Raw genomic sequence first — 461,373 nt, 5'->3', positions numbered from 1 at the left:
TATCCCGTTTGGCGGCAATCCGCTCTCGGCTTATGGCTTCCTGTTTGATGCTGCTTTTGGCTCGCTGCGCAGCTTTGGTCTCAGCCTGGTGCAATCCACGCCGCTAATGCTGATCGCGCTGGCAACCATCGTGGTGTGGCGCGCCGGGCTCGGTTATATCGGCTTCGAAGGCTGTTTTCTGCTGGGTGCCGCGGCGGCCAGTTGGATCGCGCTGTCGGGTACGCCGCAAGGCTTTCCGTGGGCGATCCCCGCGCTGCTCTATTGGCCGATGGTGCTGATTACCGCCTTCCTCGCGGGTGCCATTTGGGCCGGTTGGGTTGGCGCGTTACGGGTGAAATTTGGCGGCAACGATGTGCTGATTTCGCTGATGGCTAACTATGTGGCGCTCTTCATGGTGCAGTATCTGGTTTCCGGCCCAATGCGCGCGCCGGGCGATCTGCCGCAGACGCCACGTTTGCCGGTGGAGAGCTGGCTGCCGTTTGTGATGAACGGCATGCGCGCACATTGGGGCATCGCCATCGCGCTAGTCGCCACGCTGTTTGTCTTCTGGCTGATGCGTGCCACGCCCGCCGGTTTCGAAATCAAAATTGCCGGGCTGAATCCGCGCGCGGCGCGCTACAGCGGCGTGGATGTCAATCGCCGCCAAATGGGCGCGGTGATGCTCGGCGGCGGATTGGCTGCGCTGGCGGGATTGTGCGCGGTATTAGGCGTGCAACATCGCCTGATGGAAGGCATTTCCGGCGGCGTCGGCTTTATCGGCGTGGTGGTTGCTTTGCTGGCACGCCTCAATCCGCTGCTGGTGATCCCGACCGCCATTCTCTACGGCGGGCTGGAAGTGGGCGGTAGCGCTATGCAGCGCCAAACTGGCTTACCCACTTCGGTGGTGCTGATTCTGCAAAGTCTGGTGGTGCTACTGATTCTGGCGGGCGATCTGCTGCGCTATTACCGCATCAACCTGCCCGGCGGGCGTAAATCGCGCAGCCAACTGGCGGAGGAACAATCATGAATCTGTGGATGAATCTCGATACTGCCTTTTTCGTTAGCTGGCTGGCCGCCGCGGTGCGCCTTGCCGGTCCGGTATTACTGGCGGCGCTGGGCGAAATCTATGCCGAACGCTCCGGCGTACTGAATATCGGTATTGAAGGCACTATTCTGCTGGGCGCGCTTTCCAGCTACATGACGGCGGTTGAGAGCGGATCGACCGCGCTGGGCTTTATCGCCGGTGGCGTCGGCGGACTGCTGGTTGGCTGCGTGCTGGCGGCGCTCTACCTGCGCGCCCATGCCAGCCAGATTGTGGTGGGCATCGTCTTCAATATATTGGCAGCGGGATTAGCCACCTGGATTTACGCGCTGGTGATGGGCAATGCATCCTCACCTACCATCCCAATGCTCGAACCCTGGCATGTGCCGCTGCTCTCTTCGCTGCCTTTTATTGGCCCGATTCTGTTCCAGCAGCCGCTGCCGCTCTATCTCACTTTGCTGCTGGCGGTGCTGGCGCACTTTGGTCTGTTTCATACCCGCTTTGGCCTGTCGCTGCGCGCGGTGGGCGAAAACCCGCGCGCGGCGCATGCCGCCGGGCTCAACGTGTTGAAGATCCGCACGTGGGGCGTGCTGTTCTCCTGCGTGGGCGCTGGATTGGCGGGCAGTTATCTGGTCACCGCGCAGATCGGCCTGTTCCGCGACAACATCGTCAGCGGGCAAGGTTTTATTGCGTTGGCGATTGTCATCTTTGGTCGCTGGAGCCCGCTTAAAGCGCTGGTCGCCGCTTTTATCTTTGGCGCTGCAGATGCCCTGCAACTCTCACTGCAGCTGTTTGAAAACACGCTGCCGCCGCAGGTGCTGCTGGCGCTGCCTTACTTGCTCACTATTCTGGCGATGTCCGGCGTGGTGGGACGCACATTGCAACCCGGCGCGTTAACGCAGCCTTATCGAAAGGAATAACGTATGAAATCGTTTCGTTTCAACAATCTTGCGGATGTTAAGGCGTTCCGTATCAGTGCGGACAGCAGCAACTATTTCGCCATCTTGTTCGACAAGCCGTTAGACGGCATTGAGAACATTTTCGTGGTGGAGATCTTCAACGTCGGCGGCGCTACGCCACCGAATGAACACGCCACCGCGCACGAGTTCTTCTATGTGCTGCACGGCGAAGGCGTGGCGCGCTGCAACGATGATGAACTTGAGATAAGGAAAGGCGATTCCCTACTGCTGCATCCGGGTAACGATCACGCCATTCGTAACACCGGCAGCAGCAAACTCTATACGCTGACGGTGATGACGCCGAATGAAGGCTTCTCCGAACTGATTCGCAGCGGTGACCCTGTCACGCTCGATGCAGAAGATATTCGCGTATTAACGGGAGCCTGATATGCCGGAGAACGTTTTAGGCAGCAGTCGACACAATCAATGGCGCGTTTCAGCGCAAGTGGTTGATACGCGGCGTCCAACGCAGGCGTCGCGCAGCGTGCAGCTTACATCGCGTGAACGTTCAGTGATTTTTGATCTGCAGCGCACGGCAATCCTGGTAATTGATATGCAGAACGACTTTTGTCATGCCGAAGGCTGGCTCGGGCATATCGGCGTCGATGTCACGCCTGCGCGCGCGCCGATTGCACCGCTGCAAGCCTTGCTGCCGACGCTGCGCGCCGCTCAGGTACCGGTGATTTGGCTTAACTGGGGCAATCGCGCTGATAAACTCAATCTCAGCCCTGCGCTGCTGCACGTCTATAACCCGAACGGTGATGGCGTGGGATTAGGCGATCCGCTGCCGGTTTCCGGCGCGCCGGTGTTGCAGGCCGGCAGCTGGGCGGCGGAAGTAGTGGACGAACTGACGCCGGATGCCAATGACATTCGCGTCAACAAATACCGCATGTCCGGTTTTCAGGACAGCGAACTCGACAGCATTCTGCGCAATCTCAACGTCACCACGCTGCTGTTTGCCGGTGTTAACGTCGATCAGTGCGTGCTTTGCACCTTACAGGATGCCAACTTTCGCGGTTACGACTGTCTGCTGCTGGAAGATTGCAGCGCCACCACCTCGCCGGCTTATTGCCGCGATGCCACGCTGTATAACGTGCAGCAATGCTTTGGTTTTGTGGTTAATGCCGCTGAATTACAGCAGCAACTGGAGAACGCCTCATGAGTTATCTGCTGGCTGACGGCTGGATGATCACTATGAATCCGCAACGCGAGATTCTGGAACAGGCCAGTTTGCTGATTGAAGATAAGACCATTCGCGCCATCGGCACGCGCGACGCTTTGCAGCAGCGCTATCCTGAAGCGGAAATTATCGACTGCCGCGAACGCATTATCATGCCGGGCATGGTGAACACGCATACGCATCTGTTTCAGACGCTGCTGAAAGGTCTCGGCGATGACATGGTGCTGAAAAAGTGGTTCACCTGCATGACCGGACCCAGCGCCGTGGCGTTGACCGAAGAGGATGTTTACGCCGCCGCGCTGCACGGCTGCATGGAATCACTGCGTTCGGGCGTCACGTCGCTGGTCGATTTTATGTACGCGCATCCGCGTCCAGGATTAACCGCCAAAGTGATCGAGGCCTTTGAAGTCAGCGGTATTCGTGGTCATGTGTGTCGCGGTTTTCTCACCAGCGGCGCTGAGCATGGCATTCCTGCCGAACTGATCGAAACGCCTGAACAGGCGCTGGCCGATGCGCGCGCGGTGATCGATCGTTATCACCAGGTCGATGGCCGGGTAAAAGTCGGTCTGGCACCGAGCATGATTTGGGCGCTGGATGAGAAAGTACTGCGCGGCACGCGCCAGCTGGCGGATGAAACCGGCGTGCTGATCACTACGCATGTGGCGGAAACCGATTTTGAGATCGAGCAGGCGAAGCTGCGTTTTCAGGCCAGCGATACCGAATTCCTCAGCGATATCGGCTTCCTCGGCCCGGATGTGCTGGCGGTGCATTGCGTGCAGTGCAATTCGCGCGACATCCGCGCACTCAAACATCATGACACGCGCGTGTCGCACAATCCCTGCAGCAATCTCTATCTCGCCTCCGGCGTGCCACCGATTCCGCAGATGCTGGCTGCCGGCTTAACCGTGGGTTTAGGCTCAGATGGCCCGGCCAGCAGCAACAATCACAATCTTTTCCAGGCGATGAAAGTGGCGGCGCTGCTGCAAAAAGGCGTGCACCGCGATCCCACCATTATGACGGCGGAAAAAGTCTTGGAGATGGCCACCATTGACGGTGCGCGTGCGATTGGCCTCGAACATCTGGTGGGTTCGCTGGAAGTCGGTAAACGCGCCGATGTGGTGATCGTGGATACCTCGCATCCGGCAATGACGCCGATCCATCATCCGGTTTCATCGCTGGTCTACTCGGCGCTCGGCCACGAGGTCAGCGATGTGTTTGTTGATGGCGCTTATCTGCTGCGGAATGGTAAGTTTACCCAGCTCAATCAAAAAGAGGTGATGGCGCGTTCGCAACGTGCAGCGCATTCACTGGCGGTGCGCACCGGCAATGATAAAGCGCGCGGCTGGCGATCGGCGGCGTTTTAAATTGAAGTGCTAATATTTTATCTTTTTAAGTCTTGAAATGATGATTTATTAACATTCAATAGGATCCCTGCCTTGTAATGTGTCGCAGCGGCACATTCCGCTTAACTTACTTTTTGCTACAACATTCAAACTCATAGGCCTCTGCAAAATGCGCTTTTAGCCCTAAGCTTAAAGCCATTCAGCCACTGAAGATGAGGTTTCAATGAGTTTACTGTTTAGTGCAACGCAACTGGGTAAGTTAACGCTCGATAATCGCATCGTGATCGCGCCGATGTGCCAATACTCTGCGGAGGATGGCAAAGCCAGCGCCTGGCACCGCATTCATCTCGGGCAACTGGCGCTTTCCGGCGCCGGTTTGCTGATCATCGAGGCGACAGCAGTGGAAGCCGCCGGACGTATTTCTCCGGGCGATTTAGGCTTGTGGGACGATGCAACAGAAGCGGCTTTAGCCAGCGTTCTGCAAGATATCCGCCACTATTCTGACATTCCCTTTGGTATTCAACTCGGTCACGCCGGACGCAAAGCGTCCTGCGCCGCGCCGTGGCTGGGCGGCAATCAGCTGTCGCTGGAGCAAGGCGGCTGGCAAACCGTTGCGCCATCCGCGCAAGCCTTTAATCCTGAAGATCGCGCACCGGTGGCGTTAACTAAACAGGATCTTGAGCGCCTGAAACAGGCCTTCGTTGACAGCGCGCAGCGTGCGTCCAAACTCGGTATCCAGTTGATTGAACTGCATGCCGCGCACGGCTATTTGCTGCATCAGTTCCTGTCTCCACTGAGTAACCAGCGTGAGGATGAGTACGGTGGCTCGCTGGAGAATCGTCTGCGCTTCCCTCTGGAAGTGTTCCATGCGGTGCGCAGCGCCGTGCCAGATTCAGTGGCGGTGGGTGTGCGCCTCTCGGCAACGGATTGGGTTGACGGTGGCTGGGATGTTGAGCAGTCGATTGTCTTCAGCCAGCAACTCGAAGCGGCGGGCAGCGATTACGTGCACGTCTCCAGCGGTGGCTTGTCACCGCAGCAGAAAATCACGGTCGGTCCCGGTTATCAATTGCCTTTTGCACGCGACATCCGCAAACAGGTAAAGATTCCGGTGATTGGCGTAGGCTTGATTACCGAACCAAAGCAGGCAGAACAAGCATTGCAGGTAGGTGACGCAGATTTGATCGCGCTGGCGCGCGCAGTACTTTACGACCCGCGCTGGCCGTGGCATGCCGCCGCTGAATTGGGCGCGCAGGCTAAAGCGCCACCGCAGTATCTGCGCTCCGAGCCGCACGGCCTGAAAGGCACGTTGATTTCGAATAAAAAGTGATTGTTTGGAGCGGTGCGCATCAATGCGCACCGCTCCAACGAAGGGTCGCCATTTATGGCGACCGATTCTCACCTAACCTGCTACTTCCGACTTCATGGTCTGCAACATATGCTCAGCCAAACGCAAGCTCAACGCCGCACCGGTTAATGTGGGGTTCATGCATGACGCCGACGGCATCACACTGGTTCCGGCAATCCACATATTGGGATGATCGTGCGTGCGGCAATCGCGATCTACCACTGAATTGTGGGGATCATCGCCCATAATGGTGGTGCCCATGATGTGCTGGCGATCCTGAAACTTAGTATCGATCGATAATATTTCCGCATTCAGCAGCTCTGCAAACTTGTGAAAATCTTTGATGCCCGCTTCTTTCCCGGCATGCCAGTAATCCGTCACGCTGTAGTAAATCTCCGGCAACGGAATACCAATCGCATCTTTTTTCGTCTTGCTTGGCGTAACGCGGTTTTCCGCCAGCGGCAAGGTTTCAAAATCGATAGCAAAGTTCAGCGAGCGCGCCGACTGGCGGCGGATCTCAGCATCCAGTTTGGAGCCCAGCACGCCTTTCTCAATCAGCGATGCCGCATAATCAGCGGTTGGCACCGTGTTACGCACTTTGATCTTGTAGCTGGGGAAATCCTTGCGGAAGGCGCCATCGCGGTTGTTCAGATAAACCAGCAATTCGGTCGGCCCCTGACCTGGCCACACATCTTCTGACATCATCACGTTCATACTAATGCCGGTGTGGCCCATCAAATTGCGCCCCACCTGATCGGAAGAGTTTGCGATGCCGTTGGGATATTTCTCCGACGTCGACATCAACAGTAGCTTGGGCGATTCGATACCGTAGGCCGCCAGCACAAAGTAGTCGGCGGTTAAATGGTGCTCGGAACCATCCGGCTTTTTGTACCAAACGCCGGTGATTTTGCCGTCATCCGCCGCTTCAATGCGGTAGACCACCGCGTTATCCAGCAGCTTCGCTCCCAAACGTTCCGCTTCATCAATGTGCATCGAGCCATCATATTTGGCGGCGATTGGGCAAACCGGATTGCAGTTATTATTGCCGCCACACATCGGCCGCTTGCCCCATGGTTTAGTCGCGCGACCGTTCGGTTCCAGCACTGGGTTATAACCGCCTTTACCCAGCATCTCGGTGAGGCGATCAAACAGATAACTGGTTGGCAAACCCGGCATCGGGAATGGCGTAGATCGCGGTGGCCAGGCTTTGCCGCCCTGCCCACTTTCATCTTGTCCATCGACGCCAGAAACGCCCAACTCATGCTCGGCTTTGCCATACCACGACTCCAGCTCGTCGTAACCAAAAGGCCAGTCGCGGCCCCGACCATAAAGGGTGTTAAGTTTGAAATCGTTGGGGATCATGCGCCACAGCGCGGAGCCAAAGTGCCAGGTTGTGCCACCGACAACGCGCAGGTATTTGGTGGGATACTTAACCGGCCCAACCTGCTGCAAATAGTCACCGTAGGTGGACGGAATATGCGGCGGATTGGGATAAGGCGAACCCACGCCCTGTAATTTGATGTTGGTTAACGACATCTTGAACGGGGAATTTCGAAAACGTTCGACGATTTCCTGGCGAGAAACTCGTGGGCCCGCCTCAAGGATGATCACCGATTTACCTGCTTTTGCCATCTGGCATGCGATCAACCCACCCATCACGCCCGAGCCAATGATGATCACATCGGCATCGACTTTTTGTGCACTCATGCGCCTTCTCCTGTGGTTGCCACTTTGCCATCTTGCGTTACTGCCCAGTAGAACGGCCCGCCGCCATAAGTTGGGACCACCAGAATATCTTTGGTGGGCAGGTACATCATCGCATCGGCATAAGCGATCAACTCCAGATCGCTGCCGTCGCCGACCACGCCGGTGTACCACGCAGAAATGATGCGTTTTGCCGTTTGCCAGTCAGAATTATCGGCCCCAAATGCGGCAAGAAATTCGTCGACATGGGCAAAATTATGCTGCTGCAACAATGCCCGCAGGCTGCTGAGCCGGTGTGTGAAGTCGGGATGATGGCGATTTAAGGCATCGAAATAGCGCTGCCCCAAAATCGGGCCGACCGGGCGACTCACCAGAAATTGCGAAACGGTCAGAAAACCATTTTCAGCCAGCTGATCTGCAGCCAGCGCGCGCGCCGGGAACAGGGAATTACACATCGCGCCGAGTGACAAAATGCCCATGCCTTGCAGCAAACGACGTCGGGAAAGGTTATGCGCCATGTTTTTTCCCCTTGCGCGAAATTGAAACCAGCAGCACCAGTAAAATAAAGATAACTACCGCGCCACCGCCCCATACAGCAGGCTGCGCCAGGCGTGCAATCAATGGACGCTCGCCGCCTTCACGCACGGTTTTCACCTGTTCAGGCGTTACGTTCAGCTGAGCATTACCAAAGTTTTTAAGCACGTAGTTGCTGACGTCGGCAATTTGCCGATCGCTCAGTCGATCGGTAAATAATCCATCCGGGCCGAAAGCGGGCATTACCACATCTTTGCCATCAACCTGCCGATGTACGCCATAGACAATGGTGGCAATCAGGTTATCGGCCTGCGGTGCGCCGGTGGCGGTGTTATGGAACAGCGAAGGATAGAAGTGATTGCCCGCACCATCCGCCTGATGGCAGTTAGCGCAAGAGCTGGCGTAAACCTGCCAGCCCGCATCAGGATTTTTAACCGCCCGCAGCGCCGCTTCATCTGTTGCGGGTTTGCCAAGCATGTCGCGTGGCGGATGGGTGGCCTGAGTCACTGCGGGGATCTGCCGCAGATAAGCCACTATCGCATTGATATCGTCATCAGACAGATGCTGTAAGCTATGCTCGACCGCTTCCGCCATCGGACCTGCTGCCTGCGCTTTGCCTGCAACATGACCCGTTTTGAGATATTGCGCGATCTGCGCATCGCTCCAGTTGCCAATGCCGGCTTGTTGATCGGGAGTGATATTCGGCGCATACCAACTGCCCAGGCTGCCACCGCTGAGTGCCTGAGCATTGTTTTGCCCCATCAGCGCATTACGTGGCGTATGGCAGGTATCGCAGTGCGCCAATGCATTCACCAGATAATCACCGCGATTAACCACATCCGATTTATCGTTTGCCGGAATAAACGGTTTATTATCGGCAAACAGCATATTCCAGAAGAACATACTTGAACGAATATTAAACGGGAAAGGCAAATCCGTTGCTGGCGGTACATTATCGTCTGCTTTTACACCGTGCATAAAATAAACATACAGCGCATGCATATCGGCATCAGAAATTTTCGCGTATGAGGTGTAAGGCATCGCCGGATAAAGATGCTGCCCCTGTTTATTAATGCCACTTCGCACGGCTTTAACAAAATCTTGTTCGCTATAATCGCCAATGCCGGCAGTTTTTGATGGCGTGATATTACTGGCAACAATATTCCCCAACGGCGAGGAGATAATATAGCCACCCGACATTTCCCTGCCCTGATTCGGTGCGGTATGGCAAGCTCCACAGTCCGCAGCAATAGCCAAATACTTGCCTTTCGCAATAAGAGCCGCAGACTCAGCCGCATCTTCAGCGTGAGCTGAAAATGTGGCAGACATCAGAATGCTCAACGCGAAAGGCAGACAACACTGTCTCACCTTTCTTGCTTTCATTGTAATTGCTTCCGGTAAATAATTATTAGTATGGTAAAAACAATAATGCACTTCTGTGGCAACCCACAGAAGTGCACATTATCAGACAACGTCAATTCACAAAATACAAACAGTGCTATAACAATTCATAATCATTGAAGATGATATTTTCTCCACTTGCGGCCGTTATATCGACTTTACCTGGCTCGGTTAAAAAGGCATCGCCGGGATGTACCCAAACTTCTTTTACCCGATTGGTATGAGTTTGATCGGCAATCAGTACCCGCCCTTCCGTAAAGAACACGCGCACGCCAGGCCCGTGTTGCGTATATTCGCCGGTACTGGCGCCAGGCTTGAGCGTGACCTTCCAGCCTCTTACGGTTTTCTTATCCAGCACCTGACTAAATGCGGCATTGGCAGGCCGCGAAGCGTTACCAAAATGTTGCGGGTCTGGGATGTTAATTTCGAACGCCACCTGATGATTGACGTTATTTCCGGTATTGGTGACCTTATCCGTATCCGATTTTCCTTGATGCTCACCAAATTTAACATTGCCGCTTTTCATTTCTGTCATGTTAACCGGCTTGTCGGGATACTCTATTTTGACCGGGCTCCCTTCAATGTGCGTATTAACATAATCCAGATGTTGCTCATGAAATAGCGTCGATTGTCCAGGTTGAATTAATACGCGCATCACCGTGACGTATTTATTTTCCAGAATGACGTGGTGCAGTGGTTCCAGATCGGTGGCAACCCCTTTTTCAGCCGCTTGTGTCGGTAATCCTGCGCTTAACAGCGTCGAGCACAATAATGTGCTGAATAATGTTTTGCGAATAGTCGACATAAACACTCCTTTTCTTACGAATGAATTAAGTAGAGCAGAAATTTACTCAACGATAGTGACCCAATTAGCGCCCTTGCCGGTGGGGACGCGCTCAATTAATGTCAGTTTGCCAGTGGTTTGATCTATGGAATAGAGCGAAATTTGTGTCGACTTCTGACCCGATTCAATTAAATAGCGCCCGGAATTATCAATAGCAAATCCACGCGGCTGAGCTTCTGTGGGCGTGCTATTAATCAACGTCAATCGACCATCGTTCGGTGAAACATGAAATGCAGTAATATGACTGCTGGTGCGTTCGGTAGAATAAAGGAAACGTCCATTCGGCGTGATATGAATATCGGATTGCCATAAACGCGGTTTGGCGGATTTTGGCAAATCATCATCGCCGGTGAGTGGTCGCGCCTCACCACGCTGCATGTTGGCGGCAATGGCCGGATCGAGTGACGGTGTCGCTTCATGTTCCGTCAGGGTGCCATCTTTACTCAGCGTCAGGCGGGAGATGTTGCCGGCCATTTCGGTCAGCAAATAGAGATTCAGCTCACCCTTCTCATCCCGCTGCGGTGCAAAGGTGAAATGACGCGGTCCGGTTGCCGACTCGCGTTGGATATTCACAAACGCTGGCGTGTTCGCCGTGACGGTTCCGCTGTGGCTATCGAAACGGTACTGCAGCAGCTGATCGGCGCCCAGCAGCGGTACATAGAGAAACTGGTTGCTGGGATCGGTCTGAATGGAATGTGCACGCTTTCCGGTATGCACCACCTGCACCGGCGCACTCTCAACTTTGCCATCCGCGGCAATGCGATTGATGCAAAACAGATCGCCGCCGTAAGAAGATGAAAGCAGGAATTTCCCGCTCTTATCCAGCGCGACATACGCCATCGCCTCTGGCAGCGGTGTATCCGCAAAATGCTGCAGCGAGCCGTCAGGTTGAATATGCCAGGCCGAAACATGGTAAGGCTTACTGCGAACGGAGACATAAAGTGTCTTGTTATCCTGCGATACCACCATCGGCATACTTTTCAGGCCGCTGGGGTATTCGCCAATCGGTTTCAGCTGGCGCTGCGCCTTTTGCAGCTCGTAGGCCGTCACCGTGCCGCTGTCGCCGTTGGATACGTAGACAAAGGATTTCTCCTGCGCCAATACCGTTGATGCAAAAAGCATCATGCCTGCGGCTATTACCGTCTTTTTCATCTTGGATCTCGTTTTTGTAGGGAACAATGCGGGTGTTACCAGCGTGTATTAAAGTGTTCGCACAGCTCCAATACGGCTTGTTCTGGCAGCGCGGCGGGCTTATCCACGCAATTCAGCCAAAGGCGCGCGGTTTCTTCCAGCTCTTCAAGGGCAAAGCTTACGGCTGAAACGGATTTGCCCCACATCACCGGGCCTAGTCTCTCCAGCATCACGCCTCGCACGTCATTGGCCAGTTCAGCCACCTGCGCAGCCACATCGGCATGGCCTGGGCGGCGATAGTCGATTAACGGAATCCGCCCGACTTTCATCACCTGATACGGCGTCAGCGGCGGCAAAATGCTGTCGCGCTGCCACACGCCCGCTAACGTCAGTTGCACCAGATGCGTGGAATGGGTGTGCACCACGCCGTGCGCCTCCGGGTTGCGATCATAAATCTGGCGATGTAACAGCAAAGTCTTCGACGGCTTATCGCCTGAAACCCATTCACCCGCGCGATTGACCTTGGCAATCCGGCATGGCTCCAGATGTCCCAGACAAGCATCGGTTGGCGTAATCAGCCAGCCATCTTCCAGCCGAGCGCTGATGTTTCCCGCGGTGCCGGTGGTATAGCCGCGGTTAAACAGATCGGCTCCTACCTGGCAAATCTCTTCTCGCAAGACCTGTTCGTTTTGCATGTGGTTTCTCCTGTTATTGATTGGCGGTGGCAATGACGTTGGCATCAGATTTGGGACTGATCGGTAATGGCTCCAATTTGCCTAGCACAAACATAAAGGTCAGCGCACCCAGCACACAGATGCCGCCCGCGACCAGCAATGGCACCACGAATGAACCGTGGCTGAGGCTCAGCATTAAGCCGGTGAAGGAAGCCGTAACAATCCCGGCCAGGTTACCGGCAAAATTCTGGATGCCGCCTAGCGTGGCCACATAATTACTGGCGGGCGCAACGTCGGCTGGCAACGTCCAGATGTTGGCGGCGGTAAAGGCTAAACCGGCGTAAGTGATGGAGAACAACGTCAGGATCACGGTGATGCTGTCGGTGAATGCGGCGAAAGCAATCACGCTGGAGAGCAACATGCCACTGATAAGACAGGTTTTACGTGCCGCCGTTAGGCTAAATCCTTTGCGGTAAAGGGTATCTGACACAATCCCGCCAAGCAGACTTCCCGGAATCCCCATCAGCGCAGGGATCGCACCCAGCGTCCCTAACTCTTTCAGCGAGAAACCATGTGCCACAGTCAGATAAGTTGGGAACCAGGTCACAAAGAAATAGGTAGCGAAGTTCATGCAGAAGAAACCAATCATCATTCCCCAAACGTTGCGATGGCGGAACAGTGACCACAGTTCAACTTTGGCGTCGGCCTGCGTGGTGGGCAGAGCACGATCTTCCAGCAGATTTTGGCGCTCAGTTTCATCAAGGCCTTTCATCTCTTCAGGCTCACGATAGAAGACTAACCAAATCACCACCCAAATCAGTCCCAACGCGCCAGTCACGATGAAGGACGTTTCCCAATCCCACACGCTGATCAGCCAGGCAACCAGCGGCAGCGCCAGCGCACTGCCAGCACGCGGACCGGCATCAAAGATCCCGCTCGCCGTTGCACGCTGTTTTTTCGGGAACCAGCTGTAAACCACTTTGACACAGCCCGGATTTCCCCCTGCTTCGCCCAGACCTAATGCTAAGCGCGCCGCAAAAAGAGAACTGAATCCTTTACCAAACGAGGTAAACACCGTAAACAACGACCACCAGCCGACGGCGATGGCTAGTCCGGCACGCGCACCAAGACGATCGAGTAGACGTCCGGCCGGAATTTGCATCAGCGCATAGGTCCAGAAGAAGGCGCCCAGAATCAGTCCCATGCTGGTGTCATCGAGGCCTAAATCTGCTTTGATGTGCGGTGCGGCGATCGCGAGGTTGATACGATCGATGTAATTGATTGCGATGGCGAAAAAGCAGAACACGATCATCAGCCAGCGAATTCGTGGATATCTGCGCATGGTGAATTCCTTTATGATTTATATAGGGTTAACGAGGTTCTGCAGCCGTAGGGCGGCTGCAGCCCGCGTTGGGGTTAAATTTGGGGGTGACAGTTCGCGAACCTGTTAAAAAAACGTGAGCAGGCACACCCAAACTGATAACATGATGTCAAAAGTAAGCGATTACAAAATTCAGTCAAGCCAAAAGTAAGCGCTTTCAAAATTGATTGTGAGTTGTCTGCAATTTTTGTGGGCAAGCTCACTCTTTCTGCAGGAGTGACTTGATGAGTGAGAAGCAAAATGGATCTGGCCGCGTATCACTGGATGATGTTGCGCGTCTCTCTGGCGTTTCAACGGCGACGGTTTCACGCGTATTGAACGGCAGCACCACGGTCAAAGCGTCACGCCGTGAAGCGGTGGAAAAGGCCTGCGAAGAGTTGGGATATGTGATTAACCGCGCCGCGCGCACCCTCGCCTCACGCCGCAGCATGACAATTGGCGCGGTGGTCCCCACGCTGGCGACAGAAACCTTTTCGCGTCCGCTGGCGGCGTTTCAGCAACTGATTCATGAAGCCGGCTACACGCTGCTATTGGCCAACTCCAATTTCGATCCGGAAACCGAGCTGAAAGAAGTCAATAAGCTGATTGAATACGGTATCGATGGTTTGATGCTGGTGGGCAATACCCATCATCCAAAACTGTGGGAGCGCATCATTCAGCAGGATATCGCCTGCGTGCAGACCTTTTCGCAAGACAGCGAAAGACCTTGTGTCGGTTATGACAGCGAGGGTGCGGCTGAAACCCTGGCGCAGCATTTGCTGGGATTAGGCCATCAGCGTTTTGCGGTGATTGTCGGCACGCCGCCTTCGAACGATCGTATTTCAGAACGTCTGAACGGTACGCGCCGCGCCCTGCAGCAGTATGGATTGACGCTGCCGAATACACATTTAATTGATAACGCTTTCACCATGAATGATGCGCGTAGAGCGGTGTTTCGTTTACTCGATGCGCCGCAGCCGCCCACCGCCATCATCTGCGGTAACGATCTGTTGGCGTTTGGTGCTATGCGCGCGGCGAGCGAGCGTTATCTGCGCATTCCGAATGATATCTCCATCGTAGGCTTCAACGACTATGAATACGCCGAGCATCTTGAGCATCCGCTGACCACCATGCGCGTGGATTTAGCGTCGATTGGTGAACACGCGGCGCACTATTTATTAAATACGCTGAATAACTTACCTGCACAGATGCAGACGCATATAAGTACCGAGTTGATTGTCCGCGGCAGCAGCGGCTCGGTGCCCCGTCAGGAACGCTAATCGCGCCTGTCCATGCCGAAACGGTTGAACACGTCCGTGACTGACGGCGTTTTCAGCCAGCTAAGGAATGCCTGCGCCCGTTCCGGTTGTTGGGCGCGGCTTAACACCGCAGCCGAGAGCGAAATCGCCTGCTGCGTACCCGCTGGCAGCGGTCCAACAACATCAATGCCCTCCACCATCAGCAATTCGCTGATCTGCTGTACTGCCAGGTCAGCATTGCCCTGCACCAGTTGCTCGGCGGTGAAACCAGCAGGAATCACCGTGCCACGCGCGCGCAGTTCCGTATCAATGTTGAGTTGTTTCAACAATTGCGAGAACCAGACACCGCTGGCTCCGGCTTCTGACCAGGCCACCGAACGCGCGGCTAACAATATCTGAATCAACGTTTCGCGATTGCTGATATCAGGCTGTGCAGCGCCCGCTCGCACCGCAATTCCGATGGGAGAATCGACCAGTTCAATACGTGTGCCCGCATCCGCCAAACCCGATTGTGTCAGGCGGTCCAGCGTCTCAACCGTAGCGATCACCACATCCGCTTCGGCGCCGGCGTTGAGCTCTTTTTCGATGATGGCACTGGGATGCCAGCGTATCGCCAGCGGTATATCGGGATGTTGCGACTGCCATTGGGCAACCAGCATGTTAAACGGCGCGCTCAGTGCGAGCGCGCTATAAATCGTTAACGCCATGATTAATCCTCGCGTGCGAAAAAGGGAGCGCGACGCAGCAGCGCAGCATTAAGTTGCTCAGGCCGTGTAACGCCGATCAGCGCTAAATCACGATCGATTTCATCCCGCAGGATATGCATGGCATGTTCAACGCCCGCCTGAGCGCCAATCACCGCGCCATACAGGAATGGACGACCAAGAAACACGAAGTCCGCGCCCAGCGCCATCGCTTTCATCACATCGGTGCCACGACGGATGCCGCTATCAATAATTACCTTCATATTGCCCTTCGCCGCCGCGATTTCAGCGAGCGTATGCAGCGGTGGCACCGTGTGATCCAGCTGACGGCCACCGTGGTTGGAGAGAATCACCGCATCGGCACCAAGATCACGCGAGATGAAGGCATCATCCGGCGACATCAGCCCTTTAATCACCAGATTGCCTTTCCATTTTTTACGGATCGCTTCAACGTGCTTCCAGCTCAGTTTGTCGCGTGCATTGGTGTTACGCACTTTGCTCGACATCATCGGCGGGCCGCGTTCAGCATCGGTATTTTCGAAGTGCGGCGCACCATGACGCAGGAAGGTTTGCGCCACCGTGCCCAGCAGCCAGCGCGGACTCATGGCGCTTTGCCACATCACTTTCGGCGTGATTTTTATCGGCATGCTGAAGCCGCTGCGGGTATTGTGTTCACGATTACCCAGCATCGGCGTATCACCGGTCACCACCAGCGTTTTATAGCCTGCGTGTTCAACGCGATCGACTAATCGATCGATGCGCGGTTGATCGCCCGCCAGATAGGCCTGAAACCAGGCGTCCGGATTAGCGGCGATCACCTCTTCCAGCGGAATCAGCGATGAGGCGCTCAGGATCATCGGCACATTCATGGCCCGTGCGGCTTTCGCCAGCATTAAGTCCGCGCGATAGCTGACAAACGACGCCCCACCAAGCGGAGCCACACCGAAGGGATGCGCCCAATCATGGCCCAACAAATTCACCCGCTGATCCCGGCCCGAAACATCGCGGAACATACGCGGCACAAAGACATATTGCTGATAAGCCTCATGCGCGGCAGCAAGCCCTCTGCCGGTTTCCACGCCGCCTTTCACATACTGATAAATCATATTCGGCAACCGCTTACGCGCATGGCGTTCAAAATCTTCCAGCGCCAGCAAATCACGAAAATGGCGTGGCACCGTATTCGCAGGGCGCACCTGCGCTTCGGGTGTTACGTTAACGTTAATAGCGGTGGTTTCTCCACGAATGGTCATAGTGCGTTCTCAGGGTTAGCTAAAAGTAAGCGATTTCAAAATAGACATTCCGATGAATGCATTCATTTCTATCCTGACAGATACGCAGTTTTTTTATGTGACGAGCATCACCTTATCAAGACAAATGTAAGCCCTTACATTTTCATTTTGCCTCAGGTATGGTGTGCTGTAATTCACTTGTGTATCGCTGGTGTCGGAGAAAATGATGAGCCAACGCATAGTTTTACTGCATGCCACGCCGGTGGCGATGTCCCCTATTCAGGAAGCCTTTAACGATCTTTGGCCAGAGGCTGAAGTGGTGAATTTGCTGGATGATGGTTTGACGCTGGATCGCGCTAAAGAGGAACAGCTTTCGCGCCTGTTGATTGATCGCTTTGTTGCTTTTGGCCGCTACGGTTATGCGATGAATGCGCAAGGTATTCTGGTGACCTGCTCAGCTTTTGGCCCGGCAATTGATGAACTCTCTGCGGCTTTGCCGGTGCCGGTGCTGAAACCGAATGAAGCGATGTTCGAGGCTGCACTGCAGCAAGGCGAACGCATCGGCATGCTGGCGACCTTTGGCCCGTCATTAGTGACGATGTGCGATGAGTTTTATCACTATGCCGAACAAATTGGCTCATCCGCGACGCTGGAAACCGTGCTGGTTCCGGATGCCATCGACCTGCTACGTAAAGGCGATGTCGCCAGCCATAATCGTCTGGTCGCAGAGTTCGCGCCGCAGTTGAGTCACTGCGATGTAATTATGCTGGCGCACTTCTCCACCTCGCGCGCCGCCGATGCCGTGCGTGAGAAAGTCTCGATTCCGGTGTTAACGGCACCGCATGCCGCGGTGAAAAAAATGCAGTTAGCGATTGGAGGCTCATCATGCTGATTGGGGTCATCGCTGATGATTTTACCGGTGCCAGCGATATCGCCGTCACGCTGTCGAAAGGATTGCTGGGCGAAGGCGGATTGCACACGACACAGTATCTTGGCGTACCGCAACAGCCTGCCGAGGAAAAGGTGGAAGCTGGCGTTGTTGCTTTGAAATCACGCTCTCTGCCAGCGCAGGAAGCCGTTCAACAATCGCTGGCTGCCTGTGAATGGCTGTTGCAGCAAGGCTGTGCGCAGATCGTGTTTAAATATTGCTCGACCTTCGACTCGACTGATGCCGGCAATATTGGTCCGGTACTCGACGCGCTGGCTCAGCGATTAGCGGCGCGCAATGTGATTGTCTGCCCGGCGTTTCCCGAGATGGGCCGTACGCTTTATCAGGGCAATTTGTTTGTGCACGACCGTCCGCTGAATGAATCTGGCATGGAGCATCATCCTCTAACGCCAATGAAGGATGCGGATATCCGCCGTTTGCTGGCGCGCCAGGCCAAAACGCGCGTCAGCCACATTGGCTGGCAGCAAGTGAAGCGAGGCAGTGAAGCACTGCGCGAGATACTGCAAGACCAAACAGATGAGGAAACGCAATTGGTGGTGGTGGATGCCCTCAGCGATCACGATTTAACGCTGATTGGCATCGCCGCTGCGGATGAGAAGCTGATCAGTGGTGGATCGGGCATCGCGCTTGCCCTGCCGCACAACTTTATCAGCGCCGGTAAAGCACAAGGTAATAACAGTGAGTTTCCTGCCATTAAAGGTTCCAGCGCCATTTTAGTTGGCAGTTGTTCAGGTGCGACGCGCGGACAAATAGAGGAACACCAAAAACAGCATGCGGTACTGGCCATTGAGATTGAGGATGTGATGGCGGAACGTATTGATGCTGACGATCTCGTGGATTTCATCCTCACCCATCAGGACCGTTGCCCGCTGATCTATTCCTCAGGCGATCCGGCAACGGTGAAGCAAGCACAGCAGCAGTTTGGCCAACACAACATCTCGCAACGCCTTGATCGGCTATTTGGCGATACGGCACGCAAGCTGGTGCTTGAAGCGGGTATTCAGCGTTTAGTGGTTGGCGGCGGAGAAACCTCGGGCGCGGTAGTCAGCGCGTTGAATTTAGATTCGCTGCAGGTTGGAAGTGAAATCGATCCTGGCGTGCCCGCCCTGTTTGCTCAGGGCGAGCGGCCGCTGGCGCTGGCGCTTAAATCGGGGAATTTTGGTCGGCGCGACTTCTTCTCGCATGCTCTTAACGTGTTAGCCGGTTCTACGCATTAAATCGAAGACAACGTCTGCACGACGTTGTCCTTTTCTCTCTTATCGGCCACCAAATTCCGGCAACACCCCAAACCAGCTCAACAGCCAGGCTAATATATTCATCGCGCCAAACACCAACAGAAAAGCCACCGCCAGCGAACAGCGTTGCTGAGATTTCCATGCCAGCAGTGCGGGGATGATCACCGCCCACAAGGTAGCAAACAGTCCGGCAAAACCAATCGCGGCGACAAAGCCATTCGGCCACCAAATCGAGGCAAGTAACGGCGGCAGGAAAGTCAGGCTGGCGGTTTTCAGGCGTGCGACGGATGAATTCCCGAATCCCAGACGATCGGCGATGAAATCAAACAGACCGGCGGTGACGCCAAGGAATGAGGCAATCACGGCGAAATGCGAGAAGATCGACATCATCAGCGCCAGCGCATTGACGTGCAGATGCGCACGCAGCGCCGCCATCAGCGCAGCGATGTCGCCGCCCTGCTTCACAATCTCAGGAAACGCGGCACGCGGTAGATTTCCCATGGTGCTGGTCAGCCAAAACAGATACAACGCCAGCGACAGCAGCGTTCCCAACACCAAAGCGCGCGTGGTGTTTTGCTTATTACCGCCGTAATAACTCACCAGACCGGTGATGTTGCCGTGGTAACCAAACGAAGCGAGACAAAACGGCAGCACGCCGAGTGCATAAGGCCAGTAACGTTCACCGGCTGCGGGTCCGCTCAGTAACGACGGCACGTTCACCTGCGTCAGAAGGCCGCCAAACAGCACGATCAACAGCAGAATTTTCGCCAGCACGCAGAAGGTCATCAAACGGCTGACGCCCGTCGTACCGAGCCAAACGACGACGGCGACGCACAGCGTCAGTAACACCTTGGCTTCTGCAGTTGAGATGGGTAATCCCAACTGACTGATTGAGTGCTGATAGACCGGGCCGCTGGCTGAAATGTAGGCGTATGTCAGGATGCCAAGGACGAATAAGATGCTGAGGCCGTTCAGCGCCGCCCAGCCGCGTCCAAGCAAATTTTTGGTTAAAGTGTCGTAACCCGCGCCCGGCGGATACGTGAGGCTGACGCGCATAAACAACAAGCCGGACAGCAACATGCCGCCCCAGCTGATCAGCAGTAACATCATCGCCCAGCCAAACCACGCGCCCGCCATCACCACCGGCAGCGTAAACATCCCTGCGCCCACCACGGTGCCGCAAATAATCATCGCGCCCCACCATACGGAAGGCTGGCGGCGGGACAATGTCATCTCCGTCATCACTTATTCCCTACAAAACATCTTAAAGGCGGCGATGATACACGGGAAAACGCTGAGAAGAGAGTGTGATACGCGATAAAATGCGCGCCAGTTAAACCTGACGCGCGTTTAAGAATGGGAAAGCAACTTAGTTATAAAACGCCGGTTTCGCTGGCATAGTGACCGGTACGATGTCTCCGGATTTTTGCGCCGCAACACAGGCATCGGCAGCAACCGCCGCAGCGAAGCCATCCCACGCAGACGGGCCGGTCATTTCACCCGATAACACGTTATTGATGAAGTCCTGCAACTCCACGTCATAGGCATCGATGAAACGCTTTTTCCAGTCGGTAAGAATGCTGGTGGAGAGTTTGGCCGCGCTGCGCGTCTGTACCGACATCGGTTCAGGCAGGCGCGCAATGCCGCTTTCGCCGACCACTTCACACTGAATATCGTAGCCGTAAGCGCAGTTAACGAAGATTTCGACGTCGATGCGCACGCCTTTGGCGGTTTCCAGCAGCACGATTTGCGGATCTTTCAGATGCGAAGCGGCTTTACTGGTTGAGCGCGGGTAGATCACCTGCGCACTGACGTAATCATCTTTCAGCAACCAGCGCAGCACATCGAGCTCATGAATCAGCGTATCGGTGATCGCCATATCAGTAGTGTAGGAATCGCCGACTTCGGGGTTGCGATGTGCGCAATGCAGCATCAGCGGTTCGCCGATGTCACCGTTATCAATCACCGCCTTCAGCGCGCGGTAGCCCGCGTCGTAAGGACGCATAAAGCCGACCTGCACTAGCTTCTTACCGGCGGCGATTTCCGCTTCCACGATGTTCATACAACCCTGCGCGGTGACCGCCAGCGGCTTTTCGCAGAACACCGCCTTGCCGGCTTTGATCGCTGCCAGCACAAACTCTTCATGGGTTGGGCCCCACGAGGTGACCAGAATCGCCTGCACCTCTGGCGCGTTAATTAGATCATGTGCGTTGTCGTAAATCTCCGCCTGAATGCCGAGATCGCGGATGATCTGCTCGCAATTACTGCGGTTGATGTCATTCAGCGCCACTACGCGCGAATGTTGCAGCACCTGGCTACAACGACGAATGTGTTCGCGACCGATCGCGCCAGTGCCAATTACACCGATATTGAGCGTCATGGAAGTGTTCCTTAGTTATTCAGATAAGCAATGCTGGATTGGATTTCATGAGCAATTTGTTCTTCGCTCCAGTTATCCATCACCGATGAAAACGGTTCGAAAGCGTAGATGCCGCGATAGCCCATCTCTTCCAGACGCTGCACTTGCTGTTTCGATTTCAGCAGATCGTCGGCGCTCAGCATGATGCGCTCTTCGTCGGTTAACTGATGCGTTGGACGTGCGTCAGTCACGCCGGACAGATGCACCAGCCCGATGTTGTTGACGTCGACGCCGCCGGCAAAGTCTTGTTCAGCGCCTTCGTACAAATGATGGTGAAAGGTATCCAGTACGATTTTGAACGGCGCGCCGGCTTGCTTGATCAGCTGTTGTGCCAGCGCGGCAGAACGCAGCGAGCTTTGCGGGAAACCGAGCGGCTCCACCAGACCGGCAATGCCATATTCGGCAAACAGTGGCGCCAGCGTTTTTAACGCATCGACGGTTTGCTGCTGGGAAATAACGGTGCCGTCATTCAGTGGGCAAAGGACTAACGCTTTCGCACCGGTGGCACGCGCGTCTTTTAATAAAGCGCGCGTTTTCTCCAGCACGTCATCGCTTAATTGGTTAAACGGATAAACCGCATTAATAGTTTCAATGGTAAAAGCATGCTGAGTCGCGAGATGGCGAACTTCTTCGCCTGTTAAATTATCGGTCACGCTACCACTTTTCATATCATTGCGGATTTCGACTTTATTTAACCCCAGCTTTTCAACCAGCGAGAAAAAACGCTCGAGACTAAGATTAGGCGCGATTTTACGATTAACGCAGAGTCGGTCATGGCTTATTTTGTAGGTCATGGTGTGTTCTATCCTGAAAGAGTAATATTTATTAGCTTCTGTTTTGTTATGGCGCGTCGATATCTTGCGATAGTAAGCGATGTTGTTTTGCTGCTCTGCCAGAACCTTGATTGATTTACATCAATGCAACATCATTTATACAACTCATGGAAATAGTGCTCGACCTGTTCCAGGCTGCGTCCTTTGGTTTCCGGGATGGTGCGCAACACGAACATCGATCCCCCAATACCAATCACGGCAAAGGTTAAGAAGGCTCCGGCCAGGCCAAACGCCGCCAGCAGCAGCGGAAACGCCATCGAAATGGCGAAGTTCGCTATCCACAGCGCAAACACCGCGCCGCCCATGCAAATGCCGCGCATACGCGCCGGGAATATCTCAGAAAGTAATAGCCAGGTAACCGGCGACAGCGCGCCTTGCTGGAAACACAGAAACATCAACATACCCGCCAGCACCAGATAGGCGCGCAGCAGATTGACGTCGCCTGCCGAGTGATATTCCGGCATGAAGAAGCACACCGCCGCGATAAAGAACAGGCACGCAGTACAGCCCATCTGTCCAACCAACACCAGCGGACGACGGCCGATTTTGCCGATCATCCAGATACCGACCAGCGTCATCAGCACCGAAATTACGCCGTTAGCGATGGTGGCGAACAGCGCGGCATCGTTACTCAAGCCTGTTGCCGTCAGCATGGTCGGCGCGTAATACATAATGGTGTTGACGCCGGTCAACTGCTGAATTGCTGCAATGCCGATGCCGAGCAAGAACACTTTGCGTAGCCACGGCGTTCGCAGATCGCGCAAGCGGCCTTTGCCCTGTTGCCGGTTCTCTTCGATGGTTTCTTCGATCTCTTCCAGCTCCCAATCGACGTCATCCGCCGCGCGGGTTTTCTCCAGCACTTTGCGCGCTTCGTTGTTATTACCGCGCATCACGTGCCAGCGCGGGCTTTCGGGCATAAAGATCATGCCAAACCAAAGTAAAACCGCGGGTACAGTTGAGATGGCGATCATCCAGCGCCAGGTGTGCTCTCCGCCCCAGATTTCGTTGAAAGTGGCGTTGGAAACGTACGCCAGCAGCTGACCTGAAACAATCATCAGCTCCTGCAATGTGACCAGTTGACCGCGCTTGTTCGCAGGAGCGATTTCCGCGATATACACCGGCACCGTGGCCGCTGCGCCACCGACGGCGATGCCAAGGAATAGACGCGAAGCGATCATTGAGATGACATCCGGCGCAAATGCCGAACCGATAGCGCCAAGGGCAAAAATAAAGGCCAGAGAAATGATAATCTTGCGGCGTCCCAGCGCGTCTGCGAAATGACCAGCGAGCAGCGCGCCAAAAGCAGCGCCAAACAGCAGTGAGCTGGTGACTAATCCGGTGGTAAAAGGCGTGAGTTGCAGATCGTCACGCATAAAGAGTAAAGCGCCCGAGACTACGCCGGTATCGTAGCCGAATAGTAATCCACCCAGCGTGGCGACCAGCGCAATAATTTTAACAAATGGCTCGGTGCGCGTGGTGCTATTGGGGCCGGAAGCGGTGTTGGTGGATATATAAAGTTCTCTTTCCATAATACCTCCTGGTGAAAAACAATTAAGGAAATACGGCAGAACAAAACAGAACGCTCACGCTAGCGGCATTTTTATTTCATGTTAATTTTTATTTGAAATTTGCTTTCCAAAATGTGAGTTCAAGCATTTTGGTGTTTTTATTTTGATGGAATTTCATCAGCGGAAGATTTTATTTAGGCAGGATTCATCAAGGTAATTAGAAAGGTCGCCATTTATGGCGACCGTCTATATGCAAATCTCGCATTAACATTGCCGAACAATAGATTTGTAAAATCCCATTAGTGCAATAGCATTGATTTCTTTGCTTTTCCCCTGCCGACTCGCCAACTGGATCATCACCTTCATGCGCAATATGCAGTCGCGTTGCCTATCCCTGAACGACTTCGAGAAGTACGCACAACGTCATCTGCCGCATCCGCTGTTCGCCTATGTCTCTGGCGGCGTCGAGGACAATATCGCGCTGCGCAACACGCTGGCGTCCTACGCGCGCTACAGCCTGATCCCGGAAAACATGGTTGATGTGTCGCAGCGCAGCATTGGGGTTGAGCTGTTTGGGCAGCGCTACGCGGCGCCGGTTGGCATCGCGCCGATGGGCATCTCGGCGTTAACCGGTTTTGACGGAGATTGCACGCTGGCCCGCGCGGCCAAGGAGAAGAAGGTGCCGTTTATCATGAGCGGCTCCTCGCTGACGCGGCTGGAGGATGTGGTGCAGGTGAATCCTGATATGTGGTTCCAGGCGTATCTGCCGAAAACGCTGGAAGAGATTGATGCGCTGATCGATCGCGTCAAGCGTGCCGCCATCCCGGTGCTGGTGATCACCGTGGATACGCCGGTTAAAGCCAATCGGGAAAACAACGTGCGCGCCGGATTTGCCACGCCGTTCCGTCCCAGCCTGCGTCTGGCGTGGCAAGGCATTACGCATCCGCGCTGGTTAACTGGAACTTTATTTAAAACACTGCTGAAAAGCGGCATGCCCTATTTTGAGAACAATAATGCGCAACGTGGCGCGCCGCTGTTTTCGAAAAACGCGGTGCGGGATTTCAGCGGCCGCAGCCACTTAACCTGGCAGCATATCGAGCATATCCGCGCGCGCTGGCCCGGCGCGATGGTGATTAAAGGCATTCTCAGCCGCAAAGATGCGCTGCGCTGTAAAGCCATCGGCATCGACGGCATTGTGGTCTCCAATCACGGCGGGCGACAGCTGGATACGGTGATCCCACCGTTGTATGTGCTGCCGGAAATCGTCGAAGCGGCCGGTGAAATGACGGTGATGTTTGATAGCGGGATTCGCCGCGGCACCGACGCCATTAAAGCCATCGCGCTGGGCGCGCAAGCCTGTTTTGTCGGGCGGCCTTTTAATTATGCTTGTGCGGTGGGCGGTTTGGCGGGTGTCAATTTAGCCATTGATTTGATTACCAGCGAAGTGAGCCGCGATTTAGGCATGTTAGGCGCGGCGTCGCTGGCGGATTTAGGGGAAAGGCATTTGCGGTTGATCTATTAACCTATTCGTTTTCCGTAGGGTCGCCATTAATGGCGACCTCACAGACAGGCCATGCCGTGACGAATATTCACCTGCGGCGCGGCAGCGAAATCAGCAGCAAGCCAAACACAATCAGCAACACGCCAGCAAAGCTGCTCCAGCGGAAGGTTTCGCCCAACATCGGCAAGGAAATCGCGGCCAGCCACACCAATACATAACTCAAACTGAGCAGCGGATAGAGCCGATTAAGCGGCAGATGACGCAGCGCCAGCATCCAGCACAGCATCGACAGCGCATACGCGCCGAGACCTAAAGCCAACAGCAGCAGCGCTTTCCAGTGCTGCACAGTGAGCACTTCGCTTAACGACGGAAAATTTAGCATCGCCACCCGCAGCACCAGCTGCGCCAGCGATACCAGCAACACGCTGCACAGCGCTAGCATCACGCCTTTCATAGATGACTTCCCATCAGCGCCACGCCAGCAACAATCGCCAGCGTGCCAATCCACTGCTGCACGCTGTAAGTTTCGCGCCAGATCAGCCGCGCGGCGACCGCCACCAACACAAAGTTAAGACTCAGCATCGGATACGCCACGCTCACCGGCACCACGCGCAATACCGCCAGCCACAGCAGCATGCCGATACCGAGCAGCAGGATGCTGAGCATTAGCCAAAAAACCCCCTTTTTGATACCGAGATGGGCCGCCTGCTTCTGACATAGCTGGGCGGCACAGCTCAGCACGCTCACCAGTAAAATCAGCAGCAGATTCATGGTTTAGCATCATAGCCGTAGTAAACCAGGCGGCCCTGACGATAGACATCATCCGGTTCCGGCAGGTTTTTATCCGGCGTGCTGTCGCTGGCATTCAGCATCAAAACCAGCGAAACCTTGCCCAGCCGACGATGGATACGCAGCCAGTCGGCAAAGTTATCTGCATTAATATAATGTGACTTTGCATCTGGATAACTCAGGCCATATTGCAATTCGCCTTTGGCATCGTAGAAATTGATGTCGCTGCGCTGTAGTTCCCAGGCCACCGCCGATGCCACGCCAGGATTGTTTGCCAGCAGATAACGGCTATCCGCCAGCTGATCGTGTACCGCGCTAACAAAACTTTGTGGCTGCTTGGCATCGCGCACCTTATCAGGAATGGCAAAACCCACCAGTAACGCCAGCGCCAGCGGACAGAGCGCGGCTAACTGCCAGCGACCCTTCTCCGGCTTGCGGCTCAGCCAGCCCATCACGGCCCAACCTATAAAGGAGAGCGCCGCACAGAGCACGCCCATCCCTTCATCGCCGCTATAAACCGGACGATGCGCAACGCCCCAGGGTGCCAGCACCACTAAAACCACAATGGTGATGACCAAACCGAACAGCAGATTGATCCAACCATTCACCTTTAGCGCTGTAACCACCTTTGACGAAGCGCTGTGCGCGTAATGCGCCATCAGCAAGGCCAGCGGCGCGAAGCACGGTAAAATGTAGGTCGGCAGTTTGCCTTTAGCGATGCTGAAAAACAGCAGCGGTAACAGCACCCAGCTCAACAGATAAATCGAACCCGCTTGCTGGCTGCGCTGACGCCACGCACCAACCAGCGATCCCGGCAGCAGCGCCAGCCACGGCAAACAGCCTGCCAACAGCACCGGAATGTAATACCAGAATGGCGCTTTGTGCTGCGCGTCCGACTCGGCGAAACGCTGTATATGCTCGACCCAGAAGAAGTAATGCCAGAAATCGCCTTCCTGCTGATGAATCGCCAGCGCCCACGGCGTGCTGAGCAGCGCAGCGACCAACATCGTCAGCGGCCCCCAACGCAGCAATTCACCAAAGCGACGTTGCCAGATGGCCCACGGCAGAATCGCCAATACTGGCACCGCCAGCGCGAGGAAACCTTTGGTCATAAAGCCCATCGCGCAGGCCGCACCCAGCAACACATATCCGATCAATCGTTGCCGCGTGCTGCTGGCCTGCGACGCCAGCCAGTAACTGCACATCGCCGCGACCAGCCACAGCATCAGGATCGGATCGAGCACCGCGTAAGTGCCGACGCCGTACACCAGCAACGAGGTGAGAAAAATAATGCTGCCGCTCAGCGCGATTTTACGGCTGGCGAACATCTGCATGCCGAGCCAATAAAGCAATACCGCGCTCAACGTGGTGCTGAATATCGAACCGGCGCGCACGCCAAAGTTGGTGTGACCAAACAGCAACTGGCCGAGGTTATTGACCCAATAACCGGCAATCGGTTTCTCGAAGTAGCGCAGATCGAAGAAATGCGGCACCACCCAATTGCCGCTAAACAGCATTTCCCGGCTGATTTCGGCATAGCGGGTTTCGTCCGGCTGCCATAAGGCGCGGAACTCAATTGGCATCAGGTAAAACAGCGCGAAGAGCGCGATAAGTAACGCGGTTTTAGTGCCTGTACGCATCCGTGGTTCCTGTAAAATTAACGCTGGCAGCCTAGCCAGCCTTCACGTCCGGGAATATGCCCGCGTACGATATTGCCCTGTGGCAGCGTAGTGAGATCGTCGGGTAACAAGGCGCTGAGCGGACAGAACTGAATGTCTTGCTGCTCCGCACGCCTCAGCAGATCGGCGAACGCCTCAAGCCCGACAATCCCTTCCACTTCGGCATGAATGGTGTAAACCGGCGAACCGCTTGCGGTATGGATCTGCTTGAGGATGAAGTCATTAAAACCTTCCGCGCTCACCGATTGCCCAACCACTTCATCCCAGGTCGGCAAGGTCACCGGGATTTGTACCGTGCCGGGGCTGCCATCACTGAGAATCGGTATAAATGGACCGCTGCCGCGACAATCACTGTTGTAGCTGAAACCAAACTGCTGCTTGGCAGCCACCACGCGGCCATCAGCGCGCCAGCCCGCCACCGCTGAACAGGTGACATTGTCACCGATGATCGCTTCCAGCGCCTGTTTACCGCGCGCAATTTGCTCAACCAGTTTCTCTTGCGGCCACACGCCCGCCCAGGTTTGCCAGGCAAAGTGATCCCACGCATGCAAACCGACTTCATGATGATCGGCGGTGGCGCTGATGATCTCCTCCAGACCGCGACCAATCTCACGTCCCGGCCAGGCGGTGCCGGCCAGCAAAATATCCCAGCCGTAGAGTGATGCGGCGCGCGACCGCAGCATTTTCCACAGGAAACGCGGTTTTAACAGGCGCCACAAGTGGCGCCCCATATTGTCCGGCCCAACGCTGAAGAAAAAACTGGCCTGCAGCTGATGCAAACTGAATTGCTCCAGTAACGCGGGCACGCCAAGTTGGGTGCCGCGCCAGGTATCGACATCGACACGCAAACCGACTTTCTTCATGGTTTATCCTGTAGCTCTACGGTGCGCAGGAAGAAGTCCAGCGTGTTATCGATGGTGGTATCCATCTCTACGGTTGGTGTCCAGTCCAGCAGACGACGCGCGTTTTTGATCGACGGCTTACGGTGTTCCACGTCCTGATAACCTTTGCCGTAATAGCTGCTGCTCTCCACTTCACGGAAGCCGGCAAACGGCGGGAAGTTGCTGCGCAGCGGGTGACGTTCGAAACTCGCCAGCAGACGCTCGGCCAACTCTTTGATGCTGGCTTCGTTATCGGGGTTACCGATGTTGACGATCTGGCCGTCGCAGTTGTTCTGTTTGTTTTCGATGATACGGAACAGCGCTTCAATGCCGTCGCGAATATCGGTGAAGCAGCGCTTCTGTGCACCGCCATCAATCAGCTTAATTGGTGAGCCTTCCACCAGATTGAGGATCAGCTGCGTGATAGCACGAGAACTGCCGATACGCGCGGCATTCAGATTATCAAGGCGCGGTCCCATCCAGTTAAACGGACGGAACAAGGTAAAGCGCAGCCCTTCTTTCTCACCGTAAGCCCAAATTACGCGGTCCAGCAGCTGTTTAGAAACCGAATAGATCCAGCGCTGTTTATTGATCGGCCCCACTACCAGATTGGAGTGATCCTCATCGAAATGCTGATCGGTACACATGCCGTACACTTCGGAAGTCGATGGGAAAATGATGCGCTTTTTGTACTTCACGCAGTCACGAATGATTTTGAGATTCTCTTCAAAATCGAGTTCAAACACGCGCAGCGGATTGCGGGTGTACTCAATCGGTGTAGCGATAGCGACCAGCGGCAGCACCACATCGCACTTCTTAATGTGATACTCGATCCATTCTGAGTGAATGCTGATGTCGCCTTCGACAAAGTGGAAGCGCGGCTGATCGAGAAAACGGCTGATGGCGTCAGAACCGATGTCTAAACCGTAGACTTCGAAGTTATCATCCTGCAGCAGACGCTCGGTGAGGTGGTTACCGATAAAACCGTTCACGCCGAGAATCAGCACGCGCGTGCGTCGTTTCACCGCCGCCACTGGCTGAGAATAGAGCAAGGCGCCCTTCACCATACCGAGGTTTTGCGCCAGCTGGCTGCCGTTCATAAACACGCCGTTATCGCTTTGACCGGTCACCACTTCCAGCGCGCCTTCAGCGCAGGCGATCAGGAATGGCTCAACAGAAAGCACGGTACCCGGTTTGGCCTGATGTTCAGTGCTGTGTACGCGACTTTTCCACACCACGAATTTCACCGTTCCGGCATAGGCGAACGCGCCGGGCCACGGATAGGTCACCGCGCGCACCAGATTATTGACCGTCTGCGCCGGTTGTTCCCATTTAATGCGACCATCTTCTGGCGTGCGGCGCCACACAACCGTGGCTTCTCGCTCATTTTGTGGTGTGGTAACGATATCGCCGCGTTTCACCGCCGGTAATGCGCCTTCCAGCACCTGCGTTGCACAGGCAACCAGCTTGCGATGCAGCGTTAACGCGTTGTCCTGCTCGTCAATCGCCACGCGCTGTTGCGCCACGATTTCACCGGCATCGGCGCGTTTCACCATGCGGTGCAGCGTAACGCCGGTTTCGGTTTCGCCATTGACCAGCACCCAATTCAGCGGCGCGCGGCCACGATATTTGGGCAGCAGGGAACCGTGCAGGTTAAAGGCCCCGAGACGCGCACTGCCGAGAATGCTGTCGTTCAACAAAGCGCGGTAATAGAAGGAGAAGATGTAATCTGGCGCCAAGGTTTTAATGCGATCGACCCACAGCGGATGATTGACATCCTCCGGCGCATAGACCGGAATGCCCTGCTCAGCGGCTAAACGCGCAACGGAGTCGAAAAAGTGGCTCTCAGTTCCTGTGTCTGAGTGGGTGAAAATAGCGCTGATTTCATAGCCAGCGTTCAGAAGTGCAGAAATACCCGCACAGCCCATTTCGGCGTAGGCGAAGACGACAGTTTTCATTGCTCAATTTCCTGTACAGATGAGGCGTTTTGCTGTGGGTGAATCACACGTTGGATGAAGTAGCGCGGACGGGCGCGTACGTCGTTGTAAATGCGGCCGATGTATTCGCCGAGTAATCCCATACCGATGAACTGCGCGCCGACAAAAATAAACAGCACCGCGAACAGCAGGAACACGCCATCACCGGCCCATGCCGCGCCGAGGTACAGACGCAGCACAATCAGAATCAGCGAGAAGGCAAAACCGGCCAGCGCAATCAGGCTGCCGACGATGCTCAGCAAGCGCAGCGGCGTGGTGGTCAGGCAAGTGACCAGGTCATACATCAGGTTAATCAGCCGCATAAAGCTGTACTTCGAATCGCCAAATTCGCGCTCGGCGTGCGCCACCGGCAGCTCAATGGTGCGGCGCGCAAAGGTGTTAGCGAGGATCGGAATAAAAGTGCTGCGTTCGTGGCAGTTCAGCATCGCATCGACGATATGGCGGCGATAAGCGCGCAGCATGCAGCCGTAATCGCCCATCGCTTTGCCAGTGACGCGCTGAATCAGATGATTGATGGTGCGTGAGGCGCGACGGCGAAACCAGCTGTCCTGGCGGTTTTGACGCACGGTGCCCACCACGTCATAGCCCTGCTTAGCCGCTTTCACCAGGTTCGGGATCTCTTCCGGCGGGTTTTGCAGGTCGGCATCCAGCGTGATGATTAAATCGCCGCTGACGTGGCTAAAGCCCGCCATGATCGCTGAGTGCTGGCCGTAATTACGGTTCAGCAATACGCCAACCACATGGCTGCCCGGCATATCGGCGGCATCGGCAATCATCTCGCCTGAGCGATCGCTGCTGCCGTCATCGACCAGCAGAATCTCGTACGCCAGATTTAATCCCGCACAGGCCGCATCAGTACGACGCACCAGTTCCGGCAGGCTCTCCTCTTCGTTGTACACCGGGATCACCACGGAGACTTTGCGAATGGCTTTTTCTTCCAGCATGTCAAACTCCAGCGATATGACGTAATGCGCTAATCACGCGCGTGACATCTTCATCGCGCATATCAGGGAACAACGGGATTGAGCAGATGCGATCGCTATTCCATTCGGTGTGCGGCAGTGAGAGCTGCGGATAGCGTTCGCGGTAATATTTGTGGGTGTGCGCGGCACGGAAATGCAGCCCGGTGCCGATATCCTGCGCTTTCAAGGTTTCCATCAGCGCATCACGGCTGATGCCGCATTGCGCCTCATCAACGCGAATAATGAACAGATGCCACGCGTGCTGATGCGCCCATTTTGGCTGCGCCAGCGGCAGAAACGGCGTATTCGCCAGTTCCGTGAGATAGCGCTGCGCAATCGCCGCGCGGCGCTGATTGATGGCGGGCAACTTTTTCAGCTGCACCAAAGCAATTGCTGCGCTGATATCTGGCAGGTTGTATTTGAAACCCGGCATGATCACTTCGGCCTGCGGCTTGCGGCCGTGCGTGTGGCGATCGTACGCATCGACGCCGAGTCCGTGGAATTTCAGACTGCGCATGCGGTCGGCCAACGCCGCATCATCGGTGACAATCAAGCCACCTTCGGCGCAGGTCATGTTTTTGATGGCGTGGAAGGAGAAGATCGCCGTGCCCTGCTGGCCAACGTGCTTTTCTTTGTAATAACAGCCTGCGGCGTGCGCCGCATCTTCAATCACCGGAATGCCATGGCGCTCACCAATAGCGCGAATGGCATCTATATCGGCGGGCGCGCCAGCGTAATGCACCGGAATGATGGCGCGCGTACGCGGCGTGATCGCCGCTTCAATCAGCTCCGGCGTTACCATCAAGGTGTCGCGATCGATATCGATCATCACCGGCGTCGCACCCAGCAGCGTGATGATGTTGATGGTGGAAACCCAGGTTAGCGAAGGCGTGATCACCTCATCGCCGGGCTGGATGCCCAGCGCCAGCAGCGTGACGTGCATCCCCGCCGTGGCGGAGCTGACAGCAATCGCATGCTGATTGCCAGTGAGCTGGCAAAAAGCCTCTTCCAGTTCGGCATTTTTCGGGCCGGTGGTGATCCAACCCGACTCAAACACCGATTTAACGGCGGCTAACTCTTCTTCACCCAACGAGGGCCGTGAGAATGGTAGAAAATTCATTATGTTACCTTGGAATTAAGCACTATTTAACGGCCATTTATTCCAAAATACGCGGGTTAACTTAACGCAACATTAAATGAGAAGGGTACTAAGTCGGCTTTTTCTGACACGTTGAGGATTGGTAGAGGAAGGGTCAAATTTGCCGGTTTATCATCATGAACCAGCACACTTCTTAAGGTTAAATTAAGGTTTTGACCCTATACTAAGTCAGGATATGTCTTATAACGTCTGGAGGATAATGCGATGAGTACGGCTACTGACAGACTTTCTCAGGCAGCGCTGCGCCGCCACCATATTGGGGTCAAAACCAAAGGATTGCGCTATCGCGGCGATCTATATGTGTTCCGCTATAACGCCGGCCACTACGATGTGTTCCTTAATAACGACCGCGTAATGTCATTGAATACCAGCAATGTGCAGGAAGCGATTCAGCTGTTCAAGCAGCAAGCTTAATCTTCTCCTCTCCATTTCTGGAGCCCGCTCTGCAATCCCGATGTATGCCGCTGTAACGCCCTTTTACCTCTCGCACCTATCCTCGCTTCGGCGTAAAGTCCTGGCAACGACAAGCCTGGATGGCGCGAGGTATGAGTAATGGAATACGTATATGGCTTAATTAGTGGCCTATTAGGATTGGCCGTAGGCAGCTTTCTTAACGTGGTGATCTCGCGGTTGCCATTGCAAATAGTGCACCCGAACACTCCGCTAAATGTGTGTTGTCCGCCCTCTCACTGCCACCAATGCACCACCGCGCTGCGCTGGCGCGACAACATTCCGCTCATAAGTTGGTTACTGTTACGCGGTAAATGCCGTTATTGCCATTGTAAAATCAGCGGGCGTTATCCACAGGTGGAGATAATTACCGCGCTTCTGACGCTGCTGCTTATCTGGCTGATGCCAGTCAATATGCAATTGCTGGGCGCGCTCATATTGTTCTGGGCGTTAACGGTATTAGCCTTTATTGACCTCGAACATCTGCTTTTACCGGATGTGATTACGCTGCCCTTGCTGTGGATTGCGCTGCTGTTTAAAGCGATGGGATGGCTACCCGGCTCATTACAAGAAGCGGTATGGGGATCCATAGCGGGATATTGCTTGTTGTGGGCGCTATCAATTTTATATCAATGGATTAGAGGGATTGAGGGATTAGGGATGGGCGATGCAAAACTGCTGGCGGCAATCGGCGCCTGGTTGGGCTGGTCGCTTTTACCCTGGGTGCTTTTATTGGCTTCGGGCGGCGCTATTTTATGTGTTTTGATTTCCAGAGTTAGCGGGCAGCGCGAGCTCAATCACGTCATCGCCTTTGGTCCGTGGATCGCCTTAGCGGCTATAAGTCTCTTTATTCATTCGATTATTTTTTAACCACCCCAACTGCGGTGCGAAATTAAGTGGCCAATTTCTGGCCAACGCTCTGATTCATATATGGAAAGAGTAAACAAATCTAAACAAAATTAATCATTGTGATGTAGGTCAAAAGGCTCTATATTGGCCGCGTTTTTTCACAGCTGTTACTTTTTTGTTCAATTAGTCAATTGGCGAGCCTTACGTGCCCCGGTTGAAGGAGAGATATGATGACGGATAAAGTCCGTATTGATAGTTTTGGTGCCAATGCATTCAACGGAAATAACGACGCATTCTTAGCCCGTCAGGCTGAGTTTGAATCTAACGTTAGGAGTTACCCGCGCAAACTGCCTTTAGCTATCGCTAAAGCCCATGGCGTGTGGATCACAGATGTTGAGAATAAACAATATCTTGACTGTCTGGCTGGCGCAGGGACGCTGGCACTGGGTCACAACCATCCTGATGTTCTCCAGAGCATTCAAAATGTCATTACCAGCGGCTTGCCGTTACATACTCTTGATCTGACTACTCCACTGAAAGATCAGTTCTCTGAGTCTCTGCTCTCGCTGCTGCCAGGCCAGGGTAAAGATTATTGCCTGCAGTTCACCGGCCCTTCTGGTGCCGATGCGGTTGAAGCCGCGCTGAAACTGGCTAAGAAAGCCACTGGCCGTAGCGGCGTGATCAGCTTCTCTGGCGGTTATCACGGTATGACTCACGGCGCGCTGTCCGTCACCGGTAACCTGGCACCGAAAGAAGCGGTTGATGGCATGATGCCAGAAGTGCAGTTCATGCCTTATCCGCATCAGTATCGTTGCCCGCTGGGTATCGGTGGTGAAGCTGGCGTGAAAGCGCTGACCTATTACTTCGACAACCTGATCAACGACGTGGAAAGCGGCGTGCGTAAGCCTGCTGCGGTAATCCTCGAAGCCGTTCAGGGCGAAGGCGGCGTGAACCCAGCACCCGCTGAGTGGCTGCAGCGCATCCGTAAAGTGACGCAGGAACACGGCATTCTGTTGATCCTCGACGAAGTTCAGGCTGGCTTTGCCCGTACCGGCAAATTCTTCGCCTTCGAACACGCCGGCATCGAGCCAGACATCATCGTGATGTCTAAAGCTGTGGGTGGCGGTCTGCCACTGGCTGTGCTGGGCATCAAAAAGCAGTTCGACGTTTGGTCACCGGGTCATCACACCGGCACCTTCCGTGGCAACCAGCTGGCGATGGCTACCGGCCTGACCACGCTGAAAATCCTCAAAGAGCAGGATATTGCAGGCAAAGTGGCCGCGCAGGGTGAATGGCTGAAACAGCAGCTGGCTGCGATGCAGAAACGCTTCCCGGTAATTGGTCACGTTCGTGGTCTCGGCATGATGATCGGTATTGAGATCGTTAAACCGAACGAAGCGGCCGATCACATGGGCAGCTTCCCGGCTGACGGCGAACTCTCTGCGCTGCTGCAGAAGAAGTGCTTCGAAGCAGGTCTGATTCTGGAGCGCGGTGGCCGTCATGGCGCAGTTCTGCGTCTGCTGCCTTCACTGCTGATCACCAACGATGAGCTGGCGATTTTCCTGGATAAATTTGAGCAGGCGCTGATTGGCGCTGGCGTCAAACCTGTTTGATTGGAAGAGTAAATGTCTGAAGTAAACCCGATTCTGGCCGCCTCTGCACAGAGCATTGAGGCGTACCAGCAGGCGATTGCCCAGAGCAGCGCCGCGGTTGTGCAATGGCTGCAACAGCCTGAGATGTATCAAGGCAAAACTGTTGCCGAACTGCGCGAGCGTATTACGCTCGACTTCAATCCAAACGGCCTGGGTAACCAGGCCGCGATTGAGCGCGCGATTGAATATTTCCTGAAAGACAGTCTTTCAGTGCATCACCCACAATGTGTAGCGCATCTGCACTGCCCGAGTCTGGTGGTAAGCCAGGCGGCAGAAGTACTGATCAACGCCACCAACCAGAGTATGGATTCGTGGGATCAGAGCCCTTCCGCCACCATCATTGAGATCAAACTGATCGAATGGCTGCGTGCGCAAGTGGGTTATCCGGCTGGCGACGCAGGTGTGTTCACCAGCGGCGGCACCCAGAGCAACCTGATGGGTCTGATGCTGGCACGCGATGCCTTCTATCAGCGCCAGGGCCACTCGGTGCAGCAGCACGGTATCACTGGCGATCTGCGTAAGATCAAAGTGCTGTGCTCTGAAAACGCGCACTTCTCCGTACAGAAGAACATGGCGCTGCTTGGACACGGCTATCAGTCTGTGGTGCAGGTGAAGTCTGATGAGTTCGCCCGTATGGACGTGTCAGACCTTAAAGCCAAACTGGCGCAGGCCGACGCTAACGGCGAACAGATCCTGGCGATCGTGGCGACCGCCGGTACCACCGATGCCGGTGCTATCGATCCGCTGCGTGAAATTGCCGGCATTGCTGCCGAGCGCAACATCTGGGTACACGTTGATGCAGCCTGGGGCGGCGCACTGCTGCTGTCCGAGAAGTATCGCGACTACCTCGATGGCCTGGAGCTGGTGGATTCTGTCACTTTGGACTTCCACAAACAGTACTTCCAGACCATCAGCTGCGGTGCGTTTCTGCTGAAAGATGAGCGTCATTACGAGCTGATGCGCTATCAGGCGGCTTACCTGAACTCTGAGTTTGACGAAGAGGCCGGCGTGCCGAATCTGGTATCCAAATCCCTGCAGACCACGCGTCGTTTCGATGCGTTAAAACTGTGGATGGGCCTGGAAGCGCTGGGTCAGAAACAGTACGCGGCGATCATCGATCACGGTGTCACGCTGGCGCAGGAAGTGGCGAAATATGTCACCTCTGAACCACGCCTCGAGCTGGTGATGCAGCCTCAGCTGGCTAGCGTGCTGTTCCGCTATCGTCCAGAGCAACTGACCGATACCGCTCAGATTGCCCTGTTCAACCAGCGTATCGGCGATGCGCTGCTGGATTCTGGCCGCGCCAACGTGGGTGTGACCGAGAATCAGGGCGTAACCTGCCTGAAGCTGACCTTGCTGAACCCAACCGTAACGCTGGAGGATGTTAAAGTCCTGCTGGCGCTGGTTGAGAAAACGGCGAATCAGCTGCTGAACGCATAATTACCTGTGATGTGATAAAGCCGATAACTGGCAACGGTTATCGGCTTTTTTATTGGCTTTTACGGGTGGTCGTCATGAATGACGACCTTACAAAGGCTTGATCCGTAATTATTGTGGGATGCGCGCAATGACTTTGATTTCAAAATCAAATCCTGCCAGCCAGTTAACGCCTACTGCCGTCCAGTTTGGATACGGTGGCTCGCCAAAATAGCGCAATCGCACCTCATTCACTGTGGAAAACTGATTTTCCGGATCGGTATGAAACGAGGTGACATCCACCACGTCATCTAGCGTACATCCCGCCGCTTCCAGCACCGCTTGTAGATTCTCGAACGCAAGATTAACCTGGAGCACAAAATTCGGCTCTGCAGAACCGTCCTCTCGGCTGCCGACCTGCCCGGAAACAAATAGTAAATCACCAGAACGTATCGCTGCCGAATAGCTGTTTATCTCATACAAAGATTGTCTTCCTGCTGGAAATACAGCGTCGCGTTTGCTCATAATTTCTCTCCTGATGGGAAATAAGGTGTAACCCGGTTAGCTAGACCGGAAGCGCTTTAACATACGCTGCGTATGTATTAATATGGATAACATACGTAACGTATGTCAATACCAATTTGTGAGGAAGATATGGCAGCCAGACGGCGAGCAGAACAGGTGGAAGAGACACGAGGCAAACTGATCGAAGCGGCACGACGTGCTTTTGCGGAGAAAGGTTATAACGCAGCATCAATGGATGATTTAACCGCAGCAGTAGGTCTTACACGGGGTGCGCTTTATCATAATTTTGGCGATAAAAAAGGGTTATTGCGGGCCGTTATTGAGCAAATTGATGCAGAGATACTCGACCAAATGCATGCTGCAGGACAGCAATTCACCTCTAAATGGCATGCTTTTCTCGCCGAAGCCATAACCTATATTGAGATGTCTCTCGAGCCAGAAGTACAGCGCATCATGCTGCTGGATGGCCCAGCGGTGTTAGGCGATCCCTCGCAGTGGCCAAATCAAACAGCATGCCTGCGTACGACTGCAGATATGCTGGCAATACTCATTGAAGAAGGTACGGTGAAACCGGTGGATACTGAAGCCGCCGCGCAACTGATCAATGGTGCAGCGCTGAATGCTGCGCTGTGGATAGCGGCATCTGACGAGCCGATCGCAGCTTTGCCACGCGCTGTGGACGCTTTCCGTTTGCTGATGTCTGGGTTGTTGGTTAACCCGCTATCGTCTGCGCATTAAGTTCGCGCACATAATCCAGAAACGCCTGCAGCGGCGCCGGGATCAACCGACGATCGTTGTAATAGAGCCAAAGGCCGGAGAAGCTTTGCCACCAATCCGGCAGAATCGGCTGCAGGCTGCCATTACTCAGCGCCGGTTTGATCCAATCCTCAAACAGATAAACCACGCCGCAGCCGGCGATCGCCGCTTCCACCGTCAAGTCCATCGCCGCGCCGATACTGCAAATCAGCGGCCCTTTCGGCTGCAAACGCACGGTTTCCTCGCCGTAGGTGAATTCCCATTCGGCAATCACGCCGGTCGCATAGCGTCCGTGTAAACAGCGATGCTGCACTAAGTCACGCGGATGCTGCGGCGTACCGAACTGCGCCAGATACGCGGGTGACGCCGCTAACGCAAAGCGCTGGGTGCGCGGACCGATCGGCAGCGCCACCATATCCTGCTCCAGATGATCGTCGTAACGAATGCCGGCATCACAGCTATCGCGGAACACATCCTGCACATTACTTTCCGCCACCACTTCCAGCTGGATATCCGGATAGCGCTGCAGAAATCCCGGCACAATCGCCGGTAACACGATGCGCGCGGCACTCACCGGCACGTTTAAGCGCAAAGTGCCGCCCGGCGTATCGCGGAACGTATTCAGCGCATCCAGCGCCGCATCCACTTCGTTCATTGCCGGTAGCAGGCGCGACATCAGCGCCCTGCCGGCTTCAGTTAATGTCACGGTGCGCGTGGTGCGATTAAACAGCCGCACGCCAAGCTGTTCTTCGGCGCGCCGCACCGCATCGCTCAAGCGCGACGGATTACTGCCGGTGATGCGCGCCGCCTCGCGAAACCCGCCCGCTTTGGCCACCGCCACCACCGCGTGCAACAAGGCGATATCCAATGCCATTGTTCGCTACCTCGTACACTGTGTCCCAATTTGTACGGATAGTTGCACAGCGTTTTGGCGATTACAATCTAACCACACACTGACGAAGGAGCTTTCCATGTCTCATCCAGCATTGACTTACACCCTTGGCGACCGCCAGGTTGCACGACTCGGTTACGGTGCCATGCAGTTAGCCGGTCCCGGCGTGTTTGGTCCGCCGAAAGATGAAGCGCGTGCTTTGCAGGTGCTGCGCGATGCGGTCGCAGCAGGCGTAAATCACATTGATACCAGCGACTTCTACGGTCCGCACATTACCAATCAGCTGATTAAAAAAGCGTTACATCCTTACGCCGACGATCTGGTTATCGTCACCAAAGTGGGCGCGCGCCGCAACGATAAAGGCGGCTGGTTACCGGCATTCACGCCAGAAGCGCTAACGCAAGCGGTGGAAGATAACCTGCGCAATCTAGGGCTTGATGTGATGGAAGTGGTGAATCTGCGTTCGATGCTGGACGTGCACGGACCGAAAGAAGGTTCGCTGGAGCCGCAGGTTGAAGCGATGATCAAGCTAAAAGAGCGCGGGCTGGTTCGACACATTGGTCTGAGCAACGTGACTGCTAAACAGGTGGCCGATGCCCAAGCGATGACGCCGATCGCCTGCGTGCAAAATCTCTATAATCTGGCCAATCGTCAGGATGAGGCGCTGCTTGATCAGCTGGCAGCGCAAGGCATTCCTTATGTGCCGTTTTTCCCACTCGGCGGATTTTCACCACTGCAATCGGATCAGCTGAGCGAGGTAGCGAATGAGCTCAATGCTACGCCGCTGCAGGTGGCGCTGGCGTGGCTGCTGCAGCGTTCGCCTAATATTCTGCTGATTCCGGGCACGTCATCGCCGGAGCACCTGAAGCAGAACCTGGCGAGTAGCGAAGTGACACTTACGCCAGAAATTCTGCAGCGTTTAGATAGCATTGCTCAGCCATAGGTTGACCAGGTCGCCATAAATGATGACCCTACGAAGACGATGCGGCCGTTGTAGGGTCGCCATTTATGGCGACCTCCGCCTCAAATAATCCCCATCTCCGCCAAACATCCTTTCAGCGTACCAAACGCATCCTGACACTGCCGCTCATCGACGCAGGCAAAACCCAACAGCAGGCCGCGCCGCTCCTGCGGATGCATATAATATTGCGACAACGGCCGCACCTTAACGCCGCGCCGTAGCGCCAGCGCGGCGACCGCCACATCGTCGCAGCCGGTTGGCAGATTCATTACCAGGTGCAATCCCGCCTCATGATTCACTACCGGCAGAAAATCGGCGCCCAGATAACGCTCAATCAGGCTCACCATAAAGCGCCGCCGCTGGCTGTAGAGCTTGCGCATGCGGCGAATGTGCGACATGTAATGCCCTTTTTGGATGAACTCTGCCAGCGCGCGCTGCACCAGCAAATGCCCGCCGCGATAGAGTTCCGCCGCCGCCACACGCAGCGGCTGCGCCAGCGCTTTTGGCACCACCAGATAACCGAGACGCAGCGCCGGATAGAGCGTCTTGCTAAAAGTGCCCATATAAATCACCGGCGCATCCGGCTCAAAGCCTTGCAACGACGGGAACGGCTGGCCGGAGAAACGAAACTCGCTGTCGTAATCATCTTCCACCAGCCAGGTTTTGTGTTTGCGCGCCAGATCGAGCAGCTGCTTACGCCGTTCCAGGCTGAGATGCACGCCCAGCGGATATTGGTGTGACGGTGTCACGAAAATCATCTTTGGTGCGCGACTGCGCGGTGGTAAATCGGGGATCAATCCCTGCTCGTCCACCGCAATCGCATTGATTTTCAGTCCGTTGATGCGTAGCAGATTGCGCGTCCCCCAATAACCAGGTTCTTCGATCCACACCTGATCGCCGGGATCGCACAGCACGCGCGAAACCAAATCCACCGCCTGATGAATCCCTTCGGTGATGATGATTTGGTCGGCATCAGCGCGTACTGAACGCGCCACGCTCAGGTACTCTGCCAGCGCGGCTCGCAGCTGTGCACAGCCGCCGTTGCTGCTGTAAATCAGCCGTTCGATATCCGGTTCACGGTTCAAACGCGCCTGAATTTGGCTGAAGAGTTTATGCGGGAACTTTGTAACATCCGGCGCGCCAGGCACAAAAGCGCCCCACTGATAAGGCGACGCATTGGCATGGCCGAGCAGCGACGCGCCGCGTTTGGAAATCGCCGCCGGTTTCGCAGTTAAGGGTTCGTTAGTCGCCACATTGCGCGGCGTGTTCAGCGATCCCTCCGGCAAATTTTCTGCAATCCATGTACCGCTGCCGGTTCGCGCTGTGACGTAGCCTTGCGCCATCAAATTCTCATACACGTTCAACACCGTGTTGCGCGATATCGATAGCTCGCGCGCCAAATCGCGCGTGGCGGGCAAGCGCGTGGCACGAGGAAAAATGCCTTCTGCGATAGCGGCTTGCATGCAGCTCAGCAAACGCTGCTGCAACGTTCCTTCCGGCATAAACTGCATGCGCTCTAATACATGATCGGCGTACAAACTTCGCAATTGGCTCCCCTCTTTTCACTGAAAGTGGCTCTGGCAAGATAGCTCAGCGCAGGCATAAATAAGCGTGTTTGTCGTGATTTGTAAAGACGCTTATCGCTAAGGAAAGGTTATGGAAGGTAAAAACAGCCAGTTGCAGCAACGTAAAGATGATGCCCTGCCACGCGGCACCGGCAATCTTTGTCAGTGGTACGTAGAGCACGCGGAGAACGCCACGCTGCGCGATGGTGAAGGCAACAGCTGGATCGATTTCGCTGGTGGCATCGCGGTGCTGAACACCGGTCATCGCCATCCGCGCATCGTACAGGCGATTGCCGATCAGTTAGAGAAATTTACCCATACCGCATTCCAGGTGACGCCGTATGAGAGCTACGTGGCGCTGGCGGAACGCCTCAATCGCGTGGTGCCGATTGCCGGTAAAGCCAAAACCGCCTTCTTCTCCACCGGCGCAGAAGCGGTCGAAAACGCGGTGAAAGTGGCGCGTGCGGCAACGCGTCGTCACGGCATCATCACCTTCGGCAACTCGTTCCACGGTCGTACTTTTATGACCATGGCGATGACCGGCAAAGTGGCCCCCTACAAACGCGACTTCGGCCCGATGCCCGCATCGGTGTGGCACGCGCGCTATCCCAACAGCGTGACCGGCATCAGCGTTGATGATGCGCTCTCCAGCTTGCAGGACATCTTCACTCAGGACATCGCGCCACAGGATGTTGCCGCCATCGTACTTGAGCCAATTCAGGGAGAAGGTGGCTTCCACGTCGCGCCGCCTGAATTCTTCAACCGTTTGCGGGCGCTGGCAGATGAGCACGGCATTTTGCTGATTGCCGATGAAGTACAAACCGGCTTTGCCCGCACCGGCAAACTGTTTGCGATGGATCACTATGCGGTGAAACCGGATCTCATCACCATGGCGAAAAGTCTCGCGGGCGGCATGCCGTTATCGGCGGTGAGCGGCCGCGCCGAGATTATGGATGCGCCGGGTCCGGGCGGCTTGGGCGGCACCTACGCTGGCAATCCGCTGGCGATTGCCGCGGCGCATGCGGTGCTGGACGTGATCGCCGACGAGAAGCTGTGCGAACGCTCTCAACAACTCGGCGCGCAGTTAACCGACTTCCTGCACAGCGCGCGCAGCGAGTGTTCCTCCATCACCGACATTCGCGGCCTTGGCTCGATGATTGCGATGGAGTTCGCCAGCGCGCAAACCGCGCAAACCATCCAGCAACACGCGATGGCGCATGGGCTGCTGCTGCTTACTTGTGGCCCGCAGGGCAATGTCATCCGCTTCCTCTATCCGCTCACCATTCCTGATGCGCAGTTCCGCCAGGCGCTGGAGATCCTCAGCAGCGTGCTGAGTCAACACGCCGATTCGTAACAATCTACCCAGCTCGCGCGGCGGGCTGGGCTTCTCACCTGTTGTAACCCGGCTGCGCGTCGCGCGGCCCGAGAGACGCTTTGGAGAAATATTGATGAGTTCACAGAATGCCGATGTACTGGCGCAAGGCCTGAAGCCGCGTCATGTACGGATGTTATCAATTGGTGGCGTGATTGGTGCCGGATTATTTGTTGGCTCTGGCCATGCGATCGCCGAAGCCGGTCCGGCGGTACTGCTGGCCTACATCGCCGCGGGCGCGTTGGTGGTGCTGATTATGCGCATGCTGGCAGAAATGGCGGTGGCGTCACCGGATTCCGGCTCATTCTCCACCTACGCCGACAAATCTTTGGGCCGCTGGGCCGGCTTCACCATCGGTTGGCTTTACTGGTGGTTCTGGGTGTTAGTGATCCCGCTGGAAGCCAATGCCGCTGGCACCATTCTGCATTCGTGGTTTCCGCAGGTTCCGGTGTGGGAATACACGCTGGCGATCACCACATTCCTGACCATCAGCAACCTCTTCAGTGTGAAGAACTATGGCGAGTTTGAATTCTGGTTCGCCCTGCTGAAAGTGGTGGCGATTGTCGCATTTCTCTGCGCGGGTAGCTTAGCGGTGTTTGGTTTGATGCCGGGCAGCAGCACGCAGGGGATCTCACATCTGTATGACACGCAGGGCTTTATGCCGAATGGCATCGGTGCGGTACTGGCGGCGATCTTGACCACCATGTTCTCGTTTATGGGCACCGAGATTGTCACCATTGCCGCCGCCGAATCACGCGAGCCGAAGAAGCAAATCACCCAGGCCACTAACTCGGTGATCTGGCGCATCGCGCTGTTCTATCTGCTGTCGATCTTCATCGTGGTGGCGCTGGTGCCGTGGAATACGCCGTCGCTGATGAAAGCCGGTTCTCATCAGACAGCGATGCAGATGATGAACGTGCCGTACGCTAAGCAGATTGTTGATGTGGTGGTGTTGATTGCGGTGTGTAGCTGTCTCAATTCTGCGCTGTATACCGCATCGCGCATGATCTATTCGCTTTCACGTCGTGAAGATGCGCCTGCCGTCGCGTCGCGCACCACCCGCAGCGGCACGCCGTGGGTAGCGGTGTTGCTCTCCACGGCGGCGGCCTTCCTCGCGGTGATCGCCAACTATCTGGCACCGAGCGCGGTGTTTGAGTTCCTGCTCGCCAGTTCCGGTGCCATTGCGTTGCTGGTGTATCTGGTGATCGCCGCGTCTCATCTGGTGCTGCGCAAAAAACGTGAAGCGCGCGGCGAAATCCTCAGCTATCGCATGTGGCTGTTCCCTGGCCTGACGTGGGCGACGATGGTGTTCATCGTTGGCGTGTTGGTTGCCATGCTTTTCAACCAACAACACCGTCCAGAGATTATCGCCACCGGCCTGTTGACGCTGGGTGTCGTCGCCGCCAGCCGTATTGTGCAGCGCAAACGCGTGGCGCGGAAAAACGAGGAGATGGTGGCGTTACGTTCGTAACGCATTACTTCCGGGCAAGGATGCCGCGGAACTTAGTCGTACTGCACGTCGATGCTGATGGCTTCTTCCTGCACGTTGAGGTTTATCGCGCATTTACGCCACACCGGCAGACCGTTGGTCATGTTGTTATCCACGAAGTACTGCTGAAACTCTTTCAGCGCCTCCGAGAGATCGCCAATCGCGCGCGCATCGGGTTCAAACCAATCCGGTTCGCCGTTTTCATCGATGTAATCGAACTGAAACTGCCCGCCATCATCGTCCGCAAACAGTTCAGCCTGAACGATCAATTCCCGCGCACCTTGCGGGCCACAGCTAAAGATGATCTGGCCGATACGGCGATAAAGGTCTTCGTATTGCATAGGTTTTGGGTTCCTCAATGGTGTTGGGTGGCGGTCGCCATACGTGAACGCGATGTCTTCGTAGGGTCGCCATTTATGGCGACCTACAAATGCTGAGCGACCGCGCGATTATATTGACTTTAGTCCGCATGATAAGAGAATGAGGCTCTTCGAACAGAAAGTTGCAAAAAAGGGAGTTTACCATAGCCTGTTCACATCGTTTTCCCTGGGTTAACACCAACAAAAAATCCGCTGCGCTAGTCGCCATTGCTGTCGCCCTTTCATTGGCCAGTTGCTCCTCGCCGCCACCGAAATCGCTGGTCACGCCGTTGCCGACGGTCAGCAAACCGCCTACGCCCACCAAACCTGCGCTGAACAAAGAACCGGTGCGCGGCGTATGGCTAACCACCGTTTCACGCCTCGACTGGCCGCCGATCAATTCAGTGAATGCCAGCCCGGCCAACCGCATCCACCAGCAGCAACAGGCGTTGACCGACAAGCTGGATAAACTGAAAAGCCTCGGCATCAATACGGTATTTTTCCAGGTAAAGCCGGATGGCACCGCGCTGTGGCGCTCCAGTATCTTGCCGTGGTCAGATATGCTCACGGGCAGGATTGGTGAAGATCCCGGCTACGATCCGCTGAAATTTATGCTAGATGAGGCGCACAAACGCGGCATGAAGGTGCACGCGTGGTTCAACCCATATCGCGTCTCGACCAACGTCAAACCTTCCACGGTTAACGCGCTGAATAATACGCTTGCGCTGCAACCGGCCAGCGTATTTGTGCTGCATCGCGACTGGATCCGCACCGCCAGCGACCGCTTCGTGCTCGATCCCGGCATCCCCGCCGCGCGCGACTGGATAACCAGCATCGTTGCGGAAGTGGTGTCGCACTATCCGATCGACGGCGTGCAGTTCGATGACTATTTCTATACTGAAACGCCTGGTTCAACTCTCAACGACAACGCCACATTCCGCCAATATGGTCAAGGTTTTGCATCGAAAGCTGACTGGCGGCGCAACAACACGCTGCTGTTAATTGAGCAGGTGTCGCGCACCATCAAGCAACTGAACCCGAACGTAGAATTTGGCGTCAGCCCGGCAGGCGTGTGGCGCAATCTGTCGCATGATGCGGCGGGCTCCGACACGCGCGGTGCGGCCGCCTACGACGAAGCCTATGCCGATACGCGTCGCTGGGTGCAAATGGGACTGCTGGATTACATCGCGCCGCAGCTTTACTGGCCGTTTGCGCGTCAGGCCGCCCGTTACGACGTATTAGCCAATTGGTGGGCGGACGTGGTGAAGCCAACGCATACGCGGCTCTATATCGGTGTGGCGCTATATAAAATCGGCGAAGTGTCGAAAAGCGAGCCTGACTGGACGGTGAATGGCGGCGTGCCGGAGCTGAAAAAGCAGTTGGATCTTAACGAGTCGCTACCGCAAATTAACGGCACCATTTTGTTCCGCGAGAATTACCTGAATCAGCCACAAACTCAGGATGCGGTGAATTATTTGCGCGGGCGTTGGGGCCGGTCGCCATAAATGGCGACCCTACATACGCCGTAGGGTGTGCATTTATGCGCACCTGGTTTTAAACCGCACCAGCCTAAGCCAGCAACTCCTCACTCTGCATCAGTGCAAAAAACGACTCCAACTCGCGCAGCATCATCGAAGCGGCAATCGAAAGCTGGCGCTGCGGCGCAACACAAAGCGACAAGGTAAAAGGCTTCAGCACCGTATCGATCAGCGGGATAAACTTCAGTTCGCCGCGTCGATACTCATCAACGATATCCAGCCAGCACATCAGGCTAATCCCCACATCATCGCGCACCAGCGAACGCAGCATATGAATATTATTGGTGCGCGCCACTTCGTTGATCTTAATGCCCGAACTGTTGATCAGCGCTTCCAGCGGATCGGCCAGCATGAGCGGTGCGGCGGGCACGATAAATGGCCAGGATTCGCAGTGACTAAAGCGGATCGACTCCAGATTTGCCAGCGGATGTTGGCTGCTCACCACAATACCCAGACGTAAATCGGCGAATGACTTCACCAGCAGTTCGCGCGAACTCTGCGGATTAAGCATGATGCCGAAATCCGCATCGCCCGAAGTCAACGCATTGGCGATATGGATGTTGCTCATGGTGGTCAGCGTGAAGGAGATGCCAGGATAGTCGCTGCGAATGCGCTGCAAAATCGATGAAAAGAAGCCGCGATTAATCGCATCAATGGTGGCGATATGCACATGGCCGTGACGTAATCCGCGCAAATCATCCAGCTGCGTGCAGACGCGGCCAAAATCCCGCTGCCAGTTTTTCGCCGCATTCAGCAGGATCTCACCCGCTGCGGTCATACGTAATCCTGATGGATGGCGCTCAAATAGCGGCATATCCAGCTGTTCTTCAACGCGCAGGATCTGCCGGTCGATTGATGATGCCGAGACGTGCAGCACCTCAGAAGCCTTGCGCAGCGAACCCTGGCGGGCCACTTCAGTGAAATAGAGCAGAAATCGGGAGAAGGCAAACATAAGGGGTGCTCTCTTTTTTGCAACGCATCATGCGAATTAAACAGATGGACGCTTACACATGGGCAAAATAATAATCGCTGCCATGATTAAAACAAGGGCTTGCGCGGCCTCCCAGCCGACGACATCCCTGCTCAGGCAGATAGATGATGAAATCCACTCCTCTCGCCGTCACCGTCATCGCAAAGCAGTTCAACGGTGCAGGCAATGTGTTACTGACGCTGGCGAATCGCAGCGGGCAGCCGCTGCCTGCTTTCACGCCCGGCGCGCACATCGATGTCATTATTCCCAACTGCGGTAAACGCCAGTATTCGCTCTGCTCTGCGCCAGCCGATCATTATGAAATCTGCGTACGTCTGGATGAGTGTTCAACCGGCGGATCGCGCTGGCTGCATCAGCAGTTAACCACCGGCGATAAGCTAGAGATATCCGCGCCACGTAACCACTTTCCGCTGCCGCACGCGTCGCGCACGCTGCTGTTTGCCGCCGGCATCGGCTTGACGCCGCTATTGGTGATGGCCGAAGCACTGGCGGCGCGTCAGGCGGATTTCACCCTGCACCTTTACCTGAAACGCGCCGACGAGCTGGCTTTCAGCCAACGTCTGAGCAATCTCGGCACGCGCGTGGTCATCCACTACAGCAGCGAAGGCGACAGCCTGCGCCAGCACGTTCCCGAGGATCTCACCCAGCCAGACAACGCTGCGCTGGTGTTCTGCGGCCCGGCGGGTTTTATGCATCATCTGCAGCAGCTGGCGTTGCAACATGGCTGGGACGAAGCACAGTTACACAGCGAGCGCTTCCAATCCACATCTCCGCTGATGGCTGGCGCTGCCTTCGAAGTGCAGCTCGCCTCCTCCGGCGCACGCTTTGCCGTGGGCGAGCAACAAACCATCGCTGAAGTGCTTGAAGAAGCAGGGATTGAAATCGAACTCTCCTGCGAACAAGGCATGTGCGGCGCCTGCATCACCGGCGTGTTGGCGGGCGAGCCGGATCACCGTGATGATGTGCTGAGCCAGCAAGAGCGTGCGGCCAACGATTGCATCGTGCTGTGCTGTTCACGTGCGCGTTCACCTTTATTGGTACTGGATCTATGAGCGGCTATCCCGGTGCGACCGGCGCACGTTTACCCCGCTGGCTGCTGCCAGAAAACTGGCCTGAAGCCAACAATCAACCGCAGCTGGCGACCTTACATTTCCACGCTGCGGGCCTGCAATTCGAACCCGACCATGCAGCAGCACCCGCTGATTATCTGCCGCTTCACGGCGCGCTGGTGCTGCCCGCGTTTATCGAACCGCACGCGCATCTGGATAAAACCTTCACTATTCAACGCAGCCCGGCGCAACAGCCCGGTTTGCTGGCCGCGATCGCTGCCATGCATCAGGACCGCGCGCACTGGAACACAGCAGATCTGCAGCAGCGCGCTACGCAGGCGCTGCGCTGGGCGGTAGAAGCTGGTGTCGGTTTGCTGCGCACCCACATCGACTGGTTCTCCGTTGATGCACCATTAGCGTGGCAAGTGATTGGCGATCTGTACCATCCGCTGTGCAGCATTGAGCGCGTGGCCCTCGCGCCACTCACCTTCTTTGCCGACGCCAGCGATGCGCAGCATATTGCCGCGCAGGTCGCGACCAGCGGTCCCGGCGCGCTGTTGGGCGGCTTTATTCACAGCAGCAACTGGGATGCGCAGGCGTTTCAGCATCTGATGGAAGCCGCCGAATTGTGGCAGCTGGATATCGATCTGCATATTGATGAAGAACTTAACGTCGAGGCGCAGGGATTGCGCTGGCTGGCGCACTATTTGCAGCAGCATCCATTTAGCGGCGCAATCACCTGCAGCCACAGCTGCGCGCTGGCGCAGCAGGACGATGCGCAACAGATTCTTGCCTTACTGGCGCAACACAATGTGACGTTGATTGCGCTGCCGCTCACCAACCTGCTGTTGCAGGACGCGGTGCCCGGCCGCACGCCGCGTCTGCGTGGTTTAACGTTGGTGAAAGAGGCGCAGGCGCTGGGCATTCCGCTGCTGCTCGGCGCTGACAACGTGCAGGACGCGTTCTGTCCGTTTGGCAGTTACGACCCGCTCGATACGCTGTTTAGCGGTTTGCTGAGCCTGCAACTGGTCGCGGCGTTTGATCAGGCTTCCGCGCTGATCTGCCAACGCCGCGCGCTGCTGGCCAATGATTTAGTGATTTTTCCGCATGCCGATGTGGCGAGCTGGCCGTTGCGTCAACGTCAGCGCTATCGGCTGAAAAGGGGTGTGCGTTATGGAGAAACAACAGATGGCGCTAGATGAGGGAGCGGGAAAACCGCTGGCGAAATATGCCGCGTGGCGACGCGCGGGTGACTTCATTTTCCTCTCCGGCATTATTCCGGTGAACCCACAAACTGCCACCATTGTGCGCGGCTACGACGACATTCCCGCAGCGGCGCAACAGCTGCTTGGCCGCACCGGCGAGTTCTCCACCGATATTAAAGAGGGGCCGATTCTGGCGCAGAGCTGGTACGTGCTGGAGAGCATCCGCACCACCATCGAAAGCGCCGGCGGCCAGATGAGTGATGTCTTCAAACTGGTGCAGTACTTCCGCAATCTCGACCATTTTCCCCACTACAGCCGGGTGCGTAAGCAATTTTTCCCTGATGCGCCGCCGGTTTCTACCGTGGTGCAGGTGAGCGAGATGCTACCGAGTCCGGACGTCTTGATTGAAGTTGAAGCCACGGCGTGGTTGCCGCAATAACACGAGGAGTTGAAATGTTGCATGGTTATATTCCGGCAAACCGCTTTTTGCCGTACCTGAGCTGGACCGACATCGCCACGCTGGAAAATAAAGCCAACACCGTAATCGTGTTGCCGACCGGCGCGATTGAGCAGCACGGCCCGCATTTGCCGTGCGCGGTGGATAGCGTGATCGCCTCCGGCGTGGTTGGCCATGCGCTGGCGCGCTTACCGGCGGAAATTCCGGCTTACGCCATTCCGCCGATCACCTACGGCAAATCGGATGAGCATCTGCATTTTCCCGGCACGCTAACGCTGACCGGCGAAACCCTGCTGCATACCATTCTGGAGATTGGCGAATCACTCTATCGCGCCGGTTTCCGCAAGTTCCTGATAGTTAACGGCCACGGCGGCCAGCCGCAGCCGTTGCAGATGGCGGCGCGCGAACTGCGTCTGCGCCACGGCGACATGATCATCATCATGCAAGACACCTTTAAAGTGCCGAACTGTGCGGAAAGCTTTATGGACGACAAAGAGCGGCAGATGGCGATGCACGCGGGACATGCCGAAACCGCGCTGATGCTGGCGCTGGCTCCCGATACCGTGCAGATGGATAAAGCAGTGGCTAATTATCCGCCGGCATTCCCCTGCCCGACGCTTTCGACCAACAAACCGATGGCGGCGTGGGCCTCCTACGATTTCGGCCCGAGCGGCGTGATTGGCGATCCTTTGCCCTCCACGCCGGAGCAAGGCGCGGCCATCCTCGATTCGCTGGCAGAAAGCTGGGCGCAGGTGATTACCGAAGTGCACCAGATGACATGGGTAACCCGCGCCGAACCGGCGTGGGGCACCGGCCAGTGGCAAGGCAAAGTATTAGATCACCACGACGCAGCCGCCTTTTTACCACCTCGCTAGGGAATAATGATGAAAAAGACATTGAGCACTGTTGCCGCGCTTGCGCTGGCACTCTCGGCCCCGAGCATGGCGGCAGAGAAATTCACCTTTATGACCAACTGGTATGCGCAGGCCGAACACGGCGGCTTCTACCAGGCGCAGGCGCAGAATCTCTATCGCGATGCCGGCCTCGACGTCACCATCAAAATGGGCGGTCCGCAGGTGCATACCATGCAGCTGATGGCGGCCGGTCAGGCCGACTGCATCATCAGCGATAACATGCAGGCGCTGGAAATCTGGCAGCAAGGCGTGCAGGCGATGCCGGTTGCCACCACGTTCCAGCACTCGGCGATTGCTTTTCTCACCCATCCGGATGTGAAAAATCAGGCTGATTTGCAGGGCAAAACCTTCCTGCTGGCGGCGGAAGCCTACACCTCATATTGGCCGTGGGCGCAGAGCGCGCTGAAGCTGAAAAATGCCCGCGTGCGTCCTTACACCTTCAGCATTCAGCCGTTCCTAGCCGATAAAAATCTGGTGCAGCAAGGCTATATCACCTCCGAGCCTTTTGCGGTGCAGAAAGCCAATGCGCAGGCCAATGTTTACCCGATCAGCGATTGGGGCTATCCGCCGTACGGCAACAGCATCGTGTGCATGAAATCGACCATCGAGAAACGTCCGGCAGCGGTGGCGGCATTTGTGAAAGCATCGATGCAGGGCTGGAAAAACTATCTGCAAGATCCAAGCGCCGGCAACGTGCTGATTAAGAAAGAGAACCCGCAGATGAGCGATGAGCAGATCGCTTTCGGCATCGCGCAGATGAAGAAATACCAGATGCTAACCGGCGGCGATGCGCAAACAGGTGGCATCGGCATCATGACCGAAGCGCGCCTCAAGCAAACCTGGCAGCTACTGGTCGATACCAAGCTGATCGATGCGGCCAAAGTACCGTTTGACGGCAGCTACACGCTGAAATTCATCCAAGACGTCAAGGTTCTGCCATGAATAGCGCCAGCCATTTGACGCTGCTGCATCCCGATGCGCAAGCGGTGCCGCGTTCTGCGGCGCCACCGGCGATTGAGGTGCTGTCAGCGGAGAAAATTTATCCCAACGGTACGCGCGCACTGCTGCCGGTCGATCTCACCATTCGTCAGGGCGAATTTGTCTCGCTGCTCGGCCCGTCCGGCTGCGGCAAAAGTACCTTGCTGAAGATGATCGCCGGGCTAATTGAGCCGACCGATGGCAAGTTAATGCTGTTTCGCCGCGATCGTCGCGAAAATCAGCGCGATCTGCCGCTGTCGTTTGTGTTTCAGGAAGCGACGCTGATGCCGTGGAGCAACGTGCACAAAAACGTGCGTCTACCGCTCGATTTGGCAGGCGTGCCGCGTGCCGAAGCGGACACCCGCGTGCGCGAAATCCTCGAACTGGTCGGCCTCGGCCAGTTTGGTCACGTATTGCCGCGCGAGCTTTCCGGCGGCATGCAGATGCGCGTGTCGATAGCGCGCGGTCTGGTCACGCGCCCGAAGGTGCTGCTGATGGATGAGCCGTTTGGCGCGCTGGACGAAATCACCCGCAACAAGCTGGACAGCGATCTGCTGGATTTGTGGCAAGAGCAGAAGCTGACGGTGGTGTTTGTCACCCACTCAATTCAGGAAGCGGTGTTTCTGTCGCAGCGGGTGATTATGATGGCGGCGCGCCCCGGGCGCGTGGTAGATGACATCCGCATTGAAACCACGTTACCGCGCGACGATGAGTTTCGCGTCAGTCAGGATTTCACGCATTATGCGCAACAGCTGCAACGCGGCCTGCTGGCGGCGAGCAAGGAGAGTCAATGATGAAACCGTTAGCAAGCCATCGGCAATTTCAGCAGTGGCTGTTCCCCGCCATCGTCGCGGTCGCCATGCTACTGCTGTGGCAGTTTTTGGTCACCACCTTCAAAGTTCCGGTGTTTCTGGTGCCGTCGCCGTTAGTGGTGGCGCAAAGTCTGGTGCAGAACTTCCCGACGCTGTTTATGTCGTTGCTCTACACCCTGAAAATCACCGTGATTTCCTTCGCGGTGGCGATTGTGATTGGCTCGATTGTGGCGTTTCTGCTGGTGCAAAATCGCTTTATTGAAACCGCCCTCTTTCCCTACATCGTGTTCCTGCAGGTGACGCCGATTGTCGCCATCGCCCCGCTGATCATCATCTGGGTGAAAGACACCACGCTGTCGCTGGTGGTGTGCGCCACCCTGATGGCAGTGTTTCCAATAATTTCCAATACCACGCAAGGGCTGCGTAGCGTGTCACCGGGATTGCTGAGCTATTTCCGCCTCAATCATGCGTCACGCATGCAGATTCTGCTGCGCCTGCGTATTCCTTCGGCGCTACCGTACTTCTTCGGCGCGCTGCGCATCTCCAGCGGCTTGTCGCTGATTGGCGCGGTGGTGGCAGAGTTTGTTGCCGGCACCGGCGGCACCGATACCGGATTGGCGTACCAGATTTTGCAGGCTGGTTATCAGCTCAATATCCCGCTGATGTTTGCCGCGCTGCTGCTGATTTCACTGGCCGGTTTCCTGCTGTTCGCGCTGATGTCGTGGCTGACGCGCCGCGTACTGGCGGCGTGGCATGAGAGTGAATTGAGCCCCAGTTAAAAACGCACGCGCCGTCACGGCGCAACACCCTTTTTACCACAGGAAATAAACATGTCTGATTCCGATCGCCAGTCTGCACTGGCGGCGCTGGTTGCGGCGTTGCCTGAACTTGACTGGATCAAAGAAGCGCCAAAGGTCAAACGTCTGTCGCGCGATTTCCACTGGTTCAGCCCGGTCTTGAAACCGCAGCTGGAAGCGAAGTTTGCCGAGCTGGCGGTGCGTCCGCGTGACGAGCAGGAGCTGGCACTGATCGTCGCGGCCTGCACCAAACAGCGCGTGCCGCTCAACTTGCGTGGCGGCGGCACCGGCAATTACGGTCAGCTGATTCCGCTGCACGGTGGCGTGATGGTTGATATGACGCGTCTCAACGCGGTGACCGCCGTCGGCCACGGCACGGTGCGTGCGCAGGCAGGCATTCGCCTTGGCGACCTCGAAGCGCATACGCGTCCACTTGGCTGGGAGCTGCGCTGCATGCCCTCCACCTGGAAACTGGCGACGCTCGGCGGCTTGTTTGGCGGCGGATTTGGCGGCGTAGGTTCAATTAATTACGGGCCGCTGGCCGCGCCGGGCAACGTGTTGTCGGTACGTCTGATGACCATGGAAGAGACGCCACGCATTATCACCCTGCAAGCGCCAGATGCGCTGTTGCTGCATCACGCCTACGGCAGCAACGGCATCGTGCTGGAGATTGAACTGGCGCTGGCACCGCGCCACGACTGGATCGAACGTCTGGATATCTTCAACGATTTCCCAGCGGCGATGGCCTTTGCCGATGCGCTGGCGCGTTCGCCGGGCATGGTGAAGCGCCAAATCGCAGTGTTCGCCGCGCCGGTGCTTGATTACTTCAGCGATTTGGCCGATGCCGATGTGGCAGGCAAACATGGCGTGATTTCAGTGGTGGGCAGCGAAAGCGATGGGCTGTTACCTGCGCTGCTGACCCAACATGCGGGTCGAAATGCGCTGCATTTTGCCGAGGGGGAAAACAGCGGCCATTCACTGATCGAATATTGCTGGAATCACACTACGCTGCAAGCGCTGAAAATCGACAAGACGCTGACGTATCTGCAAACCGCTTACGCGGCGGATAACTATCAGCAGCAGGCGTTAGCGCTGGAAGCGCAATTATCCGATGAGGTGATGTCGCACATTGAATTTCTGCGCGATATGAACGGCACTATTACCTGTAGCGGCTTGCCGTTGGTGCGTTATCGCGACGAAGATCGGCTTAACGCGATTATGGATATTTACCGCGCGAACGGCGTGAAGATAAATAATCCACACGTAATTCATATTGAAGACGGCAAGCAAGGCATGGTACGAGCCGACGTAGTGGCGATGAAACGTGCCTGCGATCCGCATAATTTATTAAATCCGGGCAAATTGCGCGGCTGGGAAGTGCGGGATACGTTGCCGGAGGTGCAAATTCCGGGTGTGAATTGATCATATATTAAGCCAGCAACCGATGTTGCTGGCGATTAGTTAGATATAAGGTTTTTCCGCGTCGTTTAATGGAATACTCCACGCTTCGCCGTTAACTCTTACTTTTAAATAGCGGCGCGTGCGATATTTCCCTGGTTCATACTCTTCGACTTCCCCTTTAATCACCGTTCCACGCAATAACAACTCTTTATTGTTGTTGTAGCCGAAGCCAACGTCTTTGTTACCGATCCAGTGTTGCTCAAATGCCACAACCGGTGCTGCATCCAGCGTTGCGCTCTCTTCTGTGGTACAGGCGGTAAAACTCTTACGGAAGATGAAACACAATCCGGCCTGATAACGGTCTTTGCCATTGGTCGTCACCAACGCGGTTGAGAATCCGGTATAGGCAGCGATTTTCACATAGAGCTTAGTTCTGGCACCGTTACCTGAAATATGGACTTTCACTACGGGGCTGGAACCTTCGCCGTACCAGCTGCCAATCGTGTTCCCACCATCACGCGCCTGTAAATAGATATTGGTTGCGCCTTCTGGCGTGCGATTGCTGTAGTCGACCTGGGTTTCACTTTGCGAATTATATTGCGCGGTTCCTACAATACGTACGTGAATTTGTGACGTGGCATCGGAGAAATTGAATTCGCCAACGTAAAACCATTTATTGTTGGCGGTGCGGTTATCCATATGGTGCTGCGAGGAAATATAATCATAGCTCAGCGAACCCTGCGCAATAATTCCCCAATCCGAGAACTCCAATACGCCGCGATCGCCTTCACCAATCAGCGTCCAGGGTTCAATTCCTTCGGTACTGTAATCAAAACCGGCGCTTTGGTTGTGAATACTTTTCTGAATAATAGTGGCGCGGCAATAACCGAGCTTGAGCGGATTGGTGGTGGATTCAATGGCTAAACCTTCAATCACCCATTGGCCGTTGGTGAGATCACCGGCAAATTCCGAATGTTCGATCCAACCGTTGCGAATAAAGGATTGCGTACAGCGTGGTAAATCAAGCACCGGTTTTTTGGTGCCGCCTTGTAAATTAAAGTTAGAAAGTTCAATAGCGGTTGAGTGATCCCATGCGCCTTCTACCCGGCCGGACCAGCGCGCGTAGACAATACTGTCCTGACAGCCACGGGAATAGAATTGATCAATTTTGCAATCCAGCGTATCGATGAGATCCAGTGCGCGTCCGCCGAGAAAGCGGAATTCCATACTGCTCACACGTAAGAACTGGCCGCCAATAATGGTGTTGGCGTAAAAGCCTACGGTGTTAAACGCCGTACCACCATCATCGCCGCTGTTGGAACTCATTCCTTTTACAACAATCCCCGAGATCTCCGCATAGCGCGCCTGCACTTTAAAGAACAGCTGACCACGCGGTTTGGTTTCCCAGTTGAAAACCAGCGTTGTGGTAGGGAAATAGCCGAAGTTGACCGATGCGCCAGTAACCTTGAAACGATTGATCTCTTTATCCGAGATGTCGAACGTCGACATACTAAACACGCCCGCGGTAAAGCGAATCCCCGCCGATGGCAACACGCGTTGCGACCAGGTATACATGCGTTTTACCGCTTCAATGCAGTCGGTTTTCCCGTCCGGCACTGCGCCAAAATCCAATACCGTGACCGAGTTGTAATCGAGTACTACGCGCTTCCAGCGTTTTTTCCCCGCCGTCACAATAATTAATCCACCGTCATCTGGGCTGGTTGAGTCAGTTGCATCGTAAACAAACACGCCGCCGCCGGCTTTGGTTCCGCGGGTATATTCCAGCACCGTGGCGAGTTCACCACCGGTCGTCGGTTCCGTAGCTTTAAGTTGTGCGACATCACTAATCTGAATAACTGGCGCAGCCGCCGCGACGGCATTTTGTGGTGCGGTATTCGAACTGCTGGACGCATTCGCCATGGTGTACCCCTTAACTATTAAGAGAAAGTAACTGCACCATCGATTATAAGTAACTGATAATTAATGTGTTGGTGCGTACCAGTCTTACTGGGGTGATTTACTTATGCGGTTTGAGCATAGCCAGGCAACAATATGATTAATGAACAGAAGCGTAGCGGCAGCGTGATGATTTACAGATTAATCGCAGGCACCTTCTTTATTTTCATGGCACGGAAAACGTGGAAGAATGCTGAATGAGAGAGTTGATCGCTAAGCAGATAAATCATTTGCGGTTGTTAATAATCAATTGGCCAGTAACTGACAGTTACTGGCCTGTTCATTTAGAAAGTGGCGTTCACACCGACATTCCAGGTCACCTGATGGTAATCGCTGTTACCGCCGACGGTTGAAACGCCAGCAAAGGCATTCACCGTTTCGCCTAGCGGCACGTTGGCACCTACCGAGAGATCCAGCCAGTTTTTATCGCGCGCTTCGACGCTGCGTTCAAACGAGGTGCGCGTCGATTTCAAACCTGCACGTACAGTGGAATCGGTATCGCCAAACTGATGGTTGTAACTCACCTGCGCCCACGGATTAACCACCCACTGTTTGCTGTCGATGCGCCAGCCGACTGAGCCAATCTGTGAATGGGTGGTTTGATCGGAGTAGCGCATCGCGGTGCTGCTGTTACTGTTCTCGCTGTAGCCGCCAACGCGACCGTAATCCAGCGCGTAACTGGCAACTGGCCCGGTGCTGAGATTTTCAGTAATTGGCAGCGTCCAGCCGGTTTGCACGCGCATGCCGAGCAATTTACCGCTGGTGCTACCCTGCTCGGTACGTTTGGCCGGGCCGATGTGGATATCACGCTCGATGCTGTCGAAATCGAGATCGGCATAATGCAGATCGGCGTTGATCCAGCCCTGATCGAACACCGTCAGCTGGCTGTAAAGCGCCACAAGATTGCCGCGCAGTTTGTAGTCGTAGTTCGACGAAGGTTCCTGGCGCTGATTGGTGTTGGAGAACAGCACACCCGTTTGCCAGTTGTCGGTGATCTGATAGCCGATACCCAGCGTTAAGTTGGTGGTGTTGGCATTTCCGTCGCTCCAGCTGTCGCCCTGATAATCGACATGTTGTCCGGCATAGCCGCCAAATACCGTGAACTGTCCGGCGCTAGCAGGCTGCTGACGCTGTTGCTGCAAATGCCCATCGAGCGTGTTTTGTGTATCGCGCGCCATCATCAGAGGCGATTGTGACAATGCCGCCACCTGCGCTGGCGCATCCAGAATCGACTGGATGTAATCGGCGATCATCGCATGCACCGCTGGGCTCGGGTGCAGACGATCGGCAAACAGATAATCCTGCGCCGTGGAGAAGCCCGGCGTGCTGGATTGACACTCATCCGCTGAGGTGCCAATCGGACAAGCGATGCCAATGGTGTTGGTTAAGCCATATTGGGTCGGATTGGCGATCACTTCATCGAACAGCCCGGCGATATCCACGCGCACAATATTGCCATTCAAGGTCGCCAGCCCCGCTTCTTCCTGCTGGTTATAACCGTCGGAGAGCGCCGTGACCTGCTCGCTCAGCTCCTGCCATGCGTTATAAAGCTGTTGCGCCAGCGCGTCACGCACCGCTGGAACCGACGAAACTTCGCCTGCCGCTTGCGTGAAGGCATCCTGCACCGCTTGCTGTCGCGCGGCTTTATCTGGCGTGGTCACGCCATCCAGTGACTGAAACGCCGCCACCATCGCTGGTGTGGCTTCACTTCCCAGCACGCGCAGCACGGTTTGAATCATATAGGGCGTTGAGCCGAGCTGCGGCACGGTGGGCACAATCACCGCGCCCGCGCCGGCATCCAGCAGGGTTTTAATTTGCGCAACCGATTGATTGGCGCTGTTGCTGATGGTTTCACTGGCGGTTAAGGGATTGGTGACGGCAACGGCGATGTCATTGGCACCGACCCAATGAATATACAAACCGTTGCTATCCGCGCGACCGCCGGTTGAAGCGAGATAACCCGCCAGTTGGTCCTGGGTGTTTAAAACAGGATCGAGCTTGGGTACCGAAACTGCGCCACCCTGCGCATAATTGCTGCCGCCTAACGTTGAGCGCTGTAAATCCTCCCCCAAATGCGCGGCAAGAATCTCATCGTATAAAGGATGTTGTGCACCGTCGAAGGTAAAGCGGCCCACGTTGCCGCTATCACTCAGGCTATCGCCAAACACGGTCAGACTGTCCCATGCCAGCGCAGGTGCGGGCGTCAACAACGCAGTGAGTGTGGCGATGGCGACGGCAGAAAGCGCAGATTTGTGGTTGTTCATCATCAACTCCGTGATGGGCCAGAGATGCAGCGTCTGACCGGCAAAAGGTAAGGTCCGCGCATCAAGCGAACCCGCAACATCGCATCAGGAATGCGTTAAGAAAATATCAAGGACGTTTAACTGTTTAGTCAGGAAGGGGGCGTTATGCCAGTTTGCAGCGGCAAATAAACTCAAGTTTATTAACAGCCCTTTTACATGCATTTAAATTAAACCTTTAAATAAGGCCGCCGATAACTAGTGTTGCGGAGTGCGAGTACGCTCTGAGCGGTACATTTTGAAAACATCAGGTAGGTTAATTACATACCCCGTGCGGCGCTGCGGCGCACAGAGACACTTAAGTGTACGGCGAAGGGGAATCTGCGGGCAGCTCAGGTGACGCATGTTGAGCGTGACCAATTTTGCACTGCACGCATTACGTTCAACAGCACAATAATCACCTGAGGCTTCCCATGTTTGGTGTGAAAAAGTCGAGTCTTTCTTTGCCGTTTTATAAAAGTGGCGATGTGGCTAAAGATATCAATGCGATCAAACAGCATGTGGCATGGATTGAATTTACGCCTAACGGCGAGATTCTCACCGCCAATCACCTCTTCCTTGCCACCACCGGCTACCAGTTAAATGAGATTCAGGGGAAGCATCACCGTCTCTTCTGCAGCCCGCAACACAGCCAATCCTCGCGCTATCTTGCCTTCTGGCAAACGCTGGCGTCTGGCGAATCGGTGACCGGCATTTTTGAGCGCTTCAATAAGCAAGGCCAGCGCTTCTATCTCAGCGCCACCTACTTCCCGGTGAGCGATGACAAAGGCCAGGTTTACAAAGTGATCAAGGTGGCATCGGATATCACAGAACGTCATCAGGAGCTGGAGCATAAAGAAGCGGTGATCACCGCGCTGGATCTCTCCATGGCGGTGATTGAGTTCACGCCGGACGGACAAATCCTCACGGCCAACAATAACTTCCTCAAGCACATGGGATATGAGCTGGCTGCGGTTGTAGGGCAGCATCATCGCATGTTCTGCTTCGATAACTTCTATAGTGAAAATCCCGACTTCTGGCGCAAGATGGCTAAAGGCCAGCACTTTGTCGGCCGCTTCGAACGCAAAACCGCCGGCGGTGAACGCATCTGGCTTGAGGCCAGCTACAACCCGGTTTATGACGCCGATGGCAAGGTGTACAAGGTGATCAAAATCGCCTCAGATATCACCGCGCGCGTGGAAGCCGCCAAGCGCGTGGCCGACATCGCGCTGACGACCTCAGAAGAAACGTCACAAATTACCGACAACGCCAACGAGGTGCTGGACGAAACCATCCGCAACTCCGGTCTGGTGGCGCTGCAGGTTAATGCAGCAACGGCGATCGGGGGCGAGCTCAACGCCTCGGCGAAAAGCATTAGCGAAGTGGTCGAGACCATCAACCTGATTGCCTCACAAACCAATATTCTGGCGCTGAATGCGGCAATTGAGTCTGCGCGCGCCGGTGAAGCGGGACGCGGATTCAGCGTGGTGGCGGGCGAAGTACGACGTTTGGCGGCGTCCACCTCCAGCGCGACTAAGCAGATCACGCAAGTGGTGGAACACAACGCCAGCCTGATTGCGCAAATGGAGCAGCAGCTTAATGAGGTCAAGCAGTTTGTGGTGACCGAGCAGGATAAAATCAGCGTGTTGTCACGCAGCCTGCGAGAAATTAACAGCGGCGTACATGAGTTTGTGAACGTGATTCATCGGTTAGATGTTTGATTTTGTAGGGTCGCCATTTATGGCGACCTGGAAAACGTAGCGGTGCGGTTAGCGGCAAGGTCGTCATAAATGCCGACCCTACGATCGGGCCATGCATCGGAATGATCGCACGGTTTTCGCCATCGGGAAATACACCGGAATAAACGCGCGGTTTTGTAGGGTCGCCATTAATGGCGACCTGGCAAACGTATCGGTATGTTCATCGGAACGGTCGTGCGGTTGCCATCACATCATCTGCGGTTCACGGATCGCCTGACCTTTGGCGAAACGCGCCAGACTGTACGGCTTCATATCGGTGGAAAGCGGTTTATTATTCACCATCTGCGCGCACAACAAGCCTGCGCCTGGCCCAATACCAAAACCGTGGCCGCTAAAGCCGGAGGCGATAAACAAGCCCGGCATGCTAGTCATCTCATCAATTACCGGCACCAAATCCGGCGTGGTATCAATCCAGCCGCCCCACGCGTGATCCACTTTAATGCCGTTTAGCTCCGGATAGAGCTGCACCAGCGCCTGCATCGCTTCCTGCACAATGCCGTTATCCGCTGCCGGATCGAGGGTGCGGATCTTCTCGAACGGCGACACGCTTTGATTGGACCACGAACCGGCGGCTTCCGGGCCGTTGAAGAACGAGCCGTTGATGCGCACCTTGAGCTTCTTGGCGATCTTGCTGCGATACATCGCATAGAACCTGGTGGCGTAACGGATATTTTGCGGCGCGAGATCAATCTGCCCGCGTCCGGCGAGCGCCACGGTGTAGCTGCCATCCTGACGACGGCGAATACACAACCCGCCGGTGCTGAGACAGCCTTTGATCACTTCAGGCGCCGCCGTGGTTTTGAACGCGGTGCCCAGGATATTGGCGCTCGGCAGTTCGATGCCATATTGCTTGCAGAAGCGCGAACTCCACGCGCCGCCGCAGCAGATTACACGGTTAGCTTTCACCAGGCCGCGCTCGGTCCAGACGCCGATGACGCGTCCGCCAGATACATCGAGGCCGCGCACCGCGCAGTTTTGCTGGATTGATGCGCCGAGATTTTTCGCGCCAGTCGCCATCGCCGGCGCTGCCAGCGACGGCTCTGCGCGACCATCGCTGGGCGACCACACGCCGCCAATCCACGGCGCATTGTTGCCGATGCGCTCGCGCGTCTCTTTTGCGGTCATCAAATGGCTGACGAAACCCAGTTGCTGCGCCTGCTTGCCCCACGCTTCCCAGCGCGCCAGATCGCTTTCACTCTGCGTGCCGTAAGTAATGCCCTGCCGCGAGAAGCCGAGATCGAGGCCAATTTCACTGCTCAACTCGTCCCAGCGCTGCAAACTGCGCATCGCCATCGGCAATTCGTACAGGTCGCGGTTTTGCTGGCGAACCCAGCCCCAGTTGCGGCCGGATTGCTCGCCGCCGATCACGCCCTTCTCAAACAGCGCCACGGAAACGCCCTGCTTTGCCAGTTCGTAACTCACTGACGTGCCAATGATGCCGCCGCCAATCACAATCACATCAACGGATTCGGGAAAGCGTTCACTGTCTGCTACTGCATTGATTTTGATGCGCATCGTCTTAAATCCTGTCCGCTTTTTGTTGATGTAACCATATTTAATGTTTTAGGGGAAATGCCGTTTAATTCCGTCTTTATGACACTTGCCCCTTTCGTAAATTTTTGTCTTTACACTGGCGTTGTGAACAAAAATGACTCATATAGATAGCATCAGCTATATATTATAGCATTGGCTATATTACTCTGGAGATGATCATGTTCACTCAACGCCTTTTGCCTGCGATTGCCGTCCTGTTGTCACTCAGCGCATTTACCGCGTCAGCGGCTGAAAAACTCAAAGTGGTCACCACCTTTACGGTGATCGCCGATATGGCGAAAAACGTCGCGGGCGATGCGGCGGACGTGACGTCGATTACCAAAACCGGCGCAGAAATCCACGAATACCAACCCACGCCAGGCGATATTCGTCGCGCGCAGGGTGCCAATCTGATTTTGGTAAACGGCTTTAATCTGGAACTGTGGTTCAGCCGGTTTTACCAGCGTCTTAACGATGTACCGCAGGTCACCGTAACGCAAGGCATTGAGCCGATGGGCATTACTGAAGGTCCGTACAACGGCAAACCCAATCCGCATGCGTGGATGTCGCCGGATAACGCGCTGATCTACGTCGATAACATCCGCAACGCGCTGCAGAAATACGATCCCGCCAATGCCGCAATTTATCAGGCCAACGCTGAGCGTTACAAAGCGCAGATTCAACAAACCATCGCGCCGATGCGTACCGCTATCGACAAGCTGCCCGCCGATAAACGCTGGCTGGTGACCAGTGAAGGTGCCTTCTCCTATCTGGCACGCGATTTCGGTCTGAAAGAGCTCTATTTATGGCCGATTAATGCCGATCAACAAGGCACGCCGCAGCAGGTGCGTAAAGTGATCGATGCGGTGCGCGATCATCAAATTCCTGCCATCTTTAGTGAAAGCACCATCTCTGCCAAACCCGCTCAGCAAGTGGCGCGTGAAGCCGGCATTCATTACGGTGGCGTGTTGTACGTCGATTCGCTGAGCAACAGCGATGGCCCAGTGCCGACCTATCTGGATCTGCTGCGCGTCACCACCGAAACCGTGGTGAAAGGCATCACAGAAGGAAGCCAGAAATGAACCCAGCCGCAGGATTAATCGTCGAAAATGTGGGTGTGACCTACCGCAACGGCCACACAGCGCTGCGTAAAGCCTCTTTTAGCGTGCCCGCAGGCAGCATCACCGCGCTGATTGGCGTCAACGGCTCCGGCAAATCCACGCTGTTCAAAGCGATCATGGGATTTGTGCCGCTCTCCTCGGGCGCGGTAACGCTGGCCGGTTTGCCGGCCAATAAGGCGCTGAAACACAACATCGTGTCCTATGTTCCGCAGTCGGAGGAAGTGGATTGGAGCTTCCCGGTATTGGTGGAAGATGTGGTGATGATGGGCCGTTACGGTTATATGGGTATGCTGCGTATTCCGCGTGCCGCCGATAAACAGAGCGTTGACCAGGCGCTGGAACGCGTGGGAATGAGCGCTTATCGCCATCGTCAGATTGGCGAGCTGTCGGGCGGGCAGAAAAAACGCGTTTTTCTGGCGCGCGCGCTGGCGCAAAGTGGTCAGATTATCCTGCTGGATGAGCCATTTACCGGCGTGGACGTCAAAACCGAAGCCGCGATTATCACCCTGCTGAAAGAGCTGCGCGACGAAGGCCGCACCATGCTGGTTTCCACCCACGATCTCAACGCCATTCCCGATTTCTGCGATCGCTGCGTGCTGGTGAAAAATACCGTGCTGGCGAGCGGTCTGCTGCATGACACTTTCACCGCCGATAATCTGGCGCAGACCTTTGATGGCGCGCTGCATGAGCGTAACGCGGTGTTGATGCAGCTGATGAAAGACAAAAATCCTGACCGGGGAGCGAACCATGTCGTGGATTATTGAGCCGTTTGGCTATCAATACATGCTGAATGCGATGTGGATCGCAGCGCTGGTCGGCGCGATTTGCGCCTTTCTCTCCTGCTTCCTGATGCTGAAAGGCTGGTCACTGATTGGCGATGCGCTGTCGCACTCGATTGTGCCCGGCGTGGCGGGCGCGTATATGTTTGGACTGCCCTTTTCGCTCGGCGCGTTTCTCTCCGGCGGGCTGGCAGCGGGCAGCATGCTGTTTCTCAATCAGCGTACGCGCTTAAAAGAAGATGCCATCATCGGCCTGATCTTCTCGTCGTTTTTCGGCATCGGCCTGTTTCTGGTGTCGCTCAATCCCACGTCGGTGAATATTCAAACCATCGTGCTGGGCAATATTTTGTCGGTCGCGCCCGCCGATATCTGGCAGCTTGGCGCGATTGGCTTTATCACCCTGACCATTCTGCTGCTGAAGTGGAAAGATCTGATGGTGACCTTCTTCGACGAGAGCCACGCGCGTTCACTCGGTTTGAATACCCTGCGGCTGAAGATTTTGTTCTTTACACTGCTCTCGGCGTCCACCGTCGCCGCGCTGCAAACCGTCGGCGCGTTTATGGTGATTTGTCTGGTGGTGACGCCCGGCGCCACCGCCTATCTGTTGACCGATCGTTTTCCGCGCCTGTTGCTGATCGCCGTGACCATCGGCAGCGTCACCAGTTTCCTCGGCGCATGGAGCAGCTACTTCCTTGATGGCGCGACCGGCGGTGTAATTGTGGTTGCGCAAACGCTGGTGTTTTTAGTGGCCTTTGTCTTCGCGCCAAAACATGGCGTGCTGGCTTCACGCCGCCGTGCGCGCCAGACCATGGAGGACGGCGTAAATGGCTGAATTATTGTTGAGTCCGTTCCAGTTCGAATTTATGAACATGGCGCTGATCATCACCTTAATGCTGTCGCTGCCGTGCGCGATGCTGTCGGCGTTTCTGGTGCTAAAAGGTTGGTCATTACTCGGTGATGCGATGAGCCACGCGGTATTTCCTGGCGTGGTGATCGCCTGGCTGATTGGCTTGCCGTACGCCATCGGCGCGTTTGTCGCTGGCATGGTGTGCGCCGTCGCAACCGGCTACATCAGCGAGAATAGCCGCATCAAACCCGACACGGTAATGGGCATCGTCTTCTCCGGCATGTTTGGCGCCGGTTTGGTGCTTTATCTGAAATTGCAGCCCGAAGTGCATCTCGACCACATTTTGTTCGGCGATATGTTGGGCATCAGCCTGGCGGATATCATCCAGACTGCGGCCATCGCGGTGATTGTTAGCGTGCTGATTGGCATCAAGTGGCGCGATTTACTGCTGCACGCGTTCGATCCTAATCAGGCGCGCGCCTGCGGCATTAACGGCAAATTGATGCATTACGGTTTGCTGTGTTTGATCTCGTTAACCATCGTCGCCGCACTGAAATCGGTGGGCGTGATTCTGTCGATTTCGATGCTGATCGCGCCTGGCGCTATTGCTCTGCTGCTGGCGCGTCGTTTCGTGCAGGTGATGTTGCTGGCGATTGGCATTGCGGTGGTGACGGGTTTCAGCGGCGTATACGCCTCGTTCTTCCTCGATAGCGCGCCGGGCCCAACCATTGTGGTGATCTACGCAGCGCTGTTCGTGCTGGCGTTTTTGTATGTCACGGTAAGGGATCGGCGCACGCAGCAAGTGCATGGCTGATGAGATGGTCGCCATAAATGGCGACCCTACGAAGGAAAGATGCAGCCTAATTCGCGCAATTTCTTCTCGACCCAATCGCGCTTATTGCGCCCTTCGGCGATGGCCTGCAGTTTGGCGATTTCACCGCTGTGGCGCGCGCTGGCCAGCGCGTGAATCTCATTGATGTGATCAAAAGGCACGCACAGCACGCCATCATCATCACCGACGATAAGATCACCCGCTTCAATCACCATACCGTTCAACGAAATCGGCACATTCACTTCGCCGGGGCCGTCTTTATAGGGCCCGCGATGGGTAACGCCCGCCGCATACACCGGCAAAGCGTTGTTGCGGATACTCAGGCTGTCGCGCACCGCGCCGTTAATCACCACGCCAGCGATGCGCTTCTTTGCCGCGAAGGCCAGCATTAGCTCGCCGACAATCGCGTTGGTCACATCACCACCGGCGTCCACCACAATCACATCGCCGGGTTCAGCGATATTTAACGCGTAATGCACCAGCAAATTATCGCCGGGCCGACACTTAACCGTGAGCGCGGCACCCGCCATAGATCCACCGGCGTGATAAGGCCGTAGATTGGCCCCGCCCGCGGTTAAGCGCTGCATGGCATCGCTGATATTCGCCACCGGCAAATCCTGATAAGCCGCAATCTGCTGCGCACTGGCTTTACGCGTTCTGCTAACGATACGGAATCCGCTCATACCTTTTCCTATGACTGTTTAGCGAACACGTCTTCATTGAGTTTGGCTTCTTTCACCGCACCGTAACCGATGAACCAGTGATCGAGGATTTTTTGGTAAGTGCCATCCTGAATTAACGAGTTCAACGCCGCCTGAACCGCCTTCTCTATTGGCGATCCCTTCGGTAATCCGATTGACATCGGTGGTTCCTGCACGCTGATTTCACCTGTAATTGCCAGATTTTTCAGCTGCGCGGCCTGATACGCTAACCCTTCCCACGGACCGTAATAAAACGACGTTCTACCGCTTAATACCGCAACCACGCCATCAGGACGGCTCGGGAATACTGCAACGTTGATCGCCGGTTTATTTTCACTGACGCAGGTTTTGCTGGCTTCATTAAGAAACTCAATCTGCGCCGTGCCCACGCCCGCGCCGACGGTTTCGCCACAGAGTGCGGTTAAGCGGGTAAACGGCGGCACGTTTTGATCTTTCCGCGAAATCACCGCCTGACGTGAACTGTCGAAATAACTGACGAAGTCGATTTGTGCAAAACGTTTTTGGCTCGGTCGAATATTAGACAGCACCGCATCAAAGCGACCAGTCTTTAAACCTGGAATAATGTTGTCGAAGCCGCCGGTATCTTTCCAGATGACTTTCAAACCCAGACGCTGACCAATCGCATTCATGATATCGACGTCACGACCGGATAAGGTTTTATTATCTTCCAGGAAAAACGTGGTGGGCGGTGTATTAGGATTGGTTCCGGCAATCACATAACCTTTCTGAATGATCTCTTGCGGTAATAAAGACTGTAATTTTGCATCAGGTTTCACCTGAAAATTAAATTTAGCCGCAACGCCCGCCTCTTCCTGCGCATAAACGGATGCCGTTAATAATGCAGACGATAGAATAGCTCCCGATAATAGAGATTTAATATTAAGCATGATTTACCCCAGGTGAAAAATAGGAAGTAGTAATAATTAATTCTTATAATGCAAGGGGTTGAAACCCTTTCAAGTACCATACAAGATCGGGTTAAAAGGATGAAATTCATAATCAGCATATAGATAGCGATAAATGTTTATTTCACAATGAAATAATCAATAATTGCTGCTGCATAGGGCATATCGCCCATGCTGAAGCGTTCAGCATGGGCGATATGAAGAAAACACATTGATGCGCTAAATTTTAAAACGACCACCTCACGCCCGCGTTATAGCGCCAGCCTTTGGCGCCGTTGCCGTCGATCTCTTTGCGGTAATCGGCTTCGGCATACAGCGCAACGTCCTTATTCAGCGTGGCGCTGCCGCCTAAACCAACGTCCCACATCTGACCAAACTTGCCACTTTCGAAGATTTGACTGCCTTCAGTATCCGCCGCACCGATTTTGGTTTTCGCGGTGCCGCCCCAGCCTTTGTAGTAATTTGCGCGAACGTAAGGCGTGTAGGCATTCTGGCTGGCGTCCAGCCAGGTGCGATCGAGACGCGCGCCGAGTCTGCCGATGGTTTGATCGTAATCGTTGTACGACACGCGCGTGCGATCTTGATCGGTGAAGCTATCCATCTTCATCTGCAGCCAGGTGATTTGCGCCTGCGGTTCGAGGCGCACGCCGTTGGCGAAGGTGAACGGATAGCCCGATTCCACCGACGCCGTCCAGCCATTGCCTTTCGGTGATGCCACCTCTTTCTGCCGGGCGATGTCGGTTTTACCGCGATACCAACCCCAACTCAGCGAGCCATCGAGGTAGAATCCGCTGTCGCGCAGCCAGGTGCCGTACAGCGAAATGCTGTCGCTGTCGAAGCTGGTGGAGCTGTAACCGTCGGCTGCGTGAGGACGAATGCGCGTGTTACCACGCGTATAGGCCACGCCACCGCGCAGGCTGTCTTGTGGGCCATCGGCGCGCAGTACGTTGCCGCCCAGCTGCACCGCGCTGTAATCCAGATCGAAGTCGTAGCCATAATCGGCCAAGCGGCGATTGCTTTGATATTTCAGATTGGAGCCGAGATAGCGGATAAACATCTCGCCGCCCACGGCATCGGACGCGGTTTGCTGCTGACGCAGTTCGCCGAGACGTTTATGCAGATCGTCGGTCACCGACAGCGAGTAATACGCCAAACCAACCGGCGCGGAGATGTAGGACGGCACCTGCGGCGTCACGGCCAGCCGCGCGGCACGCTGATTGCTACCCCCTTGTGGCTGGCACAGCGAACCGTCTTCACAGACAAAGGTATTAGCGAGCCGATAATCCCATGCACCGGATGTTGAACTGCCCGGTGCGAAGCTGGCTAAACCGTATTGCCACGGGCCGGACGCCACATAGCCGCTCTTGAGCACAAAACTGGATGTGCCGGCGCTGCCGGTTACCTGCGCCAGCGACACACCTTCGCTGGCGGCAATCACGCCGTCGCGATTGCTGTCCAGCTGCGGGCCGCCGATAAGCGTATCGTCGATCAAGGTGGTGCCCGACACATTGCCGTTCACGCGCAGGTTGTCGCTCTGCGTGGCGGTAGAATTGAGTTTCAGGCTGCCGCCCGCCGATGCCAGTTCGCCATCAATGGTTAAAACATTCGCCGCCGCGTTGCCGCCGTTGGTGAGGTCCAGCGTACCGGCGTTATTTACCACCAGCGAATCATCGGTCACGCCTTGCAGCAGCGGATTGACGTTATCGCCGGCAAATAGCGTACTGCCGGCGTCGATATTAATGGTGCTGTGCGCGAGTTTGATGTTGTCGGTTAACGTCCATTGGGTGGCGAAGAAGTTTAGCGTGCTCCAGCCCGCGCCGAGGTTAGTGCCTTTGCTGGCATCATCGCGGCTAAACGAGCCGCCGCGCGCCGTCAGTTCGCTGAGATTGAGCGTGCTGCCAGCGCCGTTTTCGGTGGTGATGTGACGGGTATCGGCCAGGCTGACTCTCTGCACCGTTGCCTGATTCGCCGCACCATTGCCCATCGTCAGGCTGCCGTTCAGCGTGCCGCCGGTCACCACCAGTTCATCGCTGCCGCTACCGGTGTTCACATCGCCGACCACCGAACCATCGAGCAACGCGATAACATTACTGCCCGCGCCGCCCGCCACCACCACTTGATCCGGGAATGGTGCGTTGATGGTTCCCTGATTGATGAACAGCGTTTGCCCGCCGCGCAGATCAATCAGCGGCGACACGCGACTTTGTGAACTGATCGTTCCCTGATTGATCACCTGGCTGGCATTGCGGGTGACAATCGCCGAGCCGCCATCCGCATCGAGAATGTCGATCACGCCGCGAGAAATCACTCTTCCGTCGGTGTTAGCGCGAATACCGGTACCGTCGCCCGACACCATGATTGAGTAATCTTTACCCAGCACCAGATTGTTGGTGGTGCTGACACCATCGACATTTTCAAAAAGGTAGCCAGTGCCGCTGGTCACGTTGATGCGCACACTGCCGTTAGGATCCAACGATGTCGCGGAACGCACACCGTTGCCAGCATAAACATCCAACACCACGTTTTTCAGGGAGATATTGGTGCTTTCGGCAATATTGTTGATCGCGCTGGCACCGTAAGTCAGGATAGTTATGTCTTTGGCTTCAAAGCCGCGTGCACCCGGCTCCAGCCGCACGCCATCCGCACCGCCTCGCGCCTGAATGGTGCTTGCGTCCTGCCCATCGCCGACAATATTTAGCCAGCCAGCGTTACCAACGCGCACCGCTGCGATACCTTCATCGACCTGCAACCGGCCTTTTATCGGCTCGTATTGGTTATAGCCGCTGCCGACATCGACGCCGATGCCGGAAGCAACGTAGATGCTGCCACGGTTGGTCAAATGACCGCCGTTGTAGATGCGCGCGCCGGTGCTATTGTAACCGGTGAAATTCACCGAGCCTTGCTGCTGATTGACCAGGTGCGCGCCTGAACTGACGTCAAACGCGGTAAGATTGTCGGCGCTGCCGATGATGGGTGCGGAGACGGATACTTGCGTTCCGCCGCCGCTGGCGATTGCCGCCCTGCTGTTTTCACCGTACATCGCAATGTTACTGGTGACGAACGCTTTTGCATTGTCGCTGGCACGCAGCACGGTGACATTTTTGCCCGTGGTGAAGTAACTATCGGTGCTGGACACCAACGCGCCCGGACCGCTGACATCGATGCCGGTGGTGCTGTTTCCATATAGCGCGACGCTGCCCGGCGTTGCGGCATCCAGCCACGCACCGTTAACGATCTCGTACAGGCGCGAGTTGTCGCTGTCGACAGAGATGCTGCCGCCGTGGGTGATCAAGCGCGTTCCGGGATCGGCAGCACGAAAACCGAATTGGTTGGGGTCGTGAAACTCCACGCTATTGCCATCTCCCAACTCCAACAAGCCGCCAGCAAACACCGATCCTGCCATCGCGTTTGTGCCGTAAAGATTGATAGTGCCGCTTTGGTAGATCCGCGCCAGCTCATTAAAGGCCACCACGCCTTTGCTGGTAAATAAGTTCATGCCATCAACGCTATACACGTTTAACAAACCGTTGTTGAATATCTGCGTCAAGGTTTGCCCATCACCGTATTGCGGATCGCCATTGGCATACAGGCCGGTACTGTTGCCTGTTACGGTAATTACGCCACGGTTAAAGGCGAACGCGCCAGATTCCGCACGAATCCCGGTGGTGTTTCTACCACCTAAAGTGATGTCGCCGGTGTTAATCAATTGCGCCTGATTTTTGACGATCAGCGCTTCCTGATCGTTAGCATCACCGCTCAGTGGCGCATGGTTGACCAACAATGTATCGGGATTGAACTGGGTTGCCGGATTGATGGCTTCGCCTTGTAAGCTGTACTTATTGCCGTCGGCAATGGCGGCCGTCGCGCCGACGCCAATCAATTTGATGCGCGCGTTAGCATCAATGGTGGCTTGCGCACCATCGGTAATTTCAATGCCACGCGCATACATGCCCGCAATATTAAACGTGCCGCCATTCGTATTCACGTCAGTGTACTGGCCGCTACCGTACACGCCGGTGGCGAAGCTGTTGGTCATTGAGAGCGTGCGGCCTGTGCCGTCGAAGTCTGCACCATCCTCAACGCGGAAAATCGTGCCGCCGTAAACCGATGAGAGATAGCTGCCGTTGGCGGGTAAATTGATTCTGGCGTTGGGACCAATGGCGTAAAAACTGATTTGTCGCCCGGTGAACAGACTTGAGCTGGGAACGGAAACGGGAATTGAATTGGCGCTGACATCAATGGCGGCACTGCCTTCCGCGCGAATACCAATGCCGTTGGTGCCGCCGAGGCGAATCGGCCCGGTAAGATTGGCGTACGCGGTGCCGCCGGGATCACCCTTCACCCAAACCGCCGTGTTATACGACGTTCCGTAGCGATCGCCATCGCCGAGAACGTTAATCGCACCGCTGGAATATGCTTCTGAATCATTGCCATCACGCGCGATGACTTTGAGACCGGTGCTGTTGAAGCCATTCACATTGATGGCTCCGGCATTGATCACTTTGTTACTGAGACTGCCGGAATCGAGCACCAACATGCCAACGTTTTCTGCCGGATTGGGCTGCGCCTGGCCGTTGATATCAATCACGCCGTTGTTGATGGTGGTCGCGTGCGGAGCCAGTTCCACGCGCATGCCTGTGGCATTTTGCACTTTGGATCCGATAACAATATTGCCATTATTGATGGCGCTGGAATCAAGCAGTTGCAAGATGCCGTTAACGCCACCGCTCATGTTGACCGCGACATCTTGCGTGGCATCACTTTTGCGATTTTGCGGTGAACGTCCGATGTAAATCGTGCCGTCTTTGGCGTTCACAAAGCTGCCTTGCCCATCACTACTCGGCATCACGCCAGACGCTGAGCCACCGTTGGAAACGTCGCTGACGCCGACATTAATATTACCGTGATTGACTACCTTACTGTTGTAGGTGGTGATGCCCGCGCTGTATCCCGCGCCGGGTTGCAGATTGATCACGCCACGATTGATAAATTTGCTGCCATACGCGGCGCTCACTGCGGTTCCACCGTTGCCGATAGTGCTGAGATCCACGCCGTTGCCATCAGCGTTATTTAGGAAGCCGCTGTTGATGACGCCGTTATTGAATCCACGAGCGCCCTTTAGTAATTCCAAACCCGAACCGGTGCTTGAAAGTTTGCCGTTGATAATCGCTTTCGCGCCGTTGCTGGCGCGCATCACCGCGCTATCGCTGTTGACCACTTCGAGCGTTTTGCCACGATTGATTTTGACTGTCGCTTTTGGCCGATCAGCGCTGAGTACCACTTGATCGAATATTGGCAACGCCACTTCATCATCGAAGTTATTCGTGCTCATGCGGTACACCACGCGGCCATCGCGCAGTTTGAAGGCTTTGTTAAATTCGGTGTTGTAGTTATCAGTAATGACATTGCCGTTGGCAAGTTGCTCGATCAGCCAGTCATTGTATTGGCGCAACTCACTGAGGTTAGTGACGTTGAATTGGGTAACCCCACCATCGTAAGTGCCAACGCTAAATTCACCAGCATATTCCACTACGTTGCCGACATCGTAAGCTAAACGATCGCCACCATAAGGCGTGGTGCCTGCGGTAAAAGTGATGCGGTTGTTTGAATTCCAGTTTAAATTCCCTTTCTTAGTGGCGGTAAATAACTGGCTTTGCTTCGCTGCCATCGACCAACTATTACTGGAGGAATTGATTGCGGCATTGTGCTTGCCAATATCGACATTCAAGGTCCCGTTACTAACAGACGCCACACGCGCATCGATATATTGTTTGTCATTAACATCAAAATAATCTGGCACCACTGTGTCGAGATTAACCGAAGATAAATCAACCAGTTCTGCGCTATTAAACACCTGATAATTGATATAGGTATGATAATTTGGGTCAAGTACGCCAATGGTGTAATTCTGCGGTCCAATTTGTAATCGTTCCGCACCAATGACGTTATCATTGATGATACGGCCTATTGATCGCAATTCACCAATCGTCACATTGCCTACGCCACTTTCGCCGGGCGTAAAGCGCGGCAATCCGCTCAGCGTTTGCGTACTGCCATTACATAAACAGTAAGCACCAACCTTATTGTCATTAATTTCAGGCGTATAAGGCTTTAATATCGCTGCTGTTGTCGGCAACACAGGGAACATCACGCCTTGCGCCGCCACAAGGCTCAGTAACACCGGATTTAATTTAAACACGTTGTTTTCCTCATGCAGAGAAAAGACAAAACGCGCACGGCTTATTACCGTTGCGCTTTAGGTTTGTTTAAGTAAGTGAATTATTTTGTTTCAGCTTTTTGATTTTTGAAATCGGGTGAAATGAGTATCTACGCTTTGTCTGGAAAACGTCCAATTTGAGTTAAGGAATTGTGAGATGGGAGAGAGGATTTAGGAGTTTAACTAAAAGAATAAAATAACACGATGGATCTAATTTAATGCAGCACCCTATTTAAATAGGGGGATATGCCCCTTATTATCGAGCCGATTATTAACCTAAGGGCCAGGCCGCCAATCCCTTTATCTCCTTCAGCACAAACATACTCTGCATCTCCTTTATCCCCGGCAATCTTCGTATAACCGACATGGCGAATTCCGCGTAAGCATCCATATACGCCGCCACCACCTGTAATAAAAAATCCGCATCGCCGCCGATGCTGTAGCAGGAAACCACATTATCCAGCGCCATCACTTCTTGTTCGAATTTACGCGCTTCGGCTTCGCTGTGGCTATCAATGGTGACGCGTACAAACACCATCACATTAAGGCCAATCTTTTTTCGATTAAGTACCGCGCGATAACCCTGAATCACTTCGTCCTCTTCCAGCTTGCGTACTTTGCGCCAGGTTGGGGATGCTGAGAGGCCAATTTCGTCGGCGAGATGTTGGTTGGTGATGCGCGCGTCCTGCTGCAACTGCTGGAGGATTTTGATATCTGTCTTGCTTAAGCTCATAAATGGAAAATCCTTTCCTTTGTTTAGCGATTAAGGGATTTTTTATCCCTAATCCATTCCTTTTGCAACGTATTCAGAAAGCACTTTCCTTTAGGGCTGCGGCATACTTTTTGTCTGATGATTGCCGTCAGAATCATTGCGCGGATGTAGCCAGGTCGCCATGAATGGCGACCCTACGGCGTAGGGTGCGCATTAATGCGCACCGGAAATACCAGCGTTATTCGCAGAACCGCGTACCTATAACCCACTCAAAGTGAAGCCTGAATCATGAATTTCGACGCAAACACCCATCGCTGCACCATCGTGATTGATCAGCAACTGCCCGCCGGATTGGCGATGAACGCTGTCAGCGTTATCGGCATTAGTTTTGGAAAATTGATAGGAAATTTGGTGGGGCCGGAGCAGCAAAGCCTGGATGGCGTTAATTATCCCGGCGTCATCTACGCGCCGCTGCCGGTGTTATTGGCGGACGGCAATTATCTGCGCGAGTTGCAGCAAATAAGCGGCGCGGATAGTGAGATTTTTGCGATGCCGTTCAGCGCGCTGGCGCAATCCTGTAAAACGTACGAAGAATATGGCGAACGTATTGCTGCCGCGCACAGCGATCAGATCGAGTTGGTGGCGATCGGTTTGATCGGTCCAAAGAAGAAAATTACCCGTTTAACCGGCAATTTGAAGCTGTATCGCTAAACATCCTCTTCGGCGGCGAACCACGCAGGCGGCTGGCCGACGTAGCGACTGAACGCCACGCTGAAGGCGCTGGCGGAGCGATAGCCGACGCGCTCTGCCACTTCAGCCACCGCCATGCTTTTACCGCGCAGCAAATTTTTCGCCAGCGCCATGCGCCACGTCAGCAAGTAGACCATCGGCGCCACGCCAACCGCTTCGCGGAAACGCACAAAGAAAGAGGAACGTGACAGCGCGGCGGCTTTCGCCAGTTCGGCCACCGTCCAGCTGTGCGCAGGATTGGCATGGATGGCGCGGATTGCCGCCGCCAGCCGTTCGTCAGCTAACCCGCTCATCACGCCAGGACACGCATTACAAATCGGCATCGATCGCAGCGCCTCAATTAATAGCAGCTCCAGTAAGCGTTCCAGCACCACATGACGCGCCGGTCGCTGCGCGCGGCATTCATCCATCACCAACTGCACAAGCGTGGTCAGGCGCGATTCGCCGCGCATGGAGAACACCCAGCTTGAGCCGTATCAGCCGCTGTTAGATGGCGTGTTCAGCGCGATGCAGCAGCCACAACCGACCACCAAGGCGCTGGATGTGGCGGAAGCGGTGTGGCGTGCGGCGACCGATCCGCATGCTCCGATGCGCATTCCAGCCGGTGAAGATGCGGTGGCGCTGGCGAACGAAGTGGATTAACTGTGAATTTCGGCGACTGCCATGGTGAAAACCAGCGGTAGTTCGCCGAGGTTCGCATAACTGTGCGGTGCAGCGGTTTTCGCCACTGCTGAACTGCCGCGGGGTACCTGCAAATGCTGTTCGTCAACCTTCAGCGTGAGCTCACCCTGCTCAACATGCAGCAGTTCGTAAGTGCGCTGCGGATGGCCCGGCGAGGCAAACTGTTCGCCGGGAAACATCTTCCATCGCCACAGCTCAATCATATCCGGCCCTTGCGTGCCGGCCAGCAAACGCGCCGTGCCGCCCTTGTCGCCTTGCCACAGCACCGGAATGTCCTCTTCAGCCACCAGATGCGCCAGCGGATTGGCGGTGACATTCACAATATCGGCCACCGATATTCCCAGCGCTGCCGCCACTTTGCACAAAATGGCGATGCTGGGATTCGCGCTGCCTTTTTCAATCTCAACTAACATGCCTTTACTGACGCCCGCACGGCGTGAAAGCTCATCCAGCGACAGTTTTTGCTGTTGGCGGTAGCTTTTGACGCTGATTGAAACGGCGGCGCTGACATAGTCGATATCAGAACCCGTTTCGGTCATTTTATTGACTTTCATCTTCATCGGTCACTATCATGGAATAAATTAGTCATTAAAGGATTATGTTATGTTCGCCTTTCGCCCGTCAATCGATCCTTCCGTTACTGCTTTAGCGCCTGACTTTACCGCGCTCAGCATTTTAGTTCAGGCTGCACCAGTGTTGCGTCCGCAAGTTGGTGGGGAAGCCTTAGCGCAAGCTTGTCGCGATATGATGCAGGATGATTTTCCGTGGGCTGAAGCACATCTGACGCAATGGACGGAAATGTTCAAACATTTTGGTGCCAAACCGAAACGTACGCCCTGTTCGGCAGATGCCTTGCGCAAGCGCGTGCAGCGCGACGGATCAATGGCAGCCATCGATCCAATCGTGGATCTCTACAATGCGGTGAGCATTCGTTTCGCCATTCCGGTTGGTGGTGAGAATGTGGCCGCTTACGTGGGGAACCCGCGGCTGACGCGCGCCGATGGCAGCGAACCCTTCGATGTCTATAAAGAAGGCGTCTTGAGCCATGAATCTCCCGAACCTGGCGAAGTGGTGTGGCGGGATGACGCAGGCGTAACTTGTCGTCGCTGGAACTGGCGACAAGGTGTGCGCACGCGTCTCAGTATTGAGCAAACGCAGATGTGGTTTGTGCTGGAGCGATTACCGGCGATGCCACTCGAAGCATTGCAACATGCGGGCGATATGCTGGAGCAAGGTATTAAGCAGATGATGCCCGGCGCTATTATCGAACGCAGTTTACTTGGCAATATCAATCACTAATCGCTATGTTGTCACTCTCGCCTGCCACCTTTTAGGAATCGGAATGCACATCAGCCTGCTGGCACAACAGCCACAGTTTTTGGATGCGGTGACGCAAATGCTGCATCAAGAATGGTCGGATTTCCCCAACTGGCGCGATGCGGCAGTGATTGAGCAGCGATTACAGGCGCGCAATGCCGCCGAGGCCAAAACGCTGACGCTGGTGGCCACCACAAGCGATGGCGAATTGTTGGCGACCGCCAGCATTATCCATTACGAACTGCACGATATCGCCGAGCGCGAGTTTTGGCTCGGCGAAGTCATTACTGCCGCAGCACATCGTGGTAAAGGATTGGCGAGTGGCTTGGTGACGCGCTTAATTACCGAAGCGCGTCAGCGTGGGATTACCGCATTGTGGCTGTATACGCCGGATCAACAAGCGCTCTATCGCCGCTTCGGCTGGCAGGATGTGGAGCAGCGCGAGATTGCTGATGAAGATGTTACGGTGATGAAGTTGGTGCTCTAAGTCGATTTTGCCAACGCCTGCAGCGCCGCCAATCCGTCGCGTGCCATCCATGTGCGCAGCGGCGCAAACAGCGGTTGCGGCAGATTCTCTGGTGCGAACCATTGCCATCCGTGGCACTTTTCAGGCTCCATCAGTTGTGGTTCACCGATTGCGTCCTGCGCCACCATCAGTAGCGTAATGTAGTGCTTGTTGACCTCGGGAAACACATCGCTAACGAACGCGCCGTTTTGCAGTTCACCCAGCTGTAAGCCAGTTTCTTCCAGCACTTCGCGACGCGCACAGGCTTCCGGCGATTCGCCAAACTCCAGATGACCGCCCGGCGCAGACCAGTCGCCCGCGCCGTGGCTGCCTTTGCGTTGTCCCAATAACAATTTGCCGTCGCGGAAAATTAAAACGCCGATTCCCACTTGTGGTGACATCGTTGCTCCTTGTTTTGCCAGGTCGTCATAAATGACGACCCTACGTGAAAAAATTGCCCCACGTTTTATCACATTCTGTGCCGCGCGTTTACCGCTGAGGTTTAAACCGCAGCGCCATTAGCATTAGTAACACAATGCCTACGCTCATGATTATCCACGCACTATCCAGCGAGGCGGCGCGGTCACGCACGATGCCAGCGATCAGCGGCATCAACGCCGCCAGCAAATAACCGCCGCCCTGCACCAAGGAGAGCAATGTGCCCGCCTCTTCCGGCGTGCGCGCGTGATCGAGCGTGACGATCAGCGAGAGCGGGAACAGCGCGCCAATGCCTAACCCAAGCAGCAATGTAGGCAGCCACGCCTGCGCCCCGCCAAGCCACAGCAGACTGATCAAGCCCAGCAGAATCGAAGTTAACACCACCAGCAACGGACGGCGACGATCGCGGAAGCGATGAATCAACGCCGATAGCACAAAACCCGCGGCAACTTCCGTCAGCGTGAGCGCGCCCAGCACGTAGCCGCTTTGTTCAGGTTGCCAGCCGTGCTGCATGTAAAACGGCGGCAGCCACGCCAGCACCAAGGTGTACGCGCCGGTGCCAATGCCAAAGAAGATCATCAACAGCCAGGCACGCGGTGAGCGAGCAGTGCGTGGAGCCTGGCTACTTTGCATTGGCGTTACGCCGCGTGAAAACGTCAACCACAGCAACAGCGCGATGACTGCGGGGACAACAGGAATTGCCAGCGTTAACGTTAATCCTTGCGCATTCGCCAGTGGCGCGGCGCTGGCGGCGGCAATCGCTGCGCCCGCCATAATCCCGGTGGTGAACAGCGCCATCAGCGTGCCTGCTTTCGCACCAAAGTGACGTTTGATCTGCGCTGGCATCAAGGCCTGAATTAATCCGATACCGCAACCCGCCACCAACGCGCTGATAATCAATGCGGTGGCAGATTGGTCGAATCCACGCGCCACGCTCGCCAGCGCTAGCAACAGCAATCCGGCAGCGATACCGCGCACTTCGCCAAGCCGGCGCAACAGCAGCGGCCCGGCCAGCGCAGCCAATCCCATCATGATTACCGGCAATGTGGTGAGCAGGCTAAGCTGCGTAGCGCTGAGTTGCGCGTCGCGCTGCAGTAGCGGAAACAACGGCCCCATCGCTGCCATAATCGGCCGCAAATTCAGTGCGATAACAAAAACCAGTAAGGCAAACATCCCAACCGCGGGTAAAGTACGATTCACTTTGCATCTCCATGCTCATTAAAAGTATCTTAACGTTAAGATACTTTTCGCAGCAGCAAAAGCCCATGCGCACAAAGCAACAAATGGGGATGTAATGTGGTCGCCATAAATGGCGCGTTTTTCGTAGGGTGCGCATTCATGCGCACCTTCTCAAGATAAACTGAGGAGTTAGCCGTTGACCGATCATGTCGATTTTGTGGTGGAACAATGGGCCAGCGCGATGCCGGAGCTGGATGCATCGTCGATGGCGGTTTTTGGCCGCATGCTGCGCATCATGAAACATTTGGCGAAAACCCGTGCTGAAGCGCTGGCGCCGTTTGGATTTCGCGATGGCGAGTTTGATGTGCTAGCGACGCTGCGGCGCGCGGGCGCGCCCTATCGCTTATCGCCGACCCAGCTGTATAAATCATTGCTGATAACATCGGGCGCGATGACCAATCGGCTCAATCGGCTGGAAGAAGTGGGTTCGATTGTGCGCGTTGCCGATCCCGAGGATAAGCGCAGCATGCTGGTGGCGCTGACTGAAGAAGGATTAGCTAAGATCGAGCAAGCGCTGCTGGTGCATACTCAAACGCAAAATAGCCTGCTGGAAACGCTGGATGCGTCGCAGCAAACGCAGCTGAAAACCTTGCTGAGTCAACTGTTGGTGGCAACGGAAGCGGAAAGGTAAAAACGCTGTTGCTGATGTGTCAAATAATGAATTAATTCAGCGCATTTTCTATTAAAGTAACCGTCCCGCCAGGCCTTTTTACGGATTAGAGATGAGCAATAAATACGCCCCATCGCAGATTTTTCTTCATTGGTTGACCTTCCTGTTGGTCGTCACTGCGTATTGCACCATGGAATTTCGTGGCTTGGCGACGCGCGGTTCGTGGCAAGGCTTTGCGATGATTATTGGTCACTTCAGCGCAGGAAGTTGTGTGCTGGTGATTATGCTGTCACGCATCATGCTGCGTTTTCGCCATCGCAGCCCGGCAATTGTGCCAAAACCGCCGCATTGGCAAACCGGCCTGGCGCATCTGATGCATCTGGCGATCTACGTGTTTTTCATCGTCTTGCCGACGCTGGGGATTTTGTCGCGCTTCTATATGGGCCGCACTTGGTGGATTTTCGGCATTCCGATGCCGGTGAGTGGCGATCCGGATCCGGATTTCGCCGATACGATTGCGGGCTGGCATGAGACCCTAGCGCCTTATGGTTACTGGCTGATCGGTATCCACGCCGTTGCCGCGCTGGCGCACCATTATCTGTTCAAAGACAATACGTTAGTGCGCATGATGCCGTCGCGCCGCTCGCGCGCTAAAACGTCAGACTAAAGCTATCGTCGAGCAGCGCCAGAATCTCGCTTTCCGGCAAACCGTTCTCAAGCGTGATGCTCAGCCAATGCTCTTTGTTCATGTGGTAAGCCGGATAAACGCCGGCCAACTGGCGCAGCGATCCAATCAGTTCAGGCCGCGCTTTGATGTTCATCACGTCAATTACCGGCCCATCCGGCAAACCGAGTTTGTGACTCTCCAGCGGGAACACCAGCGCAAACCATTTGCGGTGCCGCGGATGACGCAGCACCGCATATTCACTGTGCTTTTTCCACGGATAATCGGGTTCTACCTGATAGTGCTGATTGATGTAGTCGAACAGCTGCTGGCGTTGCATGCATCCTCCGTGGTGAATGCGGGATAAAGGCCGCCGAAGATGGCGGCCCCTCAGACTTTATAAAGCTGAAGCAAAAGTTGCCAGTGTTCGATTAAAACGTGCAGATTCTTCGATAAATGGCGCATGGCCAGAATTGGCAAACATCTGTGTCTGAATACGCGGATTGATACGCTTTACTCTGGCGAGAGATGCAGCAGGATTCACCAATGCATCATGCTCACCGTAGATAAACAGCAGCGGCACACGCGAATTTTTTACTCCTTTTTCCAAGGCAATGGTCATGGTTGGCACCGCTCGTTGCATGGGCCATGCAGCCAGCGCGGCGTTAGCCAGCAGACGTTCAAAGGTTGTGCGGTCAGGTTGCTGATAGAAGCAAAGGTGTAGAAAGGCCCGCTCGCCATCCAGATGCGTTTTCAAATCACTTGCCGTCATTGCACCATACACTTCATGCGCCGGAATCAAAGTGGGATTAAGTTCTACCACACCGTCGACGTAGATAGCGCCACTGATATTACCGTCACCGTAGGCCGCCAGATAGTTGGTGATCACCGCTCCGCCTAATGACCATCCGACCAATAGCGGCTTATTTGCATGGCTTTGATTAATCACTGCGCGGAGATCGTCGGCCCAGCGTTTTCCATCGCGGTAAGCTGATTCTTGTTCAGGCTTGTCGGATAAACCGTGCCCACGCATATCGAAAGTAATCAGCCGATAGCGTTGCTGTAACTGCGCATCACTGATCTGTTTTTCCCAGTTTAAGTGGCTGCCAAGCAAACCGTGAATAAACACAATAGGTAAACCATTAGGATTACCTGATTCCTGTACTGCAAGCCTTACGCCATCTGGCGCGGTAATGGTGTACTGCTTCTCAGCGGCAAACAGCGTGGCAGAAAAGAGCATGAGAACGACGACAAACAGTGTGCGTTTAATAAGTAACAGCATAAAAAGTCTCCTTAAATGAATGATTCCCGGCTATCCTGAACCCTGACACTGATGTCAGAGTCAAGCCGCTTTATGGGGAGTCACTTATGCAGTTATCAATTGGAGAGCTGGCAAGAGAGACAGGCGTGAGCGTGCGCGCCATTCGTCATTACGATCGCCATCATCTGCTAACTTCAACACGTGCCTGCAATGGATACCGTTTTTTCCCGCCACAGGCGATAACCCAGGTGCGCCAGATTCAACGGCTGATCAATACCGGTTTCAGCATCGCCGAAATCTGCTCTTTTCCGGATTGTATGCGCATGATCGAAGGGGCAGCATTCTGCCCGGAAACTCAGGCTGTGCAATATAAGCGACTGGCGGATATTGAACGCCAAATTAGTGAACTCGAATCTCGCCGGGCATTGCTGATGGCCACGCTGGCTGAAGGCATCACCCGATGATGCGGTTTTATATCAACAGCGCGGTCAGTAATGTTCTTTGCGGATAAATTTTTGCGCTAAATCAGCGCTCTTAGACCAGGGAAGTGAGTGATGTTCCATCTGATTTTCAGCATACCGAGCTGGTATGTGATCGCCCGATTTTTGTTCCCGTTAGCCATGCCCTTGCTGTTAAAAATCATCCTGTCTTTGCTGGTGTTGCTGGCTTCGCAATATCTGCTGGTGAGCCGTTTTACCTCTGGCAGCATGTTCTCGCCGGAAATGCCGCGCGCCATCGTCATCCTGTTCAACTGGGGTTTCAGCGCCGTTTTATTCCTCGCGCTGACGCAATTTTTGATTGATGCAGTGGCGCTGGTTTCGCTGTTGTTCCGCCATCCGTTCGAAATCGTGCCCGCGGTGCGTTATGTGGCGGCGGCGTTTGCCTTGATTCTGGCCACGGTTGGCGTTTATCAGGCCATCCGCGTTCCGCCCATCAAAGATGTGACAATCGAAATCGACAACCTTCCGCGCGAATTCGAAGGCTATCAACTGTTGCAGTTAACGGACATGCACATCACCAAACTTTTTAATGAGAAATGGACGCGCGCGCTAGTGCAAAAAGCCATGACGCTGGACGTTGACTTGATTCTGGTCACCGGCGATGTGATTGACGGCACGCTGCAGAACCGTCGTGCGGACGTCGAACCGCTGCGCGGATTACACGCGCGCGATGGCGTTTTCGCCATCACCGGCAATCACGAATATTTCTTTGAGCAGGAGCGCTGGACCGCACATCTGGCGTTGCTAGGTCTGGAGCCGTTACTCAATCGCCATACGGTGATTAAGCGCGATAACGCCGAGCTGGTGATCGCCGGCATGCCGGATACGTCAGCAGCACGACGTGGCGCAGTTGGCCCCAATTTGGAACTGGCGCTGGCCGGTGCGCCGGAAAACGCTCCGGTGATCTTGCTCGACCACCAGCCGCGCAACGCCCGGCAAAACGCATTGAAAAACATCGATCTACAGCTGTCTGGCCACACGCACGGCGGCCTGATTGTTGGCTTCGATCGCCTGTTTGCCAAACCCAACGCGGGTTTCGTGTCGGGTTTGTATCAGGTCGACGGCATGCAACTCTACGTCAACAACGGCACCGCGCTGTGGCCTGGCATGGCGGTGCGTTTGGGCCGCCCCTCAGAGTTGACCCGCATTACGCTGCAGCGCAAACCGTAACGCACTTAAGATTGTGGGATTGCCCGCGAGGCATCCCACAATCTCATCATCTGTGCGATTCCGCGCTCAACTTCGTGGAGAGGAACGTCATCGCGCGCTAGCGTTGAGATCCCCAGCATAAAACTGTTGAAGCTGACCGCCAGCGAAAGCGTCTCCTCCTCATCCCGCAACTCACCGCTGCCGATCCCTCTTTCAACGCAATGCTTTATCCCTTCACGGGTGCGCATGCGCGATGCTTCAAGCGGTTTAAGCACGTGGCGATTTTCCTCAGAACAGGAAGACATCACGCTTAGCGCAACCATGCATCCACGCGGATGCGCAGGATCGTACTGCATTCTGGCGGAGTTGAGCAGCGCGGTTTCCAGCGCCTGCCGAGCGGGCACGCGGGTATCCCACAAAGCTTCCGTGACCTGAGCATGGGTTTGCAAATAACAGTTCACGGCTTCAGCAAAGAGTGCCTCTTTCGATCCAAACGCGGCGTAGAAGCTTGGCGCGGTGATGCCTTTGCCTATTGAGGCTTTGAGCTGCGCCAGCGAGGTTGATTCATAGCCGTTTTCCCAGAAAAGGTGCATCGCTTTGATCACCGCTTCATCCCTATCAAATTGTCTTGGTCTGCCTGTTCTCATCATCACATCCTCCGCCATTTATACTAATCGATACAGAATTCATTGACAACGCACAGCTCACCTCCGCAATATAAATACCGATCGATACATATATCCATGGCGCTTCGCGGCGCTGTTGCAAATCAAGAGCAGGCTAAATAATGAATTCAACGTTTAAGCACGAAGAAGCCCAACGGCTGCCAATCCTGGCGCTTTTGGCGCTCGCAATGGCAGGTTTTATCTGCATCCTGACTGAAACCATACCCGCGGGATTGCTGCCACAAATCAGTCAGGGGCTTAATATTTCCCCCTCGCTGGCCGGTCAATGGGTTACCGCCTATGCAGCCGGTTCGCTACTGGCCGCGATTCCGCTCACATTGCTGACCCGAAGCTGGTCGCGCCGGGTTGTGCTGCTGAGCACCGTGTGTGGATTTCTGCTATTTAACACTCTTACCGCCGTCTCTTCTGACGTTGTCATCATCTTAATAGCGCGATTTTTTGCTGGTGCGTCAGCCGGTTTGGCGTGGAGTCTGATTGCGGGCTATGCGCGAAGAATGGTGGTTCCATCGCTGCAGGGACGCGCATTGGCGCTCGCCATGGTCGGCACGCCAATCGCCCTTTCAATCGGCGTCCCGGCAGGCACATGGATGGGATCGTTGCTGGGATGGCGTCTGACTTTTGCCGCCATGTCGGGACTCTCGATTATTCTGATTGGCTGGATTCTGCTGGCCGTGCCGAACTATCCCGGCCAATCGGCCACGCAAAAAATGCCGCTCGGCGCAGTGTTACGCCTCCCCGGCGTATGTGCCGTGCTTGCTGTGGTGCTGACCTGGATGCTTGCGCATAACATTCTCTATACCTACATCGCGCCGTTTATTACTTCAGCCGGTCTGGCGCATCGCGTGGATGTGGTGCTGCTGATCTTTGGCATCGCGGCATTGGGTGGAATATTCATTACCGGCAAGATCATTGATACGCATCTGCGCAAAGCGGTGCTGCTGTCACTCTCCATCTTTGCTGCGGTGTCGGTGATTTTTGGTCTGAGTACGCCAACACCCGCCGTGATCTATGCGGGCATAGCCGTTTGGGGACTCACCTTCGGTGGTGCCGCGACGCTGCTGCAAACGGCTCTGGCAGATGCCGCCGGCGAATATGCCGATGTCGCGCTCTCCATGAATGTCGTCACCTGGAACAGCGCTATCGCCCTCGGCGGTTTGACCGGCGGAATGTTGCTGGAACATGTCGGCTCCCAATCTTTTCCGTGGGCGATTCTGCTATTGCTGTTGGTCGCGTTGGGAATTGCGCTGCGTGCTAAGCAGGGTTTCCCGGCTGAGAACTGCCGGGCGAAAACGTCACTCAGCCCGGCCAGCGAGACTGACGGATAACGCGACAGAAATTGAGCGGTGAAAAATCCGGCTCTTTATCCTTAATCACATCGGCTTTTACATTGCCAAAGGTGGTGTCCGGTTTAAGCCGGATGCCATCATAAAAGGCCTGAATGATCGCCTCCTTGAATGCCGCCGGGCGCGGATAGTTCGCCGTCACGGCGCCAATCTCCTCTTCCGCAAACTTCTCATAACCGATGCCCAGCACGTCCATCTCCACGCCAGCGGTAACCAGCGCTATTTCTGGTGCCATAAACTCCGGGATTCCCGGCGTTGTGTGCAGCGCAATCGCGGTCCACACCTTATCGATATCGCTGCTGGCGATGCCGTAGCCCTGCAAAAATGCCCGCGCGGCATTGGCGCTATCTACCTCAAAACGCTTATCGCAGCTGCAGTGTTCGTGCGTCAGGCCGATGTCATGGAACATGCAGCCGATATACAGCAGCTCGCGATCGACGTTAACTCCACGCTGCTGCCCCGCTAGCGCGCCCCAGTAATAGACGCGGCTGGAGTGGTTAAACAGCAACTCTGATTCGGTATCGCGCACAAACTCTGTCGCTTCGCGGGCCATTTTGCTATCCGGGATGCGGATGCCGGTAATATTTACGCTCATTTTTTCTCTCCTGTTGGTTGTCTTTTTCTACCATAGAGCGCAGGCTAAAAGTCTTAAAGTGCCCAATGCAGACGATTAAAGACATTGTGATGTTTTGCGACATGAGGAATTGAATGCGTCATGAAATAGCGATTTTGGCGGTGCCGGGCGTGCAGTTACTCGACGTTTGCGGCCCGCTGGATGTGTTTGCCGAAGCCAACCGTCTGCTGCAGCGGCAGATTTACACGCCACGCATTATCGCGATTGAGGGCGGAGAAATTCACGCATCATCCGGCGTGCGGCTGAGCGCAGATTTGCAGCTGGCTGAAACACTGAACTATGCGCCGCATACCTTTCTGATTGCGGGTGCGCCGGGCATAGAAAATTTTGCTGCCGATAACAACCTGCTGCATGCGCTGAGCGGTTTATGCCAGCGCAGCCAGCGTTTCGGTTCGGTGTGCAGCGGCGCATTGCTGCTGGCGCGGACCGGATTGCTGGCCGGAAAGCGCGTCACCACGCACTGGGAAAGCGCCGCTTTACTGGCTTCACGTTTTCCCGAGATCACCGTAGATGCCGATGCGTTGTGCGTTGCAGATGGGCGAGTGCGTACCGCCGCGGGCGTTACGTCTGGGCTGGATCTGGCGCTGCGTCTGGTGGAAGAGGATCTTGGGCGAGAAGTTGCGATTGAGATCGCCGCGCATCTTGTGATGTTTTTCCGGCGTCCGGTCAATCAGGCGCATTTTATGCGCAGCAACAGCGCATCGTTGCGCGGCCGCTCGGCGTTGCAGGAGTTACAGCGTTGGGTGATTTCGCATCTGGCGGAAGTTAAAACCGTGGCGATGATGGCCGAACATATGGCGATCAGTGAAAGGCATTTGACGCGATTGTTCCGCAATGAGTTGGGGATGACGCCGGGACAATGGCTGGAACGCGAGCGCGTAGCGAAAGCGAAACAGCTGCTGGAGCAAAAATCGCTGCCCGCAAAAACGCTGGCATTACAGTGCGGATTTTCCGGCGCTGACGTGATGCGGCGAGTATTCAGCCGCGTCACCGGCATCACACCCGCCGCATATCGCAAAATGCAGCGTTTCTCGTAGGGTCGCCATTTATGGCGACCAGGTGCACGTCAACGCACATCCTACAATTTCGCAAACGCCAGCAAATCAGGATTAATCTGCTCAGGATGCGTCGCGAACATACCGTGCGACAAGCCTGGGTAGGTTTTCAGCGTGCCCTGTTTCAGCAGCTTAATCGCCTTATGCGCCGAATCATCAATCGGCACCACCTGATCGTCTTCCCCGTGCAGCACCAAAACCGGCACGGTGATCGCTTTTAAATCTTCGGTAAAATCGGTTTCCGAGAAGGCAGTGATACAGTCGTACTGCGCCTTAGCGCCGCCCGCCATGCCCTGACGCCACCAGTTATCGATCAAACCCTGGCTCACTTTCGCACCCGGACGGTTAAAGCCGTAGAACGGCCCCGCTGGCACATCGATAAAGAACTGCGCGCGGTTAGCGGCCAGCGCTGAGCGGAAACCGTCAAACACCTCTTTCGGCAAGCCTTCAGGATTGGCGGCGGTTTGCAACATGATTGGCGGCACGGCGCCCATCAACACCGCTTTCGCTACGCGGCCTTTCTCGGCATGCGCCACATAACGCGCCACTTCACCGCCACCGGTTGAGTGACCGATATGGATGGCGTTGCGCAGATCCAGCGCTTTGGCCAGTTCTGCCACGTCGGCGGCGTATGTGGTCATATCGTTGCCGCTAGCGGTTTGGTCAGAACGCCCGTGGCCGCGACGGTCGTGGGCGATAACGCGATAACCCTGTGCCAGGAAGAACAACATTTGGTTGTCCCAGTCATCGGCGCTTAAAGGCCAGCCGTGGTGAAACACTACCGGTTGCGCGTTTTTTGGGCCCCAGTCTTTGTAAAAGATTTTGGTACCGTCTTGAGTGGTGATGATGCCGTTGCTCATGAGTAAGTCCTCTGTAAGTGATTGTCTGCGTTCGATGGGCTTATTGTCACGGAAAGCGGCAGCGGCTAATATTGTCAAATATGACACATTAGGGTCCGTAACTGACAAATGATGAAAACTGCAGAAAACAGCGTTGTGGCGGAGATTGGCCTGGTACTTTATCCCGATTGCCAGCTCGCGGCGATTTATGGCTTAACCGATATGTTCAGGATTGCCGCGGAATGGGCGGAAAATATATCGGGTGAGGAGCGCAAGCGGACGATTCGTGTCTCACATTGGCAGATCGATGCGCACAGCGATCACATGGTTTGCGTCTGGGATAGCCATCCCGATACGCCACATCGATTGAGCCACGTGATTGCGCCGCCAAGTCTGGTGGTGCCAGCGAAAATGGTGCCCATGAAGGTGCCTGCCAACTGGATGAGCGGGCTTTATGATGAAGGCGTAACGCTCTGTTCGGTGTGCGCCGGTGCCTTTGTGCTGGCCGAAACCGGACTGATCGATCACCGTCGCGCCACCACGCACTGGGCCTTTGCGCAGACGCTGTCAGAGCGTTTTCCTGCGGTAGACGTCGCGGTGGAAAATATGGTGATTGACGATGGCGACATTATTACCGCCGGTGGGATTTTGGCGTGGACGGATTTGGGTTTAACGCTGATCGAAAAAGTGCTCGGCACCGGCACCATGCTGGCGACCTCACGCTTTTTACTGATCGACCCGCCGCGACGCGAGCAAAGCACCTATTCGGCATTTATCCCCAATTTCGATCACGGTGATAGCCAAATTCTGCGCGCGCAGCATCATCTTCATGCCCATGTTGCTGAGCAGCACAGCATTGAGAGCATGTCGGCGCTGGCAAGCATGACGCCACGTACTTTTCTGCGCCATTTCCAGAAAGCGACCGGCCTGCGGCCAACGGATTATTTGCAGCAGGTACGCATTATGAAAGCGCGCGACGCGCTGGAGCTGAGTAATCGTTCGGTCGATCAGATCGCCTGGGAGATCGGCTACAGCGACCCTTCCGCTTTCCGCAAAATTTTCCGCAAGCTGACCGGCGTCACGCCCGGCCAGTATCGGCAGCGGTTTGGTACCCGGTAACATAATTAGCGTCCATCACAGCAGGAAAATTGCCGTTTTCCTGCCATGATTACGTTCGTCCCGTTCCGATTACTTGCTAAGGATTACTATGCCACTGCGTTCGCTTCAGGCTCTGTGTCTGGTTAACTTTTTTATGGCTGACGTACGAGATGGTCTTGGGCCTTTTCTCGGCATATTTCTGACAGAACGCCACTGGAATGCAGGAGATATTGGCTGGGTGATGACCGCCGGTGGCCTTGCAGGGCTGGTTGCCACCCTGCCGGCGGGTTTAGCCACAGACGCTACTCGCCATAAACGATCGTTGCTGCTCATCGGTTCACTCCTGATCACCCTATCCACCTTGCTGCTGTGGTATTTCCATCAGGGATGGATCGTGGTTTTATCGCAGATTGTGACTGGCCTTTCCGCCGCGCTCATCGCGCCGATGTTGACGGGTATTACCCTTGGCCTGGCCGGTCCGCAAGGATTCAGCCATCAAATGGGGAGAAATGAAGCCTTCAACCACGGCGGAAATATGACAGCCGCCATTATTGCGGGTGCTTCAGTGTGGTTGTGGGGAACGGGTGCGGTGTTTGTACTCATGACAACGATGGCGCTGTGCGCAGGTGCAGCCGTGCTGGCTATTCGCCATAACGACATCGATAACCTTGCCGCGCGCGGGCTTTCTGGCAGCGAATCGGCCAGCAACGTCCCACGTCTTTATCAGATTGCCCGTAATCCTGCCGTCATTATCACGGGAGTCACGCTGTTACTCTTCCATCTTGGCAATGCCGCGCTGTTACCTATGCTGAGCCTGCGGGTGGCGGCAGCGCACAATGCAGCCATCAGCCCCGGACTTTATGCTGCCGCCACGGTGGTTATTTCGCAATGTGTGATGATTCCCATGGCGCTGTATGCTGCACGTCACGCACCGCGTTTTGGCTATCCCGTGCTGATCACGGCGGCGCTGCTGGTGCTGCCATTACGTGCGTTGATTGCCTCCGCTTTTGACGGGGCTTATTTCATGATTCCGGTACAGATTCTGGATGGCGTAGCGGCGGGTCTGCTGGGCGTGGCGGTGCCGGGTTATATCGTGAAGGTGCTTGAGGGCAGCGGACATACCAATGCGGGTCAGGGTTTTATCATGCTCATGCAGGGCGTCGGCGCGGCAATGAGTCCCGCGTTGGCGGGAAACATTGCCGCAGCCTATTCCTATCGCAGTGCGTTTGCCGTGCTGGGCGCGATCGCCCTGGCGGCGCTGATCACCTGGTGGATAGGCAGCCGTTATTCAGAGAAAAACGGCGTGCCACGCTCAGCGCGTTCTTAGCTGAGGCTCGATTAACTCAGCTGGAAACGCCCAACGGTGTTCGCCAGCTGCGAGGCCTGATCTTCCAGCGAACTGGCGGCGGCAGACATCTCCTGCACCAGCGCGGCGTTCTGCTGCGTGGTGCTGTCCATCTCGTTCACCGCGATGGTCACCTGGCTGATGCCGCGCGCCTGCTCATCGGAAGCAATCACGATTTCACCGATAATGGTGCGCACCGAATTCACCGCCTGCGTCATCTCCTGCATGGTCTTGCCCGCATCCTGCACCAGCTGCACGCCGCTGCCGACGCGCTGCGTGGATTCTTCAATCAGCGCGCCGATATCTTTCACCGCATTGGCGCTGCGCTGGGCCAGATTACGGACTTCCGACGCCACCACGGCAAAGCCGCGTCCTTGTTCTCCGGCACGCGCCGCTTCTACTGCGGCGTTCAGCGCCAGAATATTGGTCTGGAAGGCGATGCTATTGATGATGGCGGTGATGTCGCCAATTTTCTTCGCGCTGTCGTCAATTTGCGCCATGGTTTGCACCACTTCGCCCACCAGCGTTTCACCACGACTGGCAATGTGCGTGGCGTTGTCGGTGAGCGTTGTCGCCTGATGCGCGTTGGTGGCGTTGTGTTTCACCGTGGCAGTAATCTGCTCCATGCTGGCGGCGGTTTGCTCTAGCGCGGCAGCTTGCTGCTCGGTACGCGAGGCGAGATTGAGGTTGCCGCTGGCGATTTCACCCGCGCCCTGACGCACCGACGAACTGGCATCCTGAATCTGTCCCACGATATCGCGCAGCTGGTTTTGCATGGTATGCAGCGCATAGAACAAGCTGCTGTTATCGCTCCCTTTCAACGTGATGACGTTATCGAGTTTGCCATCGGCGACGGCCAGCGCGATGGTCGCGGCTTCCAGCGGTTCGCCACCAATCGGCTTCAACACTTTGCGGCTGAACAGCATGCCAAGCAGCGTACATACCACCAGAATGCTGATGATCATCAGGATCACTGCGTTAATCAGTTGACGATGCGCCGCCGCCATCACCTGGCTGACCGGCGCAACCACGCCGAGATACCATTTCTGATCGCTGTTACCAATCACCACCGGCTGCCAGGTTACCAGCGCATCTTCACCCAGCAACGCATCATGATGTTCCATCACGCTGCTGCTGAAGTTATGGGTATCACCTTTCCACGGCTTGCTGGTCTGGCTTTTATCCGGATAGGAAACCACATTACCCGCGCTGGAGAGCAACATCGCATAGCCGCTGCCATCCCACGGTTTGATTTTGTTGACCTTCTCCTGCAGCGACGCCAGCGAAATATCGGACGTCACCACGCCCCACAGTTTGCCCTGACTCACAATCGGCGCCGCTACCGAAGTCAGCAGCGTCGGCACGCCGTTGTAGGCGTAGCTGTATGGCTCAATCAGCATATCTTTCTGACTTTTCTGCGGCAGCAGATAGTAATCGCCCTGACCTGGCGTGAAGATCGAGGTCAGCGGATGCAGGTTAAAATTGCCGGTTTGATCGCGATCGACGAAGAAGGCGTAGCGACCTTTCGGTGCCGCATTGGCTTGGGTGGTGAACTCCGCGTCACGTCCGTCGAAGGCATTCTCTTCGAAGATCACTGAGATCGACAGGTAATCGGGATTATCGCGCAGCGCCGATTCCATCAGCTTATCAGCAACTTTACGGTCCTGAATGCCCGCCGCTGGCAATGCGATCAAGCTGTGGCCGAGATTATGCGCCACATCGCGCGCGTAGCTAAGTTCATGCTGAATTTGCAGCGCCTGGCTTTGTGCAATCTGCTGCAGATAGCTTTCGGCCAGTGACTTTTGTTCGTTACTGGATTGCCAGCTCAGCACGCCGATGGTTACGGCAAAGCCGAGTGTGATGGTTAAGGCGCCCGTCAGCAGCATCTGCGTGCGGGTGCTCATTGTTTTCTTAAGTGATGCGTGTTTGGCCATTATGGCGCTCCTGGAGTTGACACTTTTAGGTATTCAGAACCACTCCCTGTGCGCTTACATCCCTTTGAACACTCTATCGGCGCGCGGCGGTGGAACTTGATGGCGAAGTACCAAACTCCGTTGGAGTCGTCATGAATGGCGTAATGCTTGTTAGATAGGCTTGAATCGGTCGCCATGAATGGCGCCCCTACCGTTGTTGGGCGAGGTTTTTGTAGGGTCGCCATACATGGCGACCGTCATCAAGTCAGCGCCCGATGCGCCCTCTCTCTGCTGGTCAATGAGCCGATTACAGACTATTATTCAGCTCACCATATGAGCCGAATAGCCGTTCTATTCAGCTCATGCGATTCAGGAGTGACTCTATGATGTGGATTTGGCAGCAGCCCGATTGGCCGCAGTTTCGCTGGCAGGAAGAGAAATTACTGCCGCGCCTACGCCAGCTGCAGCAGCAGCGCGGCGTCTTGCTGGGCCGCGCTAGCGTGCAAGATAACAGCGATCAACAAACGCTGGATACGCTGCTCAGCAATATCCTCTCTTCCTCAGCGATTGAAGATGAGCGCGTCAACGCGCAGTCGGTACGATCGTCCCTTGCCCGCCGTTTAGGGGTTTCGCTCGATCAGCCTTACCCGGTTTCCGAACGTTCCGAAGGTTTGGCAACCATGATGATGGATGCCATTACGCAACGCGATCAGGAACTAACGTTGGCGCGTTTATGTCAGTGGCATCGCTGGCTGTTTCCCGCAAGCGAATGGACCATCAAGCGACTGAATGTCGGCACGTTACGCGGCGATGAACCGATGCAGGTAGTTTCAGGACGCATCGATCGACCAACGGTGCATTTCGAAGCGCCGCCGCGTGCAGGGCTGGAAGCACAGCTAGAGGAATTTATTGCCTGGTTTAATCACAGCCGCGCGAATCCGCTGCTCGATCCGCTGTTGCGCGCCGCGCTGTGCCATCTGTGGTTCGTTACGCTGCACCCGTTTGATGACGGTAATGGACGTATCACCCGCGCCCTGACCGATTTGGCGCTGGCGCAGGCGGATAGCCAGAGCATCCGCTTGTATGCCATGTCCGCATCGATTCTGGCGCGACGTGCCGATTATTACCGCATCCTGCAGCAGACGCAGCGCGGTGCACTGGACGTCACCGATTGGCTGCTGTGGTTTTGTGATGTGCTGAACGACAGCCTTGAGCTCGCGCTGGAAGCCGTCACACGCACGCAAAATAAAGCGCGCTTCTGGTTAATGCACAATGCTGCTGAGCTGAGTGCGGAGCAAACCCGCGTGCTGAATCGCTTACTGGATGGCGGTGAACAGGGATTTAGCGAAGGCATCAGCGCAGGTCAGTATCAGAAAGTAGCGAAAGTGAGTAAAGCCACGGCGACGCGACATCTGACAGAACTGCTGACGAAAGGTTGTGTGGAGAAATTACCCGGCGGCGGGCGCAGCACGCGCTACCAGATTAAGCATTGATGGGTAACCAGGTGCGCATCAATGCGCACCTGGCAAAACAGCTTACGCCGCTTTAACCGCGCGAACTTTCTTTTCCGGCGCTGCCGCTTCTGCTTCGCTCTCAGTTTCCGCAGAGGCTTCAGGCGCTTGCGCAACCTCTTCTTCCTTTACGATATCCGGCAACTTGCTGGTGCGCAGAATGTGCTGCACGGCGTCTTTCTGTTCAGCCAACAGCAGACCCAATGCTTCGGCCTGCGCTTCACCCAGTTCTGGCTGATGCTGCTGCAGCCAATCGGTAAAGGCGTCTGCCATATCGAGCATTTTGTCCCAGGCATCCGCGTCTTTTTTATTGGCAAACGTCATCTTTTCTTCACCCTTTCTGACTACAACATATTTGGTTTCGACTGCCATGATGCACCTCGGTTAACTGTATTTATATACAGTATATTCTGATCAAACTTTTCCAGGCAATGACTTTCTGCTGTTAAGCCAGTAATTCTTCCAGGAACAGCGCCAGCGCTTTGCGCGGATCGTCCTCTTCCGAGACGATCATCTCAATACCCCACTGTCCCAGCACCTCTTTCGCCACAGGATTATTGCGGTTAGTGAACAGGTACGATTTGGGACGTGCGGTGGCCAATCCGGTTCGGCCCCACATTTTTGTCAGGCGGTAGAATAACAGACGAATGTTGAAATCGCTGATGCTGTAACCCACAAACAACACCGAGTTGCCCATAACGTCGTGCGTAAGTTTGATATCAAGCGGCGAATCAAAATAGAGACGCTCAAAGTAGCTGCTCTCATCCAGTACAATTGAAGTATCGTCGTCGAAATCGCCATGAAGCTTAATGATATGGCGCTTATCTTCGGTCAACGACACCAAATCTGCAGCATTCGCCACTTTGCTGTAAGGGACGTTGTGCGCCTCATGCGCCATCTCCAGCCAGCGATCATAATTGGTGGTGTAGATGCGTGAGAAATTGCCTTGCGTAATCATGGTGTGGATTTCAGAACTGCGCACGTCAATATCCGGGCGATGCCATTCGCGATCCATCCAGCTGCGCAGCGGTCCCAGCGAGCCTTTACGCTGTTTGTAATACTCCGCCAGCGAGAGATGTGTGCCGTAGGTATTGAAGATTTTCGGGTCGTAGCCCAATTCTTTAGCCAGATGTGCAATCAGCTCATGCCATTCCGGTAAGCCAAGATTGCGTGAAATACCTGCACCGGCAAACAGGATCAGTTTACCGGCATCGTAGGCGCGTTTTAGCTCGGGTTTCATGCCAATCCCCGCGATGTTTTCAAAAAGGTTGCGAAGCGATCCAGCGCCAGGCGACGCATCGAAATCTCATTTTTCAGCTCGCCCATTTCGGCGAAAGTTTGCGTGTGCCCTTCCGGGATAAACACGCAGTCCCATTGAAATTCGCGTGGACCAGCAGGCTCGGTGGCGATGGTGCCGCGCAGTTCGCCTTCGAACTGATACATTTTTTGCCCATCGCAATAGCCAAGCACGGTTTTTGCCGTGACGCAGGCGCTATCTAAACCGTTCACCAGTTTGGTGAAGCGCTCGGCATTCAGGCGGCTCCAGAAGATGCGCGTCAATCCGGCCGGTAAGCCGTTCAGGCCATCCAGATAGAGTCCGGTGTGTTCGACAAACAGCGGACGACCAATAATAGAGAACGCTTTGGTGAGCTTGTCGCGCACCAGTTCAACCTCATTTTCAGTCTGAATCTCTTCAATACGGCGTGCGATGGGCAGCACTTCGACACCGACCGGCTCAAGGATGGTACGCACCTCGGCCAGCTTTAGTTCATTGGCAGACAGGAATCGTATTTTCATTGCAATCAGTATGTTGAAGGTGAGTTTAAGCTCTGTAAAAGCCTTTCCGTTGTTCGTTGATTCTAGCGCGCCTACCGGGCACTGGGTAGGAACAATCTCTGAATGGAGAAAACAAAATTATGACTTTCCCGATGCATGAATCTAGAATAATTATGCGATTCAATTTAATAAATATGACAGATAAAATGAGAACCTCAGATGATTTCTTATTTTAGCTCCAGATATTCCATGCTAAAAGATTTACCCTTCATTTTGCAGGGTGATAACCCAGAGAAAAAATTGCGCTTAACTCTGCTCATTGCTGGATTTTCCAGCATCATGGCGGGTTTTTATATGGTAGTGACGAATTTCATTAAGGGAGAAAATGGTGTTTCCGCCTTATATTGCCTGAGCACCGCGATGGGATTTTATATTGTGGTTGCGGCTTTCTGTAACAAGCTGAACAAGCATCTCTACATCATCGTGCATGCTTTGTTACTGATCATAATGCTGCTGTTCCTGCTGGATAATGACCACAGCGTCGAGAAACATTCAGAGTACAATTATCTGGTGGCGTTAACCGTGGGTTCAGCGTTGGTATTACGCCAGCAAACACCTTACTTAAGTAAAATATTCCCGTTAATCTGCCTGGTGGTTTATCTGTTTTTTATCTCGACCGGATTAACCTGGCAACATAGCGCGTTTCAGCTCAATATCCCGCATGAATCCGGCTTTTATATCGTCAACTGTGCAGTGCCAATGATCGCGCTGTTGTTGACGGCATTCACGCTGCGCGGCAACTACTCCGAAACCGATTTGATTAAACGTGAACTTTCACAAGCCATCGAAAAGAATCAGCTGGAGCTCTATTACCAGCCACAAGTCGACAGCAATAAAAAGCTGATTGGATTTGAAGCCCTGCTGCGCTGGAAGCATCCTGTTAAAGGCTTTATTTCACCCGAAGTGTTTATTCCAGTGGCCGAAAAAAGTGGCTTGATTATCGACATTGGCAAGTGGGTGATGGAACACACCTTACAGCAAATCGCCGAATGGGATCGCGGTCAGCACCTTAGTGATTTGGTGTTTTCTGTTAACATCAGTCCGCTGCAGTTAATATACCGCGATTTCACCCAGGATACCTTGTTATCGCTGTCACATTATAAAATCCGCCCCGAACGCCTCAAGTTTGAAATTACTGAAACCACCTTTATCTACGACCAGAAGCGTATTGGCGACGTAATCAACCATTTTAGCCAATTAGGTGTTAAATGGGCGATTGATGACTTTGGCGTCGGCTATTCCTCGCTGAAATCGATTAGTGATTTTGCTATTGATGATATTAAGATCGATAAATCGTTAATCATGCAGATTTTTAAAAATGAGTCATCGGCGATTGTGGTGCAGAAAACCATCGAGTTATCGCGTGAAATGGGTCTGAATGTGCTGGCTGAAGGCATCGAGAGTGAGGAGTATTTCACCTACCTGCGCGATAAAGGCTGCCATCTGTTTCAGGGCTACCATTTCGCCCGCCCGCTGCCGCCCGCAGATGCGCAGGTATGGATCAAAAAGGCCAAAATATAACCCCCTGTTTTGTAGGGTCGCCATTTATGGTGACCAGGTGCGCATTAATGCGAACCCTACGAAAACCACGTCATATAATCGTACGGTCGCCATTTATTTCAACCAGGTGCGCATTAATGCGCACCCTACGAAAACCGCGCTATATAATCGTACCGTCGCCATTTATGGCGACCAGATGCGCATAAATGCGTACCCTACGAAAACCGCGTTATACATTCGTAGGGCCGCCATTTATGGCGACCGTTCCAGCATATACAATTTAAAACAGCAGTTTCGCAAGTGAAAGACCCGCTCCTAAGGTTACAAATTGGGTAGTCACCATCCATTTGGTTTGTGTAATCATTGCTTTATACAAATCGACCTTTATCGCCGCAACATCCTCCTTAGTAGCGTGATTAGACATGATCACCGCTACATCCGCTTTCACCGCAGCCACATCCTCTTTAGTCGCATAATTTGACTTGATTACAGCCACATCAGAGACCAGCGAAGTAACCTGATCTTCCAGCCTTTTAACACGCTCTTGCATTCCTTTACCTCCGCTCGGTGGTTGTCCGCCTTAATTGCATTTACGTTGACGGCACGCATAATTGATAACACTTTTATTTAACGGTTCAGCTAACATTATTTCACCCCAATCGTTTCCATTTTTGATTGGGTAATGCAGGTTGACGGTAGGCCATATAATCAAACTCCCTTTTGCAATGGTAAACGTTAAACACCGCACTCGCCCAAAACCCTGAACATCTTAACACCGGTTTTTTTCACAAACATTAGTGGTTTGAATAAGAAAATAAAAATAACTGTCAAAAAAACAAAGAAGATAATCAATCAACTGAGCAAGTAACAATCTACTGACAATTTAATGTGAGCCGACCTAAAACCCAATGAAATAAAAAAAAGCTCACAACTTTCACATCGTGAGCTTTCTCGCAAAATTAAGCAGAACAGAAAATTACTGGTAAACAATCCCCGGCGGATTTACCTGCGAGGTTTCCACCGCCTCTTCCTGTTCGCCCCAGCGTGCCAATACTTGTTTGTACTCGCCGCTGGCAATCGCGCCATTAATTGCCTGCTGCAGTGCCACATCCAATCCATTACCTTTTTTAGTGGTCACCGCTACCCAAGCGCGGAACGGGCCGTGGCCGACGATTTTGGTCTGCCCGCGCGAAGCGACTTTCCATGCTGCCAATGATTGAGGGCCAAACGTTGCATCCGCACGTCCCGAAAGCAGCGCCAGCGTGGCCGCCGCATCATCGTTGAGATAGATCGGCTGCACCGGCGCTAAGCCCTGCGCGCGGTTCTTCTCATCCCAGCTGAGTAAAATCCGCTCCTGATTGGTGCCCGAACCCACAATGATGCGCTTACCCGCCACATCTTCGCGGCCCTTAATCGCGGTTATCGCGCTGTTGGTTTTCACCGCAAAGGCGTGGTTATCCGCGCGATAAGTGGCGAAATCGAACTTCTTTTTGCGCTCTTCGGTGACGGCAATATTGAACATCGCCACGTCATACCGTCCAGCGGTAATACCCAGCGGCCAATCTTCCCAGGCGGCTGGCACCAGCTTCAGCTTTAAGCCCAAACCATCCGCCAGCAGACGCGCAATATCCGGATCGCTGCCGATCAGCGTTTTATTATCCGACGCCCATAAACCGATCGGCGGCGAGTTCATCGCCGTGGTGGCGACAGTCAAATAACCCGGATTCACAAAGTGAAAACCCGCTGGAATCTTCGCGATAGCCTGTGGATTCGCGGCTATATTGATCGGCGTTTCGTTGTTTTTGGCATCCAGCGTTTCTGCTGCGATGGCTGGCGCGCTTAACATCACTGCCAGCAACGCCGTAATAATTACTCGTTCCATTAAAGTACCCGCGCCAGAAAACGTTTGGTGCGCTCGTGGCGCGGCTGATTCAATACCTGATTGCTGCTGCCCTGCTCGACAATGCGTCCATCGACCATAAACACCACGTTATCTGCCACTTCTCGCGCAAAGCCGACCTCGTGCGTGACAATCACCAAAGTGGTGCCGGAACGCGCCAGCTTTTTGATTACATCCAGCACTTCACCCACCAGCTCGGGATCAAGCGCTGACGTCGGTTCATCAAACAGCATCACGCGCGGGTTGAGCATTAAGGCACGCGCAATTGCGATACGCTGCTGCTGGCCGCCCGACAAATGGCGCGGCCAGGCATCGGCTTTGTGGCGTAAACCCACCACATCCAGCAGCTCACCGGCGCGATCAATCGCTTCACGGCGTGACAGCTGACGATGCGCAATCGGCGCTTCAATCAGGTTCTCCAGCACCGTCAGATGCGGGAACAGATTGAAGTTCTGGAACACGTAGCCAACGTTGATGCGCTGACGCAGAATCGCCTTCTCTTTCAGCTCATACAGCTTGTCGCCGCGACGCTGATAACCGATGTAGTCACCATCGATCTGGATATAGCCTTCATCGACGCGCTCCAGATGGTTAATGGTGCGCAGCAGCGTCGATTTACCCGAGCCGGATGGCCCAAGAATCACCGTCACCGATCCCGGTTCCAGCTCCAGCGACACATCATCCAGCGCTTTTAGTTTGCCGAACGACTTGCTCACACCGGTGATGCTAATGGCGCCAGCGGTATGCAGATTGCGGTAATCAATGGCTTCGGACATGGGAAAGCTCCTTGGTTGCAGGTTTGGCGCTGCGGTTACGCCATTGACGCCAGCGCGATGGCTGCGGTTCACGGGTGACACTGCGCGCCAGCCAGCGCTCAACGCTGTGCTGCAGCAGTGACAAAACGGTGGTGATAATCAGATACCAGGCCGCGCCGACCATCAGCAGCGGAATCACCTGCTGCGTGCGGTTGTAGATCATCTGGATGGTGTAAAACAGTTCCGGCATCGCCAGCACGTAAACCATCGAGGTGCCTTTGGCGAGGCTGATGATTTCATTAAATGTGGTGGGAATAATCGCGCGCAGCGCCTGCGGCAGAATGATGCGGAAGGTACGACGCGTGGAAGATAATCCCAGCGCCGAAGCCGCTTCAAACTGGCCGTGATCGACACCCAAAAAACCGCCGCGAATGATCTCAGCGCTATAAGCGCTCTGCACCAGCGTCAAACCAATCACCGCCGCCGGGAACTGGCCGAGCACGTTGATGGTCTGGAAGTGGCCCCACGACAGCGCGGTAAACGGAATGCCGAGCGACAGCGTGTCGTACAGATAAGAGAAGTTGTAGAGGATGATCAGCACCACAATCAGCGGCAGCGAGCGGAACAGCCAGATATAGCCGAACGCCAGCGTACTCAGCAGCCAGGATGACGAGAGGCGCGCCAGCGCCAGCAAACCGCCAAAAATCAGGCTGAGGAGGGTGCCAAACAGCGTCAGCAGCAGCGTTTGCCCCAAACCGCTGAGGATCACCGGATCAAAAAACCATTTAGCGAACACGCCCCATTCCCAGCGCGGATTAAACGCAACCGAATCAATCACGCTGGCCAGAATAAACAGCGCGACAATCGCGCCGACGGTACGTGCCGGATATCGCGCCGGCACCACGGTTAAACGTTGTGGTTCATTACTCATTACAACTCCTTAGCTGGCCTGCGCCACGCTATGTACATCAATCACTTTCAGGAAGCGCAAGCGTCCATCGTGTGGCGGCTGGCTGTAGACTTCCATATCCTCCAGCAGCTCAAACTGCGGCTGATAACCGTGGCCGATATACAACTTCACCGCTTCCGGCTGGCGGAAACCGGTGGTGAGAAACACGCGCTGATAGCCCGCACGCAGCGCGCGGCGCTCCAGTTCCTGCAGGATCAGCAGCGCCAATCCCTGACGACGCAGATCGCTGCGCGTCCAGATGCGTTTAAACTCGGCGGTCACCTCGTCGTAGGGTTTATACGCGCCCATCGCGATGATCTCACCGTCACGCTCCAGCACGATAAACAGCCCGCGCGGCGGCAAATACCATTCGGTCAGCTCCACCTCTTTTTGGCTGGTGAAGAACGCGCCGTAGCGCGCGGTGTATTCACCAAACAGTCCGGTCAAAATCGGTTGCAGCTCAGGCGCTTCCGGTGATACTTCGCGGAACAGTTTCTCGCTCATGCGGCCTCCTTAATCGCCCAATCCGGCCGGATTGATCTCTGAACTGTCGATACGCTCCACGCCTTCACCCCAGCGCTTCAGCACCTTGTCGTAATCGCCGTTCTTGATCACGCCATTCAGCGCGGTGTTGATCGGCTGCACTAAACCGCCATCTTTCTTCACCGTCACCGCGATGTGCGCCGCTTTCGGCCAGCCGCCATCGACGCTGCCAACCAAACGCGTCTGCTTAGTCAGCGCGGCTTTCCAGGCGCCAATCACGTTCGGACCAAAGTAGGCATCGGCGCGGCCCGACTGCAGCGCCAGCGTTTGTGCCGCATCGTCTTTGGTATACACCGGCGTAAACGGTTTCAATCCCTTGGCCTGATTCTCTTTATCCCAGGCCAGCAGGATCGATTCCTGATTGGTGCCAGAGCCGACGATAATGCGCAGTCCGGCGATATCTTCGGCTTTGGTCAGCGACTTAATCGGGCTGCTGGATTTGACGTAAAAACCGAGTGAGTCTTTGCGATAGGTGGCGAAATCGAAGCGCTCTTTGCGCTCTTTGGTGACGGTCACGTTACTGATCGCCGCATCGTATTTGCCCGATGCCACGCCCAGCGGCCAGTCTTCCCAAGAAGTTGGCACCACGTTGAGTTTCAAACCCAGGCTGTCGGCGACTAAGCGGGCGATATCCACTTCGCTGCCGAGCAGAGTTTTGTTGTCATCACTGAACACCGTCAGCGGCGGTGAATTCAGCGCGGCGACCGCCACGGTGAACGAGCCCGGCACGGCGAAGCGATGTCCAGCCGGGATCTGCGCCACTGCGGTGTCATTTTTCGCGGTATTGATTGGCGTTTTGTTGGCTTCAACACTGATGTTCTGACCGTTAACCGCCACATCTTCGGCGAATACGGCGCTGCTCATGCCCAGCAACAACAGCGCAATAAGGGATTTTTTCTGCATAGCGTTTATTCTCGAGTTTTATTTTTGTGTGTATTGGTTAACCGGATCTTTCAGACCAAAGCTGGCGCGCAGCGTGGTTCCGGGGTATTCGCTGCGGGTCAAACCGCGCGCTTGCAGAATCGGTACCACGCGATCGACAAAGCGTTCGAAGGTATCTGGCGTGCCGCCCTGAATGATAAAGCCATCGGTCGCTTCGCTCTCAAACCACAGCTGCAAACCGTCGGCCACCTGCTCTGGCGTGCCGTGGAACAGCGGACGCGGCGTCGCGGCTTCCAGCGCCGCCTGGCGCAGCGAGTGGCCATGCTCGCGCGCTTTGCGTTTGATTTCGTCGGTGGTGCTGCGGAAGCTGTTTTGCCCGATATCGCCGAGTTCCGGGAACGGCTCATCCAGCGAATATTGTGAGAAGTCGTGATGATCGAAGAAGCGACCGAGATAGTTGAGCGCATCTTTGATGGAAACCAGCGCGGCGGTGGTTTGATACTGCTGCTCCACATCTTCCGCACTGTCGCCAACAATCACGCCAACGCCCTGGAAAATGTGCAGATCGCCCGGTTCGCGGCCGTTCGCCACCAGCTGTTTTTTCACATCGCGGTAGAACGCCTGCGCCTCTTCGCGCGTCGGCTGATGGGTAAAGATGGCGTCGGCGTGTTTAGCTGCCAGCTTGCGGCCATCTTCCGATGCGCCTGCCTGGAACACCACCGGACGTCCTTGCGGCGTGCGTTCGATATTCAGCGGCCCTTGCACCTGGAAGAAATCGCCGTGGTGATTCAGCGTGTGCAGCTTCTCAGGATCAAAGAACTGGCCGCTCTCTTTATTACGTACGAAAGCATCGCCTTCCCACGAATCCCACAGCCCTTTCACCACTTGCAGATACTCATCAGCGATGCGGTAGCGCAGCGCGTGTTCCGGATGCTGCTGGCGCGAGAAGTTCTTCGCCGAACCTTCCAGCGGCGAGGTCACCACGTTCCAGCCCGCACGACCGCCGCTCAGATGATCGAGGCTGGCAAACTGCCGCGCCACGGTGAACGGCTCGCTGTATGAGGTGGAAACCGTGCCGACCAAACCAAGATGCTCGGTCACGCCCGCCAGCGCCGACAGCAAGGTCAGCGGCTCGAAGCGATTGAGGAAGTGGGGAATCGATTTTTCGTTAATAAACAGGCCATCGGCAACAAACAGGAAATCCAGCTTGCCCGCTTCCGCCTTGCGCGCAATGTGTTTAGCGTAATCAAAATTGATGCTGGCATTCGCCAGCGCCGCCGGATGACGCCACGCGGACATATTGCCGGACGCACCATGCAGAATGGTGCCCAATCGCAGTTGTCTTGCAGTCATAATGTTCTCTCTTTTGCCAAGGCGCAGCCTGACGGCGACATGCCTGTCGCCGTGCAGAACCGGAATTAAATAGGTGAATCGCGTTAGTTCAGAATGGCGTCACGACATCGCGCGTTGAGGTGCTGCAACGCTTGCTGGGCCAGTTGCGTAAAGTAGTGTGCAGCGGGGGCGATCAGCGCTTCATCAGGATTGAAGCCGCCATGATGCAGACCAAATTCGCTCGCGCTGCCAATGCTGACAAACGCGCCGGGGATCTGCTGTAAGTAGTAGGCGAAATCTTCTCCGCCGAGATGTAATTCAGCGGTCTGCACGCGGTAACCCGCCTGCTGCGCCACGTTGCTGGCAAACTGCGCCCAGCGCGCATCATTCTCCAGCACCGGCGGACCGGGATGCCAGCTAAAGGAGGCGCTGGCTCCGTTGGCGGCGGCGATATTCTCCACCAGCGTGCGGGCGCGCTGCTCCAGCTCCGCGCGCACCTGTTTGTCATGGGTGCGCACCGTGCCGCCAAATTCGGCCTCGCCGGGCAGTACGTTCCAGGTTTTGCCAGCGTCGATACGCGTTACGCTGAGCACTAAGCTGTCCAGCGTGTTGAAGCTGCGGCTGGTGAGCGATTGCAGCGCCTGAATAATCTGGCTGGCGACCACAATGCTGTCCACGCCCTCTTCCGGATGCGCGGCGTGCGCGCCTTTGCCGGAAACCCGCACGATAAATTTATCCGCATTGGCGTAAAACGCGCCGCCGCGTGTGGCGAAGGTGCCGGTCGGCAAACCGGGTTCATTGTGCATGCCGAAAATCGCCTGCACCCCGTCCAGCACGCCCGCATTGATCAACTGGCGTGCGCCGGTGGCGTTCTCTTCCGCCGGTTGGAACAGAATACGGATGCGGCCCGGCAATTGATCTTCAACTGCTTTTAGCTGCAAGGCCGCGCCCAACATCACCGCGCTGTGGACATCGTGGCCGCAGGCGTGCATCACGCCGCTGTTGCGCGAACGGTAAGCCAGTCCGGTGGCTTCGTGAATCGGTAGCGCATCGATATCGGCGCGCAGCGCAATCAGCGTGTCGCCGCGGCCCACTTCCACGATTACGCCGGTTTCCAGCGGATAATCCAGCAGACGCAAACCGGCGTCCTGTAACCAGCGGCGCAGGCGCGCAGTGGTTTCGACTTCGCGGCCGGATAACTCCGGCCAGCTGTGCAGCTCACGTCGCCAGTCAATCAGCTGATGTTCGCTAAATTGCGTCATACCTGCCTCCGGAAGCAGCGAATCATGCGGTGACTAAACGGTGAGTGGCCAACAGTTCGAGTGATTTCACGCGCGCCTGCTCTTCAGCCACCGGCGTATCAATCACGAACTCTTCAATGCCGAAATTCTGATGCAGCGCATCCAGCTTGGCATGCACCTGCGCGGCGGTGCCTTTCAGCAGCGATGGCGTGCGCGGTTCAATCACGTAATCGGTATAACCGCCCTGACGCACGTAGCGCTCGGCCTGCTCGACGCTGCCGACGTTAACGCTGGGGCCATCTTTCACGCTGACGTGATAAACACGTAAGTTATCCACCAGCAGATCGGCTTCCGCCGGAGAATCCGCCACCACCACTTGCACCGCCACCAGCGCGCGCTGGCCGTTGCTGTGCTGGCGATAGCTGTTAAGGACTTTCTCCATCAGTTGCGGATCGCCGTTGTGATGCGCCGCAAACACCAGCTGCCAGCCGAGTTCCGCCGCCAGTTTGGCGCTCTCTTCGCTGGCACCCAGCAGGAAGCGATTGGCCGGACGCGGCGGCTGCGGCGTGGCGCGCAGAATCTCTTCATCGCCCACTGGCGGCACTTGCAGCCAGCTATCCAGCAGCGTCAATTGCTCGGCGAAGCTGCCTTTCTCCTGCAGATGCACGCCGAGCTGCAACGCACGCGTTGAGAGCGGCAAGCCGCCCGGCGCTTTGCCGACCCCAACGTCAATGCGGCCCGGCGCTAAGGACGCCAGCAAGTTGAAGTTTTCCGCCACTTTGTACGGGCTGTAGTGTTGCAGCATCACGCCGCCGGAGCCGACGCGAATATGTTGCGTCTGGCCGATGATCCAGGCGATTAGCAGTTCCGGCGACGGACTCGCCAGACGATCGGTATTGTGGTGTTCCGCTAACCAGAAACGGTGATAGCCCCAGGCTTCCGCCTGCTGCGCCAGCTGTAACGTGCGGTGTAGCGCGTGGCTGGCTGTCTCTCCGTCGGCAATCGGCGATTTATCCAGCAAACTCAGTCGGTATGACATGCGCCTTATCCTTTTCGTCATGAATATGGCGAGTAGTTTGTGGTGGAGAAGGCGGATTCGTAAAACATGATATTGTCGTATCTATATTTACTTTATGCATATCAGGGAGATAGATTGGACCAAGTGGTTTAAACTCCTTTGAAAACACATAATTATCCCCACAGGATACGGATTGTTGTGGTGATGTTTTGAAAATGTGACACTCAATATAAAATTATTAAAACATCGTTTCAAAATGTGACGTAATTCATCCAATCGCGATTCCCTTATTTTTCCAGCCACTATTTTCTCTATGCTGACACCACGCGGCATCCTTCGACAAATTAATGCGCCGCACCTTCCTGCCTCCCCTTAGCTGGAGAAAAAGCATGATGTTTAAAAAATTACTTCTGGTCGTTTCGTTATCCTCTGCGGCAGCGTTTTGCCCGGCAGTGGCTTCTGCCAAGGTCATTAAAGTGGCTGAAGTTCAACCGGCGGGTTATCCCACCGTGGTGGCGCTTGAACACATGGGCGAGAAGCTGAAAAAAGCCACTGACGGGCGGTTAGAGATGAAGGTTTACGCCGGTGGCGTATTGGGTGATGAAGACCAAACGCTGCAGCAGGTGCAACTGGGTGCGATTGATATGATTCGCGTTTCGCTGGCACCGGTCACCAGCATCGCGCCAGAAACCAGCGTATTAACCTTGCCGTATGTTTTTCGCGATGAGGAACATATGCACAAAGTGCTGGATGGTGATATCGGGAAAAATATCGTCGAGAAATTTGATAACGATCCCAACGCCCGCATGATTTTCCTCGGCTGGACCGACGCCGGTGTACGCAACATGATCACCAAAAAGCCGATCGCCAAACCCGAAGATCTTAAGGGTATGAAAATCCGCGTGCAAAACAGTGCGATCTCGTTAGCGACCTTAAAAGCGATGGGGGCGAATCCGGTGGCTATGGGCGTGAGCGAAGTGTTTAGCGCCATGCAAACCGGCGTAGTAGATGGCACTGAAAACAACCCGCCAACCTTTGTCGCCCACAACTATATGCCCGTCGCGAAGTATTACACGCTGAGCGGCCACTTCATTCAGCCTGAAATGATTCTCTACTCCAAACCGTTGTGGAATCGCCTCTCGGCGGATGATCAGGCTTTACTGAAGAAATTAGGCAAAGAGGCGCAGGAGGAAGAACGTCAGCTTTGGGCAACCTACACCCAACAATCCATCGAGAAGATGAAAGCCGGTGGCGTGACCTTCCAGGAAACCGATCGTGAAACCTTCATGAAAGCCACGCAACCGGTGCGCGATCAGTTTGGCGGGAAATATCAGGATTTGATGAAACAAATTGCTGATGTGAAGTAATCCTCCCCACGCCACGTGCCTGCGTGGCGTTTTAATCAGGTAAATATTATGACTGCATACTCTCGTCTGATGGATGGGCTTTATTTGCTGTGCATGGCGATCGCCGCTGTTGCCTTGTTGATTATGGTGACGGTGATTCCCATCGGGATTTTCACCCGCTATGTGCTGAACGACGCGTTATCCTGGCCAGAACCGGTCGCCATCATTTGCATGATCATCTTTACCTTTATTGGTGCGCCAGTCGGGTTCCGCGCCGGTACGCATATTTGCGTCTCGATGATGACCGACCGGCTCTCGCCGGTGAATCAGCGCTGGCTGCTCAAGTTGTCTGACGCGCTGATGATCATCACCTGTCTGGTGATTTTCCGCGCCAGTTACAACCTGTGTGAAGCGATGTGGGTGCAAACGCTGGCCTCACTACCGGTGGTGACCTACGGCGAAATGTATCTGCCGATCCCAATCGGCGCGATTTTCACCCTGCTGTTTGTCATTGAAAGATTGGTTAATGGCGATCAAAGCCAACGCGCCATCGTGACTCTTGGCGGCACCCACTAAGCGGAGAAGAAAATGGACGCACTGATTTTGATAGGCAGTTTGGTGGTATTACTGCTGGTGGGTTTCCCGGTGGCATTCGCCGTTGGATTGAGCGCGTTTATCGGGGCATGGTGGATCGATTTACCGCTGGAAGCGGTGGTAATTCAGATTACCAACGGCATTAATAAGTTTTCACTGTTAACCATTCCGTTCTTCATTTTGGCTGGTGCGATTATGGCGGAAGGCGGCATTGCCCGACGGCTGGTCAACTTTGCCTATATTTTCGTTGGTTTTATTCGCGGCGGTTTGTCGCTGGTGAATATTGTCGCCTCAACCTTTTTTGGTGCAATTTCGGGTTCTTCGGTGGCGGATACCGCCTCGATTGGTTCCGTGATGATTCCGCAGATGGAGGAGAAAGGCTATCCGCGTGATTTCGCTGCGGCGGTAACGGCCAGCGGCTCGGTACAAGCGGTGTTAACCCCGCCCAGCCACAACTCGGTGATTTATTCGCTCGCCACCGGCGGTGTTGTCACCATCTCATCGCTGTTTGTCGCCGGCATCATTCCTGGCCTGTTACTGGGTTTTTGCTTAATGGTAATGTGCCTGGGATTTGCGCGTAAACGCGGCTATCCCAAAGGTGAGCGCATCCCTTACAAGCAGGCGTTGAAAATCTTCTTCGATGCGTTCTGGGGATTGTTCACCATTTTCATCATTCTCGGCGGGATTCTGTCCGGCGTGTTCACCGCCTCAGAATCGGCAGCCATTGCCTGCATCTGGGCGTTCTTTGTCACCATGTTTATTTACCGTGATTTCAAATGGACGCAATTGCATATTCTGGTGTTTCGTACCATCAAAACGGTAACCATTGTGATGGTGTTGATCGCCTTCGCCGCCGGTTTCGGTGCGGTAATGACCTTTATGCAATTACCCACCATTATTACCGAAGCCTTTACCCAATTTTCCAGCAACAAGTATGTGATTTTGATGTGCATTAATCTGCTGCTACTGGTGGTGGGGACGCTAATGGATATGGCACCGCTGATCCTGATTCTGACGCCAGTACTATTACCGGTAGCCACCGCACTCGGCGTCGATCCGGTTCATTTCGGCATGATAATGCTAACCAACTTAGGCATCGGATTAATTACGCCACCGGTCGGCACGGTATTATTTGTCGCCAGCGCCGTGAGTAAGCAAAAGATTGAGCAAGTGGTCACCGCCATGCTGCCTTTCTATGGCGTGTTGTTTATTGTGCTGATGTTGATTACCTATATTCCGGCGTTATCGCTATGGCTACCGCGTTTAATGGGCGTGATGTAACAACCGGTCAAATCATTGTGCTTTAAATCTGCTGCGGGCTCTGACACATCTACTGCGTCACGGGCCGTCCTCGCACCGCTAGCGCGGTACCTTCGGCTTTCACGTCGTGCCGACGGATCATTCGGGGATCGGCCGTCCTGGCCGGCCCCGAACTGCCTCACGCATCCCTGCGTGAGGCTCCTGGCCCAACGTAAAAGCCTCAGCGCTGCGGATAGCCCTTTTGCCGCAGCAGACGCGTCAGCGCCTCTGGCAAATGTGCCCTTTTCAACAACTCGCACTGAAGGTTTGGAGCAGGCCGGGGCCGCTTTTGGGCCGGCAATCCGCAGCGCTGAACGAAGCGAGGAAGCCAGGAGAGCCCGCAGGACGCGGGCGAAAGGCGGAGCCGGGACAGGACGTCCCGTCTCCGCCGGTCCGTCAGGCAGACGAGCGAAGTGAAGGTGCCGCGTAAGCGGCGCGAGGACCGCCGGATCAAAAGTGGCACCGGTCAGCGCCATCACCAATGGCTTAGCTAATAAGCATTACGCCATTTATGGCGCCCCATCGTATGAACAGAACGCCTATTTATTTTTTTTAGCAAAGCTTAGTGCAATTCCTTGGTTCAACTCCCGTGTGCGGCATTCAATGATGAAAACCGCCCGTCGGGCTATTGATTAAAAAGGGAAACACCATGACTAAGCATTTTCACTTGCAGGCGTTGAGTTTGGCCCTGCTATTAGGGATTTTTAGCGCCCACGCGGCAGACACGCCCGTCAAAGGCGGCACGCTGGTTTACCTCGAACAACAGGCGCATACCAACCTTTATCCACCCGCCGGTGGCTTTTATCCCAATGGCGGTATTCTGAATCAAATTACCGATAAGCTGACGTGGCAGAATCCTGAAACCTTAAAAGTGGAACCGTGGATTGCCGAAAGCTGGAGCAGTAACGCCGATAAAACCGAATATACCTTTAAAATTCGTCCCGGCGTCACCTTCTCTGATGGCACGCCCTTAGATGCCAATGCGGTAGCCAAAAACTTTGATACTTACGGTCTGGGAAATAAAGCCCAGCGCCTGCCGGTTTCCGAAGTGATCAATAATTACGACCGCAGTGAAGTTATTGATCCTCAGACGGTGAAATTCTATTTCAAAAAGCCATCTCCCGGTTTTTTACAGGGCACCGCTACCATCGGTTCAGGCCTGGTTTCCCTCAGTACGCTGCAGCGTAGCTTCGACCAACTCGGCGATGCGCGTCATATTATTGGTTCCGGTCCATTTGTGGTCAGCGATGAGAAACTCGGCCGCGAGGTCGATTTAACCGCGCGCAAAGATTATCAATGGGGCCCGAAAAACCTCGCCCAGCAAGGTCCCGCCAATCTCGACGGCATTAAATTCATCGTCACGCCGGAAGACAGCGTGCGTATTGGCGCGCTGCTGGCCGGCCAGGCCGACTTCATTCGTCAGGTGCAAGCCTACGACGAGAAGCAGGCGCAGCAGCAAAACTTCCCGATTTACGCTGCACCCACGCGTGGCGTTAACGACAGCATCAGCTTCCGCCCGGATAACCCGCTGGTCAGCGATGTGAAAGTGCGTCAGGCGCTGCTGCACGCCACCAACGCGCAGCAAGTGGTGCAAACCCTGTTCTCACCGAACTATCCGCAGGCCACCTCGGTGATCGCCACCTCGGCGGCCGGTTACGTCAATCTGGCCGACAAGCTGAAATTCGATCCGGCGTTATCGAAAAAGCTGCTGGATGAAGCGGGCTGGAAACCGGGCAGCGACGGCATCCGCGAAAAGGATGGCAAGAAACTGGCGCTGACCATTTATGAATCGCTGCCGCAGCCGCAGAACAAAGAGGTGTTACAGCTGGTGGCACAGCAGTGGCGTCAGGTTGGCGTCGCGCTGGCGGTGAAAGCCGGTGATGCAGGCAGCCGCGTGCTGGATAACCTCGATCCGCTGAAAACCCCGCTGGTGGTGTCCGAAGTGGGCCGCGCCGATCCTGACGTGGTGAAGAGCCAGTTCTATCCGACTAACCGCGATGCGCTGCTGCAAAAAGGCGGCTCCAGCGACAAGGTGCAGAACTTCCGCGACGACAAGCTGAACACGCTGTTGCTGGGGATCTCCTCGGAAGTCGATCCGGCGAAACGCCTGGCAGTGACCGGCGATGCGCAGCGCTATCTGCTCGATCAGGCCTATGTGATTCCGATCTTTGAAGAACCGCAGGTGTTTGCCGGTGCGCCTTGGCTGAAAGGCGTGAATTTTGAAGCTGTGGGTCGTCCGTCGTTCTACGGCGCGTGGCTGGAAAAACACTAAGGCAGGTTAATGATGCAACGTTCACTGCTGCGAAGAGTGGGTCAAAGCGTTTTGGTGCTGTGGGCCGCGTTTACCCTGTCGTTCTTTCTGCTGCAGGTGCTGCCCGGCGATGCGGTGCTGATCAAGTTTCAGAACCCGGATCTGGGCCTCAGCCCGGATCAAATCGCCGAAATGCGACTGGCTTACGGCGCGGATAATCCGCTCTGGCAGCAGTACGTGCACACGCTGCTGGCGATGCTGCGCGGTGATTTTGGTTACTCGGTGCAGGCGGGCGTGCCGGTCAGCGAACAGCTGATCAGCAACCTGCCCGCCACGCTGCAACTGGCGCTGCTCGGCTTTGCGCTGGCAACCCTTATCGCGTTCGCGCTGGCGGCGTTATCGCGCTTGCCGGCGCTGCGCTTCCTGCGTTCGGTGCTGCAATCGGTCCCGGCGCTGTTTATCTCCCTACCGACCTTCTGGCTCGGCATCGCGCTGATTCAACTGTTCTCTTTCCAGCTGCGCTGGATCCCGGTGATCAATCCGTCGGCGCTGCAGGGTTTGATTCTGCCGGTGATTACCGTGGCGATCCCGATCTCCGCGCCGCTGGCGCAGATTCTGTTGCGCAGCATCGATCAGGTTTCTACCCAACCGTTCGTGGCGGTAGCGCGCGCTAAAGGCGCCAGCGAAAGCCATGTGCTGTGGCATCACGTGATGCGCAATGCGTTGCTGCCGGTGCTGAACGTTGCCGGTTTGCTGCTCGGGGAACTGATCGCCGGTGCGCTGATTACCGAAACCGTGTTTGGCCTAAGCGGCGTCGGTCAGCTGACGCAGCAGGCGGTGAATAATCAGGACGTCGCGGTGTTACAGGCGGTGGTGATGATCTCGGCGCTGGCGTTTGTGCTGATTAACCTGCTGGTCGATGCGCTGATGCCGCTGTTCGATCCGCGTCTGCAATCCATTGCCGGAGGCAACCGATGAGTCTGGTCGATTACTCAACTGCGCGTCAAAGCAACGGCAACGCACGTGCGTCCCGCGTGCTCAACATCCAGCCAGGTTTGTGGCTGGCGTGGGGCGTGATGCTGTTGGCGCTGCTGGCGGCATTTGCGCCTGGTCTGTTTACCCATTTCAGCCCAACGGAAGGCGTGCCTGGCGCACAACGTCTGCCGCCGCAAGCCGCTTACTGGCTCGGCACCGATCAGCTGGGCCGCGATCTCTACGCGCGCATTATTTATGGTGCGTCACAGTCGCTGTCGGCGGCGGTCGCAGCGGTGGCGATGGGGCTGATTGGCGGCACCACGCTCGGCGTGCTGGCGGGCGCGATGGGCGGTCGCACTGAGAACTGGCTGATGCGCTTAGTGGATGTGCTACTGTCGATTCCTTCGCTGCTGCTGTCGCTCAGCATTCTGATTCTGCTGGGTTTTGGCACCGTGCACGCCGCGCTGGCGGTGGGCATCGCCTCGATTGCCAGCTTTGCCCGCCTGGCGCGTGGCGAAGTGGTCCGCGTACGCCGCAGCGAGTTCGTCGAAGCGGCTTACGGCAGCGGCGGCAGTTTCTGGCGCGTGTTGTGGCGTCATATTTTACCCAACTCGCTGACGGCGGTGATCGCCTTCGCCGCCTTGCAGTTTGGCCAGGCGATTCTGGCGTTATCCACGCTCAGCTTCCTCGGCTACGGCACGCCGCCGCCGACGCCCGAATGGGGTTTATTGATCGCCGAAGGACGTAACTATCTGGCGACCGCGTGGTGGCTCACCACCTTCCCCGGCATAGTGGTGGTCGCCGTGGTGCTGGCCGCTAACCGCATCAGCCGTCAACTGGCCGGAGGTGACGCATGAGCGCGTTATTAGCCATTGAAAATTTAACCCTCAGCTATCGCCAGCGCGGCGAGTGGCGCGCAGTGGTTCACAACGTCAGCTTTGAGTTGCAGCCCGGTGAAATGGTGGCGCTGGTCGGTGAGTCCGGCTCCGGCAAAACCACCACCGCGCAGGCCATTATTGGTTTGATGGCGGACAACGGCCGTCGTGACAGCGGCAAAATTGTGCTGAACGGCACCGATATCGCCGGTTGGTCTTCTAAACGTCTTGATAGCCTGCGCGGCGTCAGCATCAGCTTAGTGCCGCAGGATCCGGGCAACTCGCTCAATCCGGTGAAAACCATTGGCGATCAGGTCGGTGAAATGCTGCAGCTGCACCTGAAAATCAGCAAAACCGAACGTCAGCAGCGCGTGCTGGAGCTGCTGCAAAAAGTGGGGTTGAGCCATCCGGAACAGCGCCTGACGCAGTATCCGCATCAGCTCTCCGGCGGCATGAAACAGCGCGTGCTGATTGCCATCGCGCTCGCCCTGCGTCCGCAGATCATCATTGCCGATGAGCCCACCAGCGCGCTTGATGTCACGGTGCAAAAACGCATTCTTGATCTGCTGGATGTGTTGCGCCGCGAATCCGGCACGGCGGTGCTGTTTGTCACGCACGATTTGGCGCTGGCGGCAGAACGTGCCGATCGCCTGCTGGTATTTCGTCATGGCGAAGTTCAGGAACAAGGCCCGGCGGCGCAGGTGATCAACGCGCCTAAGCATGCTTACACGCGGCAGCTGTTGCAGGACGCCGATCCGGGCGACAGCGCGCTGTCCGTGCCGACACATGCCAACTTCTCGTCGCCAGCGATTCAGCTCTCCGGCATCAATAAACAGTTTTCCCTTGGTCGCCAGCAGCAGTTGCAGGTGGCGAAAGAGGTGTGCGTGACCGTAGCACGCGGCACCACGCACGCGCTGGTCGGTGAATCCGGCTCGGGGAAAACCACGCTGGCGCGCATTCTTTTAGGCTTTGAGCAGGCCGATAGCGGCCGCGTGGTGATCGATGGCATCGATGCCACCGCGCTGCGCGGCGAAGCGCAACGTCAGCTGCGCCGCAAGATTCAGTTTGTGTATCAAAACCCGTTTGCCTCGCTTGATCCGCGCCAGACGCTGTTCGCCATCATTGAAGAGCCACTGCGTAACTTTGAGAAACTCAGCAGCGACGAGCGCCGTGAACGCGTCGCAGCCGTGGCGCAGCGCGTGGCGATACCGCTGGAGCTGCTGACGCGTAAACCGCGCGAGTTGTCTGGCGGCCAGCGTCAGCGCGTAGCCATCGCCCGCGCCCTGATTCTGCAACCGGCGATTCTGGTGCTGGATGAAGCGACCTCAGCGCTGGATGTCACGGTGCAGGCGCAGATTCTGCAACTGCTGCAACAACTGCAACGCGAGCTCGGCCTTACTTATCTGTTTATCACCCACGACCTCGCCACCGTGCGCCGCATTGCGCACAGCGTCACCGTGCTGCGCGCCGGTGAAGTGGTGGAGCAAGGTGACACCGTCACGCTATTTAGCGCTCCGCAGCATCCGTATACCCGATCGCTGATTGACGCGATACCCGCTTTCCGTCCGCTGATTAAGGAGTCTGCATGACGCGCAAACGCATTGGTTTTTTCACTCGCCTGCTGGATGACACTTCCGCACAGCAGCGCTATCGCCTGGCAACTGAACAGATTCAGCACGCCGAGCGCACCGGTTTTGACAGCGCGTGGATTGCTCAGCACCACTTTCACGAGAAAGAAGGCGGCTTGCCTTCACCGCTGCTGTTTCTGGCCCACGTTGCGGCGCACACCCGCACTATTCGGCTTGGCACCGGCATCATCACGCTGGCGATGGAGAACGCGCTGCGCGTCGCCGAAGATGCAGCGGTGCTGGATTTGCTGAGCAACGGTCGCCTCGAAGTCGGTTTAGGATCGGGTGGCACCGCGACCTCGTTTCTGCCGTTCGGCATCACCATCGACCAGCGCGCCAGCGTGTTTGCCGATCATCTGCATCAACTGCTGAGCGCCTGGCGCGGCGATACGTTGGGCCATCCGGATAATCACCTCTATCCCGCAGCGCCGACGCTGGCGCAGCGCGTGTGGATCGCCACCTTCTCGGTGGAAGGTGCGGCGCGCGCGGGAAAAGCCGGGCACGGTTTGATGCTGTCGCGCACCCAGCCGCGTCCGGCGGGCCAGCCCAATTTGCCGCTCGACCAGATACAAAACCCGATGATCGATGCCTATCTGGCGGCTTTACCGGCGGGCATTGCGCCGCGCATTCTGGCATCGCGCACCGCCTTTGTGGCCGATTCCAACGACTACGCGCGCCGTCTCGCCGAGCCGGGCTTGCAGCGACAGGCGCAGCATTTCCGCGAATCGGGACACGTTATTGGCAACACGCTGGACGAACAGGCGCGTCAGCTGGATGCGCACTTCGGCGATGCCGACACGGTGCTGCAATCGCTGCTGGCCGATACGTCGCTGCAGCGCGTCACCGATATCAGCTTCCAGGTGCACTCCATTGATCCGCCACACGCCGACATTCTGCGTTCCATCGAATTGATTGCCGAGCATATTGCGCCCGCGCTGCGTGGGTAAGTCGGCGCCCCTGGGGTTTGTAGGGTCGCCATTCATGGCGACCTTCTAACGTTAAACTGGAGAATTTTATGTCTCAACCGACAGATTTACTGGCCGCGCTAGCGGATATCGATCCCGCGTCTGAACTGGCGCAAGCCCGCGCCGAACGTCACGCCGCCACCCAGCACACGCAAGGCAGCTATGACGTGCTGTTTTCGCAGGATGATGAGGATTTGCCGTTAGCAGAACGTTTCGCCCTCGCCGCGCAGGTCGCGGCCTGGCATGGCGCGTCGAGTCTCGAAGCGCATTACCGCCAGCCGGATCAACCTAACAACGCACGCTTCGCTGCGGGTCTGGCGTTTGCGGAACTGCTGAGCTTGCATCCGGTCGATGCTGCGCCGCATCACATCGAGACGCTGCAAACTGCCGGATGGTCGCCACGCGGCATCGTCACGCTGGCGCAGCTGATCGCCTTTGTCAGCTTCCAGAGCCGCTTGCTTGCGGGTTTGCGTTTGCTCAACGGCGAAGAGACGGCGTCGCAGCCGCATGCGGTGGCCGGTAAATGGCACGATGCGCCGCTCACCGTAAGCGGTAAAACCGCCCTCACCGCCTTTACCCAACAGGAACTCGGCTGGGAACCGTGGCTGGCGGCGAAACCGCTGCATGAATTTAGCGCTGAAGAGCAGGCAACGTTGGCGAAATTCGGCCATAGCGACTCTGATTACTTCCGCCTGCTGGGCCGCAATCAGCCGCTGCTCGAGCAACGCACGCTGACTGATAAAGGCATCTTCTACACCGCAGGCGGACTCTCACGCGCCGAGCGTGAACTCGCCGCCACGGTGGTGAGCAAGGTCAACGGCTGCATCTACTGCGCCTCGGTGCATGCGCGCAAAGCCAGCCAGCTGTCGAAAGATGAACCGGCGGTGCAGAAGCTGCTTAATGTCGCGCCGGGCGCTGAGCTGTCGCACGGACAATCGGCCCGCTGGGCGGCACAGATCGATCTGGTTGCCACCTTATCGATCACGCCTGCCGCCACCAGCCTGAAACAGCTGCAGGCGCTGCGCAATCAGGGATTCAGCACGCTGGAGCTGCTGGACCTGATTCAATCCGCCGCCTTCTTCGCCTGGGCCAACCGCCTGATGCTGACGCTCGGCGAACCTTTCTTACCTGAACACACACAAGGATGACCATGACGGATCTTTCCCATCAACAGCTGGTGCGCTGGCGACGTGAGCTGCATCAGCATCCCGAGCTGTCGGATCAGGAATTTGCCACCACCGAGCGCCTTACCCGCTGGCTGCAGGAACTCAACGTCAAACTGCTGCCGCTGGAATTGAAAACCGGTGTCGTGGCAGAAATCGGTCACGGCGAACCGCTGATTGCGCTGCGTGCGGACATCGACGCCCTGCCGATTGACGAGCAAACCGATCAAGCATGGCGCTCCCAGCAGCCGGGCGTGATGCACGCCTGCGGCCACGATCTGCACAGCAGCGTAATGCTGGGCGTCGCACAGCAGTTGAAACGCATCGAATCCCAGCTGCCTGGCCGCGTGCGTATTCTGTTCCAGCCTGCCGAAGAGATTTTTACCGGCGCGAAACAGCTGCTGGCGGCGGACGCGCTGAAAGATGTGCAGGCGATTTTCGGCCTGCATAACGCGCCGGATCTGCCAACCGGCACGCTGCGCACGCGCGGCGGCGCCTACTATGCCAACGTCGATCGTTTCCAGATCACTATCACCGGCAAAGGTGCGCACGCCGCGCGTCCGCATGAAGGCATTGATAGCATCGTGATTGGCAGCCACATCGTCACCGCGCTGCAAACGCTGCCGAGCCGCGTGTTCAGTTCGCTGGAATCGGTGGTGGTCAGCGTGACGCGCTTTACCGCCGGTAACAGCTGGAACGTGCTGCCACAAACGGTGGAGCTGGAAGGCACGGTGCGTACTCACAATGCGGCGATTCGCGCGCAGATCCCGCAGAAAATCAGAGCGCTGATAAATGGGATCGCCGCCGGATTTGGCGCGCAGGCTGAGCTGGTGTGGCAGGAAGGTCCGCCTTCGCTGGTCAACACCCCGCAATGGGCCGATTTCGCGCTGGAACTGGCAGCAGAGCAAGGCTATCAAACCCAAGTCGGCACGCCGCAGATGGGTGGCGAAGACTTCGCCTTCTACCTGCAGCAGCTGCCGGGCGCGTTCGTCAGCATCGGCAGCGCCAGTGAATTTGGCTTGCATCATGCCGGTTTCGATCCGGATGAAGCGATGCTGGAACCGGCGGTGCATTACTTCACCGAGCTGGCCCAGCGCGCGCTGCTGACGCTGCGTCAACAACAGGCGCTGGCATCGTGACCATGAGAGCAAGGAGAAAAGCGATGGCGATTTCTGTACCTGTTCCACGTCTCGACCATGTGGTGATCAATGTTGCCAGCCAGCTGGATGACGCCAGCGCGCTGTTTCGTCGCCTGGGATTTCAGCTGACCGAGCGCGGCCATCATTCGCTCGGCTCCAGTAATCATCTGGCGATTTTTGGTGATAACTATCTGGAGCTGTTGGGTTTTGAACCTGGGCGCGGCAATCTGCGCCAGGATTTGTGGCAATCGCCGATTGGCCTCAGCGGTTTAGTGTGGAAAACCGAGGATGCCGACGCGGTGTGGCGCTATCTGGAGAGCCAGGACATTGACGGCGATCTGCCGGCGAGTTTTTTCCGTCCCGTTACTTTGCCGGACGGCACCGAGCAGGAAGCACGCTTCCGCACCGTGCGGTTACGCCCGTCGCTGGTTGCAAATGGCCGCAGCTTCTTTTGCCAGCACGACACACCGGATTCAGTGTGGCAGGACGCGTGGCGCGTCCATCCGAATGGCGTGAGCGATATCGTCGAGTTCGTGGTGGTGGCGCAGGATCCCGCCGCCGCTGCTCAGCCCTACAGCCGTTTATTCGGTGCCGATAAACTCACCGCCTGTCAGGAAGGCGCGTTTGTGCTCAAAGCGGGCGTGGCAACGGTACGCTTTGCCGCCGCGGAATACGTTACGCAGCGCTTCGCCGGATTGCCGATTGATTACGACGGCAGCGCGCGCATGGCAGGATTGAGTTTGCGCACCTCGGATCTGCGCAAAGTGAAAGCCAGCCTGCTGCTCGGTGATGTGCCGTTCCGCGAGGAAGCGGCGGCAATTATTGTTGGTGCCGAGCAGGCATTTGGTGTGGCGTTGCGGTTCCAGTTGTGATTTCCGTCGCGCATTTGTAGGGTCGCCATTTATGGCGACCTGGTTTAACGTGATCCACTTTCATCCATAAACGAAGGTGAAATGTGATCGCTAAACTGCATCTCGAAACCCCCAGACTCACCTGCTCGCAGATCGCGGAAGACGACTGGGACTTCTTCCGTCAACTCCAGCTCTCGCCACACGTCATGCATTACGTCGCCGATACAAAATCTGAAGAAAAAATTCTCGCTGATTTCACAGCAAGATTGCCGCGCTGGTCGCCTCGCAGCGCGCATTGGCTGTGTCTGGTGGTGCGGGAGAAACAGTCAGGCAATCGCATCGGCGTCAGTGGTTATATCCATCGCGAAAATGACTGCGCCGAAGTTGGCTTTCTGTTCAAGCCAGAAGCTCAAGGAATAGGCTATGCGCACGAGTCGCTTCGGGCGATTTGTGACTATGCATTTAGCGATGGCGGTATCCGTCGCCTGAGCGCCACCGTCACCGCAGGCAATACGCCCTCACGTCGGTTGCTGGAAAAAGTCGGCTTCGTATTAGAAGGTGAACTGCGGGAAAATTACTGGCTGAGGAATGCGTGGCATAACGATTGGCTGTTTGGGTTGTTGTGTGGGGAATATGGGTTGTAGTACAGGTGTTATCCACTTTGTTCGGGATCTGGTCTAATTAACGACTTAGCCATATTCAAACCAAACAAACACAGAGATGTCTACTTTGTGCCAAAAGCGGAAGTTTTTTGCAGTTGAACTCATAGTACAGTTAAAAATAATCTGCTATTTTGATCAAAATAGCTTTAGTGTGAAGTAAAACCAAAAATATCAATTAATTATCTTAAATTTACACAATCATCACCCCCTCAGGAAAAATTTCCTGATTAGTCAGAGGATTAGACCAATTGAATACGTTCATATTCAGAAATAATGATGAGATAGGAAAATTAGAGGCCGAATCAGACAACTATTTGGACTCTTGTTTTTTAGAAACAAGTATATTTAAGGGGATTATGAATTTTGATCCATCAGAACAAAATCCAGACTTCACAAAAAGAATAATAGTTGGGCGAACCGGCAGTGGTAAATCAGCTCTTTTAAAGAAAATATTGGATGAAGGTACCATCAAAGTTTATGAAAAGATAGAAGCGGAAAATACAATATTCGAACATGTGAAAAACAATGTTTTCATTTCATCCTTAAGTGATAGCGGCATTGATTTAAGAGTATTCTATAAATCGCTATGGCTACATGCCCTCTTAATAAAAGTCATCCCTGCTTTACACCGTTCAACTTATCAAAGCTTTTTCAATAAGATCCACGATTTGATTGGAGGAAAAAAGAAGCCTTACAATCCTGAATTAGCAAATGAATACATTGAACAATTCAAGGACGTTTTCTTTAATGATAAGGCTTTAGTTGAAATAAGCAATAAAATGCAAACTGAACTGTCTACAAAAGTAGGTATAAAAGGGATAAGTCTTGGAGGTAAATTAGGTCGTGAAGATGCTCAGAAAGTACAATCAGAAACATCAAGCTACGTTAGTAGAGAATTGATTAGAAAACAAAAAGAGTTGATAAAGATATTAAATGAAGAATTCTCTGAAGTTGGTCAGTTCAGGATAATTATAAGCATTGATGATCTTGATCGCTCATGGCTGAGCTCAAGTGATATAAGGTATGACTTTATCAACGCACTGTTAGAAGCTTTTAGAGAATTACTTGATGTAAAATCCGTTAAGATACTGATTTCAATAAGAACTGATATACTTATGGGAATCTACAATAAAACACTAAGGCAAGATGAGAAGGACCAGCCCCTTATTTATTCCGTTTCATGGAATAAATCTGACATTAGAAAAATAATTGATATGCGTATAAATCACTTGGTAAAGAATAAATATCAGGGATCTCGCGTAATTACAATGAAAGATATTTTTAACTTTGACGTTGATGGTATTCAAGCTGATGAGTATATTTTAGATAGAACCATGCTCAGACCAAGAGATGCCATTAGTTTTGTAAATTATTGCCTGAAAGAATGTGATGGCCAAATTGAAATAAATCAAGATATAGTTTTAATTGCAGAAGAGAAGTTTTTTTCTTCTAGAAAAAGGGCTTTGGTGTCGGAATGGGCAACTATTTATAAAAATATTTCTGAATATATCGACTCGTTGTCCATATTAAAAAAACAAGAGTTTTCGTTAGACTCTATTATTGAGGAAGATAAAAACTTAATTCTAACCTACATTCTCGATAGGGCTTCATCAGACGGTGAGGATGAGTTACATTCCAAGATAGTAATGAACTTCGATGAACTCATGAAGGTATGGTTTATTGTTGGTGTCATAGGCATTAAACGGACTGAAACTCTTATAATTTACTCTTCATATGACAAACCTGATCTTGATATAACCGACATTAATCGTAAATTTATTATCCACCCATTATTCAATAGAAGGTAAGAGTGAGTGTGATTTTTTATTTGTATTATAAAATCTTCTTGATGTCTGCTGATCGCTTAAAGCGGACCTTGCCATACGCACATATTCTTTCAATGCAAGATGCGGGAGATGTTAAAGCGCTTTGCCCTGATCAACGGTGAGAAGGTGAACATGGTAATCAACCCTAAAACCATTATGGTGACGAAGTCGCGTCTCATATTCACTGCCCTAACCTGACGCTGAGGCAGTGAATACATCGTTTCTAAACAACTTATTGCAAATCCACGTTTAACGCCGGGGCACCAAAACTGACTAACTCCGCATTCGACGCAGTAAAATAGTCGCGCCAGAATATCTCAAGCTGCTGAATGATTTTCCCTGAGCGATAATTGTTTTTCGCATCGGTATCAATCAATCCTGCACCTGCGACAAACACCTTTGCGCCAGCAAAATCCGCTAACAAATTCTGCTGTTTAACCTGCTGCAACTCTTTCTCTGGCGAGAGCAAACGCAGCGCGTTATTGCGGTAGAAGCTATCGAAAGCGCTGTTTTCCAGCATATCGGAGATCAGAAACAGAGTACGTGACGCGTTTTCATCCCGCTGAAGATCATGACTAATGCGTTTAAGGCTATCGAGGATCTCGCTTTTAGCGATGTTATCGCCCTTCTCAGCGAAACTTTTTGCCATCAGCCCACCCAATGCGCTCGCGAAATATTGCTTCTGCTCACTCAGGCATTTGTCGAGGTTCTTCAAACTTTCCATGCCTTGATTGTCGCGGATTTTCTTGTCCGTGAGTAACGGTTCCAGACGACCATCAAATAAGCGCTGCATGAAATTGTTCTGCAACAACGCCGAGAACTGATAAAGCACCACATGATCGCCGGGCTGACTAAAACGCATGATCTGCTGCCAACTGGCATTTTTGATCTGCAGCGGCACTTTAACCGTTTGATCAATAATCACCACCAGCTCACGACCGCTGTTGGCCGGGCGATATTGACTGAGTTTGGCATAGTCATAACAGCTCGGAATATCGTTGCGATCCGCAGCCTGCGCCAGGGCATTCACCCCGGCTAACAGCAGCAAACACCATTTGCTGATCTTCACCTGATTATCCTCTGGCCTTATTGAGCACGCGCTGCACTTTACGACGACTGAGCAGCGCTTCATTTGACAGACCCAAATCCTCAGCCACCAAACGCAGTTCTTCATCATCTAAGGCTGTCAAATCGCCTAACTCCGCAATGCGCGCCTTTTCATCGGCGTTAGCAGCAGGTGCCGTTTCCAGTGCCACCGGTGCAGGCGTTGGCGTTGTGGGTTCAAATACCAAAGCCGGTTCTGGCTGATGTACCGGGCGCTCTGGAGCAACGGTTGCACGTGTGGCGTTAAATTGCTGATGCTGATCGTCGGCCAGTGCTTTATCGCGCTGCTTACCGCGCACGTAATCGTCGAAGGTCCGAACATCAGTTTGTGCAATGCTGGCGCTACTGGCGCGTTGCATCGCCATACGATTCTGCAAGCTTGCCAGTTTATCCTGCGCATCACGCTCTACGCGCTCACGGCGCATGGCGTACCACGCGGCAAACTCTTCAGAGCTACTGAAATTACCAATATATTTCGCCGCCAGGCGAGATTCGATGCCGACCAGAGAACGGTAATAACCAATCAAAATACCGATAATTTGCACGCCAATGAAAATCACCGACAGAATAATGAAGGTCAATTTGGAGGCGAACACGCGGTTGTCACTGACCTCTTTCGCCGCTTGCTTATCAGCCTGCTGATTATCTTCCACCGCTTGCTGTGGCAACTCAAAAGGTGAAGCGTTGCTCGCCGCGCTGGTTTGGCTAAACGGCGTACCATTAACGGCCTGGGTTTCGGCGGCATTGATGGTTGCCGCACGAATGAAATAGGCACCTACCGCAAAGGTGACGATCAACAGCAGCGTCACAACCGTTTGTACATATTGCGGTTTTGCACCAATACCGTGGTTCACACGGTTGAGCATTTGCAAATAGCTGGGTGCGTCATCATCAATGCGGCTGTTTTCCAGCGACACGCGGTTGTCTTTAACCAACGCCTGCGCATGGCCTTCCAGACGCGCTTCTTTATGCCAGTAGCGGATTTTGCTCAGCAGCGTATTTTTGTGTAACTGCGTGCCCATTAAGTGCGTAGCGGGCACCAAAATCACACCAATCAGCACCGAAACCACAATCGCCGACAGCTCCGCCTGGTTCGCAGAGATGTTGTTGGCAATGAATGGCGAAAGTACCAGCGCAAAGATAAAGGCCTCCAGAATGACGAGGGCGATACTGCATAACCACAACACCACGCTGGTCGGTTTGCGGCCCCGCTCATCGACTTTGTTCAGATAGTTAACGCAGCGCAGATAAAAATCGGCATCGCGGTTGGAGATGCTATGAAACTGATAGAACTTGCCACACAACGCTTCTTCTGCCGGATGCCAGATGCGTCCGCCGGTGCCCGCACGGCGCGATTCATGGCTACGCGACAAACGGGTGATGTGTCCAAACAACGGTAGGGAACAAAACAGGTTGAGGAAGAAGTAACGAACTTGATCCCACCATTTGATCACGCCAAGTGTTAGCGCCAACAGCCCGAAAAGCGGCCAGAAGATGTAGCGATAGGTGGCGATCGCCTGCATTAAGGTATCTAAAATTTCCATGAGAGAGTTATCCGTTTATCCACGCTGAGGTGCGTAATTGGCCAGCCACGGCTGACGATGGTTGCTATAAAAGAGTTGTCCTTGTTGCGCAGGCTTGCCTGATTTCGGCAGCAAGAGGTCGACGCAGGAGATCGGTTGTTGCTGGGCATCGGCGATGTAGACGCGGTAAAGAATGCTGTCTTCCCCTTCCCAACTGTTGGCGACACTTGCCATGCCTTGCAGCGCCTTGCGGTTGCCCTGCGCATAGTTTGGCGTGATGAGCACTTGTGGGTTTTGCGTCACCACCGCACTCTCTTTGAGAACAAACACTGGCGTCAATGTCACCAGGTTGCCATTCACCAATCCTGCCCACGCGCGCCCGTTCATATTGGGCAGATATTCCCGCGTATCATGCTGATCGATCGCCTTACCGCTGGCTAAATTCTTGGCCAGTCCACTGACGCGAGGAAGATCGGTGAGACAGCTACCGCTGACACTGCTGGCCTGCGCCTGACTAATCAGGCTGAAACCTTGCGACAGCGGCTTTAAGTTGCTGGCGAGACCCGTAACCTGTGCGCTAGTGGGCTTGCCACCAAAATCGACAAAGTTAACGGGATTGCTCTCAGCAATAGCTTGAGTGGGTTGGGTCACCACTTCCGGCGCTTTTACTTCAGCGCTTTTTGCCGCAGCCTTCTTGCTCGCTTTACGTGGTGCCGCCCTGGCGGTTGAAGTACGCGCCAGCGTATTTTCAGCAGCAGAGCTGTGGCGCAAATACAGTGGGTTATTGCTTTCCAGCGCCAGACGCTGGCGTAACAGTGTTTCATTCGCTAACGCCACGATTTCAACCCGGCGGTTTTGTGCCCGACCCGAAAGGGAATCGTTATCCGCCAGTGGACGTGAGGAACCCACGCCCTGGAAATAGAGTTGGCTGGCTTTAATGCCGCTTTGCTCCAGTACCAGCCCAACGTTGCGGGCACGCGCTTCAGAAAGTTGCTGATTGTGTTCGGCGTTGCCAGTGGCGTCCGTATGTCCCACCACCAGCAAAACATCGCTGGAGGATTGCTGGCCGCCTTTCATCGCTGTGGCAATTTTTTGCACCTGACGCATGCCGCTGCTGGTCAGTTCTGCACTGTCGATGGCGAACATGGTACCGTCCTCAACTTGTGCAACAATCCCAACCGGCTCCTGCTTGCTGTTCTCCTGCGCCTTAAGCGCCTGAGTGCTAATGCGAATTTTTTCTTCCTGGGCGACTTTAGCCAGCGCCTGTTCACGATTCTGCCAAACGTTCCCGACCACGCATCCCGCTACGCCGCCTGCCACTCCACCCACCAAAGCTTTCTTTGCGTCGTGAGTCACCAGATAAGTGATACCGCCACCCAGTGCGGCACCGCCGATACAACCGGCAGCGGTACCGTAATCACGAGCAAAGTCATTCATTGAGGCACAACTGGAAGTCAGAGAAGCGGCGATCAGCACGGATGCAGCTTTTTTAGAAAAGGGTAAATTCACATCAAATCCTTGATTGAAAAATCCTCTGTCGTGCGGAGGAAACAATGATTAATGGTTGAGGCTGATTGATAAAAAAAATTCACAGGGTTGTATCGGCAGCAATGCCGGTGACTTTAGACCTCGTGGCGAATTTCTTCTATTCAAGGAGATAGGGGATTAAAACGGATTGACGCAGGAGGAAACGATGAAATTACGTTAGTAATATTATCCAATCACCGCTGGCAATAGCGCAGCGAATACCACTTATCCCTCTCCAACTAAACGCATGCGTTTGATATCTCTTTGCGGAGATTCGCCAAACTCGCGTCTGTATTCGCGGCTGAACTGCGATGCACTCTCATAACCAACCATCAACGCTGCGCTGTTGGCATCGAGATTTTTACTCAACATTTGCTGTCTGGCTTCCTGTAGTCGTAACTTTTTCTGGTATTGCAAAGGGCTGACACCTGTCATAGCGCGAAAATGCTGACGAAACGTCGATGGACTCATAAAAGCATTCGCTGCCAGTTCCTCCATGCTGACAGGGCGCGTGAAGTTTTGTTTCAACCAGCCAACGATCCTGGAAATATTTTGACTGGGCGAACCGGCGGTAGCGATATGTCTCAACTGCGGACCATGGTTGCTGGCTAATAAGCGCATCACAATCTCTTGCTGGATAAGCGGTTCAAGATGAGTAATTAAATCCGGTTCATCAAGTAACTTAATTAAGCGGCTTAACGCATCAATCAACCCCTCATCCAGAGGTTCGACTGACAGTGGATTGAGCGGTATTTCCTTGCTGGGCCTGGCGGGTGGCATCAGCGCGGCAATCTGCACTACCACGCGAGGATCAAGCGTTAACATCAAGCCTAAAAAAGGCTCACGCTGACTGGCCCGAGTCACATGCGATACCACCGGCAAATCGATGGTTGTGAGTAGAGATTCGCCCGCGCTGTAATGCGTCGGTTTCCCCGCCAGCATGATCTCTTTTGCTCCCTGCACCACCACACCCAAACCCATCTGATAAATACAGTGCACTGGCAACGTTGCCATGTTGCGGCGATGAACAGAAAGTGAAGCTATAGCGGTTAAGTGGTCCCCCTCGTTTTGGGCAATCCTGCTAATCAGCGCAGCCAATTTTTCAACGCCAGAATTCAAATCATTATCGACCATTTAAGCCTACCACCTGCCCCAGATTCAATCCGGCGATTTTACCATCAGTAAAATTCAATATGTACCCTTCGAGGCACATGCATCGTTTTAGGCAATTCTCTCGGCAGATCCGACAAGCCTGGCAGGCAAAAGCCGCCCCATAATAGGTCAACACTTAATCTGAAGAGCCGAGACGAAAAATGCCTGGTTTATTTGATTCCTACACGCTTAAAGACATTACCCTTCGCAATAGAATCGTTGCGTCACCGATGTGCCAATATCAGGCTAACGGTGGACTCATTAACGACTGGCACAAGTCACATTATTCAATGCTGGCAAAGGGAGGCGTGGGTTTACTCATCGTTGAGGCAACCGCCGTTTTGCCTGAAGGACGTATCACTCCGGGTGACCTTGGCCTGTGGAGCGATGCTCATACTGAAGGATTCGCATCGGTTGCCTCAGCGATCAAACAAACCGGGGCGGTAGCGGGAATTCAGCTTGGCCATGCGGGTAGAAAAGCGGGATGCACTCCTCCGTGGATGGGTGGCGCGCCTTTAGATCAGCAGGATCCAAACGCATGGATTCCGGTTTCTGCCAGCGCAGTGCCCTACGTGCAAGATAGTAATTACGTTCCTCATGAGATGTCTTTAGAGGAAATCCAGCACACCATTAATGCTTTCAAACAGGCTGCGCGTCGCGCTGCGGAAGCTGGATTTGAGTGGCTTGAACTTCATTTTGCACACGGCTTTCAGGCTCAAACATTCCTTTCAACAAAAACCAACTTTCGTGAAGATCACTATGGCGGCTCTTTAGCGAATCGTGCACGTTTTATGCTTGATGTTGTTGAGTCCGTAAAGTCCGTCTGGCCTGCACACCTGCCACTCACCGCTCGACTCGGTGTCATCGAATTTGATGCCTGTCCTGAACACAGCTTTGCTGAATCTCTGGAAGTCATTCGCTGGCTGAAAAAAGCCGGTATCGACTTTGTTGATGTGGGTTTGGCGCTCTCAACTCCCGATGAGCAGGTACCTTGGGGGCCAAATTTCATGGTTCCCTACGCGGAACGGGTGCGTAGAGAAACCGGCATTCCCGTAGCAACGAGTTGGATGATCACCAGAGCCAGCGATGCTAACGACTTTATCCAGGATGCAAAACTAGACCTGGTGTTTTTTGCCCGCACGCTTTTGGCCAATCCGCACTGGGTTTTCCAGGCAGCACGCGAACTGAATATCAGCTCACCCGAGTCGTTATTGCCAGTGCCTTATGCGTATTGGCTGAAGAATTGGGCGCAATAATTCCCCAACGTTTTTTGCGGACAGGCAGCTTCTCGCAGCGCTGCCGCTTAACGTCATTCATCCTCTGGAGATCACCATGAAAATAAAAAAATTCGATGCTTCGGCTGAGGCATTCCCGACGTCGCCAGGAACAATCAGTCGGCGCAGTTTTATATCCCGGACAGCAATGATCAGCGCAGGTATGGCCTTTAGCTCGCTGTCGTGGGGCGCCTCCACATCCGCCGCTTCCGGGGCACAGAAAAATACCAATTCATCGCCAGCAGGAGAGATTATGTCAACGCGCAAACTTGGTAATCTTACCGTCTCAGCACTGGGCGCAGGCTGTATGAGCATCAGTGCCAACTACGGTCCGGCGGCCGACCGTCATCAGGGTATCCGTACGCTTCGGGAAGCACATGATAAGGGCGTTACGTTCTTCGATACGGCGGAAGTGTATGGTCCCTACACCAATGAAGAGTTGGTTGGAGAAGCCTTAGCGCCAATTCGTGATCAGGTCATCATTGCCAGTAAATTTGGCTTCGATATCAAAAACGGTGGACTAAACAGTCAGCCTCAGCATATTCGTCAGGTTGTTGAAGAATCGCTTCGCCGACTGAAAACCGATCGTATTGATCTCTATTATCAGCATCGGGTTGATCCCAATGTGCCAATAGAAGACGTCGCTGGCACCATCAAAGATCTGATTAGTGAAGGAAAAATCCTGCATTTTGGCCTTTCCGAAGCCAGCCCTGAAACCATTCGCCGCGCCCATGCTGTGCAGGCCGTAACGGCCGTCCAGACGGAGTACTCGGCAATGAACCGCGATCCGGAGCACAACAGCGTTCTGCAAACCTGTGAAGCGTTGGGTATTGGATTTGTTCCCTGGGGGCCCGTTGGAATGGGTTATTTAACCGGGACACTGAACGCGCAATCCCATTTTGATGCAGACAAAGATCTGCGGGCTGGCTTTGACCGCTTCTCACCTGAAAATCTGGCAGCCAATCAGCCGTTTTTGCATCTGCTAAGAAAAATGGGTGCAGAAAAAAATGCCACGCCCTCTCAGATTGCCCTGGCATGGTTACTGGCACAGAAACCCTGGATTGTGCCGATTCCAGGCACCAGAAACAGTAATCACCTGCATGAAAATCTGGGCGCATTAAACATTCGATTTACGCCAACAGAATTAAGCGAAATGAATACGGAGCTGTCTGCCTTAAAAGTTCACGGTGGCAGGATGAACAAACAACAAATGCAGATCGTTCAGCCATCTTCATAACCCTGCCTGCATCCTAAAAACCAGGATTTTTCGCAAGCCGCCTCTCATCCTCTAAAGTTTAAGCATAAGAGGACGAAAATCCTTTTAGACATTCTGGAGGATTGCGTATGTGTAAAGTCTTGGTTTTATTGTCCGGCTTGATGATGCTGCAAACAGCGATGGCCGCTGATGGCACGATTAGCTTCAGCGGTGCGATTGTTGAACCGTCCTGCACCACGGCTACTCAGCTGCAAGGAACGTCCGTTACCTGCACGCGCGAAGGTGTTGATAAAGTGCGTACTATTACACTCAATCAGTCACAACAAGCGCTGCCTTATCAACTGGGGACCGTGCGCGTGAAATCGGTTAATAATCTTAAGTTTATTGAAGTGACGTACAAATAAGCTGATTCCTGAGGATCGGTCGCCATGAATGGCGACCCTACGAAACCCTTGTAGGGTGCGCATTCATGCGCACCTTCATACATAGACTTAACTTAAGCCTCACTCACCCGATAACGCTCCAGCCAGTGCGCGTAAGGCGCGGGCAGCACCCAGGATGGTTCGTTCTTATCCAGCGCCAACGCGGCCTGATATGCCCAATTTGGGTTTTTCAGGTGCGCACGCCCCACCATCACCAGATCCAGCTGACCTTTTTCGATGGTTTGATTGGCAATTGTCGGTGCATCGATTCCCCACGCCGAAGCCACAGGGATATTGGCTCCACGGCGCACGCGCTCGGCGATGGACGCCAGGAACGCGGGACCCCACGGAATATTGGCATCCGGCGTGGAGAAGCCCACGCTGACGCTCAGCAAATCAAGACCCTTTTCACGCCACTGTTTGGTCAGCGTGATGGATTCCTGCAGCGTCTCTTCATCGCGGCCATCAAACTCCAGCACGCCAAAACGCGCCGTCAGCGGCAGATTTTCTGGCCATACCGCGCGCACCGCATCGAAGGTTTCATGCAGGAAGCGGCTGCGACCAGTCAAATCGCCGCCGTATTCATCCGTGCGCTGATTGGCGTGCACCGAGAAGAAGCTCTGCGCCAGATAGCCGTGCGCGAAGTGCAGCTCCAGCCATTCGAAACCGGCGTCACGCGCGCGTTGGGCGGCACGCACAAAGTCGTCACGCACGCGCTGAATATCCGCATGCGTCATGGCTTGTGGCACGCGCGGCAGGTTTTGACCAAACGCCACCGCTGATGGCGCAATGGTTTCCCAACCGGCAGCGTCATCGGCCGCGATATGGTCGTCGCCTTCCCACGGCTTATTGGCGCTGGCTTTGCGTCCCGCATGACCAATCTGAATGCCCGGCACCGCGCCTGACGCTTTGATTTCACGCGCAATCTGCGCCAGCTTTTCGGCCTGCTCGTCGTTCCAGATGCCAAGGCAAGCAGGTGTGATGCGCCCTTCCGGCGATACTGCGGTGGCTTCGACAATCACCAATCCTGCGCCGCCGCGCGCCAGGCTGTTGTAATGCACGCGATGCCACTCATTACTCATGCCATCCACGGCGCTGTATTGGCACATCGGTGGCACGGCGATGCGGTTACGCAGCGTGACATCTTTTAAGGTAAAGGGCGTAAATAGGCCTGACATAACCACCTCTGAATCTGATTAAAGCAAAATGATCTGCTTGCCGCTGAAGTTGCGATGTTGCATCGCCAGCAGCTGCGCAGGTAATTGATCGACTGCAGTTTATCCGCCAGACGCGCGGCCTGTTCCGCGTCGATGTATCGCTTCGGCATTGTGCATTAAATCACTCAGGCAGCGCTTCGCACCCTGTGCGTGCGGCAGTAACATGTGAGGCGGTCGCCATAAATGGCGACCCTACGATTTGGCGGCAGCAATCAGGCCATTCAGCCAATCCTGATGGCCGTTAATCATCGGGTTTGGCTGCGCTTTTGCCAGCTCGACGGCTGGTTTGCCGTTTTGCGTTTCCTGAGTCAGGATGCGCACGCGATTATCGGAAAGATCTTCAATCAGCCACGCATGCAGCACGTCCAGACGATCGTCGCTGCCCGGCTCGCCCGCCCAGCCGTGCCATGAAACGCGCGCCGGTTCGCCCGCGACAGGCGCCACATATTCAGTGACCTGCGCTTCAACCGGGAAGCCAAAGGTTTCAAAGTAGAAACGCACGCCCTGCTCAAGTTCGGGGCCTTTGTTGTCATAAAAGCGCGCGTTGGCGGAGTTCTGGTAGTAACTCGGCCACAATGCTGGCGTGTTGAGCAGTGGCCAGATATCGGCGGTTGTCAGGCCAGCGACGATCACTTCATTCGAGCAATAATTATCAGTAAAACCCGGCACAAAGCCTTCGGGCCAGTTAATCGCGTTCATTTTCATCGGGTCAATCTCAGGGTTAAAAGTGGGTTGGTATTGGACAGACGCAGTATCCGGTGGGCAGAGACATAAGGCCAATCGCCATTTTTTATTTGTGATATCACTTACTGTGATATCTGCATCACGTTATGCTTACTGCATCCCCGCTGAAGATGAAAACCATGAAAACCGATCTCCGCACCTTAGATCTCAACTTACTCAAAGCGCTCGATGCGCTACTTGATGAGCGCAGCGTGACGCGCGCAGCGGAGCGTTTATCGCTGACACAGCCCGCGGTTAGCGGCATGTTGACGCGGTTACGTGAATGCTTTGACGATCCGCTGTTCACCCGCACGCAACGCGGCATTGTGCCGACCCTGCGCGCGCTGGAACTGGCGCTGCCGGTAAAAAGCATTCTGACGGAAGTAAGTGCGCTGCTGCAGCCGAAGCAATTTGATCCGGCTACTGCCGAGATGACCATCAACATTGCCGCCACCGATTACGCGCTGCGGGCGGTGATCGTGCCGTTTATGGCGGCGTTGCGTCAGCAGGCGCCGGGGATTCGCGTTGCGGTTTTGCCGGTAAACAATGAGCAGTTGGCGCTGCAGTTCGAACGTGGATCGGTGGATATCGCCTTAATCACGCCCGATACCGCGCCGCCCGAACTGCATGCCCGCGCGTTGTACGCTGAAGAGTATGTTTGCCTGATGCGCGACGATCATCCGCTGGCCAATCGTGAAACCCTCTCGTTAGACGACTTCTGTGCGCAGGATCACGCGCTGGTGTCTTATCTCGGCGGGAATTTTCACGGCGTCACCGATGCCGCACTCAATGCGATGGGACGCTCGCGCCGCGTCACGCTTTCGGTATGCAGTTTTCTGGTGCTGCCGGAGATTTTGCGCGTTAGCGATTTGATCAGCGTGGTGCCGCGTCGTCTGGCGCTGCACCACGCAGGATTGAAAGTCTTCGCTCCGCCGCTGGAGATTCAGGGCTTCACTAAAACCGTGGCGTGGCACGAAAGAACGCACCGCGATGCCGGACATCGCTGGTTGCGCGACTTGCTATTCGCCACGGCAATTTAGGTCAGAACTTCAGCTGCGCTCGCGCGGTATACAGACGACGATAGGCCAAATAGGCGGCGATGATAGTCGATAAACTCGCCGTGCCAATCAGCATAAAGGTCACCATAATCTGGTATTTAATCGCTTTGACCGGATCGATACCGGCAAAAATCAGCCCTGACATCATGCCCGGCAAGCTCACCAGACCCACGGTTTTGGCGCCATCAACGGTGGGAATCATCGCCGCGCGAATACTGTCGCGAATAAAGCGCGCCGACGCCACTTTCACCGGTGCGCCCAGGCTCAGCATCTCCTGAATTTTTTGCCGGTTATCGCTAAAGCGTTGGTTGAGATTGCTGAAACAGAGTCCCACCGCCACCATCGCGTTGCCGGCGATCATCCCGGAGATCGGGATCACCTGCATTGGGATAAACTCGATAGCACCGCTAAGCAGCAGAATGGTCAACGTCAGCGTGGTGCCGGTGGTAATCGCCACAAACGAGATAACGAAACCATTGCTGACATTGAGGCTGCGCTTGCGCGCATTGAGCGCCGCATTGACGCAGATAAATAGCACCATCAGCACGGTGAGCCAGTCATTATTCAAGTCAAAGATCGACTTGAGCACATAGCCAACAATCACTAACTGAATAATGGCGCGGCACACGCTCCAGATAATGTCTTTGCTCATACAGAGCTTCTCTTTCTGGCTGATCAGCAGCGCAATCACCACCAGCAGCAGCGAGAGTAAGAGCGAGCTGTCAGTAATATTATGCTGGCTCATCGGCGCTTCCCTGCTCTGGTGCCTCAAGTTTCAGCACCTGTTTTGCCTCGCGAATCTCTTGCCCATCGTGGCTGATGCCGATTACGGCGAGATGCTTCTCGCGCACCAGCGAATCAATCAATGCGTTGATAATCACTTTATTCTCTTCATCCAATGCGCTGGTGACTTCATCCAGCAGCAGCACCTGCGGCAGGAATTGCAGGTTGCGCAGCAAGCCTACGCGTTGCTTTTCGCCGCCTGACAGCTGCTCAATTTTTTTATCGAGCATGTCAGCAGGCAAATGCACATCGGCAAGTGACGCGACCAGCTTGTCGCGCGACGGCTTATGCTGGCGGATGTGCCACGGCAGCGCCAGGTTGTCGTACACCGTGTCGCCGAACAGTTGCGGCGTCTGGAAACAATAGGAAACCTGCTGCCGATAATGTTCGGTTTTCAAGTTGGCGATATTCTGGTTCTCAAACAGAATCTGCCCGCCGCTCGGCTCAAGAAGCGAGGCGAGAATCTTCAGCAAAGTGCTTTTACCGCTGCCCGAAGGACCGGTCAGCAACAGCCTTTCACCGGCATTGAGTTGCAACGAAACGGGCGCCAGCAGCGTGCGCCCCTGCAGCGAAAAGGTTACGCCCTGCACATCCAGCAAGGGAAAATCGGAGGTCATAATGTGGTTTCCTGAAAAATACCGGCGAAAGTATAAGGCCGCAGAATTGAATCGTGAAAGGTAAAAAAGGTTGCTGCACAAATAAACCGCGAGCTGTGATGAATTCCTCTCGCGCTAAGGTTCACTTAATCTTCAGCAATGAAAATGTCCTCAACAAAACAGGAGATTTTTAATGCAATCGATGCCATCCCGACCATTCAGTGAATATCTGGCTATTGCGGTAAGTGTGTTTACCGTAGTGAGTTTTATCATCGTCTGGTTCTAAACTAAGGTTCACTTAACCTTCATTGCTTAAGCTGGCGCCATCTTCACTATTACGGATGGACCAATGACGTTTTCGCTGCGCAAAAGACCGACGCTAAGTCGGCTGACCCTTATTTCGCTATTTTCCATTTATATTGCGGTGTTCCTGAATATTGCCTTTTATCGACAGGTAATTGCAGCGATGCCGCTCGATACGCTGCGCACGATATTCGTCTTCGTCTCGATGCCGCTGGTGGCTTTTAGCGTGATCAACATTATTGCTACGATCGCCTCTTTTGTCTGGCTCGACCGGCTTATTCTTGCGCTGTTCGTATTGGTGGCGGCTGCTGCGCAATATTTCATCTGGACCTTCGGCATTGTTATTGATCGATCGATGATCGTGAATATTCTGGATACTACGCCGTCTGAATCCTTTGCTTTATTGTCGCCGAAGTTAATTATTACGTTGGGTGGCAGCGGCCTGCTTGCTGCCCTTTTGGTGTTCTGGATTCGGGTTAAACACAACGAACCGCTGTGGAAAAACATCGCCAAACGCGCCGTGTCGATTGCGGTGTCGGTAATCTGTATCGCCTTAGTGGCGACGTTTTTTTATAAGGATTACGCCTCACTGTTTCGTAATCAAAAAGAACTGATTAAATCGCTCAGCCCGTCGAATTCGATTGTGGCGACACTTTCCTGGTATAACCACAGCCGCACCGCCAATTTACCGCTGGTGAAAATTGGCTTAGATGCCAAACAAAAACCGCAGATGCTGGCGGGTGCAAAGCGCAATCTGACGATTTTGGTGGTGGGTGAAACCACGCGCGCGGTGAATTTCCAGCTTAATGGTTATGGCCGCGAAACCACGCCGTTGCTGGCGAAAGATGACGTCTCTTATTTCCCCAATACGCAATCCTGCGGTACCGCTACTGCGGTCTCTTTGCCATGCATGTTCTCGAATATGCCGCGCGCGCATTATGACGATCGGCTCGCTGAACATCAGGAAGGCATGCTCGATATTATCCAGCGCGCCGGCGTGCAGGTTTTATGGAATGATAATGACGGCGGCTGTAAAGGTGCCTGCGACCGCGTACCCCATCAGGATATGACCAGCCTGAATCTGCCGAATATGTGTCACGATGGGGAGTGTTATGACGAGGTATTATTTCAAGGTATCGAGGACTATATTAAAAACCTTAAAGGCAACGGCCTGATCGTACTGCATACCATTGGCAGTCACGGCCCAACCTATTACAACCGTTATCCGCCGCAGTTTAAAAAATTCACGCCGACCTGCAATACCAATCAAATTCAGGATTGTTCGCAACAGCAGCTGGTGAATACCTACGACAACACCATTCTGTATATCGATTACATTGTCGATAAGGCGATCAATGTATTGAAGGCGCATCAGGATCAATACACCACCAGCCTGGTGTATTTATCGGATCACGGTGAGTCGTTGGGGGAGAATGGCGCTTATTTGCACGGTATGCCGTATGCGATTGCACCGGATGTGCAGAAACATGTGCCGATGCTGATTTGGCTGTCACCAGATTACCAGCAGCGTTATGGCGTGAGTAAACGCTGTGTCGATAAACAAGCGGCGCATCAGGGTTATTCGCAGGATAATCTGTTCTCCACCCTGCTGGGATTGACGGGGATTCAGACCAGCGAGTATCAACCTGCGGATGATATTTTGGCCGGTTGCCGGATCGTGCAGGGGTAAATGCCAGAAGGTCGCCATGAATGGCGACCCACATCACGCAGCTACCCGATCCGCCCCCAACAAATCCAATATCCTGCTGCGCAGCGCCACCAACTGCGGATCATCGCGACGGCGCGGCCACGGCAGATTCACCTCAATCACATCCACCACTTTCGCCGGTCTTGGGCTGAATACCACCACGCGATTTGCCATCACCAGCGCTTCTTCTACGTCGTGCGTCACCATCAGCGTGGTGAACTGCTGCTCCTGCCACAGATCGACAATCTCCTGCTGCATCCGCAACCGCGTCAGGGAATCGAGCTTGCCGAGCGGTTCATCGAGGATCAGCAAACGCGGCACGTTAACCAGCGCGCGAGCCAGCGCTGCACGCTGCGCCATACCGCCCGAAAGCTGATGTGGCCACGCGCGAGCAAACTGCCTGAGGCCGACGCGATCCAGCATCGCGTTAATGCGCTGTTCGCGCACCGGCCGGCTCTCCCCACGAATCTGCAAACCGAGACCGACATTGTCATAGACGGTGCGCCACGGATAAAGCGTGGGATCCTGAAACACCACCACGCGCGACGGATCGGGCGCGGTTATCGCTTTGCCCTCCTCCGCCAGTAACCCGCTGGCGGGCGGTTCGAGGCCGGCCAGCAAACGCAGCAGCGTCGATTTGCCACAGCCGGACGGCCCCAGCAGCGCGACAAATTCACCGGCCTCTACCTGCAAATTAATATTCTCCAGCACCGGTAAATCTTCGCCTTCTAAGGTGAAGTGATGATTCACCTTCTCAATCGCAATATTAACGCCCGCCGAAGTGGTAGCCATATTTTCGCTCCTGCTTGATTTGCTAAGAAATAAAGCATAAGCCTCGCATTTCCCATATCGAAATAGCCATTTCGGCAAACCTATCCGCAAATATTCATAATGAAAAACTGCATGATGTCATGCGGGATTGTTATTTGGTCGCGCTAATTGCCTTTGCCATAGTGCCTGTGAACTTTATCTACAAGGAAGACAGGATGGCATTGCAACAATTCTCTCTGAGCCGCCGCGCGTTATTACGCGGGCTGGGTCTCTTTAGTGCCGGCATGGCGGTGAATCCGTTGCTGAGCAGCAACGTGTTTGCCGACGATAAATCCCTCAAAACCATCAAGCTGGCCTGGGGGCAAACCGCAGTGTGTCAGTCACCGATTTCGGTGGCGCTGAAGCAAGGCTTCTTTAAAAAGTACGGCTTGAATGTTGAGCCGGTGAACTTCAGCGGCCCCACCGATGCGCTGTTACAGGCGATTGCCACCGGCCAGGCCGATGGCGGCATCGGCATGGCGCTGCGCTGGCTGAAGCCGCTGGAGCAGGGTTTTGATGTGGATCTCACCGTCGGCACGCACGGCGGCTGCATGCGTTTACTCGCGCCGCAAAATAGCGGCATCCGCGATGTGAAAGATTTGGTGGGCAAATCGGTGGCGGTGAGCGATCAAGCCAGCCCGATTCGCAACTTCTTCGCCATTCAGCTGGCGAAACAGGGCATCGATCCCGATAAGCAGGTCAACTGGCTGCAATATCCGCCCGACCTGTTTGGCGAAGCGCTGCGCAAAGGCGAAGTGCAGGCGCTGGCTACCGACGATCCACAGGGCTGGCTGCTGAAGAAGCAGCACAACCTGGTGGAAGTTGATAACAATCTAAAAGGCGAATACGCCAACCTCACCTGCTGCGTGCTGGGCCTGCGCGGCTCGCTGGTACGTGACGATCCCGCCACCGCGCGTGCTATCACTCAGGCGATTGTCGATGCGCAGCAGTGGACCGCCGAACATCCGGACGAGACGGCGAAAATCTTCCAGCCGTTTGTGCCCGGCTCCGTCGCGGTGGAGGATATCGCCGCGATGCTGAAAGAGCACACTCATAGTCATCACTCCACCGGCACGCAGCTGCGCAAAGAGGTGGCGGTTTATATCGATGAGCTGAAAAAAATCAACGTGATCCGCCCGGATACCGATGCGCAGCGCTTCGCCGAACACTATGTGCCGGAGCTGTTGCCGGCGGAATCCGCCCATCAGCACGCCAGTAACATGGCGCACATGAGCAACATGTCGAGTTAAGGAGACGAGAATGGCCAGTGAAACCCTGACGATTGCCCGCAACCGTGATGTGCCGCGCCGCCTTCAACCGGCGGTTTGGGGTGCGCTCCTGCTGTGGTGGGCGCTGGTCGCGCTGATGGTGGCGGTGCCGGATAAGCCGCAGGGTTTTGCCGCCCCGCGCTTTGTCAATGAAACGCATGAGCTGTTTGCCGCCATCGCGCTGCTTCTCACCGGGCTGGCGATTGCCTCGGGCCTGTTCCCACGGCTGACACTACTCGCGCCACTCAAACGCAGCGGTCCGTGGCTGATTGTGCTGGCGCTGCTGATCGGCTTGTGGGAAACCGTCACTGGCAAACTGGCGCTGCTGCCCGCGCCGTTTTTCGCCCCGCCGCGTGCGCTGGTCGAAGCCTATGCCACCGACTGGCCGCGCCTGCTGGATAGCGTGCTCAATTCGCTGCGTCTGCTGGCCTTCGGCTTTATCTACGGCAGCGTGGTTGGCTTTATTACCGGCGTGGCGATTGGCTGGTCGCGCGGCTTGGGTTATTGGGTGCATCCGATTCTGCGCTTCCTTGGCCCGGTGCCTTCTACCGCGCTGCTGCCGCTGTCGCTCTACTTCTTCCCGTCAAGCTTCTCGGCGGCGGTATTTCTGATTGCGCTGGCGACTTGGTTCCCGGTGACGGTGCTAACCTGGTCGGGCGTTTCCAGCGTTGATACGCGTTATTACGATGTGGCGCGCACGCTCGGTGCCAATTCGCTGTTCCTCGTGTTGCGCGTGGCGGTGCCGGCTGCGCTGCCGCACTTGTTTGTCGGCCTGTTTATGGGTTTGGGCGCGTCGTTCTCGGTGCTGGTGGCGGCGGAGATGATGGGCGTGAAGTCCGGGCTCGGCTGGTATCTGCAGTGGGCGCAAGGCTGGGCGGCTTACGCCAATATGTACGCCGCGCTGATTGTAATGGCGCTGCTGTTCTCTTCGCTGATCTCCCTGCTGTTCCTGGTGCGCGATCGCCTGCTGTCATGGCAGCGCAGCGCGGTGAAATGGTAATTCGTAGGATCGCCATTCATGGCGACCGCCCCCACACATGAGGTCGATTATGGCTGCAAAAATCTCTGCTTCTATCACTGAACTGATTGGTAATACGCCGCTGCTGCGCCTGTCTCGCTACGCACAGCAACACGATATTCAGGCGGATTTGGTCGCCAAACTCGAACTGTTTAATCCCAATCACAGCGTGAAAGATCGCATCGCCCTCAGCATGATTGAAGCCGCCGAACGCAACGGCATTATTCAGCCCGGCGATACGCTGGTTGAAACCACCAGCGGCAACACCGGCATTGGGTTAGCGGCGATTGCGGCGGCGAAAGGCTACAAGTTCCGCGTCTATATCAATGATTTCGTTAGCATCGAACGCAGCCAGATTATTCAGGCGTACGGTGCCGAAGTGGTGCCGTTCAGCACCATTGAAGGCTTCAAAGCGTTTTACGATGCCAGCAACGGCGATTTCGTCGCCGCCACCAAATGGCTGGCCGAGCAGGTCACCGCAGCGGAACCGGAAGTGCACTTCCTGCTGCAGCTGGATAATCCGGCCAATCCGGCGGTGCATGAGCGCACCACCGGGCCGGAAATCTGGCGCGACAGCGGCGGCGAGCTGGATATCTTTATCGCCGCCGTCGGCACCGGCGGCACGCTCTCCGGCACCGGACGCTATCTCAAACAGCAGCATCCGGGATTACAGGTGATCGCCGTGGAGCCAGGCGTGGGTTCACAGCCGAGCGAACTGCGCCCGGATCCACTGGAGATCACCGGCGTGCACGCGTTTAGCAACCAGACGCCAGAGCGCATTCCTGCCAATCTCGATCACCGCGTTTACGATGAGGTGATCGCGGTGGAAACCTGGCAGGCGTATACGGCAGCACGGCAGCTGGCGCTGAGCGAAGGCGTGCTGGTGGGGGATTCGTCCGGTGCCGTGTTGTGGGCGGCCCAACAGGTTGCAGCGCGACTGGAGAACCGTGGCAAGCGCATTGTGGTGTTGCTGGCCGATGGCGGCAGCAGTTATTTAACCACCCAGCTGTTCGCGCATCAGGTACCAGCCGAATCGCTGAAGCTGGCGAGCGCCGTGCAGACCTCCAGGAAAATCGCCTGAAAATAATGCGCGATAAATCGAGCCGCTACAGAGTCCTGCATGTATTCGTAGCGGCGCGATTTCAATTTAAACCAGCACGTTGCTGGTAATCCCCTTGGCAAACAACAGCGGATCGGTTTCCGGTCGTAACACGTTGATCGCCTTCAGATCGCGCGCATACACGTCAATTTCATTCACAAACACGTTCCCCACCGAATAGTGCCCGTGCGTATGGGTTTTCAACACGCTGGCGATCTCCTGCGGCGTGGTGTTGAGCGCCTGGCCGTTAAACTCGCTGCCAATCGCTTCCGGGTGTTTGGCCGCATAAGCATGCGCCTGCAAAATCGCGTGGGTGATCGCCGCCGCCACTTCCGGCTGTTCGCGAATCAAACTGCCGCGCGTGCCCACCACACAGCAACTCAGTCTGGCGTACTCGTCCATTAAGTTGGTGCCAATCTCGCGGTAGCCCGGCTTCTGGGTTAAGCGCCACATCACCGGATCGGAACCGCTGGCGGCCTGAATCTCGCCCTTCTCCAGCACCATCGGCAGCAAATCCTGCGGGAACACGCGCCAGTCGACATCGGTATTGGGATCGACGCCGTGCTTTTTCAGCATCAGCGAGAAGAAGTTTTTATCCGCGCCCGCCATGTCGGTGACGCCAATGGTTTTGCCTTTCAGCTGCTCCAGCGTGGTCGGCCCGCCATCGCGCGCCAGCAGGCGCATACAGCCGCCGTGCGTGCCGGCGGTGAGTTTCACATCAAAGCCCTGCTCCAGCGCTTTCAGCCAGCGAAGCGCCATGCCAATGGCGGCTTCGGCTTTGCCGGTGGCGATGGATTCCAGCAGCAGTTCGGTGGAGTTGCCGAAGTTAACGAACTCCACTTCCAGGTTGTGCGCTTTAAAGAAGTTATGCTGATCGGCCACCACTACCGGCGCAAGACAGATGGCGTTGAGATTGACCGCCAGACGCACATGCGTTGGCTTCGCCAGCGCCCATTTTCCGGGGCCATCTTGCAGTAAATCGCCGGGCATCTGCATGCCCGCCATATGATCGTCGGCAAACACGCGGCCCGGTAACGTTGCCGCCATCGCCGCTGCGGCGGAATATCCCAGAAAATGCCGACGGGAAACTAAATAATTATTTGGCATTAAATGACTCCCAAAAATAAATGCAGGTGAAGGTGTTGACCCTAATTAATGGCTCGCGCAGAAACAGCCATTGCAAATTAACACTTCCACCGGCGGCAGAATTATGCCGATTCCGCATGTATATAGCCGGTTTATTGCTTTTACAGCGGTGGCAGAACAGGAAACAATTAAGCCTGATTTAATAAGGGGATTAATAACGCATGGCAAATAACCCGCCCTTTCTGGCTGAAATATTGCCGGTGATTATTCAGGCCTTAGAAAAAGACGCTGAAGAGGTTGATCGCAGCGGCGAATTTCCCAAAACCGCTTTTAGCGTGTTGCAGCAGCATGGCTTGCTGCACTTTGTATTGCCGAAGGCGTCGGGCGGCAGCGGCGGCGATCTGCTGGCAAGCCAGGCGATTATCCAGGCCGTGGCGCGCGGCGAACCTTCTGCGGCGCTGATCCTCATCATGCAGTATCTCAACACGCGTCGCCTCGACGACAGTTCAAACTGGCCAGACGCGGTGCGCCGCAGGGTGGCGGAGAGCGTGATTCGCGACGGTGCGCTGATTAACGCATTACGTGTCGAACCCGAATTAGGCACGCCCGCGCGCGGCGGATTGCCCGCCACCCGCGCACGCCGCACCGCTGAAGGCTGGCGTATCAGCGGTGAGAAGATTTACTCCACCGGCAGCTATGGGCTGAGCTGGTTTCTGGTGTGGGCCAGCAGCGACGATGCCGATCCGCTGGTCGGCGGCTATCTGGTGCCGGCCAACGCGCCCGGCATCCACATTATTGATGAGTGGGATCACCTCGGCATGCGCGGCACCTGTAGCCATCGCGTAGTGCTGGACGAAGTGCTGATCCCGCTCGATCACGCGGTCAACGTCGCGCCCTGGAGCACGCCGCGACCTGGCCTTAACGAAGAGGAATCAGTTTGGATGGCGGTGCTGCTCGGTTCGCTTTACGACGCTATTGCGCACAGCGCGCGCGACTGGTTTATCGGCTTTTTGCAGCAGCGCGTGCCGGCCAATCTTGGCGCACCGCTGGCATCATTGCCGCGCTTTCAGGAGCTGGTTGGCCGCATCGATACACTGCTGTTTACTAATCAAACCCTGCTGAGCAGCGCTGCGCACGGCCACGTCGCCAGCGGACATGCCGCGCAAATCAAACAGGTGGTGACCGAAAACGCCATTCGCAGTGTGCAGCTGATGGTGGAAAGCATCGGCAATCACGCGCTGATGCGCCAGCACCCGTTACAACGTCACCTGCGTAACGTGCTGTGCGGCCGGATTCATACGCCGCAGGACGACGCCATTTTCACTTCAGTGGGCAAATCCGCCCTTTCTGCTGAGAGGAGTACATCATGACGCTGGAATTTATTGGTCTGGAGGGTAATCAGAAGAAATGCGGGCTGCCATAAAAGGCCAGCTTAAGGTGATTTGACGGGGTTATTATTGGGTGCGCATGACACGCACCCTAAATTTTGATTAAAAACGATACGTCGCCGAGACAGAGAAATTACGTGGATCGCCGTACACGATACCGCCGTTGCTGACGTTGGTGTCGTACTCTTTGTCGAACAGGTTGTTGATGTTCGCCTGCAGCGAGACGTTTTTGGTGACGTCGTAGCGTGCGAACAAATCGACCACCGAGTAGCTGCCCTGACGTGCGCGCCAGGTGCCTTCGCCATCTGGACCGCCAATGTCGCCGTAGGTTTTCGACTGCCAGGTCACGCCACCACCCAGGGTCAACTGATCCAGCATTGGCAAGCGATAGCTGGTGAAGAGGTTGAATGAGGTGCGTGGCAGCTGAGAATTGTAGTTCTCGCCTTCGCGATCTTCCGCCACATAGCTGGTACCGCCGAAGGTCATCTGCCAGTTATCGGTCACCGCACCGTTGACTTCAAACTCTACGCCACGGCTCACTACGCCACTTTTACCCACATAAATGGCATTGCCCGTTTCCGGGTTGGTTTGCCCGGTCGCTTCGCCAACGTTATCCAGTTCAGTGCGGAATACGGAGATAGAAGTAGTCAGGCGGCTGTTAAACCAGTCTGATTTCACGCCCGCTTCGTAGTTCTTGCCAATCACCGGCGCCAGGAATCCGCCCGAGGCATCCTGATAATCCTGCGGCTGGAATACCGAGGTGTAGCTGGCATACGCCGACCAGTTGTCATAGAAGTCCCAAATCACACCACCGTACGGCGTGATGTTGTTCTTCTCCATCTCTTCGCTCAGCGTCTGACGATTCCAGTTGGTGTAGCGCGCGCCGAGAATCACATGCAGCGGATCGGCCAGCGAGATGCGGGTTGCCAGATAAGCAGATTTCTGACGCACCAGCTGTGTATCCGATGCCGGTTCGCGCGGATCCCAGTTAGATTCCGGGAAATCGCCGTTGTAGTTATTGAAGTTACCCAGCTCTGCTGATGAGATGTTCTCCCACGAGCTGTAGTACTTGTTGTCCTGACGACTGTAGTTAACGCCAATCATCAGCTCATGCTGACGTCCCAACAATTCGTATGGGCCGCTGGCGAAGGCATCCACCGCATCCACTTTACGTTTGCCGGTGTTATAGCCGGTGCCGCCGATAACCGGATAGCCGGCGTAAGAGGAAGAGCCCGCGCCGGTGGTTTTATCAAAGAAGCCATCGATATACAGCTGTTTGCTGTCGAGGAACATTTCGTTGTGAGTGCCGTTAAGCGTGATGTTCCAGCCGTTATCGAAGTTTTGCTGCAGGTTAACAAAGACCTTTTTGTTTTCTTTGTTGTTGTAAGCCCAGTCTGGCGCGGTGTTGTAACCACGACGCGCTTTGATCTGAGAACCGTCGGTATACCAGCGCGGGGAACCGCTCCACATTGGCGAGTCGGTGTTGACCTGCGTGAATTCGTAACCAACCGACAATTTGGTGGAATCGGTCAGATCAGCGTCAACCACGCCGTAGACGAACTTTTTGTCTGCGCCGTAGCGTTCGATAAAGCTGTTTTTGTCTTCATAGCCCGCGACCAGGCGACCACGCACGTTCCCTTCAGGCGACAGCGGTGCAGAGAGATCGGCAACGTAACGCTGCTTGTTCCAGCTGCCGTAGCTGGCGGAAACATCGCCGGTGAACTCTTTGCTATCGGCGTGCTTGCGCACCATGTTGATGGAGGCGGAGGGATTGCCCGGGCCAGTCAGCAAGCCGGTGGCACCGCGCACCACTTCGACGCGCTCATACAGCGCCATGTCGCTCTGCGCATCGCCAAGGTTCCAGCGTGAGGCGAAGGCGGTGGGAATACCGTCGACCATATAGTTGTCGATCAGGAAACCGCGCGAATAGTAGTTGGTGCGATCCATATCGGAAGAGACGCCGTGGATGCCGGTGGTGTTCTTCAGCACATCGTTCAACGATTGCAGCTGCTGGTCTTCCATACGCTGCTTGCTGACGATCGAAACTGATTGCGGAATATCGCGCGCGGTGAGCGCCATTTTGGTACCGGCACGCGTCACCGGTACGCTGTAATCCTGTGCCGCCTGCTCTTGCTGATCCGCGCTAGCGCTGGCATCCACGTTCAGCGTCTGTTCGGTGTTGGTGGTCTCTGCTGCCTGCGCGATACCCGACGCAACCATCATAGCCAGTAAAGAGAGACGCAACGCACGCTGAGGCGAATTGCCGGGTTTCCTGACGCGCAAATCACTGAAAGACATACAATTCCTCAATCAACTTTTCGTTATTTTTTTGCGGCACCGCTGCTGACGTCTGAAAGAGGAACGACAGTAAGGAAGCCGTTAAGAAAGCAAATGAGAAATATACGCATTAAGGTTTTCAATGCAAGAAATTGTTACTGGTTTACTGACACTTTTACACTTGATGAAAAACCCTATTCTTCAACGAGTAATAGTTGATAAGCGTTATTTTCAGGAAGGTTTATGAAGGGATTTTTGGCAACTATGTGAAATTGAACAGATTCCAACACGCAGACGATTTTCAGGTGCGCATTATTGCGCACCCTACGAAAACCTGTAGAGTCGCCATTTATGGCGACCTTCATACATGCCGCATTAAAACGCAGAATAAATCACCCACTATTATTCTCATTACTCTCCCGCGTTACGTGAATAACCTAAACAGCTTAAGAAAGCGTCACGAAATATAAAGAAAGGTCTGATCAAGCGAATATTTTACAGACAATTCTGCCCACGTCTGATTATTTTAATTTGGCAAAAAATCTCGTAGAATACGCGGCTTCAAACTTTCAAATTAGTAATAAGGATTTATTCATGAGCGATGCACTCAAAGCATTGAACAATCTTCGTACGCTGCGTGCCGAAGCGCGTAATATTGAAATCGCAGCATTAGAAGAGATGCTGGAAAAATTCGCCGTGGTCGTCGCAGAGCGCCGTGAAGAAGCGGAAGCAGAAACTGCAGCCCAGCGCGAAAAAGAAGAAAAGCTGGCGCTGTATAAAGAGATGTTGTTGAAAGACGGCATTGATATTAGTGACCTGGCGCAATTAAACACCCAGGAAAGCAAACCTAAGTCGAAACGCGCTCCGCGCCCCGCCAAGTATAAGTTCATCGACGAACAGGGTAACGAAAAATTGTGGACCGGCCAGGGCCGCACGCCGTCACCGATTAAAGCCGCACTGGAAGCTGGCGGTTCAATGGATGATTTCCTGATTTAATCGGCAACACGCTGTACAGCGCGTGAACAGTAAAAACGCAGCACAGGTGCTGCGTTTTCTACTTATTACTTCTGCGCGTTAATCTGTTTGATATACGCTTTTAAAACGTCGTAAACATAATCCTGGCAAGCGATACCGGTTTGCGCATCATACTTACCGTCATTGGTGATGTTGTTTGATAACACGCGAATACCGATAAACGGGATATTAAACAGCGATGAAATCTGTGCAGCCGACGCGGTTTCCATCTCCTCGACAGAGGTGTTGAAGTTCTCATGGAAGAAGCGAATGCGATCCAACTCGCTATTCCACACATCCGCCGATCCGATCACGCCTTCCACCACTTTGCCTTTGGTGTAAGCTGGCATCGCCTGCTCGGCCGCTTTCATCAGAAGTGGATCGGCGGCAAACTGGCGAATGCTGTGAGCATTTTTGTCTTCACTGGCGCTGCCTTTCGAGGCCAGCAAGTCCATCGGTTTCCACTCAACGGAATTACTGCCCGCACCTTGTAACTTATGCGGGGTTTTAAACGCGCCGAGGTTTACCGAATATTTGCCCACCACGATGTCATAGACATGTAATGCCGGGTCGTGACCGCCCGCAGTGCCCTGATTAATGATGGCTTTGGGTTTGAATTCCACCGCCGCAATCGAGGTGGCAGCCGCCACATTCGACATGCCTTTCAGTGTTTCAGAAACAATCACCGGATAGCCGTCAACCGTGCCCTGCCAGAAACGCCATTCACCAATCTGGCGCTCTTTCGCGTTTTCCAGTTTGGCGGCAAAATGCTCCGCTTCAACCGGCATCGCGCCCTGAATAATGATCGGCGCTTGGGAAGTTTCTGTATTCGCCATGGCGTGCAGCGGCGCGAAAATAGCCAGACCGCTGATCAAAGCGGTATTCAGATTCAAAGATAATTTAGACATGAAATAATAACCGGAAATAATGAAAAAAGGCATTATGCGGGATGAAAGGCGTGTTGGAAAGTTGTTAATTCGTTGAAGAAGATATGGCGATAAGACGTCAGATAATTCCCAGGAAATATCTGACGTCTTTTAATAGCAAGCTTATTTTAGAACCGCGCAGGCCTGCGCAATTCGGCGGCCTGCTTCACGCACCGTTTCAATATCGGTGGCAATCGACAAGCGGAAATAAGGCGATAAACCGTATGCGCTGCCCGCCACGCCAGAGACTCCGCTCTCCAGCAGATAATTCATCACATCCTGCTCGCTTTCGATTTTCTGACCATCGGGACGCGTTTTGCCTAATAAACTGGCGCAGCGGCAGAAAATAAAGAACGCGCCATCAGGATTGAGCACGTCAATTTCCTGCACCGGCTTTAACAGCACCATAATCGCATCGCGGCGATCCTGATAAGCTGCGCGTTGCGGCGGCAGGAAGTCGAGTCCACCGTTATACGCCGCCACCGCTGCGGCCTGACTGATCGCGCTGGCACCGGAGCTGTTTTGCGACTGCACCACCACCATCGCGTCGATTAGGGCTTTAGGCCCGGCACCGAAACCGATGCGCCAGCCGGTCATGGCGTAGGTTTTCGACACGCCGCCGACCAGCAGAATGCGCTCGGCTAAATCCGGTGCGACGTGCAGCAGGCTGACGTGTTCCCGGCCATCAAACAAAATATGCTCGTAAAGTTCATCCAGCATGATCAGCACATTAGGATGGTCGCGCAGCACCGTCGCCAGCGCGGTCAGCTCATCAGCGCTGTACACCATGCCGGAAGGATTGCCGGGATTGTTCAGCACCAGCCAGCGGGTTTTAGCGCTGATCGCCTGCGCCAGCTGCTGCGGCTGCAACTTGTATTCCTGCTCCAGCGGACACGCCAGCAGCACCGCTTCGCCGCCGTTGAAACGCACGCTATCCGGAAACGTCGGCCAGTACGGCACTGGCACAATCACCTCATCGCCTTCATTCAGCGTGGCGGCAAAGGCGTTGAAGATAATCTGCTTGGCACCGTTGGCGATGCAAATTTGCGCCAGCTCATAATCGAGCTGATTTTCATTTTTCAGCTTAGCCAGCACCGCTTTACGCAGCAGCGTGGTGCCGTTGGTTGGCGTGTAGCGCGTTTCACCGGCTTCCATTGCCGCCACCGCCGCCTTACGAATATGCGCGGGCGTGTCAAAATCGGGCTCACCGGTGGTGAGATCGAGAATATCCACGCCCTGCTCTTTCAGCTGGCGCGTCAGTTGACGCGCCGCAGCATTAGCAGAGAGCGACACGGACTGCACACGCTTTGATAAGGTGACCATGTTGAGCTCCTGAATGAGTTAAGCCACCGGCAAGCCGAGGTTTTCACGCAGCGTGGCGAACTCGTAATCGTCACGGAACAGGCCGCGACGGCGCAGTTCAGGGATCACCAGCTCAACAAACAGATCCAGCTGCTCGGACATGATCGCCGGCATGATATTGAAACCATCCGCGCCGCCCTCGTTCATCCACAGCTCGAAATCGTCAGCGATATCTTCGGCGGTACCGACAATCACGCGATGTCCGCGTGAACCAGCAGCCACCGCCGCCAGCTCGCGCAGCGTCAGATTTTCGCGTTTCGCCATATCGGTCATCAGTTTAACGCGGCTCTGGTTGCCCTCGCCCAGAGGCACTTCTGGCACCGGACCATCCAGCGGGAACTGGCTGAGATCCATGCTGAAACGCAGCGACAGCTGACGCAGACCGTTTTCGATGTCCACCAGCGTGTTGAGCTCTTTCCACAGTGCTTTGGCCTCTTCACGCGTGCGGCCCACAATCGGCATCACGCCCGGCATAATCACCACATGATCCGGATTACGACCAGCGGCAATGACCTGATCTTTCTGCGAACGGTAGAAGGTTTGTGCTTCTTCGAGGCTGGCAGCCGCGGTGAAGATCACTTCCGCGGTTTCCGCCGCCAGTTTCTGACCATCGGCGGAGGAACCGGCTTCAATGATCACTGGACGACCCTGCGGCGAACGGGTGATATTCAGCGGACCCTGCACCTGGAAGTGCTCGCCTTCATGGTTAATCGGCTGGATTTTTTCATCAACAAAGTACGCACCGGTCTCTTTGTTCGGCTGCACCGCGCCCTCTTCCCAACCGGCCCACAGCTTGTCAGCCACTTCGAGAAATTCGCGCGCACGCGCATAACGCTCGGCATGGTTTGGCATATCGTTGCGGCTAAAGTTACGCGCTACATCGGTAGAGAACGAGGTCACCACGTTCCATGCCGCGCGACCACGGCTGATGTGATCCAGCGAAGAGAAGCTGCGCGCCATGGTGAACGGATCGCTAAAGGTGGTAGACGCCGTTGCCGCCAGACCGATGCGTTTGGTATTCACCGCCAGCGCCGACAGCATGGTCAGCGGCTCAAGGCGCGCCATGGTCGAGGGCAGACGATACATGCTGGTGGCCAGCGCATCGCCTACGAAGAACAGATCGAATTTACCGGCTTCGGCTTTTTTGGCGATGGTGATCAGCCAGTCGATGTCAGTTGGATCGCCGAGCTTTTCCGTCAGACGCCAGCCGCTGACGTGTTGTCCTACCGGCTGCACGAAAAGGCCTAAACGGATGCGGCGTTGTTGTTTTGAGTTAGCCATTAATTTGTCCTGGTCAATAAAAAGTGGTGCGATTTAAAACGTGTTCTCGGTCGCCAGCAGCGCCTGTTCCAGCGCATCGGCAGAGATGCGGAATGGCAGACGTTCGGCGCTGGCCGCCGGGAATTTAATCTGTTCTGCGATGGTGCGAATCGACGCCGCGCGGTCACCGGTTAACGGCGCTAAGGTCAGCGGCATGTCGTACGCACGCAGCAGCGTCAGCAGATCGGCATCCGGCACGCCGTCATGCTCAATCAGCGATTGCACCAGCAGGCTGTAACCCACTTTTTCACCGTGCAGCCATTGATGCAGTTCCGGCTGATGCGTCAGACGATTGTGAATAGCGTGGGCAAAACCTGGCGTCGGCAGCACATCGCGCACGCTGTTGGCTAAGCCGGCCAACACAATATTGGCATCGATGATTTTCACCAGTTCCGGCGTGACAATCTGCTGTTCGTTAGCGGCAACCGCCGCTGGGCCCAGCTCGCGGTAGAGATCCAGCGCGCGTTTAGCGGTCATCACTTTGAGATCCAGCGCCAGATCGTTGGGATTGTTACTCTGATACGGATAGAACTCGTAATATTTGGCCAGCGCATCAACGATGCCGGCCTTCAGATAACGCACGTCGCTGCGCGCGATAATCTCGCTATCTACCAGCACCAAATCCGGCATTTTGCCCAGCGGCTGGCTGCGCACATGCCCGCCTTGCTGATTGTAAACAATCGCCACCGGCGACCAGGCAGCGCAGGTCGCGGCGACTGTCGCGAAGTTGATCACTTTGAGATCGGGCAGTTGGCTGCCCACCGCTTTCGCCGCATCCAGCACGCGTCCGCCGCCGACCGCAAACAGCAGTTCAGCGCCCTGCTGCTCGACATTGTGTTTGAGGGTTTCAATCGCGTCATCGGTGCATTCACCGGTCAGATACTCTATTTCCCAGCGAATATTATTGGCTTCAAGGCTCTGGGTTAATTCCGGATTAACGGCCTGCCAGGCGCGGGGAGAAGTAAAGATGCGAATATGGGAAGCGTAAGGTTTGATAAATTCACCGGCGCGCGCACGCAAACCGGATTCATGTGCATATGCACGCGGAGATTTGATCGCTAACACGGCGTCACCCTGATTAAGAATAAGGCTATAACGGATTAAATTAAGATAATTCAGAGGGTTAATACAGAATAGTTATAGCGCTATGTATTTTCTGCATACTACGGTAAATAACGATTTAAGCAATGCAAAAGGGGCGATTTCATTTTCACAAATTCGCATTAGCTTAGTTATTTTTCACATATAGCGGGGAATGGCTTTGCTGGTAATCTGATCTCTTTTGTATGGACGCCTGTAAGGTCGCCATAAATGGCGACCCTACAAAAGCGCATATTTTTCCGGGGATGTCTATGTCACTTGAATTTCGTCAGGTCAGAGAAGACGAGGTGGAAACCTATCAGGCGCTGATGCATGCCGCGTATGCACCGACGCTGGCGCTCGGCATCAAATTTGATGCCGCCACCGCCGACCTTGCCAAAACGCTGCGTCATCTGCAAAGCCACGGCGTTTATGCCCTGTATGCCGATGATGTGATGGTCTCATCCGTTACCGTACGCTATCCGTGGGGACCGCTGCCCGGTCCGTTTGGCCTGCCGCATATCGGCTGGTTTGGCGCGCATCCCGATTATCCCGGCCAGCAATATGGTCGTCAGGTGCAGGATCGCCTCGAGCAGGAGATTCTGCTGGGCCAACTGCGCGCGCCTGCGGTGTCGCTCGGCACCGCCACCAGCCATCCGTGGCTGATCGAGATGTACAAAAAGCGCGGTTTCCAGCTGATGCACACCACCGATCTCGGCAAAGGCCACATCACGCAGTATATGAAGAAAGTACTGGATGAAAGCGCCCACGATGCGTGGTTAACGCGCCAGGCGGCACAACAAGGAGTAAAAGCATGAGCCAATCTCTCGACACCTTAGGCGAACAGCTGATCGCTTTCCGCCACGAACTGCACCGTTTTCCCGAGCTCTCCAATCAAGAGTTTGAAACCACCGCACGAATTCGTCAGCAATTAGAGCAACACCAGATTCGCGTACTAGATCTGCCGCTCAAAACCGGTTTAGTGGCTGAAATAGGTCGTGAAAACGGACCGCTGATGGTGCTACGTTCCGATATCGATGCGCTGCCGATTGAAGAGCAGTCAGACGTGAGCTTTCGATCTGAACGTCCCGGCGTGATGCACGCCTGCGGCCACGACTTCCACAGCTCGGCGGCGCTGGGCGCAGCGATTCTGCTTAAGCAGCAGGAAGATGCGCTGCCGGGTCGCGTGCGCATTCTGTTCCAGGCAGCAGAAGAGACTGGCCAGGGCGCGCCCGATGTGATTGCTACCGGCGCGCTGGATGACGCGGTGGCAATCTTCGGCATCCACAACGATCCGTCGCTGCCGCCAGGCGTGATTGGCAGCAAAGCCGGTCCGCTCACCGCCGCAGTCGATCGCTTTGATATCAGCATCACCGGCATGGGTAGCCATGCCGCCAAACCGCATCAGGGGAACGATCCGATTGTGATTGCCGCGCAAATTGTCTCGGCCGCACAAACGCTGATTAGCCGCAATGCGCCATCCGGCGATAACGCGGTGGTCTCGATCACCCAGATTCACAGCGGCAGCACCTGGAACGTGATTCCTGATAGCGCCTGGCTGGAAGGCACGGTGCGCTCCTTCTCGCAGGAAACGCGCGAACGTCTGGAGCAGCGCTTCCGTGAAATCGTGCAAGGTATCGGCGCCGCTTTCGCCGCCGAGGTGAAATTCAACTGGCACGCGGGTCCGCCATCGGTGGTAAATGATGCGCATTGGGCGGATTTTGCCTTGCAGCAGGCCAGCGCCAGCGGCTTTGAGGCGCGCGTGGTGGAAGCCAGCCCAATCGGCGAAGACTTCGCGTTCTATCAGCAACAGCTGCCGGGCGCGTTTATGATGATTGGCACCGGCGAGCCTTATGCGCTGCACCACCCGGCGTTTCGCATCAATGATGATGTGCTGCTGCCGACGTCGCGCTATCTCGCCAATCTGGCGGTCGCAGCGCTGAAGAGCGTGAGCTGATGAGCCTCACTGCCGCGCTGGCTGAGCGCATTGTTCACAGCCAACCGGACGCCGCCGCACGTAATGCGGCACGCGAAGGGGTGCGTGATTTCCTCGCCGTCAGCTGGCCGGTACTGCAAGGTCAGGTGCCAGACAGCGGATTACCGGCGCTGCGCAGCGTATATGGCGACGGCAGCGCGCGATCCAACGCGCTGCTGCTCGGGTATGCCAGCCACGCGCTGGATTACGATGATTTCCATGCGGATTTTCGCGGGCATCCCAGCGTGGTGATTCTGCCTGCGCTCTTTGCCTGGCAGCAGTTGCAGCCCTCTGAGCTGGATCAGTTTCTTGATGCCTATGCGGTCGGCGTGGAGGTTGCCGGACGTTTAGGCCTCGCCGTCAGCCAGCAGCATTACGCTTTAGGTCATCACAATACCGCGACGCTTGGCACAGTTGCCGCTGCCGCCGCGCTGGCGCGTTTGCTGGCGTTAGATGTGGCTGCCACCGCAACGCTGCTCGGCATCGCCACCACGCAGGCCAGCGGCTTACGCGCGCAGTTTGGTTCGGCGGTAAAGCCGCTGCATGCCGGGTTTGCAGCTGAACGCGCGGTGAGCGCCGCACAGCTGACGCTGGCAGGCTTTGATGGCAAGCAGGACGGCGTAATTGACGCTTTCATCTCCGCCACCAGCAATGGCCAGGCGCAGCCGGAAAAACTGATTGAGCATTGGGCGCAGCCGTGGCGCATCGTCGCGCCTGGGCTGGAATTCAAACCCTTCCCCACCTGCGCCGGTACGCACAGCGCCGCCGAAGCCACGCGCATCTTGCGCAATCAATGGCTGGCGAGCGGTAAATCACTGGAAAGTTTGCTGGAAAACATTAGCGAAATTAGCGTGGCGTTTCCGCCGGGCGGTGATATTGCGGCATCGGTGCGCGTGCCAACCAACAGCATCGAAGCGCGTTTCAGTCTGGAATATGTGATCGCCGCGATGCTGATGTATGGCGATTTGCGTTTGCAGGAGTTTGCCGAAGGCGAGTTGAATCAAGAGGTGATGCCGCTGGCAGCAAAGGTGCGTCGTACGCCAGATGAAGGTGCGCCACCGGATGCGATTAACCCGGCGCTGCGTTTTCATCTGGTGACGATTACGCTACGCGACGGCTTGCAGATGCAGCATCACCGCACTCGTCAGCAATCGCTGGCCGATGCGGTGGATGTTGCAGGCAAGCTGCGCGCGGCACTGCAGCAGGAATCCCCGCTACGTCAGCAACAACTGCTGAACAGCAGCGAGTTGGCTAACAGTGCGCATCTGGCGCAGTTAACCCAGTTACTCGCTTAAAGCGTTTCGACCGGCTCCAGCGCATCCTGAATGGCATCGGCCAGATTTGCGATCTCATTGGCAACCGCCTGCAAATCCCACGATGCCTTTGATCCGCTGGCAGAGGTTGAGGCGCTAACTGACTCTTTTGCCACCGCTAGTGCCGCCGCAACCGCAACGGTGCGTTTATGCTGCTCAACTGTGACGCCAATCGCTGGCTGTGTGAAATAGTCGTTGACCATCGTATCTCTCCCTTAAGTGTTAAAAAATAAATGAATCCTGGAGAGGTATTATGGGGGAATTACAGCAGAGTGCACTCTAAATAGTGAGCCGCCAGCGGCGGCTCGACCGATTTTCAGATTTTAGGTTGCTGATCTTCAGGGAATTCAGTATCGCGGGGTAAATCATCATCTTCGTCAGGTAATGTTTCATCATCACCTGGCAGTGGAATTACATCATCATCTGGACGTTCTGACATACGTACCTCCGTAAACCCGAATTGGGTTAATTAAAGTGTAGTAATGAAATAAATTAAACATCGCCCTTCTTTTCATTATGTGAGTTAAGCGTAAGAAATCGCGCAACAATAATATCTTCATTTCTTTGCACCGCTTCACTTAAATAAGTAAAACTCACGCTGGGCTTATTTTCTTTTCAGCTCAGCCATTTGCGCTAAGCCAAAGCGTGGTTATAATTTGAATTAGGTTCAACAGTCATTTCCCCAGGTCGCCATTAATGGCGACCCTAAAAAACAATTAACTTCTTTTATTTATTTCTATTTCCTGAATTTCATTCCGGGGGAACACCATGCCGCCATTTTCCAGCTTTTGGCAAGCCGGTTATGAGGGAGCGGATCATATCAATCCCTTCGGCGAGCGGCTTTCAATGAATGCGTTGACCGACCATTTATCGCAATACCATAACGATTACGCCGCGCTGCAGCAGTTTGGCATGACCTCCGCCCGCGAAAGTATTGGCTGGCGACTGGCGGAAATGGAACCGCAAACCACGCTCGAAAGTTTAAAAATACGCATGAATTCGGCGCGCTCCTTTGGCGTGCAAATTAACTGGACCTTTTGCCATTACGGCTGGCCGGATGACTTAACCTTATTTTCCAGCGAATTTGTGCCGCGCTTCGCCGCTTTTTGTCAGCGCATGTCGGGCTTCCTCGCGGAATATTATGAAGACGCACCCATTTATTCGCCGATGAATGAAATCTCGTTTATGGCGTGGGGAATTTCTGTCGGCCTGTTTGGCAATAATGCTCACACCGATCCCGATGAGATTAAGCGTCAATTGATTCGCGCCACGCTGGCGGGTTGCGCCGCCATTCGCCTTGCAGATCCGCGTGCGCGTTTCCTGCACTGCGACCCGATTATTCACGTGGTGCCGAATGAAGACAGCGATGCGTGTCGACAGCGCACCCGCGATATCAACGCTTCGCAATATCAGGCGTGGGACATGATCGCCGGTTTGCGCGAGCCGGAACTCGGCGGCAAACCGCACTATCTCGATGTGGTTGGCGCCAATTATTATCACAGCAATCAGTGGCTCACCGGGTCCGGCTGCCGACTGGAGTGGCATCTGGGCGATGCGCGCCGCGCGCCGCTGCATCCGCTGCTGGCGCAGTTAACTGAGCGTTACCAGCGGCCCATTTTGCTGGCGGAAACCAGCCACGTCGGCAGCGGACGCGCCGCCTGGATTTCACAAGTAACCGCAGATGTCGCGCAGGCACAGCTCAATGGCTGTGATATTCGCGGCATCTGCCTCTACCCGATTATCGATCGCCCACTTTGGGAAGATCTCGAACACTGGCCACGCAGCGGATTGTGGGATGTCGATCCTCACAAAAAGCGTCTGCTGAACCCGGTTTATGCCGCGTCATTACAGCAATCACAACGATTATTAGCCCGTTTTCAGGGTCTTATCACCGCGGCCAGCAGGCCAGAGGAAAGCGTCATGAAACAATCCGTATTAGTGGTATTCAGTCATTTACGTTGGGGATTTGTCTTTCAACGTCCACAGCATCTGTTGTCGCGCCTCGCCCAGTTCCACCGCATTGTGTTTATTGAAGAGCCGATTTATCAGCCCGGTGAAGCCGCGTTACGCCACTATCAGCCCGCACCAAACGTAACGGTGATCGAACCGCATACCGATGTGGCCGCGCCTGGCTTTCACGATAGCCAAATCGCCGTGCTGCAACCGCTGCTGGCTGAACTGCTTGATGACGATGAAACGCCGCTGGTGTGGTTTTACACGCCGATGGCGCTGCCGCTGCTGGCCTGCTTTACACCGAGCGCGATTATCTATGACTGCATGGATGAGCTCTCCGCCTTTAACCAGGCGCCGCGCCAGCTTCAGCAGCGTGAATCGGCGCTGTTGAGCCGCGCCGATTTGGTGTTCACCGGCGGCACCAGCCTGTATGAAGCGAAGCAACATCGCCATTCGCAGGTATACTGCTGCCCAAGCAGCGTCGATGCGGGACATTTCGAACAGGCGCTGGACCGCACTAACAGCCATCCGCTGCAGGAAAACCTGCCAAAACCGCGCCTCGGCTATTACGGCGTGATAGATGAGCGCCTCGATTTGACGCTGATTGCCGCGCTGGCCGATGCGCATCCCGACTGGCAGATCGTGATGGTCGGTCCGGTGGTGAAAATTGATGCCGCCAGCCTGCCCCAGCGCAGCAATCTGCATTGGTTTGGCCAGCAACCCTACGCCGCCTTGCCGCACTTTCTCGCCGGCTGGGATCTGTGCCTGATGCCGTTCGCGCTCAATGCTTCGACGCGCTTTATCAGCCCCACCAAGGTGCTGGAATACATGGCGGCGCAGCTGCCGATTGTCAGCACCGCAATTGCCGATGTGGCGCGACATTACACCGATGTGGTGAGCATCGCCGACTCACATCAGAGCTTTATTCAGGCCTGCGAAGCGGCGCTCAACATGCCGGTGGAAACCCGCTATCAGCTGGCGAAAAACATGGCGGCACGCGTAGCGGAAACCTCGTGGGATCGCACCGTCGAGGAGATGCAGGCGCATATCGTGGCGCTGACCAAAAGCCAGATTTCCCATCCCGAAGTAGCCGCCGCACGTCCGCCCGCGCTGGCGCACAATACCGTTGAGTGCTTGATTCTGGGCGCCGGGCCAACCGGACTGAGCGCCGGTTATCACTACGGCGCGGGCGCGGTAGTGCTGGAGAAAAATGCCACCGTGGGCGGCTGGTGCCGTTCGGTCGAAGATCAGGGATTCACCTTCGATCACGCCGGCCACATCATGTTCTCCAACGATCCTTACGTGTTGCGTCTGTACGACATTCTGCTGGGCGACAATCAGCACTGGCAAACGCGTGAAGCCTGGGTTTACAGCCATGATGTTTACACCCGCTATCCGTTCCAGTCGGCGCTGCATGGTTTGCCTGCCGAAGTGATTGGCGAGTGCGTATTGGGCGCGATTGAAGCGCGCTATGCGTCGCCTCCCGCGTTACAGGCGGTGGCCACCGAGGCACGGCGTGATTGCTGCGCCGATGGCGCCATCCCGGATGGTGAAAGCCTGGTTTGTCAGCCGGAGAGCGAAGATTTCGAAAGCTTTATTTTCCGTACCTGGGGCAAAGGCATCGCCCGCCATTTCGCCCTGCCGTATAACCAGAAACTGTGGAAAACCCCGCTGGTGAATATGGAAACCTCATGGCTCGGCGGACGCGTGCCGCTGCCCGATTTGGAGCAGATCATCTCCGGCGCGCTGGCGCCGCTGGATAAGCCGGTCGGCCCCAATGCGCGCTTTGGCTATCCGCTGCGCGGCGGTTTTCAGGCGCTGATGGAGGGATTTCTGCCACATCTGGACTGCACGCTGGAGATGGAAGCGGGCGTCAGCGAAATTCAGCCGTTGCAACGGCGCGTGCTGTTAAGTGATGGCCGACAGTTTCATTATGACCAGATGATCAGCACCTTGCCGCTGCCAGAACTGGTGCGATTGATGGGCAGCTTTGCACCAGAAGCGGTGCAGAAAGCGGCGAAGCAACTGCGTCATATCTCGGTGCGCTGCGTCAATCTGGGCATTGGCCGCGCCAATATCAGCGACAAACACTGGATTTACTATCCCGGTAACACGCTGTTCCACCGCATCTTTTTACAGGGCAACGCCAGCCCGCACTGCAATCCAGAAGGCGGTTTTGGCCTGACCTGCGAAATGACCTATCGCGACGATCAGCCGCTTCCTTGCGAAGGCGATGCATTGATTGAACGCTGCATTGCGGATTGTATTCGGGTCGGCATCATCAATGCCGATGATGAGATCGTTACCGCCAGCGAAGTGGATATGCCGTACGCTTATGTGGTGTACGACCATCAACGCACCGCCAACGTCACGCTGATTCGCAGCTGGCTGGCAACGCAAGGAATCCATCTTTCCGGGCGCTACAGCGAATGGGAATATTACAACTCGGACCACGCGTTCCTTGCCGGTAAACGTGCAGCGGAAACGGTGAAAGATTTGACCCATAACCGGAAAACCACGGCGTGAGATGAAAAAGCTAGTCAGTTAGGGTGAACGGGGCGGCATTCATGAATGGCGTCCCTACGATTGTCATCGTGATTTTCGTAGGGTGCGCATTCAGCTTTTTAACGCGGATCAATCAAATCCACTACCATCGACAGGATTTCATCCATGACGTGCGATTCAACTTTCGCGGCGAAACTTGCCTTCCGCGCGGTCAGGTCAAGAGAACGAAGTTGGTAGCACAACGCTACGCCAGTTACGCTGCCGGTATCCGTGCTGCTGCCATCCAGATACACCGCAACAGCACTCGAGCGTGATGCGCCGCCACCGCTGGTTACCGGAATGCAAACCGCTGTCCCTAAAGCAGCGACGAGTTCCCGCCGTGAAATCACCAGATAATAATGCGGCCCTTTAAACTCCCTGCCTTCAACGGGATCACCGTTGACGTGCCAGATTTCACCTAACTGCGGAACTCTGCGCGATATCATCAGATAGCCTCCTTGCCCTGCGGTTTATCCTGCAAATCGTCGCTGACGGCTTCATTAAACTGGCGAATCTCTTCCTGATCAATGCCAGCTAACAGTTGGTCCATCGTTTTCCTGCCGCGTGCGAGCCGGTTAACAGGTTTGATGTTGATTGACTCGTCAGTTGCAGTGACATCTAGCTCAATCCCCACATGCCAACCCGCTTTGGTCGCGATGTCACTGGGAATCGTTAGCACAACGGCTCCGCCTTGCTGACGCAGTTTGGTTAAAGCCATACATCCTCCAAAGTGTAACTTTGTCACACTGAGTCTATCACTCGGTGAGACAAAGTCACACTTTAATTTATTGAGATGCGTCTGCTTTTAGGCAGGCGGAATAAACGCCTGTACCGGCGTCACTTCGCCGCGATATTTACGCACCTGCACGACGGTGATTTGTCCGCTGCAACCTTGTGCCAATGAAGACGTGCCGATATCCAGCGTCAACACATTGGGATTACCGTGACGGCACAGCGGACGCAGCGCGGTAGGATCGACCGGATCGTACCAGGCGCCGGTCGGCAACTGCACCACGCCGCGCATGATGGTTTCGGTGAGACGCGCACTGGCGAGCACGTGGCCGCGCGCGTTGTAGAGCTCGATAATATCGCCATCATTAATGTCTGACGCCGCCGCATCCGCCGGATGCAAACTGCACACTTCGCGGCCATGGCGTTTGCCGCTCAGGCTGTAATCACCAAAATCGAGCTGGCTGTGCAAACGCGTCGCCGGCTGATTGGCGATCAACCAAAACGGATGATCGGAATTCGGTTTTTGCTGCGGTTCACGCCACACCGGATGTCCCGGACAGTTTTCGTAGTTAAAGCTGGCGATGGTGGCAGAGAAAATTTCAATTTTCCCGCTCGGCGTCGGCAGCGGCGACGCTTCCGGGTCGGCGCGAAACGCGTTGATCATACGGCCGCCGTCTTTCAGCTGCGGCAACTCCAGCACGCCTTGTTGCCAAAACTTCTCGAAGTCGGGGATCTTAACCTGATGCGCCGCCAGCTTTTGCTGCAGCTGGGCGTAATGATGCTGCAACCAGCCGCGCGTATCGCGCCCTTCGGTGAAGGCCTGTTCGCGGCCTAAACGGCGCGCCAGCTCGGTGAAAATCGCGTAATCATCTCTGGCTTCGCCGAACGGTTGCGCCACCGGCTGCATGGCAAACAAGTGGCGATCGGTGGGTGCGCCGCCAATGTCTTCGCGCTCCAGCGTCATGGTGGCGGGCAAAACGATATCGGCATGGCGCGCGCTGGCGGTCCAGGCGATCTCATGCACGATCAGCGTATCCAGCTGGCAGAAGGCCTGACGCAAGCGCGCGAGATCCTGATGATGATGGAACGGATTACCGCCCGCCCAATATGCCAGACGGATGTGCGGATAGGTTAAACGGCGGCCATTGTAATCAAACGGCTTGCCGGGATTGAGCAGCATATCGGAAATGCGCGCCACCGGAATCAGGCGATCGATGCCGTTTTTGCCCTGCGGCAGCGCCGGGAAACTCACCAGATTGTGATGCTTGCCGTAATGGCCCAGCGCGCCTAGCGCATAGGTGTAGCCGCCGCCCGGCAAGCCCGGCTGACCGAGCGCGGCCGCCAGCACCAATCCCAGCCACACCGGCTGTTCGCCGTTTTCGGCACGCTGCAAGGCATGCGCCACCGTCACCAGCACGCGTTTGCCGTGCAGCTGGCGCGCAAAATCGCTGATGAACGCAGCACTTACGCCGCAAATTTCTGCTGCCCACGTTGCATCGCGCGGCGTGCCATCTTCTTCGCCACGAATGTAGGCCGCCATTTCTGGCCAGCCCACGGTGTAGCGCGCGAGGAAAGCCTCGTCGGTCAGCTGTTCTGCGATCAATACCGATAACACGCCGAGGATGAAGGCCGCGTCAGTGCCCGGACGCAGCGCCAGCCATTCGCCCTGCGCTTCTTCAGGGAGATCGCTTTGCAGCGGGCTGACCGAGATAAAGCGAGTGCCGCGCTCAGCCGCCTGCTGCATAAAGCCGCGCTCGGTGTGTTCGCTCAAACCGCCGCTGGCGACCTGCGAGTTTTTCAGCGCCAAACCGCCAAATGCCACCACGATTTCGCTGTGCTGGACGATCTCTTCCCAACTGACGCCGCGACGGGCAATTTCATTCATGTCGCCGACGATATGCGGCAGCAACACCGACGCGGAGCCGGAACTGTAGCTGTTGACTGAACGCACGTAGCCGCCGAGCGTGGTGTTGAGGAAGCGATGCACCTGACTTTGCGCGTGGTGGAAGCGCCCCGCGCTTGACCAGCCGTAAGAGCCGCCGAAGATGCCTTCCGGGCCGTACTTATCGCCGACGCGTTGCAGTTCGCGCGTGACCAGCGCGTAAGCTTCATCCCAGCTCACCGCGACGTACTCATCGTTGCCACGACGATCGTCCGCGCCCGGGCCGTTCTCCAGCCAGCCACGGCGCACCATCGGACGGGATACGCGCGCCGGATGGTTTAACGCAGTGTGGAAATTTTGCAGCAGCGGGCTGGGATCGGGATCGCCCTTGAACGGTTCGATGGTGAGCCGATCGCCCTGTTGCTGGGCATGAAAAGCGCCCCAATGGGCGCTGTGCATTACCGGTTTTTGCGTCATCACTGTTCCTGGCATCAAAAAAGAAAAACGGTGCCTAAAGCACCGTTGCAATAAAGTTTCTTACGCGCCCGTTTTCCGGGTCGTCGAGCACTTGCTGGGTTGGCCCCGCCGCCACGATTTTGCCGCTTTCCATAAACACAATGTTGTCGGCAACCTCACGCGCAAATCCAATCTCATGCGTCACCACCACCATGGTGATGCCGGAGTGCGCCAGCTGTTTGATCACCTGCAGCACTTCGCCAACCAGTTCGGGATCGAGCGCTGAAGTCGGTTCATCAAACAGCATTACGCCGGGATCCATCGCCAGCGCGCGGGCAATCGCCACACGCTGCTGCTGTCCACCGGAGAGATTCTGCGGCCACTCATCTTCGCGGCCAGATAAACCCACTTGCTTCAGCAGCGACAGCGCTTTACTTGTCGCCTGCTGACGACTCTGCTTCTTGACGCGCATCGGCGCATCGACGATGTTTTGCAACACGGTGCGGTGCGGGAACAGGTTGAATTGCTGAAACACCATGCCGATTTCGGCACGCTGACGCGCAACTTCACCGCTGCTTAACTCGTGCAGCGCCTGGCCTTTCTGCTTGTAGCCGATGATCTCGCCGCCGATGCGAATGGTGCCGCCATCCAGTTTTTCCAGATGGTTAATGCAGCGCAGCAGCGTGGATTTTCCCGAGCCCGACGGCCCAAGGATCACCGTGACTGAACCGGCGGGAATATCCAGATTCACTTCATCCAGAATGGTGACGCCAGAGAAGCGCTTGGTGACTTTACGTAAGGCGATCGCTTCACCCATTGCTGACGCTCCTTTCTGCTTTCGGCGCTGAGAAGCCCGGCAGAGATTTCAACAGGCTGCGTTTTTCACGGCGCGTAACGCCACGACCAAAGTAGCGTTCCACATAGAACTGCCCCACTGAAAGCACCGAGGTCATCAGCAGATACCACAAGGTTGCCACCAGCAGCAGCGGAATCACTTCATAGGTGCGCTGGTAAATAATCTGCGCCGAGAACAGCACATCCTGCAGCGAGATCACTGAGACCACCGCCGTGGTTTTCAGCTGACCAATGATTTCGTTGCCGGCGGGCGGCATGATGGCGCGCATCGCCTGTGGCAGCACGGTGTGACGGAAAATCTGCGAAGGGCGATAGCCGAGCGCACGCGCGGCTTCCAGCTGGCCGTTGCCGACGCTTTGGATACCCGCACGCACAATTTCGGCGGCATAGGCAGATTGGTGCATCACCAGCGCGATCACTGCCGCACTGAATGGGCTCACCAGCGCGTTCGATTGCATACTCCAGAGTTCGCCGAGGCCCGGAATCGACAGGGCGATGGTGGGATAAAGCGCCGCGATGTTGTACCACAGGAACAGTTGCACCAACATCGGTACACCACGGAAGAACCAGGTGTAGAACCAGCTCACGCCCACCAGCACCGGATTGGAGGAGAGGCGCATCAGCGCCAGCACCGTACCGAAGGCAAAACCCAGCACCACAGAGATCGCAGTGAGCTGCAGCGTCATTAATACGCCTTGCAGGATCGATTCGCCAGTAAAGTTCTCCGCAATCACGCTCCATTCGAAGCGTGGATTGTTAATCATCGAGTTCGCCATCGCCACCACGCACAACAACACGACCAGCGCACTCAGCCAGCGTCCGTAGTAACGTTTGCCGACGATTTTCAAATCGCCGGTGTGGTCGTGAATGTCACTCATTGAAAGATTTCCTGATTGCGTTTGGCTTGTTTAACAGCACCAAAGCCGATGCCCCAGTTGTCGAGGATCTTGTTGTAGCTGCCATCTTTGATCAGCGAGTTAAGCGCGGCCTGTACAGCGGGCTCCAGCGCGGAATCTTTCGGGAAAGCGACGGAAACGGGTGCGTCATGTACGGTGATCTCACCGCTCATGGTCAGCGGTTTAATCACCTTCACCTGCCACAGCAAACCTTCATACGGGCCAAGGAACATTGGCACGCGACCGCTTACCACCGCCTGCACGCCGGCTGGACGATCCGGGAAGACGGAGACTTTGATTGGCTTTTTACCCGCCGCTTCACAGGCTTTGCTGGCGTCTTCAAGACGCGTAACCTGGGTGGTACCGGAACCGGCGCCCACTTCTTTTCCACAGACATCGGCCAGTTCTTTGAATGGCGCGATGTTGGCATCTTTGCGCGAGATAATGCCGAGGCGGCTGGCATCGTAATAACCCACGAAGTCGATGATTTTGGCACGCGCTGGCGTGGCGTTGATGTTGGAGAGCGCCACATCGTAACGACCGGTTTTCAGGCCTGGAATGATGTTGTCGAAACCGCCGGTGTCGCGCCACTGAACCTGGATTCCCAGACGCTCGCCCACGGCATTCATGATATCGATTTCACGACCGGCCAGCGTTTTGTTGTCTTCTTTATAGAAAGTGGTTGGCGGCGTGTTGGGGTTGGTTCCGGCAATAATGTAGCCACGTTTCACCACATCCGCAGGCAGCAGACTTTTCAGTGCAGGATCGGCCTTCACGTGGATTGAGCTGTCAGTTGGGACGTTTTCATCGGCGGCGAACGCGGTGTGTGCACTCAGCGCGAGCGCAAGAATAGTCATGCCTTTGGCAAATTTCACTGGAACCTTTCTCCTGATTTATAAAAAAGTTTCCCCTCAGGGAAAAGGCGTTGAGGTAGCGATGGTTTTTTCTCCTGACTCACCTCGCGCGAACGGCGCGTGGCGGAAGGAATTGTCATCCTCAAAACGTCCCGCTGAACATTCTCTGGAAGATAGATAACAATCACAAATGCGAAAAAAACATATCTATTGCCGAAATATGGCAATAGCCGCAAGCACGGTTGCAACACGGGATTTCCGCACCAGATTTGGCGTGGAATTATCCACAGAATTCAGAATTTGCAAGTGAATCAATAGTCTGCTTATCCAATATTCATCGACACATTTCTTCTTACTCATAACAGTTTCTTCTAAGCAAATGAGAAATTCCTCTCCCCGCAACTCATATCCCGCAACCGAACAACCTTTGTAAAGGTTTGTATTATCAGGCTTGTTGCCAGCTGGCACAATAGACAATGAGAAGCGTTATCATTATCATGCGCATTTACTTACAATTGTTAACGTAACAGGGAGAAATCTTAAGTGAATGTAACCATGCGTGGCAAAAAGCGTCCAATTGCGCTTTTTTTAGCGGGAATGCTAACGTCGCCTGCTTTTGCAGCTGAAACCACAGAAAAGCTGGCTGACGATGAATCAATGATCGTCACCGCCGAGCAGGAGCTCAAACAGCAACCGGGCGTGTCCACCATCACCGCTGAAGACATCAAAAAAAATCCCCCTGTTAACGATCTCTCCGACATCATTCGCAAAATGCCCGGCGTAAACCTTACCGGTAACGGCGCCAGCGGCAGCCGCGGCAATAACCGGCAAATCGATATCCGTGGCATGGGCCCGGAAAACACCCTGGTGATGATCGATGGCGTGCCGGTTTCCTCTCGTAACTCGGTGCGCTACAGCTGGCGCGGCGAGCGTGATTCACGCGGCGATACCAACTGGGTGCCAGCTGAAATGGTTGAGCGCATTGAAGTGATTCGTGGCCCGGCCGCTGCTCGATACGGTTCTGGCGCGGCGGGCGGCGTGGTGAACATCATTACCAAGCGTCCCACCAACGACTGGCACGGCTCGCTGTCGCTCTATACCAGCCAGCCGGAAAATAGCAAAGAAGGCGATACCCGACGCGCTAACTTCAATCTCAGCGGCCCGCTGGCCGGTGATGCGTTGACCATGCGCCTGTACGGCAACCTCAACCGCACCGATGCCGATGCGTTCGATATCAACACCGCAGAAAACGGTTCATACGCGGCGGGCCGTGAAGGCGTGCGCAACAAAGACATCAATACCGTGCTGTCGTGGAAAATCACGCCGCTGCAAATCATCGACTTCTCCTGGGGCTACAGCCGTCAGGGCAATATTTATGCCGGTGACACGCAGAACAGTAACAGCAACGCCAGCACCGACGGTTTAGTAGAGTCGCTGTACGGTGATGAAACTAACCGCATGTATCGCCAGAGCTACGGCATTGCGCACAACGGTATCTGGGATTGGGGAACCTCGAAGCTCAATTTCAACTACGAGAAAACCAATAACACCCGCCTGCAGGAAGGCACTGCCGGGCGTACTGAAGGAATGATCAACAGCGATACGTACGCCACCAGCCGCCTGGAAAGCTATCGCGCGGGCGGAGAGATCAACTTCCCGCTGCAGCTGCTGGTCGATCAAACCGTGACGCTGGGCGCGGAGTGGAACCGCGACGAGCTGAACGATCCAGCATCAATGCTTGCGGCCAACGCGAGCGGCGTCAATCTGCCTGGCAGTTCTGGCGATCCATCGCAGCGCAGCAGTAAGAACAGCGCCACCATCAGTTCACTGTTCTTCGAAGACAACATTGCCGCCACCGATAGCACCGAAGTGATTCCTGGCCTGCGCTTTGATTATCACGATCAGTTTGGCGCCAACTGGAGCCCAAGCCTGAACCTCTCGCAAGGTCTGGGCGACTATTTCACCCTGAAGGCCGGTGTTGCACGGGTGTTTAAAGCGCCAAACCTGTATCAGTCAACGCCGGGTTATCTGCTCTCCACGCGCGGCAACGGCTGCCCGATTGGGCTCAGCCAATGTTATCTGCTGGGGAACAACGATCTTGATGCAGAAACCAGCGTCAACAAAGAGATTGGACTGGAGTTCAGCAACCAGGGCTACGTCGCGGGCATCACCTGGTTCCGCAATGACTACAAGAATAAGATTGTGTCGGGCACCGAGCCGGTTTATTCCAGCACTCGCCCGGTTTACAACGTGCTGCGCTGGGAAAACGGCGGCAAAGCGATTGTGGAAGGACTGGAAGGAAATCTGACTATTCCTTTGATCGCCGATACGCTGGAATGGCGCTCCAACGCCACCTACATGTTCCGCTCCGAGAGCAAGAAAACCGGCAATCCGCTGTCGGTGATCCCGGAATTCACCATCAACTCGCAACTGGAGTGGCAGGCGACGCAGGATCTCAGCGCCAACATCAACTGGACGCAGTATGGCCGCCAGAAACCGCGTCAAAATGTTGAGACCAATATCGATACCTCGAGCATGACGACGCAGGAAATCAGCCCGTATTCGGTGTTTGGTTTGAACGTCAATTACGACATCAGCAAAAACCTGCGCGCCAATGCCGGTATCAATAACCTGTTTGATAAACGCATTTACCGCGAAAATTCGGGTGCTTCGACCTATAACGAACCGGGCCGCGCCTATTATGCTGGGGTGACGATGTCGTTTTGATTAGGCGATTATTGGCGTGATTTTCGTAGGGTGCGCATTTATGCGCACCAATCCAATGCTTAATTAAAAAACTCACCCAACGCCTCTGCCAGCGCCTGCGGTTGCTCATCCGGAATGAAGTGACCGCAGTGCGCGATTTTAATTCCCGTCACATCCGCTGCGAACTCGCGCAACGGCAATGCCATATCCGGAATCGAACCCTGATCGGCGCTGATCGTCAGTAACGGCAAGGCTAATTTGCCGCGCTCTTTCAGCAACGCACGGTTTTGAGCCGCCGAAACCGTCACTTCACGATAAGTCGCCATTCCCGCGCGTATCGCGCCCTTCTGCTGTAGCAAACGGGTATATTCCGCCATATCCTCATCGCCAAACACCATTGGGCTGGCCGCTTTGCGTTTCAGGAACCATTCGAGATAGATCGCTTCGCGCCCTTCTATCAGCGCCTCTGGCAAATCCGGCAAGAGATGAAACGCGAAATGCCAGGTTTTCCAGGCTTTATCCGGCGTCGCGGGCAGCGATTCTGGCAACGTCACGCCAGGAATACCGGCATCAAGCAGCGCCAATTTCTTCACCTGATCGCTAAACAACGTGGCATACGGCCAGGCAACCCACGCGCCGACGTCGTGCGCGGCGAGGTAATAGCTTTCATGACCCAATTGCTGCATCAAGCCCTGTACATTCTGCGCCAGCGATGTGGTGTCGTAGCCGCTGAGCGGTTTGTCTGAATCGCCCTGGCCGGGTATATCTGGCGCGATAATAAAATAGCGATCGCCCAGCAGCGCCATCACCTGGCGCCAGGCGAACCAGCTTTGCGGAAATCCCGCCAGCAGCAGCAACGTTTCTCCATTTGCATTGCCGCCGCTGACGTAGTGCAAACGCACGCCGCCTACCGTGGCGTAATGATGGGAAAATCCGTCTAACGCGTTGAATGGCTGCGTCCAGCCCTGTGCATGTTTGATAACTGATGCTGACATTTTCGCTCTCCGCGCATTTAGGAAATGATCAATTCCTAAATACTACCTGATGATTGCGCTGCCCGGGAATATTTCTGCAAAGCGGTAATCAGTCGCCGTTAATAGCGGCCCGACGGAGCGGGTTATTTGCTATTCTGTGCGCGACTCTTTCTTAACAATTGTGAAACTTATGCGAACATCGGATTTGTTGCGGCTGCTGCTTTTAGCGGGGATTTGGGGTGCCAGTTTTCTGTTTATGCGCATTGCGGTACCGGCGCTGGGCGCGGTGAACACCGCGTTTTTACGCGTGTTTTGTGGCATGTTGGGTTTACTGATCATCATGGCGATGATGCGCATTCCACGCCGCTTTGAGGGCAAATTAGGTTGGGCGATGCTGCTGGGCGTTATCAACTCAGCGATTCCGTTCCTGATGTATTGTCTGGCGGCGCGCGTGCTACCGGCGGGCTATTCCGCAATTCTTAACGCCACCACACCGTTGATGGGCGTAATCATTGGTGCGGCGTTTTTCGATGAAAAACTGACGATCACCAAAGTTCTCGGCATGATAGCCGGATTCAGCGGCATCATTGTCATCAGTACCACCGGCGAAGCGCACCTGAGCACTACCTTAATTGGAGGATTTTTGGCTTGCCTGGTTGCCACCGCCTGTTATGGATTTGCCGGTTTCCTGACCAAGCGCTGGATTGGTGCACGCGGCGGACTGGATGCCACCAAAGTGGCTTTTGGCAGCCAACTGGGTGCATCGCTGTGTTTACTGCCGGTCTTTGCCTTTAGTGCTCCGCAAACGTCCGCCAGCAGCTGGCAAATCCCGGAAGTGTGGGCTTCTATTTTGGCGATTGGGTTTATCTGTACCGCGCTGGCCTACATTATTTATTTCCGCCTGCTGGCCGATATTGGCCCGCTGCGCACGCTGACCGTCACTTTTATGATTCCGCCGTTCGGGATTTTATGGGGCTGGTTAGTGTTGGGCGAGCAGATCAATCAGGGCTTTATCGGCGGTTCGCTGCTGATTGTCTGCGCGGTGTGGCTGGTGACCAGCAACGGCTTTGGCAAACGCGCCGCTGTAAACAGCAGCGCCAGCAAATAGCGTTACTTTTTGCCGGATGGCTTCAGCGATCGATTGAGATCCTGAATACGCTTCATGGTTTTTACCGTACGCGATGAGGTCGCGGAAGCCACCGACAATATCAACATCTCCAGACACACCAACACCGTTCCGTGCAGCGGCATGCGACCATTCTCGCCGCCGCGCGGCACGTTAATAATGACATCCGCCTGTTTAGCGAAAGCCGAATCAAGCGCATTAGTGAGCAAAATCACCGGCATGCCGAGACGCTTCGCCTCTTTCAGCGCGGTCATGCCTTCACGATGCGCCGACTTCTGCGCCATCATAATCAGCACATCGCCGCGTTGCAGCCCAATCAACTGTTCCGCCAGCGCAATACCAGAGCGATTGAGCGTTACCGCCGGAATACCAATGCGCGTGAACAGACGCGCACTGTAATCCGCCAAAATCCCGGAGGCATTAATGCCAAATAGCGCCACCTGACGCCCGTCAATCAAGTGCGTTACCGCTTTGGCGACGGCTTCGCGATTGTGCGGTTCGGACAGCACATCGCAGGCATGTTTATGGCCGCTCAACACAAAATCGATGCCGGAATTGATATCGCACGACAGTTCGCTGACGGTGGCGCTCATCTTCTCTTCAGAGTTCATCGCCGGTCCAAACCAGGCGTTTAACGTGGTTTTTAAATCGCGCAAACCGGCAAAACCTAATGCCTGCACCGCGCGCACCACCGTCGCATCCGAGGTGTTAGTGGCCCTGGCAATTTCCAGCGCCGTGGCATCCAACACCACCTCGCGATGGTCGTGGATGTAACGCGCCACCGCTTGCAGACCGGATGATAATGTCGGTGCGCGCAACCGATAGCGTTCACCCAGCACATCCACACGACTTTTAATGCTATTTCGACTCATCTGCTGATTGCTCTTTAAAGAGTGAGAGTTTTACTGAAGGTTTGTAGTGAATTACCCACTTACTACTTAGAACTAATATGTAAGCCAATGAATTTATGTTAATAAAAATGTAACGGCTTCGTAATCATTTCCATTTACTACTACATTACAACATGGTTGAATGATTCTCAATTGCATTGCACCAGGTTAATAAAGAATGAATAACAACAAGCCGTCGGCTTTTAAATCTCAACGCCATCCCGCCATTCTGGCTGCGGTTTACGGCGTCAGCATTTGGGGTTCCACCAGCAGTTTTGCCGCAGAGGAGAGCAACACGCTCACCGTTTCGGCGCAGGAAGATAACGCACAAGGTTACAACGTCACTAATAGCGCGATCGGCAGTAAAACCTCTACGCCGCGCATTAACCAGGCGCAGTCGGTCAGCGTGGTTACGCAGCAGCAGCTGGAGGATTATCAGGCGTCGAGTCTTGCCGACGCGATGCGTTTTGTCAGCGGCGTTACGGAAGGCAACACGCTGGCCGGCACCGAAGATGGCTTCGTGCGTCGCGGCTTTGGCAGCAACTCGGATGGTTCGATCTATCGCGATGGCGTGCGCAGCAGCCAGGGTTTGAACTTTGATGCCACCACCGAGCGCGTTGAAGTGTTGAAAGGCTCTGCATCGCTGCTGTACGGCATCCAGAATCCGGGTGGCGTAATCAATGTGATAAGCAAAAAGCCGCAGTATGAGTGGCACAGCAAAGTCAGCGGCCGAACCTCCAGTGAAGGCGGTGGCGCGGGCACGGTGGATGTCACCGGACCGCTTGGCAACGGCTTCGCCTTCCGCCTGATTGCGGAGAAACAGAATCAGGATTACTGGCGCAATTTCGGCAGCGAAAAGCACACGCTGATCGCGCCCTCGCTGCAGTGGTTTGGTGAGCAAGCCAGCTTCCTGATTAGCTATTCAGATTATCAGTACGACATTCCTTACGATCGCGGCACCGCATTCATCAACGGTAAGCCGCTGGATATGGGCTACAAAGATCGTCTGGATGACAAAGCCAACCATGCATGGGGCCACAACAAAACTCTCAACGCCCATTATGACTGGCAGTTTAATGATGACTGGAGCACGCGCGTCACGCTCGGCTGGAACCAGCGTCAATACGATAATAATGAAGTGCGCGTCACGGCGGTCAATGCCAACACTGGCGTGGTGACGCGTCGTGCCGATGCCAATCGCGGTTTTAACCATAAAACCAAATACGTTTCGTGGCACGTGATCGGCTCACAGCAAGTGTTTGGGATGATGCACGATCTGGTGCTGGGCACCGATTACGAGATGATCCAAACCTATCGCGCGCATCAGTATCAGGGCAAAGCCAACACCGGTTTCAACTTCACCGATCCGCAGTACGATATTCTGTCGCCTGTTACCAACAGCAGCACCGAAAACAGCGCCAATGCCAATAACCTCAACCGCACGCACAGCCGTTCAATCTATGCCAAAGACAGCATCAGCCTGACGGAAAACTGGATTGCAGTGCTGGGCGGACGCTATCAGCATTACGAGCAACGCGCCTCGAAAGGTTTTGATCCGGTGGTGCAAACGCTGGACAGCGAAGGCAACAAATTCCTGCCGCAGGCCGGTTTGATCTACAAAGTGACGCCGGACGTTTCGCTCTACACCAGCGTGAGTAAATCCTTCACACCATCGACCGATGTTGATGATTATGGCAACGTCGGTAAACCGGAACAGGGCACCACATGGGAAGTCGGCAGCAAGTGGCAGATTTCACCGAAGCTGTTTGCCAGCGTCGCGCTGTATCGCATCAACGAGCGCGATATGTCGCTAAGCATTAACGGCACCACGCGCGCCATCAATAAAGCGCGCTCCAGCGGCGCGGAATTTGAGTTAAATGGCGAAGTGCTGCCGGGCTGGGATCTCAGCGCCAACTACAGCTATGACAAAGCCGAGATCGTGGATGACGGTGTTAACGCGGCTAATAACGGCAATCGCCTGCAGAATGCGCCGCGCCACGCAGGCGCGCTCTATCTGAGCCATAATCTGGCGATCTCCGGCATTCCGGGCGATTTCCGCGTAGGCGGCGGTGCGCGCTATGTGGGAACGCGCGCCGGCGATCCGGAAAACAGCTTTACCCTGCCCGATTATGTGGTAGCGGACAGCTTTGTCGCCTGGAACAATCAGCTGTTTGGCGAGAAAACCCAGCTGAAGCTCAATCTGAATAACCTGTTCAACAAACATTATTACACCTCCAGCGGCGGCAATCTGCGCGTGCGTGAAGGAGAAACCCGCAACCTGATGCTCGAGGCCAGCGTTGAATTCTGATTCGATATTTGTACGACGTGCGCCAGGCTTGTCCGGCCCGATGTTGGTGGTACTGGCCTGTTTTCTGCTGGTGCTCAGCAGCGTGGCCTCGGCAAAAACCATCACCGATATCGACGGTAATCGCGTTGAGATCCCCGATCGTCCGCAGCGTATCGTGCTGGGTGAAAGCCGCATGCTGTATACGCTGGCGTTACTGGAGCCCGGCGATCCGTTTCAGCACATTGTGGCGTGGCCGCAGGATCTGAAGAAGTACGACAGCCAAACCTGGAACAGTTTTGCCCGTCACTTTCCCCAGATGCTGAAAATCCCGTCGCTGGGTGCCGGCGGGCCGAACGCCATTAATCCCGAGCAGATTCTGGCGCTGAAACCGGACGTGGTGATTTTGTCGAGTCTGGCACGCTACGATGATGCCGACCTGCGCCTGGTCACCATGCTGAAAGCGGCGCACATTCCGGTGGTGAAGATCGATCTGCGCGTGCATCTGCTGAAAAACACCCGCCGCAGCGTGGAGATATTTGGCGAAGTGCTGAATCAGCAGGCGCGGGCAGAAGCGTTTAATCGTTTCTACCAGCAGCATATGCAGGTGATTCATGATCGCTTAGCCAGCTATCAGGGCGCGAAACCGTCGGTGCTGCTGCAACTGCATCTTGGACGCCGTAACGAATGTTGCGTGACGGCGATCAACGGCAGCCTCGGCGAATTACTCAACGCGGCGGGCGGCGACAATATCGCCAACAAAACCCAGCACGGCGTGTTTGGTCGCCTGAGTGAAGAGAGTGTAATTTCCGCTCAGCCGCAGTACTATTTTGCTACCGGCTTTGGCGATAACGCCTCGCAGGGCTTACTGAAATTAGGGCCAGACGTGGCACCCGAAACCGTGCTGACCAGTTTCAAACAGCTCACCGCGCAGCAAAACGGTTTACGCGAATTATCGGCATTGAAAAATGGTCACTCGGCGGTGATCTGGATGAATTTCTACCTCAGTCCGTGGCACATTGCGGCGACAGAATTTATGGCTAAGACACTCTATCCACAGCTGTTTGCGGACCTGGAACCCGAAAAGACCCTGCAGCAGATTTTCCGTGATTTCTTACCAATTCCCTATAGCGGCACTTATTTTATTAACATCCCGCCAGCGAGCAATAAATAATCACTTCCGCTCCGCTTGTGATTAATCCGAACCTCGCTAATCTTAAATTGCAGCACGGGCATGGCGTTGAAGCCCTTATTTCCGCCATGCAACAACAACTCACGAGAGGATGTTTTATGGCTGAGCATAGAGGCGGTTCCGGTAATTTTGCTGACGATAAAAAGAAAGCATCAGAAGCCGGTAAAAAAGGCGGAGAAAAAAGCGGTGGTAGCTTCAAAGATGACCCCGCTAAAGCATCAGAAGCAGGTAAGAAAGGCGGCAAGAAGTAGCCAACCATGTTTTAAATAGCACATAGCACCTTGGAAATCCGCCAGGGCACGGACGCCCTAAGCATTATCCCCTTCTGCAGTCGCACCTCGATAAATATTGTTAATTACCTCACGTTACTGCTGCACTTTTTAACCCCCCTTTCGTTTACCGTTTCGTCTTAATAAATCTGATTGCTCACTTTCTAACGTGACAAACATCACATTTATGCCAGGCTTAGTTTATTCACCTCATGCGACAAGGAGATATATATGACATCGCAAACCACAAATAAAACCCTTATTACTGAAACGTATCCGGTTCCGCCATTTAAAAAGCAGACGCAACCGATGCCGGGTTTGGCGAGCAAAATGGATCCCCGTCCCGATCATGGTGAAACCAGCTATCGTGGTACCGGTAAATTGACCGGTCGTAAAGCGCTGATCACCGGTGGTGATTCCGGTATTGGCCGCGCCGTGGCAATTGCTTATGCCCGCGAAGGTGCTGATGTCGCCATCAACTTCCTGCCGGAAGAAGAGGCTGATGCGGCAGAAGTGGTAAAACTGATTGAAGCCGAAGGCCGCAAAGCGGTGGCGATTCCGGGTGATATTCGTTCGGAAGAGTTCTGTCAGAAGTTGGTGGATCAGGCTGCTGAGCAGCTAGGCGGATTGGATATTCTGGTGAATAACGCCGGACGTCAGCAGTTTAATGAATCCATCCTGACACTCTCTACTGAAGACTTTGACGCCACCTTTAAGACCAACGTCTATGCGATGTTCTGGATCACCAAAGCGGCGCTGAAATATCTGCCAGCTGGATCGTCCATCATCAATACCTCGTCGGTGCAGGCGTATCAGCCAAGCGCGATCCTGCTGGATTATGCGCAGACCAAAGCGTCGATTGTCGCGTTTACCAAAGCGCTTGCGAAACAGCTGGGTGAAAAGCAGATTCGCGTCAACGCGGTTGCGCCTGGCCCATACTGGACCGCACTGCAGGTGAGCGGCGGACAACCGCAGGAAAAAGTGGAGAAGTTCGGTGAATCCGCACCGCTGGGTCGTCCAGGACAACCGGCTGAAATCGCCCCGCTGTACGTCACGTTTGCCGATGTGAAAAACAGCTTCACCTCCGGCCAGGTGTGGTGCTCTGATGGCGGCACCGGCACGCTGTAATCATCTTTGGGGTCGCCATTCGTGGCGATCCCGCTTTACCCGTTCAATCGCTCAGGAAACACGTCCCTCAGCCATCCGATAAATACCCGTAATCGCTGCGTAAGATGACGATTCTGCGGATAAACCACATGAAACGGATAATTCCCCGGACGCCACGCCGCCAGAATCTCAACCAATTTTCCCGCCTGTAAATCTGCTGCCGCTGCATAGCGGAAGGTCTGAATAATCCCTAAACCCGCAACCGCTGCCGCCAAATGCGCGTTACTTTCATTGACGCCAATCCGATGCTCACTCTTAATCTCAAGCCGCTCTTCGCCCTGGGTAAAACGAAACGGAAACGCCCTGCCACTCTGCGGTGACAAATAGCTCACCATGCGATGACCATTTTTCAGCTCCTGCGGATAAGCCGGTACGCCATAGGTTTTCAGATAGCCCGGCGCGGCGCAGGTAATCATCTCCGCATCCCCCAAATGACGCGCCACCAGCGACGAATCGCTAAGCGGACCGCCGCGAATCACGCAATCGACGTTACCGCTGATCAAATCCACCGCACGATCCGCAACGCCAAGATCGATACGAATGTCCGGATAGCGGGCAATGAAATCGGGCAGCGCCGGAATCAACACATCGCGCGCGGTTGAGCCGCCAATATCAATACGCAGATAGCCGCCAGGTTTGGCGCTTTCCGCATTAAACGAGTGATCGATATCTTCCAAATCGCGCACGATGCGCAGCGCTTTTTCATAGTAATCGCGCCCTTCTGGCGTCACCGTAACGCGCCGCGTGGTGCGTTGCAGCAAGCGAACGTCGAGATGCGCTTCCAGTTCCTGCACCAGTTTGCTCAACGTGGCATTCGGCATATCAAGAGAATCCGCCGCACGCGTAAAGTTGCCCGCTTCGACGACGCGCGCAAAGGCCTTTATCGCCAATAACTGATCCATGCTGTTTTCCGCCGCCTTTAATTATCCACACACAGAAATAGTCATTTCGATTTTACACCATTTATCAGCAAACGCCGTGACGATAGATTGCTTCTCATGCACTGCAACGCAATCATCAAAACCTCATCACCCATTGGAGAAGCAATCATGAATGCACTCAACGGCAAAATCGCATTGGTAACCGGCGGCACAACTGGCATTGGTCTGGCAGCCGCGCAGGAGTTGGCGACACAAGGCGCACGCGTGTTTATCACCGGTCGTCGTCAGGCGGAGCTTGATGCGGCAGTCGCCAGCATCGGTGCCAGCGCCAGCGGTATTCGCGCTGATGCTGCGGTGCTAAGCGACCTCGACAACGTTTACGCAGAAATCGCCAAACAAGCAGGCCGCCTCGAAATCCTGTTCGCCAACGCCGGTGGCGGCGACATGCTGCCGCTTGGCGCCATCACCGAAGAGCATTTTGACCGTATCTTTGGCACCAACGTGCGCGGCGTGCTGTTTACCGTGCAGAAGGCGTTGCCACTACTGAGTGACAATGCCTCGGTGATCCTCACCTCGTCCACCACTTCGGTTCAGGGTACTGCCGGATTCAGCGTATACAGCGCCAGTAAAGCCGCGGTGCGCAACTTTGCCCGCTCATGGGCGCTGGATGTGAAAGATCGCGGTATTCGCGTTAACGTTGTGAGTCCCGGCCCGGTGCGCACGCCAGGTTTGGGTGGTTTGGTGCCGGAAGATCAGCAGCAAGGATTGTTTGATGCGCTGGTGGCGCAGGTGCCGTTAGGTCGTCTTGGCGAACCTGGCGAAATTGGCAAAGTGGTGGCGTTTTTAGCGTCCGATGCGTCCAGCTTTATTAACGCCGCTGAGCTGTTCGTCGATGGCGGTATGGCGCAGGTCTGAAAGCTATTTTGTAGGTCGCCATTTATGGCGACCACTCTCTCAGCCCGCACCAGGATCCGCCTCCACATACAAATAACCAATCCCCAGCACCTGCCGCGACCGATCCAGCTGACCAAAATGCACATTGGTGCCTTTGCTTTTCAACGCATCACGCGGATCGAACGGATTGAAATCGATCTGCCGCACAATGGTCTGCAACCAACTGTCACCAAAGGTACAGCTGCGACCATATAACCAAATCTGATTAATATTCAAAGTGTTGAGGAAATTATACAAGCTCATGCCAATTGCTTCGGCCGCGCGCTGTGCCCACGCTACGATCCAGGGTTCGCCCGCTTGCCAGGCTAGCAGTAACTGCTTGCTGCTGGGCTGTGGCGCATCGGGATCGCGCTGATGAGCCAGCTGTTTCAAGGTGCTGAGTGAGGCCACTGTTTCCAGACAACCCTGACGCCCGCAGCTGCAGCGTTGGCCGTTAGGCTCAATAATGGTGTGACCGATTTGGCCGCTGCCATACAGATTGCCACGAAAAATCTCACCGTTGATCACAAATGATGAGCCAATGCCATAATCCACATTGATTACACAGAATTCGCTGAGCGCATTTTGATTTAACCACTTCTCGGCCAGCGCCAGCATTACGCAGTCGTTGTCCACGCGTACTTCCACGCCAAGCTTCTCCTCCAGCAGAAATTTCAACTGCAACGGCATTTTCCACGCGGCCTGCGGCATATGCTGTGACACACCGGTCACCGGGTCGACCTGACCGTGCACTGCCAGCGCCAGATTAATGCGTCGCTTCGGCCACTGTTTGCAGGTCTTCCGCCACACCGCCTCAATCTCACTGAGCAATGTTTCCGGCGTTTCCGCTTTGATAGCGACTTGCTCAAATTCTCCCTGCGCTACCAGCTGCGCATCGGCCAGTTGCCGTTCAATGCTGCTCGGCTTGACGCATAAACACAGCGTCCAGGCTCCGTTGGATGGCAGCTGAAAACTGCCATTGCTGTTACCGCGTGCGCTCATCAGCGCCTCAGAGTGTTGCAGTTTTCCTTCATCCAGCAGCGCCTGCAAAATTTTGCTGGTGGCTGGAATGGTTAAGCCGCTGAGGTGTGCCAATTGAGATTTACTGAGTTGTTTATGCCGCCACATCAGCGACATAAACAGCGCCTTATTATGTTTTCGCACCTGCAAATTGTTCAAACCAACCGGCTTCATTTTGTCTCCATCACACCTAATTTGCCCCGTTTACTAAACAGAGTTTACTGTCTTTTGTGATGGTCTCGCCATCCTCTTCACTACCGTTGCCTTAAAGTTCGTGCTCATCCCAATAACAAAAAAATATCCTCACCTCTCAAGAGACATTGAACATGACAACATCACCTGCAAACCATCCGTGGCTGATCCGCCTCGGTATTCCACCCGCGCTGGCCTGGGGCTACGTCGCTGTATTGCTGTTTATGATTGGCGATGGCGTGGAGTCGAACTATCTCGCGCCTTACCTGCATGAAAATGGTTTCTCACTCAATATCGCGGCGGCGGTGATCGCCTTCTACGGCGTCACCGTTACGCTCGGTTCATGGCTGGCCGGTTCACTCTCCACACTCATTGGCCCGCGCAAAGTGATGCTGGCAGGCGGAGTGATCTGGATTGTGTTTGAAGTGCTGTTCCTCGCCATCGCCTTGCCTTCCCATAGCGTGGCCTTGCTGGCGTTAACCTACGGTTTGCGCGGCGTTGCCTACCCCATGTTTGCCTATGCGTTTCTGGTGTGGATTCAGGCCGCCGCACCCGCCGATATGCGCGGTTCAGCAACCGGTTGGTTCTGGCTGGCGTTTACCGGCGGCTTGCCCACGCTGGGATCGCTGGTGGCGATCTTCTCAATACAGTTGATTGGTGAATATGCCACGTTCTGGTTGTCGCTTGGGCTGGTCGCGTTGGGGTTGCTGGTCATGGTGATCGCGCTGAAAGAACGCAGCGGCTATCAGTCGTTGCTCGATGAGCAACACCGTCAGCAGAGCGTTGCGCGCACGCTAATGGGCGGCATCGATATTTTGTGGCGTGAACCGCGCATCGCCGCCGCTGCCGTAGTGCGCATCATCAACACCACGCCTTACTTCGGCTTCTTTATTTTCCTGCCAGGCTTTTTCACCGAGCAGATCGGATTTACGCAAACCGAATACCTCAGCCTGATCACCATCATGGGTTTAGTCGGCATGAGTTTTAATCCCATTGTCGGCAAGCTCAGCGATCGCATCGGCTGGCGCAAAGTGCTGACAGTATTTGGTGGACTCGGCTCCGGCATCTCAATGTTGCTGATGTATTTTGTGCCGCAGTGGAGCCACGGCAGCTTTGTCCTCAGCGTTATCTGCGCGTGTTTATATGGCATCACCTTGTGCGGCTATGTTCCCGCTGCCGCGCTGTTCTCTTCCCTGTGCCAGCCAAAAGATAAAGGTAACGCGATGGCGATTTACTGCTTTGCTGCCGGGCTTTCCACTTTCTTTGGCCCCGCGCTCTATGGCGCCTTTAACGCACTGTTTGGCACCTCGGGCGTGGTGTGGGGTTACGCCGCTTTGTACTTGATCAGCGCTCTGGTTTCCTGGTGCTTCCTGCTCAGCCCGCTTGATCCCGGCGAGCAGCATAATCCCGAGGCGCAGCGCCTGCGTCGTTTAGATTCTGTCGCTTCAGAGTAAAGAGAGAACCATGAAAGAGTTTGATTACATTGTGGTGGGCGGCGGCAGCGCCGGTTGTATCGTCGCCGCCAGGTTAGTCACGGAAGGCAACGCGCGCGTGCTGCTGCTGGAAGCCGGGCGCGATGAGTATCACCCGGTGCTAAAGATGCCCGCAGGTTACATGAAGTTTCTCGCCAGCGACAAATTCCTCACCATGCACCAGACCGAGCCGCAGCCACAGCTCAACGGACGCGGCGTGATTGTGCCGCAGGCGAAAGTATTAGGCGGCGGTTCGACGGTCAATGCGATGGTGTATATGCGCGGCCATCGCCAGGATTACGCCGACTGGAACAGCGCGCTCGGCAATCAGGGCATCGACTGGTCGTGGGATGCGCTGCTGCCGCACTTTACCGCCATCGAGGATAACGATCATCTCGGTGCGCCCCATCACGGCGTCGGCGGGCCAATGAAAGTGTCGCATCTCGGCCACTTCAGCCCTCTGAGCCGCGCTTATGTGAAAACTCTGCAGGGATTGGGCATTCCTTACACGCCGGATTTCAACACAGGCAATCCGTTTGGCGTAGGCTTTATGCAGCACACCATTAACGGTCAGACGCGCCAGCGCTGCAGCGTGGTGGATGCCTTTATTACGCCGCTGCGCCATGACGCGCGCTTGACCATTGTCACCGGCGCGCAGGTAGAGGAGATTCTTTTCGAGGGCGCAAATGCCAGCGGCGTACGCTACACACAGGATGGCCATCCGCAACGTGCCAGCGCGCGTAAAGAGGTGATTCTGGCTGCCGGTGCCTATCAAACGCCGAAGCTGCTGATGCTCTCCGGCATCGGTCCACAAGCCCAGCTAAAACAGCATGGCATCACGCTGCGTCAGCATCTGCCGGGTGTCGGCAAGAATTTGCAGGATCACTATGAAGTGCCGGTGGTAGCCAGCACCAACGGTGCGTTTGGCTATTATGGTCAGGATCGTGGCTGGCCGATGGTCAAAGCCGGCTTGCAATATATGTTGTTCAAAACCGGTCCGGTCACCACCACCGGCGTGGAAACCTGCGCCTTCTTTGACCCGATCGATTTCGGCGCCACGCCCACCATTCAGATGTTCTGCGTGCCCACGGTGTATCTCGATCGCGACGTTATGGGCGCCGATCCCGGCCATGGCGTTACCGTCAATTCGCTGCTGCTGCGCCCCAAAGCGACCGGCGAGGTCACGCTGCGCGATAGCAACGCCAGCAGCTTGCCGATTATCGATACACAAATCTTTGGTCATCCCGACGATTTGGCGCGCACCATCGCCGGTTTCCGTTTTGCACGTAAGGTCATTACCGCGACGCCCATCGGCGCGATGGTGCAGCAAGAGATCTTCCCCGGCGCAGAGATCACGTCAGATGAAACGATTGCCGAACACTGCAAACGCATGGTGAAAACCGGCTATCACCCGGTCGGCACTTGCCGCATGGGCCACGATAACGATCCGCTGGCGGTGTTACACGGCGACCTGCGCGTGCGCGGCGTTAACCGCCTGCGCGTGGTCGATGCCTCAATGATGCCCAACATTATCAGCGGCAACACCAATGCCATTGTGATGGCGGTGGCCCATCGTGCTGCTGAATTGCTATTGCAGACGCAGCAGAGCGAGAGCAAGGAGCCCGCTTATGAGTGAAAAATTATCCCGCCTACAGCGTGCACTCGCCTCCTGGCAACTCGATGGTGTGCTGCTTACCCGGCGCGATAACATCGCCTGGCTGACCGACGGTGCCAGTTTTTACGTGGTGGAACGCGCCGAAGTCGGAGTGGCCAGCTTGCTCATCACGCAGGACAAGGTTCTACTGCTCGCCCCTGAAAATGAGATGCCGCGTATCCTCGCCGAAGAATCGCTGCCGTTTGCCTGTGAAACGCTGAGCTATCCGTGGTTTCAATCGTTAAATACCCTGTTGCCTGAAGGCAAATTCGGCAGCGATACGCCGCAAAACGGCATGTCTGATATTCAACAAGCGATGGTGGCGCTGCGACAGGGCCTGAACAGCAACGAGCAGCAGCGATTTAAAGCGTTGGGGCGTGAAGCCGCGCAGATTGTCGAAGGCGTGGCGCGTCAGTTACAAGCAGGCGTGACGGAATGGCAGGTAGAGGCCGAGATTGTCGCAGCCTGTCTGGCACGCGGTATTCGTCCGATGTGCACCTTAGTGGCGGCTGATGAGCGTATTAGCGCGTTCAAACACCCGGTGCCCACGCAGAAAAAGCTGCAACAACACATGCTGATCACGCTCGGCGCCGAGCGCCACGGGCTGCACGTGAGCCTGACGCGGTTAGTGCATATCGGCCAACCTGGACCCGCATTACGCCAGCGCCTCAACACGTTGTGCCAGATCCACGCCGATATTCTCTGTGCAACGCAGCCGGGCCAAAGCTGGTCAACGCTATTTCAGGCAATTAAAGATGCCTATCAGCGGCACGGACATGGCGATGCGTGGCGCGATCATCATCAGGGCGGCCCGGCGGGTTATGGTTGCCGCGACGTGATCCTAACGCCAGATACGCGCGGCGATATTCACTCTGATATTGCCGTGGCGTGGAATCCCACGCTCAGCGGCGTAAAAAGCGAAGATACCTTTTTACTTACCGCTGAGGGCTGCGAAGCCTTAACGCGCAGTGGCGAATGGCCAATGATTACCGTGCAGCGCGGCGAGCGCACGTTGTACTTCCCAGACTGGCTGGCATTACCGGCATCTTCATAAGGAGGCGATTATGTCATCACGATTACCTAATAAAACCGCGCTTATCACCGGTGCTGGCAGCGGCATAGGCAGCGCAATCGCTACACTGTTTGCGCAACAAGGTGCTCGCGTGGCACTGTTCGATCTTGACGGTGAAACCACCGAAGCGCTGGCGGCAGAGTTGAAGCAGCAAAGTGGCCAACACTGTATTGTCTGTAGCGCAGATGTCACGCAACCCGAGGAGGTGCAGCGGGCGGTGAGCGAAGCGCAGCAAGCGCTGGGCCCGATTGATATTCTGATCAACTGCGCGGGCGTGAATGTGTTTCGCGATCCGCTGGCGCTGGAAGATGACGACTGGCAGCGCTGTATGGAGGTCAATCTGAAAGGACCCTACAACCTGATCCGCAGCGTGCTGCCGGGCATGCTGGCGCGCCAGTACGGCAATATCGTTAACGTCGCGTCGGTACATGGGCACAAAATCATTCCCGGCGCGTTTCCCTATCCGGTTGCCAAGCACGGTTTGATTGGCCTCACGCGTTCGCTGGGCGTGGAGTACGCCAGCCAGGGCATTCGCATTAACAGCATTTCTCCGGGTTTGATCATGACGCCCGCCGCTGAAGCCTGGCTGGCAAGCTGTCCCGATCCGCAAGCCGAGCGTGAACGGCAGGCCGCTTTGCTACCGTGCAAACGTATTGGTGAACCGCAGGAAGTGGCATATACCGCGCTGTTTCTCGCCTCGGACGAAGCGCGCTTCATCAATGCCACCGATATCCTGGTTGATGGCGGACGCAGCCAGATTTATCACGAGTAATAAATGATATTTTTATCGGGTCGCCATTCATGGCGACCACGCTTAATCTAACTCTCAATCACCGGAATCTCATCCAGTTGGGTAAAGATCGCCATCCCCCGCTCCTTGCCAATCCGCACATCGTTATCAGCCCCCTGCGACGCGCCCGGAATGCGTAAAATAGCATCGCAACAGTGAATCAAACGATGCGCCACCGGATAGAGAAAAGATTCACTGATTTCATCGCCAATTGTCTGCGAACCGGCGGCGCTCGCCAGCGGCAACGCCAGCCACTCACCGATCACCGGCGTATGTCCGCGCTGGTAGACCTGCAGGGCAATCTGGTCTAATTTCTTAATGTTTTCATGAATTAACACTTGATTGCCGTTGGTGCCGCTGCGTACGGGCCCTGCAATTAGAATCAACATTGAGTTTCTCCAAAGGTTCGATAGTGTGGGCAAGCGTTTTTTTGCACGTTTTGCCCGGCTATGGGTGACAAAACCTACGCTAACATGCATAATCGTGCAAATACAAGCAAAAACATGAATGAAAAAATGATGCTCTCCAACCAACGTAAACAGCAAATCCTCGCCATTCTGGGCGAGGAAAAACAGGTGATGTCGAGCGAGCTCAGCCAGCGCTTTGCGGTGTCAGAGGACTCAATCCGCCGCGATCTTCGTGAGTTAGCCGCCGAAGGATTATTGCAACGCGTACACGGCGGTGCGCTGCCAGTTTCTGCGGCTATCGCGCCGTTTGAAACACGCAAAAGCGTGCAGATAAGTTCGAAGCGTCTTATCGCGCAGAAAGCGGTCCAGCTGATTCAGCCCGGCCAGGTGGTGATTATCGATGGCGGCACCACCACCGCCGAGATGGTGAAGCTGCTGCCGCCGGATCTGGCATTTACCGTGGTGACGCACAGCCCAAGCATTGCCGTGGCGCTGGTGGATTATCCGCTGGTTGAAGTGATCATGATTGGCGGCCTACTCTATCGCCATTCGGTGGTGGCGGTGGGTGCGGCGGTGCTGGAAGGCATTACGCGGATTAATGCCGATCTGTTCTTCATGGGCGTGACCGGCGTGCACAAAACAGCGGGATTAACCACCGGCAACTACGAAGAGGCCGGGGTGAAACGTGCGCTTTCCGCACGCGCGGCGGAAACGGTGGTGATGGTGTCGAATGAGAAGCTGAATTCCGCTTCGGCGTTTGCCATCGGCGAATTATCACTGGCCAGCACCTTGATCGTTGATGCTCAACCCGATGACGAAATGTGCCAACTGCTGCGGAAAAAGCACATAACTGTGCTGTAAACGGCTATTCTTCGCTGCTGAAGAAACGATCTGCCACTTGATAATCAGGAGCTTAATAAGATGTCTGAGAATCCCACCATCGCCCTTATTGGACCGGGCGCGATTGGCACCACCATCGCGGCGGCGCTGCATGAAGCTGGACGCACGCCCACGATTTGCGGGCGTACCGCACATCCGCAGCTGGAGCTACGTCACGACAGCGGCAAAATTATCGTTCCCGGCCCGGTGCTCATCAATCCCGCTGAGATCGCGCAGCCGTTCGATCTGGTGTTTGTGGCGGTGAAAACCACCCAGGTTGAAGACACCGCGCCGTGGCTGGCGGCGCTGTGTGATGAAAATACCGTGGTGTGCGCGCTGCAGAATGGCGTGGAGCAGAAAAGCCAACTTGCGCCCTACGTCAATGGCGCGACCGTGCTGCCATCGGTGGTGTGGTTCCCGGCCCAGCGCGAACCGGACGCCTCGGTGTGGCTGCGGGAAAAGCCGCGCCTGACACTACCGGAAACGCCGCACGCTGAGTTGGTGGTTGCGGCACTGCGCGACACGCGCTGCGCGGTCGATCTCTCCGCCGATTTCCTGACCATCGCCTGGCGCAAACTGCTGCAAAACGCGGTTGCCGGTTTAATGGTGCTGTCGAATCGTCGTGCGGGTATGTTCCAGCGCGACGACATCAGCGCGCTGGCGCTGGCCTATTTGCAGGAGTGCCTGACGGTAGCGCGCGCTGAAGGTGCCGCGTTAAAAGATGAGGTGCCGCAGGAGATTGTAGAACGCTTTCACCGCGCACCGACTGATTTAGGCACCTCGATCCTTGCCGACCGCCAGGCCGACCGTCCGCTGGAGTGGGATATCCGCAACGGCGTCGTGCAGCGTTATGGTCGGGCGCGCGGTATTCCCACGCCAATCAGCGATGTGATTGTGCCGCTGCTGGCGGCCGGTAGTGAGGGGCCAGGCTGATCATCTACATTCACGGTCGCCATCCATGGCGACCTCCCTCAAGCATGCTATCTACCCGTGTTTTATCCTGCCAACTTGCGAGATGTTAAAATCTTTACTAGGGTTTGCGCTTCTTCTGCCTCTTATAGCTTTCTTTTCCATTTATGAAATTACGGCTGCGAAAGCTATAAGATCGCGCCATTTTCTCAACTGGGGAATTTATGAGCACAGGAACGGATACAACACAATCAGCCACAGCCAGTGGCTTGACCGTTGATGACATCACCGTTATCGACAACAAATTGCTGAAACGCGCGGTCGGTGCCGCCGCATTGGGTAATGCGATGGAGTGGTTTGACTTCGGCGTTTACAGCTATCTCGCCGTGATCATTGGCCAGGTCTTCTTCGCCGATGCCAGCGCTGCCGCGCAGCTGATCGCTTCGTTCGGTACTTTCGCCGCGGCGTTTTTGGTGCGTCCGATTGGCGGCATGGTGTTTGGTCCACTCGGCGACCGCATTGGACGTCAGAAGGTATTGGCGTTAACCATGATCATGATGTCGATCGGTACGTTCTGTATCGGTCTGATTCCGAGCTATGCCAGCATTGGTATCGCTGCGCCGATTCTGCTGCTGCTGGCGCGCTTGCTGCAAGGGTTCTCCACCGGCGGTGAATATGGCGGTGCCGCGACCTTTATCGCGGAATACTCCACCGACAAACGTCGCGGCTTTATGGGTAGCTTCCTTGAGTTTGGTACGCTGGGTGGCTATCTGCTGGGCGCCAGCCTGGTGACAGCAATGATCGCTTTCTTACCGCATCAAACCATGATGGATTGGGGCTGGCGTGTGCCGTTCTTCCTCGCCGCGCCGTTGGGTCTGTTCGGTTTGTATATCCGCTTAAAGCTGGAAGAGACGCCCGCGTTTAAAGATCACATGGATAAGCGCGAAGAGATGGAGCACAACAAGCCACGCCTGAGCGTGTGGCAGATGCTGCGCGATCAGCGTAAACCGCTGCTGAAATGTATTGGTCTGGTGCTGTTGTTCAACGTCTCCAATTATATGCTGACCGCCTATATGCCGAGCTATTTAACCGGCGTGCTGGGAATGAGTGAATTATCCGGCCTGATGTTGGTGATGGTGATTATGTTTATCATGATGCCGCTGACGTTAATGTGGGGATATCTCACCGACCGCATTGGTCGCCGTCCGGTGATTGGTTTAGGCGCGTTGGGCTTAATCGTGCTGGCGATTCCGAGCTACATGTTGATTGGTTCCGGCAATATGCTGCTGGTGTTTGCCGGACTGGCGATTCTGGGCTTATTGCATACTTGTTTCAGCGGCACCATGCCCGCAACGTTACCGGCGCTGTTTGTCACTGATATTCGTTATAGCGCGCTGGCAATTGGTTTTAACTTATCGGTTTCGCTATTTGGTGGCACCACGCCGCTGATTACCGCATGGCTGGTGGATACCACGCACAATAATCTGATGCCGGCGTATTACATGATTGGTGCCGGGATTATTGGTTTACTGACGGTTTTGACCTTGAGTGAAACGGCCCGCAAACCGCTGAAAGGTTCTTCGCCTGCGGTGGCAACAGAAGCGGAAGCGCATCGTTTGATCGATAAATTGCGTAAACGCAAGGTTAAGCATAAACCGGCATAGACCGCAGGCCGCATCAATAGAGGTCGCCATAAATGGCGACCCTACGGATGAATTTGTAAGGTCGCCATTTATGGCGACCTCATCTAACCGAAGCGTAAAAATCCCCCGCTTATTCGATAATTTCTTAAACCCGCCTGAAATCCTCTCGCGCGCGCCAGAAAACGCCAAAATATCGACTATGATTTGTTGTCCGACCTAACTTTCATCCCAAATTATTTATCGTTTTCAGCCAGTAGCGAATCGCTTGATGTCGTCCATTGCCCCTGCGTGGGCTAAACGAGGCAATTGAATGGAATTCAGATCATTTGAAAAATCCTGGGGCGCTGAGATTCTTGCTGATGACAGCGTCCGTTTTCGTGTTTGGGCACCAGGGCAGCAGCACATCACCTTAAGACTTGCCGATAACGACACCGCCATGCTTGACGCAGGCGACGGTTGGTTTGAGCTGCAAGTCAGCGGCGTGGCGCCCGGTGCAGAGTATAACTTTGTGCTGGACGATGGCACGGTGGTGCCGGATCCCGCCGCGCGTGCGCAAAAGGCTGATGTTAACGGCCCTTCACTGGTGGTCGATCCGCAAAGCTATCGCTGGCAGCACACCGAATGGCAAGGTCGTCCGTGGCATGAAACGGTGGTGTATGAAATGCACATCGGTACCTTCACGCCCGAAGGCACTTTCCAGGCGGCGATAGCTAAATTGCCGTGGCTGGCCGAATTAGGCATCACGCAGCTGGAAGTGCTGCCGGTGTCGCAGTTTGGTGGCAATCGCGGTTGGGGCTACGACGGCGTGCTGCTCTACGCTCCGCATGCGGCTTACGGATCGCCGGATGATTTCAAAGCCTTTATCGATGCCGCGCACGCGCACGGTTTGTCGGTGGTGCTGGATATCGTGCTCAACCACTTTGGCCCGGAAGGCAATTACTTGCCGCTGCTGGCGCCGGCGTTTTTCCACCAGGAACGCATGACGCCGTGGGGCGCAGGCATTGCATATGATGTCGATGCCGTGCGGCGCTACATTGTCGAAGCACCGCTCTACTGGCTGCAGGAATTTAATCTTGATGGCCTGCGTTTTGATGCCATCGACCAGATTGAAGACAGCTCCAGTAAGCATGCGCTGATTGAGATTGCCGAACGCATCCGTCAGGACATTCCCGAGCGCCCTATTCATCTCACCACCGAAGATTGCCGCAACGTTATCTTCCTGCATCCGCGCGACAAACAGGGCAACGCGCCGCTATTTACCGGTGAGTGGAACGATGATTTCCACAACGCGGTGCACGTGTTTGCAACCGGTGAAACTCACGCCTATTACGAAGATTTCGCCGACGTGCCGGAGAAGTTGGTGGCGCGTGTGCTGACTGAAGGCTTTGCTTATCAGGGCGAACTTTCACCGCAGAGTGGGCAGCGGCGCGGCGTGCCGAGCGCCAGCCAGCCGCCGGTGGCGTTTGTTGATTTCATTCAGAACCACGATCAGGTGGGTAACCGCGCGCAGGGCGATCGTTTGATCAGCCTGGCGGGCAGCGATCGCACCAAAGTGCTGCTGGCAACGCTGCTGCTGTCACCGCATATTCCGCTGCTATTTATGGGCGAAGAGTATGGCGAAACGAATCCCTTCCTGTTCTTCACCGATTTCCACGGCGATCTGGCCAAAGCGGTGCGTGAAGGGCGCGCGAAGGAGTTCACCGGGCACGCCGGGCATGACGAAGAGGTGCCGGATCCCAACGCCGAGCAGACCTTTACCCGCTCAAAACTTGACTGGGATAAGTTACAAACACCTGAAGGCCAGAGCTGGCTGGCGCTCACGCGCGAGCTGCTGGCGCTGCGTCAGCAATATATCGTGCCGCTGCTGGCCGATGCGGGCGGCAACAGCGGCAAAGTGCTCGCCACCGCTGAAGGCTTTGTGGCCGTCAGCTGGCATTTCCCACAGGGCGAACTGTCGCTGGCGCTGAATATCGGCAAGCAGACGCAACCTTTACCCGCCACGCCAGGTCGCACGATTTTCGCCTGGCCGCAAGAAACTGAAGCATTATCACAAAACGCCATCGTGGTGCGTTTGGATCAGGGAGCAACAAAATGAGTATTCCAACCGCGACGTATCGCATTCAGTTTCGCAACGGCATGACCTTTGATCGCGCCGCGGCGCTGGTGCCCTATCTGCAACGCCTTGGCATCAGCCATCTTTACGCGTCGCCGATATTTAGCGCCACCGCCGAATCCACCCACGGTTACGACGTCATCGATGCCAATGAGATCGAACCGGCGATTGGCGGCCGCGACGGCTTTAATCGTCTGGTTGAGGCGTTGCAGGACGCGGAGATCGGCTTGATTCTCGACATCGTGCCAAACCATATGGCGGCCTCGCTGGAAAATGCCTGGTGGCGTGATGTGATCGAGTATGGCGAGAGCAGCCGCTATGCCAATCATTTTGATATCGACTGGACGCGCCGCCTGACGCTGCCGTTTCTCGGCGACAGCTTCGAGAACGTGCTGGAAAACGGTGAGCTGAGCATTAAAGCGCATCCGCAAACTGGCCATCCCGCGTTGGCGTATTACGACAGCTTTTACCCGCTGACGCCCGCCAGCTGGCAGGATCGCGCCGACGAGGTGCTGGCGATGACTGAAGCCAAAGCGATTGCTGAACTGCATGAGCAGCAGCCGTGGCGCTTGATGAGCTGGCGCGATGCACGCAGCGAGCTCTCTTATCGCCGCTTCTTTGAGATCACCGGGCTGGTCGGCGTACGCGTTGAAGACGAGGCGGTGTTTGCCGATTCCCACCGGCTGATTCTCGAACTGGTGCGCTCCGGTGCGGTCAGCGGCCTACGCGTCGATCACGTTGACGGCCTTGCCGATCCACAAGGCTATTTGCGCCAGCTGCGCCAGGCCACCGGCCCGGATTGCTACATCACGGTAGAAAAGATCCTCGCCGAAGGGGAAAAGATCCCTGACGATTGGCCGATTTCCGGCACCACCGGCTACGAATTTATTGCCGCGCTGTCGCACGCGCTGGTGGATGATTCGCAGATCGATACGCTGCATCTGGCCTATGAAGCCACCACCGGACAACGCAACGATGTTGAAGGCGGACTGCGCGTGGCGCGTGAATTGATGGTTGACCGCAATTTCGCCGGTGAGTTTGCGCGTCTGCTTAAGCTGGCGACGCAGATTGCCGGTTCCGAACATCGCAACCTTGGCGAAGCAGAACTGCACGTCGCGCTGCGCGAAATCCTCATCGCTTTCCCGGTGTATCGCACTTACGGCCAGCAGGACGGCATGCCGCTTGAAGGCGAAGAGCTGCTGCAACAGGTGCTGGAAGTGGTGAAAAACAGCGCGTCGCCGACGGTGCTGAGTTTGCTGCAGGCGATGTTGCTGGGCGCGGTTTCTGAAGAGAGCGAAAAAGACGCGGACGAATTCCGCATGCGCTTCCAGCAGCTGACCGGACCGCTGATGGCGAAATCGGTAGAAGACACGCTGTTCTTCCGCAATCACGTCGCGTTAGCGATCAATGAAGTGGGCGCAGAACCGCTGCCGCACGCCTTCTCGCTGGCGCATTTCCACAGCGAGATGCAAACGCGGCTGCAACAGCAGCCCGATGGCATCTCTTCCACCTCAACCCACGACACCAAGCGTGGTGAAGATGCGCGTGCGCGGCTCTATACGCTAAGCGAAGCCCCCGCGCTGTGGGCGGAACACGTAGCGCGCTGGCGGCAGATTAATCAGGCGCAGGTGGTGGAACTGGACGATGGCGCCGCGCCGGAACCGGCAGTGGAATGGATGCTGTATCAGGCGTTAGCCGGCGTGTGGCCGACCACCTTGCAACCGCAGGATGCCAGCCAACTCGAAGAGCGCTTTATTCCTTTTGTTGAGAAAGCGTTACGCGAAGCCAAATTGCGCACCGACTGGGCAGAGAGCAACGAAGCCTACGAAAAAGCGGTGCTGGATTACGCGCGTCATCTGCTTTCACCGGCCAATCAGTTGTTCCTCAGCGATTTCAGCCACGCGTTGCAACCGTTTATTCAGGCTGGATTAATCAACAGCCTGACGCAAACGGTAATTAAACTCGCCGCGCCGGGCGTACCGGATATCTATCAGGGTAGCGAAGCGCTGGATTTCAGTTTGGTCGATCCCGACAACCGCCGCACGCCGGACTTCGCGCTGCTGGAGCAGCAGCTGGAAGAGTCCGCTTCGCCTGACTTTAACGACGCGCAAAACTGGCTGAGCGGCAAACTGAAACAACAGGTGATTGCACGCCTTCTGCATCTGCGCCGCGATTATCCGCAGCTGTTCCGCGTCGGCGATTATCAGCCGCTGGACGTCAGCGGCGAGCATCAGGAGAAAGTCATCGCCTTTGCGCGTCAGGACAGTAATCACGCGCTGCTGGTGATTCTGCCGCGCCTGAGTTTTGACAACGCGCAGTGGACGCAAACCGAAGTGGTACTGCCCGAGTCACTCGCCCATCGCCACTATCGCAACTTATGGAGTGGCGAAACCGTGACGATTGGCGATTACATCGCGCTGGATGAGGCGGCCTCAAGTGCGCCGTTAGTGCTGCTAAGCAGCTGATGCATTACCCGATTAATCTGTGTGGAGAATAATGGATGACAAGTAAGCCTCTAGAAATTACAGCAGGTTCGGGACAAGTGCTTGGCGCTAACTATGATGGCCAGGGCGTGAACTTTGCGCTGTTTTCGGCCTGCGCTGAGCGAGTCGAGCTGTGTTTGTACGATGAGAGCGGCGAAAACGAAATCGCCCGCTTCGATTTGCCGGAATACACCCATGAAGTATGGCACGGCTACATTCCCGGCTTGCAGCCCGGCGCGCTCTATGGCTATCGCGTACACGGCCCGTACGAGCCGGAAAATGGCCATCGCTTTAACCCTAACAAACTGTTGCTCGACCCTTACGCACGCGAACTGGCGGGCGAATTGCAGTGGGACGAGTCGCACTTCGCGTATGACCTGCTGCATGAAGATAAGGATTTGAGTTTCGATACCCGCGACAGCGCACCGTTTACGCCCAAATGTGTGGTCATCGATCCCAATGAATTTGACTGGCAGGATGCTAATCGACCGAATATTCCGTGGTCGAAAACGGTCATTTATGAAGCCCACGTTAAAGGTTTTAGCCAGCTTAATCCGGCGGTGCCCGAAGAGATGCGCGGCACTTACGACGGTTTAAGCAATCAGGCTTCGATCGATTACATCAAAAGCCTGGGCGTAACCACCGTGGAGCTGCTGCCGGTGCACGGTTTCCCGGACGATCAGCATCTGCTGGATCGCGGTCTGAAAAACTTCTGGGGCTACAACACGCTGGCGTTCTTCGCCCCGGCCACGCGCTACTTTGGTCCGCGCGGGATTCAGGGCTTCCGCGATATGGTGCGCGCCTTCCACGATGCTGGCCTCGAAGTGATCCTCGACGTGGTTTACAACCACACCGCAGAAGGCAATGAACTCGGCCCCACGTTGTCGTTTAAGGGCATCGATAACTACTCTTATTACCGCACGCTGCCGGATCAGCATCGCTACTACATCAATGACACCGGCACCGGTAACACCGTGAATACGTCGCATCCGCGCGTGCTGCAGATGATTCTCGATTCGCTGCGTTATTGGGCCGAATCCATGCATGTTGATGGCTTCCGTTTCGATCTCGGCACCGTGCTGGGCCGTGAACCAGAAGGCTTTGACCAGCGTAGTGGCTTCTTCGATGCCATCATGCAGGATCCAGTGTTGTCCAAACTGAAACTGATTGGTGAGCCGTGGGATATCGGGCCGGGCGGTTATCAGGTTGGCGGCTTCCCGCCGGGCTGGGCGGAGTGGAACGATAAGTATCGCGATACGGTGCGAGAATACTGGAAAGGTGACATGGTCACTAATGACTTCGCCGCACGCCTGCTCGGTTCCGGCGATCTCTACGATCAGCGCGGTCGCCGTCCGTGGTCCAGCATCAACTTTCTGACCGCACACGATGGCTTCACGCTCAACGATTTGGTTTCGTACAACGAGAAACACAATGAAGCCAACGGCGAAGACAATAACGACGGCCACAACGAGAACCGTTCGTACAACTACGGTGCGGAAGGTCCGACGGACGATGAAGGTATCAACGCGGTGCGCGAGCGGCAGAAACGCAACTTCCTCGCCACGCTGCTGTTCTCGCACGGCACGCCGATGCTGCTGGCGGGCGATGAGTTTGGTCGCAGCCAGCTTGGTAACAATAACGGCTATTGCCAGGACAGCGAGATTTCCTGGCTGCATTGGGAAAACCTGCCCCCTTCCGCCGATGCGCTGCGCGACTTTACCCGGCATATTCTGGCGTTACGCGCTCAACAACCGTTGCTGCGGCGTGAAAGCTGGCGCGATGGTATGGAAATCAAATGGTTTAACGCCGGTGGCGGCTTCCAGCAGGATGATCAATGGGATGATGGCACCACGCTCGGGGTGTATCTCGGTCGCCCGGATTTAGTGCCGGAGGAAGGCATCTGGCATGACGTGTTGATGCTGTTTAATCCATATGAAGGCAATGTACCGTTCAGTATTCCACAGTTTGGTGAAGGCGGCTGGGTACTGGAGCTTTCGACGTCTGACAGCGTTGAGAAAGGGTTAGTGATTACTAAAGAGAAGGATTTCGAGCTGGAAGGCCGCAGTATGGCGCTGTTCCGCAGGCCGTAATGACCAGGTGCGCATTAATGCGCACCCTACGAAAACACGGTTATGACATCACCCGATGCGTATAAAGCGCATCGGGTGAAACTTTTCGTAGGGTCGCCATTCATGGCGACCTGCTAACCAACAAATCAGAAATTAACCTTCACGCCCACCATCGCGCTGGTATCGCTGTAACCTTTATCCCCCATCTGCTGACCAATATTGCCCCACAGATTAACGGTTTTATTCAGCCTGGCATCGACACCCACTTTCACTTCACCCAGGTTACGCGCACCGGCTTGCTGCACGCTGATACCATTCATGCTGCTGCCAAAGGTTTCGGTGTTGTGCACCCAGTTGGCTTCGATAAACGGCTCGAAGGTGCGGTTTTTACCATCATCAATGGCATTGTGGCCTTTGATGTAAGCGCGAACACCCAGACGCGTTTGCAGGTTGTTGTCGCCTTCACCCACCACGCGCGTGCCGTTTTGCTCTTGATGATCCTTCGCTTTCACGCCCATCCAGGTCGTCTGCGCCTTCGGCTGCAGATAGACGCTGGAACGCTCGCTCATCTCCGCGACTTTGAAGCTGTAACCGGCTTCCACTGACGCGGTGATGCCTCTCGATTTGTAGCTCTCTTCCGCGATGCCATCACCTTTCACGCTGTTATCGAACCAGTTATACAGCGCCCAGCTATCCACATAAGCGCCGGTTTTCTCGGCGTTATCCTGCATCCAGGTGGCGTAGATACCGGTGCTGTAACCGTGCACCTGACCTTTGGAGGCATAACCGGTCACGCTGGATTGGGTGTTGCTCTGCGCATTGGCATAACCGCCCATCACGCCCAAGTTGAAACGGTTGCTGCCGTTGCTGCTCCACTGCGCAATATCGCCGCCCAACTGCATCACATAACGGTTGCCGGTGGTTTTCAGCTGACCGGAGCTATCGTGGAAGCGCGTGTGTCCACCCGCGTTACGCAGCCACAGGCTGGTGACCTGCTCGTTGCCATCGGCATCGATGTAATGCGTTTCGCCGAGGCGGTCGTCTAATGAGGTGGTGAATAAGGTATTCGCCGCCGCAAGGTTCGCCGCATAGCTTGCCGCTTCCGGACGCGTAATAGGGTAGCCTTTAACCGGCTTGCCCACATCGCCCGCATTACCTGAACCACTGCCCGGCCTGCCGGTATCATCACCTGGCGTGCCGGAGCCGTTGTCAGGATCGCCAGGATTAACCGGATTGCTGCCTGGATTGCCAGGTGCCACGTTGTTGCTGTTGCTCTCCAGTACCCATTTATTGGCATCCTGCACCAGATGATAATCGTAAGCACCGGCCACAATACGGCCCTGCTGGGTGAACGTACCGTTTACGTTGCCATCGACGCGAATCAGCTCAATACCATCGATGGTTTGCGCGCCGGTGCCGCCGGCGTTCTGTACCACCACGTTGCTGTTACCGGTGTAATCACCGGTGATGTGCAGATGATCGGTCTCAGAGTGGTCATCCATCAGATGGGTTTTGAAGTCGATGGTAGCGTTGGTGCTGTTCAGGCTGCTCAAGGTCACCTGGCTAAAGCCGGTGCCGGGCGCGGTCATATTCAGCGTGGCGTTATTCAGCGTCAGATTATCCACCGCAGAGCTTGACGTTACATTCCACTGGCTGCCATTCGCCAGGTTCAGATTTTCCAGTGAGCTGGTCGCACCGTTCCAGACGGAGTTGTTATCGAGGTTGATGATGTTAGTCGCGGTGTTGGCGCGATCGATGATGACATCACCGTTAAATACTGAGCCGTTATCACCGTTCAATGTCACATTGCTAACCGTGCCTGTGCTGCTAACGCCAGTGGATAACAGCGTCGCGCCGTTTAACAGGCTGCCGGAGGTAGTGACTTTTGTGTCTGCGGTGCCAGAAACCACCATTGCGCTACCTTCGCTGGCGGTGACGGCGCTGTTGCTCAGCGACACGTTGTTATTGCTGACCGCGTCAGACTCGAACAGCATACCCGCACTGTTCGCGCCGGTGAGCGTGATTTGTGAATTGGTTAAATCGACGCTGTTGTCGCCATCACGCATCCCCATCCAGATACCCGAAGACATGGCAGCGCCATCCTGACCCGCGATGTTAACGTTGACACGGTCGCCCGTCAGCGTACCGTTTTTAAATACAACTAAACCTGCGCCATTAGCTGTATGGTTAAATTCAACATTATCTAATTGAATGCTGGCGCCTTCACTAACGCGTGCGCCGATTAAATTGCCACGCGTGCTGTTGATCTGAACGTCTTTCAGGCTGATTAATCCACCGGCGTAACGCGATGCGACACCGGCGCCTAAGGTTGTCAAATCGCTGACGACCATGGTATCGGGCGCATTGGCACCATCATTATTGATGATGGTATTTTCAGCCGTCACATTGCCATAGGTAGCAGAAAGCGCTTTTACACTGGTGTTGATGGTTGCATTACGTACGTTTATTTCACTTCCTGCATATAAAGTCTGAACAGAATCTGTCGCGCCGGACGTGGTAATGGTTCCGCCATCGAAGTTGACCAATGAGCCATTGCCGTTGGCACGCAGCGCATAGGAGTTGATTTTGTCGGTATTAATATTGGTGTTGGTGAGATTCACCGTGCCGCCATTTAAAGCATAAGCCGCCTCGGATGACGTGCCGGTGGTGTTTAATGTACTGCCACTGATGTTGACGATACCCGCCGCACCCGTCGCTCTGACGGCATTGGTTAAATGGCCTCCGGCACTGATGGTGCTATTGTTAACCGTAATCTCGCCACCAGTGGCGTTGACCGCATGAGCACCATCGCCCGTGGTACTGATGCTGCTATCACTGATGGAAAGATGCCCAGCACCCGCTGCCGCAAACGCACCGAAGGAATTGGCTCCGCTGGTTTTAATGGTGCCGTTAGTCAGCGTGATATCACCACCGCTGGTTTGGACCCCGTATGAACCTTTGCCAGATGTAATGATATTGATACCGTCACCAGTGATAGAGCCGGCACCGCGCGCATAGAGTCCATGCGACGTGGCTGCAGAGGTTTTGATATCGATATCTTTTAAGGTCACCCCAGCGCCAGTATCTGCGAATGCACCGTGCCCATAGGTATTTGAAGTGGTGATGGTGCCAGTGGTGAAATCAACTGTCCCATTATTTGTGGCGCTTACGCCGCGCACATATTCGCCGGTTCCCGCACCTACAATATCCTGATTATTTACAATGACCGGATTGCCATTAGCAATGATGGTTCTGGCAGCGATTGCCGTTGTAGCATGCAGAGCCACTGTAATTGCCAGCGCCACACCGGTTAACGCCATGGCTTTGCTTGCGGACGGCGTTAACACCGAAGAGGAATGGGATTTAACCTTGCCCTTAGCCAGCTCCGAGGCCACCACACAACGCTGCGTTGCAGCATGCCAAATCACGCGGAAAATTTTATTCATGGGATTTTACTCTCTTTAAGTTCAGAAACTTTCACGATTTCCGAAATGTTAGAGAGCGGGTCTGTAAGGCAATATCGGAGGGAGCGCGGAGTTTTGTAGTCCTTTACTTATCCGATGCAATACAGCGCTGGTATCCGGCAAAAATGTTAAAAATTAGCGTGATAACCAGTTGAAGACTTAAACCCTGAATAAAAAAATTAACTAATTTCCTCAATCTGCCGATGGTTATTAATCTGCCCTCTTCCCTACGCGCCTTTTGCCGGGACGCTTTAAGATTAAGGATAATAAAATGAACATCTCTCAACGTCTGTTTGCCACCTTTTCCATACTGTTTGGCGCCATCATCCTGCAAGCGATACTCGCCATTTCCTTACTCTCTGGTTTTCAGGATCGCTTTGAATATGTACAGGCCAATGCGATTCCCTCGATCAAAGATCTGGGGAAACTGATTGATGGCAGTAACCAGTTGGCGTTAACGCTCTACAAACACAAAAGCCAGACCGACGACAGCAAAATGCCGGCTATTGAGGACGAGATCCAGAAACAGCTGGCGGATTTGAAGGCGCAGACCGATTACTACATGGCGCACGATATCTCCAGCGATGAAGATAAGCGCTTAACCGAAGTCGCTTATGCCAATATTCAGCACGTCACCGCCGCACTGGCGCCATTTATCACCGCCTCGCGTGCGCATCAAAATGATATCAGCCTCAATCTGATTGATGGACAAACCGGTATAGGAGCCGCTATTCGCCAGCTGATTAGCGATTATCAAAAACAGCTGCAGCTGAATATCGCCATTGGCGATGAACTGCGCGCCACCAACCGCAGCACGTTCCACTCGGTGTTATGGACCACCATCACCGGCGTTATCGCCACCGTGCTGATTTTTGGCGTGCTGTCGCTGTTCACCGTATTGCGCATTCGTCGCAGCTTGTCTGCTGCGGGCAAAGTAATGATGACTGCCAGCGAGAACCTCGATTTAACGCTGAAAGCAGATGAGAGCCGTCGTGATGAAGTGGGCAACATGGCGCACTCGTTTAACGTCCTGATGGATCGCGTATCAGGCGCGCTCTCCTCGGTGCGTCAGGCGTCACAATCAGTGAGCAGCGCATCGGTACAGATTTCCGCGGGCAATGAAGATCTCTCATCACGCACCGAGCAACAGGCGGCATCGCTGGAGCAGACCGCGGCCAGCATGACCGAGCTGAGTGAAACCGTACGTCAAACCGCCGATAACACGCGCCAGGCCAGTCAGCTTGCCGCTAACGCCAGCGGATTGTCAGAGAAGAGCAGCACGTCACTGACTACCATGCTTTCAACCATGGATAACATTCGTGGTAGCTCGCGCAAAGTGACGGAAATCGTCTCGATCATTGAAGGCATCGCCTTCCAAACCAACATTCTGGCGCTGAACGCCGCCGTTGAAGCCGCACGTGCCGGTGAACACGGCAAAGGCTTCGCCGTAGTCGCCGGTGAAGTGCGCAACTTGTCGCAACGTTCAACCACCGCCGCGCGCGAAATCAAAACGCTGATCGAAGAGTCACATCGTCTGACCGAAGCCGGTGCTGCGCAGGCCAGCGACGTAGGGCGTAATATGTGCGTGATGAACGATGCCATTCATCAGGTAAGCCAACTGGTGGAAGAGATTGCCGCTGCCGCTGTCGAGCAGAGTCAGGGCATCGTGCAGGTGCAGCAAGCGGTGAATCAGATGGACGACGTTACGCAGCAGAACGCCGCGCTGGTGCAAGAAGCCTCTGCCGCTTCGCAATCGCTGCAGGAACAGGCCGGGAATTTGAATCAGCTGGTGGGTAAATTCCATGTCGCGGCGGCTGGCGAAGTTCAGCAAAAGCAGGCTGTGGTGCGTACGGCTTCATTCGTTAAACCCTCGCGCGTTGCGGTGGTGAATGATGCGGATTGGCAGAGTTTTTAAGCTGATTTAGCCGGTGCGCATACATGTGCACCCTACGAAAACGCTGGGTCGCCAATCATGGCGACCACGCTGCCTTTATCAGGCAAACGCTGCCATAGTCTCGCTAAACTCTCCAATAGTTAACCCGCTCTTAGTGGTTCCACTCCTCTCTTTTGAACAAAAAATAGCGTTCACCACGTAGTAATCTGGCCACCTGTAATTCAGGGAGGATGATTATGGATACGGTTGAGCAGCTTAATGGGACGTACTTTTACAAAGGAGTCAGCAATGTTTCAGCTGGTGAATTATTTTTTTGGATACTTTTGGACAAAATTGATGAGCATGTAGGTGGCATCAATAACATTGTTGCGGTGAGCAGCATCATTCTTGGTCTTCCTATTCTGGGTACAAGAGGTAAGCCCGGCAATGCTACACCTGGTACTTCGATCGCCTCTAAATATTCGCGTCAAATTCTGAATGTGAAATTGCCCAGACCTTTGCCAACGTTCACTAATACCAGCATTAAGTTACTCAAGCCGATGTGGACAAACAATCTTGGGGCTTTTGTTGGCCGAACTGTGCCGGTTGTAGGATGGGTCTTACTGGCAAATGATCTTTCTCAAATAGTCTATAAGACTGTTTCAACCTACAACATGATCGTGAGAGAAGAAGATCGAGTATGGTAGACGAACATCAAATATTAGATTTTTTTCGTGGCGAGTTATCTCTCATGACTACATGGAGTTTAAAACCCATTCCAATCGAATTTGATACTCCATTACAAGGCTACGCCGGATGGGATGAGTTGCCCTATGCCATTCAGGATTTTGGTAAAAAATATCATGTCGATACAACAGTTATAAATTTCGATGCTTATTATCCGTGGAAAACAGAAACAGTTTTCCGAAAATACTTTTCTAAGGATCCAATTCAACAAGACGTTAAACCACTAACTGTGCGTATGTTTGTGGAGTCGGCTAAAGCTGGACGCTGGTTGTATGACTAACTAAGGAGATTCACATGGCTATACCCGTTCATATGTTTATTAAAGATGATGGCGGCGCAGTAATCAGAGGCGGTTCAGACGTGATGCACCGTGAAGGCAGCATTGAATTACGGGGTGTACAACATCTTCTCTCTATTCCCACCGACAACAATACCGGCAAGCTAACAGGCACACGGCAACATGCTCCATTTATATTTGAGAAAGAAATTGATTCTGCGTCACCTTATTTATACAAAGCTGTGGCAACAGGCCAGACGTTAAAAGAAGCTGAAATCAAATGGTACCGCATCAGTGACGCCGGTCAGGAAGAAGAGTACTTCAACATATTAATGGAAGGCGTAAAGGTCATATCGATATCGCCGATCATGCATGACATGCGTAATTGTCCAGGAACCGGGCATATGGAAAGCGTTGCGCTGCGTTATGCGAAGATCACGTGGAAATATGTTGATGGAAACATTCAATTCAACGATGCATGGAACGAAAGGCCAACGGCATAATCAATGCGGAAATCCTGCGTGAGAATTTCCGCTGAGAATTAATCACAATATCTTCACACCTTAAGCATTTTCACCGTGGCATCAATATCAATTTCATCCGCCGTGAAAATCAAAGTCGTTCCCTGAAAGGTGGTTACCGCCAGTTTTTTCAGTGAGCGCGTTTCATCCGGCTTAACGTCTGTTTTCGGCTTGATGCTATTCATCAGAATACCTACCGACAGCACGGTATTCTCTTTATCGATACGCGTTTCAACCGGCACGTCTTCGCTGTAAACCACATAAGATTTGATCGAGGTGAGCTTCAGGCGCTCGCCGGCAATATAGATGTATTTGCTCTCAGGTGAGACCTTCACCGCATACGCGGACAAACCTTTGTTATTGGTGGTGGGTTCAAAGGTCACCGCCGCGTCTTTCTTGATCAGCTCAGGGTTAGCGACCTTAATCACATGGAAATAGCGGTTATCGCCATTTTCATCTTTGATAAATCCAAAACCTTTATCCTGAAACCAGGTTGTGATCGTTCCGTTCATCGCCATTGCCGCCTACCTAATCGTTATCTACTCAGTTTTTTCAGCGCGCAGTGTAAAGCACATTGCCTGCGCAGACCACGTCTTTGCTTTAAGTCTGGACGATAATTTTCGCCTGAGCGAATAGACACATGCCCGGATTCGCCAGTTGCCGCAAAATTCGCTATTATCCGCATCCCTTCGCCAGCCGGGCAGCCTGATGTCTACGATTATCGATACCTTTATTGCCCCGCAATGTCTTGAAGAGATTGAGATTCTCTACCAGGACGATCATCTGCTGCTGATCAATAAACCAGCTGGTCTGCTCAGCCTGTCGGGGAAGAATCCGCGCAATCTCGATTCTGTGCATCATCGGTTAGTGAAGCTTTTCCCCGGCTGCACGCTGGTGCATCGTCTGGATTTCGGCACATCAGGGTTAATGGTGATTGCCCGCAATAAGGCGATCAATGCCGCACTTTGCCAGCAGTTCAGCCAGCGCAGCGTGACCAAGATTTACCGCGCACTGTTGTGCGGGCATTTGCATGACGACGAAGGTGTGATTGACGCGCCGATTGCCAAAGATCCGACGCTATTTCCATTGATGTCAATTTGCCCAATCAATGGTAAGCCAGCTCGCTCACGCTATCAGGTGATTGAGCGCACTCATCACCTATTGGAAGATAAGACGTTCATGCCATTAACGCGGGTGGAACTTACGCCAGAGACTGGACGCACCCACCAGCTGCGTATCCACTGCCAGCTGTTGGGCCATCCGATTTTGGGTTGCGACCTGTATGGCGGTCTTATGCTGGCGGGGACCGAACACATCCCGCGTCTGATGTTACACGCCAGCGAGTTGAAGTTTGTTCATCCGGTCAGCGGCGAGTGCCTAAACGCCCGGTGTGCCTGCCCGTTCTGACAACGCAACCGACGTTGTGCTTACCACATTAAATCATCAGGCACTTTGAAATCAGCGTACGGATCGTCTTCATCCTGCGCTTCCTGACTCAATGCACTATTCAACACGATGCTGTTCGCATCACGCTGTGCAATTTTATCGGCGACGCTGGCGGGAATAATCGCGTATTGGCTCTCGCCTTTGCTATCGACGGCCAGGCGCGCAATCGCCAATCGGCCATTAATCAGTTGCGTCTGCGTTTGCTTATCAACGTCGATTTTTTTGATCAGATTATTGTCGGTGAAATTAAAACCAATATTGCCTTTAGAGATATCGATTTTGTTCATTTCAATCAGCTGCTTAACCTGCGCTTTGTACTCTTTCGATAACGCCGCTTGCTTTTGCTGTTCGCTCAACTGCTTATCACGCTCAAGCTGAGCCTTTTTGTTCTCTTCCACCGCTTCTCTGGCCTCACGAGCCTGAACGCGTGATTTCTTAGCGGTTCTCTGGACCTTGTCCATTTTTTTGCTGCTGACTAAACCTGCTTTCAGCAGCTGCTCTTGTAAGGTGAGTTTTGCCATTGTCGTGTCTTAACCGGTTAAAAATTTGTGGAAGAGTATACCTTTAATTGTAGAGCCTCTGCCAGGTTGAACAGGCTGGCTACAGTGAGCGCCGTTCATCCTCCCCACCACATCATGAAATTCCTTCATGTTCGATGAAATTAAATCACTTTTTTTCAACCAGTGACTCAGGCATAAAAGTACCATTGTTAATAACTTAAAATAATATCAAGCCTGCTGAATGAAAGTACCCTGCAAAAGCATTGGGAAATCCTGAAATCCAGCGACAGCAAGGCTTTTTATTGGTAACCGGGATAGCAGACTAAAATGAACAACGCCTTTACTTTTACTGTTAAGAGCCTTCGTTTCGACGAAAATTACAATCCTTCTGGCAATACACGCATCACTACCAACTTTGCCAATTTGGCGCGTGGTGAGAAGCGTCAGGAGAACCTGCGCAATGCCTTAGTGATGATTGATAACCGTTTCAATTCACTGGCGCATTGGGACAACCCTAAAAGCGATCGTTACGCGGTTGAGCTAGAGATTATTTCTGCTGAGCTGAATCTGGGTGCTGAGGGCAACAACAGCACCTTCCCGGTGATCGAAATATTGAAGACCAATATCGTTGATAAAAAAACCAACGAACGCATTGAAGGGATTGTTGGAAATAACTTCTCTTCTTACGTGCGTGATTATGATTTCAGCGTTTTATTGTCTGAGCACAACAAGAACCATACTGAATTCCGCACGCCAGATAATTTTGGCGATCTGCATGGCAACATTTTCAAGCACTTCGTTAACTCAGAAGCTTACAAAGCGAATTTCAATAAAGCCCCGGTTATTTGCCTGAGCGTATCCAGTAAAAATACCTATTACCGCACCGGTAATGAACATCCGGTATTGGGCATTGAATATCAGCAGGATGAACTTTCTCTGACTGACGAATACTTCGGCAAAATGGGCCTGCGGGCACGCTATTTCATGCCGGCAAACAGTGCTGCGCCTCTGGCCTTCTATTTCCATGGCGATTTACTCAGTGATTACACCAATCTTGAGCTGATTAGCACCATCAGCACCATGGAGACGTTCCAGAAGATCTACCGCCCTGAGATTTACAATGCGAATTCTGCAGCTGGTAGACACTATCAGCCAAGCCTGAGCCATCAGGATTATTCTTTAACGCGAATTGTTTATGATCGAGAAGAACGTAGCCATCTGGCTATTGAACAAGGAAAGTTCACGGAAGAGCGCTTCATCAAGCCATATCAAACTCTTCTTGAGCAATGGTTTACTCCCGTTCTTTGATTACCGATAAAAATATAAGGTCACCTGCTATGAAAAAATTATTACCGACTTCCACTGCTGGTAGTTTACCGAAACCATCGTGGCTGGCTCAGCCGGAAACGTTGTGGTCACCGTGGAAATTGCAAGATCAGGAATTAACCGACGGCAAACAAGATGCGCTGCGTTTGTGCCTGGACGATCAACAGCAGGCAGGAATTGATATCGTCAGTGACGGCGAGCAAACCCGCCAGCACTTCGTCACCACTTTTATTGAACATCTCAACGGCGTAGATTTTGAGAAGCGCGAGATCGTTAAAATCCGCGATCGTTATGATGCCAGTGTGCCAACCGTTGTGGGTCCGGTGAGTCGTCAAAAATCAGTATTTGTTGAAGATGCGAAGTTTTTACGTCAGCAAACGGATCGTCCTATTAAATGGGCGCTGCCGGGTCCAATGACCATGATCGACACGCTTTATGACAACCACTATAAAAGCCGCGAAAAACTGGCATGGGAATTCGCTAAAATTCTCAATGAAGAAGCGAAAGAGTTAGAAGCGGTGGGCGTCGATATTATTCAGTTTGATGAGCCGGCATTTAACGTCTTCTTCGACGAAGTGAATGATTGGGGTATCGCAACCTTAGAAAGAGCCATTGAAGGGCTGAAATGCGAAACCGCAGTGCATATTTGCTACGGCTATGGCATCAAAGCGAATACCGACTGGAAAAAGACGCTGGGCACAGAATGGCGTCAATATGAAGAGATATTCCCTAAACTGCAAAAGTCGAATATCGATATCATCTCCCTGGAGTGTCAAAACTCGCATGTGCCGATGGAGTTGATGGAACTGATTCGCGGCAAAAAAGTGATGGTTGGTGCCATTGACGTGGCAAGCAATACCATTGAAACGCCAGAAGAAGTTGCTGCAACGCTGCGTAAAGCCCTGCAGTTTGTCGATGCTGATAAACTCTACCCGTGCACCAACTGCGGCATGATTCCCCTGCCACGCGGTGTGGCAAGAGGCAAGCTGGATGCATTGAGTGCAGGTGCAGAAATTGTTCGCAAAGAACTGTTGAATAAATAACACCAGATAAAAGCTCAGTCCGGGATTATTACCCACCCGCAACCGGACTGAGCCGTTGAATTAAAGTTTATTAATCTGCCCACCCGATTTTCTAAAATCAATCACCATCGTTTGCCCATCCTGAAAGGCGTCATAATTGGGTCCCCGCGCCAGAACCTGACGCGGTTTAATTACTCTCATTTCATCCGTTGCTTTCACCGCTTTCAATCTCAAACCTACATGTTTGATCAGCGCCAGCCATATCCACGGTTCAGACTCACCCAACATTTTCATGCGGATATGATCGATGATGGGGAAGTTACGAATATTGGTTTGTACTTCTGGAGCATCATTCAACTGCCCAATAAAGGCGAGTGAATCAATCGATTGGGCAGCGGGAGCAGAAAGCGTGATTTTGATCTGATTCATCACCTCCATTTGATAACGTTGATCGTTAACTACAGTGTTAAAAGTGACCAGCATCACCACCAGATGATAAAACAGCAATATCGCACTCAATCCCGCCAGCCAGCTTCTTATTGCAGGTAATAAATAAACGGCTACATAGAAACAGAACAGGAAAGTAATGCTGCACGCGCCCAGCATACGCGGTGCAAATAACGGCGTGGCTAAGGCCAATGAAAGTCCGGGGATGGCGATGATGACGATCAATCCCGCACTGAACAGCAATAAGACCGTATTTAGCGTAAACTTCTGCTGCTGTTTTAAGTTTCGAACCATCAAAACAAGGCCTGAAAACATTATCAGCATAGGCAGCCCTATAAATACCATCATGCCGCGCGGATAGGCGCTGAGAAAAAGGTCACTGAACGCCTTAATAGTGTTGATAAGTACTTGCAGAGAATCGGAATTCAGTGATAACAGCTTGCTGTGTTTCATGCTGTACCAGTCGATCTTCACCGGCAATAAATAATTCATCGCGAGTTTATAAGTCAGGATGGCAATGCCCAGCGCCACTATTTTCCCGCACAGCCACTTCCAGCTGGATTGATCATTTACCAGTCGAGAGACGACCAGCAAGGCTACGCAGGCAATATAGACATTGAGCCCTGGCTGATAGAGTGTCTGAATCAGCAATAATATCAGCGCCGTGTAAACGATCTCCTGAAAAGGCTTTGCGCGATTAACCATGCTTGCCAGCATGGCGCCTGCAAATGACAGAAGTATGGTGAAACTGTCATAGGTATAGAGCATTCCCTGCGTCAGAAAGGGATTAAGAATGATAAATAGCGGCGGGAGAAATGACCAGAAACCCGCAAGCGGAATTCTCAATCTTTCCGTGAAAAATACCGCAGCAATACTTAGCGCCAGCAATCCGAGCAGTAAATTAAGCGGAGAAATATCGCTGACCGTATCACCAAAAGAGATCAGGGATTGTAATAACCAGGTGCCCGGCCTCCCGTTACTTAGCCATGTTGATCTATCCCCATCTAATATCCGGTAAAGATCATCCCGATAATAAATTTTGTTAGTCCATAGAGGGATGGTGGCCAGCAATGCCACCATCATAGTCAAAGCGATACGTTGCATCCGGCTTACCGACGGAGAATCATTAACGGGCATCATTTTATGAGTGAATTTCCATCGAACGGGGTCGGGCGGCCTTTTATTTCCGCGTAGTTACAAACTAGTGTAGGCGGTTTTTTTAGAACGGATGCTCAGGAATGATAAACATCATTGGCAGCTGCGGGATGAGCAGATAACATGTCGCTTTATCTCTTTCAAACAGGCAACGTCGGCAATGGCTCTGATCCCTAAAGACTACTCGCGGCTGGAAAGCGGCTATCGTGAGAAAGCATTGAAAATCTATCCGTGGGTATGCGGCCGCTGCTCGCGTGAATTTGTTTATTCCAACCTGCGCGAATTAACCGTTCACCATATCGATCACGACCATACCAATAACCCGGAAGATGGCAGTAACTGGGAGTTGTTGTGCCTCTATTGTCACGATCACGAGCACTCGAAATACACCGAAGCGGATCAGTACGGCACGCGAGTTGTGGCGGGTGAAGATGCGCAGAAGGATGTTGGTGAAGCCACCTATAACCCTTTTGCCGATTTGAAGGCCATGCTGAATAAGAAAAAGTAAGGCTAGTTTCAGAAATAGCGATCGCCATTTATGGCGACCGCGTTACGCTTACTTATTGGTCTTTGTACTATTGCTGAACTGCTCGGTGAGATAGTTACTGGTGTTATTCAGTACGCTGACCATCTTATCCAGATTGGTGAACTGCTTTTTATACCGCGCAATCGTGTCATCAATACGTTTGCTGGCGGTATTGTACTGATCGGTTAGCGTATTCAGTTTTTTACTGATGGAATCCGTCGCGCCCTGCAACACACCTTTACTGCTGAGAAATGCGGTGAAAGTGGTGTTCAGCACCGTCGAAACACCGGTTTTTTTGCCATCACCGACAAACATGTCCCGAATCGCTTCTGGTTTCACTTGCAAGCTGGTGGTCAGTTTGGTGGCATCCAGCTTAAGTTGGCCGTTAGTGGGATCGGTAGTAATGCCCGCCTGAGATAGCGTTTTATAAACACCTGAACCCGAGCTGTTGGCCAGAATACTTTTCAGTTGCACCTGAATATTACGCAGTGTGCCATCACCGAGTAGCGCTCCATTCTTCCCGTCCGGATCTTTACCCGCATCCACTGGCGTGTATTTAGTCAAACTCGCCATCGTATCCTGCAGCGAGTTATAGGCATTCACCCAATCGGTAATGGCGGTTTTCGCCTTGTTGGTATCGCTGCTCACCGTCAGCGTTTGGTTGCCGCTGGTTTCATCGTTAAGCTTCAGCGTGATGCCTTCCACCGCGTCGGTGATAACGTTGCTGCTGCTCTCAATCGCCACATTGTTTACGGTCAGCTTGGCATTCTGCGCCTCGACGCTTTGCGCCATGCCGCTGCTGGCCGCATCTGATGCATCAAAGCCGATAAAATCCTGCAAGGTATCATCGCCGGTCACGCTCAGCGATTTCACCGCATTGGCGGTGCCGGATGCCGATGATGTCAGCGACAAACGGTATTCCGTGGCGGAGACCTTGATCAGGCTTGCAGTAACGCCAACGTCGGATTTGTTAATGGTGTCACGAATCGCCGAAAGCGAAGTCTGATCTTTGGTTAGCGTTATGCTTTTCTCTTTACCTTCCGCGTTAACAAATTTCAGGGTTCTGGACGCGGCATCGCTACCTATCGCCGCTTTGATATCGGTTTTCGTCTCGCTGGTTAGCGTCTGGGATTGCGCCAGCTTCTGCACGCTGATGGTGTATTTTCCCGCCAGCGCATTGCCGTTGGAATCGGCGCTAAACGCACTGGAACTGGATGCTGTGGTCGTCGAAGTATAAAGCGCGGCATCGTTTAATTTATTGTTTGCCGTCTGGAAGGTCTGAATCGCGGTTTTAAGGGTGCCGTAGGCGGACAACTTCGCGGTCGCAGCGGATTGTTGTTTGGAAATCGGTGCCAGCGATTGTTTTTCTGCCGCGGTCAGTTTGTCGAGAATGGTGCTTAAACCCAGTCCTGAACCGACTCCTAATGTTGAAATCCCAGTCATGTACGCAACTCCTGTTAATTTAACGTTACGGTACTATCGGCAGCCTTAACGCAAACTTTATAGAAATCTGATCATTTCCTTACGCTATCCTTACATTCATTAAATTGCGCCTTTGACGCGTCTGATTAAATGCGCTGGAAATATGATGCGTTTCACATTTAACTGTCGCTCTGCTTGTCGGGAAGGCACAGCCGATTATGATCTTGCGAGATTGTTACTGCGTTCAGCGCAGGCAAAACCTGACACGCCGTCCTCCCGGTGGGTCAGGTTTTTTATTTTCAGGGCAGATAAAAATGAAAATCGCGAAAATCCTCAACAATAATGTCGCGGTGGTGCTGGGCGACAACGGCAAAGAACAGGTGGTGATGGGACGCGGTTTGGCGTTTCAGAAGCGCGTTGGCGACGAACTGGATGCGCAGCAGATCGAAAAAGTGTTTGCGCTGCAAAGTGATACCTTAACCGGCCGGCTGAGCGAACTGCTGTCGGATATCCCGCTCGAGGTGATCACCACCAGCGAACTGATCATTGCCAATGCGCGTCAGCAGCTGGGCCAGCCGCTGCATGAAAGCCTCTCTATCGCACTGTGCGATCACTGCCATTTTGCGATTGAGCGCCACCAGCAAGGTATCCCGATTCGCAACGTGTTGAAGTGGGAGATCAAAACGCTCTATCCGAAAGAGTTTTCCCTCGGTATCGAAGCGCTGGCGCTGATTCACAAACGGCTTGGCGTGGAGTTACCTGAAGATGAAGCCGGATTTATCGCCCTGCATCTGGTGAATGCGCAGCTCGGCAGTGATTTCGCCGATGTTTCGCACATCACGCAATTTATGCAGGAAACCCTGCATATCGTGAAGTATCGCCTGCAGCTGGATTACCGCACAGAGAGCCTGAGCTACAACCGTTTCGTCAACCATTTGAAGTTCTTTGCGCAGCGCATGTTAGGCAAACGCGGCGTGTGGAGCGAGGATGAATCTTTACATGATGTGGTGCGCGACAAATATCCACTCGCCTATCAATGTGCAGTGAAGATTGACCAGCATATTCAGCAGAAATACCTGTATCAGCTCTCCAGCGAGGAACGCATGTTTCTCACCATTCATATTGAGCGGGTACGCAAAGAGACGCTGGCGTTGCAGGATGACGCGGATGAGGCGTAAACCAGGTGCGCATGATTGCGCACCCTTCATTCAACTCACTTATTTCAACGCCGCACCATGGCTACGAATCACGTCCTGATACCAGAAGAAGCTCTTCTTGCGTGAACGCGCCAGCGTGCCGTTGCCAGCATCATCGCGATCCACGTAGATAAAGCCGTAACGCTTGGAGAACTCGGCTTTTGACGCGCTGACCAAATCAATCGGCCCCCAGCAGGTATAACCCAATACCTCGACGCCATCTTCAATCGCTTCACGCACCTGCACCAGATGATCGTTGAGATATCGGATACGGTAGTCGTCGTTAATTTGCCCGTCCGCTTCCACCACATCTTTGGCACCAAGCCCGTTTTCTACGATGAACAGTGGCTTCTGATAGCGGTCATAGAGGATGTTAAGCAGAATGCGCAACCCTTCAGGATCGATCTGCCAGCCCCAATCCGAACTCGGCAAGTGCGGGTTCGGCACCATCGAGAGAATGTTGCCGCGCGCTTTCTGGTTCTCCTCTTCGTTAGTGGTGACGCAGCCGGTCATGTAGTAGCTGAAGGAGATGTAATCGACGGTGTTTTGCAGGTCGCGCTTATCGGCATCGGTGATCTCGATGCTGATGTTACGATCGGCGAAGAAGCGCTTCATATAGGCCGGATACGCGCCGCGCACCTGTACATCGCCAAAGAACAGCCATTCGCGGTTCTGTTGCAGAGTCTCCAGCACGTCCGCCGGACGGCAGCTCAGCGGATAGAGCAGCGCGCCCAGCAGCATGTTGCCGATTTTGCCGTCCTTAACGATTTCATGGCAGGCTTTCACCGCGCGTCCGCTCGCCACCAGCTGATGATGAATCGCCTGATAGATTGCCTGCTGATCGCTCTCTTCCGCCAGACCTACGCCGGTGAACGGCGCGTGCAGCGACATGTTGATCTCATTAAAGGTCAGCCACAGCTTCACCTTGTGCTGGAAGCGGGTGAACACCGCGCGCGCATAGCGTTCGAAGCAATCAATGGTGATGCGATTGCCCCAGCCGCCGTACTTTTTGATCAAGCCGTACGGCATTTCGTAATGTGACAGTGTCACCAGCGGCGTGATGTTGTATTTCGCCATCTCATCGAACAGGCGATCGTAATAGGCTAATCCCGCTTCATTGGGTTCCGCTTCATCGCCCTGCGGGAAGATGCGCGTCCAGGCAATCGAGGTACGCAGCACGGTAAAGCCCATTTCGGCGAACAGTTTGATGTCCTCCGGGAAGCGGTTATAGAAATCGATGGCGGTATCCTTGATGCCAAAATCGTCATCGCTGCGCTCGACGCGTGCACCAAATATGCCCTTGGGTTGCAGGTCGGAGGTCGATAAACCTTTGCCACCTTCCTGATACGCGCCTTCAACCTGGTTTGCGGCAACGGCGCCGCCCCATAAAAATCCGTCCGGGAAACGTTTAGTCATCTGTTTGCTCCTCTATTATTTCAGCACGGCCAACAACGGAGCGCCTTCGCTCACAGCCGTGCGGCTCAGGGTTAACACATCCACAAAGTCTTCGCTATTACTCACCAGCACCGGCGTAGTAAGGTCAAAGCCTGCGGCTTTAATCGCATCGAGATCGAACTCCAGCAGCAGATCGCCCACTTTGACCGGCTGATCGTTCGCTACCTTCGGAGAGAAATATTGTCCATCGAGCTTCACGGTATCGAGCCCGACGTGGATCAGCACTTCCGCGCCCTGCGCCGAAGTCAGGCCAATCGCATGGCCGGTGCGGAACATTGACGACACTACGCCATCGATCGGCGAAACCACGCGGCCCTGCTGCGGAATAATCGCCGCGCCTTTACCGAGCAATCCGCTGGCAAAGGTTTCGTCTTTGACCTGATCGAGCGGAATGACATCGCCCGCCATCGGGCTGACCACGCTTTCGCGGCGCGTCAGGCTGGTGGGTGGAGCAACCGCTGCCGGCGGCGCAACGACTTCGGCTGCGGGCTTGGTCAGACCGAACAGATAGGTACTGACGCAAGCGAAACTCAGCGCCACCGCCGCACCGGCAAATGCCGCCAGCACGCTGGCATCAATGCCGCTGTTCGGCACCACCTGAATAAAGGTGAACACGCTCGGGAAACCAAACGAGTAAATGGTGGTGTGCCAGAAGCCAAGGATCGCCGCGCCCAAGGCGCCACCGATGCAGCCGAAGATAAACGGACGACGGCGCGGTAGCGTCACGCCATATACCGCCGGCTCGGTGATGCCGAAGATGCTGGCGGTAAAGGCCGATCCCGCCATCGCTTTCAGTTTCGCTTCGCGGGTGTGCAGGAAGATGCCAAGCGTGGCGCCCGCCTGGCCCAGCACCGCAGGCATCAGCAATGGCAGCAGCGTGTCGTGACCAAAGTTGGCGAGGTTGTTCAGCATGATCGGCACTAAACCCCAGTGCAGACCGAAAATCACGCACACTTGCCAAATCGCGCCCATCACCGCACCCGCAATCATTGGGCTCAGGCTGTAAATCCACAGATAACCTTCGGCCAACATGCGGCTCAGCCAGGTCGCCGCCGGACCAATCGCCAGAAACGTCAGCGGCACGGTGATCAGCAGGCAGCACAACGGCGTAGTGAAGTTACGCACCGCGCTGGGCGAACGCGGATGCACCCAGCGTTCAATCAGGCTGGAAACCCAGGCCGCGAAAATAATCGGAATCACCGACGAGCTGTAGTTCAGCACTTCGAGCGGGATGCCGATGAAGGTCAGCGCATTGCCCTGCTGCTGCTGTTGCAGCACTTCGAGAATCATTGGATGCACCAGCGCAGCGGCAATCGCCATGCTGACAAACGGATTGCCGCCGAATTTTTTACCGGCGCTGTAGCCGAGCAAAATCGGCAGGAAGTAGAACAAACCGTCGCTGGCGACAAACAGCACTTTGTAGCTGCCGCTGTCGGCACTCATCACGCCGAGCACCAACGCCAACGCCAGCAACCCCTTGATGATGCCGGTGGCGATCATCACGCCGATGAACGGGGTAAAGATGCCGGAAACCAGATCGATAAAGCGTGCAAACAAGCCTTGCGGTGCAGCGTTATCTGCGGACTCGTTCTGATTATCCAGCGCGTGACGTGCCGTGAGTTCGCGATACACTTCCGCCACCTGATTGCCAATCACCACCTGATATTGACCGCCGCTCTCCACCACCATGATCACGCCAGGATTGTCCTTTAACGCCGCCGTTTGCGCTTTTTGACTGTTTTTCAATTTGAAGCGTAAGCGCGTAGCGCAGTGCATCACGCTAATGATGTTCTCTTTGCCGCCAACACCGGCAACGATGTCATCCGCCAGTTCCTGATATTGCATCACTCTTTCTCCTGAACAATGCCCTAAACTCATGTCCCGAATTTCGCGCAAAAAAAAACCTGAGACGCGCCCTCTTCAACTGAAAAAGGGCGCGTCTCAGGTTTTGCCTGCCGAACAGTAACAATCCTCAACGGGCGCTATCATGCTAACAGCGCGGAAAAAGTGGCAAGCAGTTTTAGCGAACGACGTGGGGAAGTGTGAAGCCGGTCACCGATTAGAGCCTTTTGAGTGCCGCTAAAGCCAATACGCTGAGCAGCGCACCGATCACCATCAGCAGCAGATAACTCATCCACTGCAGCAGCCAAATCCCCAACACACCGCCGGCCAAAAACGCCAGCACGGTGTAAAAATGCAGCTTAAGCCGCTCAATGTAGAGCGGCGCATCTTTGGGGGATTCTTTGCGGCGCAGCACATCAAACAGCATCGCCAGCTCAATGCCGATATCGGTCGCGGTGCCAGAAACGTGCGTGGTGCGCACGCGGGCGTTGGAGATGCGCGTCACAACGGCGTTTTGCAATCCCATCAAAAAACTCAGGCTCAGCACCAGCAACACGCCAGAGCCGCTAAAGCGAAACCAGCTTTCAATCACGCCGAGCAGCAGCAAAGCGATGCCTTCAATCAGGATGTTGATGGCGTAGATGCCGCGAATCTGGCGCCGTCTGCCGGAGTTGATTATCAGCGTTGAGACAGAAGATCCGGCGATAAACAGCAGCACGATGAGCAGAAAAAACAGGCCGACGTGCAGATTAGCTTTGGCCAGATGGTCGGAAAGTGAGGAGACATTGCCGGTCATGTTCGCCGAGAAGAAGCCGACCGTTTCAAACGCTGCGGTGTTAAGTGCGCCCGCAACGGCGGCCAGCGTGCAGGCCAGACGAATGTCGGTATTGAAGGTGCGCGTGTTCTCGGCGGTGATTAGCATGGGAAATCCTGGCCCGGTGAAAGATGCGTATCTTCCTCCCGTGACCAGGAATTCTCAAGCGCCGCTACGCGGTTTGCTGATCCTGCTCCTGCTCGCTGAACCGCTCGCGCATCTCATTTTCGATCTGCTCGAGCGATTTGCCTTTGGTCTCCGGCAGCATAGTGATTACGAAGATCAGCGAGCCGACGTTGATGGCTGCAAAGATAAAGAATGCGCCATTGCCGGTGGCGGAGAGCAGCGGCGGGAAGGCAAACGCCACCGCCGCGTTACAGATCCACTGGAACGAAACCGCAGCGCCGGTCAGCACGCCGCGCACTTTCATCGGGAACAGCTCCGACATCAGCAGCCAGTAAACCGGCGAAATGCACATCTGCATAAAGAACAGGAACACCAGAATAGCCGCCAGCGCGAAGATACTTTGCGTCATGTCTTGTGGCATCAACAGCAGCACGCAGCCGAGTGCCAGCTGCATGGCGATCACCACCGTCAAACCGGTCATCAGCATGGTGCGACGTCCAAAACGTCCCACCGCTTTGATGCCCACCATGGTGGCCAGCACCGAAACAATGCCGTTACCGATGGTCGCCGCAATCGAGGCATTGGTGCCCATACCGGTGGTTTTCAGAATCACGGGCGTGTAGTACATAAAGGCGTTCACGCCGGTGAACTGGATAACAATGCCGAGCCCCGCGCCCACCAGCAGCAGGCGAAGAATCCATTTCTCTTGCAGCAGCTCACGCGCTGACGGCCCCTGACGCGCCGCCTTCGCGTGCTGGCGCATTTCCGACATCTCCTTTTTCACTTCGCGCGGCGTTTCACGCAGTTTGTGCAGGATACGGCTCGCTTCTTTGATGCGCCCTTCTGCCACCATCCAGTGTGGCGACGCTGGCACAAAGAAGGTGCCGATAAACAGCAACGCGCCAGGAATCATCGCCATCGCCAGCATATAACGCCACAGATGCGGATCGTTGAGCGTGAAACTCATCACCGCGCTGACCACATAAGCCAGCAGCTGACCGGAAACAATCATCAGCTCGTTGCGGCTCACCAGCGGCGCACGCCGTTTTGGCCCGGCAATTTCGGCAATAAACACCGGGACGGTTGAGGAACCGCCACCCACCGCGATGCCCAGCAGAAAACGCATCGCCACCATTACGTGCAGGTTTGGCGCTAAGGCGGTACCAATCGCGCCCAGCACAAAAATCAGCGCCAGAGAACGCAGCGTAATGCGTCGGCCAAAGCGATCGGAGAAATAACCACTGAGGAAAGCACCCAGCGCGGCACCGAAGATCAGGGATGAAGTGACTAAACCTTCGGTGAATGGTGTGAGGTCAAGACCGCCCTGATCAGGCGGCAAGGTCATAAACGGCAAGGCACCCGAGATAATCCCGGTGTCATAACCAAAAGCCAGCGCACCCATTGTCGCTACGAGTACCACAAAGAAGATGCGCTGTTTAACGGTGAGATTACTTAGCGCTGAATCGTCGTCGCTGTTTTGCTGCGATGTGTCCATTCCTGTTCCCTGCATATTGAACGCGCCTTGTAGCGCAAAGGTTGAAACCCAAAGGCAGAAGTATAGTCAGGAATTGTAAAATGTGACGAAGGTCACTATTAATTCGACAAATTTCATCGCGCTTAATGATCATTTTCAATGATAGGCGTTTACGGCCTGGCTTTAACGCAACGGCGAACTAAAATTGCAGCGTGACTAGCTAGTCCTCAAATCTAACGGAACATTGATAAGAGGTCTTCCTATGAACAAACAGAGCTACAGAGGCGGCGCAGGGAATTTTGCTAACGATCCAGAACGTGCGAAAGAAGCTGGCAAGGCGGGAGGCAAAGCCAGTGGAGGCAACTTCAGAAACGATCCTGAACGCGCCGTTGAAGCGGGACGGAAAGGAGGCAAAATAAGTCGTCGTCCTCCAACGAAGTCTGAGTAAGGCGCCTTAGGATTTTGTCCGCCATGGATTGGCTTCACCCCCTTTTTGCATATCCCAGCCTAAAACGTTAACCTATATACATATCACATACGATTCATATATAGGTTGCACCATGGGCATCGTAAAAATCTCTGACTTAATGCATGAGAATCTGCGCATCGCCAGCACGGCGATGAGCCGTTCCATCAACGCGCAGGCGGAACACTGGATGAAGATCGGCATGCTGGCCGAGATTTATCCGTCACTCAATCATCAGGAATTGACGCGCTTGCTGATGCGCGTTGAACGCGACAGCGGCGCGGATTTAGCGCAACTGCTCGACCATCCTTTATTCACCTCGCAGGGAATCGCGTAATGAGCATCAAACTGCACACCGCTGAAGAGATCGAAATGGCGCGTGCCGCCGGACACGCCGCCGCTAAAGTGCTGGAGATCATCACGCCGTACGTCAAACCGGGCGTCACCACCGATGAACTGGACGCGATTTGTCATGATTACGTGGTAAACGTGTTGAAAGTCATTCCAGCGAATATCGGCTATCACGGTTACAGCAAAACCACCTGTACGTCAGTGAATCACGTGGTGTGTCACGGCATTCCGGGCGAGAAAAAGCTTAAGGATGGCGACATCGTCAACATAGACGTCGGCATCATTAAAGATGGCTGGTACGGCGACACCAGCCGCATGTATTACGTTGGCCAGCCGTCGGTGCGCGCCAAACGTTTGGTGGATATCACCTACGAATCGATGGTGGCAGGTATCAAAGTGGTAAAACCGGGCGCGACCTTAGGCGATATCGGGGCGGCCATTCAGCAGGTAGCGGAAAAAGCCGGTTTCTCGGTGGTGCGCGAATATTGCGGTCACGGCGTAGGCGAGGTGTATCACGGCGATCCGCAGATTCTGCATTACGGCACGTCAGGCGCGGGATTGGCGCTTCAGGCGGGCATGATTTTCACTATCGAACCGATGATCAACGCGGGTAAAGCCGGCACCAGCGTACTGTCCGATGGCTGGACGGTGGTCACCAAAGACCGCTCGCTGTCAGCGCAGTGGGAACACACCATCGCCGTGACCGAAACCGGCTTTGATTTGTTGACGCCGTGGCCAGAAGGTACCGGCGAATATACGGCAATTTAAAAAAAGATCCAGAACGCATATGCCGTTCTGGATCACACTCGCATTAAGCGGTTTGACGCAGCGTAAACACGCTTACGCTATTCACCATATTCGCCGCCTGCTCGCTCAGCATCGCCGACGCCGCCAGCGATTGTTCCACCAGCGACGCATTCTGCTGCGTGGTGATATCAATCTGGCTAATCGCGGTGTTGATTTGGCTGATGCCGTCGGCCTGCTCGCTGCTGGCCTGATTGATCTGCACCAGCAACTCTTTCATCTCAGCCACGTTCGACATCATGCCGTTCATCAATTTATTGGCATCCGTCACCATATCGCGCCCATCGGCAATACGCGTGGACGACTCCTCAATCAAATTACGGATTTCATGCGATGAGGTGGCGGTTTTCTGCGCCAGCGCGCGGACTTCCTGCGCCACCACGGCAAAACCGCGACCATGTTCACCCGCGCGTGCGGCTTCTACCGCAGCATTGAGCGCCAGAATATTGGTCTGGAAAGCAATGGAATCGATCAGGTTGATGATCTCTGCCATGCGGCTGGCAGAATCATTGATTTCGGCCATTTTGCTGGCGACGTTGTCCATCATGCTGGCATTACGTCCTACCGTGGTTTCCGCCTTAGCGGAGAGATCGGCGGCAACGTGGGTATTATTACGCGTGTTGCTAATGGTGGCACTGAACTCCTCCACCGAGGCCGCCGTTTGCTCTACCGAGCTGGCCTGCTCTTCCGTACGCGCCGCGAGATCGTTGGTGCCCGACATGATTTCGCTGGCGCCGCCGGAAATCTGTTCTGCGCTAATGCGAATATGACTGACAATATCCGACATCTTTTCCTGCATCTGCTGGATGGCGTTAATTAACTGCCCCATTTCATCCTTTCGCTGTTCATGAAAATCAGAACTGAGATCGCCATCCGCCACTCGACCAAGAAAGGCGATCACTTTTTTCAATGGCACTGTAATCGAGCGAATAATAATCCAGCCAATAAATGCTGAAAGTAAAATAGCCACTACAAAAATAATCAGCATGGAAATTTTAGTTTTGCCGTATGACGCCATAAAATTATTATAGGAGCCATCCATTTGCTGCTCTTGCAGGGTAATAAACCCCTCAACCTCATCGATATAATTTCTTTGCGCTAATGCAAGCGTAGAAAAATAGAAATTCACTGCTTTCGTTACATCACTATTCACTAAATCGAAGAATACATTTCGCTCTTTAAGGAATTCAGATCGCTTCACTTCCACACGCTTGAGAAATGCGATTGATTCATCATCGGTAGCCAGCTTATTTAACTGCTTATAGGTTTCGGTAATTTTCTTCGAGGCATCCTGAAGATTGCTCTGAATCGTTGTCCGGCGTTGCGCATCAATCGGGCTCAGCAGCAGCGCCTGCTGCTGCACCGTTACGTTGATCTCATCAATTAATCGGTTGCCCAATGCAATAGTGGGATAATCGTCTTTCATCATGCCGTTAACGCCGGTTTCAGCTAAGAACAGCGAATTTAATCCGAGTAACGCCACTAAAAGTAGCATCGCGATATTGAGCATAGAGGATATTGTAAGTTTGGTTCGCAACTTTACATTACGTGAAAATCTTTGAACTACGTCCATTTAGAAACCTCAATGATTTTGATTGAAAAGTAGTGAAGACAATAATGTTGTTTTAAAAAACAGAAGAGGCTACGGGCGTTAATCGGCAGCATCTCTGCTGTTATCGTCAGCAATTTCATTAACATTAGAGACGATGATTGATAGGGTCACATTTCAAATATCAGACGCGGAGTGTTATTTTGCTGAAATCGATTTCATTGATCAGTTCCATTTACTGATAGGGAATAACATAAAATTCTAAGCCTGGTTTTTTTACTTAATTTAGAATAAAGGTTCTCGCCAAACTAACAAATAGCAAAGAATGATCCTGATTTCATTGGTTGCAGCAATTTGACTAAGAGAAAACAGTTAGTTTCTCTGTAGCGTTTAACCTGCAAGCCAAACTGAGCGGTCAGCAGAGCAAGGCTGCCGACCACTTATAGTTATCCGTCAGACTGCGGCTACTGCGCTATGCAAAATGGCCTCATTCGCCACGTCCGGCAGCTGATGAAGAAGCCAATCTGCCATCTGGATTTCATGTTGCAGGATCAGCTGGAAAGTCTTAATCCCTTTGCTGTCCGCCGCCTGCTGCGCTGCGGCCAGTAATGCGGTGTACGTTGCCACTTTATAGTTACAGAATACGTAGCTGCTCACTGCAATGCGCACGCCCTCTTCATTGCGCAACATATCGCTCGCGGCTTGCCCAACGATCGACAAACGTCCTAACGCGTCTTTCAGCGCTGACCAGTTACTGTCGTAGCGTTTCAAAACGTCTTTCACCCACTGCTGCTGTTCAGCGGTTTGTTGTGCATATTGCTTCATACGTGCCTGCAACAGCGGGAACTCCTCCAGCCGCAGCGTAGCTGCCTGCAGCAAAGGCTCTGCATGTTTTTCCATCGCATGCGCATCGCGCAACCAATCCAGATATACAAATTCCTTGGTCATCAATTTGCTCCGGTAGTGAGAAGAACATCGACAGTTAGCTGCCTGATGGGTATGACATCAGCTCATTTAGGCTAATTGAGCAAAATAAGCGAAGCGTTAATTTAGGCTAAACAAGAAGATTAATTAAACGTAGCAAGCAAGCGTCAAGCTGCAAGTAATGTGCGCAAGAATTGCGATTGAGGTTATAAGTAAATGCGCTTACCGCTTCGCTTATTATCTGGCTAGAGAAGCTTTCTTTTTAATGTTAAAAATCTTAAGCAACTAACTAATGGTAGTTACATTTAGAGAGAAGTGAAAATTTAACTGGAAGTAACATAAGCAAGCCTCTTAGAATTAAGACTTACGAGAAACCCAGGCTTGAAACTGGAAAAAATGGCACTACATTTATTTTGCATCATGTTGGTATTTATAAAAGAGGAGAACCAATGACGGACGCTAAGAAGCTACCCGATGAGGAAGAAAAAAAGCCGCAACGTCGTGGTGGTGCAGGCAACTTCGCAGAGAACAAGGAACGCGCGGCTGAAGCCGGGCGCAAAGGTGGTCAGGCTAGCAGCGGTAACTTCAAAAACGACCCGGAGCGCGCCATTGAAGCAGGAAGAAAAGGAGGGAAAATCAGCCGACGCAAATAACATTCTTCCCAAAAGAATAATCATCTAACATCATTTTACTTCTGCACAACACTCTCCTGATACTGTATTTACGCTTCGCTTAAATACAGATTTATCCATGTCAGGAGGGTTATTTCCAGCTAAAAACCCAAATAATTGATTATTTCTTGATCAACTTCAATTTATTTACCGCTTCGCTTATTCTGGCTTTACCCTTCGCTTATTAACCGCAAAATTATATTTGTACAGGCTATTTAAACTGGTACAACTTTTAGAGAAAAATCCTGACAGATGACTCAGAATAATCGGAGGTGGATTAGCGTAGCTGCCGCTCACTGATAATTAAATTAACCGCCATTCGTACTGAGGGAGTGACAACAACAATCACCTGCATTCCATATGCTCGCCCTTCATGGCAACCAGGTTTGCATCAATGCCCGCTAAGATGTCAGCACGTGGTCGATTGCTCGTCAGATCTCAGAAATTTCACATTTAGTCTTATCAATTATGATTTTGTTGTCGAAGCATCCAGGATTGCAGCACATTCACCTGCTTAAAAAGGATATTTTAATGAAAACTCTCTTTACCTCAGCCAGCGCCATCCTGATTGCGACCAGCCTGTCAGCGGGAGCAGCACAACCGGCAGCACCAAAAAATCCGCTCAGCGTACATGTTTTGAACCTGCAAACAGGCTCGCCGACAGCGGGTATTGAGGTTGAACTCGATCAGAAACAGAATAATAACTGGGTGAAATTAGCCAGCGGCAAAACCGACAGCAACGGCAGAATTAGCGCGCTATTCCCGGAAGATAAAACCGCCAGCGCAGGCAGCTATCGCGTGGTGTTTAAAACCGGTGACTATTACAAAATGAACAACCAGAAAACCTTCTTCCCGGAAATTCCGGTCGAGTTCAATATGGAAAGCAACGGCGAGCACTACCATATTCCGCTGCTGTTGAGTCCGTTTGGTTATTCGACTTATCGCGGTAACTAATCACATAACCCAATAATGCGCACATAGTTGCGCATTATTTCACCTCATCAAACCTCTTCTACTGGCTGAAATTTCATTATCCGTAAAGTTTTATGCCTCGGTGCCGATGCTGCATTTAACCAAGGACTAACGACTTTATGGAATGAAAATGCCACAGAAGTTTTCCCTCGCTTTGCTAGCAATGGCTTTATTAATCACCGGCTGCGCTAACAAGCCTCTACCACCCAGTTCAAAAATCGTGCAGTCGCAGACGGTTATTTCCGCTAATCATTCGCAGATAACGCTTGAGGCCGAAGAGAAACTCGAAACTGATTTCAGTCGACCGTCGGATCTCCAGTTACGTTATATCACGCAAGGCGACACCACTAAGGTCGTGGCGCTTAAAACGCTGCAGTCTGTAGCGATGATGTTTACCGGCGGTGGCACGATACCCAGTTTCACTAAGGATGAACTGCGCGGCACTCAAGTAGGCGGTTTAATGAATCCTTCTCTACCTTATTTGATGCCGCGAATTGCTGAAATACTCAAAGTCGAGATTGATAAACATCCGACAAAACAATATCGGGACCCGGTGACGATTACGCCTGTAACCTGGATGTTGGTATATAAAAATCTGGCCGGCGGCGACGATAATTATCAGTTGCATTTAAGTACCACTATTCGCCGCGTTGGCAAGGGTGAAGGTGGTTCTTATGTCTCACAAGACATTGACTGTGGGGATGACCCAACGGTGAAGGAATATACACTTGAACAGTGGCAGGCTAATAGCTACGCCAAAGTGACCGAGGAAACGCAGAAAATGCTGGAACATTGCGTGGACAAATTTACTGGCGCGGCGCGTCTGTATTTGGTCATTTAAGGTAATAATCCACAGGCTTATTGGTTAATCCTGAATCGGTCGCCATGAATAGCGACCCTACAGGTTTTCGTAGGGTGCGCATTCATACGCACCAGGCCGAAACTATTGCGTTATCCCTCTTTCACTAAATGCTTTGCGCCAGTTGGTCGGCGTGGTATTCAGCCGCTGCCTGAAGTGATGGCGTAAGGTTTCTGGCGATCCAAATCCCGCCTGCTCGGCAACCTGATCAATGCTCAGCTTGCCGCTCTCCAGCAGCGCGCAGGCTTTTTCCAGCCGCACGCTTAACATCCATTCTCCCGGCGTGGTGCCGGTGGCGTCATGGAAACGGCGTAAAAAAGTGCGGCGGCTCATACCGGCTTGCCTGGCGAGTTGATCTATCACCAGCGGCGTATTGAGGTGATTGCGTAAATCATCGAGCAACGGCGAGAGATTTTTTGCCGCACGCTGCGGCACCGGCTGCTGAACCAACTGCGCCTGATTGCCTTCGCGCAGCGGCGGCGTCACCATGCGACGCGCGGTGCGGTTTGCCACTTCAATACCATAATCACGGCGGATCAGATGCAGGCACAAATCCACGCCCGCTGCGCCACCCGCTGACGTAATGATGCTGCCCTCATCAACATAAATCATACCGTGCTCAACCTGCACCTGCGGGAAGCGTTGCGCCAGAATCTCGGTGCTGTTCCAGTGTGCGGTAGCGCGCTTACCATTTAGCAATCCGGCAGCGCCCAACACGAAACTGCCTGCACAGATCGAAACAATACGCGTGCCGTTGCGATGGGCTTTTTGTAACGCGGCGATAAGCTGATCCGATGCCGGTTCATGTACGCTGCGCCAGCCGGGAATTACGATGGTGCCCGCTTCTTCCAGCAGCTCAAGTCCGCCGTCGACCACCAGCCGCACGCCACCTTGCGCGCCGAATACGCCCTCTTCCACCGACGCCACGCTCAAATCATACAAAGGCTGGCCGAACACTTCGTCGGCGCGCCCGAAAGCCTCAACGGCGATGCCGAACTCAAAGGTACACAGACATTCATACGCCAGCAAAACCAGCCGGCGGTTGAACGGTGCAGGCGAATGGCCATGAAGCGGAGCAATCATTTGCATTAAAGGTCACCGGAGAAATTGGCACGATCTTGACGATATATGGCATGCAGGCAGATTTCCACCTTCACGCCAATCTTTCATGCTGGCACGCTCTTAACGTATCGCAGGGATTGAGTATGAAGAACATGTTGGCGCTGATGGCGGTTTGTCTGGCCGCATTAATGTCGGGACTGGAGATATCCAGCGTACCGGTGATTTTGCCGGTGCTGGAAAGGGAGATGCACGCCAACTTCCGCGAACTGCAGTGGATCATGAACGCCTACACGCTGGCCTGCACCGCGGTGTTAATGGCCACCGGCACGCTGGCCGACACCTATGGACGCAAGCGCATCTTCATCATCAGCATTATCGCCTTCGGCGTGACATCGGTGATGTGCGGAATGGCGGGCAATGCGCTGTGGCTGATTGTCGGACGTTTACTGCAAGGATTAAGCGGCGGCGCGATGTTAACCTGCCTGATTGCGATTCTGTCGTTCCAGTTTCCCCAGGGCAAAGCGCGCAGCCGTGCGTTCGCCGCGTGGGGCATTACCTTTGGCTTTGGGTTGGGATTCGGCCCCATCATCGGCGGCATGCTGGTCGCCTGGTTTAGCTGGCAATGGGTGTTTTTGGTACACGGATTTATCGCGTTGCTGACGCTGATCCTCGCGCTGAAAAATGTGGTGGAATCGCGCGATGCTGAAGCCAAAAAGCTCGATCTCAGCGGCCTGATCACCTTATCGCTCAGCGTGGTCGGCGCAACCTATCTCATCACGCAGGGCAGCAGCCTCGGCTGGAACAGCATCGCGGCACAGCTGATTTTGCTGGCTATGCTGCTGAGCGCGCTACTGTTTGTATGGATTGAGAAGCGCCATCCACACCCGATGTTTGATTTCTCCGTGTTCCGTATCCGCGCCTTTTCCGGGGCATTAATGGGCTCGATTGGCATGAACTTCAGCTTCTGGCCGCTGATGATTTATTTGCCGGTCTATTATCAAAGCGGCCTTGGCTACAGCAGCATGGCAACCGGTTTGGCGCTGCTGGCTTACACTTTACCAACCTTACTGATGCCGCCGCTGGGCGAGAAACTGGTGGTGCGCTTTGGCGCGGCGCGCATGATTCCGCTGGGATTATGCACCATTGGCGCGGGCTTCATGTTGATGAAGTTCGCCGTGGCGCAGCAGATGAGTTTACTGCCGGGCGCGCTGCTCGCTGGAATGGCGCTCGGATTGACCAACACGCCAGTGACCAACACCACAACCGGATCGGTGCCGGGGAATCGCGTTGGCATGGCGTCGGGCATTGATATCAGCGCGCGCCTGATTACGCTTGCCATCAATATCGCGCTGATGGGCAGTTTGCTGGTGGCGGGCATCGCGGCGAGTCTGCAACGCATTATGCCGGGACAAAGTGATGTGCATGCGCTGGCCGAGCGCATCGCCGGCGGCGGCGAGGTTTCACTGACCCACGATATTGCCGCGCACGTGCTGACCGACGGTTTTTCCGGCGTGCTGTTGTATGGCGCAGCAGGCGTGTGGGGATTGGCGCTGGCGAGTTATCTGCTGTTTAACGTCCGTCGCAAGGCGCAGCAACAATGCACGCCTTAGCTACGGATGCACCCTTTTGCCGCTGGCAAGCACGCCGTCGGTGGTGTAATTCAGCAACGCTCTTTGATTGTTGTCCCGTGCCAGCAGGCACCAATCCAGTTGGGTAATTCGGATTAGCAAGACGCCGAAATTATCCTCCGCGTGACCGACATCGTTGGATTGGTGGTCAATGTCACTTCCCGGCGCAGGGCCAGTATAGGTTTGCTGCGTCCGGCGCGATAATCGTTGCCACGCCGCTTTAGCTACTGCGCTGTGCGCGGCGTGCAGCTCAACCGTTCCCTGCAGCCGCAGCTGGGTTTTCGCGCTGTAACCCAAAACCGTAACCTCTGGATTACCCGCCAGCGCCTGCCATTTCGGGCTGCGCATATCGGTGTGCAACTCCAGCGTGCGTTTGACGCTATCAACCGCGCGCAGCACCAGCGTCCTTGACTGCGGCTTGCCTTGTTGATCAACCGACGCGAGCGTTAGGAAGTGAAAACCGGCATCGGGATCGCTTGCGCCGGTTTCCAGTTGTTGCCAGCAATCGCTATCAATCTCGCGTAATGACATCTATTGTTCCTGTTGGCTGGATGAAAGGTTACTGGTGACGTTCCACCAGCGCCAGAATCAGCGCCTGAAGTTCGGCTAATCCTTGCTGCTGGCTGATGTCACCGCACACCACCGCATTGGAAATCGCATCGGCGGCGCCTAACATTCCCCACATGCTGGCTTGCGGCAACGTTGCCTCCGCAAACCAGCTGCGGAATTTTTCAATGAAATCGAGCTGATATTTACGTTTCACTTCCGCCAGTTCCGGCGTGCTATCGAGCGCCGACAGCACATCGGGAATTTCACGTCCCTGCGTTAACACGCAATCGACGTAACTCGACGCCACCACATCAGCGCGCTCAATCAAGCTGGAGCCTGCGGCATGCATCGCCGCCTCGATAATCGTGTTCTGGCGCAGATCAAAATCTTCATACAGCGCCGCAAGCAGACCGTGGCGCGTGCCAAAATGATCGTAGACCACCGGTTTACTGACGCCCGCTTCTTCCGCCACGCGTCCTAACGTCAGCGCATCGCTGCCCTGCGTGCGCACCAGATTCCATGCCACGCCAATCAGTTGCTGACGACGAGCCTGATGTGACATGCGCTGGCGAGTGGGTTGATTCATGCCATTTCCTTCACGTCAAAAAGTCGCTGTCCGAGTTGGTTTGCCAGCGTGTAATGCGCGTCGGGATAATGTTCATCGGTTGGCAGCAGCAATTCGCTGGTCACCACCGGCGCGCCGCAATAGCCAAAAATCCCCTCATCGATCTGCGTGCGCATGCTGCTGAAATAGCCACGACGCACATAGGTGCGCTGACTCGCCGCGCCCAGCGCCAGCAAATGCACCTGCAAATGGCCGAGCTTTTTCACCACGGTTTGGCCGTCATCATCGTACGCCCAACCTTGGGTGAAAACGCGATCGATCCAACCCTTCAGCTGCGCCGGGAACGACCACCAGTAAATCGGGTAAACCAGCACCAGCGCATCGGCACGATCCAGCCGCTGCTGCTCGGCTACGACGTCGGCGGGCGACGGTGCGACACTTTTGAACTGATCGAAATCGGCCTGATTGAAGCGCGGATCGAACTGCTCCGCCGCCAGATCGGCAATTTCATAGCTGTGGCCACCAGCAGCAATTCCTTGTGCCACCTGCGAGACGATGTGGTGCGTGTGTGAATGTGGGTCCGGATGAGCAGTAACGATCAGAGCATGCATAGCGACAACCTACCAATGGTAAGCTACTAGTAGTAACTTACCATTGGTAGGTTGTCAATTTTACCGCGTTCACAACAGGTAAAAAAGCCCGCCGTCAACTAAACCGGCGGGCTTGTGAGGGTAACCGTTTTATCAAAACACCCAGCGTATGCCCGCGTTGTAATTCCAGCCGTGCACGCCGTTGCCGTCGATCTCTTTGCGGTAATTGGCTTCGGCATACAGCGAGACATTGTTGGTGAAAGCCGCATTGCCGCCGATGCCGGCATCCCACATCTGGCCGAACTTGCCGCTGTTAAAGCTCTCGCTGACCTCGCTGTTGCTGGCACCGACATTCACTTTCGCCGTGCCGCCCCAACCGCGATAGTAGTTAGTGCGTAGATACGGCGTATATTGCCCGCTGCCATTATCGTTCCAGGTCCGCGCCAGACGTGCGCCGACGCGGCCAATGGTTTGGTCATAATCGTCGTAAGAGACTTGGGTTTGATCGCCGTCGGTGAAGTCATCCATCTTCAAATGTAGATGCAGCAGTTGCGCTTGCGGTTCAAGACGAATGCCGTTCGCCAGCTGGAACGGATAACCACTCTCCAGCGATGCGGTCCAGCCTTTGCCTTTCAGCTTCGCCACCTCTTTCTGTCGCGCGATATCAGTGTCGCCACGATGCCAATCGAGTGAAAGCGCGCCATCCAGATAGAAGCCACTTTCGCGCTGCCAGGTGCCGTAAATCGCCAGGCTGTCGCTGTCGAAATCGGTTGAGCTGTAACCATCAGCGGCATTCGGTCGGATGCGTGCATTGCCGCGCGTATAAGCCAGGCCGCCGCTCAGACTATCTTGCTCGCCGTCCAACCGCAGTAGATTGCCGCCGAACTGCACCGCGCTGTAATCGAGGTCAAAGTCGTAACCGTAATGCGCGGTATCAAGGTTAGTTTTGTACTTCTGGTTGGAGCCGGAATAACGGATGAACATCTCCGCTGATCCGTCTGGATTTTGCCTCAATTCGCCCAAGCGTTGATGCAAATCACCAATGGTTGCCAGGGTGTAGTAAGCCAATCCGACCGGCGCCGAAATGTAGGAAGGAAGCTGTGGAATTACCGCCGGGCGCACCACGCCGCTGCCTGCTGTCTGCGGCTGGCAAGCGGAACCCTCTTCACAAACGTAGTTATTGGCCAGACGATAATCCCAGGTTGTATTGCCATTCTCGGGAGCAAAGCTGTAAAGCCCGTATTGCCACGGCCCTGCGGCGACATAACCCCGTTGCAGCGCAAAGCTATTGGCGCTGGCGCTACCAGTAACCTGCACCAGAGAAACGCCTTCATTGGCGGAGATCACGCCATCTCGATTGCTATCCGCCAGCGTGGCAGCACTCAGCGCATCATTGATAAAGGTAGTGCCGGTCACGTTGCCGTTAACGCGTAACGTGTCGCTTTGCGCGCCCTGCGTACGCAACGCCAGCTTGCCGCCCGCCGACGCCAAATCACCGTTGATGGTCAACGTGTTGCCCGCCGCGCCGCTGCCGTTGGTGAGATTCAACGTACCGGCGTTATTCACCACCAACGAATCGTCAGTCTCGCCCGACAAAACCGGATTGACCTGATCGCCGACAAACAGCGTTGAGCCGCTATCCACGTTGATGGTGCTGTGTGCCAGTTTGAGATTATCGGTAAGGGTAAATTGCGTGTTGTAGAAGTTGATGGTGCTCCAGCCTGCGCCGAGGTTAACACCGCGCGCCAGATCATCGTTGCTGAACGAACCCCCGCGCGCGTTAATCTCACTAAAGTTCAGCGTGCTGCCGCTGCCGCCTGCGGTAGTGATGTGACGCGTGTTTGCCAGACTGACGTTGGCGATCGAAGCCACATTGTTAACACCGGTTCCCATCGTCACGCTGCCGTCAATGGTTCCGCCGGTGAGTTCGACCACGTCGGTGCCGTTGCCGGTGTTCACATCGCCCACCACGTTGCCATCGACCAATGCAATCTGGTCATTGGTAGCACCACCCGCGACCACTACCGTTTCCGGGTAAGGCGCGGTGACGTTGCCTTCATTGATAAATACGGAGTTGCCGCCACGCAGATCGATAATTGGCGAAACCAGGCTGAGCGAAACGATGGTGCCGCGGTTGATCACCTCGCTGGCGGTGCTGGTGACAATCGCCGAGCCGCCATCGGAACTGTTAACGATGATGTTACCGTTGGCGATCACCCGCCCGGTGGTGTTGGCGCGCACGCCGGTTGCCGGGCCATAGACAAAGAAGCTGTAACCTTGTGGGATGATCAAATCGTTGCTGGTGGTAGAACCATCTTCTTTACTAAACACATAACCCGTCGCGCCTGCGCCACTGACCGTACCGAGCATGTAACCATTAGGATCGAATGAGGTCGCGGAGCGAATTAACGTGCCGCCATCGGTGTTCATCCCGACATCTTGCAGCGAAATATTGCTGGTTTCCGCGAGGTTGTTCAGAACGGTGCCGCCGCCGGAATTGTACAGTCCGATGTTGCTGGCGGTTAACGACGCTGCGCCTTTATCCAGCAGGATGGTGTCTGCGCCAGTATTGGCGTTGATGGTGCTGTAGTAAAAATTCGGCCCGGCGGTATCACCATTAATCGTTAGCCCGCCGTTATTGCCAACGCGCACCGCAGCGATACCACCCGCACTCAATCCGCTGTGATCGGTCCAATAAACGGTATTGCCTTCGGCGGTATCCAGCGCGACGCCCGAGGCTATGTTGGTGCTGGATCCATCAAAGATATTTCCACCGCCGCGAATACGCACACCGATGCTGTTTGGCCCGCTAAGATTTATGGTGCCACGCGGCGTGGACTGATAGATCACACCGTCGCGGATATCAAAGGCAGTGGCGTTGGTTCCGTTGCCGGTGATAGGCGCGACATTGGCGAAGAATCCGCCTTGCCCGGTGCCCGCAATGGTATTGTTGCCGTTCAGCTCAATCGGGTTGGTGATGGTCACGTCTGCACCCTCCGAGCTCTGAACCGCAATCGCCCCTTCGCCATTAACGTGATAGCTGTCGGTGCCGTACAAGGTAGTGCCGTAAAGTCGTGAACCGGCACCTGAAGCGACAATGCCGCGTGTGTTGGCGCCGCTCAACGTCACATCGGCAGCCACCACCGGATTGAAGATCACGCCGTCACTCAGGCGATACAGCGCCGAACCTGGCGTGGAGACATCATAACTGCCGCCGTTGCTATCGATGTGCGCATAGTTGGTGGCTTGATAACCGGTTTGATTCGGCGCGTAGAAATGCAGCGAACTGGCATCGCTGATGGTTAATCGGGCGTCGTCACGCACATCAACGCCAACCGCATTTTCGTCATACAGATTTATTCTGCCATTCTGGGCAAAATTGGCCTGGCTGCCAGAAACGGCAACGCCCGTCGCGCCCTTGCCTGTGACATTAATGGTGCCGTTATTCTCACCGCTGGCATCCTCGAGACGGATGCCGGTGCTGTTAATCGCGGTATTGATCACGCCATTATTGGTGAAGCGGCTGCCACCGTTGGCATACACGCCAGTGCCGCCCGCGCCAACCGTCGAAGCATCAACGCCGCTGCCATCGGCATTATTGAAAAAGCCGCTGTTTATGACGCCGTTGTTAATGCCGGTGCTACCGTTCCACAGTTCCAGTGCGTTGCTGCCAACGCTGGCCAGTTTGCCGTCAATCACCGCCGTCCCGCCGTTGCTGGCGCGCATCGCCGCGCTGCTGGCATTTACCACTTCCAGTATGCCGCTGCTACCAATGGTTGACCTGGCATTGGGGCCATCAGCACTTAACACAATGCGTTCGCCAATCGGCTGCGTCACTTCGTCGTAGTATTCATCGGCATCGATCACATAGGCGATGACATCGCTGCGCAAGGAGAGCGCTTTATTAAACTCGCTGCTGTAGCTATCGGCGGCCAGATTGCCGTTTTGCAATTGCTCAATCAGCCAATTGTTGTAACTCTGCAAGCTGCTGACGTTGGAAACGTTGAATGAAGTGGTGGCGTTGTCCAGGGTGGTAACGCTAAACGCGCCGCGCCACGAGACCACATTGTCGAACCATTGCCCCAGTTGATAGGTGTAAGGCGTGTAGGAACCAAAAAAGGAGATGCGATTGGCGGAGTTCCAGTTCATGGTGCCGCTGCCGCTGGCGGTAAATAATTCGCTCTGTTTCGCTGCCATCGACCAGCCGTTGGTGCTGGCGGTGGTTGCTGCGCCCTTCTGCCCGATATCAACATTGATGGTGCCATTGCTGACCTGCGCTACCCGCGCGTTGATATATTGCCCATTATTAACGTTATAAAAATTCGGCAAGGTATTGGTTTCAATGGCGCTAATCGCGGCGGAATTATATACCTGCACGCTATTATTACCGCTGCCATTAGCGTCCGGCACGTTAATCACATAATTCTGCGCGCCCAGATCGACGCGAACTGAATCTTGCCAGGAATACGAAATAATTCTGCCGCTGCTGAGCAACTGTCCGATGGATATGGTGCCACCGCCGTCCTGACCGGGCGCAAACCGCTGATTACCGCTTAATGTTTGAGTAGAGCCATTACAAATACAAAACACTCCAGCGCGGTTGTCATTTAATTCCGGTGTAAAGGGCTGAAGCGTCGCCGCCCAAACTGGCGAAGCCGGATTAAATACACCGTAAGCGGCAACAAGGCTAATAAACAGCGGATGCAATCGAAACATCATCGTTCACTCCAGAGAAGCGTGCAACGCTGCCGCGATGCGTAAAGACATCGCCAGCAATGGGTTAGGCTAATATTAATTTGTGTAATTGAACGTAAAGAAATTCTGCGACGCGGCAATAACAGCACTTTACGCGAGACAGTTCCAGTGCGACTTAAGCCAAATAGCGATGATTAGATAACTTTAAGAAAAGGCCGGGGATTGAATACAATTATTCGTGGGACTGAAATAGCGGAGAGGATGTTGATCGTGTTAACAACAATATAAAAATAAGAAGCCACGATTAAGTGGCTTCTTACGATTTACTAGAATGGACCCCAATTGATTGCCACACCAATTAATAAGGTGACAACACAAATGGCAAACCAAATAGCTACTACCGGCGCAACGAATTTAATCCATTTGCCGAAAGAGATATTGGCGGTGGCCAAGGCTGCCATTAAAACGCCAGAAGTTGGGCTGATGGAGTTGACGATACCTTCACCCAGCAACACCGTTTGCACCGTCACCTGACGGGTTAAACCGAGGTTATCGCCTAACGGCGAGAAAATCGGGATTAACAAAGCGGATTCACCAGAACCGGATGAAATACCGAAATGCATCAACGCCGCGCTAATGAACATGCCCACCGCCGCAATGGCGGGATGAACCGGTGCCAGTAAATCAGACAGGAAGCCAACAATCGGATCAAGAATATTGCCCTGTTGCAACACCACGGAAATCGCGCCAGCCATACCCACAATGAAGCCGCCTTTTACCAATTGCGAGCAACCCGTAAGGAAGGTGTTGGCAATGGCAGAACCCGACATGCGACCCATCATGCCGACCATAATCGACAGAATAATAAACATCGCCGACATTTCATTGGTGGCCCAATGCAATTGCACCGTGCCAATCATAAATACAATCAGCGTAGCGGCGCAGGTGATCAGAATCAGTTTATGCCGACCAGTAATCGCCAGTGATTCATCATTCTGCGCAATTTGTTCTATTCGCACTTCACCATTATACCGCGCGCGCTTAACCGAGATAATCAAATAGGTCATCACCGTTAACACGAACAATAAACAGGTAATACCGCGCAATAACATGCCGGAGAACAGCGGTAACTGTGCCAGATGTTGGGTTAAGCCGGTGGTGGCTGGACCTAATACCGCAACGTTAAAACCCGCCGCGCAGGTTAAATACACCAGCGCCATACCAATCATTGGCGATAAACCCAACGAACGCGCCACCAGTAAACCAATCGGCACAAACGCCACCACCGAGTTTTGCACCACGCCGGTGGTGCCGAGAATGGCGAATATCACACCAAAAATAATGATAATACGCGTATCGCTAATTTTGGTACTGCGCGACAGTGAATTCAGCGCCGTAGCAATAGCACCCGTCGATTCGATCACCGCTAATAACCCGCCGGTAAACAGAATCAGGAAAATGATCGGCGCGGCTTTGATCACCCCTTGCACAATCGCCATAAAGATTTCGCCGGGATAAACGCCCGAACGCGCGACTTCATGCAAACTTCCCTTGATGGCGAAAGTAATGCCATTGCGGGTTTCATGATCAAACTTACCCGCCGGAATAATCCAGGTCGCCACTGCCGCCAGCACCAGAATAATAAACAGCAGCAGATAAGGACTTTGCTCGGTTTTCGCTGCTGGCGGTTGGCGCAGCGTATTTTTCTCCACATTAACCTGAGACATGCGCATCACCTCCGAGGATTAAGCCTGCCACCAGCGCCGCGCGCGGAGCAATATCGGCAATAATGATATGTTCATGACGTGCATGAATACCTGCGCCGGTTGCGCCTAAACCATCTAACGTTGGAATGCCCAACGCGGCAGTGAAATTGCCATCGCTGCCGCCACCAACCGCTTTGCCTTCCACCTCGAAACCAAGCTGTAAGGCAACCTGCTGCGCACGCTCCATCAGCACCAACGATTCCGGCGTTTGGCGCATCGGCGGGCGCGATTGTGCGCCGCTAATATGCAACGTGATGCCGGATAAATGGGGTGTGATCTGGCTGATTTCGGCGTGAATGCGCTCGGCTTCTGCTTCGCTGGTAACGCGCGTATCAATGCCCAACACCGCTTTATCCGCCACCACATTGATGCGGTTGCCGCCACGCGCAATTCCCACATTGACGGTGGTGCCGCGCTCCGGCGCGTTTAAGTTGTGCAAGAACATGATCTGAAGCGCCATTTCTTGTACCGCGCTGATGCCCTCTTCGGGATTGTTCCCGGCGTGCGCCGCTAATCCGTTGATGGTGATTTCATATTGTCCGGTACCTTTGCGTGCTGTTTTCAGTGCGCCCGATCCCGCCACCGCAGGCTCAACCACCAGCACTTGCGCCGATCCCAGGGCGTGCTGCGATAACCAGGCGCTGGAGCTTGGGCTACCGACTTCTTCATCGCTGCCGCAGAGAAACACAATGCGTTTGCCCGCCAGTAAATCGTGCTGTTGCAACGCGCGTACCGCCCAGATGGCCTGCACCAGACCGGCCTTCATATCCAGCACGCCAGGACCGTAAAGCTTGCCGTCTTCTTCACGCATCACCAACTCACCTTCATCCCAAACGGTATCGAAATGCCCGAGTAACACGGTTTGCTCGTCACCGCTTCCCAGCGTGAATTTCAGGTGATTACCGTAGTGCGGCTGCTCATCAATCTCTGCTGCTACGCCCAAACGTTTGGCAAACAGCGCTTGTAAGACTTCGCCACAACGATCCACGGCGGCTTTATTCATTGATGGTGATTCCGCTGCGACCAATTCCCTGATATCCATAAGAATTTCATCGGCATGTTGTTGCAGGTAATTTTTTATAGTTTTCATTTGTACTGCCCTCGCATAGTGAATCTCCGAGTATGGAGATAAAAATGCGCTTAAAAAATGGAGATAAAAGGCTATTATTGTTGACCTCAGATCAACAGATAGGAAAAACCTATGGCGATGCTGCTCTATCCAGAAAAATCCATAAGGTATCTGTATGAAGTGGGCAATTACGGCGGTATTCGTCGCGCGGCGGAAGCCCTGGATGTTGATCCCGCCGCCATCAGCCGTCAGTTATCGCAACTGGCGCGTGAGATGCAGTTGCCGCTGTTAGAGCGACGTGGCCGTAATGTGGTGCTGACCGAAGCCGGCAAGTTATTGGCTGAAGATTACGCGCACACCCATCAGCGGCGCAGCCAGTTGGATCGTCAATTAAAAGATCTGCGCCACAAACGCGGTGGCTCGATCAAATTACGCGTCGGTCAGGGCATGGTGGATGAAGTCGTCAGGCATGTGTTACAGCCGTTTTCGCAAACTTATCCCGACGTGTTTATCGATATCCTGTCGGGCGATATGCAAACCACCGTGTCGCTGATTGCCAAAGGCGACGTTGATATGGCGGTGGGTTTTGGCCCGATTGGCCCTCCCGGCCTGAAGTGTTTGAGTTTTCACCGCGGACCCATCTGCGCGGTGGTGCACAGCCAACACCTAATCGCGGATTTCCCGCAAATTGAAGTGGCCGAACTGGTTAATTATTCGTTGATTGGTATGGACAAAAATTTTGGCATTCAAAGTTATATGAATGCCATGTTCAGTCAGGAAGGATTTATATTCAGCCCGGCTTATAGTTGTAATCTGTTTTCCAGCGCTATCGCCCTGAGCCAGGCTGGCATGGGCATCGCGTTTATGACCGCCAAAGTGGTTGAAGACGACCTCATCGCCAAGAACTTAGTCGCCGTGCCGATTCACCATCGCATCGCCCGCGAAAGCCAATGCCACTTATTACGCAGCGCCGATCACCGCTTCACGCCCGCAGCGCAGCATTTGTGGCAATTGCTGGTGACGTTTTTTGAAGGTACGGCGGGAGCGGTTTAATTAATGCTTATTTGATTACAAATTTAATAATGGCTGCGGTGCTTTGAACCAGGCATGATGTTGCTGATCGAACATTAAAGGGGCCACACGACTAATTGATGTACGCTGATGATAAATTTAACTGAAACACGACGCGTCACAGCGCGTTAGAGTTTGCGTCAATGTGTTGGCTTGAGCAGATGTTGTTATACTTGTCATACCCAAAGTCAAATCAAAAGAGCAGATAATATTACGCATCAAGTATCCCTACAATAAAAAAACACCCTTTTTATCGACATACTCATATGAAACTTTAGGTTTTTATCATTGACCGAAATTTCGCCATGCAAGTGCGTGAGTTAAGAAAACAAAATAATAAGAAATAAACACATTAATAACGAGTTGTTCTCCCAACCGCAAGGGTTGGGATTCTCGTCTACTAAATTAGTCCTAATGACTCAGGTAAATCCTTCACGAACTCACTTTTATCTCCGGTATATTCTGCTGATATGGCTAAGAAGTCCTTGGCAATATCTTGCCTGTCCTCCGTGTCTAGTAGCTGTAATTCTGCTGCGATTTGCTCCATCATCTCTACAGCAGTATCTGCATCCAGCCGTTCTTCGCTTGTAAACTCGAGGAATATAGCGAGATCAGCTATGATTTTTATTAGTTTAATGTTGCTATTCATTGACAACTTTCACCTCTATATTCTTAATTCCTAGCTCATCAAACATCTTCTGAGCACGGTTTGCTTGTACTTGGTTTGTAACTTCCCAACGCCCCGTCATTCCGTTATTTTTCAAAGCATCTGATTGTCGCAAGGCTTGATCTTTAGCTTTCTGAGTTGTAACAACAGATATTTTTCTGTCTACCATTACATTCCCATCAACACCATCAAAACGAACAGGTTTGCTTTTACCGTCAGCATCAATTCGATCAATACTCGGGGCTTGTCCTTTTTGTGTTTCAATGTTGGAACGAGCACCAGGAGCGGAATCATTATAATCTTTGGCTCGCTGACTCATACTGGCATTTTCATCAACCCATTTAACTTTTATCTCATCACTGGCCTTGTTAATCAGCTTAGACGCAGATTCAAGATCACCTTTCGCCAGCGCTTTCTCTGCTGCCTTAAGGATTTTACCTGCTGCATCTCCCACGCCCGGAAGCAGACCAACGACCGCCGCCAGATAGCCTATAGCTGAATCAGCTTCCGCAAAACCTTTGATATCACCGACCACCGGCACAAAATCAGCACCGAACGATGTCGTATCTTCCAGCGCTTCCCTGCGTTCATCGTACATTTTGGCTGAGCAGGTTTCTGCACTTAGCCCGCCGCAGTTTTCTTTTTTATAACGCTCGTTCTCCGCCTCAACGTACTCCGCGGCCTTTTGCTCCAGCGTCTTGCCTTCCGATTGTGCCTGCGCAATATCACTGAGCGCATTATTCTCCACCGCATTCTTCCCGGCCCCGGCTCCTGCCCCAACCCCCATCGACGAATTCGACGCAATCCCGCCTGCCATGCCTGCTGCAATCTGGCTCAGGCTGCTGATGATCTGCTTCTGATTTTCTGTCAGGCTGCTGATGTCTGTGTCCGGATACATCACTTTTACGATCGCCCGCGCAGCCAGCTCACCACCTGCTGCGCCAGCCGCACCCGCTGACGCAGAGCTGCCGGATATCTGTGCCAGCACAGCGCCGGCAACTGCGTGGGCCATGGTGTTAGCCAGCAGATTGAAGTTCTCGGTACCGTCAGCGTTGTAGGTAGTCGTAGCCTGCTTGATGGCGTTAGCAATATACGGAGCCATCACCCCGCTTGCGGCCGCGCCGAGATTGCTGGCACTCAGTCCGCCGAGCGCACCGGCAACCGCCGTTGCCGCCATCGAATAGGTGCCACCGGTGCCCCACAGTGCCGCGACTGACTGATAACCCGGATCCTGCTGAATTTTCACATTCAGCTGCTCTGGAGTCAGATTTGCATAGTCGGGATGTTCTTTTAGCAGTCGCGCTTGAGCTTCGGCAGATGCGGCGCCCATTTTGTACACTTTAACATCACCGACAACCCGGCCCGCCAGTTCCTGTACGCCCTGTGCAAACGCCATCTGGTTCGCGACTTTTTCTTTGTCGAAGATTTTGCCGATACTGCCGTTCGCGTTGTCTGTATCGCGGCTCAGCGTTGCCACATCCTGCGTCTGGTTCTGCGCGTTGCGCACCGTAATCGTACCATCCGCTACAGCCGAACGCGTGGTACCGGAGGCGCTGTCGCTCATGTTGACCACTGACGGCAGCGCTCCGGCAGCATAATGCTCTCCGGAAGGCATTGGCGTCTTGCTGTAACTGCCGTTGAAGCCGATGGCAGAACTGCTGGCGTGGTAACTGGCATGATTATCAATGCTGTCCCAGCCCAGTGTGCCAGTTGACAGCTTGTTATTCGCAGCATCCGCCGTCGAGGCAATTACTGCTCCATTAAGCTGTGTGTGGTTACCCACGAAGATGTCATAGCCGCCGTTGCCCGCAAACAGACCGCTCTGGTCGCCGACGCTGGCGTATTCGCTATTGACCTTGCTTTTGCTCAGGCTTAGACCGATCGAGCCCGTCATCGAGCCAAAGGTGAAGCTAAAGCCCCCGCTGGCGCTCTGCTGCTGGCTATGATAACTGTCGGTATCTTGCAAGCTGGTCAGCGTCAGGTTGTTGCCCGCGTTCACGCTGATGCTGTTACCCAGCGCCTGGGCGCCGGACAGCAGCGTGTCGTTGCCGCTGCTGAGCGTCATGTTGTCTTTGGCATTGACGCGGCTGTTTACGTATTCGGTGCTGCTGCCATTCTCCGAGCCGCTGGCCATGTAGCCGCTGGCCTGTACGCCGATGCCGGTTTCCTGACCTATGGCAATGTGAACACCAGCGCTCCAGCCTGAAGATTTGTTGCTGCTCTTTTGATCCGTGTTATTGCTGGCGGCAACCAGATTCAGGTCATGTGCGGCGGCAAGCGTCACGTTGTTACCGGTGATGCCGCTGCCTGCCAGTATCACGTCGCCGCTGGTGCCGTTGTTGCCCGTCGCCACCACGGCGACATTGCCGCCGCCGCTAAGTGAACTACCGCTAACAGTGTTACTGATGTATTCGGATGAAGATTTGCTTTTGCTGGCCCCCACGCTGAGCGAAATTTTAATGCCCGCGTTATTCATATCGCCCTTTGCCAGTGCTGTAGCGGATTGCGTAGCGCCTTGTGACATCGCCCAGCCACTCTCCAGCGCCTTCACAGCGCCCAGAGCCTTCAAACGATCATCACCTGCCTCACTGGCGGCCTTTGCCTGGGAACCCAGACTCAGCAGCGCGTCGGTGATGGGGCTGGTCAGCTGCAGCGTCAGGCCACTCTGCTTCTGCTCAAAGCTCTGATGGCGCGTTAACGTGTCGTTGCCCGGATCGATAGTGACCGAGCCGCCGACCAGGCTGATGTCCTGCCTGGCAATCACATCCGATCCCGCTACGTGCGCGTCATGACCCGCAACCAGCGTTACGTTGCCACCCGTGCTGCCAACGGTACTGGCACTCTGACTTTCTGTCGTACCGTCCTGCTTAAGCTGCTGTTTGGAGGATGCGCTGCCAAAAGTGACCCCAATCCCGCCACCGCTAAACATGCCGCTCTTCTTAGTTTCACTCAGCCGATAGCTGCTCTGGGTATCGGTTGCTGCAGTAATTGTGAGATCGTTGCCAGCTTTAAGACCAACATTGTTTTCACCGACAACAGTGGAGCCTTTTAGAGTCAGGTCATTACCCGCGACGATTGAAATCTGGTCGCCATTTAGCTGAGAAGCTTTTCCAGTGGTTGAGCTGTCTTCGCTGATGGTGTGAGTAGTTTTCTTGCTGAACAGGCCTTTTTTGGTTTTAGTTTCTTCCTTGTAGGCATAATCACTTTCCGTCGCCGTGGTGATCTTTACGTCGTGGCCGGCCTGTAATCCAATATCTTTGTTTGCGGTGATGCTTGCGGCCTGAGTGGTGATGTCATTTCCGGCAAGCATCGTCGTGCTGCCGCCACTGACAATTTCAGTGCCCTGCTGAAGCACTGCTTCGTTGATAACCGTTTTTTTACTGCCCCGTTCACTGTCTCCGGAGCGGCTTTCAACTGCATTCAGATTGATATCACGCCCCGCCTGCAGGCCAACATCGCCTTCGGCTGCCAGCGCTGCCGCCTGGCTAGTAATATCCTGCCCGGCTTTTAATGTCAGATTGCTGCCGCTGGAAAGTGTTGTGCGCTCGGCACCTGAACTATGCGTTTCCTTGTTACCTGTTTTACGGCTTTCGCTGGTTTCGATGCTGTTGAGACTGAGGTCGTGCCAGGCGTTGAGCAGCAGATCGCCACCTGCGTTCAGTGAGGCGCCGGTGATATTGATATCGTTGCCCGACTTCAGGCTGAGCGCATCCAGAGACGTAATCGCCGCCGTCTGGCCAAGCAGCGTCTTGCTTGCCTGCACAGGCCCGCTGCCGCCGATCGTCCACTGCGAACTTGCGGTAGTGTTGTTGATGTCACCGTTAACGCTCTCCAGCGCCACCTTTTTACCGCTGATTGTCGAGCTGACGTTGTTAATGTTATTCAGCGCTCTGAGATTCAGCTCGCCGCCGGCTTTAATCAGCCCGGCGTTGAGGTTGTCGATAGTATTCTGGCTGTTGGCGCTGACAGCGTTCTGCGCCACGATAGTGCTGGCGCTGTTGGTGATGTTCCCGCCAGAGAGCGTCACGTTGTTCCCGGCAATCACGCTGCCGTTGTTCATCGCCGCATCTTTTTCGGACAGGTACACTTTTGGCACCATCACCGTCTGACCATTCACCGAGGTGGCCTCCCACCAGATGATGCTCTTATCCAGTGAAGCAACCTGATCCGCGGTAAGCGACACGCCAAACTGCAGGCCTAAAGACTGCTGTGACGCGGCGGCGTTATCCATCAGATAACGCATCTGGTCCAGATCGGAACCCACGCCATTCAGATAGCGGCTGCCGGTCTGGTTAAGTACGGTGTTGCTGACGTAACGCGTATCAAATGCCGCATCGCCGAGGAAGCGGTAATCGTTGTCAGGCTTGAGGTTCAGCCTGTCCAGCAGATAGGAGGAGCCGAGGAAAGTGTTAACATCGGTATATTGCTGACGGCTTTCCTGTGGCGCGCTGCCAGGCTGTTTACCCAGCAACTGATTAAGGTCACCAAACAGGCTGGCGTCCAGCTGCCCCAGACCGTTTAATTTCGGGTTGATGGTGATGAGATACGGGCTGTTGTTATCACTGGCCACGAAGAAGCCAGTGCCGCTGGTTGGTAGCGGGTATGCGCTGGTATCGACATTTGAAGATGCATAGTTTTTGAGTGTTGCAGGGACCACTGTAGCGCCCGTTGCAAGGCTGCCAGCGTTGCCCAGGTTAGCCTGACCTTTTTGCGTTCCGGACTGGTCAGCGAGTGAAGCGCTAACTGGCGCTGAGGAGTCAAGTGCGGTACCGCCGTTCACCTGCTGCAGTGCATTTTGCAACTGATCTTGCCATGCAGGAGAGTTCACTGCGACTTTGTCTGTAGCAGCGAGTTGCTGACGCTGCTGAGCATTGACCTGACTGACAGCAGCAAGGTTATTCAGCAACGGCGCGGCAATGGTTGTGCCGGACCAGCCTGCAAAAGGCGCCAGGTTGGTGTTGCTGATATTTTGGCTGAAGTTAGCGTTGATATTGCCGCTGGCTTGGATGATGGCGCGATAGGCGATACCATCGGTTACCTGGACATACTCAGGTTGCCCTGTAATTTCAAATTTAAAGGGTTTGACATTAGATAGCTTGCCATATTTAACGTCTTGGTAACATCCCAACCGACTCTGGGCTGAACAATCATATGTTTGCCAGGTCTGGAAGCTGCCTGAAGTTGCAGAGTTATTGTTGAGCGTACTGCCAGATAGATGTGCATCACGCCCAGCAAGAATGTTGCTGGCATTATTTTCTAGGGTGCCGGCTAATAAGTTTATATCTTGACTTGCAGAAATTCTTGCGGCGCTGCCATTAGCAATCGCACTAATAACCTTTTCACCAACCAGCACTTTCTGCTGCCATTGATCTTTATTAAGCGTCAATTCATATGTTGGATAGCAGTTGTCATTTTCACCTGCGCAGATTTTGTCGATCAAGTAGGTATATTGGGATTCATTAAAATACGAAAACGGCAGATCGATAGAGGCGGCATTGCCGTTGTAATACTGATGATCTTCCTCAACAGCACTGTACCCGTCTCTCTGATTCAGCAGATGCCCGGTTTTAATCGTAATATCGCCATTCTGCGACTCAATGGTTCCCGAAGTATTGATCACCTCGCCATTGGCATTCCCCGCCGCGTCGCGTTGCATCCACAGGCTGTTGCCTGCCAGCATATCGCCACGCTGGTTTTTAATGCTGTTAGCGTACAGGTAGAGATTCTGGCCGGCGTAAAGCAGTGCCGTGTTCACAATGCTGCCTGGCGAGGAAATGGTGAGGCTGCCGCGCGTGCCGGTGAAGCCATTGAGTGCTACGTCGCTGCGGCTGGCCAGCGTAATGTTGCCGCCACCCTGCAGCGAGCCTGCGCTGTTCATATTGATGCGCTGACCGCTCAGGCTGCTGTCGCCGGTTCCGGTGGTGAGCTGGCCGTTGTTCGTCAGATCGCCGCCTGCGCTCAACGTCAGCGCCTGCCCCTGTAACGTGCCCTGGTTGTCAATCGCACCGTTACTGCTGATAGTCAGGCGATTGCCTGCGGCCAGCGTGTTGCGTGCAGTAAAGCCGTTAATCAGTTTCAGCGTGGCGTCGCCAAGCGCCACCACCTGTCCCAGCTGATCAAAACCGGTGCTCTCCAGCAGCAGATTGCCACCGCTGAACAGCTTTCCTGCTGCCTGCTGCGTGACCTGGCTGGCCTTCACGTTAAGCTGATTAGCGCCCAGCAGCGTGCCGCTGTTATTGAGCTGGCCATAATTAACCGCAAGTGAGCCACCCTGCGCAGTTCCCTGATTCAGCAGTTGCGAGCCGGTTAAGGTTCCCTGCTGATCGGCCAGCAATGTGCCGCTGTTGCTGGCGTTGGCAGCATTCAGCGTCAGTAGCGCTGCCTGCAACCAGCCGCTATTGATTAGTTGAGGCGTGGTGAACGTGAGCTCACCCGCAGACAGCATTTTGCCACTGTTGATCGCGCTGCTGCTGGCGGTGATGCGGTTAGTTGTCCCCTGAATCAGGCCGTAGTTATACAACTCAGGCGTGGTCAGCGTCAGACCGCTCTGGCTTATCAGCGTCCCGCTATTGTTGTTGGTGATGCGGCCACGGGTGGTCAGCAACAGGCTCTTATCACCCTGCAACCGCCCGTTGTTAGTCAGTGTTCCAGTGGTGATCGTCAGATCACCACCCTGAATGCGGCCATCATTGCTAGCCGTCGCCGCCTGAACATCCAGTTTGCCACCTGATAACAGCGCGCCATTTTGCTGCTGCGTCAGCGTGCCGCCGAGCACTGCCGTCAGTCCGTTAACGCCGGAGATTTCTCCGCCGTTGCTTAGCGTCGTGCCTTTCAGCGTCAGGTTTCCGGCAATCCATTGTCCCTGATTAGTGAGGCTGAGGGCGTTGAGCGCGGCGTTGCCGTTGGCGGTGATTTTGCTGCCCGTGGCGGACGTAAGCGCATCGCTGAGGTTGAGCGTCAGATCGCCCGCGCTCTGAATAGCGCCGTTGTTGGCAAGGCGGGTGGCGTTCAGCAGGATTTGTTGTCCCTGCCAGCTGCCGTTATTGGTGATGACATCACCGGCAATGTTCAGCATGCCCTGCGTCAGCAGCTGACCGCCAGCATTGTTGTTTACTTCACGTGCGGGCTGCGACTGTACCGCCAGCATGCGGAAACCACGGGCCTGCGTCGGACCGAAAGTCAGTGATTTCAAGCCAATCAGACTGCCCTGATTGGTCACGCTGGCCGGGGTAATCGCCAGCGTTTCGCCCTGCACGCTGCCGCTGTTATTCAGCGTGCCGCCACTCAGCGTCATCGCTTTATTCGCCAGCAGCGAGCCGCTGTTGTTCAGGTTCTGCGAGCTGACCTGTGCCGTGCCCTGCGACAGTATTTCGCCGCTGTTGCGCAGCTCACCCGCAACGTCAGCTGACACGCCTGCGGTGCCCAGCAGCGAGCCCTGATTCTGCCAGTCACCCGCGCTGATTTGTGCATTGTCGCCCTGGATTGTCCCTGACGTGTTGAGGTCAGCAGCGTTCAGCAGCAGCTCACCGCCGGTCAGCGTTTTGCCGCCAGCGGCCTGCGTTAAAGCGCCGTCCGACTGCGCATTCAGCGCGGATGTTCCCTGCCATAAGCCACTGTTGCTGAGGCTGCTGCCGCGTAACATCAGACGATCGGCCAGCACTTTACCGCTGTTTTGCAGGTTGCCCGCCGTCAGGCTGGCGTTGCCGCCCGCAGTCAGACTGCCACGGTTATCCAGCAGCCCGTCAGACTGACCTTTTAGTGAGTCAATTCCGTAGACGGTGCCACTGTTGGTCAGCGAGCCAAACTGATAGTCAATGTTGTTGCCCTGCAACACACCGGCGTTATCCGCTGTTGTGCCCTTCAGCGCAAGAATACCGTTGCTCAGTAGCTGCCCCGCGCTCAGGTTGCTGAACTGCCTGAAATCCGCGCTGAGTCCGCTGTCACCCTGTAGCAGGCTTTGATTCTTCAGCACATCACCTGAAGCGTTCAACTGCTGTGCCGCAATCGAACCACTGTTGTTCAACGTGCTCGCCTGAATATCTGCCTGGCGCTGCGCAAGCAGAACGCCCTGCCCGCTGTTGTTCAGCGTGCCGCTCAGGTCTGCTTTCAGACTGGTTGCGGTGATGCGTCCGCTGTTGATCAGGTCACGGCCATTAATGCTTAAGTCATCCGCCACCTGTAACAGGCCCGCATTGGTCAGTTGCTCAGGTGAAAGCGTAAGCGAACCACCGCTGATAAGCTGACCGCTGGCGGCGTTGGAGATATCCGCGCTGTTCAGTAAGAGCGAGCGGTTACCCTGCAGCAGTCCGGCGTTGGTCAGCTGAGGAGCCGTGATGCTGAGACGGTTGGCCGCCAGCGTACCGCTGTTAGTGATGTCGTTGCTGATGAGGGCAAAATCGTTCTGGCTCAGCAGCGTGCCGCTGTTATCCAGCGCGCCGCTCAGAGTGCCAAGGAACTGCGTGGTCGCCTGGGCGCTGCCGGCGTTCTGCCAGCTTTGCAACCGCATATCAAGCGTGTCGGCCTGAATGCTGCCGTGATTATCCAGGCTTCCAGCCTGAGCCGTCAGCGTGCCGGCACTCAGTAACTGGCCGCTGGTTTTATTACTGAGCTTATCGCCCGTCACGGTCAGCGCATCACTGCCCTGAATCAGCCCGCTGTTAACTAAGTCTCCCTGAAGTGTGAGCGCCTGCGCCAGCAGCCAGCCGCTGTTATCAACCGAATCTGTTATGAGCTGTAAGCTCTGCTGACCGAGGATTTTGCCGCTGTTATCAAGCGTTGCGGCGTTAAGTACGCCATCACCCGCACTCAACGCGTTGCCGCTGTTATTCCAGCGGCCCGCCGTCACCGCCAGCTGTTGTCCCTGCAGCTGGCCACGGTTAGTGAGCGAGTCTGCTGCAATGGTCAATTTGCCGTCACTCAGTAACGTGCCGCTGCTGGTTATCGCCTTGCCGCTGGCCTGCAGCGATTGTTTGCCCTGTAACGTGCCGCTGTTGTTCAGCGTGCTGACATCAACATTAATTGTTACTGCGGCGATTTGACCGTCATTGGTCAGCGCAGCGTTTTGAAGACTGAGGTTGTTATCCGCGAGCAGCAGGCCGCCCTGCTGATTGTTCAGCTGCGTGTTTGAAGCAAACAGGCTGGCAGCGTTGATTTCACCGCTGTTGGTCAGCGCGGCGCCACTCAGCGTCAGCCCGGCCTTGCTGGTGATGAGCCCGCTGTTACTCAGCTGCGGCAGATTGAGCGCAAAGCTGTTGTTCGAACTCAGGGTGCCGTCCGCCAGATTATTCAGGCGGTTGCCGCTGTAGGTCAGCGCTTTGCTGCCCTGAATCAGCCCGCTGTTGTCAGTTTGCACGCTGCTAAGTGAGAGCACCGGCGCGGACAATACGCCCTGATTGAGCAAGCTGTCGCTGCTGAGGGTGAGATTCTCTGCGCCGGAGATAGCCGCGCCCTTACCATTCTGCAGGCTGCTTGAAATGATGCCGGTGGTGTTACCGGCCAGCATGCCGCTGTTATCGAGTTGTTTGGCCGAGATGTTGAGGTTTTTTCCGGCCGTCAGCTGGCCGCTGTTGCTGAGCCGATCCTGCGCCTGCAACCGGATATCGTTACCGGCTTTTGCGACGGCATTACTGTCCGTGACAACGGTTGCGCCACTAAGCTGTACATCACGTCCTGCCGTGATGCTGACGCCATTGGTGGTGAGATTCCCTTTCGCCGTAACGCTCACTCCGGCGTCGCTGACCAGCGTCCCTTTGTTGAGCGTTGCATCCTGCTGTGCACTGAGCGCGACCTGTCCGGACGCTTTGTTTTCGCCACCAAGCGTCACTGATTCAGCGTTCGCCGTCAGCGCGCCGCTGCTCAGGCTGTTATTCAGCGTCAGTTTGCCATTCGCATTGAGCTGAATATCACCCTGTTTTGCCACCAGGTTGCCGAGGTTTACGCCAACGCCCTTCTCACTCGATACCAGATGAATGCGATTGGCATACATGCCGCCAAGCGCGCCGGTATCCACCGCCACCGACGGCGCCGCACCTTCACCGGCAATCGGCGTGACGGAACCATTCGCACCCACGCGGTTTGCCCCGACCGTCACCGACAAATCTTTCGCATGGATTCCGGCGTTGATCTCCGTTGCGCGCGCGACGATCGATACCGCATCGGCGCTGCTGCCGTCCAGTCCCTGACCTTCGACGATCACCGATCCCTTCGTCACCTCCAGCGCAGCCAGATTGCCGTTGGCATCCAGCTGCGGCTTACCGGTGGTCAGCGTGACGTTTGGCGTGTTGATAAAACCGCAGCCGTTACAGGTAATGCCGTACGGGTTGGAGACCATCACGTTAGCGGCTTTACCCGCCACTTCGGTGTAGCCCTGCAATTGTGAGCGATTGGCGCCAACCACTTCGTTGATGATCGCCTGCGCTTCGTGTCCGGCTTTCAGGTTGGGGTTGTTCTGGATCAGGCCGCCAAGCTGCGTCTGGGTAAGCTGCCCCGTGGCGTTATTGAGGATTAACCCTTCTTTGCCAACGTTGTACTGCTGATACTGGTTATGCGAAATCCCGGCGCCGTTGGGCGTGGCGATATTCACCACCGGTACGCCGTTGCCGGCAGCATCCATTTTCGTTCCTGGCGTTACCGGCGTAATTTGCGCGGCGACAGCAGGCAGCATCGGCTGGACCGCCACCAGATAGCAAATCAGATAGCTCAGCGCGCGACGGGCGAGGGAAACGGGTTGACGATCGTCCATAATCTTTGCCTCTTAGAAAACCAGCCCGACGCGGGCGTAAATGCTGAGGTGATCCGGCTGGAGATGGCCGGGATAGCTAAGCGGAATGCCGACGGTGTACTGGGTGTAGAAGTTACGGCCGCGCGTGCTGAGACCTACCGCGCTGCCCCACAAGGTGCCGGTGGACTCGCGGTTCTGCGCGTCGCGCTTTAACCAGCCGCCGTCGATGGCGGCCAGCGCGCTGACGTCGCCGAGAACGGGTAGCGTGAACAGGCTGTAGCTCAGCTCGTTGCGCAGATAGCCACCGGCATCTCCGGAGAGATACTGCTCCTTAAAACCGCGCACCGAGCTTTCGCCACCCAGCGTCAGGCGTTCGCTGCCGTACAGCCGATCGGGCGACCACTGGCCGTAAATGCTGCTCAGCAGCCACAGTTTGTCAGCCAGCGGGCGCTGGAAACTGCCGCTGATGCTCCACCTGCGGAACTGTGCTTTGGGCAAATCGCCGGTTTTTCCCGCGTCATCTTCGGCATCAAACCACGGCATGCCGCGGCTGAACGTCGGGTTGAGCGTAGCGACGCCGCCGAGGATTTTCTGCGTGTGGTTGAGTCCCAGTTGCGCGCTGGTGATTTTGCGGCTGCTGCTCTGCAACAGGGTATGGTTGAGATAGTTGTGGCTGGAGTAGTGATTCAGGCCGAGCTGGACGCCGGTTTTGATATCGCCGTTGCGGAACAGCACCCACGAACCGTTAAGCCGGTGCGACACGTTGTCGCCGTTGCTCAACCAGGTAAAGCCGTTGTTAACGAAGCTGCTGTGATAGTTGCTCCAGCTGTAGGTGTAATCGAGTAAGCCGTATCCGTAGGGCACGCTGACGCCGGCCTGCAGGTTTTGCGCATCACGCCAGTCGCTGAAGGCGCTGCTGCGTCCGCCGCTGATAAACCAGCGGTCAGCCAGTCCCAGCAGATTGTTCCCCGTCAGCGACGCGTTGAGCTGGCCAACGCCGGTGCTTTTCTGTCCGCTGTTATCAAACCCCAGCGATGCGCTGAGCGGGAATTCCGGTTTGGCCGTTAGATTGACGACCGAATAACCGGTTTTAGGCGATGGCTGTATTTCAATCTGCACCGGCGTCGCGCGCACGCGGTTAATCTGCTCCATGCCCTGCTCAATATCGCGCAGGTTAAGCACCTTGCCTTCCAGACCCGGAAACGCCATCCGTAATGAACGCGGAAGCTGGCCGTCGAGACGAATGGCGTCCAGCTTCCCTTCCAGCACCGGAATAATTAACTGACCCTGCGATAAATCCTGTTCAATTAAAAATGCCCGGCTGGTGATATAGCCGCGCTGCATATACCAGTCAGAAATGGCATGCACCAGCGAATTAATTTCGGTTAAGTTCAGGCAGCGATGAATATAAGGAGCGGCCAGCGATTGCTGCTGACTAACAGAAATCAGCGTGGCGTTGCGAATAGCGATTTGCTGCACCGGAAAGCAGGGGCCGGCCTGAGCGGAATCCGCTGCTGGTGTGCTCTGCGGCGCGGTAGCATTCCACAATGCGTCACGCTGCTGCTGGTCATTTTGCAAACGTTGCTGTTGCTGGTTTTGAATATAATCACGATCGCCGGGATTTAACGGCGCCGCCAATGCAGAAGTTGTGATCAGACCGACGCTCAGCGCCAGTGACATCCCTGTTTTTGCCATCATAATAAGACTTAAGCGAAATTGATTGTAAGATTTGTGTAAGCTCTTTTGTGCAGAATATCACCTTAACAATAAGAAAGTTCCTGGCTTATTATAAAAATATTAATTCCCTGATTATTCAATTTTAAAAATCATGAAATCCCTCCTTAACACAAATAGGCAGTCATTCCTTAAGTTTAACCAATAATACTTACATTGGTGATTACGCATGCCAGGTGTAATGGTGAAAAAAATGCATATATAGAGTGAGGATTTTCACTGCATTGATTAGAAATCTGCGGGTAAGGCGGTTGGATGTGCCCTAACTGAGGCATAAGCGCCTGAATTTTGTTGTTACATTATAACATACTTTAGGCCCAGAAATGGTTGAACTGATCCCCAAATCCATCCTCTTACCTAGGGCTGTCAATTTACAGGCAAGTGATTTAGTTGTTAATTATAAGAACGAGGAATACATGTTTAAAAAGGGTTGGGTTAAACAGTTTTATCTACCGGCGTTTATTTCGCTCTATATCGGCGTACTGCTTAATATTCCGATTTTTATCCGCCGCTATACGCAATTGCAGTTTGATAATACCCTTTCATTAGTGACTGAGGTCATCGCTGCATTTTGTTTGGTGATGCTATTAACGTTGTTAACCTCATTAACCGGAAAATATCTGTCGCGCGTATTGATGACCATGCTGGTAATTTTCTCCAGCGCGGCCAGTTATTACATGATTTTCTTTAATATTGATATTGGTTATGGAATCATCGCCGCCGTTTTAGCCACCGATTCACTGGATCTTTCTAAGGAATCCGTTGGCTGGCACTTTGTGCTGTGGATGGTAATTATCAACGTCATTCCGCTATGGCTAATCTGGCGCGGAGTGCGCAGTAATACCGTTTCAAATATCAGCAAAAAGCGTTATTGGTCTTATAAAACCATCGCCATTGTTATTGCCGCGTTAGGTTGCTGGTTGCCATTGAATTTAATGGGTAAGGTGCAGGATGAGCAGGATAAGAAAAATAATCGCATGATGGCCAGCTACGGCGGCATTGTTGCCGGCACCTATTCGCCTTCTAACTGGTTATCGGGCGTTGGCTTGCTGGCATACAGTTCATTCAGTCAGGCTGAAGACAACCGTAATCTTTACGATCCCGCTGAGCACTTTAAATACGTTCCACCAAAAAATGCGGATAATTTGTATATTGTGTTTGTGATTGGTGAAAGTGCCCGCCGCGATCATATGGGTTTATACGGTTACGATCGCGATAATACACCTTATCTCGATCACGAAAAAAACCTCGTTCACTTGCAGGGTTATTCTTGTGATACCTCAACCAAGCTCTCGCTGCGCTGTATGTTTGTCAGAGAAGGCGGCGCCTCAGAAGCTCCGCAGCGCACGCTGAAAGAGATGAATGTTTTCACAGTGATGAAGAAGCAAGGTTTCTCGGAAGATCTCTATTCCATGCAGAGCGAAGCCTGGTTCTATAACAAAGTCATGGCCGACAGTTATTCAATGCGCGAATCTATTCAGGCGGAGAAGCGTAATGTCGGTAAGCCGGTGGATGATATGGCGTTAATTAATGAACTGCAGGACTCCATTCAGCGCCATCCGCAGGGTAAACATATTGTAATTCTTCACACCAAAGGCTCACATTATATGTATACCGAACGCTATCCACGTGCATTCGCGCGTTACACACCGGAGTGTCAGGGCATTGATGATGCCTGTAGCACGCAGGAGATGATCAACTCTTACGATAATAGTCTTTTGTACACTGATTATTTCCTTAAGCAGACTTTCGATAGCCTGAAAGATAAAAATGCCATCGTGTTTTATGCCTCCGATCACGGAGAATCGATTTCCGACAATCTGCATTTCCACGGCACGCCACGCGATCATGCGCCGATGGCGCAACGCACGGTGCCAATTATGGTTTGGGCATCCGATAAGTTTTTAAGTGACAGTAATAACAAAGCGTCATTTGCCAAACTGCAGCAATTGCAGAACGACAAAACGCCGGTATTCCATGAGAAGTTATTCGACTCGATATTAGGCTGCGCTGGCTTTACCTCACCGGATGGCGGAATTAATTCGCTCAGGAACTGGTGCGCGCATTAAAGCACAATCCAGGCGGCAGTTTTAGGTCCTTTAAACATGGATGTTCAACTGCTGCTGACCTTATTTGAGTACTATCACCGCATAGCGACAAGGTTGTTCCGAGTCATTCCTGAAAATACAGTCGGCGGGATCACCCAGTTCAAGACAATCACCCGTCTGCATTTCAAAGATTTTTTCGCCTTCATGAAAACTCAGTTCGCCCTCTAAAATCCAGATAAGCTGACGGCGCGACAGATAGGAAATTACCGGCATCGGCACGCTAACGCCGGGCGGCAATTCTATACTGACAAGATCGAGCGGTATTTGCCCCGGCGACACATGTCGTCGGATATATCCCGTCTCAGGATCCTGCCAAATCGGTTGCTGATGCTGTTTCAGTAATGTGCCAGTCTGCACTTCGCTCAACGCGATCAATTGCGACATGCTCATATCAAACGAACCCGCCAAACGTGCCAGCAACGTCGCCGTAGGACTGCTTTCGCCACGTTCAATTTTATGGATCATCGCCCTTGAAACGCCAGACTGCTCAGCCAATTCGGTCAGTGACCAACTGCGCTTTTCCCTTTCAGCTTTCACTTTTTTGCCAATTCGCGCGTTTAAATCATCTTCTTTAGTGGATTTTTCGTCTGACATAGTAGATATATAAGATAGTGTACGGAGGGTCTACTTTAGTGGCATACAAGCGAGGTGTCTATGGTGAACATACGTTCGGCAGTTGAAAAAGATGCACCAGTAATCACGGATATTTATAACGATGCAGTGCTGAACAGCACAGCCATCTGGAACGATAAAACGGTAGATATTGCAAACCGAATCAAATGGCTCTTGGATCGGCAATCAGCAGGATTCCCGGTTCTGGTCGCCGTAAATGAAGAGGATATCGCGCTCGGTTACGCTTCCTATGGTGACTGGCGTCCCTGGGATGGATACCGTTATACGGTCGAACATTCGGTCTATGTCCATAATGCCGCTCAGGGGAAAGGTATTGGATTGGCCTTAATGCGGTCACTTATCACGTACGCAACCACGCAGGGAAAACACGTGATGGTGGCGGGTATTGAGTCTGAAAACACACCTTCAATCGCGTTACATCGTAAGTTAGGATTTACCGACGCCGGACAGATTCATCAGGTAGGAACGAAATTTCACCGCTGGCTGGATCTGACATTCATGCAATTACGGCTGGATAACAGGGACAATCCTTAATTGACGATGACGTGCTAAATGGAGGAACTATGACGCCAGAAATCAAAACGCAACGATTAATCCTGAAGCCTCTGGAAAGCGGTGATGGGCAGGCGATGCAAATCGCCTTTCCGCGCTGGGAGATCGTGCGTTATCTCAATGCTGCCGTGCCCTGGCCTTATCCTGAAGGTGCCGCACAGAATTACGTTGATAACGTGGTGTTGCCCGCCGTTAAGGAAGGTCGAGGTTGGTGCTGGAGTATCAGACGTCAGGAGAAGCCTGAGGAATTGATCGGTCTGATCGAACTGCGCGATGCAGAAAATGATAACCGCGGATTTTGGCTGGTACCTGAGTGGCAGCAACGTGGCTATATGAGTGAAGCGTGCAACGCCGTGAATGATTTCTGGTTTAAAACGCTGGGCCGCGAAGTATTACGTGTGCCAAAAGCGGCGGTGAATACAGGCTCAGTGAAGATCTCACGTAAATCCGGCATGCGTCTGATAGAAACCGGCAAAAAAGAGTATGTCGCGGGTGTTCTCGATTATGAATTGTGGGAATTGACCCGCGAAGAGTGGCTATCACATTAACATCAAGAGGGAACGTGTTCCCTCAATGCCGTCAGTAAGCGGCTGACCAGCGGTTTGGCCTCATTTCTCCGCCATACCGCATAGAGATTCACATACAGCGCCAGCCAGGGTACTTCAACAACAATGACCGACGACGAAGCCAGCCGCGCAAGACTTCGCTGAATAAAGGTAAATCCCAGCCCTGCTTCAACACAGGAGAGCGCCGCCAGTGGTCCACTAACCTCAAGCCGAATATCAGGCGTAAACCCACTCCCTTCACACACCTCAAGCAAGCGGTTGGACACTGCCGTATTTAGACTTTGCTTATCGGCGATCCAGCGCTTCATGTGTAACTGCTCAGGTCTGGGATCCCTAATTGCCTGTTCTCCTGGCATAGCCAGCACCACCGGCTCAACTAACACGCTTTGAAAGGCAAAACAGTCATCCTCTTCGGGCTCGTTATAAACCAGTGCCAGATCCAGCGCATGATTCGCTAGCGCATCGATTTGTGCCTGTGAGCGTAAGGCATGGAGCTGTATATCAACTTTTGACGAGCAATTTAACCGGGCAAGGCTTTCAGGAAGCAGAAGTGAGTGAATGGCCGCTTCGACATAGCCAATATCAAGCCTGCCTGACTGACCATTCTTCAAACTTTTACCCAGTCCGTTCAGACGATCATGGTGCAAAAGCAATGCCTTCACTTCTGTCAGGAACTGCTTGCCCTCGGCGCTGAGATAGAGGCGTTTCTTTTCCCGATGAAAAAGTGCCACACCTAAATCATCTTCCAGTTGCTGAATCTGGCGGCTCAAGGGGGATGCTGAAATATGCAATTTCTCAGCTGCCTGACCGATGTGCTCGAGTTCGGCGACGAGAGCAAAAGAGCGCAATAACTTAATGTCCATAACTTTTCCGGTCACAACTCAGTCGAGAATGATGATAGCCACACAATAAATATTGTCGCAACATCTTAAGTAATGCGACGTTTAATTAAGCAAACAGAGTCATCTTCTATTTTTGTTATCTACATTTGACGAGGTAATTTTGACGAACGTATTCAGCACAAGGGATATCGGCAATTATAAGGTCACTGCGCTTAGTGATGGCGTGATGAAAGCCAGCCTGAGTCTGTTATCTGGAATAGAACCTGAAGCAGCGGTAAATATACAGCAACACGCCGGAATAAAAGCAGCGGATGATATCCAAATTAATAGCTATCTCATCCGTGGAACGGGACGAATAATATTGATCGATTCGGGTATGGGAAACCTCAATCATATCGGTGGAGAATTAAGACGAAACCTCCTTTTATCCGGCATCATGCCTGACGAGGTTGATACCGTGTTGTTGACCCACGCACATCCCGATCATATTGGCGGTCTGCTGGGTGAGAATGGGCGACCCGCTTACCGAAATGCAGCACTCTACATTAGCAAAGCAGAAGCAAACTTCTGGCTGGATAATGAAAAATTAACTAGCCTGAGTGAACGCGCACTGATGAATGGTTCGCTGTTTCGTCGCACGTTCGAAGCTTATTCAACTGTTCGATTTACGGAAGAAACAGCGATTGCTGAAGATATCACTGCAGTCAGCCTACCGGGACATACGCCTGGTCACAGCGGCTACCTGATAGATTCACGCGATGAAAAATTACTGATTTGGGGTGATATTACGCATTATCCGCATATTCAAATTGCCCATCCGGAAGTTTCAATCGCCTTCGATTACGATCCTGACCAGGCAGAGCAAACACGAAGAGCAATTCTTGAGCGCGCTTCACGAGAAAACCTATTGATTGCAGGTATGCACTTGGGCGTGTCTGGGTTTGCGTATATCCGCTCCCCTTCAGAGGGACATTATTTTCTGGAATATGTCTGAACCGCGAGCCGCTGTCCGCCTTAAACATACCCCATCATCCGCAGCATCGATTGCGCCTGATTCATCGCTTCCGCGCGGTGCGTCACGCCGAGTTTTTGGTACAGATTACGAATATGCGTTTTGATGGTGGTGGCCGCAACATCCAGCTCACCAGCGATCTGATCGTTGCTATATCCCGAATAGATCAGCCCCAAAACCTGCCATTCGCGTTGAGTTAGCGGGCTGGTGCGAATCAGCTCCGGCACATCGGGATGATTAATCAGGCGGCTCACAAAGCCTTCGTCAAAATGGGCAAACTTATGGCGATGATATTTATTAATCTCGCTGAGAATGCGTCTGGCGCGATGGTTATCGAGTTCATCCAGCGTGTTGAGCTGAATCAGCTGGCGCAATTGCTGCGCCATCGCTTCACCTTCAATTACGAAATGACTGACGAAACCTGTGCTGCGCGCCAGTTTCAGCGCTTCGGTCAGCGCCTGCTGTGCTTCCGCTTTGCGCTGGGTTTGCCAGTAAATCTGATTTAACAGCAGCAGATTGCGATTCATGTCGCTCATCAGGTTGAGCGCGCGCGCATTGTCATTCAGCTCATCCAACACCACTTCGGCCTGGCTCATATTTCCCAACAGAATCTGCGCGCGCGCCACGTTGCGCCACTGCCCTTGCAGGAAGTGATTATTGGCGAACTCCGGTTTTGCCGTCTGGCGCATCCAGCTGCTGGCGCTTTGGCTGTCGCCGGTCATCTGCCAGAAAATCACCCGCACCTTATCGGCATTGGCGATCCAGTCGCTGTGCAGCGATCCGTTGTTGAGCAAATTCTCCAGCCGACTCAGGTGGCTGCGCGCATTATCGAGATTGCCGCGCGCCAGTGAACACTGCACCAGCAAACCGAGGCACTGAATCTGCTGCTGCGGCTGATAGCCTTTCAGCACTTTTATCCCTTCGCGCGCCGCCTGTTCTGCTTCGTCAAGCCGGCCCCACGCCCACAACAGTTGCGCGCGAATTCGCAGCAGGAATTCATGCATCGGGAACTGTGTCAGATGCTGCTCTTTCACCAGCACAAATGCCCGCTCCTGTATCTCATATGCGGACTGTAAAAACCCCTGCGCAAAGAGAATCTCACTCTGCTGAATCAGACTCCACAACGCGTAATTCCACGCTTCCTCACGGCGCGCCATCTGCTCGGTCTGGCGCATCAGCTTCAGCGAACTGCTCAGCTCGCCTTTGCAGTGCATCACTTCGCCCAATACCGACGTCGCCACAATGCAGCTGTATTGACGGCTTTCCGGCAGCGCGTCGAGCGCCAGCATCGCCAGCCGCTCGGCTTCTTCGGCGTTACCGTCATTTATCGAAACCTGCGCCAGCAGCGCGTTAAATTCGCCGCGCAGCACATCATCAATCTGTTCGCTGCAGGAGTGCTCAAAACGCGTGAGCAAACTGCTCACCTCGGAAAACCGGTGCTGGCTTTGCATCAGCCACGCTTGTAACAGCACTAACTTTGGATTTTCCAGCAGAATCTCCCATGGCAGTGCCTTGAGAGAATCTTCCAGTAGCGTGAGTTCGCTCTGATTAAACAGCGTCCAGGCGTATTGCAGCAGCACATCGCGCAGCATCAACGCATCACCGGCGGCCAGCGCATGATGGATCGCTTCGCCAGGGAAACCCAGCCGCATCCAGCTTTCAGCCGCCGCGCGATGCAGCGCAGGCAGTTCCGCCGCCAGTTCCCACTGACAGCGCTGACGCAAGAAACTGCCAAACAGCGGATGATAGCTAAACCACTCGCCCGAGTTATCCATACGCTGCAAAAACAGGCCCTGACGTTCAATCTCCTCCAGCCGCATCTGCCCTTGTTCTTCGCCGGTTACGCAGGCGATTAGCGTATCGTTCATCGATCGCAGCAGCGCGCTTTTCAGTAAGAACTGTCGTGTGGCGCTATCCACGTTGTTCAGCACTTCCTCAACCAGATAATCCGCCAGATGGCTGGCGTTAATGCCGGAAAGACGGCGCGCGGAATCCTGGGCGGAGCTGGCACCCTGACGCGTCGAGAGCGCGATCAGCTGCAACGCCGTCGCCCAACCCGCCACGTCATCACACAAACGCCCGCTCTCTTCCGATTCCAGCGGCGTCGTCAGGCGACAATCAAAAAACTGTTTGGCTTCGTGATGGGTAAACGCCAGCTGCTGGCTGCCTAATTCAATCAGCTGTTCGCGCACGCGCAGGTTGGCAATGCCGAGCTGCGGCAGATTACGTGACAGCAGAATCAGCGTCACATTTTCCGGCTGGTTGCGTAAAAAGAAGCGCATCGCGTCGTGAATTGCGGGATTAGTGATGTGATGGTAATCATCGATGATCAGCCAAATCGGTTGCTGCCAAGCCGCCAGCTCACTGAACAACTGGGCGAACAGCGCATTCAGGTTAATGTACTGACGTTTCTGCGCCAGTGCTTCGCTGGAGGCGCAGCCGCCCTGCGTTGCCTGTTGCAGAGCCGCGATTAAGTAATCGACGAAGCGTTCAGGCTGATTGTCGCCCTCATCCAGTGAATACCAGCCCAGATTGGCTTTCCCCGCCGCCCATTGCGAGATCAGCGTGGTTTTGCCATATCCCGCCGGACTGGTCACCAACACCAAACGGTAATTGCCCGCCGCGCCGAGTTTTTGCATCAGGCGCTCGCGCGCAACCGTGTTCTCAAGGCGGACCGGTCGGCTAAGTTTGGAGGGTATTAACATCGGTAAACGCTTCTCCCTAAACGTGGCGCATCATTATTTTACGCTTCGTAATTAATAGTCACATACGTTCAGATATTCGTTTACCTAATGCAAGCTAACCCATTAAGCAGTCTTAACAAAAGCGACGGTTATCACATTCCTGTCACACTTTAAGATTTCCCTCAGCCCCTCCTCCCCGCTCATCCTCCCCGCTGAATTTGGTGCAGGAGGAGGAGCGCGTAATAGCTGACGCGCAGAATGAAGCACATTCACCTCCGCCCTGACAGGATTGATTATGAAATTTGACCGCACCCGTTTTAAACACGCGCTAACCCGACAATGGCAACGTTTTGGTCTGCACGATGCGCAAGAGATGACGCCAAACCAATGGTGGCAGGCGCTGAGTGGCTCACTGGCCGACATGCTGGCGGAGATGCCTGCGCCGCCTGCGGCCACGCCGCAGCGTCACGTTAACTACATCTCGATGGAGTTTTTGATTGGTCGTCTCACCGGCAACAATCTGCTCAACCTTGGCTGGTATGACGAGGTGAACGAGGCGCTGGCCGAGTGGAATATCACGCTGAGCGACGTGGAAGCGTGTGAAACCGATCCGGCGCTGGGCAACGGCGGTTTGGGTCGGCTCGCCGCCTGTTTTCTCGATTCGATGGCAACCGTGGGACAACCCGCCACCGGCTACGGACTCAATTATCAGTACGGCCTGTTCCGCCAGCACTTTGTTGATGGTGCGCAGCAGGAGATGCCGGATGACTGGCAGCGCGACAGCTATCCGTGGTTTAACCACAACGCGGCGTTAACTGTGCCGGTGCATCTCGGCGGCAAAGTCAGCACCCATAATGGCGTTGCGCGCTGGGAGCCGGCGGTGCAAATTCTCGGCGAAGCCTGGGATCTGCCGGTGGTCGGTTATCAGAATGGCGTCACTCAGCCGCTGCGCTTGTGGCAGGCGAAACATGCGCAGCCGTTTAATCTGCAGCGCTTCAATAACGGGGATTTTCTGCGCGCCGAGCAGCCGGGCATTGAAGCTGAAAAACTCACTAAAGTGCTCTACCCCAACGACAATCACGACAACGGCAAAAAGCTGCGCCTGATGCAGCAGTATTTCCAGTGCGCTTGCTCGCTGGCGGATATTCTGCGCCGTCATCAGCGCGCCGGTCGTAGCATTGCCAGCTTGCCAGATTATGAGGTGATTCAGCTCAACGATACCCATCCCACGCTGGCGATCCCCGAGCTGATGCGCCTGCTGTTGGATGAACACGCGCTGAGCTGGGACGAGGCGTGGCACATTACCCAGCGCACCTTTGCGTACACCAATCACACCTTGATGCCTGAAGCGCTGGAGTGCTGGGATGTGCGCATGGTGCGCGCCCTGCTGCCGCGCCACATGCTGATCGTTACCCAACTCAATGCTCAGTTGAAAAAGCAGGTTGAAGCGCGCTGGCCGGGCGACGAAGTGACCTGGGCGAAACTGGCGCTGGTTCACAATAACCAGCTGCGCATGGCCAATCTCTGCGTCACCAGCGGCTTTGCGGTGAACGGTGTGGCGGCGCTGCACTCGCAGTTGGTGGTGAAAGATCTGTTCCCGGAATATCACGCGCTGTGGCCGGAGAAATTCCATAATGTCACCAACGGCATCACGCCGCGCCGCTGGATTAATCAGTGCAATCCGGCGCTGGCGGCGTTGATCAGCCAAACCCTCGATCAGCCGTGGATCACCGATCTCGATCAGCTGAAAACGTTAGAAACCTACGCCGATCACGCCGCATTCCAGGCGCAGTATCGCGCCATTAAGCAGCAGAACAAGGTTGCGCTGACGCAATGGATCGCAGAACGCACCGGCATCCAGGTGAATCCTGAGGCGATGTTTGATGTGCAGATCAAGCGCCTGCACGAGTACAAGCGTCAGCATCTGGCGTTGCTGCACATTATCGCGCTGTGGCAAACGCTGGTGAGCGATCCGCAGGCCAACCTGACGCCGCGCGTGGTGCTGTTTGGTGCCAAGGCCGCGCCGGGTTATGTGCTGGCCAAAAACATCATCTACGCGATTAACAAAGTGGCGGCCACCATCAACAATGATCCGCGCATTGGCGATCGCCTGAAAGTGGTGTTTGTGCCTGATTACAACGTTACGGTTGCCGAGCGCCTGATTCCGGCGGCGGATCTCTCCGAGCAGATTTCTACCGCTGGCAAAGAGGCATCCGGCACCGGCAACATGAAGCTGGCGCTGAACGGCGCCTTAACCATCGGCACGCTGGATGGCGCCAATGTGGAGATCGCTGAGCAGGTTGGGCGCGACAATATCTTTATCTTTGGTCATACCGTTGATCAGGTCAGCGCGTTGCAAGCAGGAGGTTACTCGCCTGACGCGTGGCGCAAAAAAGATGCGCAGCTGGATCGGGTATTGAAAGCGTTAGAAGACGGCACCTTTAGCGACGGCGACGTCACCGCATTCGAGCCGCTGCTGCACAGCCTGAGCGCCAAAGGCGGCGATCCTTATCTGGTGCTGGCCGATTTTCGTCACTATCTCAACGCGCAGGCGCAGGCTGAAACCTTGTGGGCCGACCAGCATGGCTGGACGCGCGCCGCAATTCTCAACACCGCGCGCTGCGGCATGTTCAGCGCCGATCGCGCCATCCGCGACTATCAGCAACGCATCTGGCAGGCCGCGCGATGAACAGCACTATCACGCCAACCGCCGAAATCGCCAGCGAATACATCGACGCGCACGGCCAGCTGCAATCGGTTTCTGCCGTTACCCGCCAGCGTTTGCTGGCGGCGATGCATCCCACGCAACCGCACGCTTCGCCGCTGCCGCCGGTATTGATCGTGCAGGAAGAACAGGCGGAGATTGTGCTGCCTGCGCCCGGCATAACAGGCGAATGGCAGCTGATCGCGGAACAGGGCGAACGCTGGCAAGGTCGCGCAATCGCCAACCAATCGATCGCTTTGCCTAGGCTGCCTTTGGGTTATCACCAGCTCAGCTTTAACGCCCAACAGCAGGCATTTCACTGCCGGATTATTGTCGCGCCCGTGCGCTGTTACGAGCCGCCAGCCATCCAGCAAGGGCAATCGCTGTGGGGCGCCTGCATTCAGCTGTATACCTTGCGGTCGGCGTCCAACTGGGGAATCGGCGATTTCAGCGACTTAAAGCAGATGCTGGTTGAGGTCGCGCAGCGCGGCGGTGCCTGTATTGGGCTGAACCCGCTGCATGCGCTGTTCCCGGCAACGCCGGAAAGCGCCAGTCCGTATAGCCCTTCGTCGCGGCGCTGGCTCAATATGCTGTATATCGATGTTGCCGCCGTTGAGGATTTTGCGCTGAGTGAAGAGGCCCAGCGTTGGTGGCAGGCGACCAGCACGCAGCAGGCGTTACAGGCGGCGCGGGACGCTGAGTGGGTCGATTATTCAGCGGTCACTCACCTCAAGCTGGAGGCGCTGCGCCTTGCCTGGCAGCAGTTCAGGCAGCGCGGCGCGGATGATGGACTGGTTGTCGCCTTTGAACGTTTTATGCAGCAAGGCGGTGAAAGTCTGCTGCATCAGGGCGTGTTTGATGCGCTGCACGCTGCGCAGATCGCCGAAGATCCTCAGCGTTACGACTGGACAACCTGGCCTGCGGCGTTGCAGTCGCCCGACAGCGCAGCGGTGCGCGCATTTCGCATCGAACACACCTATGACGTGCGCTTTTATCTGTGGCTGCAATGGCTGGCCGCGCGCCAGTTCGCCGATTGCTGGGCGGTGTGCCAGCAGCAGGCGATGCCGATTGGCTTATACCGCGATTTGGCCGTGGGCGTGGCGCAGGGCGGCGCGGAAACCTGGAGCGATCGCGAGCTTTACTGCTTGCAGGCCAGCGTCGGCGCGCCGCCGGATATCCTCGGCCCGCTGGGCCAGAATTGGGGATTGCCGCCGATGGATCCGCAGATTATGCAGGCGCGCGCCTACCAGCCATGGATTGATCTGCTGCGCGCCAACATGCACGACTGCGGCGCGCTGCGCATCGATCACGTGATGGCGCTGCTGCGACTGTGGTGGATCCCGCAGGGCGAAAGCGCGGCGGAAGGCGCGTATGTGCATTATCCCATCGACGATCTGCTGGCGATTCTGGCGCTGGAGAGCCAGCGTCATCACTGCATGGTAATTGGTGAGGATTTGGGTACGGTGCCGGAGAAGATCATCGGCAAGCTTTACCAGGCGGGCGTTTACTCCTACAAAGTGCTCTATTTTGAGCAGACGTCCAAAGTGGCCTTTCGCGCCCCCGCCCGCTGGCCGCGTCAGGCGATGGCGGTCGCTACTACCCACGATATGCCGACACTGCGCGGCTGGTGGCAAAGCGACGATTTACGGCTGGGCAGCGAGTTGGGGCTTTATCCTGATAAGCAAATTCTTACCGGGCTGAATAAGTCACGCTTAGCCGCGCGCCGCGCGCTGTTCAAGAGCCTGCAACGCAGTAATTGCTTGCCCAAACAGACCGAACCGCAGGTGATGGATCGCGGGTTAAGTGCGGCGATGCAGCGTTATCTGGCCGACAGCAATAGCGCGCTGCTGGGCCTGCAACCCGAAGAGTGGCTGGATATGGCTTCCCCGGTGAATATTCCCGGCACCACCAGCCAATATCCCAACTGGCGGCGTAAACTCAGCGCCTCGCTGGAGGAGATGTTTGCCGATCCGCAGATCAATGCGTTGTTAGAGGATATCGATCAACGGCGAAAGCGGGTTTGATTGGGCATTCATCTGAACCTGGTCGCCATAAACGGCGACCCTACGGGATTCGTGGCATATGCAATGACGGAACCGGGTTTTGTAGGGTGCGCATTTATGCGCACCTGGCAAAAAAAGGTGCGCCGAAGCGCACCAGATGGGACAAATCAGCACTGCCGGGGCGGATTACCCCTTGCCTTTAACACTGCTGATAAACACCTGTCTGGCCGACGTGGAGCCTAGACGCTCAGCCTCATCCAGCAGCTTCAACGCCTTATCGATATTGCCCTTCTCAACGGCTTCGCGGATGTTCTGATTAAAGTAACCTTCGGTATCCGTCATGATCGGTTTAGGTTTTGCATCCGAAACCGGTGCAGCACGATAAGTCGCCGGCGCAACCGGCTGCGTATTGCCTACCGTTACCGGCGCAGGACTCGATGATCCAAACAGCGGTCCAACCAAAATGGATGAACCTGAACTGGTTTTCACTTTCAGTTTCAGGGTGCCATCGCGGCTGTGCTGGGCAATCGGATCGGGAATATCCGGCACCGCATTGCCAGTACCGCGTGCGTAGGCTTTCGCCGGATCCAATAACGTGGTGGTTTCGGTCAAATCCTTCTCGGTGGTGAATACCAGCAGATAAATCTTTTGTTGACCCAGCGCAGGCGTCAGTTTCATCACACCTTCCAGCCGATCCGCCGCCATCACGCCCGGCTGCTGATAGGTGAAAAAGCGCGCCGGGAACCAGGCCGCCGGACGCATGTTCTCATCCAGCACCAGCACATTCGGTGCGAACACCTGATTTTGTTTCACTTCACTGCTCAGCGTAATGGTGAGTTCACCGATATTGGCTGGCAAGCTGTAGGCAGCCACCGAACCCGTCACGCCCGCTGCATTCAGATTGCTATGGCTCTCACTCAGCGTAGTGACCTGCGTGCGGGAGGTATCGACCGGCAGCCAGCTCAGCGTTTGCAGGCTGGCGGCGGGGAATGTGGGCGCGGCAGAGAGATCCTGTGGCACCAGATTGACATCCGCGAGCGCCGGTAAACTTTGGCCGGCCAGCAGCGCGGCGCTCAGGCAGAGCGCAAAAACCGTTTTTTTCATTCTCATTTTATAACCTCAAAAACTGTCAGGCGGCGGCGCGAACCAGGCAATGGCGCGCCGCGCCGAAAAGAGATCGTCTCAGTTAAGCCACATGCGGGTGCATTACCACCAAATCTCCATCTGCGCCCCGAATGTCACCTCATCGTCGTTGCCACGGCTGTTGGTCAGAATGCCGTTACCGCTGCTGTCGTTAGAAGCAAAGGAGGTCAAATCACCTGAGCTGTCTTTGCTGTAACCCCACTTCTCATCCCACTTGGCGTAAGTCGCGAACAGACGCAGTGCCGGACGCGACCAGATGCTGTCGCCCGCCTGCCACTGTTGCGCCAGCGTCACTTTGTACTGGCCGTTGCGCTCGTTAACCTGCTGCGACTTCACGTTGTCGTAGCCCACTTCAAGTAGCGTGCTCATGATTGGCGTCCATTTGTACATGGGGCGCACGCCCACGGTGTACCACTCGGTACCACGGTTGTTATCGAGATCGGTGTTCTGGTACATGGCGACGTACATCAGATCCCAGCGATCGGCGAGGCTAATTGCACCGTGATCGAGTACGCGATACATGCTGCCGCTGTTGTTGATGTTGGTGCCCTGCGGCAGCCCTTTGCCCTGCGACGTCAACGCATCGGTGGCGTACTGCAGCACGAATTTGTTGTAACCCTTCAGCATGCTCTGCGTATGTTCGGCGGTGAACATCCAGCCATCTTTGGAGGCGTTATCTTCGAGGCGATAACCGTCACGCGCGTTGGCGCGGCCATAATCGACGCCCAGCTCCAGCACGCCGTTCGGGTTGGTTTCAAGACCTGCGAGGCGCACATCAAACACGTCGTTGGCGGTGCTGGTGGCGTAATCACGGATCTGATCGCTGGAGAAGGTGTAAGAACCGCCCGCTTCGGAGGAGCGCGTGGCGGCAAAAGAGAGTTTGCCGAAGCCGAGATCGACATCTTCCAGACCGGCACCAGGACCGGAAATATCCCAGTAGTAGAAGTCGATCATATGCACGTCATGACGCTGGTAGAAACGCTTACCGGCCCAGATGGTGGAACCCGGCAGCGCGTCGATCAGGTTTTTGCCTTTGACGTTGGCTTCGCGGAACGCGGGCGAGGTCGCTTCCCAGTCATTCTGCTGAGAAACCGAATAGGCGACGTTGGTATCGAAGTAGAAGCTCTTATCGCCCTCTTTCCATACTTCCTGGCCCAGCTTCAGCTCAGCGTAGGTTTCACATTCGTTGCCCAGACGGTATTTACTTTGAGCGCCGGTGGCCTGAAAACATTGCTGTTCCCCGCCGCTGCCGGTCCAGCCGATGCCGGAACGGGCATAGCCGGTAAAATCGACTGCCATCGATGGGGCAGCGAGCGTGCCTGCCGCGATAGCAACCGCGATAGGGAGTTTGCGCAGAGTTAACATTTTCTATCTCCTGAGGTCATTGCTTTTATTGTTTTGCAGGGCTAAACACCGGGTTCCTGATGTAGCCGGCGACAGGCGCTGCCATCTTCACGGAAAAGATGGCAACGCTCTGGCGGCAGGCCGATGCCCATCAGGGTGCCCTCTTCTACCAGCACGACGTCCTCCTGGCGATAAACCAGGCTTTGACGAATGGCGGGAATCTGGATGTGAATTTGCGTTTCGTGTCCCAGCTGCTCCACCACCGTCACCTCGCCTTCGAGGGTGACGTCAGCGATATCGCTGGAGAGCAGATGTTCGGGACGAATGCCTAACGACATGTTGCTGCCCACCTGCACACCGGCGCTGTCGACCGGCAGCCACACCAACTGGGTATTGGGCAAACGCACCTGAACCTGATCGATGGCGGTAGCGGTGACTTTTACCGGTAAGAAATTCATGCGCGGTGAGCCGATAAAACCGGCAACAAAACGATTGGCGGGATAGTGATACAGCTCGAGCGGCTTGCCGACCTGGGCAACGTGGCCGCCATCCAGCACCACGATCTTATCGGCCAGCGTCATCGCTTCGGTCTGATCGTGGGTGACGTAAATCATGGTGCGCTTCAAACGCTTATGCAGGCGTGAGATCTCGATGCGCATCTGCACGCGCAGCGCCGCATCAAGGTTGGAGAGCGGCTCATCAAGTAAAAACACCCGTGGTTCCGCCACCAGCGTACGGCCAATCGCCACGCGCTGACGCTGACCACCCGACAACGCTTTCGGACGGCGATCCAGCAGATGCGCCAGCTGCAGCACTTCCGCCACCTGATTGACCCGCTGCTGAATCTCCGCTTTGCGCGTGCCGGCCAGCTTCAGGCCGAACGACATGTTCTCAGCCACCGAAAGGTGGGGATACAACGCGTAGGACTGAAACACCATGCCGATGCCGCGCTCGGCGGGCGGCACCTCATTCATGCGTTTGTCTCCAATAAACAGATCGCCGCTGGTGATGGTTTCCAGACCGGCAATCATGCGCAGCAGCGTCGATTTGCCGCAGCCTGAAGGTCCGACAAAAACCACGAACTCGCCTTCAGCGATCTCAAGGCTGATGTTTTTCGACACCTCGGTTTCGCCCCACACCTTGGAGACACTGCGCAACGTAACGCTCGACATGATGCTTTCCTCTCAGCTTGCTATTCCTTGTCCGCAAGTCGGCGGACAGACCCCGGCGACCACTATGGGCAAGGAGATAACCGCCGACATCCTCCACCGCACGGCGTCAGCGTGGGGGAGGAGACGGGAGGAGGAGATCTTGCAGACCTGCCTGATAAAACGCGGCAGGCAACCATTTTTGTGAGCTATGACGCAGAGCAGAGCGACGATTGTGTGCGCCAGCCCGTGATAACCGGGTGGTTTTGCAACGCAGATCACATCAGGTGATAAGCAGGCGTAGAGCCGGGGAGGATGAGAAGCGGCGGTAGATACTCACAATGTGGCAGGTAAAACGATTTCCGTTTCCGCTAACAGGATGGAGTTATGACAATGAAAACCGGTGCACGCATTCTTGCCCTTTCCGCCCTGACGGCCGTGCTGTTTTCAGCTTCTGCCGTTGCAAAGATTGAAGAGGGAAAGCTGGTCATCTGGATCAACGGCGACAAGGGCTATAACGGCCTGGCTGAAGTGGGTAAAAAGTTTGAGCAGGAAACCGGCATCAAAGTGACGGTTGAGCATCCGGACAAAATGGAAGAGAAGTATCCGCAGGTGGCCGCCACCGGCGACGGCCCGGACATCATCTTCTGGGCGCACGATCGCTTCGGCGGCTATGCGCAGTCAGGCTTGTTAGCGGAGATTTCGCCGGATGCGCGCTTCCAGGAGAAAATCTTCCCCTTCACCTGGGACGCGGTGCGCTTCAACGGCAAGCTGATCGGTTATCCGATTTCGGTTGAATCCTTATCCCTGATCTACAACAAAGATCTGCTGCCTGAGCCGCCAAAAACCTGGGAAGAGATCGCCGCCATCGATAAGAAAATGCGCGCGCAGGGCAAGAGCGCCATGATGTTTAACCTGCAGGAGCCGTACTTCACCTGGCCGCTGCTGGCGGCGGGCGGCGCTTATGCCTTTAAGCTCAACGATGGCCGCTACGACGTGAAAGATACCGGCGTGGATAACGCGGGTGCCAAAGCGGGCATGAGCTTCCTTGTCGATCAGGTGAAGGCCAAAACGCTGAATGCCGATACCGATTACTCCATCGCCGAAGCCGCCTTTAACAAGGGGCAAACCGCCATGACCATCAACGGGCCGTGGGCGTGGAGCAACATCGATAAGAGCAAAATCAACTACGGCGTCACGCTGCTGCCCACGCTGCATGGCAAAAACTCCAAAACCTTCGTCGGCGTGCTGAGTGCCGGCATCAATGCCGCCAGTCCGAACAAAGAGCTGGCCAAAGAGTTCCTGGAGAATTACCTGCTGACCGACGCCGGTCTTGATGCGGTTAACAAAGACAAACCGCTCGGCGCGGTGGCGCTGAAATCGTTCCAGCAGACGCTGGAGAAGGATGAGCGTATCGCCGCCACCATGACCAACGCGCGCAACGGCGACATCATGCCGAACATTCCGCAGATGGCCGCCTTCTGGTACGCGATGCGCACCGCCACGCTGAATGCGCTGAGTGGACGTCAAAGCGTTGATGCGGCGCTGAAAGATGCGCAGGCACGACTCAACAAGTAATCCTCTCTACCAGAGCCGGCGCAATCCGGCTCGTTACTGGCTGTTAAGGAAAACCGCATCATGTCAGGAAAACCGAAAACAGCACGGTTCAGCGCCGTGCTGAAGGCTCTTTTTCTCGGTATCTGCTGTCTGCTGGTCGGCTATCTGCTCGTGCTGATGTATGCAAAAGGTGAATATCTGTTTGCGCTGGTGACGCTGATTATCAGCGCCGTCGGCATCTGGATTTATGCCAACCGTCGCGCTTATGCCTGGCGCTATGTCTATCCCGGACTCGCCGGTATGGCGCTGTTCGTACTGTTTCCCCTCGCCTGTACCGTGGCGATTGCCTTTACCAACTACAGCAGCACCAACCAGCTGACGCTGGAACGTGCGCAACAGGTGTTGCTGAGCCGTCAGTATCAGGATGGTTCGGCGCTGAACTTCTCGCTGATCCCGGCGGGCGATCGCTGGCAGTTGGTGCTGACCGAAGCCGCCAACGGACAAACCTTCGTCTCGCCTGCGTTTGCTTTTGGCGGATCGCAGAAGCTGAAACTGACCAGCGCCCCGCCACCGCCGGGTGAACGCGCCACGCTGCGCATCGTCACCACCAATCGTCAGGCGCTGAACCAGATTCAGGCCGAACTGCCGGATGGTCGTATGGTGGTGATGAGCTCACTGCGTCAGTTCTCCGGCACGCGCCCGTTGTATGTACTGCAAGCCAACGGCGACCTGAAAAATCAGCAAAGAGGCGCGCTTTATCAGGCCAATCGTGAAAGCGGTTTCTATCAGAACAGCAGCGGCGAGGCGCTGAGTCCGGGCTTTACGGTGAATACCGGCTGGAAGAATTTCATTCGCGTGTTTACCGATGAAGGGATTCAAAAACCGTTTCTGGCGATCTTTGGCTGGACGCTGCTGTTTTCGTTTGTGACGGTAATTTTCACCGTGGCGGTCGGCATGATGCTGGCTTGCTTAGTGCAGTGGGAAGCGCTGAAAGGCAAAGCGGTATATCGCGTGATGCTGATTTTGCCTTACGCCGTGCCTGCGTTTATCTCGATACTGATCTTCAAAGGCTTATTCAACCAGAGCTTCGGTGAAATCAACGTGATGCTGAAAGCCTTGTTTGGCTTTCAGCCCGCGTGGTTCAGCGATCCGACGCTGGCGCGCACCATGCTGGTCATCGTGAATACCTGGCTGGGTTATCCCTACATGATGATTCTCTGCATGGGGCTGCTGAAAGCGATTCCGGACGATCTCTACGAAGCCTCGGCGATGGACGGTGCCGGGCCGCTGCAGAACTTCTTCCTGATTACCCTGCCGCTGCTGTTGAAGCCGCTGATGCCGCTAATGATCGCCAGCTTTGCCTTTAACTTTAATAACTTCGTGCTGGTGCAGCTGCTGACCAACGGCGGACCGGATCGTATCGGCACTACCACGCCAGCGGGTTACACCGATTTGCTGGTCAATTACACCTGGCGCATTGCGTTTGAAGGTGGCGGCGGTCAGGACTTTGGTCTGGCGGCGGCGATTGCCACGCTGATCTTCCTGCTGGTGGGCGCGCTGGCGGTGATCAATCTCAAAGCCGTGCGGATGAAATTCGATTAAGGAGGCGTTATGGCTATGGTGCAACCCAAATCGCAAAAGCTGCGTCTGTTGATGACGCATCTGCTGCTGCTGACATTTATTGCGGGAATTCTGTTTCCGCTGCTGATGGTGTTCGCTATCTCACTGCGCGCCGGTAACTTCGCCACCGGCTCGCTGATCCCGGAGCAGATTTCCTGGGAACACTGGCAGCTGGCGTTAGGTTTCAGCGTGGAGCACGCCGATGGCCGCGTGACGCCGCCGCCCTTCCCGGTGCTGCTCTGGCTGTGGAACTCGGTGAAAATCGCCGCCATCAGCGCGATTGGCATTGTGGCGCTTTCCACCACCTGCGCGTATGCCTTTGCGCGCATGCGTTTTGCCGGGCGCGCCACGCTGTTAAAAGGCATGCTGATTTTCCAGATGTTCCCAGCCGTGCTGTCGCTGGTCGCGCTCTATGCGCTGTTTGATCGCCTGGGACAATATCTGCCATTTATCGGCCTGAATACGCATGGCGGCGTGATCTTTGCCTATCTCGGCGGCATCGCCCTGCACGTCTGGACCATTAAAGGCTATTTCGAAACCATCGACGGTTCGCTGGAAGAAGCCGCCGCGCTGGATGGCGCTACGCCGTGGCAGGCGTTCCGGCTGGTGCTGCTGCCGCTTTCGGTGCCGATTCTGGCGGTGGTGTTTATTCTGGCGTTTATCGCCGCCGTCACCGAAGTGCCGGTCGCTTCATTGCTGCTGCGCGATGTGAATAGCTACACGCTGGCGGTCGGCATGCAGCAATATCTCAACCCGCAAAACTATCTGTGGGGCGACTTTGCCGCAGCGGCGGTGCTATCTGCAATTCCGATTACGCTGGTGTTCCTGCTGGCACAACGCTGGCTGGTCAGCGGCCTGACGGCCGGCGGCGTGAAAGGCTAACCCGTTTGTTATCCTCCTTCCTCAATGTTCACTGCAGTTGAGGGTTTTGGCGGCCTTAGGGCCGCTTTTTTTATGGGTGTGGGGTTATTGGTTGTGGCGCAGGATTGTGACATAGCGGTCGTGGTTGTGGCTTCGTGCCCACATTGTTCTGGTATCTTTAAAGGTATTAATAAAATCTTTAATAACAAAGATACTTATTAAAAGATTTTTTATTATTGATGGAGTTATTAAAATCATCACATGAAGAGTGGCGAAAAAATGAGCAGCCGTGAGCGTACTATAACTTCTTTTCAAGTCTTGTGTGGCTTTTACGATCCCAGTAAAAGCGTATTGTAGGGGCTGAAACATAGTTGAAGGTAAATTTGAATTTATACAGTTTAAAGTAAACAATGCACTTATTATGTTAAATTAAGTACCAAGCATGCATAAGTTATTGGACTAAACAGTATCCAGTCTTTGGCACAACGAATACACAAAAACATATACTTTTTGAGATAAATCTGATAAAAATTTCTTAAAAATTAGAAAATGCAATTGAAAGTTGATGCTAAGTTCTAATTTTCATTTAATTAGTTAATTATCAAAATACTCAATTTATATAATGGAAAATTTTAATGAGTGAAACAAGATACATTGCTGAAATGGCTGACAAAGTTGCCAGAAATCTTTTTTCTGTATTTAAATGGGAAAGGAAAATAGTCGAAGACCAAAGTTGGGGGTGTGTTAATCCTGAAGATCATGGTGGGAAAATTGATCACCCTTCTGACTGTGTATTCTGCTATAGAGACCCTTATGACAATGAAATGAAGTATATTAATACAGATTTGAAAAGCTATGCTAAAAAAACAATAAGTAAAGATCAGATTAATAAAGCTGTTGATTCTCTTTCATATGCGACCAACTGCGCATTTTATAACGAAAATTGGAAGATTCTATTTAAGCCTGAAGGTGTTTACTCAATTATAGGAATGTTGTTTGTTTACAACCATTGTGGTGATTATAATGGAGATTTTGATGATATTGTAAACGAGATAGGAAGTGACGACAATCATCTAGATAGTGATAAAATGCTATATATTTTCTCACCATATAAAATAAATGAATTAAACAGCATAGCTAACGATATCAGAGTCTCAATTGGTAATGAAGAACTGCCACCTCCATCAAAGTTTAGTTTCTTCCATCCAAATGAAATTTTGATAAAAAATCATTTCGATCATGATTACTCTGAGCCTGCTACTATAAATGTTTTATCATCACCCTGGATTATAATCAAACATGCTGATTGCAATAATGGAAAAGCTGGATATCTGATTTACTATACTAAAGATGGAACAGAAGAAGATGAGTTCGATTATTTTATTGATGCTTTGAGTTATTACCAAATAATAAGTAACACAAGTACCGTTAGAATTAAGTTAACAAAGAAAAGTAAATATGCTTCGCATAATTTAACAAACTCAATCATTAAATATTATAAATCTCTTGGACGAAGCGATGCTGAGTCTACTGCTCTAGCAGGTGTTATGGTTAAAGGAACTATAGATTTGGTAATACCACAATTTACTTCACTTGAACTGGGGGTATTATCGTGAAAGACTCAGAAAAAAAATTTGGTCACAGCATTTACTACATGAATGATCAAAATATTCGAGATGGATTACTTGCTCAAAAAATAAAGCCTATTCACCTCACGAGACTATTGAAAGGTCGTGGAATATTAGTGTCTCCTTTGGCTTCGAAGGAGGAACTCATCCAAATTTTGAAATTTATAAGATTTGACTATCATGAATATGTTTATCTTTCTGCTTTGCTAGCCAATCTCGATAAGAAAGAGAGCAAATCCAGCATTGATATTGATAAAAAAGTGACTTTAACGGATATATCTTCAACATTCAATGCAATCAAAGGAATTTTAGACGAAAAACAGATCACAGCTGAAGTAAATATAATTGGTAAAAAGAAAGTTTTAATAGATTACGAATATGTTGAGTTTGATCACTCCAAACCTCCAATGCGTCAAAAATCATTTAAAAAAGGTATCGTTGAATGCGACATAACTGATGATGGCGCATTGTTAAGTTACCCTGCCAATAAAGTTGGTTCTATTATAAAAGAACAACTTATCAGCCAACTATCAAAAAAGCTTGATACAGAATTAAAACCCATTGAGTTTGATTTTGAAAAAAATAGCATTGAGAAAAGAAATGAGTTTTTAACTAAAATTATTAATTCCATTCCTAATTATGAAGTATATGATGTTGTCACCGTAGCGGTTAAGACGAATGATAAAGATGAAATCACAGAAGATGATTCTGTAGATGAAGCCTTCACTGGGGAGGTTAGAAATGCAATTCTCAGAGGCAGACAGATACTCACATCAAAGATTTATAGTGGTTTAAATGCCAAAAATTATTATATCTACAAGATAACGTGGAAGGTAAGAGAAAACGTTAAAGCTTTTGGCCCAGACAAATCTGATTGCTATACTGTAGAAGTTGAATTTAATGATAAAGATAAAGCAAAAGGGTTAAAATACTCTGTAAAAAGTGTGCAGCGTTACTCAGCAAGAGAGAAATTGAATGTTACTAGCGAAAACCCCATGAAGAGTGAACAGGAGATGCTGGGTAAACTCATCTACCAAACTGCTTTATCTGTCTACTCCACTATTTGATAGGAGGATTAGAAATGGAAAAAAGAATAGCAATTTATGAGTTTGAATCAACTTTAAATTCAAATGAAATAGTTAATAGACTCCTAGGGTTTAATTTCACGAAGGATAGCTTATCTGGATTTACTTTATCCAAAAATGAATTCAAAGGGATTATTTTTAAACATATTAAGAAAACAATTAATACGGATATTGTTATTACACCTTTTGGAGAGGAACTAGAAAACACCACAGTCGATTATGCTATTAACGATGTAAAAATACTAGGTAATGAACTTTATATTTTCAATCCTAGCAGGTCACTTGCAGCATTTAGAAATGAGTTATTAAAAGCATTAGATTTTAAGTGTACCATTTCCACAAAATTAATTGATCTAAATTATGTTATAGAACTACTTAGCTCTCAATCAAAAAACACCAATGTTACCAATGTTGAACTTTATTCATATGATCTCCTCGATGAATCACGCATAAAAATGATTATTGAATCCAATAAGGATCTTGTACAGAAGTCTGAGAAAATATTTTTTGACATAAAACCAAAAATTACAAAAATCGGTTTTGAAATTAGTTTGTATAATACTGATTACTTTGTGGAAGTAAGCTACAAAGGAATAGTCAAAATTAAAGGTGATTTAATAGAGAAAAACATCGAAAATGAAATATTTAATATAATCCTTAATCGATGAGTGACAAATTAATTAGCTGGTAGAAAAAAGTTGCCAGCTAATTATTATTTAAGTTAGGAAGCACTTTAAAATATTTAAGTTCCCTTGCCCTAAAACTACTCAATATAGAAAAAGTGAGCTTAGCCTTTTCATTTGACGGCAACATAAATAAATGCAATATTATACTTCAAAGTATCATGTATTATAATATATATATTTCAGATCATTCAGATGTAATCTTGGAGTGTACTTACAGCGAAACAGTATCAAGATCACCTAAGATCTCATTCTGATCTTATAAAACCCATATTAATTATTACCCCTATTAATTATTCATTTCCATTTTAGTAAGCCATCGACTAAAGTTACCAAAATATCACATTGCATCCTAATTTTATCTAAAGCGAATTTTATGAAGTTTGCCCGGCGCTACTCTGGCGGTGGAAGTCGGTTACAATCGACATCAATAGCCCCCATAGACTGCCATTTTCTTAGTATGATTATTCATTATAATATTAATTCAGACGTTTTAAATACAGGTCGTAATTTTCCTCATCAAAGCAGACCAAATTTACTTTCTCGATATTGGAGTTCTCACGCAAACACTGATTAATCACACCTAAAGCGATCTCAGCAGCCAGCGCTTTCGGAAATCTGTATATGCCAGTGCTGATATTAGGAAACGAAACGGTTTGGATGCCATATTCTTCTACCAGTTTAAAACAACTCAGATAGGCATTTTTCAACAGCATTTCTTCGTCATGTCGTCCGTCATGCCAGTGTGGGCCAACGGTGTGAATGACGTATTTTGCTGGCAAATCACCCGCCGTGGTGATCACTGCATCTCCGACTTTACAGCCACCTTGTCGATTTCTGATTTTCTGACACTCAGCCAAAATCGCTGGCCCACCCGCACGATGGATGGCGCCATCAACTCCGCCGCCGCCCAGCAAGGAGGTGTTGGCGGCGTTCACAATGGCTTCCACTGGGACTTTGGTTATATCGTCTTTGAGCAATACTATTTTGTTCATGTATTTCTAATCCTCAGCGTCAGCAATCTTAGCCAAAAGCTAAGCAATCATCCTCTCATTCCATCCATCCTTAAACACAATATTTCCGTCCACGTATTTCCATGTGATCGTTTCATATCGTAGCTCAATATTTTCCAGATGCGTGCTGGTCTGGCCGTTTGGCAGCAGAGCCGGAGAGATGCTGGAGATTTTGACGTTATCCAGGTGGATAGTAAAATACTCAACCTCAATGCCCGCTTCGTTAATTCGGTACATCTTGATGGTTGCAGATTTCAGCGTTCTGCACTGACACAATGCTCGAAACAGCACCGGCGTAGTTCTATCGATCCTTTTGAACGGAAATTGGTGCATGAATCCTTGTGGCTGTCAGCCTTCATGTGTGCGGCTCCACCGGGATTGTGATGTTGTGCATCACCGTGTTCAGTTCTCTCGAACCGAGTCTGGTCGGCATCATGCGCGAACCTACAAAAGGAGAACCACTTTCATCTTCTAACCAGAGAGGTGCTGGAACAGACATATTAATTCTTTTGAATTTAACGAAATTTATTAACAGAAATTATTAGCGTGAGAAGATATACAATGCCCACGCTCATCATTCCACTCTCTGGATAGAAATAAACTTTAAGCACACCAAACACGAGAGTACATAAAACCGGAACATAGATGCATAACAACAACTTTAAATGTTCTACTAACCATCTCTTCAAATACCCCATCCTAGTTCACTCCAACCTACTCGTATGCAAACCTGAAGAGCATTATGTTTCAGCACGCTAAATATGCTCTATTTCACTCTTAAATTTAACGACATTTGTAGATAACAAATGAAAGAGCGCACAGATAAAATATCCCTACACCTAACATACTGCTATCTGGAAAAAAGTAGATTTGTAGCAGCGCAAAAAGTATTGTTGATACTATCGGCACGTAAGTGCAGATCAGAAATTTCGATTCTGATATTAACCATTGTTTTAAAAATTTCCTCATTATTTCCCTACTAACTTAATCAATCCCTCAGCGACTTCGTGATCTGAAAGCGATTGGCTTTTTAGCGCATCAGCGCATGAATGAAGGTTCGATAAGGAAATGCATCATTTAAAGCTCACGTATATATCATGCGTGATAAGGAGAGCCTGATCGCCCCTTTATTGTTCTTACTGGCCTGACCGGAAACTGCATCAATAACGCCAGAAACTGTATTGTCGAATTTTTCTGCCATAATCCTTTGCGCCTTAAGCTGTTTTATGACCGCATCACTGTGGTACATATATATCCCTATTTTAATTCCATTACCCTTGCAAACTATAGGACAATGATACTATACCGTGAAGCTAAATCTCAGTCTTCAACGTTTTAGGAAATCTATGTACCCCGGTGCTGATATAGGGAAACGAAACAATTCAGTGTTTTATTCGCCTACCCGTTAAAAACGGCTCAGGAGGTATTTGTCGCGTTCAAAAAGACTTCCACTGGGACTTTGGTTATATCGTCTTTGAGCAATACTATTTTGTTCATCTATTTCTAATCCTCAGCGTCAGCAATCTTAGCCAAAAGCTAAGCAATCATCCTCTCATTCCATCCATCCTTAAACACAATATTTCCGTCCACGTATTTCCATGTGATCGTTTCATATCGTAGCTCAATATTTTCCAGATGCGTGCTGGTCTGGCCGTTTGGCAGCAGAGCCGGAGAGATGCTGGAGATTTTGACGTTATCCAGGTGGATATTAAAATACTCGACCTCAATACCCGCTTCGTTAATTCGGTACATCTTGATGGTCGCAGATTTCAGCGTTCTGCACTGACACAATGCTCGAAACAGCACCGGCGTTGTTCTATCAAACTCCTTTTGAACGGATAACGGTGCATGAATCCGTGTGGCTGTCAGCTTTCCGGTGTGCGGATCCACCGGGATGGTAATATTGTGCATGACGGAGTTGAGCTCTATCGAACCGAGTCTGGTCGGCATCATGCACGAGCCCACAATCGGCGAACCGCTTTCATCTTCTAACCAGAGATGTGCTGGAGTTGACATATTTAATCCTTTAAAGTTTTCGACATTTATAAACAACAAAAATATACGCACACAGGTAAACGATCCCCACGCTCAGCATGCCGCTGTCGGGGTATAGGTAAAATTTGAACATACCGTACAGCACGGTAATAATAACCGGCACGTAGATACGCAGCAGCATTTTGGATTGGGACCTCAGCCATTGTTTTAGGAAACGTTTCATGCCCTTCTCATTAGTTTCGCGAGCACATGAGCGAGTTCATATTCGGAAAGCCTTTTATTCGTGAGCGCACCTGCCCGGATAAATTCGTCCTCAATGAGAAAATACATCATTTCAAGCCTGCGTATGTATAGCGCCTGATAATAAGCCGGATGCATGACCTGCAACCTTTTGGCGCTTTCTGCCGCATTCTGGACGATACCGTATATTGTCAGCACCCCCACCGCGTCGCCAAAATAACCACCAATACTTTTGGCAACCGGAAACCTGATATTCATTGCCACAATCACTGCCATTGTCGTCCCGACCGCAAAGGCGTTTGATGTCAGCGTGCTTGCCGCAATGTGAATATTTAACCGCATCAGCTGGCTTTTAATTACCGCAATCTGCCGCATAGAACGGTTCTCAAGCTGATATTCAATGTAGGTTTTTAGAAGTTCGAAAACTATGCGCCGCTCTTTTACTAACTGTACCATTCCCAACATGAAACGCTTATCTTCGATCGCCTGTTTTTTACAGACATCCAAATACTCATCAGTAAAACACGATGCATAAAATGAAAGCCGGGTCGCCCCTTTATTAATCTTATTGACTTGTTCGGAAACTGCGTCAATAACGCCGGAAACGGCGTTGTCGAGCTTTTCTGCCAGAATCCTTTGCGCCTGTAGCTGCCGTATCACCGCATCACTGTGGTACATATATATCCCTATAGTTAATCCCATTAACCACGAAAACCATAGGGGAATAATAAAATTCAGTGAAGCGAAAATTTAGCCAGTTGTGATCCCGCTTCATAAAAAAACCGCACTTACCAGTGCGGTTTAGTTGTTTAATTACAGAATTTTCTGAGAAAGACCCGTAAACGCAATATCCATTATTTATCACGCAACAATCCCATTATTTCCCCACCACGGCGGCGATAACCTAACAATCTAACTCAACTTCACCAGCCCAATTGTTTTCTCAATTACCATTAAAATCAGCACCGCGAAGATAATAAAGATTACCGAAATCGCATTCACCGTAGGATCGAATGTCTGATCGACGTAATTAAATACCCGAACCGGCACGGTGATGGTGTCTGGCGCGCTGAGAAACAGGCTCACGGAGACTTCACCAAACGAAGTTACCGCCGCAAATACCGCTCCGGCCAGAATGCCGGGCTTAATGAGCGGCAGCGTGACGTGGCGAAACGTATACCAGCGCCCCGCGCCCAAACTCATCGATACCGCTTCGAGCCGCTTATCCATTGCCGCCAGGCTCACGCTAACGGTGCGCACCACATACGGCAGCGCCACCACCACATGGCCAATCACCAGCCCGCTGATCATCCCGGCGATACCCGCCGCCGTCAGCACATAAAGCAGCGCAATGCCCAGCACCACTTGCGGAATCATCAGCGGCGACAGAATAAACGCCTGCAAGGCTTCGCGATAGCGGAACTCCAGCCGCGCCAGCGACCAGGCGGCAAACGTACCCAGCACCACGGTGATTGGCGTGACGATCACCAGCAGCAAGGCGCTGATCCACAGCGACGCGATCCAGCCGTCATCCTGTAAAAGCGCGCTAAACCAGCGCAGCGAAAATCCCTGCGGTGGAAACTGCGGATAGGGTTCCGGGCTAAACGCCGAGAGCACAATCACCAGCACCGGCAGCGCTAAAAAGGCGTAAATCACGATGCCCGCCAGCGTCACGCCGAACTGCGTCAGCCGCTGCGCCAGGCTTTGCGTGTTATCCATGATTTTTCTTCTCCCAGCGTTTCAGGAACGCGCCCGCAATCCCGGCGACAATCAAGGTCATCACCAGCAAGGTCAACGACAGCGCCGCCGCCAGCGGCAGGTTAGCGATCTGCATCGCCTGTTGATAAATGGCAATCGGCAGCAGCGGCTGTAAGCGTCCACCAATCAGCAATGGCGTGATGTAGCTGCCCGCCGCGAGGGAAAAGACGATGATGAAACCGGTCAGCATGCCGGGCAGCGTCAAAGGCAGCACCACGCGGCGGAAGGTCATCGCGGGCGTAGCACCCAGACTCATCGCCGCCAGCCGCAGCGAGGGCGCGATTTCATTCAGCGAGGTAATCAGCGGCAGCACGGCAAACGGCAGCATCACCTGCACATAAGCGATGATCACCGCATTCATGTTCCACAATAGGCTCAGCGGCTGTGGAATCAGACCGGTGAACAGCAGGAAGCCGTTGATCAAACCGTTCTGCGCCAGCAGCACAATCCACGCGAAGGTGCGGATCACCACGCTGGTGAGCAGCGGAGAAATCAGGATCACATACAGCAGCGTGCGCCAGCCGCGCCGCTGCGTCGTCACCAGCAGCCACGCCGCTGGCCACGCTAGCAATACGGTAATCGCGGCGGTGAGCAACGACACCCACAGTGTGGTCCAGAGCGCGTGCAGATATTGCGGATCGGCAAACACCGTCACATATTGCGCCAGGCTGTAACCGGGCAGCGGATTGAGCAGGCTATCAACGTTGGTCAGGCTTTGGTCGAACAGCAGCAGCAGCGGCACCAGCAAAAACAGCAGCAGAAAAAGTAGCGATGGCGTCAGCAGCAGCCAGGGAAACAGATTACGCGTGGCGATCTTCATCAGGCGCGCTCCTGCGCGGGCAGCACGATGACATCCGCCGCTTGCCAGTGCAGATAGCAGCGATCGCCCGGCGCGGGCAGCTGTGAAAAGTGTGCTTCTGCGGGCTGCACGCGGATCTCGCCGCCGCCCGGCAGCTGGCACACCAGCCGTAAAGTCGCACCGGCAAAACTCACTTCTTTCACACTGGCGGCGCTGCCGTTGCTGGTAAATTGCTGCGGCTCGCTGGAGAACTGCACGCGCTCGGGACGCACAATGAGCAACGATGAGGCACTTGCCGGTTGCGCGGCGCTGAGTTGCAGCGCTGATCCGGCGACAACAAAGTGATCGCGCGCTTGGTAAAGTCCGTTGTGCGCAGAGGCATGGAACAGATTGGCCTGTCCGACAAACTCCGCGACAAAGCGATTCGCCGGTTGGCGATAGAGCGCTGCGGGCGCGCCAATCTGCTGCAGCTCGCCCTGGCCGAGAATGCCAATGCGATCCGACAGCGTCAGCGCCTCTTCCTGATCGTGCGTCACCAGCACCGTGGTGATGCCGACGCGCTGCTGCAACGCGCGCAGTTCGTCCTGCATCTCCTTGCGTAGGCGCGCATCAAGGTTCGACAGCGGTTCATCCAGCAGCAGCACCTGCGGTTCAATCGCCAGCGCACGCGCAATCGCTACGCGCTGCTGCTGTCCGCCGGAAAGCTGATGCGGCATGCGCTGCGCCAGCCCTTCCAGTCGCACCTGCTTTAGCGCTTCGGTGACACGACGCTGCTGTTCGCTGCGCGATACTTTGCGCACCTTCAGCCCGAACGCGACGTTATCGCCCACGCTCAGATGCGGAAACAGCGCGTAGTTCTGGAACACCATGCCGATGTGGCGCTGATACGGCGGCAGCGCGGTGACATCCTTGCCACCAATCAACACGCGTCCGTTATTCGGCGACAAAAATCCGGCGATGATATTCAGCAGCGTGGTTTTGCCGCAGCCGCTCGGCCCGAGCAGAGAGAAAAACTCGCCCTGCTCGATGGTGATGCTGACGTCATTCAGCGCGCGATGGTTATCAAACTGCCGCGCTACGCCGTCAATGACGACTGAACTCATTTGGCACCACCCAGCGCCTGGCTCCAGCGACGCGTCCAGTCCGCCAGCTGCGGCGTGGCGGTGCTGTAATCAATCCAGATCAGTTTGCTGTAGGCTGCTTCGCCCACTTTCACCTGCTTCTTCAGGTTGTCACTGTACTGCACGTCTTTGTTGGTCATGCCATACAGTGATTTATCCGAGAAGGCTTTCTGCACGTCAGGCGCAGACATGGCGTTAACCACTTTATAGGCGTTGGCGAGGTTCGGCGCGCCCTTTGGAATCACCCAGTTCGCAGCACCGACAACCGGGCCATCGGACGGATAGACGAAGTCAACTTTCATGCCCTGCTGCTTGAGCGCAAACACGCGGCCATCCCAGTACGGCACCACCCACGCATCGCCGCGCTCCAGCAGAGTTTGAATCGCGCCCGGACTGTCCGGGAACGCCACCGCGTTGCCGCGCAGTTCCGCCAGTTTGGTGAAGGCTTTATCCACGGCGGCAGGCTGATTAAGCTCGCCGCCCAACGCGTGCACTAAGCCCGCGAAGAACTGCAAACCGGCGGCGTAGGTTGGCGATGAAATCGCTACGTGGCCTTTGTATTCCGGATTCCACAAGTCGAGCCAGCTTTTTGGCGGGGTTTTCACCAGATCGCTGCGATAAGCCAGCCCGAGCTGGCCGAGGCTGAAGGCGGCGGCGTAGGTTTTGTTGTCATACACAAAGCGCGACTGCACGCTCTTATACAGATTATTCAGGTTGGGAATATCTTTGGCATCCAGCGGCTGCAGCAAGCCCGCCGCCTGCGCGCGCTGCACGGTATCGGGCTGGAACACCACCACGTCATACGGCGAACGACGGCCTTTGGCGGCACGCAACTTGGCAAACCATTCGGCATCCGCGCCCGGCACCACGGTCAGTTTCAGGTGATTATCTTTGGCAAACTGCTCCAGACCGGACGCGCGGATATTTTTCTCCCAGTCACCGCCGTAAACGCCAACGATCACCGAGTCTGTGGTTTCAGCCGCGCTCGCCGCACCGCTGATCAACATGCCCACCAGCGCGGTGAGCAGGATTTTTTTGTTATTTAACTGGCGCATGGCCATCTCCTGGTATTGAGGTCATTGACGCTGAAAGTTCACTCTCCAGCGCGCGCAGCGCAGCGGAAAACGCCTGGCGCGCCGTCGCGATAGCTGGAGAAGTTGAACGGGGAAAATCTGCCGGTAACAGCGCTAACGCGGCGGCAAACACCGCTGAGCGATGGCGCTGGCGTTCGGCCGGACTGAGTGGATAAAGCAGCTGATTGAGCCGCGTCAGCACATCGCCCTCAAACAGCGTTTGCCAGTTCTCGCGCGCCGCGCCGAAGGAAGATGACGCCGCACGCGGTTGGCTGCGCAAGGCGGCGGTGGCCGCGGCATCAATGCCGTGATCGGTAAACACCACGCCATAGTGCTGCGCCGCGTCGGCGTGGCTCAGCAAATGGTTATCGACATCGTTTTGCACCGCCAGCGCATCGCGCTTGAAGGGATCGCCCCAACCGCCGCCGCCGGGCGTTTGCAGCAGCACTTCGTCACCGGCGTTGACGCTCAGCAGATCGATCTTGCCGAGTGGCTGGCCGCCCGCGACATCAGGATTAAGCGTCAGCGTGGTAGATTGCCCCGGCTGACCGCCCTGCACGCCCCACGGCTGGAACAGCATGCGCTCCATGCCGCGCGCCAGCAGCGTGCTGTCATCTTGCAGAATGCGCACGCGGATCTGCTGGCCCATGCCGCCGCGCCATTGTCCTGCGCCGGCAGAACCCGGGCGCAGCGCGTACTGGCGGATTTCGATATGGGTTTCCGCTTCCACCATCTCCACCGGATTGTTCGCCAGATTCGAGATGCTGTTGTCGCGGCCGTCGATGCCGTCATGCCCCCAACGCGCCCCGCCGCCGCCAACCAGCGGTTCGATCACCTGCACATTCTGCTCGCGGCCATTGCGCGCCACTTCGGCGATCACCAGCGGAATGATGGTGCCACCGCTGGCGGCGGGCATTACGTCCGGCAACGGCTGACCCAGCAAACCGTTCAGCAGATCATTCACGCGCACCGCCGCCGCATGGCGTACGCCAACTGCCGCCGGATAGTGCGGATTGACCAGCGATCCGGCGGGCGCAAACAGCGTCACTGGCGCGAGTAATCCGGCATTCAGCGGCACGTCTTTGTCCAGCGTGCACACCAGCGCCAAAATGCGCAGCGTCAGCCACGCATGCGGATCGCCGTGGCTGGGAATGTTGATCGCCGCCGCCACCTGCGCATCGCTGCCGGTGAAATCGAGATGCACCTTGCCATCGTTAAAGGTGGCGGTGATGGCGAGCCGCACCGGCAAGCCGCTACCTGCGGCGTCATCGAGGTAATCTTCAAACTGATAAACGCCGTCGGGAATGCGGCGCAGCACCTGGCGCGCGCGAATTGCCGAATATGCCTGCAAATCCTGCTGCGCCTGCACCACGTCCGTAACGCCATGCTGCGCCACGATGCGATTCAGGCGATCGCGACCGGCATTGAGCGCGGCCAGCATCGCCTGAATATCGCCAGCAATCGCCTCCGGCGTGCGGCTGTTGGCGGTGAGAATGTTCATCACATCACGATTGAGTTCGCCGGCGCGCACCAGCTTGACCGGCGGAATTTGCAGCCCTTCCTGATAAATATCGCTGTTGGTCGGCGAGATGCTGCTCGGCACGCGCCCGCCAACGTCAGAGGCGTGTAAAAAAGCCCAGCCCCACGCCACCAGTTCGCCATCAATGAACCACGGCGCCAGCACCTGCAAATCTGGCAGATGCGTCGCCAGCCCGCGCGAGCGCCAGGGATCGTTAGTCAGAATCACATCGCCGGGCGCGACCTCGCCGACCGCCTGAATCGCGGTTAGCGCGTTCAGCCCGACAAAACCGGAAACGCCAATACCTTTCGGATAGGCAAAGAAGCGGCCTTGCAGATCAGCCACCGCGCAGCAAAAATCGGCAGTTTCCTTGACGTAGAGCGTGCGTCCGGTGCGCTGCAGGATGTGGCACATCTCTTCGGTGAGCGCGGTGAGTTTTTGGTTGAGGATTTCGAGAGTGATGGCATCCAGTTTCATGCTGCGTCTCCCGTTACACGCGCAATCAACAGATTGCCGCTGCTATCGGTGCACGCCGACCAGCCAGGCAAGATCAGCGTGGTAGTATCCTCTTGTTCGATCACCGCCGGGCCGAGAATGTGGCTCTGCTTACCGATGTTCACACGTTGCCAGATGCGCGCATTCACCCAGCCGCCGCGCAGATAAAGTGGGCGCGAAACTGCCTCATCAATCTCAACGTCTGCGTTAAAAGGTTTATCGATTGGGGGCGGCAACGCGGCATTCAGTGACAGGCGCAGCGTGGTGAGTTCAATGGCCGCGTCAGGCGTGTTAATAAAGCCATAACGCTGCTGGTGCAGCTGCTGAAAATGTTCCAGCAGTTGCTGATGCGTGATGCTTGCCGGGCTGCCGAGAGTGACGCTGAGTTCGTAGGCCTGTCCGGCATAGCGCATATCCGCTTCCACCCGATAATGGGCGCGCTCGCTGAGGCGGCTGGCCTGTTCGGCAAACCACTTTTGCGCCAGCTGATGCAGCTCCGCAACGGTGGCGGCGATTTTGCCGTAGCTCTCCGCTGTAACGTTGATGCGCAGGCTGCGCACAAAGTCGCGGCGGATATCAGCGCTGATCGCGCCCTCGGCGCAGAACGTGCCGGGACGCAGCGGCACCAGAATGCGGTTGATGCCCGCCTCTTCGGCAAAGAAGTTGGCGTGGGTCGGGCCCGCGCCGCCAAAGGGAATCAGCGTCAAGCCATCGGCGGTCAATCCGCGCTGCGCCAGCGCTTTGTTCAGTTCGGTCGCCATCTGCGCGGTGGCTACTGCGATAGCGCCGCTTGCCACCTGTTCGGCCGCCAAACCTAACGTTTCGCCCAATTCGCTGAGTGCGCGAAGTGCGGCGGCGTGATCCAGCGTGATGGTACCCGCCAACGCCGCGTCGGCGGATAAGATGCCGCTCACCAGATAGCAATCGGTGAGCGTGGGTTGCGTGCCGCCGCGCTGATAGGCAACCGGGCCCGGATCCGCGCCCGCACTTTCTGGGCCAACCTTGAGAATGCCGAAATCATCGACATGCACGATGGAGCCGCCGCCGGCACCAATCGCCGATACGCCCACCACCGGCAGAATCAGCGGCAGGCCGCCAATCTCGGTGCGGTTAACGCGTTCGATTTCGCCCTGCTGCGACAGCGAGATATCGCTGCTGGTGCCGCCCATATCAAAGGAGACAAAGCCCGTTCCGGACGCCAGATGCGCCGCAGCAATCACGCCAGATGCCGGTCCGGAGAGCAGCGTGTCCACCGGGCGCTGATGCGCGGCGTCCAGCGGCAGCACGCCGCCATTAGAAGCGGTGATTAATAAGGGAACGTCAATCGCCTGCTGCGCCAGTAAATCGCTCAGGCGGTTAAAGTAGCGCTGCATCAGCGGCTGAATATAGGCGTTCAGCCCGGCCACCAGCGTGCGTTCATATTCACGAATCTCCGGCCACAGCTGCGCCGAAGAGAGCACCGGCACAGCGCCTAACTTTGCGGCCAGCGCGCTTGCCAGTTCCGCTTCACGCGTGGGATTGGCATAACCGTTGATGGTCACCAGCGCCACCGCGCTTACCTTGAGTTGCAGAACCTCGGATGCCACCATCGCCAGTTCGGCCTCAGTTGGCCACTGCGTCACTTCACCGGCGGGACTAAAACGCGCCGGGATCTCCAGCACGCGCTGACGCGGTAAAAAAGGCGGCTCGCGGTCGGCATGAAAATCAAAGGAGGACGGCATACGCGCACGCGCGATCTCCAGCACATCGCGGAAACCGGCGCTGATCACCAGCGCGATATCCGCGCCGCGCCGCTGGATAATGGCGTTGAGGCCCAGCGTGGTGCCGTGCAACACCAGCGATAGCGCGCTGGCGGGCAAACCGCTTTTCAGCAGCACGGCGCGCAGCCCGTCACTTACCGCCAGAGCGGGATCGGCGGGCGTGCTGGGCTGTTTATGGAAAAAGCGTTGCTGGCGTTGCGGATCAAATAAAACAAAATCGGTAAAGGTTCCTCCGACATCCACGCCGACTGTCGCTCCGGCTGCGGGGCTGTTATCCACCTTAATTCTCCTGCATTACTGGTGACTTAGCGTCGTAGGGCGTTAATCTCCGTTGCTTTGCCATGCAATACGAGCAACAAAAATAGCTAAGCTTTGCAGGAATGCGCATGAAGTGGCGCTTAGCTGCGTGGTAGCAATGGTTCGCGCAAATGCGTCTAAGCCGACGCGGTGGAATGTTTTATGTTGTGCATAAATTGAAGGAGAAGCCTTATGTCCGCGTCGTTATCACCTCAGGAAAGCGCGCTGTTGCCACAGATCCAGCAATGGATTGCGGAGCACCGCGCCGCATTAACCGAAGATCTGGCCGAATGGATTGCCATTCCCAGCATCAGCCGCGCCGACCGCGCAGCGCCCGGCGCGCCTTTTGGCCCCGAGTGCGCGCAAATCTTGCACCAGGTGTTAGATCAGGCCGAGCAGGCCGGTTTCAAAACCGAACAGCATCAGGGCTACGCCGGTTCGGTGATTTATGGCGAGCACGCGCGCGACATCGGGCTGATCAACCATCTGGATGTGGTGCCGGCGGGCGATAACTGGACCTTTCCGCCCTTTGCGCTGACGCAGCACGGTGATTTTGTGATTGGTCGTGGCGTGGCGGATAACAAAGGGCCCGGCGTGCTCAATTTCTATCTGTTAAAGCTGATGCGCGATCTGAAAATTCCGCTGCATCACAATCTGCGCATCGTTTATGGCCTGGCGGAAGAGACCAACATGGCCGATATGGCGTGGTTCGCGGAGAACGGTCCGGTGCCTGATTATTCGATTGTCACCGATGGCATGTTCCCGGTGAATAATGCGCAGAAAGGGCAACTCAGTTTTACCCTGAATGTCGCCGAATCGGGCGTGCTGGCGGATATTGTTGCCGGATCGGCCAGCAATAGCGTGCCGGATTTCGCCAGCGTGCGAATTGCGCAGGCCGATCAGCATGCGGTTAGTGAAAAGCTGGCGCTGCTGCAGGGCATTGCCGCGACCTATGTGTCGATCAAGCCGGAAAACGATGGCGCTTTCACCCTGGAAGCGCGCGGCAACGGCGGGCATGCCGCCTTCCCCGACGGCACGCTGAATGCCACGCAGGTGCTGCTCGCGGCGCTGATTGAGCTGGAGCTGCTGGGCGACCACGAACGTCAGCTGGCGGAAACGCTGGTACAGCTGTTTGCGTCGCCGTATGGCGAGAGCGCCGGATTGGGGCTGGAAGATGCGGAGTCCGGCAAACTGACGCTGAACGCGGGCGTGTGGTACAGCCATCGCGCCGACACGCTGAGCATTGACTGCGATATCCGTTATCCGGTTTCGTGGCGCGGCGAGCAGATCGTCGAGATGCTGCAACAGCAGTTAGCCGCTACTACCATTACGCTCGATCCCGGCTGGCGCGACGTGGCTCCGTTCTTCCTGCCGGCCTCACATCCGGTGATTTCGCTGCTGCAGCAAGTGTGGAATGACACCACCGGCAATGACGATCGCCCTTACGCGATGGGCGGCGTGACCCATTCGAAGAAGCTGCCAAATGCCATCACCTTTGGTCCCGGCTACCGGAAAACTGCGGCAAACACGCCCGATTTTTTACCCGAAGGCCATGGATTGCCGCACGGTGCCGACGAGACAATCCATCTGCCATCGCTGCTGGAGGCGTTGCCGAAATATGTGATCGCGTTGATCAGGCTGGATAGTTATTTGCTTGCGCAGGGCTAAACCGATCGCCGCGAATGGCGACCGTACGGGTTAATTCATCACTAATCCGCCATCAACGTACAACGTTTGTCCGGTGACAAATTCACTCCAGTCGGAGGCGAGAAACAGCACCGGGCCGGTAACATCTTCCGGTCGCGCGATGCGCCGCAGCGGGGTTTGCGCGGTAAGAGAATCGCGCACCTCCTCGCGCGTTGCCTGGCTGGCATCGGTGGGATACACCAGGCCGGGCGCCACGCAGTTTACGCGGATCCCTAGCGGGCCCAACTCCGTCGCCAGCGTGCGGCTAAAGCCGGTTAGCGCCGCTTTCGCGGTGATGTAATCGTGGTAAGGCACTGAAGGACGCGCCACCAGATCGCTGGTGAGATTAACGATACTGCCGCGCACGCGCGCGCGCATTAACGGCAGCGCCGCCTGGCAAACGTTATAGGCGGCTTTTACCGCGCCATCGAACTGCGACTGATAGCCCGACCACGACGTTTCCCAGAAACGTGAACGATTTTCAGTGTCGAAAACGTAAGGTGCGAAAGCGTTGTTGATCACCGCATCAAGACGGCCGGTGGCGTTGACGATCTGCTCCATCATCGCGTTGACCTGCTGCTCAGAGGTGACATCGGCGGCAATCGCCAGCGCGTCGCCGCCCAATGCGCGGCACTCCTCAACCACGCCCGCAGCGGCAGCTTCATTGCGCAGATAGTTCACCACCACAAACGCGCCTTCTGCGGCGAAGGCTTTAGCGATCGCCGCACCAATGCCGCGACTTGCGCCGGTTACCAGAATGGTTTGGTTGGAGAATTTCATTTTTGGCTCCTTAGGGATCGAGTGTGCTTCAGCAAGGTGCGCATAAATGCGCGCCCTACAAAACCCGGCGCGTTGTAGGGTCGCCATTCATGGCGACCGTGTCACTCCGCGTACGGTGCATAACTCTCGGCGGTCGCTTCTGCGCCCTGCTCGATCTCCGTGATGGTCACCAGATCGAGCAAACTAAAACGTCCATCGTGATGCCAGCCCGCTTCCGGCGAGGTCATATTGCCGAACGCCGCGATGCGCGTAACGCCCACTTGCCCGAGCAGAGCCGAAATGCCGAACAACGCCTGCGGCGCGGCCGCCACGCCTGCGGTTTGCAGAAAATGCCACTGCGGCGCCACCAAATCGACCACTTCCTCCAGCGCATCCACGCACACCACTTTCAACGTACGGCCCAGTGCCGTTGGCGATAAAGGCTCCGCATGATCAACACTCACCACCGCCCAATCGTCTGCCGCCTCGCCGTAAAGCGTACGATCGCCGCCCAGCGCGCGAATCTCCTCGCCATTACGCCACGCGGCAATGCTGTTGATCTCTTCGCTCGCCAGCGGACGGCGCGGATGTTTGTGCGCCAGCGCGGCGAGTTCATGGGCGATGTAGCTGGCGAACTCATCCGGCGACACCTTGCCGCCGCGCTCGACAAACAGCATTTGCGGCGAGTAACAACCGGCCTGGTCGTAACGCATCACGTCATACGCCACGCGACGCGCCAGCTCCGCGCCTTGCCGTACATTCAGCGCCGAACGCGCCACCATTCCGAAGCTGATTTTGTGGCCGTGCGGCAGAAAGCGCGTGGTAACCGGCAAACGCTGTTGGATCGCCGCCAGCGTTGAATTTCCGCCATAAGCCACCAGCGCATCGGGCTGACGCAGCCACGTTAGTTCGGTTTGCGCATCGCCGCCTTTCCACCACACCACCGCGATACATTCGCCCAGTTTCGGATCGATCTCCGCCAGCAACTGCGCGAACCAGCTTGCCATCAGCGGCTCATTGCCCGGCAGTTTACCGATGGTGCCCGCCTTAACCAGCAGACCGCAGATCAAACTCCACAGCGGCAAGCCCGGCACGTTGCCCGCCCAGATATGCATTAACAATTGCGGGCCAAATGCGCGCGCAAAGCCGCCTTTGGGGCGCGGCTGGAAATCGTCGAGCATCTGCGCATCGGCGAAATCCTCCGCCAGAAAGCGCTTCAGCTGCGGCTGACGAAAGGTTTTCAGATAGCCGGTAAGGCCAAGCCGCACCATCTCGGCATCGTAACCGGTGACGATGGGCAGCAGCTTTTCGGCCTTGATGCGCAGTGGATGATGACGATCGAGCAGTCGCGCCACCGCTGCATCAATGATGCCAATGATCTGCGCCACGCTCAGCTGCTGGAGATAAGCGCGGGCGTTGGTGCGGATGCGCGCTGCGAGCGCCTTTATCTGCGCGTCATCAAGCTGCGGAACGCTAACCTCGAGGCGCTGGCCACGATGATTGAAACTCAGCGTGTGCCACTGCACTTCGTCAGCGGAGAGGCCCGGCAGATGTCCGGCAACTTCTTTCACAACTGTGCCTGCGCGCTGGCGAGAAACGCCTCCATGGTCAGCGAACAGCCTTTGGCATCAGCGCCAGTCGCGCGTCCCAGCAGATGGAAACCGCCGGGCACCCTCACGCCCGCATCTTCCGTTAGCAAGGCGGACACCGAGTTGAAATGCGCCAGATCGTGATGCACCAGCACGCCAACTTCGCCGTCCGGCACATCATCACCGGTAAGCGGATTGACCACGCGCGTGCGGATCCAGTGCGGCCCGGATTTCACCGGCGGGCAGCGCTCATTGCCCAGGTCGTAAAACTGCGTGCTGATTTCCGTCATGCCGTACATATTGATGCAGTGGGAACGCGGGATACCGAAAGCGTAAGAGAGCGAAGCGTAGAATTCTTCCGCGCCCATCTCGCGCGACTGGCCTTTGAAACCGCCGGTATCAAGAATGCGGCTGCCTGCCGGCAGCGCGAAGCGGCGTTTTTGGCGCTGCATGTCATCCAGCAGAGGTACAAAGCTGTAGCTGGCGCCCAGCAACGCGTAGGGTTCGCCACCCGCTTCGGCCTGTTCCAGCGCACTGAACAGACGACTGGTTTCGAGGCCATGTTCGCCCACCATTACTTCGCTGTCCGGCGTGCCACACTCCTTCATCGCCAAATCAAGATAGGTCGCCAGCGAGGAGTTCGGCATCGCCACGGTATCCGGGAACAAAATGCCCATGCGAATGCGATCGCGGCCCGCCATAAAGCGACGGCGGAAGTTGAGCAGCATCGATTTCTTCCACACTTCCAACGTCGAATGGTAACTGCGCCCTTTTACCGTGCCGGTGGTGCCGCTGGTCATAAAGATCTCGGCAATTTGGTCGGTGGGACGGCAGCTGAGCGTCAGATCTTTGAAGGCATTAATCGGGATGGCGGGAATGTTGCGCCAGTTTTTCACCGTCAGCGGCGTGCGTCCGCGCTGGGTGGCGAAGCGGCGATAAGGGGAATTGTGTGCGAACTGATAAGCGAAGATTTCGAGGGCCAGCTGGTTGAAATCGTCGTCTGAGCTATCTTCGCGCTGCAGGAATGTCAGCAGAGCCTGGATGATGTGTGTTTCGTTCATGTGCGTCGCCACCTTTGCGATTGCGCAGAGACTCTCAGGCAACGCCTGAAGAGCGCGAACTGTCCGCCACAAAGCACAAAGAGGGAATCAGGGCGCGATATCGCCCTGCGGTTCCGCATCCCTACGCCGGTATTAGCCGGATCAGGTTCGGAGGGTCACTACGTTGCTCGCGCATACACGCCAGCCGGTAGAATCTCAGCCCCTTAACAGAGCACCCCTTGGAACAAGCCGCAGTCTAGGATGGCGCGCGATGATGTGTCAACCATGTTAAATACGCGTAAAAATTTGAGCTGCCCGGCACAAGTCACGTCATGTCTTATACTCAGAGCATGAGTATTTGCGGAGGTGAAGTATGGCTGGCGGTTGGTCAGAAGACGGTGCGGTACACAAACAAATTGATGCCACGGTAGATGATGCGGTGGCCCGCGCTCGTGAAAATCTTGGGCACGGTGAAAGTGCTGAATTTTGCGACGAGTGCGGCGAACCGATCCCGGAAGCGCGTCGCGCGGCACTGGCTGGCGTGCGTTACTGCGTGAATTGCCAGAGCAAGATCGATAAAAAACAGGCGGCGATCAGCGGTTATAACCGCCGCGGAAGTAAGGATAGTCAGTTGCGGTAATTATATTAATAACTGGTTCAGGTTAATGGCTATTTTTAATTATCATCTGCATTCATAATTTTCTATTAGAAATACCGTTAACCTTAAGCAAGACCATTCGCATATAACCAGACATTTTAAAGATAAATACTGCTGCACGATTACTGGAAGCGAAATTAGCGCCCAAACATCTAATCTTTTATGGTTTTTCTTTTACCGTGCTCAACTTGAGTTTAGCCAGTAATGCTGATAAGTTAGCCACACAACTCAACCCTGTACGCAGCGATTCAGTTCGCTGGCCGTTAGGGTGAAAAAACCGGCTCAGGCCGGTTTTTTCGTATCTTAAGGAAGGATAAGAGTGCGTACTGCAGTTTTTATTGACGGATACAATGTATTTTATGGACTGCTGGCAGGTACGCCTTATAAATGGCTCAACTTGTCATTGCTGCTGTCGCATATATGCCGGGTACAGGATCCGGCTGCAATAATTGAAACAGTAAACTATTACACCTCCTCGGTTATTCCCCATCTCGCCACACGCGGCATCGAATCCCGACACGCTCAGGATACTTATATTCGCGCGCTGAAGACGACCGGAATTAATATATTTACCGGACGTCATCGGCTTGAGCACGCTCGGGCTCCGCGTTTCATCAGTAAAAGCGTGCCAGCATCACGCCTGAATAAGGTGGATATCTGGGAGCTGGAAGAAAAAGAAACCGATGTGAATATTGCCATCAGTATGTACCGTTTATTTGCAAAACAGCAGAAGTTGGCAACCGAAGAGAGAATCGCGCAGCTGGTGTTAGTATCGGCTGACACCGACATGACGCCAGCACTCAAGGCTATTCGCGAAGATTTTCCCGACGTTCGCATCGGGATCATATTGCCGCACCGCCAAGGCAACGTACGTGGTGTTCCGGGTTCACTGCAGAATCATAGTCACTGGATACGCAGAACGATCACCAATGAAGAGCTTGATGCATGCCAGTTTCCTGTTCGGGTTGCGACGCATAAAAAACCTGCGGTTAAACCCGAATATTGGTAAGCATCAAAACCACGCCATTTAATGCGCCTCGCGGTAAATGGCATAGCTCGCGATGTTCTCCGTCGTAGCCTATTTCATATCGAAACGTAATGCGGGAACGGTTACTGATAAATCATTCAGTTCAACGTCCTGCGTCAGGCTAAATCCTATCAGCTCTCATCAGCGCTTAAACCTGCATTACGCGACCTCAACCGGCTGGCAAATCTCCAGAATGGCCAGCAGATAGATGCGCACCATGTCGAGGAATTCACTGATTTCTACCCGCTCATCCGGCATGGTGTTGTATTTGCCGCCTGGCCCACAGACGATCCCTTCCATGCCCGCATGCTGATAGAGATGTGCCGCATCGGTGCCGAAGAACGCCGGAGGCGTGATCACGCCGGTGGGCTGTTCGGTGCCGCGCACGGTTTTCCAGCCGCGATTCACCGCTTTGACGATGGCGGATTCCGGTGACACTTCGAACGGTAACATGGTGGGTTTATCGCGGATGCCATCATCATAAAGTTCGGCTTTCAGGCCCGGATAGCGCTGGCATAAGTTATTCAGCAGCACCTGCAGATCGGCGAGCACACCTCGCACAGTTTGCCCTGGCGCGAAACGTGCCGAGCCTTTTAAACGCACGAAGTCAGCCACCTGCGGCGGTCGCCACTCCTCCAGATCGCGGCCTAACGCGCCATGCACGGTGCCGATATGACCACGGTTAATCTTGCGATGCTCAGCGGTTTTCGCGCCGCTAAAGGTCATGCCGTTAATCTGCGGAATCAGCTCGACGGCGGCGCTGATCGCATCCACCGCTTCTTCCCGCTTTGACAGATGCCGCGTATCGCCAGTGAGCTCAATAGTAAACATCAGCGAACCGGCGTGCATGGTCAGCGCTTGCAGATCGGTGGGTTCGGCATTGATGAAGTAGTCGGCGCGCACGCCTTGCTCAATCGCCGCCAGCGTACCAATGCCGCCCTGCAACTCGCCCACCACGTAGGTTAGAATCACATCGCCTTTCAGCTTTACACCGGCATCAATCAGCGTTTTCAAGGCGCAAAAATAGGCGGCATCGCCCGCTTTCATGTTCGAAACGCCAATACCGTAGATAAACTGTTCATCGATTTTTCCTTCCCAGGGATCGACAGTCCAGCCTTCGGTGACCGGATTGGTATCCAGATGCCCGTTGAACAGCAGGCTTTTGCCGCCGCCGCTGCCTGCCAATCGTCCAATGGCATTCAGCCTGTCGCCGGGCACGTTCTGCAGTTCGGTTTCCAGGCCCAGCTGCGCCATTTGCGCGGCCATGTATTTCGCCAATTCACGCTCGCCATCGGTGGCGCTGTAGCTTTTGTGCTGCACCATTTTTGCCAGGAATGAGAGGCAAAAATCGCGATCGATATGATGAATCAACTGTTCAGGCTTCATGTTTCTCTCGTCATGCAACGGACTTGGATAAGTCGGGAATATGCACCGCATCAAGCAGTGCACGAGTATAAGGATGTTGCGCCAGCGCCGTCATGTTCTCGCCGGGCAGCACTTCCACCACGTCACCGCGATACATCACGGCGACACGATGGGCGATTTGGCGAATCAGATTGAGGTCGTGGGTAATAAACAGATACGCGGTGCCATAACGGCGGCGCAGTTCCAGCAGCAGCTCGATAATGGTGGCCTGCACCGAGACGTCGAGTGCGGCGGTGATCTCATCACAAATCACCAGATCCGGCGGATTGGCAAACGCACGGGCGATTGCGACGCGCTGCTTCTGCCCGCCGGACAGGGCATGCGGATAACGCTGCGCAAACTCCGCCGGCAAACGCACTTCCTGCAGCAGGCGCGCGACCGCCTGCGCTTCGGTTTCACCTGCGGGTAAACCATACAACCGCAGTGGCCGTGCGATGATTTCGCCAATGGTCATGCGCGGATTCAGCGAGGCATCTGGATGCTGGAAAATCATCTGCACGCGGCGGCGATACTCTTTATCCATTTGCGCCCGGCCATGCAGCGCGTAGCCACAAAAGTCGAGCTCACCGCTGAACGGCACCAGGCCGGTAATGGCTTTACCGAGCGAGGATTTGCCGGAACCCGATTCGCCAACCACGCCGAGAATTTCTCCCTGATGCACGGTGAGCGCAACCGCATTGGCGGCGCGCGTGGTATTGCCTTCACGCTTCAGCAGACGATCAAGAAGACCTTGTTTGCCGTAATCGATGGTCAGCTGCTTCAGGCCGAGTAACGGTTGGTTGCCGGGCGCGTCCTGCACCAGCCGGTGCTGCGGATTGGGTACCGCCTCAATCAGCTTGCGCGTATAGGCGTTTTGCGGCGCGCTGAACAGGCTGCGCGTGTCGGCCTGTTCGACAATTCGTCCCTGTTCCAGCACACAGACGCGATTGGCCACTTTGGCCACCAACGCCAGATCGTGCGAGATGTAGAGCGACGCAACGCCGGTCTCTTCGCGCAAACGCTCATACAGATCGAGGATTTGCGCCGAACTGATCACATCCAGCGCGGTGGTTGGCTCATCAAAAATCATGCAGTCCGGCTGGCAGGCAAACGCGGTGGCGATCAGGATGCGCTGCTTCTCGCCACCCGACACCTGATGCGGATAGCGGCGCATCATGCGCGCCGGATTTTTAAGTTCAACGTCGTGCAGCAGCGATTCGCCCATCTCCTGCGCTTCACGCGCCGATAAACCTCGATGGCGGCGTAACACTTCGGTGACCTGCTCACCCAATGTCAGCGTGGGATTGAGCGAGGCGCTGGGATCCTGAAAAATCATGCCGAGTTTGGCACCGCGCAGCGCTGTCAGTTTGGCTGCGGGTAAAGTCAGCAGGCTCTCGCCGTTGAGACGAATATCGCCCTGCAGCTCGCGCGCATTGCCCGCCAGCCAGCGCATGATCGCCCAGCCGAGCGTGGTTTTGCCGGAACCCGATTCGCCCACCAGCCCCATCACTTCGCCGGGCATCACCTGCAGGTTGATGTCACGCAGTACCGGCAGTGCATGTCCTTTGGCTAACGCGTAATCGAGACTGTAATTTTCCACCGACAGCACCGGTGTAAGCTTGTCACTCATCAGTGGCTCCTTGGGTTGAGCACATCACGCAGCCCGTCACCCAGTAAATTAAACCCAATGGCGACCAATGCGATGGCGAGGCCCGGAATCATCATCATCCACGGCGCATTAAAGAAGTAAGCGCGCGCTTCAGAGACCATCAATCCCCATTCTGGCTCTGGCGGCTGCGCGCCCAACCCCAGAAAACTCAGGGTGGCAAACAGCATGATGGCGAAGGCAACGCGAATGGTGGCTTCCACGATGATCGGCGCCAGAATATTCGGCAGCATTTCTCGCAGAATGATGTAGCGCCCGGCTTCGCCGCGCGCGATGGCGGCGTTGATGTAATCCTGCTGGCGGGCGGCCAATGCCACGCTGCGCGAGATGCGCACCATGCCCGGCACAAAGGCGATAGTGATCGCCAGCACCGCGTTCATGCTGCTCTGCCCAAGCGTGCTGACAATCAGCAACGCAAACAGCAGGCTGGGAATCGCCATCACCGCATCCATGGTGCGCATCATGAACTCATCAAATTTGCCGCCCAGATAGGCGCTGGCGGTACCGAGCACCGAACCGATTACCATCGCCAGCGCGGTCGCCAGCAGCGACAGTAGAATGGTTGAGCGTGCGCCCACCATTACGCGGCTGAAGATGTCGCGGCCCATCTGATCGGTACCAAACCAGTGTTCCGCGCTGGGCGGCTTATAGCGCGTCAGGATGGAGATCGATTCGGGATCAAAAGGCGCGACGTGGGCACCGCCCACCACCATCAGCAGCGCCAGCAAGATAATCAGCACGCCAGCGGCACCCTGCGGTGAACGCAGCAAACGTTTCAACATATCAGGCATAGGAGATCCGCTTATCGAGAGTGACATAGGCCAAATCAGCCAGGAAATTCACCACTGAATAGGTCGCGGCGAGAATCATCACGCCAGCCTGAATGGTGGGCAGATCGCGCGCCTGCACGGCGACAATCAGTTCGCGGCCAATGCCGGGAATGGCGAAGATCTCCTCCACCACCACGATGCCGCCCAGCAGGTAACCAACATCCAGCGCCACAATGGTGATGGTCGGCAACAAGCCGTTACGCAGCGCATGTCGCCAGAGAATGCGGCGACGCGATAAGCCTTTCAGCCACGCGGCGCGGATGTAATCGGTATGCAACACATCAACCATTTCTGAGCGCACCATGCGCGAGACGTGCGCCACCAGAATCAGCGCCACGGTCACCGAAGGTAGAATCAGGTGCTGGATCCCGCTGACGAAGTTCTCACTGAGCGGCACATAGCCGGTGGCGGGCAAAATCTGCCAGACATCAGCAAACAGCAGCAGCACCAGCGTGGCGGTGACGAACTCCGGGAAGGAGATGCCGATATAGGAGATAACACTCACCAGCACATCGGCGGTTTTGCCACGGCGCACCGCCGCCCAGATGCCGAGGGGAATCGCGATGATCAGCATCAGAATTAAGGCGCACACCGCCAGCAGCAGCGAGCGTGATAATGCCGTCAGCAGCGTCGGCGCCACTTCAAGGCCATTGCGCATCGATACGCCAAAGTTGCCTTGCAGCGCCTGCGTCAGCCAATGCCAATATTGCAGCCACGCTGGGGCATCCAGCCCCAGACGTTCACGCACCGCCGCTAGCGCTTCCGGCGTGGCGTTTTGTCCCAGCAAGGTGACAGCCGCATCGGCCGGTAACAGTTGCGTGATGCCAAAAACCAGCAGCGACACCACTAACAAGGTGTAAACCATCAGCAGAAGGCGTTTGAGCAGATAACTTGCTGTCACGTTCGCTCCTTACGCTGCGCGCTTCGGCGCTTTGTCGGTTAACCAGATATGGTCAAGACGGAATACCGCACCGCGCGGATGCAGATGATATCCGCCGACATAATCGCGGCTGGCGGCGAGCAGATCGAAGAAGGTCGGGATCACCGATGGCACTTCGTCATGCATCAGCTGCTGCGCTTTGCCATACAGCGTGGTGCGCTGTGCTTCATCGCGGGTTTCACGCGCCGCACTTACCGCTTTATCAAACTCCGCGTTGTTCCAGCGCGTTTCATTCCACGATGCGGTTGAGGTGTAGAGCAGCGAGAACACCGCGTCTGGCGTCGGCTGCATGTTGTAGAAGCCAACGTAGAAGTTGCCCTTCTTCCACACCTGATCTAGATAGGTGCTGTGCGCCATGGTCTGCACGTTGATGCGGAAACCGCCCTGTTTCGCCATCTCGCGCAGGGCAATGCCCAGCTGCGTGCGGGTGGCCGGTTTGTCGGAAGCGATGAGTGTTAAATCGATCCCGTTGGGATAACCGGCCTCCGCCAGCAGCGCTTTGGCTTTGCTGTAATCCACCGCTTTTTTCGCCAGGTTGGCGAAGAACGGATACGCGCCGTTAATCGGCGTGTCGTTGCCCGGTGAACCCAGGCCATCCGCCACGAAATCCACCGACGCCTGACGATCAACGCACAGTGCCAGCGCCTGACGTACCCGCACATCGTTAAACGGTTTTTGGTCGCAGCCCATGTTCACATTGAGGAACTGGCCGGAGGCCACGCGCAGCGGCAGCACGCCGGAAGATTTGGACAGGCGCGCGAATTCGCTCGACTGCGCGCTCAGCATCAGATCGGTGTCACCGGAGATCAGCGCTGAACTCTCCGCGATGCCATCGGGATAGACCACCACTTCTACGCCATCCAGATAGGGACGCGCCGGATCGTAGTAATGCGGATTGCGCTTCACCACAATTTTGCGTTCTGGATCGTAGGAGACCAGTTGGAAAGGGCCGGCACCGAACGAGGCTTTGCTCAGCTTGTCATACTGGCCTTGCGCGATGCTGGCGGGGATGATTTTCGCATCCGGATAAGCCAGCATCACCGGCAAATCGGCGTAAGGCGCATCGGTTTCAATCAAAACCGTGTTGGTATCTGGCGCGCTGACGGCGTTAATCGGCCCAATGTTATGCAGCGCTGGTGAGGCATTTTTCGGATCGAGCAGCGCCTGCAGGCTGGCGACCACATCGGCGGAAGTCAGCGCGGAACCGTCGCTGAACTTTAGGTTCGGGCGCAGGGTAAACGTCCACTGTTTAAGATCGGCGCTGGCCTGCCAGGATTGCGCCAAATCGGCTTCGGCTTTCATCTCCTGCGTCAGACGCGTTAAGCCGCTGTACAGCAGTTCCGCCACCAGATATTCCGGGTTGACGCGCACCTGATGTGGATTTAACACGCCGACGGCTTGATCAACGCTGATGCGCAGCACACCGCCTTTACGCGCCGTGCCGCCCGGCGTGGCGCTCGCCACCTGCGCGGCATGGGCCGAGAACGACCAGGGCAGCATCGCTGCGCCCGTCAGAGCGGTAGAACTGGCGATAAACTGTCTGCGGTTTAACCCTTTCATTGCGCACATCTTCTCTTCCTCGTGATTAGTTAATTACCCTGGGTTGGCTGAAAATCATCGGCGAGATACGCCAGAATGGACTGCGAAAGTGCGATCACATCTGCCAGCGTGGTGTACTCATCGGCGGCATGAATGCGGTTGTCAGGACGGGCGAGGCCGCCGAGTAAAATCTCCTGAATCCCGGCTTGCTGGACCCAGCCCATATCGGAACTGGTGGACGATCCCCAGGGTTTGAACTCGCTGGGTTGGAAGCCAAAACCCTGACTCAGCGCCGCCTGCCAGCGCGGCCAGTGCGGACCGTCCGGATTAGCGACCGGCGCCAGATGGCCAATCATTTGCAGCGTGACGTCGAGCGCGGGGCTGTCGCGCATCGCACTTTCCACACAGTGCGTCAGCTCCTGCCACACCGCGTCAAAGCGCTCTTCCGGCGCGTAGCGGCGATTAATCAGCAGCTCAAACCGTTCCGGAATGGTTGATCCTTTGCTGCCGCCCTGCGCAGCGGCCAGCGTTAACAGTGACGTCAACGGTTTGCCGTGATAGTGCGGCGGAGAAGGCATCGCCGAGGTGCGTTGTTCCACCTCGAGCTTCAACTGATAAAGCGCGTTCATCATTGGCAGCGCCGCTTCAATAGCATTAATGCCGTTAACCGGATCGCCGGAGTGTGCTGAACGTCCGGTGATAATCACTTTGAGATCGATGCTGCCAAAGCAACCGGCCCAAATGCGCGGCACCGCGCCGCCGTTGAAGCTGAGCAGGTGACCGGAGAAAAGCTGTTGTTCCGCCAGATAACGAATGCCGGGATACAAGCCGCCCTCTTCATCGCTACACAGCAGAAATACCGGATTAAAACGCAGCGGGATGGCCGCCGCCTGTGCCGCGCGCACTGCCGCCATCGCGGCAACAATGGTGCCTTTCATGTCTGCCGCGCCGCGCCCAAACAGCTTGCCTTCTGCTGCGGTCAGCGTGAGCGCCGGAAAACGCCAGCCATCGCCGGCGGGCACGGTATCGGTGTGGAAATAGAGATTGCAGTTTTCAGCGGCACCGGCATCAAGCGATGCCAGCAAATTGACACGTTCACCGTACGCGCTGCCGTCCGGTGCCTGCCATAAATGTTCCGGCACGGAGACGCGCGCAAAATGAAAATCCAGCGGTGTTAACAAGTGCGTCATCACGTCAGCAAATGCGCCATAACCGTTGCCCGGCGGGAAGCAGGTATCCACCTCCAGCATCTGTTTGAGGTCATCCGTCATTTGCGCGCCGTCATGAGCAATCATCGCTAATGCGTTGTTAAACCGTGGATTTTGCGTCATAGGATTATCGTCTGTTGTATTTCTATATAGTTTATAGATAATGCAATTCAACGACTGAGGTCAATCGGTAATCGGAAACATGCAAAAAAACTATGACGCGAACCACGCTCAACCTTTCGCCAGACTCAGCGAAGGTGAAGGTGCGCCGCTGTACGAAGTGGTCAAGCGCCATATCAGCGAATCGATCCTGCAAGGTGAACTGCCCGCAGGCACGATTTTGCCGAGTGAAAATAGCCTGGCGGCGAAGTTTGGTGTGTCGGTGGGCACAGTGCGCAAAGCGCTGGCGGCGCTGACCACGGAAGGCATGCTGATGCGACGCCGCAAAACCGGCACCGTGGTAACCGGCTGGGCGCCGCTGCACAATCTCAGCCACTTTTTCCAGTATTTTCGCCTGCATGATAAAACCGGCGGATTGCTGCAATCCGATACCCGATTACTGGATTATCAGCTGAGTCTTGCCAGCGCCGACGAAGCAGAGAAACTGCAAATTGGTCAGGGCGATGAAGTGATCCGGCTGAAGCGTTTGCGTCGCGTGAAGGGCATCGCCGCGATGCATGAAACGCTGGTGTTGCCCTCGGCGCGTTTGGCCGATTTTCCACCCGCCGAGCAGTTACCGCCGCTGCTCTATCGCTATTTGTTTGAACGCTACGACCTGCGCGTCGCCGCCGTGCGTGAACAAATTACCGCCACGCTGGCAAATGAAGAGGATGCGACGCTACTAGAACTGAGTCTGCCGCACGCCGTGATGGTGATTGATGAAGTGTCGTTTGATCAAAGTGCCCTGCCGGTAATTTTGGCGCACCACCGTTTTAGTACCGAACACTTTATGTATGTGAATGAGATCCGCTAAGCGCGCGGCATGAACCGCCATCTGAGTCGGGTTAAACAGCGCAGATGCGCCGGGTTTCTGGCTGTTTCGGGAAAATGTTCTAAGCTATTTAGGTAGTTAAAACTTATTCCACTGAAAGGAACTCATCACGATGAAAAAAACAGTACTGGCAACGGCATTTCTTGGCACTTTTATGGCAATGACATTGACCGCTTGCTCTTCAAATCAGGCGATTAAGACCACCGACGGACGCACGATTGTGACGTCTGGTAAGCCGCAAATCGACAGTGACACGGGCCTTGTTTCTTACAAGGATGCGCAAACCGGTAAAACTGAGCAGATCAATCGCGACAAGATTACCAACATGAGCGAACTGGATAATTAATATCCTTTTAACAGCCTGGAGAGACTAATGAAAAAATCAATTTTGCTTTCTATTACTGCGCTTATTGCCCTGTCCGCTTTAACCGGATGTACGCGTACCTCGTACGCCATCCACACCAATGATGGACGCACCATCGTCACCGATGGCAAACCACAGGATGCTGAAACCGGCCTGCTGGGTTACGTCGATGCCAATGGCGTGAAGCAGCAAATCAATAAAAGTGATGTGAAAGAGATTTCTGAAGTTCCGCATAAATAATCTTTCTCACTCAAGCCGCCCGCTGTAATGGATTTCCTTACAGCGGTGCGGGCTTAAACGCCATTCAAATCTTAAAACGTATAGGTCACCGCCGCTGTTGCGGTCAGCTGATTCTGCCTGAACACAATGGGACTGTCCGCCGCGTGATCGTCCAGCCACGTGTAGCCCGCACTTAACGCGCCGCCCCAGTGCTGGGTAAACTGATGACTCCATGTCAGGTCGGTTTCTACCCCATAAAATCCCGCTGCCGGTGAATAAGTCGCATAGCCACTTTTCACGCTTTGACGCGCACTGACGCCGTACCATGTTTGCATGTAACGCGCATCCCCAAACAGCGCGGAGGTCTGCAAGGAAAGGCTATCCTGCTGGCTTTGCAGCGGAATTAACGTTACCGAGGTGCGGTAATTCACGCCCTGACTGTCTGTCAGCGGCAGCACGGCTTTCGCTTCGAGGACCAGCCACGGCGAGACCGCCCAACCGGCCGCAATAGCGGTGTTGAGCGTGGCATTTATTGTGCCCATGCCACGCAGCTTGTCAGAACCGTCGCGCCAGCCGGAATCCTTGTCTGCCCTGCCCAGACCATATCCCAGCGAATGCTCCAGATACAGGCCGCTGTCGCTTTGCAGATCGTAGCCGACCCCCTTTTGCGAATCGACGAAAAAGGCGCCTTTTCTGGCCTGTAACATCGGCACCGCTTGCCAGCGTTGCTTGTCCGCGCCGCTGTATGTCGGCGTGGTCTGCGCGCCCACGCCAATCATCACGCCATCCTGCGCTGCGCTGTCATCAGCGCGGCTGCTGGCACTGATACTGACCAGTAACAAACAGCCACTGTACAGCGCCTTTTTTCTCGTTATCATCGTGTCACCTCAGTTACCCATCTGTTTTTAGCCCCTTGCCCGGGCGTTGCGTCACGGATTGGAGTATCCCGAAGCATTGTCAATAACGTGCCAGGGATTTATGAAGAAACTGTCAAGGTGAGCCATGAACAACAGACGAGTATTGGTTATTGAGGATGATGCAGACGCGGCAGACGTGCTGGAAGCCTATCTGCTACGTGAAGGATACGCCGTGGAGATTGCCGGCGATGGGCATAGCGGACTTGAGCGCGTTGAGAAGTGGAAACCCGATCTCATTCTGCTCGACATCATGTTGCCCGGCATGAACGGCACCGAGGTGCTGGCTGCCGTGCGACGCCGCGCGGACACGCCGGTAATTATGATTACCGCGATGACCGACACGCCCGACAGAATCGGCGCGCTGCGCTTAGGCGCGGATGACTACGTGGTGAAACCCTATCATCCGGGCGAAGTGGTGGCGCGCGTGCAGGCGGTGCTGCGCCGCAGCCGGGCGGCCGTTGCGGAGGATGAAGTGCTGCGCTGGCAGGCGCTTGAGGTTAATACCGCCGCGATGACTGCAATGGTCGCGCAGCCAGAGCAACAGCCAACACGCGTTGAACTCACGCCAACCGAATTTTCCCTGCTGGTGACCCTGATGCGAGCGCCGGTGCGCGCACTCAGCCGTCACTATCTGATCGAAACCTGCATGCCTGAAAGCGAGGCGCTGGAAAGGGTGATTGACACCCACGTCTACAACCTGCGTAAGAAGCTCGAAAACGCCGGTTTATCCGAGATATTACTTAACGTGCGCGGCGTGGGTTACAGGTTCAGACAGCCATGAAAAAGTCACCTCCTCAAACGCTATGGCGCTGGATCTGCGTGCGTATTTTGACGCTGGCCATCGTCACGGTGATTGCCGTCGCCGGCATTATGTTCCTGCGCTTTGCGCTGCAAAACCTGTGGATCATCCACCATATGCCGCCGGCGATGCGCCAGGAATTTCTGACGCTGCGTGCGCATCCGCAAACCAATCTGCCGCGCTTCCACGAGATCGTTGATGAACGCTGGGGCGTGCGCTACTCCGATCCTTCGGTGGGTGCCGCTGACTGGCTGATGGTGATCATCCTGATTTTCATCATTACGCCGTTTGTTGCCTTCACCGTTCTGCGCAACGCCCGCCCGCTGGCGTTGCAGTTTAGCCACCTGAAAAAAACCGCTGATCGGGTATCCGAAGGGCAGTTTGGTTCCGCCGCCACCATTGTAAAAAGCGCGCCGGCGGAGCTGTTGCACTTCGCGCACGACTTTAATCGCATGAGCCAGCAGCTGGCGCTCTACGATCGTGAACTGCGCGCCTCGCACGTGGCGCTGGCACACGAACTTCGTTCGCCGCTGACGGCCGCCATTGGCCGGTTACAAGGTCTGCTGGATGGCGTGTTTCAGCCTGAACCGCAGCAGCTGGAGATGATCATGAAACAGCTGCGCCACATGAGCCGACTGATCGATGAGCTCCATCTGCTGTCGCTGGCCGACGCCGGACAACTCAAGTTGGATCTGCATGAGATCAACCCCGGAGAACTGGCGCGGGAGCGCGTGGCCTGGGTGCGACCGCAAGCCGAAGCCAGCGGCATGATCATCAGCGTGGCAGCAGACAGCACGCTCACCTGCCGCGCCGATCCCTTCCGCCTGGGTCAGGTGTTTAGCGTGTTAATTGAAAATGCGTTGCGCTATGGCAAGCCTGCGGGACAGTTGCAGATTACTGCCCGCGCGGTGCCGGGAGGCTGCAGCATCGAATTCAGGGATGATGGCCCCGGCGTGGCGCCTGAGTTTCTGCCCGAGATCTTTGAACGTTTCACGCGCGGTGAATCCTCGCGCGCGCGCCACTCAGGCGGCAGCGGGCTAGGCCTGTCGATCGCTCGCGCCATCTGCGCGGCGCACGGCGGCAGGATCAGCGCCAAACTACCCAAAGAGGGCGGCCTCAGCCTGGCGATTTTCCTGCCGGACGTCAGTCCGGCACCGTTTTAAGCGCTCTTGACAGGATCTTGACTCGCCGTACAACGAATCTCGACAGTTCGCCGTTTTAATGGCGCCAAATCCTTGTACGGAGTGGCGCCATGACTGACTCTTTCACCGGCCTGGTCAAACAGGCCGCCGACCATCTTATCGATGCACAACGCCTGATAACGTTACTGCCATTGTTGCCCTGCATGGTGGTCATCGCCTTGTCGCTGACTGCCTGCGGGCCACGCGATCCCTTACCACCCGCGCCTCCCCGACCGGTAAAATTCATCACCGTGAAGCCCGCCCTGGAAGGGCAACAGGTGCAGATGACCGGCGATATTCATGCCCACGACGAAACATCATTGGGTTTCAGGCTGGATGGGCGGGTTCTGACGCGCCCTGCCGAAGTGGGCGATCGTGTTGACGCCGGTCAGGTGCTGGCAACGTTAGAGAGCAGCACTACCGCCAATGCGTTACGCAGCGCGATGGCGGACACCGACAGCGCGCGGGCAGCTGAACGCGTTGCGGCGCTGAATCTACATCGTATGAAACAGTTGATGCCTTCCGGTGCGATTGCACGGGCGCAGCTCGACAGCGCGCAATCCGATTGGCAATCCGCTGCGGCGCACCTGCAAAGCAGCGAAGCCGCACTCAACAGCGCGCAGGAAAATCTACGCTGGACGCAGCTGACGGCTCCTTTTAGCGGCGTGATCACCGCCGTCAGCGCCTCTGCCGGACAGGTCGTGAGCACCGGTCAAACGGTGATGTCACTGGCAAGCGGTGCGCGGCGGGATGTGGTTCTGGATGTGCCTTTCCCGGCAGCATTTTCCTCGCTCCCCAGCGATACCTTTCGCGTAACTCTGCTCTCTTCACCGGCGATCACCGCGCAGGCGCATCTGCGCGATATCAGCCCGCAGGCCGACCCGCAAACGCGGACCTGGCGGGTTCGATTAACGCTAGACGATCCACCGCCAGCGATGCTGTTGGGCGCCAGCGTCAGCGTGGCACTACCGGAGAGCGATCCCCGCACCTTTATCCTTCCTGCATCCGTGCTGACGCGCCTGGCGGACAAACCAGCGGTGTTTGTGCTGGATGCGCAGCGCGGCAAGGTCACACGCCGCACGGTGGTGATTTCCCGCTTCACCGCCAGCGAAGTCTATATCGCCAGTGGTCTCACGGCAGGCGAAAGCGTGGTCACGGCAGGCGTCAGCACACTGCGCGATGGCGAAGCGGTTGCGCGGGGAGATGAGCAGCCATGAGTGAACCTTCCGCACGCGATAAATTCAATCTTTCCGCCTGGGCGCTGGCTCATCAACAGCTGATGGCTTTTCTGATGCTGATGATCCTTGGCGCTGGCGTGCTCAGCTATCAGGCGCTGCCGCGCAACGAAGATCCCGCCTTTACCATCAAAACCGCCGTGGTCTCCGCGCAGTGGCCCGGTGCCGATCTCGACGATACGGTGCAACTGCTGACTGAACCGCTGGAGAAAAAGCTGCAGGAAGTGCCCTATCTGGATTACGTGCAGAGCGAAACGCATCCCGGTAAAACCGTTATCTTTGTCAATCTGCGCGACAGCACGCCGCCCGGCAAAGTGCAGGACATCTGGTATCAGGTACGCAAGAAAATGCAGGATGTCAGCTCCGCGCTGCCTGCGGGCGTTGCGGCACCGGCGGTCAATGATGATTTTGACGATACCTTTGGCACGATTTACGGTTTTACTGCGGAAGGATTCAGCACGCGTGAACTGCGCGATCGCGTTGAGTCGATTCGCGATCGGCTGATGAGCGTACCGGATGTCGGCAAAATTACGTTGCTCGGCGTGCAGGAGCAGCAGATTGTGGCGAGCTTCTCTCCGCGCAAGCTCGCGGGAATGGGCCTGAGCCTGCAACAGGTCACCGATGCCTTGCAGGCGCAGAATGCCTTGTCACCCACAGGCGTCATTCGCACCAACAGCGATAACATCGCGCTGCGCGTCAGCGGTGCCTTCAACTCGGAACAGAGCCTGCGCGCCGTGACGCTGCACATCAACGATCGCTACATTCCCCTGACCGATATCGTCACGCTGACGCGTGTGGCGGCGGAACCGCCAACGCCGCTCTATCGCGTCAACGGTAAGCCAGCGATTGGGCTGGCGATCTCCATGGCGCCGACCGGCAATATGCTGGATTTTGGCCACGCGTTAACGGACAAAATGTCGCGGATTGCCAGCCAACTGCCGCACGGAATTGAGGTAACGAAAGTGGCGGATCAGTCGCGGGTGGTCAACGACGCGGTCAGCGGATTTGTGCGGGTGCTCGGTGAAGCCATCTTTATCGTGCTGGCCGTCTCTTTCGTCTCGCTCGGGCTGCGTGCCGGTTTAGTTGTGGCGGCGGCGATTCCTCTGGTGCTGGCGATGACCTTTACCGGCATGATGCTGGCGGGCATTGGGCTGCAACGCATTTCCCTTGGCGCGCTGATCATCGCGTTGGGGTTGTTGGTGGATGATGCGATGATCGCGGTGGAGACCATGGTCGCCCGACTCGAAGCCGGTGATTCCCGCTGGCGCGCCGCTACAGTAGCCTTTGAAACCACCGCATTTCCGATGCTCACCGGCACGCTGGTGATGATTGCCGGTTTCATTCCCGTCGGCTTCGCCGCGTCCGGCGCGGGAGAGTATTGCTACTCGCTGTTTGTGGTGGTGCTGATCTCGCTGCTCAGTTCATGGGTCGTTGCGGTGCTGTTCTCTCCGCTGACCGGCAGCTGGATCCTGGCATCAAGGCCAGGTAAATCGCACGCTAAGCCCGGTTGGTTGCTGCGCCTCTATCGCCGTCTGGTTTCACAGGTGTTACGCCATCGAGGCTTGACGCTCGGCCTGGCGGGCGCATCGCTGCTGCTCGCCATCTGGGGCATGAGCCACCTGCAGGGCGAGTTTTTCCCGGCATCCGATCGCCCGGAGCTGCTGGTCAGCCTCACGCTGCCGGCGAACGCCTCGCAGGCGCGCACCTTAAGCGTGGTAGAACAGCTCGAAGCGAAACTCAGCGGCAACACCAATATCGACCATTTCTCCTCCTATAGCGGCAGCGGCGCCGTGCGTTTTTATCTGCCGATGGACGTGCTGAACGATGATGAAAACATCGCCCAGCTGGTCGTGGTAGCCAAAAATCTGGCGGCGAGGGATCGGTTGAAAGCTGAACTCGATCGCCTGCTGGCACGCGATTTCAGCGATGTGGTGGCGCGCGTATCGCCGCTGGAACTGGGTCCGCCGGTTGGCTGGCCGATCCGCTATCGCATCAGCGGGCCGCACTACGAGCGGGTGAAACAGTATGCGGAAAAGCTGGCCAGCATCCTCGGGCAATCCCGCGCGACGCGCAGCGTAAACCTGACAGCGGGCGAGCCGGAACGCGTCATCACCTTTGCGGTGAACCAAACCGCAGCCCGCGCGGCTGGCGTCTCTTCACAGGATATCGCGCAGCTGCTGAACCGCGTGTGGTCCGGTCAAAGCGTGACTACCGTGAGAGATCATAACCGGCTGGTTGATGTGCTGTTGCGCGCCAACGATGCGGACCGGCTGGATTTAACCAGCCTCGCTGCGCTGAAACTGACCACCGCGTCAGGCGCGAAGATTGCCATCGGCCAGGTTGCGACACTGCAGTGGGGATTGCAGGATCCGGTGATGTGGCGTCGCCAGGGTTTTCCCTATGTGGTGGTACAAACTGATGTAGCGGCGGGCATGCAAGCGGAGACCACATCCGCGCAGCTCAGCGCAGATGTCCAGCAGCTGCGTGCCGGATTAGCGCCGGGTTACACCCTTGATGAAGAGGGCACGGTTGCCGAATCGGATAAAGGTAACGGCTCAGTGTTTGCCGTTTTACCGGTGACGTTGTTTGTCATGCTGATACTGCTGATGGTGCAGCTGCAACGCGTATCGCGCATGTTGCTGGCATTGTCGATGGCGCCTTTTGGACTGCCTGGCATTGTTCTGGCGATGCTGCCCAGCGGCACGCCGATGGGATTTGTCGCCCTGCTCGGTATGATTGCGCTGGCTGGCATGATCATCCGCAACGCGGTGATCCTGATCATGGAAGCCGATAGCAATCTGCGTGCTGGCATGTCGCGCAACGATGCAGTAAGCCAAGCGGCTGAGCATCGTGCCCGCCCGATTCTTCTCACCGCCTGCGCCGCGATTTTAGGCATGATTCCCATCTCGCATCAGGTGTTTTGGGGGCCGATGGCCTACGCCATCATTGGTGGATTGCTGGTGGGAACGCTGATGACGCTGACGGTGTTGCCCGCTGCGCTCAGTCTGGTGATGCAGCGTGAATCAGCGTTTTCCGCCGAATGAAAAAGGGTTGGCTGGCATGGCGCCAGCCAACATACGTTAACGAGCCAGGCGCCAGCCGCGTGTCAGGCGCTTCTCTATCTCCACCAGCACAAAGATCCCAGCGCTCACCGCCAGCGAAATCAGCCAGTATTTGAACGGCAATGGCGCGGTGCCAAACAGCGTATTCATCAATGGAACATAGATAATCATCGCCTGCAGCGCGATAAGCACCACGGTGACCAGCCAGATGCCACGGTTTTTCAGCAAGCCGGCATCCAGCGAGAATCCGTTGCTGTTACGGCAGTTCAGCATGTAAACCCACTGCGCGGTGACCAGCATCTGCAGCAGCACGGTGCGGATGAACTCCGGCGTGTAGCCGCGCGGCTGGAGCCAGGCTTCCAGCACAAAGGCGCTAATCGAAATCAGCAGGCCGACGAAGATCACGCGCCAGATGGCGTAAGCGTCCATCACCGGGCTGCGTGCGTTACGCGGCGGGCGGCGCATGATGTTGCGCTCTGCCGGTTCAAATGCCAGACCAAACGACAGCGTTGCCGAGGTCGCCATGTTCATCCACAGAATCTGCACCGGCGTCAGCGGCAGCAGGTTGCCCATCAGAATCGCAATGATGATCAGCAATCCCTGCGCGAGGTTGGTCGGCATGATAAACAGAATGGTTTTCTTCAGGTTATCGTAGACGCGTCGGCCCTCTTTCACCGCCGCCGCGATAGTGGCGAAGTTGTCGTCGGCGAGGATCATATCCGCCGCCTCTTTGGTCACTTCGGTGCCTTTGATGCCCATCGCGATACCAACGTTGGCCTGCTTCAGCGCGGGCGCATCATTGACGCCATCACCGGTCATGCCGACGATCTCACCGCTGCTCTCCAGCGCTTTCACCAGACGCAGCTTATGCTCGGGGCTAGTGCGGGCAAAAATGTCGTATTCACGCGCCGCCACGCCCAACTCGGCATCATCCATGTGCTCCAGCTGATAACCGGTGATGGCAGAATCGCTGTTACCAATGCCCAGCATCTGGCCAATCGCCATCGCGGTTTCCGGGTGATCGCCGGTGATCATCTTCACGCGAATCCCTGCCTGCTGGCAGTCGCGAATCGCGGTGATGGCTTCCGGACGCGGCGGATCCATCATGCACGCCAGGCCCAGCATCTTCATGCCGTTGCGTAAATCCTCATGATCGATGTGGTGCTGCGCTTCCGGCAGCCAGCGCCACGCGGCGGCAACCGTGCGCAACCCTTCGCTGGCGTAGGTGGTGATCGCCGCTTCCCAATATTCGCGATCAATCACTTCCGCATCGGTAGCACCCTGCTGCTGCTGACACAGCGACAGCAACACATCAGGCGCGCCGGTCATCAGCAGGCACGGTTTGCCATCAATCAGGCAGCTCACCGCCATGTATTTGTAGGCCGAGTCAAACGGCAGCTTGCTCAGAATCTGCACCTTGTCACTGTGAATGCCCGCCTTGGCGGCCAGCACTTTCAGCGCCCCTTCGGTTGGGCCACCGACAATGCCCCAGTTGCCGTTGGCATCCTGACGCAGCTGGCTTTCGTTACAGATATCCACCACCTGCAGGAAGCCCTGCATCAGCGCATCGCTCTGCTGACCCGCTTCAAGGGTAAATTCACCTTTAGGCTCATAGCTGTTACCGCTGATGCGCCATTGGCTGTTCGCCAGCACCACCGCTTTCACCGTCATCTCGTTCATGGTCAGCGTGCCGGTTTTATCCGAGCAGATCACCGTCATGGCACCGAGCGTTTCGACCGTCGGCAGCTTGCGAATGATGGCGTGATTGCGTGCCATTGACTGCACGCCAAGCGACAGAATGATCGAAATAATCGCCGGTAAACCCTCCGGCACCGCCGCTACCGCGAGGCTGATTACCGACAGCAGCAGCTCCGTCACCGCGATGTCGCGCAGCAGATAACCAAACACAAACAGCGCCGCCATCATCAACATGATGATGCCGAAGATGGCTTTTCCGAGTTTGTCGATCTGCACCAGCAGCGGGGTTTTCGCCTCTTCAATCGCGGAGATCATCGCATTGATGTGGCCCAACTCGGTGTCGCCGCCGGTCGCAATCACCACGCCCAGCGCGGTACCTGAACTGACGGTGGTGCCGGAATAGGCCAGATTCAGGCGATCGCCGAGCCCTTTTTCACCCTCAAGTGCCACGGTATTCTTTGATACCACCGTGGATTCGCCGGTCAGAATTGCCTCTTCGACGCGCAGATTGTGCACCTCGAACAGCCGCAAATCCGCCGGGATCTTATCGCCGGGACGCAACATCACCACATCGCCGACCACCAGATCCTGAGTGGCGATGGTGATCTGCTGGCCGTCGCGCAGCACCATGGCATCGCTGGACATCATGTTCTGGATGCTTTTCAGCGACTTTTCGGCGTTGCTTTCCTGAATGAAGCCGATCAGGGCGTTGATCACCGCCACGCCGAGAATCACAAAGGTATCTACCCAATGGCCCATCACCGCGGTGATCACCGCCGCAGCCAGCAGGATGTAAATCAGCACATCTTTGAAATGTGCCAGAAAACGCATCAGCAGTGATTTTTCCGCTTTTTGCGGCAGCACGTTCGGCCCGTTGGCGTCCAGTCGTTGCTGTGCATCTTTTGTGCTTAACCCCGCGGGTGAGCTGTTGATGGCTTTAAATACGGCGGCGTTATCCTGCTGATAATAGGGACGCGCGGATGCTTCCGGACGTTTTGGCTGAATAGGAATAACGGTCATAATTAACCCCGTGACATTGAATTGAAAATAAAAAAGCGTGCGAAAATAAAAACCACATTTTAATTATATTTTCCCGAAGCATACTGACCGTGGTCATGTTTTTACCGATTCAGAAGTGTGATGCTAATAGTGATAGCACTGATTGCGTAATGTTATTATTTAAAAGCAAATAGAAAGGTACATGACACATATTAATTTTAGTTTCATCTCGAAATGTATTAATCATAGGGGGAATTATTATGAATAAATTACACAACCTGACAATACCGATGATCATTTCCTTTATTATCATTGCGGTATCATCAGCTACCGCCATCGGCTTACTCTCTTATCATGTGGTTTCGCGCATGGTGGCATAATTGATTTCGCCAGACATCGCTAAATTAAACCAACCTTAAACGCACAATTGTTTCCACCTAATGACCCTTATTTTGCGGAGGGTCATTATTCCCTCTTTCAGGAAATGGCATATTTCCGCCCTTTCTTTCTTATTGAGGCAGGGGCATGAATAATTGGCCAGTGCTGGGCGCACTTGTAATTTGTTTGGTTTTGATCGGTTGTGACAATAAAAGCGGTGATGAACTCAGCGCACCTCGCGTAATTAAAGCGCTAACACTGACGGAAAATACCACAGAGAAAGTCAGGGTATTTCCAGCGCGTATTTCGGCGGGCGATTACACCGAACTGGCGTTTAAGCGTACCGGGCGGCTGGCGCAGTTGCAGGTGCGTGAAGGCAGCCATGTGAAGGCTGGCGAGGTAATTGGCCGACTGATCGATACCGATGCGCAGCTGCGCGTCAACGATCAGCAGAACAGATTCCAGCTGGCGGATCGTCAGTATCAGCGCTTCAGTGCGCTGGCCACGCGCAGTGCGGTTTCGCAAGCAGACATGGATGTGCAAAAGGCGAACCGCGACTCGGCCGCCGTGGCGCTCAACATCGCCAAAGAGGAGCTGGATTATCACACCTTGCGCGCACCGTTTGACGGCATCGTCACCAGCGTGGCCTCACAAAATCATCAGGTGGTTACCGCCGGACAAACGGTGGCGGTGATCAGCCGCAACGATGTACTGGATGTGATTTTCAGCGTGCCGGAAAACCTGTTCACCAGCCTTGACGTGCAAAACGTGAGTTATCAGCCAGAGATCAGCCTGAATGCGCTGCCAGGCCGCACGTTTCGCGCGGCATATAAAGAGCATCGTGCAGCAGCTGATGCCGCCACGCTAACCTGGCAAGTGGTGCTGACGATGCCGCGTCCAACGGATTTACCGCAGGTCAGCGGACTGAGCGGCACGGTGAAAGTGCAGATGCATAACTTGCCCACTTCCGACGGCACGCCGCTGCTGCGCGTGCCGGCCAACGCGGTGTTTAACCCGGATCAGAGCCTGCCGAATCAGCCTTACGTGTGGCTGATCAGCGGTGACGGTGATGTGGTTAACGTTCAGCAGCAGCCGGTGGTGGTGGGAAAACTCAATGCGCAGGGCATCGAAATTCTCTCCGGCCTGCGAGTGGGCGATCGCATTGTGGTCGCGGGCGTCAGCGATCTGCGTGATGGTCAGGCGGTGCGCCTATGGACACGCGAGCGAGGTTTGTGATGCGCCTGCTGGAACAGTTTCTCAAATACCCGATTCGCAGCTGGCTGGTGATCGTGTTGCTCGGCGTGGGCGGCATTTTTGCGCTGCTCAATATTGGCCGTCTGGAAGATCCGCTTTTCACCATTAAATCAGCGGTGATTGTGACGCACTATCCCGGCGCGTCAGCGCAGCAGGTGGAAGAGGAAGTGACGCTGCCGCTGGAGAACGCCTTGCAGCGCTTGCCGTCGCTCGACAACGTCAGTTCGATCTCCAGCAACGGTTTGTCGCAGATCACCGTTACGATTCATAGCCACTATCGCGCCGACGACTTGCCGCAGGTGTGGGATGAATTGCGTCGCCGCGTTGACGATGCCACGCGCCAGTTTCCACCCGGCGTCAGCGCGCCGCTGGTGAATGACGACTTTGGCGATGTCTACGGCTACTTCTTTACCCTTTCCGGCGAGAACTTCACCAACAGCGAGCTGCGCACCTACGCCGATCAATTGCGGCGTGAGCTGAATTTGGTACCGGGCGTGGCGAAAGTGGCGATTGCCGGTATTGAGCAGGAGCAGGTGAATATCACGCTCTCCAGCCAGAAGATGGCGGCGCTGGGCGTGACGCCACAGCGCGTGGCCGCTTTGCTCAACAGCGTCAATGCCGTCTCCGATGCGGGCCAGATTCGCCTCGGCAATGAAGCGATTCGTTTCCATCCGACCGGCGAGTTTCACTCACTGGATGAGATCGGTGCGCTGCCAATCTCTGCGCCCGGCAGCAGCCAGCAAGTGTTGCTGCGCGATATCGCCTCGCTCAGCTATGGCGTTACCGATCGGCCGGGCAATCTCTATCACGCCAACGGCAATGCTGCGCTGGCGATGGGCGTCTCGTTTGCGCCTGGCGTCAACGTGATTGATGTCGGCGATGCGTTAAGCGCCAAAATTCAGCAGCATCAGCAGGCCAAACCGCTCGGCATCGACCTGAACGTGTTTTATAACCAGGCGCAGGAAGTGAAGCAGTCGGTGGATGGTTTCATCAATAACTTTCTGATGGCGCTGGCGATTGTGGTGGGCACGCTGCTGCTGTTTATGGGCGTCCGCAGCGGTATGGTGATCGCCGCCTCGCTGGCGCTCAATGTGCTAGGCACGCTGCTGATCATGTATCTGTTTAAGCTTGAGCTGCAGCGCGTGTCGCTGGGTGCGCTGATTATCTCCCTCAGCATGCTGGTGGATAACGCGATCGTGGTGGTTGAAGGCATCAAGGTCGATCGCCAGCGCGGCAAGCCGTTGCAACAGGCGATGATGCAGATGGTGAAACGCAGCGCGCTGCCGCTGCTCGGCGCCACGGTGATCGCCATTATCGCTTTCGCGCCGATTGGTTTATCGCAGGATTCCACCGGCGAATACTGCAAATCGCTGTTCCAGGTGCTGCTGATTTCTCTGCTGCTCAGCTGGATTACCGCGCTGACGCTGACGCCGGTGTTCGTGCAGTGGATGGATGGTCGCCAGGCGATCAGCAAAGAGACCACGCAGCCGTATCAGGGCGTGGTGTTTCGCCTGTATCGCCGCGTACTCACCACGCTGCTGCGCTTCCGCATCACTACTTTAGTGCTGATGGCCGCGTGCCTGGCCGCCTCGGTCTATGGCTTCGGCTACGTGAAGCAGAACTTCTTCCCCGCCTCCAATACGCCGATTTTCTTCACCGATCTGTGGCTGCCGTATGGCACCGACATCCATTACACCGCACAAACCGCGCGCGAGATTGAAGGCTGGATCAACCAGCAGCCGGGCGTCAGCAGTACCGTGACCACCATTGGTCAGGGCGCGATGCGCTTTACGCTGACCTACGATGCAACGCGTCAGTACAGCAATTACGGGCAGATCATGGTGCGCGTGCAGGACGCAAAGCAGCTGGAAATGCTGGCGCAGCAAACCGAGCAGCACATCCGCGAGCACTTTCCGCAGGTGACGGAGCGCATCAAACGCATCAATTTCGGCAGTGCCAGCGACAGCGCCATTGCGCTGCGCGTGACCGGCCCCGATCCCATTACGCTGCGGCAGATTGCCAGCCAGATAGACGGCATTTTCCTCGCCGAGGGCAGCGCGTTTCCGCCGCGCCATGACTGGCAGGCGCGCAGTAAAGTGATTCGTCCACAGTATTCGCCGCTGCGTGGTCAGGAGCTGGGCGTGGACAAGCGCGATATCGACCGCGCGCTGCGTATCAACTTCACCGGTGATAGCGTCGGTTTGCTGCGCGAAGGCTCGCGGCTGATGCCGATCATGCTGCAGACTTCCGAGCTGGAGCGGCAGAATATCGACCATCTTGGCAATATTCAGGTGTGGAGTCAGGCGCAGCAGCGTTATGTGCCGCTGGCCAATCTGGTGAGCGATTTCCAGCTGGAATGGGAAGATCCGCTGATAATGCGCCGCGACCGCATGCGCGTCTTGACGGTGCAAACCGATCCCGATCCCGCCAGCGGCCGCACCGCCGCAGAGATTGTGGCGCGCGTGCAGCCGGCCATCGATCAGCTGAAGTTGCCCGCCGGCTATCATCTGGAATGGGGTGGCGAGTTGGAGAGTTCGCGCGATGCCCAAAGCGGCCTGCTTGGCTCGCTGCCGTTAGGTTTCCTCGCGATGTTTGTGATTACCGTGCTGATGTTTAATTCGCTGCGCGATGCGCTGGCGATTTGGATTACCGTGCCGCTGGCGCTGATTGGCGTCACCTGCGGCTTCCTGCTCACCGGCATTCCGTTTGGCTTTATGGCGTTGATTGGTTTGCTGAGTTTGTCAGGCATGTTAATTCGTAACGGTATCGTGCTGGTTGAGGAAACGCACCAGCTGGCGCGGCATCAGCCGTTACAGCAAGCGATTCTCGATGCCGCAACGTCGCGTCTGCGCCCGATTCTGCTCACCGCCTTCACCACCGTGCTCGGCCTGCTACCGCTGCTGCGCGATGTGTTTTTCCAGAGCATGGCGGTGGTGATCATTTTCGGTTTGGGATTCGCCACGGTGCTAACGCTGCTGGTGTTGCCGGTGCTTTATCAAACCTTTTATCGGGGTAGAAAGTCTTGAGCGTGAAATTTTGCCTTGAGTCCGTATTATCCGTGTGGGCACTGACGCATCTGCTGCGTCACGGGCCGTCCTCGCGCCGCTAGCGCGGTGCCTTCGGCTTCCACGTTGTGCCGACGGACCGTTCGGGGATCGGCCGTCCTGGCCGGCCCCGAACTGCCTCACGCATCCATGCGTGAGGCTCCTGGCCCAACGTAAAAGCCTCAGCGCTGCGGATAGCCCTTTCGCCGCAGCAGACGCGCCAGCGCCTCTCACAATGTAGCCGTTTTCAACCACACGCACTGAAGCCCCGGCCGGCCTGCGCACTCACCATTGAGAAAATAATAAGCGAATCGCCATTTATGGCGACAGGTTTGTTAAATGCTCTCCCTGCTTTTCATTCCCAGCGCTCGCCAGTAATATCTTTTTCAACATAAACGTCAGCGGAATTGCCAGAATTGCACCGATGATGCCCAACAAGGATTGCCAGATAAGAAACGCCAGCAGCTGTGTGGTAAGCGCCATATTCAATCGTTTGCCCAATAAAAACGGCTCAATGACTGAACTCAGAATCAAATTCAACGCCACGAAGAACAGTGCGACCACCAATGCGGTTTGGATATCGTACAGCATATAACTTTGCAGCACTGGCGGGATGGCCGCCATAAATGAACCCAGCACCGGAATATAGTTGAAGACAAACATCAACACACCCCAGAAAAAGGCGAACTTCAGGCCAAGAAGATGAGCACCCGCCCAGACAATAATGCCGCCGACAATACTGGTCAGGGTTTTAACCTGAGCATAAACGATAACGCTTTGCACACCCTCTTCAAGCGCCACATAATAGCGCTGATATTTCCCTTCGGCCTGTTTGCGTAGCAGGATTTTTAAATTTCTCATTTCATACAGCATGAAAAACAGCATCAGAAATACCATCAGCCACCAGGAAAGAATGCTGGGTATTTGCGTGAGAAAACCCGTGACAAAGCGCACCACCGCACCCGCATCAACAAACGCCAGCATGTCGTTGGGCGTTAAAACCAGGCCCAAATGACTAAATGTCTGCGTCACCGGCTCGAAGCGTTCGGCCAGTAACTGCGGTGCCTGGCGGCTGAGCTGGATTAAATCGGGGGTTAATACCGTAAGTTTGATGATGGTGAACACAATCACCAGTAACAGCAGCACAATCACCAGCAGCGATGAAAGCAGACGCGGCACGCGTTTTATTTCGAGCCGACTGATTAACGGATCGAGCATAATCGCCAGAAACAATGACAGCATCACCTGATTAATTAATGCCGATGCCAGATAGATACCGGTGAGAATTATGGTCAGCGTGGCGAGAATTAACAATACGCGCAAAAGCCTCGGCCATAAAGGAAACTCGTTCAGTCCCATTATTAAGATCCTTCATCCTATACAAAATGTATTATAGAGAAAAACCTGTGCGCTGGGCCTTGTTTGAGGTCAAGTGACGAAAAACATTCAGGCCGTGATTGCATCGGCCTGAATGTCACTCGCTATTAATTGATTCTGAATCTCCGCGTTAATGGTTTTTCGATTTCGACAATAAAAAACATCACGAAGCCAATGATCAGCGTAATAATCCAGTAGCGTAACGGTAGCGCGGTGGTACCAAACAGCACCTGCATAAAGGGCGCGTAAATAATCAGCAATTGCAAAACTAACAGCACGCCGCTGACGATCCAGATGCCCTTATTCATCAGCAAACCTTTGCTCAATGAGAAGCCGTCAGAAACTCGGCAGTTCAGCATATAGAACCACTGCGCCGTCACCAGCGTTTGTAATAACACGGTACGAATAAATTCTGGTGAATAGCCGCGCGGTTGCAGCCAGGCTTCCAGCACAAAGGCGCTGATGGCGATCATCGAACCGACAAAAATCACGCGCCAGATGGCGAAACCATCCATCACATGCAGCTTGGGATCGCGCGGCGGACGACGCATGATATTTTGTTCACCCGCTTCAAATGCCAGGCCGAAGGAGAGCGTGGCGGAAGTCGCCATGTTCATCCACAGAATCAACACCGGCGTCAGCGGAATTAAGTTACCGGCCAGCAAGGCAATGATGATCAGCAAGCCCTGCGCGAGGTTGGTCGGCATGATGAACAAAATGGTCTTTTTCAGGTTGTCATAGACACGGCGCCCTTCCCGCACCGCGCTGGCGATAGTGGCGAAGTTATCGTCCGTCAGTACCATATCGGCGGCTTCTTTAGTCACTTCAGTGCCTTTAATCCCCATGGCGATACCGACATCCGCCTGCTTCAGCGCGGGCGCATCGTTAACGCCATCGCCGGTCATCCCGACCACCTCTTTTTTGCTTTGCAGCGCCTGCACCAGACGGAATTTATCTTCCGGGCTGGTACGGGCAAAGATGTCGTACGCCTGCGCCGCCTCACTCAATTGCTGGTCATCCATCACTTCCAGCTCGCGTCCGGTGATGGCGGTGCTGGCGTTACCGATTCCCAGCATCTGCCCGATACTCATCGCAGTTTGCGGATGGTCGCCGGTGATCATTTTCACGCGAATGCCGGCTTGCAGGCAGTCGCCAATCGCGGTGATGGCTTCCGGTCGCGGTGGATCCATCATCCCGGCGATGCCGAGCAAAATCATGCCCTGATGCAAATCCTGATGCGTCAGCTCAGTTTGTCCTGGCGTGGCCGGTTTCCAGGCCGCCGCCACCATGCGTAATCCTTCGCGCGCATACTCCTCAATTTTGGCTTCCCACCACGGCAGATCGATCGGCTGCAATCCGGCTTCTGTTTGCTGCTGCTGACAATGTCTGAACAGTACGTCTGGCGCGCCGGTCAGCAGCACGCACTCTTCATCGCCAACCAGATAGTGCGTCGACATGTATTTGTATTGCGAATCAAAGGGGATTTTATTGCGCAGTTCGGTGGTGACTGAAGGCAGATGTCCTTTGGCGGCTAGCACTTTAAGTGCGCCTTCCGTCGGGCCGCCGGTGATTTTCCACAGTCCGTTTTCGTCTTTAATCAGCTGGCTGTCGTTACACAGATCGATGGTGCGCAGATAGCGCTCGAGGATCGAGCCTTGCGCCACTTTCACCGGCACAGCGTCATCGGCTTTATGGATGGCGCCCACCGGTTCATAGCTCACGCCATCAACGCGGTAAATCTGATCGGCGGTGATAATCGCTTTCACCGTCATTTCATTCATGGTCAGCGTGCCGGTTTTATCTGAGCAGATCACCGTCATCGCGCCCAGCGTTTCCACGGTAGGCAGCTTGCGGATGATCGCCTGCTGCTTCGCCATGGTTTGCACGCCAAGCGACAGAATGATCGAGATAATCGCCGGTAACCCTTCGGGAACCGATGCCACCGCAAGGCTAATCAGAGACAGCATCAGCTCTGAAACCGGCATATCGCGGAACAGCAAACTGAAGACAAACAGCGCGGCCATCATCGCCAGGATGATCAGGAAAATGGCTTTACCGAGTTTATCCATCTGCACCAGCAGCGGCGTGCGGTGCTTTTCGATATCGGACATCATCTGGTTGATGTGCCCAAGTTCCGTGGCGCCACCGGTAGCAACCACCAGCCCTTTGCCACCGCCCGAACTAACGGTGGTGCCCGAGAACAGCAGATTGGTACGATCGCCCAGCGGCAGCTCGCCGATGAGCGCGTCCGTGCTCTTCTCGACCACAGTGGATTCGCCCGTCAGAATCGCTTCTTCGACGCGCAGGTTATGCGCCTCAATGACGCGCAGATCCGCCGGGATGCGGTCGCCGGCGCGGATCACCACCACATCACCCGGTACCAGCGCGGTGGTGGGCAGCGTCTCGTGATTTCCCGCGCGAATCACCACCGTTTCGCTGGAGAGCATATTGCGGATACTTTCCAGGGATTTTTCCGCATTGCTCTCCTGAATGTGGCCAATCAGGGCATTCACCACCGCCACGCCGAGAATCACCAGCGTATCGACCCAGTGTCCCATGACGGCAGTCAGCAGCGCGGCGGCCAGCAAAACGTAGATCAGCACATCGTTGAAGTGAGCGAGAAAACGTAGCCAAACCGGCTTGCCGGGTTTCTGTGGCAGGGCATTTTCCCCGTACTGTGTTAGGCGCGCCGCCGCTTCAGCACTACTGATTCCCTCGGTGGAACTTTGCGTACTGGCCAGCGTTTCATCGACAGAAAGTTGATAATAGGTACTTTCCGGTTTAGCAGTATTCATCGCTTTCTCCTCAAATCCTGTTTCGGAAATCAAGGCGGTGATATCCCGTATTTAACAAGTCGCCATTGAACGAAAAGATCAGACCTGATTCATCCGGTGGAAGAAGCGGTCCGTTTCAGATTGAAATATATGTAGTTAATGGCTGCTCAGCGGCAATGAAGCAGCCCTATTTTCTATACGAAATTGAAAGTATTTTGTAAAATGAACGCTATAAACGTAGCACAGGGATATTCAACGCATTCATTTCTCAATAAAAGTCGCGAGGCGGAAACCATTTATCTCATCAGACTTATCCGATCGCGGAAAATAATAAAAATATAGTGTGATAATTCATAAGGCTGGGAAATTTAAAGCCAATATTCAGGTTACTTTACACTGATATTTTATATCGAGATTACGGATTTAATACCTAGAAAAATGAGCTTTACTGGATTTAAATCTGGTTAATTTCATCAAAAATATTACAAGCCATCTGCCTTTACTTTTTTTGACATCTGCGTCTATGCTCATCGATAACAAAAACATCCTGTTAATACTTCTCACCTTTTAAGGCGATGGCGCAGTTTTTCTGTGGTCATAGTTAATGGAGGCAACGATGTATGGTTATAGCCTGCTCCGACTGAGTCTTTATGTTGTCATTGCGATCGTTACCTGCTCCGCCGTAGGACTATTCACCTACGCGGTTGTCTCTATGCTTGGTAATTAATTATCCACTCACAATATTGCCAACAATGGATTCGTTGTTGCTGAGGATAAAACAGTGACTCGTTATATTACGCTGGCTGCCATTGTTATATTTTTAACAACGGGTTGCGATCAAAAAACACAGGAAGTCACGCCACCGCCGCGCATGGTGAAAGTCGTTGAAGTTGTGGCATCCGGCGAATCTCAGCAACGTATCTTCCCGGCGCGCATTGAATCCGGCGACTCCACCGATTTGTCGTTCAAACGTGCAGGACAGATTGAATCGCTGGATATTCGCCAGGGCAACCGCATCGAGCAGGGCCAGCTCATCGCCAGGCTTACGGCGCGGGAAGCGCAGCAGCGCGTTAATGAGCGCCAGACCGCCGCCACGCTTGCCCAGCGGCAATTTGCCCGCTTCCAGACGCTCTCCGGCCGCCAGGCGATTTCGCAGGCAGACATGGACGTGCAGCGCGCCAACCGCGATGCGGCCAATGCCGCGCTGCAAATTGCCCGTGAGGAGTTAAGCCAGATGACGCTAACCGCGCCGTTCAGCGGCGTGGCCGCCGCGGTTAACGTGCGCAATCATCAGGTAGTTGCCGCCGGACAAACCATCGCCACCTTGACTCGCAACGATCTGCTCGACGTGGTGTTCAGCGTACCGGAAAACCTGTTTACCGCGCTGGATATGCGCAACCTGACCTATCGCCCGGTGGTGCGCATCAACTCATTGCCGGATCGCGAATTCCAGGCCGAGTACAAAGAGCACACCGGCAGCAGCAACAGCAACTCGCTGACGTGGCAGATCATTTTAACTATGCCGCGCCCGGCCGATTTCCCGGCGGTGGGCGGCGTCAGTGGCACGGTGACGATTAACCTCGCCAATCTACCCGCCAACGTGAATCGCGAATCGTTAGTGGTGCCGGTGGAAGCGGTATTCAATCCCGATAACAGCCAGCGCAACGAGCCGCATGTCTGGGTGGTGCAAGGCAGCGGCGATCAATTGAAGTTAGAGGATCGCAAAGTCAGCGTGGGCGAAGTGACCGATCGCGGCGTGGTGATTACTGCCGGGCTGCACGCCGGTGAACGCGTGGTCGCTGCTGGCGTCAACGAGCTGCATGCTCAACAACCGGTACGCATCTGGACGCGTGAGCGGGGGCTGTAATGGATATCTCCCGGCAGTTTATCGACAATCCGGTCCGCGTCTGGCTGGCGATTCTGTTACTGGGCGTCGGCGGCATTTTTGCTCTGCTCAATATTGGCCGTCTGGAAGATCCGGCATTTACCATTAAGACTGCGGTGGTTGTCACCCACTATCCCGGCGCGTCTGCTCAGCAGGTGGAAGAGGAAGTCACCTTGCCACTGGAAAATGCGCTGCAGCAGTTGCCCTATCTGGACAATGTCAGCTCCATCTCTTCCAACGGCCTGTCACAGATTACCGTCAACATAGACTCGCGTTATCACTCCAACGCGTTGCCGCAAATCTGGGATGAACTGCGGCGCAGAGTCGGCGACGCGGCGCGTTTCTTTCCCCCCGGCGTAGCCGCGCCGTTCGTTAACGATGATTTTGGCGATGTGTTTGGTTTCTTCTTCGCTATTTCTGGCGACAACTTCAGTAATCCGGAACTGGTGCAATACGCGGAACAGCTGCGACGTGAACTGGTGCTGGTGCCGGGCGTCGGTAAAGTGGCGCTGGGCGGCGTGATCCCGCAGCAAATTAATATCGATGTCTCCTTAACGATGATGGCCGCGCGCGGCATTACGCTGCCGCAGCTCGCCAGCGTGCTAAGTCGGCTCAACGTGGTCTCCAATGCGGGCGACATCAAAGCCGGCACGGAATCGATCCGTCTGCATCCGACCGGCGAGTTTCAAAACATCGAGGAGTTGGGCGACTTGCTGGTCAGCCCGCCGGGCGATCACGCCACCACCCGATTGCGCGATATCGCTACGCTGTCGCGCGGGCTGAGCGAATCGCCCGCCAGCATTTACCACGCCAGCGGACGTCCGGCGGTCACCATGGGAATTTCGTTTATTCCCGGTGTGAATGTGATTGATGTCGGGCGCGCGCTGGAGGCCAAACTGCAGCAGATGTCGGCAGAAAAACCGGCGGGCATTCAGATCAATGTGTTTTACGATCAGGCCGCCGAAGTGGCGCACTCGGTGAATGGCTTCATAGCCAACTTCCTGATGGCGCTGGCGATTGTCGTCGGCGTGCTGCTGATATTTATGGGTGTGCGCAGCGGCATTATCATCGCGTTGTCGCTGGCGCTCAATGTGCTGGGCACGCTGCTGATCATGTATCTGTGCGGCATTGAGTTGCAGCGCATCTCGCTGGGCGCGCTGATTATCGCGCTGAGCATGCTAGTGGATAATGCAATTGTGATTGTCGAAGGCGTGCTGATCGCGCGTCAGCAAAACTCGCCGCTGATGACCACCATCAACTTTGTGATTCGCCGCACCGCCTTCCCCCTGCTGGGCGCGACGATTATCGCCATTCTGGCGTTTGCGCCAATTGGTCTTTCGCAGGATTCCACCGGCGAGTACTGCAAATCGCTGTTTCAGGTATTGCTGATTTCCCTGCTGCTGAGCTGGTTCTCGGCGCTCACTATCACGCCAGTGCTGATCAAATGGTGGCTGTTTAAAACACAGGAACCTACTAAAGCTGCGGCTGAAGTTTCACCTTATGACGGCGGTTTTTATCGCCTTTATCAGCGCATCTTGCAGGTGTTGCTCAGGCAAAAAACCCTCACGCTTTCGCTGATGGCGGTGCTGCTGGCGCTGGCGATTTGGGGCTTTGGATCGGTGCGGCAAAACTTCTTCCCTTCAGCCAATACGCCGATCTTCTTCGTCGATCTCTGGCTGCCGTACGGCACCGATATCAACGCCACCGAGCAGATGGCCAGCGACGTTGAAAAATCGATTACCGGGCAGCAAGGCGTGGTGTCTACCGTCACCACCATTGGCCAGGGCAGCATGCGCTTTATCCTCACTTACAACGGGCAGCGTCAGTACAGCAATTATGCGCAAATCATGGTGCGCATGGACGATCAGCGTAATATCGCCGCGCTGTCACACCGTATCGATGCCTATATTGCGCGCCAGTATCCGCAGGTGAATGCCAGCACCAAACGCGTGATGTTTGGCCCTTCAGGCGGCAGCGCAATTGAGGTGCGTATCAAAGGCCCCGATCCTGACAGAATGCGCCTGATCGCCAGCCAGGTGGCCGACATCCTCACCGCCGATCCCGCCACCGACAGCGTGCGCAATGACTGGCAAAACCGCAGCAAGGTAATTCGCCCGCAGTTCAATCTGGCGCTGGGCCGCGAGCTGGGCGTCGATAAGCAGGAAGTGGATAACGCGCTGGAGATGAATTTCACCGGCAGCCGCGTTGGGCTGTATCGTGAAGGCGCTGACCTGCTGCCGGTTATTGTGCGGCCACCGGCCAGTGAACGTCAGGACGCTAATCATCTCAATAACGTGCTGGTGTGGAGCCAGAGCCAGCAGCAGTACATCCCTCTCAGCAACGTGGTGAGCGGTTTTACGCTGCAATGGGAAGACCCGCTGATTCTGCGCCGCGATCGCAGCCGCGTACTCACCGTGCAGACCGATCCGAATCCGCTCAGCAACGATACCTCCGGCGATATTGTGGCGCGCGTGAAGCCGCAGATTGAGCAGATCCCGCTACCGCACGGCTACAGCATTGAGTGGGGCGGCGATGCGGAGAGCTCCAGTGAAGCGCAGCAAGGCGTGTTTACTTCGCTGCCGCTGGGTTATCTGGTGATGTTTATGATCACCGTGCTGATGTTTAGCTCGCTGAAAAACGCCGTCGCTATCTGGCTGACGGTGCCGCTGGCGCTGATTGGCGTAACGCCGGGCTTTTTGATCACCGGGATTCCGTTTGGCTTTATGGCGTTAATCGGGCTGCTAAGTCTGAGCGGCATGCTGATTCGTAACGGCATTGTGCTGGTCGAAGAGATTGAACAGCAGAAGCTGTTGAAGCCGCAGGTTGAAGCGATCATCTACGCCGCCACTTCGCGTCTGCGCCCTATTCTGCTGACCGCCTTCACAACCGTGCTTGGGTTGGCGCCGCTACTGCGCGATGTATTCTTCCAGAGCATGGCGGTGGTGATCATGTTTGGTCTTGGCTTTGCCACGGTGCTGACGCTGCTGGTGCTGCCGGTGATTTACGCCTGCTTCCATCGCCAACAGGTGGCGACTGCATCATGAATGTGACTGGCCTCAACGTGATTAAAACGCTGGGATGTATGACGGCGGTGACGTTTTTTACCGTGTATAACACCTGGGATCGCTACGATTACGATTATCACTGGATTCTGGCGTTTCTGACCTTTATCTCCACCATCGCCACGCCGCTTTTTTTTGTCGTCGCCGGGATTATGGATGCCCGTTCCGAGCAGGATGTAAACTGGCAGATGGGCAAGATTCGCAATCTGGTGATCGTGTTTCTGTTCTGGATGACGGTCTATTACCTGTGGGAACCGTATCAGCGCGGCTACCTGATCCAGCCATGGTTCATCTTCTCGTTCATTATCATCTACAGCTTTCACCCGCTGATGATCTGGCTTAGCCAGCATCGACGCGCGTTCGTTGCACTGGTGTTTGCGTTGCTGGCGTTCTCATATTGCTACGATTTGCTGGCGGTGCTGCATCCGGACGACCCGCTGTTCCGGCTTGAACCGCAGTATCGGCTCTGGACCTGGCTGCTGTTTTACTTAACCGGCCAGCTGCTGTGCGATCCGCTGATTAATGACTGGATGGAGCGCAAAAAGGTGGCGCGCGGCGCCGTGATCGCCCTGCCCTTTATCTATCTGTTTACCTGGTTTTATGAGCAGCACTTTTTCTTTGCGCTATTTAAAGCCGATCGCAACGCCTTTATTCTCACTGGCTCGCAGATTTATCTGCTGGTGGTGGTGCTGGTGATCGCCGCCAGTCAGGTGCGCTTTCGCCGCAATGTGGCGGTTAAAGAGACCATTCTGGCGACCATCAGCAAAACCATGACCGGCGTCTATATTCTTCACTACTCGGTTTTCCATCTGCTCACCGCGCTGATTCCCATCACCTCGCTGGCGACTAAGCTGACGCTGATTGCCGTGACCTTTGCCGCTTCGGTGCTGCTCTCCAGAGTGATCCTCGCCAGCGGCTGGCTGAAAAAAGTCATAACGCTTTGATGCAGGCCGGCAGATTGCTCTGACTGCTGCAGTCAATGCGCCCCTTGATTTGCAACATCATGTAATCGAAAAACGGATTGGAAGTGTTGCGCATCAGCGTATCCAGCCCAACGATCAGGCTGGCGGTTTCACCGCGCAGCGACATGGTGCCAAAGCTAATGCCATAGCGATTCTTTTCCGTTGGCTCGCGGCCATACAGCGAGTCGCTGAGCGGGAACGGCACGGCAATGTGCGATAACGAATAGGTATCCTGCGGCCAGGCTTCATGCATCGAACGCACGATCTCTTGCGTTTGATCCGCCGCTGTAATGCGCGCCACGGTTTGATAGGTGGTCGGTGACGCGTTAGTGATGACCGTTGATGCATAGCGGCGCGGCGCAGGCGGCAACAAATTATTGACCGCTGAGTAGAGCGCGGGCCTGAACAGCGCGCGCAAGTTCGCCGCCTGGTTGACGTCGAACATCACCAGTTCACTGCCGTTATCCGGCAGATAGCGATAGAACGCATTGACCACTGCGCGGGTGCTGACGGTGGAATCCAGCACTGACTGGAAGGTCAGCACCGGAGGAAACGCCGGCATGCTGCCGCCGCGAATCACATGCAGCAGCTGATCCTGCATCGCCTGAGTCAGCAGCCACGATTGCCGCGCCGCGCGTACCGGGAACGAGTTGTACTTAAAAGGATTGTATTCGGGGATGATGCTCAGCCACGCCGCTTTGGCGAAGCCGGGGATGATGGCTGGCCAGCCGGCTAAGCCAGCAAAGCGCGCATAAGCGGTGACGCCAATCATCGGCGACAGCAATACCAGCTGTTGCGGCTTGCGCAGCGCGCTATTTTGCAACGTATCGAGGCTGTATTTCACCGCCAGCGCGCCGCCGTTCGAATAACCAACCAGATGCAAAGGTACGTTGCTACCCGCCAGGCGTGTCGCTTCGCGCACCGCTAAGCGGGTTGCCGCCATCCACATTTGCCAGTCAACTTTGGTGAGCGAACCGGGCGCCGTGCCGTGTCCCGGCAGCCGCGGCACTACCGCCACAAAACCCTTCTGCTGATACGCCTGCGCCAGATAGCGCATGCTGTACGGCGAATCGGTTAATCCATGCAGCAGCACCACCGCACCTTTCGCTTTTCCTTCTGGCTCGAGGATATATGAGCGATTCCAGTCGGTGTCGAATCGCGCCGGATAAACCGGGCTTTGCGCGTTAAAGCGGTTGAGCGCCGTTTTCTCATCGTCACTGAGCTGGTCGGTCACGTTGAGCTTCATGTCGTGGAAAATCGCTGCTTCACGCGTCAGATAATCCGCGAAGCTGGCGTGATCAATCTCATCCACCGACATTTCATCCGCCGACCACGTATGCCAGCGATGCAACGGCGGTCCCTGTTCGGATTGATAACCACGGATCACCAGGAACATCACCAGCAAAACCAGCAAGCCTAACGCTACGCGCTTGAGCACTTTGCTGATGCGATCTTTATGCAACGCGTTGACGGAATCAGAAGGCATAGCGAACCCAGGCAAACAGCACGTTACCGTTATTGTAAGTGCCGGGAATATAGGTGAACTGCACGTTGAAACGTTTATAACCGGCGGAGAACAGTGGCAGCACGATGGGCAGCGGCACGTAATTGGCGAAGTCATCGCGCGCGGTAATGCCGGCGGTTAGCCCGAGACCGAGACGAAAATCGCGCGATTGATCCAGATACCAGCCTTTCTCCCAGCCATAACCAATGATCGGCTGCCATTCGTTATGGGAATCTTTAAACGCCATCGCGTAGAGCGCGCTCCAGTTACCGTCTTCATTGATGCGCGAGACGCCCAACCCGCCGCCCCATGGCGTTTCATTGTAGTTATCGGTTTTATCTTTATCGTAAGCAAAACGAGCATGCCAGCTGATGAAAGGCAGATAGAGATCGTAATACTGCGGTTCCTGCCAGGTTTGTGAAACGTCCTGCTTGAGCCATTCCCAGCCATCGCTGATCGTGTTGGCCGCCGAGGCGGGACAGACAAACATGGACAGAGTAAGCAACCAGGCCGCCTGAAGAGTACGCATCATGTATGCCTCTGAAATTCACCGCCGCGAAAAGGAGTGGAAAAGCTGACGTGCTCACCAAGCAGATCAAGCCACTTAACCGGTAAGATTATAGTTGCTTGTTATTGCTATAGGAAATGACCTGGATTAGCTGTTATCGCGCTTTCAACCAAAACACGCCAAAGAGATATGTCGATAAAATGCGTTTTTTTAAACATGTCAAAAGAGATCGAGAAGCCCAATGTGGGCTCCTTAGTTTTTTAACAGAACGGTCCCCAGATAATCGCCACGCCAATCAGTAGCATCATTACGCAGATAACAAACCATACGGCGATGACCGGCGCGGCAAAGCGCAGCCAAAGATGAAGCGTAACCGGCCGTTCAGCCATCCAGGCCTTTAAATGGTTAAAATAAATAAACATATTCGTTGCTAAATTATTATCGCTATGTCTTAATGCGTCATCGGTTTGGAACACAGACCTTATGAAAGCAGTTTTAGTAAAGCAGTCCTCAGTTCAAGTGTTATCCCTAGATATCCTTCTTCGAGAGCCTCCTCCTAAGTGCCCAATAAGTAAATCTTTCACTTCAGGCCAATTTTCGCCGCTACAAGTGGCTCATCAATTAAGGAATTATCTATGTCTAACAAAATGACTGGTTTAGTAAAATGGTTTAACTCTGATAAAGGTTTTGGCTTTATCACTCCTAACGATGGCAGCAAGGATGTTTTCGTCCATTTCTCTGCAATCCAGAGCGACAACTACAAAACTCTTGATGAAGGTCAGCAAGTTTCCTTCACCATCGAAAATGGCGCCAAAGGCCCAGCAGCGGGCAACGTTACTCCGCTGTAAGCCGCGCTCATTATCAGCAGCGCTTACAATAGCGATGAAGACAATAGTCTGAGCAGATAAGCACCGCTGATAATAAAAAAACCCGCCTTGTGCGGGTTTTTTATTGCCTGAAATTTGGTGTGACTAAGGTTTGCGTAGTGAATAAACTGCTCGCCAGCGAAGTCGGTAGCTTCACCGGACGTAGAAAGTGGACACCGGTTAATAAGAAGGAAATAGGATGCTTTTGCCCGATTTGAATTTCACACAAACGCTACATCACCCGTCATTTCAACTATGAGCCGTCCGCTGTTTGTTTCTCTGGACGGGCCCAAAGGGGTTGGCAAAACCACGCTGTTGGAAGCCATCACGAAAGTACTCAGGGCTGATAACATCAAGGTAATCCGGCTTTGCGAGAAAAAAAGCGATCCCTTCAGGAGAGAAACAATGGCTCTGGTGAATAGGCTGGCCAGAAATCCCTCCATGGATTTAGAGTGGGAAGTTTGTGCGCGCTTTGCTGATAGCCGTGCATGGATTTCCCAACATGTGCTGACTAAACAGCCACCGGACAGCATCATTTTGATGGATCGCTGGTACCCGTCTGATGCCGCGTTTCGCCGGATGGTTCCATTTGCTGAGATTTTACAGTTAAACATTGATCGAAACGTGCAAGAGCCGGACCTACATGTCGGGGTTGTTACTGCGCCTGAAATTTCATGGGCAAGGGCCGCGGCCAGAACGCGCGGGTTAAGTAGTACGGTGATGCTTAAGCTGGAAGATCATGTCGCTTGTACTCAGTCGTTCGAGCGAGTCGTTGCTGAACACGGCTGGGTTTTATGCCGTAACGAAAGGATGTTCGAACACGCAACCATGCAGGTTGTAAATGAGATCTACAAACTGCTGAATGCCCTTTAGGCAACAGTTCTGCGGACACTTTTTCTGCCGCATCCCGTTAGACCTATTAGTGGAAACACATCACTCTGACTGCACACTGAACACATCCGTCCATGGTTATTAGTTGCTACTCGGGCTAACTGTACATCGGTGTAATCCATGAAAGTTCTACAGACGCACGTCTTGTGGATACGCTATGGCTGGGTGGGGCTCCAGATATAACAGCGCGGTGCATAATATGCAGCTGGTGTCCGCCAACTTCCGCGTAATAAGCTGGCTATCCGTAAATGTAACGAAACCAATATCGTTACCTGCAAAGGGTTTTATTGCATCCTTGCGCTTTCATATTTATACAGCTGTTCATGGATTACTTTAGAATTAAATATATCAGCCCTTTTTGTAGTGCCTTACCATTATTTCACCGAGTCAATATCCATCATTGAGAAGCGCTTAACACCTTTAACATTAAACCTCTTTCATGCAAAATTGTACATAATATCACCCTGCATTAGCACCTAATAACGGCAGTGAATAGTCACTTAGAAAATATATAAATCTAAGATTTCATGACTTTTAGGAATTAACCTTTAGCTAAATCCGTCATAGCGCCTACAGTTTAAGTCGAGGTTGTCATAAACGTGAAAATGGAGGATGGTTAATGTCTTTTCAACACGACGGGAAAGGCTACGTCATTATTGGCGAAGCGGCACTGAGTATTGCCTTGGGACAGAGAGTTGTCAGCGTACAATCACTGATTGACGAACTGGAACATATGGCAAATGCAGGCGGCAGCAAGGCAAGGTTGTCTGATATTTCTGAAGCCACAAAATGGCTGAAGAGTTTCGAAGAGCCCGATCGCGCTGTCCATAACGTGCCATACCTGCAAACGCTTGCAGGCTTGAACGACGAAACGAACTGACGCCTAAGGACGTAGTCCGGCTCTGGCCGGAAGACGACGACGAAGATGACCTCAACGGTCGCGTTTAACGTGTACCGGCTGGAGAAAATGTCAGGGACGACACTCTCCCCTTCCTTAATTAATCCCCACCTGTCATTTGGCAATATTCATTTCCCATTCCCAAATTACGTATCAAAATCTTCATTAATTGAGGCAAGTTTTATCTTGAAAACGATTTCATTATTTTCCCTCGAAATTTGAGACTTTTCTTTATCATCAAGCAATGCGTTTACATCTGGCATAATTTAAGATAATTATCAGCAAGTTGAGCAGCAACGTTAACATGCAAAATTTGATAAACCGTAATCTCTAAACAATCTTAAAGACCTTAAGGAAGTTTGTTACTACACTATTTCTACGGTAATCGAAAATATTGGAGGAAACGCAGTGTTATTTCATGACGAAGAACAAGGCCATATCATTATTGGCGAGGCAGTGATTAATCTTGCTGTGAGTCAGAAGGAAATCAACATTCACTCCCTCATCATTGAGTTGGGCACCATGGCCGAAGGCGATGCCAGCGACAATAGACTTGCTCAGATAGCCGACGCCAGACGCTGGCTAAAAGCCTTTGTCGAAACCTCCCCACGAAACCGCGAAGAGCTACGTTGGCTTTCAGCATCCAGACATTTACGCCCTATCAACAATGATCGTTAATGGGTGACTAACGTTGATTCAGGCAGAGGATGCGCCTCAGGGCGCTCCGCATTATGTCGATAAGTAAGTGAGTTAAACAGACTTCATTCCCTGAACCTTTCAATACCCCCTCCTCCAGTTAATCGCCCCCTCTCTCTTTGTACAAATTTACCCTTATCTTCAACAACCAGAACCCGACAGCTGATCTCACAACCAAACATAACTACCTGAATAAAAAGGATAAGCATCTTTTGCTTAAAAAGAAAATCTGTACAGATAAATTAATCCTGTACAAGTTTTAAAAGATTGTCTAACTTTATGTTCAGACAGAATCGACTATCCCAACTTTTACGAGGTTCGCATGCGTCAGAGTGTTTCTAAATTTCCCGATACAGCCAGCGATATTGCACATTATTTTAGCAAAGCAAGCGCGCCAACTCAGCAAGAAACGCTAGGTCAAATTGTTGTCGAAATCCTTCGGGCAGGCAAGAACCTTAATCGTAAGGCTATCTGCACTAAACTGTTAAGACGTCTCGAAGTCGCAGCCACTCAAGAAGAAGAACGCCATTATCAGACATTAATCGGCATGCTGTTCGATCGCTAAGTTTTATCTGTTGGCGAGATAAGCCAGTCACGATCCCGTCGAAGGGATTCAGGCTTTAAACCGCTCATTAATGAATTTTTATCCATGAAAGGCGTGCCATAACAGAAATATGCGCTAAATTTAGTTTTGAATGACTTTTAACTGGGTAAATAGCCCAGAAAGCATGGGTTTGTTTAGCCAACACCCAACGCAATAGCGTAAACATCTTTCAAACGTTGCCGCAGAAATATCTGATCACAAGGAGAGAAAATGCAACAAAGCGCACAGCAAACGTCCCGCGAAATAGACATTACTGACTATCTCCAAAACGCAGGTGACAACCTTTCTGCGGAGAAGACACTGATTGACTCCGCCATCCAGACGCTTGAGAGTCAGGGTAAGAGTGTCTCCAATAGCGCCATTATTTTGTACTTCATCTCGGAAATTGAAAACACCACTGACCCGCTGCAACTTGACGCGCTACTCAATGCGTTAAAAATGGTGGTGGGCTTTACTCCGGGTGAAGAAGAACGTTGGGCATTTTTTTACTGGTGAGTAAAGTCTCAGGGACATGAGGATCAGTATTTTTAATATGGATGTAGCGGTCAGAAAAGCGGGGAATTGACACAACTCTCCCCGCTGATAGGCAAATAGAATAGATTGGTTTTATTAATCATCATCATTAGGCGTACGGCCTACAACGATTTCAAGGCAGTTGCGCAGCACATCGAGTTGCTCAATATCTGTCGCACTTTCCAGCTCCGCTATCAGACTCATAATGATGGCCTTGTTCGTTACTCTTCCTCTCTCTGCGATCAATGACTTTACGATGATACCAATGACTTCTTTTTCCTGTGCATATTGGTCACCGGTGCTGTGTAAATAACTCTGCAGGTCTGACTCGATAGTATTCTGCTGCATAAAATATCCTTAATGAGTTGCGCATTTTTTGTCTCTCTTCCACGCACTTAAGCCCTTAGCCGGCGTTAATGTCGGGTTGAGTCGTCATTACCGAATTTGTCTATATCAAAATTTGCCATGTGCTCCCGGTCTCCAACTTTAGGGGATTCACTCTCGGCAATTTCTTTCTTAACATCCTGCGTAGCGAGAAGTATTACGCGCGCACGTTCTTCATCCTTTTCAGCTTTCAGCATACATTCAAGCTTCGAGAGGAGCGCACGTCGCGAGATGCCGGCTTTTTCGCGCAGCAATGCTATTACCGCCTCGCCGATGAGAAGATCACTCAACTTTTGTTCATGGTGATTTTTCATATCACTCTCTGTTCAACATTTAGTGTTGAGAAGAGAGAGAGCTGCGGCTGAAAAACGCTGCAATATCATTTACTGAATGGCATTTTCCCAGGTTCTGTTGCAAGGAAACCTCACGTGTTCATAATTTAATCAGATCGTCATGCAGTAAACTTATACAATGTTCGCAATGTTGTACAGCTTTATTGGCGTGAATTGATGAATATTTAATATGAGATAGGGCAAGTAAAAAAGGATTGGACTTTTATGGCAGGAAAAAATGACCTCTGAAAGTGGAAATCTCTAACGCTTTCAGAGGCGATGCAAAGCATCATTCGTTACGTGCGGAGAGTACCGCTGGGTCAATTTATAGGAGATTAAAAAAAATGCACGGGTTATATTTTTTTATTTTAGCTCCTATTACAGTCATTTAAATTGCATCTTTATCAAAATGAAACCGCTTCGGTTATTTATGAACTCAATCATCAAGATAATTGATAATTTTTATTTGGCTATTCCAAATAAATGCCATTTATTAATCGATTTCTCATTTTTAAAATGACCACGTTGAAAAAAACGCTCGGGTTTTACTGACGAGGATAAACGAAGCCAGGCAGTGATTTCAGGACTGTCCACCAAACCATTGCTGTGATGATTGAAGTGATAATGGCCTCGTGCCCGAGCCTTTTCATTTTTATTTGTGGACCTGAGTTGCAGGCGTTAAATACTGCTACTACTCTTTTATCGCTTCATACTTGGTACGAAGGTTACACACAGCACGCACAGCGTGCGAGAGTCTTTGCATATTGTTCATACTTCCTTCCCCGCTCCAGGCGGGGATTTTTTTCAGCATTAGCCTACCTGACACGGAACCAGATGGCATACATCGCCGGTAAAAACACCAGCGTCATAATAGTGCCGCCCAGCGTCCCGCCAATCAGCGTGTAAGCCAGCGTGCCCCAGAACACGGAGTGCGTCAGTGGAATAAATGCCAGAATTGCCGCTAGCGCTGTCAGCAGAACCGGCCGGGCGCGCTGCACCGTTGCCTCAACGATAGCCTTGAAAGGATCGTGGCCTTCCCGCTCATTTTGATGGATTTGTCCAATCAGGATCAGCGTATTACGCATCAGAATCCCTGACAGCGCGATCAGCCCAACCAGTGCATTGATGCCAAAGGGCTGCTGGAATAGCAGCAGCATGGGCACAACGCCAACCAGCCCGAGCGGCGCGGTCAGAAAAACCATCACCATCGCTGCCATGGAACGCACCTGCAGGATGATGATCAGCAGCGTCAGGGCAATCATAATTGGGAACAGCGGCAGCATCGCTTTGGTCGCTTTACCCGACTCCTCAATCGAGCCCGCCTGTTCAATACGGTACCCCGGCGGCAGTGACGCGATTAATGGCTGAAGTTCCCGGCTCAACGCACTTGAGACATCCGGTGGCTGCAATCCGTCAGCAATATCGCCGCGCACCGTTATGGTTGGCGTTCTGTCGCGGCGGCGCAGCAGCGGATCTTCCATGCGGATGTCGATTTCACCGAGTTGCGAGAGTGGAATGCGCTGCCCATCGGCTCCGGCTAGCGTCAGAGCGTCAAGGCGCGCGGGATCGAGGCGCACCTCTCCGGCTGCACGACCAACCACTTCCACAGATCGGATATCTTCACGAATCGCCGTGATAGATGCCCCGCTTAGCAGGAACTGCAGTTGACGAGCCGCTCCGGCAGGCGTTAGCCCCATCGCCTGCAGCCGATCCTGATCCAGCCTGAAATGCATTACCGGCACACGTGAACCCCAGTCGGTGTTGACGGTGCGCATCATCGGGCTGGCCTGCATTAATACTTTCACTTTCGCGGCCAGCTGGCGCAGTACGTCTGGATCGGGACCCATCACCCGGTAAGCGACCGGATAAGGCGAATAGGGACCGAAAACCAGCTGTGTAACGCGCACCTGCGCTTCAGGCGCGAGCCCATCTGCTGCCGCTTCTCGCAGACGCTGCTTCAGCGCATCACGGTCGTGCTCGCCATTGGTCAGCACCACGATTTTGGCAAATGAGGGATCCGGCAATTCCGGGGCCATCGCCAGATAAAAACGCGGCGCGCCCTGCCCGATATACGCGGTTACCGTGCGGGTTTCTTTTTGCTTTTTCAGCCAGTGCTCAATTCGCGCCGTGGTCTGGCTGGTATGCTCTATTGAGGTGCCGTAAGGCATTTGCACTTCAACCAGCACCTCAGGACGATCGGAGGTCGGGAAGAACTGTTTTTTCACCAGCCCCATGCCAATGATGGCCAGCACAAAGCAGCTAATCACCGCGCCTGCCACCCACCACTTATGCGCGATGACTTTAGTTAGCAACCGTCTAAAGCGATTGTAGTGGCGGGTGTTATAGATTGCCGCGTGGCCACCGGCCACCGGCTTGATGTCGGGCAGCATCTTCACGCCCAGATAAGGGGTAAACAATACTGCCACCACCCACGAGGCAATCAGGGCAATCCCCACGATCCAGAACATATTGCTGGTGTATTCACCAGCGGTGGACTGCGCAAAGCCGTTGGGCATGAAGCCGATCGCGGTTACCAGCGTGCCGGCGAGCATCGGCGCGGCCGTATGGCTCCAGGCGTAGGCCGATGCTTTGATGCGGTCATAGCCCTCTTCCATTTTCACTACCATCATCTCTATCGCAATGATGGCGTCATCAACCAGTAAACCCAGTGCGAGGATGAGTGAACCCAGCGTGATGCGGTCAAAGTTTTTTCCCGTGGCGGCCATCACCACAAATACCACGGCAAGCGTCAGCGGAACCGCGGCAGCAACCACGATGCCAACGCGCCAGCCCATGCTGACAAAGCACACCACCATCACCACCAGCAGAGCCACGAAGAACTTCACCATGAACTCATCGACAGCCGAACTGATGTTAACCGCCTGGTCGGAAACGTTGGTGAGCGTCATGCCCAGCGGCATGTCGCTATTTATATTTCGGACCTCTTGTTCCAGCGCCTTACCCAGCTCAAGACCGTTCCAGCCTTCCCTCATCACCACGCTCAACATTAGTGCAGGTTCACCCTCATTACGGATGAGAAAATCGGGCGGATCGACATAGCCACGTTCGACCTTGGCCACGTCGACAAGCCGCAGCGTGTGATTACCGGAGACGACCGGCGTGTTGCGGATTTTTTCGAGCGTATCCAGCGCACCGTCAAGGCGGATAAACACCTCGGGCCCGCGCGTTTGTATCGAACCGGCGGGTGACAGGGCATTTTGCCCGTTCAGGGCGTTAAATATCTGTTCCGGTGTAATGCCCAGCGTAGCGAGGCGATCGCTGGAAAAGGAGACATAAATACGTTCTGCCTGCTCGCCGGTAATGGTGACTTTTTTTACGCCCGCAACGTGTAGCAGCTGCTGACGGAGTTTTTCGGCATCACGAGACAGAAATCGCTGCGGTTCACCCTTTGCTTTCAGTGCATAGAGGGCAAAAACCACATCCGAGAATTCATCGTTAACCATCGGCCCGATCACACCCGCCGGCAGGTTGCGCGCCTCATCGCTGAGCTTTTTGCGTGCCTGGTAAAACTGCTCCTGCACTTCAGAAGGTGGCGTGCTGTCCTGTAGGGAAAGCATGGTGTATGCCATTCCGGGACGAGTATAGGTCTCGGTGCGGTCATACCACTTCAGCTCCTGCAGCCGCTTCTCCAGCGGCTCAGCCACCTGATCCTGCATCTCCTGCGCGGTGGCGCCAGGCCAGGCGGTGATCACCGTCAACTGCTTGACGGTAAACGGGGGATCTTCCGCTCTTCCCAGACCAAGAAAAGCCACTATGCCGGCAACCGTAACAAGAATGATCAGGAACAGCGTAACCGATCGTTCACGCACCGCGAGGGCCGAGAGGTTAAAGCGATTGCGGCTCATGGCTCGGCTCCTTGCGACCCAAGCGTTCCGATGCGGACGGCTTCACCTTCATGCAGCAGATGTGCGCCCAGCGCGGCCACCTGTTCCCCGCTCTGAAGCGGACCCGACACGCGCGCACTGTCGTCGCTGATGCCGAGCAGCGTCACGGCCCGCCAGGTGACTTTGGCGGGTTTGCCTTCCACCAGCCAGACGCCAGTACCGCGTCCCGCATCCCACACTGCACTGAGCGGTACTGACCAGGATTCTTGCGTCGCCGCAGATTCCGGGATACGCAGGGTTACGGTTGAACCCAGTGGAGCACCGGCTGCGGCACCGCTCAGCACATAGCGTGCTTCGTAGGTGCGGGTTGCTGCATCCGCCGAGTCTGACAACTCGCGCAGCCTGGCATGGTTCTCGATTCCACTGCCATACAGGATGGCCGTGGCTGGCGATCCAACCTGCGGACGCAATGTCTCCGGCAGACTGACCATCGCCTCACGCTGACCGGCACGGGCGAGGCGCACAACCGTTTGACCGGCGCTGACCACCTGGCCTGGATCGGCCAGCGTATCCACCACCACGCCATCTGCATCAGCGCTCAGTACGGCATACTGCGAGGCGTTGAGCGCCACGCGTGCCTGCGCCTGCGCGGCGCTCAGATCGGCACGCGCGGCATCTGCCGCTGCGCGAATCTGACTGTAAGAGGATGCAGATACCGCGCCAGAACCCACCAATCCACGATAGCGTTTCTCATCATCGCCGGTCTGGCGCGCGCGTGCCTGGGCGGCGTTTACCGCACCCTCCGCAGCGCGGACCTGCAGCGCGAGATCAGCGGGATCGAGCCTCATCAGCAGTTGGCCGCGTTTGACGCTTTGCCCCTTATCAACCAGACGCTCAAGCACCTTGCCCGACACGCGAAAACCCAGGTCGCTCTGAAAACGTGCGGCCACAATGCCGGTAAAAACGCGAGATTGACCCGCCGCAGGCTCGACGGTCGCCGTCCTGATGAGTGGCGGCCGGGAGCGCGGATCGTCAGCGGCTGATAGAGGTTCGCCGCAGCCAGTCAGAATGACCGGCAGCAGGCAGATGACGGACAACAAAGGGAGATGCCGGAGCATGGGTTACCTTACTCAAGGAAAGTATGAGGACGCCATTCTCTGACTAGTGACCAATTATGTCAATGGTCACAAATTACGGAGCGAGACTTCTAAGTACTAATGCAGCCAATTGGCTTGCATCTTCTCTGGCCGTATCAAGTGAGGATTGCAGTTGGAGTGGATCGGCAAGAGGTCTGAGTACCAGATAGACGGCAGCGGCCGTTTCATCCAGCGGCGTTTTACGCTCAAATTCCTCGGCAGTGCGTCCTGCGCGCAGGATGGCGAGCACGATTTCACGCAGGGAATCCTCATATTGCACAGCAGCAGGCCAGTGCTCACGCGAGGAAGCGGCGGCGATGTCATACAGCCGACGCTCGCGGAAAAACAGCTCGCAGCCTGCCACAGCAAGCGTCTGAAACAGCTGCTTTATTTTTTCCGTGGCGGAAGGTGACTGCTCCAGCGCAGCGTTCAGCCTTTCCGTGATATCCATAAGGCAATTGGCGCAGATGACTTCACCGATTTCCTGCTTAGAACCGAAAAACTTATAAATATAGGCTTTGGAGAAACCTATGGATCGTGCGAGGTCGGATACCGTGGTTTTCTCGAAGCCGTAATGGCTAAAGTATTCCATTGCAGCAGCCACAATCTGATCGCGGATAGTGTGGTCGGAAGGCCCACGCGTGGCGGCGGTAGTTTTTTTCTCTGTCATATTTCAACTTTGCTCGGTGAGCTGATGTAAACGATGAGTGACCAGTAGATATTTTGGTCACAATTTCACATCGCTTCAAGGCCTGATTGATATCATCACAACCTCAGCGGAATCTCTGGAAAATCGCTTTCGATGATTCCGTTCGGGCTGGTGGAATTATCATCTAAGCTTCTTAAGTAAAATTTAACTTTTGCCCGGAGAACGTAGTGCCAACTTTAAATTCCAGTCCTAATCCCGACCTGAAACGTTCATTCATAGCCACCCTTCCACTGGGTATCGGTATGATGGCGGCAATTGATGAAGTGATATTTCATCAGATTCTGGCCTGGCATCACTTCTTTGACTGGGGCACACCCGCGTTTAGCCTGCTTTCAGATGGATTATTGCACGCAGGCGAGCTGATTCTTTTCGTGCTTGGTTTTTTCATGTTTGCGGACCTGCGAAGCCGTGGAAAACTCAACCGCACGGCAGCGTGGGCGGGATTCATTGTGGGTTTGGGGGCTTTTCAGCTGTTTGATGGGATTGTCGATCACAAACTGCTCAGGCTGCATCAGATCCGCTACGTTGATAACGTGCTGCTTTATGACCTTATCTGGAATCTGTCTGCTGTGCTGTTATTGGTAGCAGGCTTCGTGATTTATCGTCACGCGCGCTCTGCTCTATCCGCTAAGACGGAAGCTTAATCCGTGGATCCCATGATGCATCCTGTAGGGATGTCACATTCAGTCGCGCTATTTATTCTTTTGGTCATAGCTCCAGCTGTCATCCTCTTTTTTTATTTGATCGCCGCTGTCCGTTTACGCCGGGTTGCCCACTGGAGCGCCTGGCGCATGGCCAGCTTTACAGCCGGCATCGTTATGATCGTGGCATCCATGCTGCCGCCTTTGACTAACTGGGCGCATCATGACTTAAGCGGTCATATGTTGCAGCATCTGTTACTTGGTATGTTTGGACCTCTCGGATTGGTATTTGGGGCGCCCGGCTCACTGATATTACGCACTCTATCCGCACGGTGGGCGCGCGCTATGATGGCTATTCTTCGCACCCGCCCGATACGCTTTTTAATCCATCCATTTACCGCTGCTTCGCTGGATATTGGCGGGATGTATCTTCTTTATCTCACTCCGTTATATGCGTTGAGCATGGCCATTCCCGCCCTGTTTATCTTTCTTCATCTGCATTTTGTCCTCTCCGGCTACCTGTTTACCTGGTCTGTCGCCGGGCCCGATCCCGCGCCACACCGCCCATCAAGGTCAGTTCGTCTGATGGCGATTTTTCTTGCCACGGCCGCTCACGGCATTCTCGCTAAGTTGATGTACGGTTACGGATATCCAGATGGAACCTTAGCCAGCTCTGAAGAAATTCAGCAGGCTGCGCAGTGGATGTATTACGGCGGAGATATTGCCGAGTTTTGCATTATCGTCGGCTTTTTTGCCGCGTGGTTCCGGCAACGCAGCACGCTGCCAGAAATGCTGGCGGGGAAATCATGACCATTTCATGACAAAATTATTTGCCAACATGAAAAGTAATAACATTTGTAGGTAAGACGTGGTTACCGTAATCAATAATGTGGCTATCATTGCCCCTTTGAACACCCGCTGGCTCCAAAGGACTGTCTGCTGCTATGCCTGTAAACTTTGACCTTAACGATCTTTATGCCTTCCGTGCGCTGGTTGAATACAGTAATTTTCGGCTTGCCGCTGAGTCCATCTGCCTTTCTCAGTCAGCATTGAGTCGTAGGATAGAAAAGCTGGAATCCGCGTTAGGGATCAAGTTGTTCGACAGAACGACCCGGCGTGTCACGTTGACACTGTATGGACGAACCTTTGCTGAACGCTCAGATCAGCTGCTGGCGAATGTTGAACTGGTATTAGCGGATATTAATAAGGTGAGTCAGGATCGTGTAGGGCTGGTCACCGTTGCCACTGTGCCCTCGGCAGCCTACTATTTTATGCCCGATGTTATCCGCCGTTTCCAGACACGCTATCCACGAGTGCGTGTGAAAATCATTGATAGTAGCGCTGGAAACGTCATTGAAGCAGTAGCCAGTGGTCAGGCAGACTTCGGCATCTGTTTCGCCAGAGATTTGCAAACCACTATCGAATTTATACCCTTGACGAGCGATGTCTACGTGGCGGCCTGCAGGCGGGATCATCCATTAGCCAATAAAAAAAACCTGACCTGGCGAGAGTTTTATCAGCAGGATTACATTGAGCTGGATAAGACCTCCGGTAACCGCCATCTACTTGATAAGATGCTGGATCACATCGTTCCTGAGCGCCCCAGTATCTGCGAAACCCGTCATGTGACCACCATGCTAGGTATGGTTGAAGCGGGTATCGGCATGGCTGCCGTACCCGCTATGTCAATGCCGATGTCAGAGCATTCAGTACTCACACACCTTTCACTCACTGAGCCGGTGGTAAAGCGTACGGTTGGCCTGATCAGGCGCAGTGGCCGTATGCAATCCTACATTGCAGCTGAGTTAGAGAAGTTGATCACTGAACAGTATCGTGTTGTTTAACCGGCAGTTCAGCCGTCACCGATCGCAATCCGGTAGCGCGCACAGTATCTTGCGCCTCAGCCGAAGAGAGGAAGTTGAGTAACGCTTTGCCCTCCTGCCCGTTTATTGCTTTGGCGGTCACCGCACCGGCAAAGCGGGTAACGTATTGCACATCTTCAGGCAGTTCACCCACAAAGGTGACGCCCGGCACAGGTAGCAATTCACTCACTTGTTGGAAACCGACGGCATAAGTGCCTTTAGCCACTTCGGATGCCACCGGAATGCGCTCTACCCTATGCGCTTTTGTTTTTACCTGGTCTTCTATTCCCAGTTTTTTAAACAGTTGGCTGCTGACATACCGGCCGCTGGCACTGTCAGAATAAGCAATAGATTTGGCCTGCAAAAGGGCATTACGCAGATCTGCATCCGTTTTAATATTGAGTTTAGGCTCACCTTCTTTAACGACCATACCAATTGAAGAGTCGGCTAGCTCAACGCGCGAACCCGGCTGAAGCCAGTTATCCTTCTCCAGGTTTTTCAGCGCATCACCGACCATAATCACCACATCCGCCTTCTCCCCGCGCGCCAGGCGCGCGGGAATCGCCTGAGGCGTTCTCCCCATCGAAGGACCGGAGATCAAAATGATCTTGTCGCCGCTTTTTGCTTCAAATTGTGGGGCCAGTTTTTCCAGCGCCGCTTTAAATCCGCCCGAAATCATAACGGTGACATCTTTGGCCGCCGCTGAAAAACTAACGGAACTCACTAACAGCGTAACGAGAAGTGAACGATGTATTTTTTTCATGATGTCTTTCCGGAACTAACCAGCGGTTTGAAGTGATAACGCGCTGCGACGGTATAAATAGAAGGTGGCCAGTAATGCACATACTGCAGCAAAGCTCATCCAGTAGCCGGGTGAAGCTTTATCGCCGGTGTACTCAATCAGTGCAGTTGAAATGACTGGCGTAAATCCACCGAAAATAGCCGTAGCCAGACTGTAGGCCAGAGAGAAGCCTGCAACTCGCACCTCTACCGGCATAATCTCTGTTAACGCCGGGATCATCGCGCCGTTATACAGACCGTAAAGGAAGGAGAGCCACAACAGCACTGTCAGCATCATGGAAAAGCTGGGCGCTTCAGCAAGCAGGCTAAGAGCCGGATAGGCAGTAATCAGCGCTAGCACCGCCATGGTCACCAATACAGGTTTACGGCCATAGCGGTCTGACAGGGCACCCCCAACCGGTAGCCAGAAGAAGTTTGATATCGCCACCAGCAGAGTCACCAGCAGGCTGTCAGAAGCGCTCAGCATCAGCACTTTTTTACCAAAGGTAGGGGCATATACAGTGATCAGATAAAACGCGGTGGTGGTCATGGCGACCATCAACATTCCGGCGATCACAACCTGCCAGTTCGCTAACAACGTTTTAAACACGTCACGCATCGCCAGGTGATTGCGGCGGGCGGTAAACGCTTCGGTCTCTTCCAGTTTACGGCGCAGAACAAAGATGAACGGAACAATCAGGCAGCCGAACAGGAAAGGCAGACGCCATCCCCACTCGCTAAGGGTGCTTTCTTCCATAGCCGCATTCAGTGCAAAGCCCATGGCCGCTGCCACCATAATGGCCACTTGCTGGCTGCCAGATTGCCAGCTGGTGTAAAAACCTTTACGGCCGGGCGTGGCAATTTCTGCCAGATAAACGGATACGCCGCCTAACTCTGCGCCCGCTGAGAAGCCTTGCAATAAGCGACCACACAGCACTAAAAAGGGTGCCCAGAGCCCAATCGTTTGATAAGACGGAATGAGAACAATCAGGAAGGTCCCCGCCGCCATGATCGACAAGGTAACAATGAGCCCTTTACGTCTGCCGACTTTGTCAATATACGCGCCCAGCACAATCGCGCCGACCGGACGCATTAAAAACCCTGCGCCAAAGACCGCAAAGGTCATCATCAGCGAAGCAAATTCACTGCTGGCCGGAAAGAAAGTATGGGCGATATAAGTGGCATAAAACCCGAAAAGGAAAAAATCGAATTGTTCCAGAAAGTTGCCAGAAGTCACCCGCAGTATCGCACTGCATCGGGTTCGGGCCGTCATGGGTAGGTTAGAGGAATGCATGGTTATCTCCAGTTTGTTATTGGCGTTTTACAGCGCCTGTTTCTGCAGACTGGATGAGCAAAACAAACTATATAAGCGCAATAAACTCATGGGTTGATGCGTTTGACGCATGAATCCGCGCTAACAATTTCATTAACAAGCTGTAACGGGCCTTTAACAGCCCCTCACTTATTAGCGTTACTTTTTGAGGGCTAAAAACGTCATACGTATTTTGTGACAAGGCTCATATCTGGTGAGGATGAAAATGACGTCGATCGGGAAACGTCGTTTTCGGAATCTTAAAATCGCCAGGAATGCGCTGCTGTTCACATTCCGTGCAAATAAAATTTCTGGCACCGCCTTCTTCGCTGCAAGAAAGATACGACGCGGTCAAACATTTCTCTTTTGTTTCTTAATTGAAAATAAATTGTTAATAAAATTGGATAAACACCTCTGAAATTCAGGTTTCAGGAAAGGAAAGAGTATTTATTTACTTTTTATTAACATAAATGAGCCCAAAATTTAACAAATTTGGGCATTGTTCACATTTTGATCACAATCATGCGAAAACCGGTGTCTCCTTCAGTTAATCTCTGAGTGTGAATTGAATACCAACCGTCCGCTCCCTACTGCAAAACATCATAAGAAAGGTATCGCAATGAAATTTAACCTCGCATTAGTCAGTGCATGTGTGGTTTCAGCATGCATGTTATTCACAACACCCACTTTCGCCGCTAAGCCTTACGATATTGCCGTGGTCGCCAAAGTCACCGGCATTCCATGGTTTACCCGCATGGAAGTCGGCGTGAAAGAAGCCGCGCAAAAACTGGATGTCAACGCTTATCAAGTCGGCGGCTCCACTCCAGACCCGGCCCAGCAAGTCAAAGTGATTGAAGATTTGATTGCTAAAAAAGTCGACGCCATCATCGTGGTGCCAAACGATGCCAAAGTATTGGAGCCGGTATTAAAGAAAGCGCGTGACCAGGGCATCGTGGTATTAACCCATGAATCGCCGGACCAGCAAATTGGGCAATGGGATATCGAAACCATCGACAGCCAGAAATATGCTGAAGCCAATATGGATGAACTGGCAAAAGATATGGGTAGCAAAGGAGGGTACGCCATTTATGTCGGATCCCTGACTGTGCCGCTGCATAACGCGTGGGCGGATGCTGCGATCAAATATCAGAAAGAAAAGTACCCGGATATGCATGAAGTAACGTCTCGCCTGCCGGTGGCAGAAAATATTGATAAGTCATACTCCACCACGTTGGATTTAATGAAGACCTATCCCGACCTGAAAGGGATTATCGGTTTCGGTTCGCTCGGCCCGATTGGTGCGGGTCAGGCGGTTCAACAGAAACGCGCTAAAAATAAAATCGCCGTTGTTGGTATCGCTATGCCCGCTCAAGCTGCTCCGTATTTAATGCGCGGTGATATTAAGAAAGCGCTGCTGTGGGATCCAAAAGATGCCGGCTATGCCTTAGTAACGGTCGCTGATCAGCTGTTGCAGGGTAAAGAAGTCACCAAAGATCTGACTATCGAAGGGCTGGGGAAAGCTGACGTAGATATGGATAAAAAAGTGATTCGCTTTAATAAAATTCTGGAAGTAACACCAGAGAATGCGAAATCACTTGGCTTCTGATCAGGCTTTTTAATTCAGGTATTTTCTGGAGACAGATTATCTCCAGCGCCACACCAGGCTAAGAGAAATAAATACGGCGTTGTATGTTGTGCCGTATTTAGATCTCGAATCAGACATGAAAATTTATACCCTAATAACTCCAGCCAGGGCAAAGCGGCCAATGAGAAAACGTATCTCATTGATTCAATTAAATCTGTGCAGACAGCGCCCACTGGAATTATAAAGGATATGCTTAAGGATCGGTGATGAATACGCTTAATACGTCCCCTGCCCCTTATGAGGCCTTTATCAGCCTTGAAAGAATCAGTAAAGAATTTCCCGGCGTACTAGCATTAGACAATGTCAGCCTGACGTTAAATAAAGGCGAAGTGCATTGCCTTGCTGGTCAAAATGGCTGTGGCAAAAGTACCATCATTAAAGTCATTTCTGGTGTTTATCAGCCGGAAAAAGGCGCGGCCATTACGCTGGACGGAAAACTATTTCATACTCTTACGCCGCAGCTCTCTTCGTATTACGGCATTCAGGTTATTTATCAGGATTTGTCTTTATTTCCCAATCTGTCAGTAGCCGAAAATATTGCCATTCACCGTTATTTACCAGGCGGAGATTTTTGGGTACATCGCGAGGCAATGCGCAAAAAAGCAGTGGCAGCGATGCAACGGGTCGGCGTCTCTCTGGATCCGGATCGTAAAGTCGAAAAGCTGTCGATCGCCGATCGCCAATTAGTCGCCATATGCCGCGCTATCGCCGCTGACGCCAGTTTGGTGATTATGGATGAACCGACCGCATCGCTGACTCGTACTGAAGTGAATGGTCTGTTGCGCGTGGTGAATGAGCTCAAAGCCGCCGGTATCTGCGTGGTGTTTGTCAGCCACCGTCTTGATGAGGTGATGGAAGTGGCCGATCGCATCAGCGTGATGCGCGACGGCAAACTGGTTGGCACCTATCCGGCCAGCGAACTCGACAGTAATGAACTGGCATTCCTGATGACCGGACAACGTTTTACCTACAGTCATCTGCCGCATCGTGCGCCAGCCAACGTAACGCCACTCCTTGAAATCAGCCAACTAAGCCGCAAAGGTCAGTATCAGAATATTTCACTGGCGCTGCGCCAGGGTGAAATCACCTCGATTATTGGCCTGCTCGGTTCGGGCCGGACGGAACTCTGTCTGAGCCTGTTCGGCATGAGCCAACCAGATAGCGGAGAAATCCGCGTTAACGGCAATGTGGTGCAATTCCACAGTAACCGCGACGCCATCCGTCACGGCATTGCTTATGTTTCAGAAGACCGTCTGACGCAGGGTCTGATCATGGAGCAATCCATTTATGACAACACGCTGGTGTCCATTTTCGACAAGCTGCACACCGGCGCAGGATTAATGGACCATAAGAAAGCCGCAGCGGTGGTAAGAGACCTAATCCGCGATTTGAACATCAAAGTTTCGGATAGCCAGTTACCCGTTAAAACCCTTTCCGGCGGTAACGCACAACGTATCGCCATCGCCAAATGGGTAGCAACACAACCCCATATTCTGATCCTCGATTCGCCGACCGTCGGCGTAGATATTGCCAACAAAGAGGGAATTTATCGCATCGCACGCGATTTGGCGGAATCTGGCATGGCGGTGCTGATGATTTGCGATGAAATTCCGGAAGCGTATTACAACAGTCATCGCGTGCTGGTGATGCGCAAAGGCGAACTGGTAGCGGAATTCGCGCCGCACCAAAGCAGCGAAGCGCAGATTGCGGAGGTGATTAATGGATAATAAATCTCTGTCGAAACTGTTTTCCCAGCACGAATTCTGGCTGGGATTACTGGTTCTGCTGCTGGTGATTGGCTTAAGCGTCGGCACCAGTGAATTTATGACCCTGGGTAACCTGACTGACGTCGCCACCAGCTACGCCATTCTTGCCATTCTGGCCTGTGGACTGTTTGTGGTGTTAATTGCCGGAGGCATCGACATCTCCTTCCCGGCCATCACCTCAATCGGTCAGTACGTGATGGCCAGTTACATCATCCATCACGGCGGTAGCTTTCCGTTGGCATTTGCCCTGTCGATGGGCAGCGGGTTGTTGCTCGGGCTGGTCAACGGTTTTCTGGTGTACTGGCTACGCGTTCCGGCCATCATTATCACCATTGCCACGTTAAACCTGTTTTACGGTCTGCTGGTGTATGTCACCAATGGCACCTGGTTATACGGGTTTCCCGACTGGTTTATGAACGGTATTAATTGGTTCTCCTTTACCGCCGCCGACGGTTACGACTATGGCCTGACACTGCCGCTGCTTAGCTTGCTAGGCGTGATCATCGCCACCGGCGTGTTGATGAACCGCACACGCGTGGGGCGCCAGATTTATGCCATGGGCAGCAACCGAGACGCTGCGTCGCGTCTCGGCCTGAACATCCTGCGACTGCATTTTTATGTATACGGATTTATGGGGTTGCTGGCGGGTATAGCGGCCGTGGTTCAGGCGCAAATCACCCAGTCTGTCGCGCCTAATTCCCTGCTGGGTTATGAGCTGACGGTGCTGGCGGCGGTGGTATTAGGCGGCACCAGCATGACCGGTGGCCGTGGCTCGCTGACCGGCACCATTCTGGGGGTAATGCTGCTGGCCTTCCTGCAAAATGGTATGACCTTGCTGAGCATTTCATCTTACTGGCATCAGGTTTTCAGCGGCGTGATCATTCTGGTCAGCATCAGCAGCACCGCATGGAATGAAAAACGCAAACTGGCAAAGGGAATGTGACATGACAACCTTAAACCGCTTCTTTCCTGGCGATCGCATCATCCGCTTGCAGTTATTGATCATCGTCGCCGTTGCCGTGCTGTTCTCGTTCACGCTGGGCGGCAGTTTTTACAGCGTCGGCAATTTCCAGTCGATCTCCTCTCAGTTACCGATTCTGGGCATGCTGGCGCTGGGGATGGGTATCACGATGCTCACCGGCGGTATCAATCTTTCGGTCATTGCCGGAGCCAATGCCTGTTCGCTGGCGATGGCGGCCATTCTGGTCGCGCACCCGAACCAGCCAGAATATTTCGCGCTGGCGATGCTCGCGGGTCTGGTCATCGCTGTGCTCATTGGCGCGCTCAATGGCGCACTGATCGCCTATATCGGTGTTTCGCCGATTCTGGCGACCCTCGGTACCATGACGCTGATTGGCGGGCTGAATATTCTGCTAACCAATGGTGCTGTGATTTCCGGCTTCCCGGCAGCCATTCAATATCTCAGCAACGGCAGCCTGCTCGGCATTCCGGTTGCGCTGCTGTTATTCCTGCTGGTGGCGCTGCTGTTGTGGGTGTTACTGGAACATACCACGCTGGGACGCAGCCTGTATCTGATGGGTTCCAACGAACAGGCCACGCGGTTCAGTGGTGTCAATACCCACAAAGTTACTCTCGCGGTGTATGTGCTTTCCGCGCTGCTCGGATGGGGCGCGGCACTGCTGATGATGTCCAAATTCAACTCGGCCAAAGCAGGCTATGGCGACTCCTATTTGCTGGTGACCATTCTGGCTTCTGTACTTGGCGGAATTAATCCCGACGGCGGGTTTGGCCGGGTCATCGGACTGGTACTGGCGTTGATCGTCCTGCAAATGCTCGAGAGCGGCCTTAACCTGATGGGCGTTAGCAGTTATCTGACCATGGCGCTGTGGGGTTGCGTCCTGATCCTGTTTATCGCTCTGCAAAACAGAAAATCATAAGCGAAAGATTTTTACGAAGGGAAAAAACATGGCGACATATTTTATTGGAATAGACGTAGGAACCGGCAGCGCCCGCGCAGGCGTCTTCGATATGACCGGCCGCATGGTCGGCCAGGCCAGCCGTGAGATCACGCTGTACCGCCCGAAAGCCGATTTCGTCGAACAGTCTTCCGATGAGATTTGGCAGTCCGTCTGTAACGCCGTAAAAGACGCGGTTAATCAGGCAGATATCAATCCTATTCAGGTGAAAGGCATCGGTTTTGACGCCACTTGTTCGCTGGTGGTGCTGGATAAAGAAGGTAAACCGCTGACCGTCAGCCCGTCCGGGCGAAGCGAGCAGAACATTATTGTATGGATGGATCACCGTGCTATCACGCAGGCAGAACGCATCAATGCCACCGGCCACCGCGTGCTGGAATTTGTCGGCGGAATCATCTCACCAGAAATGCAGACGCCAAAACTGCTGTGGCTGAAGCAACACATGCCGACGACCTGGAGCAACGTCGGGCATCTGTTCGACCTGCCTGATTTTCTTACCTGGCGGGCCACGCAGGACACCACGCGTTCGTTGTGCTCCACCGTCTGCAAATGGACGTATATCGGTCACGAAGACCGCTGGGACTCGAGCTATTTCCGCCAGATCGGTCTGGAAGATTTACTGGAAAACAACGCGTCAAAAATCGGCAGTGAAGTAAAAACCATGGGTGAACCGCTGGGCCATGGCCTGACACAGCGCGCCGCCGCAGAGATGGGGCTGATCGCGGGTACAGCAGTCAGCGTCTCCATTATTGATGCCCACGCAGGCAGCCTCGGTATTCTGGGTGCCAGTGGCGCATCCGGCGAATCAGCAGATTTCGATAATCGCATCGCGCTCATTGGCGGGACATCCACCGCTCATATGGCGATGTCGCGAAGCGCGCGCTATATCGGTGGGATCTGGGGGCCTTATTATTCGGCGATTCTGCCGGATTACTGGCTTAATGAAGGCGGACAATCTACCACCGGCGCGCTGATTGATCATGTCATTCAATCGCACCCCTGTTATCAGGATCTGCTTAAACAGGGCAAAGACAGCGGCAAAACGATTTATGAAATTCTGAATGGTATTTTGCGCAAAATGGCGGGTGAGCCAGAAAATATCGCGTTCCTGACCAAAGACATTCATATGTTGCCCTATTTCCACGGCAACCGCTCACCGCGTGCCAATCCAACACTCACGGGCACGTTGACTGGCCTGAAATTGTCTCGCACGCCGGAAGACATGGCGCTGCATTATCTCGCCACCATTCAGGCGCTGGCGCTCGGCACTCGTCATATTATTGAAACCATGAACCAGAGTGGTTATTGCATTGATACCATGATGGCGAGTGGTGGCGGCACTAAAAACCCGATTTTTGTGCAGGAGCATTCCAACGCGACAGGTTGCGCAATGCTGTTGCCGGAAGAGAGTGAAGCGATGTTGCTCGGCAGCGCCATGATGGGCACCGTTGCAGCGGGTGTCTATGATTCGCTGCCGGAAGCCATGGCTGCTATGAGCCGCATTGGTAAAACCATCACACCTCAGACCAACAAAATTAAAGAGTATTACGATCGTAAATACCGCGTATTCCACGAGATGTATCACGACAGCATGAAATATCGAGACCTGATGCAGGGGAAAACCGAATGAATGCGGAAGAAGAATTTACTCAGGCATGTCAGGCCTGGCAGACCTATAGCGAGGAATTACTGGCGTTACAACGTAATCTTGATGCCGAAACCTGGCATCAGCTCCTGATGCTGGTTACCGGATGTCACGGTAAAATTGTTGTGACCGGTGTTGGCACCTCGGGCATTGCCGCGCGGAAAATCGCCCATATGCTGGCGTGCGTCGAGCAGCCGGCAGTGTACCTCAACGCGACCGATGCAGCCCACGGTGACCTGGGATTTATGCGCAACAACGACCTGATGATCCTGATTTCACGTGGCGGCAATTCTGAAGAACTGACGCGCCTGCTGCCGACGCTTAAAACCAAAGGCGTTGCTATCATCAGCGTGACGGAAAACCTGGACTCAGCGATTGCCGACGCCGCTACGCTGGTGGTGAAAACGCATATCGAGCGGGAGATTGACCCGCTCAATATGCTGGCTACCACTTCTATCATGCTGGTGCTGGCGGTGTTCGATGCGCTGTGCTGTAACATCATGCTGCGTAACGGCTTCGATCAGCAGCGGCTGCTCAACGTCCATCCGGGCGGAAATGTCGGTAAAACCCTGCGCGAACAAGATGTGTGATCGACACCTTCACCCTGTAATTTCTTCCGCTAATAACATGCCAACACTATTTAATCATTTGAGGAGTGATACCCGATCGACATCACTCCATAAAAACGTCAATGCTGAGTTCAGGCAGTGGTATTAATGTTGCGCCCAATTGCAGGGTTTGCAGGCAACTGAGGAATCGAATCCAGAATGCCGCTCGCCATCGATTGCTGATTATCTAATGTCTTCTTCAGTACTAATGTGCTTATTTTATTAGCCAGTTCCATGTTATCAAGGCCGGTAGCCAGTGATGTAATTTGTGATACATCCATCTTGCTCTCCTGATTAATACGAATATTGAGTACAAAAACAGCTTTTAAAAGCCTGAAACGATTATCGGCATTTGCACGCATTACTTTAACGTTCACTCGTAAGGCGATTCCGCAGAATCGCCCCTCAAACCACTCATCGCATTATGAATGTCTGCGCTGCCTCAACGCATAGGCCAGCACCACAACAAAGCATAGCAGCGGCAAGCTGTAGGCCACGGCGGTACTGACGTGGTCAGAAATCAGCCCCATGAAATAGGGCATAATCGCGCCGCCGACAATTGCCATGATCATAAACGAGCTGGCCTGTTTGGTAGATTCGCCAAGATTTTTTACGCCCATGGCAAAGATGGTGGGGAACATGGTGGACATAAAGAAGAAGATGGCGATCAGCGCAACGACGGAAACATCGCCTGCGCCCACCATAACCACCGCGCAAAGTACGATGTTGATGAGCGCGTAAGCCGCCAGCATCGCGGCCGGTTTCACTCGTCCCAATAACCAGGTTGAGAAGAAACGCCCCAGCATGAAACAGATCATCGCGACCGAAAGCATATAAGCCGCGCTTTGGTTGGTCACGCCGTGCCAGTGTTCGGTGGCGTAGTTAATAAAGAAGGCGCCAACGCCAACCTGGGCAGCAACATAGAAGAACTGCGCAATCACGCCGCCGACAAAATGTTTTTGCTGCCATAAGGTAGCGCCGGGCTGCTGAATATGTTGGCTGGCGGATTCACGAATATCCGGCAAGGCGGTGCGTTTAAATAACAGTGCGATCGAGATAACCACACACGCAATCACCACATAGGTGATTTTCACGCTGTCCTGCGCCGCGTCCTGGCTAGCCTGGGTAAAGAACAACGATCCACCGATCATCGGTCCAACAAACTGTCCTAACCCGTTAAAGGATTGCGCCAGATTGAGACGACGTTCCGCACCATTCGGATCGCCCAACACCGTGGCATACGGATTGGCGGCGGTTTCAAGGCAGCCAAGCCCGCACGCCAGCACGAACAGCGCAAACAGGAATACCGAGAAATCATTGACCATCGCCGCTGGCACAAACAGCAGTGCGCCGATGGCATACAGCGATAATCCCGCCAATATTCCGGCTTTATAGCCGTGACGCTGCATAAAATAACCGGCAGGTAATGCGACGATAAAATAGGCACCGAAATAGGCCGCCTGTAATAATCCCGATTGTGCTTTGGTGACGTTTAATGTTTCCTGAAAGTGTTTATTAAGCACATCCAGCAGGCCGTATGAAACGCCCCACATGAAAAACAGGGTGGTAATCAGCATGAACGCCCAGCGCAGGCTAATAGTTCCCCTGACGCCCATATTTTCAGGCGTCTCGACGCGTTGTGTTGACATGGTTATATCCTCGTAGGGTACGGTCGGTAAGTGTTGTTATTGGTCCTGCAAAGAGAATATTCGCGCCATCGCCACCCATTTTTCCCCTTCGGGCGTCCAGGGCGTTGGCTGTTGGAACTGCCACATCAGCGCTTCCCAGCGCTGAATTTGCGGGTCCTGTTCAGATGCCTGAACAAAATCCTGCGTGTTAAAGCGATCGTTCACCTCCATCAGCATAAAAAGTCGGGTGCCAAGCCGGTAAATCTCCATATTCACGATGCCGTGCTGGCGCAAATGCTGCGCCACTTCCGGCCAGATGCGCTGATGCAGGCGCTGGTATTCGGCGATCTTCTCGGCCTCATCCACCAGATCCAGCGCCAGACAATAACGCTCAGTTGCGCCACTCATAACAGCGCCCGATCAAGATGCAGATAGCCGCCATCGACGCTCAACCACTCGCCGGTGGTGTGCGAAGCACGCGACGAAAGCAAAAACACCACGGTGTTAGCTATCTCTTGCGGCGTGGTCATGCGTTGGCCAAGCGGAATACGCTGGGTGATTTTCTCCAGTTCAGTTTGCGGATCGGCAAAGGTGCCGATCCAGCGTTCGTAAAGCGGCGTCATCACTTCGGCGGGCACCACGGCATTTACCCGCACGCCGCTATGTCGTAGCGATACTGCCCATTCGCGCGTCAGTGACAGAATCGCCCCTTTCGCCGCGCAGTAACCGCTGGTGCCGCCTTGCCCGCTCAGCGCAGTTTTGGACGCAATGTTGACGATCGCCCCGCGGCTGTTTTCCAGCGCGCGCTGGCAGAAATGCGTCATCTGGTAATAGTGGATAAGGTTCTTTTCCAGCGAGGAAATAAACGCCCTGCGCCCCGCTTCCAGCCCGACGCCATCGTTGACGCCGGCGTTATTCACCAAACCGTCGATGCGACCAAACTGCTGCTGCACGGCTTCCACCGCACGCTGGCAGTTCTGCTCATCACAGAGATCGGCTAGCAGCACTTCCGTTTGCGGCTGCAGTTCGCGCAGCGCGGCCAGCCACATCTCTTCAGGCTGGGCGTTGCTGACGATAAGGGGAATTGCGCCCTCTTCCGCCAGCAGACGTGAGATGGCGGCACCAATGCCCGATCCGCCGCCGGTGACGATAATCACTTTATCCTGCAAAAACAGATTCATTATTTTCTCCTGTCAGGCTGTAAACCTGCGCGGCGGTGTTGCCCCAAATGGCGGCCTGTTCGTCGGCGGACAGCTCCGCTAGCGCGTAGTCAATCAGCTGCGCCACCGCGTGATATTCCGCTGCCAACAGGCAAACTGGCCAATCTGAACCAAACATCAGGCGCTGCGGACCAAAACGCGCCAGCGCTTCATCAATAAAGGGCCGCAGCTGCGCGCTGCTCCACTGGCCGTGCGGTGCTTCGGTGACGAGTCCGGACAATTTGCAGACCACATGCGGCATCGCGGCCAGTTCCGCAACTTGCTCGCCCCACGCCTGAGCGCCGCGCACAATATCCGGTTTTCCCAGATGATCGAGCACCAGCCAATGGCGATCGTGCTGCGCGGCAAAGCGCGAGGCATCCGCCAGATGTCGCCAGGTGACCAGCATTTCCCACACGTAATCACGCTGCTGCAGCTGAGTGATGCCGGTTGCCACGCGCGATTGCTGCAACCATGCAGCAGGATCCTGTTCATCCTGCACCTGATGACGAAAGCTGCGCAGTAACGGATGCTGCAATGCCGCCAACTGCTCCGCCAAATCCGCGGCGGTGACGTCGATCCAGCCAACCACCTGTGTTGCCGGTTGCTGCTGCGCCCACTGCAACAGCTGCTGCGTCTCTGCCACACACTGCCGCGCCTGCACCGCAATCGAGCCTTGCAAATCACGTTGTGCGAGCAGCGGGGCGAGATCGTCGGGCAGATAATCCTGTTGCAGCCGCGTCATAGAATCGGCGATCCACGGAAAGTGCGCCGCGTCGTAGCGCCAGAAATGCTGATGAGCGTCGATTCGCACGTCAGCCTCCCTGCGCGTGATAGCGGTATTGCTCACGCGAAGCGGGATACATTTCGATTGAGAAGCCAGGCGCAGTCGGCGGCATATAAGCAGCGCCGCGGATTTCACACGGATCGAGGAAATGTTCGTGCAGATGATCGACGTACTCGATGACCCGGCCTTCATGGCTGCCGGCAATACAAACAAAGTCGATCATCGACAGATGCTGAACGTATTCGCACAGGCCAACGCCCCCAGCATGCGGACAGACCGGCAGCTGATATTTCGCCGCCATCAGCATCACCGCCAGCACTTCGTTCACGCCGCCGAGACGACAGGCATCGATCTGCACCACGTCAATCGCCTCGCGCATAATCAGCTGCTTGAAGATGATGCGGTTCTGGCACATTTCGCCGGTGGCCACTTTCACCGGCGCAACGCCCTGACGAATCTTGCGATGTCCTTCGATATCGTCCGGGCTGGTGGGCTCTTCAATAAACCACGGACGAGCGAACGCCAGTTGCTGCACCCAATCCACCGCGTCATTCACTTCCCAAACCTGGTTGGCGTCAATCATCAGCTGGCGATCCGGCCCCAGCACTTCGCGCGCAATGCGCACGCGGCGAATATCATCTTCGAGATCACGCCCAACTTTCAGCTTGATGTGCGAGAAGCCGGCATCGACTGCTTGCTGGCACAGGCGGCGCAGTTTGTCGTCGTCGTAGCCAAGCCAGCCCGCCGAGGTGGTGTAGCAGGGATAGCCGTGCTGCTCCAGCTGGCGGATGCGCTCCGCTTTGCCCGCCTGCTGCGCCGACAGCAAGGCGAGTGCTTCGTCCGGCGTGATGCAGTCAGTGAGATAGCGGAAATCGATGCAGCGCACCAACTCCTGCGGCGACATATCGGCCACCAGCCGCCACAGCGGTTTCTCTACGGATTTCGCCCACAGATCCCAAACCGCGTTGACCACCGCGCCGGTCGCCAGATGAATTGCGCCTTTGTCCGGACCGATCCAGCGCAGCTGGCTGTCGCTGGTGACATCGCGCCAGAATTGCCCCATATCGGCGGTGATCGACTCCAGCTGGCGGCCAACAATCAGATGCTCAAGTGCACGTATCGCGGCACAGCAAATTTCATTGCCGCGCCCAATAGTAAAAGTCAGGCCATGACCGCTGATCGCCGCGTTATCTGTCTCGATGATGACGTAAGCGGCTGAATAATCGGGGTCTGGATTCATCGCATCCGAACCATCGAGATGCTGCGAGGTGGGAAAACGGATATCTTCTACGCGCAGTGCAGTAAGTTTGGTCATTGTGCGCTGCCCTCGGTGATTTGACGCTGCTCGCCCAGCCCGGCGATGCCCAAGCGGATCACTTGTCCGGCATGCAGATAAACCGGCGGTTTCTGCCCCATGCCGACGCCCGGCGGCGTGCCGGTGGAGATGATGTCGCCCGGCTGCAGACTCATAAACCGGCTGAGATAGCTGATGATGTGCGCGACCGAGAAGATCATGGTACGGGTGTTGCCGTTTTGATAGCGCTTGCCGTCGACCTCCAGCCACAGATCAAGCTGCTGCGGATCGGCAATTTCATCGGCGGTCACCAGCCAGGGACCGATCGGGCCAAAAGTGTCGCAGCCTTTGCCTTTGTCCCATGTGCCGCCGCGTTCGATCTGATATTCACGTTCCGAGACGTCGTTCACCACGCAGTAGCCCGCAACATGCGACAGCGCATCCTCTTCAGCGATGTAGCTGCCGCCTTTGCCAATTACCACGCCCAGTTCCACTTCCCAGTCGGTTTTCACCGATCCGCGCGGAATGCGCACCGCGTCGTTCGGCCCGACTACCGCGCTGGTCCATTTGCTAAACACCACCGGCTCCAGCGGGATGTCGGCACCGGTTTCGGCGGCGTGATCGGCATAATTCAGGCCGATACAGATAAACTTGCCGATCTGCCCGACGCAGGCACCAATGCGCGGCTGACCGTTGATTTTCGGCAGTTCGCTACGCGGCAGCTGGCGCAATCTCTCCAGCGCGGACGGCAGCAGCGCATCGCCCGCCAAATCATCAATGAAGTGCGACAAATCGCGCAGTTCGCCCTGCTCATCCAGCATTGCCGGACGCTCTTTGCCCGGTTCGCCAACACGTAATAATTTCATTGTTCCACTCCTGTTAGTTGCTCCAGCCGCCATCGATAATCTGCGCGGTGCCGGTGGTGTAAGCGCTGGCATCGGAAGCCAGATAGGCCGCCAGATAAGCGATCTCTTCTGTAGTGCCGATACGGCCAATCGGCTGGCGCGCGACAAAGCCGTTATAAACCTCCGTTTCGCTGCGTCCTTCCGCTTGCGCCTGCGCGGCAATGCGCTGACGCAGCGACGGCGAATCGATGGTGCCGGGGCAGATCGCGTTGCAGCGGATACCTTCGCCTATGTAATCCGCCGCCACCGAACGCGTCAGGCCAATCACCGCCGCTTTGGTGGCGCTGTAGGCAAAGCGATTGACCACGCCTTTCACACTCGATGCCACCGATGACATGTTGATGATCGACCCTTTTTGCTGTTGCAGCATCGCGGGCAGAAACGCCTGGATCATGCGAAACATCGCCGTGACGTTGAGATCGAGCGCGAACTGCCACTCTTTCTCGCTGCATTCCAGCAGGCTGCCGCTGTGAACCACGCCCGCGCAGTTGAACAGCACATCCAACGTGCCGAGTTCCTGCGCCGCCGCGCTAATCGCCTGGCGGTCGGTGACATCCAGCTGATAAGCGCGAATGCCGGGCAGATCCTGCAGCGCGGCAATGTTGATATCGCTGGCGATGACGTCTGCGCCCTGCTCCGCAAAGTAGCGCGCACTGGCTAACCCGATGCCTTGTCCGGCGGCGGTGATCAACACGCGTTTTCCATGTAAATTCATTGCATTTCCTCTGGTCCAAAGATCTAATGGTCAGGCCATTGAAAGGTGATTTTTTCCCAGCGGGATAGCAAAATAACGCTGGCTACTTTTTCTCTTACGCATTACGTTTTATTGACAATTGCGTAACATTGACAAGTGTCCTGACGATTATTTGTGCAACTGATCACTTAATTTATTTAGACAGGGAGCAGCGCAATGCCGATCAAAAAGATGGAAAACCCCAGGCTTTACAGACAAATAGCAGATCAACTGACGCGACTTATCGACAATAACGAATTTCCGCCCGGTAGCCGCTTGCCAGCGGAGCGCGAATTGGCTGAGCAGCTACAAGTGAGTCGTGCATCGGTGCGTGAAGCGCTGATCGCACTCGAGGTGATTGGTCTGGTGGATGTGAAGGTCGGCAATGGCGTGATTGTGAAAGCGCGTTCCAGCACGCAGGAGCCGGTGATGATGCAGGCCGGACGCGATCAGTGGAACGAGCCGGACGATGAACTGGGCATCAATCTGGATTTCTCCACCGAGCTGCCGCCCTTCTCGCTGCTGCAAGCCCGCCGTCTGATTGAACCGGAAGCCGCTGCGCTTGCTGCTGTGCATGCCAGCGAGCAGGAACTGGCGCTGATTCGCGCAGCGTATTTGCAAAACTGCGAGGACAACCGTGCGCAGTCGCGTACTCATCCCGGCGACCGCCTGTTCCATATCCGCATTGCTCAGGCGAGCGGTAATCCTGCCTATGGATTTATCATCGGCCACCTGCTCGGCCATCGCTATGGCAGCATGTTCCGCATGCTACAGGCGCACTACACGCCAAGCGATATGCCGTTTGTCTCAGAGTCCGAACATATGGCGATTCTCTCCGCGCTGGAAAAACGCGATGCGAAAGCAGCGAGGAGCGCGATGAAGAAGCATATCGACCGGGTGATTGCCACCTTTGAGCGTGTGCAGGAGTGAGAGGTTATTCGTAGGGCGCGCATTCATGCGCACCTGGTCACCATGAATGGTGATCCTCCGGGATTGAGCGGCATTTCGAGCCAGTTGCCGTCCTTGCAGCTGGCATCTAGACAGAATCGGTATTCACTCTTTTCCCGATATCTTTCAGCTGGGAATATTTTTCAAGCAGTTGCGGTGCATCATCCAGACTCATCGCAAACATCCAGAGATAAGTCATGACGGAATAAATATGGCCAGCATCGGTTCCACCCCGTAACGCCATGGTGGAAATGGTCATGGCAAACAACAAAGCGGTGACCGCGCCAATCGCAAGGTATCCCATCGCTTCGCGATCGGACAGGCGAATGCGCAGCCCCGCCAGCACGCGGTAATGTCTGCTTAAAGAGGCCACCGGAGCGCTGCTGATAAAGCCCACTTCTTTTTCAAGTCGACCATTAAGCCGGAAAAATAGAGCCTCATTTTTAGTGGTGTAACCCGGCAGAAAAAACGAAAAGAACACTAAAACAGCCAGGCAGGCAATTCCCGACCAGAATTCAATCGCCAGCAGCATCAACGCTGCCCCGCTGATAGATGCCAGCGAAGTAATCAATACCGGCAGATGTTTTTCAAAGAAGTCGACGAACTCTCTTGAAAGCGCAACGCGCGCGGCGATAGTCGAATGACTATGATTTTCCCGACGCTGGGCAACAATTACCGGCACCGCCAGTTCGGCATAAATCCTCGCGAAGGTGCGCGTATCAAGGCTGCGCCTCGCAGCACCGATAACCCACATGGTGAAAACCATAAGGGCATAAAATAATGCATGCCATGCCTTACCTGCGACGATGGCATTGATGGCAAAACCGGCCAGCAATGGATAGAGCAAATAGGTCACGTTTTCAGCAATAACCAGCAATAAGGTAAAGAAAAGCTTTCTGTAATGACGGCGCCCAAGGTGTTTTAAAGTTTGAATCGCGCTGCCGGTTACTTTGACCGGTTCAATAATTTCATGCGTTTGCATAGGATCATTTTCTGTTAATATTAATTTGAGCGAATGCTCAAATTCTGATCGGAAGTCTATTTGAGCAACTGCTCAAAGTCAACGGAGCCGCAACATGAAAGAAACCAGGGAAGCGCTGAAAGACCGCATATTGGATGGCGCTGCAATGCTGTTCGCCGAGAAAGGTATCGAAAACGTTTCGACACGCGAACTGACCGAACGGCTCTCAATCTCACGTAGTCATATTTACTATTATTTCAGCGACTGGCAGACGCTGTGCATCGCAGCCCTTACAAGGTATTTGCAGAACGAGCTGGATGATTTCTCACGATCCATTGAATCCACGTTACCTGCTGAAAAACTGCATACCGTCATAGAAAATTATCTGCCGGATGCCCCGGACGCTGTCTGGCAGCTTTACGGTTCACTATGGCAAATGGCGGGCCGCGATAAAGCCTTTGCTGAGCTAGCAGAATTATTTATTCAGAAGTGGAGCCATTTCATCACCACAATCGTTGAGCAAGGGATCGCTAATGGTATTTACCGGCCTGTTGAAACAGCGCGTTTCACCCGCCAGCTCGCCGCCATGCTCAACGGCTATGCCGACAGCCTGACGATCAGCCCGACTCCGGCAAAACACCGTGAAGCTGTTGAGGATATTCAGGCGTTTATTCGGCTGACGCTTTGAGGTGCTTCAAGTGAGTTGATTGGCAGAGCAGTTATATGTTTGTTACCTGCCACTCTGACTGATCAGCTCATTTCTCATCATATTATTTACTGCAAACAACATTAAATAATGGACTCATTATTTAGAAATCCATGTCACTATTCTGATTAATCTAAAAACCCTTCACTAATTCAATTTCAGCAGCCACACTGTCAACCAAATTAATCAAGTATAAATAAATGATATGACATTGAACGCTGCTTATATATGAGCATGTTGCAATAAAAAATAACATTAACGCATATAGCAAAAAGTTTCATATTGTGGATGATTAATTATACACGCTGAACATCATCAATACTGCTATAAACATGAGAAACGAGCAATGTACTCTAACTCAATATGGATCATGTTAGAAAAGTCGGTCAATATCATCGGGCTGATATATATAAATGCGCTTATGGCAAAATACATTGGCCCTGAAGACTTTGGCAAAATCAACATTTCTACTTCTCTGTTTATATTTGTGCAAACGCTATCGTGGTTTGGCGGTCAGAACATCATTTTTAAACGCATGAGTGAAAATAGTAAGTCTGGAATCGCATTAGCGATGCACACGCAAAATCAACGGCGGTTCTTCTTCCTCCTGTCATCAAGCGCAGTGTTGATTTACCTCTACCTCTTCACTGACATCATTGTGTTTCTATTTGGTTTGGCCAACTGCATTGCCACTTACTACATCGTGATGGACTTCTTTTCCATCTACAACAACACGCAGTTAAAATCAAAAATAAACACCATCACCAATGTGATTGGATTATCAGTCGCTCTGTTGATTCGATTCTCGATTTCATACTTTAAAATGCCCGTGTACTACTTCACCATTCCTATTATTGTCATCCCGCTCATACCTTATATCCTGCGACTTATCTATTTTAAATACACCACAAAAATAAATGCGAGTCGTAAAGGCGCCGGGATGTATAACCGCCATATGTTATTCACCGGGGGAGCGTTGATTTTGTCGAGTCTATCGGCTGACATCTATACGCAGATATCGAGCATTTTTTTGGCAAAAATCCTTTCTTACTCAAACCTGGGCGTGTATAGCGTCGCGTTAACCATAGGAGGTGCCTGGTCTTTTATCGTATTGGCATTAATAACAAGCTTCTTCTCAAAGATCTACAGCGAAAAAGATCAAATCACCGTTGAAATGCTGCTGATTAAAATCAATCGCATTGTCATCCTTTTTTCGCTTATTGCATTAGGTGGATTTTATATTTTTGGTGCTTACTTTATTCATTTACTGTATGGCGATAAGTATATGGATTCGGTAAATATCATTCCCATTATTATAATTGGTACCATGTTCTCTGCATTAGGCACAATTTGTTATCGCTACATGATAAAAGAGTCCGGATACAGTTACCTGGCTAAAAAGATGTTTTTATGCTGTATCTTAACCATACCGCTATCCTGGCTAATGATTAATTCCTACGGTATTAATGGGGCTGCATACTGTTTTTTGATCGTTGAGATTTTGTCTTGCACTTTACTCAATTACTTCTTTAGAAATAAAACAATCATCAAAATGCATCTTAACATTTTCAAACTGAGATAATTTTAATGAAGATGATAAAACACACAGTCAAATCAGCGTTAAAAATCAGCGCATACATGTACCCAGAATTTTGCGCTAAAACACATTACTATATTAAGTTTAAGAAAAAGCTGAACTTAACCAACCCAATCAATTTTAATGAAAAAATTCAGTGGCTCAAATTCAATGAGTTAAATGGTGATATTTATACTTTGTGCGCGGATAAGTATAAAGTTCGGGATTATGTGATAGCGAAAGGATGTGGTGAAATCCTGAATGAACTCTACGGCGTTTATGATGACCCACAGGATATTGACTACCGCGCATTACCCGATAAGTTTGCCCTCAAGTGTAACCATGGTGCAGGCTATAACATCATCTGTGACAACAAAGCTTCACTGGACATTGGACAAACCAACAAGCAGCTCAATAAATGGTTAAAACAGGATTTCTCAACCCATTTTATTGAACCCCAGTATAAGAAAATAGATCGCAAAATCTTATGCGAAAAATATATTGAGAATGAACGTGGTGGCTTTCCAGAGGATTACAAATTCTACTGTTTCAATGGAAAACCCTATGCGGTAATGGTTTGCATGGAGCGAGAGAAAGGCACACCGAAATTTTATTATTTTGATATGAACTGGAACCCGCTTCCCTTTGAAGACACTGTTGAATTGATCAATACCAACAGCTATCCCAAAGTGCCGGAAGGTTTCAACAAAATGAAAGAGTATGCGGTTAAGCTGGCAGCTGATTTTAAATTTGTGCGCGCTGACTTCTACCTTCTCAACGGTAAGGTTATTTTTGGCGAATTGACATTTACGCCTTCAGCCGGACTCGATGTGACATTGCAGGAAGCCGATGCTATTTTAGGCAGCCAGCTAAAGTTGTAGTTTCAAAGTGATTGATTTACCGACTATCGTAACAGGTGCGCATCAATGTGCCCCCCTGCAAACCTCGCCAAACTGCCGTAGGGTCGCCATTCATGGCGACCAATGCACTTACTATTCATCCCCTGCTGTCACAGCGTCTATACTGATGTGCATGAATAAATAATCCGCAGATAACCGATAACAGAATGGTTACTGATTTTTTTGACTTATCTGACAACCCAGGTTGTTGGCTTAATAAAAGGGAAAGTAATGCCATTATTATTTGATGAGTTATCTGGTGCTCCAACATGGGTGCCTGCTGTTTTGCTTGTCACTCTCTCCCTCGCAATAGGATTTCTGGCGCGTTTTATCCTTCTCAGGTTTATCCGCTACTGGCAGAATCGTGACAGAAAACTGTTCAAATCACTGGAAAAGCATCTGCGCGGATCGATGTTCCTGTTTATTCCTTTACTGTTAATCAGTGCTGGACTTAATTCTGTTAACATCCAACCGGGATCCCTGAGTTTTATTACCACCACCGTTAATATATTCATTATCTTATCCTTCTGTTCTGTGCTTATTCGATTAATTAATGTGGCGCAGGATATGCTGTTTATTCGCTACGATATCAATCTGTCGAATAACCTTCGTGCCCGAAAAATTCGCACGCAGATAATGTATGTGAAAAAAGTAGCAATCGTCGTATTGGTGACATTGTGTCTTTCGCTAATTTTGCTCAGTTTCCCTGGGGTGCGAAAATTCGGCACCACCATCCTCGCCGGTGCCGGCGTTGCCGGTATAATCATTGGCTTTGCCCTGCAGAAATCGCTGGTTAACTTGTTTGCCGGGATTCAAATCGCCTTTACCCAACCGATAAAAATTGATGATGCTGTGGTGGTGGAAAATGAATGGGGCTGGATTGAAGAGATCAACCTGACTTATGTGGTGGTACGTATCTGGGATCTGCGCCGATTGGTGCTGCCCATTACCTACTTTACCGAAAATGCCTTCCAGAACTGGACGCGCAATAACGCCCAAATATTAGGCTCGGTTTTTCTCTACCTCGATTATTCCATGCCATTAGATCCTCTGCGCAAGCATTTTGAAAAAGTCCTCAGTGAAACCAAACTGTGGGATCAACAAACTCAGGTGCTACAGGTTACGGATACCACCGATAAAACCATGACCATCAGACTATTGATGACGGCGCAGAACTCCCCCACCGCCTGGGATTTACGTTGTTACGTGCGGGAAAAGATGATTGAGTTTATTCAGCAAAATTATCCGCAGAGTCTTCCTCATGTGCGGGCGACATTGACTGACGCCGGGGTTAGAGAGGCAAGTCAATAAAGTTCTTGTGGAAAATCTTATACAGCACATGCTTAGCCAGCGCATGATCGGCAGGTAATGCGGGATGGAGAAAGGTAGCTTGTTTCTGCATCCCCAATCGCTGCATCAGATTTTCAGATGGCGTGTTATGAATGCTGGTAAACGAAACGACCTCGGGAAGATGCAAAACATTAAACGCATAAGCCAGCGATGCTTCGGCGGCTTCTTTGGCAATTCCCTGCCCCCAGAATTTTTTATTGATACGCCAGCCAATTTCCGTGCAGGGAGAAAAGTCGAAGCGATCTGGCTGATGTGCTAAACCCACGCTACCGACAAATTCGCCGGAATCTTTCATTTCAACGGCCCAAAAACCCCAACCCTGATTTGCAATAATCATATCCATGAATCTTGCAACGACGTTGTCACTTTCCTTGCGACTCAGCGCTTTTGGGAAATACTTCATTACTTCAGGATCAGCGTTGAGTTCGGCAAAGGGTTGTAAGTCCTTTTCCTGCCATTGTCGGAGGATCAGGCGGCTTGTCTCTAACATTTTAAATTTACCTTAAAAAACGCTAACGATTCCCTGATTTTACCTAATAGCGCCTCGAAAATCCCATCTGCATCGATGAAAATTGATGTCATCAAGCGCATACACTTTATCGATGCCAATGAGTGAGTAATGCTTGAAACGGTCGCCATTAATGGCGACCCAACGATTATTCGGCAGGTTATTGCGCAATAAATGGCGTTGTTGCGGAATGTTGGTAGTTCAAACTTCGCAATCACTTTTCATCATAGTGATAAGCTGTGATTATTCCTTTATCTGAAAAATCGATAGTGAGAGATTGCTCTCTGTCATTGATTAATGGGATGAGAAAATAGATGCGTCTATCAACAATTTTAGAGTGATATTCCCAACGCTTAGCATTATTATAATTGACTGAATTTATCGGAGTGCCAAAAGTGAGCAGTACTTCTTTACGGCTCGTCACTTCAGGGACGAGTTTCTGCTTGATTTCTTTCTCTGAATAGTCTGAAAGACGAGTCTCTTTTGTACGATCAACGTTAGCTGCACATGAAGAGATGAGCGCGCAAATCCATCCTGTGAGAATTAATCTCCCCCATTTCATTTTGAAAGTTCCTTTTCAACGTAGATTCCATTTACGCTATCAAGCACAACTTCCTTGAGATATAGAACACAATATCCTGTCTTATCGCCATAGCTGATATGAGCTTCATAAATTTTCTTCTTTTCAGGGACAAACGGCAGATTCACGTTACACCCCTGATATAATGAGTGATGAATGATGGTTTTTTCATCAGGAACAAGCAATGTCTCGACATAATCGTCCTTATATTTCTTGCCTGTTATTTTTGGTAATCCGATATCCTTTGTAGAACCTAAAAAAGGATTAAGATATGCATTATGCTTTAAAACCCATCCACCGGTTTTTTTACCTGAACTGTCCGTCTGATACAATGCATAACTCATTGGAGCACCGATAAGACGAATTTTTGCCACATCAGAATTTTCAGTTGGCGGTGTGAATTGTTTGGGTTCAGGGAATAAATTAGAGCAACCTGAAAGGCTCAGTACTACGGGGATTAACAAGGCGTTTAAACACTTCATAAAATTTCCTTATTCAAATCTTAAAAAACCAACAAAAATGAAAGAGTGAAGTTCAAGAGATATAAGATGGAATGGTCTTCTGATAAATGCGAAAAAGGTTATCGGCAATATTTGCTATAACTTTATTTTTTTATGCGTTTTACTATTGCATGTTGGTAAACGGATTGATGAGGATTTGCCGCTCGTGTTTGATTTCTGGTCGCCATGAATGGCGACCCTACGTTTATTTGGCAGGTTATTGAAGGGGCGCATTCATGCGCACCTGCATACATACGTGCTTATCTGACATAAATGGCGACTCTGCTGCACACAGGTTAGACTGCGTGCTTCCGTCATAAAAGGAGCATCAGAAATGGCAGCAAAGGAACACCATTATCAGGTCACGGTGCGCTGGACTGGCAACCGCGGCAATGGTACCGCATCTTACACCGCTTACGACCGTAACGCGGAGCTGATTGCCGCTGGCAAAGAGACGGTTGCACTGAGCGCCGATTCGGCGTTTCGCGGGGATGCGGCGCGCTGGAATCCGGAAGAGTTACTGCTGGCTTCGGCCTCGGCATGCCACAAATTGTGGTATCTGCATTTATGTTCTGACGCCGGAATTGTGGTGGAAGCTTATGAAGATGCAGCGGAAGGGACAATGATTGAGGGCACGCGCGGTCGGTTTACCAATATCACGTTGAAACCGCGCATTGCGCTGCGCGATCCGGCGGATGCGGACCGCGCGCGTGAACTGCATCATCAGGCCCACGAAGCCTGCTTTATTGCTAACTCGCTTAACTTCCCAGTGAACTGCGAACCCGAGTTCGTGTGATTCAGGCCGCGCCGGCCAGTGACGGTTGCCACAAGCGTACGCCGTTGCGTCCGGCGCGTTTCACCTCATACAGCGCTTCATCGGCATGCCGCAACCAGTGACGCATGGATTCTGCATGCGCTGCCGATGCAATACCTATACTCACCGAACAACGAAACTCCGCCGATGCCGGTAAACGCACCTGCGCAATCTTTTCCTGCAAACGTTGGGCCAGCGCCACCACCGATTCGTCGCTGGCATGATGCACAATCACGCCTAGCTCATCGCCGCCAAAACGCGCCGGAATATCCTGCAATCCCACATGATTTCGCAGCAGCGAGGAAATTTCCGCCAGCAGGAAATCCCCCGCCTCGTGTCCCCAGGTATCGTTTACCGATTTGAAATAATCGAGGTCTATAAGCAGTAAATAGCCAGCGCTGTCGCCACGGCGCGTGCTGAGAAATTCGCTCTCCAGCCGACGTTCAAACAAGCGACGATTGGGAATCCCCAGACCGGGATCCATCAGCGCAATGCGCTCCAGCTCGCGGTTACGTTTACGCAGTTGCCAGGTGAGATTGTACGAGGTGACGCTGAGTACCAGCATGTAGCAGGTTGCCAGCGGCAGGCTCAGCCAGACGGTACGCGTGCTGAACGCCAAATCAACGCCTGCGCCATCCACCAGCCATACCAGCACGAATGCGCAGAGAAATGCCTGCATCGCTGCAATCAACTGGGCTGCACCGCCCGCTGCATAGCGGTCCGAGGCTAACACCGCCATGATGACAAAGGAAGGTAGCGGACTCAGCGCCATCAGCGCTACCCAAATGCCACCAAAGGCGGCATCAAGGGTTAAGTTGTGCCGCTCGGTGGCGGTGGAATCTTCGGCCCGCAGCGCGCGGTGATAAGCCAGCCACGGCCAGAGAAACGCATTGACAAATAACAGAGCACTAAACGCCAGGCCACGATCCCTCTCCATCAGTACCGAGAGAATCGGGAAAAAACATAAAATCGTGCCTAGCTGACGCATGATAAACATGCGGCGGACGAAGCGTTGGGAGCGCCGCTTCAAATGGCTATCGTCAGGTGAGTAGTAGTTCATGCAGGGAAAGTATCAGGACGACAAGAATTGCAGTTTAACGGGAAATATCGGCGGCAGATCGCTTTATTTTAAGAATATTTACCTTGCATTTCTGCGGCCGCAAAAAAGCATTGCAAGCTGACCCAAAGAAAGACCGTGGAAGTAAATCTGGAGCTACTTCCACGCTGTTTTTCTAACGTGCAGCACCTTGCAGGCGGAACTGCGACACTAATCGCTCCAGCATCAGCGCCTGCTCTTCCAGGGAGTTCGCCGAGTGCGAAGAGGCGCTCACCAGCGTGGCGTTCTGCTGCGTGGTGGTATCCAGCTCGCCGACCGCGCGGGCAATTTGCTCGATGCCGCGGCTCTGTTCATCCGACGCGGCGGAAATCTCTTCCATGATTTGATTCACGCGCGCAATGCTGCCGAGAATCTGATCCATGGTTTCACCGGCGCGCGCCACCTGCTGGTGGCCATTGCTGATGCGTCCGACCGATTCATTGATCAACTGTTCGATGTCTTTCGCCGCCCCGGCGCTGCGTTGTGCCAGATTGCGCACTTCGCTGGCGACCACGGCAAAACCGCGTCCCTGCTCGCCGGCACGCGCGGCTTCTACCGCCGCGTTCAACGCGAGGATGTTGGTCTGGAAAGCGATGCTGTTAATCACGGCGGTGATATCGGCGATCTTTTTCGAGCTATCAGAAATCTCGTCCATGGTGTTCACCACATCACGCACCGCGATGCCGCCTTTGTTGGCGTTGTGTGACGCTTCCGCCGCAATCTGACTTGCCTGACGTGCATTGGCGGCGTTATTTTTCACCGTGGCAGTGAGCTGCTCCATACTGGCAGCGGTTTCCACCACCGCCGCCGCTTGTTGTTCGGTGCGCGATGACAAATCGAGATTGCCCTGATTAATAGCGCTGGCCGCCTGCGACACGCTGCTCACGCTGCTCAACACATCGCCGATCATGCTGCGCAGCCGTTCGTTCATGCGTCCCATCGCCGAAGTCAGCTTGCCGAGTTCATCATGCCGATCGGTGGCAAACTGCGAGCTGAGATCGCCATTGGCGATGCGCTCCGCCAGTTCCAGGTTATGGAATACCGGACGCGTAATCTGACGAATGATGTACCACGCCACCAGCACGCCGAACAGAATCGCCAGACCACCAATCAGCAGGGAAATCGCCGCCGAGCCGTTGGCCAGCTCATCGTTACGCGCTTTAACGATGGTGATGATCTGTTTGATCGCCGCACTGCTCTTATCGCCCGCCACTTTGACGGTATCTTCCGCCGCACGCAGCTGACCATAGGCATCCGCCGCCTGCAAACTCAGGCTTTTGAATTTCTCGGTGTCCTGCCACAGTGCGGTGAATTCGCCCTGCTGTTCCGACGGCAACTGCGCTAGCAGCGCTTTCATGCCTTGATCCGCCTGCTGGAAATGATTCTCCAGCGTTTTACGCAGCGCATCGCTGACGTTAAAACGCAGCGCCCAGGCTTCTTCGCGCACATTGCTGATAGCGAACAGCTGCTGGTAAATTTGATTGGTAAGTTCAGGATTGGTAACAGGTGTGCGAATCAGTTGGGTGTAGCGCGAAGTCATGTCTTGCTGGCTTAAAGCGTCAAGTTGCGAGCGCAAGCTATTGAGTTGCTGCGTGGCTTGCGTCATCGCGCCAATGCTATTCTGGAAACTGGCGAGGTGCGTTCCGAGTTCATCCACCCGCGCTCTGGCACCTTCCGACCATGACAGCTGCTTCGCATCGCTGGTGAGCTGCTGCGCATGCGTAACGTAATTCGCCATCACCTGGCCGGATTTGTCATCGCCATACAGATACTTAAGGCGGTTGATTTTGGCCTGGAACACTTCAATGTTGATGTCATAAATCAGGTTAGTTTTCTGATAGATGTCATGAATGGCGTTGAAGCGCTGAACGCTCAATCCGGTTGCCAGTGCCACTAACAGCAGCACAATGCCGAATCCTGCCGACAGCTTACGCGTGATGCGCACATTACGTAATCGGGATACCAGCCCCATGTTCCCTGCTCCTGCGTTGATTATTTTTCTATGGTTTGTAAGGGAGTTATCGGAGCAGTGCGGGAAATGTTTATTCAGGATTGTGCAAAAAGTGATTGCAGGATGTGACGCGCCGCGACGACGTGGAACGTGACGATTGCTGTATCAATGTTGGGTATCATCCCTTCCGCAAATGGAAATAACATTTCCGTGAGTTCGCAAAATCACTTTAAAAACCGAGTAAAATCGCCTGGCATGGTTTTTGCTAAGAATTTAGTATCTTTTTGTACAGGATGGGAAAAACCGTGTCAGCAAACGTAATAAACAACGAACAGGTTGTAGGATTTTTTATGGAAACGTCATTCCATTATGATGTTTACCGCAATATTATTCTCGAGCTAATGCATCAGAAAGTACCTTGCGAAATCATTATCAATAATTTAATTGAAGATGACTTCGTTAATAATATGGTTAGCTATCTCCGCACCCTAAATGTTCCTGGATTACGCTTCAGCCTGCTCTCCACCGTTTTGCAAGAGTCCAAAAAATACGCCTGTCTGGTAAGTCCTTATCATCTTCCTTATGCGGTGGATGTTGCGAAGGTGCATATTCGTACGGTCTATGGTTTGGCTAAAAACGAGTGGAACCATGCTGAATGGAATAATAAGTATCACCACATTTTATGCTACAGCCACTACACGGAAAAATCGCTGAATCTGGCCGACCGCACCAAGGTGGTGGGTAACCCGCGATTTGATGACTGGCATAACAACGCATACATGCTGGATTGCCCCGGTTACTTAAAGTTATCGTCGACAAAACCGACTCTGCTCTATGCGCCAACCTTTGGCGAGTTGAGTTCAATCATTCACTGGGCAGAGAAACTGAGTCGGCTTAGCAATGAGTTTAATGTTATTGCTAAACTTCATCATGGAACGCTGTATAAAAAGAGCGAGCGACTGGCACTGAAAACGGCCAAACGCTTCCTGAAAAAAATCGTCCAGCCTGAGACGTCCACGTTTACGCTGCTGAAACGGGCGGATTATGTTATTAGCGATAACAGCGGCTTTATTTTTGATGCTATCAACGCCGATAAAAACATCATCTTGCTGGATTGGGACGGCAGGGAAAATCTGTTGAAAGATAATAACTCATTCAGCACGCATGAAAGCCCAGAACAGCAGGTTCGCAAGTTTTTACCGGTTGCGCGGAATATGGTCGATATCAGAAATTATTTGTCTGATGATTATCCATGGAGTGAACAAGCGGAGATGATGCAACACATCAAAACCGAGTATTGCGATGCATTTAATGACGGCAACGCCGGTAAGCGTGCAGCGCAGGTTATCATTGATGCGATAATGTAGCCGCAAGACTGCCCTCAGCCTGGAACGCGGGCTGAGGGCATTAGCGCTTCTTTATTATCTCAATTAAAGACGTGGTGGAGATGCTGGGCGTGCGCTCAAGGTAAACGACTTCAGCCAGTGAAGAAAACTTATCAAACTTCCCTTTCCAGTCATCGCCCATTACCAGCGTATCGGCGTTGTATTTTTTAATATAGTCAGCCTTCAATTCCAGCGATTCTTCCAGAAACACTTCATCGACATATTTAATGCCCGCAATAATCGACATTCTGTCACTTTCATCGTAAACCGGATTGCGCCCTTTTTTATGGAAGTTTAGGGCATCAGAAGAAACCCCGACGGCTAACCAGTCACCCAGCTTTTTTGCTCGCTGTAAGATATGTAAGTGCCCAACATGGAACACATCGAAGGTGCCGAAGGTGATGATTTTTTTCATTGGTTTGATATCGATTGAAAAGTTAAAACCAAACTTAGCAATTTACATGCCACAAAAATAAATGCTTAATTTCAATAAGATAGTCAAAACACATTGTTGTAGAGGAAGTGACACTTCCATTTAAGCGGAAAGGATTGATGCGGTAAATTGTGAATGGATGGATTACCTCAGTTGGACATAAAAATCTCGATTTTTGCTGTCCGACTAACAGGCCGCAAGAGAGTCAAAACCGAGTGTTGTTACGTTATAATGTAAAAGTATGTTGTAACTATATACGCCATTTTTCTCTGGCGAGTTGGTACAACGGATTAAGGAATAAAAATCATTTATTTCAATGGGATGAAATTTTTATCCAGGCGATTTCAGCATGAAATTGCCCACAACAACGTGCGGGCAGAAACACTTTACCAGCGGGTCGCTTGCATATCGATAACGAAACGATACTTCACATCACCCTTCAACATGCGCGCGAACGCCGTTTCGATCTCTTGACCGGCAATCAGTTCAATATCGGCAGTGATATTGTGCTTACCGCAGAAATCCAGCATCTCCTGAGTTTCCTGAATGCTGCCAATTGATGAGCCGCTAATGCTCAAACGACGATTTACCATCGGCGTGACATTTGGAGATTGGTGCGGTTGCTCAGGAATACCGACCAGCACTAAGCGACCGTTGGTTTTCAGCGTTGCAAGGTAAGGATCGAGATCGTGCGGAGCCGACACGCAGTCTACGATGAAATCCAGTGAAGTTTGCGCGGCGGCCATCTGCCCGGCGTCACGTGAAACCACCACGCGCGTCGCCCCCAAGCGCAACGCATCTTCACCTTTGGCCGGTGACGTGGTAAACAGCGTGACTTCCGCGCCCATCGCGCTTGCCAGCTTAACCGCCATATGACCTAATCCGCCCAAACCGACCACGCCGACTTTATCTCCCGCTTGCACGTTAAAGTGACGCAGCGGCGACCACACGGTGACGCCCGCACACAGCAACGGCGCAACGCCAGCTAACGGCAAGGTTTGCGGTACGGACACCACAAAGTGCTGATCGACCACCACATTCTGCGCATAGCCGCCCCACGTGCTGTCGCCGGTGTATTTGTCGATGCCGTTGTAGGTCGCAACAAAGCCGGATTCACAATACTGCTCTTCTTTCTGCTGGCAGAAATGGCATTCGCGGCAGGAATCGACCATCACGCCGACGCCAACCACATCACCGGTTTTGAAATTCGTTACGTCCGCGCCGGTTTCTACCACGCGTCCGACGATTTCATGTCCCGGCACCAGCGGATAACGGCTCACCGCCCATTCGTTACGTGCCATGTGCAGGTCTGAATGGCACACGCCGCAGTACAGAATTTCAATTTTGACATCCTGCTGCTGCAGCGGACGCAGCGCAATCTGGCTGGAAGAGAGCGGTTGGGCCGCGTCGTGTGCGACTAATGCATTGATTTTCATAGTGCCTCCGAAATGAACTGGCTTTGGCTAGCTGAAGGCGGCAGACTATAGTGATCATGGTGCAAAATTGATAGTAGTTACCTTTTGGTAACCATAATGGAGGCGCGAACTATGCCCGCGATTGTTGACGGTAAACTGTTTTTTTATTCGGATTCGCCGCCGCGACGGTTAATGGATCTGTTCTCGGTCAAATGGAGCAGCATGGTTCTGCACGCGCTCTATCACTGGCCGAACCATCGCGCGCGCACCGGCGAGTTGCAGCGCAGCCTGCAGGGAATTTCGAAGAAGATGCTATTTCAGACGTTAAAAGAGCTGGAGCAGCGCGGGCTGATTGCGCGTCACGTCTATGATGTGGTGCCGCCGAAAGTGGATTACCGCTTAACTCCGCTCGGCATGACGTTCGCGGCACCGATTGAGCAGATGTATCAATGGGGGCTGGAGAATCAGGCGGCGCTGGATGAGATGGAAGCCCACTATCGCGCCGCTACGGACGCGCCATCAGCCGCGCCACACAATCCCGATCGTGCTGCTGACGCGGATTAAACACCACCAGACTTAAACCCGGTTTGCCTTCAACCGCGAAGGTGCTGTATTCCAGCTCCAGCACGCCTTCGTCCGGCAGCCACAGCTGTTTGATACCTTCGCCATGCTGGCTCACTTCCTGCGATTGCCACAGCTGGCGGAAGGTGTCACTCATCTCACACAACTCATCCACCAGCGCACGCACATGCTCGCTGGCGCCGGTGCGCGCCACATCCGCACGGAAATTCGCCACCATGCCGCGCGTCACTTTGTGCCAGTCCGGCAGACGCTTTTTCATCTCTTCATTACGGAACATCATCAGCAGGATATTGCGCTGGGCCGGCGGCAGCTCGGCGTAATCGACAAACACTTTGGTCGCCGCAAGGTTCCACGCCACCACTTGCCACTCTGCGGTTTTGACCAGCGCAGGCGTGTTCTCCATGCTGTCGAGCACGCGCTGTAGCGATGGCGAAACATCCACGCCTGCTTGCCATGTCACGCCCGGCAGACGATTTTGTGCCAGCAAAAACAGATGATCGCGCTCGGCGGCGCTCAGCTCTAATGCGCGGGCTAAGCGTTCCAATACTTCTTCCGATGGCGCGCCGCCTCTGCCCTGCTCCAGCCACGTATACCAGGTAGTGCTGACACACGCGCGCACCGCCACTTCTTCCCGGCGCAGGCCCGGCGTGCGGCGACGAAGTAGAGTGTAACCAAGTTTCGCCGCATCCAGCCGCTGGCGACGTTCACGCAGATAGTTGCCGAGCAGGTTGTCATCTTGGGGAGTCATGCCTTTATCCTGTTAGTGCGTATACCTGTATAAGCTCACGACTTTTCGTCGCGTTGCAGACTTTTATGATAGCGCTTCAACTTTGAAAAAGTGGAGCACCAATATGCGAATTTTTGTGACCGGGGCGAGCGGCTTTATCGGTTCCGCCATTGTAAAAAAACTGCAGGCGCGCGGTTATCAGGTGCAAGGTCTGGCGCGCAGCGAAGTTTCCGCAGAAAAACTGCGGCAGCAAGGTGTGCAGGTAATTCGCGGCGATCTGCAAGATCTCGACGGCCTGCGTAAGGCGGTCGAACAGAGCGATGGCGTGATCCACGCAGGATATATTCATGATTTCAGCCGCATGGATCATGCCGCCGAAGTCGACCAACGCGCGATTATGGCGATGGGTGACGTATTGGCAGGTTCAGATCGCCCGCTGATTGTCACCACCGGCACCGCGCTAGTGTCGCCGGGACATCTCGCCACCGAACAGATTCTACCGGCAGCGGGCGCGCATCCACGTTCCAACTCCAACGTCGCGGCGCTGGCGTTGGCCGACAGCGGCGTGCGCGTGGCGCTGGTGCGCTTACCGCCAACCGTACATGGCGCAGGCGATCACGGATTTATTCCGATGATCATCAATATGGCGAAGGAAAAAGGCGCGGCGGTGTATGTCGGCGAGGGTGATAATCGCTGGCCTGCGGTACATCGCGATGATGCCGCTGAACTGTTTTGCCTTGCGGCTGAAAAGGCTGAGCCGGGTGCGATTCTGCATGCGGTGCAGGAAGAAGGCGTGCCGTTCCGGCAGATTGCCGAAACCATCGGCGCCGGATTATCACTGCCGGTGAAAAGCCTGACACTGGAAGAAGCTAAAGCGTGGTTAGGCTGGATGGCATTTTTTGCGTCTACCGATAATCCCTCCTCCAGCGCGTGGACGCGTCAGACGTTTAACTGGCAGCCGAGCGGGCCGGGGTTATTGCAGGATATGCGTGAAAGCGGGTATTTTCATAAGGTTTAAACGAATGAGTAGCGCACCGTGATTGGTGCGCTCATTTCTACTTTCATCGTCTAAAATTTCGCAAATTTATGGGGGTCTAAAAGAAGAGAATTGGTATCTTGACTTTCATATTCATATCATGAATTAAATAATCATCAGGGATAATATATCGTTCATTCTGATCACCTGGCTGAAGTTCTTTCATTACAAAATTTTCAACTGCTTGCTTATATATTGTGTCACCCTCAATCTCTTCAAGCGCTTGTATTTCCTTAACAAGGACATGCAAGCCAATCAAACACTTTTCAAAATCAAGTATAACTTTACCTGAAGAGTCGCTAATGCTAACACCATGTCCACGGCGTTTAAGCCAGGAGAATAATAAAACCCCAGTTGCTGCATCAAAGTTACTCGTAGCATCGTGTTGCGCAGGGTAACGGACCAACCTCTCAAATAAAATAAACTCGGTCACTTCTCGCCACCAAGGATAATGCTGCTGTTGCACTCTAATAATGGTTTGGCAATCAACTTTTATTTCTTCTAAAACACCTTCCCAAAAATTCATTTTAACGTGAATATTTTTATTAAAAGGACGGGGTCCGCAGTGGTGATAATAGTCGTGCAAGTATCCCCATACCGCGCGCGCTGCATAGCAATTCTCTGCGCTTAGTGAATGAGATGATTTCCCTTCAAACTCCAATAATGATTCTACTCTACGCAATGTGTCTTTTTGATAGATAGCATGGAATTTATTAAAAAAGAACATCGCAAAATGTTGTTTAACAACCCTATTTTTTGTTTTAACGTTTTCTGGAAAGAAGACTAAGCAGTGTCCCACACTGAAACCAGAAGACGAAGCAATCAGGTGCATGGTTTGGCTGACATTTTGTGGGTGTGGTAAATCAGACATAATTGGCAGCAAGACATCGGGTTGTTTTCGTTGAGCCAAAAAGCACTCCAGCCAATATCCTTTTTCTTTATGACTATTAGGCGTAATGATTGTAGCCAGGTAAAAAGTTTTGCCGCCATCTACAGGTGGTTCATAGCTATCTAATGACCGTTTAAAACATGGTACAGTATTTAATCCAGCTTTTTTCCATTCACGAAGGTCTGTATTCAATTGTAGGGCATAATCGGATTGCTTCAGAGCAGACAATATCTCACCAGCCAAACCTATAATTTCATCCAGCAAATACTCAGCTTTATCTATGTTACATACTACCGCGCCTGTAGCACTTTGCAATTTATTGAACTCATGTATACGAGGGCATAATTCAATAATAACTTTATCCTTAACCCATTGCATAAAAATACTCCTTAGCGTTTATGACCATGAAGAGTGAAACACATTGGTACTTCACCAAAGTCTTGAATGACCTTTAAATTATTATCTTGTGCAGCTTTTAATGTTGTTATACACGCGGAAGCCTTTCCACTAACACACTCCAGCGCTGCCTGTACATTACTTGAGACAAAACGAACATCCTGGCTGTATGTATACGCGAGATGGGATGGCGCTGGATGACAAACAATTGTAAATTGTTCCATATTTGACGAACTACGATGATTTTTTGCTAATACCATGTTCCATGTTGGCATTACAAAACCATCCTGAATTTCTAAAAAGTCTAAGTTCTCAAATACAATTTTATGTAAGTCTGGATAGACGGCACATCCTAATAATAGATCATGTGTATTCTTCCTGACTTCAATGAGAGCATCCTCAAGAGTTGAATAAAGCTTAACATCACCATAAACCTTCTTACTTTCCAGCCAAAGATAACCTGCTTTCTCACAATTAGTTCCTTCTGGCCCCAAAGTGTGAATTATTATTTTACGATCCATATCATTCTCCTTAACTATGGAATCTATAAATATTTTATTTTTAGATTTTTTTGTAAATCGTTATAAAAAGATTCACAAGCTTCATGGTCAGTATGACGTGTTAAAATAAATCCTGGGTAACCTGAAAAATGAGGGTATGGAAGAACTTTATGCCCAGGCTCCATAAATTCAAAAACATATTCCACCTCAGATTTCTCACGGACATTTGCTAATCCATCAATCTCGACAAAGATTCCATCTCCCTGCACAGGAATAATATAATTTCCGGCAGTAGATATCGGCTTTACTAATGCCCCCATTTTTTGGGGAAATTCCATACCCAAAGCGTGGCAAATAACCAACTGCAGGAAGTTTATATCCGTGCTTGCTTTCACAATATAATGTGATATTCCGGATCCACCCACGCGTGGTGCGACTTCTATAACAAAAGGCACTTGCTTTTGGTCAATACGCAGTTCCACATGTGCTGGTCCCTCATTAATTCCTAGCGCCTTAACTGCACGTCTAACTTCATCTGCGATTTCATCTCGCAGTTCTTCATCAATATCAGCAGGTGCGATATAAACACCTTCTTCAAAGTATGGACCTTTGCCATTACCTTTATCGCCGATTGAGAGCACTGTCACCTCACCACGATGCGAAAATGTTTCGATTGCGAACTCCGGCCCATCGATAAATGACTCAAGTAAAACACCACCCTTGTCATAGATGAAATCTTTCAATTGCGTGCGGTTAATTTCCCATACTTTATCAATAGCATTTCTCAATTCATCAGGGTTGTTAGCTCGGGTAACACCCTGACTGGAAAAGCCATTAGTAGGCTTCACTACAAGCGGAAATTTAATTTGGTCAATGTCTGGGTATTTTTCTTCTTTTATTTCGATAAAGGAGGGTGTATTTAATCCGTTATCATACAGAACGCGCCGAGTCATATTTTTGTTTCTACATTGCTCTACTACGAATTCAGGTAAGAAAGGTAATCCCAACCTGTTAGCAATTTTAGCGGCGAAATCTAACGCCGGTTCAAATAGTGTTAAAACACCATCAATTCGGCGCACTTTATTTTCTAACATGACTATATTTAGTGCTTTATCTTCATCTTCAAACAATGGTAAAGCAATGCTTCTCACAACACCGGGAATTCCCGGCAGTGGAGACTCATTATCGTTATAAAAAAATGTAATTTCGACACCCATTGCCTTAGCTTCTTCAAACACAAATGGTAGCTTTCTATTCTGACAGATTATGGCCAGGTTTTTTTGTAGAGTTGACATTAAGAGTTTCCTTTTCGCGTTTTGGCAAAACGATTAACATTACGCCGATGACAACAACCGCGGTGCCTATAATCACAGTCGTGGTAATATTTTCATCAAGAAGTATGAAGCCCATATACAATGCAATAACTGGGGAGATGAATAAATGAGATGTAGCTTTAGAAATATGCCAATGTTTAAGCAAAGTAATATTAAGCGTAAATCCTAATACTGATCCTATTACTGCTAAATAAAGGAGCGCTCCTAAGCTCTCCCCATAAAAGAAACGGTTACCACTTTCAATTATTAAGCTCGTAATCAAGAGTAAAAAACCACCACTCAGCATGGAAAATGCAACAAAACTAAGAAGTAGAAGAGTTTTAATATGCTTTTGAACTTTGAGCGTTATAGCGGCTGAACTGCCCATGGCTCCTAACACTGCTAACATAGCAATTATACTTTTTTCATTGCCCGGTAAAGATGCTCCTTCACCAAAAACCACACATACACCTGTGATGGCAAAGAAAACACCTGATAATTGCCTTCCAGTTGCTGGCTTTCCGCGTAAGAAATGGTTTAGAAGTAGTGCATATACGCTAATTCCAGAAGCTAAAACAGCTACCAATCCACTAGGTATATATGTTGATGCCCAATAAACTGTTCCAAATGGAATCGAAAAATAAAACAGGCCGTTAGCTGCAGCAAGACTGAAAACGGCGTAATTAATATAAATCCTTTTACTTAAAATCAAATAAAAAATAATAATTACACTTGCAATCAAAAACCGCATCCCTGCTGACCACAATGGAAGGCTATTATTTAGCCCAAGCTTTTGCAATGCCCATGTTGTGCCTCCAATAAAGCAAAGAAGGATGAAAAACAAATAAAAACGAATTCTTATTAGAAAGTTAAATGGAGATGACATAACTCGAGCACTCCCTGCGTTGAATATTAATGCATAAGATTGAATAAAGATATCATCTTAAGATTAAAATCAATCCTCTGCGATCTAAAAGTTAATCTCAGCTTATCAAAGCATAATTAAAGCCGTAACCATTATTTAATTACTTTTAAATTAAAAGAAAAAAACACTCAGTTAATCGAGTCAGCATCGAGCATTAAATTGCCTATCAATTGTAATCATTATTTTTTCAACTGGATGAACTTATAAAAACAGAGTAATAAGTTAATTCGAGGGAATTTTCCCACCCATTTATAAGACAAGTGAAGTTATCGCAAGATGTGTTGAAGGTAAAAAAGCCCTCAAACCATTGCATTATAATGCTTTTATTTTATCAGTAAATTTCGGATTCAATTCCAATAATACTTTATTGTCTTATATATAAAGGAAAGATTAGAGCGACAACATTGGTCACTTTTGACAAATCAGGCGGGTTTATGCGTTATAACCCTTTCTCAATGAGGTATATGACGGGTACTAGTAAGTGAGATGAATTAACAACTACCATTCTGCTTGAGCGTCATTGCCTGCAATGACGCTCCGCATCAATAACATCAGCCAAACGGCACTTCGCGCGCCAGAATGCGGGCGATCACGTTAAGCGCGCCTTCGTCATTGTTGCTTTCGGTTCTGTAACGCGACACGGCGCTGACTGGCGCGGCGGCGTTCGCCATTGAGAAGCTGTAGCACGCCTGACGCAGCATTTCGATGTCATTGGCGCTGTCGCCTATCGCCACCACTTCACAATCATCAATGCCCCATTTTTCCTGCAGCAGCGCGATGCCATGCGCTTTGTGGCAGCCGGGAATGATCAAATCCACAAACCCAAAACCACTGGAAACCGGATGCATGATGTTTTCAATCGCGCCCAACTCAGCGTGCAGACGTTCCATCAAGGCATCAACGCCTTCGTGCGCCAGATTCAGCGAGAACTTAAAGATGGTGTCGTCGATATCGTAGAGATTGTCGCGCTTTTCCAGACGATGATAGTGATTCGCCAGCATGGCAATCACTTCGTCGGACATTGAGGTGTGCACGTACGCGCCGTTGCGGCCACAGACCACGGTGCTGATGTCTGGCTCTTTGGCGAGAATATCGAGGATTTGATGCACGCGCTCCTGCGCCAGTTCGCCGCAGAAGATCTCTTCATTACTGTCAGAAACCCAGGCGCCGTTTTCCGCGACAAAAGCGATCTCGTCTTTGATGTCAGGAAAGTAGCGCAGCAACTGATAATACTGATTGCCGCTGGCGACCACGAAACGAATGCCCTTCTCTTTCAGCAACGCATACTGACGCGCAAAGCGCTGCGCGTTGTATTGTTTGTTGTCATCGAGAAAAGTGCCATCCATATCCACCGCAATCATCTTCACTGCCATTTTGCTCTCCCGTTTGCTCATTCGGCTCAATAAAGTTTTGTTAAGCTTACTCGCGGTGTGGATTATTGAGAATGTGAATAATGAGTTTGTTAACCGCTTTCAGAGATTTCCAGTCCATCTTTTACTGTAAATCGGCGCCTTTTTCCCTGATCCAGGCACAAAACATCGCCGCCATCTCTTGCGCGTAAGCCTGAATCTCAGCTGGCGTGCGCGGCGATTCGGAAAAATGTTTCCCAACATTGCCCAGCGTACTGTTCAATAAATCTGCGGTGCGCGCCCGTTCACTTTCCTCTGAGTGTGGTAATACTTCACGCAGAAAATCGCTGATGACATTTTCACCCGCCGCGCGCGCTTCCTGCACCTCCGGCGCATCACGATACAAAGGTGCCGCGTCATTCAGCGCGGTGCGCATCGCCGCCTCTTCACATTCGGAATGCAAAAACGCCAGAGTGAGATCGTGCAATCGCTGACGCGGCGTGTTGGCGGTATTGCGCAAAATCGCGCCTAACAAATTGCCAGTACGCTGCCATTCCTCGCTTTGCAATCTGAAAAGAATAGCCGCCTTATTGGGAAAATATTGATACAGCGATCCAATACTAACGCCAGCGCGTTCCGCAACCCGCGCCGTGGTAAAACGCGCGGCACCTTCCAGCTCTAAAACCTGAGTAGCCGCCTGCAAAATGGCGGAAACCAGCTCGCTGGAACGCGCCTGCCTGGGCTTTTTTCTCTCTGAAATCTTAGTGTTACGTAGCTCAGTCACTATCATCTCCTGAACACGAATAGTGAAATGCGAATAATTCATCGTATTCTGTTGGCACAGCAAAATCCACTTTGTCTGCACGGAGAACAACATGAATACCTTAACTTCTGCGCCACTGGCGCCGCTGCTGAATTACCTGTTTGAGCTGGCCGATAATATGGCGCATCCAACCAATAATGCCTTCAGAACCATGACTGACGCCGAGCAACATCGCCTGCTACACAGCAAAACCGATTACCTGGAACTTTATGGACATCTAAAAGAGGTGCCGTTAGCGGTATCACGTGAAACCGGCAAGTTGCTGTATATGCTGGCGCGCAGCAGCAATGCCAAAACCATCGTTGAATTCGGCACCTCATTCGGCATTTCCACGCTGCATCTGGCGGCGGCGCTGCGCGATAACGGCGGCGGTAACATCATCACCTGCGAGTTTGAGCCGGAGAAAGTGGCGTTAGCCCGTAACCATTTCGCCGATGCCGGCGTCAGCGATTTGATTGAGGTGCGCGTGGGCGATGCGTTGCAGACATTGAGCCGCGATCTCCCCGCCTCCATCGATATGCTGGTGCTGGACGGCGCAAAAGCGATTTACCCGGATATTGTTACGTTGGTGCAGCCGTTTTTGCGTCCCGGCGCGCTGATTGTTGCCGACGATGCCGACTTCAGCCCGGAGTATCTGGAGCTGATGCACAGTAATCGTGGTTTTATGTCGCTGCCGTTTAACGATGGGGTTGAGGTGTCGATGTGGTTGGGCGCAGCGTAATTGAGCAGGTCGCCATGAATGGCGACCCTACAATTAGTTAAACCATGGCTGGAACGGGTCGGGGAATTCCACCCAGTTATCGGGTCCGAGCGCCATTTCCTCATCGGTTAACAGTGCCTCTTCCAGTTTGCTTCGCAGCGCGTTTTCATCCATTTCTATGCCGATAAACACCAGTTCCTGTCGCGCGTCGCCGCTGCCGTCAACCCAGTTCTCTAAGATGTAGCCAAGGTTTTCCGCATCTTCCGGCCAGCGATCTTTTGGCACGCTGGCCCACCACATGCCGGCTAAACCCTGACGCGATACGCCGCCTGCCTGCGACCATGAACCGGCATGACGCGGACGGCTGGCAAGCCAGAAGTAGCCTTTGGAACGCACCACTCCGTGCATCTCATTTTCAATCAAGTGAGCAAAGCGCATCGGATGGAAAGGACGACGCGCGCGGAACACGAAGTTACGAATGCCGTACTCTTCGGTCTCGGGCGTGTGTTCTCCACGCAACTCCTGCAGCCAGCCCGGCGCCTGCGCGGCGGCATCAAAATCAAACAAACCGGTGTTGAGCACCTGATTCAATCCCACTTTGCCGAATTCAGAGGTGATAATGTTGGCGCGCGGATTGAGCGACGTCAGGATCGCCATCAGCCGCGCTTTTTCCGTCTCGTTAATCAGGTCGGTTTTGTTAAGAATCAGTACATCACAGAACTCGATTTGATCGACCAGCAAATCCACCACCGTGCGCTCATCCTCAGCACCCAATGATTCTCCGCGCGACTGAATGCTCTCATTCGATTCATAGTCACGCAGGAAGTTAAAGCCATCGACCACCGTCACCATGGTGTCGAGCGAGGCAACTTCAGACAGACTTTGCCCCTCTTCATCGGCGAAGGTGAAAGTCTCCGCCACCGGCAACGGTTCAGAAATGCCGGTCGATTCGATCACCAAATTATCGAAGCGGCCATCTTTCGCCAGACGATTGACCTCCAGCAGCAAATCTTCACGCAATGTGCAGCAGATGCAGCCGTTACTCATTTCCACCAGCTTTTCGTCGGTGCGCGACAGCTCTGCCCCGCCCTCGCGCACCAGCGCGGCATCGATATTCACTTCCGACATATCATTGACGATCACCGCCACACGACGGCCTTCGCGGTTATTGAGAATATGATTGAGCAGCGTGGTTTTACCTGCGCCAAGAAAGCCGGAAAGCACGGTGACGGGAAGTTTTTTGAAACCATTCTGATTTTGGGTTAATGCTGACATAGCAACTCCTCTAAATGACAAGGTTCACAAGACGTATAGGCATACGCGCAACGTTGTTTTTAGTTATGTTATAACATAACAATTAACCTTGTCATTGAGGAATGTTGATCGATTGGTTTGGCAAGGGTTTCGTAGGGTGCGCATTCATGCGCACCTGCATACATAGAGCGACATTACGCCATAAACGGCGATCAATACGGCGAAATAGAAAAACCCGCGATTACTGATTATTCGGGTAACTCAAATCGATCTCGTTATCCGGCAATGTGGTGAAGTTTTTAACGATGCTGCGGAAATCCGCGTTCGGCTTCAGGTCGGCAAACTGTTGCGGATAGAGATCTTTCGCCAGAATTTCCATGCCGATGATGTTGTACGGATGGTTATAAAAGTGGTGATACACGCCGTACACGCGGCCCTGTTTCACCGGCTCGATCTGCGCCAGGCCGGTGCGCTTCAGCAGCGTCTGGAAGGTGGCTTTCACTTCCTGCGGTTGCACGCCATAACCAAACGGCAACACATTAGCGTTTGGACGTTTCGATCCGGTCATGATGTAGACATCCGGTTTCATGGCGATGATTTTTTCCAGCGCCACAAATCCGGCATTGCCCGGCAGCAGTTCAGAGCCGATATTTTTGCCGCCCACCGCTTCCACCAATCCGCCCCAGCCATTGTGGCTGTGCGTAAAGCAGCAGTTGTCGCTATTCCCGGCTATCGGCTCGATAAACACCGTTGGCTTATCTTTTACTTGCGCCACGCCTTGGGTGATGCGCGCGAATTTCTGCTGATAGAAATCGGTATAAGCCCTGGCCTGGCTTTCGCGGTTCAGCACCTTACCAAGCAGCGTCACGCTCGGCGCGGTGTTCTGCGCGGGATGCAGTTCATAATCCAGGAACACCACCGGAATATGCAGATTCTGCAAGGTGCCGAGCACGCCCGATTGCTGTAACGCCGGTTTGGCGCGCAGTTGCGCAATCATCAAATCAGGTTTCTGCGCCAGCACGCTTTCGAGATTGACCTGGCCCTGATCGTTAAAACCCATATCGACGATTTTCGTCGCTTCCGGCCAGCGCCCTTTCAGTACATCCCAGGTTTGCGTGTCCTGCTTTTTCGGCAGATTGTTCCACGCCACCACGCGCTTAAACGGATCGTCGCGATCCAGCAGCGCCAGCGTCAGAATGTCGCGCCCATCCTGCAATATGATGTGCTGCGGCTCTTTGTTGATGGTTTGCGTATTGCCGTCCATGTCGGTGACGGTCAGCGGATACGTGGAGGCAGCCGCCGCCGTTGAAGCCAGTAATCCCATTGCCAAAAGCAGGCGCGTTTTCATGCCAAAACTCCGTGGTAAAAAGAATAGTTATTATTATCAATTACCTTAACACAACCTTAAGTGGCGAGAATAAACGCCACTTCAATCAGTTGTAACAGAGTTTTATGCGGGTGCTGTTAGGTGAAATCAGAGAGTTTTTGTCCGGAAGTGATCAGTTCCTGCAGCAGCATCTGGCGACGCTCCTGCGGCGTATCGCGGCTGACCATAAAACAGATTGCCGCCACAGCCTGACCGCTGCGCGAACGGATCGGCGCCGCCATACAGCAGGTGAAGCTTTCCGATAATCCTTCGGTCATGCAATAACCGAGTTTTCCGGCGTGATGGATTTCATCAAGAAACGCCTGCTTATCGAGGATTTGGCCGCTGGCGAGGCGATAATCCTCCTCCGGGATTAGATCCAGAATCGCGCTGTCCGACCAGTTACTCAGCAGCAAACGCCCGGTCGCGGTCCAGGTAATCGGCACACGCACGCCGATATCCGAAGTGATTTTGAACGGATGCGCATTGCTCTCAGAGAGCACCACGGTGTATTTGTTGCCCTCCAGCATGCAGAGCTGCACGGTTTCACCGTGGCGCGCCACAATCTCCACCATGAGTTGATGCGCCCGACGGATCAGATCGTTATGCGCCATATAATCCGCACCGTAATAGTGCATCTCACGGCCAAAGAACACTGCGCCTTCGGCATCCAGCTCCACCAAACCGGCTTCACTTAGCAGGCTGACTAATTCATAGATGCTGGAACGGGGTGCGCCGGTGGCGTCGATCAACGCGCGCATCGACATCGGCTGACGTGCGCTGTGCAACTGCCGAAAGATATCAATAACCCGGTCAACTCCGCGCGCCCGCGAGGGTTTTTCGTCCGGCATAAACTCACTCCTTGGTGGCATGGGTACAAAAGGTAAAGGCAATGAAAGAAGGGCATGATACACCGCGCATCGGCTTTTACCCATCCCGGATTAAATAAATATTAATCACCTGCCTTTTATTAGCACGATCAATTTTGGTGCCTCATTATGGCGCATGACGCGCACTCAACTTTTATAAAACTACGATAGCGATCACACTCCAATATAAACTCACTCTCAGGTTAATTTTATTTTGCGATCCCGACGACATCACAAAAAATTAAATAGCTGTGCACATATTGCAAAAGAAAAATTCCTGTGCAAATCTTGCCATATCCAGTATTGCAGATAGCAGTCTGGTATATCAGACAACACGGTAAGCAGATTTTCGCTGCAACAGGAGCAGAAAGGGATGACGATTAAACGTTATGGCGTAGAAGGCGGAACCGGTACCGGCGGGCAGAAACTGCCGTTTGCCCGCGCGGTTGAAGCCGATGGCTGGCTCTACATCTCCGGCCAAACACCGATGCGCGACGGCGAAGTGGTGGAAGGCGGCATCATCGAACAGACGCAGCTGGCGTTCGAAAACTGTCTCACCATCATGCGCGAAGCCGGTTATCGCGTGGAGGATGTGGTGCATGTCACGGCGGTATTAACCGACGCACGATATTTCAGTTCATTTAATAAAGTATTCAGTGAGATATTCAGCGGAAATCCACCGGCGCGTATTTGTAGCGTGCAGGATTTAGTCGTCGACTGCAAAGTCGAAGTCGATATGAAATGCTTCCGCGCCGATCGTAAATAAATATTACGGTTAAAACAGGCTGGCGAATGTTTACTTTCTCCGCCCACACCAGGACAGCCTGTTATTAATTGATGCCTTTCTATTTTGCTGTGAAATAACGGTATTACACCGTCTCGTCAAAATTTCTAAAGAGAGCATAACAATGAAGACAACATCGCTAAAAGTGAGCCTCCACGCGCTAGCCGGCGCGCTGGTATTACTGACGCTGGCGGGCTGTACGCCAACCGAAGAGAAAAAAGAAGCGGGCGCTGCGCCGCAGTCAGCGCTGCAAACCGTATTGCAACGTGGCACGCTGCGCGTCGGTGACTGCCTGAGTTTCGCCCCGTTCGGTTTTTACGATAAAGACGGTAACCCGGACGGCTACGATGTTGATCTCGCCAAAGCGCTGGCCAAAGAGATGGGCGTGAAACTGGAAATGGTCAACACCACCAGCGCCAACCGCATTCCTAATCTGCAAACCAATAAAGTGGATGTGGTGTTCTGCAACTTCACCCGCAATCTGGAACGCGCCAAAGAGATCGGCTTCACCAACCCGTATGTGGTGGCAAGTGAAGCGATGCTGGTGCGCAAGAACAGCGGCATCCAGTCCGCACACGATATGGGCGGCAAAACCATCGCCACGGTAAAAGGCTCGACCAACGGTGACGAAGTGCGCAACCTGGGCATTGACGTGAAGATTCAGGAGTACGACTCATCGCAGGCTGCCATCCTCGCGGTGAAACAGGGCCAGGCTGATGCGATGATCGAGGATAACACCTTCCTCGCCTATCAGGCCAAGCTCGACCCAACGTTAACCGTGACCAATGAAGCGCTGGTGCCGCTGGAATACAACGCCTTTGGCGTGAAGCAGGGCGATCAGGTCTGGACCAACTATCTCAACGAATTCCTGTTTGAAATTAACGCCTCCGGTGAAAACGCCCAGCTGTATCAGAAATGGTTCGGCAACAAACCGCGTTATCCGCTGAATCCGCAATATTGATCCCCACGCGGCGCGGCAACTGCTGCTGCGCCGCCCGAAGGAGCAGAACCATGAGTTATCAATGGCTAACCCTGTGGCGCTACGCCGACACTTTTCTTGCCGCCGCGTGGCTCACCTTGCAAGTGACATTGCTGGCGTTTGCGCTGGCGGTGGCGCTCGGTTTGCTCTCGGCGCTGGCGAAAGCGTCGCCGCTGGCCCCGCTGCGCTGGATCAGTCACTGCTACGTTGAGTTCATCCGCAACACGCCGGTGCTGCTGCAGATCTTCATCATCTTCTTTGGTCTACCATCGCTCGGCATCACCATGAGCGCCTTTACCGCTGGCGTGCTGGCGCTGGGGATTAACGTCGGTGCCTATCTGTCCGAAACCTTCCGCGCAGGCATTCAATCGGTGCCGAAAGGCCAGCTTGAAGCCGCATGGGTGCTAGGCATTCCCCGTCGTCAGGTGTTTCTCACCGTGGTGCTGCCGCAGGCTGCGCGCGCGGTGTGGCCCGCCATTATCAACAACCTGATTCAGCTGCTGCTCGGCACCTCTTTGCTGTCAGCGATTGCGCTGCCTGAACTGACCGGCACCGCCACAGTGATTAATGCGCGCACGCTTCTTTATATCCAGACATTTAGCGTCGTTGCCCTGGTCTATCTGGTGCTGAGCAACCTGTTCTCCTGGCTGGGAACGATGGCAGGACGGCGCATGTTCCACCCGCCGCTGGTGACCCCGGTAAAAAAGTCCGCCTGGTGGTGGGCAAGAAAATGGCTGACTAATCCAGTGAAACGGGAGAACGCGCTATGAACGAGTTAATCATCAGTTCGTTACCGATTCTGCTAAAAGGGCTCGGTATCACGCTGCTGCTGTCGGTAGCCGCGATCATTGGCAGCACGCTGCTGGGCTTGCTGGCGGCGGTGTTGCGCACCAGCCGCTTGCCCGTTCTGAAGCAGATTGCGGTGATCTACACCGAGCTGTTTCGCGGCACGCCGGTGCTGATCACGCTGATGTTCATCTACTTCGGCGTCGCCTATTTCGGCTATGACATCAACCTGTTTGCCGCCGGTATTCTTGGCCTGAGCATCTATCAGGGCGCGTATATCGCGGAAGTGTTCCGCGCCGGCATCGAAGCGGTGCCAAAAGGCCAGTGGGAAGTGTCGTGGATTTTGGGCCTGTCGAAGCGTCAGACCTTTATGAGCGTGATCCTGCCGCAAACGCGCGGCATCGTGCTGCCGCCGCTGGCGGGTCAGTATCTTTCCCTGATCAAAGACACCTCGATCGTCAGCATGATCGGCATGTCCGAACTGATGCATCAGGGCCAGGCGATTGTCGATCGCATCGGTCAGCCGGTGGTGGTTTACGGTCTGGTCGCCCTGCTCTACTTCGCCGTCTGCTTCCCGCTTTCCCGTTGGGTTCAACATCATCAAACCAGGAGCCAAATCTCATGAGCAAATCCGCGATTACCTTAAGCCGGATAACCAAATCGTTTGGCGCAACCCAGGTGCTGAAAGAGATCAGCCTGGATGTTTCACCGGGCGAAGTGCTGGTGCTGATTGGCGCATCCGGCTCTGGCAAAAGTACCGTGCTGCGCATCATGAGCGGGCTGGAAGTGGCCGACGGCGGTGAAGTGTGGGTCAACGACGTGCCGCTGCACCAACGCAGGCGCGCCAGCGAAATCTGCGGTCACGTTGGCATGGTGTTCCAGCAGTTCAACCTGTTCCCGCACAAAACCGCGCTCGGCAACGTCACGCTGGCGCTGATTAAAGCGCAAAAGCTGTCGGAAGCCGAAGCCAATAAACGCGGCATGGCGGCGCTGACGCGCGTCGGACTGGCCGAGCGCGCGCATCACTATCCGGCGCAGCTTTCCGGTGGTCAGCAGCAGCGCGTGGCGATTGCCCGTGCGCTGGCGGTAGAACCGAAAATCATGTTCTTCGATGAAGCTACCTCGGCGCTGGACCCAGAACTGGTAGGCGAAGTCATGGAAGTGATGCGCAGCCTGGCGCGTGAAGGCATGACGATGGTGGTGGTGACACACGAAATGGGCTTCGCGCGCAAAACCGCTGACCGCGTGTTGTTTATGGATCAGGGCGTGATTGCCGAACAAGGTTCGCCCGAGCAGATTTTCGTCAATCCACAGAACCCGCGCACGCAGCAGTTTTTATCGCGCGTACTTGAGCACTAACAGGAGGATCTATGTCGATTCGCTTTCCGCTGCAGGCGGATGGATTACTGGATGCGCAGCAAACCGCGCCACGTTTTAAATCGGTTGCCGGAGCAGGCGAGTCGCCGCTGGCTCTCGGCACGGCGGTGCTGAGCAGCGATCAGGTGTTTTCGCCGCTGATGATCATGAAACAGTCGGCGCTGGAGAACAATCTGCGCCAGCTAGCAGACTTCTGCCGCGAAAACGGCGTGATACTGGCCGCGCACGGGAAAACCTCGATGTCGCCTGCCGTTTTGCGCCGCGCGATTAGCGCAGGCGGCGCGTGGGGTTTGGGTGCCGCCACGCCCGCGCAGGTGCGCGCGCTGCGTCAGTTCGGTATACGCAATGTGTTTCTCGCCAACGAGCTGGTCGATCCGGCGGGTATTCGCTGGATTGCGCACTGGCAACAGCAGCATCCCGATCATGGCTTCCTGTGCTACGTCGATTCGCTACAGGGCGTGAAGCTACTGGCGCAGAACCTCGGCGACAGCCAGATTTCGGTGCTGCTGGAGATGTCTGTCAGCGGCGGCCGCACCGGCTGTCGTTCTCAGCAAGATGCGGTGGCGATTGCCGAAGCGATCGCCGCCTGCCCGGCGCTCAAGCTGGTGGGCGTGGCCGGATATGAAGGTGCGCTCGGCGCAGGCCGCGATGAAAGCGGCATTCAGCGCGTGAAGGATTACTGCCAGATGATGATCGCTACCGCTGAATTGCTGGCGGAAAAGCAGCTGTTTGCCAGCGATCACATCATCCTCAGCGCCGGTGGCGGCGCCTGGTTTGATGTGGTGACAGCGTGCTTCACCGCGGCGAAACTGCCGCTGCCGATGACGCCGCTGATCCGTTCCGGGGCCTATATGGCGCACGACAGCGGACTGTATGCGCGCATCGCGCCCTTTGCTCAGCCGGGCGCGACACATCATTTTGCTGCCGCGCTGGAGATTTGGGGCCGCGTGTTATCGCGTCCGGAGCCGGGCCTGGCATTCGTCGATTTTGGCCGCCGCGATGTCCCGTTCGATCAGGATCTGCCCAATCCGCTGTGGATCCGCAACGCCGATGGCAGCGCGCCACGCGCGGCGACGCATTTGCGTATCAGTGATGTGAACGATCAGCATGCTTATCTGTTATTGCCGGAGGATGAGCCGCTGCAGGTGGGCGATTGGGTCGGCTGCGGTATTTCGCATCCTTGTACCGCCTTTGATAAATGGCGCTATCTGCCGCTGGTGGATGATGATTATTGCGTCACAGATTCACTGGAAACAGCGTTTTGATGGTTTTTTGTGCCAGGTTTTGTAAGGTCGCCATGAATGGCGACCTTACGAGAAACGTTGCGGAATTCATGAACGGATGCCAACAATCCGGGTTTTGTAGGGTCGCTATTTATGGCGACCTTATGACAAACGGCTGCGCACCCAACACTCAACGCCAACCCAACTCCGGTGCAACGTGGGTCAAAATGCTCTCAATCACGTGCGCACAGTAATCCACGCCTAACTGATTCGGGATGGTCAGCAACAGCGTATCCGCTTCGGCAATCCCTTCGTCCTGCGCCAGCTGTTTGATCAACTGATCCGGCTCGGCGGCATAACTGCGACCAAAGATGGCGCGGGTTTTCTCGTCGAGGAAACCCACCGAATCCTGATCCTGTCCACTGCGACCAAAGTAGGCGCGGTCGGTATCGTTGGTCAGCGCAAAAATGCTGCGGCTCACCGAAACACGCGGCGTACGCTGATGGCCCGCCGCTTCCCACGCCTGACGATAAGCACGAATCTGCTTCGCCTGCTGCACGTGGAACGGCTCGCCGGTTTCATCATCTTTCAAAGTTGAGCTTTGCAGGTTCATGCCCTGTTGCGCCGCCCAGATAGATGTCGCGTTGGAACCCGATCCCCACCAGATACGCTCACGCAAACCGGCCGAGAACGGCTCAAGACGCAGCAAGCCCGGTGGATTGGGGAACATTGGCTGCGGATTCGGTTTAGCGAAACCTTCACCGCGCAGTACTTCCAGCAGTTCCTCAGTATGGCGACGGCCCATATCGGCATCGCTTTCACCGTTTTGCGGATCAAAGCCAAAGTAGCGATAGCCTTCGATAACCTGCTCCGGCGAGCCACGGCTCAGGCCGAGCTGCAGGCGACCGTTGGAAATCAGATCCGCCGCACCGGCATCTTCCGCCATATACAGCGGGTTTTCGTAGCGCATATCGATCACGCCGGTACCAATTTCAATCTTTTTAGTGCGCGCACCGACCGCCGCCAGCAGCGGGAACGGCGAGCTCAGCTGACGCGCAAAGTGGTGCACGCGGAAGTAGGCACCATCGGCACCCAACTCTTCGGCGGCAACTGCTAAATCAATCGATTGCAGCAGCACGTCCTGCGCCGAACGGGTGGCAGATTGTGATGATGGGGTCCAGTGACCAAAAGATAAGAAGCCAATATTTTTCATGCTGAAATTCTCCTCGTGAGCCGCGCTGGCTCGAACGTTTTCAATGCAGCAAGGTTACGCCACAGACGAGGTGACTGATAGCCAATAGATTTCGCGCGCTTCATCAACTTTTTTGCATAAGTAAGAAAAAGAGATTCTTTGTGTTCATCACGGTGATCAATCATCGTCAAGAGCCTAATCACTGTTTACAGGTTCGGCTTCACCATGAGTAAAGGGACATCCGCCTATCTCAATGCGCAACAGCGCGAGGTGGTACATCAACTGACGCGCAGCTGGCTGTGGCGCAGCGAATTGCCAACGTGGCTATTGATGGTGGCGGTGTACGGCGGCTGGTTCGCCAGCATTGTCTTCTGGCAAACGCTGGGATTAACGCTGAGCACGCTGCTGCTGGTCCTGTTTACCACCTGGTATATGTCGCTGCAGCACGAGTTGATTCACGGTCACCCGACGCGTTTTCCCCGTTTCAACCAGCTGTTCGGCACGCTGCCGCTGGCGGTGTGGTATCCGTATGGCTTATACCGCGACTCGCATCTGGCGCATCACCGCAACCACACGCTGACCGATCCCGATGAAGATCCGGAAACCTACTATTTTTCGCCGGCGCGCTGGGCACAACTCAAGCCGTGGCAGCAGCATGTGATTCATCTACGCAACACCTTTCCCGGACGTTTGCTGATCGGCCCGCTGCTGGATATGGGCGCGACCCTCAAAACCCTGGTGCATGCCTTTATTCAACGCGATAAACCGGCGATGGCGATGTGGATTATTCATCTCACCTTACTGAGCGGGCTGTTTTACTGGATGGCGCTGCATGGCTTCTCGCCGCTGTGGTTGGTGCTGACGGTGAGTTATCCGGCGTTGATGCTGACCAAAGTGCGATCCTTCTACGAGCATCGTGCCGACGAGGAGCCGCTGGCGCGCTCGGTCAATAACGAAGCCGCGTTGCCATGGCGTTTGCTGTTCCTCAATCTCAACTATCATTCTGTACATCACGATCTACCCGGTTTGCCGTGGTACGGATTACGCAAAGTCTATTTGCTGTATCGCGATGGTTATCACCTGCGTAACCACGGTTTTCGCGTCGCCGGTTATGGCGAATGGATAAGCCGCTTCTGGCGCAAATCGGTCGAGGTTAATGCCCATCCGGGTACGCAAAAGGATGCACAGGATGCCCACTCTTTCGTTACCGATGTACGACATCAATCATCAGGCGACTATCGGCCTGACCTCAGCGCTAACGACGCTGTTGCAACAACGCGGCGTGCAGGCTGAGGTTAGCTGGCCGCAGGATTTACTGCCGCACTGGCGCGATGACCGGCTGCTGCTGAGCCAAACCTGCGGTTATCCGCTGGTGGAGCTGCTGCCCGATGTGCAGTTGGTCGGCACCTTTCACTCCAGCGCGCAAGGCTGCGACGGCCAGCGCTATCGCAGCTGGCTGGTAGCGCGCAGCGCAGATGAGAACCTGACGCTAAGCGACTTTCGCGGACGGCGCGCAGTGTGCAACAGCAACGATTCCCACTCCGGTTTCAACTCGCTGCGCTACGTGATTGCGCCGCTGGCGCAGGCCGGGAAATTCTTCAGCGCAACCCGTTTTAGCGGCAGCCATCGCCAGTCGCTGGCGGCGTTACGTGCGGGCGAGGCGGATATCGCGGCGATTGATTGCATCACCTGGGCGCTGCTGCGCCGCAATTTCCCGCAGGAGCTGGCGGGGCTGGAGATTATCGGAGAAACGCCGCTGTGCGCCGCGTTGCCGCTGATTACGTCAGCCAAAACCGACGCATCAACCCTTGAAAAACTGCGCAGTGCGTTGAGCGAACTGACCAGCGATAAGCGTTATCGGGATCTTCTGGCGGAGAGTTTAATTAGCGGATTCAGCATGAGCGATCGGGCGTTTTATGACGAAGTGCGCGAGTGGAAAGATCGCGCCGCCGCGCTGGGCGTGACGGCGTTGTAATCATCTGTTTATCATTCGGAACGGTCGCCATAAATGGCGACCCTACGGAAAATATGCAGGATTTTGTAGGGTCGCCATTTATGGCGACCTTGCCAAATTACGCCACCTGCTGACGACTACGCTCTGCCGCGAACTGGTTTTCCGGTTCGGCCAACCCGAGATTATCGCGCAGCGTCTCGCCTTGATACTCTTTGCGATAAATTCCCCGCGCCTGCAACAGCGGGATCACCTGCGCCACAAAATCATCAAACGCCGTTGGCGTACCACCGCGCACGATAAAGCCGTCGGTTGCGCCCTGCAGGAACCAGTTTGCCAGCCCTTCAGCAACCTGCTCCGCCGTACCCAGGAAACTCGGGCGCGGTGTGGCTTCTTCCAGCGCCGCCTGACGCAGCGTCAAGCCACGTTCTCGCGCGTTCTGTTTGATCTTGTCGGTGGTGCTGCGGAAGCTGTTGCTGCCCAACTCGCCAATGTCCGGGAAAGCTTCATCCAGCGCATACTGGCTGAAATCGTGATGCTCGAAGTAGCGGCCAAGATACTCCAGCGCTTTATCGATGGTCACCAGCTCGGCGGTTTGCTGATAGCGGCGCTCGGCATCCTGTTCCGTTTCGCCAATAATCACGCTGATGCCCTGGAACACACGGATATCATCGGCATCGCGCCCGCGTGCCGCCAGCCGGCGGCGCACGTCTTCACGAAACTCGCGCGCCTGCTCCAGCGTTTCCTGGCGCGTATAAATGGCATCGGCGGCTTCGGCGGCAAAGGCTTTGCCCGCTTCCGACGCGCCCGCCTGGAACACAATCGGACGGCCCTGCGGCGAGCGACCGACGTTGAGCGGTCCCTGCACCGAGAAGTAGTGTCCTTTATGATTTAGCGTATGCAGTTTGTCGGCGGCGAAGAATTCTCCGCTCTGTTTGTCGCGCACAAAGGCATCGCCTTCCCACGAATCCCACAGCCCTTTCACCACCTGCAAATATTCGCTGGCAACGCGGTAACGCTCGTCGTGTTCTGGATGGGTGCTGCGCGAGAAGTTTTTCGCCGAACCTTCCAGCGACGACGTCACCACGTTCCAGCCGACGCGACCGCCGCTCAGATGATCGAGGCTGGCGAACTGGCGTGCCACGGTAAACGGCTCGCTGTAGGAGGTGGAAAGCGTAGCGACCAGACCGATTTTCTGGGTCACCAGCGACAGCGCCGACAGCAAGGTGATCGGCTCAAAACGGTTGAGGAAGTGCGGAATCGACTGCGGCGTGATGTACAAGCCATCGGCGACAAACAGGAAATCGATCTTCGCCTGCTCAGCTTTGCGCGCCAGATCCAGCACGTAATCGATGTTAATGCTGGCATCCGCCACCGCATCGGGATGACGCCATGCCGACATGTTGCCGGATACGCCCTGAATAATCGCGCCCAGCCGCAGCTGGCGTTGTGTCTGACTCATTCTGCTCTCCTTAGTATGCGTTCGCGGGCTGCCAGTCGGGAATGACCGGCAGTGCCTGTAACAGTTTTTGCGTCCACGGATGCTGCGGCGCGGCGAACACCTGCTGCAGCGCCCCGCTCTCCACCACTTGCCCGTTCTGCATCACCAGCACGCGATCCGCCAGATGCTGGATCACGCCGAGATCGTGAGAGATAAACAGCAGCGCGGTGCCGTGTTCGGCCTGCATATCGGCCAGCAGATCCAGCACCTGCGCCTGCACCGAAACATCGAGCGCGCTGACCGGTTCATCGGCCACCAGCAGCGCCGGATTCGGTGCAAAAGCGCGCGCAATCGCCACGCGCTGGCGCTGACCGCCGGAAAGCTGCTGCGGGTAGCGCTGCAGGAAGCGGTCGCCGAGCTGCACTTCATCCAGCAGTTGACGCACGCGCTGACGCCGCGCATCGCCGTAAATCCCGGCACTATCGAGGCTTTCGCCGATAATTTTCTCTACCGTGTAGCGCGGGTCGAATGAGCTGAACGGGTCCTGCGCGATCAGTTGCAGCCGCGCACGCCGGGCGCGGCGCGCTTTCTCCGGCAGACGATCCCAGCGCTCGCCTTCCAGCAGTAGCGTGCCGCTGTCCGGTTCGGTTAAGCCCATCACCACTTTCACCAGCGAGGTTTTGCCGGAGCCGGATTCGCCGACCACGCCAAGCGTCTCTCCGGCGTGCAGCGTGAAGTTGATGTCGTTGAGCACCAGGCGATCGCCATAGGCTTTATGCAGGCCGATGCCTTCCAGCAACGGTGCGCTGCTGCATGTCGGGCGCGGCGGCAGCGGCGTCGGCTCAGCCGCGCTCAGGCGCAGACCGCGCGTGGCGGGCGTTGGCACCGCGCGCAGCAGGCGCTGCGTCCAGGCGTGTTGTGGACGATTGAGCAGCGGGCCGCTGTTGCCCTGCTCCACTACTTCGCCATCGTGCATCACCAGCACGCGATCCGCCAGTTCCGCCACCACCGCCAAATCGTGGCTGATCAGCAGCAATCCGTGGCCGTCGCGACGGCGCTGCGCCAGCAGTTGCAGAATCTGGCGCTGCACCGTCATATCCAGCGCGGTGGTCGGTTCATCGGCGATCAACAAGGTTGGCGTACCGGCCAGCGCGGTAGCAATTAACGCACGCTGGCGCTGGCCGCCCGAGAGCTGATGCGGATAGCGTTCGAGGCGGCTTTCGGCATCGTGAATGCCCGCCGCCTTCAGCAGTGCGAGGCTTTTGTCCTGCAAATTGTCGCGATGACCGGCGGCGCTTAGGGCATCACTCAGCTGCTGACCAATGCGGCGAAGCGGATCGAGCGACACCAGCGCGTCCTGCAACACATAGCCAATGCGGCGACCGCGCAGCGCGCGCCAGTCGCTGCGGCTGGCGTGGCGCATATCGCGTCCGTCAATGGTGAAACGGTCGGCGGTTAACACCGCGCCCTCCGGCAGCAGGCCAAGCAGGCTGCGCGCGGTCAGGGTTTTGCCGGAACCGGATTCCCCGACCAGCGCCACGGATTCGCCCGCCGCGACCTGCAGGTTGAGGTTTTTCACCACCTGCTGCGGCCCGAAACGAATCGAGAGATTCTGGATATCAATAAACGGCTGGCTCATGCGGATCGTCCTTCAAAACGTGCCTGCCAGTAACGACCCAGCGTATTCACCGCAATCACCGTCAGCGTGATAAACACGCCCGGCCACACGGCGATCCACCATGCGTTACGCAGATAATTGCGTCCTTCCGCCAGCATCAGGCCCCATTCGGCGGTCGGTGGCTGCGGCCCCATGCCGAGGAAACTCAGTCCGGCGGTACCGATAATCGCGGTGCCGAGCCCCAGCGTGGCCAGCGCCGGCACCTGCGCAATGGCGTGCGGCAAAATGTGGCGCGTGATCAGCGTGAAGCGTGACAGGCCAAAGGTGCGCGCCTGTTCAACATACCCGGAGGTCATCACGCTGTAGGTTTGTGCCCGCACCACGCGGGCAAAACGCGGCACCGATGCGACGCCGAGCGCGATAATCAGGTTGTTAGTGCCGGGCCCGGTAAAGGCGATCAGCATCAGCGCTAGCAGCAGATCGGGAAAGGCGGAAATCACATCCACCGCGCGGCTCAACAGCTCATCCACCACGCCACGCGCCAGCGCCGCCACCAATCCCAGCAAAGTGCCAAACACCACCGCCAGCGCCATCGCCGCCACGCTGATCAGCAGCGAATAGCGGCTGCCGTAGATCACGCGCGTCAGCAGATCGCGTCCCAGCTGATCGGTGCCTAACCAATGCTGCGCCGACGGCGGCAGCTGCGCGTTAACCGGATCGGTCAGCAGCGGATCGCTGTGCGCCAGCCACTGCGGCGCGATCACCGCGATAGCCAATACAAGGAGAAACAGAATCGCTGCCCACACCGCGGCGGGCAGCGTAACCGGAAAGCGTTGCAGCACGGCAATCATGATTTGCTCTCCCCGCGCAGACGCGGATCAATCCACAGCGACAGGATGTCAACCAGGGTGCTCATTACCACGTAGATTAGTGCCGAGAGAATCGCTACCGCCAGCACCACCGGCAGATCCTGCGCCAGCACCGCATCGACGGTCAGTTTGCCAAGGCCGGGACGACCAAATACCTGTTCAGTAATCACCGCGCCGCTCAGCAATCCGCCCACCAGCCAGCCGGTTAACGTGACGGCAGGCAGCGCCGCATGACGCAGCGCGTGGCGCAGACGAAGGGTGGTTTCCCCTACGCCCCACGCGCGCAGCGTGAGGGTAAATGGCGCATCCAGCGCGCGCTCCAGCTCGCGGCGCAGCAGCTGAGCGATCACCGCGCCCTGCGCCAGACCGAGCGCCAGCGCCGGTAGCACCAGCGACGACAGCGAGCGATCGCCCGCCACCGGGAACCAGCGCAGCGTGAAGCTGAAAATAAACAGCAGCACGATGCCCATCCAGAAAGAGGGCGTGGAAGCCAGCAGCAGCTCGACACCGTTAGCCACGCGGCGACCGATGCGACGATGCGCGGTGCCGACGGCAATCACCACCGCAAAAATAATGCTGACCAGCAGCGCCGCTAGCGTCAGTTTGATGGTTGGCCACAGCTGCGTGGCCAGCAGATGGCTGACTTCGGTATTTAGCATGTAAGAACGACCAAAATCGCCGTGCAGCACGCGCCACATATAGTGCAGATATTGCCACCACAGCGGTTCGTTCAGGCCCCATTCGGCACGGATCGCCGCCTCAATGGCTGGCGTGCGCAGCTGCTCACCGATCAGCAGGCTGACGATATCGCCCGGCGCCAGATGCACGCCGAGAAAGGCCAGCGAAACCGCCGCCCACAGCACCAGTACGCCGCCCAGCAGACGGCTGACGATGCGGCGCGTCAGGTCGCTGCGCCACACCGATGGCCGACGCGCGCGTGGCGTGCGGGTGACAATGCTTTCCAGACTCATCTTCGCCTCCTGATTAGTGGTCGCTGAGCCAGATGTCGTACGCGTTCTCCGGCATCTGTTTAAAACTGCGGAAACCGGCACCGTGCACGTAGCTGGCGGTGGCGATCTGGTCTTCTGGTTCATACAGCGGGATCGCCAGCGCCTGCTGTGGCAGCGCGTATTGCTGCAGCTGGCTGTAGAATTTACGGCGCTGATTGATATCCAGCGTCGCTGCCGCCTGATCGAGCCAGCCGTTGATTTGCGGGCTATTGACGCGGCTGTAGTTAATTGGCCCGCCAGCTTTCACCGGGCGATAGTGGTTTTCGATATCGATGCCGTCGCTTTCGGTATTCGAGTTAGCAATCGAGCCGAAGTGGCCGGTGTTGCGCACATCGGTGTAGGTGCCAGAATCGACGTAGCGCAGTTTGATGTCCACGCCGAGACGCTGGCGCGCCTGCGCCTGAACCGCTTGCAGCAGCACATCGCGCTGATCGCGCACCGTTGCCTGCGCCTGAATCACCTCAATGCTCAAACGCTGGCCGTTTTCAGTGCGGAAACCGTCGCTGTCGCGCGTTTGCCAGCCCGCTTCATCCAGCAGCGTGTTGGCGGCAGCGGGATTGTTACCGTACTGACCTTCGAGATCGTTGTTGTAGAGCGGATCGACCGGCGAAGTAATCCCCCACGCGCGGGTGCGTTCACCGCGATACACCGATTTCAGCAGCGGATCGATGTCCAGACCTTGCAGTAACGCCTGACGCACTTTCACATCCTGCGTCGGGCCGTATTCCACGTTGAGGAACAGCGAATACGGCGTGCCGGTGTTCAGCGCGTGCTGATAAGTGAAGTCGGGATTGTCTTTGAATTCACCGGCGTCATTACCGGAGATGCCTTCAATCGCGTCCAGCTGCCCGGACAGCAGCGCGCCGGTGCGCACCGAGGATTCCGGCAGGAAGCGGTAGGTCACGCGCTCCAGATACGCCGGACCTTGATGCTTAGCGGTGGCGGGTGCCCAGTTGTAGTGCGGGTTGCGTACGAACGTTACCTGCTGGCCTTTTTCGTAGCTCTCGATAATAAACGGCCCGGTGCCCGCAATCTCTTTGCCACCGTCTTTCAGCTGCGGCGAGTTCCAGCTGGCCGGTGCCAGAATCTGCAATTTGGCGGCGAACGACAGGAACGGCGAATAGCCCTGCTTCAGTGTGATGGTGACGGTGTGATCGTCTGGCGTCGCCACGCTGGCAATTCTCGCGCCCAATGCGCAGATGCTGCTGCCGGCGCAATACTTTGCATCCTGCACATGGCGGAAATTCTCGGCCACCGCATTGGCATCCAGCTTCTCGCCGTTGGAAAAGGTGACGTCGCGGCGCAGGCTAAAGCGATACGCTTTGCCGTCCGGACTGACCTCATAACTTTCTGCCAGCCAGGGTACGAAACTGCCGTCGGTTCGACGCGCCAGCAGCGATTCCCACACGTTACGCAGCGTCACTTCCGCTTTGGATTGCCCATTCAGCTGCGGGTTAAACGGCACGGGTTCAGTTTCGACGCCGAAGGTTAAGCTGCCGCCGCTGCGCGGTTGCTCAGCGGCAAAAAGAGATGCGCTTCCCAGCAGGCAAGTCACACCCAGCGCGAGAGTGATTGAATTCGCTTTCATAAGATCCTTGGTGGTTGCAGGTGCTTTTTTAGTTGTTCAGGCGATTTTGGCGATGGGTTGATCGGCTGGCGGGTTGAATTCCTTTTTCAGAAACACCAGCGCTTCGCCTAATGGATTGGTGCGGTGATGAAACGGTTGATAACCGCGACGCAGATAGAGCTCGCTCAGCCATGGATGCTTGGTGGCGGTGGCGAGATAGACGCCCGGCGCTTTCAGCGTCTCTTTCAGCAGGGTTTCTTCCGCGTAGGTGATGATGTCGCGGCCGTAGCCCTGCCCTTTGTAATCAGGGTCGACGGCGAACCAGTGAATAAACGGCAGCGACGAAGGCGCATGTTCATCCTGCTGCCACGGAAAACGCACCGTGACGGTCGCCACCGCGCGTTTCCATTTGCGTAGCACCAGCACGGTTTCCTGCTCGATGACGCGGCGCACCTGCTCGACGTTGCCCTGTGAAATGGTGAAATGCACATCCAGTGCCACCAGCGCAGCATAGGCGCGTTGCAACAGCGCAAATATCTCTTCCGCATCGTCGGGCTTGGCAACTTCAATTAGCTGACTCATGGTGACCGTTTCCTTATTCAATCCTGCCGAAAGTATTAAAATCCGGCGGATTAAAGTAAACCGAGAATAACGGCAATCGATTTGTTGAATATGGGAAATGGTATTTTATGGCGATGCAATAATCCGCGCGGAAATAACCATCGCGTAGGGTCGCCATTAATGGCGACCCTACAGCGTCAGAATTACGGTTTGGTTACCCACACATCGTAAACGCTTTCTGGCATCTGCTTATAGCTGCGGAAACCGTAGCCGTGCACGTAGCTGGCGGTGGCTAACTGATCTTCCGGTTCGTAGAGCGGCACTGCCAATGCCAGTTGCGGTAATGCGACCTGCTGCAGTTGGCTGTAGAAATCGCGGCGTTTCTTAAGATCCAGGGTGCTGGCGGCTTTATCCAGCAAGCCATTGATCTTCTCATCGTTGACGCGGCTATAGTTAATTGCGCCGCCCTGAGCGATCGGACGATAGTGGTTTTCGATATCCACGCCATCGGTTGGCGTGTTGGAGTTAGCGATGGTGCCGAACTTACCGCTTTTACGCACATCGGCATAAGTACCAGAATCAACGTAGTTCAGCTTGAGATCCACGCCAAGACGCTGACGCGCCTGCGCCTGAATCGCCTGCAGCAGCACATCGCGCTGGTCGCGCACCGTTGCCTGTGCCTGAATCAGCTCAATGCGCAGACGCTGGCCATCTTTGGTGCGGAAGCCTTCACCATCACGGGTTTTCCAGCCCGCTTCATCCAGCAGCTTGTTGGCCGCATCCGGATTGTTGCCGTATTTGCCCTCTAGCTCTTTGTTGTAAAGCGGATCGATGGGTGACGTGATGCCCCACGCGCGGGTGCGTTCGCCGCGATACACCGACTTCAGCAGCGGATCGATATCCAGCCCTTGCAGCAACGCCTGACGCACTTTCACATCCTGCGTCGGGCCATATTCCACGTTGAGGAACAGAGAATATGGCGTACCGGTATTCAGCGCATGCTGATAGGTAAAGTCGGGATTGTCTTTGAATTCACCGGCATCGTTACCGGAAATGCCTTCAATGGCATCAACCTGACCAGACAGCAGCGCGCCAGTGCGCACCGAGGATTCCGGCAGGAAGCGATAGGTCACGCGATCGAGATACGCCGGTCCTTGATGCTGCGCGGTGGCTGGCGCCCAGTTGTATTTTGGATTTTTAACGTAGGTCACCTGCTGGCCTTTCTCATAGCTTTCGAGAATAAACGGCCCGGTGCCCGCCAGATCTTTGCCGCCCGATTTCAGCTGTGGAGATTTCCAGCTGGCCGGCGCCAGAATCTGCAAGCCCGCAGCGAAGGACAGAAACGGTGAGTAGACCTCTTTCAGGGTGATCACCACCGTGTGATCGTCCGGCGTTTCAATCTTCTCAATATGCGAACCCATCAGGCACAAACTGGTGCCGGCGCAGTATTGCGCGACCTGAGTTTGACGGAAGTTATCTGCCACCGCGTTGGCATCAAACTTCTCGCCGTTAGAGAAGGTGACGTCCTGACGCAGATTAAAGCGGATCACTTTGCCATCCTGGCTGGCTTCGTAACTCTGCGCCAGCCACGGCACAAAGCTGCCATCTGGGCGGCGCGCCAGCAGCGATTCCCAGAAGTTACGCAGCGTGATTTCCGCTTTGTCCTGACCGTTAAGCTGCGGGTTAAAAGTGGTCGGCTCGGTTTCAACACCGACCGTCAGGCTGCCGCCGCTTACCGGTTGGTCGGCGGCTACCGCGTTAATCGTGCTTCCCAGGAGGCTAAAACCTAATGCCAAAGCTATTGAAGTGAATTTCATAGTGTCCTTGGTAATTGCAGGTAAATATTATGTAAGGCCTTAATCTGGCCTGTATTAATTTCCGCTGAATTATTAAAACCCGGACAAATAAATGTAAAACGACAATAGTGGCAATCGATTTGTTGAATTTGGCAATTCACCAGTCAGCGAAAAAACAGATTATCGTGACAGGCTCGCCGGTAGTGGAGGCACACCCGATAAACCGCGTAATCCGTACTCGACCATGGCCATATAGACCGCAAAATAATCCAGCGCCATCTGCATAAAGGAGAGATGCAAAATGAGCGTATTACTGGTTTTATTCAGCGTCAGCAACCCGGCTGCTTCAGCGTCCTGCAGGCAGCGTTTAATGTGCGAACGCGAAACACCACATTTCACTGACGCTTTCAGGTAGTTGTACTCAATAACAGTGGTTTTTTGTTGCAGACTCTCGATGTACAGATCCATCAACAGCATGTGCCCGGCATCCCTGAAAATGAAGGCTTTACTCTCTGGCACCATATCGAACAAGTAAACATGCTTGAGCGTGATTTCAGCGTAATTTTTGAAGTATTCCGCATGAAAGTTTTCCATTTTCAGGCAAGCCGAAACATCGAAATCGTCGTATAACATACCGTAAGGAATCATCATGGTATTAATTAAAGCCCGCGTTTCATCCAGCGCTTTACGGGTCACCGTGTAGGTTAATTTTCGTTTATCCTGCGCGTCCTTTTTAACTTCCATACGCCCACCTACCCGAATAAAGAGCAGAAAGGAATCAATAGTGTTGTCGCTAATCAGACCGGTTTTTTTACAGAAGTCTTTAACATCACGCAGCGTTGGGTTTGCTGAAGTGAAGGCGTACGCCATGATGGCCGAGCCGATAATAAAGCGATTAGCTTTGAAAATGACTTTAAAATAGAGCGGCTTAGTCAGATACAGTCTGAACAACAGTTTGTAATGCTTCTGCATAACTAACGAGATGTTGTCATTTGACTTAATCTCAGCGGCGCGTTGGTGAATTAATGCTGTGAGTTGCTGTTTGCTTTTCATATTGCTGTGTGGTGTGCCTGGTTATCAATTATAAAATTTTTAGAAAATCACTCTCATGCTCCTGGATTTATTTAAATCCTGTTGAGAGGCGGTTGATGATGCTTTATGGAGGTATTATTTCTGAGGTTAATATTTTAAGATTAACATAGGTCTTTTTGCCCTTCTGGGCACGATCTTACCATCAATGGACTATTTTATGTAAAGCTTGATTTATTCTGAGCTGACATGCCCATTTCTAAGCCTGAAAATTAATCTTTGTTTTTACAATTATTTCATTAAGTTAGGTCGCGATATTTACTCAAGTATTCCCTTTGTAGCACGGCTTAAAAAAATTAACCACAAAAATGGACAGTGACTTAACAAAGCCCCTATGAGAACTTTCTTAACGCACGGTTATTCCACTTGGTTAAGTGAGACTGGTTTATAGCTAAGCCGATTCATACAGGGAATATCCGACAGATTTTTGATGGAATTTATAAGGATTTATCATGGACGACTCACCGCATAAGACACTGCGTCACGGCCTTTCAATGGCTATTTTAAGCCATAACACTCTGGTGAAAAAACTCGCTTACCAACTGATTCTAATGGGTTTTATTTCCATGCCAGCGGCATGGGCGAATATGAGTGTCTATCCGATGGAAGTCACCCTAAATAATCAGGGTGCGGCACAGGTGCAAACATTATCGCAAAGCGGTGAAGCGCAGTTTATTCGCGTCAGCATCAAGCGAATTGAGCGCCCTGCAACACCGTTTGAAAAAGAAATATTGGTTGAAGATGCCGTTTCGCCATCGCTTATCGCCACCCCGGATAAATTCGCGCTGGCTTCCGGTTCACAACGCATTATTCGGCTGATTTCATTACAACCGCCAGAAAAAGAGACTGCCTGGCGCGTTTACTTCGAGGCCGTGGCTGCCCCGGATGAATTGAAAGATAAATCGCCGCAGAATAATAACATCAGCAACCAGGTCGGCATCAATTTAGTCTGGGGCGTGCTGGTACATATTCCGCCGCGTAATGCCAGATTATCGCTCACGCAATCAGCATCAGGCGAAGTCATAAACGCTGGCACGGTTCGCGTAGTGATTCGTGAGGTCGCGGTTTGCTCAAAACAACATAGCAGCAGCAGCTGTCAGTGGAAAAAAGAACACGCCACGGTTTATCCGGATGAGACATTGCGTTTTAAAGCCTGGAGTTCGGCAGAATTAGCCGCTGCTCAGGAAGTCAGAATAAAACATGTTGATCTCAATAGGCGGAATATCGCCGAGTACGTTATCGGACACTGATCAACACGTATTAAAGGAATAACAACCTGTTTGTTATAAAGCAGTTCATTACCCATGAGACGGTCATTTACGGCCAGTACAAGGATTTTCACGGAGCTACAAATGCAAAAATTAATCAAACCACTAGTCATCGCTGCTGCGTTAACGGCTGTATTTAATGCACAGGCGGTGCAGAAAGATATTACGGTGAATGCGAATGTTGATTCGACGGTGGATATGACGCAGGCGGACGGAACCGCATTACCCGGCACCATTAATATGCAATATATTCCGGGCCGTGGTTTATCTACCTATTCTCTGGACACCAAAATCTGGTCGAACTCGCAAACTGCCAATATCAACGTTGCGCTGGTGAGTGCCGCTCAGCTTAACAATACCGTTACCGGTACAGCGGTACCTTTGACCGTCACGCTGGGTGCGGATTTAAAACCGATCACCACCACGAACACGGCCCTGACTTACGCCTCGCTGTTCCCGGCGGGCACCGCAAACGGTTCGTCAGTATTGCCACTGAAAATTTCGCAGACTACGCCGGGCGTGCTGGCAACCGGCACCTATTCCGGCGTAGTGAGCCTGTTAATTACGCAGGCCACCACGCAGAGCTAATTTGTCGGCATTGACTGATCAATTATTTCGGGGGCCGCTCGGCCCCCTTATTATTCTTTTTCAGCAGGATGCTGTAATGAAGGTCAATATTCACGTCGCTTTAATAGCCTCTTTCATTACCCTGATCCCTTCTCTTGCTCCTCGTGCTGCCACGCAGGTTCCGCCTGGTTTTGAATCGCTGGTCACCGGCCAGACGCTGTGGGTCAACCTTTCTGTTTACGGGCAATCGCTTGGCCTGTTTGAAGCTTCTGTTTCGCTGGATAGCGTCAGGTTCTTGAAACCGCATCAGGTTGCACGGGCGGTGATGCAGCATTATCAAAAGGATCCGCAGCAGGAAAAGCGCTTAGACCATCTCATCAGTGAACCTTTGGCACGCAACGGTAATAAGGCATGCAGCAGCAATGGCGGCGCAGCGGGCTGTGACTATCTGGAGACCGATTCCCTCGCGCTGATCTATGACGAAAATAATGCCAAAGTGGCGCTGTTTCTCGGCCCGGAATTTGTGCCGCTTGCGGCTGACAACGCATCGCCCTATTACCAGCAGACCGCCGAAACGGAAGCGGCGTTTATTCATCAGCAGAATATTAACTTCGTCACCAACCGCGATGACCAGACGTTATCGCTGCAGGGGGCGGGCGCGCTAGGATTCACTGAAAACAGCTATGCCGGAATTGACTGGGACTATCTGGCGCAAAAATACCGTCAGCAAAGTCATCAGGAAGTGCGTTTTAACAACGTGTTTCTGCGCCGCGATCTCGGCAAACGCTATTACGTGCAGGCCGGACGCATGGATTCGCGCGATATCTTCAGCAACGCCGGCGGCAACATTACCTTAAGCCAGCTGCCGCTCAGCACTATCGAAGGGGCGCGCGTGGGTTCGACGCTCGCCTGGATGAACCGCGCACAGGCGGCGCAAGGCACGCCGGTCACTGTCTTTATTACCCGCCCGTCGCGTATTGATGCTTATCGCGGGCAGCAACTGCTTGGCACCTTTTACCTCAATGCCGGCACGCAAAATCTTGATACCAGCGCTTTTCCCAATGGCAGCTACAGCGTGACGCTGCGTATCTATGAAGATAATCAGTTGTCGCGTACCCAACAGGTTCCTTTCAGCCGCACCGGTAATGCCACCAGCCAGAACATTGAATGGTTTGTGCAAGGCGGCTCCATTCCCGATCGCGAGATGCAGGGCAACGGCGCTGCGTCGCAATCGGGTGCCGATCGCCGTGTGATGCAGGCGGGCATCAAAGTGCCTGTGATGCAAGACGCTGCGCTGACCGGCGGTGTCGCCGTGACCAACCGCAACCGCTTTATCGAAAGCGCACTCGACTGGAGCCACGGATTTGATAATCCGCTGCTCGACGGCATCCTCACCACCCGCTTTAGCTACCTGAAAGGCAGCGAAGGCTCACGCGGCAATATCCAGCAGGTCGCTTATAACGACGGATTCTCCCTCAGTTTCTACCGCAGCGCCCTGTATGCGCAGGATTGCTATAGCAACAACGGTGGGCAGTACGGTTTCAGCGGGTGTTACCAGAGCAGCAGCCTGATGTTCAGCGTGCCGGTAAAAAGCTGGTATCTGAATGCCGGTTATAGCGCCAGCAAGAACGAGGGCCGCAATGTGCTTCCGGTGCAGTGGGATGATAACGGCGTCGTGCCGCAGTGGGCGCGCCGCAACATCTACAGTAAAACGCAGACTACCACCTGGCAGGCTGGCCTGGGGCGCGGCTTCAGCGTCAACGGACTCAATATTAATACCAGCGCCAATCTCTTTACCCGCACCAGCAGCAGCGGAACTCAGCGCGACAACGGTGGCTTCCTCTCCGTCTCACTCTCGCGCGTCAGCACGCCAACCATCGATTCACGTTCGAGCTACAGTTCGCTCGGCATGACCTACCAAACCGATCGCAACAACAAGGATCAGGTTGGCTATAACGTGGCGCAAAACTGGTATTTCGATGCGCAGAATCAGCAGGAGATCGGCGTGAACCTCAACGGTAATCAGGAAAATACTTTGAATGCTTCCGTTTACGGCAAAACTGCGGGCGAATACGGCAGCGGCAGCCTGGCATTCAGCTCTGCGTCGTCCGGTTCATCCGCTCAGCGATTCAGCAGCAGCGGCAGCTACAACTCCTCATTGGCGGTAGCACGTTCCGGCCTCTATTGGGGCAAATGGGGCAACGGCCTGCCCGGGGCGGCGGTGGGCGTGCATGTGGCAAGCAGCGATGAAAGCCGCGACACACGCGTGGATGTCTCCGTTGATGGCGCGGGCAGCGCCAGCCTGCACGGCACCGGCCGCACTTTATTCAGCGTACCGGCTTACACCCAGAGCGCGATCAGCATCAACGATTCCATCGAATCCACCGACGGCATGCGCAGTGAAATCACCCAGGGTGCCGGACGACGCACGCTGTTTATCGCGCCGGGCCGCATGCTGGTGAGCAAAGTGAACATTGTTTCGCGCTACACCTGGCTTGGCAGGCTGATGATCAACCAACAGCGTCCACTGGAAGGTGCCACGCCGCTGAATGTCGCCAGCTGGTCCGGTTTAGGCCAGGGCGGATTCAGCGCTGAGACCGATCACCGCATAAAAAATCTGTACATGGTGCGCGGGATGCAGATGTATCGCTGTGAAATGAAGGTGAAAAGTACCCATGACGTAGTGCGCTATGTCGGCGACAGCGACTGCAAACCCATCGAGCTGGCTTCAGTGCCGCAGGATGTGCAGCAACGAGCAAAAATGCTGATTGTCACCCGCCAGGCGGATGAAGTTCCGTTGGCACGCACCGCGCCTTCTTCGCCGGAACAACAATAGGGATTTGGAATGAAAAGTAGAGTTATTCGCGCGTTGACGCTATTGGCCCTCATCGCGGGCATGCAGGTGCAGGCCGCCATGCTCACGCCTTCAGGGCGCAATACCAGCGTTGCCGTGAGCTTTGACCGCATGTCAGTACCGGCGCAATTGCCGATCTGGACCAATGAAAACGGCGGTTATGATACCAACGATGCGCCAAAATGGGGCCGCAACACGCTGGTTTGCCAGTCGCGCACCAGCAATCAATATGGTGCCTGCCTGACATTACCGGTCTGGCTGGAAGCGTCGCCGTCACCCTATCCCGTGCCGCTGTTGTTTACCGAAAGCAGCACCAAACAGACGTTGGTACTGAATGTCTATCTCACCAAAAGGCGCTCACTGAATAATGTGGTGGTGGCGACCAATCTGGTGCCGATGAATGCCTTTGGCGGGGCCGTCACGCCACGTGGCGATGGCACCGATTATTCGGCCTATCTTCCCTCTTCCGAGCTGAGTAAATTCCCATCGGCGGGCACCTGGAGCGCGACGCTGAAAATGTCGCTGATGCAGTGGCCAGTGACCTCCTGCACCGGAAATTCGCAAAACGTAAACGTGGGTTGTACCAACGTGACGAAAATGGGTGACTGGATCGCCACCATGACCTTTAAGGTAACGGATTACGGCAATCAGCAGATCTATCTGCCGGAGTTTGGTAATGCAGCCGCCACTGTGGATCTCGGTTTAAAAACCTTCCCCGGTGCGCGCGCCACCACCAGCGTCAGCGGCAGTCGTTCGCTGGATATGTGCCTGTACGATGGCAATAATTCTGACAGCAACCGGGTAAGCCTGTTGTTTCAGGACGAAGGTGCGGCCGCGCCCGGCCGGGGAACGAGGTTGTTTTCGCTATATCGCACAGGCGCGGATAAAACTCTGGCGCAAAATCGCCTCGATTATGCGATTGAAGTGATCAACCCGCTGACCAAAGCGCGCCAGGTGGTTGAGAACGGCAGTGAGATTATCTGGAGTGGCACCAACAGAGGTGTGTTGCGACGTGTGGTGTTACCGGGACAGAGCAATTCAGTGCTGTGCGTTCCTGCGCCAATGCAGCTTGTTACACCCGCCTTCACGTTATCGTCAAAAACAGCGGGCCGTTATCAGGGTACGTTGAGAATTATTTATACCCCGACGACGCAGTAACGGCGCGGGCGGTGATGACGTTATCTGATGTTTTGTAGGATGGGCATGTATGGGAAGAAGGTCGCCATGAATGGCGACCTTACATTGTAGGGTGCGCGATAATGGCGAACTTAATGGATGATTTAAAAATTATTAGTAAAACGCTGATAGAGATGCAGGCTGTTTTTCAGATTAAGTTTTTTAACGATCTTATTCTGATGGCTGTAGAGCGTTTTTTTATTTATACCGGTTATTTTCGCCACGTCTTCAATCGATTCGTAAGTGAATAAACATCGCAGGAAATTAAACTCCTTCCTGGTTAAATGGTTGTTGACTGCGGGAGCAGCCAACAGCTGGCCGTTTTTATACTGGCACAGCATCATCGCCAGCTTAGTGCTGATGGTTCCAACTGGAGATTTTTTATCGATAAAACAATCGGCTGCAATGGCATGACTGCTGTAGTTAATCTTGTTTTTCACTGAATCCGTAAAGAAAATCAGCATCGCATTGCGGGTGATTTTCAGTCTGGTCAGATAATCTATCTGAGCCAGCGCCGTGCGGAAGTTTTCCGGCAAATCAAAAATAATGATTGGTGAAAGAGTGGCGGTTTTTTCCCTGTCACGCATCAGCGTCTTCATTTCACGAATAGTATTACAGCAAGTGATATGTGAATGTTGCAGAAGCGCAATTAAGCCCTGCTGGTGATAGCAAGACTGATCCAGATAAATGACATCCATGATTAATTTCCGATAAATATCCCTGATTCTGCGAATACTATCGGCTTCCTGGCGGAAATTAACTGTCCATTTTTGGTGCTAAATAATTCACGCGATTGACAGGTCGATTTAAAAGTAGGCCGGGCAAGAAGTGTTACCTCTGTGCCCGGTCTGATTTCACACTAAAGCTCAGGCGCGCGCGGCGATGATGCTTTCAGCCACGTTGCGGGGTGCTTCCGCATAGTGCGCAAACTCCATGCTGTAGGTGGCGCGGCCTTGCGACATCGATCGCAGTGTGGTGGCGTAGCCAAACATCTCGGATAGCGGCACTTCGGCGCGAATAATGCGCGCACCAAAGCGTTCATCCATGCCTTGCAGCGTACCGCGCCGCGCCGATAAATCGCCCATCACGCCACCGGCATACTCTTCCGGCGTTTCTACTTCCACCTGCATCAGCGGTTCGAGGATCACCGGATCGGCCAGTTTCGCGGCGGCTTTGAAGCCAAAGATCGCCGCCATACGGAATGCCATTTCCGATGAATCGACATCGTGGTACGAACCAAACGTCAGCGTGGCTTTGATGTCCACCACCGGATAACCGGCCAGCACGCCGCTGTTCAGCGCTTCACGAATCCCCTTCTCCACCGAAGGAATGAACTCGCGCGGCACCACGCCGCCTTTGGTGGCGTCTTCAAAAGCAAATCCGCTACCCGCCTGCTGCGGTTCCAGCGTCAGCACCACATGGCCGTACTGACCTTTACCGCCCGACTGGCGCACAAACTTGCCTTCCACCTCGCGCACCGTTTTGCGGATGGTTTCGCGATAGGTAACCTGCGGCCGACCGATGTTGGCTTCCACGCAAAACTCGCGCTTCATGCGATCCACGATAATCTCCAGATGCAGCTCGCCCATGCCGGAAATAATCGTCTGGCCCGATTCCTCATCGGTGTGCAGACGGAACGACGGATCTTCGGCCGCCAGCCGCTGCAGCGCCAGGCCCATTTTCTCCTGATCGCTCTTGGTTTTCGGCTCAATCGACAGCGAAATCACCGGATCGGGAAACTCCATGCGCTCCAGCGTGATCACCGCATTGGGATCGCACAGCGTTTCGCCGGTGGTGACCTCTTTCAAACCCACGCAGGCGGCGATATCACCGGCACGAATCTCTTCGATCTCGATACGGTCATTGGCCTGCATCTGTACGATGCGACCGATGCGCTCCTTGCGCCCTTTCACCGCGTTCCACACGCTATCGCCTTTGCGCAGCACGCCGGAGTAGACGCGCACGAAAGTCAGCTGACCCACGTAGGGATCGCTCATCAGCTTGAACGCCAGCGCCGAGAACGGCTCGCTGTCATCCGCATGACGTTCATCGAGTTCGCCCTGCTCGTTGACGCCGCTCACCGCCGGTACGTCGAGCGGCGAAGGCATCAGTTCAATCACCGCGTCGAGCATGCGCTGCACGCCTTTGTTTTTGAACGCGCTACCGCACAGCATCGGCTGAATTTCACCGAGCAAGGTGCGCTGACGTAATCCGGCAACCACCTCCTCTTCACTGAGATCGCCCTGCTCCAGATAACGGACCATCAGTGCTTCGCTGGCTTCTGCCGCCGCTGCCACCATATTCTCGCGCCACTCGGCGGCGAGTGCCTGCAACTCAGCAGGAATGGGCGCATAGCTGAAACTCATGCCCTGGCTGGCGTCATCCCAGTAAATGGCGCGCATTTTGTTGAGATCGACCACGCCGCTGAAGTGCTCTTCCGCGCCGATGGGAATGACAATCGGCACCGGATTGGCGTGCAGGCGATCTTTCATCATCTGCACCACGCGGAAGAAGTCCGCGCCCTGACGATCCATTTTGTTGACGAAGGCGATGCGCGGCACATGATATTTGTTGGCCTGACGCCACACGGTTTCTGACTGCGGCTGCACGCCGCCAACCGCGTCATACACCATCACCGCGCCATCGAGCACGCGCATTGAGCGCTCAACTTCAATGGTGAAATCGACGTGTCCGGGCGTATCGATGATGTTGATACGGTGCGGCGTAAAGCTGCCGTCCATCCCCGGCCAGAAGCAGCTCACCGCCGCCGAGGTAATGGTGATCCCACGCTCCTGCTCCTGCGCCATCCAGTCGGTGGTTGCCGCGCCATCGTGCACTTCACCTAACTTGTGGCTCATTCCGGTATAAAACAGGATGCGCTCAGTGGTGGTGGTTTTACCGGCATCGATGTGCGCGGAGATGCCGATGTTGCGATAACGTTCGATGGGGAGGGTTCGGGGCATGATGCGTCCTTAGTCACTCGACTAGTTATTTATGCGGCGCGCACCATTGCCCGCCGCTGCGCAACAGCCTAAACCTATTGTACGAGTAAATACGAACAGTTTGAGCCTTTTTTAAACATCGTTAAAATCTTGTATGTGATTCAGCATTTACGGACTGGAAAGCCGCCGCCGGTCACTTTAAGGTAAGGCTTTCACTCTCAACGGGAAAATTGACCATGCGTATTCTGGTAGTCGGCGCCGGCGCCACCGGCGGCTATTTCGGTGCGCGTCTGGCGCAAGCAGGACGTGATGTGACTTTTCTGGTGCGCGAGCGCCGCTTTCAGCAGTTGCAGCAAACCGGTCTGGTGTTGAAAACCCCCGCTGGCAGCGAAGTGATTCAGCCGCAGCTGGCGCAGGCCGGTTCGCTTGATGGCCATTACGATCTGATTATTTTGACGGTGAAAAGCTTCGCGCTGGATCAGGCGATGAATGACATCGCGCCCGCCGTCGGTCCGGACACGCTGATCATGCCGATTCTCAACGGCATGCGGCATTTCGATACGCTGCGCGCGCGCTTTGGCGACAAAGTGATTGGCGGCTTGTGCAAAATCAACGCCACGCTGGGTGAAAACGGCGAAGTGCTGCAGATGACGCCGCTGCATATTCTCTATTACGGCGCGCTGGACGGTCATAACGATGCGCGTTTGCAGCGCGTGGATGAAGCGCTGCGTGCGGCGCAGTTTGATACGGTGTTTGCCGACAACATCATCAGCGAGCTGTGGGAAAAATGGTTGTTGCTTAGCACCTTGGGTGCGGTGTGTTGCATCGCACGCGGCAATACGCAACAGGTGCTGACGTCACAAGGTGGCGAAGCGCTGCTGCAAAGCGTTTTTGGTGAAGTGTTGGCGGTGCTGAGTGCGGAAGGTTATCAGCAGCGTCCGGCGGTGACGGCGAAGATTTATGAGACGCTGAACAATCCTCAAGCGGCGATGACCTCGTCGATGTATCGCGATTTAACCCAGGGCTTTGAGATTGAGGCCGATCAGGTGATTGGCGATCTGCTGGTGCGCGGCGCACGCAGCGGCGTAGTGACGCCGTTGCTGAACGCGGTGTATGTCAATTTGCAGGTGTATGTGCAGAACCGATAACGTTGGTCGCCATTCATGGCGACCGAAACATCACAACCGTGACTGCACGCCGGGCAACTGCTTCAGGCGTTGCCAGCCGGCTTCCACCGCTTCCGGCACCTCGACATGGCCGAGGAAACCTTTGCCGCGCGGGCCGTAGCCGTTTTCATCGTCGCGCAGGCGCTGGATTTCACCCATCAGCAGCGACAGAAAACGCTCCATCGACCACAATCCCTGCGGCGGCGCGCCGATGATGCGCAGCATGCCCGCGTCCATCTTCACCTGCGGCACAAACACCGGCCAGCTAATAAATTCCGGTGCATCCGCGCGATCGCGCCATTGATAGCGGAAGGTTTCCCAGGTACGACGCTGCATCAGCGGATCCTGCACCAGCAGCACGCGCTGCGGCTGCCAGCTGTGCTCATCCAGCAGCTTTTGGCTGAAAGCGGCGTTTTCCCCACAGTTGCGTGAGGCAGTTTCCAGCAGCAGCAGATCGTCCGGCAGCGCGGCAAATACGCGGGCGACATCGCCTAATAACTCGGCTTCGCTTTTGCCTTCGCTGTCGATTTGGCGATACAGCGGATGCGCCGCGAGCATCTCCACCAGCAACGAGGTTGAGTGACCGATGCCGCCGCTGATCAATAACGGCAGCTGATACTTTTTCGCCACGGCAATCACCGCTTCCACGTTCGGCAGTACCGCGTGACCAGCGAGAATGGCTAAATCGATGTCGAGCGTGCCATCTTGTGGCATCTGATCCAGCGCCAGCCAGGTCGCCAAGGTGTTGATATCCTGAATCTGATGGTTATTGAGTTGCATCCGGTTTTCCTCTTTTTACCTTTGGCAGTGTAGCGGCTTAAGTGCGTGTCGGCAGGGAAAAATTTGCTACACTCGCAGCTTAATCTTCAGGAGAGATTCATGACTGCGCGCTCCGTAACCCTCGACGATGTTGCACATCTGGCTGGGGTTTCTTATCAAACCGTTTCCCGCGTCCTCAACCATTCCGAACAGGTTTCGCCGCGCACCCGCGTCAAAGTCGAAGCCGCGATGCAGCAGCTCAACTATGTGCCGAATCGCGTGGCACAGCAGCTGGCGGGCAAAAACACCCGCACGCTGGGTCTCGCCACCAGCGATTTAGCCTTGATGGCGCCGGCGCAGATCGCTTCGGCGATTCAGCAACGGGCGGCGGCGCAGGGTTATCATCTGGTGATCGCCATGGCGAATCCCGACAGCGCGCCGCAGGATACAGTGAATGAACTGCTGGCGCAGCGCGTGGATGCGCTGCTGATTAACCTGCCGTTGGATGCGGCGCAGGCCGCGCAGATTCAGCAACAGTGCGACAACAAGCCGGTGCTGTTTCTTGATGTGGAGAGCAGCGCTGAAGTGGCGCAGTGCCAGTATCAGAGCGAATCCGGTGCGCAGCAGGCGGTTGATCATTTGGTGGCGCTCGGCCATCGCCAGATTGGCGTGTTAAATGGACCGGAAAGTTCTGCCTCGGCGCGCGCGCGTTTCGCCGCGTGGCAACAGGCGCTGGCGGCGCATCAGCTCAAGCCATTCTGCGTGCTGAGCGGTGACTGGAGCGCGGCATCGGGTTATCAGGCGCTGCTGGCGCGGTTGCCCAACACTCTGCCGCAAGCGCTGCTGGTGGCTAACGATCAAATGGCGCTCGGCGCGATGCGCGCGCTGCATCAGCACGGAGTGAAGATCCCGGCGGAGATTTCGCTGATTGGCTACGACGATACCGCGGAAAGCGCGTGGTATCAGCCGCCATTAACCACCGTGCGTCAGGATTTGCAGCAGTTGGGCGCGGTAAGCGTGGATCGCTTGCTGGCGCAGCTGGAAGGTGGCGAAATGGCAGAGGAGACGCTGGAAACCGAGTTAGTGTTGCGGGAAACCACCGCGACGCCGCAGCAAGATGAGGTGGATGTGGCGGAGATTGCGCAGCAGTTGCAGGTGTTGGCGCGCAAGTTAAAGCGCACCTCATAAATAGGTTAGGTGCGCAGATTTGCGCACCTGGTCGTAATTACCCGAGTGCGAGTTTTACGGCATCTTCTGCGTGGATCAAGGTGGTATCGAACAGCGGCACGCTGGCATCTTCCGCTTTTACCAGCAAGGTGATTTCGGTGCAGCCGAGAATAATCGCTTCTGCGCCCTGCTCCACCAGCTCAGCAATAATCTTGCGGTATTGCGCACGAGATTCATCGCGGATCACGCCAAGACAGAGTTCCTGATAAATGATGTCGTGCACCACTTTGCGACCGGCTGCATCGGGAACCAAAACGTCGATCTTCGACTGATGAAGTCGGCCTTTGTAGAATTCCTGCTCCATGGTGAACGCCGTTGCCAGCAAGCCGACTTTTTTTACGCCCGCCTGACGAATGCGCTGTGCGGTGGCATCGGCGATATGCAGCAGCGGAATGCTGACCGCATCAGTGATCTGCTGCGCGACTTTGTGCATGGTGTTGGTACAGAGCACAATAAAATCCGCGCCGCCTTTTTCCAGACTGAGCGCCGCTTCTGCCAGGATCTCGCCGGCTTTTTGCCACTCGCCAGCGGCCTGTAGCTTTTCAATTTCGTGGAAATCGACGCTGTACATCAGGCTGCGCGCGGAGTGCAAACCGCCCAGCTGCTGCTTCACCTGCTCATTGATAATTCGGTAATAGAGCGCGGTGGATTCCCAGCTCATTCCGCCAATCAAACCGATCATTTTCATCTGCTTAACTCCGTTTTAAACATGCTGCTCAGCACTGTAATGGTTTTCCGGCCAGCGCGCTGCAGGAAACAACGATAAGCGAATATTAAACAAGTGGAACATCGGCGCAAACAGCGTATTTTCCTGCAGCGCCGCCGCTTCCAGCCGCAGCAACAGCGTGTTTAGTTCCGCCAGCAATGCCGGCTGCGGCGTGGTTTGCAGCGATTTTAACCGGCGCTTGAGAAACTGGCTCAGCTCATGGAACATCGCCGCGCTTTCGATGTGATGCGCCAGCAGCAGCTCACGATGACGCGTGTAATAGTCGTAGCAGTTTGCGCCCAGCCAGGCTTCGGCAATCAGATTACCGCCGGAGACCAATTCCGGCACCGGATCAACACGCTTACGCGGCAGAATAATGTTGACCTTATCCAGCGTGCGCGAAACAAACTGCTGACGCGCGGTCAGCGTGACGCTGTTGAGCCGCACCGTCGCGATAAACTGCAGCAGCTCGCGGATGCCTTTGCGCACCGCGCGTTTGGCGGTCCACGACGGACGCTTGTTGCGGATCAGCGCTGTGATCACCACCGCGAAGGTAATGCCCACCAGCGTCGAAAGGATAGCATTCACTATAAGCTGTAGATCGGGCTTGAAGTTGTGGCTCATGCCAATCAAGCCGGGAATCTGCGTGGCGACAATCAGGCCAATCAGGTTGGTGGACGGATTGGCGATAACCAATCCCAACGCCAGCAAGCCCGGCGCAAGGCAGATCACCAGCGCTTCGAAGGTCACCGCTTGCGGAATCAGCAAGGTGATATACAGCAGGCTGATCACCACGGAGATCAGCACACCTTTCAGGAACAGCTTCATCGGCGCAATCGGGCTATCCATGCCGGCAAAGAAGGAACAGAGCACCGCAGCCATCATCGGCGCGGTGGCGCCATCCACCCAGCCGCTACCAATCCAAAATACGCAGGTGACGAAGGTGGCGATAAAGGCGGTGAACGACGACAGCAGCAACAATCCCTTATCGACGTGTTTATGCGCACGCGCCATCTTTCCGGCTTTCACCGTGGGCGTCCATTCACTAACGCGTTCGCTCACGCTTTGATAGGCATCGACGATGCGCACAAAATTGAGTAAGCGCTCCAGCAATCCTATCAGCAGAATGCTCTCTTCGCTGTTGAGCCTGCCCTGTTGCCACGCCCGTTTCAGCTGCTCTTGCGCCTGGCTGAGCTGGTCGCGCACCGGCAGTTGCTCTTCACCGTTTAGCCATAGCAAAAATTGCTGAAACACCTCTGCGATATGGTCGGGAAAACGGATTTGCTGCTGCGCCAGCAAATTGAGGCGCGATTCGATTGCCGTCAGCGTGGGGATGAAATAGGAGAGATGCTGATACTGCACGCTGACTAAGCGCACCAGACGCCGCGCGGCATCGCCTTCATACACGCAGTGCGTGATGAGCGTTTCGACGTTGAGCGGATAGTTGGCCATCTGAATCAGGATATCTTCGCGCTCCACCGACTTCTCAGCGGGCATCGCCGTAACCAGTTCGCTGCACAGCTTGCGCGCGTTCTGATACCACAGGTTCACGCTCTGCTCTAACAGATTGCGCATCGAGACCGGCCACAGCAGGCGATGCACCAGGCTGCTGCAGACGATGGCGACAGTGATCTCCTCAACACGCGAGATCACCGTGTAGGTGATGGCCGAGGGCGATACCACATCGGGAAAACCCATGATCGCCGCGCTGTAGCCCGCCAGCATAAACACATAGCTCTTCGGCGTGCGGTCGTGCAGCGAGAGATAGAGGCAAACCGCTACCCAAAGTGAGATGCACAGGCTGAACAGCAGCGGATCCTGCACCGTGGCGGGATAGATCAGCAAGGTAAACAGGCCGCCCAGTAAGGTGCCGAAGAAACGGAAAACCGATTTCGATACCGTTGATCCCGAATAGAGCTGCGAGGCAACGTACACTGTAGTCAGTGACCAGGCCGGTTTATCGAGATTGAGTTCCAGAGCAATGTAAAAAGCCAGAAAGGCAGCAAGACAGGTTTTGGCAGAAAACAGCACTGCGCTTCGTGAAAACCACTTCATAGAACGGGTAAAACCTTATGCAGGCAGCGGAATTGCTTATCCTGACAGAAGCTTTTGGTAATGGCATTTTGATTTGTTATACAAATTATTACCGTGCTAATTATATGGGCATCTATGGAAATGTCGAACGTGATTGCTGATTACAGTGAATGATCCAGATCACATAGATAATAGTTATAAGCGATCAAAATTAGTTATTTATTGGTTATATAAGGGCTTTGCTAAGGTGGCAAAAAAACCACGCGAGAATCATCATGAAAGCAAAACTTCCTGTCCTGAGCGCTTTAGCTCTCAGCTTTGGCCTGATCTCCACACACGCCTTTGCCGCTAACCCAGAAACCGTCACCATCGGCTATCAGAAAGCCAACATCTTTGCCCTGCTGAAATATCGCGGCACGCTGGATGAAACCTTTAAGAAGGAAGGCATCGCTATCCGCTGGGTGGAGTTCCCGGCTGGTCCGCAGATGCTGGAAGGCTTAAATGTCGGCAGCATTGATTTGGCGGCAACCGGCGATGCGCCGCCGGCCTTCGCGCAGGCCGCGAAAGCCGATTTGATTTATCTCGGTCATTCCCCGGCTAACCCAAAAACCGAAGCCATCGTGGTGCCGAAAGATTCCACGATTAAGAGCGTGGCGGATTTGAAAGGTAAACGCGTCGGTCTGAACAAAGGTTCTGACGTTAATTATCTGCTGGTGAAAGCACTGGAAGATGCGGGACTTAACTACAAAGACGTGACGCCGGTGTATCTGCCGCCCGCCGATGCGCGCGCGGCCTTCCAGAAAGGCGCGATTGATGCGTGGGTGATTTGGGATCCGTACCTTGCCGAAGTGGAAGCCAATGCCGGTGCGCGTGAAATCCGCAATGCGGAAGGATTAGTGCCACATTACACTTTCTATCTCGCCAGCCGTCCGTTCGCGGAAGGTCATCCTGATACTGCGAAACAGGTTGTCGATGAGTTGAGCAAACTCAGCGATTGGGCCAACAAGAACCCGGATGACGCGGCAGCGATTCTGTCGAAATCAACCGGCCTGGATAAATCCATCTGGCAAACCACCATTAAACGTCTGCCTTACGGCGCGTCACGCATGTCGCCGCAGGTGTTTGATGAGCAGCAGGCGTTAGCAGATACCTTTACGCGCGTGGGTCTGTTGCCGGTGAAAGTGGATGTGCGCAGCGCGACCTGGTCGCTGGATAAGAAGTAAGTCATTACCAACAACCAGGTCGCCATGAATGGCGACCTTACATGCCCGGTGCGCATTTATGCGCACCGGGTTTTATCATCCCTCGCCTCTGCCAATCTGCCACACACTGATGGGTGCGGTGCCATTCACTTTCCAGTCGCCGATATCACGAGCTTTGTACACCACCGGATTATGTGATGACAGAGTTCGCGCGTTGCGCCAGTGACGATCCAGCGCTTTGCTGACGCGCGTATCCGATGCGCCCAGTGCGTTAAACAGCTCGGTGGCGGCGCGTGTCACCAGCTCGCTGGCAATCACCTGCGCCTGCCCCGCTTCGGCTTCGGCCAGCACATTCGCGGCGGCAATTTGCGCTTCATCGTTGCTGACGTGGGCAACATATGCTGATTGCAGTGAATGTGTCGCGCGGATCACCGTGGCTTCCACCGCAAACGCCAGGCTGGTGATTTGCCCGATCACCTGCAGAATCTGCGCATCCTGACGCACAGCGCCGCCGTTGCCGTGGCTGTAAACCCGATTTCGCGCCGCCACCGCCTGCGCACCATCGCGCGCCACCGCACGACCGATTCCCGCCAGCGTGGCCAGCAAGACATGCTGATAGAAAGCGGTTTGATAACGAAAGCGGGTGGCGAAATCGTAGACGTGTTCCTGCTCGACATGGGCGTTAGCGAAACGCGTGGTGCCGCTGCCGGTTAAGCGCTGGCCAAAGCCGTCCCAGTCGTCCTCACGCGTCACCCCGGGTTGGTGAGTGTTCACCAGAGCGATAACGTCGCCCTGATTGTCATTGCGGCGCGCATAGACATCAATCCAGTCGGCGAACAGCGTGCCGGTGCTGTAAAACTTCTCGCCGCTCAGCGTCCAGCCGCTTTCGTTTGGCGTAACACGCGTGATGACATCGCCGAGTTTTACCGTGCCAATTTCCGTCCAGCCGCTGCCCACCAGCTCGCCATCAATAAAACGGCCAAACCAGCGATCGCGTTCCGCGCTATCCGGCTGATTCAATCGATCTTCGACAAAAGCGAAATGCGCGCGCAGCGCCTGCGGCAGATTCGAGTCGGCTTCTGCCAGCTCGGTTAACAGCTGGAACAGCTGCGGCAGCGATGCGCCCCAACCGCCCTTCTCTTGCGGAATACGCACCGTGCCGAATCCCGCCTCTTTCAGCCAGCTAATTGGTTGATGCGGCAAGGTACGTTCCCGCTCGCGCGCCACCGTTCCTTCAGCGATGCGCGCGAAGATCGGCCGGAAGTGCGCCGCCAGCGCCTCATAATCGGTGCCTGTTGCCAGTAAGCTCATGGTGACTCCTGATGTGAAAGTTCGTCGATGTCATGCAGCGTGGGCTCGTAGCGCACCGCCAGCAGGAAGAAGATCGGGATGATCGCTGCCAGCGAAACCACCCAGAACATGTTGGTGCCGAGCGCGGCCTGCAGAATCGGCAGAATGAACAGCGCTAACGCGCTACCGATGCCGGAAAGTGCGCGGCTAAAGCCCACGCCGGTGGCGCGAATCGAGGTTGGATAGGAAAGCGCTGGATAGACCATCAGCTGCGCGCCCGGCCCGAAGCCTTCAGCAAACAGCCACAAGCCGAGCATCAATACCGCAAAGACGATTCCGGCGATGGCTTGCGGATGACCAATTAACGCCAGCGCGATAAGCGCAAAGAATTGCAGCGCAAAGCCAGCGATGGCGACGTGGCGCGACGGATATTTCCACGCCAGACGCATGCCAAGCAGGCCGCCGGTAAAGGCGAACAGCGCGTTGAGTCCCAGTGATGCCGAGATGGTTTCAAACACGCCCGCGCCGAGGAACTGCGCCAGAATGGACGGCAGGAAGAAAGCAATGGCGGTGTATTCAAACGAGATACAGATGTTCATCACGCCCGCGACGATGGTGCGTTCGCGCCACGGCTTCTCAAACAGCACGCGGAAACTCACTTTCGGTGCCGCAGCAGCCGGCGGCGCTTCGTGTTCCGCTTCGTGGGCGTGAATGCCGTAGGAATCACGCAGGATACGCACCGCGGATTTCAGGTCGCCCTGATTCGCCGCCCACAGTGGCGATTCGTTCATGAATTTGCTGCGCACCGCGATGATCAGCAGCGCCGGTACCGCACCGAACAGCAGCGACGCGCGCCACAGCCAGTCAAGATGCTCTTTCGGCAGCAGGAAGTAGAGCGCGAAGATCAGCAGGAAGCACAGCGTTGAGGCGGCGTACCACATCGGGCACCAGGCTGCGAGTCGGGATGCCTTGTTGCCTTTACCAGCGAATTTGGAGAACTCCGCCAGATATGACATCGCCACCGGCAAATCGATGCCGACGCCCACGCCCATCAGGAAGCGCGCGCCAATCAGCACCCACACGTTCGGCGCTAACCCCGCCGCAATCGCTGAAACCACAAAGAACAGCATGTCGGCCATGAACACCGAATAGCGGCCATATTTATCCGTCAGCCACCCGCCCACCAGATTGCCGACGATGGTGCCAACCATAATTGAGGAAGTGACTAAGCCGGTGAGCAGCGGCGAGAGCTGAAACTCGCGCACCACATCATCGATGCCGTACGACAGCGTGGTGAGATCGTAGGCGTCGAGGAACACGCCGCCGAGCGCGAGGAACACAATCATGCGCGCGTAGTTGTCATTTTTGGTGCGAGTGTTTATCAGCCTTGCCACATCACTGACCGAACGTACCGGTTCGGAAACCGGAATGGTGTTTTCTAAAGGAAGAGAACTCATAACGCCTCACGTTGTTGTTTTGTAGTGCAGGTGAGGTTGTTATAAGCGTTTTTCTGGCTGCGCCAAAACAACAATTCTTGATATTAATTTACATTAAAATCAATTAGATAAATGGTTTTTAGCCAACACAAAAACCCGGGCGCGCCTGACGCGTCCGGGTGTTCAAACAACAACAATTTATTCGGCTGAGACCGGCACCAACACGCCTTTTACCAGCGGATCGTCGGTGGTCTTTAACCACTGCTGGACGCGCGGATCGGAGAAGGCTTTTTTCAGCTTCTCGATGTTTTCCTGGTCCAGATAAGGCGTGCCAATCACCAGCTGTGAGGCGAAAGTGCGCGGCGCAGGCGGGAAGAGAATGCCTTTTTCGCGCGGCACTTTACCGGCATCAAATTGCGAGACGTAACCAATCGCCGCATCCACCGAGTTGAGCGCACGCGGCATGGTCAGCAAATCGAGCTCTTTAAACACGAAACCGTGCGGATTGCCGACAATGTTCTTCAGTTTGGCCGTGCGCGGCTCGACGTTGGGATCGAGCGTGATTAAACCCTGACGCGCCAGCAACCATAATGCCTGGCCCTGATTGGCGCCATCATCCGGCACCACGATGGTCGCGCCCTGCGGCAGATCCGCCACCGATGTGTAGCGATCGGAGTAGATGCCAAATGCCCACTGGAACAGCGGCAGCGTTGAGGTGAGCGCAAAACCGTTGGCATCCACCACTTGCTTTAGCCACCACTGATGCTGATATACGGTGGCGGCATACTGCCCTTCCGCTACCGCGCGGTCGGCTTGCACCGGATCCTGCACCCCAACCGCCTCCAGCTTCAGGCCGTAATCGGGCGCGATGTGCTCGCCAACGTATTCAATCAGCTTCTGCTCGCCCGCCATCGCCGGTTCAAAATGCACCTTCAGCGTGGTGCCAAAGACCACCGCCTGCGCCTGTTGGCTGCGCCAGAACCAGCCGCCTGCTGCAAGTACAACGACCACTATAATCAGTAGCAGCCACGGCCAACGGCGGGTTTTACGCAGCTCGAAATCTTGTGTTGTCATAACGATGTCCCCTGAGGATGGCGTAATGCGGTGACCAAACGGTCGCCGAGAAATTGAATGGTTTGAATTAAGGCGATCAGCACCACGATGGTGGCGATCATGATGTGGTTATCGAAGCGCTGATAACCGTACACCACCGCCAGATAGCCGATACCGCCCGCGCCGATGGTGCCGGCAATGGCGGAGTACTCAATCATTGAGATCAGGTTGAGCGTCACCGCCGCCACAATTGCCGGCAGCGCTTCACTGAGTTGTGCCGAGCGGATGATCTGCCAGCGCGAACCGCCGCACACCAAGCCGACTGCCGTCACTTCACCGGGCAGCTCACGCAGCGCGTTATCCACCAGACGGCCAAAGAACGGAATGCCCGCGGCGATCATCGGCACAACGGCGGCAGGAATGCCGATGGTGGTGCCGGTAAGCCAGAAGGTGAACGGAATGATGGCCGCCATCAGCACCAGAAACGGCAGCGAACGCCCCATGTTGACAATCCAACTCAGCGCCCGATTGATAACGCGATGGGGAAACAGGCCGCGCACCGAGGTGTTGAACAGCACCACGCCGACGATGCCGCCAAACGTGATCACGAACAGCATCACGATCGCCACCATCAATGCGGTTTCGCCCAGAGCGGGCAACATCAGCGCCGGGATGTCTGGCCACGGCGTATCCTGACTCATCACTGATACGCTCATACCGCCTCCCGCAATAGCAGCACGCTGCCGGAAACGCTGGCAACTAAGCCCAGCTGTTCCAGCTGCGATAGCAAACGCGCCAGCGGCACGCGTTCCTGTTGATAGTGAATGCCCACCTTGAGGCGGCCAGCTTGCAGACCATTCACCTGCTCAACGTGCGCGCCGAGCAGATCAATACGCAGACCAAACTGCTGGCTGAGGCGCGAAATCCAGTCGCTGGCGACTGGCACATCGGTGCGATAACTCAGCTGCAACACCAGTTCGGCATCGCCCGCCTGCGCCGCCAGCGGGAACAGGCGCTGTCCCAATAGCGAATCGGGTTGCGCCAGCAGCTCTTTCACCACGCCGTACTGCACGATTTGGCCGTCGCGAATTTCCGCTACCGCATCTGCCGCCTGACGCACCGCGTCCATTTCATGGGTGATCAGCACAATCGCCAGCTTGTAGTCATCACGCAGTTTTTTCAGCAGGTCGAGCACGGTGACGGTGGCTTCGGGATCGAGCCCTGAAGTGGCTTCATCCGCCAGCAACACCGACGGGCGCAATGCCAGCGCACGCGCGATACCAATACGCTGCCGCTGACCACCAGAAAGCTGGCCCGGATAGGCTTTGGCTTTTTGGCTGAGGCCGACGCTATCGAGCAGTTCGCCCACGCGCGCGGCGATATCGCGATCCACCACGCCAAGATAGTGCAGCGGCAAGGCGATATTCTCCCACGCGGTTTTGCGTTGCAGCAGCGCGGAAGACTGGAACACGGTACCAATTGAGCGACGCGCCTGACGCAGCGCTTCGCCATCCAGACGAGAAAGATCGCTGCCGTTAACGCGGATGCTGCCGGCGCTCGGTTGCTCTAGCAGGCTGATGCACTTCGCCAGCGTCGATTTACCCGCGCCGCTCGGCCCAACTACCGCGGTGATGTTGGCTTGCGGTACTTGCAGGCTGATGGATTTCAGCACCTCGGTGATGCGGCCGTCGGGCGCGCGATAGTGTTTGCTAAGCTGATCTATTTCGATCATAAGACCTCCTGCGGCGTGGAGGATTTAACGCGATAGCCCGCTCCCGGATGCGGTGCTTGCAGCTGCGGGCCGGCGGAGAATAACTTCTCGCGCAACGTGCCCTGCGCGTACTCTTTTTTGTAGACGCCGCGCTTTTGCAGCTCCGGGATCAGCAGCTCCACCACATCTTCAAAGGTTTCATGGGTCAGTGCGTAGGCGAAGTTGAAGCCATCTACGTCGGTCTCTTCAACCCAGCTTTGCAACTCATCCGCGACAGTTTCCGCACTGCCAACAATCAGCGGACCAAAACCGCCGATACCGACCCAATCCGCCAGCGCTTTAACCGTCCACTGACGATCGGGATCGGCGGTGGAGAAGGTTTCGACCGCAGATTGAATGGCGTTGGTGTGGATATATTTCAGCACCTGATCCGGCTGATACTGGCCGAAGTCGATGCCGGTCCAGCCCGATACCAGCGCCAGCGCGCCTTCGTAGCTGACCCAGCCGGTGTACTCTTTCCATTTCGCCTGCGCCGCCAGATCGGTTTCGCCAACAATCACGGTTTGCAGATTGAAGATTTTGATGCTGTAAGGATCGCGCCCCGCTTCTGCCGCGCGGCGGCGAATATCGGCGACGGTTTTCTTCAGCAGCACTTTTGACGGCGCGGCAACAAACACGCATTCGGCATGTTCTGCGGCAAACTGTTTGCCACGACTCGATGCGCCCGCCTGATACAGCACCGGCGTGCGTTGCGGTGACGGTTCGCAAAGGTGAATGCCCGGCACGTTGAAGAAAGTGCCCTGATGATTGATGGGATGGATTTTACGCGGGTCGCTGAAGATACGGCGTTCGCGGTCACGCAATACTGCATCCTGCTCCCAGCTGCCTTCCAGCAGCTTGTACACCACTTGCAGATACTCGTCGGCGTAATCGTAGCGGCTGTCGTGATCGGTCTGGGTTTTGTGCCCAATGTTGCGCGCCCCGCTCTCCAGATACGAGGTGACGATGTTCCAGCCGATGCGGCCTTTGGTCAGGTGATCGAGCGTGGATAAGCGGCGCGCAAACGGATAGGGATGTTCAAACGACAGCGACGCCGTGAGACCAAAGCCGAGGTGTTCGGTGACCAGCGCCATTGGCGTAATCAGCGCTAACGGATCGTTGACCGGCACCTGCGTCGCCTGGCGGATCGCCGCATCGCCGTTGCCGTTGAGTACGTCGTAGACGCCGAGCACGTCAGCGATAAACAGGCCGTCAAATTTGCCGCGCTCCAGCAGGCGCGCCAAATCGACCCAATACTCCAGATCTTTATACTGCCAGGAACGGTCACGCGGATGCGCCCACAGGCCCGGCGACTGGTGTCCGACACAGTTCATATCAAATGCGTTCAAGCGAATTTCACGTTGCGATGGCATAGCAATCTCCATAGCGAGGCCGTGATCGTGTTACGACCCGGCGTTCGTCAGTTAATTTTTAGGATGTTGAGAGATTAAAGCGCTGAAGGGGGACATCGCTCGGCGGGAGCGATTTGCAGTTCTTGTAAAATATGTTTCGCCACAGCGGCGGCGTGATCGGCAACCTGCGGCAAACCCATCAGTTCACCGAAGCGCGCACGCGCAGCAGGACCGACGACAAACAGGCGCGCATTGGGCTGGCCGGTAACATTAAGCGTGTGCGACTGGCTGTCGACATCTATACCAAAACCGAGCAGGTCAGCGCGGATTAGCCCTTGCTGGCTGAGCGACTGCAGCAGCGGCTGGCTGGCGGTTAAGGCTTCATGGCCGGGACCGGTGGTCACAATCAGATGATCGAGGCGATGGGTTTCGCTGGCGCCATCGCGCGTGCGTAGCGTGATGTCCAACTGCTTGCCGACATTGGAGATGTCGCTAAGGCGCGCGGCCAGCACCTTCAGACTGCCCTGCTGGCGACGTGCGCTGATCACCGCTGACACCTGCGGCGCGATGCGATAGCGATGCACATCCCACCACGAGCGCAAGTGACGAACAAAGCGCTGCTGCTCGCGCAGGGGCAGCGATTGCCAGATATCCTGACCTTGCACGCGTACCTGATCGAGCACGCGCTGCCACGGCAAATCCTGTTCAGCGGCACGCGCAACCTCTGCGCGGATATGTCGCAGCCACAGACGTGTGCTGGACGCTTGCTGCGGGGCTAACGTCCATTCCGGCCACTCACCGCTTAGGTTATCGCGTGAGAGCTGTCCGCGGCGCGAGAAGGCGATTAACGGGCCGTGATGCTGTCTGCTGCCCAATGAAGCCACCACGTCCGCCATGCTCAAGCCGGTGCCGATAATCGCCACCGCGGATTGAGGATTGATGGCGTCCAGTACGCCGTGCTGCCACGGATTGGCAATCAGCGCCGGATGCGCCGAGAACGGTTGCAGCGCATGCGGCAACGATGGTGGCGGATGACTGATCGCTAACGCCAGTACATCACCCCGCAACATTTCACCGTTGCTGAGCAACAGCTGCTCGCCTTCCCAGGCCACGGCGCTGGCCTGAACATGGCGCAGCGTGACATGCGGATACGCCTGCGCAGCTTGCGCAAACTGTTCTGCCAGATAGCGACCGAACAGGCTGCGCTGCGGATAAACTGCGCCGTCTTCACAGTGCGCTACTGAGTCCAGTGAACATTCCGGCTGTTGGCGATACCAGCGGTCAAACGCGCCCTGCTCTTCACCGCTTAACTGCATGCGCGAAGCGGGTACGTTGATGCGGTGCGAAGGCTCCTGCGTGGAATAGGCAACGCCGCCGCCGAGGTTGGCGCGCGGTTCGACCACTGTAATCAGTAATCTGCTCGATGAGGTTCGTGCGAGATGAATCGCCAGCGCTGTGCCGCTAAAGCCACCGCCAACAATGATTACCCGTGCCATTGCCTTCTCCTGCATTAGCTGGCGCTCGTCTGTTTTGACGGACGCTTATCGCCACCAATGGTTTCACCAAACGGGCCAGTGTTAATGGTGCGCTCACGCTGCTGCTGCGCATTAGCCAGCGGTAGCAGCGGTAATAGCAACTCGGCCACGCGATGCGCTTCTTCCAGATGCGGATAACCGGACAGAATGAAGTTGGTGACGCCCAGCGTCTGATATTCGCGGATACGCTCAGCCACCTGCTCCGGGCTGCCGACCAGCGCAGTGCCCGCGCCACCGCGCACCAGACCCACGCCCGCCCACAGATTCGGCGAGATATAGAGGTTGTCGCGCGAGCCGTTGTGCAACGCGCTCATACGCGCCTGACCGGCAGAATCCATACGCGCAAAGATTTTTTGCGCCTGCGCGATAGTCTCTTCATCGAGATGACCAATCAACTTATCTGCCGCCGCTTTGGCTTCTTCTTCGGTCTCGCGCACAATCACGTGCAAACGAATGCCGTATTCCAGCTTACGTCCGCGCTGCTCTGCACGTGCGCGCACCACTTCCAGCTTCTCAGCAACCTGCGCTGGCGGCTCGCCCCAGGTGAGATAGGTATCGATCTGTTCCGCTGCAACATCAATCGCCGCCTCCGATGAACCACCAAAATAGAGCGGCGGCCCCTTTTCCTGCACCGGTGGGAACAGCACTTCTGCGCCTTCGACGTGAATATGTTTACCTTCGTAATCCACTTTCTCACCGCGCATCAGGCGGCTGTAGACGTCGAGGAACTCTTTAGTAACTTCATAACGTTCACTGTGGTTGAGGAAAATGCCGTCACCTTTGTTCTCGACAGGATCGCCACCGGTCACCACGTTAATCAATAAACGTCCTTCGGACAGACGATCAAGCGTGGTCGCCATGCGTGCTGCCAGCGTTGGCGGCTGCAGGCCTGGACGAACCGCCACTAAATAGCGCAGACGTTTTGTAATGGGCGCTAAGGCGGAGGCCACTAGCCAGGAATCTTCACAGCTTTTGCCGGTAGGAATTAATACGCCGTAGAAGCCAAGATTGTCGGCGGCAAGCGCCACTTGCTGTAAGTAGGGTAAATCGACCGGACGTCCGCCTTGGGTGGTGCCGAGGTAGCGTCCATCACCGTGCGTCGGTAAAAACCAGAAGACATTAATTTTATCGTTCGCGGAATCGGCCATTATGCTTTTCCTATATAACTTTATTAAAAAATGATCATTTTGAACTGCTTATTTGGTTATATAGCTGTTAGCAGAAAGCGTGCCAGGTTGTTAACTGGCGCAAATCGCCGTATTTCAGGCGGTTAGCCTTGTTGTCGCAGTTCAAAGCAGTTGCATTTGCGACTCTGGCGCAACAGCAATTGCTGCATATGCAACTGCTTATGCTTTTTACATGGTGTTAATAGTCAGCATGAGCATTTAGGTTAACGATATGCTCGTTACCGGACTCATTGCCATGTTAACCACCTACAACCACACCGACTCACCGCGCTTAGTCGATCCCGCTTCTCTGGCGTTTCAATCGCTGCTGGATAAGTTCGCGCCCACAGATGCCACCGTTCTGATTGTCGGCGAAACCGGCACAGGTAAAGAAGTGGTGGCGCGTTATCTGCATCATCACAGCCAGCGACGTCACGGCCCTTTCCTCGCGGTTAACTGCGGCGCACTGACGGAAAGCCTGGCTGAAGCCGAGTTGTTTGGCCATGAGAAAGGCGCTTTTACCGGCGCGACGCAGTCACATCCCGGCTGGTTTGAATCAGCGCAAGGCGGCACTTTGTTGCTGGATGAGATTGGTGAGCTCAGCCCTTCACTGCAGGTCAAATTGCTGCGCGTGCTGCAGGAGCGTGAGATTACGCGCGTGGGCTCGCGTAAAGCGATCAAGGTGGATGTGCGGGTTATCGCGGCTACACATGTGGATTTGGCGCAGGCTATTCGTGAGCGACGCTTCCGCGAAGATCTGTTCTATCGCCTGAATATTGCGGTGGTGCCATTACCGCCGCTGCGTCAGCGTCGTGAAGACATTCCGCTGCTGGCGCAACACTTCCTCGCCCTCTACGCACGACGTTTAGGCCGCCCGGCACGGCGTCTTTCGCCTGATGCGCTTGAAGCGTTGCGCGAATACAGCTGGCCCGGCAATATCCGTGAACTTGAAAACACACTACATAACGCCGTATTGCTGAGCCGCGAAGAGACGCTGACGCCCGCACAGCTGCGACTTGCTGGTTACAGTGAACATGGTTTTAGCGAGTCCAACGATTCAACGCTCGACAGTTTTCTTCAGCAGCAGCTAACCAGCCAGCCGCAACAACTGTTTGATCGCGTTATCAGCAGCCTGATTAGCAATGCGCTGTCGATGACAGATCAGAATCAAACCCAGGCCGCGGCGCTATTAGGTATCAGCCGCCACACCTTACGCACGCATCTGGCGAATCAGGGAATGATTAAAGGACGGCGCAAAGCGCCGGTAACGGCATCGACATCCAATGTGCACGGGACGCTGGAGCGTGAGCTGCGCATTGGCTATCAGAAGTTTGGCAATCTCGGGGTGTTAAAAGCCCGTCAGAGCCTTGAACACTGTTTCGCTCAGCAAGGCATTAGCGTGTTGTGGAGTGAGTTTCCCGCCGGGCCGCAGCTACTGTATGCACTGCAAAACAACGAAATCGACTTTGGTACCACCGGCGAAGTTCCGCCGATTTTCGCCCAGGCGAGTGGCAATGCGGTGACTTATATCGCTTGGGAGCCGCCAGCGCCGAGCAGCGTTGGCATCGTGGTACCGCATGACAGCGATATTCGCACCATCAGCGATCTGCGCGGTAAGCGCATATCGGTTAATAAAGGCTCGAACGTTCACTGGCTACTGCTGCAGTTACTGGAGGAAGCGGGCATTGGTCTGGATGAACTCAAAGTGGTGTATACGCCGCCGAAATATCCGCTGACCGCCAGTGATTATCTCTCGGTTGATGCGTGGATGATGTGGGATCCGCTGCTTAGCGCTGCGGAGAGCAATCCCGAGCTGCGGATTTTGGTTAATGGTGAAGGGCGCGTACGTAATCATCAATTCTATCTGGCGCGGCGTGATTACGTTGAACAGCACGATGACATCCTCAGACAGCTGGTGGAGAGTTTGCAGCAAACGGGTTTGTTCATCGATAGCCATCGCCACGAAGCATCAATGTTATTGGCTCAGGAGCTTGGCTTGGAAATCGCATCTGTTGAACGAGCCTTGACTCGCCGCAGCCACAAAACGCGTGCAATGGCCTTCGAGGTGATCAAAGAACAGCAGACCATCGCCGATCGCTTTTATGCGTTGGGGCTGATTAATAAACCGGTGCGCGTGCGCGATGCGGTCTGGCAATTTTCATCAGCGCTGGCGTTGATTGAGTAAGGTTAGTCTTGAAAGTTATCCACGTTTTCTGTGGATAAATCATTGAATATCATCTGGCTAATCTCGCTTAGGGACTTTTGATGATGGCTAAAATTACAGGCTTAATTGGCGATTTCAGCCTGAAATTTTATCTAAAACTCCATACATTTCATATTACTAGGCATGAAATCACTTAGGCGAGCAGATGAAATTTCATTCGGTGTATTGACGGTATTTCTGCTGTGACTGGCTGTTGCCGCTTTAGCGCACAGCTGGTTAAATTGGCTGCAGTTAGTTAATCGGTATTGGTGATTTATTAACGAATACCTTTTGGCTGCTGGCTGAAACTGTGGCGATTTCAGGCTGAAATTTACGCAGCGACAATCGATATTTCATACAGTTAGCGATGAAATTGCGTTGGCGAGGCTTTGAGAAGGGCATAAAAAAACCGCCCGAAGGCGGCATTTCACTTACTGATTAAGATACTTATTGAGCGTCTCGTTAATCACCTTATCCAGCTCTTCCTGCAACTCTTTTGACTGGCGATTAAACTCGTAGCTGAACATGCGTCCGCGCGTTTTCTTACGCGCAAAGCGGTCTTTATCGGCGAAGCTCCACAAAGGCGTCGCCACGGTTTTGTCTTTCGCCGGTGACTGAATCAGCGTCTGGCTGCCGTTACGCACTAAACGCAGGATGCCATTCTTTACTTCGTCTTCGGCCAATCCATCACGCGCACATACAGTATCAACATCCATACCGATAGTATCGATCAGGGCATCAACCGTTTGTCCGGTTTCCTGCAACTTCTCATACGCCTGCAGCAGCGATTTATAATCAGGATAGGTCAGCTCAGAATGATTCGGGAACAGCGTCACCAGCTCGAGCGGCACGCTCGCAGCCTGTAATGCACGCGTTACTTTGGCCTGCGATAAGCCTTCACTTTGCGCAATCTCTTTCTGCGACAGTCCACTCTCTTTAAGCGACAGCAAACGCATGCCTACTTCACGCAGATTGTGCTCACGTGCGGTCTGAATATCCTGCGCTAAACGACGCGCTTCTTCCGCCGAGATAGCGACGTCAGTGACCAGCACATCCAGCCCGGTTTTGCAGTGCAGAGCCGCTGCACGACGACGTGAACCATCGAGAATCTCAATGCGATCGTCACGCTTTACGCCAATCGCCGGGAAAAACTGCTGCAATTTGATGGTGCGAATGATGTCGCGCAGCGATTCTGGCGTCAGGCCAGACTGATCGCGGCCATTGGTTTCCATCTTAACGAAGGTTTTCTCTTCAATTTCCTTCGCCGGGATGTGCTCCAGTGTGAACAGGGCGCGTTTACCCGTCGCCAGAATAAATGTCTGAGAATGGCCATCGGCGCTTTCCTCAGTCTGCAATGGTGTCTGGCTGAAGGTTCGGCCAATGGTGATTCTTTTTGCGCTCATAGTAACCTCAGTTCAGGCGAATGAATTCAATACGGTCAAATACGGCTTTCGCGAAATCTTCCGCCGCTGAACGCGCATTCTTTAAGGCTTCGGTGCTGCCCACGTAGGTTGATGGATTGGCTGAGATAACCGTATCAAACGACTCTCCGCAGCGCTCAAAGCCATCCAGACGCGGCAATGCAGCATCAAGCATATCGCCGCCAAAAATCTCTTTCGCCAGGCTGTGACACAGTTTGTGGTCCGCTTTATTCGACAGTTTGGACATAAAGCCAATGTTGCCCTGCAAACGGCAGGCTGCACCCGATTCTTCAATGATGCCAATCAACTCCGGCAAACGCGTTAAGTACTTCAGCGTGGAGTGGAAATCCACCTGCGCGGGCGGCACCGGCGTCATCAGTAAGTCTGAAGCAGCAATGGCGTTCTTCAGGAAGGCATCAAGATGCGGGCCGCTGTCGATAAAGATAAAGTCATAATCTTTCTTCAGCTTGGCCACCACGTTGTCATACAGCACCGCGTGGATATTCTGATCGGGCAGGTGAGCGGCACACAACTCTTCCCAACGCGAGGCAATAAAGGCGTCATCAATTGAAGCCGGCAGTACATCGACGCCCGGAATAATCGATGAAACGATAAATTCGTTAAGCAACTCTTCGCGGCTAACGTTCTGCAGCATCGCCTGTGCGGCGGTCGCTTCCACTAATCCCACTGAACGTTGATGGTTCAGGAACATGGTGGCGGATGATTGCGGGTCCAGATCGATGACCAGAATACGCAGATCTTCAAACAGCAGATGCGGATGCGCACGTAAGGCATGTGCCAGCGAAACGGTAGAGACCGTTTTTGAAACGCCGCCTTTGAGGTTGCCGACAAAGATGCTGAAGGCTTCATGGTGGCGATCGCGGTATTTTGGAACACCGCGATGATGATAGATATCGATGATGTTCTGAATCGACATCGCATACTTGGTTGAGCTGCCCGCAGCACGCTTATCGAACGGATAACCGTTCTCTTCCATTTCGTTGACAGCGTAATCCACGCTCGCACGCGTTAGTTTAGGCAGTTTGGCTAACGCCGCTTTAGCGTAAACCTGATAGAACGTGTTTTCCCGCAACTCTTCTTTCTGCGCCTGAATCTGTTCAGTCAGGCTCATCAGCATTCTTTCTGAACGTTGTGCGACCTTCAGAACTTGCTTCTCATCGTTAGCCATACTTGCTCCACACATGTAGGATTTATGACTTTATACATAAATCCAGCACACGAGGCAAATATATCTCTTCTACACAGGAAGAATAAGTTATGTGAAAACACCTTGATTAAGAGCGGTTTAACCCAAAGATTCACTGTAATCAGCGATCGTTATTCAGCCATTACGGATTTTTGTACGATTTTGAACCGCCGATTTATTGTTCATTGGGACAAAGCTTCACTGTAGTCAGTAGCGGGTTTCTCTTTTTAAAAAGAGAAAAGAAGGGTGGTTGCGGCTGAAATGCTGGAACATTCACTGTAATCAGTAAGCTGATGAGCATCGATTAGCAACATTCACTGCAATCAGTAAAAGGTTCACTGTAATCAGCAAGCGGTAGCTGAAGATTCACTGTAATCAGTAGATGATGCGTGGAAGTTGAATGCAGGCGAGAGAACAACGATGAGTATCAGGCTGGTGAAATGTTCACTGTAATCAGTAAATCCCAAAGACTTTTTCACGTAACGTCAAACGTTCACTGTAATCAGTAAAAGCCTTGTACTCTTCATCGGCAAAGATTCACTGTAATCAGCAGAAGTCAGCGCTTCGATTACCCGTTCACTGTAATCAGTAAGTTAAATCGGCCAGACTGAGAGAACATTCACTGTAATCAGTAAAAGTTATGAAGCTGAGCAGAACGTTCACTGTATTCAGTAGAGCGTCATTTGCCGACAAATTGATGTGCCTAAAATCGCCATAAGCAATACAGCGAAATGCTCAGAATGTTGTCTTCAACATTCACTGTAATCAGTCACGCATCACGTTAAACGGCTTACTTGATTCCAATTGTGTGACGCTGATGTTCACTGTAATCAGTGAAACACGCTGCTGACTTAAACGCCTAACGTTCACTGTATTCAGTAAACAAGACGCGCTGAGTGAGTTTGTTTCATGCTGCAAACCCGGCAGGGCAGGGGACGAGTTGGTAACGTTCACTGTAATCAGTGACAGCGTGACGTGCGCTTAAAACAGAATATAAGCCCCAGTAGAAACGTCCCGCACTTTCGTTCACTGTAGTCATAAGACAGGCCAAACGTTCACTGTAATCAGCGTTGTGACCAACCCTGTCACTTTTACTGGCTGTATTAACAGTTAAACTGCTGATTACAGTGAATTACGTTGGAACAGGCTTTGTTGATACTTATAAATCATAACGTTGCATTTGATCGTTCACTGTATTCAGCACGCAGCGCTGTGATTAGCATTCACTGTAATCAGTGAAAGCGAACGCTCGAACAAACGTTCACTGTGATCAGTAGAAAGGCAGTGAAAAGGGAATCTGAGTGAAGCGTTACCGCCCTTGTAAGTACTCACTATCTTTAAAAGTACCTTAGAAAGGGCACAACGCGGTTGAAGACATCGCAGAAGACATAGCAAAAGCAGAAGGCTTCTGATTACAGTGAACGTTGCTGATTACAGTGAATGACGCGAGGACAGCTGATTGCAGTGAATGTTAGCGGAAGAGCATGTGTCACTTCTGCTCAAAAAGTGACACAGCTTGAAGGGGATTACTGACTACAGTGAACGGGCAAGATCACTCTTCAAACTCGATATCTTCCAGCGAATCGATACTTTCAAGATTGCTGATGCCGTCGAGTTTTGGCGTCCTGCTGTGGATGATGAAGAACACCGAGCGGCCACGTTTCACTTCCGAATAGTCGAGATAGCCGATTTCTTTGAGCTGCTCCATCGCACGTCGCACCACGTGGTTTTGCGTGGTGGTTTTCGAGCCCAGGTTTAAACGCATACGCAAACGCGCCAGAGAGATGGGCGCCGGATTCGTTGGCAAACTTTCGAGATAGGTATACAACGCCTGAGCCGATTCTTTACGCTTCAAACGTGAAATGGCTCGCAGCTGCAGTAACACTTTATGGTCGAAATTATAGAGCTCGAATAACTTTGGATCGGCTTGGATGCGCACCAGATCCTTTTCACGATCGTAATACGCCGATTGCACAAGGTGAGTGTGATAGGCTTTGCCATTACCTTCAAAAGACAACGTATTGGTCGCAATGCGTCGAAGGGAGGCATCTAAGCGCTTACGTAGCGCTGCTGAAGAGTTTGCCGAAGGGATCCCGCACATCTTAACGAAATCGATAAACGGCAGCGTCACAGTGTCGCCCTTTGAGGGATATCGCGAGAAAGATTGAATAATACCGGCCCAGGTTTTGAAATCATTATCCATGTCCAGCCTTGCGCCGGTAATGGTAATCTTTTCATAACCTTCTGATTTAACTAAAGAAAGATTCTTTAGCTCTTTCGTTGCATCGGTCGATGCCATCGCGCCTGATTTACCGCGCGCGGTGGATTTCAATGTTGGAACAAACAGACCCAGGCGCATTAAAGCGACCGGTTGTACGGTGTTGTTTTTATTGGGGTGGAGTTGAATAACTTCACCGCTGTTTTTTGTCACCGACAGAAAAGGCTCGAGTAACGCCTTGTTTTCACTCTCTTTATCTGCCATAGCCTGAGATCTTCATTCTGTGGATGAAAAGGGTCGTTTTCTGATTACAGTGAACATTAACACTGTTTATAGTGAACATTCTACTCTCTATAGTGAATAAACTACTGACTCCAGTGAACACTTTACTCATTATAGTGAACGCGATCACCTTCTGAGCCCTTGTGGGGTGCGGCCTGCGACGATCGGGGATCTCTTAGGATCTCTTTAAGATCTCTATATGATCTTTCTTTAAGATCTATTCACTGTATAACTTAATAACGCCAGGACTGAAGCGGCTTTAGACCGGTAAAATGTTTAAAACAGCCCCATCGCAATAACATCCTGTTTGATCCCACCAAATTATCAGTTATAGGCGATCAGGATCCCTCAGCTTCTCCTTAAATGAACAACTTCCTCATTATTATTCATTTTTAAGAAACTATATCCCGGCGTAAAGTGAACTTCATCGAACATCACATCACTTATGACGAGGACATCTTTCATGACTGACAACGTTATCTCCCGTAACCCTACCACCGGCGAAATCCTCGCAACCTATCCGCTGCAGAACGCAGCCGAATTGGAAGCCGCATTGAAGCAAAGTGCTCATGCTTATGCAGAATGGCGCTATACCGCAATGCCGCAGCGAGTGAAAGTGCTGCGTCAACTGGCAGAACAGATTCGCCAGCGTCAGAATGAGCTCGCAACCATGGCCACGCTGGAAATGGGCAAACCTATTACTCAGGCACGTGCTGAAGTACTGAAATGCGCCAATCTCTGTGACTGGTATGCAGAGCACGGCCCGGCGATCCTTGCCGACAAACCCACGCTGGTGGAAAACCAGCAAGCGTGGCAGTCATTTCGTCCGCTTGGTGTGATCCTTGCCGTGATGCCATGGAACTTCCCTTACTGGCAGGTTCTGCGCGGCGCAGTCAGCATGCTGCTGGCGGGCAATACCTATGTGCTGAAGCACGCGCCAAGTGTGATGGGATCCGCCAACCTGATGAAGTCACTGTTTGACGCCACCGAACTGCCTAAAGGCGGCTTTACCGTGATCAACGTCGATAACGATGGCGTTTCGGCGGCGATCAAAGATCCGCGTATTGCCGCTGTAGCGGTAACCGGCAGCGTGCGTGCAGGCGGTGCAATTGCAGCGCAAGCCGGTGCGGTACTGAAGAAAACTGTACTGGAGCTGGGCGGCGCGGATCCTTTCATCGTGCTGGCGGATGCAGACCTTGATGCTGCAGTGGCCTCAGCGGTCATAGGACGCTATCAGAACACCGGACAGGTCTGTATGGCAGCCAAGCGGTTCATCATTGAAGAAAGTGTCTCAGAAGCGTTTGAGGCGCGTTTCAGCGCAGCGGTGCAGGCATTGAAGATCGGCGATCCTCTGGCAGAAGATACCTACATCGGACCAATGGCGCGTTACGATCTGCGTGACGAGCTGGATAATCAAGTGCAGCAGACCATCAAGGAAGGCGCACGTCTGGTATTAGGCGGCCATAAGATCGACGGCCCAGGCAACTATTACGCCCCGACGATCCTCGCCGATGTCACGCCAGCCATGACCGCTTTCCAGCAGGAAATCTTTGGGCCGGTTGCTGCAATTACCGTCGCTCATGATGCACAACATGCCTTAGAGCTGGCTAACGACAGCGAATTTGGGCTGAGTGCAACAGTGTGGAGCGGCAACGAAGCGCTGGCCAACGAACTGGCGGAAAAACTGGAGACCGGCGCGGTATTTATCAACGGCAATGGCGCATCAGATCCGCGTGTAGCGATTGGTGGCGTGAAGAAGAGCGGCTATGGTCGCGAACTGTCGAGCTTTGGCGTCCACGAATTCTGCAACATTCAGACGGTTTGGAAAAACCGCCGCTAAGTATCACCGGGCGCATCATTCGCGCCCCCATTTCCATCCCCGCATCCAGTTAGCTCCCATCTCAGACCGTTCCACATCGGTTAAAATGTTGTGGACCAGTTCAAAAAATCCGCCAGTGGTATTATAAAGGTATTATTTCTGGTGTTAGATTTGCCTCCACCTACACCGGGGAGTCCTTTTAAATGAAAACAACAATCCCAAAACTATCGTTCATGATGTTTCTTGAGTGGTTTATCTGGGGCGCATGGTTTGTGCCGCTCTGGGCATTTCTCAGTAAAAACGGCTTCTCGCCGGTTGAGATCGCCTGGTGCTACGCCTGTACTTCGATAGCCGCCATCCTGTCACCGATCCTTGTCGGATCGCTGGCCGATCGCTTCTTCCAGGCGCAAAAAGTATTGTCGCTGCTGACGATCGTTGGATCGATTCTGATGTTCTTCGCAGCCCAGCAAACGCATTTCGGCGGTTTCTTCCCGCTGCTGCTGCTGTATGCGCTCACTTACATGCCAACCATCGCCTTAACCAATAGCATCGCGTTTTCGCACGTCGCGGATGTGGAGCGTGATTACCCGCGCATTCGCGTCATGGGCACACTTGGCTGGATCGCGTCCGGCATCGTTTGTGGTTTCCTGCCGCCGCTGCTGGGCTATGGCGATATCTCAGCCAGCAACGTGCCGTTATTGATCACCGCCGCAAGCTCGCTGTTACTGGGCATTTTTGCCCTGACGCTGCCCGCCACCGAGCCGAAAAGTACCGGCAAATTTAGCCTGCGCGTGGCGCTTGGTCTGGATGCGCTGCATCTGCTGAAGGATCGCAGCTTCCTTGTGTTCTTCGTCTGCTCCTTCCTGTTCAGCATGCCGCTGGCGTTTTACTACATCTTTGCCGAAGGCTATCTGACGGAAGTCGGTTTGCCACATGCCACCGGCTGGATGACGCTCGGCCAGGTTTCAGAGATCTTCTTCCTGCTGGCGCTGCCGTTCTTCATCAAACGCTTTGGCATTGGCAAAGTGCTGTTGCTGGGATTAACCACTGCCGCACTGCGCTATGTGTTCTTTGTGTTCGGTGGCGATCAAAACATGCTGACTTACGGCTTGCTGTTCATGGGCATTCTGCTGCACGGCGTCAGCTACGATTTCTACTTCATCACCGCTTACATCTACGTTGATAAGAAAGCGCCAGTGGCGATGCGTAACGCCGCGCAAGGGCTGATCACGCTGGCCTGTCAGGGCATCGGCAGCCTGCTTGGTTACCGCCTTGGCGGCTATCTGATGCAGGAAATGTTCGCCTACGACCAACCCCGCAACGGCCAGACCTTTAACTGGGCCGGCATGTGGATGTTTGGCAGCGTGATGATCGTAATGATCACCATCGCCTTTATCGTCCTATTCCGCGACGGCAAAAAACGCAGCGATGAACTTACCGTTTTCGAAAAATCAGCAACCGCTGACAGCCATAAATAAGGGATTTCACCATGACGATGACAACGCAGGAAAAACGGATTTTAGGCACGTTTTACGGCCAGGCGCTGGGCGATGCGATGGGCATGCCATCGGAATTGTGGCCGCGCTCACGCGTGAAGCAGCACTTTGGCTGGATCGATCGCTTCCTTCCAGGCCCGGCTGAAAACAACGCCGCCTGCTACTTTGGCCGGGCGGCCTTTACCGACGACACTTCGATGGCGCTGGCTTTGGCTGATGCGATCCTGTCTCATGATGGCGAGATCAACGCGGAAACCATTGGCGCGAATATTTTGCAGTGGGCTGAGTCGTTTGATGCCTTCAACAAGAACGTGCTTGGACCGACCTCAAAAATCGCGCTCAACGCCATGAAAGCTGGCACGCCGGTGTCGCAGCTGGAAAATAACGGCATGACCAACGGCGCAGCGATGCGTGTGTCACCGCTCGGCTGTCTGCTGCCAGCACGCGATTTACCGGCATTCATCGATGCCGTCGCACTGGCGTCGAGCCCTACGCACAAATCGGATGTCGCGATTTCCGGTGCGACGGTGATTTCGTGGGCAGTTTCACGCGCCATTGACGGTGCCAGCTGGGCAACGATTCGCGATGAACTGCCCGCGATCGCTCGCGCGGCGCAGGAAAAGCGTGTTACCACCTTTAGCGCATCAATGGCGGCACGCCTCGAGCTGGCGGTGAGCGTGGTCGCGAAGGGCAGGGGCGTGGAATCCAACATGCAGCAGATTTACGATCTGGTGGGCACCGGCACCAGCACCATTGAATCGGTACCGGCGGCGATTGCGATGGTGGAATTGGCCGAGACCGATCCCAATCGTTGCGCGATCCTTTGCGCTAACCTCGGCGGCGATACCGATACCATCGGGGCGATGGCGGTGGCCATTTGCGGTGCGCTGCACGGCATCGACAGCATCGACGTTGCCTTGAAAGCCGAGTTGGATGCCGCTAACGGGCTGGATTTCACCCGTTATAGCGCCGCATTTACGCGTTTCCGCCAGCAGCGCGAGGCCGCTTATGCTAACGCCTGATGATCTGAAGAGACTTGAAGGCCGCCTGCCGGTGTGTGTGATTGGTGCGGCGGTGGTGGATGTGATTGCTGATGCTTACTCGTTGCCCCATCGTGGCAGCGATATTGAGCTCCACCAGCAGGGCGTCAACGTGGGGGGCTGCGCGCTGAATGTGGCGATTGCGCTGCACCGGCTTGGCATCCCGTCTATCAATGCGCTGCCGCTCGGCAACGGCACCTGGGCGAGCATTGTGCGGCAGAAACTTACGGAATATGGTATTCACAGCGTGCTGGAAACGGCGAAAGGCGATAACGGCTGGTGTTTAGCGTTAGTGGAGCCCGATGGAGAGCGCACCTTTCTGTCAGTAAGCGGCGTGGAAAATCAGTGGGATGCTGGGCTGCTCGACACGTTGCCGCAGCCAGCCAATCGCTGGATCTACCTTTCCGGCTATCAGCTCACCAGCAAAAGCGGTGATGTGCTGATCGACTGGCTGGAGCAGCAAAGCCAGCCGTATCAGCTGCTGGTGGATTTCGGCCCGCGTCTGGCAGATATCGGTGATGTGCAGTTCGAACGCATCATGGCGTGCCATCCACTGATTACAGTGAACAGACAGGAAGCCGAACTGCTGTGGCATGAACGTTTGAATCAAACAGAACCCTTTGATGCACATCAGTTAATGACGTGCTGGCAGCAGCGATTTGGTGGCGCGATGGTGGTGCGACTTGATAGCGAAGGCGCCGGTTTCGTTAACGCGGAGTCGCAAGGCTGGATACCGGCGCTGCCGACAAAAGTGGTCGATACTATCGGCGCAGGCGACAGCCACGCAGGTGGATTACTGGCGGGATTAGCTTCGGGTTGGTCGCTGGCAGAAAGCGTCGCGCTCGGCAACGCGGTGGCGTCTTATGTAGTGTCACAGCGCGGCGGCGATTGCGCGCCCGATCGCGCCACGTTAACGGCTTACTGGCAGCAGCGCCTTACTCAGCAATAAACACATACATATCGCTACGACAGTAGCTAATGCTGTACTCCAGCGGATTGCCCTGCGCATCTAACGCCAGCTGCTTGATCACCAAAACAGGTACGTTGTCGGGTAGGGCGATCTGCTGCTGCAGCGCCTCATCAGGCATGCGAGCACTCACTCTGCTTTGCGATTTTACCGGCAGAATTTGCTGCTGGTGGAAATAGTCGTACAGCGAAATACCAATCGCATCCGCATCAGCGATGTAGCGCGCCGGCACCCAGGATTCTTCCACCGACACCGCTTGCTGATCGACATAACGAATGCGCTTCAGCAAATAGACGTCGCTGCCTTTGTCCAGCCCCAATTTCTCAGCGATTGCTGCATCGCAATGGATTTTGCTTTTGTTAATCCACACGGTGTCGGGCTTTTTACCACGCAATACCGCTTGCTGCGACAAGCCTTTCGGCTCTTTAAGCGAATACTCGAACTGGCTGCAGATTTGCGTGCCGTAGCCACGCGAGCGCAACACCATGCCCTCTTTTTCCAGCGCGTCCATAGCTTTACGCACGGTAATACGCGAAATGCTCAGCGACTGGCTGAAGTCACGCTCACTCGGCAGGATCTCTTCATGCACTAACACGCCGTCGCGCACCGCATCTTTAATTGCAGTGGCAAAGCGTTTGTACAGCGGCGTGCGGCTGTCATCAGCAAGGGTAGAAGTAAGCCGCGAAAATAGTGCAGTTTGGTCGGTCATAGCGGGCGGATTCACTCATTCTGGTAAGCGGCAGAACGTCTATGATACTGACATTTCGACGTTCGCGAAGCATTCGATGAGTATGGATATCACGAATAATCGCTTTAAAAACAATTAAAGCCCCAAAGGGGCTTTTCTCGGACTGAACCCGAACTCAACGCTCATCAAACGGCACGCCGCCTTTCGACTTATGATGTTTTGGCGTTTCGATGATGGAAACCGTTACTGAATTAGCATCGATCTCAAACGAATCTGCCACCGCCGCGGTGACGGCTCTCAACAACTTCTTTTTCTGCTCAATCGTGCGACCTTCTGCCGCATACACAACGATTTCTGGCATCTCTGCTGCTCCTTAAAGTAAACGTTGGTTTTCAGCATAGCGCAGCAAAAGCACTGCGCGCAGCGTCAATTACCCGTCTTTGCCAGCAATCTGTGTTGAAATGTGTATTGTTATGTTATAACGTAATTAACTCACATAATTTGTAGCGGCTTCAGTCGGAAATCTTAATGAAATCAATGAAAAATTTGCTTATCGCTTCGGCGTTAGGCCTGGCTTCTTACGCCTCAATGGCGGCTGAACATGAGGATAAAACGGTGCGCATTGCGGCACCGTTTGAAATCAAAGGCGCCGATCCCGCACTCTCCGGCGACATTTTGTTGCGAATGGATGTGGTGGAAACGCTGGTGGAAGTGAACGAACGCGCCGAGCCCATTCCGGCGCTGGCGCAAAGCTGGCAGGTATCGGCAGATGGTTTGCAATGGCAATTGAATTTGCGTCCCAACGTGCGCTTCCATGATGGATCGCCATTGGATGCGGCCGCGGTGGTCAAATCACTCAACACCGCGCGCAGCAAAGCGGGTCTGCTGGATAAAACGCCGATCACCGCTATCAGCGGGGAAGGGCAACGCGTCACCATCACCTTGAGCGAACCATTTACGCCGCTGCTTTCGGTTTTAGCAGAGAGCCGTTCCCAGATTCTGGCGTTGGCTAGCTGGGATGCGCAGGACAACATCACCCGCATCATCGGCAGCGGCCCGTTTATGCTGACGTCATTCCAGCCACCGCAATCGCTGGCAGTAAAACGTTTTGAAGATTACTGGGGCGAAAAGCCGGCGATTGCGGCCGCCAGCTATCTCTCTTCCGGACGCGCCGAAACCCGCGCCTTGCTGGCGGAGAGCGGCGACGCGGATTACGTCTTCAACCTGGATGCTGCCAGCCGTCAGCGTTTAGCACGCAAGCCAGCGCTGCAGCTGCCCGCCATTCCGGTGCCGCGCACACTGATGCTAAAACTGAATGCGGGCGATCCGCTGTTAGCCGAACAGCCGGTGCGTGCAGCGATCAGCATGGCGATTGACCGTAACGCGCTGGCGATGGCGGTATTGCGTTATCCAGGCGCGGCCACTCAGTTATTCCCGCCAAATATGGGTGAATGGCACAACAACGCACTGCAACCGTTGCAATTCAATCCGCAGCAGGCGGCACAGCAACTGCAGGCGGCGGGGTGGAAAATGGGTGCAGATGGCGTGTTAGCACGTAACGGCCAGCGCTTTAGTGTGACGCTGCTGACCTTCCCCGATCGTCCCGAACTGCCGCTGATGGCGATGGTTATCCAGCAGCAGCTGCGCAAAGTCGGCATTGAAGTGAAGATCAACTCCACCAACGCCAGCGAAATTCCGGCGCAGCATCACAGCAATCGTCTACAACTGGCGCTGTTTTCCCGCAACTTTGCACTCACGCCTGATCCCACCGGCACGTTACTGCAGGATTATGCGGAAAAGGGCGGCGACTGGGGCGCGATGAACTGGCATCCGACCGGTTTTAGCGCGGCGTTGCACACCTTAACGCAATCCACTGACTCGGCAGAACGTGCGCAGGCACGTAACCTGATCACTGCCTCGTTACAGCAAGATCTGCCGGTGATCCCGATTGCCTGGTATCAGCAATCGGCCGCGATTAACAGCAAGCTGAAAAACGTCACGCTCGATCCGTTTGAACGCCACTTTGGTCTGCGTCAGATGCAGTGGGAGCAATGATGTTCAAACTACTTGGCTGGCGCGTAGCGCAGGCGGCTTTTGTGGTGTTGGCGGTGGGACTACTCACCTGGTTTTTGGTGCAGTCCTTGCCCGGCGATATGGCATGGCGTATTGCCAGCGGTCGTTATGGCTACGATCGGGTGGATGCCAGTGCGGTGGCGCGGGTGCAGCAGGAGCTAAGTGACTCGCTGCAGCAGGGCAGCGCGTTGCTGCACTGGCTATTCGATCTGCTGCAGTTCAACTTTGGTCGTTCGCTGGTCTCCGGCGAACCGGTGATGGATGAACTGCGCTGGCAGCTGAGTCAAACGCTGGCGCTGGCAGGTTCATCGCTTTTCCTGACGATTCTGTTTACCTTGCCGCTGGGCATTTGGGCAGGATGCCACGCCAATGGCAAGCTCGACCGCGCGTTATTCTGGCTGAGCGCGCTGCTGAAATCGGTGCCGCATTTTGCGCTGGGCATGCTGCTGATTGTCCTGCTGGCGCTGCAGCTCGATTGGCTGCCCAGCGCCGGGCATGGCGAGCTGCGTCATTTTCTGTTGCCATCGTTGACGCTGGCATTGTCGTTAACCGCGGTGGGCGTGCGCGTGGTGCGTGAAGCCACGTATCAGGTTGTCAGCTCGGGCTATTACCGCTGGGGCGCGCAGAAAGGATTAGCACCCGCAACGCTATTGCGTCGTCATGGATTGCGCAACCTCGCATCGCCGGTATTGACCTGGTTCGGCATGCAGTTTGTCTGGCTGGTGGAAGGCGTGGTGGTGGTAGAAACGCTGTTTGCCTGGCCTGGCATTGGTCACGCGCTGGTGCATGCCATCTTCGCCCGCGATGTGCCGGTGATTCAGGCCAGCGCCATGACGCTCGGGCTGCTGTTCGTGCTGCTGAATATGCTGGTGGATGCAGGTTGTCATCTGCTTGATCCCAGAGGAGCGCGCGCATGACAATTTCATTTTCGCGTCTTATCGGCCTGCTGCTGTTGTGCTTGCTGCTTGGTTTCGCCTTCCTGCTGCCCCTGATTCATCACGGCGATCCGCTGGAACAGGATCTGCTGCAAATGCTGCACGCGCCGAGCGGCGCCAATCTTCTCGGGTTTGATCATCTTGGTCGCGACATGCTGCCGCGCCTTAGTGCCGCGTTGCGCCTTTCGCTGGGTCTCGCGGCGTTGTGTGTGATGAGCGCGTTGTTTGCGGGCGTGCTGGCTGGCGTATTCAGCGCACTGTATGGCGGCTGGCTGGATCGTCTGCTCACCATGCTCGGCGATATGTGTCTGGCGCTGCCGGGATTGCTGCTGGTGCTGCTGTTAGCGGCGATTGCGCCGGATTCTCCCGGCATGTTGTGGCTGGGGATTTCGCTGGTGCTGTGGGTGGAGTTCTTCCGCGTCACGCGCGCAACCCTGCGCCCGATTGTGCAGGCACCCGGCATGCAGGCCTCAAAGTTGCTCGGTTTTTCGGCGTTCTACCGTTTCCGCCGACACCTGTGGCCAGCGTTAGCGCCGGTATTAACCACGTTGACTCTGTTCTCGTTCAGCAGCGCCATCATGGCGGTATCGGCGCTTGGCTTTATCAGCGTCGGCGTACGTCCGCCGACGCCAGAACTGGGTTTGATGATGACCGAACTGCTGCCGTTTGCCTGGGAAGCACCGTGGCTGCTAATGCAGCCGGTAATCGCGCTGTTTCTGCTGTTGATCAGCCTGAATCTGTTAATGAAAAAGGAGCGTAAATGAAAGGATTACAGGTTATCGGCATCAGCGTCACAACCGCCAGCGCCACGCTGGTGGAACCGGTTGATTTCACCTTGCAGCCCGGACAACCGCTGACCTTGCTGGGTGAAACCGGTTCAGGTAAAAGCCTGCTGGCACAAGCGGTCATGGGCATTTTGCCTGACGATTTACAGGCCAGCGGCACGCTGATCATCAACGAACAGCGTTTTACTCTGCCACAGGATGCCGAATTGTTGCGTGAATTATGGGGCCGCACATTAGCGTCGCTGCCGCAGGAGCCGTGGCTGTCGCTGGATCCCACCATGTCAGTGCTGCAGCAGGTTGCGGAAGGCTATCGTTATGTACGCGGAAACGCGAAATCCACCAGCGCACTGTCGGCCCAGCGCGATTTAAAGCAGCTTGGTTTACAGGACGCGGCGCCGCGTTTTCCGTGGCAACTCTCCGGCGGGATGGCGCAGCGCGCCGCCTTTGCCGCCGCACGAGCAGGTGGCGCGGAGATACTGATTGCCGATGAACCCACCAAAGGGCTGGATGTGGCGCGTCGTGATGAGGTAGCGGCCTTACTGCGCCGGGAAGTGGCCGACGGCGGCACACTGCTCACCATCACCCACGACATCGCGCTGGCGTGCCAGTTGGGCGGTGAGGTGATCGTGATGCATAAAGGCAAGGTGATCGAGCAGGGCAGGGCGGAACAGGTGTTACATGAACCGCAGCAGCGCTATACGCGTGAATTAATCGCCGCCGATCCCACCGCCTGGCCTGCACGGCAACAAACCGTTATTGGCAGTAAACCGGTGGTGAGCGCTGAGGGCATCCGCTTGCAGCGCGGCGGTAAATCGCTCGGCGTGCCGCAAAACTTCAGGCTGCACGCCGGAGAAATCGTTGGATTACACGGTGCCAGCGGCAGCGGTAAAAGTAGCTTTGGCGATGTGCTGCTCGGCCTGCTAACGCCGCAGCATGGCAAGGTGACGCGGCATGCGGCGGTCGATGGGCTGAAATACCAGAAGATTTATCAGGATCCGTCTGCGCTGTTCCCACCGACCCGCACGCTGGCGCAAAGCCTAAACGATGTGTTGCGCCGTCATCGCATCGCCTCCACGCGGCGGGATGCGCTGATGGAGCGATTGGCGCTGTCACCAGAACTGCTGACGCGTCGTCCCGATTCACTGTCGGGCGGCGAGCTGCAGCGCTTCTCGCTGTTACGCGTGATGCTGCTGGATCCGGTATTTTTATTTGCCGATGAACCTACATCGCGTCTGGATCCGCTGGTGCAGCAGCAAACCATCCAGCTCATCACCTCGCTGGCGCGCGAGCAACAATGCGCAGTGTTGTTGGTGAGCCACGATCGCGATCTGCTGGAAAAGGCCACGCATCGTATGATCGCGATGGAGGCAGTCGCTTAACGTTCTGGCGGCTGGCTGTCGCCGTGACCGAGTGAACGCTGCATCACTACGGTATCCAGCCAGCGGCCATGTTTGAATCCCACCGATTTCATTACACCGGTGTGCTCAAAACCGAGCGCCCGATGTAATCCCAGCGATCCGGCATTCGCGCTATCGCCAACAATCGCGATGATTTGGCGAAATCCCGCCGCTTCTGCCAGCGCAATGGCTTTTTGCAACAGTGCGCGACCAATGCCTCTGCCGGTTTGCTGCTGATCGAGGTAAATCGAATCCTCCAGCGTAAAGCGATAGGCATAGCGCGGGCGATACGGCGCCAGATAGCAATAACCCAACACCTGATCATCCTCCTGCGCCACCAGCCAAAAACCGCCGCGCTGCTGCACATCCTGCACGCGATTCTGCATTTCGCTCGCCGAAGGGGGTTCAGTTTCAAAGGTCGCGGTACCGTGCAGCACATGCCAGGCGTAGATTTTCTGAATGGCAGGGGCGTGATGAGGTCGGGCGGGAATAATGTCCATATGTTCCTGATTCATAGCGGAGAAGATCACAGCATGCCACCGCGCCGCACGCGAATCATAGGATTTAATAATAGGAAATTCTGATGGCTAACCTTCTGTGCCGTAGGGTCGCCATTCATGGCGACCTGGCCTAACTCACGCTCAATTCTGCTCCGATAATTGCACCGCCATAGTATCCGCCTCTAAAGCCTCGAACACATGAGGTTCGTCGGCGGGATAGCAAATGTAGTCGCCTGGATGCAGTTCGACCGGCGCATCGCGCGGCCCCACCAACGCACGGCCACGCGCGATGATCACATGTTCCACCGAGCCCGGCGGATGCGGTTTTGATTCACGCGGCGCGCCCGGTTGGCTGGTGACCAGATAGAGATCGCGGCGTCCGCCGGGCGGGCAGCTTGCCAGCAATGCCGCCTGATAATCCGCCATCTCCGCTGAGACGATCATGCCTTCGCCACGGCGAATCACCTGCAATCGCTTCACTTCCGGCTCCATCAAACGCGCGAAAGGAATGTTTAGCGCCACACACAGCGCCCACAACGTTTCAAGGCTGGGATTGCCATTGCCCGCTTCGAGTTGCGACAGCGTAGATTTGGCGATGCCGGCGCGACGCGCCACTTCTGTCAGTGAAAGCCCCGCGCGCTGACGTTCGCGCAGTAATCCGACAGCAATAATATCAATTGGCGTGGTCAAACCTTCTCCTGTTCTTTATATCGAACGATTTGTTCGTCTTGTAAAACGATTCTGGCGCGTTCATTATAACGGCTTTCCTGTTCGATATGAGATCAAATTGTGATGCGTCTGGGTGCAGTACCGCTTGATCGCGGAGTAATAAAAGCCATTTTCCTGGTTTGTCTGGCCGATGGTATTGTCGGGCTCTCTTACGGTTCGCTGGCGGCAGCGGAAGGGTTTCCGCTGTGGGTGCCGATTGCACTATCAACGCTGGTGCTGGCGGGCGCGTCGGAATTCCTGTTTATCGGCATTGTGGCGGGCGGCGGTAGTCCGTTGACCGCAGCGGCGGCGGGTTTGCTGGTCAACGCGCGGCATCTGCCGTTTGGTATTGCGGTGAAAGATCTGGTTGGCAAAGGCAGCCGCAGCCTGCTGGGATGCCACATCATGAACGATGAAAGCGTGGTGTTTGGTATTTCCCAGCCAAAGCTGGCGCAACGTCGTGCCGCGTACTGGATTTGCGGTTTAGGTATTTTCACCATCTGGCCGCTGTCGGTCATTGGCGGTGCGGTGATCGGCCGCTTTATTCCCGATGTCTCGGCCATTGGTTTGGATGCGGTGTTCCCGGCGATCCTGATTGCCCTGATATTCCCGGCGCTGCGTCAGCGTCGTACGCTGATCCCCGCGACGCTGGGCACCACGCTGTCTGTGCTGGCGACACCGTTTGTGCCAGCGGGCATGCCGGTGCTGTTTTCACTGCTGGGATTACTGAGCTGGCGGGAGCGTAAAAATGCAAAATAATCTGATCATTGGCGGCATCGCGCTGCTGGCGGTAGGCACTTATGCGGTTCGTTTCGCCGGTTATCGCCTGGGCAGCCGCATGCAGATGTCGGATCGCGCACGCAATATGCTATCCGATGCTGCCACCGTTTTGCTGCTGGCGGTGGCCGTTACCACCGCGCTGTTTGAAGGCACGCATTTTGCCGGCGTGGCGCGCATCGCCGGCGTGCTGTTTGCGGTGTTTCTGGCCTGGCGCCGCACACCGCTAATCCTGGTGATTATCGGTGCCGCGCTAATGACCGCGTTGCTACGTTACTTCGGCGTGCCCTGATCGCGCCAGGTTTGCGCGCGTAATTCATATACCAAACTGGCGGGCGCGCCCGGAACATCGTGAACCTGGCCGTAACAGCGCAGTCCCGCCTTTTCCAGTACCTGCTGTGATGCTATATGATCCTGACGCACCGCCGCATCAATAACCGGAAGCTGGCATTCATCGAAGCCATAAGCGATAACCCTTCGTGCAAACTCGGTGGCGAAACCTTTTCCCCACGCCTCTTTCGCCAGACGATAGCCAAGATTGTTTACCGGCTTGCCAGCAAACTCGCGCACCGATAAACCACCAAATCCGATAACCTCATCCGGCTGTTCCCGCAGGCAAATTGCCCAGTTACCAAAGGGAAAGGATTGCCAGTGCGCCAGCCAGCGATTTAACACCTCCTCTGCAAAGGCTAAATCGGGAAACGGACCCGCCGGATTGAACATATTGGTAGCGGGATCGCCATAGATGGCAAACAGTCGCTGAACATCGGTTGGAGCAACCGGACGAAGAAATAAACGTGATGAAGTGAGCTGCATTGTCGTAACCTTTTGTAGCCGGATTCGGCGTTATCTTCCTGATGAGTTTTGTTACTGTGATACTCCACGGATTACTAGCATAGAGGAAAACGTATGAAACCGCGTTTAGCCCGCTGTGATGAAACGGCCGTGCTGTGGCGCATCCGAAATCTTGCCATTCGCCACGGTTGCCAAAACGTTTATCCCGCTGATGTGATCGCCGCATGGACGCCCGATGCGTTGCCGTCTGGCTACTTTGAGGCGGTAAAAAGCAATCCGTTTTATGTGGTCGAGGATGCTGAATATGGCGTGGCTGCGACCGGATTTCTTGATCTGCACAGCGGCAGCGTTGAAGCGATCTTTACGCTGCCGGCCTGTAATGGCAAAGGTTATGCCAGCGCCATCATGCAGGCAATTATCGATGAAGCGTGTCAGCGTGGTTTTACTCAATTGACGCTCGCCGCCACGCCCAACGCCAGTAGCTTCTATCAGCGCCACGGTTTTCGTGTGGTGCGTGAAGCGCTTTATCCCTCGGCGCTGGCGCAAGCCGATCTTCCTTGCGTCGAAATGGTACGTAATCTTTAAGGCTAAAATGAAAAAGAGTGCAAACAACAAGGACGGCGCGAATATGGTCATTAACTGCGTAGCGTATCGCCACGGCAAGCGCGAAGAGCATGTCGACATCGCCGATATTAGTGAAGTATTAAAAGAGGATAAATCCTTCGTCTGGATGGGTTTGTATCAACCCGAACCGGCCTTTATGCAGACGCTGCAGCAGGAGTTCAGCCTGCACGAACTGGCGATTGAAGATGCGCTGGTGGCGCATCAGCGACCGAAGATCGAGCAGTACGGCGATTCGGTATTTATCGTGGTAAAAACCGCCCACATGGACGATTTGCAGCGCATCACCTTCGGCGAAACCCACTTCTTTCTCGGCAAAAATTTCCTGATTACCGTGCGTCACGGATCATCGGAAGGCTATGCAGACATCCGCACCAAAGCCGAAAAGAACCACGCATTACTGTGTGAAGGTCCGGGTTATGCGCTCTATTGCATCCTCGATTTCATCGTTGATAACTATAGCAAAATCACCGAATCACTCAACGATCGCATTAGCGGGCTGGAACAGGGCATGTTCACCACGCGTTTTGACAGCGACGCGCTGCAAAACGTTTATCACCTGCGCCGTGAACTGCTGGCGCTGCGTAACGCCGCGCTGCCGGTGACCGAAATCTGTCAGCAGCTGGTGCGCTTCCATGAAGATATCATTCCAAAAAATCTGCGCGCCTACCTGCGTGACGTGCAGGACCACGCGCATCATGTGATGATCGATGCGGAAGATATGCGTGAAATGCTCACCAGCGCGATGCAGGTCAATCTAGCGCTGGTGTCCGTGCAGCAAAGCGAAGTGAATAAAAAGCTCGCCGGTTGGGGGGCGATCCTGATTGTGCCCACCATTATATTCAGCATGTACGGCATGAACTTCCCCGATATGCCGGAGTTGCACACGCACTTTGGCTATCCCGCGGTGGTGGGCATAACCGTCGTCATCTGCTGCGTGATGTGGTGGCGGCTGAAAAAGGCCGGTTGGTTATAACCGTTAAATGCCTGCATTTTTTTGAACAACTTGCTGCAACCCGGAGCGAAAGATGTCTTTTAATATTGGTCTGCTGCTGTTCCCCAACCTCACGCAACTCGATCTAACCGGTCCATGGGAAGTATTTGCCCGCATGCCCAACGTTAACAACTATCTGATTTGGAAAGATCGCCAGCCGGTGATGTCGGATCGAGGGCTGGCGATCGTACCCACCGTGACCTTTAACGATTGCCCGCAACTCGATTTGATCTGCATTCCCGGCGGTCCCGGACAAATTGCGCTAATGGATGATGACGAAACGCTGGATTTTGTCCGTCGCATGGCGGAGAACGCAAAGTGGGTGACTTCGGTGTGTACCGGTTCGCTGGTGTTAGGTGCTGCGGGATTGTTGCAGGGATATCGCGCAACGTCGCATTGGGGTTCGCTTGATCAACTGAGCCTGCTCGGTGCCACGCCGGTGGCGGAACGCGTGGTGCGCGACCGCAACCGCATCACTGGCGCGGGCGTCACTTCGGGCATTGATTTCGCTTTAACCATAGCGGAAGAGCTGCTTGGACGTGAAATCGCGGAAAACATCCAGCTGCAGATGGAGTACGATCCGGCGCCGCCATTCCATTCAGGTTCGCCACGCAGCGCCTTGCCGCAACGTTTGGCTGAGGCAAAAAGCCAGATGCAGGATTTTATTTCTCGGCGCCGTGCGGCGACCGAAAGTGCCGCAGCGCGGCTCAAGCGCGATTGATAAAAGCTGGCGATTTCAGCCTGAAATCGCCACTGTTTTTACCGCTTAATGTGCGCTGGCAGTAGGGCGCACCGTGATTTCACTGGTGTCCACCTCGCCAGGCTGATCGATGGCCCAACTCACCGCTTTGGCAATAGCTTCTGGCTGGAGCGCAATCTGGCGATAGCTCTTCATCGCTTCACGCGCGGTGCTATCGCTGATGGTATCTGCCAGTTCAGATTCGACTACGCCAGGATTGATCACCGTAACCCGCAGATGTTGCGACTCCTGACGCAGGCCATCGGAAATGGCGCGTACGGCGAATTTAGTCGCGCAGTAAACGGCGGCGGTCGGCGAAACGGTTAGCGCGCCAACCGAGGCGATATTGATAATGTGACCAAACTGCTGCGCCTGCATGGTCGGCAGCACCGCCGCAATGCCATACAGCACGCCGCGAATATTGACGTCCAGCATCAGATCCCATTCATCGACTTTCATTGAGCTCATGGGCGACAGCGGCATTACGCCCGCATTGTTGATCATCACATCAATACGGCCATATTTCTCCCGTGCAAAATCGACCAGCTGCTGGGTATCGGCGCGCTTTGTCACATCGGTGGCAAGATAATCTACACTCGCGCCGCCAAAGCGCAGCTCATCACACAACGCCTGCAGACGATTGGTGCGGCGCGCGCCGAGCACCAGTTGATGACCTTGCTGAGCCAGATAACGTGCAATGCCTTCGCCAATGCCGCTGCTGGCACCCGTCAAAATAATCACTTTCTTCGCTGTGTTCATGATGCATTCCTCGTTGAGTTGACGAGGCTATTGTTGATAAATCATGCAACGCGCAACAGACCGGATTGTGGCGCATCTTTGCCTGATCCTCTCGTGTGCATTGTGCAAACAGCAGCTTGATGGCTATGCTTTGCCTGAATCTCTCAGCGGAAATCACTCATGTCGCAATCCGTACAACAGCGCACCCGCGCCTTACTTAGCCAGCTGGCGCGTCAGGAAGGCTATACAGAATCACTGCTTGATAGTGTGCGCTTTATGCGTGCCGATCGGCTGTGGGCGCGCACGCCGGTGCTGTATGAGCCGAGCATCATTATTATTTGCCAGGGATCGAAACGAGCTTTCCTCGCCGACAAAATGTATCGCTATGATTCGCAGCACTATCTGGTGTTGTCAGTGCCGCTGCCGTTTTCTGCTGAGACGGAAGCCACATCAGAAGAGCCGCTGCTGGGCATCGCGATTCGTCTGGATGTTGCCATGGTGGCGCGGCTGGTGGCGCAACTGGCCAGCAGTGAAACGGCGGTATTCGATGCGCCGGCTGGCATTATCTCCACACCGATCAACGAAACGCTAGCGGAGAGCACGCTGCGTTTACTGGAAGCGTTGAGCGATCCCCTTGAAGCCAAAGTGTTGGGGCCGGCGCGCGTCGAAGAGATCTGTTTTCGCATATTGATGGGCGAGCAGGGCGGCGCTGTGCGTGCGGCGTTAACTTATCAAGGCCATTTTGGTCGTATCGCGCGGGCTTTGCAGCGCATCCATGCCGACTGGCGTCAGCCGCTGGATGTACCGCATCTGGCGAATGAAGCCGGGATGAGCGTGCCGCGCTTCCATCTGCATTTTAAAACCGTGACGCAAACCTCACCGATTCAATATTTAAAATCGCTGCGGTTGCATCAGGCGCGCTTAATGATGATCCGCGACAATCTCACCGCCGCTGGCGCAGCAGCTCGCGTCGGCTATGAAAGTGATTCGCAGTTTAATCGTGAGTTCAAACGAATGTTTGGTCGTAGTCCGGCAGAAGAGGCGCGGGAGATGAAGCGGGCGTTTGAGTTGTTACCGCCGGAGCAGCTGTCCGGCCGATTACAGGCGCATTAACTTAGCGAATGCTCATGATGGCGACGACCATAAAAATCCAGAATACCGCACAGCCGGTAAACATCAATTGCCAAACCTGGTGGCGTTGTGCGGTGAAAAGAGTAGACATACGAGCACGTAGAATCGATTGCATAGTGACCTCAAATTAAAATGTTCATAATTAAATGAGCTGAAGCAGGAAAATTCTGTCAGCGAATAAGAACATTCTGGCTTTTTTTGAGGATGAAAATCGACAAGACCGGTCTTGTTTTTTGCTTGATAAATAAACGGTAGTAATACAAAAAGCCATGAACATCAGGAAACTATTCATGGCTTAACAGAAGGAAATTCCTCATTACACGCTTCGCGTCACGCCACCATCAACGCGAATATTCTGAGCGGTAATATAGGCCGCGCCGGGCGACGCGAGAAAGGCGATAGTTGCCGCCACTTCTTCAGACGTGCCGTAACGCTGTAGTGGCACGCTATCCCGGCGTTCATCGGTTTTCGGCAAGCTGTCGATCCAGCCAGGCAGCACATTGTTGATGCGAATGTTATCGGTCGCGTAGGTATCAGCGAAGATTTTGGTGAAGGATGCCAGGCCGGCGCGGAACACCGCTGAGGTCGGGAACATATCGGTTGGCTCAAAGGTCCACGCCGACGAGATATTGATAATGCTGCCGCCGCCCTGTTTCTGCATGATTGGCGTCACCAGACGCGTGGCGCGCACCACATTCAAAAAGTAGGTTTCCATGCCGAGCTGCCATTGCGCGTCGGTTAACTCAAGAATTGGCGCGCGCGGACCATGACCGGCGCTGTTCACCAGCACATCAATGCGTCCCCAGCGCGCCAGCGTTTGATCTACCAGCTTCTGCAAATCATCAACGGATTGATTGGATCCTGTTACTCCTAAACCGCCGAGTCGCTCCGCCAGCGCTTCACCTTTGCCGGATGAAGAGAGGATTGCCACTTTGAAGCCGTTGCTCGCCAGTTTCTCCGCTGCTGCTGCACCCATGCCGCTGCCACCGGCGACGATTACTGCCACTTTTTCTACTGTCATTATTGATCTTCCTGTTAATTAAAAATCGATTAAATCCAGTATAAAAGGTAATTTCGGCAGCAGAGAGTCAGTCTGTTTGCCAATTGACGATAGGAAAACTACAGGATGAGCCAGGGATTCAGCGAGCTGCCGCCGCTTAATGCGTTGAAAGTGTTTGAAGCGGTGACGCGCCATTTGAATTTTCGCCTGGCGGCGGAAGAGTTAGGTGTGACGCAGGGTGCGGTGGCGCAGCAAATTCGCGGTCTGGAAGCCAGCCTTGGGTTGAAATTGTTTGATCGATTGCCGCGCACGCTGGCGCTGACCGGCGCGGGTGCAGGTTATGCAGTCAGTATTCGTCAGGCGTTTGAACTGATCGATGAAGCCACGCGCACGCTGCGTCCGGAACCGAATCGCTTAACGTTGAGCGTAACGCCCACCTTTGCCAGCCGCTGGATGCTGCCGCGCTTACCGGGTTTTACCGCCGCGTGGCCGGATATCGATCTGCGCGTGTTGGCTTCTGAGCGGCTGGTGCAGTTTCATCATGAAGGCGTTGATTTAGCAGTGCGCTACGGCAGGCCGCCGTTTGGCGCGGGTCTGGATGCCACTTTGCTGTTTAGCCAAACGGTCTTAGCGGTGGTGAGTCCTGCGCTGTTAGCCGAGCTTGGCGCTCCGGCTGCAAGCGACAACTGTCAGCGCTACGCCTTGTTGCACGATGGTCACCATCTGTGGCCAGCATTTCTCGCGTTTACCTTCCCGAATTTATCGCTGCATCATCAGCATCACCTGCGTTTCAATCAAACCGCGCTGGCATTGGAAGCGGCGATCAGCGGGCAGGGCATTGCGCTTACCAGCCCGCATTTCGTGCAGAACGATCTGGCCAGCGGACGTTTGGTGCCGGCGTTTACGCAGCAAATGATGATGGATGCCGGTTGGTATCTGGTGTGGCCGCGCCGTCCGCGCGAGCAAGCGCCAGTGATGGCGGTGCGCGATTGGCTTTTAGCGCAGGTTAGCGGCTGATATTTGTTCAGCAACGAAATCAGTAAAACTGATGATCCGCACAGGATCATGAATGTTATAACTGCTTAATAATGCAGACGTGGGGTTTTATCCTGTAAAGGCAGTGAATTAGCAAAATATCGCGAAAATTCAGCAAGTAAAGCAACAGATTGCGCGTTGCATTCTGTCGGATGCTGTGAATAAATACGGAGTCAATTTTAATAAAAATGCCATTAAGGCCAGGCTCGCGCCTGAAAAAGATCATTGCATATGACCGACCATAAAGATGTTTTAGCCAGGGACATCAGCGCCAAAAGCGAAAGCATGCAGGCGCATCTCATCGCCATCCGCCGTGACATTCACGCGCATCCGGAGCTGGGTTTTGACACCGTTCGCACCGCCCACATCGTTGAGCAGGAACTGCTGCGCCTGAGTCTGACGCCGAAAACCGGCGTCGGCAGAACCGGCGTGATGGTAGATATTGTCGGCGCGCATCCCGGTAAAACCGTGCTGTTACGCGCAGATATGGATGCGTTGCCAATCCACGAACAAACCGGCTTGCCTTTCAGCAGCCAGTATCCCGGCAAAATGCACGCCTGCGGTCACGATATTCACACCGCGACGCTGCTCGGCGTGGCGGCGATTGTGCCGCACTACCGCGCGCAGCTGCATGGCACCTTGCGTTTGATTTTCCAGCCTGCGGAAGAGACGCCCGATAGCGGGGCCGAAGCGATGATCGCTGATGGCGCGGCAGATGGCGTCGATCTGGCCATCACGCTGCACAACAAACCAGAACTGGCCGCCGGTGAAATCGGCTTAACGCGCGGCGCCAGCACCGCTTCCAGCGATGAGTTTGATGTGGTGGTGCACGGTAAATCAACGCACGCCGCCCGTCCGCACATTGGAACCGATCCGATCATTGCCGCTGTCAATCTGGTCAGCCAGCTGCAAACCATTATTTCGCGCGAGCTCGATCCCGCCAACTCGGCGGTGCTAACCATCGGCCACATTCATGGCGGCAGCACGCACAACATCATTTCCGATAGCTGCCTGATTCAGGGCACGGTACGCGCCAAATCACCGGCGGCGCGTGCGCATATCGAAGACGCGTTTAAACGTATCTGCGCGGGCGTCGCGCTGTCGCTGAATGTGCGCGTTGAGGTGAATTATCAGCGCGGTGTACCGCCGTTGATGAACGACGATGCGCTGATTGATGCGCTGGAACCGATTTTGTCGCATCAGTTTGGTAAAGCGATTATCGCCAAACCGAGCGCCAGCTTTGGCGCCGAAGATTTCTCGCTGTTTACCGAGCGCGCTCCCGGTTGCCAGATCCACATTGGATCCGGCGCACCGGGACGCGACGACCATCTGCACAATTCGGATTACCAACCCGACGAGCGCAGTATCCATGCCGGCACGCAGGCATTAGCCCGTTTAGCCATTGATTTACTCTCAAAATAACGAACTTCGAGGTTTTATGATGATGCGTAAAGGACTGTTTACCGCTTCTGTGGGCATGCTGCTGATTGCCTCTTCTGCTCTGGTGCAGGCAAAAGATTTTGGCACGCTGAAATTCGCCACTGAGGCCGCTTATCCGCCGTTTAACCAATCTACGCCGAACGGCAAAATCGTCGGTTATGAGCCGGATATGGTGGCTGAAATCGCTAAACGAGCCGGTTTCAAATACGAAATCGTGGCGCAGAAATGGTCCGGTATGATTCCGGGTTTGGTAGACGGCAAATATGATGCGGTGATCGATGCCGTGACCGTCACGCCGAAGCGTGAAGAAGTGGTGGATTTCTCACGCCAGTACACCGTCAGCGTTTCAGGTTTCGTCACCCTGAAGGGCAGCGCAGTTGATACCTTGCCCGGCAATGGCGAAGTGGTGCTGGCGGATGACGAAGCCGCGATGACCAAATCTATCGATGCGCTGAAAGCCAAATTCAAGGGCAAAACCATCGCGGTGCAGGTTGCCACCATTCAGGCGGACTTCCTCAACAAATATCTGGCGGATGTGGCAACCATTCGCACGTATCAGGCCGGTCCGGAAACCTTCGCCGATCTGCTGAACGGCCGCGTTGATGCGGTGATGGCGTCACGCACCAACCTGAATGCCTATGTGAAAAAGCATGCGGATACGGTGAACAGCACCGGTTACGGTTTCTCGGGCGGCGTGCTGGGCCAGGGTTCCGCCATTGCGATTCAGAAAAACAATCCGGAGCTGAAAGAGGCGCTGGATAGCGCGTTAAATTCAATGATCAAAGATGGCACGCTGAAGCAGCTGTCTGAAAAATGGTTCGGCGAAAACGTCGCACCTAAAGAGTAATTCCAGGCGCTTATGGCTATTGATTGGCAAATCTTAGGTTTTGGTGACGAAGGTTGGGGCGGCGTGTTGCTTAACGCCGCCACGGTGACCGTCACCGTTTCATTGTGTGCATGGCTGCTGGGCGCAATCCTCGGCAGCCTGTTGTGTTGGATGCAGATTGGTGGAAGGCGCTGGCAGCAGCGCCTCGCCAACGGCTACATCACGCTGTTTCGTGGTGTGCCGGAGCTGCTAGTGATCTACCTGTTCTATTTTGGTGGACGTCAGGTGGTGTCGTTTGTCGGGGAAAGTCTAGGCCTGCAAGGACCGTTTGATGTGAACGGCTTTGTCGCCGGCGCGATTGCCATCGGCCTGATCTCCGGCGCATATCAAAGTAGCGTGTTCCGCGGTGCGTTCTATGCAATCCCGAAAGGCACGCTGGAAGCTGCAACGGTAACGGGCATGGGCCGTTTGATGCTGTTCCGCCGCATGATTGTGCCGCAGGCGCTGAAAACCGCGCTGCCGGGCATGGGCAATCAGTGGCAATCGGTGATCAAGGAGTCGGCGCTGGTTTCGGTCACCGGTTTGGTGGAAACCATGAACCAGATCTCCACCGCCTCCAACTCGACGCAAATGCCGTTCTTCTTCTACAGCGTTGGCGCGGTGATCTACCTGATCATCACCACCTGTTCCGATTTTGTTTTCCGCTATGTGGAAAAAGTGGCCATGCGCGGGCAACAACGCGCGCGGTTGTAAGGAGCCACGATGGATGTCACTTTCCTGCAGCACACCTTAGCTGCACTGCTGCGCGGCCTGCCGCTGACGCTGAATCTGGCGCTGTTATCGCTGTTAGGCGGCGGCGTATTGGCGCTGCTGCTCAATCTACTGCGGCAGAACCGCTTTGGTAGCTACGTTACGCGCTTTTATGTCTGGGTGTTTCGCGGCACGCCGCTGCTGATTCAGATCTTCATGATCTATTACGGCCTTGGTAGCTTGCCGGCGGTGCGCGAAAGCGTGCTGTGGCCGCTGCTGCGCGATCCTTACTGGTGCGGTTTGATTGCATTAATTCTTAACGATGCGGCTTACACCTCGGAGATTCTGCGCGGCGGGCTAAACGCAGTGAGCGTGCAGTCGCTGGAAGCCGCCAAAGTGAGCGGCATGTCGCGCTTCACCACGCTGCGCCGCATTACGCTGCCGCTGGCGGTGCGTCAGGCATTACCGGCTTACAGCAATGAAATTATCTCGATGATCAAATCGACCTCGCTGGTCAGCACCATCAGTTTGATGGAGATGACCGGCATCGCGGATTCAATCGTCTCTGAGACCTTTCGCGCGCTGGAGGTGTTTATCAGCGCGGCGATAATCTATCTGCTACTGACCGTGATGGTGAGTAAAGCGGTGGCGCTGCTGGAGCGCCGTTTGTCCCCTTATCACGTTGGAGCACGTCCATGAGTAAACCCACTATCGCCCTGAGTCATCTCAGAAAAAGTTATAGCGGGCACGAAGTGCTGCACGATATCAGCCTGACGGCGCAGGATGGCGACGTGATTTCGCTGATTGGTGCCAGCGGCTCCGGCAAAAGTACCTTATTGCGCTGCATTCCGTTTTTAGAAGTGCCACAGGGCGGGGAAATTGCGGTGGGTGACGAAGTGGTCACTATCGATAATCCCGATGAGAAGCTAAGCCGAGAGCAGCAGCGCCGTATCAAGCTGATGCGTATGCAGCTCGGATTTGTCTTCCAGAGTTTCAACCTGTGGCCGCACAAAACCGTTCTGCAAAACATCATCGAAGCGCCGATTCATGTGCAGAAGCGCAGCATTAAAGAGGCGATTGAAGAGGCCGAAGCGCTGCTGCAAAAAGTGGGTTTGTACGAAAAGCGTAACGCGTGGCCATCGCAACTTTCGGGTGGTCAGCAACAGCGCGTGGCGATTGCCCGTGCGCTGGCGCAGCAGCCGAAAGCGATTCTGTTTGATGAGCCGACTTCCGCGCTTGACCCCGAGCTGGTGGGCGAAGTGTTGCGCGTGATTCGCAGCCTGGCGGAAGAGGGGCGCACCATGATCATCGTCACGCACGAAATGGGCTTCGCACGCGATGTCTCGAACAAAGCGGTGTTTTTGCATCAGGGCAAGATTGAAGAAGCCGGTTCGCCGCAGCAAGTGTTCAGCGATCCCATCTCCGCGCGCTGTCGCGCGTTTGTGAGCAGTCACTTAAATCGGAATAGTTAATAACAGCATCCTTTCTGTTTGCACCAGCTCCATGACGAGCTGGTGCACCTTATGTGTTCCCTTAATTTCCTCGTAATTAACGCCATTACTGTTGCATCTGTTGGTCCGAATCGCAGCGACCGCGCGCCAGGCACACTTCTGAAAACACGAGCCGACCGGGAAAAGTCGTTGAATCCCAATACGGCGCGGGTTACAACGTTTGACTTTAGTTAGGCCTCCTTCGATGGAGTATTTCTTTACTGCATAACCACGGAACTCTATGCCGCACACTTACCGACCATGGATGAAAAGGTATTGGCTGGTCTGGCTACTGTTAACGCTGATCACCTTGATAGCGTTATTTGCCGATCAAATTTTGCAGCAGCAGCGCGTCAGCGAGGCGCAATTTAATCAACAATTTAATCGCCTCGCCGCCTACCAAACGCAAAACGAAACGCTGCTGCCGCTGCTGAATGGCGATGAAGAACTCGCTGCTTTGCAGAGCAAATTCCCGCAGCTTGTCCTGCTGGAACACACCGTAAATCGTCCGTTAACCGCGCCACGTATTGAGGAGATCAGCGGCGGGCGCTATTGGCTCTACAATCCTTACCGCCAGATTCGCATGCTGATTGATTTGCATTTTGCCCTGCAAACCTCGGATGTAGCGCTGGCGCTGGCTTTTCATATCCACGCACCGCCCGCCATGCAGACAGCGAACTATTCGGACACCGCGCGCTGGCAATGGCAGCGGCCGTTCATCAATCACTATCAGCCATTCCTGCTGAAAGGTAGCGCCAATCCTGACTGGCGTGCGCTGCATGCACTGCCATTTTCCCTGGCGCTGCTGCTGTGGCTGGTTATTGGTGGATTGGGCTGGTGGCTGCTGCGTCACTGGCGTCAGCATGTGGAGATGCGTCTGCGCGCCGACTATTTCCAGCGTACCCGACGTGAAGCGCTGGGCGAGTTTACCGCTGGCATCATTCATGAAATCAATCAGCCGCTGACGGCCATCAACACCTGGCTGCACAGCAGTCAGCTGCTGCTGAAACAGGGCAAGTACGAGAATCTGCCGCAGGCGCTCACTGCGATGAACCTGCAAACCGAGCGCCTCGCGGCGTTGCTGCAACGCTTTCGCGACATCGTGAGCGAACGTCCGGTGGCGATGACCGCCGTGAATCCTGAAGCCGTCTGGCGGCGCGTGACGGTGCTGCTGCAACAGGAACTGGATGATGGCGATGTCATGTTGCGTCAGCAGTGGCAGCACGGTCAGGCAAAGGTATTGAGCGATCCCCAATGGCTGGAACAGGTGTTCCACAACCTGTTGCAAAACGCCATCCACATGCAGCAAGGACGTCCCGATGCGTGGGTGAACATTGCATCTGAGCATATTCCTCAC

The 461,373-nt window shown here is 54.3% G+C and carries 397 protein-coding genes, 1 pseudogene and 1 riboswitch (2 of these 399 only partly in view); of the genes and pseudogenes, 197 read left to right on the top strand and 201 right to left on the bottom strand.

The genetic code is table 11. The features are described from left to right. The 6 genes from K5Y30_RS18500 to K5Y30_RS18475 all read left to right on the top strand — a co-directional run. A protein-coding gene (locus K5Y30_RS18500; protein ID WP_222212695.1) for an ABC transporter permease crosses the window boundary here: on the top strand, window positions 1–1,006 show its 3' portion. It extends 110 nt beyond the left edge of the window; only the last 1,006 of its 1,116 coding nucleotides appear in the window; its start codon lies beyond the left edge, outside the window; its stop codon occupies window positions 1,004–1,006. After that, window positions 1,003–1,941 (top strand): ABC transporter permease, encoded by a 939-nt coding sequence (locus K5Y30_RS18495; RefSeq protein ID WP_210080321.1) that lies wholly within the window; start codon window positions 1,003–1,005, stop codon window positions 1,939–1,941. Before K5Y30_RS18500 ends, K5Y30_RS18495 begins: the two co-directional genes overlap by 4 nt. Before the next feature lie 3 nt (window positions 1,942–1,944). After that, a complete protein-coding gene (locus tag K5Y30_RS18490) occupies window positions 1,945–2,367 on the top strand; it encodes a cupin domain-containing protein (RefSeq protein ID WP_222212693.1) in 423 nt (140 codons plus the stop codon). Between the two features lies 1 nt (window position 2,368). After that, entirely contained in the window at window positions 2,369–3,142 is a 774-nt protein-coding gene (locus tag K5Y30_RS18485; RefSeq protein WP_222183268.1) for a cysteine hydrolase family protein, read from the top strand. Further along, window positions 3,139–4,524 carry an amidohydrolase family protein gene (locus K5Y30_RS18480; RefSeq protein WP_222212691.1) on the top strand — a complete coding sequence of 462 codons (1,386 nt, stop codon included), beginning with the start codon at window positions 3,139–3,141 and terminating at the stop codon, window positions 4,522–4,524. The genes K5Y30_RS18485 and K5Y30_RS18480 overlap by 4 nt, the downstream gene beginning before the upstream one ends. A gap of 202 nt (window positions 4,525–4,726) precedes the next feature. Further along, window positions 4,727–5,830, top strand: coding sequence for an NADH:flavin oxidoreductase/NADH oxidase (locus K5Y30_RS18475; protein ID WP_222183264.1), 1,104 nt, complete (start codon window positions 4,727–4,729; stop codon window positions 5,828–5,830). 72 nt (window positions 5,831–5,902) lie between these two features. Here the strand turns inward: K5Y30_RS18475 and K5Y30_RS18470 are convergent, their stop codons facing one another. The 7 genes from K5Y30_RS18470 to K5Y30_RS18440 form a co-directional block, all read right to left on the bottom strand. Then, window positions 5,903–7,555, bottom strand: coding sequence for a GMC family oxidoreductase (locus tag K5Y30_RS18470; protein ID WP_222212689.1), 1,653 nt, complete (start codon window positions 7,553–7,555; stop codon window positions 5,903–5,905). Beyond that, a complete protein-coding gene (locus K5Y30_RS18465; RefSeq protein WP_222212688.1) occupies window positions 7,552–8,070 on the bottom strand; it encodes a sorbitol dehydrogenase family protein in 519 nt (172 codons plus the stop codon). Before K5Y30_RS18465 ends, K5Y30_RS18470 begins: the two co-directional genes overlap by 4 nt. Next, window positions 8,060–9,469 carry a cytochrome c gene (locus tag K5Y30_RS18460; RefSeq protein ID WP_222212686.1) on the bottom strand — a complete coding sequence of 470 codons (1,410 nt, stop codon included), beginning with the start codon at window positions 9,467–9,469 and terminating at the stop codon, window positions 8,060–8,062. The genes K5Y30_RS18465 and K5Y30_RS18460 overlap by 11 nt, the downstream gene beginning before the upstream one ends. A gap of 115 nt (window positions 9,470–9,584) precedes the next feature. After that, entirely contained in the window at window positions 9,585–10,292 is a 708-nt protein-coding gene (locus tag K5Y30_RS18455) for a hypothetical protein (RefSeq protein WP_222212684.1), read from the bottom strand. Window positions 10,293–10,334: 42 nt separating this feature from the next. Further along, window positions 10,335–11,483 carry a beta-propeller fold lactonase family protein gene (locus K5Y30_RS18450; protein WP_222212682.1) on the bottom strand — a complete coding sequence of 383 codons (1,149 nt, stop codon included), beginning with the start codon at window positions 11,481–11,483 and terminating at the stop codon, window positions 10,335–10,337. A 35-nt stretch (window positions 11,484–11,518) separates the two neighbouring features. Further along, window positions 11,519–12,157: an aldolase gene (locus K5Y30_RS18445; protein ID WP_222212680.1), complete on the bottom strand. Its 639-nt coding sequence runs from the start codon at window positions 12,155–12,157 to the stop codon at window positions 11,519–11,521. Window positions 12,158–12,170: 13 nt separating this feature from the next. Beyond that, window positions 12,171–13,478 (bottom strand): MFS transporter, encoded by a 1,308-nt coding sequence (locus K5Y30_RS18440; RefSeq protein ID WP_222183254.1) that lies wholly within the window; start codon window positions 13,476–13,478, stop codon window positions 12,171–12,173. Between the two features lie 263 nt (window positions 13,479–13,741). Between K5Y30_RS18440 and K5Y30_RS18435 the strand changes: the two genes are divergently transcribed. Next, window positions 13,742–14,776, top strand: a complete 1,035-nt coding sequence (locus K5Y30_RS18435; protein WP_222183252.1) for a LacI family DNA-binding transcriptional regulator — start codon at window positions 13,742–13,744, stop codon at window positions 14,774–14,776. Here the strand turns inward: K5Y30_RS18435 and K5Y30_RS18430 are convergent. Both K5Y30_RS18430 and K5Y30_RS18425 read right to left on the bottom strand, forming a co-directional pair. Continuing rightward, entirely contained in the window at window positions 14,773–15,462 is a 690-nt protein-coding gene (locus K5Y30_RS18430) for a substrate-binding domain-containing protein (protein WP_222212678.1), read from the bottom strand. The genes K5Y30_RS18435 and K5Y30_RS18430 overlap by 4 nt on opposite strands. A 2-nt stretch (window positions 15,463–15,464) precedes the next feature. After that, complete coding sequence (locus K5Y30_RS18425; RefSeq protein WP_222212677.1) at window positions 15,465–16,712, bottom strand: alpha-hydroxy acid oxidase; 1,248 nt, start codon at window positions 16,710–16,712, stop codon at window positions 15,465–15,467. 205 nt (window positions 16,713–16,917) lie between these two features. Here K5Y30_RS18425 and K5Y30_RS18420 point away from each other — a divergent pair, with 205 nt between their 5' ends. Continuing rightward, window positions 16,918–17,583 (top strand): aspartate/glutamate racemase family protein, encoded by a 666-nt coding sequence (locus K5Y30_RS18420; RefSeq protein ID WP_222212676.1) that lies wholly within the window; start codon window positions 16,918–16,920, stop codon window positions 17,581–17,583. Beyond that, window positions 17,577–18,857 carry a 3-oxo-tetronate kinase gene (otnK, locus tag K5Y30_RS18415; RefSeq protein ID WP_222212675.1) on the top strand — a complete coding sequence of 427 codons (1,281 nt, stop codon included), beginning with the start codon at window positions 17,577–17,579 and terminating at the stop codon, window positions 18,855–18,857. Before K5Y30_RS18420 ends, otnK begins: the two co-directional genes overlap by 7 nt. Window positions 18,858–18,896: 39 nt before the next feature. Here the strand turns inward: otnK and K5Y30_RS18410 are convergent, their stop codons facing one another. The 4 genes from K5Y30_RS18410 to K5Y30_RS18395 form a co-directional block, all read right to left on the bottom strand. Continuing rightward, window positions 18,897–20,117, bottom strand: a complete 1,221-nt coding sequence (locus tag K5Y30_RS18410; RefSeq protein ID WP_222212674.1) for an aromatic amino acid transporter — start codon at window positions 20,115–20,117, stop codon at window positions 18,897–18,899. A 127-nt stretch (window positions 20,118–20,244) separates the two neighbouring features. Continuing rightward, on the bottom strand, window positions 20,245–21,255 hold the full coding sequence (locus tag K5Y30_RS18405; protein WP_222212673.1) for a Gfo/Idh/MocA family protein: 1,011 nt from the start codon (window positions 21,253–21,255) through the stop codon (window positions 20,245–20,247). A gap of 11 nt (window positions 21,256–21,266) precedes the next feature. Then, entirely contained in the window at window positions 21,267–22,088 is an 822-nt protein-coding gene (locus tag K5Y30_RS18400; protein ID WP_222183241.1) for a TIM barrel protein, read from the bottom strand. A gap of 131 nt (window positions 22,089–22,219) precedes the next feature. After that, entirely contained in the window at window positions 22,220–23,656 is a 1,437-nt protein-coding gene (locus K5Y30_RS18395) for a sugar porter family MFS transporter (protein WP_222183240.1), read from the bottom strand. Between the two features lie 343 nt (window positions 23,657–23,999). On the opposite strand from K5Y30_RS18395, the gene K5Y30_RS18390 reads away from it, so the two are divergent. Then, window positions 24,000–25,157 carry an alpha-hydroxy acid oxidase gene (locus tag K5Y30_RS18390; protein ID WP_222212672.1) on the top strand — a complete coding sequence of 386 codons (1,158 nt, stop codon included), beginning with the start codon at window positions 24,000–24,002 and terminating at the stop codon, window positions 25,155–25,157. A gap of 67 nt (window positions 25,158–25,224) precedes the next feature. Here the strand turns inward: K5Y30_RS18390 and arnF are convergent, their stop codons facing one another. Genes arnF through arnB form a run of 7 tightly spaced genes read right to left on the bottom strand, consistent with a single transcriptional unit; the run spans window position 25,225 to window position 32,564 of the window. Continuing rightward, complete coding sequence (gene arnF / locus K5Y30_RS18385; RefSeq protein ID WP_222212671.1) at window positions 25,225–25,590, bottom strand: 4-amino-4-deoxy-L-arabinose-phosphoundecaprenol flippase subunit ArnF; 366 nt, start codon at window positions 25,588–25,590, stop codon at window positions 25,225–25,227. Next, window positions 25,587–25,907 carry a 4-amino-4-deoxy-L-arabinose-phosphoundecaprenol flippase subunit ArnE gene (arnE, locus tag K5Y30_RS18380; protein WP_222212670.1) on the bottom strand — a complete coding sequence of 107 codons (321 nt, stop codon included), beginning with the start codon at window positions 25,905–25,907 and terminating at the stop codon, window positions 25,587–25,589. The genes arnF and arnE overlap by 4 nt, the downstream gene beginning before the upstream one ends. After that, complete coding sequence (gene arnT, locus K5Y30_RS18375) at window positions 25,904–27,565, bottom strand: lipid IV(A) 4-amino-4-deoxy-L-arabinosyltransferase (RefSeq protein ID WP_222212669.1); 1,662 nt, start codon at window positions 27,563–27,565, stop codon at window positions 25,904–25,906. Before arnT ends, arnE begins: the two co-directional genes overlap by 4 nt. A gap of 17 nt (window positions 27,566–27,582) precedes the next feature. Next, window positions 27,583–28,467, bottom strand: a complete 885-nt coding sequence (gene arnD, locus K5Y30_RS18370; protein WP_222212667.1) for a 4-deoxy-4-formamido-L-arabinose-phosphoundecaprenol deformylase — start codon at window positions 28,465–28,467, stop codon at window positions 27,583–27,585. Continuing rightward, window positions 28,464–30,443 (bottom strand): bifunctional UDP-4-amino-4-deoxy-L-arabinose formyltransferase/UDP-glucuronic acid oxidase ArnA, encoded by a 1,980-nt coding sequence (arnA, locus tag K5Y30_RS18365; protein WP_222212664.1) that lies wholly within the window; start codon window positions 30,441–30,443, stop codon window positions 28,464–28,466. The genes arnD and arnA overlap by 4 nt, the downstream gene beginning before the upstream one ends. Further along, on the bottom strand, window positions 30,440–31,426 hold the full coding sequence (gene arnC, locus K5Y30_RS18360) for an undecaprenyl-phosphate 4-deoxy-4-formamido-L-arabinose transferase (protein ID WP_222212663.1): 987 nt from the start codon (window positions 31,424–31,426) through the stop codon (window positions 30,440–30,442). The genes arnA and arnC overlap by 4 nt, the downstream gene beginning before the upstream one ends. Before the next feature lies 1 nt (window position 31,427). Beyond that, a complete protein-coding gene (arnB, locus tag K5Y30_RS18355) occupies window positions 31,428–32,564 on the bottom strand; it encodes a UDP-4-amino-4-deoxy-L-arabinose aminotransferase (RefSeq protein WP_222212661.1) in 1,137 nt (378 codons plus the stop codon). Between the two features lie 243 nt (window positions 32,565–32,807). On the opposite strand from arnB, the gene K5Y30_RS18350 reads away from it, so the two are divergent. The 4 genes from K5Y30_RS18350 to K5Y30_RS18335 all read left to right on the top strand — a co-directional run bounded on the left by K5Y30_RS18350 (window position 32,808) and on the right by K5Y30_RS18335 (window position 36,994). Continuing rightward, the gene (locus K5Y30_RS18350; RefSeq protein ID WP_101761453.1) at window positions 32,808–33,017 is read left to right on the top strand and encodes a hypothetical protein; all 210 of its coding nucleotides are present in this window, start codon (window positions 32,808–32,810) and stop codon (window positions 33,015–33,017) included. A 138-nt stretch (window positions 33,018–33,155) separates the two neighbouring features. Continuing rightward, on the top strand, window positions 33,156–33,923 hold the full coding sequence (locus tag K5Y30_RS18345; RefSeq protein ID WP_101761452.1) for an A24 family peptidase: 768 nt from the start codon (window positions 33,156–33,158) through the stop codon (window positions 33,921–33,923). A 206-nt stretch (window positions 33,924–34,129) separates the two neighbouring features. Next, a complete protein-coding gene (locus K5Y30_RS18340; RefSeq protein WP_110866938.1) occupies window positions 34,130–35,515 on the top strand; it encodes a diaminobutyrate--2-oxoglutarate transaminase in 1,386 nt (461 codons plus the stop codon). Between the two features lie 12 nt (window positions 35,516–35,527). Beyond that, window positions 35,528–36,994 (top strand): aspartate aminotransferase family protein, encoded by a 1,467-nt coding sequence (locus K5Y30_RS18335; protein ID WP_222212659.1) that lies wholly within the window; start codon window positions 35,528–35,530, stop codon window positions 36,992–36,994. Window positions 36,995–37,102: 108 nt separating this feature from the next. Here K5Y30_RS18335 and K5Y30_RS18330 read toward each other — a convergent pair whose 3' ends face one another. Continuing rightward, window positions 37,103–37,495 (bottom strand): RidA family protein, encoded by a 393-nt coding sequence (locus K5Y30_RS18330; RefSeq protein ID WP_222212657.1) that lies wholly within the window; start codon window positions 37,493–37,495, stop codon window positions 37,103–37,105. Between the two features lie 129 nt (window positions 37,496–37,624). On the opposite strand from K5Y30_RS18330, the gene K5Y30_RS18325 reads away from it, so the two are divergent. Further along, window positions 37,625–38,233, top strand: coding sequence for a TetR/AcrR family transcriptional regulator (locus K5Y30_RS18325; RefSeq protein ID WP_222212656.1), 609 nt, complete (start codon window positions 37,625–37,627; stop codon window positions 38,231–38,233). Here the strand turns inward: K5Y30_RS18325 and K5Y30_RS18320 are convergent. Further along, window positions 38,208–39,125: a LysR family transcriptional regulator gene (locus K5Y30_RS18320; RefSeq protein WP_222212655.1), complete on the bottom strand. Its 918-nt coding sequence runs from the start codon at window positions 39,123–39,125 to the stop codon at window positions 38,208–38,210. The genes K5Y30_RS18325 and K5Y30_RS18320 overlap by 26 nt on opposite strands. Before the next feature lie 97 nt (window positions 39,126–39,222). Here K5Y30_RS18320 and K5Y30_RS18315 point away from each other — a divergent pair, with 97 nt between their 5' ends. Next, complete coding sequence (locus K5Y30_RS18315; protein WP_222183209.1) at window positions 39,223–40,086, top strand: aldo/keto reductase family oxidoreductase; 864 nt, start codon at window positions 39,223–39,225, stop codon at window positions 40,084–40,086. A gap of 80 nt (window positions 40,087–40,166) precedes the next feature. Here the strand turns inward: K5Y30_RS18315 and K5Y30_RS18310 are convergent, their stop codons facing one another. Continuing rightward, the gene (locus K5Y30_RS18310; protein ID WP_222212653.1) at window positions 40,167–41,651 is read right to left on the bottom strand and encodes a PLP-dependent aminotransferase family protein; all 1,485 of its coding nucleotides are present in this window, start codon (window positions 41,649–41,651) and stop codon (window positions 40,167–40,169) included. Window positions 41,652–41,760: 109 nt separating this feature from the next. On the opposite strand from K5Y30_RS18310, the gene gabT reads away from it, so the two are divergent. After that, the gene (gene gabT / locus K5Y30_RS18305) at window positions 41,761–43,023 is read left to right on the top strand and encodes a 4-aminobutyrate--2-oxoglutarate transaminase (protein ID WP_222212651.1); all 1,263 of its coding nucleotides are present in this window, start codon (window positions 41,761–41,763) and stop codon (window positions 43,021–43,023) included. Between the two features lie 94 nt (window positions 43,024–43,117). Continuing rightward, on the top strand, window positions 43,118–44,512 hold the full coding sequence (gabP, locus tag K5Y30_RS18300) for a GABA permease (RefSeq protein WP_222212649.1): 1,395 nt from the start codon (window positions 43,118–43,120) through the stop codon (window positions 44,510–44,512). Between the two features lie 32 nt (window positions 44,513–44,544). On the opposite strand, the gene K5Y30_RS18295 is transcribed toward gabP, so the two are convergent. After that, complete coding sequence (locus K5Y30_RS18295; protein WP_222212647.1) at window positions 44,545–44,871, bottom strand: hypothetical protein; 327 nt, start codon at window positions 44,869–44,871, stop codon at window positions 44,545–44,547. A gap of 182 nt (window positions 44,872–45,053) precedes the next feature. On the opposite strand from K5Y30_RS18295, the gene K5Y30_RS18290 reads away from it, so the two are divergent. Next, window positions 45,054–46,394 (top strand): glycoside hydrolase family 10 protein, encoded by a 1,341-nt coding sequence (locus K5Y30_RS18290; protein WP_222212758.1) that lies wholly within the window; start codon window positions 45,054–45,056, stop codon window positions 46,392–46,394. A gap of 64 nt (window positions 46,395–46,458) precedes the next feature. Here K5Y30_RS18290 and K5Y30_RS18285 read toward each other — a convergent pair whose 3' ends face one another. Then, window positions 46,459–47,379 (bottom strand): LysR family transcriptional regulator, encoded by a 921-nt coding sequence (locus K5Y30_RS18285; RefSeq protein WP_101761445.1) that lies wholly within the window; start codon window positions 47,377–47,379, stop codon window positions 46,459–46,461. Window positions 47,380–47,522: 143 nt separating this feature from the next. Between K5Y30_RS18285 and K5Y30_RS18280 the strand changes: the two genes are divergently transcribed. The 8 genes from K5Y30_RS18280 to K5Y30_RS18245 are packed head-to-tail and all read left to right on the top strand — an operon-like array spanning window position 47,523 to window position 55,052. Next, window positions 47,523–48,470: a PDR/VanB family oxidoreductase gene (locus tag K5Y30_RS18280; RefSeq protein ID WP_222212645.1), complete on the top strand. Its 948-nt coding sequence runs from the start codon at window positions 47,523–47,525 to the stop codon at window positions 48,468–48,470. Beyond that, a complete protein-coding gene (locus K5Y30_RS18275) occupies window positions 48,467–49,669 on the top strand; it encodes an amidohydrolase family protein (RefSeq protein WP_222212643.1) in 1,203 nt (400 codons plus the stop codon). The genes K5Y30_RS18280 and K5Y30_RS18275 overlap by 4 nt, the downstream gene beginning before the upstream one ends. Next, entirely contained in the window at window positions 49,656–50,111 is a 456-nt protein-coding gene (locus K5Y30_RS18270) for a RidA family protein (RefSeq protein ID WP_222184273.1), read from the top strand. Before K5Y30_RS18275 ends, K5Y30_RS18270 begins: the two co-directional genes overlap by 14 nt. A gap of 14 nt (window positions 50,112–50,125) precedes the next feature. Next, entirely contained in the window at window positions 50,126–51,004 is an 879-nt protein-coding gene (locus tag K5Y30_RS18265; RefSeq protein WP_222212641.1) for a creatininase family protein, read from the top strand. A 9-nt stretch (window positions 51,005–51,013) separates the two neighbouring features. After that, window positions 51,014–51,985, top strand: coding sequence for an ABC transporter substrate-binding protein (locus tag K5Y30_RS18260; protein WP_192234952.1), 972 nt, complete (start codon window positions 51,014–51,016; stop codon window positions 51,983–51,985). Continuing rightward, the gene (locus tag K5Y30_RS18255) at window positions 51,982–52,815 is read left to right on the top strand and encodes an ABC transporter ATP-binding protein (protein WP_192412919.1); all 834 of its coding nucleotides are present in this window, start codon (window positions 51,982–51,984) and stop codon (window positions 52,813–52,815) included. The genes K5Y30_RS18260 and K5Y30_RS18255 overlap by 4 nt, the downstream gene beginning before the upstream one ends. After that, entirely contained in the window at window positions 52,812–53,612 is an 801-nt protein-coding gene (locus tag K5Y30_RS18250; protein WP_101761439.1) for an ABC transporter permease, read from the top strand. The genes K5Y30_RS18255 and K5Y30_RS18250 overlap by 4 nt, the downstream gene beginning before the upstream one ends. A 51-nt stretch (window positions 53,613–53,663) precedes the next feature. Further along, window positions 53,664–55,052 carry an FAD-binding oxidoreductase gene (locus tag K5Y30_RS18245; RefSeq protein WP_222212639.1) on the top strand — a complete coding sequence of 463 codons (1,389 nt, stop codon included), beginning with the start codon at window positions 53,664–53,666 and terminating at the stop codon, window positions 55,050–55,052. A 39-nt stretch (window positions 55,053–55,091) separates the two neighbouring features. Here K5Y30_RS18245 and K5Y30_RS18240 read toward each other — a convergent pair whose 3' ends face one another. Both K5Y30_RS18240 and K5Y30_RS18235 read right to left on the bottom strand, forming a co-directional pair. Continuing rightward, entirely contained in the window at window positions 55,092–56,951 is a 1,860-nt protein-coding gene (locus K5Y30_RS18240; protein WP_222212637.1) for a hypothetical protein, read from the bottom strand. Between the two features lie 320 nt (window positions 56,952–57,271). Beyond that, a complete protein-coding gene (locus K5Y30_RS18235) occupies window positions 57,272–59,251 on the bottom strand; it encodes an autotransporter outer membrane beta-barrel domain-containing protein (protein WP_222212756.1) in 1,980 nt (659 codons plus the stop codon). Window positions 59,252–59,700: 449 nt separating this feature from the next. Between K5Y30_RS18235 and K5Y30_RS18230 the strand changes: the two genes are divergently transcribed. Continuing rightward, the gene (locus K5Y30_RS18230; protein WP_222183188.1) at window positions 59,701–60,987 is read left to right on the top strand and encodes a PAS domain-containing methyl-accepting chemotaxis protein; all 1,287 of its coding nucleotides are present in this window, start codon (window positions 59,701–59,703) and stop codon (window positions 60,985–60,987) included. Window positions 60,988–61,212: 225 nt separating this feature from the next. Here the strand turns inward: K5Y30_RS18230 and K5Y30_RS18225 are convergent, their stop codons facing one another. Then, a complete protein-coding gene (locus K5Y30_RS18225; protein WP_222212635.1) occupies window positions 61,213–62,541 on the bottom strand; it encodes an FAD-binding oxidoreductase in 1,329 nt (442 codons plus the stop codon). 197 nt (window positions 62,542–62,738) lie between these two features. Between K5Y30_RS18225 and K5Y30_RS18220 the strand changes: the two genes are divergently transcribed. From K5Y30_RS18220 to K5Y30_RS18205, 4 genes are read left to right on the top strand one after another with little or no spacing between them, the layout of a single operon-like run. Next, the gene (locus K5Y30_RS18220) at window positions 62,739–63,641 is read left to right on the top strand and encodes a metal ABC transporter substrate-binding protein (RefSeq protein WP_222183186.1); all 903 of its coding nucleotides are present in this window, start codon (window positions 62,739–62,741) and stop codon (window positions 63,639–63,641) included. Then, complete coding sequence (locus K5Y30_RS18215; RefSeq protein WP_176972150.1) at window positions 63,638–64,444, top strand: manganese/iron ABC transporter ATP-binding protein; 807 nt, start codon at window positions 63,638–63,640, stop codon at window positions 64,442–64,444. Before K5Y30_RS18220 ends, K5Y30_RS18215 begins: the two co-directional genes overlap by 4 nt. Beyond that, the gene (gene sitC / locus K5Y30_RS18210) at window positions 64,428–65,291 is read left to right on the top strand and encodes an iron/manganese ABC transporter permease subunit SitC (protein WP_222212633.1); all 864 of its coding nucleotides are present in this window, start codon (window positions 64,428–64,430) and stop codon (window positions 65,289–65,291) included. Before K5Y30_RS18215 ends, sitC begins: the two co-directional genes overlap by 17 nt. Then, window positions 65,284–66,120, top strand: a complete 837-nt coding sequence (locus K5Y30_RS18205; RefSeq protein ID WP_222212631.1) for a metal ABC transporter permease — start codon at window positions 65,284–65,286, stop codon at window positions 66,118–66,120. The genes sitC and K5Y30_RS18205 overlap by 8 nt, the downstream gene beginning before the upstream one ends. 26 nt (window positions 66,121–66,146) lie before the next feature. Here K5Y30_RS18205 and K5Y30_RS18200 read toward each other — a convergent pair whose 3' ends face one another. The 4 genes from K5Y30_RS18200 to K5Y30_RS18185 all read right to left on the bottom strand — a co-directional run bounded on the left by K5Y30_RS18200 (window position 66,147) and on the right by K5Y30_RS18185 (window position 74,715). Next, complete coding sequence (locus K5Y30_RS18200; protein WP_222212629.1) at window positions 66,147–66,821, bottom strand: RraA family protein; 675 nt, start codon at window positions 66,819–66,821, stop codon at window positions 66,147–66,149. Between the two features lie 8 nt (window positions 66,822–66,829). Next, window positions 66,830–67,747, bottom strand: coding sequence for an ABC transporter substrate-binding protein (locus tag K5Y30_RS18195; protein WP_222183179.1), 918 nt, complete (start codon window positions 67,745–67,747; stop codon window positions 66,830–66,832). A 244-nt stretch (window positions 67,748–67,991) separates the two neighbouring features. Beyond that, complete coding sequence (locus tag K5Y30_RS18190) at window positions 67,992–73,964, bottom strand: autotransporter outer membrane beta-barrel domain-containing protein (RefSeq protein WP_222212627.1); 5,973 nt, start codon at window positions 73,962–73,964, stop codon at window positions 67,992–67,994. Between the two features lie 289 nt (window positions 73,965–74,253). Next, window positions 74,254–74,715 (bottom strand): Lrp/AsnC family transcriptional regulator, encoded by a 462-nt coding sequence (locus tag K5Y30_RS18185; protein WP_222212625.1) that lies wholly within the window; start codon window positions 74,713–74,715, stop codon window positions 74,254–74,256. A gap of 267 nt (window positions 74,716–74,982) precedes the next feature. On the opposite strand from K5Y30_RS18185, the gene K5Y30_RS18180 reads away from it, so the two are divergent. Further along, on the top strand, window positions 74,983–75,405 hold the full coding sequence (locus tag K5Y30_RS18180; RefSeq protein ID WP_222183173.1) for a DUF2000 domain-containing protein: 423 nt from the start codon (window positions 74,983–74,985) through the stop codon (window positions 75,403–75,405). Here K5Y30_RS18180 and K5Y30_RS18175 read toward each other — a convergent pair. Then, complete coding sequence (locus tag K5Y30_RS18175) at window positions 75,402–75,896, bottom strand: helix-turn-helix domain-containing protein (RefSeq protein WP_255606701.1); 495 nt, start codon at window positions 75,894–75,896, stop codon at window positions 75,402–75,404. The two genes, K5Y30_RS18180 and K5Y30_RS18175, sit on opposite strands and share 4 nt — an antisense overlap. Between K5Y30_RS18175 and K5Y30_RS24970 the strand changes: the two genes are divergently transcribed. After that, window positions 75,895–76,086 (top strand): hypothetical protein, encoded by a 192-nt coding sequence (locus K5Y30_RS24970; protein ID WP_370634217.1) that lies wholly within the window; start codon window positions 75,895–75,897, stop codon window positions 76,084–76,086. The genes K5Y30_RS18175 and K5Y30_RS24970 overlap by 2 nt on opposite strands. Here K5Y30_RS24970 and K5Y30_RS18165 read toward each other — a convergent pair. Then, entirely contained in the window at window positions 76,083–76,685 is a 603-nt protein-coding gene (locus K5Y30_RS18165; RefSeq protein WP_222212623.1) for a helix-turn-helix domain-containing protein, read from the bottom strand. The two genes, K5Y30_RS24970 and K5Y30_RS18165, sit on opposite strands and share 4 nt — an antisense overlap. Window positions 76,686–76,728: 43 nt before the next feature. Here K5Y30_RS18165 and K5Y30_RS18160 point away from each other — a divergent pair, with 43 nt between their 5' ends. Together K5Y30_RS18160 and K5Y30_RS18155 are read left to right on the top strand one after the other, a co-directional pair. Continuing rightward, window positions 76,729–77,424: a B3/4 domain-containing protein gene (locus K5Y30_RS18160; RefSeq protein ID WP_222212621.1), complete on the top strand. Its 696-nt coding sequence runs from the start codon at window positions 76,729–76,731 to the stop codon at window positions 77,422–77,424. Between the two features lie 43 nt (window positions 77,425–77,467). Next, entirely contained in the window at window positions 77,468–77,929 is a 462-nt protein-coding gene (locus tag K5Y30_RS18155) for a GNAT family N-acetyltransferase (RefSeq protein WP_222212619.1), read from the top strand. On the opposite strand, the gene K5Y30_RS18150 is transcribed toward K5Y30_RS18155, so the two are convergent. Both K5Y30_RS18150 and K5Y30_RS18145 read right to left on the bottom strand, forming a co-directional pair. Next, window positions 77,926–78,348, bottom strand: coding sequence for an NUDIX hydrolase (locus K5Y30_RS18150; RefSeq protein ID WP_222212617.1), 423 nt, complete (start codon window positions 78,346–78,348; stop codon window positions 77,926–77,928). The two genes, K5Y30_RS18155 and K5Y30_RS18150, sit on opposite strands and share 4 nt — an antisense overlap. An 88-nt stretch (window positions 78,349–78,436) precedes the next feature. Further along, complete coding sequence (locus K5Y30_RS18145; RefSeq protein ID WP_370634216.1) at window positions 78,437–79,585, bottom strand: MFS transporter; 1,149 nt, start codon at window positions 79,583–79,585, stop codon at window positions 78,437–78,439. Window positions 79,586–79,760: 175 nt separating this feature from the next. On the opposite strand from K5Y30_RS18145, the gene K5Y30_RS18140 reads away from it, so the two are divergent. Next, the gene (locus K5Y30_RS18140; RefSeq protein ID WP_222212615.1) at window positions 79,761–80,255 is read left to right on the top strand and encodes a MarR family winged helix-turn-helix transcriptional regulator; all 495 of its coding nucleotides are present in this window, start codon (window positions 79,761–79,763) and stop codon (window positions 80,253–80,255) included. 91 nt (window positions 80,256–80,346) lie between these two features. Then, window positions 80,347–80,901: a cytochrome b561 gene (gene cybB / locus K5Y30_RS18135; RefSeq protein WP_222183163.1), complete on the top strand. Its 555-nt coding sequence runs from the start codon at window positions 80,347–80,349 to the stop codon at window positions 80,899–80,901. On the opposite strand, the gene K5Y30_RS18130 is transcribed toward cybB, so the two are convergent. Together K5Y30_RS18130 and K5Y30_RS18125 are read right to left on the bottom strand one after the other, a co-directional pair. Continuing rightward, complete coding sequence (locus K5Y30_RS18130; protein ID WP_222212614.1) at window positions 80,885–81,238, bottom strand: MmcQ/YjbR family DNA-binding protein; 354 nt, start codon at window positions 81,236–81,238, stop codon at window positions 80,885–80,887. The genes cybB and K5Y30_RS18130 overlap by 17 nt on opposite strands. A 57-nt stretch (window positions 81,239–81,295) precedes the next feature. Next, window positions 81,296–82,180, bottom strand: coding sequence for an alpha/beta fold hydrolase (locus K5Y30_RS18125; protein WP_222212612.1), 885 nt, complete (start codon window positions 82,178–82,180; stop codon window positions 81,296–81,298). 86 nt (window positions 82,181–82,266) lie between these two features. Between K5Y30_RS18125 and K5Y30_RS18120 the strand changes: the two genes are divergently transcribed. Both K5Y30_RS18120 and K5Y30_RS18115 read left to right on the top strand, forming a co-directional pair. Beyond that, a complete protein-coding gene (locus tag K5Y30_RS18120; RefSeq protein ID WP_110866970.1) occupies window positions 82,267–82,623 on the top strand; it encodes a MerR family transcriptional regulator in 357 nt (118 codons plus the stop codon). A gap of 90 nt (window positions 82,624–82,713) precedes the next feature. Then, on the top strand, window positions 82,714–83,829 hold the full coding sequence (locus K5Y30_RS18115) for a metallophosphoesterase (RefSeq protein ID WP_222212610.1): 1,116 nt from the start codon (window positions 82,714–82,716) through the stop codon (window positions 83,827–83,829). A gap of 5 nt (window positions 83,830–83,834) precedes the next feature. Here the strand turns inward: K5Y30_RS18115 and K5Y30_RS18110 are convergent, their stop codons facing one another. Further along, a complete protein-coding gene (locus tag K5Y30_RS18110; protein WP_137386958.1) occupies window positions 83,835–84,458 on the bottom strand; it encodes a TetR/AcrR family transcriptional regulator in 624 nt (207 codons plus the stop codon). Window positions 84,459–84,595: 137 nt separating this feature from the next. Here K5Y30_RS18110 and K5Y30_RS18105 point away from each other — a divergent pair, with 137 nt between their 5' ends. Beyond that, window positions 84,596–85,819 carry an MFS transporter gene (locus K5Y30_RS18105; protein WP_222212608.1) on the top strand — a complete coding sequence of 408 codons (1,224 nt, stop codon included), beginning with the start codon at window positions 84,596–84,598 and terminating at the stop codon, window positions 85,817–85,819. On the opposite strand, the gene K5Y30_RS18100 is transcribed toward K5Y30_RS18105, so the two are convergent. Further along, window positions 85,791–86,432, bottom strand: coding sequence for an HD domain-containing protein (locus K5Y30_RS18100; protein WP_222212606.1), 642 nt, complete (start codon window positions 86,430–86,432; stop codon window positions 85,791–85,793). The genes K5Y30_RS18105 and K5Y30_RS18100 overlap by 29 nt on opposite strands. A gap of 113 nt (window positions 86,433–86,545) precedes the next feature. Between K5Y30_RS18100 and K5Y30_RS18095 the strand changes: the two genes are divergently transcribed. Continuing rightward, window positions 86,546–87,508, top strand: a complete 963-nt coding sequence (locus K5Y30_RS18095; RefSeq protein ID WP_222212603.1) for a GlxA family transcriptional regulator — start codon at window positions 86,546–86,548, stop codon at window positions 87,506–87,508. Between the two features lie 41 nt (window positions 87,509–87,549). On the opposite strand, the gene K5Y30_RS18090 is transcribed toward K5Y30_RS18095, so the two are convergent. Further along, window positions 87,550–88,386: an alpha/beta fold hydrolase gene (locus K5Y30_RS18090; RefSeq protein ID WP_222212601.1), complete on the bottom strand. Its 837-nt coding sequence runs from the start codon at window positions 88,384–88,386 to the stop codon at window positions 87,550–87,552. A gap of 108 nt (window positions 88,387–88,494) precedes the next feature. On the opposite strand from K5Y30_RS18090, the gene K5Y30_RS18085 reads away from it, so the two are divergent. Both K5Y30_RS18085 and K5Y30_RS18080 read left to right on the top strand, forming a co-directional pair. After that, complete coding sequence (locus K5Y30_RS18085; RefSeq protein ID WP_255606700.1) at window positions 88,495–89,484, top strand: GlxA family transcriptional regulator; 990 nt, start codon at window positions 88,495–88,497, stop codon at window positions 89,482–89,484. An 88-nt stretch (window positions 89,485–89,572) separates the two neighbouring features. Further along, window positions 89,573–90,790, top strand: coding sequence for an MFS transporter (locus K5Y30_RS18080; RefSeq protein ID WP_101761412.1), 1,218 nt, complete (start codon window positions 89,573–89,575; stop codon window positions 90,788–90,790). Between the two features lie 11 nt (window positions 90,791–90,801). On the opposite strand, the gene K5Y30_RS18075 is transcribed toward K5Y30_RS18080, so the two are convergent. Next, entirely contained in the window at window positions 90,802–92,742 is a 1,941-nt protein-coding gene (locus tag K5Y30_RS18075; protein WP_222212599.1) for a methyl-accepting chemotaxis protein, read from the bottom strand. 362 nt (window positions 92,743–93,104) lie between these two features. Here K5Y30_RS18075 and K5Y30_RS18070 point away from each other — a divergent pair, with 362 nt between their 5' ends. Then, the gene (locus tag K5Y30_RS18070) at window positions 93,105–94,214 is read left to right on the top strand and encodes a Fic family protein (RefSeq protein ID WP_222212597.1); all 1,110 of its coding nucleotides are present in this window, start codon (window positions 93,105–93,107) and stop codon (window positions 94,212–94,214) included. 42 nt (window positions 94,215–94,256) lie between these two features. Here K5Y30_RS18070 and K5Y30_RS18065 read toward each other — a convergent pair whose 3' ends face one another. The 3 genes from K5Y30_RS18065 to K5Y30_RS18055 all read right to left on the bottom strand — a co-directional run bounded on the left by K5Y30_RS18065 (window position 94,257) and on the right by K5Y30_RS18055 (window position 96,029). Further along, the gene (locus K5Y30_RS18065; RefSeq protein ID WP_222212595.1) at window positions 94,257–94,604 is read right to left on the bottom strand and encodes a YebG family protein; all 348 of its coding nucleotides are present in this window, start codon (window positions 94,602–94,604) and stop codon (window positions 94,257–94,259) included. 73 nt (window positions 94,605–94,677) lie between these two features. Continuing rightward, window positions 94,678–95,472 (bottom strand): SIR2 family protein, encoded by a 795-nt coding sequence (locus K5Y30_RS18060; protein WP_008108794.1) that lies wholly within the window; start codon window positions 95,470–95,472, stop codon window positions 94,678–94,680. Continuing rightward, entirely contained in the window at window positions 95,469–96,029 is a 561-nt protein-coding gene (locus tag K5Y30_RS18055; protein WP_101761408.1) for a non-canonical purine NTP pyrophosphatase, read from the bottom strand. The genes K5Y30_RS18060 and K5Y30_RS18055 overlap by 4 nt, the downstream gene beginning before the upstream one ends. A 399-nt stretch (window positions 96,030–96,428) precedes the next feature. Here K5Y30_RS18055 and K5Y30_RS18050 point away from each other — a divergent pair, with 399 nt between their 5' ends. Next, window positions 96,429–97,589, top strand: coding sequence for a bifunctional diguanylate cyclase/phosphodiesterase (locus K5Y30_RS18050; RefSeq protein ID WP_255606697.1), 1,161 nt, complete (start codon window positions 96,429–96,431; stop codon window positions 97,587–97,589). Between the two features lie 259 nt (window positions 97,590–97,848). On the opposite strand, the gene K5Y30_RS18045 is transcribed toward K5Y30_RS18050, so the two are convergent. The 9 genes from K5Y30_RS18045 to K5Y30_RS18005 form a co-directional block, all read right to left on the bottom strand. Further along, window positions 97,849–98,118: a hypothetical protein gene (locus tag K5Y30_RS18045; RefSeq protein WP_222212591.1), complete on the bottom strand. Its 270-nt coding sequence runs from the start codon at window positions 98,116–98,118 to the stop codon at window positions 97,849–97,851. A 426-nt stretch (window positions 98,119–98,544) separates the two neighbouring features. Continuing rightward, window positions 98,545–99,450, bottom strand: a complete 906-nt coding sequence (locus K5Y30_RS18040) for an ABC transporter substrate-binding protein (protein ID WP_222212590.1) — start codon at window positions 99,448–99,450, stop codon at window positions 98,545–98,547. Further along, window positions 99,450–100,244 carry an amino acid ABC transporter ATP-binding protein gene (locus tag K5Y30_RS18035; RefSeq protein ID WP_176972119.1) on the bottom strand — a complete coding sequence of 265 codons (795 nt, stop codon included), beginning with the start codon at window positions 100,242–100,244 and terminating at the stop codon, window positions 99,450–99,452. The genes K5Y30_RS18040 and K5Y30_RS18035 overlap by 1 nt, the downstream gene beginning before the upstream one ends. After that, window positions 100,228–101,154 carry an amino acid ABC transporter permease gene (locus tag K5Y30_RS18030; protein WP_222212588.1) on the bottom strand — a complete coding sequence of 309 codons (927 nt, stop codon included), beginning with the start codon at window positions 101,152–101,154 and terminating at the stop codon, window positions 100,228–100,230. The genes K5Y30_RS18035 and K5Y30_RS18030 overlap by 17 nt, the downstream gene beginning before the upstream one ends. 9 nt (window positions 101,155–101,163) lie before the next feature. After that, a complete protein-coding gene (locus tag K5Y30_RS18025; RefSeq protein ID WP_222212587.1) occupies window positions 101,164–101,676 on the bottom strand; it encodes a GNAT family N-acetyltransferase in 513 nt (170 codons plus the stop codon). A 9-nt stretch (window positions 101,677–101,685) separates the two neighbouring features. Further along, the gene (locus K5Y30_RS18020) at window positions 101,686–102,618 is read right to left on the bottom strand and encodes an ABC transporter substrate-binding protein (protein WP_222212586.1); all 933 of its coding nucleotides are present in this window, start codon (window positions 102,616–102,618) and stop codon (window positions 101,686–101,688) included. An 18-nt stretch (window positions 102,619–102,636) separates the two neighbouring features. After that, window positions 102,637–103,950 carry an LLM class flavin-dependent oxidoreductase gene (locus tag K5Y30_RS18015; protein ID WP_222212585.1) on the bottom strand — a complete coding sequence of 438 codons (1,314 nt, stop codon included), beginning with the start codon at window positions 103,948–103,950 and terminating at the stop codon, window positions 102,637–102,639. Between the two features lie 83 nt (window positions 103,951–104,033). Next, window positions 104,034–105,191, bottom strand: a complete 1,158-nt coding sequence (locus tag K5Y30_RS18010; RefSeq protein WP_222212584.1) for an amidohydrolase — start codon at window positions 105,189–105,191, stop codon at window positions 104,034–104,036. A gap of 22 nt (window positions 105,192–105,213) precedes the next feature. Continuing rightward, window positions 105,214–106,209: an MsnO8 family LLM class oxidoreductase gene (locus K5Y30_RS18005; RefSeq protein ID WP_137386971.1), complete on the bottom strand. Its 996-nt coding sequence runs from the start codon at window positions 106,207–106,209 to the stop codon at window positions 105,214–105,216. A 368-nt stretch (window positions 106,210–106,577) separates the two neighbouring features. On the opposite strand from K5Y30_RS18005, the gene K5Y30_RS18000 reads away from it, so the two are divergent. From K5Y30_RS18000 to K5Y30_RS17935, 14 genes are all read left to right on the top strand, one after another. Then, window positions 106,578–107,555 carry a TRAP transporter substrate-binding protein gene (locus tag K5Y30_RS18000; RefSeq protein ID WP_222212583.1) on the top strand — a complete coding sequence of 326 codons (978 nt, stop codon included), beginning with the start codon at window positions 106,578–106,580 and terminating at the stop codon, window positions 107,553–107,555. A 48-nt stretch (window positions 107,556–107,603) separates the two neighbouring features. Further along, window positions 107,604–108,110 (top strand): TRAP transporter small permease, encoded by a 507-nt coding sequence (locus K5Y30_RS17995; RefSeq protein ID WP_110868462.1) that lies wholly within the window; start codon window positions 107,604–107,606, stop codon window positions 108,108–108,110. 12 nt (window positions 108,111–108,122) lie between these two features. Next, window positions 108,123–109,409, top strand: a complete 1,287-nt coding sequence (locus K5Y30_RS17990; protein WP_101761395.1) for a TRAP transporter large permease — start codon at window positions 108,123–108,125, stop codon at window positions 109,407–109,409. Window positions 109,410–109,883: 474 nt separating this feature from the next. Next, window positions 109,884–110,063, top strand: coding sequence for a hypothetical protein (locus K5Y30_RS17985; RefSeq protein ID WP_192235013.1), 180 nt, complete (start codon window positions 109,884–109,886; stop codon window positions 110,061–110,063). 13 nt (window positions 110,064–110,076) lie between these two features. Further along, the gene (locus K5Y30_RS17980; RefSeq protein WP_222212582.1) at window positions 110,077–111,699 is read left to right on the top strand and encodes a TIGR04028 family ABC transporter substrate-binding protein; all 1,623 of its coding nucleotides are present in this window, start codon (window positions 110,077–110,079) and stop codon (window positions 111,697–111,699) included. 12 nt (window positions 111,700–111,711) lie between these two features. Then, entirely contained in the window at window positions 111,712–112,656 is a 945-nt protein-coding gene (locus K5Y30_RS17975) for an ABC transporter permease (protein ID WP_176972173.1), read from the top strand. Beyond that, window positions 112,653–113,510, top strand: a complete 858-nt coding sequence (locus tag K5Y30_RS17970) for an ABC transporter permease (RefSeq protein ID WP_101761392.1) — start codon at window positions 112,653–112,655, stop codon at window positions 113,508–113,510. Before K5Y30_RS17975 ends, K5Y30_RS17970 begins: the two co-directional genes overlap by 4 nt. After that, window positions 113,507–115,117, top strand: coding sequence for an ABC transporter ATP-binding protein (locus K5Y30_RS17965; RefSeq protein ID WP_222212581.1), 1,611 nt, complete (start codon window positions 113,507–113,509; stop codon window positions 115,115–115,117). The genes K5Y30_RS17970 and K5Y30_RS17965 overlap by 4 nt, the downstream gene beginning before the upstream one ends. Further along, window positions 115,114–116,103, top strand: coding sequence for a putative FMN-dependent luciferase-like monooxygenase (locus tag K5Y30_RS17960; RefSeq protein ID WP_222212580.1), 990 nt, complete (start codon window positions 115,114–115,116; stop codon window positions 116,101–116,103). The genes K5Y30_RS17965 and K5Y30_RS17960 overlap by 4 nt, the downstream gene beginning before the upstream one ends. A 68-nt stretch (window positions 116,104–116,171) precedes the next feature. Continuing rightward, the gene (locus K5Y30_RS17955; protein ID WP_222212578.1) at window positions 116,172–117,269 is read left to right on the top strand and encodes an alkylhydroperoxidase domain protein; all 1,098 of its coding nucleotides are present in this window, start codon (window positions 116,172–116,174) and stop codon (window positions 117,267–117,269) included. 2 nt (window positions 117,270–117,271) lie between these two features. Then, the gene (locus K5Y30_RS17950; protein WP_222212576.1) at window positions 117,272–118,423 is read left to right on the top strand and encodes an amidohydrolase; all 1,152 of its coding nucleotides are present in this window, start codon (window positions 117,272–117,274) and stop codon (window positions 118,421–118,423) included. A gap of 23 nt (window positions 118,424–118,446) precedes the next feature. Then, window positions 118,447–119,295, top strand: coding sequence for a VOC family protein (locus tag K5Y30_RS17945; protein WP_222183112.1), 849 nt, complete (start codon window positions 118,447–118,449; stop codon window positions 119,293–119,295). A gap of 83 nt (window positions 119,296–119,378) precedes the next feature. Continuing rightward, the gene (locus K5Y30_RS17940; protein WP_222212574.1) at window positions 119,379–119,918 is read left to right on the top strand and encodes a GNAT family N-acetyltransferase; all 540 of its coding nucleotides are present in this window, start codon (window positions 119,379–119,381) and stop codon (window positions 119,916–119,918) included. Between the two features lie 266 nt (window positions 119,919–120,184). Then, a complete protein-coding gene (locus K5Y30_RS17935; protein WP_222212572.1) occupies window positions 120,185–121,744 on the top strand; it encodes a KAP family NTPase in 1,560 nt (519 codons plus the stop codon). Between the two features lie 250 nt (window positions 121,745–121,994). Here the strand turns inward: K5Y30_RS17935 and K5Y30_RS17930 are convergent, their stop codons facing one another. The 4 genes from K5Y30_RS17930 to K5Y30_RS17915 all read right to left on the bottom strand — a co-directional run bounded on the left by K5Y30_RS17930 (window position 121,995) and on the right by K5Y30_RS17915 (window position 127,050). Next, window positions 121,995–122,831, bottom strand: coding sequence for a hypothetical protein (locus K5Y30_RS17930; protein ID WP_222183106.1), 837 nt, complete (start codon window positions 122,829–122,831; stop codon window positions 121,995–121,997). A 4-nt stretch (window positions 122,832–122,835) separates the two neighbouring features. After that, window positions 122,836–124,410 carry a hypothetical protein gene (locus K5Y30_RS17925; protein ID WP_222212570.1) on the bottom strand — a complete coding sequence of 525 codons (1,575 nt, stop codon included), beginning with the start codon at window positions 124,408–124,410 and terminating at the stop codon, window positions 122,836–122,838. Between the two features lie 15 nt (window positions 124,411–124,425). Further along, complete coding sequence (locus tag K5Y30_RS17920; RefSeq protein ID WP_222212568.1) at window positions 124,426–125,898, bottom strand: OmpA family protein; 1,473 nt, start codon at window positions 125,896–125,898, stop codon at window positions 124,426–124,428. Between the two features lie 243 nt (window positions 125,899–126,141). After that, window positions 126,142–127,050, bottom strand: coding sequence for an AraC family transcriptional regulator (locus K5Y30_RS17915; RefSeq protein WP_222183100.1), 909 nt, complete (start codon window positions 127,048–127,050; stop codon window positions 126,142–126,144). 179 nt (window positions 127,051–127,229) lie between these two features. On the opposite strand from K5Y30_RS17915, the gene K5Y30_RS17910 reads away from it, so the two are divergent. The 3 genes from K5Y30_RS17910 to K5Y30_RS17900 all read left to right on the top strand — a co-directional run bounded on the left by K5Y30_RS17910 (window position 127,230) and on the right by K5Y30_RS17900 (window position 129,962). Beyond that, window positions 127,230–128,324, top strand: a complete 1,095-nt coding sequence (locus K5Y30_RS17910; protein WP_222183098.1) for an NADH:flavin oxidoreductase/NADH oxidase — start codon at window positions 127,230–127,232, stop codon at window positions 128,322–128,324. 271 nt (window positions 128,325–128,595) lie between these two features. Then, the gene (locus K5Y30_RS17905) at window positions 128,596–129,579 is read left to right on the top strand and encodes an aldo/keto reductase (protein ID WP_222184262.1); all 984 of its coding nucleotides are present in this window, start codon (window positions 128,596–128,598) and stop codon (window positions 129,577–129,579) included. A gap of 107 nt (window positions 129,580–129,686) precedes the next feature. Further along, the gene (locus K5Y30_RS17900; protein ID WP_222183096.1) at window positions 129,687–129,962 is read left to right on the top strand and encodes a hypothetical protein; all 276 of its coding nucleotides are present in this window, start codon (window positions 129,687–129,689) and stop codon (window positions 129,960–129,962) included. Window positions 129,963–130,054: 92 nt separating this feature from the next. Here the strand turns inward: K5Y30_RS17900 and K5Y30_RS17895 are convergent, their stop codons facing one another. Together K5Y30_RS17895 and K5Y30_RS17890 are read right to left on the bottom strand one after the other, a co-directional pair. Continuing rightward, a complete protein-coding gene (locus K5Y30_RS17895) occupies window positions 130,055–131,158 on the bottom strand; it encodes an NADH:flavin oxidoreductase/NADH oxidase (RefSeq protein ID WP_222212567.1) in 1,104 nt (367 codons plus the stop codon). Between the two features lie 231 nt (window positions 131,159–131,389). Then, entirely contained in the window at window positions 131,390–131,896 is a 507-nt protein-coding gene (locus K5Y30_RS17890; RefSeq protein ID WP_222212743.1) for an SRPBCC domain-containing protein, read from the bottom strand. A 164-nt stretch (window positions 131,897–132,060) separates the two neighbouring features. Here K5Y30_RS17890 and K5Y30_RS17885 point away from each other — a divergent pair, with 164 nt between their 5' ends. Next, window positions 132,061–132,960, top strand: a complete 900-nt coding sequence (locus tag K5Y30_RS17885; protein ID WP_222212566.1) for a LysR family transcriptional regulator — start codon at window positions 132,061–132,063, stop codon at window positions 132,958–132,960. A gap of 1 nt (window position 132,961) precedes the next feature. Here K5Y30_RS17885 and fetB read toward each other — a convergent pair whose 3' ends face one another. Both fetB and fetA read right to left on the bottom strand, forming a co-directional pair. Further along, window positions 132,962–133,723: an iron export ABC transporter permease subunit FetB gene (gene fetB, locus K5Y30_RS17880; RefSeq protein WP_222212565.1), complete on the bottom strand. Its 762-nt coding sequence runs from the start codon at window positions 133,721–133,723 to the stop codon at window positions 132,962–132,964. Beyond that, entirely contained in the window at window positions 133,710–134,378 is a 669-nt protein-coding gene (gene fetA / locus K5Y30_RS17875; protein ID WP_222183088.1) for an iron ABC transporter ATP-binding protein FetA, read from the bottom strand. Before fetA ends, fetB begins: the two co-directional genes overlap by 14 nt. Before the next feature lie 328 nt (window positions 134,379–134,706). Between fetA and eptA the strand changes: the two genes are divergently transcribed. Continuing rightward, a complete protein-coding gene (gene eptA / locus K5Y30_RS17870; RefSeq protein WP_222212563.1) occupies window positions 134,707–136,350 on the top strand; it encodes a phosphoethanolamine transferase EptA in 1,644 nt (547 codons plus the stop codon). A gap of 33 nt (window positions 136,351–136,383) precedes the next feature. On the opposite strand, the gene K5Y30_RS17865 is transcribed toward eptA, so the two are convergent. Continuing rightward, window positions 136,384–137,160, bottom strand: coding sequence for an ABC transporter ATP-binding protein (locus K5Y30_RS17865; protein ID WP_217548041.1), 777 nt, complete (start codon window positions 137,158–137,160; stop codon window positions 136,384–136,386). Between the two features lie 194 nt (window positions 137,161–137,354). Between K5Y30_RS17865 and K5Y30_RS17860 the strand changes: the two genes are divergently transcribed. From K5Y30_RS17860 to K5Y30_RS17850, 3 genes are read left to right on the top strand one after another with little or no spacing between them, the layout of a single operon-like run. Beyond that, window positions 137,355–138,428, top strand: coding sequence for an ABC transporter substrate-binding protein (locus tag K5Y30_RS17860; protein ID WP_222212561.1), 1,074 nt, complete (start codon window positions 137,355–137,357; stop codon window positions 138,426–138,428). Between the two features lie 10 nt (window positions 138,429–138,438). Further along, a complete protein-coding gene (locus K5Y30_RS17855; protein WP_137386995.1) occupies window positions 138,439–139,446 on the top strand; it encodes an ABC transporter permease in 1,008 nt (335 codons plus the stop codon). Between the two features lie 49 nt (window positions 139,447–139,495). Continuing rightward, the gene (locus K5Y30_RS17850) at window positions 139,496–140,545 is read left to right on the top strand and encodes a PLP-dependent cysteine synthase family protein (protein ID WP_222212559.1); all 1,050 of its coding nucleotides are present in this window, start codon (window positions 139,496–139,498) and stop codon (window positions 140,543–140,545) included. 66 nt (window positions 140,546–140,611) lie between these two features. On the opposite strand, the gene K5Y30_RS17845 is transcribed toward K5Y30_RS17850, so the two are convergent. After that, complete coding sequence (locus tag K5Y30_RS17845; RefSeq protein ID WP_222212557.1) at window positions 140,612–141,670, bottom strand: ABC transporter substrate-binding protein; 1,059 nt, start codon at window positions 141,668–141,670, stop codon at window positions 140,612–140,614. Window positions 141,671–141,870: 200 nt separating this feature from the next. Between K5Y30_RS17845 and K5Y30_RS17840 the strand changes: the two genes are divergently transcribed. Continuing rightward, on the top strand, window positions 141,871–143,019 hold the full coding sequence (locus tag K5Y30_RS17840; RefSeq protein ID WP_222212555.1) for an acyl-CoA dehydrogenase family protein: 1,149 nt from the start codon (window positions 141,871–141,873) through the stop codon (window positions 143,017–143,019). A 120-nt stretch (window positions 143,020–143,139) separates the two neighbouring features. Here the strand turns inward: K5Y30_RS17840 and fhuE are convergent, their stop codons facing one another. Next, window positions 143,140–145,335, bottom strand: coding sequence for a ferric-rhodotorulic acid/ferric-coprogen receptor FhuE (fhuE, locus tag K5Y30_RS17835; protein WP_222212552.1), 2,196 nt, complete (start codon window positions 145,333–145,335; stop codon window positions 143,140–143,142). A gap of 573 nt (window positions 145,336–145,908) precedes the next feature. Between fhuE and K5Y30_RS17830 the strand changes: the two genes are divergently transcribed. Beyond that, window positions 145,909–146,310 (top strand): H-NS family nucleoid-associated regulatory protein, encoded by a 402-nt coding sequence (locus K5Y30_RS17830; RefSeq protein ID WP_176972169.1) that lies wholly within the window; start codon window positions 145,909–145,911, stop codon window positions 146,308–146,310. A gap of 65 nt (window positions 146,311–146,375) precedes the next feature. Here the strand turns inward: K5Y30_RS17830 and K5Y30_RS17825 are convergent, their stop codons facing one another. From K5Y30_RS17825 to K5Y30_RS17810, 4 genes are all read right to left on the bottom strand, one after another. Then, window positions 146,376–147,236 carry a 5'-methylthioadenosine/S-adenosylhomocysteine nucleosidase gene (locus K5Y30_RS17825; RefSeq protein ID WP_222212550.1) on the bottom strand — a complete coding sequence of 287 codons (861 nt, stop codon included), beginning with the start codon at window positions 147,234–147,236 and terminating at the stop codon, window positions 146,376–146,378. 141 nt (window positions 147,237–147,377) lie between these two features. After that, window positions 147,378–148,577, bottom strand: a complete 1,200-nt coding sequence (locus tag K5Y30_RS17820; RefSeq protein WP_222212548.1) for an aminotransferase class I/II-fold pyridoxal phosphate-dependent enzyme — start codon at window positions 148,575–148,577, stop codon at window positions 147,378–147,380. Window positions 148,578–148,595: 18 nt separating this feature from the next. Then, window positions 148,596–149,897 (bottom strand): LLM class flavin-dependent oxidoreductase, encoded by a 1,302-nt coding sequence (locus K5Y30_RS17815; RefSeq protein ID WP_222212546.1) that lies wholly within the window; start codon window positions 149,895–149,897, stop codon window positions 148,596–148,598. A 33-nt stretch (window positions 149,898–149,930) separates the two neighbouring features. Then, on the bottom strand, window positions 149,931–151,001 hold the full coding sequence (locus K5Y30_RS17810) for an iron-containing alcohol dehydrogenase family protein (protein WP_222212544.1): 1,071 nt from the start codon (window positions 150,999–151,001) through the stop codon (window positions 149,931–149,933). Between the two features lie 287 nt (window positions 151,002–151,288). Here K5Y30_RS17810 and K5Y30_RS17805 point away from each other — a divergent pair, with 287 nt between their 5' ends. Genes K5Y30_RS17805 through K5Y30_RS17795 form a run of 3 tightly spaced genes read left to right on the top strand, consistent with a single transcriptional unit; the run spans window position 151,289 to window position 154,286 of the window. Continuing rightward, entirely contained in the window at window positions 151,289–151,834 is a 546-nt protein-coding gene (locus K5Y30_RS17805) for a GNAT family N-acetyltransferase (protein ID WP_222212542.1), read from the top strand. Then, window positions 151,831–152,973 (top strand): amidohydrolase, encoded by a 1,143-nt coding sequence (locus K5Y30_RS17800; protein WP_222212540.1) that lies wholly within the window; start codon window positions 151,831–151,833, stop codon window positions 152,971–152,973. Before K5Y30_RS17805 ends, K5Y30_RS17800 begins: the two co-directional genes overlap by 4 nt. Further along, on the top strand, window positions 152,973–154,286 hold the full coding sequence (locus K5Y30_RS17795) for an MmgE/PrpD family protein (RefSeq protein WP_222212538.1): 1,314 nt from the start codon (window positions 152,973–152,975) through the stop codon (window positions 154,284–154,286). The genes K5Y30_RS17800 and K5Y30_RS17795 overlap by 1 nt, the downstream gene beginning before the upstream one ends. Here the strand turns inward: K5Y30_RS17795 and K5Y30_RS17790 are convergent. After that, the gene (locus K5Y30_RS17790) at window positions 154,283–154,507 is read right to left on the bottom strand and encodes a hypothetical protein (RefSeq protein WP_008103158.1); all 225 of its coding nucleotides are present in this window, start codon (window positions 154,505–154,507) and stop codon (window positions 154,283–154,285) included. The genes K5Y30_RS17795 and K5Y30_RS17790 overlap by 4 nt on opposite strands. A 113-nt stretch (window positions 154,508–154,620) precedes the next feature. After that, window positions 154,621–154,743: a hypothetical protein gene (locus tag K5Y30_RS24875; protein WP_255421536.1), complete on the bottom strand. Its 123-nt coding sequence runs from the start codon at window positions 154,741–154,743 to the stop codon at window positions 154,621–154,623. Between the two features lie 329 nt (window positions 154,744–155,072). Between K5Y30_RS24875 and K5Y30_RS17785 the strand changes: the two genes are divergently transcribed. After that, complete coding sequence (locus K5Y30_RS17785; protein ID WP_222212537.1) at window positions 155,073–158,783, top strand: FAD-dependent oxidoreductase; 3,711 nt, start codon at window positions 155,073–155,075, stop codon at window positions 158,781–158,783. 98 nt (window positions 158,784–158,881) lie between these two features. On the opposite strand, the gene K5Y30_RS17780 is transcribed toward K5Y30_RS17785, so the two are convergent. The 6 genes from K5Y30_RS17780 to K5Y30_RS17755 form a co-directional block, all read right to left on the bottom strand. Then, window positions 158,882–159,247 (bottom strand): type II toxin-antitoxin system PemK/MazF family toxin, encoded by a 366-nt coding sequence (locus K5Y30_RS17780; protein ID WP_217548016.1) that lies wholly within the window; start codon window positions 159,245–159,247, stop codon window positions 158,882–158,884. Continuing rightward, a complete protein-coding gene (locus K5Y30_RS17775; RefSeq protein WP_110867195.1) occupies window positions 159,247–159,519 on the bottom strand; it encodes an antitoxin in 273 nt (90 codons plus the stop codon). Before K5Y30_RS17775 ends, K5Y30_RS17780 begins: the two co-directional genes overlap by 1 nt. 87 nt (window positions 159,520–159,606) lie before the next feature. Beyond that, window positions 159,607–161,892, bottom strand: coding sequence for a molybdopterin-dependent oxidoreductase (locus K5Y30_RS17770; protein WP_222212534.1), 2,286 nt, complete (start codon window positions 161,890–161,892; stop codon window positions 159,607–159,609). 34 nt (window positions 161,893–161,926) lie between these two features. Then, window positions 161,927–162,688, bottom strand: coding sequence for an amino acid ABC transporter ATP-binding protein (locus tag K5Y30_RS17765; protein ID WP_137387006.1), 762 nt, complete (start codon window positions 162,686–162,688; stop codon window positions 161,927–161,929). Further along, on the bottom strand, window positions 162,681–163,604 hold the full coding sequence (locus tag K5Y30_RS17760) for an amino acid ABC transporter permease (protein ID WP_222212532.1): 924 nt from the start codon (window positions 163,602–163,604) through the stop codon (window positions 162,681–162,683). The genes K5Y30_RS17765 and K5Y30_RS17760 overlap by 8 nt, the downstream gene beginning before the upstream one ends. Beyond that, window positions 163,601–164,497: an ABC transporter substrate-binding protein gene (locus K5Y30_RS17755; protein WP_222212530.1), complete on the bottom strand. Its 897-nt coding sequence runs from the start codon at window positions 164,495–164,497 to the stop codon at window positions 163,601–163,603. Before K5Y30_RS17755 ends, K5Y30_RS17760 begins: the two co-directional genes overlap by 4 nt. A 534-nt stretch (window positions 164,498–165,031) precedes the next feature. On the opposite strand from K5Y30_RS17755, the gene K5Y30_RS17750 reads away from it, so the two are divergent. Beyond that, complete coding sequence (locus K5Y30_RS17750; protein WP_222212741.1) at window positions 165,032–167,203, top strand: TonB-dependent siderophore receptor; 2,172 nt, start codon at window positions 165,032–165,034, stop codon at window positions 167,201–167,203. Between the two features lie 59 nt (window positions 167,204–167,262). Here K5Y30_RS17750 and K5Y30_RS17745 read toward each other — a convergent pair whose 3' ends face one another. Then, window positions 167,263–168,177 (bottom strand): alpha/beta fold hydrolase, encoded by a 915-nt coding sequence (locus K5Y30_RS17745; protein ID WP_222212529.1) that lies wholly within the window; start codon window positions 168,175–168,177, stop codon window positions 167,263–167,265. A gap of 169 nt (window positions 168,178–168,346) precedes the next feature. On the opposite strand from K5Y30_RS17745, the gene K5Y30_RS17740 reads away from it, so the two are divergent. Continuing rightward, window positions 168,347–169,264: a DMT family transporter gene (locus K5Y30_RS17740; RefSeq protein WP_222212527.1), complete on the top strand. Its 918-nt coding sequence runs from the start codon at window positions 168,347–168,349 to the stop codon at window positions 169,262–169,264. 2 nt (window positions 169,265–169,266) lie between these two features. Here K5Y30_RS17740 and K5Y30_RS17735 read toward each other — a convergent pair whose 3' ends face one another. After that, a complete protein-coding gene (locus K5Y30_RS17735; protein ID WP_222212525.1) occupies window positions 169,267–170,154 on the bottom strand; it encodes a MurR/RpiR family transcriptional regulator in 888 nt (295 codons plus the stop codon). A 196-nt stretch (window positions 170,155–170,350) separates the two neighbouring features. On the opposite strand from K5Y30_RS17735, the gene K5Y30_RS17730 reads away from it, so the two are divergent. The 4 genes from K5Y30_RS17730 to K5Y30_RS17715 all read left to right on the top strand — a co-directional run bounded on the left by K5Y30_RS17730 (window position 170,351) and on the right by K5Y30_RS17715 (window position 175,045). Further along, window positions 170,351–172,480 carry a TonB-dependent siderophore receptor gene (locus K5Y30_RS17730; RefSeq protein ID WP_222212523.1) on the top strand — a complete coding sequence of 710 codons (2,130 nt, stop codon included), beginning with the start codon at window positions 170,351–170,353 and terminating at the stop codon, window positions 172,478–172,480. Between the two features lie 40 nt (window positions 172,481–172,520). Next, window positions 172,521–173,630 carry an ABC transporter substrate-binding protein gene (locus K5Y30_RS17725; protein WP_222212521.1) on the top strand — a complete coding sequence of 370 codons (1,110 nt, stop codon included), beginning with the start codon at window positions 172,521–172,523 and terminating at the stop codon, window positions 173,628–173,630. A 116-nt stretch (window positions 173,631–173,746) separates the two neighbouring features. After that, window positions 173,747–173,899 (top strand): general stress protein, encoded by a 153-nt coding sequence (locus K5Y30_RS17720; RefSeq protein ID WP_101761338.1) that lies wholly within the window; start codon window positions 173,747–173,749, stop codon window positions 173,897–173,899. Between the two features lie 249 nt (window positions 173,900–174,148). Next, a complete protein-coding gene (locus tag K5Y30_RS17715; RefSeq protein ID WP_101761337.1) occupies window positions 174,149–175,045 on the top strand; it encodes an SDR family oxidoreductase in 897 nt (298 codons plus the stop codon). Window positions 175,046–175,080: 35 nt separating this feature from the next. Here the strand turns inward: K5Y30_RS17715 and K5Y30_RS17710 are convergent, their stop codons facing one another. Then, window positions 175,081–175,986, bottom strand: coding sequence for a LysR family transcriptional regulator (locus K5Y30_RS17710; RefSeq protein ID WP_222212519.1), 906 nt, complete (start codon window positions 175,984–175,986; stop codon window positions 175,081–175,083). A 147-nt stretch (window positions 175,987–176,133) separates the two neighbouring features. On the opposite strand from K5Y30_RS17710, the gene K5Y30_RS17705 reads away from it, so the two are divergent. Then, window positions 176,134–176,880 carry an SDR family oxidoreductase gene (locus tag K5Y30_RS17705; RefSeq protein ID WP_222212517.1) on the top strand — a complete coding sequence of 249 codons (747 nt, stop codon included), beginning with the start codon at window positions 176,134–176,136 and terminating at the stop codon, window positions 176,878–176,880. Window positions 176,881–176,919: 39 nt separating this feature from the next. On the opposite strand, the gene K5Y30_RS17700 is transcribed toward K5Y30_RS17705, so the two are convergent. Next, window positions 176,920–178,092, bottom strand: coding sequence for an ROK family protein (locus K5Y30_RS17700; RefSeq protein WP_222212515.1), 1,173 nt, complete (start codon window positions 178,090–178,092; stop codon window positions 176,920–176,922). 152 nt (window positions 178,093–178,244) lie between these two features. Here K5Y30_RS17700 and K5Y30_RS17695 point away from each other — a divergent pair, with 152 nt between their 5' ends. Genes K5Y30_RS17695 through K5Y30_RS17680 form a run of 4 tightly spaced genes read left to right on the top strand, consistent with a single transcriptional unit; the run spans window position 178,245 to window position 183,080 of the window. Then, complete coding sequence (locus tag K5Y30_RS17695) at window positions 178,245–179,564, top strand: MFS transporter (protein WP_192235114.1); 1,320 nt, start codon at window positions 178,245–178,247, stop codon at window positions 179,562–179,564. A gap of 10 nt (window positions 179,565–179,574) precedes the next feature. Continuing rightward, window positions 179,575–181,218: a GMC family oxidoreductase gene (locus K5Y30_RS17690; RefSeq protein ID WP_222212513.1), complete on the top strand. Its 1,644-nt coding sequence runs from the start codon at window positions 179,575–179,577 to the stop codon at window positions 181,216–181,218. Next, window positions 181,211–182,290, top strand: coding sequence for a Xaa-Pro peptidase family protein (locus K5Y30_RS17685; protein WP_222212511.1), 1,080 nt, complete (start codon window positions 181,211–181,213; stop codon window positions 182,288–182,290). Before K5Y30_RS17690 ends, K5Y30_RS17685 begins: the two co-directional genes overlap by 8 nt. A gap of 10 nt (window positions 182,291–182,300) precedes the next feature. Next, window positions 182,301–183,080 (top strand): SDR family oxidoreductase, encoded by a 780-nt coding sequence (locus K5Y30_RS17680; protein ID WP_222212509.1) that lies wholly within the window; start codon window positions 182,301–182,303, stop codon window positions 183,078–183,080. Window positions 183,081–183,127: 47 nt separating this feature from the next. Here the strand turns inward: K5Y30_RS17680 and K5Y30_RS17675 are convergent, their stop codons facing one another. Continuing rightward, window positions 183,128–183,487 carry an NUDIX hydrolase gene (locus K5Y30_RS17675; protein ID WP_192235122.1) on the bottom strand — a complete coding sequence of 120 codons (360 nt, stop codon included), beginning with the start codon at window positions 183,485–183,487 and terminating at the stop codon, window positions 183,128–183,130. A 129-nt stretch (window positions 183,488–183,616) separates the two neighbouring features. On the opposite strand from K5Y30_RS17675, the gene K5Y30_RS17670 reads away from it, so the two are divergent. The 6 genes from K5Y30_RS17670 (at window position 183,617) to glgX (ending at window position 193,622) form a co-directional block, all read left to right on the top strand. Further along, on the top strand, window positions 183,617–184,366 hold the full coding sequence (locus K5Y30_RS17670) for a DeoR/GlpR family DNA-binding transcription regulator (protein WP_222212739.1): 750 nt from the start codon (window positions 183,617–183,619) through the stop codon (window positions 184,364–184,366). Window positions 184,367–184,426: 60 nt separating this feature from the next. Beyond that, on the top strand, window positions 184,427–185,317 hold the full coding sequence (locus K5Y30_RS17665; protein WP_222212507.1) for an oxidoreductase: 891 nt from the start codon (window positions 184,427–184,429) through the stop codon (window positions 185,315–185,317). A 200-nt stretch (window positions 185,318–185,517) separates the two neighbouring features. Beyond that, window positions 185,518–186,957, top strand: a complete 1,440-nt coding sequence (gene proP / locus K5Y30_RS17660) for a glycine betaine/L-proline transporter ProP (RefSeq protein ID WP_217547986.1) — start codon at window positions 185,518–185,520, stop codon at window positions 186,955–186,957. A 289-nt stretch (window positions 186,958–187,246) separates the two neighbouring features. Next, complete coding sequence (treZ, locus tag K5Y30_RS17655; protein WP_222212505.1) at window positions 187,247–189,031, top strand: malto-oligosyltrehalose trehalohydrolase; 1,785 nt, start codon at window positions 187,247–187,249, stop codon at window positions 189,029–189,031. Further along, window positions 189,028–191,514 (top strand): malto-oligosyltrehalose synthase, encoded by a 2,487-nt coding sequence (gene treY / locus K5Y30_RS17650; RefSeq protein WP_222212503.1) that lies wholly within the window; start codon window positions 189,028–189,030, stop codon window positions 191,512–191,514. Before treZ ends, treY begins: the two co-directional genes overlap by 4 nt. A gap of 35 nt (window positions 191,515–191,549) precedes the next feature. Next, window positions 191,550–193,622: a glycogen debranching protein GlgX gene (glgX, locus tag K5Y30_RS17645; protein WP_101761322.1), complete on the top strand. Its 2,073-nt coding sequence runs from the start codon at window positions 191,550–191,552 to the stop codon at window positions 193,620–193,622. A gap of 125 nt (window positions 193,623–193,747) precedes the next feature. Here the strand turns inward: glgX and K5Y30_RS17640 are convergent, their stop codons facing one another. Then, the gene (locus tag K5Y30_RS17640; protein WP_222212501.1) at window positions 193,748–197,047 is read right to left on the bottom strand and encodes an autotransporter outer membrane beta-barrel domain-containing protein; all 3,300 of its coding nucleotides are present in this window, start codon (window positions 197,045–197,047) and stop codon (window positions 193,748–193,750) included. A gap of 289 nt (window positions 197,048–197,336) precedes the next feature. Between K5Y30_RS17640 and K5Y30_RS17635 the strand changes: the two genes are divergently transcribed. The 4 genes from K5Y30_RS17635 to K5Y30_RS17620 all read left to right on the top strand — a co-directional run bounded on the left by K5Y30_RS17635 (window position 197,337) and on the right by K5Y30_RS17620 (window position 200,465). After that, window positions 197,337–198,980, top strand: a complete 1,644-nt coding sequence (locus K5Y30_RS17635) for a methyl-accepting chemotaxis protein (RefSeq protein WP_222212499.1) — start codon at window positions 197,337–197,339, stop codon at window positions 198,978–198,980. A 215-nt stretch (window positions 198,981–199,195) separates the two neighbouring features. Continuing rightward, the gene (locus tag K5Y30_RS17630; RefSeq protein ID WP_101761320.1) at window positions 199,196–199,645 is read left to right on the top strand and encodes an STM2901 family protein; all 450 of its coding nucleotides are present in this window, start codon (window positions 199,196–199,198) and stop codon (window positions 199,643–199,645) included. Continuing rightward, entirely contained in the window at window positions 199,639–199,965 is a 327-nt protein-coding gene (locus K5Y30_RS17625) for a DUF1493 family protein (protein ID WP_101761319.1), read from the top strand. Before K5Y30_RS17630 ends, K5Y30_RS17625 begins: the two co-directional genes overlap by 7 nt. 14 nt (window positions 199,966–199,979) lie before the next feature. Further along, window positions 199,980–200,465, top strand: coding sequence for a type VI secretion system tube protein TssD (locus K5Y30_RS17620; RefSeq protein ID WP_222212497.1), 486 nt, complete (start codon window positions 199,980–199,982; stop codon window positions 200,463–200,465). A gap of 53 nt (window positions 200,466–200,518) precedes the next feature. Here K5Y30_RS17620 and K5Y30_RS17615 read toward each other — a convergent pair whose 3' ends face one another. Then, a complete protein-coding gene (locus K5Y30_RS17615) occupies window positions 200,519–201,001 on the bottom strand; it encodes a cold-shock protein (RefSeq protein ID WP_101761317.1) in 483 nt (160 codons plus the stop codon). 190 nt (window positions 201,002–201,191) lie between these two features. Here K5Y30_RS17615 and K5Y30_RS17610 point away from each other — a divergent pair, with 190 nt between their 5' ends. Continuing rightward, complete coding sequence (locus K5Y30_RS17610; protein WP_222212495.1) at window positions 201,192–201,890, top strand: RluA family pseudouridine synthase; 699 nt, start codon at window positions 201,192–201,194, stop codon at window positions 201,888–201,890. A gap of 20 nt (window positions 201,891–201,910) precedes the next feature. Here K5Y30_RS17610 and K5Y30_RS17605 read toward each other — a convergent pair whose 3' ends face one another. Continuing rightward, window positions 201,911–202,450: a DUF2058 domain-containing protein gene (locus tag K5Y30_RS17605; RefSeq protein WP_101761315.1), complete on the bottom strand. Its 540-nt coding sequence runs from the start codon at window positions 202,448–202,450 to the stop codon at window positions 201,911–201,913. Window positions 202,451–202,756: 306 nt separating this feature from the next. On the opposite strand from K5Y30_RS17605, the gene K5Y30_RS17600 reads away from it, so the two are divergent. Next, window positions 202,757–203,737, top strand: a complete 981-nt coding sequence (locus K5Y30_RS17600; protein ID WP_110867169.1) for a DUF1852 domain-containing protein — start codon at window positions 202,757–202,759, stop codon at window positions 203,735–203,737. Window positions 203,738–203,766: 29 nt separating this feature from the next. Next, window positions 203,767–204,798, top strand: a complete 1,032-nt coding sequence (locus K5Y30_RS17595; protein WP_101761313.1) for a methionine synthase — start codon at window positions 203,767–203,769, stop codon at window positions 204,796–204,798. Between the two features lie 60 nt (window positions 204,799–204,858). Here the strand turns inward: K5Y30_RS17595 and K5Y30_RS17590 are convergent, their stop codons facing one another. After that, window positions 204,859–206,328 carry a glucosyltransferase domain-containing protein gene (locus K5Y30_RS17590; protein WP_222212493.1) on the bottom strand — a complete coding sequence of 490 codons (1,470 nt, stop codon included), beginning with the start codon at window positions 206,326–206,328 and terminating at the stop codon, window positions 204,859–204,861. Between the two features lie 211 nt (window positions 206,329–206,539). On the opposite strand from K5Y30_RS17590, the gene yajD reads away from it, so the two are divergent. Next, on the top strand, window positions 206,540–206,887 hold the full coding sequence (gene yajD / locus K5Y30_RS17585; protein WP_222212491.1) for an HNH nuclease YajD: 348 nt from the start codon (window positions 206,540–206,542) through the stop codon (window positions 206,885–206,887). A gap of 48 nt (window positions 206,888–206,935) precedes the next feature. Here yajD and fliD read toward each other — a convergent pair whose 3' ends face one another. Next, complete coding sequence (fliD, locus tag K5Y30_RS17580; RefSeq protein WP_110867167.1) at window positions 206,936–208,348, bottom strand: flagellar filament capping protein FliD; 1,413 nt, start codon at window positions 208,346–208,348, stop codon at window positions 206,936–206,938. A gap of 293 nt (window positions 208,349–208,641) precedes the next feature. Between fliD and licT the strand changes: the two genes are divergently transcribed. Beyond that, the gene (gene licT, locus K5Y30_RS17575; RefSeq protein WP_222212489.1) at window positions 208,642–209,505 is read left to right on the top strand and encodes a BglG family transcription antiterminator LicT; all 864 of its coding nucleotides are present in this window, start codon (window positions 208,642–208,644) and stop codon (window positions 209,503–209,505) included. Between the two features lie 39 nt (window positions 209,506–209,544). Here licT and K5Y30_RS17570 read toward each other — a convergent pair whose 3' ends face one another. The 4 genes from K5Y30_RS17570 to K5Y30_RS17555 all read right to left on the bottom strand — a co-directional run bounded on the left by K5Y30_RS17570 (window position 209,545) and on the right by K5Y30_RS17555 (window position 215,255). Further along, the gene (locus tag K5Y30_RS17570) at window positions 209,545–210,939 is read right to left on the bottom strand and encodes a glycoside hydrolase family 1 protein (protein WP_222212487.1); all 1,395 of its coding nucleotides are present in this window, start codon (window positions 210,937–210,939) and stop codon (window positions 209,545–209,547) included. A 15-nt stretch (window positions 210,940–210,954) separates the two neighbouring features. Further along, window positions 210,955–212,823 (bottom strand): PTS beta-glucoside transporter subunit IIABC, encoded by a 1,869-nt coding sequence (gene bglF / locus K5Y30_RS17565; RefSeq protein ID WP_222212485.1) that lies wholly within the window; start codon window positions 212,821–212,823, stop codon window positions 210,955–210,957. Window positions 212,824–213,037: 214 nt separating this feature from the next. Beyond that, window positions 213,038–213,742, bottom strand: coding sequence for a YoaK family protein (locus K5Y30_RS17560; protein ID WP_222212483.1), 705 nt, complete (start codon window positions 213,740–213,742; stop codon window positions 213,038–213,040). A gap of 64 nt (window positions 213,743–213,806) precedes the next feature. After that, window positions 213,807–215,255 carry a sugar porter family MFS transporter gene (locus K5Y30_RS17555; protein ID WP_222212481.1) on the bottom strand — a complete coding sequence of 483 codons (1,449 nt, stop codon included), beginning with the start codon at window positions 215,253–215,255 and terminating at the stop codon, window positions 213,807–213,809. 241 nt (window positions 215,256–215,496) lie between these two features. On the opposite strand from K5Y30_RS17555, the gene K5Y30_RS17550 reads away from it, so the two are divergent. The 3 genes from K5Y30_RS17550 (at window position 215,497) to map (ending at window position 216,819) form a co-directional block, all read left to right on the top strand. Continuing rightward, window positions 215,497–215,682 carry a general stress protein gene (locus tag K5Y30_RS17550; protein ID WP_101761305.1) on the top strand — a complete coding sequence of 62 codons (186 nt, stop codon included), beginning with the start codon at window positions 215,497–215,499 and terminating at the stop codon, window positions 215,680–215,682. A 112-nt stretch (window positions 215,683–215,794) separates the two neighbouring features. After that, complete coding sequence (locus K5Y30_RS17545; RefSeq protein WP_008106304.1) at window positions 215,795–216,037, top strand: ParD-like family protein; 243 nt, start codon at window positions 215,795–215,797, stop codon at window positions 216,035–216,037. Beyond that, the gene (gene map, locus K5Y30_RS17540; protein ID WP_222212479.1) at window positions 216,037–216,819 is read left to right on the top strand and encodes a type I methionyl aminopeptidase; all 783 of its coding nucleotides are present in this window, start codon (window positions 216,037–216,039) and stop codon (window positions 216,817–216,819) included. The genes K5Y30_RS17545 and map overlap by 1 nt, the downstream gene beginning before the upstream one ends. 43 nt (window positions 216,820–216,862) lie before the next feature. Here the strand turns inward: map and K5Y30_RS17535 are convergent, their stop codons facing one another. Together K5Y30_RS17535 and K5Y30_RS17530 are read right to left on the bottom strand one after the other, a co-directional pair. Then, window positions 216,863–218,428, bottom strand: a complete 1,566-nt coding sequence (locus tag K5Y30_RS17535) for a methyl-accepting chemotaxis protein (RefSeq protein WP_222183018.1) — start codon at window positions 218,426–218,428, stop codon at window positions 216,863–216,865. Between the two features lie 429 nt (window positions 218,429–218,857). Then, window positions 218,858–219,352 carry a DUF892 family protein gene (locus K5Y30_RS17530; protein ID WP_222183016.1) on the bottom strand — a complete coding sequence of 165 codons (495 nt, stop codon included), beginning with the start codon at window positions 219,350–219,352 and terminating at the stop codon, window positions 218,858–218,860. A 425-nt stretch (window positions 219,353–219,777) separates the two neighbouring features. On the opposite strand from K5Y30_RS17530, the gene K5Y30_RS17525 reads away from it, so the two are divergent. The 3 genes from K5Y30_RS17525 (at window position 219,778) to K5Y30_RS17515 (ending at window position 221,812) form a co-directional block, all read left to right on the top strand. After that, a complete protein-coding gene (locus tag K5Y30_RS17525; RefSeq protein WP_064740224.1) occupies window positions 219,778–219,981 on the top strand; it encodes a general stress protein in 204 nt (67 codons plus the stop codon). A 549-nt stretch (window positions 219,982–220,530) separates the two neighbouring features. Next, window positions 220,531–220,953: a hydroxyisourate hydrolase gene (uraH, locus tag K5Y30_RS17520; protein WP_110867159.1), complete on the top strand. Its 423-nt coding sequence runs from the start codon at window positions 220,531–220,533 to the stop codon at window positions 220,951–220,953. Window positions 220,954–221,101: 148 nt separating this feature from the next. After that, the gene (locus tag K5Y30_RS17515; protein WP_222212477.1) at window positions 221,102–221,812 is read left to right on the top strand and encodes a hypothetical protein; all 711 of its coding nucleotides are present in this window, start codon (window positions 221,102–221,104) and stop codon (window positions 221,810–221,812) included. 102 nt (window positions 221,813–221,914) lie between these two features. Here the strand turns inward: K5Y30_RS17515 and ftrA are convergent, their stop codons facing one another. Continuing rightward, window positions 221,915–222,919 carry a transcriptional regulator FtrA gene (gene ftrA / locus K5Y30_RS17510; RefSeq protein WP_222212475.1) on the bottom strand — a complete coding sequence of 335 codons (1,005 nt, stop codon included), beginning with the start codon at window positions 222,917–222,919 and terminating at the stop codon, window positions 221,915–221,917. A gap of 116 nt (window positions 222,920–223,035) precedes the next feature. Between ftrA and K5Y30_RS17505 the strand changes: the two genes are divergently transcribed. Continuing rightward, window positions 223,036–224,502 carry an MFS transporter gene (locus tag K5Y30_RS17505; RefSeq protein ID WP_222212473.1) on the top strand — a complete coding sequence of 489 codons (1,467 nt, stop codon included), beginning with the start codon at window positions 223,036–223,038 and terminating at the stop codon, window positions 224,500–224,502. On the opposite strand, the gene K5Y30_RS17500 is transcribed toward K5Y30_RS17505, so the two are convergent. The 6 genes from K5Y30_RS17500 to K5Y30_RS17475 all read right to left on the bottom strand — a co-directional run bounded on the left by K5Y30_RS17500 (window position 224,503) and on the right by K5Y30_RS17475 (window position 233,775). Continuing rightward, window positions 224,503–225,051: a pyridoxamine 5'-phosphate oxidase family protein gene (locus tag K5Y30_RS17500; RefSeq protein WP_222212471.1), complete on the bottom strand. Its 549-nt coding sequence runs from the start codon at window positions 225,049–225,051 to the stop codon at window positions 224,503–224,505. It abuts the gene before it with no gap. Window positions 225,052–225,079: 28 nt separating this feature from the next. Continuing rightward, a complete protein-coding gene (locus K5Y30_RS17495; protein ID WP_222183009.1) occupies window positions 225,080–225,655 on the bottom strand; it encodes a TetR/AcrR family transcriptional regulator in 576 nt (191 codons plus the stop codon). Then, complete coding sequence (locus K5Y30_RS17490; protein ID WP_222183007.1) at window positions 225,652–226,245, bottom strand: NAD(P)H-dependent oxidoreductase; 594 nt, start codon at window positions 226,243–226,245, stop codon at window positions 225,652–225,654. Before K5Y30_RS17490 ends, K5Y30_RS17495 begins: the two co-directional genes overlap by 4 nt. Before the next feature lie 132 nt (window positions 226,246–226,377). After that, window positions 226,378–230,943, bottom strand: coding sequence for an autotransporter outer membrane beta-barrel domain-containing protein (locus K5Y30_RS17485; RefSeq protein ID WP_255606692.1), 4,566 nt, complete (start codon window positions 230,941–230,943; stop codon window positions 226,378–226,380). A gap of 302 nt (window positions 230,944–231,245) precedes the next feature. Further along, complete coding sequence (locus K5Y30_RS17480; protein WP_222212469.1) at window positions 231,246–232,646, bottom strand: YfcC family protein; 1,401 nt, start codon at window positions 232,644–232,646, stop codon at window positions 231,246–231,248. Continuing rightward, entirely contained in the window at window positions 232,633–233,775 is a 1,143-nt protein-coding gene (locus K5Y30_RS17475) for a M20 family metallopeptidase (protein WP_222212467.1), read from the bottom strand. The genes K5Y30_RS17480 and K5Y30_RS17475 overlap by 14 nt, the downstream gene beginning before the upstream one ends. Before the next feature lie 111 nt (window positions 233,776–233,886). Between K5Y30_RS17475 and K5Y30_RS17470 the strand changes: the two genes are divergently transcribed. Then, window positions 233,887–234,807 carry a LysR family transcriptional regulator gene (locus K5Y30_RS17470; protein WP_222212465.1) on the top strand — a complete coding sequence of 307 codons (921 nt, stop codon included), beginning with the start codon at window positions 233,887–233,889 and terminating at the stop codon, window positions 234,805–234,807. A 418-nt stretch (window positions 234,808–235,225) separates the two neighbouring features. Here the strand turns inward: K5Y30_RS17470 and K5Y30_RS17465 are convergent, their stop codons facing one another. The 3 genes from K5Y30_RS17465 to K5Y30_RS17455 are packed head-to-tail and all read right to left on the bottom strand — an operon-like array spanning window position 235,226 to window position 247,910. Beyond that, complete coding sequence (locus K5Y30_RS17465) at window positions 235,226–235,474, bottom strand: hypothetical protein (RefSeq protein WP_222182998.1); 249 nt, start codon at window positions 235,472–235,474, stop codon at window positions 235,226–235,228. Next, window positions 235,467–246,233: a hemagglutinin repeat-containing protein gene (locus K5Y30_RS17460; RefSeq protein WP_222212463.1), complete on the bottom strand. Its 10,767-nt coding sequence runs from the start codon at window positions 246,231–246,233 to the stop codon at window positions 235,467–235,469. Before K5Y30_RS17460 ends, K5Y30_RS17465 begins: the two co-directional genes overlap by 8 nt. A gap of 12 nt (window positions 246,234–246,245) precedes the next feature. Next, window positions 246,246–247,910, bottom strand: a complete 1,665-nt coding sequence (locus tag K5Y30_RS17455; protein WP_222212461.1) for a ShlB/FhaC/HecB family hemolysin secretion/activation protein — start codon at window positions 247,908–247,910, stop codon at window positions 246,246–246,248. A 452-nt stretch (window positions 247,911–248,362) separates the two neighbouring features. On the opposite strand from K5Y30_RS17455, the gene eptB reads away from it, so the two are divergent. Beyond that, window positions 248,363–250,015: a kdo(2)-lipid A phosphoethanolamine 7''-transferase gene (eptB, locus tag K5Y30_RS17450; protein WP_222212459.1), complete on the top strand. Its 1,653-nt coding sequence runs from the start codon at window positions 248,363–248,365 to the stop codon at window positions 250,013–250,015. A gap of 60 nt (window positions 250,016–250,075) precedes the next feature. On the opposite strand, the gene K5Y30_RS17445 is transcribed toward eptB, so the two are convergent. Further along, window positions 250,076–250,648 (bottom strand): XRE family transcriptional regulator, encoded by a 573-nt coding sequence (locus K5Y30_RS17445; RefSeq protein ID WP_192235175.1) that lies wholly within the window; start codon window positions 250,646–250,648, stop codon window positions 250,076–250,078. A 63-nt stretch (window positions 250,649–250,711) separates the two neighbouring features. Between K5Y30_RS17445 and K5Y30_RS17440 the strand changes: the two genes are divergently transcribed. Together K5Y30_RS17440 and K5Y30_RS17435 are read left to right on the top strand one after the other, a co-directional pair. After that, a complete protein-coding gene (locus K5Y30_RS17440) occupies window positions 250,712–251,221 on the top strand; it encodes a GNAT family N-acetyltransferase (protein WP_304465974.1) in 510 nt (169 codons plus the stop codon). Window positions 251,222–251,250: 29 nt separating this feature from the next. Next, a complete protein-coding gene (locus K5Y30_RS17435) occupies window positions 251,251–251,787 on the top strand; it encodes a GNAT family N-acetyltransferase (protein ID WP_222184242.1) in 537 nt (178 codons plus the stop codon). Between the two features lie 2 nt (window positions 251,788–251,789). Here K5Y30_RS17435 and K5Y30_RS17430 read toward each other — a convergent pair whose 3' ends face one another. Continuing rightward, the gene (locus K5Y30_RS17430) at window positions 251,790–252,668 is read right to left on the bottom strand and encodes a LysR family transcriptional regulator (RefSeq protein ID WP_222212457.1); all 879 of its coding nucleotides are present in this window, start codon (window positions 252,666–252,668) and stop codon (window positions 251,790–251,792) included. A 139-nt stretch (window positions 252,669–252,807) separates the two neighbouring features. On the opposite strand from K5Y30_RS17430, the gene K5Y30_RS17425 reads away from it, so the two are divergent. After that, window positions 252,808–253,641, top strand: a complete 834-nt coding sequence (locus tag K5Y30_RS17425; RefSeq protein ID WP_255602589.1) for an MBL fold metallo-hydrolase — start codon at window positions 252,808–252,810, stop codon at window positions 253,639–253,641. 20 nt (window positions 253,642–253,661) lie between these two features. Here the strand turns inward: K5Y30_RS17425 and malT are convergent, their stop codons facing one another. Then, window positions 253,662–256,364, bottom strand: a complete 2,703-nt coding sequence (gene malT, locus K5Y30_RS17420) for an HTH-type transcriptional regulator MalT (RefSeq protein WP_222212455.1) — start codon at window positions 256,362–256,364, stop codon at window positions 253,662–253,664. Between the two features lie 274 nt (window positions 256,365–256,638). Here malT and malP point away from each other — a divergent pair, with 274 nt between their 5' ends. After that, complete coding sequence (malP, locus tag K5Y30_RS17415) at window positions 256,639–259,032, top strand: maltodextrin phosphorylase (protein WP_222212453.1); 2,394 nt, start codon at window positions 256,639–256,641, stop codon at window positions 259,030–259,032. Continuing rightward, window positions 259,029–261,071, top strand: a complete 2,043-nt coding sequence (gene malQ, locus K5Y30_RS17410) for a 4-alpha-glucanotransferase (RefSeq protein ID WP_222212451.1) — start codon at window positions 259,029–259,031, stop codon at window positions 261,069–261,071. The genes malP and malQ overlap by 4 nt, the downstream gene beginning before the upstream one ends. A 165-nt stretch (window positions 261,072–261,236) precedes the next feature. Here malQ and malM read toward each other — a convergent pair whose 3' ends face one another. The 3 genes from malM to malK form a co-directional block, all read right to left on the bottom strand. Beyond that, the gene (malM, locus tag K5Y30_RS17405; protein WP_110867146.1) at window positions 261,237–262,160 is read right to left on the bottom strand and encodes a maltose operon protein MalM; all 924 of its coding nucleotides are present in this window, start codon (window positions 262,158–262,160) and stop codon (window positions 261,237–261,239) included. A 96-nt stretch (window positions 262,161–262,256) separates the two neighbouring features. After that, a complete protein-coding gene (locus tag K5Y30_RS17400; protein ID WP_137387053.1) occupies window positions 262,257–263,558 on the bottom strand; it encodes a maltoporin in 1,302 nt (433 codons plus the stop codon). 41 nt (window positions 263,559–263,599) lie between these two features. Next, window positions 263,600–264,709 (bottom strand): maltose/maltodextrin ABC transporter ATP-binding protein MalK, encoded by a 1,110-nt coding sequence (malK, locus tag K5Y30_RS17395; RefSeq protein WP_222212449.1) that lies wholly within the window; start codon window positions 264,707–264,709, stop codon window positions 263,600–263,602. A 363-nt stretch (window positions 264,710–265,072) separates the two neighbouring features. Here malK and malE point away from each other — a divergent pair, with 363 nt between their 5' ends. The 6 genes from malE (at window position 265,073) to K5Y30_RS17365 (ending at window position 272,104) form a co-directional block, all read left to right on the top strand. Next, a complete protein-coding gene (malE, locus tag K5Y30_RS17390) occupies window positions 265,073–266,263 on the top strand; it encodes a maltose/maltodextrin ABC transporter substrate-binding protein MalE (protein ID WP_222184228.1) in 1,191 nt (396 codons plus the stop codon). A 60-nt stretch (window positions 266,264–266,323) separates the two neighbouring features. Further along, window positions 266,324–267,844 (top strand): maltose ABC transporter permease MalF, encoded by a 1,521-nt coding sequence (gene malF, locus K5Y30_RS17385; RefSeq protein ID WP_222212447.1) that lies wholly within the window; start codon window positions 266,324–266,326, stop codon window positions 267,842–267,844. A gap of 9 nt (window positions 267,845–267,853) precedes the next feature. Then, on the top strand, window positions 267,854–268,744 hold the full coding sequence (gene malG / locus K5Y30_RS17380) for a maltose ABC transporter permease MalG (protein WP_101761284.1): 891 nt from the start codon (window positions 267,854–267,856) through the stop codon (window positions 268,742–268,744). 614 nt (window positions 268,745–269,358) lie between these two features. Beyond that, on the top strand, window positions 269,359–270,339 hold the full coding sequence (locus tag K5Y30_RS17375) for a hypothetical protein (protein ID WP_222212446.1): 981 nt from the start codon (window positions 269,359–269,361) through the stop codon (window positions 270,337–270,339). Continuing rightward, on the top strand, window positions 270,336–271,418 hold the full coding sequence (locus K5Y30_RS17370) for a hypothetical protein (protein WP_222212445.1): 1,083 nt from the start codon (window positions 270,336–270,338) through the stop codon (window positions 271,416–271,418). The genes K5Y30_RS17375 and K5Y30_RS17370 overlap by 4 nt, the downstream gene beginning before the upstream one ends. Window positions 271,419–271,432: 14 nt before the next feature. Further along, a complete protein-coding gene (locus tag K5Y30_RS17365; protein ID WP_222212443.1) occupies window positions 271,433–272,104 on the top strand; it encodes a hypothetical protein in 672 nt (223 codons plus the stop codon). A gap of 494 nt (window positions 272,105–272,598) precedes the next feature. Here the strand turns inward: K5Y30_RS17365 and K5Y30_RS17360 are convergent, their stop codons facing one another. The 11 genes and pseudogenes from K5Y30_RS17360 to K5Y30_RS17310 form a co-directional block, all read right to left on the bottom strand. Continuing rightward, the gene (locus tag K5Y30_RS17360) at window positions 272,599–273,114 is read right to left on the bottom strand and encodes an O-acetyl-ADP-ribose deacetylase (RefSeq protein ID WP_222212442.1); all 516 of its coding nucleotides are present in this window, start codon (window positions 273,112–273,114) and stop codon (window positions 272,599–272,601) included. A gap of 39 nt (window positions 273,115–273,153) precedes the next feature. Next, window positions 273,154–273,631: pseudogene (locus K5Y30_RS17355) on the bottom strand (Hcp family type VI secretion system effector). A gap of 585 nt (window positions 273,632–274,216) precedes the next feature. After that, the gene (locus tag K5Y30_RS17350) at window positions 274,217–274,381 is read right to left on the bottom strand and encodes a hypothetical protein (protein WP_222212440.1); all 165 of its coding nucleotides are present in this window, start codon (window positions 274,379–274,381) and stop codon (window positions 274,217–274,219) included. Window positions 274,382–274,668: 287 nt separating this feature from the next. After that, entirely contained in the window at window positions 274,669–275,148 is a 480-nt protein-coding gene (locus K5Y30_RS17345) for a type VI secretion system tube protein TssD (RefSeq protein ID WP_222212438.1), read from the bottom strand. Window positions 275,149–275,346: 198 nt separating this feature from the next. Continuing rightward, the gene (locus tag K5Y30_RS17340) at window positions 275,347–276,045 is read right to left on the bottom strand and encodes a hypothetical protein (protein WP_222212436.1); all 699 of its coding nucleotides are present in this window, start codon (window positions 276,043–276,045) and stop codon (window positions 275,347–275,349) included. A 234-nt stretch (window positions 276,046–276,279) separates the two neighbouring features. Further along, window positions 276,280–277,086, bottom strand: a complete 807-nt coding sequence (locus K5Y30_RS17335; protein WP_217547923.1) for an ABC transporter permease — start codon at window positions 277,084–277,086, stop codon at window positions 276,280–276,282. Further along, window positions 277,079–277,945, bottom strand: a complete 867-nt coding sequence (locus K5Y30_RS17330) for an ABC transporter permease (RefSeq protein ID WP_101761280.1) — start codon at window positions 277,943–277,945, stop codon at window positions 277,079–277,081. The genes K5Y30_RS17335 and K5Y30_RS17330 overlap by 8 nt, the downstream gene beginning before the upstream one ends. Beyond that, on the bottom strand, window positions 277,945–279,027 hold the full coding sequence (locus tag K5Y30_RS17325; protein WP_137387062.1) for an ABC transporter ATP-binding protein: 1,083 nt from the start codon (window positions 279,025–279,027) through the stop codon (window positions 277,945–277,947). Before K5Y30_RS17325 ends, K5Y30_RS17330 begins: the two co-directional genes overlap by 1 nt. Continuing rightward, entirely contained in the window at window positions 279,024–280,100 is a 1,077-nt protein-coding gene (locus K5Y30_RS17320; RefSeq protein ID WP_222184209.1) for a PotD/PotF family extracellular solute-binding protein, read from the bottom strand. Before K5Y30_RS17320 ends, K5Y30_RS17325 begins: the two co-directional genes overlap by 4 nt. Next, the gene (locus K5Y30_RS17315; RefSeq protein WP_222212434.1) at window positions 280,084–282,114 is read right to left on the bottom strand and encodes a hydantoinase B/oxoprolinase family protein; all 2,031 of its coding nucleotides are present in this window, start codon (window positions 282,112–282,114) and stop codon (window positions 280,084–280,086) included. Before K5Y30_RS17315 ends, K5Y30_RS17320 begins: the two co-directional genes overlap by 17 nt. Further along, window positions 282,111–284,171 (bottom strand): hydantoinase/oxoprolinase family protein, encoded by a 2,061-nt coding sequence (locus K5Y30_RS17310; RefSeq protein WP_222212432.1) that lies wholly within the window; start codon window positions 284,169–284,171, stop codon window positions 282,111–282,113. The genes K5Y30_RS17315 and K5Y30_RS17310 overlap by 4 nt, the downstream gene beginning before the upstream one ends. A gap of 210 nt (window positions 284,172–284,381) precedes the next feature. On the opposite strand from K5Y30_RS17310, the gene K5Y30_RS17305 reads away from it, so the two are divergent. Next, the gene (locus K5Y30_RS17305; protein ID WP_222212430.1) at window positions 284,382–285,857 is read left to right on the top strand and encodes a Sapep family Mn(2+)-dependent dipeptidase; all 1,476 of its coding nucleotides are present in this window, start codon (window positions 284,382–284,384) and stop codon (window positions 285,855–285,857) included. Between the two features lie 30 nt (window positions 285,858–285,887). On the opposite strand, the gene K5Y30_RS17300 is transcribed toward K5Y30_RS17305, so the two are convergent. The 3 genes from K5Y30_RS17300 to K5Y30_RS17290 form a co-directional block, all read right to left on the bottom strand. Further along, a complete protein-coding gene (locus K5Y30_RS17300; protein ID WP_222212428.1) occupies window positions 285,888–286,655 on the bottom strand; it encodes a 3-oxoacyl-ACP reductase in 768 nt (255 codons plus the stop codon). Between the two features lie 101 nt (window positions 286,656–286,756). Then, on the bottom strand, window positions 286,757–288,205 hold the full coding sequence (locus K5Y30_RS17295) for an acyl-CoA reductase (RefSeq protein ID WP_222212426.1): 1,449 nt from the start codon (window positions 288,203–288,205) through the stop codon (window positions 286,757–286,759). Next, window positions 288,202–289,284, bottom strand: coding sequence for a long-chain fatty acid--CoA ligase (locus K5Y30_RS17290; protein ID WP_222212424.1), 1,083 nt, complete (start codon window positions 289,282–289,284; stop codon window positions 288,202–288,204). Before K5Y30_RS17290 ends, K5Y30_RS17295 begins: the two co-directional genes overlap by 4 nt. A 101-nt stretch (window positions 289,285–289,385) precedes the next feature. Beyond that, window positions 289,386–289,513, bottom strand: a riboswitch (TPP riboswitch). Between the two features lie 123 nt (window positions 289,514–289,636). On the opposite strand from K5Y30_RS17290, the gene K5Y30_RS17285 reads away from it, so the two are divergent. Together K5Y30_RS17285 and K5Y30_RS17280 are read left to right on the top strand one after the other, a co-directional pair. Then, a complete protein-coding gene (locus K5Y30_RS17285) occupies window positions 289,637–289,903 on the top strand; it encodes a DksA/TraR family C4-type zinc finger protein (RefSeq protein WP_008110643.1) in 267 nt (88 codons plus the stop codon). A gap of 337 nt (window positions 289,904–290,240) precedes the next feature. Then, window positions 290,241–290,930, top strand: coding sequence for an NYN domain-containing protein (locus tag K5Y30_RS17280; RefSeq protein ID WP_222212422.1), 690 nt, complete (start codon window positions 290,241–290,243; stop codon window positions 290,928–290,930). A 177-nt stretch (window positions 290,931–291,107) separates the two neighbouring features. Here the strand turns inward: K5Y30_RS17280 and K5Y30_RS17275 are convergent, their stop codons facing one another. From K5Y30_RS17275 to K5Y30_RS17250, 6 genes are read right to left on the bottom strand one after another with little or no spacing between them, the layout of a single operon-like run. Continuing rightward, window positions 291,108–292,334, bottom strand: a complete 1,227-nt coding sequence (locus K5Y30_RS17275; RefSeq protein ID WP_222212420.1) for a M20 family metallopeptidase — start codon at window positions 292,332–292,334, stop codon at window positions 291,108–291,110. Window positions 292,335–292,344: 10 nt separating this feature from the next. Further along, entirely contained in the window at window positions 292,345–293,982 is a 1,638-nt protein-coding gene (gene nikE / locus K5Y30_RS17270; protein WP_222212418.1) for an ABC transporter ATP-binding protein, read from the bottom strand. Further along, complete coding sequence (locus K5Y30_RS17265; RefSeq protein WP_222212416.1) at window positions 293,982–294,809, bottom strand: ABC transporter permease; 828 nt, start codon at window positions 294,807–294,809, stop codon at window positions 293,982–293,984. The genes nikE and K5Y30_RS17265 overlap by 1 nt, the downstream gene beginning before the upstream one ends. Then, window positions 294,802–295,749: an ABC transporter permease gene (locus K5Y30_RS17260; RefSeq protein WP_007885920.1), complete on the bottom strand. Its 948-nt coding sequence runs from the start codon at window positions 295,747–295,749 to the stop codon at window positions 294,802–294,804. Before K5Y30_RS17260 ends, K5Y30_RS17265 begins: the two co-directional genes overlap by 8 nt. Before the next feature lie 9 nt (window positions 295,750–295,758). Next, on the bottom strand, window positions 295,759–297,357 hold the full coding sequence (locus K5Y30_RS17255; protein ID WP_222212414.1) for an ABC transporter substrate-binding protein: 1,599 nt from the start codon (window positions 297,355–297,357) through the stop codon (window positions 295,759–295,761). A gap of 20 nt (window positions 297,358–297,377) precedes the next feature. Then, window positions 297,378–298,658, bottom strand: coding sequence for a M20 family metallopeptidase (locus K5Y30_RS17250; protein WP_222212411.1), 1,281 nt, complete (start codon window positions 298,656–298,658; stop codon window positions 297,378–297,380). A gap of 79 nt (window positions 298,659–298,737) precedes the next feature. Here K5Y30_RS17250 and K5Y30_RS17245 point away from each other — a divergent pair, with 79 nt between their 5' ends. The 3 genes from K5Y30_RS17245 to K5Y30_RS17235 all read left to right on the top strand — a co-directional run bounded on the left by K5Y30_RS17245 (window position 298,738) and on the right by K5Y30_RS17235 (window position 300,130). Beyond that, complete coding sequence (locus K5Y30_RS17245; RefSeq protein ID WP_222184174.1) at window positions 298,738–299,508, top strand: GntR family transcriptional regulator; 771 nt, start codon at window positions 298,738–298,740, stop codon at window positions 299,506–299,508. Window positions 299,509–299,638: 130 nt separating this feature from the next. Further along, a complete protein-coding gene (locus tag K5Y30_RS17240) occupies window positions 299,639–299,872 on the top strand; it encodes a YgdI/YgdR family lipoprotein (RefSeq protein WP_007885913.1) in 234 nt (77 codons plus the stop codon). 27 nt (window positions 299,873–299,899) lie between these two features. Further along, on the top strand, window positions 299,900–300,130 hold the full coding sequence (locus K5Y30_RS17235) for a YgdI/YgdR family lipoprotein (protein WP_222184172.1): 231 nt from the start codon (window positions 299,900–299,902) through the stop codon (window positions 300,128–300,130). Between the two features lie 71 nt (window positions 300,131–300,201). Here the strand turns inward: K5Y30_RS17235 and K5Y30_RS17230 are convergent, their stop codons facing one another. Then, window positions 300,202–300,987 carry a MipA/OmpV family protein gene (locus K5Y30_RS17230; RefSeq protein ID WP_222184170.1) on the bottom strand — a complete coding sequence of 262 codons (786 nt, stop codon included), beginning with the start codon at window positions 300,985–300,987 and terminating at the stop codon, window positions 300,202–300,204. 124 nt (window positions 300,988–301,111) lie between these two features. On the opposite strand from K5Y30_RS17230, the gene K5Y30_RS17225 reads away from it, so the two are divergent. The 4 genes from K5Y30_RS17225 (at window position 301,112) to K5Y30_RS17210 (ending at window position 307,285) form a co-directional block, all read left to right on the top strand. Next, the gene (locus K5Y30_RS17225; protein WP_101761262.1) at window positions 301,112–301,807 is read left to right on the top strand and encodes a response regulator transcription factor; all 696 of its coding nucleotides are present in this window, start codon (window positions 301,112–301,114) and stop codon (window positions 301,805–301,807) included. After that, window positions 301,804–302,988 carry a cell wall metabolism sensor histidine kinase WalK gene (locus tag K5Y30_RS17220; RefSeq protein ID WP_222212409.1) on the top strand — a complete coding sequence of 395 codons (1,185 nt, stop codon included), beginning with the start codon at window positions 301,804–301,806 and terminating at the stop codon, window positions 302,986–302,988. The genes K5Y30_RS17225 and K5Y30_RS17220 overlap by 4 nt, the downstream gene beginning before the upstream one ends. An 89-nt stretch (window positions 302,989–303,077) precedes the next feature. Then, entirely contained in the window at window positions 303,078–304,223 is a 1,146-nt protein-coding gene (locus K5Y30_RS17215; RefSeq protein ID WP_222212407.1) for an efflux RND transporter periplasmic adaptor subunit, read from the top strand. Then, window positions 304,220–307,285 carry an efflux RND transporter permease subunit gene (locus K5Y30_RS17210; protein ID WP_222212405.1) on the top strand — a complete coding sequence of 1,022 codons (3,066 nt, stop codon included), beginning with the start codon at window positions 304,220–304,222 and terminating at the stop codon, window positions 307,283–307,285. The genes K5Y30_RS17215 and K5Y30_RS17210 overlap by 4 nt, the downstream gene beginning before the upstream one ends. A 36-nt stretch (window positions 307,286–307,321) precedes the next feature. Here K5Y30_RS17210 and K5Y30_RS17205 read toward each other — a convergent pair whose 3' ends face one another. After that, complete coding sequence (locus K5Y30_RS17205; protein WP_222212403.1) at window positions 307,322–310,021, bottom strand: cation-transporting P-type ATPase; 2,700 nt, start codon at window positions 310,019–310,021, stop codon at window positions 307,322–307,324. Between the two features lie 504 nt (window positions 310,022–310,525). Here K5Y30_RS17205 and K5Y30_RS17200 point away from each other — a divergent pair. Further along, the gene (locus tag K5Y30_RS17200) at window positions 310,526–311,614 is read left to right on the top strand and encodes an efflux RND transporter periplasmic adaptor subunit (protein ID WP_222184162.1); all 1,089 of its coding nucleotides are present in this window, start codon (window positions 310,526–310,528) and stop codon (window positions 311,612–311,614) included. Further along, a complete protein-coding gene (locus K5Y30_RS17195; RefSeq protein WP_222212735.1) occupies window positions 311,614–314,658 on the top strand; it encodes an efflux RND transporter permease subunit in 3,045 nt (1,014 codons plus the stop codon). The genes K5Y30_RS17200 and K5Y30_RS17195 overlap by 1 nt, the downstream gene beginning before the upstream one ends. A gap of 336 nt (window positions 314,659–314,994) precedes the next feature. Here the strand turns inward: K5Y30_RS17195 and K5Y30_RS17190 are convergent, their stop codons facing one another. Together K5Y30_RS17190 and K5Y30_RS17185 are read right to left on the bottom strand one after the other, a co-directional pair. Continuing rightward, window positions 314,995–316,035 carry an AI-2E family transporter gene (locus K5Y30_RS17190; protein WP_222212401.1) on the bottom strand — a complete coding sequence of 347 codons (1,041 nt, stop codon included), beginning with the start codon at window positions 316,033–316,035 and terminating at the stop codon, window positions 314,995–314,997. 125 nt (window positions 316,036–316,160) lie between these two features. After that, window positions 316,161–318,848, bottom strand: a complete 2,688-nt coding sequence (locus tag K5Y30_RS17185) for a cation-transporting P-type ATPase (protein WP_222212399.1) — start codon at window positions 318,846–318,848, stop codon at window positions 316,161–316,163. Window positions 318,849–319,698: 850 nt separating this feature from the next. On the opposite strand from K5Y30_RS17185, the gene K5Y30_RS17180 reads away from it, so the two are divergent. Genes K5Y30_RS17180 through K5Y30_RS17170 form a run of 3 tightly spaced genes read left to right on the top strand, consistent with a single transcriptional unit; the run spans window position 319,699 to window position 324,718 of the window. Next, window positions 319,699–320,694: an efflux RND transporter periplasmic adaptor subunit gene (locus K5Y30_RS17180; RefSeq protein WP_255606710.1), complete on the top strand. Its 996-nt coding sequence runs from the start codon at window positions 319,699–319,701 to the stop codon at window positions 320,692–320,694. Next, a complete protein-coding gene (locus K5Y30_RS17175; protein ID WP_222212395.1) occupies window positions 320,694–323,756 on the top strand; it encodes an efflux RND transporter permease subunit in 3,063 nt (1,020 codons plus the stop codon). The genes K5Y30_RS17180 and K5Y30_RS17175 overlap by 1 nt, the downstream gene beginning before the upstream one ends. Then, window positions 323,753–324,718: an acyltransferase gene (locus K5Y30_RS17170; protein WP_222212393.1), complete on the top strand. Its 966-nt coding sequence runs from the start codon at window positions 323,753–323,755 to the stop codon at window positions 324,716–324,718. The genes K5Y30_RS17175 and K5Y30_RS17170 overlap by 4 nt, the downstream gene beginning before the upstream one ends. On the opposite strand, the gene K5Y30_RS17165 is transcribed toward K5Y30_RS17170, so the two are convergent. From K5Y30_RS17165 to K5Y30_RS24865, 3 genes are all read right to left on the bottom strand, one after another. After that, window positions 324,705–326,222, bottom strand: coding sequence for a carboxylesterase (locus tag K5Y30_RS17165; RefSeq protein ID WP_222212391.1), 1,518 nt, complete (start codon window positions 326,220–326,222; stop codon window positions 324,705–324,707). The genes K5Y30_RS17170 and K5Y30_RS17165 overlap by 14 nt on opposite strands. After that, window positions 326,212–326,730 carry a lipid IV(A) palmitoyltransferase PagP gene (gene pagP / locus K5Y30_RS17160; protein ID WP_255606709.1) on the bottom strand — a complete coding sequence of 173 codons (519 nt, stop codon included), beginning with the start codon at window positions 326,728–326,730 and terminating at the stop codon, window positions 326,212–326,214. The genes K5Y30_RS17165 and pagP overlap by 11 nt, the downstream gene beginning before the upstream one ends. A gap of 278 nt (window positions 326,731–327,008) precedes the next feature. Next, window positions 327,009–327,137, bottom strand: a complete 129-nt coding sequence (locus K5Y30_RS24865; RefSeq protein WP_255602586.1) for a hypothetical protein — start codon at window positions 327,135–327,137, stop codon at window positions 327,009–327,011. 246 nt (window positions 327,138–327,383) lie between these two features. Between K5Y30_RS24865 and cspA the strand changes: the two genes are divergently transcribed. From cspA to K5Y30_RS17130, 6 genes are all read left to right on the top strand, one after another. After that, window positions 327,384–327,596 (top strand): RNA chaperone/antiterminator CspA, encoded by a 213-nt coding sequence (gene cspA / locus K5Y30_RS17155; protein ID WP_007885867.1) that lies wholly within the window; start codon window positions 327,384–327,386, stop codon window positions 327,594–327,596. Window positions 327,597–327,869: 273 nt separating this feature from the next. After that, window positions 327,870–328,487, top strand: coding sequence for a dTMP kinase (locus K5Y30_RS17150; protein ID WP_222212387.1), 618 nt, complete (start codon window positions 327,870–327,872; stop codon window positions 328,485–328,487). Between the two features lie 637 nt (window positions 328,488–329,124). After that, complete coding sequence (locus tag K5Y30_RS17145; RefSeq protein ID WP_192235272.1) at window positions 329,125–329,385, top strand: hypothetical protein; 261 nt, start codon at window positions 329,125–329,127, stop codon at window positions 329,383–329,385. A 426-nt stretch (window positions 329,386–329,811) separates the two neighbouring features. Further along, window positions 329,812–330,081 carry a hypothetical protein gene (locus tag K5Y30_RS17140; RefSeq protein ID WP_192414575.1) on the top strand — a complete coding sequence of 90 codons (270 nt, stop codon included), beginning with the start codon at window positions 329,812–329,814 and terminating at the stop codon, window positions 330,079–330,081. 340 nt (window positions 330,082–330,421) lie between these two features. Then, on the top strand, window positions 330,422–330,664 hold the full coding sequence (gene ycgZ, locus K5Y30_RS17135) for a regulatory protein YcgZ (protein ID WP_101761241.1): 243 nt from the start codon (window positions 330,422–330,424) through the stop codon (window positions 330,662–330,664). Between the two features lie 249 nt (window positions 330,665–330,913). Beyond that, on the top strand, window positions 330,914–331,198 hold the full coding sequence (locus tag K5Y30_RS17130) for a biofilm development regulator YmgB/AriR family protein (RefSeq protein WP_101761240.1): 285 nt from the start codon (window positions 330,914–330,916) through the stop codon (window positions 331,196–331,198). Window positions 331,199–331,312: 114 nt separating this feature from the next. Here K5Y30_RS17130 and K5Y30_RS17125 read toward each other — a convergent pair whose 3' ends face one another. The 5 genes from K5Y30_RS17125 to K5Y30_RS17105 all read right to left on the bottom strand — a co-directional run bounded on the left by K5Y30_RS17125 (window position 331,313) and on the right by K5Y30_RS17105 (window position 337,583). Further along, window positions 331,313–331,564 (bottom strand): biofilm development regulator YmgB/AriR family protein, encoded by a 252-nt coding sequence (locus tag K5Y30_RS17125; protein ID WP_101761239.1) that lies wholly within the window; start codon window positions 331,562–331,564, stop codon window positions 331,313–331,315. 65 nt (window positions 331,565–331,629) lie between these two features. Next, entirely contained in the window at window positions 331,630–331,914 is a 285-nt protein-coding gene (locus tag K5Y30_RS17120; RefSeq protein WP_192235276.1) for a hypothetical protein, read from the bottom strand. Between the two features lie 833 nt (window positions 331,915–332,747). Next, complete coding sequence (locus K5Y30_RS17115) at window positions 332,748–335,798, bottom strand: efflux RND transporter permease subunit (protein ID WP_222212385.1); 3,051 nt, start codon at window positions 335,796–335,798, stop codon at window positions 332,748–332,750. Next, window positions 335,795–336,895, bottom strand: a complete 1,101-nt coding sequence (locus K5Y30_RS17110; protein WP_222184131.1) for an efflux RND transporter periplasmic adaptor subunit — start codon at window positions 336,893–336,895, stop codon at window positions 335,795–335,797. Before K5Y30_RS17110 ends, K5Y30_RS17115 begins: the two co-directional genes overlap by 4 nt. A 73-nt stretch (window positions 336,896–336,968) precedes the next feature. Beyond that, complete coding sequence (locus tag K5Y30_RS17105) at window positions 336,969–337,583, bottom strand: TetR/AcrR family transcriptional regulator (RefSeq protein ID WP_222212383.1); 615 nt, start codon at window positions 337,581–337,583, stop codon at window positions 336,969–336,971. 206 nt (window positions 337,584–337,789) lie between these two features. Here K5Y30_RS17105 and K5Y30_RS17100 point away from each other — a divergent pair, with 206 nt between their 5' ends. The 3 genes from K5Y30_RS17100 (at window position 337,790) to K5Y30_RS17090 (ending at window position 340,107) form a co-directional block, all read left to right on the top strand. After that, on the top strand, window positions 337,790–338,266 hold the full coding sequence (locus K5Y30_RS17100; RefSeq protein ID WP_222212381.1) for a DUF2243 domain-containing protein: 477 nt from the start codon (window positions 337,790–337,792) through the stop codon (window positions 338,264–338,266). Between the two features lie 12 nt (window positions 338,267–338,278). Then, window positions 338,279–339,073 carry a cytochrome c oxidase assembly protein gene (locus K5Y30_RS17095; protein WP_255606691.1) on the top strand — a complete coding sequence of 265 codons (795 nt, stop codon included), beginning with the start codon at window positions 338,279–338,281 and terminating at the stop codon, window positions 339,071–339,073. 134 nt (window positions 339,074–339,207) lie between these two features. After that, complete coding sequence (locus tag K5Y30_RS17090; RefSeq protein WP_110867105.1) at window positions 339,208–340,107, top strand: LysR family transcriptional regulator; 900 nt, start codon at window positions 339,208–339,210, stop codon at window positions 340,105–340,107. On the opposite strand, the gene K5Y30_RS17085 is transcribed toward K5Y30_RS17090, so the two are convergent. Both K5Y30_RS17085 and K5Y30_RS17080 read right to left on the bottom strand, forming a co-directional pair. After that, window positions 340,082–340,888, bottom strand: a complete 807-nt coding sequence (locus K5Y30_RS17085) for a substrate-binding domain-containing protein (RefSeq protein WP_222212379.1) — start codon at window positions 340,886–340,888, stop codon at window positions 340,082–340,084. The genes K5Y30_RS17090 and K5Y30_RS17085 overlap by 26 nt on opposite strands. Before the next feature lie 15 nt (window positions 340,889–340,903). Then, window positions 340,904–342,199 (bottom strand): MFS transporter, encoded by a 1,296-nt coding sequence (locus K5Y30_RS17080; protein ID WP_222212377.1) that lies wholly within the window; start codon window positions 342,197–342,199, stop codon window positions 340,904–340,906. Between the two features lie 637 nt (window positions 342,200–342,836). On the opposite strand from K5Y30_RS17080, the gene K5Y30_RS17075 reads away from it, so the two are divergent. The 6 genes from K5Y30_RS17075 (at window position 342,837) to K5Y30_RS17050 (ending at window position 349,800) form a co-directional block, all read left to right on the top strand. Further along, complete coding sequence (locus tag K5Y30_RS17075) at window positions 342,837–343,823, top strand: autoinducer 2 ABC transporter substrate-binding protein (RefSeq protein ID WP_110867101.1); 987 nt, start codon at window positions 342,837–342,839, stop codon at window positions 343,821–343,823. A 245-nt stretch (window positions 343,824–344,068) separates the two neighbouring features. Beyond that, window positions 344,069–345,589 carry a sugar ABC transporter ATP-binding protein gene (locus K5Y30_RS17070; RefSeq protein ID WP_222212375.1) on the top strand — a complete coding sequence of 507 codons (1,521 nt, stop codon included), beginning with the start codon at window positions 344,069–344,071 and terminating at the stop codon, window positions 345,587–345,589. Continuing rightward, on the top strand, window positions 345,582–346,571 hold the full coding sequence (locus K5Y30_RS17065; RefSeq protein WP_210080148.1) for an ABC transporter permease: 990 nt from the start codon (window positions 345,582–345,584) through the stop codon (window positions 346,569–346,571). The genes K5Y30_RS17070 and K5Y30_RS17065 overlap by 8 nt, the downstream gene beginning before the upstream one ends. A 1-nt stretch (window position 346,572) precedes the next feature. After that, complete coding sequence (locus K5Y30_RS17060) at window positions 346,573–347,526, top strand: ABC transporter permease (protein WP_110867099.1); 954 nt, start codon at window positions 346,573–346,575, stop codon at window positions 347,524–347,526. A gap of 28 nt (window positions 347,527–347,554) precedes the next feature. Further along, on the top strand, window positions 347,555–349,195 hold the full coding sequence (locus K5Y30_RS17055) for an FGGY-family carbohydrate kinase (RefSeq protein WP_222212373.1): 1,641 nt from the start codon (window positions 347,555–347,557) through the stop codon (window positions 349,193–349,195). After that, on the top strand, window positions 349,192–349,800 hold the full coding sequence (locus tag K5Y30_RS17050; protein ID WP_222212371.1) for an SIS domain-containing protein: 609 nt from the start codon (window positions 349,192–349,194) through the stop codon (window positions 349,798–349,800). Before K5Y30_RS17055 ends, K5Y30_RS17050 begins: the two co-directional genes overlap by 4 nt. A gap of 110 nt (window positions 349,801–349,910) precedes the next feature. Here the strand turns inward: K5Y30_RS17050 and K5Y30_RS17045 are convergent, their stop codons facing one another. The 8 genes from K5Y30_RS17045 to K5Y30_RS17010 form a co-directional block, all read right to left on the bottom strand. Then, window positions 349,911–350,099 (bottom strand): YjfB family protein, encoded by a 189-nt coding sequence (locus tag K5Y30_RS17045; RefSeq protein WP_110867097.1) that lies wholly within the window; start codon window positions 350,097–350,099, stop codon window positions 349,911–349,913. Window positions 350,100–350,240: 141 nt separating this feature from the next. Then, entirely contained in the window at window positions 350,241–351,467 is a 1,227-nt protein-coding gene (gene fucP, locus K5Y30_RS17040; protein ID WP_222212369.1) for an L-fucose:H+ symporter permease, read from the bottom strand. A gap of 36 nt (window positions 351,468–351,503) precedes the next feature. Next, on the bottom strand, window positions 351,504–351,854 hold the full coding sequence (locus K5Y30_RS17035) for an L-rhamnose mutarotase (RefSeq protein ID WP_222184111.1): 351 nt from the start codon (window positions 351,852–351,854) through the stop codon (window positions 351,504–351,506). Beyond that, the gene (locus K5Y30_RS17030) at window positions 351,851–352,627 is read right to left on the bottom strand and encodes an SDR family oxidoreductase (RefSeq protein WP_222184110.1); all 777 of its coding nucleotides are present in this window, start codon (window positions 352,625–352,627) and stop codon (window positions 351,851–351,853) included. The genes K5Y30_RS17035 and K5Y30_RS17030 overlap by 4 nt, the downstream gene beginning before the upstream one ends. Continuing rightward, window positions 352,605–353,459 carry an amidohydrolase family protein gene (locus tag K5Y30_RS17025; RefSeq protein ID WP_222184109.1) on the bottom strand — a complete coding sequence of 285 codons (855 nt, stop codon included), beginning with the start codon at window positions 353,457–353,459 and terminating at the stop codon, window positions 352,605–352,607. Before K5Y30_RS17025 ends, K5Y30_RS17030 begins: the two co-directional genes overlap by 23 nt. Before the next feature lies 1 nt (window position 353,460). Then, complete coding sequence (locus tag K5Y30_RS17020; protein ID WP_222212367.1) at window positions 353,461–354,747, bottom strand: L-fuconate dehydratase; 1,287 nt, start codon at window positions 354,745–354,747, stop codon at window positions 353,461–353,463. After that, window positions 354,744–355,592: a fumarylacetoacetate hydrolase family protein gene (locus tag K5Y30_RS17015; protein ID WP_222212365.1), complete on the bottom strand. Its 849-nt coding sequence runs from the start codon at window positions 355,590–355,592 to the stop codon at window positions 354,744–354,746. The genes K5Y30_RS17020 and K5Y30_RS17015 overlap by 4 nt, the downstream gene beginning before the upstream one ends. Window positions 355,593–355,605: 13 nt before the next feature. Then, entirely contained in the window at window positions 355,606–356,346 is a 741-nt protein-coding gene (locus K5Y30_RS17010) for an SDR family oxidoreductase (protein ID WP_222184103.1), read from the bottom strand. A gap of 195 nt (window positions 356,347–356,541) precedes the next feature. Between K5Y30_RS17010 and K5Y30_RS17005 the strand changes: the two genes are divergently transcribed. Beyond that, a complete protein-coding gene (locus tag K5Y30_RS17005) occupies window positions 356,542–357,294 on the top strand; it encodes a FadR/GntR family transcriptional regulator (protein ID WP_222184101.1) in 753 nt (250 codons plus the stop codon). Window positions 357,295–357,400: 106 nt separating this feature from the next. On the opposite strand, the gene K5Y30_RS17000 is transcribed toward K5Y30_RS17005, so the two are convergent. Next, window positions 357,401–358,294 (bottom strand): ABC transporter six-transmembrane domain-containing protein, encoded by an 894-nt coding sequence (locus tag K5Y30_RS17000; RefSeq protein ID WP_222184099.1) that lies wholly within the window; start codon window positions 358,292–358,294, stop codon window positions 357,401–357,403. A gap of 94 nt (window positions 358,295–358,388) precedes the next feature. On the opposite strand from K5Y30_RS17000, the gene K5Y30_RS16995 reads away from it, so the two are divergent. From K5Y30_RS16995 to K5Y30_RS16980, 4 genes are all read left to right on the top strand, one after another. Then, window positions 358,389–358,961, top strand: coding sequence for a TetR/AcrR family transcriptional regulator (locus K5Y30_RS16995; RefSeq protein ID WP_222184097.1), 573 nt, complete (start codon window positions 358,389–358,391; stop codon window positions 358,959–358,961). A gap of 364 nt (window positions 358,962–359,325) precedes the next feature. Then, window positions 359,326–360,561: an oligosaccharide flippase family protein gene (locus K5Y30_RS16990; RefSeq protein ID WP_222184095.1), complete on the top strand. Its 1,236-nt coding sequence runs from the start codon at window positions 359,326–359,328 to the stop codon at window positions 360,559–360,561. A 5-nt stretch (window positions 360,562–360,566) separates the two neighbouring features. Further along, entirely contained in the window at window positions 360,567–361,436 is an 870-nt protein-coding gene (locus tag K5Y30_RS16985; protein ID WP_222184093.1) for an ATP-grasp fold amidoligase family protein, read from the top strand. Between the two features lie 249 nt (window positions 361,437–361,685). Further along, window positions 361,686–362,765, top strand: a complete 1,080-nt coding sequence (locus K5Y30_RS16980) for a mechanosensitive ion channel family protein (protein ID WP_222184090.1) — start codon at window positions 361,686–361,688, stop codon at window positions 362,763–362,765. Here K5Y30_RS16980 and K5Y30_RS16975 read toward each other — a convergent pair. The 3 genes from K5Y30_RS16975 to K5Y30_RS16965 all read right to left on the bottom strand — a co-directional run bounded on the left by K5Y30_RS16975 (window position 362,746) and on the right by K5Y30_RS16965 (window position 364,374). Continuing rightward, a complete protein-coding gene (locus K5Y30_RS16975) occupies window positions 362,746–363,294 on the bottom strand; it encodes a GNAT family N-acetyltransferase (protein ID WP_222212363.1) in 549 nt (182 codons plus the stop codon). The two genes, K5Y30_RS16980 and K5Y30_RS16975, sit on opposite strands and share 20 nt — an antisense overlap. Before the next feature lie 232 nt (window positions 363,295–363,526). After that, window positions 363,527–363,874, bottom strand: a complete 348-nt coding sequence (locus K5Y30_RS16970) for a hypothetical protein (protein ID WP_222184086.1) — start codon at window positions 363,872–363,874, stop codon at window positions 363,527–363,529. Beyond that, the gene (locus K5Y30_RS16965; protein ID WP_222212361.1) at window positions 363,871–364,374 is read right to left on the bottom strand and encodes a hypothetical protein; all 504 of its coding nucleotides are present in this window, start codon (window positions 364,372–364,374) and stop codon (window positions 363,871–363,873) included. The genes K5Y30_RS16970 and K5Y30_RS16965 overlap by 4 nt, the downstream gene beginning before the upstream one ends. Window positions 364,375–364,726: 352 nt before the next feature. On the opposite strand from K5Y30_RS16965, the gene K5Y30_RS16960 reads away from it, so the two are divergent. Further along, window positions 364,727–365,188, top strand: coding sequence for an OsmC family protein (locus K5Y30_RS16960; RefSeq protein WP_222212359.1), 462 nt, complete (start codon window positions 364,727–364,729; stop codon window positions 365,186–365,188). A gap of 1 nt (window position 365,189) precedes the next feature. Here the strand turns inward: K5Y30_RS16960 and K5Y30_RS16955 are convergent, their stop codons facing one another. Together K5Y30_RS16955 and K5Y30_RS16950 are read right to left on the bottom strand one after the other, a co-directional pair. Beyond that, window positions 365,190–366,266 (bottom strand): diguanylate cyclase, encoded by a 1,077-nt coding sequence (locus K5Y30_RS16955; RefSeq protein ID WP_222212357.1) that lies wholly within the window; start codon window positions 366,264–366,266, stop codon window positions 365,190–365,192. A 172-nt stretch (window positions 366,267–366,438) separates the two neighbouring features. Continuing rightward, a complete protein-coding gene (locus K5Y30_RS16950) occupies window positions 366,439–368,274 on the bottom strand; it encodes a methyl-accepting chemotaxis protein (RefSeq protein WP_222212355.1) in 1,836 nt (611 codons plus the stop codon). 284 nt (window positions 368,275–368,558) lie between these two features. Between K5Y30_RS16950 and K5Y30_RS16945 the strand changes: the two genes are divergently transcribed. After that, window positions 368,559–369,620, top strand: coding sequence for a CDP-glycerol glycerophosphotransferase family protein (locus K5Y30_RS16945; RefSeq protein WP_222212353.1), 1,062 nt, complete (start codon window positions 368,559–368,561; stop codon window positions 369,618–369,620). A 40-nt stretch (window positions 369,621–369,660) separates the two neighbouring features. On the opposite strand, the gene K5Y30_RS16940 is transcribed toward K5Y30_RS16945, so the two are convergent. Beyond that, the gene (locus K5Y30_RS16940; protein ID WP_222184072.1) at window positions 369,661–370,053 is read right to left on the bottom strand and encodes an adenylyltransferase/cytidyltransferase family protein; all 393 of its coding nucleotides are present in this window, start codon (window positions 370,051–370,053) and stop codon (window positions 369,661–369,663) included. A 404-nt stretch (window positions 370,054–370,457) separates the two neighbouring features. After that, complete coding sequence (locus K5Y30_RS16935; protein WP_222212351.1) at window positions 370,458–371,507, bottom strand: NAD(P)-dependent alcohol dehydrogenase; 1,050 nt, start codon at window positions 371,505–371,507, stop codon at window positions 370,458–370,460. Between the two features lie 111 nt (window positions 371,508–371,618). On the opposite strand from K5Y30_RS16935, the gene K5Y30_RS16930 reads away from it, so the two are divergent. Next, entirely contained in the window at window positions 371,619–372,050 is a 432-nt protein-coding gene (locus tag K5Y30_RS16930; RefSeq protein ID WP_222212349.1) for a helix-turn-helix domain-containing protein, read from the top strand. Here the strand turns inward: K5Y30_RS16930 and K5Y30_RS16925 are convergent. Further along, window positions 371,992–372,816 carry a helix-turn-helix transcriptional regulator gene (locus K5Y30_RS16925; RefSeq protein WP_222212347.1) on the bottom strand — a complete coding sequence of 275 codons (825 nt, stop codon included), beginning with the start codon at window positions 372,814–372,816 and terminating at the stop codon, window positions 371,992–371,994. The two genes, K5Y30_RS16930 and K5Y30_RS16925, sit on opposite strands and share 59 nt — an antisense overlap. 103 nt (window positions 372,817–372,919) lie before the next feature. Here K5Y30_RS16925 and K5Y30_RS16920 point away from each other — a divergent pair, with 103 nt between their 5' ends. Beyond that, window positions 372,920–373,813 (top strand): SDR family oxidoreductase, encoded by an 894-nt coding sequence (locus K5Y30_RS16920; protein ID WP_222212345.1) that lies wholly within the window; start codon window positions 372,920–372,922, stop codon window positions 373,811–373,813. A gap of 76 nt (window positions 373,814–373,889) precedes the next feature. On the opposite strand, the gene K5Y30_RS16915 is transcribed toward K5Y30_RS16920, so the two are convergent. The 6 genes from K5Y30_RS16915 to K5Y30_RS16890 all read right to left on the bottom strand — a co-directional run bounded on the left by K5Y30_RS16915 (window position 373,890) and on the right by K5Y30_RS16890 (window position 379,987). Further along, entirely contained in the window at window positions 373,890–375,098 is a 1,209-nt protein-coding gene (locus K5Y30_RS16915) for a DUF6421 family protein (RefSeq protein WP_222212343.1), read from the bottom strand. Window positions 375,099–375,109: 11 nt separating this feature from the next. Further along, on the bottom strand, window positions 375,110–375,637 hold the full coding sequence (locus K5Y30_RS16910; RefSeq protein ID WP_222212341.1) for a hypothetical protein: 528 nt from the start codon (window positions 375,635–375,637) through the stop codon (window positions 375,110–375,112). A 23-nt stretch (window positions 375,638–375,660) separates the two neighbouring features. Beyond that, window positions 375,661–376,911 (bottom strand): ATP-grasp domain-containing protein, encoded by a 1,251-nt coding sequence (locus tag K5Y30_RS16905; RefSeq protein ID WP_222212339.1) that lies wholly within the window; start codon window positions 376,909–376,911, stop codon window positions 375,661–375,663. Beyond that, window positions 376,868–377,815 carry a DMT family transporter gene (locus tag K5Y30_RS16900; protein WP_222212337.1) on the bottom strand — a complete coding sequence of 316 codons (948 nt, stop codon included), beginning with the start codon at window positions 377,813–377,815 and terminating at the stop codon, window positions 376,868–376,870. The genes K5Y30_RS16905 and K5Y30_RS16900 overlap by 44 nt, the downstream gene beginning before the upstream one ends. A 590-nt stretch (window positions 377,816–378,405) precedes the next feature. After that, entirely contained in the window at window positions 378,406–379,227 is an 822-nt protein-coding gene (locus tag K5Y30_RS16895; protein ID WP_101761208.1) for a Cof-type HAD-IIB family hydrolase, read from the bottom strand. A 121-nt stretch (window positions 379,228–379,348) separates the two neighbouring features. Continuing rightward, window positions 379,349–379,987 (bottom strand): TetR family transcriptional regulator, encoded by a 639-nt coding sequence (locus K5Y30_RS16890; protein WP_222212335.1) that lies wholly within the window; start codon window positions 379,985–379,987, stop codon window positions 379,349–379,351. A 91-nt stretch (window positions 379,988–380,078) separates the two neighbouring features. On the opposite strand from K5Y30_RS16890, the gene K5Y30_RS16885 reads away from it, so the two are divergent. Further along, entirely contained in the window at window positions 380,079–380,747 is a 669-nt protein-coding gene (locus K5Y30_RS16885; RefSeq protein WP_222184056.1) for an O-methyltransferase, read from the top strand. Window positions 380,748–380,780: 33 nt separating this feature from the next. Here the strand turns inward: K5Y30_RS16885 and zigA are convergent, their stop codons facing one another. The 3 genes from zigA to K5Y30_RS16870 all read right to left on the bottom strand — a co-directional run bounded on the left by zigA (window position 380,781) and on the right by K5Y30_RS16870 (window position 384,197). After that, window positions 380,781–382,001 (bottom strand): zinc metallochaperone GTPase ZigA, encoded by a 1,221-nt coding sequence (zigA, locus tag K5Y30_RS16880; RefSeq protein WP_222212333.1) that lies wholly within the window; start codon window positions 381,999–382,001, stop codon window positions 380,781–380,783. Window positions 382,002–382,221: 220 nt separating this feature from the next. After that, window positions 382,222–383,328: an ABC transporter substrate-binding protein gene (locus tag K5Y30_RS16875; RefSeq protein ID WP_222212331.1), complete on the bottom strand. Its 1,107-nt coding sequence runs from the start codon at window positions 383,326–383,328 to the stop codon at window positions 382,222–382,224. Between the two features lie 116 nt (window positions 383,329–383,444). Continuing rightward, window positions 383,445–384,197: an IclR family transcriptional regulator gene (locus K5Y30_RS16870; protein ID WP_176973282.1), complete on the bottom strand. Its 753-nt coding sequence runs from the start codon at window positions 384,195–384,197 to the stop codon at window positions 383,445–383,447. A 391-nt stretch (window positions 384,198–384,588) separates the two neighbouring features. Between K5Y30_RS16870 and K5Y30_RS16865 the strand changes: the two genes are divergently transcribed. The 6 genes from K5Y30_RS16865 to K5Y30_RS16840 all read left to right on the top strand — a co-directional run bounded on the left by K5Y30_RS16865 (window position 384,589) and on the right by K5Y30_RS16840 (window position 389,406). After that, window positions 384,589–384,981 (top strand): RidA family protein, encoded by a 393-nt coding sequence (locus tag K5Y30_RS16865; RefSeq protein WP_008109150.1) that lies wholly within the window; start codon window positions 384,589–384,591, stop codon window positions 384,979–384,981. Window positions 384,982–385,123: 142 nt separating this feature from the next. Beyond that, window positions 385,124–385,960: a transporter substrate-binding domain-containing protein gene (locus tag K5Y30_RS16860; RefSeq protein WP_222212329.1), complete on the top strand. Its 837-nt coding sequence runs from the start codon at window positions 385,124–385,126 to the stop codon at window positions 385,958–385,960. A 50-nt stretch (window positions 385,961–386,010) separates the two neighbouring features. Next, window positions 386,011–386,748 (top strand): amino acid ABC transporter permease, encoded by a 738-nt coding sequence (locus K5Y30_RS16855; protein ID WP_101761202.1) that lies wholly within the window; start codon window positions 386,011–386,013, stop codon window positions 386,746–386,748. Then, window positions 386,745–387,389, top strand: coding sequence for an amino acid ABC transporter permease (locus K5Y30_RS16850; RefSeq protein ID WP_154156654.1), 645 nt, complete (start codon window positions 386,745–386,747; stop codon window positions 387,387–387,389). The genes K5Y30_RS16855 and K5Y30_RS16850 overlap by 4 nt, the downstream gene beginning before the upstream one ends. Further along, complete coding sequence (locus tag K5Y30_RS16845; RefSeq protein ID WP_222212327.1) at window positions 387,386–388,123, top strand: amino acid ABC transporter ATP-binding protein; 738 nt, start codon at window positions 387,386–387,388, stop codon at window positions 388,121–388,123. Before K5Y30_RS16850 ends, K5Y30_RS16845 begins: the two co-directional genes overlap by 4 nt. Before the next feature lie 11 nt (window positions 388,124–388,134). Then, window positions 388,135–389,406, top strand: a complete 1,272-nt coding sequence (locus K5Y30_RS16840) for an alanine racemase (RefSeq protein WP_222212325.1) — start codon at window positions 388,135–388,137, stop codon at window positions 389,404–389,406. A gap of 148 nt (window positions 389,407–389,554) precedes the next feature. Here the strand turns inward: K5Y30_RS16840 and K5Y30_RS16835 are convergent, their stop codons facing one another. After that, window positions 389,555–390,577 carry an LLM class flavin-dependent oxidoreductase gene (locus K5Y30_RS16835; protein ID WP_222212324.1) on the bottom strand — a complete coding sequence of 341 codons (1,023 nt, stop codon included), beginning with the start codon at window positions 390,575–390,577 and terminating at the stop codon, window positions 389,555–389,557. A 204-nt stretch (window positions 390,578–390,781) separates the two neighbouring features. Here K5Y30_RS16835 and K5Y30_RS16830 point away from each other — a divergent pair, with 204 nt between their 5' ends. Then, window positions 390,782–391,849 (top strand): fatty acid desaturase, encoded by a 1,068-nt coding sequence (locus tag K5Y30_RS16830; RefSeq protein WP_222212323.1) that lies wholly within the window; start codon window positions 390,782–390,784, stop codon window positions 391,847–391,849. Next, window positions 391,746–392,531 (top strand): phosphate/phosphite/phosphonate ABC transporter substrate-binding protein, encoded by a 786-nt coding sequence (locus K5Y30_RS16825; RefSeq protein WP_370634211.1) that lies wholly within the window; start codon window positions 391,746–391,748, stop codon window positions 392,529–392,531. Before K5Y30_RS16830 ends, K5Y30_RS16825 begins: the two co-directional genes overlap by 104 nt. A 97-nt stretch (window positions 392,532–392,628) precedes the next feature. Here the strand turns inward: K5Y30_RS16825 and K5Y30_RS16820 are convergent, their stop codons facing one another. The 8 genes from K5Y30_RS16820 to K5Y30_RS16785 form a co-directional block, all read right to left on the bottom strand. Then, the gene (locus K5Y30_RS16820; protein WP_222212319.1) at window positions 392,629–393,969 is read right to left on the bottom strand and encodes an LLM class flavin-dependent oxidoreductase; all 1,341 of its coding nucleotides are present in this window, start codon (window positions 393,967–393,969) and stop codon (window positions 392,629–392,631) included. A 10-nt stretch (window positions 393,970–393,979) separates the two neighbouring features. Next, on the bottom strand, window positions 393,980–395,587 hold the full coding sequence (locus K5Y30_RS16815) for an ABC transporter ATP-binding protein (RefSeq protein ID WP_222212317.1): 1,608 nt from the start codon (window positions 395,585–395,587) through the stop codon (window positions 393,980–393,982). Further along, the gene (locus K5Y30_RS16810) at window positions 395,584–396,417 is read right to left on the bottom strand and encodes an ABC transporter permease (RefSeq protein ID WP_222212315.1); all 834 of its coding nucleotides are present in this window, start codon (window positions 396,415–396,417) and stop codon (window positions 395,584–395,586) included. The genes K5Y30_RS16815 and K5Y30_RS16810 overlap by 4 nt, the downstream gene beginning before the upstream one ends. Next, entirely contained in the window at window positions 396,414–397,406 is a 993-nt protein-coding gene (locus K5Y30_RS16805; RefSeq protein WP_192235352.1) for an ABC transporter permease, read from the bottom strand. The genes K5Y30_RS16810 and K5Y30_RS16805 overlap by 4 nt, the downstream gene beginning before the upstream one ends. Window positions 397,407–397,419: 13 nt before the next feature. Further along, on the bottom strand, window positions 397,420–399,033 hold the full coding sequence (locus tag K5Y30_RS16800; protein ID WP_222212313.1) for an ABC transporter substrate-binding protein: 1,614 nt from the start codon (window positions 399,031–399,033) through the stop codon (window positions 397,420–397,422). Between the two features lie 36 nt (window positions 399,034–399,069). Continuing rightward, complete coding sequence (locus K5Y30_RS16795) at window positions 399,070–399,594, bottom strand: GNAT family N-acetyltransferase (RefSeq protein ID WP_110867071.1); 525 nt, start codon at window positions 399,592–399,594, stop codon at window positions 399,070–399,072. A gap of 182 nt (window positions 399,595–399,776) precedes the next feature. After that, a complete protein-coding gene (locus tag K5Y30_RS16790) occupies window positions 399,777–401,390 on the bottom strand; it encodes an ABC transporter substrate-binding protein (protein ID WP_222212311.1) in 1,614 nt (537 codons plus the stop codon). 159 nt (window positions 401,391–401,549) lie between these two features. Continuing rightward, the gene (locus K5Y30_RS16785; protein WP_222212309.1) at window positions 401,550–402,422 is read right to left on the bottom strand and encodes a hypothetical protein; all 873 of its coding nucleotides are present in this window, start codon (window positions 402,420–402,422) and stop codon (window positions 401,550–401,552) included. A 488-nt stretch (window positions 402,423–402,910) separates the two neighbouring features. Between K5Y30_RS16785 and K5Y30_RS16780 the strand changes: the two genes are divergently transcribed. From K5Y30_RS16780 to K5Y30_RS16765, 4 genes are all read left to right on the top strand, one after another. Continuing rightward, complete coding sequence (locus K5Y30_RS16780; RefSeq protein WP_222212307.1) at window positions 402,911–403,708, top strand: fimbrial protein; 798 nt, start codon at window positions 402,911–402,913, stop codon at window positions 403,706–403,708. Between the two features lie 102 nt (window positions 403,709–403,810). Continuing rightward, window positions 403,811–404,314 (top strand): CS1 type fimbrial major subunit, encoded by a 504-nt coding sequence (locus K5Y30_RS16775; protein ID WP_101761189.1) that lies wholly within the window; start codon window positions 403,811–403,813, stop codon window positions 404,312–404,314. 76 nt (window positions 404,315–404,390) lie between these two features. Next, the gene (locus K5Y30_RS16770) at window positions 404,391–407,129 is read left to right on the top strand and encodes a TcfC E-set like domain-containing protein (RefSeq protein WP_222184019.1); all 2,739 of its coding nucleotides are present in this window, start codon (window positions 404,391–404,393) and stop codon (window positions 407,127–407,129) included. Window positions 407,130–407,138: 9 nt separating this feature from the next. Continuing rightward, the gene (locus tag K5Y30_RS16765; RefSeq protein WP_222212306.1) at window positions 407,139–408,305 is read left to right on the top strand and encodes a CfaE/CblD family pilus tip adhesin; all 1,167 of its coding nucleotides are present in this window, start codon (window positions 407,139–407,141) and stop codon (window positions 408,303–408,305) included. A gap of 122 nt (window positions 408,306–408,427) precedes the next feature. On the opposite strand, the gene K5Y30_RS16760 is transcribed toward K5Y30_RS16765, so the two are convergent. Both K5Y30_RS16760 and fusA read right to left on the bottom strand, forming a co-directional pair. Beyond that, window positions 408,428–409,021, bottom strand: a complete 594-nt coding sequence (locus tag K5Y30_RS16760) for a LuxR C-terminal-related transcriptional regulator (RefSeq protein WP_222212304.1) — start codon at window positions 409,019–409,021, stop codon at window positions 408,428–408,430. 168 nt (window positions 409,022–409,189) lie between these two features. Continuing rightward, window positions 409,190–411,286 carry an elongation factor G gene (fusA, locus tag K5Y30_RS16755; protein WP_222212302.1) on the bottom strand — a complete coding sequence of 699 codons (2,097 nt, stop codon included), beginning with the start codon at window positions 411,284–411,286 and terminating at the stop codon, window positions 409,190–409,192. Window positions 411,287–411,501: 215 nt separating this feature from the next. On the opposite strand from fusA, the gene K5Y30_RS16750 reads away from it, so the two are divergent. Further along, window positions 411,502–412,413, top strand: a complete 912-nt coding sequence (locus K5Y30_RS16750) for a ketopantoate reductase family protein (protein ID WP_222212300.1) — start codon at window positions 411,502–411,504, stop codon at window positions 412,411–412,413. Between the two features lie 30 nt (window positions 412,414–412,443). On the opposite strand, the gene K5Y30_RS16745 is transcribed toward K5Y30_RS16750, so the two are convergent. Continuing rightward, the gene (locus K5Y30_RS16745; RefSeq protein ID WP_222212290.1) at window positions 412,444–413,211 is read right to left on the bottom strand and encodes a YdcF family protein; all 768 of its coding nucleotides are present in this window, start codon (window positions 413,209–413,211) and stop codon (window positions 412,444–412,446) included. Between the two features lie 99 nt (window positions 413,212–413,310). Here K5Y30_RS16745 and K5Y30_RS16740 point away from each other — a divergent pair, with 99 nt between their 5' ends. After that, the gene (locus K5Y30_RS16740; RefSeq protein WP_222212288.1) at window positions 413,311–414,378 is read left to right on the top strand and encodes a LacI family DNA-binding transcriptional regulator; all 1,068 of its coding nucleotides are present in this window, start codon (window positions 413,311–413,313) and stop codon (window positions 414,376–414,378) included. Window positions 414,379–414,415: 37 nt separating this feature from the next. Here K5Y30_RS16740 and K5Y30_RS16735 read toward each other — a convergent pair whose 3' ends face one another. Both K5Y30_RS16735 and K5Y30_RS16730 read right to left on the bottom strand, forming a co-directional pair. Further along, window positions 414,416–415,105 carry an aspartate/glutamate racemase family protein gene (locus tag K5Y30_RS16735; protein ID WP_222212286.1) on the bottom strand — a complete coding sequence of 230 codons (690 nt, stop codon included), beginning with the start codon at window positions 415,103–415,105 and terminating at the stop codon, window positions 414,416–414,418. A gap of 15 nt (window positions 415,106–415,120) precedes the next feature. Continuing rightward, complete coding sequence (locus K5Y30_RS16730) at window positions 415,121–417,178, bottom strand: FUSC family protein (RefSeq protein WP_222212284.1); 2,058 nt, start codon at window positions 417,176–417,178, stop codon at window positions 415,121–415,123. Between the two features lie 254 nt (window positions 417,179–417,432). On the opposite strand from K5Y30_RS16730, the gene K5Y30_RS16725 reads away from it, so the two are divergent. After that, a complete protein-coding gene (locus K5Y30_RS16725) occupies window positions 417,433–418,380 on the top strand; it encodes a sulfonate ABC transporter substrate-binding protein (RefSeq protein WP_222183993.1) in 948 nt (315 codons plus the stop codon). Window positions 418,381–418,455: 75 nt separating this feature from the next. Here K5Y30_RS16725 and K5Y30_RS16720 read toward each other — a convergent pair whose 3' ends face one another. From K5Y30_RS16720 to ssuD, 8 genes are all read right to left on the bottom strand, one after another. Further along, a complete protein-coding gene (locus K5Y30_RS16720; RefSeq protein WP_222212282.1) occupies window positions 418,456–419,670 on the bottom strand; it encodes an acyl-CoA dehydrogenase family protein in 1,215 nt (404 codons plus the stop codon). Beyond that, window positions 419,667–421,106 carry an MFS transporter gene (locus K5Y30_RS16715; protein ID WP_222183989.1) on the bottom strand — a complete coding sequence of 480 codons (1,440 nt, stop codon included), beginning with the start codon at window positions 421,104–421,106 and terminating at the stop codon, window positions 419,667–419,669. Before K5Y30_RS16715 ends, K5Y30_RS16720 begins: the two co-directional genes overlap by 4 nt. A gap of 177 nt (window positions 421,107–421,283) precedes the next feature. After that, window positions 421,284–422,159 (bottom strand): MetQ/NlpA family ABC transporter substrate-binding protein, encoded by an 876-nt coding sequence (locus tag K5Y30_RS16710; protein ID WP_101761172.1) that lies wholly within the window; start codon window positions 422,157–422,159, stop codon window positions 421,284–421,286. Further along, window positions 422,156–422,854, bottom strand: coding sequence for a methionine ABC transporter permease (locus K5Y30_RS16705; RefSeq protein ID WP_222212280.1), 699 nt, complete (start codon window positions 422,852–422,854; stop codon window positions 422,156–422,158). Before K5Y30_RS16705 ends, K5Y30_RS16710 begins: the two co-directional genes overlap by 4 nt. After that, complete coding sequence (locus K5Y30_RS16700) at window positions 422,851–423,870, bottom strand: methionine ABC transporter ATP-binding protein (protein ID WP_222212278.1); 1,020 nt, start codon at window positions 423,868–423,870, stop codon at window positions 422,851–422,853. Before K5Y30_RS16700 ends, K5Y30_RS16705 begins: the two co-directional genes overlap by 4 nt. Beyond that, window positions 423,867–425,261, bottom strand: a complete 1,395-nt coding sequence (locus K5Y30_RS16695; protein WP_222212276.1) for an LLM class flavin-dependent oxidoreductase — start codon at window positions 425,259–425,261, stop codon at window positions 423,867–423,869. The genes K5Y30_RS16700 and K5Y30_RS16695 overlap by 4 nt, the downstream gene beginning before the upstream one ends. Before the next feature lie 74 nt (window positions 425,262–425,335). Then, window positions 425,336–426,736, bottom strand: a complete 1,401-nt coding sequence (locus K5Y30_RS16690) for an FAD/NAD(P)-binding protein (protein WP_370634208.1) — start codon at window positions 426,734–426,736, stop codon at window positions 425,336–425,338. Window positions 426,737–426,750: 14 nt separating this feature from the next. Further along, a complete protein-coding gene (ssuD, locus tag K5Y30_RS16685) occupies window positions 426,751–427,923 on the bottom strand; it encodes an FMNH2-dependent alkanesulfonate monooxygenase (protein ID WP_222212272.1) in 1,173 nt (390 codons plus the stop codon). 274 nt (window positions 427,924–428,197) lie between these two features. Between ssuD and K5Y30_RS16680 the strand changes: the two genes are divergently transcribed. Further along, on the top strand, window positions 428,198–430,126 hold the full coding sequence (locus K5Y30_RS16680) for a sigma-54-dependent Fis family transcriptional regulator (protein WP_222212270.1): 1,929 nt from the start codon (window positions 428,198–428,200) through the stop codon (window positions 430,124–430,126). A gap of 449 nt (window positions 430,127–430,575) precedes the next feature. Here the strand turns inward: K5Y30_RS16680 and K5Y30_RS16675 are convergent, their stop codons facing one another. From K5Y30_RS16675 to K5Y30_RS16665, 3 genes are all read right to left on the bottom strand, one after another. Further along, window positions 430,576–431,547: a ParB family protein gene (locus tag K5Y30_RS16675; RefSeq protein WP_110867047.1), complete on the bottom strand. Its 972-nt coding sequence runs from the start codon at window positions 431,545–431,547 to the stop codon at window positions 430,576–430,578. Between the two features lie 7 nt (window positions 431,548–431,554). Next, a complete protein-coding gene (locus tag K5Y30_RS16670) occupies window positions 431,555–432,754 on the bottom strand; it encodes an AAA family ATPase (protein WP_008109176.1) in 1,200 nt (399 codons plus the stop codon). A 1,570-nt stretch (window positions 432,755–434,324) separates the two neighbouring features. Further along, a complete protein-coding gene (locus K5Y30_RS16665) occupies window positions 434,325–435,254 on the bottom strand; it encodes a RepB family plasmid replication initiator protein (protein ID WP_007886110.1) in 930 nt (309 codons plus the stop codon). Between the two features lie 481 nt (window positions 435,255–435,735). Between K5Y30_RS16665 and K5Y30_RS16660 the strand changes: the two genes are divergently transcribed. From K5Y30_RS16660 to K5Y30_RS16645, 4 genes are all read left to right on the top strand, one after another. Then, on the top strand, window positions 435,736–437,112 hold the full coding sequence (locus K5Y30_RS16660; RefSeq protein WP_222212268.1) for an aldehyde dehydrogenase family protein: 1,377 nt from the start codon (window positions 435,736–435,738) through the stop codon (window positions 437,110–437,112). A 182-nt stretch (window positions 437,113–437,294) separates the two neighbouring features. After that, window positions 437,295–438,569 (top strand): nucleoside permease, encoded by a 1,275-nt coding sequence (locus K5Y30_RS16655; RefSeq protein ID WP_222212266.1) that lies wholly within the window; start codon window positions 437,295–437,297, stop codon window positions 438,567–438,569. A gap of 17 nt (window positions 438,570–438,586) precedes the next feature. Next, window positions 438,587–439,609 carry an ADP-ribosylglycohydrolase family protein gene (locus tag K5Y30_RS16650; protein ID WP_222212731.1) on the top strand — a complete coding sequence of 341 codons (1,023 nt, stop codon included), beginning with the start codon at window positions 438,587–438,589 and terminating at the stop codon, window positions 439,607–439,609. After that, window positions 439,596–440,576, top strand: coding sequence for a PfkB family carbohydrate kinase (locus tag K5Y30_RS16645; RefSeq protein WP_222212264.1), 981 nt, complete (start codon window positions 439,596–439,598; stop codon window positions 440,574–440,576). The genes K5Y30_RS16650 and K5Y30_RS16645 overlap by 14 nt, the downstream gene beginning before the upstream one ends. Here the strand turns inward: K5Y30_RS16645 and K5Y30_RS16640 are convergent. Together K5Y30_RS16640 and K5Y30_RS16635 are read right to left on the bottom strand one after the other, a co-directional pair. Beyond that, window positions 440,563–441,303, bottom strand: a complete 741-nt coding sequence (locus tag K5Y30_RS16640) for a GntR family transcriptional regulator (RefSeq protein ID WP_222212262.1) — start codon at window positions 441,301–441,303, stop codon at window positions 440,563–440,565. The genes K5Y30_RS16645 and K5Y30_RS16640 overlap by 14 nt on opposite strands. 154 nt (window positions 441,304–441,457) lie before the next feature. Continuing rightward, window positions 441,458–441,643: a tautomerase family protein gene (locus tag K5Y30_RS16635; RefSeq protein WP_008109189.1), complete on the bottom strand. Its 186-nt coding sequence runs from the start codon at window positions 441,641–441,643 to the stop codon at window positions 441,458–441,460. A gap of 167 nt (window positions 441,644–441,810) precedes the next feature. On the opposite strand from K5Y30_RS16635, the gene K5Y30_RS16630 reads away from it, so the two are divergent. Genes K5Y30_RS16630 through K5Y30_RS16615 form a run of 4 tightly spaced genes read left to right on the top strand, consistent with a single transcriptional unit; the run spans window position 441,811 to window position 446,454 of the window. Then, window positions 441,811–443,337, top strand: coding sequence for an ABC transporter substrate-binding protein (locus K5Y30_RS16630; protein WP_222212260.1), 1,527 nt, complete (start codon window positions 441,811–441,813; stop codon window positions 443,335–443,337). Continuing rightward, complete coding sequence (locus K5Y30_RS16625; protein WP_222212258.1) at window positions 443,337–444,272, top strand: ABC transporter permease; 936 nt, start codon at window positions 443,337–443,339, stop codon at window positions 444,270–444,272. The genes K5Y30_RS16630 and K5Y30_RS16625 overlap by 1 nt, the downstream gene beginning before the upstream one ends. Further along, window positions 444,269–445,054, top strand: a complete 786-nt coding sequence (locus tag K5Y30_RS16620; RefSeq protein WP_222212256.1) for an ABC transporter permease — start codon at window positions 444,269–444,271, stop codon at window positions 445,052–445,054. Before K5Y30_RS16625 ends, K5Y30_RS16620 begins: the two co-directional genes overlap by 4 nt. Beyond that, window positions 445,051–446,454: an ABC transporter ATP-binding protein gene (locus tag K5Y30_RS16615; protein WP_222212254.1), complete on the top strand. Its 1,404-nt coding sequence runs from the start codon at window positions 445,051–445,053 to the stop codon at window positions 446,452–446,454. The genes K5Y30_RS16620 and K5Y30_RS16615 overlap by 4 nt, the downstream gene beginning before the upstream one ends. Here the strand turns inward: K5Y30_RS16615 and K5Y30_RS16610 are convergent. Both K5Y30_RS16610 and K5Y30_RS16605 read right to left on the bottom strand, forming a co-directional pair. Further along, window positions 446,451–446,972, bottom strand: a complete 522-nt coding sequence (locus K5Y30_RS16610; RefSeq protein WP_222212252.1) for a GNAT family N-acetyltransferase — start codon at window positions 446,970–446,972, stop codon at window positions 446,451–446,453. The two genes, K5Y30_RS16615 and K5Y30_RS16610, sit on opposite strands and share 4 nt — an antisense overlap. A gap of 141 nt (window positions 446,973–447,113) precedes the next feature. Beyond that, entirely contained in the window at window positions 447,114–447,662 is a 549-nt protein-coding gene (locus tag K5Y30_RS16605; RefSeq protein ID WP_222212250.1) for a helix-turn-helix domain-containing protein, read from the bottom strand. Between the two features lie 102 nt (window positions 447,663–447,764). Here K5Y30_RS16605 and K5Y30_RS16600 point away from each other — a divergent pair, with 102 nt between their 5' ends. Both K5Y30_RS16600 and K5Y30_RS16595 read left to right on the top strand, forming a co-directional pair. Next, on the top strand, window positions 447,765–448,439 hold the full coding sequence (locus K5Y30_RS16600; RefSeq protein ID WP_110867038.1) for an AzlC family ABC transporter permease: 675 nt from the start codon (window positions 447,765–447,767) through the stop codon (window positions 448,437–448,439). Next, window positions 448,429–448,749, top strand: coding sequence for an AzlD domain-containing protein (locus tag K5Y30_RS16595; protein WP_222212248.1), 321 nt, complete (start codon window positions 448,429–448,431; stop codon window positions 448,747–448,749). Before K5Y30_RS16600 ends, K5Y30_RS16595 begins: the two co-directional genes overlap by 11 nt. Here K5Y30_RS16595 and K5Y30_RS16590 read toward each other — a convergent pair. Further along, on the bottom strand, window positions 448,731–449,273 hold the full coding sequence (locus K5Y30_RS16590; RefSeq protein ID WP_222212246.1) for a GNAT family N-acetyltransferase: 543 nt from the start codon (window positions 449,271–449,273) through the stop codon (window positions 448,731–448,733). The genes K5Y30_RS16595 and K5Y30_RS16590 overlap by 19 nt on opposite strands. 93 nt (window positions 449,274–449,366) lie before the next feature. On the opposite strand from K5Y30_RS16590, the gene K5Y30_RS16585 reads away from it, so the two are divergent. Genes K5Y30_RS16585 through K5Y30_RS16575 form a run of 3 tightly spaced genes read left to right on the top strand, consistent with a single transcriptional unit; the run spans window position 449,367 to window position 451,588 of the window. Continuing rightward, window positions 449,367–449,837 carry a GNAT family N-acetyltransferase gene (locus tag K5Y30_RS16585; RefSeq protein ID WP_222212244.1) on the top strand — a complete coding sequence of 157 codons (471 nt, stop codon included), beginning with the start codon at window positions 449,367–449,369 and terminating at the stop codon, window positions 449,835–449,837. 43 nt (window positions 449,838–449,880) lie between these two features. Then, window positions 449,881–450,849 (top strand): magnesium/cobalt transporter CorA, encoded by a 969-nt coding sequence (corA, locus tag K5Y30_RS16580; RefSeq protein ID WP_222212729.1) that lies wholly within the window; start codon window positions 449,881–449,883, stop codon window positions 450,847–450,849. A 52-nt stretch (window positions 450,850–450,901) separates the two neighbouring features. Beyond that, window positions 450,902–451,588, top strand: coding sequence for a DJ-1/PfpI family protein (locus K5Y30_RS16575; protein WP_222212242.1), 687 nt, complete (start codon window positions 450,902–450,904; stop codon window positions 451,586–451,588). Window positions 451,589–451,633: 45 nt separating this feature from the next. Here K5Y30_RS16575 and K5Y30_RS16570 read toward each other — a convergent pair whose 3' ends face one another. Continuing rightward, window positions 451,634–452,365, bottom strand: coding sequence for an SDR family oxidoreductase (locus K5Y30_RS16570; protein ID WP_222183956.1), 732 nt, complete (start codon window positions 452,363–452,365; stop codon window positions 451,634–451,636). A 159-nt stretch (window positions 452,366–452,524) separates the two neighbouring features. Between K5Y30_RS16570 and K5Y30_RS16565 the strand changes: the two genes are divergently transcribed. Continuing rightward, on the top strand, window positions 452,525–453,457 hold the full coding sequence (locus K5Y30_RS16565; RefSeq protein WP_222212240.1) for an AraC family transcriptional regulator: 933 nt from the start codon (window positions 452,525–452,527) through the stop codon (window positions 453,455–453,457). Window positions 453,458–453,791: 334 nt separating this feature from the next. Here K5Y30_RS16565 and K5Y30_RS16560 read toward each other — a convergent pair whose 3' ends face one another. After that, complete coding sequence (locus K5Y30_RS16560) at window positions 453,792–454,496, bottom strand: SDR family oxidoreductase (RefSeq protein ID WP_222183952.1); 705 nt, start codon at window positions 454,494–454,496, stop codon at window positions 453,792–453,794. 105 nt (window positions 454,497–454,601) lie between these two features. On the opposite strand from K5Y30_RS16560, the gene K5Y30_RS16555 reads away from it, so the two are divergent. The 7 genes from K5Y30_RS16555 to K5Y30_RS16525 form a co-directional block, all read left to right on the top strand. Beyond that, window positions 454,602–455,492, top strand: coding sequence for a LysR substrate-binding domain-containing protein (locus K5Y30_RS16555; protein ID WP_222183950.1), 891 nt, complete (start codon window positions 454,602–454,604; stop codon window positions 455,490–455,492). Window positions 455,493–455,741: 249 nt separating this feature from the next. Next, entirely contained in the window at window positions 455,742–456,932 is a 1,191-nt protein-coding gene (locus K5Y30_RS16550) for a M20 family metallopeptidase (RefSeq protein WP_222183948.1), read from the top strand. A gap of 16 nt (window positions 456,933–456,948) precedes the next feature. Continuing rightward, window positions 456,949–457,797 carry a transporter substrate-binding domain-containing protein gene (locus tag K5Y30_RS16545; protein ID WP_222183945.1) on the top strand — a complete coding sequence of 283 codons (849 nt, stop codon included), beginning with the start codon at window positions 456,949–456,951 and terminating at the stop codon, window positions 457,795–457,797. 12 nt (window positions 457,798–457,809) lie between these two features. Next, on the top strand, window positions 457,810–458,529 hold the full coding sequence (locus K5Y30_RS16540; protein WP_222183944.1) for an ABC transporter permease: 720 nt from the start codon (window positions 457,810–457,812) through the stop codon (window positions 458,527–458,529). 9 nt (window positions 458,530–458,538) lie between these two features. Beyond that, complete coding sequence (locus tag K5Y30_RS16535; RefSeq protein ID WP_222183943.1) at window positions 458,539–459,225, top strand: ABC transporter permease; 687 nt, start codon at window positions 458,539–458,541, stop codon at window positions 459,223–459,225. Then, a complete protein-coding gene (locus K5Y30_RS16530) occupies window positions 459,222–459,998 on the top strand; it encodes an ABC transporter ATP-binding protein (RefSeq protein WP_222183941.1) in 777 nt (258 codons plus the stop codon). Before K5Y30_RS16535 ends, K5Y30_RS16530 begins: the two co-directional genes overlap by 4 nt. Window positions 459,999–460,281: 283 nt before the next feature. Beyond that, window positions 460,282–461,373 carry the 5' portion of a sensor histidine kinase gene (locus K5Y30_RS16525; RefSeq protein ID WP_255606689.1) on the top strand. Its footprint extends 216 nt past the window's final position, so the window shows 1,092 of its 1,308 coding nt (coding positions 1–1,092); its start codon is at window positions 460,282–460,284; the stop codon falls past the right edge of the window.

It is taken from the genome of Pantoea sp. DY-5, assembly GCF_019795955.1.
In the GTDB taxonomy this organism is placed as follows: domain Bacteria; phylum Pseudomonadota; class Gammaproteobacteria; order Enterobacterales; family Enterobacteriaceae; genus Pantoea; species Pantoea leporis.
This window is presented reverse-complemented; position numbering and strand designations above follow the sequence as displayed.

Excerpts from the sequence above, each read along its gene's own strand:
- K5Y30_RS18495 (WP_210080321.1), top strand. The coding sequence starts at position 1,003 with ATGAATCTGTGGATGAATCTCGATACTGCCTTTTTCGTTAGCTGGCTG.
- K5Y30_RS18490 (WP_222212693.1), top strand. The coding sequence starts at position 1,945 with ATGAAATCGTTTCGTTTCAACAATCTTGCGGATGTTAAGGCGTTCCGT.
- K5Y30_RS18485 (WP_222183268.1), top strand. The coding sequence starts at position 2,369 with ATGCCGGAGAACGTTTTAGGCAGCAGTCGACACAATCAATGGCGCGTT.
- K5Y30_RS18480 (WP_222212691.1), top strand. The coding sequence starts at position 3,139 with ATGAGTTATCTGCTGGCTGACGGCTGGATGATCACTATGAATCCGCAA.
- K5Y30_RS18475 (WP_222183264.1), top strand. The coding sequence starts at position 4,727 with ATGAGTTTACTGTTTAGTGCAACGCAACTGGGTAAGTTAACGCTCGAT.
- K5Y30_RS18470 (WP_222212689.1), bottom strand. The coding sequence starts at position 7,555 with ATGAGTGCACAAAAAGTCGATGCCGATGTGATCATCATTGGCTCGGGC.
- K5Y30_RS18465 (WP_222212688.1), bottom strand. The coding sequence starts at position 8,070 with ATGGCGCATAACCTTTCCCGACGTCGTTTGCTGCAAGGCATGGGCATT.
- K5Y30_RS18460 (WP_222212686.1), bottom strand. The coding sequence starts at position 9,469 with ATGAAAGCAAGAAAGGTGAGACAGTGTTGTCTGCCTTTCGCGTTGAGC.
- K5Y30_RS18455 (WP_222212684.1), bottom strand. The coding sequence starts at position 10,292 with ATGTCGACTATTCGCAAAACATTATTCAGCACATTATTGTGCTCGACG.
- K5Y30_RS18450 (WP_222212682.1), bottom strand. The coding sequence starts at position 11,483 with ATGAAAAAGACGGTAATAGCCGCAGGCATGATGCTTTTTGCATCAACG.
- K5Y30_RS18445 (WP_222212680.1), bottom strand. The coding sequence starts at position 12,157 with ATGCAAAACGAACAGGTCTTGCGAGAAGAGATTTGCCAGGTAGGAGCC.
- K5Y30_RS18440 (WP_222183254.1), bottom strand. The coding sequence starts at position 13,478 with ATGCGCAGATATCCACGAATTCGCTGGCTGATGATCGTGTTCTGCTTT.
- K5Y30_RS18435 (WP_222183252.1), top strand. The coding sequence starts at position 13,742 with ATGAGTGAGAAGCAAAATGGATCTGGCCGCGTATCACTGGATGATGTT.
- K5Y30_RS18430 (WP_222212678.1), bottom strand. The coding sequence starts at position 15,462 with ATGGCGTTAACGATTTATAGCGCGCTCGCACTGAGCGCGCCGTTTAAC.
- K5Y30_RS18425 (WP_222212677.1), bottom strand. The coding sequence starts at position 16,712 with ATGACCATTCGTGGAGAAACCACCGCTATTAACGTTAACGTAACACCC.
- K5Y30_RS18420 (WP_222212676.1), top strand. The coding sequence starts at position 16,918 with ATGAGCCAACGCATAGTTTTACTGCATGCCACGCCGGTGGCGATGTCC.
- otnK (WP_222212675.1), top strand. The coding sequence starts at position 17,577 with ATGCTGATTGGGGTCATCGCTGATGATTTTACCGGTGCCAGCGATATC.
- K5Y30_RS18410 (WP_222212674.1), bottom strand. The coding sequence starts at position 20,117 with ATGACGGAGATGACATTGTCCCGCCGCCAGCCTTCCGTATGGTGGGGC.
- K5Y30_RS18405 (WP_222212673.1), bottom strand. The coding sequence starts at position 21,255 with ATGACGCTCAATATCGGTGTAATTGGCACTGGCGCGATCGGTCGCGAA.
- K5Y30_RS18400 (WP_222183241.1), bottom strand. The coding sequence starts at position 22,088 with ATGACCTACAAAATAAGCCATGACCGACTCTGCGTTAATCGTAAAATC.
- K5Y30_RS18395 (WP_222183240.1), bottom strand. The coding sequence starts at position 23,656 with ATGGAAAGAGAACTTTATATATCCACCAACACCGCTTCCGGCCCCAAT.
- K5Y30_RS18390 (WP_222212672.1), top strand. The coding sequence starts at position 24,000 with ATGCGCAATATGCAGTCGCGTTGCCTATCCCTGAACGACTTCGAGAAG.
- arnF (WP_222212671.1), bottom strand. The coding sequence starts at position 25,590 with ATGAAAGGCGTGATGCTAGCGCTGTGCAGCGTGTTGCTGGTATCGCTG.
- arnE (WP_222212670.1), bottom strand. The coding sequence starts at position 25,907 with ATGAATCTGCTGCTGATTTTACTGGTGAGCGTGCTGAGCTGTGCCGCC.
- arnT (WP_222212669.1), bottom strand. The coding sequence starts at position 27,565 with ATGCGTACAGGCACTAAAACCGCGTTACTTATCGCGCTCTTCGCGCTG.
- arnD (WP_222212667.1), bottom strand. The coding sequence starts at position 28,467 with ATGAAGAAAGTCGGTTTGCGTGTCGATGTCGATACCTGGCGCGGCACC.
- arnA (WP_222212664.1), bottom strand. The coding sequence starts at position 30,443 with ATGAAAACTGTCGTCTTCGCCTACGCCGAAATGGGCTGTGCGGGTATT.
- arnC (WP_222212663.1), bottom strand. The coding sequence starts at position 31,426 with ATGCTGGAAGAAAAAGCCATTCGCAAAGTCTCCGTGGTGATCCCGGTG.
- arnB (WP_222212661.1), bottom strand. The coding sequence starts at position 32,564 with ATGAATTTTCTACCATTCTCACGGCCCTCGTTGGGTGAAGAAGAGTTA.
- K5Y30_RS18350 (WP_101761453.1), top strand. The coding sequence starts at position 32,808 with ATGAGTACGGCTACTGACAGACTTTCTCAGGCAGCGCTGCGCCGCCAC.
- K5Y30_RS18345 (WP_101761452.1), top strand. The coding sequence starts at position 33,156 with ATGGAATACGTATATGGCTTAATTAGTGGCCTATTAGGATTGGCCGTA.
- K5Y30_RS18340 (WP_110866938.1), top strand. The coding sequence starts at position 34,130 with ATGATGACGGATAAAGTCCGTATTGATAGTTTTGGTGCCAATGCATTC.
- K5Y30_RS18335 (WP_222212659.1), top strand. The coding sequence starts at position 35,528 with ATGTCTGAAGTAAACCCGATTCTGGCCGCCTCTGCACAGAGCATTGAG.
- K5Y30_RS18330 (WP_222212657.1), bottom strand. The coding sequence starts at position 37,495 with ATGAGCAAACGCGACGCTGTATTTCCAGCAGGAAGACAATCTTTGTAT.
- K5Y30_RS18325 (WP_222212656.1), top strand. The coding sequence starts at position 37,625 with ATGGCAGCCAGACGGCGAGCAGAACAGGTGGAAGAGACACGAGGCAAA.
- K5Y30_RS18320 (WP_222212655.1), bottom strand. The coding sequence starts at position 39,125 with ATGGCATTGGATATCGCCTTGTTGCACGCGGTGGTGGCGGTGGCCAAA.
- K5Y30_RS18315 (WP_222183209.1), top strand. The coding sequence starts at position 39,223 with ATGTCTCATCCAGCATTGACTTACACCCTTGGCGACCGCCAGGTTGCA.
- gabT (WP_222212651.1), top strand. The coding sequence starts at position 41,761 with ATGGAAGGTAAAAACAGCCAGTTGCAGCAACGTAAAGATGATGCCCTG.
- gabP (WP_222212649.1), top strand. The coding sequence starts at position 43,118 with ATGAGTTCACAGAATGCCGATGTACTGGCGCAAGGCCTGAAGCCGCGT.
- K5Y30_RS18295 (WP_222212647.1), bottom strand. The coding sequence starts at position 44,871 with ATGCAATACGAAGACCTTTATCGCCGTATCGGCCAGATCATCTTTAGC.
- K5Y30_RS18285 (WP_101761445.1), bottom strand. The coding sequence starts at position 47,379 with ATGTTTGCCTTCTCCCGATTTCTGCTCTATTTCACTGAAGTGGCCCGC.
- K5Y30_RS18280 (WP_222212645.1), top strand. The coding sequence starts at position 47,523 with ATGATGAAATCCACTCCTCTCGCCGTCACCGTCATCGCAAAGCAGTTC.
- K5Y30_RS18275 (WP_222212643.1), top strand. The coding sequence starts at position 48,467 with ATGAGCGGCTATCCCGGTGCGACCGGCGCACGTTTACCCCGCTGGCTG.
- K5Y30_RS18270 (WP_222184273.1), top strand. The coding sequence starts at position 49,656 with ATGGCGCTAGATGAGGGAGCGGGAAAACCGCTGGCGAAATATGCCGCG.
- K5Y30_RS18265 (WP_222212641.1), top strand. The coding sequence starts at position 50,126 with ATGTTGCATGGTTATATTCCGGCAAACCGCTTTTTGCCGTACCTGAGC.
- K5Y30_RS18260 (WP_192234952.1), top strand. The coding sequence starts at position 51,014 with ATGAAAAAGACATTGAGCACTGTTGCCGCGCTTGCGCTGGCACTCTCG.
- K5Y30_RS18255 (WP_192412919.1), top strand. The coding sequence starts at position 51,982 with ATGAATAGCGCCAGCCATTTGACGCTGCTGCATCCCGATGCGCAAGCG.
- K5Y30_RS18250 (WP_101761439.1), top strand. The coding sequence starts at position 52,812 with ATGATGAAACCGTTAGCAAGCCATCGGCAATTTCAGCAGTGGCTGTTC.
- K5Y30_RS18245 (WP_222212639.1), top strand. The coding sequence starts at position 53,664 with ATGTCTGATTCCGATCGCCAGTCTGCACTGGCGGCGCTGGTTGCGGCG.
- K5Y30_RS18240 (WP_222212637.1), bottom strand. The coding sequence starts at position 56,951 with ATGGCGAATGCGTCCAGCAGTTCGAATACCGCACCACAAAATGCCGTC.
- K5Y30_RS18235 (WP_222212756.1), bottom strand. The coding sequence starts at position 59,251 with ATGAACAACCACAAATCTGCGCTTTCTGCCGTCGCCATCGCCACACTC.
- K5Y30_RS18230 (WP_222183188.1), top strand. The coding sequence starts at position 59,701 with ATGTTTGGTGTGAAAAAGTCGAGTCTTTCTTTGCCGTTTTATAAAAGT.
- K5Y30_RS18225 (WP_222212635.1), bottom strand. The coding sequence starts at position 62,541 with ATGCGCATCAAAATCAATGCAGTAGCAGACAGTGAACGCTTTCCCGAA.
- K5Y30_RS18220 (WP_222183186.1), top strand. The coding sequence starts at position 62,739 with ATGTTCACTCAACGCCTTTTGCCTGCGATTGCCGTCCTGTTGTCACTC.
- K5Y30_RS18215 (WP_176972150.1), top strand. The coding sequence starts at position 63,638 with ATGAACCCAGCCGCAGGATTAATCGTCGAAAATGTGGGTGTGACCTAC.
- sitC (WP_222212633.1), top strand. The coding sequence starts at position 64,428 with ATGTCGTGGATTATTGAGCCGTTTGGCTATCAATACATGCTGAATGCG.
- K5Y30_RS18205 (WP_222212631.1), top strand. The coding sequence starts at position 65,284 with ATGGCTGAATTATTGTTGAGTCCGTTCCAGTTCGAATTTATGAACATG.
- K5Y30_RS18200 (WP_222212629.1), bottom strand. The coding sequence starts at position 66,821 with ATGAGCGGATTCCGTATCGTTAGCAGAACGCGTAAAGCCAGTGCGCAG.
- K5Y30_RS18195 (WP_222183179.1), bottom strand. The coding sequence starts at position 67,747 with ATGCTTAATATTAAATCTCTATTATCGGGAGCTATTCTATCGTCTGCA.
- K5Y30_RS18185 (WP_222212625.1), bottom strand. The coding sequence starts at position 74,715 with ATGAGCTTAAGCAAGACAGATATCAAAATCCTCCAGCAGTTGCAGCAG.
- K5Y30_RS18180 (WP_222183173.1), top strand. The coding sequence starts at position 74,983 with ATGAATTTCGACGCAAACACCCATCGCTGCACCATCGTGATTGATCAG.
- K5Y30_RS24970 (WP_370634217.1), top strand. The coding sequence starts at position 75,895 with ATGGAGAACACCCAGCTTGAGCCGTATCAGCCGCTGTTAGATGGCGTG.
- K5Y30_RS18175 (WP_255606701.1), bottom strand. The coding sequence starts at position 75,896 with ATGCGCGGCGAATCGCGCCTGACCACGCTTGTGCAGTTGGTGATGGAT.
- K5Y30_RS18165 (WP_222212623.1), bottom strand. The coding sequence starts at position 76,685 with ATGAAGATGAAAGTCAATAAAATGACCGAAACGGGTTCTGATATCGAC.
- K5Y30_RS18160 (WP_222212621.1), top strand. The coding sequence starts at position 76,729 with ATGTTCGCCTTTCGCCCGTCAATCGATCCTTCCGTTACTGCTTTAGCG.
- K5Y30_RS18155 (WP_222212619.1), top strand. The coding sequence starts at position 77,468 with ATGCACATCAGCCTGCTGGCACAACAGCCACAGTTTTTGGATGCGGTG.
- K5Y30_RS18150 (WP_222212617.1), bottom strand. The coding sequence starts at position 78,348 with ATGTCACCACAAGTGGGAATCGGCGTTTTAATTTTCCGCGACGGCAAA.
- cybB (WP_222183163.1), top strand. The coding sequence starts at position 80,347 with ATGAGCAATAAATACGCCCCATCGCAGATTTTTCTTCATTGGTTGACC.
- K5Y30_RS18130 (WP_222212614.1), bottom strand. The coding sequence starts at position 81,238 with ATGCAACGCCAGCAGCTGTTCGACTACATCAATCAGCACTATCAGGTA.
- K5Y30_RS18125 (WP_222212612.1), bottom strand. The coding sequence starts at position 82,180 with ATGCTGTTACTTATTAAACGCACACTGTTTGTCGTCGTTCTCATGCTC.
- K5Y30_RS18120 (WP_110866970.1), top strand. The coding sequence starts at position 82,267 with ATGCAGTTATCAATTGGAGAGCTGGCAAGAGAGACAGGCGTGAGCGTG.
- K5Y30_RS18115 (WP_222212610.1), top strand. The coding sequence starts at position 82,714 with ATGTTCCATCTGATTTTCAGCATACCGAGCTGGTATGTGATCGCCCGA.
- K5Y30_RS18110 (WP_137386958.1), bottom strand. The coding sequence starts at position 84,458 with ATGATGAGAACAGGCAGACCAAGACAATTTGATAGGGATGAAGCGGTG.
- K5Y30_RS18105 (WP_222212608.1), top strand. The coding sequence starts at position 84,596 with ATGAATTCAACGTTTAAGCACGAAGAAGCCCAACGGCTGCCAATCCTG.
- K5Y30_RS18100 (WP_222212606.1), bottom strand. The coding sequence starts at position 86,432 with ATGAGCGTAAATATTACCGGCATCCGCATCCCGGATAGCAAAATGGCC.
- K5Y30_RS18095 (WP_222212603.1), top strand. The coding sequence starts at position 86,546 with ATGCGTCATGAAATAGCGATTTTGGCGGTGCCGGGCGTGCAGTTACTC.
- K5Y30_RS18090 (WP_222212601.1), bottom strand. The coding sequence starts at position 88,386 with ATGAGCAACGGCATCATCACCACTCAAGACGGTACCAAAATCTTTTAC.
- K5Y30_RS18085 (WP_255606700.1), top strand. The coding sequence starts at position 88,495 with ATGATGAAAACTGCAGAAAACAGCGTTGTGGCGGAGATTGGCCTGGTA.
- K5Y30_RS18080 (WP_101761412.1), top strand. The coding sequence starts at position 89,573 with ATGCCACTGCGTTCGCTTCAGGCTCTGTGTCTGGTTAACTTTTTTATG.
- K5Y30_RS18075 (WP_222212599.1), bottom strand. The coding sequence starts at position 92,742 with ATGGCCAAACACGCATCACTTAAGAAAACAATGAGCACCCGCACGCAG.
- K5Y30_RS18070 (WP_222212597.1), top strand. The coding sequence starts at position 93,105 with ATGATGTGGATTTGGCAGCAGCCCGATTGGCCGCAGTTTCGCTGGCAG.
- K5Y30_RS18065 (WP_222212595.1), bottom strand. The coding sequence starts at position 94,604 with ATGGCAGTCGAAACCAAATATGTTGTAGTCAGAAAGGGTGAAGAAAAG.
- K5Y30_RS18060 (WP_008108794.1), bottom strand. The coding sequence starts at position 95,472 with ATGAAACCCGAGCTAAAACGCGCCTACGATGCCGGTAAACTGATCCTG.
- K5Y30_RS18055 (WP_101761408.1), bottom strand. The coding sequence starts at position 96,029 with ATGAAAATACGATTCCTGTCTGCCAATGAACTAAAGCTGGCCGAGGTG.
- K5Y30_RS18050 (WP_255606697.1), top strand. The coding sequence starts at position 96,429 with ATGGGATTTTATATTGTGGTTGCGGCTTTCTGTAACAAGCTGAACAAG.
- K5Y30_RS18045 (WP_222212591.1), bottom strand. The coding sequence starts at position 98,118 with ATGCAAGAGCGTGTTAAAAGGCTGGAAGATCAGGTTACTTCGCTGGTC.
- K5Y30_RS18040 (WP_222212590.1), bottom strand. The coding sequence starts at position 99,450 with ATGGAACGAGTAATTATTACGGCGTTGCTGGCAGTGATGTTAAGCGCG.
- K5Y30_RS18035 (WP_176972119.1), bottom strand. The coding sequence starts at position 100,244 with ATGTCCGAAGCCATTGATTACCGCAATCTGCATACCGCTGGCGCCATT.
- K5Y30_RS18030 (WP_222212588.1), bottom strand. The coding sequence starts at position 101,154 with ATGAGTAATGAACCACAACGTTTAACCGTGGTGCCGGCGCGATATCCG.
- K5Y30_RS18025 (WP_222212587.1), bottom strand. The coding sequence starts at position 101,676 with ATGAGCGAGAAACTGTTCCGCGAAGTATCACCGGAAGCGCCTGAGCTG.
- K5Y30_RS18020 (WP_222212586.1), bottom strand. The coding sequence starts at position 102,618 with ATGCAGAAAAAATCCCTTATTGCGCTGTTGTTGCTGGGCATGAGCAGC.
- K5Y30_RS18015 (WP_222212585.1), bottom strand. The coding sequence starts at position 103,950 with ATGACTGCAAGACAACTGCGATTGGGCACCATTCTGCATGGTGCGTCC.
- K5Y30_RS18010 (WP_222212584.1), bottom strand. The coding sequence starts at position 105,191 with ATGACGCAATTTAGCGAACATCAGCTGATTGACTGGCGACGTGAGCTG.
- K5Y30_RS18005 (WP_137386971.1), bottom strand. The coding sequence starts at position 106,209 with ATGTCATACCGACTGAGTTTGCTGGATAAATCGCCGATTGCCGACGGA.
- K5Y30_RS18000 (WP_222212583.1), top strand. The coding sequence starts at position 106,578 with ATGATGTTTAAAAAATTACTTCTGGTCGTTTCGTTATCCTCTGCGGCA.
- K5Y30_RS17995 (WP_110868462.1), top strand. The coding sequence starts at position 107,604 with ATGACTGCATACTCTCGTCTGATGGATGGGCTTTATTTGCTGTGCATG.
- K5Y30_RS17990 (WP_101761395.1), top strand. The coding sequence starts at position 108,123 with ATGGACGCACTGATTTTGATAGGCAGTTTGGTGGTATTACTGCTGGTG.
- K5Y30_RS17980 (WP_222212582.1), top strand. The coding sequence starts at position 110,077 with ATGACTAAGCATTTTCACTTGCAGGCGTTGAGTTTGGCCCTGCTATTA.
- K5Y30_RS17975 (WP_176972173.1), top strand. The coding sequence starts at position 111,712 with ATGCAACGTTCACTGCTGCGAAGAGTGGGTCAAAGCGTTTTGGTGCTG.
- K5Y30_RS17970 (WP_101761392.1), top strand. The coding sequence starts at position 112,653 with ATGAGTCTGGTCGATTACTCAACTGCGCGTCAAAGCAACGGCAACGCA.
- K5Y30_RS17965 (WP_222212581.1), top strand. The coding sequence starts at position 113,507 with ATGAGCGCGTTATTAGCCATTGAAAATTTAACCCTCAGCTATCGCCAG.
- K5Y30_RS17960 (WP_222212580.1), top strand. The coding sequence starts at position 115,114 with ATGACGCGCAAACGCATTGGTTTTTTCACTCGCCTGCTGGATGACACT.
- K5Y30_RS17955 (WP_222212578.1), top strand. The coding sequence starts at position 116,172 with ATGTCTCAACCGACAGATTTACTGGCCGCGCTAGCGGATATCGATCCC.
- K5Y30_RS17950 (WP_222212576.1), top strand. The coding sequence starts at position 117,272 with ATGACGGATCTTTCCCATCAACAGCTGGTGCGCTGGCGACGTGAGCTG.
- K5Y30_RS17945 (WP_222183112.1), top strand. The coding sequence starts at position 118,447 with ATGGCGATTTCTGTACCTGTTCCACGTCTCGACCATGTGGTGATCAAT.
- K5Y30_RS17925 (WP_222212570.1), bottom strand. The coding sequence starts at position 124,410 with ATGGAAATTTTAGATACCTTAATGCAGGCGATCGCCACCTATCGCTAC.
- K5Y30_RS17915 (WP_222183100.1), bottom strand. The coding sequence starts at position 127,050 with ATGGTCGATAATGATTTGAATTCTGGCGTTGAAAAATTGGCTGCGCTG.
- K5Y30_RS17910 (WP_222183098.1), top strand. The coding sequence starts at position 127,230 with ATGCCTGGTTTATTTGATTCCTACACGCTTAAAGACATTACCCTTCGC.
- K5Y30_RS17905 (WP_222184262.1), top strand. The coding sequence starts at position 128,596 with ATGTCAACGCGCAAACTTGGTAATCTTACCGTCTCAGCACTGGGCGCA.
- K5Y30_RS17900 (WP_222183096.1), top strand. The coding sequence starts at position 129,687 with ATGTGTAAAGTCTTGGTTTTATTGTCCGGCTTGATGATGCTGCAAACA.
- K5Y30_RS17895 (WP_222212567.1), bottom strand. The coding sequence starts at position 131,158 with ATGTCAGGCCTATTTACGCCCTTTACCTTAAAAGATGTCACGCTGCGT.
- K5Y30_RS17890 (WP_222212743.1), bottom strand. The coding sequence starts at position 131,896 with ATGAACGCGATTAACTGGCCCGAAGGCTTTGTGCCGGGTTTTACTGAT.
- K5Y30_RS17885 (WP_222212566.1), top strand. The coding sequence starts at position 132,061 with ATGAAAACCGATCTCCGCACCTTAGATCTCAACTTACTCAAAGCGCTC.
- fetB (WP_222212565.1), bottom strand. The coding sequence starts at position 133,723 with ATGAGCCAGCATAATATTACTGACAGCTCGCTCTTACTCTCGCTGCTG.
- fetA (WP_222183088.1), bottom strand. The coding sequence starts at position 134,378 with ATGACCTCCGATTTTCCCTTGCTGGATGTGCAGGGCGTAACCTTTTCG.
- eptA (WP_222212563.1), top strand. The coding sequence starts at position 134,707 with ATGACGTTTTCGCTGCGCAAAAGACCGACGCTAAGTCGGCTGACCCTT.
- K5Y30_RS17865 (WP_217548041.1), bottom strand. The coding sequence starts at position 137,160 with ATGGCTACCACTTCGGCGGGCGTTAATATTGCGATTGAGAAGGTGAAT.
- K5Y30_RS17860 (WP_222212561.1), top strand. The coding sequence starts at position 137,355 with ATGGCATTGCAACAATTCTCTCTGAGCCGCCGCGCGTTATTACGCGGG.
- K5Y30_RS17855 (WP_137386995.1), top strand. The coding sequence starts at position 138,439 with ATGGCCAGTGAAACCCTGACGATTGCCCGCAACCGTGATGTGCCGCGC.
- K5Y30_RS17850 (WP_222212559.1), top strand. The coding sequence starts at position 139,496 with ATGGCTGCAAAAATCTCTGCTTCTATCACTGAACTGATTGGTAATACG.
- K5Y30_RS17845 (WP_222212557.1), bottom strand. The coding sequence starts at position 141,670 with ATGCCAAATAATTATTTAGTTTCCCGTCGGCATTTTCTGGGATATTCC.
- K5Y30_RS17840 (WP_222212555.1), top strand. The coding sequence starts at position 141,871 with ATGGCAAATAACCCGCCCTTTCTGGCTGAAATATTGCCGGTGATTATT.
- fhuE (WP_222212552.1), bottom strand. The coding sequence starts at position 145,335 with ATGTCTTTCAGTGATTTGCGCGTCAGGAAACCCGGCAATTCGCCTCAG.
- K5Y30_RS17830 (WP_176972169.1), top strand. The coding sequence starts at position 145,909 with ATGAGCGATGCACTCAAAGCATTGAACAATCTTCGTACGCTGCGTGCC.
- K5Y30_RS17825 (WP_222212550.1), bottom strand. The coding sequence starts at position 147,236 with ATGTCTAAATTATCTTTGAATCTGAATACCGCTTTGATCAGCGGTCTG.
- K5Y30_RS17820 (WP_222212548.1), bottom strand. The coding sequence starts at position 148,577 with ATGGTCACCTTATCAAAGCGTGTGCAGTCCGTGTCGCTCTCTGCTAAT.
- K5Y30_RS17815 (WP_222212546.1), bottom strand. The coding sequence starts at position 149,897 with ATGGCTAACTCAAAACAACAACGCCGCATCCGTTTAGGCCTTTTCGTG.
- K5Y30_RS17805 (WP_222212542.1), top strand. The coding sequence starts at position 151,289 with ATGTCACTTGAATTTCGTCAGGTCAGAGAAGACGAGGTGGAAACCTAT.
- K5Y30_RS17800 (WP_222212540.1), top strand. The coding sequence starts at position 151,831 with ATGAGCCAATCTCTCGACACCTTAGGCGAACAGCTGATCGCTTTCCGC.
- K5Y30_RS17795 (WP_222212538.1), top strand. The coding sequence starts at position 152,973 with ATGAGCCTCACTGCCGCGCTGGCTGAGCGCATTGTTCACAGCCAACCG.
- K5Y30_RS17790 (WP_008103158.1), bottom strand. The coding sequence starts at position 154,507 with ATGGTCAACGACTATTTCACACAGCCAGCGATTGGCGTCACAGTTGAG.
- K5Y30_RS24875 (WP_255421536.1), bottom strand. The coding sequence starts at position 154,743 with ATGTCAGAACGTCCAGATGATGATGTAATTCCACTGCCAGGTGATGAT.
- K5Y30_RS17785 (WP_222212537.1), top strand. The coding sequence starts at position 155,073 with ATGCCGCCATTTTCCAGCTTTTGGCAAGCCGGTTATGAGGGAGCGGAT.
- K5Y30_RS17780 (WP_217548016.1), bottom strand. The coding sequence starts at position 159,247 with ATGATATCGCGCAGAGTTCCGCAGTTAGGTGAAATCTGGCACGTCAAC.
- K5Y30_RS17775 (WP_110867195.1), bottom strand. The coding sequence starts at position 159,519 with ATGGCTTTAACCAAACTGCGTCAGCAAGGCGGAGCCGTTGTGCTAACG.
- K5Y30_RS17770 (WP_222212534.1), bottom strand. The coding sequence starts at position 161,892 with ATGACGCAAAAACCGGTAATGCACAGCGCCCATTGGGGCGCTTTTCAT.
- K5Y30_RS17765 (WP_137387006.1), bottom strand. The coding sequence starts at position 162,688 with ATGGGTGAAGCGATCGCCTTACGTAAAGTCACCAAGCGCTTCTCTGGC.
- K5Y30_RS17760 (WP_222212532.1), bottom strand. The coding sequence starts at position 163,604 with ATGAGTGACATTCACGACCACACCGGCGATTTGAAAATCGTCGGCAAA.
- K5Y30_RS17750 (WP_222212741.1), top strand. The coding sequence starts at position 165,032 with ATGCGTGGCAAAAAGCGTCCAATTGCGCTTTTTTTAGCGGGAATGCTA.
- K5Y30_RS17745 (WP_222212529.1), bottom strand. The coding sequence starts at position 168,177 with ATGTCAGCATCAGTTATCAAACATGCACAGGGCTGGACGCAGCCATTC.
- K5Y30_RS17740 (WP_222212527.1), top strand. The coding sequence starts at position 168,347 with ATGCGAACATCGGATTTGTTGCGGCTGCTGCTTTTAGCGGGGATTTGG.
- K5Y30_RS17735 (WP_222212525.1), bottom strand. The coding sequence starts at position 170,154 with ATGAGTCGAAATAGCATTAAAAGTCGTGTGGATGTGCTGGGTGAACGC.
- K5Y30_RS17730 (WP_222212523.1), top strand. The coding sequence starts at position 170,351 with ATGAATAACAACAAGCCGTCGGCTTTTAAATCTCAACGCCATCCCGCC.
- K5Y30_RS17725 (WP_222212521.1), top strand. The coding sequence starts at position 172,521 with ATGTTGGTGGTACTGGCCTGTTTTCTGCTGGTGCTCAGCAGCGTGGCC.
- K5Y30_RS17720 (WP_101761338.1), top strand. The coding sequence starts at position 173,747 with ATGGCTGAGCATAGAGGCGGTTCCGGTAATTTTGCTGACGATAAAAAG.
- K5Y30_RS17715 (WP_101761337.1), top strand. The coding sequence starts at position 174,149 with ATGACATCGCAAACCACAAATAAAACCCTTATTACTGAAACGTATCCG.
- K5Y30_RS17710 (WP_222212519.1), bottom strand. The coding sequence starts at position 175,986 with ATGGATCAGTTATTGGCGATAAAGGCCTTTGCGCGCGTCGTCGAAGCG.
- K5Y30_RS17705 (WP_222212517.1), top strand. The coding sequence starts at position 176,134 with ATGAATGCACTCAACGGCAAAATCGCATTGGTAACCGGCGGCACAACT.
- K5Y30_RS17700 (WP_222212515.1), bottom strand. The coding sequence starts at position 178,092 with ATGAAGCCGGTTGGTTTGAACAATTTGCAGGTGCGAAAACATAATAAG.
- K5Y30_RS17695 (WP_192235114.1), top strand. The coding sequence starts at position 178,245 with ATGACAACATCACCTGCAAACCATCCGTGGCTGATCCGCCTCGGTATT.
- K5Y30_RS17690 (WP_222212513.1), top strand. The coding sequence starts at position 179,575 with ATGAAAGAGTTTGATTACATTGTGGTGGGCGGCGGCAGCGCCGGTTGT.
- K5Y30_RS17685 (WP_222212511.1), top strand. The coding sequence starts at position 181,211 with ATGAGTGAAAAATTATCCCGCCTACAGCGTGCACTCGCCTCCTGGCAA.
- K5Y30_RS17680 (WP_222212509.1), top strand. The coding sequence starts at position 182,301 with ATGTCATCACGATTACCTAATAAAACCGCGCTTATCACCGGTGCTGGC.
- K5Y30_RS17675 (WP_192235122.1), bottom strand. The coding sequence starts at position 183,487 with ATGTTGATTCTAATTGCAGGGCCCGTACGCAGCGGCACCAACGGCAAT.
- K5Y30_RS17670 (WP_222212739.1), top strand. The coding sequence starts at position 183,617 with ATGCTCTCCAACCAACGTAAACAGCAAATCCTCGCCATTCTGGGCGAG.
- K5Y30_RS17665 (WP_222212507.1), top strand. The coding sequence starts at position 184,427 with ATGTCTGAGAATCCCACCATCGCCCTTATTGGACCGGGCGCGATTGGC.
- proP (WP_217547986.1), top strand. The coding sequence starts at position 185,518 with ATGAGCACAGGAACGGATACAACACAATCAGCCACAGCCAGTGGCTTG.
- treZ (WP_222212505.1), top strand. The coding sequence starts at position 187,247 with ATGGAATTCAGATCATTTGAAAAATCCTGGGGCGCTGAGATTCTTGCT.
- treY (WP_222212503.1), top strand. The coding sequence starts at position 189,028 with ATGAGTATTCCAACCGCGACGTATCGCATTCAGTTTCGCAACGGCATG.
- glgX (WP_101761322.1), top strand. The coding sequence starts at position 191,550 with ATGACAAGTAAGCCTCTAGAAATTACAGCAGGTTCGGGACAAGTGCTT.
- K5Y30_RS17640 (WP_222212501.1), bottom strand. The coding sequence starts at position 197,047 with ATGAATAAAATTTTCCGCGTGATTTGGCATGCTGCAACGCAGCGTTGT.
- K5Y30_RS17635 (WP_222212499.1), top strand. The coding sequence starts at position 197,337 with ATGAACATCTCTCAACGTCTGTTTGCCACCTTTTCCATACTGTTTGGC.
- K5Y30_RS17630 (WP_101761320.1), top strand. The coding sequence starts at position 199,196 with ATGGATACGGTTGAGCAGCTTAATGGGACGTACTTTTACAAAGGAGTC.
- K5Y30_RS17625 (WP_101761319.1), top strand. The coding sequence starts at position 199,639 with ATGGTAGACGAACATCAAATATTAGATTTTTTTCGTGGCGAGTTATCT.
- K5Y30_RS17620 (WP_222212497.1), top strand. The coding sequence starts at position 199,980 with ATGGCTATACCCGTTCATATGTTTATTAAAGATGATGGCGGCGCAGTA.
- K5Y30_RS17615 (WP_101761317.1), bottom strand. The coding sequence starts at position 201,001 with ATGGCGATGAACGGAACGATCACAACCTGGTTTCAGGATAAAGGTTTT.
- K5Y30_RS17610 (WP_222212495.1), top strand. The coding sequence starts at position 201,192 with ATGTCTACGATTATCGATACCTTTATTGCCCCGCAATGTCTTGAAGAG.
- K5Y30_RS17605 (WP_101761315.1), bottom strand. The coding sequence starts at position 202,450 with ATGGCAAAACTCACCTTACAAGAGCAGCTGCTGAAAGCAGGTTTAGTC.
- K5Y30_RS17600 (WP_110867169.1), top strand. The coding sequence starts at position 202,757 with ATGAACAACGCCTTTACTTTTACTGTTAAGAGCCTTCGTTTCGACGAA.
- K5Y30_RS17595 (WP_101761313.1), top strand. The coding sequence starts at position 203,767 with ATGAAAAAATTATTACCGACTTCCACTGCTGGTAGTTTACCGAAACCA.
- K5Y30_RS17590 (WP_222212493.1), bottom strand. The coding sequence starts at position 206,328 with ATGCAACGTATCGCTTTGACTATGATGGTGGCATTGCTGGCCACCATC.
- yajD (WP_222212491.1), top strand. The coding sequence starts at position 206,540 with ATGGCTCTGATCCCTAAAGACTACTCGCGGCTGGAAAGCGGCTATCGT.
- fliD (WP_110867167.1), bottom strand. The coding sequence starts at position 208,348 with ATGACTGGGATTTCAACATTAGGAGTCGGTTCAGGACTGGGTTTAAGC.
- licT (WP_222212489.1), top strand. The coding sequence starts at position 208,642 with ATGAAAATCGCGAAAATCCTCAACAATAATGTCGCGGTGGTGCTGGGC.
- K5Y30_RS17570 (WP_222212487.1), bottom strand. The coding sequence starts at position 210,939 with ATGACTAAACGTTTCCCGGACGGATTTTTATGGGGCGGCGCCGTTGCC.
- bglF (WP_222212485.1), bottom strand. The coding sequence starts at position 212,823 with ATGCAATATCAGGAACTGGCGGATGACATCGTTGCCGGTGTTGGCGGC.
- K5Y30_RS17560 (WP_222212483.1), bottom strand. The coding sequence starts at position 213,742 with ATGCTAATCACCGCCGAGAACACGCGCACCTTCAATACCGACATTCGT.
- K5Y30_RS17555 (WP_222212481.1), bottom strand. The coding sequence starts at position 215,255 with ATGGACACATCGCAGCAAAACAGCGACGACGATTCAGCGCTAAGTAAT.
- K5Y30_RS17550 (WP_101761305.1), top strand. The coding sequence starts at position 215,497 with ATGAACAAACAGAGCTACAGAGGCGGCGCAGGGAATTTTGCTAACGAT.
- K5Y30_RS17545 (WP_008106304.1), top strand. The coding sequence starts at position 215,795 with ATGGGCATCGTAAAAATCTCTGACTTAATGCATGAGAATCTGCGCATC.
- map (WP_222212479.1), top strand. The coding sequence starts at position 216,037 with ATGAGCATCAAACTGCACACCGCTGAAGAGATCGAAATGGCGCGTGCC.
- K5Y30_RS17535 (WP_222183018.1), bottom strand. The coding sequence starts at position 218,428 with ATGGACGTAGTTCAAAGATTTTCACGTAATGTAAAGTTGCGAACCAAA.
- K5Y30_RS17530 (WP_222183016.1), bottom strand. The coding sequence starts at position 219,352 with ATGACCAAGGAATTTGTATATCTGGATTGGTTGCGCGATGCGCATGCG.
- K5Y30_RS17525 (WP_064740224.1), top strand. The coding sequence starts at position 219,778 with ATGACGGACGCTAAGAAGCTACCCGATGAGGAAGAAAAAAAGCCGCAA.
- uraH (WP_110867159.1), top strand. The coding sequence starts at position 220,531 with ATGAAAACTCTCTTTACCTCAGCCAGCGCCATCCTGATTGCGACCAGC.
- K5Y30_RS17515 (WP_222212477.1), top strand. The coding sequence starts at position 221,102 with ATGCCACAGAAGTTTTCCCTCGCTTTGCTAGCAATGGCTTTATTAATC.
- ftrA (WP_222212475.1), bottom strand. The coding sequence starts at position 222,919 with ATGCAAATGATTGCTCCGCTTCATGGCCATTCGCCTGCACCGTTCAAC.
- K5Y30_RS17505 (WP_222212473.1), top strand. The coding sequence starts at position 223,036 with ATGAAGAACATGTTGGCGCTGATGGCGGTTTGTCTGGCCGCATTAATG.
- K5Y30_RS17500 (WP_222212471.1), bottom strand. The coding sequence starts at position 225,051 with ATGTCATTACGCGAGATTGATAGCGATTGCTGGCAACAACTGGAAACC.
- K5Y30_RS17495 (WP_222183009.1), bottom strand. The coding sequence starts at position 225,655 with ATGAATCAACCCACTCGCCAGCGCATGTCACATCAGGCTCGTCGTCAG.
- K5Y30_RS17490 (WP_222183007.1), bottom strand. The coding sequence starts at position 226,245 with ATGCATGCTCTGATCGTTACTGCTCATCCGGACCCACATTCACACACG.
- K5Y30_RS17485 (WP_255606692.1), bottom strand. The coding sequence starts at position 230,943 with ATGATGTTTCGATTGCATCCGCTGTTTATTAGCCTTGTTGCCGCTTAC.
- K5Y30_RS17480 (WP_222212469.1), bottom strand. The coding sequence starts at position 232,646 with ATGTCTCAGGTTAATGTGGAGAAAAATACGCTGCGCCAACCGCCAGCA.
- K5Y30_RS17475 (WP_222212467.1), bottom strand. The coding sequence starts at position 233,775 with ATGAAAACTATAAAAAATTACCTGCAACAACATGCCGATGAAATTCTT.
- K5Y30_RS17470 (WP_222212465.1), top strand. The coding sequence starts at position 233,887 with ATGGCGATGCTGCTCTATCCAGAAAAATCCATAAGGTATCTGTATGAA.
- K5Y30_RS17465 (WP_222182998.1), bottom strand. The coding sequence starts at position 235,474 with ATGAATAGCAACATTAAACTAATAAAAATCATAGCTGATCTCGCTATA.
- K5Y30_RS17460 (WP_222212463.1), bottom strand. The coding sequence starts at position 246,233 with ATGGACGATCGTCAACCCGTTTCCCTCGCCCGTCGCGCGCTGAGCTAT.
- K5Y30_RS17455 (WP_222212461.1), bottom strand. The coding sequence starts at position 247,910 with ATGATGGCAAAAACAGGGATGTCACTGGCGCTGAGCGTCGGTCTGATC.
- eptB (WP_222212459.1), top strand. The coding sequence starts at position 248,363 with ATGTTTAAAAAGGGTTGGGTTAAACAGTTTTATCTACCGGCGTTTATT.
- K5Y30_RS17445 (WP_192235175.1), bottom strand. The coding sequence starts at position 250,648 with ATGTCAGACGAAAAATCCACTAAAGAAGATGATTTAAACGCGCGAATT.
- K5Y30_RS17435 (WP_222184242.1), top strand. The coding sequence starts at position 251,251 with ATGACGCCAGAAATCAAAACGCAACGATTAATCCTGAAGCCTCTGGAA.
- K5Y30_RS17430 (WP_222212457.1), bottom strand. The coding sequence starts at position 252,668 with ATGGACATTAAGTTATTGCGCTCTTTTGCTCTCGTCGCCGAACTCGAG.
- malT (WP_222212455.1), bottom strand. The coding sequence starts at position 256,364 with ATGTTAATACCCTCCAAACTTAGCCGACCGGTCCGCCTTGAGAACACG.
- malP (WP_222212453.1), top strand. The coding sequence starts at position 256,639 with ATGAAATTTGACCGCACCCGTTTTAAACACGCGCTAACCCGACAATGG.
- malQ (WP_222212451.1), top strand. The coding sequence starts at position 259,029 with ATGAACAGCACTATCACGCCAACCGCCGAAATCGCCAGCGAATACATC.
- malM (WP_110867146.1), bottom strand. The coding sequence starts at position 262,160 with ATGAGAATGAAAAAAACGGTTTTTGCGCTCTGCCTGAGCGCCGCGCTG.
- K5Y30_RS17400 (WP_137387053.1), bottom strand. The coding sequence starts at position 263,558 with ATGTTAACTCTGCGCAAACTCCCTATCGCGGTTGCTATCGCGGCAGGC.
- malK (WP_222212449.1), bottom strand. The coding sequence starts at position 264,709 with ATGTCGAGCGTTACGTTGCGCAGTGTCTCCAAGGTGTGGGGCGAAACC.
- malE (WP_222184228.1), top strand. The coding sequence starts at position 265,073 with ATGACAATGAAAACCGGTGCACGCATTCTTGCCCTTTCCGCCCTGACG.
- malF (WP_222212447.1), top strand. The coding sequence starts at position 266,324 with ATGTCAGGAAAACCGAAAACAGCACGGTTCAGCGCCGTGCTGAAGGCT.
- malG (WP_101761284.1), top strand. The coding sequence starts at position 267,854 with ATGGCTATGGTGCAACCCAAATCGCAAAAGCTGCGTCTGTTGATGACG.
- K5Y30_RS17375 (WP_222212446.1), top strand. The coding sequence starts at position 269,359 with ATGAGTGAAACAAGATACATTGCTGAAATGGCTGACAAAGTTGCCAGA.
- K5Y30_RS17365 (WP_222212443.1), top strand. The coding sequence starts at position 271,433 with ATGGAAAAAAGAATAGCAATTTATGAGTTTGAATCAACTTTAAATTCA.
- K5Y30_RS17360 (WP_222212442.1), bottom strand. The coding sequence starts at position 273,114 with ATGAACAAAATAGTATTGCTCAAAGACGATATAACCAAAGTCCCAGTG.
- K5Y30_RS17350 (WP_222212440.1), bottom strand. The coding sequence starts at position 274,381 with ATGTACCACAGTGATGCGGTCATAAAACAGCTTAAGGCGCAAAGGATT.
- K5Y30_RS17345 (WP_222212438.1), bottom strand. The coding sequence starts at position 275,148 with ATGTCAACTCCAGCACATCTCTGGTTAGAAGATGAAAGCGGTTCGCCG.
- K5Y30_RS17340 (WP_222212436.1), bottom strand. The coding sequence starts at position 276,045 with ATGTACCACAGTGATGCGGTGATACGGCAGCTACAGGCGCAAAGGATT.
- K5Y30_RS17335 (WP_217547923.1), bottom strand. The coding sequence starts at position 277,086 with ATGGATAACACGCAAAGCCTGGCGCAGCGGCTGACGCAGTTCGGCGTG.
- K5Y30_RS17330 (WP_101761280.1), bottom strand. The coding sequence starts at position 277,945 with ATGAAGATCGCCACGCGTAATCTGTTTCCCTGGCTGCTGCTGACGCCA.
- K5Y30_RS17325 (WP_137387062.1), bottom strand. The coding sequence starts at position 279,027 with ATGAGTTCAGTCGTCATTGACGGCGTAGCGCGGCAGTTTGATAACCAT.
- K5Y30_RS17320 (WP_222184209.1), bottom strand. The coding sequence starts at position 280,100 with ATGCGCCAGTTAAATAACAAAAAAATCCTGCTCACCGCGCTGGTGGGC.
- K5Y30_RS17315 (WP_222212434.1), bottom strand. The coding sequence starts at position 282,114 with ATGAAACTGGATGCCATCACTCTCGAAATCCTCAACCAAAAACTCACC.
- K5Y30_RS17305 (WP_222212430.1), top strand. The coding sequence starts at position 284,382 with ATGTCCGCGTCGTTATCACCTCAGGAAAGCGCGCTGTTGCCACAGATC.
- K5Y30_RS17300 (WP_222212428.1), bottom strand. The coding sequence starts at position 286,655 with ATGAAATTCTCCAACCAAACCATTCTGGTAACCGGCGCAAGTCGCGGC.
- K5Y30_RS17290 (WP_222212424.1), bottom strand. The coding sequence starts at position 289,284 with ATGAACGAAACACACATCATCCAGGCTCTGCTGACATTCCTGCAGCGC.
- K5Y30_RS17285 (WP_008110643.1), top strand. The coding sequence starts at position 289,637 with ATGGCTGGCGGTTGGTCAGAAGACGGTGCGGTACACAAACAAATTGAT.
- K5Y30_RS17275 (WP_222212420.1), bottom strand. The coding sequence starts at position 292,334 with ATGAAGCCTGAACAGTTGATTCATCATATCGATCGCGATTTTTGCCTC.
- nikE (WP_222212418.1), bottom strand. The coding sequence starts at position 293,982 with ATGAGTGACAAGCTTACACCGGTGCTGTCGGTGGAAAATTACAGTCTC.
- K5Y30_RS17265 (WP_222212416.1), bottom strand. The coding sequence starts at position 294,809 with ATGCCTGATATGTTGAAACGTTTGCTGCGTTCACCGCAGGGTGCCGCT.
- K5Y30_RS17255 (WP_222212414.1), bottom strand. The coding sequence starts at position 297,357 with ATGTGCGCAATGAAAGGGTTAAACCGCAGACAGTTTATCGCCAGTTCT.
- K5Y30_RS17250 (WP_222212411.1), bottom strand. The coding sequence starts at position 298,658 with ATGACGCAAAATCCACGGTTTAACAACGCATTAGCGATGATTGCTCAT.
- K5Y30_RS17245 (WP_222184174.1), top strand. The coding sequence starts at position 298,738 with ATGCAAAAAAACTATGACGCGAACCACGCTCAACCTTTCGCCAGACTC.
- K5Y30_RS17240 (WP_007885913.1), top strand. The coding sequence starts at position 299,639 with ATGAAAAAAACAGTACTGGCAACGGCATTTCTTGGCACTTTTATGGCA.
- K5Y30_RS17235 (WP_222184172.1), top strand. The coding sequence starts at position 299,900 with ATGAAAAAATCAATTTTGCTTTCTATTACTGCGCTTATTGCCCTGTCC.
- K5Y30_RS17230 (WP_222184170.1), bottom strand. The coding sequence starts at position 300,987 with ATGATAACGAGAAAAAAGGCGCTGTACAGTGGCTGTTTGTTACTGGTC.
- K5Y30_RS17225 (WP_101761262.1), top strand. The coding sequence starts at position 301,112 with ATGAACAACAGACGAGTATTGGTTATTGAGGATGATGCAGACGCGGCA.
- K5Y30_RS17220 (WP_222212409.1), top strand. The coding sequence starts at position 301,804 with ATGAAAAAGTCACCTCCTCAAACGCTATGGCGCTGGATCTGCGTGCGT.
- K5Y30_RS17215 (WP_222212407.1), top strand. The coding sequence starts at position 303,078 with ATGACTGACTCTTTCACCGGCCTGGTCAAACAGGCCGCCGACCATCTT.
- K5Y30_RS17210 (WP_222212405.1), top strand. The coding sequence starts at position 304,220 with ATGAGTGAACCTTCCGCACGCGATAAATTCAATCTTTCCGCCTGGGCG.
- K5Y30_RS17205 (WP_222212403.1), bottom strand. The coding sequence starts at position 310,021 with ATGACCGTTATTCCTATTCAGCCAAAACGTCCGGAAGCATCCGCGCGT.
- K5Y30_RS17200 (WP_222184162.1), top strand. The coding sequence starts at position 310,526 with ATGAATAATTGGCCAGTGCTGGGCGCACTTGTAATTTGTTTGGTTTTG.
- K5Y30_RS17195 (WP_222212735.1), top strand. The coding sequence starts at position 311,614 with ATGCGCCTGCTGGAACAGTTTCTCAAATACCCGATTCGCAGCTGGCTG.
- K5Y30_RS17190 (WP_222212401.1), bottom strand. The coding sequence starts at position 316,035 with ATGGGACTGAACGAGTTTCCTTTATGGCCGAGGCTTTTGCGCGTATTG.
- K5Y30_RS17185 (WP_222212399.1), bottom strand. The coding sequence starts at position 318,848 with ATGAATACTGCTAAACCGGAAAGTACCTATTATCAACTTTCTGTCGAT.
- K5Y30_RS17180 (WP_255606710.1), top strand. The coding sequence starts at position 319,699 with ATGGTGAAAGTCGTTGAAGTTGTGGCATCCGGCGAATCTCAGCAACGT.
- K5Y30_RS17175 (WP_222212395.1), top strand. The coding sequence starts at position 320,694 with ATGGATATCTCCCGGCAGTTTATCGACAATCCGGTCCGCGTCTGGCTG.
- K5Y30_RS17170 (WP_222212393.1), top strand. The coding sequence starts at position 323,753 with ATGAATGTGACTGGCCTCAACGTGATTAAAACGCTGGGATGTATGACG.
- K5Y30_RS17165 (WP_222212391.1), bottom strand. The coding sequence starts at position 326,222 with ATGCCTTCTGATTCCGTCAACGCGTTGCATAAAGATCGCATCAGCAAA.
- pagP (WP_255606709.1), bottom strand. The coding sequence starts at position 326,730 with ATGTTTGTCTGTCCCGCCTCGGCGGCCAACACGATCAGCGATGGCTGG.
- K5Y30_RS24865 (WP_255602586.1), bottom strand. The coding sequence starts at position 327,137 with ATGGCTGAACGGCCGGTTACGCTTCATCTTTGGCTGCGCTTTGCCGCG.
- cspA (WP_007885867.1), top strand. The coding sequence starts at position 327,384 with ATGTCTAACAAAATGACTGGTTTAGTAAAATGGTTTAACTCTGATAAA.
- K5Y30_RS17150 (WP_222212387.1), top strand. The coding sequence starts at position 327,870 with ATGAGCCGTCCGCTGTTTGTTTCTCTGGACGGGCCCAAAGGGGTTGGC.
- K5Y30_RS17145 (WP_192235272.1), top strand. The coding sequence starts at position 329,125 with ATGTCTTTTCAACACGACGGGAAAGGCTACGTCATTATTGGCGAAGCG.
- ycgZ (WP_101761241.1), top strand. The coding sequence starts at position 330,422 with ATGCGTCAGAGTGTTTCTAAATTTCCCGATACAGCCAGCGATATTGCA.
- K5Y30_RS17130 (WP_101761240.1), top strand. The coding sequence starts at position 330,914 with ATGCAACAAAGCGCACAGCAAACGTCCCGCGAAATAGACATTACTGAC.
- K5Y30_RS17125 (WP_101761239.1), bottom strand. The coding sequence starts at position 331,564 with ATGCAGCAGAATACTATCGAGTCAGACCTGCAGAGTTATTTACACAGC.
- K5Y30_RS17120 (WP_192235276.1), bottom strand. The coding sequence starts at position 331,914 with ATGAAAAATCACCATGAACAAAAGTTGAGTGATCTTCTCATCGGCGAG.
- K5Y30_RS17115 (WP_222212385.1), bottom strand. The coding sequence starts at position 335,798 with ATGAGCCGCAATCGCTTTAACCTCTCGGCCCTCGCGGTGCGTGAACGA.
- K5Y30_RS17110 (WP_222184131.1), bottom strand. The coding sequence starts at position 336,895 with ATGCTCCGGCATCTCCCTTTGTTGTCCGTCATCTGCCTGCTGCCGGTC.
- K5Y30_RS17105 (WP_222212383.1), bottom strand. The coding sequence starts at position 337,583 with ATGACAGAGAAAAAAACTACCGCCGCCACGCGTGGGCCTTCCGACCAC.
- K5Y30_RS17095 (WP_255606691.1), top strand. The coding sequence starts at position 338,279 with ATGATGCATCCTGTAGGGATGTCACATTCAGTCGCGCTATTTATTCTT.
- K5Y30_RS17090 (WP_110867105.1), top strand. The coding sequence starts at position 339,208 with ATGCCTGTAAACTTTGACCTTAACGATCTTTATGCCTTCCGTGCGCTG.
- K5Y30_RS17085 (WP_222212379.1), bottom strand. The coding sequence starts at position 340,888 with ATGAAAAAAATACATCGTTCACTTCTCGTTACGCTGTTAGTGAGTTCC.
- K5Y30_RS17080 (WP_222212377.1), bottom strand. The coding sequence starts at position 342,199 with ATGCATTCCTCTAACCTACCCATGACGGCCCGAACCCGATGCAGTGCG.
- K5Y30_RS17075 (WP_110867101.1), top strand. The coding sequence starts at position 342,837 with ATGAAATTTAACCTCGCATTAGTCAGTGCATGTGTGGTTTCAGCATGC.
- K5Y30_RS17070 (WP_222212375.1), top strand. The coding sequence starts at position 344,069 with ATGAATACGCTTAATACGTCCCCTGCCCCTTATGAGGCCTTTATCAGC.
- K5Y30_RS17065 (WP_210080148.1), top strand. The coding sequence starts at position 345,582 with ATGGATAATAAATCTCTGTCGAAACTGTTTTCCCAGCACGAATTCTGG.
- K5Y30_RS17060 (WP_110867099.1), top strand. The coding sequence starts at position 346,573 with ATGACAACCTTAAACCGCTTCTTTCCTGGCGATCGCATCATCCGCTTG.
- K5Y30_RS17055 (WP_222212373.1), top strand. The coding sequence starts at position 347,555 with ATGGCGACATATTTTATTGGAATAGACGTAGGAACCGGCAGCGCCCGC.
- K5Y30_RS17050 (WP_222212371.1), top strand. The coding sequence starts at position 349,192 with ATGAATGCGGAAGAAGAATTTACTCAGGCATGTCAGGCCTGGCAGACC.
- K5Y30_RS17045 (WP_110867097.1), bottom strand. The coding sequence starts at position 350,099 with ATGGATGTATCACAAATTACATCACTGGCTACCGGCCTTGATAACATG.
- fucP (WP_222212369.1), bottom strand. The coding sequence starts at position 351,467 with ATGTCAACACAACGCGTCGAGACGCCTGAAAATATGGGCGTCAGGGGA.
- K5Y30_RS17035 (WP_222184111.1), bottom strand. The coding sequence starts at position 351,854 with ATGAGTGGCGCAACTGAGCGTTATTGTCTGGCGCTGGATCTGGTGGAT.
- K5Y30_RS17030 (WP_222184110.1), bottom strand. The coding sequence starts at position 352,627 with ATGAATCTGTTTTTGCAGGATAAAGTGATTATCGTCACCGGCGGCGGA.
- K5Y30_RS17020 (WP_222212367.1), bottom strand. The coding sequence starts at position 354,747 with ATGACCAAACTTACTGCACTGCGCGTAGAAGATATCCGTTTTCCCACC.
- K5Y30_RS17015 (WP_222212365.1), bottom strand. The coding sequence starts at position 355,592 with ATGAAATTATTACGTGTTGGCGAACCGGGCAAAGAGCGTCCGGCAATG.
- K5Y30_RS17010 (WP_222184103.1), bottom strand. The coding sequence starts at position 356,346 with ATGAATTTACATGGAAAACGCGTGTTGATCACCGCCGCCGGACAAGGC.
- K5Y30_RS17005 (WP_222184101.1), top strand. The coding sequence starts at position 356,542 with ATGCCGATCAAAAAGATGGAAAACCCCAGGCTTTACAGACAAATAGCA.
- K5Y30_RS17000 (WP_222184099.1), bottom strand. The coding sequence starts at position 358,294 with ATGCAAACGCATGAAATTATTGAACCGGTCAAAGTAACCGGCAGCGCG.
- K5Y30_RS16995 (WP_222184097.1), top strand. The coding sequence starts at position 358,389 with ATGAAAGAAACCAGGGAAGCGCTGAAAGACCGCATATTGGATGGCGCT.
- K5Y30_RS16990 (WP_222184095.1), top strand. The coding sequence starts at position 359,326 with ATGTACTCTAACTCAATATGGATCATGTTAGAAAAGTCGGTCAATATC.
- K5Y30_RS16985 (WP_222184093.1), top strand. The coding sequence starts at position 360,567 with ATGAAGATGATAAAACACACAGTCAAATCAGCGTTAAAAATCAGCGCA.
- K5Y30_RS16980 (WP_222184090.1), top strand. The coding sequence starts at position 361,686 with ATGCCATTATTATTTGATGAGTTATCTGGTGCTCCAACATGGGTGCCT.
- K5Y30_RS16975 (WP_222212363.1), bottom strand. The coding sequence starts at position 363,294 with ATGTTAGAGACAAGCCGCCTGATCCTCCGACAATGGCAGGAAAAGGAC.
- K5Y30_RS16970 (WP_222184086.1), bottom strand. The coding sequence starts at position 363,874 with ATGAAATGGGGGAGATTAATTCTCACAGGATGGATTTGCGCGCTCATC.
- K5Y30_RS16965 (WP_222212361.1), bottom strand. The coding sequence starts at position 364,374 with ATGAAGTGTTTAAACGCCTTGTTAATCCCCGTAGTACTGAGCCTTTCA.
- K5Y30_RS16960 (WP_222212359.1), top strand. The coding sequence starts at position 364,727 with ATGGCAGCAAAGGAACACCATTATCAGGTCACGGTGCGCTGGACTGGC.
- K5Y30_RS16955 (WP_222212357.1), bottom strand. The coding sequence starts at position 366,266 with ATGAACTACTACTCACCTGACGATAGCCATTTGAAGCGGCGCTCCCAA.
- K5Y30_RS16950 (WP_222212355.1), bottom strand. The coding sequence starts at position 368,274 with ATGGGGCTGGTATCCCGATTACGTAATGTGCGCATCACGCGTAAGCTG.
- K5Y30_RS16940 (WP_222184072.1), bottom strand. The coding sequence starts at position 370,053 with ATGAAAAAAATCATCACCTTCGGCACCTTCGATGTGTTCCATGTTGGG.
- K5Y30_RS16935 (WP_222212351.1), bottom strand. The coding sequence starts at position 371,507 with ATGAAAATCAATGCATTAGTCGCACACGACGCGGCCCAACCGCTCTCT.
- K5Y30_RS16930 (WP_222212349.1), top strand. The coding sequence starts at position 371,619 with ATGCCCGCGATTGTTGACGGTAAACTGTTTTTTTATTCGGATTCGCCG.
- K5Y30_RS16925 (WP_222212347.1), bottom strand. The coding sequence starts at position 372,816 with ATGACTCCCCAAGATGACAACCTGCTCGGCAACTATCTGCGTGAACGT.
- K5Y30_RS16920 (WP_222212345.1), top strand. The coding sequence starts at position 372,920 with ATGCGAATTTTTGTGACCGGGGCGAGCGGCTTTATCGGTTCCGCCATT.
- K5Y30_RS16915 (WP_222212343.1), bottom strand. The coding sequence starts at position 375,098 with ATGCAATGGGTTAAGGATAAAGTTATTATTGAATTATGCCCTCGTATA.
- K5Y30_RS16910 (WP_222212341.1), bottom strand. The coding sequence starts at position 375,637 with ATGGATCGTAAAATAATAATTCACACTTTGGGGCCAGAAGGAACTAAT.
- K5Y30_RS16905 (WP_222212339.1), bottom strand. The coding sequence starts at position 376,911 with ATGTCAACTCTACAAAAAAACCTGGCCATAATCTGTCAGAATAGAAAG.
- K5Y30_RS16900 (WP_222212337.1), bottom strand. The coding sequence starts at position 377,815 with ATGTCATCTCCATTTAACTTTCTAATAAGAATTCGTTTTTATTTGTTT.
- K5Y30_RS16895 (WP_101761208.1), bottom strand. The coding sequence starts at position 379,227 with ATGGCAGTGAAGATGATTGCGGTGGATATGGATGGCACTTTTCTCGAT.
- K5Y30_RS16885 (WP_222184056.1), top strand. The coding sequence starts at position 380,079 with ATGAATACCTTAACTTCTGCGCCACTGGCGCCGCTGCTGAATTACCTG.
- zigA (WP_222212333.1), bottom strand. The coding sequence starts at position 382,001 with ATGTCAGCATTAACCCAAAATCAGAATGGTTTCAAAAAACTTCCCGTC.
- K5Y30_RS16875 (WP_222212331.1), bottom strand. The coding sequence starts at position 383,328 with ATGAAAACGCGCCTGCTTTTGGCAATGGGATTACTGGCTTCAACGGCG.
- K5Y30_RS16870 (WP_176973282.1), bottom strand. The coding sequence starts at position 384,197 with ATGCCGGACGAAAAACCCTCGCGGGCGCGCGGAGTTGACCGGGTTATT.
- K5Y30_RS16865 (WP_008109150.1), top strand. The coding sequence starts at position 384,589 with ATGACGATTAAACGTTATGGCGTAGAAGGCGGAACCGGTACCGGCGGG.
- K5Y30_RS16860 (WP_222212329.1), top strand. The coding sequence starts at position 385,124 with ATGAAGACAACATCGCTAAAAGTGAGCCTCCACGCGCTAGCCGGCGCG.
- K5Y30_RS16855 (WP_101761202.1), top strand. The coding sequence starts at position 386,011 with ATGAGTTATCAATGGCTAACCCTGTGGCGCTACGCCGACACTTTTCTT.
- K5Y30_RS16850 (WP_154156654.1), top strand. The coding sequence starts at position 386,745 with ATGAACGAGTTAATCATCAGTTCGTTACCGATTCTGCTAAAAGGGCTC.
- K5Y30_RS16845 (WP_222212327.1), top strand. The coding sequence starts at position 387,386 with ATGAGCAAATCCGCGATTACCTTAAGCCGGATAACCAAATCGTTTGGC.
- K5Y30_RS16840 (WP_222212325.1), top strand. The coding sequence starts at position 388,135 with ATGTCGATTCGCTTTCCGCTGCAGGCGGATGGATTACTGGATGCGCAG.
- K5Y30_RS16835 (WP_222212324.1), bottom strand. The coding sequence starts at position 390,577 with ATGAAAAATATTGGCTTCTTATCTTTTGGTCACTGGACCCCATCATCA.
- K5Y30_RS16830 (WP_222212323.1), top strand. The coding sequence starts at position 390,782 with ATGAGTAAAGGGACATCCGCCTATCTCAATGCGCAACAGCGCGAGGTG.
- K5Y30_RS16825 (WP_370634211.1), top strand. The coding sequence starts at position 391,746 with ATGCCCACTCTTTCGTTACCGATGTACGACATCAATCATCAGGCGACT.
- K5Y30_RS16820 (WP_222212319.1), bottom strand. The coding sequence starts at position 393,969 with ATGAGTCAGACACAACGCCAGCTGCGGCTGGGCGCGATTATTCAGGGC.
- K5Y30_RS16815 (WP_222212317.1), bottom strand. The coding sequence starts at position 395,587 with ATGAGCCAGCCGTTTATTGATATCCAGAATCTCTCGATTCGTTTCGGG.
- K5Y30_RS16810 (WP_222212315.1), bottom strand. The coding sequence starts at position 396,417 with ATGATTGCCGTGCTGCAACGCTTTCCGGTTACGCTGCCCGCCGCGGTG.
- K5Y30_RS16805 (WP_192235352.1), bottom strand. The coding sequence starts at position 397,406 with ATGAGTCTGGAAAGCATTGTCACCCGCACGCCACGCGCGCGTCGGCCA.
- K5Y30_RS16800 (WP_222212313.1), bottom strand. The coding sequence starts at position 399,033 with ATGAAAGCGAATTCAATCACTCTCGCGCTGGGTGTGACTTGCCTGCTG.
- K5Y30_RS16795 (WP_110867071.1), bottom strand. The coding sequence starts at position 399,594 with ATGAGTCAGCTAATTGAAGTTGCCAAGCCCGACGATGCGGAAGAGATA.
- K5Y30_RS16790 (WP_222212311.1), bottom strand. The coding sequence starts at position 401,390 with ATGAAATTCACTTCAATAGCTTTGGCATTAGGTTTTAGCCTCCTGGGA.
- K5Y30_RS16785 (WP_222212309.1), bottom strand. The coding sequence starts at position 402,422 with ATGAAAAGCAAACAGCAACTCACAGCATTAATTCACCAACGCGCCGCT.
- K5Y30_RS16780 (WP_222212307.1), top strand. The coding sequence starts at position 402,911 with ATGGACGACTCACCGCATAAGACACTGCGTCACGGCCTTTCAATGGCT.
- K5Y30_RS16775 (WP_101761189.1), top strand. The coding sequence starts at position 403,811 with ATGCAAAAATTAATCAAACCACTAGTCATCGCTGCTGCGTTAACGGCT.
- K5Y30_RS16770 (WP_222184019.1), top strand. The coding sequence starts at position 404,391 with ATGAAGGTCAATATTCACGTCGCTTTAATAGCCTCTTTCATTACCCTG.
- K5Y30_RS16765 (WP_222212306.1), top strand. The coding sequence starts at position 407,139 with ATGAAAAGTAGAGTTATTCGCGCGTTGACGCTATTGGCCCTCATCGCG.
- K5Y30_RS16760 (WP_222212304.1), bottom strand. The coding sequence starts at position 409,021 with ATGGATGTCATTTATCTGGATCAGTCTTGCTATCACCAGCAGGGCTTA.
- fusA (WP_222212302.1), bottom strand. The coding sequence starts at position 411,286 with ATGCCCCGAACCCTCCCCATCGAACGTTATCGCAACATCGGCATCTCC.
- K5Y30_RS16750 (WP_222212300.1), top strand. The coding sequence starts at position 411,502 with ATGCGTATTCTGGTAGTCGGCGCCGGCGCCACCGGCGGCTATTTCGGT.
- K5Y30_RS16745 (WP_222212290.1), bottom strand. The coding sequence starts at position 413,211 with ATGCAACTCAATAACCATCAGATTCAGGATATCAACACCTTGGCGACC.
- K5Y30_RS16740 (WP_222212288.1), top strand. The coding sequence starts at position 413,311 with ATGACTGCGCGCTCCGTAACCCTCGACGATGTTGCACATCTGGCTGGG.
- K5Y30_RS16735 (WP_222212286.1), bottom strand. The coding sequence starts at position 415,105 with ATGAAAATGATCGGTTTGATTGGCGGAATGAGCTGGGAATCCACCGCG.
- K5Y30_RS16730 (WP_222212284.1), bottom strand. The coding sequence starts at position 417,178 with ATGAAGTGGTTTTCACGAAGCGCAGTGCTGTTTTCTGCCAAAACCTGT.
- K5Y30_RS16725 (WP_222183993.1), top strand. The coding sequence starts at position 417,433 with ATGAAAGCAAAACTTCCTGTCCTGAGCGCTTTAGCTCTCAGCTTTGGC.
- K5Y30_RS16720 (WP_222212282.1), bottom strand. The coding sequence starts at position 419,670 with ATGAGCTTACTGGCAACAGGCACCGATTATGAGGCGCTGGCGGCGCAC.
- K5Y30_RS16715 (WP_222183989.1), bottom strand. The coding sequence starts at position 421,106 with ATGAGTTCTCTTCCTTTAGAAAACACCATTCCGGTTTCCGAACCGGTA.
- K5Y30_RS16710 (WP_101761172.1), bottom strand. The coding sequence starts at position 422,159 with ATGACAACACAAGATTTCGAGCTGCGTAAAACCCGCCGTTGGCCGTGG.
- K5Y30_RS16705 (WP_222212280.1), bottom strand. The coding sequence starts at position 422,854 with ATGAGCGTATCAGTGATGAGTCAGGATACGCCGTGGCCAGACATCCCG.
- K5Y30_RS16700 (WP_222212278.1), bottom strand. The coding sequence starts at position 423,870 with ATGATCGAAATAGATCAGCTTAGCAAACACTATCGCGCGCCCGACGGC.
- K5Y30_RS16695 (WP_222212276.1), bottom strand. The coding sequence starts at position 425,261 with ATGCCATCGCAACGTGAAATTCGCTTGAACGCATTTGATATGAACTGT.
- K5Y30_RS16690 (WP_370634208.1), bottom strand. The coding sequence starts at position 426,736 with ATGGCACGGGTAATCATTGTTGGCGGTGGCTTTAGCGGCACAGCGCTG.
- ssuD (WP_222212272.1), bottom strand. The coding sequence starts at position 427,923 with ATGGCCGATTCCGCGAACGATAAAATTAATGTCTTCTGGTTTTTACCG.
- K5Y30_RS16680 (WP_222212270.1), top strand. The coding sequence starts at position 428,198 with ATGTTAACCACCTACAACCACACCGACTCACCGCGCTTAGTCGATCCC.
- K5Y30_RS16675 (WP_110867047.1), bottom strand. The coding sequence starts at position 431,547 with ATGAGCGCAAAAAGAATCACCATTGGCCGAACCTTCAGCCAGACACCA.
- K5Y30_RS16670 (WP_008109176.1), bottom strand. The coding sequence starts at position 432,754 with ATGGCTAACGATGAGAAGCAAGTTCTGAAGGTCGCACAACGTTCAGAA.
- K5Y30_RS16665 (WP_007886110.1), bottom strand. The coding sequence starts at position 435,254 with ATGGCAGATAAAGAGAGTGAAAACAAGGCGTTACTCGAGCCTTTTCTG.
- K5Y30_RS16660 (WP_222212268.1), top strand. The coding sequence starts at position 435,736 with ATGACTGACAACGTTATCTCCCGTAACCCTACCACCGGCGAAATCCTC.
- K5Y30_RS16655 (WP_222212266.1), top strand. The coding sequence starts at position 437,295 with ATGAAAACAACAATCCCAAAACTATCGTTCATGATGTTTCTTGAGTGG.
- K5Y30_RS16650 (WP_222212731.1), top strand. The coding sequence starts at position 438,587 with ATGACAACGCAGGAAAAACGGATTTTAGGCACGTTTTACGGCCAGGCG.
- K5Y30_RS16645 (WP_222212264.1), top strand. The coding sequence starts at position 439,596 with ATGCTAACGCCTGATGATCTGAAGAGACTTGAAGGCCGCCTGCCGGTG.
- K5Y30_RS16640 (WP_222212262.1), bottom strand. The coding sequence starts at position 441,303 with ATGACCGACCAAACTGCACTATTTTCGCGGCTTACTTCTACCCTTGCT.
- K5Y30_RS16635 (WP_008109189.1), bottom strand. The coding sequence starts at position 441,643 with ATGCCAGAAATCGTTGTGTATGCGGCAGAAGGTCGCACGATTGAGCAG.
- K5Y30_RS16630 (WP_222212260.1), top strand. The coding sequence starts at position 441,811 with ATGAAATCAATGAAAAATTTGCTTATCGCTTCGGCGTTAGGCCTGGCT.
- K5Y30_RS16625 (WP_222212258.1), top strand. The coding sequence starts at position 443,337 with ATGTTCAAACTACTTGGCTGGCGCGTAGCGCAGGCGGCTTTTGTGGTG.
- K5Y30_RS16620 (WP_222212256.1), top strand. The coding sequence starts at position 444,269 with ATGACAATTTCATTTTCGCGTCTTATCGGCCTGCTGCTGTTGTGCTTG.
- K5Y30_RS16615 (WP_222212254.1), top strand. The coding sequence starts at position 445,051 with ATGAAAGGATTACAGGTTATCGGCATCAGCGTCACAACCGCCAGCGCC.
- K5Y30_RS16610 (WP_222212252.1), bottom strand. The coding sequence starts at position 446,972 with ATGGACATTATTCCCGCCCGACCTCATCACGCCCCTGCCATTCAGAAA.
- K5Y30_RS16600 (WP_110867038.1), top strand. The coding sequence starts at position 447,765 with ATGCGTCTGGGTGCAGTACCGCTTGATCGCGGAGTAATAAAAGCCATT.
- K5Y30_RS16595 (WP_222212248.1), top strand. The coding sequence starts at position 448,429 with ATGCAAAATAATCTGATCATTGGCGGCATCGCGCTGCTGGCGGTAGGC.
- K5Y30_RS16590 (WP_222212246.1), bottom strand. The coding sequence starts at position 449,273 with ATGCAGCTCACTTCATCACGTTTATTTCTTCGTCCGGTTGCTCCAACC.
- K5Y30_RS16585 (WP_222212244.1), top strand. The coding sequence starts at position 449,367 with ATGAAACCGCGTTTAGCCCGCTGTGATGAAACGGCCGTGCTGTGGCGC.
- corA (WP_222212729.1), top strand. The coding sequence starts at position 449,881 with ATGGTCATTAACTGCGTAGCGTATCGCCACGGCAAGCGCGAAGAGCAT.
- K5Y30_RS16575 (WP_222212242.1), top strand. The coding sequence starts at position 450,902 with ATGTCTTTTAATATTGGTCTGCTGCTGTTCCCCAACCTCACGCAACTC.
- K5Y30_RS16570 (WP_222183956.1), bottom strand. The coding sequence starts at position 452,365 with ATGAACACAGCGAAGAAAGTGATTATTTTGACGGGTGCCAGCAGCGGC.
- K5Y30_RS16565 (WP_222212240.1), top strand. The coding sequence starts at position 452,525 with ATGTCGCAATCCGTACAACAGCGCACCCGCGCCTTACTTAGCCAGCTG.
- K5Y30_RS16560 (WP_222183952.1), bottom strand. The coding sequence starts at position 454,496 with ATGACAGTAGAAAAAGTGGCAGTAATCGTCGCCGGTGGCAGCGGCATG.
- K5Y30_RS16555 (WP_222183950.1), top strand. The coding sequence starts at position 454,602 with ATGAGCCAGGGATTCAGCGAGCTGCCGCCGCTTAATGCGTTGAAAGTG.
- K5Y30_RS16550 (WP_222183948.1), top strand. The coding sequence starts at position 455,742 with ATGACCGACCATAAAGATGTTTTAGCCAGGGACATCAGCGCCAAAAGC.
- K5Y30_RS16545 (WP_222183945.1), top strand. The coding sequence starts at position 456,949 with ATGATGATGCGTAAAGGACTGTTTACCGCTTCTGTGGGCATGCTGCTG.
- K5Y30_RS16540 (WP_222183944.1), top strand. The coding sequence starts at position 457,810 with ATGGCTATTGATTGGCAAATCTTAGGTTTTGGTGACGAAGGTTGGGGC.
- K5Y30_RS16535 (WP_222183943.1), top strand. The coding sequence starts at position 458,539 with ATGGATGTCACTTTCCTGCAGCACACCTTAGCTGCACTGCTGCGCGGC.
- K5Y30_RS16530 (WP_222183941.1), top strand. The coding sequence starts at position 459,222 with ATGAGTAAACCCACTATCGCCCTGAGTCATCTCAGAAAAAGTTATAGC.